The sequence below is a fragment of the Proteus penneri genome, from assembly GCF_022369495.1.
Classification (GTDB): domain Bacteria; phylum Pseudomonadota; class Gammaproteobacteria; order Enterobacterales; family Enterobacteriaceae; genus Proteus; species Proteus penneri.
In genome coordinates this window covers 57,672-519,044 of the sequence record NZ_CP059690.1, presented here as the reverse complement: position 1 = coordinate 519,044, position 461,373 = coordinate 57,672, and the positions used below count along the sequence as shown (strand labels likewise).

Genomic DNA, 461,373 nt, shown 5'->3' with positions numbered 1-461,373 from the left:
AATTAAACTCCCACAAACTACGACCAAAAAATCGGTAAGTTAAACATTGATGCTGAGCCAGTTCATCTGGCGTTTGAGGTATACCTTTTTTTGCTAAGTAATCTTTATGAGCACACACCACCGAAAGACATGTCGCTAGTGAGCGTGCGATTAAATTAGGTTCAAGATGATTGGTAATACGTAAGGCAATATCAATACGCTCTTCCACCAAATTCACGGTTTGATTAGTAATTTGTAAATCAACCGCAATTAAAGGATAACGTTGCATAAACTCACATATCGCCACTGACAAAATACTATTTGCTAACGATTGTGAACTGGTAATACGAACAAGCCCACTGATTTGATGACGTTCTTTCGGAATATTGGCAGGAATACGTTCAGCCATTTCTAATAGCTGTAAACTCTGCTCATAAACCATTTCACCAACTGATGTTAAGCTTTGTTTACGTGTCGTTCTATGCAATAAGCGCACGCCAGCCCACTCTTCCATTTCATTTAAATAACGCGTCACCATGGCTCTAGACATACCTAGATAATCAGCCGCTTTTATCATGCTTCCTTGTTTCACAATGGTTACAAACACTTCTGATGCTTTTATTTTATCCATTCTATTTACTCGATTTACGCAACAATTAATTGCCTAAAATAGGGTTTTTCTCTTGTTTTATGCAACATATTATAGTCAGCAACAACATTATGGAGAAAACAAAAGATGAAAAAATTACTGCCTTTAACACTTGCAACTACTGCGTTCTTCGCAACATCAACACTAGCAACTGATTTAACATTAGATATTTATAACCCAGGAGAAGCGAGTGTTTTTCCTGTTTCATCTGAAATAATTTATGGTGATAAAGATGCTGTTTTAATTGATGCACAGTTTCAAAAAAATGATGCACAAGCGTTAGTTGATAAGATAAAAGCCTCTGGAAAAAACCTGACTTATATCTATATCAGCCATTCTGATCCCGATTTTTATTTTGGGTTAGATGTCATTACTGATGCATTTCCAAATGCCAAAGTGATTGCTACAGAACCCACAATTAAAGCCATTAATGAAACTCAAGCAGGAAAACTTGCCTACTGGGGGCCTGTACTTAAAGAAAATGCTCCTCAGAAAATCATCCTTCCCGAAGTACTAAAAGGTGATAGTTTTCCGCTAGAAGGTGAAACCATTTCAGTCAAAGGGTTAGACGGACAATATCCAGATAGAACATACCTTTATGTTCCAAAACTTAATGCAGTAATGGGCGGTGTTTTAGTTTCTGAAAATATTCATGTTTGGCTGGCAGACACTCAAACTGTGGAAGAACGCCAACATTGGATTAGTGCGTTACAACAAATAAAATCACTATCCCCAAAAACGGTTATTCCTGGTCACTATTTACCAAAAGCAACGTACAATCTACAAGCTGTTGACTTTACAATGAATTACCTAATTGAAGCTGAGAAAAATCTTGAAAAGACGAAAAATTCAGATGAATTTATTGCAGCTATGGAAAAAAATCATCAGAATTTAGCTGATAAATCAAGCCTAGAACTTAGTGCAAAAGTACTAAAAGGAGAGATGCAGTGGCCTCAGTAGCAAGCAATACAGGTAATACCCAAGGTACTAAAATATTGCACTATGTTTATGATCCTCTGTGTGGTTGGTGCTACGGCATTGCGCCTCTGATTGAAGTCGTAAGCAATGCATTTCCTAATTCCATTAAGTTACATGGTGGTGGATTATTTACATCTGCAAGAGCCGTAACGGGTGGTCAATCGTGGAAAGAGCACGTCACACCTATTGATGAACGTATTAGCCAGTTATCAGGTCAAGTTTTTAGTCACGCATACCGAGACACTCTTGGCAACACTGAAATGGTATTAAACTCACTGCTACCTATTTCAGCCATTCTTATTGCTGAAAGAATGGGAAAGCGAGATGTTTATTTATTAAAAGCACTACAAGAAGCCTATTACCTTGATGGCTTAAATATCAGTGATAAAGACACACTGTTATTTATTGTGAAAAAACTTGGCTTTGATGTTGAACAATTTGCATCCTTACTATCTGAAATTAGTGAAACACAAATTCAACAACATTTAAGCCAGACACAGCAATTAATGGCTCAAGTTAATGGTCGCGGTTTTCCTACGTTATTTATTGAAGATGCTCAAGGTTATCACCTAATACCAGTTGAAAAATATTTAGGCGATACAAAACGTTGGCAACAATTTATAACAGAAAATCTATGATCTCCTTTTCAGTGTGCTGATTAATTTCCGCACACTGCCTTCTTTATTTCTATTCTTACTCTTTGGTGGCCTTGTTATAATTTTCTAACCAAGAAGATTGAAACCAATTAATTAAAGGAGTGATAAGACGAAAAGTAGAAACTTAATACCATTAATGTTGAAAATGAAAGGCAAGAACCAAATGCCACTTTTTTTATACGATCTTTTGTTGTGATAAATACCGCACAATAAATACTTAATCCTAAAAAAGAACCTAATAAAAGAATATAGGGCAACTTTTCTAATCCACACCATGCACCAATAGCCCCAAATAATTTCACATCACCAAAACCTAAAACACATTTTTGGCAGATAAAATATCCCCACAGATAGATGCCATAAAAAAGCCCTACACCACCTAAAAAACCATAAAAAGCATGATCGAAAGGCACTAATCCATATGCAGTATAATTACACAACAACCCTAAAAATATTAACCAATAAGTCAATGTATTAGGCAGAAGAAAATAGTCCGCATCAAAGAAAGAGAGTATTAACAAATAAAAGCTTAATATAGAAAATAATATCAATAATGAAAGCGAATTAATTGAAACAAACCAATATAAACAAACAATAATATAGCTTATAGCAAGTTGTTTACGGCGGGTTTTAGGTAACAGAAATAATAGTGAAAAAGGCAGACAAAACTTAATAAAAACAAAAAAATCATGCAAAAAAGAAAGTAAAGGTATTTTTATAAAACAACAACGGCTTAATGGCATAAATATCTACTCCTTAGATACCTCGTTATCCTTGTTAAATGACTGTATAAGAGGATTTATTTGATACCGAGAATTTTCTTTATAATAACGATGAAAACATGAAATTTTGCGACAAAACACGCAATAAGATCCACGCTATAATAACAACAAAAGCAAAGTGATAACTTGCATGCCATAATGTCATGCGTATGATGCATATCACATATTTTATTTATCACGGTTAACCATCTTTTACGTAAGGGTTTCACGTTATGCGTATTCCTCGCATTTATCATCCAGAACCACTCACAGCAGGTACTCAAACAGTATTAGGTGAAGAAGCATCTAATCATGTTGGGCGTGTATTAAGAATGTCTACTGGGCAAAAACTGGCTCTATTCGATGGTTCAAATCAGGTATTTGATGCTGAAATCATAGAAAGCACAAAAAAGTCAGTCACTGTGCAAGTTAATGCAGGCATTGTTGATGATAAAGAATCCCCTCTCGACCTCCATTTAGGGCAAGTGCTTTCACGAGGCGAGAAAATGGAGTTTACTATTCAAAAATCAGTTGAGTTAGGGGTTAATACGATCACACCACTGATCTCAGAACGCTGTGGTGTTAAACTTGACCCTAGCCGTTTAGAGAAAAAACATCAGCAATGGCAAAAAATTATTATCTCGGCATGCGAGCAATGTGGTAGAAATAGCATCCCACAATTAATGCCAGTGATGTCATTAGAAGAATGGTGTGCTCAAGATGATGGTAGTTTAAAACTCAATTTACATCCTCGGGCTAACCAAAGTATTAATACCTTACCCTTACCTGTTAAAAAAGTGCGCTTGTTGATTGGCCCTGAGGGGGGACTTTCCCCTGAAGAAATCGCTATGACAGCAGAGCACAATTTTACTGATATTTTATTAGGTCCTCGTGTATTAAGAACTGAAACAACAGCACTCACCGTAATCACCGCTTTACAGGTTCGGTTCGGCGATCTGGGATAAAGGAGAAGTAATGATTAAATTAGGTATTGTGATGGACCCAATTTCATCCATCAAAATCAAAAAAGACACCAGCTTTGCCATGCTGTTAGAAGCACAACGTCGTGGCTGGGAAATTCATTATATGGAGATGAACGATCTTTACCTACACCAAGGTGAAGCACGCGCTCACACTCGTTTACTCAGCGTAGAAGAAAACCCAGAAAAATGGTTTGAGTTTGGTCAAGAGCAAGATATTGCTTTGGGTGAACTAGATACCATTTTAATGCGTAAAGATCCGCCTTTTGATACCGAATTTATCTACGCAACCTATATTTTAGAACGCGCTGAAGATATGGGAACACTGATAGTTAATAAGCCTCAAAGTTTACGTGACTGTAATGAAAAACTCTTTACTGCATGGTTCCCAACATTAACACCCGACACATTAGTCACTCGTGAAGCTAAACATTTACGTGCTTTCCATGAAAAACACGGTGATGTTATTTTCAAACCACTAGATGGTATGGGTGGAGCATCAATCTTCCGCTTGAAAAAAGATGATCCAAATGTAGGTGTTATTATTGAAACATTGACCGAACATGGTCATCGTTTTTGTATGGCACAAAATTTCCTACCTGAAATTGTTAACGGCGACAAACGTATTCTTGTTGTTGATGGCGAACCTGTGCCTTATTGCTTAGCTCGAATTCCTGCAAAAGGTGAAACACGAGGCAACTTAGCGGCTGGTGGCCGAGGTGAAGCACGTCCATTAACAGAAAGTGATTGGGCAATAGCCCGTCAAGTTGCACCTATTCTTAAGCAAAAGGGCCTTATTTTTGTTGGCTTAGATGTTATTGGCGATCGCTTGACTGAAATTAACGTCACAAGCCCAACTTGTGCGCGTGAAATTGAAGCGGCTTATCCTGATGTATCTATAACAGGCATGCTAATGGATGCGATTGAAGTACGCTTAAACAAAAAAAACTAACTTTTAGACACTCTCATTAAAGGGTTTAAAAGTCTGAACCTAGCCCCTACATATAAATAAGTGGTGTACATTAAGAAATACAATGTATAAAAGGGCTAGGTTTTTTACTAAAAATAATCAGGGAACAGTATTACTATTATGAATTTACTTAACCATTTTCTTATTGCTATGCCTTCATTGAGCGATCCGTTATTTGAGCGTTCGGTCGTCTATGTTTGCGAACATAATGAAAACGGTGCGATGGGCTTAATTATTAATAAACCTATCGAAGATATCTCAGTGGAAGGCGTATTAGATCAACTGGAAATTTTTTCAACGGACAGAGACGAAGCGATTAGCTTACAAAAACCTGTGATGTCAGGAGGCCCAGTTGCAGAAGAGCATGGTTTTATCTTACATACTCCAGTGTCCGGTTTTAGCTCTAGCATAAAAATCAGTGATAGCACCATGATCACAACATCCAAAGATGTATTAGAAACCTTGGGCACAGCAAGACAACCAGAAAAAACATTGGTCTCTCTAGGTTATTCTAGTTGGGAACAAGGCCAATTAGAGAAAGAAATTTTAGAAAATAGCTGGCTAACCGTTGAAGCCTCACCTCAAATTATTTTTGATACTCCTATTGCTGAACGTTGGCATAAAGCCGCTGAATTAATTGGAATTAATATCCACACCATTTCCCCGATAGCGGGTCACGCATAATGTCAAACAAAACGGTAATGGGATTCGATTTCGGTACTAAAAGTATTGGCGTCGCTATCGGTCAAGAAATTACAGGAACAGCAAGACCTTTAGCTTCATTTAAAGCAAAAGATGGTATTCCTGATTGGGCTCAAATTGAAAAAATCATAAAAGAGTGGCAACCTGACTTAGTGGTTGTCGGCTTACCTCTTAATATGGATGGCACCGAACAGTTAGTCACAGCTCAAGCCAAAAAGTTTGCTAATCGCCTTCATGGTCGATTTGGTGTACAAATTGCATTGCATGATGAACGCCTTAGCACCGTAGAAGCTCGCGCTCATCTTTTTGAACGAGGTGGATACCGTTCCTTAGATAAAGGCAGTGTAGATGCAGCGTCTGCCGTTATTATTCTTGAAAGCTGGTTTGAACAGCAATGCTAACAAGTGCCAGTCATGTAAAACGACTGTTCTTATTAATCTCGCTCTTAATCAATTAATCTCGTTGAATTAATCCTTCATGTTGACGTTGTTGGCGACTTAACATGAAGGTTTGCATGCCATATTCACTACCCGTTTGCATTAATGTTGTTACCTGGTGATATTTCCCTTCTCTAATAAGATGTGAAATGCCTTGCGTAACCTGCATTATTTCAAATAATGCCACTCGCCCACCATCAGTTGAAGGCACCAACTCTTGTGAAATTATCGCCCTCAAACTGCACGCTAATTGTGATGAAATCCATTGTCGCTCATTACCTGTAAATACATTAGTCACGCGCTCAAGCGTTTGTACCGCCCCTTGGGTATGCAATGTTGCTAACACCAAATGTCCTGTTTCTGCTGCCGTTAATGCCAACTTAATGCTTTGTACATCTCTTAACTCACCTAGCATAATAACGTCTGGATCTTGACGTAAAGCACTCTTTATTGCACTTGCGCTATTTTGCACATCACGTCCAATCTCTCGTTGCTGAACAACACTTTGTTTATTGCTATGTATAAATTCGATTGGATCTTCTAATGTCAAAATATGCTGACGTTGATATTGATTTAAATGATTGATCATCGCGGCTAATGTTGATGACTTGCCACTGCCTGTAGCCCCAGTAACTAAAATAAGCCCATGAGAATAATTATCTAATAATGTTGAAACCGACTTAGGTACTCGAAGTTTATCTAAAGAAGGAATTTGTGTTTCAATTATTCTTAATACTGCAGAAACACCTTTTTGTTGACGAAATAAATTAACACGCAGTCGTTGTCCACAAGACAGTGTAAGCGCGGTATCAACCTGCCCTTCATTTTCAAAAGTTTGCTTTTGAACATCACTTAAAAAAGGCCTGAACCACGTTAGTAAACTATCTGAAGTGATAGGTTTACATTGATTTTGTTGATAAAGTATTCCATTGATCCGTAATCGTGGTACATCGCCACAACAAAGATGCAGATCAGACGCGTTATGCTTTACACTATACGCAATTAAATTTTCCATTTTCATCTTATTATCTCCTGAGTTGCCATGAATACTATTAAACAGAATCTCGTCAATGTCAGGTCTCACATTGACACAGCAGCGCAAAAATGCGGCCGTTCTTCAGAAGAAATAACACTACTTGCAGTGAGCAAAACAAAACCTGCGAGCGACATCGAAAAAGCAATCGCGTGTGGGCAAACTGAATTTGGTGAAAACTACGTCCAAGAAGGCGTTGATAAAATCCATTATTTTGCTGATAACCACACCTTAGTTTGGCACTTTATCGGCCCTTTACAGTCAAATAAAACACGCCTTGTTGCTGAGAATTTTGATTGGTGCCATACCATTGATAGATTAAAAATCGCGCAAAGATTAAGTGATCAACGTCCGGCTTCATTGCCACCATTAAATGTACTTATTCAAATCAATATCAGTGATGAAAACAGCAAATCAGGGATTACTCTCACTGAACTTGATGGGCTAGCGGCACAAATTTCTATTCTTTCAGGCATTAAATTACGCGGATTAATGGCTATCCCAGCACCTGAAAGCAAGTATGACAAACAAGTTGAAGTGTTAGAAAAAATGCATCTTGCATTTAAGCAATTACAATCTCAATATCCCGATATCGATACGTTATCTATGGGAATGACGAGTGATATGGAAGCAGCTATTGCTTGTGGTTCAACACTCGTTCGTATTGGTACAGCAATTTTTGGCGCAAGGAATTACGCGACTAAGTAAAAATAGAGGTTTATATGGAACATCGTAACATCGCTTTTATTGGCGCTGGAAATATGGCTCAGGCCATTATTGCAGGGTTGGTTCAAGGTGGATATCCTGCACATAAGATAACCGTCAGTTCACCTTCTTCCGTTCGCCGTGAACCTTTAGAAAAAGAGTTCGGCATTCATAGTACTAATGACAATATTGATGCTGTTCAAAAAGCAGATGTTATTGTACTGGCAGTAAAACCACAAATGATGGAAGAAGTTTGTAAGCCCTTACAAAATATCGCAATGAGTAAAAAGTTAGTCCTCACTATCGCGGCTGGTATTCCTGCTACACGATATAACGACTATTTTGCAACTCAATTACAACTCGTTCGTATTATGCCAAATACTCCAGCACTGGTAGGTAAAGGCTTAAGTGGTATGTTCGCGCACAATTCACTTTCATCTCAAGATAAACAGTTTGCCGACGAATTAATGAAAAGTGTCGGAACAACTGTTTGGGTAGAGCAAGAATCTGCCATCAATGATATTATCGCCGTTGCTGGTAGTGCACCTGCTTATTTCTTCTTGTTTATGGAATCAATGCAACAAGAAGCTGAACGTTTAGGTTTTTCACCTGATGTAGCAAGAGCCATCGTGCAACAAGCAGCAAGTGGTTCTACTGCCTTAGCTGAAAAACAACATATGTTACCTTTCTCAACTTTACGCGAACAGGTAACATCAAAAGGTGGAACGACAGCGGCTGCACTTATGCAGTTTTATGAAGGTAAATTACCTGAAAACGTCGCTTCTGCCATGCAAGCTGCGATTAAACGTGCGCAAGAAATGGAAAAACAATTTTAATTTCATCAGGGCCAACTAATGAATTTTTTAAATTTCGTCATTCTGACTCTTCTTCAACTCTACACATCCGTCCTTCTATTACGTGTTTGGATGCAATGTGTCAGAGCTGATTTTTATAATCCTTTTTCACAATTTATCGTCAAGATCACACAACCAATTGTTCGCCCATTAAGAAGCGTTATTCCTTCTATTGGCCCTATTGATACCGCTTCAGTCTTATTAGCCTATATACTCATTCTGCTTGGTATTATTATTCCATCTTACTTATCAGGAACATCAATTCCTTTCTCTTTAATGTTCCCATTTGCCTTTATTGAACTGCTCACAGCAGCAGGTAAGATGATTTTTTGGTTGATCATTATCCGCGCAATTCTTAGCTGGGTAAGCCAAGGACGTAACCCAATTGATCATCTTTTATTTCAATTAACAGAACCTTTAATGGCACCCATTCGTCGTATCATTCCGGCAATGGGCGGTTTAGATTTCTCTGCAATGATTGTTATTCTTGTGCTTTACGCTCTAAATTATCTGCGCGTAGACGTTTTACAATGGTTACTTAGCGTAACGCTTTACTGAGGATGACACTCATGCAAAAAGTTGTTCTCGCAACAGGAAATCCGGGAAAGGTCAAAGAGCTAGCCTCTTTGCTTTCTGATTTTGGTTTAGATATTGTTGCTCAAACAGAACTTGGTGTTGATTCAGTTGAAGAAACTGGCTTAACCTTTGTTGAAAATGCACTGATTAAAGCACGTCATGCGGCAAAAGTGACAGGTCTTCCAGCAATTGCTGATGACTCAGGTATTTCGGTAGATGCGTTAGGCGGTGCTCCGGGTATTTACTCAGCACGCTATGCAGGTATTGATGCAAGCGATCAGCAAAATCTGGATAAATTGCTTAATGCAATGAAAGATATTCCTGCTGAAAAACGCCAAGCACAATTTAACTGTGTATTGGTTTATATGCGCCATGAGAACGACCCCACTCCGCTGATTTTCCACGGTATTTGGCACGGCGTATTAAGCACTGAAATGCACGGTGAAGGAGGATTTGGCTACGATCCTATTTTCTTTGTTCCTGAATTAAATTGCACTGCTGCGCAATTAACTAAAGAGCAAAAAAATCAGCATTCGCATCGTGGTAAAGCACTTAAATTAATGTTGGATGCCCTTAAGAATGCTTAAGTTGCCCCCATTAAGTTTATATATTCATATTCCTTGGTGCGTACAAAAATGCCCTTATTGTGATTTCAACTCACACACCTTAAAGGGTGAAGTACCGCATCAGGAATATGTGCAACATTTACTCAATGATTTAGATGCTGATCTTATTCATGTTGGTTCTCGTGAAGTTCAAACAATATTTATTGGTGGTGGAACACCAAGTTTATTAAGTGCTGAATCAATGGCTGATTTGCTTTATGGCGTTAAAGAACGCCTAGCTGTTAGCCCGAATGCAGAAATTACCATGGAAGCGAATCCAGGAACCGTAGAAGCTGAGCGCTTTGCTGGATTCCAACGTGCTGGCGTAAATCGTATTTCTATTGGTGTGCAAAGTTTCGGTAATGATAAACTTATTCGCTTAGGGCGCATTCATGATGCAGATGAAGCTAAAAATGCGGCTCGTTTAGCCAAAAAATTAGGCTTACGGAGCTTTAATTTAGATTTAATGCATGGTTTACCAGACCAATCATTATCTCAAGCGCTTTCGGATTTACAGCAAGCAATAGAATTATCGCCACCCCATTTGTCTTGGTATCAATTAACCATTGAACCCAACACACAATTTGGTTCCCGTCCGCCTAAATTACCTGATGACGATATGCTGTGGGATATTTTTTCAGAAGGTGATAAATTATTGACAACCGCAGGATATCAACAATATGAAACATCGGCATATTGCAAACCGGGCTTTCAGTGTGAACACAATTTAAACTATTGGCGTTTTGGGGATTATTTAGGTATCGGTTGTGGTGCTCATGGAAAAATAAGCTTTGAAGATGGTCGCATCATGCGAACAGTAAAAACCAAGCACCCTAAAGGTTTTATGGAAGGCCGTTATCTTGACCAGCAACATTTTGTTGATAATGATGACCGTCCATTTGAATTTTTTATGAACCGTTTTCGTCTATTAGAAGCATTTCCAAGACAGGATTTCAGCGATTATACTGGGCTTTCTGAAGAGATTATTCGCCATCAGATAGATGAAGCTTTGGCTTTAGGTTATATCAGTGAAACAGACACACACTGGCAAATTACACCTCATGGCAAGCTATTCCTCAACTCATTGCTAGAACTATTTCTTTAATATTACTGATTTCAAATAGTTCGCTTAAAAAAATGCCCATACTGTTATTCTCAGTTGGGCATTTTTCTTTAATAACAAACCTTAAAGATTAATCAATTAAAGCGCACTCTCTACTGCTTCAATCTGTTTAGCTAAGCTATCTAAACCACCACCAGAGAGATACCAAAGATCAGCTTGCAGATAAACGATACCACCATTTTTATAGGCTGAAGTTGTTTTTATAGCATCATCTTCAAATGCGTTTTTTTCTAATTTATCCGCGCCAATCGCTTCGCTACGATCCACAATAAAAATAACATCTGGATTAGCTTTTGCGATCATTTCTGATGTAACTACACGACGTTTACCTTTATCTTCCTCGGCAACAGGTGGTAATTCTGCTCTTTTTGCTTTAACAACATCATAAACAACACTTTGATTATTAGGTATTAAATTGCCAGTATTGTGTAATAGCACCAATACTTTTTTATCAGATCCAGTGGCTTTTTTCTGAGCTTGCTCAATAACGGCATTTAATTTAGCAATTTGTTCTTGAGTCGCTTGCTGTTTATCAAATAACTCACCTAATAATTTGATATTCGACTCAACTGAATTGAGATAATTAGCGCTATTAGTACCTAAATTAACAGTAGGTGCAATTTTCGCTAAAGCCTCATAAGAGGCACCTTGTCGACCAGTAATAATGATTAAATCAGGTTTAATTTCAGCTAGTTTTTCTAAGTCAGGTGCTTTCATGCCACCGACATTAGCAACATTACTTGCAATACTTCCTTTAATATAAGCAGGCGCATTACCTAACGGTAACCCGACCACTTTATCGGCTAAACCTAACTGAACTAAAGAATCATAGAGACCAAAATCAAATAGAACCACTTTTGATGGGTTCTTAGCGACCGTTGTTTCACCCAACTGATGTTTAATCACCATCTTGTCACTCTGCTGACTAATAACTTGGTTAGGTTGATATTCAATTGGCGTTTTGCTTAACACAGAGAAGCTCGTTACAGAAAGGATAGATGCGATAACTAAAGGAAGGATCTTCTTCATTAATTTTTGCCCTGTTTAAGTGGAATACTCAAACAGGGCATTCTAAACAGCTCCCTTCACAAGTCAATTGAATAAGAATGATTTTCATTGTTATTTTCAATTATTGTGAATTCGTCATTTATAAAGCTTATTAACTATCTGGTTAATAACTCAATCATTAGAGAAATGGAGCAGCTACTTCTTTAATGCATTAATTAATTCAACTCGCTGATTTTCCATTTGAGTTATCTTACTACAAGCTTGCTGACCAAATTGAGTAAACGCTGCTTCTTGTTGCTTCCACTCCTGATCTATAATCTTTTGGAAACCATCTAAGCTTCCTAATAACCCACCTAATGCTTTTTTACTGTCACCACCAGCAGCTGCTAATAACTGTTTTTTCCCCAATTCATTAATGCTGTCTTGCAACATACCACCAAGGCTACTCTCTACGATTTCACGGCCTTTAGCTTCAACTTCTTTAATCGCTTGAGCATGAAAGGTGATGTTATTTGGTTCTATGCTAACCACTTTATCCATTTGTTGATTAAGATCTTTTTCTAACCTACTTAATCTATTGAGGATATTGCTTTCTTTACCAAAAGCTTCAATTACTACTTTATCAAGTACTTTTCGAGAATCTTGCAGTTTTACCCCTGTTTCAGTTCTTAACCAAGGTACGTCTCGTCTTACTGTAGCTTGATATTTTTTGGCTAATTCTTGTTGCTGAGGTGTCAATGTGGCGCTTTTTTCATTTTGAAATAATGACCCGTCAGGATAAATTACCATTAAACCATTTGAACCAGCGACTTCAACAAATTCAGAGGTTATGCGTAAATCATCTTTTGGCATTACAGCACAATCAAAACTGGGAGATGCATTGGCAGAGCCTGCAACAAAAAACAGTGCAACAGCAACATTTCTTAAATTCATAACAACTCTCCTGAAAACATGGCTAAAAAATCGAACGCCCAACTTTGTTTGCTAATAATTCAAGTGCTGCACAACCTGCTAATGAGTTACCTGATTTATCCAGCTCTGGTGACCAAACTGCAACGGTAAAAGCATCAGGAACGACAGCAATAATGCCACCTCCAACACCTGATTTTCCTGGGATCCCAATACGAAATGCAAATTCACCGGCACCATCGTACATACCACAAGTTAACATTAACGCATTTATTTGGCGGGTTTGTCTTGGCGTAATAATCTGATTTTTATTCCCAACACTTGCCCCCTGATTAGCTAAATAACTAAAACATCGCACTAATTCAGTACAACTCATTTCTATTGAACAATAGTGAAAATAAGTCTCCAGCACCGTAATAACATCATTCTCAAAATTACCAAAAGATTTCATCAGATAAGCAATTGATGCATTTCGATTAAGATGTTCCATCTCTGATTTTGCAACCACTGAGTTATAACAAATATCAGGAGCATCCGTTAAAAAGCGAATAACTTCTAACATTCTTTGCTTTGGTGCACTTAATCGAGACTGCAACATATCAGTGATAACAATAGCACCTGCATTAATAAAAGGATTCCGAGGTATCCCTTTTTCCATCTCTAATTGTATTAAGGAATTAAAAGGCAGACCTGAAGGCTCTTTTCCTACTCGTTGCCAAATTTCATTTTCTTCATAACGAGTTAAGGCGAGTGTCAAACTAAGTACTTTAGAAATAGATTGAATAGAAAAACGTTTGTCTGCCATACCCGATTGATAGAGTTCACCATCCACCGTATAAACAGCCATAGCAAGCTGTTCTGGCAATACTTGGGCTAACGCGGGGATATAATCCGCGACTTTTCCTTGCCCGATTAATGGGCGAATTTGTTGCAAAATATCTGACAGTAATGCGTTAGATAACGTTGTAGTCACAGTCCCTTCCCCAGACAGACAAGGGCATCCTTTTGGATGCCCTTGTAATTATTTGCTAAATGTATAACTTTCTATCAGTCCCACCAAACATCAAATAGTTCAGAGGTCTGTACATCTTGCATTTTATTCTCTTTTAGGAAGTTTTCGACTAATTGGCGATGCTCTTCTGTACATTTACCAATTTGTTGTAAGCAGATTAGGCCTTCCCAGCTCAGGTAACCACTTGCATCAAATGCCAGCCCGTTTGGCTCAATGACTTTGAGGATCAGTTCATCAACAAAGCGATCCACTTCCTCAATAGGGGTATTTTCTGGGAAAGTCCATTTAACTGAAAAACCTAATTCCTGAAATTCATCGATACGCATTTTTTTGCGTAAACGGCGACTACGTTGTTTAGCCATTATTTTACCCTCTTAAACATAAGATCCCATACACCATGCCCCAAACGATGACCACGCTTCTCAAACTTAGTCACTGGGCGTGTTGCTGGTCGTGGTACATAATCCTGAGTTTCTGACAAATTCTGATAACCTTCAACACTTGTCATCACTTCAAGCATATGTTCTGCATATGGTTCCCAATCTGTCGCCATATGAAAAACACCGTCTAACGTTAATTTTTTTAAAATTAATTCTGCAAAAGGCACTTGAACAATACGGCGTTTATTATGACGCGCTTTGTGCCACGGATCAGGAAAGAATAACTGAACCATTTTTAAGCTATTATCTGGGATCATGTGATTGAGTACTTCAATCGCATCATGACACATGACTCGCAAATTAGTTACTTGTTCTTCTTCAGCACTTGCCAGACAAGCACCCACACCCGGTGCGTGTACTTCAATACCGAAATAATCATTTTCTGGTGTATTTTTTGCCATAGTCACGAGCGATGCGCCCATGCCGAAGCCAATTTCTAAAATTACAGGCGCTTCGCGTCCAAAAACCTGACTGAAGTCGATGGGTTCCGGTTGATATTCAATACCAAAGACAGGCCACTGTGTTTCTAATGCTTGCTCTTGACGAGGCGTTAAACGGCCTTGTCTACGAACAAAACTACGAACGCGTCGTAAGGCACGCCCTTCTTCATTGAATTCCGGAGAAATTACATTTTTGATCATGTCTAATACTGTCAGTCGTTAGGCCAATTATTTACTTAAAACCGTGATAATGTCGCTATAGTGCAACTTAACCGACATTATCCAAAGATCACTAAGTTTAGCAAGAGTCGTTTATAGAAGCATCACTCTATAAGATAAATATTAAGAGTGTTTACAGTTTATTCTCTCTGTGGTGCAATCTTATCTTAATCAGAACATGAGTTAATAAAATAAAACATGATGGAAGCACTGCAATTTTCGCAAGTCGTACTTAATTGGTATCACAAATATGGGCGTAAAACGCTCCCTTGGCAGCAAGAAAAAACGCCTTATCACGTTTGGTTATCTGAGGTAATGTTACAACAAACCCAAGTTGCAACGGTTATTCCTTATTTTGAGCGTTTTATTTCACGCTTTCCTGATGTCGCTACGTTAGCTAAAGCACCATTAGATGAAGTGCTTCATTTATGGACGGGCCTTGGTTATTACGCAAGAGCCAGAAACTTACATAAAGCAGCACAACACATTGTAGATAAACATCAAGGACAGTTTCCTGATACCTTTGAGGACGTTTGTGCTTTACCGGGTGTTGGGCGTTCAACTGCTGGTGCTATTTTATCGTTATCACTGAAAAAACCTTACCCAATCCTTGATGGTAATGTGAAACGTGTTTTAGCTCGTTGTTATGCCGTTGAAGGCTGGCCGGGTAAAAAAGAAGTTGAAAAAAAATTGTGGGAGATCAGCGAAAACGTTACCCCAACTGTAGGTGTCGAGTATTTTAATCAGGCAATGATGGATTTAGGTGCAATGGTTTGTACTAGAAGCAAACCTAAATGTGAACTATGTCCACTAAATACAGGTTGTATCGCTTATGCTCAAAACAATTGGGCGGATTATCCTGGGAAAAAACCTAAAAAAGTTATCCCAGAGAAAATAACTTATTTTCTTATTTTACAATATGATAATCTGGTTTGGTTAGATAAAAGACCGCCAGCAGGAATATGGGGGGGATTATTTGCCTTTCCTCAATTTGAAACAAAAGCGCTTTTAGAACAGTGGTTAACTGAGCATGGGCTCGATAATAATGAATCAGAACAACTAATTTCATTTAGGCATACTTTTAGCCACTTTCATTTAGATATTGTGCCAATTTGCGTAAAACTCTCAGCGTTTACCTCTATGATGGAGGAGCAAAAAGGACTTTGGTATAACTTACAGGCTCCTGCAAACATAGGGTTAGCAGCACCTGTAGAGAATTTACTTAGACAATTAGCCTAAGCTAATCCCTGCGATATTGAGGATTTATTATGAGCAGAACTATTTTTTGTACTTTCCTAAACAAAGAAGCTGATGGACTTGATTTTCAGTTGTACCCAGGAGAAATTGGAAAGCGCATTTTCAATGAGATATCAAAAGAAGCATGGGCCCAATGGATGGCAAAACAGACCATGCTTATCAATGAGAAAAAACTTAACACCATGAACCCTGATGATCGCAAACTATTAGAACAAGAAATGGTACGATTTTTATTTGAAGGCCATGATGTTCATATTGACGGCTACACTCCGCCTGAAAAATAATATTCACTTTTCCAGAGTCTTTAAGGCTCTGGTATTTTATTCACCATAGCGATTCAATTGACCATGAAAAAAATCCTTCTCTTGCTAATTATCGCCCCACTACTCATTTCATGTAGTAGCCAACCCTCTAAGACATTTGAACCTGATTATGCAAAGGACACCAATGCGTTCGATATTCTTATGGGACAATTTGCCAATAATATCGAAATGATTTGGGGTATGAAGGAAGTTTTAATAGCCGGTCCTAAAGACTACGTAAAATATACTGACGCTTATAAAACCCGTAGTCATATTAACTTTGAAGCGGGTACCATCACGATAGAAACATTAGGTGGTGATGCTCCTCAATTTCAATTACATAAGGCGATTGTCACAACGTTATTGATGGGCGAAGATCCAGGCTCTATCGATCTCTATTCTGATGTCAATAACATCCCTCACAGTACAGAACCTTTTTTATCTGGGCAGGTTCTTGATAATACAGGGCAACCTATACGCTGGGAATGGAGAGCCAATAAGTTTGCTGATTACCTGATTGCTAATAAATTACAAAAACGCCAATCTGGTATAAATACAATTTGGTATGTCACCATTAATCTTGTTCCTAACCACCTTGATAAACGTGCTCATAAATATTTACCGTTAGTTCAACAAGCGGCAGCTAAATATGGTGTTGAGCCTTCGCTTATCCTAGCTATTATGCAAATTGAATCAAGTTTTAACCCATATGCCGTGAGTAGTTCTGATGCTCTAGGTTTAATGCAGATCATGCCTGCAACGGCTGGTCGAGATGTATTCCGCATGCAAGGTAAATCAGGACAACCAAGCCGCAGTTACTTGTTTGATCCTGCTAATAATATCGATGCGGGTGCTGCTTATATTTCAATACTACAAAATAGCTATCTTGGTGATATCAAAGATCCTATTTCCCGCCGCTATGCCGTTATACAGGCTTATAACGGTGGTGCAGGTAGTGTGTTACGGATCTTCCATAACGATAAGAAACAAGCAGCTGCCATGATTAACAACTTAGAACCAACGCAAGTGTATACCACATTACGTAATAAGCACCCTGCCGACCAATCTCGTCGCTATCTTGAGAAGGTCAGTACAGCTCAACGTAACTATCGTTAGTTAATAATTAGTCTAAAAAATAAAGCTTCCTCAATAAGTTTGGGGAAGCTTTTCTATAATTACGATTCGATAGCTCGTCTTATCACATTTCTATCATCATTTGTTATGTATACCACTAAACCTTTTTAACTTCACTTTTGCTCTTTTTTTATGAAAAATAGCGTTTTATTAATCAATAAGTTTAAAAAAACAGCAATCAAACGGTTTTGTGATAAATAACGTTGACGAGCAAAGCGATATCGGGTTTAATACGCCCCGTTGCCCGAATAGCTCAGTCGGTAGAGCAGGGGATTGAAAATCCCCGTGTCCTTGGTTCGATTCCGAGTTCGGGCACCATCTTTCTTTTGTTCGTCAGTGACTTAAATCACTGAGAGGGCAAACAAGAGTGGAAAAATATAATTTGGCACTGTCACTTTATGTTGAAACTCTTAAACTAAACAGTCTTGCTCAAATCAAGGCTGTTTTTTTATTTGTACCTTTTACTTTCTTTCCTAATCACTGTCAAATCTTGATACTCCTCCTGTTATTTTCATCACATCAAACCACCCAACATTGAACACTTGATCTGTCGGTTCTACTCCTACCTTTTGTGCTTCTTTCGCTAATAGCTACTTTCGTGCCATCACGGCTCGCATTTGATAAACCAAGCGCATGATTACTTAGCTTTTCATGTTGAGGTGAGGCAGGCTTTGTTCTGCCAGCAACTGCTAAAATACTCCGAATGCCTGCCATTTCGTTTTGAAGTGTTCTTTTTGAAATACCTTCTTCCTGACGACTTTTGATATGAAGCTCGATATGGATTACGAATACAAGTATGGAAAATTAATCGTTCTGGATGATTAAGATCCACTGTTTGCATCAATAAGTAGTGTTTTAACCCTGCATCAGCACATATTCCTGCGAGATTTGCAGAATAAGTGGATTTACCTTCCCCACCTTTTGTAGAAATAACTGAAATTACCTGCATATAAGCCACCTGAATTAGTTCAGATAACCTACGTTTATTTATGCTTTAAGCTTGAAAATCGCCGTGTCCTTGGTTCGATTCCGAGTTCGAACACCTCTATTTAGAAAAACCAGCCTTAGAGCTAGTTTTTTGCTTTCTGAGGTTTATGTAAAATGAAAACGCCCGACACATATAAGACACTATAATAATAGTGGAAAAAAATAAGAAAAAATCAAAAAATATCGAAACATTCTATTATTTTATCAATTTATTAAATTTTAAATATATAAATATCTCTCTCATAACCGATAGCTTTGATAATATACTCTTTAATAACACCACCCTCTAGGAGGGTGGTAAACAATCAAAAAACAACTATATAAATTCAAAACAAATAAATATATTTCTTATTTTATTAATGAAAATAAATCATTAAGCGATTCACTCATACTAGGATGGGTAAATATTTGATCTCGTAACACAGTAAATGGTAATTTTGCATCCATTACTATTTTTATAATATTAATTATTTCATGAGACTCAATACATAGTAATGAAGCACCAAGAATATACCGTGTTTTGCGATCAACTATTACTTTCAATATACCGCGAGTATCATTCATAACTCTAGCTCTTGGGATCGCAGCAACAGGCAAAGTAGCAATCTCAATTTCAGCGCCACTTGCCACAGCTTGTTCTTCTGTCATTCCTATACGTGATAATGGTGGTGTCATAAAAACAGAATAAGGGATATTTTGCCGTAGATCTGTACTACGTTTGCCATCGCCTAATAATTCATCTTTCACTATACGAAAATCATCCAAGGATATATAAGTAAATTGAGGTCCACCAGTAACATCCCCCATTGCCCAGATATTATCTACTGTAGTATGCAAATGTTTATCAACAATTATAGCGCCATTCTCATTTACAGCTACACCCGCATTTTGTAACTGTAATTGTTCAATTGCAGGTTTACGACCAGAAGCAACCAACAATATATCAACATCCTGTGAACCATGAGTCATGTGAACCTGAATTTTATCATCCTTTCGATTTATGCTATTCACATTAGCATTGAGAATAATATCGACCCCTTGTTCACTCAAAATATTGGCAATAGCATCCGCAATGTCTCGATCTTCTCTAGGTAAAAATAATGGGGCTGCTTCAAATATTGTCACCTTGCTACCAAAGTTAGCAAACATAGATGCAAATTCTACTCCAATATACCCACCACCAAGGATACCTAAGTGTGTTGGTAAAAAGTCCAAATCAAGTATTCCCGTACTATCATATACACCAGGAGTTGTGGTTAATCCAGAAATAGGCGGTAGCACTGTTTGTGCTCCTGTATTAATGAATATCTTCTCACCCACTATTTTCAACTCACCATTAGACTGATGTATAAGTATCGTATTGCTATCAACAAACTCAGCACGACCGTCAATAACATCAATGTTATCCATATCAGCAAGATTGTGAAAATTTTTATTACGTAAAAACTTAACAACATCAGCTTTACGTTGCATTGCGGAAGAAAAATCTTTATGTAATTGCGCTTCATGTACTAATGTTTTAGTTGGAATACAGCCGATATTAATACAAGTACCTCCATACATACTCTTTGACTGTTCAATAATAGCAACGCGCCATCCAGCTTTAGCCAATGTGGTAGCCAGCGTTTTACCCGCTTTTCCAAAACCAATAATTACTGCCTGATATTTATTCATATTAATTCCACCTATCAGTAAATATTTATTTAATTTACTCTATGATAGTTGAACAAGAAGAAATACGAATTTTCCATAAAATGACTATTTTTGTCTTAGAGTCTAAAATATTGAAGTCAACATAAAAAGTACTGAAAAAATAGTAATTTCAATATTATGATAATGAAAAATCAAAATACAATGAAGAAGATATAACATCATATCCTATATGATATTCGGGAGCTTTATATGGATACGCTTAGCCGTTTGCTAATTCTGAATATACTAGAAGGAGCAATCGATAAAAATTGCCTTTTAGGTGATAGCTGGAAAATTCATCATACAACAGGGGAATTTTCAGTGGTTCGCTGGCATACTGTCACTCAAGGTGCCGCAAAAATAGAAACACCGACAGGCCAAACATTTACCTTAAGACCGGGAAGGATTGTATTATTACCTCATAATTCCGCTCATTGCTTAAATCAATTAGAAGATGAGCCAACACACATTATTTGTGGCAGTCTACGATTACAATATTCAGCACGTCATTTTTTAACCACATTGCCTGAAGTGCTATATCTAGCTCCATCAAATAATAGCTTAGAGTTCTATTGGCTTAAGGAAGTTATCTGTTTTTTACAACAAGAATCTGATACGGGTATGTTAGGGTCCGATGCATTGTGTAGCCAGCAATGTTCTACATTATTCACACTTGCAATTCGTAATTGGCTAACTCAAGTTACTACTGAGAAGAATCTACTCAATTTGCTATTACATCCTCGACTGGGTCTAGTTATTTCACAAATGATAGAAAATCCATCACACCCATGGACAATTAAAGAGCTAGCTCAACAGAGCTATATGTCACGAGCTAGTTTTGCACAACTCTTTCGTAAAATATCTAACACTACACCGATGTCTGTATTAACAATGTTACGACTACAAATAGCTGCACAAACTTTATCTCGTGAAACATTACCAATAGTGGTGATAGCTGAATCAGTAGGTTATGCCAATGAATCATCATTTCATAAGGCTTTTGTACGTGAATTTAACTGTACTCCTGGCGAATATCGTAAAAAAATAAAATTACTTGGGACTGAATAAACACAATAAAATATAAAAATACTTTATGTGCTTTGCCTTATAAAATGTTGAATAAAAAATAATGCTTCACTATTATTTATAGAACTCTATTTCACTCTATATAAATAGCAATCCCAATTAATTAACGATTAATTGGGATTATTATTTAAATAAAAAATCGATATATTTATTGCATATACTCTATATTAATTTTTTTGATAATTAATAAACCTTTTTTCCTCCAACCCAAATATCCGTAATGTTAATTCGCTGAGTATTATAAATAAGCTTTTGTAAAATATCATGGCTAGAGTCTTCTTCACGAATAAGAATATCAGAACTCGTTACATTGGTATCAATAACCATTGCATCAAATAAATATCCTTCTCTCAATTGGCCAATAGGCAAATCAAGCACTTCACCACCACCACCTGTTGCTAACCAAAAAGCTTCTTTAAATGTAATTTCAGAACCAGAACATCCTCGTTGTTCTGCTGATAATTGTGAATTAACACCATCATTAAGCGCCTTACTTGCTGTAATTGAATGACGACAAGCATCAAAAATTGAAGGGCTATGTCCCGCAGCTATATCACTTCCTAATCCAACATGAACATGTCGATTAAGTGCCTTACGCAAAGGAAAAACACAATTCGCAAAATAGAAATTAGATAAAGGACAATGTGCGATCCCTGCTGATTTAGATTTAATGATATTGATATCATCATCAGAAATTAAATTACTATGTGCTAAAATAGTTTTACGAGTCATTAAGCCAAAATTATTTAAAGCTTGAGCATCTGTTACACCATACCGCTCTAATACATAATTATGTTCCCAATCACTTTCCGAACAATGTGTCTGAACATGACAATGTGTTTCTTGTGCAAGTTCTCCTAATCCTTTGAGTAACTCTGTTGTACAACTAGGTATAAAACGAGGAGTAATAACAGGTAATATTTGATTATTCTCATTACCCGATAATTTTTTTATATCCTCAATAAATAGATGTGTTTCTTCAATTGCACTTTTAGCTGATTTATCACGATAATAATCTGGGCAAGAATTAGGATCATCCATAGCCACTTTACCAATTAAAGCTCGTTGCCCAAGAGAAAGGCAGATCCGCCCTAATTCTACACTCGACTCTCTGTGAATAGTCGCAAAATAAACAGCTGTTGTTGTTCCATTTTCTAATAATGTTTGCACTAGATGCTGATAAGTTTTACGGGTAAATTCTAAATCTGAATAACGAGCTTCAAGTGGAAAAGTATATTCTTGTAACCATTGATCCAGAGGAAGATCTAATGCTTTACCAAGGTTAGGCCATTGTGGTGCATGCACATGTAAATCAATAAAACCAGGTAATAGATATTGATCAGATTTAAGTTCGTGAAGAATATTATTATTTTTAGCCCAAGATAGAAGAGGCAAATAATCTTCTTCATTAGAATGATAAATTTTTGCAATAAAACCTAATTTATCAATACAAATAAGAGAATGTTCAATAAAATGCAACTCGTCTGCAGAAGATGAAGTAAAAGCTTTTGCTTTAATTACTTTCTCATAGTCTCTAAATATAATATTTTGAACCATTACGTTCTCCTCAAAATATATAATACCATCCTTACTTTCTCTTTTTTAAACTAGAGAAAAACCTAATACCCATCATCGCTATTAATTATAAATATAAAAAAACAAAAGTTGGATCGAAACCCAACTTTTGGGAAAAAAATAGAGATAATAATAGAGATAATAATAGAGATAATAATAATAAAAATAGTCACCTGCCATAACAGCAGTGTACAAAAAACAATTAAATCTCTTACAATTAAGATGAAATTTAGAATTATTATTCTAAATAGAAATCATTTTATCGCAGTATATTACCAACCAATGGCAATGCCACCACCAAATACTGCACTATCTGAGCTATTCCATGATGTAGATGCTCTCACATGTGTATTTTCATTTAATTTATACTGCATGCCTACAGCAATAGCATTCCCATTTCTATAATTACCAAGCCCAGCACCAACACTAAATTTTTGATAATTTACATAAGGAATATTAGTCATTGCGGCAACAGATGCAATTCCCGCATTAGCTTTCTTTGCATTCTCGTCGATTTTGTCATTCAACTGTTGAAATGATGAATTTATTCTATTATCAATTTGGTTAAATTTTGCATCTGTATATGCAATTGATTCTTTTTTTACATTATTAATAGATTTCTCACCTAGTTGAATAATTTCTTTTTTTGTATTATCAATATTTTGATTAATCACCATATTGTTTTTATTGATTTTGCTATCCGTATAATTATTTGCATTTTTTTCTGCATTATTGGCGGCTTTCTGTCCAACTTGTATCGCTTCATTTTTTGAAGTTTCAATATTCTGATTAATCACCATATTATTTTTAGTGATTTTACTATCCGTATAATTGTTTGCATTTTTTTCTGCATTATTAGCGGCTTTTTGTCCAGCTTGCATCGCTTCATTTTTTGAAGTTTCAATATTTTGATTAATCTCCATATTATTTTTATTTATCTGACTATCTGTATAGTCATTTGCATTTCTTTCAGCGTTGTTAGCCGCCTTTTGCCCTAATTGCACAACTTCCTTCATGCGTTGGTTAATAACTTTATTATTATTTGTGATTTCTAGTGCTGTATGATCTTTCAGTTGTTTTACATTTACAGCATCAGTATCCATTGTACCTGCTTTAACTTTCGTTAATTGTCTTGTTGTGTTTTCATTTCCGAAAGAAACAGAATCTTCTCTATCAGTAGTACTTGCATGGCCAATAGAAACACTTCCCATATGCATAGCCTGACTATCAGATCCAATAGAGATAGCACCTTCCATATCAGAATGAGCACCTGCACCAATAGCAATAGAATCTTGGCCTTTTGATGATGTAGAAGTCCCTAAAGCGACACTGTTTTCTCCTGTCGCCTTTGCAACGGCACCAACAGCCGTAGAATTTTCTGCCGACTCGCTCGCTGCCCCATTAGCTAAACTTGAATGACCTGAAGCTTTACTAAATGAACCAATGGCAACAGAATTATGGCCATTAACTGATGAATTAGCACCTATTGCAGACGATGAATTTCCTGTTGCACTCGCCGATACACCAATAGCAGTAGCATAATCACTGTCTGCTTTACTATGATCACCTGCATTATATGTTGCATCTGCGGCATAGCTATTTGCTACGCAAGAAGTAAAAATTAAAGAAGCGATTAATGTTTTCTTCATGATCACAAACCCATAATATATAAATGTAAATGAAAATAAAAAATGACTAGAACAATAAGGTGGCAGATTTTATTTTTTCAATAAAATCCTGTCAATAATTTAACTTAAAAATATATTAAATGTTTTTAATTTATATTTAACTATTTGTTTTTATTAAATCGTATATTGTCTATTTAATTTCCCTAACAAAAATACCAACACAAATAATCACGCGATAAACTAACATCATAATTATTAAGTTTGAGTGTATAAAATATAATTATTCATTTAATTAGAATAATTTTATATTTAATACATTTATTAACAAATAGTTAAGTGACGTTTTAAATCATATTTAAGTAAAACGATACCAGCACCAATGAGAAGAATATCTTTTATAATAAAACTATCAACTTTTCCTAACTGGGGTAATAAACTGAGAGTAATAACGCCAATACCAATAACGATGATATCTCCCATCATACCAATCACAGGTTTATAAAAGCCTGCAATTAAAGCGAGAAAAGTGAGGGTTTCTACTATACCAAGGAAATAGCTTCCTCCATACACACCAAATAAAGTATATAAAATATTCAACCAAGATTTAGATATAAGAGGTTCTAATGCCATTACCTCAAAATCAAACCATTTATAAGTACCAAATAACATGAGTATGCCAATGACGGATAATCGAAGAAAAACGATATCGTAATCTGAATTAATAAAACGTTTAATAAAATTTTTCATTAGAACCTCTAAAAATGATAATAATGATGTGAGATAACGATAAATCTATTGCTTTGAATCAAGCATCGTAAGTAATATTTTTACTGTTTCAAAATAAGCATTATGCGGAGGTATTCGATTAAGCATTAATGCTCCTTTCAATGAAGAACAAACAATTACAGCTAGCTCATTAGCCGCAGAAAAAAGCCGAATATCACCATTCTCTTGACCAAAAATTAAAATATTCTTCAATATATTTAATTCAAAATCAGCCAATAAATTAACGGCTTCTTGCAACTCTAACGGGAATTGATGGCTATCAGATAACATCGCATAGACACCACACATTTCTCCTTTCTTTGCACAATCAGAGAAAGCATTTAAATACGTTTTTAATCGTTGTAATCCAGAGGGTATATTATATAAAGATCCTTCAAGTCGGATAAATCCCTCTTTTTTATATTGACAATATGCTAATCCTAAATCTATTTTGCTCGGAAAATAATGATGTATGCTTGCTTTCCTAATACCTATTCTCTTCTCTAGATCAGCATAACTAAACCCTAAAAAACCGCGTTGTTGAATAAGTATATTCGCCTGATGCAATATCTTATCATATGTTGTCATTAATAATCCTTGTTTTATAGGTATAATGCGATTACATAAGAATATTATTCTTCTATCATTATAGAAATAAAGCCATATCATCAAATCAATTCTATTTTAGAGAGATTTCAAAAAGTTAATTACTCCAAATTCTTTCTATAAAAAATAATATAACCTAAGTTTAAAGAAAAAATTTACCTACCAGAAGGTAGGCTGTCAATAAAAAATAAATCACATTCATTAAAAAAACAAAATCAGTTTAAAAAAATGAAGACAAAAAGTAAAAAAACAAAAAAATAAAAAAACAAATCAAATAAAAACAATAAAATAAAAAAAATCCTAAGAAAACAAAAAAGTTAAACAGATACACAGAAGTAACAAATATCTAACAAATAGCGATGTGAATTTTTTTATTTCATAGAAAAATTAAATTTATATTAAAGAAATATTAAATCGTAAATTTTTCCATTTTTTCATTTTTATTTTTTTTATAGAATCGCGTAAAAGTTATTATCAAAATCTATCAATCAAACATATTTCATGGAAAAAAAATGAATAGAAATAATTCATTAGATATTCTTGGTCATATTGTATGGTTATGGGCAAGCTCCCCTTTACATAGAAATTGGCCTGTATCTTTATTCGCAATAAATGTATTACCCGCAATACAAGCTAACCAATATGCTTTATTAACTCGAGATGGTTTCCCTGTCGCATATTGTAGCTGGGCTAATTTAAATTTAGAAAATGAAGTTAAATATCTAAATGATGTGACTTCTTTAATTGCAGAGGACTGGACTTCTGGTGATCGTAAATGGTTCATTGATTGGATAGCCCCTTTTGGGGATAACGGAGCACTATATAAATATATGCGAAAAAACTTTCCTAATGAATTATTTAGGGCAATCAGAGTAGATCCTGAAACTCAGATTGGTAAAGTGTCAGAATTTCACGGAGGTAAAATAGATAAACAATTGGCAAATAAAATATTTAAACAATATCACCATGAATTAATAACTGAAGTTAAAAACTATCCCGACTTTAAATTTTCATTGATAAGTTAAAGGTAAATTATAATGCCAACAATAACAACCACTCAAATTAAAACATCGCTTCAATCAGCTAAACAATCAGCGACGAAAAAATTACAGTCCGCAGGACAATCAACAAAAAACGCGTTAAAAAAAGCAGCAGGTCAAGCACGCAAAGCTGGTGATAAGCTTATTTTATTGATACCTAAAGATTATCAAGGACAAGGTTCAAGTCTGAATGATCTAGTTAAAGCCGCTGATGAACTTGGTATTGAAGTTCAGTATGAAGAAAAAGACAGTACAGAGATAGCCAAACAATTTTTTGGAACAGGCGAAAAATTACTTGGATTAACAGAACGAGGAGTCGCTATATTTGCACCACAATTAGATAAATTGTTGCAGAAATATCCAAACGTAGGTAATAAACTTGGTGGAAGCGCAGAAAATCTAGGAAGTCACTTAGGTAAAGTTGGCGGGATTTTTTCAACCCTTCAAAACTTTTTAGGGACTGCACTTTCGTCAATGCAAATAAATGAGTTAATAAAAAAACAAAGAAATGGTGAAGATGTCAGCTCAACAGAACTAGCAAAAGCAAGTATCGATCTCATTAATCAACTCATAGATACAGCCTCAAGTATCAATAATAATATTGATGCTTTTTCACAACAATTGAATAAGTTAGGTAGCATATTATCTAATACAAAACATTTAAATGGTATTGGTAATAAATTACAAAACTTACCTGATTTAGGAAAAATAGGCACAGGGTTAGATACTATTTCTGGTATTTTATCTGCTGTTTCAGCAGGTTTCATTTTAGGTAATGCTAATGCCGATACGAGTACAAAAGTTGCTGCAGGCTTTGAATTGACAGCAAAAACATTAGGTAATTTAGGTAAAGCTTTTTCTCAATATATTATCGCACAACGCGCAGCTCAAGGGTTATCAACCTCGACCGCAAGTTTTGGTTTAATTGCCTCCGCGGTTTCATTAGCAATTAGCCCATTATCATTCTTAGCTATTTCAGATCAATTTAAGCGAGCCCAAAAAATCGAAGAATATTCTGAACGCTTTAAAAAATTTGGTTATGAAGGTGATAGCTTACTTGCTGCTTTCCGTAAAGAAACTGGTGCTATTGATGCAGCATTAACAACTATTAGCACAGTATTAAATTCTGTGTCTGCGGGTGTCAGTGCAGCGGCAACAGCTAGTCTTGTTGGTGCACCAATCAGTGCATTAGTCGGTGCAGTATCAGGTATTATTACTGGTATTTTAGAAGCGTCAAAACAGTCTATGTTTGAACATGTTGCAAACAAAATGGCTAATACCATTGCAGAATGGGAGAAAAAACATGGTAAAAACTATTTTGAAAATGGATATGATGCCCGCCACTCTGCATTCTTAGAAGATAACGTCAAATTATTATCTAAATACAGTAAAGAACATTCTACTGAATTATCTGTTCTTATCACACAACAACATTGGGATGACCTCATTGGTGAATTAGCGAGTGTCACTAAAAATGGAGCAAGAGTATTTAGTGGTAAAGCTTATGTTGATTATTATAAGGAAGGCAAACTTTTAGAAAAAAAATCTGATGAATTTGAGAAAAAAAGATTTGATCCATTAAAAGGAAATGTAGATATCTCTGATATTGACAAATCAGCATTACTTAAATTTATCAACCCAATATTAACACCCGGTGAAGAAATTCGTCACAGAAAACAATCGGGGAAATATCAGTATATGACTGAATTATTAGTCAACGGTGTTGATCGATGGATTGTAAAAGGAACTAAAGATAAAGGTTCTGTATATGATTACTCTAATTTAATCCAGCATGCAGATATTGCGAATAACCAATATCGCGAAATTCGTATTGAATCAAGATTAGGTAATGGGGATGACAAAGTTTTCTTAGCTGCTGGTTCTGCCGATGTTTTTGCAGGTAAAGGTCACGATATTGTTTATTATGATAAAACAGACACAGGCTATTTAACTATTGATGGCACAAAAGCAACTGAAGCTGGTCAGTATACCGTTACGAGACTGCTAGGTGGTGACGTTAAAATCTTGCAAGAAACAGTGAAAGAACGCCAAGATTCAGTTGGGAAAAGAACTGAAAAAATACAATATCGTCATTATGAATTTAAACATACTTATGCTCAAAATTTAAAAGCTATAGATAATTTGTATTCAGTTGAAGAAATTATTGGTAGTGACCGTAACGATACTTTCCTCGGTAGTAAATTCAATGATATTTTCCATGGCGCCAAAGGTAATGACATAATTGAAGGCAATGATGGTCACGATCGTTTATATGGTGATGATGGCGATGATACTTTAAGAGGTGGGCACGGTAATGACCGATTATATGGCGGTAATGGCAATGACAAATTAATAGGAGGCACCGGTAATAATTACCTAAGTGGCGGAGATGGTGACGATGAGTTACAAGTACAAGGTAATAAGACAAGTTACAATATACTACTAGGGGGTAAAGGTAACGATAAATTATACGGTAGTGAAGGCGTTGATCTACTTGATGGCGGAGAAGGTGATGACATTCTAAAAGGTGGCGATGGCGATGATATCTACCGCTACTTTGCTGAATATGGCCATCATATCATCGAAGATGAAGGTGGAAATAACGATAAACTTGGCTTACTAAACATTGACTTCAAGAATGTTGTATTTAAACAAGAAGGCGATGATCTAGTGATGTATAAAGCAGAAAATAATATCATTTCAACTAATAATAAAAATGGTATTACATTTAAAAATTGGTTCAAAAAAGACCAAAAAGGTGCTTATAACTATAAAATAGAGCAACTCTTTGATAAAGATGGTCGGGTCATTACAGCGGAATCTCTTGAAAATGCGTTAAAAGACCAAAGCAAGAATCGCCTTAATTATGTGTATGGGCATAATGCATTAAGCCGTTATGCAGATAAAAATAACCTAAATCCATTAAATAATGAGATTAACAAAATTATTTTATCTGCTGGTAATTTTGATACCAATAAAGAAAAACCTGCAGCTGCTTCGTTACTAATGTCTTCTAATAATGGAATAAATATTGCTAGTAACGCAATAAATTTAGCTCTTTCTGTAGCATAATATTTTAATTTTTAATAGCAATCTTATAAGACTATGTCAAATATGATTGCTATTTTTTTGGAGTCACTATGGATTTTAATAATCAAAATGATTATGGGTTATATGCATTAGAAATATTAGCCCAATACCATAACATTGCTATTAATCCTGAAGAAATTAGACATAAATTTGATATTAGTGGAAAAGGATTAGATTTAACTTCATGGCTACTTGCAGCAAAATCACTGGAATTAAAAGCAAAGCCAGTAAAAAAAACAATAGACAGATTAGAATTTATTTATCTTCCAGCATTAATTTGGCGTGAAGATGGAAAGCATTTTATTTTAACTAAAGTAAGTAAAGACTCAAATCGTTATTTAATTTATGATTTAGAACAGAGAAACCCAAGAGTTCTTACTCAGGATGAGTTTTGCGAATTATATCAAGATAAAGTTATTTTAATTACCTCAAGAGCCTCTGTCATAGGTAAATTAGCAAAGTTTGATTTTACTTGGTTTATTCCTGCTGTTATTAAATACAGAAAAATATTTATTGAAACATTAATCGTTTCTGTATTTTTACAATTATTTGCTTTAATTACCCCACTTTTTTTTCAAGTGGTTATGGATAAAGTTTTAGTACACAGAGGCTTCTCAACACTCAATATTATTACTATTGCATTAGCTGTCGTAGTCATATTTGAAATTACATTAAGTGGCTTACGTACTTATATTTTTGCGCATAGTACAAGTCGTATAGATGTTGAACTTGGTGCAAAACTTTTTCGACATTTATTAGCACTACCTATTTCTTATTTTGAAAGTCGTCGTGTAGGTGATACTGTTGCTCGAGTAAGAGAATTAGATCAAATTCGTAATTTTCTAACTGGCCAGGCATTAACCTCCATTTTAGATTTATTATTTTCATTTATATTCTTTGCTGTAATGTGGTATTACAGTCCCAAATTAACATTAGTGATTTTATTTTCACTACCTTGTTATGCTGCCTGGTCTATTTTTATTAGTCCAATTTTACGCCGTCGTTTAGATGATAAATTTGCTCGTAATGCAGATAATCAATCTTTTCTAGTTGAGTCTGTAACAGCAATTAACACAATAAAAGCCATGGCTGTTTCACCTCAAATGACAAATATATGGGATAAACAATTAGCGGGTTATGTTGCAGCTGGATTTAAAGTAACGGTATTAGCAACTATAGGCCAACAAGGGATCCAATTAATACAAAAAGCCGTTATGATTATTAATCTTTGGCTAGGTGCACATTTGGTTATTTCTGGTGATTTAAGTATTGGTCAATTAATTGCTTTTAATATGCTAGCAGGGCAAATTGTTGCACCAGTGATCCGTCTCGCTCAACTTTGGCAAGACTTTCAGCAAGTCGGTATTTCTGTAACTCGCTTAGGTGATGTACTTAATTATCCTACTGAAAGTTATCAAGGAAAATTAGCATTACCAGAAATTAATGGCGATATCTCGTTTCGTAATATTCGATTTCGTTATAAACCTGACGCACCAATTATTTTAAATAATATTAACTTAGATATTAAACAAGGCGAAGTCATCGGTATTGTGGGACGTTCAGGTTCAGGGAAAAGTACATTAACTAAACTAATTCAACGTTTTTATATTCCTGAAAATGGCCAAGTACTTATTGATGGACATGATCTTGCACTAGCCGATCCCAACTGGTTACGTCGTCAAGTTGGTGTTGTATTACAAGATAATGTACTACTTAACCGTAGTATTATTGATAATATTGCGTTGGCAGATCCAGGTATGCCAGTAGAAAAAGTTATTTATGCTGCAAAATTAGCCGGTGCTCATGATTTCATTTCAGAATTACGTGAAGGTTATAACACAATTGTTGGTGAACAAGGTGCGGGATTATCTGGTGGGCAACGCCAGCGAATCGCTATTGCGAGAGCGTTAGTCAACAATCCCAAGATTTTAATTTTTGATGAAGCAACCAGTGCTTTAGATTATGAATCTGAGCATGTCATTATGCGTAATATGCACAAAATTTGCCAAGGTAGAACTGTCATTATTATTGCTCATCGTTTATCTACAGTAAAAAATGCGGATCGTATTATAGTCATGGAAAAAGGACAAATTATCGAACAAGGCAAACACAAGGAACTTCTCTCTGATCCTGAAAGCCTATATCACTATTTACATCAATTACAATCAGATTAATAAAAAGAGAAGAATAATATGAAAACATGGTTAATGGGTGTTTATGAGTTTTTTTTACGCTATAAAGTAGTTTGGAGTGAAACTTGGAAGATCCGCCAACAATTAGATGCGCCTATACGTGAAAAAGATGAACATGAATTTTTACCTGCACATTTGGAATTAATTGAAACTCCCGTATCTAAGCGCCCACGTTTAATCGCTTATTTTATTATGGCTTTTTTAGTGATTGCTATTATTTTATCAATTTTAGGTAAAGTTGAAATTGTTGCCACTGCAAATGGAAAATTAGCATTAAGCGGGCGAAGTAAGGAAATAAAACCTATTGAAAACTCAATAGTTCAAGAAATTATGGTAAAAGAAGGAGAGTTAGTTAAAAAAGGTCATGTATTATTAAAACTTACAGCATTAGGCGCCGAAGCTGATACATTAAAATCGCAATCGTCATTACTACAAGCGAAGTTGGAACAGTTTCGTTATCAAATGCTGGCTAAATCAATTGAATCAAATAAATTACCAGAGATAAAATTACCTAATGATCCCGATCTTCAAAATATTTCTGAAGATGAAATGTTACGTTTAACATCTTTAATTGAAGAACAATTTCAGAATTAAAATCAGCAGAAAGGTTAACAATACTTGCACGCATAAATCGCTATGAAAAATTATCACAAATTGAAAAGAGTCGTTTAGATGATTTTAAGAATTTATTGCAAAAGCAAGCTATTTCAAAACATGCTGTACTTGAGCAGGAAAATAAATACCTTGAGGCAGCAAATGAACTACGTATTTATAAAACTCAATTAGAGCAGATTGAAAGTGAAATTTTATTAGCAAAAGAAGAATATCAACTAGTCACTCAGTTATTTAAAAATGAAATCTTAGATAAAATAAGACAAACAACAGATAGTGTTAAGTTATTAGCACTAGAATTAGAGAAAAATGAACAACGTCAACAAGCTTCAGTAATAACAGCACCAGTTTCTGGGAAAGTTCAACAATTGAAAGTACATACAGAAGGTGGTGTTGTAACAACCGCTGAGACACTAATGATAATAGTGCCAGAAAATGATACATTAGAAGTCACAGCATTAATACAAAATAAAGATATTGGTTTTATTGATGTTGGGCAAGACGTTATTATTAAAGTAGAAGCTTTTCCTTATACTCGATATGGTTATTTAGTTGGTAAAGTAAAAAATATCAATTTAGATGCTATAGAAAACCAACAATTAGGACTTGTTTTTAATGTTATTATTTCTATTGAAGAAAATAATTTATCAATTGGAAATAAAAATATTCCATTAAGTTCAGGTATGGCTGTTAATGCTGAAATTAAAACAGGTATGCGGAGCGTAATAAGTTATCTTCTCAGTCCTCTAGAAGAATCCGTAAAAGAGAGTTTACGTGAACGATAATTTATATTTACCATTATTTTCGATATAAAAATATAATAAATTGACGCCTTCTAAACTATAGAGGCGTCATTTATCTATCTTCTTTCTTAAATGCATTATCTACTTCCCCTCTTCACTTTTAATAAGTGAAATAAAAAATAAAGCCTAATGCATTATAAATAAAAGCGATCTGTTTTATAACATTTATCATACAATTTAAATTCATTTAAGAAATACTCCAGATATATATCTCCTTTTAATTAATACCTACCTCACAGAATATGAAATTCACCCTAATTATCATTGACGAAATATAACTTCAGCAGTAAATATAATAAGCAATGATCATAAAAACAGTGACCATCTTTGAAGATGGCTTTTTTAATCCTCAAATTGTCTCATTTTTTAGACAAAGTGATATTACAGAAACCACGGGAGAATTACCTTATGACTAAACAAGATACAGCAACTCATTATTCGATTGATGATATGAAAGCATTAATCGAGACAATGCAAATTTATAAAAAAGATAACAGTGGCAAGGGGATCACTCGCATTGCCTATAGCGAAGAAGATGAAGCCGCACATCTGTATCTTGCTAGTTTAATGAAAGAAGCGGGTCTTGAAGTTTATCGTGATGGTATTGGTACACTTTACGCACGATTACCAGGTCAAGATCGCTCATTACCGGCAGTAGGTACAGGATCTCATCTTGATACCGTTCCTCAAGGTGGCGCTTATGATGGAGCTTTAGGTGTTATCGCAGGATTTTATGCCTTAATGCAATACAAACCACAACAACTTAAACGTGACCTTGAACTAGTTGTTTTCCGCGCAGAAGAATCTAGTCGTTTTGGCTTTTCGTGTATTGGCAGTAAAGTATTAACAGGAAAAATAGATAAAGCTCGTTGGGAACAAAATAGAGATGATGACGGTAATAACTTCTTTGAAGTGCTAAAATCTTTAGGTTATCAGCATGATAATTTTGATAATTGCTTAATCACAAAAGATCGTTTTAGTGCCTTTGTTGAGCTTCATATTGAACAAGGTAAACGCCTTAAAAATGACAAAAAAACTATTGGTATTGTCAACGGTATTGCAGCACCAACACGTTTTTCAGTTACTGTTAATGGTCATGCGGATCACTCTGGTGCAACGCCAATGTATCAACGTCAAGATGCTCTAGTAGCAAGCGCTGGGATTATTACCGATATTAACCGTGCAGCATGTACTGAATCCGTTTATGGCACAGTAGGTACAGTGGGTAAACTCAATGTTATCCCGAACTCCATGAACGTCATTCCTGGACAAGTAAAATTTTCGGTTGATATTCGAGGTATTGATATAGAAAGTATTCAACGTGTTGTACAGCGCCTAAATAATAGTGTTGAAAAAGCAGAAAAAGATTTTGGTGTCGCTATTGACGTTCAACCGATTTCTGCTGAATCGCCAGTAAAATTAGATGATTCAATTTGCCAAGTTATTGAAAGTTTGTGCCAAAAACACGATATCAGCTATATGACAATGCTAAGTGGCGCAGGTCATGACTCAATGAATATAGCGCCACTTTATCCAACAGCAATGATCTTTACACCTTCAGTTGCTGGTATTAGTCATCACCCAGATGAATTTACCGAATTTAGTGATATTGCTGTCGCTGCAGATTTATTAGCAGAAACATTAGGTACATTAGCAAATCAATAATGACTGACTATTTGTTTTAAAAGGTTAATTGCATCACTCCCTTTGGTCGCTTTTAACCATAATTTATCAAAAAGAGATTGATATTGAAATATCGCCTCAGTTGAAGAGGTTACAGTGGCAATGCCCGTACTGACATTAGGGAATTCACCTAAGCGGAACGGGCTAACAGCTAAAGAAAGCGGTACTTTATCTTGATAGAATAATTGGAAAGTTAAAGACGGCATAGTATCTGAAATGATTGCAATATTAAGATAACTATTTTTTTGTTCTAACTTTTCAATTAAATGAAGAATTTCATTTTTTGCTCGTTCTTTTCTTTCTTGTTGAAGTGTTTTAGTTAAATTAACCGAACCTAACATGCCAACATAAAGAAATTTCTCAATTTGTTGTTGACTAATAAGGTTATAAATATGAGGTGAATGTAAGGACTGATGTTTCTTACGCTCTTTTAAAATAGACAAAACTTCTTGTTGTTTCTCAGACAAAAGGTTTAAAGGTGATGCCTCAGTTAGCATTTCAACCAATGTTTTGTCATAACAATCTGAAGTTAATAAGTAAGAGAAAGGTTCGAAGTGAGTGTAAATATGTGAAGATTGAGTTTCAAGTTGGCGCATTCGTTCAAAAAAGCCATTTGCACTTGAATAATATTCAGTATTAATACCCAACAAACTGGTTAACGAGGTATTTAATAATTTAGCAAGATTATCAAGTGTTTCAATTTTAACAATTTCGCCTTTTTCTAACCGATATACAGCAGCACGAGAAATACCCAAGCTTTCAGCCACATCTTCAGCTTTTAATGAAGAGGCTATACGGTAAGCACGCAAGCGATATCCAATGGATTGGTAATCTATTTTTTCTCTAGGTATGTAAGGCATATTTATAATTGGCTCCCAAATGCACAAAGTACCAGGGTAAAGTAACGGCACAATAATAAGGCGTCAGTTCAGATAGTTTAAATTAAACCAAAAATAAAAAGAATCACCTTCCTCACAATGAAGTAAATAAAAGTAGTTTGCAGTAAAAAGTTAGTCTATATCAATAAACCTGCTTTTAGCAGGTAACCTCACCAGGGTTAAAGCAGTAAAAATTAACAATAAAAAAACAAAAAGTGCTGTTAATGGATATAACAGCACTTTTTTATTATTCACTATTATCCATTGACTAACATTTATTAATCCATAAAATCAATGAAACCATATAAATTACTCATTAAATAAGCCTGTGATGTAAATACATAAATAGAGAATTACATAATGATAAATTTTATCACCTTTCATTGAAACACCAATTCACAAGATTAATTAGCTTCAAAATAATTTTAAATATTTCTTTTTTTGAAAGGTATTTAGCAGGTTATTGATAAACTACCCGCCGTTCAAATAATAAAGGAGTATTAATTATGAATAAGTATTTAAAATATACATCACCTCAATTTAATTATATTTACAATATAATGAAAACCAATAAATATACTGGTAAATGGGAAAATTATAATATTGAAAAGGGTTATACTGAAATAACCTATAGCTTTCCTAACTGGTCTGCATTAAGAGGTAACAAATATACAACAATTACAACATTTACAGAAAAAGGAAAAGATTTAGTTAGAGAAAAACTCCAGCAATGGGAAGAAGTTGCGAATATTAAATTTATTGAAGTAAGTAGAGAACAAGATACAGATATTAAATTTGGTCTGTATAATAATATTAATGAGCTCGCAAATTATAAAAGCTATTCAACGAACGGATTTGCCTATTCTCCATACAATATGTACTATAAGTATAAAAAAAAGAATAAAATAGAGAAAGCTGAAGATTATAGTAGTAATGGGCAAATTTGGATAAACATGTCTAAAATGGATGATATTGAATATATTCGTAAATCAGAAATAACTCCAGAGCAACAAATAAGAGTAAATCAATTTAAATCTACAGCAAATATTATTTATCATGTGGTTGAAGAAATTGATGACTATTATTTAATCATGAAAAACAGTAATGCTTGGTCTCATATTAATAATACAAAAAATATATTTGAAGATAAACTCGATTTTCAGCGAACAATTAATCATGAAATAGGCCATGCTCTTGGTCTACATCATACATTCAAGCGTAAAGAATCAATTAATTGTGAAGAAAACAGCCACAAATATTCAGTAATGGCATATAGCGTACCTAAATATGAACATGCCGATTTTAAAGGTATGGATCCTTTAACACCACAGTTAATGGATATTTTCGCTATTCAAGAAACATATGGACAGAATAAAGCTACACGCATTGGTAATACCATTTATGGTTTTAATTCTAATACAAAAAAAGACTATTATTCATTAAAAACATCTGAAGATAAAATTGTTGCATGTATTTGGGATACTGGTGGAATAGATACATTAGATTTTTCAAAATATACCGTTGACCAAAAAATAGATCTGAATGAAGGGAGCTTTTCTGATGTAGGAGGACTACGTGCAAATATTTCTATTGCCTATGATGCTGTTATTGAAAACGCAATAGGCGGTAGTCAAACAGATATTATATCTGGAAATGATGCTAATAACCGCCTCTTTGGTAAACTCGGTGAGGACACTTTATATGGTAAAGGAGGCAATGATATTTTATATGGTGGACAAGGAAATGATCATCTTTATGGAGAAAAAGGTAATGATTACTTATATGGAGAGCAAGATAATGATGTTCTAGTGGATTCTGATGGCAACGATCACCTATATGGTGGACAAGGAGATGATTATCTTTGGGATTCTGAGGGAGATAATATTCTTGATGGCGGGTTGGGTGATGACGTTTTATTTGGTGGTGACGGTGATGACGAACTTAATGGCGGTGAAGGCAATGATCATTTAGATCCTGGAATGGGTAATAACACATTAAAAGGTGGTACAGGTTATGATACTTTTAGTTTTAATACTCAAGATAATGATTCCTCAAATATAATTACTGATTTTGAATCAGGTATTGATAAATTATTTTTTTATAAAAAAACAGATGATCGTAGTTTTATAGAAAAAATTAATATTGTTAACTCTAATCATCTAAATAACAATGAAGGTAAACTTTATTATGACAATAATAATAACATTACAAATTTAAAAATAAATACAACAGAAACATTAACACCTAAATATTTAAATATTTACCTCATAGGAAAATACGAATATGAAGATTTATTCTGTTAATTAACCATTTCTATTATTTACTATATTACTTGATGAGTAATTATCAATTAATATAGTAAATTACTTCAGTTATAAACAAATACTTTATAAAATATAGGATATTCTATAAAGGTATAAAATTTTCTTATCCAAAATAATAATAACAATAAAAAAAATCGCTGTAGAAAATATAACTTTGGATTTATTTACATCATTAAATTATTCTGACTTAAAACACACCTCACTTCACAATTATTTAAAAACATATTTTCCCCCTCTAGATTAATATCAATAAGTGGCTATCTTTATTATCGCTGGCATTCACCAGATAATAAAACTATTTTCAATATGAAAATAAACTTAACCTAAACTTGATATCCGGAGGATATTATGGGTTCTTCTTTATTAAAAAAAGCAGTAGGATTATCTAATGTTTCCGATTTATTAGATAAAAGTGGAATTTTTTATAATTTCTCAGCTAAGACTCTTCCTTCTTTTGATTATGATACCGCAGGAAAACATATTGCACGCGAAAATTCCACATGGAATGGGAAATATATTATTGGGCAAGCAGCAGAAGTGACATATTCATTTCCAACTTGGGCTGGTAAAAAATTTAATGATTTTGGTGATAAAAATCCCTATGGGTTTAATTCAACACAAAAAGATCATGCAAGACAATCTTTAGATGCATGGTCTGATATTGCAAATATCAAATTTACAGAAGTAGCACCAGGCACAAAATCAGATATTACTTTTGGAAATATTACTGATCCTTATGGTCAATTCCAAGCTTATGCAACTTTGCCAAATACCTATAGTTATGGCCGTGATCTTTCAGGCCAAGCTTGGTTTAGTGACTATTATTATGCAGGTAACACAACACCTGAATTAGGTAATTATGGTCGTTTAACTATTATCCATGAAATTGGTCATACACTTGGTTTAATGCATCCTGGTGATTATAACGCAGGCCAAAATGTACCTGGTTATTTAAAATCTGATTACGCTGAAGATAGTCGCCAATATACAGTGATGAGCTATTGGGATGAATATGAAACGGGCGCACATTTCCAAGGTGCTTATGCGGGTGCTCCTCTACTTCATGATATTTCAGCAATGCAATACCTTTATGGCGCAAATACAACGACCAGAACAGGTGATGATGTTTACGGTTTCAACTCAAATACAGGTATTGATTATTACACTGCAACAAGCAGTAATGATAAATTAATATTCTCAGTTTGGGATAGCAGTGGTAACGATACTTTCGACTTCTCAGGATTTTATCAAGATCAAATTATTGATTTACGTGAGGGTCATTTCTCTGATGTTGGCGGCCTACAGAAAAACGTTTCGATTGCACAAGGTGTTACAATAGAAAATGCAATCGGTGGCTCTGGTAATGATATTATCTATGGAAATGATGCTGATAATATTCTCATCGGTGGCGGTGGTAACGACATACTGTATGGTGGCGGTGGTCAAGATACATTATGGGGCGATACAGGTAGCAATACCTTTGTTTATAAAGAGATCTCCGACTCTCTTGCCTCTGCTGCTGACAAGATAATGGACTTCAAATCGGGTATTGATAAGATTGATTTATCAGAATTAATCGAAAATACCTTTAGCCATAAATTCCTTAATTTTGTTGACAATTTTACAGGTCGCTCGGGTGAAGCAACCGTTAAATATGATCAATCAACAAACTCAAGCGAACTCGCTATTAACGCTTATGGTTATGGATATAGCCCTGATTTCAAAATTGACATTGTAGGATTTGTTAATTACGAAACTGACTTTATTGTTTAATTTATCATCGAGTAGGAGAAAGACATTTCTCCTACCATTCTTTTAACTATAAGGAGTTATTTTTATATTATCTTATTAAAAAAAAGATAGAGTTATCACTCCGTGTTGATAGAAGAAATGCAGTAAATAACAATAAAACAGATAGGAATAAAATCAGGAATAACATTATGTCAGTAAGCGAAAACTATAATGAAATAACCAATATTATAAAAGAGAGAAAGAAAGTATTTTTTTCCATTGGAATATTTACAGCCTTAATAAATATTTTAATGTTAGTTCCTTCCATTTATATGTTACAAGTTTACGATCGAGTATTACCTTCAGGTAATGAAATGACTTTATTAATGCTGACACTTATTATGTTAGCATTATTTATTTTTATGGGAGGATTAGAATACTTAAGAAGTATTATTGTCATTAGAATGAGTAATAAACTTGATTTATCCTTAAGCTCAAGAATTTATACTGCTGCATATCAAGCAAAATTAAACAAAACCCCCGGAATTAATTCTTCTTTAGCATTTAATGACTTAGTGACTATTAGGCAATTTATTACAAGTCACGCCATTTTTACTTTTTTTGATTTACCATGGTTCCCTATTTATCTTCTTGTTATTGCATTATTTAATCCATGGTTAGGATTATTTGCATTATGTGGTGCAGTCATTTTATTTTCTTTGGCAATTCTAAATGAATATTTATCTCGATCATCATTAAAAAAAGCCAATGAGTTTGCTAATCAAGCACAAGTAATACAAGGTCATCATTTTGAACATCCACAGCCTATTGAAGCAATGGGAATGTTGGGTTATTTACGTAATCAATGGCAAATTACTCACTTTAAATATCTACAGGCACAAACTCATGCAAGTGATAGTGCAGCTGGTGTTAATGCAATAACAAAAGTGACTCGAATGGCACTGCAATCTTTAATGCTAGGATTTGGTGGATGGCTAGCAATAGATAATACAATTAGCCCAGGAATGATGATCGCTGGATCAATACTACTAGGTCGTGCTTTAGCGCCAATCGAACAAGTTATTGGTGTATGGAAAAACTGGGATAGTAGTAAAGAAGCATACAAAAGGCTAACCACACTATTAAAAACGTATCCGGAAGAAAATAAAAAAATGGCGCTACCTGCTCCTAAAGGCGAATTAACAGTAAATATTAAACAAGCTCAATACCCTCAAACAGAACGCACGCTATTAAATAATATTCATTTTTCACTAAGTCCCAGTGATGTACTTGGCATTATTGGCCCTAGTGCTTCAGGAAAATCCTCTTTAGCTAAATTTATTGTTGGAATATGGGAAGTTAAAACTGGAGACATACGTCTTGATAATGCAGATATATATCAATGGAATAAAAGTGAAGTTGGACAATATATTGGATACCTTCCTCAAGAAATCGCCCTTTTTCCCGGTACAATTGCCGAAAATATTGCCCGATTTTCTGAAATAGATCCTCAGAAAGTCACTCAAGCTGCAATGATGGCAAATGTTCATGAAATGATTTTACGTTTTCCTGATGGCTATGAAACCGTTATTGGCGCTCATGGCGAAGGATTGTCAGGAGGACAACAACAACGTATTGCATTAGCTCGAGCATTGTATGGTGATCCTGCTCTAGTCGTTTTAGATGAACCCAATTCTAATTTAGATGATTTAGGCATTAAAGCTTTAATACAAGCAATTCAAATACTTAAAAAAAATAAAAAAACCGTTATATTAATTACTCATCAAAAACAATTGCTCTCAGTAACCAATAAACTCTTAGTTCTGTTCGATGGTCACACCAAATTATTTGGCTCTACAACAGCAGTTATTGCAGAGTTAAATAAATCATCAGTAATCAAAAGTACGCCGACAACCACACCTATTACACAAAGCAATATTTAATATTGAGAAGATTATTATGATCACAAAAAAAAATGAAATCGATATTGTTCATGGTATTTCAGATGATCCTAGAAAATTCTTAATAATAGGATGGTCAGTTATTCTTTTAGGTCTTGCTATTTTTATTTTTTGGGCTGCCTTTGCACCTTTAGATAAAGGCGTATCTACGAAAGGTAATGTTTCAATTTCAGGTAATAAAAAGAGTGTTCAAGCTTCAGTAGAAGGTATTATTACTGACATTTTAGTGAAGAATGGCGATAGCGTAATTGAAGGGCAAACTCTTATTCAATTAAGCCCTATTCAATCAAAAGCCTTAGTAAAATCCTTATCAGAACAATATGATAATTTACTGGTTACTCAACAACGCTTATATGCTCAATTAAATGAAAAAACAGAATTTATCTTAGATCCTAATGAAAAATATTATTCTCATTCAGAGAATTTAAATAAATTATCCCAGCTACAAAATAAATTACTTAATGAAAAGTATATTGAATTGCATAGTGAAATAAATGGCTATAATGCAATTATTGATGGTATTTCTAATCGTTTAATTCATTTAAAAAAATCTACGATAAATAAACAGCATCAAATCAATAGTTTAAAAACTCAAATCAAAGATTTATACATACTTGCTAATGAAGGCTATATTCCTCGTCATCGTTATCAAGAAATTGAGCGAGAACTCGCTGAAAATAATAACCATCTTAATGATACATATGGGCAAATAAGTACATTAGAAAAACAAAAATTGGAATATCAGCAAAAAATATCGCAGCGTAATGCTAATTTTTACCAATCAGCTCGTACTGAACTTAACCAAGTTCAGTTACAAATAAGTGAAACAGAAAAACAACTTATCATTGAAATAGATAAACTAAAAAAGATGCAAATTACTGCGCCTATTTCGGGAATAGTAATGGATTTATCTGTTTTTACTCAAGGTGGTGTTGTAAGAACAGGTCAAACATTAATGGATATCGTTCCTCAAGATCATCAATTAATTATTGAGGCACGCTTAGCCCCTCACCTTATTGATAAAGTTACTCTTGGTCTTCCTGTTGATTTAATGTTTAGTGCATTCAATCAAAATACAACACCTAAAATTCCTGGAGAGGTAACATTAATTTCAGCAGATAGACTGATTGATGAAAGAACAACAGAACCTTATTACCAAGTATTTATTAATGTTAAAGATAATGACCTCCTTACAGACGATAAAAATAAATTAAAGGCAGGAATGCCAGTTGATGTATTCATTAACACAGGCGATCGCTCATTACTAAATTATCTCTTCAAGCCTGTTTTAGATAGGATCCACACTTCATTGACGGAAGAATAATAATGCGAATAAAAAAACTCTCTGCCATTTTATTTATATGGATGCTAAGTTTTCACGCTTTTGCGATCACTCTGTCTGATCTTTATTTCTTAGCAATAAAAAATGATCCTACATTTAATGCTGCGATTAAAGAGCAGATTGCAGGTAAAGAGTATGAAAATATTGGATTATCTCAATTACTCCCAAGCGTACATGTCAATTATCAAAATAACCCACGAAATTGGCAACGAAAAGTTTATCCTATTAATACAAGTAAAGGAGAAATGGAAAGAATAGAATATCAAAATTACCAAAGCCATTCTGTCAGTGCCATTATTAGCCAACCACTCTTTGATTACACGGCATTTAGTGATTACAAATCATCAATAATCAAAACATTATTATCAGACAGTCGTTATCAAGTTAAATTTTCCGAACTAGTGATCAGATTAGTGGATAATTATATAGAATTGGCTTATGCGCAGGATAAATTATTATTAAATCTATCACAGCAAGAAATTTATAAACAACAGCTAATATCAAGCCAGCGTTTATTCGAATTAGGAGAAGGAACAAAAACAGATATTTCAGAGATCCAAACACGATTATATTTAACTCAATCGCAATATACAGATATCCAGCTTGAATTAGATAACGCTAAAAATAAACTAAGTTCAATGATTGGTACACCACTACCTGATGCTGAACATATAGCAAAATTAAATAATAATAGTTTTATATTACAACCAATCACACCCAATAATTATGAATCATGGGAAAATGAGGCTATGCAAAACAACCTCAATATTCAAACCGCTCGTTATGAAATGGCAATAGCAAAACAAGAAATAGAAAAAAATAGAGGTGAATTTTTCCCAACAGTGCAACTCTATGCTTCTTATTCTAATAGTGATTCTGATAGCAATAATACCGTAAATCAAAAATATCAATCAGCAAACGTTGGATTTTATGTCAGCTTGCCTTTACTTAATGGCGGAAAAACAACAGCCTCAATGCGCCAATCTACTGCCTTGTATCAGATGAGTGCTTTTGAAAGAGATGCAATCATCCAGAAAATCACGCAAGAATTACGTCATCAATACCAAATATGTACAACCAGTAATATTAAATTGAATGCCTATGAGCAATCCGTTTCCTCTGCTAAATTGCAATTAGATGCAACTCAAAAAAGTTATATTGGCGGACAAAGAACAATGGTTGATGTTCTTAATGCTGAAGAATTATTATATCGTTCTCAACAAGATTTAATTAAAGCTAAATATGATTACATTCAGGCTTGGGCATTATTGCATCAATATACTAATACATTAGATATTGAAAAAATAAAATTAATTGAAGACTATTTTCAATAGAATTGTTAATTATCTTTGATAACAGATATGAGTATAATTATAAAAGTCCTAGATCGTGGATAGATATAGGACTTTTAGTTATAAGTAATCGTTAATTACTTATTTTAGCTAGCGGGTATCATCACTTCTTTTTATTACCGTACAACGTTAGTACACGGTGAGTAAGAGCAATTGATGCCAGACCGATAAAACACTCAGCTAGGAAAATCAGCATAAATTACCCCCATTCATAAGTACATTCTGTTTGGGCGGGGGCTCTGATAAAGTAAAGTGACTTGTCATATAATGCTTAGCTAACTCCGATTTAATGGACACATTTTAAACCTATCATTAAAACCCCAAAGAGCAAAATATATTTTTCAACAAAATCCATTTTTGGACTTTGATCACATAAAAACAACACAAAAAATCAAATCAATGTCATTTTTAAAGTTAAATTTATTTACTCTTTTATAACCGCATTTAAAGAAAGAAATAATTTTAAAATCAGTTAATTAAAGAAAACAAATGTTAAATCACCCTGCTTTTCTACGATAGGTTTTACCTTTAACTGGCTTATAATAGATAATATATCTTTCCGCTCTGGACGAACCAAAACAATTGCAATCCCTTGGTAGTTATTCGCTTCAATTAAGTTAACTAGCTGCTTAATATCATAATATTTATTTTGCACATCAGGATATGCTAGACCATAAGCTAACTCTCCTTTCGTCTCTGTTAAACGAATATCAGTGCGTTTTAACCCCCATGCTAAAGACGTTCCAATCCCAACTTCATCAGTTAAAATATAAGGCTTATTTGCTAACTCATTATAATAATGATTAATTTCCTTTTCAGGGGTGCTTTTGCTTTCTATTTTATGAGGAATAACATATCCAATTACTAGACTTAATCCTATTGAGCAAAATAAAGTCAGTAACCGAGTAGGTTTAAAGAATGAAGCAATTCCCATCACACTCCAACATAAAAAACCAACAATACCCAGCAATGCTTTATATTGCTCATTTGTTTCATATAACGTAAATCGTGTAGAGAAAAGTGAATAAATAATAATAGAAATGCCGACAAGCCCAAAAACAGTATTTATAATTGCATTAATATTATGAATTTTTTCATTTTGTTCATTTCTTAGCTCTTCTATGTAATGTGCAATCAAGATAGAAAGTGGCACAAAACAAGGTAACATATAGGTTAATAACTTACCGCTAGAGGCAGAAAAAAAAGAAAAAAATAGAAAGAACCAAAATGAAAAATAAAGCGTCCCTTTTTTCAATAAAATAGCTGATTTAATAGCCCCAAATAAGAATCCTAACCAAGGCAAAATACCTAAAATAATAATAGGTAAATAAAACCACATAGGTTGTGATCTTGCAGACCCCTTTTCAACAAAGCGTTGAACATGCTCAATCCAAAAGAAATAGTGCCAATAATCAGAAGCTTGAAGTGCAACCGAAATAACCCATGGACCAGCAATAATAAGCATAGAAATAAGCGCGATTAGTGCATAACAAAGGACTTCTTTAAAACGAGATAAGCTAATTGCAGTTACAACAAAAACTAATGCAGGTAATACAACAGCAATAAAACCTTTAGTTAAAAAACCTAATCCACAGAAGACACCAACTAAAATATAAGCACTGATTTTTGGTTTTCTATTCTGTGCAGATAATCCTCTTAAAAAATAATACATCGCAATAGTGACAAACATTGTCACTATAGGATCAAGAATATTGTAGGTACCAATAGCTAATACCAGAAACGAGGATAAAAAGACCACTAGTGCATTAAACGCCAAATTACGATTATGCCAAACTAGCATAGCGGCACGATAAACAAATAAGCCAGTTAATAAAGTTGAAGTGACAACGACAATACGAACAGAAAAATTCCCCTCACCAAATAACCATTGTGCAATACTGTTAAGCCAATACCCCAACACTGGCTTTTCAAAATAGCGAATATCCAGCATATAAGGTACAGACCAATTACCTGATACAAGCATTTCTCGACTAATTTCAGCATAGCGGATCTCATCTGGTTGCCAGAGCAGTCGAGTTTCGAGAGGAATGAAATAAGTTAAAAATATAAAAATAAAAAGTAGAAACCATTTATATCTTTCTACAAAATCAACACGCATATATTCCTCGTTAAAATAAAACAATATCACTTTATACAAACTATTCACTTAGAATAGCTATCCTATAAAAGATTCAATTATTATTTATTAAATTATAATTAATTATTATATTGCTTTATTTTTAACCAAAAAAAGAGTATCAAAAACCAAGATCTTCAATATTAATCAATATGATAAACTGTAATTCAGTTGGAAAGTTAAATATTGCGTTATTAATCTTTTATTAGTAGCAGCGAGTTTTGATCAAAAGATTAATCTAATTAGTATTGAAATAAAGATAGAAGGTAAAAAATTAAACATAAACAGCAGATAAACAAAAAACCAGAAGGAACTTATTCTGGTTTTTGATTATTTTATTAAATTATATGATATATAAGGATCTTATTTACTAAACTCTTTAAAAGCGCCCATGGTGTTGGATGCATACATAACTGAAGGCCCTCCGCCCATATAAATAGCAACACCTAATGCTTCTGCAAGTTCTTGTTCTGTTGTACCGAGTTCGACTAAAGTTTTAGTATGAAATCCAATGCAACCATCACAACGATTGGCAACAGCAATGGCGATAGCGATCAATTCTTTTGTTTTTGCATCTAAAGCGCCTTCTTTACCACCCGCTTTTGTCGTGCTCATAAAAGCTTTCATTACTTCTGGAATATTTTGAGACAATGCCCCCATATTACTAGCAATGTCTGTTACTATTTCTTTGTACTTACTCATTAGATATCCCTTTATTAATATATATTTTTATATAATATAAAAATATAATATCAAATTATATAATTTGATCAAGATAAATTAATCATAGTGATCTTTTCTGCTTAAAATAAGCTCAAAATAACGAGGTTTACAATGTCAATTATTGATGAATGGGCTGAACGCCATATTGAACAAGCACTACAAAAAGGTGAGCTATCATCACTTAAAGGTGAAGGTAAACCGCTGATCATTGATGATAATAGTCATGTACCTGAGTCACTTAGAGCTAGCTATCATTTGTTAAAAAATGCAGGTTTCTTACCTCCTGAAATGCAAGATAGAAAAGAAGCATTATCTCTAGCCGAAATCCTAAGTACGCTGAATGAAGCAGGAGAAGAGCATGAATCACTACAAAAGCGTTTAGTATTGCTTGAATTAAAATTACAACAAGCAGGTTTAGATACTCAGTTTTTACATGCAGACTATGCTACACAACTAACAGAAAAATTGGCAAATCATAAAAAAGAAGTAGATCAAAAATAATGAAATATCAGAATAGAAAAAGCCTATACATCCTTGTATAAGCTTTTTTCATCGCAGAAAATTAACCTGCTGTTGGAGAATAGTACGTTGGTGAGCCAGGCCCTACAGGTAAGTTAAATACAAATACCCATAAGTAGAATAATAATGACCAACCAATTAAGAAAATAATAGAATATGGCAACATCATAGAGATCATAGTACCAATCCCCGTGTCTTTCTTATATTTTGTTGCAACGGCTAATATCAAACCAAAATAACTCATCATTGGTGTAATGATATTAGTAACAGAATCTCCTATTCGATAGGCTGCTTGAATTGTCTCTGGCGCATAGCCTGCAAGCATTAACATTGGTACAAAGATAGGTGCTGTAACCGCCCATTGTGCTGATGCTGAACCAATCATTAAGTTAATAAATGCACAGATTAAAATAAAGCCTAAAAATAGTAATCCACTCGGCATATCAATACTATTAAGTAGTGCTGCACCCTTAACAGCAATAACCTGACCGATGTTTGTCCAACCAAAGAATGCAACAAACTGAGCCGCAAAGAAAATAATGACTAAATAGAGCCCAAGCGTACTCATCGAATTAGCCATAGCATCAACGATATCTTTATCTGTACGCATTGTTTTAGCAATCCATCCATAAACAATACCCGGAATTGCAAAGAATAAGAAAATAAAGACAACAATAGATTTTAAGAAAGGAGAATTGCCAATTAACCCTGTCTCTTGGTTTCTCAATATACCATTTTCAGGAACAACCGTTAGCGCTAAAATCACCCCCATAACAATAAAGGTTCCTGTTGCAGCCCATAATGCTTTCTTTTCTAGGGGCGTGACTTCAGCAGCATTCCTTAAATCATTTTCTTCATCATCAAGTTCGTTACCGTTATAAGGCCCTAGCTGAGGCTCAACGATTTTTTCTGTAATGAAGTAACCTAAGAAAGTAATAAGGAATGTACTGACAAACATAAAGTACCAGTTTGCTTCAGCACCAACGATATAAGCTGGATCTATAATGCGCGCTGCTTGTTGCGTAATACCTGATAATAACGGATCTATCGTTCCTAAGAGTAAGTTAGCAGAATAACCACCTGAAACCCCTGCAAATGCAGCCGCTAGACCAGCAAGAGGATGCCGTCCTAACGAATGGAAGATAATTGCTGATAACGGTATCAGTACGACATAACCTAATTCAGCCGCAGTATTAGACATAATACCTGCAAAAACAATTGCCATAGTGGTCATTTTACGAGGTGCTTTCATTACCACTAAACGCATAACCGCAGATAATAAACCTGCACGTTCAGCAATACCGACACCTAATAACGCCACCAGCACCGTACCTAATGGTGCAAACCCTGTAAAGTTTGTGACAACATTTGCCAATATACGACGAATACCATCTGCATCTAACAAACTAATAATGTGGATATAGCCATCTTCTGCGCGTCCTTTGGCACCTTCCGGCCGAGGATCTTGTACCGTAACACCGAAGTATTCGCCAACGGCAGAAGAGACAAGTAAAATAGCAATTAAAATAATAAATAAAATGACGGGATGGGGTAGCGCATTTCCTAGCCATTCCACTGTGCGTAGAAAGCGACTGCCTCCCTGTTTTTTTGTTTGCATCATTTATCCTTTTTATAAAAAAACAGAAAATGCACAGTACACAACCCTTTTTGTTATGACTATCTGTTAATCCTATTTATAAGCATCTTATTTAGGATAAATATCAGTATAAAATTATCAGGTTAAATATTTTTTACCTTAATAAACAACAAAATAAAAGAAAATTACACAATTACAAATCACTTATATTAAAATTAATTTATAATATCTAAAATTAAAAAATGTGCATAAGGTAACATTTTTTAACATAATTATGATTATTTATTAACCTAAAGCAGATAAAAACACCTTGAATTAATAATCAGAAACGATTAAACACTCAGGCAAACCTGATAGTAACGGTCGTAATTACTATAAAAGAAAAAATAATGACGAATAAACAGTCAGATTAGGTTAAAACTTTAGATTATTTGTAACATTATGAAGTGATTTTGCAGTAGATATTAAACGTATTAATATACATAAAATGAAGAATTGCTGATCTAAAAAAGAGAATTAGAAACCGTAAAATAAATATTTAAAAGAATGTCACAGATATTTGAAAGATAAAATGTGATATTTACAATTCCATCATGCCTGTACACGCTGAGCTCTTTTCGTCCCCCATGGAACCCCTTTCTGATTTTTTGTTTGACTCTTGCAGTTGCCAGACCGCAAGATGTTTTAACAAATTAAAAAGGAGTTAATAGCTTATTCAAAGCTGAAAGCTTTACGGGATCCCCCAGCCTTGCAGGGGTTTTCTATGAACAAAAAAAGGGCAGGGATGTCCCTGCCTTACCAATTTGGTAATCAATCAAAGAATAAAAATACGCATTAAAACACCAAGTTTGAGTATCCTCTAGCGATATGCACTAGTATGAAAAAACATCAGGTGTTGCTTCAGCGATGATATTGCTACATTTATCAATGCGCGAATTTTCTGATGAGGATTTTGGTATAAAACAATCTTCAAAAAACCAATAAATAGGTGTATTAAGATAATTGGCTAATAAAACAAGATAACTTAAATCAATTTTATTCATGCCTCGCTCATATCGAGAGAATTGCTGTTGGCTTACACCAATTTTTTTAGCAATTTGCATACCGGTGTAACCTAATTCTTTACGCTTTTTCTGAATTCGTTTTCCAACTAACGCATTAACATTAATATCTGTAAAATCGTAATTCATCATATATTCACCTATTATCATGATTAAGGCATCGTTAAAATAATTGAGCCCGAACCAGAGAAATAGCCCGGTGCAACGCGACCATTCGTGTGTAAAATTGATTTAACCTCTACAGGTATGGTTCCATTTGCAGGAACATTAATTACTGTACCTTTTTCACCAGGATAATTATCAAGAAACAAATCGGCATAAAGGCTATTATCAGGTCGCAATGGTACTCGGCCACTGTCTGAGCCTGATGCAATAACCAGAACTTTCATAGCTAAATTACAAGTCACATTAATATTTTTAGCTCGTGTTGCATTTTCTAAACTCGCTTCGTCAATATCACCATAATTAAGGTTTACAGCTCCTTCTGTTATTTTGCATGCACCAACAGGTGGTGGCGCAATCCCACATAGTGATCCCGGTAATAAACGTCCATTTGGTGACCAGCCTCCTTCCTTAGATTCATAAAATAGCCCGACACATTCTTGATTTGAGGTAAGCGGATCACCAACATGCCGTGCCGTGCCTTGTATTGGAAAGCTTTCCATTCGCATTACCGCATCACGAACGCCAGCTAAATAAGGCTCTTTTTCAACACGGACAATGCTTCTTACCGCCGATCCTGGAGAACCATTAGCATCATGCTTATGGTTAATTGTTATCCAGCATTGACTCCAACCATAACAAGGATTTGGAGTGTAAGGATCTTCAGGATCCCAGCGTTGAATAACATAGGTATAGGTTGCATTTGCTGGTGTTCCTGTTGATTTGGTTATATAAGAAAAGATGGATGCCATCACAGGCGCTGAAAACAGCAAACCTATTGCAATACATAAAGCTGGAAGTCGCTTTAATATGGACATATAAAACCTCAACCCTAATAATTAGTCATAATTCAAATGGAATGTGGCAATCGCACTAAATGGGCCGCGTTTAATGGATTGGTTAGCAATCGCATCTGGCTCCCCTTGAATAAAGGCATAAAAATTTAAAATCGTGTCATCCGCATTTAATGACATTTTGTCTGTTTCTTTATTAACAGGTAGCGCATTTCCATTTTCAGATTCCAAACCAACAGCAATACCCGACGCTTGACTACTTGGGCTAATTGCTAAAAAACCTTGCCCTGCCATGGCTTGATTTTCATCACCTTTGAAGGTGATCTTGACACTTTTACCAATCGTTAAATCACATTCAGACAAGCGTATTTGAAACAACTTGCTTGGTGTTCTTTGATACGCATAAAGGTTTTTGTCCGGAATATTGCCAAAATCTAACTCAACAGTTTCGTCACCGGGTTTTATGGTGCAAGGCTCGTCAACTAATATGCCGTGAAAACGCATATTGTCCGGCGCTGAAAAAGCAGTTGATGTTAATCCCGTAAATGTAACTAGACCCAATATGAACGGGATCGATAATCTTTTAATATTCATCAATACGCTCCTATTGGTATTCAGCAAGTAGTGTTGCCGAAACTTCAAATGCACCTTCAGGCAAAGTGCTACCGGGTCTTTTAACGGGCACCGCTTGGATCACAGGTGGATTATCCGGTGATATCGCAATACGCTCGTTTAATTTAAAAGGCTTACCATCTTGCGTTAGATGAATACCTAGATCTGGAATATTGGTTTGTAGCGCAGCTTCATCAAACTGTGTTTTAGGGCCAATAATAGAAAGCCCTAAATCCCAACCTTTTAAATTTGGATCACAGACCAATCGATAATTCACTGATTCGGTATAGTTAATGCCATCTACTTTATGAATACCTACATTGTGCCCAAAATAGACATCAATCAGTTCGTTGTTACTAATGACACAAGGAGGCGGTACTAATAAAGTGCCATATAATTTCATATTAGGTGCGTCTGCACTCATGACAGAATAAGAATTCAGTAATGCAATCAGACATATGTACTTTAATTTATTCATCTTCTGACCTCTTACTGATAATCCACATGCAGTGTGCCACTTGCGACAAAATCACCACCCACTAAGACTTCATTCTGATCACGAACTGGAATTGCTTCTAATTCAGGTAAGTTGGGATAGGTAAAATTCACCGCCTTACCTAAATCTAATAAGTTTCCCTGATACAGAATGCGCACCCCCAACCCCGTAATATTTGTTTGTAGCGCATTTGAATCGAATCCAGTTGCGCCACCCGTAATATAAACTTTCATGGCATTGGTTGGCATTTTTTGGCAAGTTGCTGTGTAGTGGATAGGCTCTTTATAACGAACACCATCAATACGTGTACTCATCACCTCACCAAAATTAACTTCGATCATTTTGCCGTCATTAATTAAGCAAGGCGGTGGCGCAATGACATTCCCTGAAATATTGATATAAACGATTCCAGGAATAACATCTTTCACCGCTCTAGCGGGTAAATTCGCAACAGCAGTAAAACTTAGGCCTCCAGTAAACGTTGCCAAAATAAGAATCAACACTGCTTTGCTTAGGCTAAACCGCTGTTCCATTTTCATAAAATAGACCTATTAGTTTCCTGCTGATGTTTCTGTAACTTTGCATTCATTGCCATTACAAGTGAATTTCATCTGTGGACGTCCACCATAATCATTGATGTAACTGAGTACAGGTGATGCCCCAAACGCAGAAGCATGCAGATTTATCGTTCCTGTACTTTTAGGGGCAATCATGATCGGTTCAAAACCATCGAGGCTTTTTCCTTGTAACCCTGTTAACCCATCCACTAATGTCACGTAATAAGGTGTTGGGTTATTCACTTCATAGCGATCACCTTTCTTTATTAAGGTAATTTTTTCCTGCCAAGGATGGGTGAGATCCGTTTGTGTGGCATAAATCGATGCTGGGCGATAAAACAACTTAATTCGTGTTTGTAATGCAATTTGCAACACGTTGGGTTTATCACTACGAGGTGGAATTTCACGCAAGTTAAAATAGAAAACGCTTTCTCTATCTTGTGGTAATTTGGCAATATCGGGTAAGGACTGCACTTTTACTTGGCTTTTATCACCCGGCTCAATACGCTGAATAGGCGGTAAAACTAATAATGGACTGTCAATACGTTCTCCATTTTCATTTTCCATCCAGCCTTGAGCCAAATAAGGTAGCTCTTTATTTTGATTACTGACATTTAAGCTAATAGATTTATCAGCACCATTAAAAATGACACGCGTTCTATCTAAAGCAATCGCAGCAAGGGCTTGACTAGTAAAGACCATTCCAGTCAATAAAGTGGTTGTTACAATGAATAAGCGCTTTGATAACATCATCTTAAATTACTCTTTTTGTCTGAAATTATTTTTATCTTTCCCTTCTTTCCTAACCTTATTTCGTAATCAGTTGAGGTTTAGGTAAGGGCTCTGTTCTTTGATTAATTGTCGAAGGTGTTGATTCACCATCACTACAAGTCAGTAATAATGAAGACATAAATACCCCTTCAACTAATGTTGGTATACGGACTTTGCACTGATCTTGCCCATTCCAACGTACACTCAATACATCATCACTGTTAATCCCAGTCAGATAGACATTCCCTCCATCATTGACAATACCAAGCTCACGCCCTTTCTCGGTTGTGACACTGGCACCAAATGGCGGATAAGTTCCATCTTGTAAGCGAATGACAGCCATGGCTTTTTGTCCCGATATCACATCAAAGTGACGGTAGCCTATTGCGCCTTCTGTTAGGGTAAGTTGCTGAATTGAGCGTAATGCTTCAGCGTTATCAGGCATCTGATCAAGGTCGATGCTGGCACTACTACGGTAATAATCATTGATATCAGGCAGTACCGCTTTACCAAAGGCATTAGTACGAGTAATCGCGCCGATACTTTTCACTGGTACATCTGAAATACCATCGGTATCAACCAGTAAACGAGTACTACCAGTACGACTTGTACGGTGTAATGCACCACCTTTTGGTGTTAAGGTTGCCCCACCTTGTAGTGATAATGTGGCTGATGTGTATTCACCATTAATATGGCTCGCACTAGCAGTGACCAATGCAGCATCAGCGTAATGCATGATATAGGCATCTGCAGATGGTTTACCGTTACTGCTTAAACCAGCACCAACACGATAGCTACTATTGTCATCAATACGATCGTAATAACTGACATTATGTGAATTACCGTGTTTATTAATCACCGTGTTGTAGCTAATGGTTGCACGATCGCTCCAAGGCATGCTGACATTCATATAAACACCATTATCATTGGTGCCATTGAATTTATTGCGAAACGCCGACAGACTAAGATTGATATTTTTAAAGTTACCAATATCCATCGTTTTAGCTAATGACAAGTTATAGTTATCGTTATTAGGCTTATTCCAATAAGTCTGATGACTATAGTTTAAGTAAGCACTCAAACCCCATTCAGGGAACTGCTTACTAAACATAATGGTATAAAGCTCTTTATTGTTATCTTCTTCACCGTCACGATAACGGCGATCTAAATATTGATTCATACTCATAAAGTCACGTTCAGAGAATCGATAGCCTGCGAATGTCACTTGGCTATTTATTTGTTCAAAACGTTTTGAGTAACTTAAGCGATAAGAACCACCGTGATAACGCTTGTTATCATTTGGTATTTTGGCCCAAGAATGTGTCGCATCAAAAGAGATAGCCCCCAGCACCATTAGGTCACGACCAATACCTGCAGAAACCGAGTTATAATCGCCCGAGACTAATGAACCACCATAAAGTGACCAACCGTTACTGATCCCCCATGAGAATTCACCCATACCAAAAATAGGACCTTCCATATTACGGTCCATATCCGACGGTTTACCCGCAGATAATTTATATTGCACTCGGCCAGGACGTGTTAAATAAGGAATACTTGCTGTATCCATTTGGAATTCTTGAACAGATCCATCTTGCTCTTCAATACGTACATCTAATTTGCCACTCACTGCATCATTGATGTCTTGAATGCGAAACGGTCCTGGAGCAACCTGAGTTTCATAGATCACACGGCCTTGCTGACTAATCGTCACTTTCGCATTCGTTTTTGCCACACCCGTTACTTCAGGGGCATATCCTCTTAAGTTAGGTGGCAGCATATTGTCATCCGTAGACAAGTTAACCCCAGTAAAACGGAAGTTATCGAAAATATCAGAACGTGAGTAAGTCTCCCCCATCACTAGGCGAGCCCCTAATTGCGTGATTGCTCTATAAAGATAAAGCTGGTTCCATTTCCAACTATTTTCAGTGCTATCAGGAAGCCCCGTTGTATGCTGATAACTTGCTTGCCAATCGGCACGGAAACGCCAAACACCAAGGTTTGCTCCCACGGTTCCTAAGCCTGTAACTTGTTGGCGCTGTTTTCCATTAGCGGGATCGGTCACATTAGCATTAACGTTATAGTCAAACAGTACTCCTGAGATACCATGATCCCACCGAGAAGGTGGATCCCAGTTTGGTGCCGAATATTCAAGATACGCTTGAGGGATCGTAAGAATAAGATTGCCATTTCCCAGACTTGCATTTACCGTCATTCCGGGAATAGAAGAGATATCAAGACAACTTCCATTATCTTGATATTTAACTTTTTCAGCCCATTCAGGTTTGAGCCCTATTTGATGAATCAATTCTGGCGGTAAGCAAGCCTCACTGCCTTTGGGATCATTGGCTGGTACAACATAGTTAATGTTGTAAAGTTCAGGAAGTTCATTATTATTTACGCGAACAACAAATTCATATCGGCCGGGCATAATATAGCCAGCACGAGAGAAATCTGATAAGTCGATATTTTGCTTATCTTTTAGATCCAAAATATCGGCATTAAATTCAATATCACTATTTGCTAAAGCTGAACTTGAAATACCGGAAATGCCAGTAATAATTAAATAGATCAGTACAGCAACAGGCCGAATAGTATGTTGTTTTTTCTTTTTTTCCGTCCCTAAACCAACGGTTTTGAATGTTCTAACCATAAGTTATCCAACCCGATCCATTTAATAATATTCCAGCTTAAATCGCAGCGTTGTTCTGTAATTTCCAGCTTTTGGTATTTCGTTATTTTTGACTATTCGCGCTTGGTAAAGTAACGCCATTGATTTGGAATCAATACCAACAGGAGGTAATGGCTTACCTGGAATTGCTCTCCTACCATAACGATCAGCTATCGCTAATGACGCACCTTTTGCTTCACCAAAAAGTGCAAAATTACCATTCTCGCTAGAGGGACCTTCAAACGTTGCAATAAAACGAGGGTTGTCCGCTTCCTGACCTTTTTGTTCAATTAGCGTACATTCCGTTAATCTGATAGAAAAATACTCAATAGGTCCTTGCCCTTCAGTTACTAGCATTGGAATAGAAACGATTGTCAGTGGAATAACTTGTTCACCACTTCCTGCTGCAATCGTGCAAGATGGTTCTAAGATCGAGCCTGAAAGATTAAGTACCCCAAATCGCTGATGCATGTTTTTATCTTGTTTTACATCACTCGCTACTGCTGTTGTCATCAGTAAGCTGGCAATAAGGCTTAGCCATAGTGGTGTCATCTTGCGATTCATATTTTTCTCCGTAAGAAAAAAATCGTTAAAAATAGACACAGGAAATAAAGCTCTGTACATCCTTGTACAGAACTTATTTTTTCTTACTGATAAGTCAGTGCGAAAGTTGCGATTGCAGTGAAGTCACCAGGAACAGCGGCTGCAGCAGAAGAACCTTGTAAGTAAGCAGCAAAGTTCAGATCGTTATTACCGTCACGTAAGTTTTGAGCAGCAGTTGCTTCACCTAATTTGATTTGTTTACCACCTGCATCGGTGATAACAACAGCAGCATTTTTAGCGATACCTTCAATACCTAAAGAACCCGCTAAGATGCTTGCATCTTCTGAACCCGTGAAGGTGGTTTTAACTGTTTTATAAGTTTCAGTTGTGCAATTCTCTAAAGTAATTTTAAAATCACGAGAATTACTACGGCCACCATCTTTTAATGCAGCTGTAGAAACTTGACCTAATGGAACAGTTTGATTTTCTGAATCAGGATGAATAGAACAAGGAGCATCAATAATTGAACCAACAAATTTAACTGTACCATGACCTTGATCTTTTACTGGATCAGCAGCAAATGCAGAACCTGCAGCAACAGATAAACCTAAGCCAAGAACTAACGCTAATTTATTTAATTTCATCTTTTTGTTTCCTAAAATATAAAGGATGAAGACATTAAAAATAATAAATTCATTAGGATTGAATTATTCCTAATTGAATGACTCATTTATTGAGTTTTTGAATTTTGGTATATTGGTGCCTGTCCTAAACGCAATTAAATATCGTTAGAAACAAAACAAAATACACCAAATTGTTTACTATTATTCTCTGGCTTCGCACTTAAGTCAAATTTAATATTAACTATATATCTTACTTTAATTAACATATTGATATTTATCATTATTTTAAAAAACAAACATGATTGGTTACTTTGTTTTAAATCCTGAAATAAATTTTTTTACTTTTTTCACAAATTATAGTATTTGCACTTAGAATTATAAACTCTTTTTTTTATGTTTAAAGAGAAATCATCTAAATAAGTTTGGTTTCGAGATGAAAATTTTTAACAAAACAATTTGGTGTATTCTGTTTATTTCTCTAAAGATGTCTGAATTCCTCTCTTTATTTATTTTTCACTTTTTCAATCAATAGCTTTTATTTTTCAAAAATTAATAATCTTTCGATAAACTTGTTTAAAATGAACAAGTAAAAGTGAAAGCATAAAAAAAATATAATCCTTTATTGATGCATATTACTTGTTATAGTTATGCAACAATTGACTTTTGTTCCTTGTTATCTCATTGAAAAGGTTATGAAAAATGAAGCAACGCAAGTTTCTTACACGTTTTGAGATCAATTCTATTTTGAAACAAGCAAAGGAAGGACGGTATCCAGAAAGAGATTACTGCATGTTTTTAATGTGTTTTTTACATGGATTTCGCGTTAGTGAGTTATGTAAGTTAACCCTCAGCGATATTGATTTGGAAAGTAGGATACTCTATGTCAGACGTTTGAAAGGAGGGCTATCTACAACACAACCAATTATAGAAGATGAGTATGAAGCGTTAGTTAACTGGTTGAAAAAACGGGAAACATGGAGAGAAGCTGATTCTGAATGGGTGTTTTTATCTCAAAAAACAGGCCCAATTTCGCGTCAACAAGTTTATGGATTACTTCGCCGTTTAGGTAAAAAAGCTAATGTATCTATTATTCCTCACCCTCATATGCTACGCCATGCGTGTGGCTATGCCTTAGCTGATTTGGGGCGAGATACACGTCTAATTCAAGATTATTTAGGACATCGTAATATTTCACATACTGTTATCTATACTGCAAGTAATTCAAAACGTTTTTTCACATTTGGGATGCAATAAATTAACAATTACTTTTTTATTAATATATACAATGAGGATTAATACTCTAAATAGAATAAGCTATATTTTTTCAATAAGAATAAAGTTAATTTTTATATAATTAATAAAATTAGGAATTGTTTTATACTAAAATAAATAACTGCGATTGTAGATATTAATAGGTTATTAATAATTACTTTTCAATTATGAAATGACTTAATATAGGTATTCTTTTTTTGATTATCTTTATTGGTTAGTAATAAGTTTGATATTAGTAATTATTTATTAATAATACTAAACATTTATCGTTCAAATTTTGAGCGAGAAATAATGACTTAATTTAAAGGTAACTTTAATTCTTTAACTTATATTCATTTGCATACCATACACACGCTTTCATATCTCACTATCCCCAGCGTTATCGTTAGGGGATAGTTATGAATTACCTTAAAAACACCATTATCCTTTTACACAAACAACCTGTCGTAGTGTATGAACTATCTCAACAAGTGATAACTGCGCCTTCATAACCGCATCAATATCCTTATAAGCCATGGGAATTTCATCAATCACATCTTTATCTTTTCGACATTCCACATGTGCAGTTGCTCTAATTTGGTCTTCAACACTAAAGGTTTTTTTCGCTGCTGTTCGACTCATTACGCGTCCTGCACCATGACTACATGAACAGAAACTTTCAGCATTTCCTTTTCCTCTCACAATAAAACTTTTAGCGCCCATTGAGCCAGGGATTATTCCCATTTCACCTTTTTGAGCCGAAACAGCGCCTTTTCGAGTCACCAGCACTTCTTCACCAAAGTGCATTTCCTTTTGCACATAATTATGGTGGCAATTTACCGCCTGTTGTTGTGTTGTAAAAGGCTTAGCTATTTGTGTTGATAATGCCGCCAACACGTGTTCCATCATAATTTCACGGTTATGTCGGGCAAAATCCTGTGCCCATTCTACGGCTTCTATATAGTCATCATAGAAAAGTGTCCCTTCTCTTAAATATGCTAAGTTTCTATCTGGCAAGTTAGCGATATGTTCCCTCATATCTTCTTGTGCCATTTGTATAAATAGCGTACCGATAGCATTACCGACGCCACGAGAGCCACTATGTAACATGACCCAAACATTATCTGATTCATCAAGGCACAACTCGATAAAGTGATTCCCTGTTCCTAATGTTCCAAGATGACGATAGTTATTTGTATTTCGCAAGCGTGGGTACTTATCAGTTAACACCTTAAAACGCCCTTCAAGTTGTTGCCAATGCTGATCAACAAGTTTAGGCGGGTTCTTCCATGAACCACGATCGTTCCCTGATTGATAACTTGTTCTTCCATGAGGTACTGCTCTTTCTATTGCCGTTCTTATGGCAAATAAATTATCAGGCAGATCATTTGCGTGTAATGATGTTTTCACCGCTATCATTCCACAACCGATATCCACACCAACAGCTGCCGGAATAATCGCACCTTTGGTTGGGATAACACTGCCTATTGTTGAACCTTTGCCTAAGTGAACATCAGGCATGACCGCCATATGTTTAAAAATAAAAGGCATCTTAGCGGTATTGATAAGCTGCTTTAGAGCATCAGCCTCAACAGGCACACCATTTGTCCACATTTTAATTTCAGCAGTCCCTGCTTCTTTTACTATTTGGTGATCCAATATCATGCTTATGCTCCTTTAATTTGTACTAACCCGTTTAATACTTGGTCTAAACCGCCATAAACGGAAATCTTATCAATACGTTCTGCAATACGTTCTACGGTTTCTAGCTCTTTTAACCGTAAGGCTACAGGATTGTTTTCCATCACTTTTGCCGTATTTAATAGAGAACGCGTTGCGGATGTTTCTTCTCTTCGACGAATAACATTAGCCTGAGCTGATTTTTCTGCCTCAACCACTTGCGCTAAAATCGTTTTCATTTCACCCGGTAAAACAATATCTTTTATCCCTAATGAAGCCACTTCAATACCATATCCTTGAGTAACTTCACTGATTTTTTCACTGACTAAACTATCTATCAGGCTTTTATTTTCTAATAATTCATCCAGCGTTCTTGTTCCTACTGCTTCGCGTAAAGCAAATTGCAACTCTTTATATAAAAACTCCAATGGTGAAGCCAATTGTTGATATGCTAAAAGTACGTCGCTATAACGCCAGTTAGCCGATAAATTAATACGCAGTGTCACTTTGTCTTTTGTTAGGATCTCCTGTCCACTCACATCCAGTGTTTGTAAACGCATATCGACTACTTCAACATCCACTTTATGCTGATAACGCCAATAGCCTTTTAATCCCGGTGGCAATAACGCTTGTGTTTCCCCATTGATCCGAATAACACCATTATGCCAAGCAGGAATATCCACATTGAGGATCCCTTCACTTCCTTTTATGACTTGATTTCGTAATTTAGGATGCTGGAGTTTTTTCATCAACATTGAAGATACTTCAAGTTCATCGATAGATACTATTTCTAGAGAACGGTCGGCATAACGCCAATATAAACGTCGTGTTCCTGGTGCTAAGATCTCTTTTAAAGAGCCGTTTTCATATAAAAGGCCAATCTCTTCATCCGATAACACAATATCAAAACCATACTCAGCTACCCATTTAGGATAGTATTGACGTAAAAATTCGGCTTTCTCGCTTTCTAATGCCCCCCCATTTAAAGGGAAGAGATCTACACTGAGCTGACGCCAAAAATCAAAAAACTTATGTTCACCTGCTGTTAGCACATCAATGTACTCATCTTTTTTCTTTAAAAGTGCTAACTGCCCCTGTTTTACCACTATTGTTGTTTTTATCATTTTTCGTTCCTTCTTCTTTTATTCTTCTTTATATAGTGCAATTTATCGTGACTTACTTTTCCACGGGCAAGCTTTGCGAAACTGAAAGGAAAACAAGAGAGGAACGATACTTTGTTTGTCTCTTCTTCTGCTATCAATCCAGCTCAGTTGCTGGTGGATAAGTAAGGTGACGGTGCAGCTGTCACAACGATTTTTTTATTTAATTTTACATTTGGATTTGTAATGGTTTTGGTGTCAGGAATCGAACCTGAAAATAACCCTCTTCACCTACAGAGTCTCGATGTGGAGGAACACATTTAGATAACACGACAGAGTGTTCTTTATGTGCCTACCAGATTTAAAATCTGCTCAAGACAGTAATAACATTGCCAATATCGTGCCAAGTTTTAAAAAAACACCAAAAATATTTTTAATTCATTGTTTTTATTAATTAAATTATTTTTAGTGTTATTTTTAAATATTTACCCATTAAATTAAAAACAACAGAACCCTATCTTTTTATCTATATATTTATAAAAATAGATAAAAAATAAGTAGGGATAACTTAATGAAACGCAAAGTAGTGATTGGTGTTTTAGGCACAACATTAGATAAAAGAGGTAAAAGCCATAAAAGGTGGAATTCATGGCGCCCAACTATTTCCATTTGTCATCAAAAGGATTTTCCTGTTAGCCGATTAGTGATGATCCACCAGCCTAATGATTCAATGTTAGCGTCAAAAATCACTGAAGATATTCATACCATTTCACCTGATACTGAGGTGTGGCCTTATGAAATTGATATTTGTGATCCGTGGGATCTTGAAGAGGTTTACAGCCATTTCCTTGATTTTGCCGTGAATTATCCATTTGATACTGAAAATGAAGAATATTATGTGCATATCACAACGGGAACACATATTGCTCAAATTTGTTGGTTTCTACTGACAGAAGCACACTACTTGCCAGCAAAACTATTACAAACCTCACCCACATCTAAAATAGAAAATAAAGACGGTGTGAAAACCATACAGTCAGCTACGGGCAGTTATGCCATTATTGACCTTGATTTAAGTCGTTATACAAAATTAACGAGCCGGTTTGAGCACTACCATAATGAGTCACTCTCTTTTTTAAAATCGGGGATTGCCACACGTAATGAACGCTTCAATACTTTAATTGCTCAGATTGAACGAGTCGCATTGCGCTCTTTTGCTCCTATTCTATTAACTGGTCCCACTGGTGCTGGAAAATCATTTCTTGCTCAACGTATTTATGAATTACGACAATCACGCCATTTTGTAAAAGGGCGTTTTATCGCTGTTAACTGCGCCACTTTGCGAGGAGACAATGCGATGTCCACTTTATTTGGACATGTAAAAGGTGCATTTACAGGGGCATTACAAGCCAGACATGGCTTATTAAGAGAAGCAGATAAAGGGATTTTATTTCTTGATGAAATTGCAGAATTAGGACTTGATGAGCAAGCGATGCTACTTAAAGCAATAGAAGAAAAATCTTTTTATCCTTATGGTTCAGATACTGAGGTACAAAGTGATTTTCAGCTAATCGCAGGAACACATCGTGATATGGACAAGCAAATTGCAAAAGGACTTTTTCGTGAAGATCTCTATGCAAGGATCAACTTATGGTCTTTTTCACTACCTGGTCTAGCCGATCGTAAAGAGGATATTGAGCCTAATATCGATTATGAATTGCATCACTTTACAAAACGCCATCAAAAGGTAATCCGTTTTAACTCTGATGCGAAATCTCACTATATTCGGTTTGCCACATCTGAACAGGCATTATGGCGTGGTAATTTTCGTGAACTTAGTGCTAGTATAACGCGAATGGCAACACTTGCCGAAAATGGTCGTATTACTCTAGCACTTGTTGAGGAAGAAATTAGCCGTTTAAGACAAAATTGGGGAATAACTTCTTCTTTATTAAAAGATCAGGATATCGATCTTTTCGATCTCAGCCAACTGAATACGGTTATCAAAACTTGCCAGCAATCATCAACTCTCTCAGAAGCCGGTAGAAAACTTTTCGCAGTATCAAGACAAAATAAAAAACAGCCCAACGATGCCGATCGCCTACGCAAATACCTTGCGAAATTTGATTTAAGCTGGGAACAAATTCAACATGGAGAATAATATTTCATTATGGAGCTCATTTTTTTAGGCACTAATGCTGGTGTTCCGTCTAAGGATCGGAATGTCACAAGCATGGTGCTTGATTTACAAAATAAACAAAAAAGTATGTGGATGTTCGATTGTGGTGAAGCGACACAACATCAGATACTGCATACCCGCGTGAAACTACCGCGTTTAAATAAAATTTTTATTACCCATTTGCATGGCGATCATATTTTTGGTTTACCAGGATTACTTTGTAGTCGCTCAATGGGGGGAACAGAAACACTTTTAACAGTGTATGGCCCTACGGGTATAAAAGCTTTTATAGAAACAGCGCTGACATTAAGTCAATCCTATTTAACTTACCCTATTAATATTATTGAGATTGACGAAGCTGGTTTTCTGTTTGAAGAAGAAGGAATGAAAGTCAGTTGTGAAGCGCTTTCTCATCCAGTACCTTGTTTTGGCTATCGCTTAGAAGAAGAAAATAGCCCCGGTAAACTCGATGCTCAGAAGCTAAAAGCTGAAAATATTCCGACCGGCCCTTGGTTACAAGAGTTAAAACAAGGCAAAACTATTACGTTGCCCGATGGCAGAGTCATTGATGGCCAAGAGTATATCGGCCCTGAAATAAAAGGACGCTGTATTGCTATTTTTGGTGATACACAACCCACTCCGGATGCATTAAAACTAGCAAATAATGCAGATGTTATTGTGCATGAAGCAACGTTTAAGCATGAAATGGCAGAACAAGCCAATAGCCGCGGGCATTCAACTACAGTACAAGCTGCAACATTAGCAAAAGACGCTAATGTCAAAAAGTTGATTATTACCCATCTTAGTAGCCGCTATTTACCCGAAGAGTGCGTTGAGTTACTCAATGAATGCCAACACGTTTTTAGCCATACTGAAATTGCGTCTGATTTTGCCGTGTTTAAGTTATAGTTCTACGACTAGAAAGTAACAATAGCGACATTATGTCGCCATTGTTACTCTACAGCATTCACCTAATCATCGATTTGTATTTTAATTAATTATTCTTCAGTGGTGCGGTACGTTTTATCTTGCCATCTTGCAAAATAAAATTCACTTTCCCATCCCAAAATTCAGCTAAAAAAACATCTTCAGGCTTATCAATATGCTGGTTTTTCATTTCTTCTTGTAACCATGCTTCATCTTTTTCTATTTGTACTAATTCTGAAGTACGGATAACGCCATCTTTCATCACAATCAAGGATGGCATTTTAGCACCGTCACACACTACCGTAATTTGTCCATCAGGTTCAATTTGCGCATAATTGACCTCTTGAAACGAATGAATACCTTGAGCATGAAGACGAGACGTTATGTTTAAAATATCTATTTTATTCTTTTTCTCCATGATGTTTTCCATTATAAACTCGCCGTTCTTTATAATAGGAATAGGATTGCCAATCGTCACCGCACGGAAAAAGTTGAATCGCTTACTAATATAATTAAGCAAAGAGATAAAACAGACACCAATTAAAAAGACGATAATATATTGATAAAGAGGGATTGCATCAGTATAAATTACCCCTCCCATAATGCCACCAAGGACAAAATTGCCAATAAAATCAATAGGTGTTAATTGAGAGAGTTGTGTTTTACCCGATAAATTCATATGGGCTAATATGATAGTAAAACCAATAATAAATTTGATAATAACCAGAAAGTAATATTCCATTTTTGTCTCACATTTCCAATAACTTCTTCACTTATTATAAAGCAGAAAATCTCACCTAGATAAAAATCTAAATTATTTTTGATGATATTTGACTAAGAAAAAACACTTAATATACTTAGGTTTGTTGATTTTAAGACTCATACTATACTTATTAGGATAGCTTATCCGTAATATCTTATTCGGATTCAGAACTCAATAGCTTCTCGCCTTTTCTAGTTCTTACGCGGGATTTCACTGAATTGTTTTTAAACTCACATTTTGGAGAAAAAAATGAATAAAAAACTACTTACTTCATTGGTTCTAGCGGGTCTTGTCACTATTACAGCAGGTTGTGATGATTCATCTAAGAAAGTCGATGATAGCATTGATAAAGCAAAAGAAACCGCTACTCAAGTCACTGAAACAGCGCAAGATAAAGCCAATGAATTGACTGAACAAGCCAAAGATAAAGCTGCCGACTTGAAAGAAAATGCATCAGCAAAATCAGATGAATTGACACAACAAGCTCAAGAGCTAAAAGATAAAGCTGAACAAAAAGCCGCTGAGTTAAAAGATGCGAGTGCTAACAAAGCTGAAGAAATAAAGCAAAGCCTAGAAGCTGAAAGTAATAAATTATCTGAAAAAGCCGCAGAGCTAAAACAAGATGCAAGCAAAGCAGCAGATAACCTGATGCAAGAAACAGATAAAAAGATTGATCAACTGAAAGGTGACGCGTCAAAAACCAGCGATGATGTAAAACAACAAGCTCAAGAGACTGAAAATAAAGCAATTGATAAAGCGGATCAATTAACTGATCAAGCCAAACAAAAAATTGATGATTTAAAAACTGAAAACAAATAATCCGATTTCAGTTTTTTTGATGAATTGAGAGCCAGTGAACTTTCACTGGCTTTTTTTGTATAAAAAAAAGCCAAGGGTTGATCGTTTAAGCAAAAAATGTAACCATGTTCTCCTTTTTTCAACAGGAGAAACCTATTAAAGAGCGAAAGCATCTAGAATATAAAGTTATTAATAAATTGATTTAATTGTACTTTTCTTCATCTTGCGGAAAAAATAATTTACTTCCGTTCTTTTATAAAACATTTATCCAATTTTGTGTTTTATTCAAATTTTCTTATGAACTTTTCTTTTCTGGTAATACAAGCAATCAGATAATGGGTAGCGAAAAGTCTCTTTCTAAGAAAATAACTATAAATAGGTTAACTATGAGTCAACAAAACGATATAACCCCTCAAAAAAAAGTTAGGATGAAAATTAATCCTCCCGTTTTTTATACATCAGCGTTGTTAATTTTACTGGTCGTTGGTTTCTCTGCGTTATTTCCTGAGTTAGCTAATGATAAATTAGGTCATCTTCAGGAAAATCTCTTCAGAAACGCGAGCTGGTTCTACATTCTAGCCGTTGCATTGGTTTTGCTGAGTGTGACTTATTTAGGGCTTTCCCGCTTTGGTGAAATCAAGTTAGGGCCTGATCATGCTCGCCCTCACTTTAGTTACTTTGCTTGGTTTGCCATGCTCTTTTCAGCAGGTATGGGGATCGGCTTAATGTTCTTTGGTGTTGCCGAACCTGTTATGCATTACCTAATGCCTCCGACTGGCGAAGCTCAAACCGTAGAAGCCGCGAAAGAAGCGATGCGATTAACCTTTTTCCACTGGGGATTACATGCATGGGCAATTTACGCCATTGTCGCATTGATCTTAGCTTTCTTCTCTTATCGCCATGGTTTACCGTTAACACTACGCTCTGCACTTTATCCAATTATTGGTGATCGCATATATGGCCCAATTGGTCATGCTGTTGATATTTTCGCTGTGATGGGAACCGTATTTGGTGTCGCAACCTCCCTTGGCTTTGGTGTTCTGCAAGTTAATGCGGGTTTAAATCACCTCTTTAATGTACCAATTAATCCAACCATTCAAGTAATATTGATTGTAGTGATAACAGGGCTTGCAACCATTTCTGTTGTATCTGGGTTAGAGAAAGGGATCCGCTTTTTATCTGAACTTAACTTAGGATTGGCGGTTATTCTTCTTTTATTAGTCATTACTCTCGGCCCAACCGTATTGATATTAAAATCATTTGTTGAAAATACGGGGGGATATCTATCCGAAATTGTCAGTAAAACCTTTAATCTTTACGCATATGAACCCAAATCGAGTGATTGGTTAGGGGGATGGACACTGCTTTATTGGGGTTGGTGGTTATCATGGTCTCCATTTGTAGGGATGTTTATTGCCCGCATTTCTCGAGGCCGTACTATTCGTGAGTTTGTTGTCGGTGTCCTGTTTGTTCCTGCTGGCTTCACTTTACTTTGGATGACCGTTTTTGGTAACACTGCGATCCATTTAATCAAAGATAAAGGTGCAGAAGTCCTCGCCAATATCGTACAACAAGATGTGTCATTGGCTTTATTTGAGTTCTTAAATTATTTCCCATTCTCGTCTGTTTTATCCTTCGTTGCGATGTTGATGGTAATCGTCTTCTTTGTGACTTCAGCAGACTCAGGCGCTATGGTTGTTGATACTTTAGCTTCTGGCGGTGATAGCGAAACGCCAGTATGGCAACGTATTTTCTGGGCTGCCTTAATGGGTATCTCTGCAATTACTTTATTATTAGCGGGTGGTTTGACTGCACTACAAACAGTAACTATTGCAAGTGCACTCCCCTTCTCAATAGTATTGCTTGCTTCTATTTATGGACTGATAAAAGCATTGCGAGTGGATGTATATAAACGTGATAGTCAACAGTTAACTACGATTGCACCACCAGCCAGTCGTAATCCAATCCCTTGGCAACGTCGTTTAAGAAATATTGCCTATTTTCCTAAACGCTCTCATGTAAAACGTTTTATGGATGAAGTCATTCAACCCTCAATGGAAATGGTCTCTGCTGAGTTAAGTAAACAAGCAACACAATGCTATATCCATAACGAAGAAGATGATCGCATTGGCTTCGAAGTCGATTTAGGCGATGACATGAATTTCTTCTATGAAGTTCGCCTGCGTTTTTATACTCAACCGGCCTTTGCTTTAGCAGGATTAAGTGATGAAGAAAGAGACGAAGAGCATAAATATTATCGTGCTGAAATTCATTTAAAAGAAGGTGGGCAAGATTATGATGTAATGGGTTGGACGAAAGAACAAATCATTCACGATATTCTTGATCAGTATGAAAAACACATTCACTTCTTGCATGTATTAGGTAAGCAATAATTTTATCTGCATGACAGCAACAAAAAGGAGATGCTATGACATCTCCTTTTTTCTTATCAAATAATTTATTTCTCTGATTGTTCAATATCATCTAAGTTAAGTGCAATCAGCTCTTTTAATAATCCGGATAACCGTTGTAGTTTTTCAGTCGAAAACTTTTGCTCAAGTAATTGATAACCTTCTTCAATTTTAGGCTGAATTTTATCGTATAAACTTTGCCCATTAGCAGAAAGTGAAACAAAAAGTTTACGTTGGTCACTTATCGGTTTTAAACGACAAATTAGCTCGTCTCTTTCCATTCTAATAAGAATACCCGTTAGACTTGGTCGAAGAATACACGATTTTTGCGCTAATTCGTGGAAATCAATAGAACGTTTATCCGCAAGTACACGAATGATACGCCACTGCTGTTCTGTCAGATTATGCTCTTTGAGAACAGGTCGAAAAAAACCCATCGCAGATTCCCGTGCTTGTAATAGCGCGATAGTTAATGATTCATGCATAATCAAGAAGCTCTTTATATGGTGTTATAGGTGAAATGACAAAATATCACTCAATATAGACAGTGAAAAATACCGCTGTTTATAGTTTATAAATGGCTATATTCTAAGAATAGACTAATTGTTACAATTATTCATATTAACAAATAAATAAAGTTGACTCAATTTTTGCAATTTTCTTCCCTTTCTGCAATTTATCACCCATGCCCCTTTTCAGAGCTAAATTCATCTTCCACAACATCTTGAGCTATTCACAATTTTTATAAATTGGCAATTTGTGTTATCTCTTTATCAACCCAAAAAAGTAGCTTGATTTGCCTATTATCCTACTTCTAAATTAGGAATAATGTCGCTTAGCGATAAGGTTGTCTCACAGTTTTTGAGATAAAGTTAATGGGTTGTAACAAAGAAAGATTGCTATCTTTGTTCATGCGCGGTAGCGTTACAGCTTTTAAACAACGCAACAAAGAGACCGGCAATAGCATTACAACTTTGTTAGCGGAGTAGTCAGATGATTTTTATAGTTATCTAACTAATAAATTATTTTAAGTGAAGACGCCCACAGACGAGAAGTCTGGCAGTAGGAGTAAATAATGTCTGAGGAAAAACAGGCTAACCCACTTTTTCGGGATGCAATGGCAAGCTTAGGTGCTGCAGTCAATATCGTGGCAACAAATGGCGATGCGGGTTGTTGTGGCTTAACAGCAACTGCGGTATGTTCTGTTACTGATAACCCACCTACCGTAATGGTTTGCATCAACAGTAAAAGTCAGATGAACTCTATTTTTCAAGAAAATGGAAAATTAAGCATCAATATATTAAATCATGAGCAAGAAGAAATGGCATGTCATTTCGCCGGAATGACAGGGCTCGCGATGGCAGATCGCTTTACCCAACCAGGATGGCAAAACGGACAATTACAACAACCTGTATTAACAAATGCACTTGCCTGCCTAGAAGGTGATATTCATGATGTACGCCAAGTCGGTACTCATTTTGTTTATATGACCGAAATTAAGACTATTTCAGTACGTGAAGATGGTGATGGACTTATTTATTTCAAACGTCGTTTCCATTCTGTTAAAAATAAACAAGTCCCCATCACTGCTTAAATTTCACTTATTTTACCTCAAGATAAAAACGCACTTTTAATAAGGGCGTTTTTATTGACAATAATCACACCATAAAATTAAATATTTATTTATATTAAATGAATATTTATTTAATAGAGTGGCATTAGCTAACTTTTAGATATTTATTAAACATTTATTAACATCTGTTTGTTATAAAAGAATAATTTTTAATTATAATAAAAAATTTCTTTCTAGAATCAATCAGTCACATAATCAAAAATATTTTCTCTCTACCTTTCCCCTTTATCTTTATTTAATTTACTAAGATTAAAATATAAACAAATAATAATTCCATTGATTGTATTTTATACAAAAAATCAATTAAATGACTTTATTTGAAAATAAACTAATGAATATTTTTTTCAATCTGGTATTAATCTTACCCACAGTGTGATCAACCTTTGAGAAGTCATTTCATCAATATATTAGTCTACTCGACTTGCTGATTACCTTCTTAAATTTGCAAACATCACTCTAAATACGACAGATAATGTTACCGTCGTGTAACATTCCTCGTGAATGTGAGTAAATAACATCGTTGTTGAAAATAAATAATAATTAGGGGCATTACAGATATGGATAAACCCGCTCAAGTCGGTTTATTACAACAGCCTAAACCATTCTTTATGATTTTCTTTGTAGAATTATGGGAACGTTTTGGTTACTACGGCGTACAAGGTATTCTTGCCGTTTATTTTGTTAGTAAACTCGGTTTCTCTCAAGAACAGGCTTTCATTACTTTTGGTGCATTCTCTGCGCTGGTTTATGGGCTTATTTCTATTGGTGGTTATGTTGGTGACCACTTATTAGGAACAAAACGAACAATTGTTTTAGGTGCTATTGTCTTGGCTATCGGTTATTTTATGACTGGTATGTCAATTATGTATCCTAATTTAATTTTCTACGCATTAGGCACTATCGCGGTAGGTAATGGTTTATTTAAAGCTAACCCAGCCAGCCTATTAGCAAAATGTTATCCACCTAAAGATCCACGTCTTGATGGTGCATTTACACTATTTTATATGTCGATTAATATCGGCTCATTAATTTCTTTATCTATCGCCCCTGTACTTGCAGAACGTTACGGATATGCACTGACTTATAATATCTGTGGTATTGGCTTGATCATGGCGTTATTAGTTTATTTCTTCTGTCGTAAAATGGTTGCCAATATTGGTTCTGAACCAGACCATTTACCAATGAGCTTTAACAAACTGTTATTAGTTATTGTTGGTTCAATTGCGATGGTATTTGTTTGTGCATGGTTACTGCACAACGTGATGATTGCAAATATCGTTTTAGTCAGCCTGTCCATTATTGTTGTTTTCATTTATTTCCGTGAAGCTTTTAAACAAAAAGACAGAGTTGCTCGTAATAAAATGTATGTTGCATTTGTTCTGATGTTAGAAGCAGTTGTTTTCTACATTCTGTATGCTCAGATGCCAACTTCACTGAACTTTTTTGCTATTCATAACGTTCATCACACACTTTTAGGCTTTGATATTAATCCTGTAAGCTTCCAAGCACTAAACCCATTCTGGATCATTGTTGCTAGCCCAATCCTTGCTATCGCTTACAGTCATTTTGGCGCAAAAGGTAAAGACCTTTCAATGCCAGCGAAGTTTACCGCAGGTATGCTTCTATGCTCATTAGGTTTTCTTACAGCGGCAGCATCAGGTATGTGGTTTGCCGATGCTCAAGGCTTAACATCTCCTTGGTTTATCGTTCTGGTTTACTTATTCCAGAGTTTAGGTGAACTGATGATCAGTGCGTTAGGTTTAGCAATGGTTGCTGCATTCGTACCACAATACATGATGGGCTTTATTTTAGGTATGTGGTTCTTAACACAAGCCACAGCCTATCTGTTAGGGGGTTATGTAGCGACGTTCACAGCCGCACCAGAAGGTATTACAGATCCACTACAAACCTTACCTATTTATACCGATGTATTTGGTAAAATTGGCATAGTAACCTTAATTGTGGGCTTGGTTATGTGGGCAACAGTCCCCCTACTAAACCGAATGATGAAAGAAGAAAGCAAAAACGTTAAAGTTGCTTAATCTTTCAATCTAAATTAAATATTAATAAAAGCGCTTTTAATAGGCGCTTTTATTTTGCAATAAAAAACATTCTTTCGTTTAAGCGTTACCATGATTTTCCACTTTTCTTGATATATAAAAAAACCCGCCAAATAAGCGGGTTTAATTTAATCATTAAGAGTGATCAATTACAGAACATCAACTGAATTCAGTTCTTTAAATGCTTGCTCCAAACGAACAACCATAGATGATTGTGCGTGACGCAACCAGTTACGTGGGTCGTAGTATTTCTTGTTAGGTTTATCAGCACCTTCTGGGTTACCTAACTGGCCTTGCAGATAGGCTTCATTCTTTTTGTAGAACTGTAAGATACCATCCCAAGTTGCCCACTGAGTATCTGTATCGATATTCATTTTGATAACACCATAATCAACAGCTTCTTTGATTTCTTCAGCCGAGGAACCTGAACCGCCGTGGAAAACGAAATCTAAGCTATTGTGTGGTAGATTGAATTTCTGTGATACGTAGTCTTGTGAGTTACGCAGAATTTTTGGCGTTAATTGAACGTTACCTGGTTTATAAACACCGTGAACGTTACCGAAAGAGGCTGCAATAGTGAAACGAGGACTTACCGCGCTCAGTTTTTCATATGCATAAGCAACATCTTCTGGTTGTGTATACAGAGCAGAGCTGTCCATACCTGTATTATCAACACCGTCTTCTTCACCACCAGTACAGCCTAATTCGATTTCTAAAGTCATATCGATTTTAGCCATACGCGCTAAATATTTAGCACAGATTTCGATGTTTTCTTCTAATGATTCTTCAGATAAGTCAATCATATGAGAAGAGAACAGTGGTTTGCCTGTTTTAGCATAGTGTTTTTCACCTGCATCTAACAGACCATCAATCCATGGTAATAATTTTTTCGCACAGTGGTCAGTATGCAGAATAACAGGAACACCATAATATTCAGCCATTTGATGCACATGATGAGCACCAGAAATTGCACCTAAAATAGCAGCTTGCTGTGGTACATCAGATTTAAGACCTTTACCTGCGATAAATGCAGCACCACCGTTAGAGAACTGTACAATAACAGGAGAACGAACTTTCGCAGCAGCTTCTAACACAGCATTGATTGAGTCAGTACCTACACAGTTAACCGCAGGCAGAGCAAATTTATTTTCTTTTGCTACTGCAAATACTTTTTGTACATCATCACCAGTGATGACACCCGGTTTCACGAAATCAAAAACTTTAGACATGTAATAAGATCCTATATTTGGAACAGGTAGAAAATAATTTTCTACCTGTATGAGCTGACTTAATTACTGTTTAGCGCGTTCTTCTAACATTGCAACAGCAGGAAGTTTTTTGCCTTCAACGAATTCTAGGAAAGCACCACCACCGGTTGAAATGTAAGAGATTTTGTCTGCGATATCAAATAAATCAATAGCAGCTAGCGTATCACCACCGCCAGCGATAGAGAATGCTTCACTATCTGCGATTGCTTTAGCAACGATTTCTGTACCTTTACGGAAGTTAGGGAATTCAAACACACCTACCGGACCGTTCCACAGAATAGTTTTTGCATTTTTCAGAATTTCAGCTAAACGTTCAGCAGTCACATCACCGATATCCAATACTTGTTCATCATCTTTAATGTCATTTGCTGATTTCAATACAGCTTCTGCTGTTTCAGAAAATTCAGTTGCAACACGAACATCGCTTGGTACTGGAATATCACATTTTTCCATTAATTTCTTAGCATCATCGACAAGATCAGCTTCATATAAAGAACGGCCTACTGGGTGACCTTCTGCTGCGATAAAGGTATTTGCGATACCACCACCAACGATTAATTGGTCAGCGATTTTTGATAAAGAATCTAATACAGTCAGTTTAGTTGAAACTTTAGAACCACCAACAATTGCAACCATTGGGCGTGCTGGTTTATCTAATGCTTTACCTAATGCTTCAAGTTCTGCTGATAACAGTGGGCCAGCACAAGCAACTTGTGCAAATTTAGCAACACCATGAGTTGATGCTTGAGCACGGTGAGCTGTACCGAATGCATCCATTACAAATACATCACATAATGCAGCGTATTGTTTAGACAGTGTTTCGTCGTCTTTCTTTTCGCCTTTGTTAAAACGAACGTTTTCAAGAACAACTAATTCACCGGCATTAACTTCAACACCGTTTAAATAGTCTTTAGCAAGACTGACAGGTGCAGTTAATTTGTCTTTCAGATAGTCAACAACTGGTTTTAAAGAGAACTCTTCGTTGTACTCACCTTCGGTAGGACGGCCTAAGTGAGAAGTTACCATCACTTTAGCGCCTTGTTTTAACGCGGCTTCAATTGTTGGTAAAGAAGCACGGATACGCGCATCTGAAGTCACTTTACCATCTTTTACTGGAACGTTCAGGTCAGCACGGATAAGAACTCGTTTACCCGCTAGGTCTAAATCGGTCATCTTAATTACAGACATGATGAATCCTCTCATTGATTCTCTAAAATTTAGTAATCTTCTGTTCAGTGTGTTGTATTTTACGCGACACCGTCATTAAAACATGATTATTTAAAACCAGTTGCAGCCATTGCTAACGTTGTATCAAGCATCCGATTAGCAAAGCCCCATTCATTATCACACCAGACTAACGTCTTGATCAGGTGTTGCCCACTGACTCTTGTTTGAGTGCCGTCAACGATAGCACTATGAGGGTCGTGGTTAAAATCAGTTGAGACTAATGGCAATTCTGTGTAATCCACTATACCACGAAATGCGCCAGTTGCTGATTTTTGAATTAACCGATTGACATCTAACACATTTACAGCAGTTTTTACAGTGATACTTAAATCAATTGCCGTCACATTAATTGTAGGAACTCGTACAGAAATTGCCTCAAAATGATCCTTAAATTTTGGGAAAATCCGAGTAATTCCTGCGGCTAATTTCGTATCAACAGGAATGATAGATTGTCCTGCGGCACGAGTACGGCGTAAATCCTTATGATATGCATCAATCACGGGTTGATCGTTCATGGCTGCATGGATTGTTGTTACTGTTCCTGACTCTATATTAAACGCATCATCCATCATTTTAATGATGGGAATAATACAGTTTGTTGTACAAGATGCATTTGAAACAATGCGGTGTTCTTTTTTAAGTTCATGTTGATTAACACCAAAAACCACTGTTGCATCTAAATCTGTTGTCCCCGGATGAGAAAAGAGCACTTTTTTTGCACCTTGTGCAATATGAGCTTCACCATCAGCACGAGAGCCATAAGCACCACTACAATCAAGCACAACATCAATACCAAGCTCACCCCAAGGTAAATCAGCAATATCAGCATGATGAAAAAGACGAATGCTATCATCACCTACTTGCAATAAATCGTTATTAATTCGTACATCCCAAGCAAAACGTCCGTGACTGGAGTCATACTTGAGAAGATGCCCAATGCCTTGTGCATCAGCCAATTCATTTATTGCAACAACCGTTATTTCAGCCCGTTTACCTGATTCATAAAGCGCTCTTAACACATTACGCCCTATACGACCAAAACCGTTAATAGCGACTCTGATTGTCATGTGACTTCCTTGATAACTTGTGATTTGCAACCGCTTAGAATAATAGAGCAAGATACTAATCAACAACGATAAATCAAGTAAATCTAGAAATTGTGCAGTCACCGACATTTTAGCATTAACTGAAACGGTTCAGCTTATTGATAATCAGATTACGAGAAATGAGAGAAGATCGCAATAGTAAACAAAGATGGAAGGATAAAAAAAGAGCACATCTGAGAAATTCTTCCCAAAAATGTGCTCTTGTTAACACTTATTGATTATTTAAGTAAAGATTTTGCCTGTGTGACCACATTTTCAACAGTAAAACCAAACTCTTCAAATAATTCGTTTGCAGGTGCAGATTCGCCGAAGCTATGCATACCAACAATCGCGCCTTCTAAACCAACATATTTGAACCAATAGTCAGCAATACCAGCTTCGATAGCAACACGTGCTTTCACTGATGTTGGTAATACTGCTTCACGGTAATCTGCATCTTGCTTATCAAATGCATCTGTTGCTGGCATAGAAACAACACGTACTTTACGGCCTTCAGCAGTCAGTTGATCATAAGCGCTAACCGCTAATTCAACTTCAGAACCTGTGGCAATAAAGATTAATTCAGGCGTACCAGCACAATCTTTCAGGATGTAACCACCCTTCTCGATATTTGCCAGTTGCTCTGGAGTACGTGGTTGTTGTGCAAGATTTTGACGAGAGAAGATCAGCGCTGTAGGGCCATCTTTACGATCAATAGCATATTTCCATGCAACAGCTGATTCAACTTGGTCACATGGACGCCATGTGCTCACGTTTGGAGTGACACGCAGGCTTGCCATTTGCTCAACAGGTTGGTGAGTTGGGCCATCTTCACCCAGACCGATAGAGTCATGAGTATAAACAAAGATACTGCGGATCTTCATCAGTGCAGCCATACGCACTGCATTACGCGCATATTCCATAAACATCAGGAAGGTTGCGCCGTAAGGAACAAAACCGCCATGTAATGCAATACCGTTCATGATTGCAGACATACCAAATTCACGCACACCGTAATGGATGTAGTTACCGGCCTTGTCTTCGTTCAGTGCTTTAGAACCAGACCACATGGTCAGGTTACTTGGTGCTAAGTCCGCAGAACCGCCCATGAATTCTGGTAATACTTTACCGAATGCTTCTAATGCATTTTGAGACGCTTTGCGACTTGCGATGCTTGAAGGATTTTGTTGCAGATTTTCAATAAATGCTTTGGCATCTTTTTCCCAGTTTGCGGGTAATTCACCAGAAACACGACGTTTGAATTCAGCCGCTAATTCAGGGAACTGTGCTGCGTATGCAGCAAATTTAGCATCCCATGCAGCTTCTTTTGCTTTACCCGCTTCTTTCGCATCCCACTCTTTATAGATTTCTTGTGGAATTTCGAATGCGCCATATTCCCAACCTAACGCTTTACGTGTTTCAGCAATTTCTGCATCACCTAATGGGGAACCGTGAGAATCAGCAGTACCTGCTTTATGAGGGGAACCAAAACCGATAGTGGTTTTACAAATCAACAGTGAAGGCTTGTCAGTAATTTGTTTTGCTTCTTCAACCGCGGCTTTGATGCTTGCTGCATCGTGTCCATCAATGCCACTGATGACATGCCAGCCATAAGCGTCAAAACGTTCTGCTGTGTTATCAGTAAACCAACCGTGCACTTGACCATCAATAGAGATGCCATTGTCATCATAGAATGCAATCAGTTTACCTAACTGTAATGTTCCAGCTAAAGAACACGCTTCATGAGAGATACCTTCCATCATACAACCATCACCCATAAAGGCGTAGGTGTAGTGGTCAACAATGTCATGACCAGGACGGTTAAATTGAGCCGCTAATGTACGTTCTGCAATAGCAAAGCCCACTGCGTTTGCAATACCTTGACCTAAAGGACCCGTTGTTGTTTCAACACCAGGGGTATAACCATATTCTGGGTGACCCGGCGTTTTAGAATGCAATTGACGGAAGTTTTTTAGATCATCTAAAGAAACTTGATAACCAGACAGGTGCAGTAAGCTATAAATCAGCATTGAAGCGTGGCCGTTAGATAATACGAAACGGTCACGATCAGCCCAGTTAGGGTTAGTCGGGTTATGATTTAAAAAATCACGCCATAATACTTCTGCAATATCAGCCATACCCATAGGGGCGCCAGGGTGTCCTGATTTCGCTTTTTGCACAGCATCCATACTTAAAAAACGGATCGCATTAGCAAGGGTTTTACGAGTGGTCATTTTCTACTCCAAGTCGGATAAAAAGCATCTAGATAGCTGATTCTCTCAATGCAGGCAAAAAACCGCAATATAAAAAATCCACCAAGGTGGCTATCGTAATTAGCTTAAAGCAATAATTCTTTGATTTGCACGGCATTTTTTACGATCAAAGCGGAAAATAACATTACACCACCGCATTGTTGCGCAACGAAAAGCAAAAAAGACAATGATTTGCGCAATTGAGAAGCGTGCTATTAAACCTTAGCTTGATATGACTAATCAAGATAAAATTTCATTGCTGAATTATCCATCAAATCAAATAAATACTGTATTGTTTTAATTATAACCTAATAACTGACTAAACTTGTTACAAGGACGTAGAATTATAAGAGATTAAAAAAGATAAAAAGCAGATAACCCACTGATTCAGTAATAAAAATCTTATTTACATCATATATAACTAAAAGGGAAAGTCAGCGTAACGTAAATGTTACTTATCACCTTAGCAAAATGAGTGAGAAAATAAGTAATTAGGTTATTCCAAGAATGGTTTTTATAAATTTTATTACAATAAAGAATATATTTTTCGTATTTTGACTTTCAATAAGCCTAAAGTTTCTTTTTTCTGTGTTAATTGAATATTTTTTTCCATTATTATTTTTGCAGAAAATAGTTTCAGAAAACAGCTTATTTAATAATACTCGAAAGTTTACAAAGCAAAAAACCCAGCATAAATGCTGGGGTTTAGTAATGAAAGGCATCCCTCCGAATTGGATTATCATTTCATGTGGTTATAACTAACCTTGTTCAGATATTTTTAAAGATAGGTATTTTTCTCACTTCTTTAAGGTAGGCAGTACCTTCAGTATTGCCAGTACCTGGCGAGGCGCCCAGCATTTTTACAGCAATACCGTAATGCGACTGCCTCCATATTTTCATGCCTAATCCAAACGACTCCATCGCTTGATGAAAATCATCTTTATACAAATTATCCTGAGGAATAAGATTAAAAACATCATCAATCGTCTCAGGGTTGCATAAAATCTCCTCGCTTACCTCCGGTACCGCTCGATAGGCTATTGAATTGAATCTTTCAGCATCAGGTCTACTACACAATGATTCAACTTTTTTATAACTGCGTGACTGGATTGCACTAGAACCTTCGGTATAGTCTCTGAACCTATGAAAGCCATCAACCCGCAACGTCGATAGCAATGGAAAAAGTGCTGCCATTTCATTCAATCGATTAGCACTGAGAAACAAGAGTTCAGTTGCTTGTTTCAGATCCGATTTAGCAAAGGCAATAACTTCCGTTAAACAAGAGGCCAGCCAATCAAACAATGTTTCAAAAGCCTGTAATATACGTAAAAAAATGTACTCATCATGATTAATATAAACGGGTATCATTGAGTATTCTAAGCGTAATTTTTCATTATCAGATAAGCGTAAAAACACAGCGGAACAAATTGTGTCGCAGATCGCTATCATATCCCGCTCATTATTTTCCCACTGTATATTCATTCGTTGATATACTTTTCCCATACACTTTATCAGTCGTCGGCAACGCATATTAACAAGTCGCTGATCTGGTGCCATTTCATAGAGCCAACTGCCATTATTACGCAATGCCTCTAGCTCAAAACGGATTAAATCCATAGTAATAATAGTCAGTTGCCAATCAATATAATCAGCACTATTTTCTGTGTAATTCTGCCAATGTAATAAATCCAGTGCTAGATAAGATCGGTAACTATAAGTGTCATCAAATTTATCCAAGACGACGTTGAGAAAACTTAACATCCAATCACCAGCGGAATTGCGGGCTAATTCATCTCGATATACTGCCAGTTGTTGTAATTTTTGGTGGGTAACAAAATGTTTTCCAACTTTATGAAATTCAGAAAGAATTTCTCTGGCATCACATCGATGACTATTATTCAATAGACTGTCTTCGGTGGTCACTCTATAACTCTTTTCACGTTTTGAATCAGCCCCATCAAGATGCTCTTGCTCTGATATTCTATCAACCATAGTTAGCTCCCGGCTCTTTGTTTCGATAAATCAGTAACTGTCCACAAAAAAATCTACGTCGGCTTGCTGTATAAAATAATGGATGGCGATCCTTAACACCTTATTACGCAAATTCCTCTTTGTTGCATAAATGTCAGGATTTCAAGTTGCTGGGCGAGTAGTTTTATATATTCCATCCCGCGCTTCACTAATACTGTTGCCTTCGCTACATGCTCAGCACTCAATTCACTTGCTGCTTCAGCTAACTCTTCATTTTGTTGAAGATTCAACCATCGCTATGTGGATTGATGTATAACCTGAAAGAAAAATTCATTAGCAATATGAATGTATTTATACAATATAACAGTCATTAAAACCAACAATAATTTAACGTTGAACCAACAACCCTAACTGTAAAAAGACATATTTACTGGAATTACATAAACAAAATCAATCAAGTTAAAGGAAAAATAATTTTATTATATAGGTTGAAAATCCTTTAAATTAATCCGCAAAAGAGTAATTAAAGCTAATTAAAAGTGATAATTTGCATTATTATAGTATTTTAGTTCACCTTGTTATTATGATTTATTTTATTATTCTAATTGCTTTAATTATTTTAACGGTAATTTTTCGAAGGGTAACAATTAAAGATACCCCGTCATTAATCACAAGTCCGAGAAGCACATACATAAAATATATTTATATTTTTAATTGAGGCAATGTTAAAATCTGTTTTATTGGTTTCCAGTAATTATTTATATATTCAATTAAACGGCTATTCGGGTCTAATAAACAGGGTGTTACTGGCTAGCTGGGGCTAGTTTGGATATCAACGGGGATCAGTACTGGAGTTGCCCGCTTAATGGTAGGAGAAAGCCTTGTGTTCTTATGTTTAGCCCAAAGAGTTCAATGTATATGAACACACATTACAGCGTGATTTACGTGAACATTTGGCTTATTTACGGGTAGAAGGTCGGAAAAGTGGCATACTGCAGGTATGGCATAATGATAAAACCTCAATAGCAAAAACGCCATGCTAATAAATAGCATGGCGTCATAATTTGGCGGAACGGACGGGACTCGAACCCGCGACCCCCTGCGTGACAGGCAGGTATTCTAACCAACTGAACTACCGCTCCGCGTATCCTTTTGGACGAGGTGAATATTACGAATCTCTTGCCTTGTCGTCAACTGTTTTTCTAACAAAAAGATGCATTTGGATAGTTTTTAATCTCAGTTAACCATTTCTGCATTTTTTATCTTCAAACAGCCTCATCATTTGATGCTGGACGCCACAAACAATGCCCGCCTTTTTTCTCAACTAAATCTAATCGAGACTCATGCTCAGCAAGTTCTTCTGCGGTTGCTCTTATTACTCTTAATCCTGAAACAGGGCGCTCGATACGCTGGATATCATTTTGCTCTTGCTCGTTATTTGATTCACCTTCCATTGAAAATGCTAATGCTGTTTGTCCACCGGTCATTGCCAAATAGACATCAGAAAGTATTTCAGCATCCAATAACGCGCCGTGAAGAGTACGTTTAGAGTTATCTATTAAGTATCTATCACATAAGGCATCAAGGTTATTTCGCTTACCGGGAAATAATGCTCTTGCCATTGCAAGGCTATCGGTAATTTGGCAGAACGTTTCAGTAGGCGGAATATCACGGTTAAGTTTTCTAAACTCATAATCCATAAAGCCAATATCGAACGATGCGTTATGAATGATCAGCTCTGCGCCACGAATATACTCTAAAAACTCGTCAGCGATATCAGCAAAAGAAGGACAATCTTCTAAAAACTCATCACTAATACCATGAACTTCAAACGCTTCAGGATCAACTAATCTTTCGGGCTTAATATAAACATGGAAATTTCGCCCTGTTAATCGACGATTGATAACCTCTACAGCACCAATTTCAATGATATTATGACCTTCATAATGAACGCCCAGCTTATTCATACCAGTAGTTTCGGTATCAAGTACAATTTGTCGTGTGATTGGAGTGCTCATAATCCGTTTTTATGTCAGACTTAGGGTTAGTTTTTCGTATTAATCAAAAAGGATAAGTCGCCTTTATGCACAAGCAGGTAGAAATATTCACCGATGGTTCATGCTTAGGCAACCCTGGCCCTGGTGGTTATGGCGCTATTTTACGCTATCAACAACATGAAAAAACCCTAAGTGAAGGTTTTTTTATGACCACCAATAACCGAATGGAACTTCTTGCCGCTATCGTAGCATTAGAAACATTAAAATTCCCTTGTAAAATCACACTGACAACAGATAGCCAATATGTCAGACAGGGTATTACACAATGGATCCATAGCTGGAAAAAGCGCCAGTGGCGTAAAGCAGACAAAAGCCCCGTGCTTAATGTCGATTTATGGAAACGCTTAGATAGTGCTATTACTCGTCATGAAATTGAATGGCATTGGGTAAAAGGCCATGCAGGTCATGATGAAAATGAACGTTGTGATGAATTAGCAAGAACGGCGGCTCAATCACCTACACAAGAAGACACAGGTTATATCGAAAGCCAAAAAGATAAAACCACAGATTAGTAAGCATTATGGCTCTGGATGATTACGTGTAGCGCCTAAAACTCGACCTTTTACACTCATGCGTGGCAATACAAACTTCAAGGCTGTGGGTGTTAAAGGAAGCGTTCTTTTACGTGCAATGATTAGATTTAAACAGCCACCGATGTGATAGCGGCTGCCATCACGTTTTATTGGTCTTGAAAATGGCATAATCTGGAAATTCTGTTGTGTCATCACTTCGTAATTTAGCACACTTAGCCAATCAATTTGGCGTCGAAGTGAAAACATACGACTTGAATAAGGCTGCCTTTGTCGTAAAAAAGGCGTGCATTTACCCAATCCTAATAAACTCATAGGGTTAAAGCTCGTTAATACTATCCAGCCATCATCAATTAAAACGCGATCTGCTTCTCGTAATAGCCAATGGGGATCTGCACTATAATCAAGCACATGCGCCATAAGACAAACATCAATCGATTTATTTTCAAAGGGTAAATAATCTAAAGAGGCAATAACATCTGCATTTATTTTATTAGATGTCACATTGACTTGATGTGAAACGATACTTAATTTGGTATCCAGTTCGGCACTGAGTTGACCGAGTTTTAATAAATGAAAGCCATACATTTTTGGCCACCAATTTTGTAAACGCAGTTCGATAGCCATGCGATAATATTCCCCCCATGGAATATCACGCCAAGAATCTGGCATCATAATTGGTTTTGCTGAACGCGCTGCTTTCATCGTTTAACCCTTTATATTTTATAAGTAAGGTAACTTATATGGAGCTTATCAGAATTCCTGCTTTATCCGATAACTACATTTGGCTATTAAGTAATGAAAATAGTGAATGTGTGATTGTGGATCCGTCACAAGCCAAGCCTGTTATTGAAATGCTTTCACAACGCTCGCTAACACCTATCGCGATTTTATTAACCCACCATCATGATGATCATGTTGGTGGCGTTACTGAACTTGTAAAAAAATATCCTAACATTGACGTTTTTGGCCCACAAGAAACACAAAGTAAAGGGGCTGAAAATATTATTCATAATCAAGAGCGCATCATTGTTGGCACTTTCACTTTTAATGTGATTGGCACACCAGGCCATACATTAGGTCATGTTGCGTATTATTGTGAACCCTATTTATTTTGTGGCGATACACTTTTTTCTGGTGGTTGTGGTCGTTTATTCGAAGGTACCGCACAACAAATGTTTAGTTCATTACAAAGATTGAGCGCTTTACCTGATGACACATTAATTTGTTGTGCTCATGAATACACCCTATCAAATATGACCTTTGCACATCATATCATGCCAGAAAATGCACTTATTACCGATTATTTAGCCCAAGTTAGTGAAATGCGTAAAAATTTGCAACCTACTGTGCCAATAACACTGAAAAACGAAAAGAATATTAATCTTTTTTTGAAATCTGACGATATTGATTTGCAAAGGATTTTAGGTATAACCACTAATACATATGCTCCAATTAAGACATTTACAAAATTAAGAGAATTAAAAGACAACTTTTGATTTCTATTGATTGTTTTATTTTGGCACACTAAGTATCATTTGGTTCAAAAAACACACAGGATGAATTTTTATATTATGAAGACAAAAGCGATTTTGTTCTCCATATTGCTATTGGCGGGCTGCCAGCAATCTGAGAATATTAAACCTAATTTGTCTGCGATCACACCAACATCAACGAAAGGGACTTCAACTTCTCAACAACCTCAATATGATGTCAAAACCAATTTATGGGGTTATGTGATAAGTGAATTAAAAATGGATCTCCCTGAAAATGAAAGGATCTCGCAGCAAGAATTATATTTTTTAAATAATCCCAAACATATACAAAGCGTTGCTTCTCGTGCTGAACCTTATATGTATTCGATTATTGATGAAATTGAAAAACGTGAATTACCGATGGAACTAGCTTTAGTTCCTGTGGTTGAAAGTGCGTTTAATCCCCATGTTACCTCTTCTGCAAATGCTGCTGGTTTATGGCAATTTGTTCCAATAACTGGTAATTACTATGGTTTAGCACAAAACCAATGGTATGACGGTCGTCGTGATGTCATGGCATCAACCAAAGCCGCACTTGATTTACTTGAACGCTTGTATGTAATGTTTGATAGTGATTGGGCACTTGCCCTTGCTGCTTATAACGCTGGTGAAGGCCGTGTTATGCAAGCAATAAAGGCAAATGAAAGTAAAAACCTACCCACAGACTATTGGTCACTCTCTTTACCTAAAGAAACAATGAATTATGTACCTAAAATTCTCGCTTTAAGTAAAGTTATCCGTGAAAACGAAGAAAACATTACTTTTCCTAAAAGTAACTATCGTGATAAAGCATTAGCTTCCATTGATGTCGGTGAACAAATCACATTAAATAAAGTTGCTGAATTAAGTCAGCTACCTATTAATACTGTGAAAGATTATAACCCAGGCTATAAACGTGGCATAACCGCACCTAATGGCCCTCATGTGATTATGTTGCCTCGCAATAAGCTTGATCAATTCCGTAACGCTTTTGAAGATGAAGCGGTATTAGAGACTATTCGTTTAGCTGTCGCCAAAACAAATCAGTCTATTAAGCAAGAAGGTGTTTATAAAGTTCGCTCTGGGGATTCATTTTACGCTATTGCTCGTCGCTACAATATGAGCATAAAAGACTTACAACGTATTAATGGATTAAATGCAAAAAGCACCCTATTAGTAGGACAAACATTAAAAATTCATAATGCGGGCAGTGCCAGTAATACTACGGTAACAAAACCGACAAAACCGTCTCCGAGTTATTACAAAGTTCGACAGGGAGATTCTTATTACAGCATCGCTCGTCGTCACGGTATTAACCTTAAATTATTAATGAGTTGGAACTCAGACATTAAAATGTTAAAACCGGGTACACAACTTACACTTTACACAAAATAATTAAGTTATTTTCTATTTTAAATAGCCATCAATGTTATGACATTTTTAGTCTTAATATTGATGGTTTTTTATAGCCCATAAAAGTCATCTCACCTCTCCTTTTTCTAGAGCAATCCCTATAATAACTAGGATGCCAATCCAAATAACAGATAAGAACAAGGCAATAAAAAAGCGCCCGATATCACTATCAAGCGCTCTATTTTTATCTCATCAAGATTAATTTAACGTATTCACTTATAACCAGAAGAACCAAGCAAACAGAGAGATAACTAAGATACACACTAAGTTCAGCACACCACCGACACGTACCATCTCAGTTTGTTTAATATAACCAGAACCAAAGACAATCGCATTTGGTGGGGTTGCAACAGGTAACATAAACGCACAAGATGCACCAATACCAATAATCATTGTCAACGCCATTACTGGCATACCTAACGCTTGTGCAACGGTTGCAAAGATAGGTACTAATAACGCAGCACTTGCTGTATTGCTGGTGAACTCTGTTAATACGATGATAAAGGTCGTTACTGCAAGGATGATCACAAACCAATGGCTATTACCAAAGGTATCTTTCATAAAGTCAGCCATAACCAAGCTTGCACCAGATGATTGTAAAATTGCGCTCAGTGTTAAACCACCACCAAACAGCATTAATACACCCCACTCAGTGTTCTCTTGAATTTGGCTCCAACTTGCTACACCTGTTACACCGATTACAATTGCTGCACTAACCGCAATAACTGTATCTAAATCTTTTACACCACCAAAAGCACTGCTGATGAAAGAGCTAAAGATCCAGCAAAATACGGTAACTAAGAAGATAATCATGGTGATAACACGTTTGTTATTCCACTCTAACACTTCTAATTTCAGATCAAACTTATGTTTCAAGTTAGGACGCAGCATTAGGTACATTACAATAAACATGATAGGCAATAATACCAACATGATTGGAACACCATACTTCATCCACGTAATGAAATCTAAGTTCAGTTGAGCCGCAGCAATCGCATTCGGAGGGCTACCAACTAACGTACCTAAACCACCAATACTGGCACTATAAGCAACACCTAGTAATACGAAGACGAAAGTATTACGTTCTGAACGAATATCTAAGTTAGATAAAATACCTAATACTAAAGGCAGCATCATCGCAGCTGTTGCTGTGTTACTGATCCACATTGAAAGTAATGCAGTAACACCAAATAACAGCAATACAGCGATTGACAGTTTACCTTTTGCAATCATCAGCAAGCGGTTAGCAATTAAGCGATCAAGCCCTTGAATATGAAGTGCTGTCGCTAATGCAAAGCCACCGAAGAATAAGAAAATGATAGGATTTGCAAATGATTTTAATGACTCATTGGTATTCATTAGCCCAAGCACAACGGCTAAAATAGGTATAAATAATGCTGTTATCGTCACGTGAATAGCTTCTGTCAGCCATAACACACCCACAAACACCATTAATGCTAAACCTGCATTGGCCTTCGGATCATAAGGTAAAAATTCTAGCAAAAGTAGTAATAACACCACATCAATAGCCAGAATAATTAACCCTCGTTTGTTTATCGGACTAGACTTCGCCGATGGGGCTAAATTGGATGCGTCCATGATAATACTCCACATTAGCTGATATGAACATTGGATTCACTAAGCTTAAATTGTTAACGAAATAGGTTATATGTGAAATATAAAAACATTTCTCGTCCTTGAAAATGCGCAAAACTAATAATTGGGATCTCATCCACGAGAATTAACCAATTTATTAATAAAAGAGTAATAATTGAACACTATTTCCTCTTACACATCACACTTTTTTCAAAACGGTTAAAAATAAATATGCTATTTTTTCGGTAAAAAAATAAAAAAAAGAGGAGAACTCAATGTTCTCCCCTTTCAGATTAATAAATTTTTTTAATCAAAGGTGCCAGATTATGCTTGGCCTTTAACTTCTTTAAGACCGTTGAAAGGTGCTTTGTTACCTAATGCTTCTTCGATACGGATCAGTTGGTTATATTTAGCAACACGGTCAGAACGGCTCATAGAACCTGTTTTGATTTGACCTGCTGCTGTACCAACTGCTAAGTCAGCGATAGTTGCATCTTCAGTTTCACCAGAACGGTGAGAGATAACAGCAGTGTAGCCTGCATCTTTCGCCATTTTGATTGCAGCTAAAGTTTCTGTCAGTGAACCGATTTGGTTGAATTTGATCAGAATTGAGTTAGCAATACCTTTGTCGATACCTTCTTTCAGGATCTTAGTGTTAGTTACAAATAGGTCGTCACCAACCAATTGGATTTTGTCACCAAGAACTTTAGTTTGGTATGCAAAACCATCCCAATCAGATTCGTTTAAACCATCTTCGATAGAAACGATTGGGTATTGTTTAGTCAGTTCTTCTAAGTAATGAGTAAACTCTTGTGAAGTGAAGGTTTTGCCTTCGCCTTTCAGTTCGTAGTTACCTGTTTCATTGTTGTAGAACTCAGAAGCTGCACAGTCCATAGCCAGAGTAACGTCTTTACCTAAAACGTAACCTGCTTTTTCAACTGCTTCTTTGATAGCAGCCAATGCAGCAGCATTAGATTCTAAATTTGGTGCATAGCCACCTTCGTCACCTACTGCAGTGTTCATGCCTTTTGCTTTTAACACTTTTGCTAAGTGATGGAAGATTTCTGAACCCATACGCACTGCTTCTTTCAGAGTTGGTGCGCCAACTGGTTGGATCATGAATTCTTGGATATCAACGTTGTTATCTGCGTGCTCACCACCGTTGATGATGTTCATCATTGGCAGAGGCATAGAATATTGACCGTGAGTACCGTTCAGATCAGAAATGTGCTCATACAAAGGCATACCTTTTGCAGCTGCAGCCGCTTTTGCGTTTGCTAAAGAAACCGCTAGGATTGCGTTTGCACCAAAGTTTGATTTGTTTTCAGTACCATCTAAATCGATCATGATTTTATCGATGTTAGCTTGGTCTTTTGCATCTTGGCCAAGGATCGCTTTAGCGATTGGACCATTAACAGCAGCAACCGCTTTCAGAACACCTTTACCTAAGAAACGTGATTTATCGCCATCACGTAATTCTAAAGCTTCGCGAGAACCTGTTGATGCGCCTGATGGAGCCGCAGCCATACCAACAAAACCACCTTCTAAGTGAACTTCTGCTTCAACTGTTGGGTTGCCACGAGAATCAATAATTTCACGACCAAGTACTTTAACGATTTTGGACATTCGGTTTTCCTCTGTACAAGTTAAATTTCCGAGAAGAGATATTCTATCTCTTCTCATATATCCTATTTCAGCAGGCCTTTTTGGTTATCAAAGGCTGCTTTCACAAAGCCTGCAAATAACGGATGGCCGTCACGCGGCGTTGAGGTAAACTCTGGGTGGAACTGACAAGCAACAAACCAAGGATGGTTTGGATTTTCAATGATTTCCACCAGTTTGTTATCTACTGAACGACCTGCAATACGTAAACCCGCATCTTCGATACGTTTTAATAGTAGATTATTTACTTCATAACGGTGACGATGGCGTTCTGTAATGGTGTTTTTGCCATACAGTGTACGAACTAAGCTATCTCCACTTAAATGGCAAGGCTGAGCACCAAGTCGCATCGTACCACCTAAATCACTCTCTTCTGAACGCACTTCGACATTACCGTCTTCATCGCGCCATTCAGTAATTAACGCAATAACTGGATATTTGCAATCTGGTGCAAATTCAGTGGAGTTTGCGCCTTCCATTCCAGCAACATTACGTGCAAACTCAATCATAGCAACCTGCATACCTAAGCAAATGCCTAAGTAAGGGATTTTATTTTCACGTGCATATTGAGCAGCCATAATTTTGCCCTCGACACCACGTTCACCAAAACCACCTGGTACTAAGATTGCGTCTAACCCTTTAAGCATTTCTACGCCACGAGTTTCAACGTCTTGTGAATCAATTAGTTTGATATTTACAGCTACACGGCTTTTGAAACCACCATGTTTTAATGCTTCAATCACTGATTTATAGGCATCTGGTAATTCAACATATTTACCAACCATACCAATGGTCACTTCGCCTTCAGGATTAGCTTCTTCGTAAATAACTTGTTCCCACTCTGCAAGGTTTGCGACTGGGCAATCTAAGCTGAATCGTTTACAGATATAATCATCTAATCCCTGAGATTTCAATAGTGCAGGGATTTTATAAATGGAATCGACGTCTTTTAATGAAATAACCGCTTTCTCTGGTACATTACAGAACAGCGCAATCTTCGCACGTTCATTAGCAGGGATAACGCGGTCTGAACGGCAAATCAACGCATCAGGCTGGATACCGATCGACAGTAATTCTTTTACAGAATGCTGAGTTGGTTTAGTTTTCACTTCACCAGAAGCGGCTAAATAAGGCACCAATGTTAAATGTAGATAGAATGTGTGCTCGCGGCCCACTTCTGCTGCCATTTGGCGAATCGCTTCTAAGAATGGTAAGGATTCGATATCACCAACTGTCCCGCCAACTTCAACTAAAACGACATCATGACCTTCACCGCCACGGATGATGCGTTCTTTGATTTCATTAGTGATATGAGGAATAACTTGAATTGTAGCCCCAAGATAGTCACCACGACGCTCTTTGCGTAGTACTTCCGAGTATACACGACCTGTCGTGAAGTTATTACGACGAGTCATTTTCGTGCGAATAAAGCGCTCATAGTGTCCTAAGTCGAGATCAGTTTCAGCACCATCGTCAGTAACGAAGACTTCCCCGTGCTGAATTGGGCTCATAGTACCTGGATCGACGTTGATATACGGATCCAACTTCATCATGGTGACATTGAGTCCACGGGCTTCGAGTATAGCCGCCAGAGAGGCTGCGGCAATGCCTTTACCCAGAGAGGATACGACCCCGCCGGTCACAAAAATATAATTCGTTTTCATGCTGAACCTGAAAGTTTAGGTGTATTAGGATGATGGATATAACTGGACGGGAACACAGTATACCCGAACCTTATTTTCGCTACAAACATTCTTAGTAGTATAAAGTTCTTTTTCATCACGCCACTTATCCGTTTAAACACGAAAAAACAGTAAAAATTCAATTAACTAAACCCGTGAAAATATTTCACAAGCATTTTAGCTTAATCCTTTCAGCTAAGCTATCACTTTTAGAGAAGAGATGCTTTATTTTTTCACAATATTAAGTGTAGCAGGTTTATAGCGAGATCTTTTGCTTATGATCATACGTTTAATTTTTTTGAGATTAATCACACTTCTAATGTAATAGAATGCAAATGCAAAATTTTAAATCACCCAAAAACAAAAAAACGAAATTACATTTTATAATTTTGATTTTTAAATATTTTTATAAAAATAGCTGAAAAAACGAGATGTTACAGACTATTTTTATCGCACTTTATGTCACGTTGGTGTTAATTTGCGTGTCACAATTCACTCAACCGGTTGTCCTTTTGCTTTCTGCCAACAGATCTCCATCTCTTCCAATGAGGCATTTTCTATGCCAGTGCCTTTTTCTGAGAGCATTTTTTCAACAAAACGAAAGCGCTGTTCAAATTTTCGGCATGCTCGATTTAATGCTTGCTCGGGTTTTTGTTTTAAATGACGTGATAAATTCACCACAGAAAACAATAAATCACCTAACTCATCTTCAATTCGAGAGGCATCTTGAGGCTCTTTTTTCACCTCAGCTATCACTTCATCAATTTCTTCATAAACTTTACCCAAGACAGGCTCTAGTTCATTCCAATCGAACCCCACTGAAGCACAACGCTTTTGAATTTTTTCTGCTTTCATTAAGGCTGGTAAAGTAGCGGGAATATCATCTAATAATGAAAATTGTGCTTTTGCCTCACGCTCTTGAGCTTTAAGTTTTTCCCAACGATGTTTTTCTGTTGATAAATTGTTTTCGCTTTCAGAAGCAAAAATATGAGGGTGACGGCGTTCTAGCTTATTACTAATAGCTTCACAAACATCATTAAAATCAAATAACTTTTTCTCTTGCGCCATGCGTGAATAAAACACAACTTGATAAAGCAAATCGCCCAGCTCTTCTTTTAAATCAGCAAAATCTTTGCGTGTAATGGCATCTAATACTTCATAGGTTTCTTCTAATGTATAAGGTGCGATAGTGTCAAAAGTCTGCACTTTATCCCATTCGCACCCTATTTCAGGATCACGTAGCTGTACCATAATTTCTAATAAACGAAAGATTTCACGATTTTCTGACATCATATTGCCTTTTAAATAAGAGTGAGTTTATCCTGTTTAATACATTTTTAGATAAAAAAATGCCGAGAACAGTTTTCTCGGCATCTTATCATTTCAAGCTCAAGATCTTAAAAATAACTTTTTTGAAAGAATAATGACATTTTAAATTGAACTATAAATTTGTTATTTACAAATATACTCCTCGCTATAAATCCACTTTTCAACATCATATAAATACGTCATTTTTATCAAAGGATTAATAAAATGGGTGAAAATATAATTCAATTTAGTTCATTAACTGTAACGCCACATAGTGCTTATATTCCTGAGTATGCTTTTAATAATGGTTTTTCTTTTAATCAAGCTACAAATATTATTTGTAATAATTTTATGCAGGATAAAAACCAAGAATGCCCTGTTTGCGGAAAGAAAAATTGTCCAGCGTTTAAAAATGAATGTAAATCTTACTTAAAACAGAAAACCGAGTTAGCATTAAAAAAAGCATTAATAATGCGACCTTATGGCCGTGCTTTAATGCATAGATCAAACGAGTTTAATAAAAGCTCTCCATTACTATTATTAAATATGGAAGAAAATAACATTCCATTAAATAATGAAAATATAGGTCGTATATTTGAAGCAGATCTGAATCTAAGTAGAATGTTTTACCAAAAAATGAACTATATAAATGGTTTTCTCTTTGATATTCATTTTAGTCCTCATCCAGACCCTATGTTACAAAATATAGGTGAAAAATTTGGGGAATATTCCCGCTGGTTACCCTCAGTTCGATTAGCCTTACATGCCTTATATGCGGATAAAGGTGCAGACAATATAAATAATTTCCCTGAGATGCAAAAATATATCAGAGAACAAGATTTTAAATCCGCATGCCAAGATTTCCATAATAATATGACGTTTACATATCGCAATTTCCAAATTGCTGATATTTTAGCTCAACAAGCCAATAAAAAAGAAAAAATAGATAATGATTTTAATCAGTTACATGATTCAATAAAGTTTACGGCTGATTTTTATAAGGAAGTGTTTAATGCTTATGGTGATAAAGCAAGGAAATTAGCAGAGTCTTTAGCACAACAAGCCAGAGGAAAAGCCATCCGTAACGTTGATGATGCGCTAAAAGCTTACGAAAAATACAAAGCAGATATCAATAGAAGAATTAATGCCAAAGATCGTAAAGCTATTGCAACTGCATTGGAATCGATCAAACTCGATGATATAGCTCAAAAATTAAAAAAATTTAGTAAAGGTATGACCTATACTGGTTACGCTATTAACTTTTCAGATTGGGCTACCGAATTACATAAAGCAATACAAACCGATGACTGGCGTCCTTTTTTTGTCAAAACAGAAACGCTTATAGTAGGAATGGCAGCTACATCTGTAGCTGGATTTACATTTAGTGTGCTTCTAGGTGGTCCTATAGGTATATTAGGCTATGGATTAATCATGGCTGGTGTTGGTGCATTAATAAATGATGATTTAGTTGAAAAAGCCAACCAGTTCTTGGGAATTTAACTTTATATAATGAAAGGTTACTTATTTAATAAGCAACCTTTCATTAACAAAACCATAACGTAAATAATTGTAATTGGAATAGTCAATAAAAAAACGACTCCATGATATACCGCTACCCCTCCCATTTTTCCTGGTGTATCCATAAATAACCCCTTATTCCAAAACTCTCTTGTAGTAAACTTAAGAAAGAAACTCTCAACTGCCCATTTAGATACGGAAAAGAATATAGTTCCATAAATATTAATAATTAAATAAATAGTCTTATACCTAAATTCATCATTCCAAAATAGATATAAAAAACATAAACCAATAAACCATCCCCAACACATATTATTAATATAATATTGTTTAGTTATCTTCATATTTATCTGCTAGATCCCTTTTATTTAAAACCATATTTACTTTAAATAAACCATAGCAATTTAATCACTAACTAAATATACAGTTTTTCTGATTTTTAGATAAAAAAATGCCGAGAACAATTGTCTCGGCATCTTATCATTTTAATGTTTTAGTGAGAAAAGCGTTTCGCCTCTATCACATCAGGCAGTTGATTAAGTTTTGCCAAAATACGACTTAATACTTGGAGATTATAAATCTCAATATTCATATCGATTGTCGCAATTTGTTGCTTCACATCACTGCGGCTACTCACACCAAGTACATTCACTTTCTCATTGGCTAGAATAGTGGTGATATCGCGTAATAACCCACTACGATCATTCGCGACAACACGTACTACCAATGAATAACCGCTGGAATAATTCTCTCCCCATACTGCATCAACAATACGCTCTGGCGCATGAGAAAGTAATTCAGCAAGTTGTTCACAATCTGCTCGGTGAATCGAAATACCTCGACCTTTAGTAATAAAACCAACAATATTATCACCCGGAATAGGCTGGCAACAGCGCGCAATATGATGCATTAAATTACCAACACCCTCAACGACAATACTACTCCCTGAGCCAGTGGTTCTTGGTGCTGGCGTTTTGCTTTCGAGTGTCCGCAGTGCCTCTTTATCTTCATCTTCTGCAGTGGCTTTATTTAATTTACTTTGAATAAAGTTCACTAATTGATTAATTCGGATATCACCGACACCAATCCCAGCTAATACTTCATCAACACTATGCACGTTATAACGTGCAATCAGCAGTTTTTCTGCTTCTTTCATGTTGATATCCATATGCGCCAATTCGTTATCTAAAATCTGACGCCCTGCAAGAATATTTTTATCGCGATCTTGCTTACGGAACCAATTGTGAATTTTCGCACGTCCACGACTTGTCGTGACATAACCTAAATTAGGATTTAACCAATCACGACTCGGATTAGGATGTTTTTGCGTGATGATTTCAATTTGATCGCCCATCTGTAGCTGATAGCTAAAGGGCACAATGCGCCCGCCAATTTTCGCTCCAATGCAGCGGTGCCCCACATCACTATGAATATGATACGCAAAATCAAGCGGTGTTGAGCCAGCAGGTAAATCAACCACATCACCTTTTGGTGTAAAGACATACACTCGATCATCAAAAACCTGACTACGGACTTCATCCAACATTTCGCCAGAATCCGCCATCTCTTCTTGCCACGCAATCAGTTTACGTAGCCATGCAATACGGTTTTCATAACTTCCTGTACCGCCTTTCGTCGCAGCACCTGTAGCACCTTCTTTATATTTCCAGTGCGCAGCCACACCCAACTCTGCATCTTCATGCATTTGGCGAGTACGAATTTGGATTTCAACTGTTTTACCTTCAGGCCCTAATACAACAGTATGAATAGATTGATAACCATTAGGCTTTGGATTTGCCACATAATCATCAAATTCATCAGGTAAATGGCGGAAATGCGTATGCACAATTCCCAATGCGGCATAACAGTCTTGAAGACGTTCAACGACTATACGAACAGCCCTCACATCGAATAATTCATCAAATGCGAGGTTCTTTTTCTTCATTTTACGCCAAATACTGTAGATATGTTTGGGACGCCCATAGATATCTACATCAACATTCTCTTCTTTCATATAACCACGTACTGTACTGACAAAATTATCAATATACTGTTCGCGATCGATACGGCGCTCATGAAGCAAGCTTGCTATTTTTTTGTATTCATCAGGATGAAGATAGCGGAAACAAAAATCTTCTAATTCCCATTTTAATTGACCAATACCCAATCGGTTGGCTAACGGCGCATAAATATTAAAACACTCTTTAGCGGCCAGTACGCGCTCATCTTCTGTGGCATCTTTTACTTCGCGTAAATGGGCTATACGCTCTGATAGTTTAATGACTACACAACGGAAATCTTCTACCATAGATAACAACATACGACGTACGTTATCTACCTGAATGGAGCTTGTTTCATTGGTATGTGTCGCTTTTAATTGGCGTATGGCGTCCATCTCCATAACACCACGCACTAAACTCCAAATAGCATCACCAAAGTGTTCAGTGACAATTTCCTGACCAATAAGATTTTCTTCAGCAAGAGGGAAAAGAAGCGCTGCCCTCATGCTGTCTTTATCCATGCTGAGTGTCGAAAGAAGCTCAACCATTTCAACACCACGCCACAATAGCCGTTCAGCATCTTCACGCCCTTGAACAGTACGATGGCAGTATTCCCAGGTTTGCATGATTTCACTACCCGCATTGGTATGAGTTAAGTTCAAGCTGTTAACCCATTTATCAACAGCAAACTCTCCCGCAGGTGTTAAGTGAGCACTTCTTACTGCAACCATATTCTCTCCCTACACGGTATAAATCTTATTTGCGACTTATTTACTGGCTAACTGTTTATTATCGACTCAAATTATTTTCGACTAAACTGTGCCATTGATTCCAAATGACCCGTTTGTGGAAACATATCCAACATTTTTAAACCGGTTAGCTGATATCCAGAATCTAATAATATCTTACTATCTCTGGCTAACGTGGTCGGATTACAGGAGACATACACGATTTTTTCTGCAGATAACTTCACTATGTGTGACATTACCTCCAACGCCCCTGCTCTTGCCGGATCTAACAACACTTTGTTAAACCCTTCTTTCGACCATGACATCGCAGAAAAATCAGCCGATAAATCTGCATGCCAAAAATGCGCATTACCTAGTTGGTTTAGTTTTGCATTCTTTTTCGCCATTTCAACCAGTGCAGGTACACCTTCTATACCCACTACTTCACTGACGCGTTTTGCAATAGGTAAAGTAAAGTTACCCATACCACAAAACAGATCTAATACGCGATCTTCTGGCGATAAATCAAGCCATTCAATAGCTTGAGCGACCATCTGAGAATTTATTTCATCATTTACTTGAATAAAATCAGTGGGTGCAAAACGTAAATTTAGACCTTCTATTTGATAGAAGGGTTCCTGCTCAATTGAAGTTAATCGTGCTATCTCGCTATTACCACCTGCAAGATACATCGTAACTTGATAAGTTTGAGAGAAATCACGCAAACTCTGTTTATCATGCTCAGACAATGGCGATAAATGACGTAAAATAACTAATGGCCCATTATCAGCAAGCACCATTTCAACATGCCCTAAATCACGTGCTGATGTTAATTTGTTAAGGCATGTCCAAAGAGGAGACAATAAATCATTTAATTGAGGTTTTAACACTGGACATTTTTTTATCATCACCAAATCGTTAGAACGCTCTTGGCGAAAGCCCATCACCAACCCTTTTTCAGATTGATAGCGCAATCCTAATCTTGCTCTACGGCGGTAACCATATTCGGCACCTGCAATAACAGGCTCAGCTGAAATAATCACACCGGTTTCACGTTTAATAAGGTGCGATAACACACTGGCTTTTGTTGTACGTTGCAGCGCAATAGGGACATGTTGCTGCTGACAACCACCACAACGCTCATAATATTCACAATGCGGTTTTATGCGCTGTTCACTGGTCGTTAAACGCTTAATAACTTCGCCTTTAGCAAACTGGCGCTTTTCTTCTGTTAAACGAATACGAGCAGTTTCTTGTGGGAGTAGTCCTTTTACAAAAATTGTTTTGCCCTCAGCATGAGCAATACCTTGACCATTTGCATCCAATGCACTGGCGGTCACTTCCAGAATCATCGCCTGTTTTTTCGCAGGACGTTTTTTAGGGGAATAAAACTGCACCATAGTATTAAATTAAGTATCAATGATGGATTAACAGTGAAATGACATCGTTTTAGAATACGCTGTATGCTTTTCAGCGTGACATGAATGACTATGCATTTCAGAAGAAAACATAAAGAGAGTATAACATCGAACAAGTTATTTACTTAACTGATATAAGCAATATTTTTGTTAATTTGATAAATATTTTAATGATAACAACCTAAGGCCCTCGATTTATGAATTTTATATTGTTCTATAACTAACAAATATTATATATAACTCTTATATTGAATATACTTACAATTAATAACATCTATTTTCTGTTATTTTAATAAATTTTTATTATCACTAAGAAAAGTCTAAAATTTATAATCAATCAATTAGATAGCGTTTTTCTTAATGATTACAAATCAATCACAAACCATTAATTTTCTATATTCTTCATAAGCATAATGATCCGTCATTCCACTGATATAATCTTGAATTAATCTTGTGCGATAATAAAACTCTAAAACTTTTCCTTTTTCAGTATTTATATCATTTAGCTTTTCTAACATTTCGTTATAAGCCAGTTTATGTTTCACAGAAAGCTTATGATATAAACGCGTCTCAATAACATATTGAGGATGTTCGTTATATTTATGCAATCTTAAAAAATCTTCTGTTGATAATAAAAGCAAAGGTTTATAGATATCAAGTAATCCACTAATCACGCGATATCCTTTCATTTCAAGTTGTTCAACTTCAGGGTGGCTAAACACCCATTTTTTAGCCACACTTTTTAATGTTGTTAATAAACGGTGTTCAGCACTTTCCCCTTCCAATAAAGCGTGGTTAAAACTCCCTTCATAAACTTGAGGAAGATTTTTTATAAAACGGTACGCAGTATAAGGGACTAATTTTCCTGTAATATAAACCCGTAAATACATAAAAAACTGATCTTGCATACTGCGTTTGGCTTCGTTTTGATCAACTTTTTTATAAGCCCGATTAACTGTAATATCGAATAAATCGCCTTCAGTTACATCACCACTTTCACGCCAAGCATCTCGTAAAAGCTGAACAAGACGGTTGATATCAAAAATCCCCTTTTCTACTGCATCATCTAAATCCGCAATACAATAAGAGATGTCGTCAGCAGCTTCCATAATATATGTGAGAGGAAAGCGACAAAATTCACCCATATCTAATTTTTGTTGTACTTCTTTTACGAAAGCTAATTCAGACCAGTAATACCCTGGTTTTTTCATTAAATAGCTATATTCTTTGGGGATCTCTCCTTGCCAATAAGCAGGACGAGTATATTTTAATACACATCCAATTTGCGCATAGGTTAAATTCAATTTAAGCAGATGATGCGCCATTCGAATAGCTTGAGCATTGCCTTCAAATTGGCATAAATCTTGGCGTAAAGTTTGTCGCAATTCATTTAATTGCACTTTAGCTGAATACTGCATAGGGATAAATGGGCAACTGTCGAATTCAGCCGTCGCCTCTGGTGATAATACTTTGTGAAACCAATGCTTAATCGCTGCTTCACCAAAATGACCAAAAGGTGGATTACCAATATCATGCATTAAACACGCCATCTCAATTAAACTTTCAAGGCTATCAATACGCTCATTTAAGCCATACGCTTCAAGCTTATTTTGTTTTTTTAACTCACCAATAATTTGCTTAGCGATATAACGCCCTATTTGTTGAACTTCTAGAGAATGAGTAAGGCGACTGCGTACTGCGGAATTTGTCTCTAAAGGAAAGACTTGTGTTTTTTGTTGTAAACGACGAATAGCAGCTGAGTTAATAATACGTCCTCGATCACTTTCAAATTGTCGAGAAACCTGTGTTTCATCATTAATATCGATGTCACTGCTGTTATATTTGCGTTGATAATTTAACTTCAGCTTAAAATCGATCATTCCTATCCTCTTTCTGGCTTAAATAAAACGAATTCTCTATCCTTTGTGTTATATCGTGTTTTTCCGATAGATGTTAAACTCTATTTAAATTTTATTTATTCTTAACCTACAAGTGAGTATGACACAATGAGAGTTGGCGTAATAGGTGCAATGGAGCAAGAGGTCACACTTCTGCGTGATAAAATTGAAGATTGCCAAATCTTATCCCGTGGCGGTTGTGAAATCTATACAGGCAAAATTAATGGTGTTGATGTTGCATTACTAAAATCAGGTATTGGTAAAGTTGCCGCTGCGATCGGTACAACATTATTACTTGAGCATTTTCGTCCTGATGTCGTTATCAATACTGGCTCTGCGGGTGGCTTAGACTCAAGATTAAATGTTGGTGATATCGTTGTTTCAACGGAAGTCCGCTATCACGATGCAGATGTAACTGCGTTTGGTTATGAACCAGGTCAAATGGCACAATGCCCCCCCGCTTTTATTGCAGATCCTAAACTTATTAGCGTCGCAGAAGCGTGTATTGAATCACTAAAATTAAATGCTGTTCGTGGTTTAATTTGTAGTGGTGATGCTTTTATTAATGGTGCAGAACCTTTAGCTCGTATCCGTCGCACATTCCCAGATGTTGTTGCCGTAGAAATGGAATCAACCGCAATTGGTCATGTTTGCCATCAGTTCGGTACACCATTTGTTGTAGTTCGAGCTATTTCTGATGTGGCTGATAAAGAGTCACACTTAAGTTTTGATGAATTTTTATCTGTCGCCGCAGAACAATCAAGCTTAATGGTGACAGCGATATTGGATAAATTAAAAGACTAATTAAGTCGAGATAATCTTAAAACTACTTTATCAATACCTCACCTTTATTTTTTACTTATTCTAAGATAAAAAATAGGTGGGTATTTTTTTATTATTGGAAAAGTAATGCGTTTATTTATCAATCTTGGATTATTACTCTACCCATTATTTTGGCTTAATGTTGCTATTGCTATCACGCCTGCTGATCGTGTTATTACGCTATCGCCATCAGCCACTGAAATGGCTTATGCCGCGGGCATGGGAGATAATATTGTCGGAGTTAGTGCTTACTCTGATTATCCGGAGGAGGCTAAAAATATTGAACAAGTGGCTAATTGGCAGGGGATTAATATTGAACGCATTCTATTATTAAAACCCGATTTAGTGATTGCATGGCAAGGCGGTAATCCACAACGTCCATTAGATCAGTTAAAAGCTTTGGGTATTCCTATTATTTATTCTGATCCACAAAGTATTGAAGAAATCGCAGACGATCTCGTTACTCTTTCCAATTATAGCCATCATCCTGATATTGCTTTAAACAATGCCCAACAATTACGCCAGCAATATCAGATATTACAGCAACAATACGCATCAAATACATCGGATCACGCCAAGAAAAAAGTATTCATTCAATTTGGAATGCAACCATTATTTACTACATCAAATAGCACATTACAGAGCCATATTACGGAACTTTGCGGTGGAGAGAATATCTTTGCTAACAGCCCTGTGGCATGGCCTCAAGTAAGCCGTGAGCAAGTACTTACAAAACACCCTGATTTGATTATATTCAGTGGTAAGGCAGATCAAATACCTACAATAAAAGCATTTTGGCAACCTCAACTCCCTGTACCTGTTATTGCTATTGATGAAGACAGTTTTAGTCGACCAGCTCCACGTGTTATTAATGCAGCAAAACAAATTTGTGAGGCTATTGCGAACCATTGATTAGAAGCATAGACGGGATTTTAGATTTTGAATTTTGAATTTTGAATTTTGAATTTTGAATTTTGAATTTTGAATTTTGAATTTTGAATTTTGAATTTTGAATTTTGAATTTTGAATTTTGACAGATTTTGTCTTTAACTTTCACAAACAAAAGTCGTGAGCGAGCAAGCAGTGCAACAAGGCAGACAGCGCACAGTAAGCGGAGCATACATTAGTATGTGAGCATTTAACGTCGTGGCACTACTGCACAGCCACGACGCTAAATAAGGATCAGATACTAAAAGAAGAGCCGCAACCACACGTACTCTTAGCATTAGGATTCGTCACAATAAAACGCGACCCCTCCAATCCTTCGGTATAATCCACACAACCGCCTACTAAATACTGCAAGCTCATTGGATCAACCACTAAAGCAACGCCTTGTTTTTCTATGGTCATATCACCTTCATTCATTGCATCATCAAAGGTAAAACCATACTGGAATCCGCTACAACCGCCACCCGTGATATAAACACGTAAACGCAGATTTGGATTTTCTTCATCTGCAATCAGATCTTTTACTTTATTTGCAGCCGCGTCAGTAAATTGTAACGGCAGAGCCATATCATCACTCATTGTTCACTCCAGACTGGGTATTCCAGCAAAAAAACAGCCAGCAAAAATTTATCTTTCTTGCTGATATAATGTGATGATTATCTAATACCTGCTCATAACCTTCAAGTTTGTTGTGGACAAAATACACTTTTTGCTACCTATTACTTTTTACGATAAACCACGTACCCACAATAATAGTGAGAAATCAAAATCTTGTTGCCGTAATTTGGCTTCATCAGCGTGGTGATTTAGAATACGCCTTAATCTTACGCTCACCCATCATTAGGAGTCTGACATGAGCAAGTCTGAAACGCTTTATAATCTCGCACAACAAGTGATCCCCGGCGGTGTCAACTCACCTGTTAGAGCATTTAACGGTGTAGGTGGAACCCCTCTTTTTATTGAACGTGCTAATGGTGCGTATATTTATGATGCCGATGGACGTGCTTACCTGGACTATGTTGGCTCATGGGGACCAATGGTTTTAGGTCATAATCACCCTGCTATTCGTGATGCTGTTACTGATGCGGTACAAAAAGGATTAAGTTTTGGCGCACCAACAGCGGCTGAAGTTGAAATGGCAAACCTAGTCACTGAACTGGTACCTTCAATGGATATGGTTCGCATGGTGAACTCAGGTACCGAAGCGACAATGAGCGCTATTCGCCTTGCTCGTGGTTACACTGGTCGTGACAAAATCATTAAATTCGAAGGTTGCTACCACGGTCATGCAGATTGCCTATTAGTAAAAGCGGGGTCTGGTGCATTAACCATGGGCCAACCTAATTCACCGGGCGTACCCGCTGATTTTGTCAAACACACCTTAACTTGCACTTATAACGATTTAAACTCTGTACGCCAAGCCTTTGAAAACTATCCAGAAGAAGTCGCTTGTATCATTGTTGAACCGGTTGCAGGCAATATGAACTGCGTACCACCAAAAGCAGACTTCTTACCGGGTTTACGTGCGTTATGTGATGAGTTTGGTGCATTACTGATTATTGATGAAGTAATGACAGGCTTTCGCGTGGCATTAGGTGGCGCACAAGCTTATTATGATGTTGATCCTGACTTAACATGCTTAGGTAAAATTATCGGTGGCGGTATGCCTGTAGGTGCATTTGGTGGACATATGGAAGTGATGTCTAAACTCGCGCCAATTGGCCCTGTTTATCAAGCGGGAACCTTATCAGGCAACCCAATTGCAATGGCAGCAGGTTTAGCCTGTTTACACGAAGTCTCACAACCGGGTGTTCATCAAACATTAGATGAACTCACAACAATGCTAGCGGATGGTTTACTTGAAAAAGCACAACAAGCGGGCATTCCAATGGTTATCAACCATGTTGGCGGGATGTTTGGTCTGTTCTTTACAGATGCAAAAGAAGTGACTTGCTATCAAGATGTGATGAACTGCGATGTTGAACGTTTTAAACAATTCTTCCATTTAATGTTAGAAAAGCGCATCTACCTTGCACCTTCAGCATTTGAAGCCGGCTTTATGTCTATTGCTCATACCAAAGAAGATATTCAACGCACTATTGATGCAGCGGAATATGCATTTGGAAAAATGAAAGGCTAGTTAGCGCTGTTCAGAGATCAATAAAAACGGCACTCACGTGCCGTTTTTATTTTAGCTAATCTACGTGATCACTTACTCAGAAAACAGATCTTGTAACCACTTTGGTGCGCCACTTTCATCAGTATCTTGCTGAACAGGTGTGCACAATCCATCTGGATTTGCTGTCCATACAGGTAAGGTACGAACACCACCGCCATAACAAGCAAAGTTACCTTGAGCATCAACAGACATCTCTGCAATATCTTCTGGTGCTGGTGGGTTTAATTTCAGCGGTGCCTGATTCTGTAGATAATTACGATAAAGCAACAATGCCCCTGTTGAACCCGTTAAGTTCGTTGGGCCATTATTATCGCGCCCCATCCATGAAATCGTCACTTCTTTGCCATCAATCCCCGCAAACCAACTATCACGAAGATCGTTTGTCGTACCCGTTTTACCCGCAAGATTGTAATTACCAAATTTTGGTTTTAATACACGCCATGCTGTACCCGAATTCACCACTTGTTGCATACCAAATAGCGTCATATAAGCCGCTTGTGGCGAAACCGTCGTTTCTGCTTGAGGATAACTTTGGTAAAGCACAGTACCATCTTGGGCAATAACAGAACGCAATGATGATAATTTTGCACGATTACCTAAACTACCAATTGTTTGGAAAGTTTGAGCGACTTCCATTGGTGTTAAGTTTAATGCACCTAATAGCATCGCAGGCACTTTTTCCAGATTTTCTGCGGGAGCACCTAAGTTAATCCAAGTTTGGATCACTCGATCTAACCCGACTTCTAAACCCAGATTGACGGTAGGAACATTACGTGAGGTTGCTAATGCATCCACCAACATTAATTTACCTTTATAACCGCGATCGTAGTTACGAGGTTGCCAAGGTTTGCCCCCTGGAATAGGCACAGAAATAGGTTCATCTGCAAGCCAGGTATTTAAACGAAAACGCTCAGGTTCACTTAATGCCGTTAAGTAGGTAGCCGGTTTTGCTAAAGAACCGATTGAGCGACGAGCTGATAATGCACGATTAAAGCCTGCATATTGTGGTTGAGAGCCTCCCACTAATGCTCTCACCTCTCCACTTAAGCGATCCACAACAACCATCGCCCCTTCAAGATCGTCAATTTTACGCACTTTACGTATATCGGCAACGCCCACTTCAACTGCTTTTTCAGCTGCATCTTGCGAAACAGGATCTAATGTAGTGAAAATTTTTGTACCTGATAAATCTTTTACTTTATCGCCTAGGGTTGTTTGTAACTCTTGGCGAACCAATTGCATAAATGCAGGTTGAGGCGTTAACGCTTCACTACGTGGTTTCACACCTAAAGGGCGCGCACTCAGTACATTGTAAAGCTCTTGATCGATTATCTCTTGGGTTTGCAGTAGTTTTAATACCACATTACGACGCTCTAACGCAGATTTGGGGTTACGCCATGGGTTATAAGCAGACGCGCCTTTAACCATCCCCACTAAAAGGGCTTGCTGATCAAGGCTTAATTCATCAACGGGACGACCAAAATAGTAAAGGCTCGCTAAAGGGAAGCCTCGAATTTGTTCATCACCACTTTGCCCTAAAAAAACCTCATTAAGATACAGCTCTAAAATACGATCTTTGCTATAACTCGCATCCATAATGATCGCCATATAGGCTTCATTAAGCTTTCTTTTTAACGTTCTTTCGTTAGTCAAAAATAGGTTTTTCACTAACTGTTGCGTTAAGGTACTCCCACCTTGAACCGCTTTACCGGCAGTAAAGTTTGCTAATACTGCGCGCCCAATCGAATAAAGGCTAATTCCATCATGTTCATAGAAACGGCGATCTTCTGTTGCAATTAATGTATCCACTAATAATTGTGGAAATTTATCTCTTGCTAAGAATAAGCGTTGTTCACCATTTGCAGATTGCATCATGGTAATTAACTTAGGATCAAGACGGAAAAAGCCAAATTGACGCTGATTATCCATGTTAGTAATACTAACCAATGAATTCTGCTCAAAGGTTAATTTAGCTAAAATTTGCTCTTCACGACCATCAGGAAAATCGAAAGGTCGGCGCAACATTTCAATCGTGTTGCCTCTTACCACAAATTCGCCAGGACGAGTGATTTTGTTAACATTGCGGTATTGCATACCTTCGAGTAAGCTCACCATCTCTTTTTGGCTATAATTCATGCCCGGCTCTAAGTTGACGGTACGTCCGTAAACCGCAGCGGGTAATTCCCAAACATTACCATCAAGGCGCTCTTTGATTTGAGAATGTAAATAAACCCCATAAATCCCCATTAAAACCGCAACCACAATGGCGATTTTGACAAATAACCAAAACCAAGAACGCCCTCTTTTGGTTTGTTTCACTGGTCTTTTCTTTCTACTCATGAACGCTATCTCTCATAAAAACCCCTTTATCACGGGATAAAGAAGCCTAACATTGTCGCTATTTTTCCGTGTGATCCCACAAGAAAGCTCTCAAATAGGGATAATCTACGATAAAAACTTAAATTAACTTATTGGCTATATTTTTTTACTCGTCGAGTCGGTGCCGTATTCGCCGGATCATCAGGCCATAAATGCTTGGGGTAACGTCCTTTCATCTCTTTTTGCACCTCTTTATAACTTCCAGCCCAAAATGTCGCCAGATCTTGTGTTTTTTGGATGGGACGATGGGCTGGTGATAATAATTCCATGACTACAGGCAATTGACCATTCGCAATAATAGGGCTTTGTTGTTCGCCATAAACTTCTTGAATGCGGATCGCAATGACTGGCGGTAACTCTAAATCATATTGGATCGCCACTTTTGTCCCTGTTGGTGCTAAATAATGCGTTGGAAATAAACTTTGTAGTAACTGATTTTCATGCCACGTTAATTGATTTTTAATAATTGTATTAATATCAATTTGTTGTAATGCTTTTAATGTCTGAACTTCCCCCAATTCAGGCAAAAGCCATGTTTCTAAAGTTTCAAGTAACACCGTTTCTGCTAAATCAGGTAATAAGGCTTCTGGACACCATTTTTTCGCTAAAGAAAGGCGAATAAAAAGCTGTTGAGTCTCTTCATTCAGCGCTAAAGCCTTTAAACCGTTATCTCTCAACCAATTCAATAATGCTTGTTGCATTTGTTGCTTATTGGGTTTGTCTAATTGTCGCTGGCTTAAAGTTAATCGCCCTAATTGACGCTGTTGCCATGCAACTAATGTACCTCGTTTTTCATCCCATTCAACCGTGGTATTATTTTCAATAAGATCAGGAAAGATAGCTGATATTTCATCGATATCAATGGGTAGCGCTAATAAAATGCGCACATCGGCATAATGTACATTTTGTAGTAATAACGGCGCTAAGATCCACTGTGCATTACTCATAGAATGCGCATCATCCATCATGGCACCTTGCCCATTGGCTAAACGAAAACGACCTTGATTATCACGATTTTTAGCAATTCTATCAGGAAACCCGACTGCTAATAATGAACCTAATAATTCAGGACAAAAAATCCCTTTCCGATGTTGAGAAAGCTGTTTTTCACGTCGTGTCCAGAACATGTTTTTCTGTTGAGAAACCCATTCTAGATTAATTTCCTGCCCTCGTGGAGGCTCTTCTAAGATTGCACATAAGCGTGCTGCCGTCGCAAGATGATTGTCACTTTGCTCACTCGCATAATCTAAAATCGCGGCTAATCGAGGTTCTATTCCCCATTGCGCCATACGCAAACCACGCGGTGTTAATCCATCTTGCTTATCAATAGCGCCTAAACGATACAATAAATCTTTAGCTGCATTCAATGCTTGTGGGGTTGGTGTATCCAACCAACTCAATTGATTAATGTCACGACATCCCCACTGCAAGATGGAAAGCCATAACGACGATAAATCACTAGTTAAAATTTCAGGTATTTGGTGAGAAGCAACACGCTCTGCCTGCTCTTGGCTGATTAAATGCCAGCAAATACCTGCTTCAAGACGCCCAGCTCGCCCAGCTCGTTGTGTTTGTGACGATTGGCTAATCCTTTGACGCACTAAGCTAGTGACACCGCTTCTTAAATCAAACTGAGCGCGTTTCTCAATAGCACTATCAAGGACTAAGCGAATACCTTCAATAGTCAGACTGGTTTCTGCAATATTGGTAGCAAGTACGATTTTTCGATAACCTTTTTCAGTCGGTTCAATCGCTTTTTGTTGTTCTGCTAATGAAAGGGCGCCATAAAGTGGAAATAGTAAAATATTGTCATCCACTTTATCTTTTAGAATATCTGCAACGCGTACTATTTCTGCACTTCCCGGCAAGAATATCAGCATAGAGCCGGTTTCTTGCGCCAATAATCGCAACGCCATTGTGGCAATTTCTTGTTCAAAGGGTTGATGCGTATTGATAGGAAAATACACTCTTTCGACGGGATAACTGCGCCCTTGCGCACTGATCATAGGGGCATCAGGTAGTAGTGAGGTAATTTTTTGATTATCTAAGGTCGCGGACATAATCAAAACACGCAAATCATCGCGTAATCCCATCTGTACATCAAGCAATAGCGCTAGAGCTAAATCCGCTTGTAAGCTGCGTTCATGAAATTCATCTAACATTACAAGGCTTACGCCAGTCAACTCTGGATCTTGCTGTAACATGCGGTTTAATACACCTTCTGTTACCACTTCAAGTCGAGTTTTTGAGCTGACTTTGCTTTCCGCTTTCATACGATAACCTACCGTATTTCCAACTTCCTCATTGAGTTGATTTGCTAAACGATAAGCAATACTTTTAGCCGCTATTCTTCTTGGCTCTAATAAAATTATTTTGCCATCAAAGTAATTTTGCTCCAGTAAATAGAGAGGAAGCGCCGTGGATTTACCGGCACCTGTAGGTGCATGAAGCAAAACTTGTGGGGATTGTTTTAACGCAGTAACGATTTTTTCTGTTACATCAAAGATTGGCAATAAATGCACACAGGCTCCATGACTCATTAACTTTCTCGGCTTGGCATTGTAGCATTAGCGCTTTATTAAAGGTCATATTTTCATCGGAGTGATCATGAAATTTGAGCAACCGCTACAATCTGCCACTTTACTAAAACGATATAAGCGTTTTTTAGCAGACGTTGTTACCCCTAATGGGGAAGAATTCACGCTCCATTGTGCCAACACAGGTGCAATGACGGGATGTGCGACACCGGGTGATACTGTTTGGTACTCCACCTCTTTGAATGCAAAAAGAAAATATCCGCACAGCTGGGAACTGACTCAAACTCAAACCGATGATTGGATTTGTGTAAATACCTTAAGAGCGAATGGGATTATTGCTGATGCGATTGAGGCGGGTGACATTCCAGAATTATCTGAGTATGACGAGATAAAACGAGAAGTGAAATACGGTAGTGAGAATAGCCGTATTGATATTTTACTTAAATCAAATCATAAAGTTGACTGTTATATTGAAGTGAAGTCAGTCACTTTGCTCGACAACGGTATGGGTTATTTCCCTGATGCAAAAACAGAACGTGGTCAGAAACATCTTCGAGAGTTGACCGCTATCGCAAAATTGGGTTTAAGGGCTGTCTTATTCTACGCAGTTCCCCATACTGGCATTACGGAAGTGACTGTTGCTAAAGAGATTGATCCTAACTATGCTTCACTACTAAAAGAAGCATGTGATGCAGGGGTTGAAATCTTGTGTTATCGCATCAATATTAGTGAATACAATTTAACAATTGGACAGCAATTACCTTTTATTTCAAATGGTTAATTGAAATCCATGGTGTTAGTTAATCATTTTTTAACTAAAAAGGGATATTTACTTGCGTACCTTCACACCATGAGAAAACTTATTAAAGGAATAATTGCTATCCTCGCGGGCATCTGCTATTTATAGCGCCCTATTTTTTCCCCTTCCTGTTTTTAAGGTGGGGATTATTCAGAAATGCGTATGTAGGAGAAGCATTATGCAAGAAGGGCAAAAGCGTAAAACATCGTCCATGAGCATTCTCGCTATTGCTGGCGTTGAGCCATATCAGGAAAAAGCGGGCGAAGAGTACATGAACGAAGCCCAATTAGCGCATTTTAAGCTAATACTTGAATCTTGGCGCAATCAGCTCAGGGATGAAGTCAACCGCACCGTTACTCATATGCAAGATGAGGCGGCAAACTTCCCTGATCCCGTTGACCGAGCTGCACAAGAAGAAGAATTCAGTCTTGAGCTGCGTAACCGTGATCGTGAACGTAAACTCATTAAGAAAATCGAGAAAACACTGAAAAAAGTCGAAGATGATGACTTTGGTTTCTGTGAATCTTGTGGAGTAGAAATCGGCATTCGCCGTTTAGAAGCTCGCCCTACAGCCGATTTATGTATCGACTGTAAAACCTTAGCTGAAATCCGTGAAAAGCAGATGGCTGGCTAATAATGAGCAAACGCCTCAACCTAATACGTTGAGGCGTTAATCTGAATCTTTCGATGCACGAGATTACAGACTATATTGGGCGCTTTGCGCCATCGCCAACGGGTCGACTTCATTTTGGCTCATTGGTTACTGCACTTGGCAGTTATCTTCAAGCTCGTGCACACCACGGGCGTTGGCTTCTACGCATTGATGATATCGACCCTCTTAGAGAACCTCCTGGTACTGCACTCCAAATTATTCGCACATTAGAACATTATGGTTTGTTCTGGGATGAAGAGATCCTCTATCAATCGCAACGCCATGATGCTTACCGTGAAATTTTACACACCCTTTGGAAAGAAGGTGTTTGCTACCACTGTCATTGTAGCCGTCATCGTTTACATGACTTAGGGGGCGTGTATGATAACCACTGCCGTCATCGCGAACCGCTAACGAATAATGTTACACCTTTCGATAAAGAGAGTGCATGGAGATTAATCCAACAGCATCCCGTTTATCATTTTGAAGATAGCATTCAAGGTACATATTATTCAAAGAGTACGTCTATCGTATTAGAAGATATGATTATTCACAGAAAAGGTAACTTATTTGCGTATAATCTAGTAACAGTGATTGATGATAGTTATCAGGGTGTAACAGAAGTTGTTAGAGGTGCCGATCTACTTGATCCCACATTGCGACAAATCAGTTTACATAAACAACTGAATTTACCTATTCCGCGTTATGCTCATTTACCTTTAGTAATAAATCATGACGGTAATAAATTATCAAAACAAAATCACGCGAATGCGTTACCAGATACTGATCCAAGACCGGTCATTATCGATGCTTTACGGTTTCTTAATCAGCCCATTATTGCAGGTTGGCAAGATTATTCGTTAACATCATTGCTAGAGATTGCGATAGCACAGTGGTCACCTTCTGAGATTTTAAAACAAAATCATCAGCAACAAAGGTATGAATAAACCACACAAAGCATTCTCAAAAAATGTTCAGTAGGCTATGATTAGCCGCTTAATTTTTTTAATTATTAGAATTTATTATTCGAGGTGTCATATTTTTAATCGAGTAGCACATTTCTGCCGTAATCTGCTAGGGCGACAAACACCGTCATCAGACACACAACCGGTAGCAAGTGAAAGGCCAGTCACTGCATCTGACCGACCAAAACAAGAAACACAGAAACCTGTGCGTCGGCGTCCTGCTATATCCGCAGACCGTCCCCGTAAGAAAAAGAGTAACAAAGAAAAGGCGAACGGGAGTGATTTGCCAATGACTGTGATCCCAAGAGATCAACACCCAATTTCACGTAAAGACATCAGTGATAATGCCTTAAAAGTACTTTATCGACTAAATAACTCTGGCTTTCAGGCTTATTTAGTGGGAGGTGGTGTCCGTGACTTATTACTGGGAAAAAAACCAAAAGATTTTGATATTGCCACAAATGCAACGCCTGAAGATGTACGTCGATTATTCCGCAACAGTCGTTTAGTCGGTCGTCGTTTCCGTCTTGCTCATATTATGTTTGGCCCCGAAGTGATTGAAGTTGCGACTTTCCGTGGTTCTCATGAAGATCATGAAGTTTCAGACAACAACCAATCCCAGCAAGCACAAAGTGGCATGTTACTGCGCGACAATATTTTTGGTTCAATTGAAGAAGATGCCATTCGTCGTGACTTTACATTAAACAGTCTCTATTACGGCGTTGATGATTTTGCTGTACGTGATTACGTTGGCGGTTTAGCGGATCTGAAAGCTGGTATTATTCGTTTAATAGGCGATCCTGAAACGCGCTATCGCGAAGATCCTGTCAGAATGCTTAGAGCAATTCGCTTTGCCAGCAAATTGGATATGCAAATTGCACCAGAAACGGCAGAGCCTATTAGCAGATTAGCCCCTTTATTACGTAATATTCCATCGGCTCGTCTTTTTGAAGAGTCGCTAAAATTATTACAAACAGGGCAAGGCTACAAAACTTACAAGTTAATGTGCCGTCATCAATTACTTGAACCACTGTTTCCGCTAATTGCTTCTAAAATGACAGAGCAACATGATACGCCGATGGAGAGAATGATAGATCAAATTCTCAAAAATACGGACTACCGCATCAATAAAGAGATGCGAGTCAATCCGGCGTTCTTATTTGCGGCGATGTTGTGGTATCCATTAATTGAACATGCCGAAAAATTAGTCCAAGAAAGTGGTCTTTCTTACTATGACTCTTTCTCTATGGCGATGAACGATATTTTAGATGAGCAATGTCGTACTATTGCGATACCCAAACGCATTACCACAACCATGCGTGATATCTGGCTATTGCAACAACGTTTACCGAAACGCCAAGGTCGTCGAGCGAATAAATTACTTGAGCACCCTAAATTCCGTGCCGCATTCGATTTACTGGAATTACGTGCCAATGTACAACGCAATCCAGATCTTGAAGCGTTAGCAAGTTGGTGGGCTGATTTCCAAGCATCTAACAATACACAACAACGCTCAATGGTCTCTGAATTAGGTCAAGCGCCGGTTCGTAGACGTCCACGTCCACGTAAACGCCCTCGCCATCCAAGTGCAAAACCTGCATCCAGACAAGAGAACACCCATGAATAAGCAGAAAAAACGTGTTTATATCATCTTGGGAAGTAATTTGGATTCACCTGAAAATCAGGTGAATTCAGCGATTAAGGCAATTAGTGAGATCCCACAAACAACATTAATTGCACAATCATCTTGGTATCGTACTCGCCCTATGGGACCACAAGATCAACCTGATTACCTTAATGTCGCTGTTGTGGTTGATACAACATTAGCCCCCGAAGAGTTGCTTAATAACACTCAAGCAATTGAATTAGCACAAGGTCGCGTCAGAAAAGAAGGCAATCGTTGGGGGCCGAGAACGCTTGATATTGATATTATGTTATTTGGTGATGATGTGATCCAAACCGAGCGATTAACGGTACCTCATTACGGACTTAAAGTCCGCGAATTTATGCTTTATCCATTAGCGGAATTAGCCCCCGAACTTCGTTTTCCTGATGGTGAGTTATTAGCAGATAGATTGGCGTTAGTGCCTGAAAATGGCATGGAAAAGTGGTAATTTCACGCTAATACGTCCTTAATGCTAAAGGTTGATACCGTAAAAATAGACACTGTATCAGCCTATCTCTTCTCTTTTGCTTTCCCTCAATTTTTCAAATTCAGCTCTTCTTCTCTATTTTTGAATTCTTTTATATTTATTTTTACATATAACAAACTGATAAATATAAATAAAAATCATCATTTATTATTTTTCATTACTCATTTAATTACTTTTTCTTCGTTTTTAGTCCTTAAATGCTACAATCGAAAGCGGCTTTATTTTGATAATCTAATATTTTCTTTAATAAACAAATGATTATGTGAAGTAATTAATTTTATCTACACACCAAAAACGACACTGATGGAGTTTTTTACAATGAAACCCACTACGCTTTCAACGCTAAACCGCTATAAGCAAGAAAAGAAAAAATTCGCCACACTCACTGCTTATGATGCAAGTTTTGCTCACCTTTTTGCACAAGAAGGTATTCAAGCCATGTTGATTGGTGATTCCTTAGGAATGACACTACAAGGTCATAACAGCACCTTACCCGTTACTGTTGAGCAAATTGCCTATCACACTCGTTGCGTAAGAGCTGGTGCGCCTAATGCCTTTTTAATTGCAGATATGCCCTTTATGTCTTATTCAACACCTGAGCAAGCTTGCCTTAATGCCGGCATTTTGATGCAAGCAGGGGCGAATATGGTAAAGATTGAAGGAGGTAGCTGGTTAATACCGACAGTAAAAATGCTGACCGAACGTGCTGTTCCAGTCTGTATTCATTTAGGATTAACACCACAATCCGTTAATGTTTTTGGTGGCTATAAAGTTCAAGGCAGAGAACTAGCAGCCGCAGAACAATTAAAACAAGATGCCATATCACTTGAAAAGGCAGGTGCGCAACTGGCTGTTTTAGAATGTGTTCCCGTGGCTCTTGCAAAAGCGATTACAGACGCGCTAACGATGCCTGTTATTGGTATTGGTGCGGGAAATGTTACTGATGGCCAAATTCTCGTTATGCATGATTTATTAGGATTAACGCCACAGCCTCCAAAATTCTCTAAAAACTTCTTGCAAGAAGCAGGCTCTTTGCAAGGCGCCGTTAGCCTGTATGTTCAGCAAGTAGAGCAAGGCCTATTTCCACAAGAACAACATACATTTAACTGATTTATTATCTTAATTTATAAACATCGTTTAAAGGAGTCACGCCATGCTAATTATTGAAACCACGCTTATCTTACGCAGAGAAATCAAGCGATTAAAGCAAGAAGGTAAACGCATTGCATTGGTTCCAACTATGGGTAACCTTCATGAAGGCCACCTAAAATTAATTGAAGAAGCCCGTCTTCATGCAGATGTGGTTATCACATCTATTTTTGTTAATCCACTTCAGTTTGATAGAGAGGCCGATTTAGCAAACTACCCTCGTACTTTACAAGAAGATTGCGAGTTACTGCGTGATAAACATGTCGATATCATTTTCGCGCCTTCTGCGAAAGAGATGTATCCACATGGCATGGAAAACCAAACAACGGTTGATGTACCTGTACTTTCTACTGTATTGGAGGGTGCAAGCCGTCCTGGTCATTTCCGTGGTGTTACAACAGTCGTCAGTAAACTATTTAATCTTGTACAACCTGATGTCGCGATGTTTGGTGAAAAAGACTTCCAGCAACTGCAAATTATCCAAAAAATGATAAACGATTTATGTATGGATATCAGCATCGTTCCTGTTGCTATCGTACGTGACAAAAATGGTTTAGCACTCAGTTCGCGCAATCGTCTATTATCTGATAATGAAAAACAGCAAGCCCCTGCACTTTACCAAGCAATGCAAGAAATCGCAGAACAATTAAAGTTGGGGGATCATGATGTTAATCACCTACTGCAAAATGCAAAAAACACTTTAGAACAAAAAGGTTTTCGTGCAGATGAATGCTTTATTTGTGATGCAGATACACTCACACCATTAAATGAAGAGAGTCGTCGAGCAGTGATTTTAATGGCAGCATGGCTAGGTAATACTCGTCTTATTGATAACCAACAAGTTAACCTTGTTTAATATTCATTATTCGAAAAATAGGAAACACAACAATGCTACGCACTATGTTACAAGGCAAACTTCATCGCGTAAAAGTCACACAAGCCGATCTTCATTATGAAGGCTCTTGCGCGATTGATCAGGATTTTATGGATGCCGCTGGTATTCTTGAAAATGAAGCGATTGATATTTATAACGTAGATAATGGTGAACGCTTTTCAACTTACGCCATTTGTGCGGAAAGAGGCTCACGAATTATTTCAGTCAATGGCGCAGCTGCGCGTAAAGCCGCCGTTGGCGATCGCTTAATTATTTGCTCTTATGTGCAAATTCCTGATAGTGATGCGCGTAGCCATAAACCCAACATCGCCTATTTTGAAGACAACAATGAAATGAAGCGCATAGCCAAAGCCGTGCCAGTTCAAGTTGCTTAATTAATAAAATATTACCTACTTCCCATAGGCAGAGGTTCCCTGCTTATGGGAAATAAGAACAATAAATAACCTATTGGTATTATTGGCTTGTCACGATCCACCTTGATAAAACGAGATATAAGATTCAAAACCGAGTTTCTTCTCCATTTTTCCTCGCTTATCTTCCTGTAGCTTGTTATAAATCAGATAAGTATTATCTGACTACTCTCTGACTAATAAAAAATTATGATAAAAGTTGCTTTAGTAGATGATCACATTGTTGTGCGTTCTGGTTTTGCACAACTGTTAATGCTAGAACCCGATATTCACATTGTGGGTGAGTATTCTAATGGGCAAGAAGCATGGCCTTATTTAGTACATGATGATATTGATGTTGCCGTTATGGATCTCTCTATGCCCGGCGAAAGCGGTCTACAACTCCAAAACCGCTTAAAACAAAAGCGCCCTGATTTTCGAACTATTATTTTAAGTATCTATGACACCCCTGCTTTTGTTCAAAGTGCACTAGACTCTGGTGCTCGAGGTTATTTAACCAAACGTTGTGGCCCTGAAGAGTTAGTACAAGCCGTGCGCGCTGTACATCAAGGTGGCTGTTATCTTTGTTCTGATGCGATGAAAGCATTGCGACATACCCCTGAAAAAGAAGATGCATTACATTCTTTAACTCCTCGTGAAAGAGAAATTTTTAATCTTTTAATTCAAGGTGTTAATGTCAAAACAATTGCAGTACAACTTAATCTTAGCCATAAAACCGTACACGTTCATCGAGCCAATGTACTCGGTAAATTAGGCTGTGAAACAACCATCGATTTAGTTCATTTCGCCTTAAAAAATCAGTTGATCACAGGATCGTTGTAACATGAAAAGGGGACTGCGTTTTCTTCTTCAATCCCTCTTTTTATTACTCACCTATTCTTTACTTTGGCTATCACTTTGGGTGATTGGTTTCTATTTAAGTAAAAATGGGCAACAAGCCGCCCTTTTCTTACCTCAAGGTCTGCGATTAGCCCTAATCATTTTACTTTGGCGTCGCTTTTGGCTACCGATGTTATTTGCAGAATGGGGGCTTTATTACTGGCTAACGCAAGAGCAGTTAATTACCCATGCTATTATTTATCTTTCTCCATTATTAAGCCTAATTATCGCCTTAGAAGTGCAACGTATTTGGTGGCGGTATCCTCTCTACTGGCAACGCTTAACCCTATTAATTGGCGCTGTTGGCTTTAATAGCCTGCTACAAGCCTTTATTCTTGGCTTTTTTATTAATACCACCAGCGGAATTTTTCTGACCTCAGTCACTGGTGGCATATTACTCGCGCCTTTTGTTTTTTTACTTTATGAATATCTTCGTGAATTACAAAGTCGAGCGTTAATCTCTGTTGGAACACCAGATCCGCCATTAAGAACTTCCTTGCTAATGTGGGGATTTCTATTTTGTCTTATCGGATTAAGCGCTCAGGTTTTCTTAACCCCCGAAATAGAGCGCTTATTAGTTATTCTCGTTTTTATTCCTAACGTCTTTATGGCTTATCGTTATGGCTGGCAAGGTGGCGTATTATCGGCATTACTCGGAAGCTTAATGATTACCTTTGCCCGCCAAGTAAACGGCGCATTTAATGACTTGCGTGAATTAGAAATGTTCTTAACCACACAAGCTATTATTGGTATTGGTTTAGGGATAGCGATAAGTCGTCAACAGCAATTAGCCCATAATTTACGTCATTATCGATTACGCCTAGAGCAAGAACTTCAAGCCAGACGTGAATTAATGGAGCAATTGGTTCATACCGAAGAAGATGTGAAAAAAGCCATTGCTCGCGAATTACATGATGAAATTGGACAAAATATTACCGCAATCCAAATTCAATCGATGCTAATTAAAAGAACCGCAGATAACGACAAAACACGCCAAACCGGAGAGCAAATTGAACGGCTCGCGCTACAAATTCATCAATCCACACGTCAACTGCTACGACAATTGCGCCCACCTGTTTTAGAAGAAATGTCGCTTGAAAAAGCCCTTCATCATTTAATCAATGAATTTGCCTTCAATGACAATGGCATCACCTGTAATTTTAATTATTCATTAGATAAAGAGCCTGAAAACGAAACCATAATTTTTACCCTCTATCGTTTAGTACAAGAGTTATTAAATAATATTAGTAAACATGCCAACGCAACCTATATTGAAGTTTCGTTAACCCAAAACAAAAACCGTCTACGGCTGATCATTAGCGATAATGGTATTGGTATGCTCCCCACATCATTATCAACACAACAAAGTGGCGGTTTTGGATTACGTGGCATTGAAGAACGCATTCGTGCTTTAGGCGGAGAATGGGAAGTGATAAATCATCACGGCACGAAAATAATTGTTAACTTACCCACAAATTCAAAAGAAAACAGTGAAAACTAAGAATAAGTCTTAGTCATCTACAACCTTATCTCATTCTTTTTCTCGACATTTTTTTTACATTTGCAACATCAAAGAGGATGTTATGTCAGGTAAAAATTCGGCATCAATAAATAAGACCTATAACTTTTGGCGCAAAAACTTAATGCTGTCGATGATTATCGGTTATGCCACTTTCTATCTCACACGTAAAAGCGTCAACTTTGTGATGCCCGTTATGCAAGTTGAATTGAATTTAGATAAAGGAGATATCGGTTGGATAGCCAGCCTTTTTTATCTCACTTACGGTTTATCTAAATTTATTTCCGGTATTTTCCATGATAGATGGGGATATCGCTGGTTTATGGGTGTGGGATTAGTGATGACTGGCGTTATGAATATTATTTTTGCCTATTGTCTCTCTTTTCCAGCACTGCTTTTGGTCTGGGCACTAAATGGTTTCTTTCAAGGTTTTGGCTGGCCCCCTTGTGCAAGGTTGTTAACACACTGGTATTCACGCAATGAACGCGGTTTCTGGTGGGGATTATGGAATATCTCAATTAACCTTGGCGGGATGAGTCTTCCCATTTTAACTGCGTGGCTAGCGACGCATTATAGTTGGCAAGTCGCACTGCTTATTCCCGGTATTATCGGCATCATCATCGGGCTGTGGTTGTGTGTACGATTAAAAGGAACTCCCGCAGAAGAAGGGCTTCCTACTGTGGGTGTGTGGCGGCGAGATGTTTTTGAATTACGTCAAGAGCAAGCCTCTCCCCCTAAACCTATGCTAACTATTTTGAAAGATAGCATTTTATTTAACCGAATGATTTGGTTACTAGGTTTTTCCTATATTTTGGTTTATCTCATACGTATGGCAATTAACGATTGGGGAAATATCTGGTTATCAGAAACACATGGCGCCAACTTATTGAGTGCTAACGCCATTCTCTCTTTATTTGAAGTGGGTGGCTTACTCGGGGCGTTATGTTCAGGCTGGGGCTCGGATTTATTATTCCGTGGCCAACGAGCACCAATGATATTGCTGTTTTCACTCGGGCTTTTTACCGCAGTAGCAGCGCTTTGGTTAATTCCAATTCATCATTATGCGTTACTCGCAGCCTGTTTTTTTAGTATCGGCTTTTTCGTGTTCGGACCACAGATGTTAATCGGGCTTGCTGCAACAGAATATTGTCATAAAAACGCAGCAGGCACGGTAACTGGCTACTTGGGATTGTATGCCTACTTAGGGGCAGCAATGGCAGGTTGGCCATTAAGTCAGGTCATGGCGCATTATGGTTGGACTGGGATGTTTGCATTATTAACCAGTGCTGCGGCCTTAATGGGACTCTTACTAATGCCATTGTTGATTGCTGATGTTAGCAAACAAGAGCATTTAGTTGGCCCACTTTCATTTTCCGATGACGACACATTTAAAAGGTTCTGAACATGAAATTGAAAACCCTCTCTACACTTGTTGCTGCTGGTCTGGCTCTGTCTGCTGTTAGCTTATCAACAAATGCGGCTGGTCGCTTAGTGGTTTACTGTAGTGCGACAAATGCAATGTGTGAAGCTGAAACAAAAGCCTTTGCCGAAAAGTATGATGTTAAAACCACCTTCGTTCGTAATGGTTCAGGAAGTACTTTAGCCAAAATCGAAGCTGAAAAACGCAATCCACAAGCTGATGTTTGGTATGGTGGTACAATGGATCCCCACTCACAAGCAGGTGAAATGGATCTACTAGAACCTTATGTTTCTCCTAATCTCGATCAAATCATGCCACAATTCCGTGATCCCGCTAAACGTAAAGGTAACTACTCTTCTGCGGTCTATGTCGGTATCTTAGGCTTCGGCGTCAATAAAGATCGCTTAAAAGAAAAAGGGATTGCTATTCCAACTTGTTGGAAAGATTTAATCAAACCTGAATATAAAGGTGAAATTCAAATCGCCGATCCACAAAGTTCAGGAACTGCTTATACCGCACTGGCAACCTTTGACCAGTTATGGGGTACTGAACAAGCCTTTGATTATCTGAAGAAAATCAATACTAATATCTCTCAATACACCAAATCAGGTATTGCCCCAGCGCGAAACGCCGCTCGTGGTGAAGCAGCCATTGGTATTGGTTTCTTACATGATTACTCATTAGAAGTTGAAAATGGTGCACCGCTTGAATTGATTTCACCTTGTGAAGGTACAGGCTATGAAATCGGTGGTGTCAGTATCATTAAAAATGCCCGTAATATGGATAACGCAAAATTATTCGTAGATTGGACACTCTCAAAAGAAGCGCAAGAAATTAGCTGGAAAGAAGGTAAATCTTACCAAATCCTAACAAATACCTCAGCAGAGTCTTCACCAATGGCACTGAAATTATCTGACTTAAAACTCATTAACTACGACATGGATAAATATGGCGATAGTGATGTGCGTAAAGAGTTGATTAATAAGTGGGTAACCGAAGTAAAAATGGGTAAATAGATCATCAACAGAGCGAGATAATCTCTCGCTCTCTTTTTCACATAATAATAAATACATTTACTTTCGGGGGATTTATGTCTCACACACTCGCTTTACCTGAAAAAAAGAGGCGGGATCCCATATTTTTATGGATCCTAATTGCATGGATGGCATTTGCTTTATTGCCATCATGGAGCCTTGATTACGGTCTTTTAGATTCAACAGCAGATGAATTACTCACCTCTTACGGTTGGAGTAGCGTCAATATCAGTTGGCTCTGGTTTTTATTACCAAGTTTACTGCTCTTTCGTTCATTTAACGAACCTAAGCGTGAAAATCGTTCTCGCCACTATTTTGATGCAAGTTTTGCCTTACTTTGTGCGGTTATTACGATAGTTAGTGCAACGCTTGAAGGACGAGGTTTAGGTTACTCTGCGATCATCCTCTTTATTGCTCTGGGAATGATCATGAAAACCGCCTTAACACGCTTGGAATGGCTTGGTGGTGATAGCTTTGTTATTGGCTCTTTAATAGCCGTTGTTGCACTGATTGGTGCATTTATTATCTTTCCTAGTATCGCTATTTTTATTCCGATGTTTAAAGATAGCGCAGGCAATTTTGCACCTTTTGAGTTTATCGCTATTTTAAGCCAAGCTCATATTGTGCAAGTGATGCTCAACTCTATTGCGCTTTCTATTGCTGTGGGAATAGGTTGTACTTTCTTTGGTTTAATTCTAGCAATTTATACCTCTCGTATTGCGGTGCGCTCAGCCATTATTGGTCGCGTATTTTCTATCTTACCCATTGTAACACCTCCTTTTGTTGTTGGTTTAGGCGTCACACTTATGATGGGGCGCTCTGGTTATGTGACAGAGTTTCTTGCCACTTATGCAGGGCTTGAAAATACCAACTGGTTATATGGCTTTACTGGAATTTGGTTAGCGCAAGTGCTCGCCTTTACGCCTATGTCATTTATGATTTTAGACGGTGCCATTAAAACCATTCACCCTTCATTAGAAGAAGCGTCTTACACCTTAAGAGCTAACCGTTATCAAACCTTCTTTAACGTCTTTATGCCGTTACTTAAGCCCGCATTAGCCAATGCATTTTTAATTGTGATTGTGCAATCTCTTGCTGACTTTAGTAACCCATTGGTTTTAGGGGGCAACTTTGACGTTATCGCCACACAAATTTACTTCTATATCACTGGCTCTCAATTGGATTATCAATCAGCCAGTACATTAGGTGCATCACTGTTAGTTTTCTCACTATTAGTGTTCTGTGTGCAGTATATGTGGATTGGTAAACGCTCTTACGTCACCGTATCAGGGAAATCCTATCGTGGTGATGTTCAACCTTTGCCATCGTCGCTAATTGCATTTGTGACAACAGTTTTAGCTATTTGGGTTGTCTTTAATATCTTGTTATATGGCAGTATTTTCTATGGTAGCTTCACCGTTAACTGGGGAGTTGATTACACCTTAACGCTGGATAACTTTATCAAGTTATTTGGTCAAGGAATGAGTGATGGTGCATGGCCGTCGTTATTAGATACCTTGTTATATGCAGGTATTGCAGCACCGATTACCGCTATTCTCGGACTATTAATCGCCTATATCGTCGTGCGCCAAGACTTTAAAGGTAAGAAAAGTATTGAGTTCACAACAATGCTCTGTTTTGCTGTCCCGGGAACTGTTGCCGGTGTCTCTTATATTCTTGCGTTTAACGACTCACCGTTCTATTTAACGGGAACGGCGGCAATTGTCATTATCTCAATGACTATGCGTAACGTGCCTGTGGGAATACGTGCGGGTATTGCGGGATTAGGACAAATTGATAAATCGCTTGATGAAGCTTCTCTAAGCTTAAGAGCAAATTCAATGAGAACGATTTTCTATGTGCTATTGCCGTTATTACGCCCTGCTATTTTATCTGCGCTGATTTATAGCTTTGTGCGTGCGATTACCACAGTCAGCGCCATCGTCTTCCTTGTTACACCTGATACACGTGTTGCAACTGCTTATATTTTAAACCGTGTTGAAGATGGTGAATACGGTGTCGCAATTGCCTATGGCTCGATTTTAATCGTCGTCATGTTGGCAATTATTTTCTTATTTGACTATTTGATTGGCGAAGCCCGTGTTTCACGCTCTAAAGCCAAAAATGCACAGTAATACGGAGTATAAATCATGACACAACAACATTTCGTTGAACTGAAAAATGTCATTAAGCGTTTTGGCACTAACACGGTTATTGAAGATCTCAGTTTGTCTATTCCACAAGGCAAAATGGTTTCATTATTAGGCCCTTCAGGTTGCGGTAAAACAACCGTTTTACGTTTAGTTGCTGGGTTAGAAAAACCAACAGAAGGTAAGATCTTTATTGATGGTGAAGATGTCACTGAACGCTCAATTCAACAACGTGATATCTGTATGGTATTTCAGTCTTATGCCCTTTTCCCTCATATGTCATTAGGGGAAAACATTGGCTATGGCTTAAAAATGCTTGGGCGTCCTAAAGCAGAAATCAAACAACGGGTTTCTGAAGCTTTAGAGCTGGTGGACTTAGCGGGCTTTGAAGATCGTTTTGTTGACCAAATATCAGGGGGACAACAGCAACGGGTTGCCTTAGCTCGCGCCTTAATTTTAAAACCTAAAGTACTGCTTTTTGATGAGCCACTCAGTAACCTTGATGCTAATTTACGTCGTAGCATGAGAGAAAAAATTCGTGAATTACAACAACAGTTTAATATCACTTCTCTTTACGTAACCCATGACCAAAGTGAAGCATTTGCGGTTTCTGATATGGTATTGGTGATGAATAAAGGCAAGATAATGCAATTAGGTTCACCGCAAACTCTTTATCGCCAACCAGCTTCTGAATTTATGGCCAGCTTTATGGGAGATGCAAACTTATTCCCAGCCACATTAGGCCCTGATTATGTTGATATTTTCCAATATCGTCTACCAAAGCCAGATACATTTAACACCACTAAAACAGACGTTAGAGTTGGCGTTAGACCAGAAGCTATCACCTTATCTCAACAAGGCGATGCCTGTCAGCAATGCAAAATCATCCATGTCGCTTATATGGGTCCTCAGTATGAGGTAACCGTAGAATGGCAAAATCAGACTTTGCTATTACAAGTCAATGCCACACAGCTTCAACCAAATGTCGGTGATAGCTATTATCTGCAAATTCATCCTTATGGCATGTTTATTTTAGAATAAATAGTTTTACCCTATTTTCTCATTTATCTTCAAGGCGTCGTTATGACGCCTTTTTCACACCCTCATTTTTCATCTTCTCAATTTATTTTTTATTAAATTACATACAGTTATAGGTTTTTTATTATTTTTAAAAAATCATTACTTGCTAATGATAATTATACTTACTTACAATACTTTTTAAAATGTTACATTATAACATTACTTAAAAGGAGGGTGAACGGTATGAAGAAATCCATTTTTAGTTATACAACGCTTTTTATTTCAATAAGTTACTCTTTGTTTGCAAATGCAAGCTCTGCAATAAAATCAAAAGAAAATCAGACTAATGAGGTATTAAAAGTCTATTCAACACCTTTACATACGCCACAAGAAAAAATGGCAATACCTGTTGCAGTTTTGACACAAGAAGAGCTACGCGCTAATCGTAGTGCCTCAATTGCTGAAACATTGACATCTCTACCCGGTTTTCATGCCAGTTTTTTTGGTGGCGGTTCGGTACATCCGGTTATTCGGGGAATGTCTGGAAATCGAGTCAAGGTATTACACAGTGGTAGTGATCTTATGGATGTCTCGTCGATTGGTGCAGATCATGCAATCACCAGTGAACCCTTTTTAAGCCAGCGTATTGAAGTATTAAAAGGCCCTGCAACATTACTTTATGGAGGGGGGACAATAGGTGGTGCAATTAACGTTATTGATAGCAAGATTCCTATGTCAGTGCCTAAAAAAGGCTACGAGGGCGAATTACAGTATCAATACGATTCCGTTTCTAAGGGAAATACAGGATCAATCGGATTAACATTAGGAGAAGATAATTTAGCTCTGCACCTTGAAGGGACTAAACGTTATCAAAGCGATTACAAACAGCCAGCACCTTTGCATCAAGGAGAACCTAGCCGTTTAGCCGGATCTTATCAAGATAACCAATCGGCAAATATCGGTGCATCTTGGATCTTAGATGATGGCTATATTGGAATTGGCTATGGTGAACAACATCGCCGATATGGATTACCCGGGCATACGCATTTTCATGATCATGAAGAGGAATACCATCATCATACCTCAATTCGCCCTCCGTTAATCGGCCATCATCATCATAATCACAATCATGAATACCCTGATGAACAACATCAACATGGTATTCCTTATATTGTTATGGATAGCAAACGATGGGATCTTCGTGGTGAAAAAAACAATCCATTTACTGGTATTGAATCAATACGTTTCAGTGCGGCCAGAACCGATTATCATCATGATGAAAAAGAAGGAAATGAAGTCAGTACCTCATTTAAAAACAAAGGCGATGAATTAAGACTGACATTTACACATCAACCTATTTGGGGTTGGCATGGTGTTATTGGCGGGCAATTTAATCAGCGTGATTTTAGTGCTCAAGGAGAAGAAGCTTATGTACCGTCAACAAAAACAAAAAATCACTCACTCTTTTTATTAGAAGAATACCAATTAGGTGATTTTCGCTATGAATTAGGATTTCGCCAAGAGTGGCAATCACTGTTAAATAGAGAAACTCAAAAAAATAATAAGCAGAGTGCATCTTCTATTTCTGCTGGATTAGCATGGAATTTTACACAAGACTATTTTTTAAATTTATCACTCTCACACACGAAAAGATTACCTGTTGCAGAAGAGCTTTACGCGAATGGTGTTCATGCTGCAAGTCGAACTATTGAAAAAGGCGATCCTAATTTAACCGCAGAGGCTGCAAATAATATTGATATTGGAATAACTAAAGTAACAGGTGATATTCAATTCAATATAAGTGCCTATTATAACCGTATTAATAATTATATTTACGGTCAGTTTACGGGGACTGAATTAAATAATGGCTATCGTTCATTACAATATGTTCAAAATGATGCACAGTTTAAAGGTATAGAAGGAAATATTGATTATTACTATAACCAAGATAGCTTAATTGGTATTTCTGGTGATTATGTTAGAGCAAATTTACTACACAATAAGGGAAATATACCAAGAATACCGGCTTATCGTTTAAGTACTTATATTAAACATAGTTTTACAGAAAACGTAATTGGACAAATCCGCATTGATCATTTTGGAAAACAGAATAAAACAGCAGACTATGAAACATCCACAGAGGCTTATAACACAGTTAGTTTAGGTAGTGAATATATTGGTTATTTAGATAACACAGATTATACCTTATACGCCAAGATTAATAATATCTTTGATGCAAAAGGGAAAGACAGCACCTCTTATATTAAAGATGAAATGTATTTACCTGGTCGTAATATTATCTTAGGCGCTACTCTTACATTCTAATATGAATATCATGAAAAAAAGTAAACTCTCTATTATTTTACTTATACTTTTGTCGTCTCCTTTATATGGAAAAGAGAATAATCAAGATAAAAGCCAAGAAAAAGAAACATCAAACGATGTTATTACTGTTAAAGCAACATCAATAAAAAACAAAGAGACATTCTCCTCTTTATTACTCAATAATCGAGAAGAGATAAAAGGAAAACAACTTGAACAAATAAAAACAAATACGATTGGTAATACCGTTGCAAAAGTTGCTGGTGTACAAGCCGAAGGCTTTGGCCCTAATGCTGCAAGACCTGTTATTCGAAGTTTATCAGGAAATCGTGTAGGCATTTTAGTCAATAATCTACCAATTAATGATGTTTCATTTATTAGTGGAAATATGCCAATCCCCATTGATATGAATAGAATTAATGAAATATCGATTAGCAAAAACTCTGAAGCACTCTTTTATGGTGGTAGTACAAGCGGTGGCGCTATTCATTTGTGGGATGACCGAATAATGACACAGCTACCTGAAAAAGCGATTTCAGGTGCCGTGACTTTTAATGGAAGTACCAATAACGGTAATGGAGGTTCTGCAAATATTAAGTTCAGCGATGAAGAAAACTGGATTTTTAATATTTCAGGTGCCACTAAACGCGTCTCTCGATATAAAATTCCAACACGCTCTAAAGTGGGAGCTTGTTATAGCTATCAACAACTAAAAGACCATTTTGCATTACGTGATCAATGCCAAGTGGATATGAAAGTATTTACTAGCCGTAATCCTGAAGCTTATCCTTACATTAGTGAGTTTTGGAAAAAATATCAGGTTGAATATGAGCTAAGTGAAGATGAAAAATATACCTTTAAAGATAAAGACTATTTTTCAGGTGTTGGCTATGTTGATAACGAACCCAATTCACAATATAAACCGGGTAGTCCCACATCGATTGAACATGTGACTCCACCTAAACATTATGTTGAAAATAATAATAAAGAGATCCCAAATAGCTTTTTAAAAAGCCAAAGTGGCAATGCATCTCTTTCTTATATTAGAGATGAAGGCTATATAGGTTTATCTGTTACTGATTTTCAGACTTCTTACGGTGTACCGGGTTATGCTTATCTCACCACAAAAACAAGTCGAGAAATGTATAAGCCTGTTTCGGTTTCAAATCATAATCGGCGAATAGATATACAAGGAAAACATTATCACTTAACACCTTTTTTAAGAGACAGCGCTTTTTATTACTCTTATTCTGAATCGAAAGATGAAGAATTAGTGGGACAAATTGCATCATCCGTATTTGAGACCAAAAATCACCAATTAGCATTAGAAACGGCACATGCTCCACTCTTTAATCGGTTAAACGGTGCTATTGGCGTTAACGGTAATTATCGTGATCTGAAAACGTCTGGTTATGATGCTTATTTACCCAGTGTATTAACCAAAGAGTACGGAATATATTGGGTTGAATCGCTAAATTTATCTCCTTTTGAGCTCACGGCTGGATATCGTAAAGGTTACACTCAACATAATCTCAATATTCCAGCGAATTATAATCGTGGTAGAGGGCAAGGTTCTAATTTACAAAACCGTCATTTTGATACAAGTGCAAATACACTCGCCCTATCTTTTACACCAATTGATGAATGGACATTAAAACTACAACAAAATATTTCTTATCGAGCACCAGAAATTAATGAACTTTATACACATGGCCCTCATTATGCTTATTTAATTGAAGAACAAGGAAACAGTAAATTTAATACCGAAAAAAGCAAAAGTATTGAATTATCATCTGTTATTGAGATTGGCAATTTCTCTAATAAGATTAATTTGTATAAAACAGACTACAGTGATTTTAAATTTAGGCGATTAACGGGGATCAGTCGTGGTGGTGTTACCGTTATGGAGTGGGATGAAACTGATCTCGAAACAAAAGGATTAGAATACGAATTTAAGTATTTATATGAAATGCCTCACGATCATAATCTTACATTTACACTATTCGGGGATTTTGTCGAAAATAAAAGTAAAAGAAAGTTATTTATTGCAGGTAATTATTTACCAAACTTACCTAATGAAAAACATGGTATTGGCATTAATTATCAGCATGGCGAATTAACAGCATTTAGTCGCGCAACTTACTATAAAAAACAGAAAGAGAGTGGTGGATTAATGTATGGTGGAGATATTACCTTTCCTTCCTATACTTTAGTCGATGCCGGTATTGGTAAAAAATATCATCTTGATAAGTTAGATGTTTCCGTTGATTTTATGATTAATAATCTCACTAATACTGAAGCAAGGCCTGCATCTTCTCAATTAAAATATTTAGCTCCATTACCGGGTCGAAACTATGGGGTAAATGTTAAAATTGATTTTTAATATATTCTGATTTAGCAAGATATAAAGTAACGAGGCACCCAATGGGTGCCTCTTTTTTATAATAATACTACGACATTTTCCCCTGGTGTGACATCCTGGTGTGAATGTTTGATGTAACACTTGGTGTAACACATTGCTACGCTATTATTGTTTTAGATAACAATTCAAAATACTGGCACGACTCCCTTTATTTTTTAATTTAATAAGCGTTCAAAAAAACTCCCCCCGCTCTACACTCTATTTTCCTTGAGCGAGATATTTTTGCATTTCATCCTCAGGAACCATACCCCCACCCGTCGCCCATACTAAATGCGTGGCATTTTGCATTTTTTGGCTATCTAGTGATAAACCTTGCAGATAATCTTTAGCTTGAGTGACATGTACAGCTCCCACCATTCCTGCTAAAGCCGAAGGTTCTAACTTAATTCCTTCTTCTTTATTTAATAAACTAAGTAAGTCATAAAGCTCTTGATCATCAATAGTGTAATAACCATCAATTAAGCGCTCCATTGCTCGACCAACAAAGCCTGATGCGCGGCCAACAGCCAGACCATCAGCGGCAGTGACGTTATCGATACCAATCTCTTGTACAGAGATACCTTCATGTAATTGGGTATAAACGCCCAATAACATACAAGGTGAATGTGTTGGCTCAGCAAATAAACAGTGCACTGCATCACCAAATGCCAGTTTTAACCCAAAAGCAACACCACCAGGACCACCACCAACACCACAAGGTAAATAAACAAACAGAGGATGTTCACTATCAACACGAACACCTTGTTCTTCAAATTGGCGTTTTAAACGTAATCCCGCTACCGCATAACCCAAAAACAATGTTTTTGAGTTTTCATCATCAATAAAGAAACAGTTAGGATCTTTCTCAGCTTCTTTACGACCTTCTTCTACCGCAATGCTGTAATCTTGTTTATATTCAACAACATTAACGCCATGAGAACGTAATTTATCTTTCTTCCACTGACGTGCATCGGCAGACATATGCACACTTACACTAAAGCCTAATTTCGCACTCATGATCCCAATAGACATACCTAAGTTGCCTGTTGAGCCTACCGCGATACTGTATTGGCTAAAGAATTTACGGAATTCATCAGAGAATAATTTTTCATAATTATCATCTGTACTCAGTAATCCCGCGTTGATTGCCAATTTCTCAGCGTGCGTTAATACTTCATAAATCCCACCACGCGCTTTAATTGAACCTGAAATAGGTAGATGGCTATCCTTTTTCAAACGCAATTGACCGCTAATGGATGTGTTATAGCGCTTTTCAAGAGCAACTTTCATCTTAGGAATATCAATCACTTCAGATTCGATAATCCCTTGAGTCACCGCCGTTTCTGGAAATGCTTTAGCTAAATAAGGTGCAAAACGTTGTAACCGTGCTTGTGCGTCAATTACATCATCTTGCGTTAAACCAACATATGGAAGTCCCTGGTCAGTGGTGGTCACGTTTGGGTTAAACCAAACCACTTCTTTTAAGTCCACTAAGTCACGCACTAGTGGAAAATGACTGATTAATTTATTTATATCTATATGGTTCATAGTCGTTCTCTTTTATATGACAAAAGAAAGCATAAATGTACCGCCTAATGCGACAAAGGAGGCAATAAAGGTCGCGACACTGTAAAAACGAAAAGTTTCACTTAAAGTTGCATTACAATACTGTTTCACTAACCAAAACAGTGAGTCTGTGACGATGGTACAACCAATAGCACCTGAACCAATTGCTAATGTAATAATTTCAGGGCTAATGTCTGGGTATAAAGGCATTAATGGCGCAACAATTGCAGTAGCCCCCATCATTGCAACCGTTGCAGAACCTACTGCAGCATGAAGGATAATGGCAACTAACCAAGCCAATAAAATAGGATGCATATCTAAATTAGAAAGAATTAACGCTAAAGATTCACTTAAACCACTGCCTTTTAAAATGCCATTAAAAGCACCACCCGCACCAATAATTAATAAAATGTTGGCAATAGAGCTAAAGCTATCTTCTGTTTTCTTCAATAAAGTATTCATGCCCATATTACGGCGAATACCTAATACATAATAAGCAACAAAGGCAGCAATAAACATCGCAGTAATTGGATTACCAATAAACTGTAATGCGGTATAAACCGATGTGCCTTTAGTCATATTTAATTCTGCAGCTGTTTTTATCAGCATCAGAAAAATTGGCAATAATACTGTAAAGAGAGTGGCACCGAGCGAAGGCAAATCTTTTTCTTCACGAATTTCCATGTCAGAAAATTCTTCAGGTACAGTTTTAAATGGTAAGCGCTCGCCTAACATTTTTAAGAATAAAGGCCCTCCCACTAAAGATGCGACTAAACCAACAGCAAGACCCGCAACAATAACGGTTCCCATATCTGCCCCTAATTCATTAGTCACGAATAGTGCAGCAGGGTGAGGAGGAACAATACAGTGAACAGCCATTAATGCTGTACATAATGGAATAGCTAATTTTAATAATGAAGTATTTGTTTTTTTCGCAATTGAGAAAGCAAGAGGAATAAGTAATACCACACCCACTTCAACAAAGAGTGTAATACCACAAATAAGACCAACTAATACCATAATAACGTCTGGAGATAGCCAACGACATTTTTGTAATGTAATACCGATGCGTTCTGCGGCACCTGATATTTCCATCATCTTACCAAGAATGGTTCCTAAACCGATAATTGCTGCTAAAAATCCTAACGTACCGCCAATGCCGTTTTCAATCGCATTTACCATTTCTAAAGGATTCATCTTCATTGCTGTACCCACGAAGAAGCTTGCCAATAGTAAGGCTAAAAACGGATGAAACTTAAATTTTATTATAGTAAAAACAATGAGCAAAATACTAATTATAAGGGTACCCAGCACCCATAACGTTGAGTCCATACATCCATCCCAAATATTTTATTTATTGTTATTCATATTGAATATTAATCATTAAGCACTTACAAATGATGAAAAATCACACTAAGATGAACTCAATTAATTCAAATAAGTGATATAAAGCACAAATAATTACATTTTGATAAGTAGTAGCATGATATTTCATCTTAACATTAGCTTGATTATTAACTTGCGTTACTATCAATAACAAAACGAGAATAAAAGAATGTTTGAATCTTCTAGCGTGATTTTAAGAAATAAACGATTATCCAGTTATCAATTAGCAAGACTTCACACTTTTGAAGCAACAGGTCGCCACCTTTCATTCGCTTTAGCGGCAGAAGAACTGTCATTAACCCCCAGCGCCATTAGCCACCGTATTAATACATTAGAAGAAGAGCTGGGCATTAAGCTGTTTAACCGCTTTCATCGCCGAATAGAGTTAACAGAAGAAGGTGAACGAATTTATTGGGCACTTAAAAAAACGCTAGAAGATATTAACCAAGAAATTTTAGATATTCATAACCAAGAAGTTTCAGGCGTTCTCACTGTTTATTCTCGACCTTCTATTGCCCAATGTTGGTTAGTTCCTCGTATTTCAGATTTTACTGAGCGTTATCCATCTATTGAATTAAATCTGTTTACAGGAAATGATGATATTAACTTTCGAGGTTATGGTATTGATCTCGCAATCTATTTTGATGATAAGCAACTGCAAAACCTTTATTGTGAAGATTTAATCTCAGAATCTATTATTCCTGTATGTAGCCCTAAATATGCGAAAAAACATGAGCTTATTGGCAATATTCATCATCTTTCTAATTGTACTTTGCTACATGATAGGCAAGCTTGGAGCAATAACTCTGATTTCGATGAATGGCGAGCTTGGGGTGAATATATGGGGATTTCACTTTTTCCTAATCGTAGCAATATCTGTTTTGACCGCTCTGATCTTGCTGTTATTGCTGCGGTTAACCACTCAGGAGTGGCAATGGGAAGAAAGCGTTTAGTGCAAAAACAACTGGCTAATAAAGAATTAATTATCCCTTTTGATAATAGTGAGCTTTTTTGTGCTCAGCGTTATTACCTTGTCACTCGAAATGAAAAGAATAATGCTAAAGTACAGCTTTTCATTCAGTGGCTAAAAAAACAAATCAAGGAAAATATGTAATTTTTTAAGGAAAATCCGATGAAAGAAATGATATTCACAACACAACAACTTATTGCAATTTCCGTATAAATCCACTCATCAAATTCAAACGTTGAAAGCGATGCTAATAACTCACTAACTGTTTGAATTTTTGTGTCATTTTATTTCCCACCAAGAGTACTAGTTATTCTTAAAATAAACCCGCCAATTAGGCGGGCTTATTATTTCTTAATTTTAAACGTCTATGATCTTATTTAGCTAAAAAGTGTTTATCTTCAATCACAATTAAAGGTTCAATATCACTCTCTTTTTTAATCACTAGCGTTGGATCTGAACGTAAACAACAACCGCCATAATGCCCACCCACTGTGAAAGTACAAACTTGGATATAACGATTTGCTACTTTTGGTAAACACCATAATTCTTGGTAAATATTTTCTTGGTGATCAAATTGACCATAAGTTTCATCTAACACATTCTCTTTATGATCGACTAAACCAATGTTACTACCACAACGCCCCGCTATCGGTTTAATAGCATAACCACTTTGTTCAAGACGAGGGGTTACAGTGAAATCAGTGTCTAACAAATAAGGGTTATCAGGGAACAATTGCCATAAGATAGGTAAAATTGCTTTATTACTTGGAATAAGTGTCCAAAGAGGTTCAAAAACGGTAATTTCAGGACGTAAAAGTACATCAACCAAGCGAACTTCACCTTCAGGATGTCCTGTACGAATAGGGATCAGCGCTTGTTGCTCACTCTCTTCTCTTAGTTGCTCTAACGCAGTTTCCCAAGCCCATGTTTTCCATACACATTCAACAATGCGCTTATCTGCATCAATCAATTGACCACGGCTATTCCAATGAAGCTCATCCAATCCACGTAGAATTTTACTGTGATAACCTGCTTGGGTCAGTGATTGTTGCATAAAGAGAGCGTGATAATCTTCTTCACTATCATCATCTTGAAGAATATGCACAAAAGGTTTTGCATCACAGTGTTTCCAAGCATCCGCTAATGCATCAAGTAAGCGTTCTCCAGGGTTAAAGCCCTCTTTAATTCCACCTTTCTGCGCCCATTTCTCAATGATTAAGCCCGCTTCGGTATGACAAGAGGCTGAGTCGGCATTATATTCATAAACTTTGACTCCTCGCTCATCCATACAAAAATCTAATCGTCCCGTGATCATTTGATGGCGCCTGTTTTGCCATGACAAACGAATACGAGGCCACAGCACTTCAGGGATATCGAATAAACGCAGCAACTTATCGTCTTTCAACACTTTTTCAGTTGCATGCAAATACATCAAATGCATTTCATTACTTGCGCGAATAAGCTCCTGTTCTGCACTTTCTGAAATGGTGAAATATTCATAGCTATTTTGATTGATAATATGACCGTGCTGAGCTAGAACATAGGCTTTTTCCAGAGGTGAGCTTTCATCTAGCCACTTCCCATCGAATTGGCCTTTATTATCAAGCTTTGCAGCATGAATATTTAACAGCTCAGGCATGATTTTAGGTTGAGGAAGGCTATAAACATTAGGCTCTGTTTGGATCATCCAACCTAAAAGAGTTGTATTATCAAAGGTATCTTGAATAAAGTAGCCATTATCCGTCACTTTAAGAGGTAATTCCCTAGTCCACTGTTGCCCCATAGGTAATTTAGTGTGGATAACATTTTGTTCCGCAATACGAACTTTATCTTCAAGCACTTCAGTAATAACAGCAACATGCCCTGTTACTTTAAACTCACCACCTTCGTGCCAAATTAGCAAAGCGCCCACAGCTGGAGGTTGTTTGCTACCATTTTCAAAGGCTTGTAATGGTAATATATCATCGTCTATGGTTTTACGTAAAAAACGCAATGAGAAGATCTCATAAGCCATTCCCACATCAGTAAATACAGCACCGTAATGCAGATAAAGAAAACGACGAGCAAACTCAACACACTGCCACTTGTGCCCCATATATTCATTACCAATATAACTACGGAATGAATCATTAGCAGCATAGTCTTCTTTATCAATACTGCTGTAATCTGAAGAGTAAATCGCGACACCACCGGGCGCATAACCTAGTAATGTTCCAAATGGTTCATGACGAATGACATCTTTTACATTCATAATCTCGACCTTGACGATAAATAAATAATTACCCTGCAACACTTATAATCTTGCCTAAGTATTATAGTTAACAATCTTAACGCCGTAGCCTATTAGATGTGAATGTAATTTTATAAAAGTCAATAAAGTGAAGAGAGTCGTTTAAATTTAACACGAGTTTAAGAAAAGAAATCTTACTGATATAAAAAAAAACTCAAAAATAACCCATTATAAAAATACATAAAAGGTATTTTCGAGTATAAACACAGTCAAAGAGGGTTTTGTCTTTTTTGTTATAGCCTCATTATTTACTCTTTATTAATCATAAATGCGAGCACAAATAATAAATAAAATGGTGTTTAGGCAATATATAGCACTGTTTATCAAAATTTTCTCGATTATCCTGCTAGAAAAAGGAAGGATATCAAAATAGTTTAATAAAAATTAATATCATCTTATAGCCTGACGGGTATAAATAATTCATCCCATTAACCGATAACACTATAGAATGGATTTTACTCATTCAAGCCGGAGTGCTTGTTTACTTTGAAGATCCATCCCAGAAACTTGATATTCGAATTATTGAATATTATTGGTGGTTGATAGGAAGAATGAGGTCACTAATGTCAAAGATTTATCCCATTTCTCAAATTATTGGGCATAAAATTCGTAAGCAACGCCAGCAACTTCGCTTATCAGCAAAGGTTGTCGCTGAACGAGTTGGTATTAGCCAACAACAATTTTCACGTTATGAGAATGGGCTATGTAAAATTGATGTTGATATGCTCTTTCATATTGCACAAGAGCTAAAAGTCACGCCTGCATTTTTCCTACCGCCAAATGAAGAGCAAGTTTCTGCTGTGGCACTGACACAGTCCAAACAGTTTTGGAGTGCTCAAAGTCAAATTTAATATTCTTAGTATGGAAATCTTCTGTCTTATCATTTCATTAAGGTAAATAGGATTTCCATATATCATTCTTAATTGAATGATTTTATGGGATATTATCATCTGAAGCGATTAATTCCATTTATATATTTCCTTCAAAACAACAAATTTTTTTCTTTTATAAAAGAAAATGTTATCACTATTTTTACTCACTTTCCGACCAACTTAAGCGATATTTTTCGTATAAATTATCTCCTATTTCTAATACAAATCATGCTAATCTTAACAAGAATAATAACAATTATCATTCAATAATAGAGGTTAAACATGAAATATCGCTATGCACTCTCTCTCACTGCTTTCTCATTTCTTTCTGCGTCCGCTTTAGCTGTTGAATATCCAGTTGGTCATCCTATTATTAAAAATGGTATGGAAATTCAAGGAGTTTATCTCCAACCTATCACCATGGATGTTGAAGAAGGCCATCATGCGATGAATCACTTGGCTGCTGATAAGGCAGATATCCATTTAGAAGCCGATATTCATGCCACAGAAGATAATCCGAATGGATTTGCTGAAGGCGATTGGATCCCGTACCTCACCATTGAATACACCGTAACAAAATCCGATGCACCTGCGAAAAAACAGCAAGGTACATTTATGGCGATGGTTGCCAACGATGGTCCTCACTATGGTGAAAACCTGAAGCTGGATGGAAATGGTCAATATAATGTGACCTATAAGATTTACCCACCTTCATACAACAAAGATATCGTTTTTGGTCGCCATATCGATAAAGAAACGGGTGTTGCACCTTGGTTTGAACCCTTTGAAGTGTCATGGGATTTCACCTATAGCGGTACTGGCCGTAAAGGTAGTTACTAATTAGCTTGATAACGGATAAATCCAACCATTTGGATTTATCCTTTTTCTCTTTTTTAAGTGAAACGCTGATGATCAAAATTCTCTCTAGATACACATTATTGCTACTGTTAATGGTGACATCCTCTGTTTTGGCAGCAGAGAAATACACCGTTGAATTAGAAATGAAAGATGGTGAACTTATTCCTCAAGTGCTCGAAGTACCCGCTAAAACCCCCATTAGAATAAAAATTCGTAATACAGGCACCAGCCCTGTTGAATTTGAAAGTACACAGTTGCGTAAAGAAAAAGTATTAGCACCGGGCGCAAATTCTGTCGTTGTCATCGCACCGCTAAAACCGGGTCGTTACACCTTCTTTGATGATTTTCACCTTTCTCATCCTCAAGGTGAAATTGTTGCAACTGAAAAGGCAGAGTAAATATGGGACAAGTTCTGTTTGTTGTTTGGCGAGAAAGTTTTGAGGCGCTATTAGTAGTAGGCATTATTTATGCGTGGATAAAACGTTCACCTGCACCACAACAAGGTATGAAATATTTATGGGGTGGCGTGGTATTTGGGTTATTTCTTGCCATTATTCTAGCGCTAAGTATATATGGCGTATTTAGCTCACTTGAAGATATATGGCAATCTCTATTTATGATCGCAATGGAGATCATCGCTTGTGTACTTATTGTACAGATGGTTTATTGGATGAATGGGCAAGGAAAATCATTAAAAGCAAATATAGAAAATGAACTCACCCAAAAAACACAGCAACAAAGTGCATGGGGTATTTTACTGATTATTGCTATTGCAATTGCCAGAGAAGGCAGTGAAGTTGTTGTCTTCCTCTCTAGCCATATTATGGCTCTCAATGCACAAACAGCACTGCCTTTCTTTATCGAAGTCTTTATTGGTTTACTTGTCGCAGCATTCACTCTATGGCTATTTTTACTGACATCAAAAGTTATTTCATGGCGCTATTTCTTTACCGTAACAGGATTTTTACTGCTATTCCTTGCCGTTTCTTTGCTATTAAAAGCCGTAGAAGAAATTGTAAATTTACTCATTGAAATAGATTTCGAATTACCTGATTTCTTTATTTACCCACTTTGGGATATTAGCCATATTCTGGATGATCCCAGTGTCTTTGGTAATTTTTTGGTCTCGTTTTTTGCTTATCGCTCTCAACCCATTGGTTTAAGCGTGGTGACATTTATTGTGTTTTGGGTGGTTGTTGCACTGTTATTTAAGCGAGGTGCTCGCCATGCTAAATAATGCAAAATCGAAAAGTAAAAATATCATAGCTTCTCTATTTATCTTGTTATTTTCTTTTCCCGTTTATGCCGAGAAAATTATTCAAGGTATTATTCAAGATAGCGAGACTATCGTTATTGCCAAAGGGGATATTCCTACCCCTGAAAAATTTAAAACTGATATTTTAAAGTACCGAGAAAAGGCCGTTGAGCAATTAACGCTAGTTGAAAAATCACTCGATAAATTAATCGAATATAGTGAAAAAAATCAGCTTATGAATGCTCAAAATGCTTATCAACAAGCACATTATCACTATGAAGTTATTCGCCCAATTATTGCGCTTTTTGGATCAAGCGAACGTTTATTAAATAACCGAGCTGATTTCTTTCTTGAAAGAGAAAACTCACCTCGTTTTTCAGGGTTTCATTTAGTTGAATATCAACTCTTTAAATTAAAAGATACGCAAAAAGCGACAGAGTCCGCAAAAGTACTATTAAGCGGTATTAGTGATCTAAAAAAACGTTTAGCTATTGAAGATATCCCCATTCCCAAATTAGTCCAATCGGCGGGTGATTGCTTAGAATTGATTTTAATTGACAAACTTGCGGGTATTGAAAATCAATATTCAAACAGCGATCTGGGTGATGCTTATGCCAATTTATCTGGATCACGCTTAATCGTAACGATCTTATCTAATCATATCCCCCCTACTGAATATCAACGGCTTATCAAACAATATGACGATATTGGCGCTCTGCTTTTAAAATATCAGCGTGATGAAGGTTTATTCCAACCTTTAAGTGCCGTTCCTGAAACAGAAAAAAACTGGCTTTTCTCTCAAGTGACACAATTAGCAGAGCAAGTGGCAAACTTACGTGCCACCCTCGATATTGATGTTTACTATCACTATAAAGAAGCAAGTGATGAAAAATAAAACTCTCTTTAAACCATTATTAAAAAGTCCTGTGAACCTCGATAAACGTACAACGTTAAAGTGGTTAGGTGGGAGCTTATTACTCGCCAGTATAGGGGTTAATGCACAACAAAAACAATGTGCTTCATCGGTGCCCCGTTATCAACGTGCGATTGCTTATTTAGGTAAACACCAAGCAGGAGTTATTACTCCAGAACAAAAACACGCCTCATTTATTGCTCTTAATCTAACAGTCACTACTGTTGATGAAGTGAAAAATATATTCGCAACTCTGACACAACGAATTGCGTTTTTAACACAATCTCGTGAACTAGAGCAGAGAGCAAACCCACATCTTCCTCCTGCTGAATCAGGTATTTTAGGAACACAATTATACCCCGATGAATTAACCGTCACTGTCGCGTTAGGTGATAGTTTTTTTGATAATCGTTTTGGTTTCCAGCCTAAAAAACCCAAACGCTTAGAGCCTATGAAACCCTTTCCTAATGACCGATTAGATCCAAAATGGTGTGGTGGCGATGTTCTACTCCAGTTTTGTGCTAATAGCCAAGAAAGCGTCATTTATGCGTTAAGAGATATTTTAAAATATCTTTCTGGTCAAGTTTATGCGATATGGAAAATTGATGGTTTTCTTCCTGCTCGCGATATTGATAATCACCAAACACCGATTAACCTTTTTGGTTTTAAAGATGGTTCAGGCAACGCGCCTTCATCTGATAATAGCCTGATGAACGCGCTAGTCTGGATCACGGAAGAACAAAAAGAGCCACAATGGTGTTTAGGCGGAAGCTATCAAGCAGTGCGTCTTATTCGGTTTGCATTGGAATTTTGGGATAGAACACCGCTTGAAGATCAAGAGAATAACTTTGGTCGTCATCGATCAACGGGTGCCCCAATAGGTATGAAGCAAGAGATGGACGATCCACAGTTTGAAAAAGATCCCCATGGCGACCGAGTGCTGTTTGATTCTCATATGCGAAGAGCCGAACCAAGAAATCCAGAGCGTTACAGTGCAAAACTACGCCGACGCAGTTACAGCTATTCATTAGGTTTAACACCTTCAGGCCAACTAGATATGGGACTTATTTTTATCTCATTTCAAAATAACCTTAAAAAAGGCTTTATTGATACCCAAAAACGCTTAGACGGTGAACCATTAGAGCGCTATATCAAACCTTTCGGTGGTGGTTATTACTTCGTGTTACCCGGTATATCTCAAGAAGGTGACATTCTAGCAAAAGGACTATTCGATTAATCAACACTCGATTTTAGGCACTTGGCATTGAATGCCAAAGTGCCTAAATAAGTTTTTTAGCAAATTAACGGCAGAAATGCGCCATTTTTGCTTTTAATGCATCACCTAACTCCATTTGCCTTTCAGGTTCAATAAATCCCATCGTCAATGCAGCCGCCACCATTTCCCCTTTTTTATTCAGTACAGGACATGAAATAGATTGTGCGCCAGGAATGCCTTCTGCTGGCTCATGACGAATAGCAAAACCTTGTTGGCGAATAGCATTTCGCTGCTTTTGTGATAACTCTGCTTCAATCAGTAAATCACTAAAGGTGGCAAAAACAGCCCCTGCGGCACTGACTTTATGAGGAACCGGCGTATCTGGTAAAAAATCGATATCCACATGTTTAAAACTGCGATTATATCGTGTTAAAAAAAGCTGGTTACCTTGTGCAATCACCAATCCTGTGGACATATTATGTTCATCTCTAAACTCACATAATAATTGATTAATTTCATCTATAATGGATTGCGGTTTTGGTGTCGCCTGAGCTAATAAAAGAATTTTACTCCCCAAGCAATACTGACTTCCGCCACTCTCTTGATACAACATTTCTGAGCGACAAAGTGAGACTAAATACTTATGTAAGCGACTTTTTGAAAGCGAACAGGCTTTTGCAATATCTGACGATCGGGCAATACCTCCATTCGAAGCAATAAATTCAAGAATGGTAATAGCGATATCAACCGAGTTAACTCCTTGAGAATTCTGCATTTATTTTTCCCACACCTATCCGTTATTTACTTTGTTTTATGACGATATCCCATTATTCTTTTTTTGTCATTTTTACTAGTTTATTTCACTAAAACCTCATTTTTAATATGACTTTTTAGCCATTTTCTGTCGATTATTTTCTTTGTCTATTTTTAGATGATCTACCTCAATGTTAACTATATATGAATTGAGTTTATATATAGTTAACTTTTCTTGTGCGTGAGAATGTCTATGTCTAAAAATCAAAAGTGGGAATTAAATAGAAGAACGTTGTTAAAAGGAATGGGTGCCATTGGCGTAGCAGCCTTTTCTCCTAACGCGTTCAGTCTAGTTAATGAAAATAAACCCATATTTAACCAAAAACCACGGATAAAATTATCCGAATATAAAACCTTTCGTTCAACCTGTGCGATGGAATGTTTGCACTGTAACCTAACAGCTTTTACACATAAGGGGCAACTTATCAAAGTTGAAGCCACTGAAGGCTTTAATGTGAAATGCTGTTTACGAGGTATGAGTCGAACTAAGTGGGTATACCATAAAGATCGTTTAACCACACCTTTATTGCGTGTGGGTGAAAAAGGAAAAGCGGAGTTCAAACCTATTAGTTGGGATGAAGCGTTAGATCTCATTGAAAAGAATATTAGAGAAACCATTGATAAGTTTGGTAATGAGGGATTATTTATTTCCACTCATGCGGGCAATATGGACTCAATTAAAAATGATATGGGTAAAGCCTTTTTCGATTACTTAGGCGGTTCAACAAAACAAGCTGGCTCTCTTTGTTGCTCTGCGGTAACCGCGGCAATGATCCCAATGGTGGGTCTACGTTATGCAGATACTCGCGATACAGTAAAGGACAGTCGCTATATTCTTTGCTGGGGAAATAACCCCGCAGTTACTATGCAAGCGTATTTTAAAAACTACAACCAAGCTCGCAGAAATGGCGCCAGAATGGTGGTTATTGATCCTCGCTTTAATGAAACTGCAGCTAAAGCCGATGAGTGGATCCCTATCGTTCCCGGAACTGATACGGCACTTGCGTTAGGTATGATCAAAATTATCATTGAAGAAAATCTCACTGATAAGCCTTTTTTGCGTGCGCATACTGGTGCCGTTTACCTTGTTAACCCACAACAAAAACTATTACGTCAATCTGATGATGATAAAGATAGTTATCTCGTTTTTGATACGTTAAGCCAGCAGCTTGTTCACCATGAGACACCCAACATTGTTCCTGCGTTAACTCATGATGAACTACCTGCTAATGCTGATTATGTGACTGTCTTTGAGCAAATTTACCAACAAGCACAACCTTGGACTGTCGAAAAAACCAGCCAAGAAACGGATATCCCAAAAGAAACTATTATCCGTTTAGCGCGTGATTATGCCACCACCAAACCGGCGATGATTGTACAAAATATGTCAGGCGCTCAACGCACTGAATTTGGTGCTTATGTTGCTGCTAGCCAATTTTATCTTGCATTATTAACTGGCAATATCGGTAAAAAAGGCGCTGGAATTTGTGATGCGGGTGGCGCTCGTCAAATGGCAAAATTTAGCCCGATTATTCCACCAGCACCTAATGCAAAACCCATCAAACCTATCCCCGTTGCAAAAGTGGGTGATTGGATTGTCAATGAAAGACCACACCCAATTAACTTTTGGTGGATCATGACAATGGGCGTGATGACACAACTTCCTAATACGAATATGGTGCGTAATGCACTGAAAAAAGTGCCTTTCGTCGTTGTCGCTGATAACTTGATGTCATCCACGGCACTTTATGCCGATCTTGTACTCCCTGTTACCACTATTTTTGAAGATACCAGTTTAATGGCAGGGGTTCGTAGTCAATATGTACAATTAATGGAAAAAGCGGTTGAACCGCCAGGAGAAGCAAAACCTGATTATTGGATCTTTGCTCGTCTTGCTGAACGTTTTGGTTTTGGTGACGTGTTTAACCAACCAATTGAACACTATATTGATGCTTGTCTTAAAGGCTCCGGCATTACGCGTGACATGTTAGAAAAGGGCCCAGTACGTCCAGTTGAAGGCGACTGGATCCCCTTTAAAGATGGCATTTTCCGTACTTCAACAAAAAAAGCACACTTCTTTATTGAAGAGTGGCAGGATAAAAACTTCTCTCCTGTTGTCACCTATTATCCCGTAAAAGAATCGACAAAAGGCTCACCTGAACTTGCTAAAAAATACCCATTAATGGCAGTGCAACGCAAACTCGCTCGTAGTGTTCACTCTAGCCATGGTATGAATGAGTGGATCTTAGAAGTACAGCGTAATCAACCTAATATCCTTATCCATCCTAATGATGCCTTAGCCAGAGGAATTAAAGACGGTGAATGGGCTATTGCATTTAATGATCGAGGAGAGCACCGTGCGATTGCCGTTGTGACCACACATATTAAGCAAGGAGTCGTTTCATTAGATAATGGATGGTGGGAACAACAAGGCGGAAGCAGTAGTCATGTTACCAATGATCACGTTGAACCTTTAGGTAACGGTCATTGCTGTAATAGCACCTTAGTTAACGTAAGACGGGAGGCATGATCATGGCGAAGAAACAGTATGGTTTTCTAATAAATACCAAAGATTGCTATGGTTGCCGCACCTGCTCGATGGCCTGTAAATCCGAAAACGCCACGCCTCCAGGTGTATTGTGGCGCCGAGTTCGTGAATTCAACGAAGACCAACCTAATGCACAAGCTTTTATTACCATGTCTTGTAACCATTGTGACGATCCACAGTGTCTAAAAGTTTGCCCTGCTGACACTTATACTAAGCGTGAAGACGGCATTGTTGTGCAAGATCATGACAAATGTATCGGTTGTCAAATGTGCATCATGGCATGCCCTTATAACGCTCCGGTTTACGATCCAGTAGAAGGAAAAACCAGTAAATGCAATATGTGTGCGGATAGACTTGATGAAGGCCTAAAACCCCGTTGTGTTGAATCTTGCCCTACTGGCGCTATTGAGTTTGGTGAAATTGAAGATCTCCGTAAAAAACACACGACAAATTGGGCTTTATTAGAAAAACGCTATGGGGTTCCTGATCACACCATCAGTCATCCTAATATTGTCATTATTGGTATGGAGGATTAATCATGCATGATTATCAACTGCCGTTAGTCCTGTTTACAGTGATGAGTCAATGGGGCATTGGTGCGGTATTAGCACTTTCACTGTATCAATGGCAAAACCAAACTCAAAACGCTGCAATGTTAAGTACCAAAGCATTACGAACAACCATTGCACTCATTTGGCTTATCGAAGTTGTGGGTTCATCAATGTCGATGGGACACTTAGGTGATCCGCTCGGTGCTTATCGTTCTGTATTAGGTATTGCGCATTCTTGGTTAAGTCGCGAAGCGATTGCCTTTGTAATGCTAAATGGTTTAATTTCATTATGGGCGCTAGCCAGTTGGGTACAACCTCACGCTATTCGCCGTAATAGTCTGTTTGGATTGTTTTGTGGCGTTATTGGTTTACCTGTTATTTTAATTACAGCACAAATCTATTACCAAATGCAGGCTCATCCTCTTTGGCATACACCAGCAACACAAATTAGCTTTATTGGCACAGCGTTATTGCTTGGTTTTGGCTCGATGATCCCTTGGTTACGTTTACAAGGTAAAATCATTAGTAATTCATTAAAAGTAGGAACTTTAGTTGGTGCATTCTTAGTTCTCGTTGGTTTGGTTATGAGAACACAAGTGCCCGGAGCAGATGTTGCAAGCCTATTATTATGGTGGCAAGTGATTGCGAGTCTGATTATTGGTATCTGCATTGTTACATTGTCTCACAACACGTCATTTACCAGAACTTCGCTCTCTATCATCTCTATTTTGATCCTCTTTAGTGGCGAGATCACAGGAAGAATGTTGTTCTATGGCAATGTAATGGCGCAAGCACCTTGGTTCTAAATATTTTACCTCTGAGTTAAATAGTCTCGTTAACACAATTATTTAACTCAGATTCATCCCTTATGTTTCACTTGGTATTTTTTATTTACCCTAGCATTACCTTTAATTTTGCCCCGAATTTATTCGGGGTATTTTTTATCTCACCCAATATTATTGATTTTACTTTATCAGCACTCTTTTTATTTTTGATGAAATAATCATCTAGCTATCTTTATCAATAATAGGCAAAATTAACATTAATGATTGAGCACAATTCCCTGTTTACGACTAGATAAGAGAGCGCTTCGCATGACTGGATTAATTATTACCATCGCGTTATTGGGTCTTATTTTTTATTATTACAACCGTATTATCTCTATGCGAGAAGCGGTTATCTCAAGCGAAACCGAAATTTCAGTGCAATTAGATCGTCGAGGCAAAGTATTTGATAGTTTATTAGCCACCGTTAAAAAATACCTTAGCCATGAGTCTGAAGTATTTACTAAAATCACTGAATTAAGAACACAAGCTCAAAGCGCAAATACTAAAGAAGCCAAAGCGGCGGAAGATGAATTATCAAAAATTGTCTCAAGTGGCGCCATTAATGTTGCAGTTGAAAATTACCCTGAATTAAAATCCGACACTATTATGGCAAATTTACAAGAAGAGATTGTTTCAACAGAGAATAAACTCTCTTTTGCAAAACGCGGTTATAACCGTACTTTAGAACAATATCGCGCTTTTATTGCTTCTATTCCTGCGGTGTTTATTGTCAAGATTTTCCCAAGCTTAGTTATTGATAAAGAGTACTGGCGCCTTGATGAAGGAACCATTAAAACGGAAGAAGCGCGCCGCATTAATTTTGATTAATTTTATAGTAATAAAAGATATTTATTACTTCTAGTTTGATAAGAACAGCACTTAACCGTGCTGTTTGGAGTCACCAATGGATTTCAGAAATGTTCTACGAAAAAACGCTATTCGAACTCGTTTTGTTATAGCAACATATTTACTCTTAATGCTGATGATTGGTTTGCTGGTGGATACAGCTATTGGCGCCAATCCTTATTTAGATATTACTGATAATATGTTGGCATTTCTGACGTTTCAATCTCTTCCCATTGCGACATTAATTATTCTCGCTATCTCGGTTTTATTGCTTATCTTTATTCATTTTAAGGGGCATAAAATTATGCTAACAGGAATGAATGCAAGATTAATTAGCCCAGATGAAACATTAAATGCACAAGAACACCAACTCCTTAATATTGTTGAAGAGCTTAGCTTAAGTGCAACTCTTGGCTACATTCCTAAACTCTATCTTCTTGATACACCAGAAGCGAATGCCTTTGCCGCCGGTTGGTCTGAGAAAAATGCCTTTATTGGTGTAACAACAGGCTTATTAAATCGTCTTAATCGCCAAGAAGTACAAGCTGTATTAGCCCATGAAACAGGGCATATTATTCATGGTGATTCACGACTGACGTTATATGTTGGCATATTAGCTAACGTTATTTTGACGGTAACAAATATCTTTGGTAGTCGCTTATATATTGCCTCTGGTAACCGTGGTGGTAAAAGTAATGATGCTGCAAGCAAAGCGCGATTAATTTTAATTGTATTAAACTTGGTTTTGCCAATCATTACACAGGTGCTCTATTTCTATTTATCCCGTACCCGCGAATATATGGCAGATGCTGCCGCGGTTGATTTAACCCAAGATAACCAAGCGATGATCAACGCATTAAAAAAAATTTCAGCACAGCATGATGCTGAAAATTTTGAAGATGGTTCAACGGGACGTGCTTATCGTAAAGCGGCCTTTATTTTTAATAAAGGAGACTCATTTTTCTCAACACATCCGTCCATTGAAAATAGAATTGCGGTACTTGAAGGTAAAAAGACTTTTTGATCCGCATGATACAATGCAGTAAAAAGAAAAAAGCGTTTACACCGTTTTAATAAACCGGTAAAAACGCTTTTTTAATTCTTATTTCTTAACAATAATCCGATTAATGATGTTTTTCACCGTGATGGAAAATAGCTGTGCGTAAACGCTCTTGTTGCTCATAACGTAGTGGAAATTCAATCGTTTTATCTTTACCTAATTCCACTAAAAGTTCATTCATGGTTTCAATACTGGTTGTCGCAATAGCATCATCCACCTGTTTAATCACTTCATCATAATGAGACATCTTTTATCCCCTTTCTTCATAAAATTCTTAATCGCTATCATATTACAAGTAAGGGGATTTCTGTATTTTTAGTCACATAAAGTGTGATTAAATTGAATTAAGCGGCTTATTCTTTGTCTCTTTACCCAATAACATCACCGCTAATATTCCAATAACAATTGAAAAACTGAAAATAAGGAATATAGAGCTTATTTCAAATTGATATTGGACTAAGTATCCGACCATTAAAGGCCCTAATATTCCACCAATACGTCCTACCGCTGTTGCTGTTCCGGCACCAGTTGTTCGAATTCCATCGGGGTATTGTTCTGGCGTATAAGCATATAAAGCCCCCCAAGCCCCCAAATTAAAGAATGACAGCAACATGCCAAAAATAAGTAGCGTTGTTGTGGTATCCGCTATACTAAAATAATATGCGCTAATGGCAGTTCCCGCTAAATAAGTAACTAACACAAATTTTCGCCCATAACGCTCAATTAACCAAGCTGCCGTAAAATAACCAGGCAACTGCGCTAATGTCATAATAAGCACATATTGAAAGCTCTTAATTAAACTAAAGCCTTTTAACATGGCAACACTTGGTAACCACAAGAAAATACCGTAATAAGAGAAAACCACACAGAACCATAAGATCCACAACATTAACGTTGAGCGACGATATTGCGGCGACCAAATTAATGCCATTGATTGACGAATCGATAAACGTGTTTTTCTCTGTAAGATATGCGATGAGGTAGGTTCAGGTAATTTTGAACGTAAATAGAGAGCATATACCGCAGGTAAGGCGCTTAATAGCATAGCCATACGCCAACCATAATCGGGAATAATAAAATAAGCAATCAAAGCCGCGATTAGCCAACCGACAGCCCAAAAACTCTCTAATAAAACGACAATGCGCCCTCGTTCATGGGTTTCTACACTTTCACTAACAAGTGTGGAAGCAACAGGTAATTCCCCACCTAATCCCATGCCAATAAAAAAACGTAAAACAAGCACTACCATCAAAGAGCTGGCTAATGCTGTTAATCCACATCCCAAGCTAAACAGCAACAAAGTAAAGATAAAGACAGGTTTTCGCCCTTTTCTATCCGCCATAATGCCAAATACAAACGCACCAACAGCCATTCCAATTGAATTTATACTACCAATCCAACCCAATTGTGATGCCGTTAATCCCCAATCTTCTTTTAATGCCGTGAGTAAGAATGCGAGTAATCCCACATCCATTGCATCAAAAGTCCATCCCATGCCTGCAATACATAAAAGCTTATTACGAGAGATTGCCTCAGGTTTTTTACCTATTTGGCTTGCCGTTGTCATTACATATCCTTTTTATCCCCTATCAAAGTGTTTAGTATACTAAACAAGAAAAATCATTTTGTTAATACCTCGGCGAAAATTTAAAGAAAAATTAACATTTATGCTGAAAAAACAGTTAAAAAAAACCGGTATCTCTAATTAAGATACCGATTTAAACTTTTATCACTTTCTCTTTAGTTTTTTGATTAGCTTCTTAAACCGCGACCTTTTTCAATTAAATACCATGCAATAACGTAAAACACAGCAATGAAAAGGCATAGAACACTAATAGTTACCGTTAAAGAGACATCCGTGATACCCAGAAAACCGTAACGGAAGCCGCTGATCATGTACACAATAGGGTTTAATTTAGACACACCTTGCCAAAATTCAGGTAAGAGTGACAGTGAATAAAACACGCCACCTAAATAGGTTAATGGCGTTAAAACAAAGGTTGGGATAATACTGATATCATCAAAGGTTTTCGCAAAAATCGCATTTAATAATCCGGCGAGAGAAAACACAATTGAGGTCATCAGTAATGTCACCACGACCATTGTCCAAGAATGTATTTCCAGAGGCACAAAAAATAGTGAAACTAAAGTCACTAAAATACCAACGCAAATACCACGAGCGATACCACCGCCAACAAACCCGGCAATAACAACATGTGTTGGAACAGGTGAGACTAATAATTCTTCTATACTACGTTGAAATTTAGCACCAAAAAAAGAAGAGGAAACATTAGCATATGAGTTTGTTATTACTGCCATCATAATCAGGCCAGGAACAATAAACTGCATATAATCGACACCGCCCATATCGCCAATTCGTTTACCAATCAGGTTACCGAAAATAACGAAATAGAGAGACATAGTTATCACTGGTGGAATTAATGTTTGTACCCAAATACGACCAAATCGGGTAACTTCTTTAATCCAAATTGTTTTGAGGGCTACCCAATACAGCTGAATCATTCCCCCTCTCCTTCTACTGTATGTTCTTCATTAACTAAGTGAACAAATAATTCTTCAAGTCGGTTGGCTTTATTTCTCATACTTAACACCTGAATACCTTGTGCATTAAGTTGAGCAAACACACCATTTAGTCCTTGCTCTCTTTTAACATCAACTTCTAATGTTGATGTATCAACCAAGCGATATTGATAATTTTGTAATTCAGGTAGTGGGCTTTTGGGTGCTAAATCTAAAATAAAGGTTTCAGACTCCAATTTACTTAATAGCCCTTTCATACTGGTATTTTCAACCAGTTCACCACGTTGAATAATACCAATATTCCGACACAGCATTTCGGCTTCTTCCAAATAGTGTGTGGTTAGAATAATGGTAGTACCTTCAGCATTTAATTGTTTTAAAAACGTCCACATTGAGCGACGTAATTCAATATCAACACCTGCTGTTGGTTCATCAAGAATAAGTAATTTCGGTTGATGCATTAATGCACGAGCAATCATTAAACGGCGTTTCATTCCCCCAGATAAAAAACGCGCTCTATCGTCACGTTTTTCCCATAAATCTAATTGGGTTAAATAAATTTCGGCACGTTCTAATGCTAACTTACGAGGAACTCCATAATAACCAGCTTGATTGAGTACAATTTGCAATACGGTTTCAAAAGGGTTGAAATTGAATTCTTGTGGCACTAATCCTAATTGACGTTTTGCATTAACCATATCGGTATCGGTGTCATAACCAAATACTTTGACTTTACCGCTACTCTTATTAACTAAAGAGCTGATAATACCAATCGTGGTCGATTTGCCAGCGCCATTAGGGCCTAATAAAGCATAAAAATCGCCAGCCTCAACGGTGAGATTAATTCCTTTTAGCGCTTTTACGCCATTGTGATAAGTTTTCGTTAACTCCGTTAACTCCAATGCATACGTCATAAGTGGGAATTACCTTTTATCAACTGCATTATTCAGCATTGACTGAGCTGAAATCAGAAAATAAGCTTAGTTCAAAGAACAGAATGGAATAAGGTATTCTAGAGAATATTCCGTGGCAAATAAACCGTTTTAGGACTTATGACACAAACGAATAAATAAATATTTTTTAACTATTACAGGAATAAAAAATAAAAGATAAAGAGAAAGTAAATTAGCCATCAAGCTGTAAGATCCTTTTATTTCTTACCAATATTCTGATGCTTTAATCATTTTATCCCTTAGTGCAATCATTTAGCCTAATTGATACCAATAAAATTATTGCCTTAGTTTCTCAAGTTTACTGATGAATATCATCTAACCATTTATCACCTCCAATCAATAATGTCTTTTATTTTTTATCATTCTCGCTTTCAGTGTAAAAATAAAACCAACAATCATAATCATTACTTTTATTTATATAATATTTATAATCGTCCATTTTTGAATAATACAACATTAGATTTAACAAATAGTTATCTTTTTACATATTTGATTTACATCAAAGAATGTATTGATAAATTCATTAAACAAATGCTATAAAAAGTTCTATCTTATTTGAAAGCGAAAAATTACAAGCAATTATCTGTCACTTGGCTTTAAAAAGCCTTCTGATAAATTCAAAAGTAATGGTATAAAAATACCCTTTCTTAATGGATCTCTCGCATCCAACATTAACACAAGAGCTATTTCGTGTTGGCGTACTGTCAGCGCAAATGGTGGGAAACCGAATTTACAGGCAGTCACATCATGATGAGAAAGATTGAAGAGCTGTTAGCCAATAACAAGCAATGGTCAGAATCTGTTACTGAAGAAAATCCTCAGTTTTTTAAAGATCTCTGCAAAGGCCAAAAACCTCACTTTTTATGGATTGGTTGCTCCGACAGCCGCGTTCCAGCAGAAAAATTAATCAACGCGGCACCGGGGGACTTATTTGTTCACCGTAATGTGGCGAACTTAGTTATCCACACTGACTTAAATTGTCTTTCTGTGATCCAGTATGCTGTTGATGTATTACAAGTTGAACACATTATTGTCTGTGGTCACTATGGTTGTGGTGGTATTGAAGCAGCTATTGAAGGCACCGAATTAGGACTTATCAATAACTGGTTACTGCATATCCGCGATATCTGGTACAAACACAGTTCAATGTTAGGTGAACTTGCACCACAAGATAGATTAAACCGACTTTGTGAACTAAACGTTATCGAGCAAGTGTACAATCTCGGTCACTCAACGATTATGCAAGCAGCGTGGAAACGTGGACAAAAAGTGATGATCCACGGTTGGGTTTACGGTTTAAATAATGGTGAGTTACACGTTCTTGATGTTACTTCAGATAGTCGTGAAAAACTTGAACTTTCTTATCGTCAAGCGATGGCTAAATTGAGTCATCCACGTTAATAACGCACCTGCTGTTAAAGAACAAAAACCCGCTTAAATAGCGGGTTTTTGGCTTCTATTATAACTAGATATATTACTCATCTAATAACGTTACATGCCCAATATAAGGCAGGTGACGATAACGCTGTGCGTAATCGATGCCGTAACCAATAACAAATTTATCTTCGATGGAATAACCAATCCACTCAACAGGAACATCAACTTCACGGCGAGAGGGTTTATCCAATAAAGTACAGATAGAAATAGAAGCTGGCTCACGTAAGCTTAAAATCTCTTTAACACGATTTAAGGTATTACCTGAGTCAATGATATCTTCAACAATCAGAACATCTTTACCACGGATATCTTCATCGAGATCTTTAATGATTTTAACGTCACGTGTTGACGTCATACCATTACCGTAACTTGATACAGTCATAAAATCGACTTCATGGTTCACGTCAATTTCACGACATAAATCTGCCATAAAAATAAAAGAACCTTTTAACAAGCCGATTAAGACAAGATCATGTTGACCTTGGCGTGGGCGGTAATGTTCTGTGATTTCACGACCTAGCTCAGCAATACGCTGTTTGATCTCTTCTTCAGAGATCATGACATCAACAATATGTTTCATGATTAATTTCGATTGGGTTAACGGGGAAAGCAAACGATTGTACCAGAACTTCCCTCATCATGCGATGATCTGATTTAATGAAAATAAAGGCACAAAATATTAATCCCGTGCCCTTTATCAATTTATCTTACTGATATTGATGGTTTTTATAGTGATTGATTATTTACTAACGGTAAAACCCGCCATCATTCCAGTATCTTCATGTTCTAATAAATGACAGTGTGCCATAAATGGGTGCGCTTTTGTCGCTAAATGGTCAAATTTCACAAGAATTTCGCTAAATTGTCCTTCAACTTTCACGATATCCTTCCAACCTTGGCGATGTTTCTCTGGTGTTCGACCGTTTTCAGATAGAATACGGAACTGTGTACCATGTACATGGAATGGATGCAACATCATATCGCCACGACCGGATACAACCCATTTTTCATAAACACCTTGCTTCACATCAAATGCAGGTTCTGTCATTGAGAATGGAATACCATTGATACTATTAGCATTATAGATATCTAAATCACCATTTCCATGACCGCAATTCATCCCACCGCCCATCATGCCATTACCGTTACCTTGGCGCATATGACTCATCCCATGATGAATACCCGCTAATGCTTTATCACCATAACGTTCTGTTAATAGCATCATACCTTGCATATCTAAACGCATATCCATACGTAAATGTAATGTCCGCGTTGAAATATTACTGAGTGTTGGTAATGCCGGAATTAATGCTAATTGATCAGGTAAAGTACCTTGTGCTTTTTCTGCTGACGGTAATAAACGCAACACAGGGAGTACATTATCAAATGGTGCTAACACCATACCCATTTGACGTACAGGTAAAGTGACAATATCAAAATCACGCCCATCAGACGTATCGACTAAAACTTCAAAGCGCTCCCCCATTAAAATAGGGAGTTCTGTTACTTTTACGGGTTCTGTTAATAATCCACCATCACTGGCAATCACATACATGGGTCTGCCATCACTTGTGGCAAGGTTTAAACTCCGCGCATTACAACCATTTAAGAAGCGTAATCTGATCCAGCCTTTTGGCACAATATGTTGTGGTTGAATAGCACCGTTGGTTAACATCATGTCACCAAACCAACCAATTGCGGCACTCATTACATCAAGTTGATAATCAATTTGTCCTTCACTGTCTAAACGTTTATCTTGCAAAATAACGGGTAAGTCATCAACGCCCCAGCGATTAGGCAATTTACGGTTTGCTGTTTCATCATCTTCAATAATCACTAGTCCGCCTAATCCCATTGCGACTTGTTGACCAGTAACACCATGGGTGTGAGGATGGAACCAGCACGTTGATTCAGCTTGATTTGGTGTAAAAGTAACAGTACGCGATTTTCCTGGTTCAATCATGGCTTGTGGACCGCCGTCTTCTTCACCACTAATTTCAAGTCCATGCCAGTGAACAGTTGTTGTTTCTGGTAATTGGTTATTGATATTAATGGTGACAGGTTGGCCCCGTTTCAGCTTTAGTGCAGGACCTAATAAACTGCCGTTATAACCCCATGTGGTTGTGCTTGCCGTAGGAATAAATTGAGAAACACCTTGTTGAATATTAAGAACAATCTTTTGTTGAGCGTCTGGGATAATTTGAGGTGGAATCGCCAATGAAGGCGTGTTACTTTGGGCGAACGCAAAACGACTCCAGCTCGGTAATAATGTGGCAGCACTTAATGTGGCGCCTAATTTTAAAAAATCTCGACGTTGCATAATGTATTCCTTTGAATAAAAATGAGTTATTTTTTTATCTATTGAAATAAAATGTATTAAGAATATTTGTAAACTATTACCAATGCTAAAGTTTCCCCTTACTGGAAGGTCAATTTAAAACCCAACAAAACATCAGGTCTTTGCAAAACTTTTAACTTTATTAAATCAAATAACAAAACTTGCGAAATCATCACACTGAGGAACGCACACCTAATGAAAAAAATGTTCGCCTTGTTCTGCACACTAGCGCTTTCTTTTACTATGCTCTTTTCTTCGAGTGCAAAAGCGTTAACCTACACGCAAGCAGAAGACTTGGCAGATTTAACCGCCATCTACTTTTTCCTAAATAAAGATTGTGGTTATGAGCAGATATCAAAACCAAAAATTGAAAGAGCGTTAATGGTCTTTTCTCGCTCACAACAATGGGATGTCAGTAATTACTCGACGTTGCCAATGAGTCAATTGAATGAAGATAGTTACAATGATTTAAAAGGCATTAAAGTGACACACAGTAAAAAATGCCAGCTATTAGCCAATAAATCGCTAAGTTTATTAAATTATTAATACTTGTGTTAACTCACAATTGGATAAATAAAGCGGGATAACCTCTTTAAATACCGTCGAGATATAAAATGACTGATAGAGAGGTTATCAAAAGATTTTTTTACCTTTCTTTATGCTAATTATTTTTCTTCTGTCTATATTCGTTCCAATACAAAGCAACTGATGGAATACTTTGAATAATCAGCATTCGAAAAATATGATTCGACATAACAAAAGCCGCATCCACATTCATGGTTATCGCCGCAAATGTCATCGCTTCCATACTTCCCGGCGCCCAAGCTAATACTAATGTAGCCCAAGGGACTCCTGTCAAATAAGCTGCTCCATACGCCACAATCACGGTTAAAATCACATTAATAATAACGACTTGCACAGAGGAAAAAGCATTTCTAATTAATGATGAAAGCGGGAAAACAACAAAGTGAGCACCAATATTCATACCAATTAACACCATGCTCAATTCATTAAGTAACATGGGAAAAGCAATAGATTCGCTAACAAATGATTGAACCAATATTGCACTACCTAATGAAGTCAACATAAAGGGTGCCGGAAATCGGATTTTCTGCAATAAAAGCCCTGAACCTAACCCTAAAATAACAATCAATAATAACCACAACAATGAAATAACGGTCATTTCAGGTATAGAAAATTCTGGCATATTAGCTTTATCAGCCCCCACAATAAAACCCGCCAGAATAATCAATACCATTAAACGAATGGTATGAGAAATAACAATTTTTTGCGGTGGTGTTTTCGTATGATCAGTTAATGCTAAAATAGCAGCCATAGCTCCTGGCACAGCACCTAACATTGATTCTTCTTTTGTCCAGCCAATATGGCGATGGAACCAAAAATAGCTCACAAAAAATTGAATGGCTAAGCAAACAACAAGAGTGAGTAATAGAATAATTAAATTATCAGCACTACCTAAATGAACTTGGTTAAACATTAAACCAACCGAAGTGCCTAAAGTGAGTTGAATAAACGTTAATGTATGTTTAGGAACCGCAAGCTCCCATTTAAAGCGATAAGCAATAATAACAACAAGGATCGGTCCAAACATCAGAGCCATAGGTAAACCAGAAAGGGTTAGTACACCACCAATTAATGCACAAAATAAAATACCTGGTAAAGTTTTTAAAAACGACATGTTGTGATATCCAGCTTTTTTAATTATTGTTTCCATCCTAGCACTTGTATAAATATTTAATAACCAAATAGTGATAATGTAATTATTATTTTTCTTAATATTAAGAGCCAAATATGTCGTTAAAGATCACCACAAACCCAACATCGAATGAGAACAATGAGATTTATGAAGGATTGCTAACCCACAATCTTCACTATATTCAGATAGAACAATACACACCACTTGCCGTTTTTAAGGAAGAGAGCGGTAAAAAAATAGGTGGGATCACAGGAGATATTTTAGGAAATTGGCTACGCATTCGTTATTTTTATGGGTAGATAAAGCCTATCGTGGAAAAGATATAGGAACAGAATTACTGCAAGCAATGGAACTTGCCGCAAAAGAGAAAGGCGCCAAATATGCAGAAGTGGATACCTTTAGCTTTCAAGCCCTGCCTTTTTATCAAAAGCAGGGGTTTGAAATATTTGGCATGCTAGAAAACTACCCAATTAGTGATAAAAAATATCACTTAAGGAAAGATTTATAATTATTTTTTATTTTTTCTTACTATTACTTTTTTTCTTACTCTTATTTTTTTCATTACTCTTATTTTTTTCATTACTCTTATTTTTTAGATCTCTATTAATCTCAATTACTATGCTATTTATTGCCATCTTAAAATTATCGGATGTTTTTTTATCTACTAGTTTTTCACTTTTCGTTATTTTAGCATTAATAAACTCATTTATATTTTTTCCAACTTCACTATTTATATAGTCTTTAATTAAAAAATTATTACATTTTATTTCTTTACTTTTTAAATTTAACCCAGAATAGAAAACCTTACTATTAGAATAGTTAAATTTAATTTTTGCATTATTATTTTCACTTTTATTAAACTCAAAAATTATAAAGGGACTTTCTATTTTAAAATATTTCATATTTTTATAATCATCAAAGTAGATGTCATCCAGATTACTTTCAAAAATAATATTAGATTGAAAATCCCCTCCATTATCGATATTAACTTCATTTGAGTTTTCACCTATATTTAAATTTATTGAGGATTCACCAATTGAAGCTATTTTATCTTTTGATTTGTTTTCATTGAATTTTAAATCCTTAGCGTTCTCTATTTTACTTTCTATTATCGATATTTTTCTTTCATTGTCTAATGACTCTTTACTCTCTTTATTTCTTTTTTCAACCCTTTCAATTTCACTTTTCAAAAAGTCAAAATCATACTTTTTGCCAATATTATTTCCCATAAAATCATTTATAATTTTATCTAATACTTTATTTTTTATAAGATTATTTCTCGTACTTCTTGATTTTCTATTTTCCTCCATTTTCTCTCTTACTTTATTTACAAATTCAAAGCCTGAACTAATACTATAACTATAGGTGTCTTTTTTATCTAACACTTCTCTATTAATTTCTTTATTTATTTTTTCCATCAATGATGAAACTGAATTATCTATTTTAGAATAACTTTCGTCAAAAATTATTGACATTGGTTCTTCTGGAACAGATTCATTAATCTTTTCTTTCATCGGTTCTAATTGATTTAACTCAGAGATATTATTTTTTAAAACATTCTCACTTTTCGATGTGTTATCTAATTTAATTAGATCATCATCTAAAAGCAATTCCTCCATCTTTGAAATGGAAATTTCAAATTCATTCATTAGCTCTTTTATATTATTTTTTATTGGCAATTCATAGCTTTCATCAATTTCATTTTTTTTATTTATATTTTCTTTTAATTTAGTTAAAAGATCTTTTATTTCATTATAAGAATCACTTTCATCAGCTTCTGCATTACCTCTCTCTTTTAACTGGTTTATAGAAGCTAAAATATTATGCATAGAGGTCATTATTTCTTGTGCTTCATTTGCATGAATATCAAAATCCGTGTTTACTTTCTTATCATCACCAGATAAAATCTCCTTAATTTCCTCCTCTATCAAATTAATTTCATTGTGTTTTTTCACTATTTCATCCATAGATGAAATAATATTTGAAATTTTATTTTCCGAATCATTGGAATATTCAATTAATATATTAATAATATCTTCTTCATTATGTTTACTTTCTAACTTATCAATTATTAACTTTAATTCCTTTTCTACATTTACTTTTATTTCGCTAATTAGTTTATCTGCTTCTTCCTCTGCCTTTTTTTTGATTCTATTTTCCTCTTCTACTTCTTTGTCTATTTTTTTTTCTACTCCCTTGTCTATTTCTTTTTCTACTCCCTCGTCTATTTCTACTTCCTCGTCTATTTTTACTTCCTCGTCTATTTTTACTCCCTCGTCTATTTCCTTTTCTAATTCTTCGTCCATTTTAAAAAAAAAATCATAATTCAATAATGTATTCAAATCTTCATTTTCACTTTCCCCAGCTACATCATTAATTATATATGTATCTATTTGCTTACCTGTATCTACTATCGTATTTGTTTTTATCGTATTATGGTTATCACTAATATATTTCCCTATCCATTCTTGCATTAAGTCATTAAAGTAATATTCACTACCCATATTTTTATTAAGTGCTATCATCATAATAGCTGATAATTTATTTTCCACTTCATTTTTTATATTATTATCAAACTTATCAAACAATTGAACTTCTTCAATACTTATAAGTAAAAAATTCATTGATTTTATAAAATTATCTCTTTCTTTTTCCGTTGAAAAGTTACTCATAAAGTCATACTTTTTATTTAAATGAATATTTTCAAATTTAAATTTTAAAAATATTAATTTAAAAATATTTTTTATACTTTCATCATCTATTGAGCTTATTCTAAGCTTCATAATTTCATTTAAACACTCTACAATTAATTTATTGTTAGAGTCTTCATTCTTTATATCATCTAGTCCTGAGAAAAAATCTTTAGCTCTTTTTACTTCAGTTAAATAATCACAGAAACTGTAAAAATCAAACTTATCATTTGCATGAGAAATTATTTTATTTATAGCATTTAAATTTTTATATTTTATTCCTTCCTTATCTTTTATTAAACTATATATTTCAGTGTTTTTTTTATCTATTTCATTAAAAATATTACTATATTGATTTATATCAACGACACCAGACAGTTTATTATTTTTTATATCCTTTATAAGAAAGAAAATCTCTAATTTATGGAATAGAGAAATTACCCCATGAATAAATCTCTTAGCAAAAGAAGGTGCAACAGGGGTATTCTTTATCTTGCTTATATTTTTTGTAAAAATATAACATTCTTTTTTGGGAAAAGAATGTTGTTTATTTAAAAATAAAATATTTTGTTCAAATATATTTTGTTTAATAATCATAGATTATTCGCCTATATAAGTTATATACAAATTAATTATTAACCATGAAAATAAAAAATGATTTAATAAAAAAATCATATATGTTCAAAATAATTTGAAAAGTATTTTCTAAGTACTTCATCTTTCGATTTATCTAAATCATCAATACTTAACCCTAGTCGACTAAAAACTCCTTTTAGTTTGTTTTCTACTACTGTGTTTTGTGTATTAATAGTACCATTACCCCCTTCTTTCACTACACCTTGATTATAGTAATCAGTTGTTACATTTTTTTTATTTTCAAAAGTTTCATAGCTAATTAATAAAACAATAGCATCTTGCGCCCATTTATAATTAATGTTATTACTTGAATTTTTAAATAATCGATAAAAAAGATTATTTCCATTATCATTTTTCTTTATGTTTTCATAAAAACTATTATTGAGAGAATTTATTATTTTCTCCGTTGGCTCCCACATGTTTTTATAAATATCTTTACTTACCATTCTTATTAAGTTGTCTACCTTAGAAAGAGACTCTTCTTCACCAATAAACTTTTCATTTTTTGATAAGTAGTTAAATAACGCTTTTGTTATATTTAAAGACAATTCTTTTTTAGCATCGTTTAAATTACCATCGAAATTTTGATTCATTGCTAATTTATTTTTTTCATTAAAAATAGAATCGAAAATATTATCAACCCCCTCCCCAAGTTTTACATCCTTATCATGAAACTTAACTTTTTCTTTTATTAAATTTTTCAAATCATCAATTGTATTAGAAGAAAACAATTCATCTATATTTGAAATAACAATAAAATTTAATTTACTCACTATATTATCAGGCAAATCATAATAGTTTTCTTGGAATTTATTCTTAGCTAAATCAGCTTTTAATTCATTTTTTATCAATTTAATATCATTAATAAGCTTACATTCCAAAGCCTTTTCTAAAGTTTGATATTTAATCATAACATCTATTTTCTTATGGTTATTTATTTTTTTAGTTATGATCTGATTAACATTATCAGTAAATGTTTTATTTAGATTATTTAATTTATTAGAAAAATCACTAAAAACATCTTTACCATTTAATGCATTATCAAATTTAAATTCACTTAATGCTTTATTTACATCTTTATTTTTAAAATTTATTTTTACAGGTAATAATGATCTATTTATAAATTTAAATGGGGAAATAAAGGAGATTAATAAGTTTTTAAAACTTCTTGTCTTCTCTGTTTTAAAATAAATTTTTTGATTTGTATTTAGCGCTTCTTTTCCTGAGTTAGTAATCCAATTAGGGAGTTTATTTTCTTCTTCAATGGGTTGATCTTCTTTATTATCATTAGCTAATTCTTGCAATTCTTTAGCTAAATCATCAAATTTACTCAAGTTACTCTCTTTAGATACTAATTGGCTCTCCCGAGTCTTATTTAATAAATTGGTACATGCATCTATATATTCAAAAATAGGCAATAAAGGTATATGTTGACCTTTATTATTATAACTATAATTAATTGTTAAATTTGTATTTTTAATAGATTTTAAACTTTTTAAATTAATCCATTTCTTATTGAGTTTAGTCTTTACATTACTGATATTAGCATTAAACTCACTTGTTATTTTAGAAATGTCCATTTTTTAATGCCTCATTTAAGAATAATTATAGATAGTCTATTCCGCTTATTTTTTTAAGTTTATAAAAAATCGCACAATAATAATAAACCAATCACATTCAATAAAAAAAGTATATATAATTTATAATTAAGCATAGAAGTAAAAAAAAGATATCAATAAGTGATATCTTTTTTTAGTTTACTAATTTATATTCCGCTGGAATTTAAAAATAATTTATTTCTTAATCATTCTTTTAAATCGTTATACACCGTAGCTCTTGAAACACCGAGGTATTGTGCGGTAATTTCCATTGCTTTACGCAGTGAAAGATAACCTTCATCCTGTAAACAGAGTAACAACTCGCGCCTTTGATGCGGTTTTAGCGCTCTTGGTGTGACTGAATAAGTCGCAGAAAACTCATCAATACGTTTTTTCAGCGAATCTTCCGTCACTGAACTAAAGGTTTCAATAATGTCATTACCTTCTTCAAGGGTTGCAAATTGGTTAAGCACCATTTGTAATCCTTTGATCATTGAAATATCAATATTCAAGCATAACGCTGCAACATAATTGCCTTGTTTGTCTTTAATACCAATAGAGGTACTTTTTGCGGTTCTACCGTCAGGAAATTGATTCGGGTAATTTGCCACAATCTGAGGAAAGTCCGACGATTCAATACGCGCCATTCCCAATTCTGTTGCTCTATCCCCTACTTTTCGACCTGATAGATTATTTTCAATGACCATAATGGTATTTTCACTATCAGTTAGATCATGAAGTACAACTTCACAAAAAGGCGATAATGTTTTACCAATGCCTTGTGCAATAAATTGTAGTTGTTCTACCAGCCACTCTTGGTCTTCTGTTTTGTGTGACATAACGATCCCTGCAATAGCTAAAACGTAAATGATTTATACAATTTTAACTGATTTATTCAAATAATTAATCGTTATCTGCAGGATAATCAGATTTTGCCTGATTTAGAATAGCTTTTGCCATCCATTGAGTCATATCAATGACCTGTTGATCATCCATTTTCCAGATATCTTTCATTACCAAAAAGACTTCAGACCCGTAAATTAAAGAGAACGATTTAATCACCTTATCCCACATTTCTTGAGGATAGTGTGATTTTAATGGTTCAATAACTTTGAGTAAAATCTCTTTACGATGACCGCGAATAAATCGTTTTTCTGCATATTCACTTGATTGTCTCTCTTTTGCCCATTGTTGTAATGAGACTTGCAATGCACCACGCAATGCACCTTCATGTTTAAACATTTGTGGATAGGCAAGATTGAGCAACTCAGTAATGCGTTGTTGCGTATTATCTTCAGGAGTGGGTGTCCATGCAATGATCGGCGCTAAACTTGCATCAACAGTGGCACTAATTAAATCACTTTGTGTGGGAAAATAACGATATGCAGTTGCCCTCGAAACACCTGCATGTGCGGCTAATTCTGACACTGTCGGTAGCATTCCTTGCTCAAAAAGTCCCAACGCCGTTGTCACCAATAATTGATGGGTTCTTTTTCGTGTACCGGACATTGCATCCGTTTCATCACTGTAACTCATAGAAGATCCTTCGTTATTTCTACACTTTTATGTGCCAAGCTTATCTTAAGCTAAATATTCACAATATTTGACGTTTACTTTAGGTGATTAATCACATCTTATCGACCTCTAATGTACAAAAAACAAAAATAATGAGACAAGAGTCTCAAAACGGTGCTATGATAAATGAAACTCGAGTCTCATTATGATTATAATCTATTCGTCGATAATCATAAAAGGTATGGGAAGGCTTATGAAACAGTATGCTGGTTCTATTTATATTGCCACAACGCTTGATACTAAAAGTGCTGAGATTTTTTATGTCAGTGATTTAATTAAAAAAGCAGGCCTTCCTGTTAAAACCGTTGACTTGACAACCAAACCCACGGCATTAGCAAGAGAAGCTGATGTCACCGCCCTAGAAGTTGCACGCTTTCACCCAAATGGCCCAGAAGCGGTATTTTGTGGCGATAGAGGGAAAGCAATAGAAGCGATGTCAATCGCATTTGAACACTATTTAACCCACTGTGATGATGTCTTAGCCATTCTTGGACTAGGCGGCTCAGGGGGAACGGCACTGATTACACCAGCAATGCAATCTCTGCCAATTGGCGTACCTAAATTGATGGTATCAACGATGGCGTCTGGCGATATTTCAGGCTATATCGGTGCAAGTGATATCTCAATGATGTACTCCGTCACAGATGTATCCGGCTTAAATCGCATTTCTCGTAAAGTTTTAAGAAATGCAGCGAACCAAATCGCCGGCGCTGTTTATTTTTACCAAGAAGAACAAGTTGTTGATAAACCGGCTGTTGCATTAACAATGTTTGGTGTAACGACGCCTTGTGTACAACAGCTTACACAAAAACTCGAAAATAATTATGACTGCCTTGTTTTTCACGCAACAGGAAGTGGCGGCAAAGCCATGGAAAAACTGGCAGATGGTCACTTACTTCATAGCGTGCTCGATCTGACAACAACCGAAGTCTGTGATTACTTGTTTGACGGTGTGCTTGCTTGTGATGAAGACCGTTTTGGTGCAATCGCCCGTACCAAAACCCCTTATATAGGTTCTTGCGGTGCATTAGATATGGTGAATTTTGGTCGCCCGTCTAGTGTTCCTGAGAAATATAGAGGGCGTCAATTTTATCACCACAATGCGCAAGTCACCTTAATGCGTACAACACCAGAGGAAAACCGTCAATTAGGTATTTGGATCGCTGAAAAAATGAATCAGTGTGAAGGACCTTTGCGGTTTGTATTACCACAGGGCGGTTTTTCAGCTCTGGATATTAAAGGGGGTCCTTTTTGGGATCCAAAAGCAAACCAAGCGTTTTTTGATGCATTTATAACAACATTTAAAGAGACAGAGACTCGTCAATTAGTCATCAGTTCTTATCACATAAACTCTGCTGAATTTACTCAGCAAATTTATGATTTACACCAGGAACTTATTTGTTAACCACGGAGAAAGAAGAATGACTCATTCACGTGAAACATTACTAAAAAAATTCAATGAAATGATTGCACGCCACGAACCAATTATTGGCGGTGGTGCAGGTACAGGGCTCTCAGCTAAGTGTGAAGAAGCCGGTGGTATTGACCTTATCGTTATTTATAACTCTGGTCGTTATCGTATGGCTGGCCGTGGTTCTTTAGCGGGTTTATTAGCTTATGGTAACGCTAATGAGATCGTTATGGATATGGCAAAAGAAGTATTACCTGTTGTTAAACATACACCTGTACTTGCTGGCGTTAATGGTACAGATCCTTTCTGTAACTTTGATAAATTCTTAGATGAAGTTAAAGCAACAGGCTTTGCTGGCGTACAGAATTTCCCAACTGTTGGCTTAATTGATGGCAATTTCCGCGCAAATCTAGAAGAAACAGGTATGGGTTATGGGCTTGAAGTAGATATGATCCGCCAAGCTCACGAAAAAGATCTACTAACCACACCTTATGTGTTTAGTCGTGAAGATGCCATTGCAATGACTGAGGCGGGTGCTGATATTATTGTGCCACATATGGGATTAACTACGGGTGGTAATATTGGTGCTGAAACAGCATTAACATTAGCGGACTGTGTTCCTTTAATTAATGACTGGGCCAAAGCGGCAAAAGCTGTACGTTCTGATGTCATTGTGCTTTGTCATGGTGGCCCAATTGCAACGCCAGAAGATGCACAATATATCTTAGATAATTGCCCTGATTGTCACGGCTTCTATGGTGCAAGTTCAATGGAACGTTTACCAACAGAAGTGGCATTAACCGCAACGACCAAAGAATTTAAAAATATTAAACGCTAATTCAAAATCATCAAGTTTGCCTAAGCGTTAACCTATATTGCCCACATTATGTGGGCAATATTTTATGCAGAAAGTACTAATGAAAATTAGACCAATTTTGCAATCAATGTATTTAAATCACCCGCTAAGAAATCAACAGGTGGGATCTCAATAACCGTATATGCACCCGCACGTTGCTTCATACTAGCTCTTGCTGCTGAGACCATAAATTGAGATGTCAATGCAGGATTGTTAATACGCATTGAATATTCAAATAATTGATTATGCGTTTTACCTGAAACACCTTTATGAGTCATATGAACACCATGTCCAACATCTTTTAAGCTATCAACACAATCGACTTGCTTCACATGGGTTTCATCAGAAGAGAAATAGCTATCAGCTTTAATGGCTTGCTCTACTTGATTAAAATTCGCTCCAGCTTCTAATTCCACGTAAACCATACGACGATGAACCCCCGTCCCTAATGGAATAGTCATTGAAAGCGCATCTTTTACGCCATCAATCGTTTTAGCTGCTACACTGTGCCCCATGCTCATACCAGGCCCAAAGTTAGTATAAGTGAGCCCTTTTGGTGCCATGGCTAACATTAACGTACGAATAATAGAATCTGAACCCGGATCCCAGCCGGCTGAAATAACCGCTACACGATCGTGTTTTTTTGCAACGTCATCTAGTTCTGTTTTTAATGACACAATTTCACTGTGAACATCAAAACTATCTACTGTATTAATGCCTAAACTTAGAATAGATTTAGCTAATTCTTTAATTGCACGAGTCGGTGAACATAAGAGAGCAACATCAACATTACCTAATGTTTTAATATCGTTAGTCACGGTAATATTTTGCAGTTCTTCTGGAATATTATTGATATCACGACAAACAACCCCCATTAATTCAAAATCTTGAGCAGCTTGAACTGCTTCTAATGCAAATCGACCAATATTGCCATAGCCAACAATAGCCACTTTTATTTTAGTATTCATTAATTCCCCTGACTTTAACGTTAATCATCACTTAATGATAATAGTGATTAGTTATCAATGAATAAACCATATATATATCTTTTTTGCCAGATAAACATTATTTGCACTATTACCTTATAAATAAACCTTGTAGAATCTCTTATCTTCCTACGCGTTTTATTAATAATATCGATTTCACTCTGTGTTTAAGAAGGTTTTCAATGCATCAGTCTGATGTAGCGGATCGCTCACTTTTTTCCCTTAGTTGGCCAATATTTATAGATATTTTTCTACATCTAGCCACACTATTAATTAATACTTACATGGTAAGCCACGTTTCCACCGCTTACTTAGCCGCCATGGGCGTTGGTAACCAAGTTTTTGATCTTTTTATCACCATTTTTAGCTTTATTAGTGTGGGATGTAGCGTCGTTATTGCCCAATACTTAGGCGCAGGTAAAAAAGAAAAAGCCAGCCAAGCAATTCATATTTCTATCGCTTTTAACGCGTTACTTGGCATTAGTAGTGCTTTAATCATTCTTTTCTTTGGCTACAATATTCTACATATTATGAATACGCCTGAGCATTTAGTGCAAGATGGCTACAACTACCTACATATTATTGGTATTTGCCTTATTCCTGAGGCTATTTCAATTATTCTTGCCGCTTGTCTGAGAGTTTATGGCAAGTCTAAAGCTGCCATGTATGTCACATTGATCGCCAATATTATTACTGTTATTGGTAATATGATTGTGCTTTATGGCTTTTTTGGCTTACCACAATACGGATTAGTCGGCGTTGCTTGGTCAACCGTTGTCGGCCGTATTATTGCTGTTATCTTACTGTGTGGATTACTATTCTACGGTTTGCGTATTAAATTCGAAGCCAAACAACTCGTCGTGTGGTCTAAAAATATGTTAGGGAAAATCCTACATATCGGTTTACCCGCAGCGGGAGAAAACTTGGTTTGGATTTTACATTATATGACTGCATCAGCCTTTATTGGATTAATGGGCGAAGTCCCTCTTGCAGCACAGACTCTCTATTTCCAACTGTCATTATTTTTAATGCTTTTTGGTATTGCGATTAGTATTGGTAATGAAATATTAGTGGGTCACTTAGTTGGTGCTAAACGCTTTGATGATGCTTTTACTAGAGGCTGGAAAAGCTTAAAAACGGGTGTGATATTTACCATCGGAGTCGTGATTGTTTATTGGTTTATGCGTGATCCTATTTTGTATTCCATTACAGAAGATCAACGCATTATTGACCAATTAATTCCTCTATTTATTTTGTCTGTCTTCTTAGAGCCAGGGCGTACTTTTAATATCGTTATGGTAAATGCCTTACGTGCTGCAGGCGATGCTAAATTCCCGCTGATGACAGCAATTTGCTTTATGTGGGGTATTGCGATCCCTGTCGGTTATTTCCTTGGTATTAAGATGGAAATGGGATTAATTGGTATCTGGATTGGTTTCCTTTGTGATGAATGGCTACGTGGATTAACTAACGCATGGCGTTGGCGCTCTCGTAAATGGCAAGCTAAACGTTTGGATATTTAATCTTAAAAAGCCTGATAAATCATTATCAGGCTTTAACAGGAGCTCTCTACTTAAACCTTCTCTATCATAGATTGTACTAAATCCTTTTCTCATTTATCTGCCATTTATTATGAACAACACTATACATTTAAAATATTATTTTTATTTAATTTATTATGCGCATCAAAAGCTTTTTTCGGCCTCTCTGCCTATTTTAACTTTTCAACTTCATTTAAAGTATTGTTAGCTGTGACAGTAATTTTGTCTACAACACCATTTTCATGAGTACTTTGTTCTTTTTTAAAATATTGCAAATAAATAATATTATTAATTCTTTTATTTAAATTAAAAAAATAACCTGAGGTTTCCATTTTTTTTAAATAATTCTCTTTATTAAAATAATCTATTTTTTTCTGTTCTTTATATTTATTGTAATCTTCTAAATAATTAGCAACTTTAGCAAGAAATACATACCCATAACTATTCTCCCCATCGGATAACCTATCTAACAATGAAATATTTTTTGTAATTTCAAGCAAGAAAGACTTAAAATCTTCTTTTTCAGAGAGAATTTCATTTTTAATGACATTAGGATTAAATTTATCGCCCATATTTTCACTGGTACTTTTTGGCTTAGTCATTATTAAATAACCGTCATTCATATTATTAGATTTCAAATTAGATGTATTTTCATCACCATCAAGTTCCACATTATTAGATTTATTTTTACTATCTAAATTAGATATATTTTCATCACCATCAAATTCTACATAATCAGATTCATTTTTATTATCTAAATGAGATATATTTTCATAACCATCAAATTCTACATAATCAGATTCATTTTTATTATCTAAATGAGATACATTTTCATAACCACCAAATTTTACATAAGCAGATTCATTTTTATTATCTAAATTAGATGAATTCAAATGACCATTGAATTCACTCGAAGACTTCATTCTATTATTTACTGATGATTTGAACTGTATATCTGTAATATAATCAATTAGTGATAATTTGCTTTTCAATATACTATCTTGTTTACTTAAATGAATATTATTAATAGCCTTGTCAATTGGAATTAAATCTCCATTTGGAAGTTCAATATTATTCAAAATTTCCCACTTTTCTTTTAAAAGATTTTCTTTATTATTTGTAATATTAGCATCTATTTCTTCATTAATTACATTAGTTTCTTCTTTATTTCGAATGATTAACTGTTTAGATTTTAAAAATGTAGTCTTTTTATCAAATCTAATTTTATTTTCATAACTATTCTGATAAATGAATTCATTTATTGAATTCTTTATTTTAATAGATAATTTAGAAATAGATAATTTTATTTTTTCATTTATAGAGTCTAATTTATTAGTAATAAAACGTGTTTTTTCTCTGACTTCATTGATAATATCCATCATTTTAAAATTTACGTTAAGTTATTTATAAATGATATTTTATCCTCGCTTTTTTTTCCATCTATCACTTTTATTTGATATTTTTTAATAAATGTCCTTAATTTTCAGAAAAGACTCTAATCATTTTAAATAAAATATATTAATTATGATAAAGATATAACTATAGATAAATTGATTTTTTATGATTATCTTTATTAAAAATAGAAACAACAAAGTAACAAAAATACCCCTCCCAATACAAAGCATGATTTTTTTTAATAAATAAAAAACCAAAAATTAAATAATCATCAACATTAAATTTTTATTGTAAAAATAATACTTTTTCTATAATTCCATATTGTTTTTTTTATGGTAAAAGTAGGTGTTGCCCTTTCCAATAAATGAGACAACTAAGCTTTAATAGAGAGAATACAAAAAATCAAACACAATGGAGTCTTGTTATGAATCTCGTTGAACGGTTTATTTCTTATACAAAAGTTAACACCACCACTAATAGGGAAAATGGCGCTGCTGGCATTATGCCTTCGTCAGAAGGTCAGCGAGTGCTTGCACTACAATTGGTTGAAGAGTTAAAAGCGTTAGGTGTCGAAGATATTAAAATTCGTGATACTGCCATTGTTACCGCGACACTTCCTTCAAACCTTGATTATGAAGTTCCAACCGTTGCCTTTTTTGGTCATCTAGACACTAGTGCTGAACAAACTAATGATACTAAAGCACAAATTCTACCTTATAAAGGTGGCGATCTTTGCTTAAATAAAGAACTTGAGATCTTTTTACGTCAGAGTGAATTCCCTGAATTAGAAAACTATATTGGTGACGATATTATCGTAACCGATGGTACTAGCTTATTAGGTGCTGACGATAAAGCCGCTATCGCTTCTATTATGGATATGTTGCAATACTTTAAACAGCACCCCGAAATTAAACACGGAACAGTTAAAATTGGTTTTGTTCCTGATGAAGAACAAGGTTTACGTGGTGCAAAAGTCTTTGATACTAAAGAATTTGGTGCTGATTTTGCCTATACCTTAGATTGCTGTGGTATTGGTGAATTAGTGTATGAAAACTGGAATGCAGGTGATGTTGAAATCACCTTTACTGGCGCATCTGCTCACCCAATGTCAGCAAAAGGTAAATTAAAAAATTCACTGTTAATGGCGCACAAGTTTGTTGCAATGTTACCGGGTGGTGAAGCGCCTGAATATACCGAAGGCCGTGAAGGTTATTATTGGGTTAAACAGTTAGCCGGTAATAGTGCGCGTACCGTATTAAAAATGGATGTACGTGATTTTACCGAAGCAGGTTATGCGCATCGCATGGCATTTTTAAAACAACTTTCAAATTATTGCGAAGGTTTATGGGGCGAAGGCTCCGTTACTTGTAAACTCGCTGACCGTTATGCCAACGTGTTTAATAGCCTACAAGGTGATAATCGCTACCCTATCGATATCGCTGTAGCGGCTTATGAAGCGAATGGTATTACTCCTCGCCCAATTCCAATGCGTGGTGGTTATGATGGCGCAGCCCTTTCTCAAAATGGCTTACCTTGCCCGAATATATTTACAGGTGCGCATAACTTCCACTCTATTTATGAATATCTGCCAGTTAAATCGCTTTATGCTGCCAGTGATGTCTTAAAATCTGTTGTGAAAATTACTGCTGAACGCTTTGCACCTGGAGTTAAAGCATGATCCAAATTCTTGCGGTCTTAATTGTCGTTGTTATTGTCGCTAGAATGATCTTGAAAGGATATAAAGCCGAGCCTGTTTTATTCGTTGCTGGTTTAGCCTTAATGGCACTAACCATGGTGTTTGGTTGGGGAGATATTCTTCCTAAAAATGTCAAAACAACGGGTATTGGCTGGCTAGATCCTTTTGAAGTCATGCGTGATCTCTTTAGTAGTCGTGCTGCTGATCTGGGTTTAATGATCATGGCATTAATGGGATTTGCGCATTATATGGATCATATTGGCGCCAATGAGGCCGTTGTACGTGTTGCAACTCGCCCATTGAAAAATATGCGTTCACCTTACGTGTTGCTATTCTTCTCTTTTTTACTCGCGAGTATTTTGCAACTTGCTATTCCTTCAGCAACAGGGTTGGCCGTTCTATTAATGGGTACGATGTTCCCAATTATGATAGGACTTGGTTTATCTCCCGCATCTGCTGCGGGTGTGATTGCAACTTCATTAGGCGTTGCTTACACCCCAACGGCAATTGATGCTATTCGTGGTGCAAAGGCAGTTGACTTAGGCGTTGTTGAATATGTGCTTTATTACCAAGGACCTGCGGCGATTGCTACCGTATTCGCGGTTGGTATTACACATATCTTCTGGCAGCGCCATTGTGACCGCAAAGCCGGATTTGTACCTCAATTAGGCAAACTGTCTGAAGAAGTAAAGAGTGATAAAAATGTACCCGGCTTTTATGCCTTACTGCCAATGTTACCTATCATTATGGCAGTAAGTTCATCGAGCCTATTTGTTGAAGGTATTCACCTTGATGTCGTCACAATTGTATTGATTTCAATGGCGATTTGTATGCTGATTGAAACATTACGTTTACGTGATTTTAAGTCAGTATGTGCGGGCTTCCAGCATTTCTTAAAAGGGATGGGTTCTGCATTTAGTAATGTTGTTGGATTATTAGTCGCAGCAGGTGTTTTTGCCCATGGTATTAAAGTCAGTGGTGCAATAGACAGCCTGATCGTTATGGCAGAATCTGTTGGCCTACCACCATTTGCAATGGCATTGGTCTTCGCTATCGTAACATTAGCTGCCGCGATTATTATGGGGTCAGGTAATGCTCCTTTCCTTGCATTCGTTGAACTGATCCCACAAATTGCCCATAGCATGGGTGTAAACCCCATTGCGATGATTTTACCAATGCAACAAGCGTCACATATGGGCCGAGGTATGTCTCCAGTGGCAGGTGTTATTATTGCTGTATCTAGTGGCGCAAAATTACAACCGTTTGATGTTGTAAAAAGGACGGCAATACCGCTTATGGTAGGTTTTGTATTCCACAGTGCTATTATTGCTATCTTCTATTATTGATAAATATACCTGAAGCAATATTGGTTGCTTCAGGTTATTTTCAAATAATAAACATATTAAAAATAGGAAGAGATATTTTATTGTTATTTTTATAAATAAAAAATTAGTTATATTTTATTAAAAATATATTTAATACTCACTTTTAAAATAGAAATAAAACAAATAAGTCAATGAAAATATTAACAAAATAATAAGGTATTATTCTTATACACCAGAAAATAAAACGCCTATTATTTATTTCGTTAAAATGATGACATGATATTAACCCCACTCACTCATTGCCATTTATTTTAACTATTTTGAGTTAGCCCACATTAAGTATGATAATTATACTAGCAATAGAATTGTGTATTCATTCTATTGCCTTTTTATTTTACTTCACCGTTAATGTCTTAAATTATCTTATTCACCTGCATTTTTCATCCCCTCTTATTTATATCTTTGGATACAAACCATCATCTCTTTTGCTGATAAATTACATTAATAAGTCAAAATGATTGCCTTCACTTTGTGTGGAAAAAAATACCAATATAAAAGCCTTAAAGGGTAATATTTTCTAAAATTTTTTATAGTGATAGTAAATTCAGAAAAAACTTTCTCCAATAAATTCAGTATGATGTTGATATTAAAAATAGAATATCTCTTTGAATTCTCACACTGTTTATTGGATGCATGCAATGAAAGAACAATTATCTGCTCGTTGGAAAATATTAATAGCGGCAGTTAAACAACAAGTAAAACCCGCTTTAGGTTGTACAGAACCTATTTCGCTTGCATTAGCAGCTGCAACAGCTGCAAGTTACTTACAACATGCTATTACCCGCATTAGTGCAGAAGTCTCTCCTAATTTAATGAAAAATGGTATGGGCGTAACCGTACCAGGCACGGGTATGGTGGGATTATCTATTGCCGCAAGCTTAGGTGCTGTAGGTGGTGATTGTGAAGCAGGTCTTGAAGTATTAAAGAATGCAACACCAGAACACATTGAGCAAAGTAAAGCACTATTAGCTGCTGGCATTGTAAATGTTTCGATTAAAAAAGCGTGCAAAGAAGTTCTATATAGCGAAGTGACTGTTGAAGATGGCGAAAACAGTGCAACAGTCATTATTGCGGGCAATCACACCAATATCGTTAAAATCATTCATAATGGTAAAGTTGTTCTTGATAACACTTGTGATGGTGCAGAACAATCAGCATCGCCTTGCGAAATAAAAGAAACGTTAACCCAAACCAATACTCAAGAAATTTACCAGTTTGTGACCCAAATACCTGTAGAAGAAATTTCTTTTATTCTTGAGTCAGCGCACTTAAATGATGCATTATCAAAAGAAGGTTTGAACAATACTTATGGTTTACATATTGGGCAAACTTTGCAACGCCAACAACAGCGTGGTTTATTAGCAAAAGATTTATTATCAGAAATCATGATCCGTACATCTGCTGCATCTGATGCACGTATGGGGGGGGCTGTTTTACCCGCAATGAGTAACTCTGGCTCTGGTAACCAAGGGATTGCCGCAACGATGCCGGTTGTCGTAGTTGCTGAATATTTACAAGTTGGCGAAGAAAAAATGGCAAGAGCATTAATGCTTTCTCATTTACTGGCTATCTATATTCACCATAAATTCCCTGCTCTATCTGCATTATGCGCGGCAACAACAGCATCAATGGGCGCGGCTGGGGCAATTGCATGGCTAATGGATGAACGCTATGAATCCATGGCTATGGCAATTAGTAGCATGATTGGTGATATCAGCGGTGTGATCTGTGATGGCGCTTCTAATAGCTGTGCGATGAAAGTCTCAACCGGAGCAAGCGCAGCTTATAAAGCTGTGTTAATGGCGCTAGACAACACCTATGTGACAGGTAATGATGGTATTGTCGCTCATGATGTTGATTCTACAATTGAAAATCTATGTGCACTAGCAAGCCGTGCAATGCAACATACTGATGTTCAAATTATTGAGATCATGGAATATAAAGCCGTTGCTAATGGCTAATTTGAGCATTTAAAAAAACACCCCATAATGTTGGTTATTATGGGGTGAAACATAAGATCCTAGGAACAGGATCCTCCTCAAGTCAGGAGCTTATCAATATTCGTTACTGCTATTTACGACTATACTACGGTTACTTCTACTACTTACTTCGTACTACTCTCTAACACTCACTACAGGGTATTGGGTTAATGTGCATTTTCTTGCGTACTTGGCATTAATGCATCAAAACTAGCTCTTATCTCATCTTCTGGTAATTGAATACCAATAAAGACCAATGTGCTTTGACGAGTTTCATCTTCATGCCACGGTCTATCCCAATCCGCACTATAAAGGCGTTGTACACCTTGGAATAACAAGCGATTAGGTTGATCTTTAATATTTAATATCCCTTTATAACGTAAAAGATTATCAGCAAAGCTTAATAATAATTTTTCCATTACGTCTGAAACTTCTTGTAACTCAACGGGATAGTCAAAAGTTAACACAATCGAATTGATATCATCTTGCTTTTCTGCCTGATAACGAAACAGGGGCTGTTTTACATCAAGATTATCGTTCAACATAAAACCCTTTACGTTAAACAGGAGTCCTAAATCAACTTGTCCATGAATAACGGTATGTACAGGTGCTCTGGCATTAATACGTCTTAATCGTGCCATTAATTCAGGAGAGGCTGGAGTGATATCTGTTTTTGTTAACAGAATCCGGTCAGCATAACCAATTTGTGATTGTGCAATCGTAAATTGATCCAGTTGTTGCTGAGCATGAACATTATCAACAAGTGTGATAATGCCATCTAATAAGTAGCGCTGGCAGATGATCTCATGAGAAAAGAAAGTTTGGCTAATAGGACCAGGATCAGCCATGCCAGTACATTCAATAACTAATCTATCAAACTCAATTTCACCGCGATCTAGACTGTCACATAAGTCTAATAGCGTGTTTTCTAATTCATTCGATTTACTACAACAAATACAACCATTGGTCAGTGTTTTAATTTGAGTGGCTCTATCACCAATGATTTCATCATCGATAGGTACTTCACCAAATTCATTTTCAATAACGGCAATTTTATATCCATGCTCTTCATTAAGCATATGGCGTAAAAGTGTTGTTTTACCTGAACCTAAAAAACCGGTCAGTATTGTCACTGCAATAGGTTCCATCATTTATCTCCTTTACGGATCATTAGCAACAGCGAAAACCGCCTTTACCATCACCACCGCCATAACGGGCTTCCTGACGTTCACGGAAAAACTCGTTATAGGTCATAACAGGCTTATCTGGATGGTTATCTTTCATATGCTGCACATAATTATCGTAATCAGGAATACCTATTAGCATACGTGCTGCTTGTCCTAGATATTTACCAGCTTGCCCTAAATTACCAAACATAAGTTTCTCCTAAGCCCCGCACTGGTAAGCCAGCGCGGGGGTTTAACCTATTTACCTAAATTAGTGACCTGAGGACACTTTTACATCTTTTGGCATAGGAACATACGGTGTTTCTTGTGCTGTTTCTTCTGGATTTTTACGCGCTTTCATTGCGGTACGGAAACCGTAGAAAATGATGCTGTAAACAACTAACAAGAATAGAATACTTAAACCAGCATTGGTGTAGTTATTAATTACAATATGATTCATATTGTTAATTTCAACCGCAGTTAAGTCCGCACCACCCGCTAAGATCTTAGCTTTGTATTCATTTGCTAAGTAGAAGAAACCTTCCATTTGTGGATCATCGCTGAAGAGTTTCAGACCTAATGCCCATGTTGTACAAATTAATAACCATACTGCCGGAACAACTGTCACCCAAATATATTTAGTACGTTTCATCTTAATTAAGATAACAGTACCTAATACCAGAGCAACCGCCGCTAACATTTGGTTTGAAATACCAAACAGTGGCCACAAGCTCTTAACGCCGCCTAATGGGTCAACAACACCTTGGTATAACAGATATCCCCATAAGCCGACACAACCCGCTGTACCAATCACACCCGGAATGAACGAGTTTGTTTTCTTCAAGTAAGGAATAAAGTTACCTAATAAGTCTTGAAGCATGAAGCGACCAGAACGTGTACCTGCGTCTAATGCGGTTAAAATAAAGAGCGCTTCAAACAAGATCCCAAAGTGATACCAGAAGCCCATATCCGCAGCAGGAATGATTTTATGGAACACCATCGCGATACCAACCGCTAAGGTAGGCGCACCACCAGCACGGTTTAATACGGAAGGTTCACCAATATCTTTCGCTGTTTGTAAGATTTCTTCTGGAGAGATAACAAAGCCCCATGAACTGACTGTTGCAGCTGCATGTACGGTAACTTCTTTTAACTGCCCCATGATAACAGCTGTATTTTCACCACCTAATTCATGTAGATTCGGCATTGTAATGCCTAAACCTGATGGTGGGGTATTCATAGCAAAATACAGGCCTGGTTCAATGATAGATGCAGCGACTAGCGCCATGATCGCAACGAATGATTCCATTAACATTGCACCATAACCAATAAAACGCGCATCCATTTCATTTGCGATAAGCTTAGGTGTTGTACCTGAAGCAATCAGGGCGTGGAAACCAGAAACGGCACCACAAGCGATAGTGATAAATAAGAATGGGAATAAAGCCCCTTTCCATAATGGTCCAGTACCATCGATGTATTGAGTAACTGCTGGCATTTTCAGTTCAGGGTTTAAAATCACAATACCTACAGCTAAACCAACGATAACACCAATTTTCAGGAAAGTTGCTAAATAGTCACGTGGTGCAAGAATTAACCATACTGGTAATAATGCAGACACGAAAGCATAACCAATAAGACCAAAAGTAATTGTTGTATCTTTAAAGGTTAACGCTGGGCCCCAGAATGGGTCGTGAGCAATAACACCACCAAACCAAATCGCTGCGATCAGTAAGACAATACCAATAACAGATACTTCACCGACACGACCTGGACGGATATAACGCATGTAGATACCCATAAACAGGGCAATAGGTACTGTTGAACAAACAGTAAATACACCCCATGGGCTTTCTGCTAATGCCTTAACAACGATAAGTGCAAGCACAGCAAGAATGATGATCATGATAAGGAAACAGCCGAATAAAGCGATAGTACCCGGAACTGGACCCATCTCTTTCTTTATCATCTCACCAAGTGAGTTACCATTACGGCGCGTTGAAATAAACAACACCATAAAGTCTTGTACTGCACCAGCAAGCACAACCCCAGCTAATAGCCAAAGTGTACCCGGTAAGTACCCCATTTGAGCAGCAAGAACGGGTCCAACTAAAGGACCCGCACCTGCGATAGCAGCAAAGTGGTGACCAAATAAAACATAACGGTTAGTTGGAACGTAGTTCAAACCGTCATTGTTAACAACAGAAGGTGTAGCTCGAGTTGGATCTAACTTCATCACTTTTTGAGCGATGTAAAGACTATAGTAACGATAAGCAACTAAGTAGACAGCAACAGAAGCAACAACTATCCATAGTGCACTGACGTGTTCACCACGGCGAAGTGCAACCACTGAAAGACAAAAAGCACCGATAATCCCGAGGATCACCCAAGGTACGTGCTTTAAAAATGCATTTTTGTTCATGAGACACCTTTTTTTCAGGCAAGACCGAACAGCCAAAGAGTAATGCGGGACAGCAGAAAATTATTTGAGCGAATCTAAAAGATAACTACCCGCAGCGACATAATAAGAATTCTTACATTGGAATGATGTGATTAAATCTCTTAGCGGTTGTATAAAGAATTAAGCGGTCTGTTTTCTGAGTTAAGTGGTTCTACTATTTTTAAATGGTGATTTTTTTGTGATCAAGATAACAAATTTATGACTTTCAATAAGTTAGAAAATCACTAAAAAGAAGAAAACCCCCTTTTCACCAACAAAAAAGGAGGTTTTTTATAACAATTATTTAATTAAATGGTAATTATTGGCTAAATTGAACTGATATCAAAAGCACACTACCTTTTCGAACTGGTGAACCATTAAAACGCCATTGATATGCAGCATCAATAACAGCATTATCTATGCTCATGTCACCACTGCCAGATTTCAATAAAACCACGGTAGGAACACCTTGAGGATCAACATCAAGTTGTAAGATCATATCCCCTGTTTTAGGTGCTGTGCTAGGTGCCTTCACTTTCGGTAATACCTGATCACCGCCATTGATATTGGCTGATGAGAAATCAATACTAAATGTTCGATTTGATTGCTCAATTTTATCGGTATTCAATGGTAAGCGAACAACTTTGCTATTCGGATCTGATGCGGGTATTGCACGTTGAGCTAATTGAATCTGAGTTAAATCAACACTGAGATAATCATCTTCAGGCTTAATTTCGATATCTTCAGGTAAATAACGCATATCCATTCTTGCGCGCAAGGTCTGATAACGCTCTAAACGCACGCCTTCAAGTGTATCCATCACCATACGCATTTCTAACAGTTGCATAAGAGAACCAATACTTTCTGTTGACTTCTGCTGTGAGGCTTTAGCAAATGCACCCGCTGCAATTTCAGGATCTTCATCGAGCCATGTTATTCCCCAACCTAACCAGACATCTTCACGATCAGGATCTAATGCAATAGCCTGTTCAAAATGTGTACGTGCATTAAGTAATAAGGTTTGCCAATATCTTTTTTCTTGAGGATAAATATTAGGCGATCTTGCTAAATTATTTGTTCCTATGTTGTAATATTGCAATTCAAAACGCGCCACTGTTCTCACAATATCGGCATTATCTTGATGAAGAGCGAGCTTTTCATTTAAAAAGCGAATACTGTTATCCCAATTTTCATGATTATTCTCGCTATTAGGCAATGCCTGCAACTCTTTTAAGATTGCTTGTAGCGCAGCTCGCTTTTCTTGCTGCTTTTGCGATAGTCTAGGGTAATAAGAAGCATAAGGATCATAGCTAGAGCGAGTTAGTTCTCTTTCATCGTCTAATTCTGGCGCTTGTTTTTTCAATTCTGAATAAATATTTTCGGTAAGTGTTATCCCTTTTGCTTCTTGTCTTGCGTAAGCTTTAACCAGTTTGATCAATGTTGATTGCAACTTAACAGCATACTCTTTCCAACCAAGGCGAGTGCTTTCAAAACGCACTGTTACACGTTGGCGATATCCGTCTTTATTTGGCATAAAACGCCAATGACGAGCTGCGCTCACGGCTTGATCATCAAAAGCATCAACACCACTACTGTTTTGCACCCAAAGCCCTGAAATACGCCCTTGAGGATCGACATCAATGGATAAAATAACCTCTGCACGAGGGATATATCTTCTAATTGTCGGATAACGGATCTCAGTTAAGTTTTTTACTTCATTAGGTGATTCAACTATCACTTCTCCGGGATACTGTTTTTCCATCATTGATTGCATTTCAAGATAAGTGGTTAAATCACTATTTATTGCGTTACTCACTGGTAATCGTTGATTTGCCAACGTTGTGACATCTTCAGGAGGAGAGCTATTTTGTCGATAATAACGATCTTCAATAACACGCGCTTGTAATATCTGATAAATCTGACGCTGATTTTCAGTAAGCTCTGAAATTGCTTTTTTCAATAATTGTTGTGCTGAAACATCATGACGAGCTTGTTTAGCCTGTGTCAGTGTATCCGCTACCATTAACGCTAACATCGCTTTTTCAACTTGAGCATCGGGAGAACGATGAGCAATATAAGTCAGTGCTAAAACTTGCCATGCTTCAGGTGATAAGGGTGCAACAGCAATAACATTAATACCTGATTGCGTTAATTGAGCATCATGACTACTTGAAAGGGAAGCTAACGCCTGAGCAACCATAATCTCAGGTTGATTTAATAGCCAGTCGCCATAAAAATTGAGTGTTTTTAAAGCGTCCGTACGTTCTGGTGTGCCTTTTGCATGAACTAAATAAGCGTCTTTCGCTTTTGTCGCAGCAACCACATCATCACTAAAATAATCTAATCCTGGTAAAGCTATTCGTGTTTTTTCAATCGCGCTAAGCGATGCCAATGCTTTAGCTTGATTAGACCGAATAACTTTACGAATATCATCTTCACTATTAACAACAAAATAATGATAATTTTGCCATTCTGACTGCTCAATATTTTGTAAAACAAAACGACGACGATCTTCTAATTCATTCTTTGGGATCACCGAAAATGACACACCCAGCGCCATTAAAAGCACGAGTCCCCCACCGAATAAATAGTAAATATTTTTAGCTCTCCACGATTGCAATAACATTACAATCGTCATAATAAGAGAACCTAGCCACAATCCCAGTAAGAAATTACGTTCATCAAAGCGAACCGATGAGGGGAGAATTTGACTATTAAAACCATCAATTAAGCTAAAAGTGGAAACCAAGAAGGCTGGCAACCAAAAAGGGAACAGTAATGTTATAACGCCAATAATAATCAGGATCAGCTTTATTCTTTTTTTCATGTTATTTTCCCTAAACTATGGCTTTCTTTTCAAAATATGCATTGAAGGGAAAACAAAAATAACTAACAAAATAATGGCTGAAACCATTAAAAACATCACACTCAACATCGTTATGAGTATTTGTTCAATATAATCCGCTTTGATTAAATCAGCGACCCAACTAGAGCCTAAACTACCGCTGGCTCCTTGTGGAATAAAGTTCATCAGTAATAAACCCAAAACTACTGGGACTGTCATAGCAATAGCGGTATGTAAAATAACCTTAGGTACTTTGCTTATAGCTTGTTTTATAGCAATAAAAATGGCAGGAGGTTGCATCGGTTTAGACGGAGCTGTACGTATTGTCGCTTGTCTAGCAATAGTATTTTGTACTCTTGTTTGGCGTACCTGTTCTTGTTGCGTTTGATTTTGTTTTTGAGTTGTTGCAACTTGCTGTAACTGAGCTTGCCTTGCACATGCTGCACAGGCTTTACCCGCAAAATGCTGGTGGTTTTTATCTTTCTGGCAAACCAACATTTGCTGTTTTTCAGGTTGTGCGTATTCATACAGTGCCGTAGCCCATGTTTTAGCACTGGGTCTTAATGAAGGGGCTCCTGAAAATGCTTTATCAAAGAGTGTTCTTAATGTATCAGGTAATTGTTTATGCCCACTCGCTACACTGGGTGAAATTAAATTATGTGCTTTTATGCCATAACCATAAAAGCGCCCAGCAATACGTCTTGGAATATCCGTAGGTACAGTGTCATTTTTAGGGCGACCACTAAAAGGGTGGATACCAAAATTAAGCAACTGAAAAATAATTACAGCTAAAGCAAATCGATCTTGCCACTCTTCTTCTGCTTCTGGAATAGTTTGCTTGGCTTGAAATTCTGGCGCTAAATATTCAACGGTAAATTGCCCTGCAGGATAACGTGTATTTTCTCCTTGTATACTAAATCCATCACAATCGAGAAGAGACATATACAAGCTTGATTTATAAAACCGCAAATTCAACGGTTTCATATCAATAATACGATGCCCTTGCTGATGTAAAGCGTCAATCAATGAGCAAAGGTTATATGCGAGACTGACTTTCGCACCCATCCCAGTAGGTAAACCATGAGCTTTGGCTTGGCGTTCTTGAAGAATGTATTCCAACTCAATCGTATTTTTGACATCAAGTTCCGGCATCACAAAGCCAACAAATTGCTTTTGGCTATTATATAAACGTGCTTGAGGCCATGCGAGTTGGATAATAGGCGTACCGTTAACAGAAACAGGCTTTAATGCAGGTTCTAACTTCTGCATTGCCGTGATCTTTTTCAGATAATAGGCTTTATCAATTTTGTCATGATAAACTTTTGAGACTTGAGAAGGGACATTATTAATGTGGCTAACGCTACCTGCACCACCGCTTTTTATCAAATCACCTATTTGATAAATCTTACCGTTTTCATCTTGTAATTGCCTAGCTACTGACTGAGCTATCCCTTTCTTTCTTGCTTTTACCACAACTCTTCATCCCTGATGCAAATAACTAAGGTTTTGTCATCGCCTGTGATTGAATGCGTTCGAGGATCAGCTAAAGTCCCTGCTAATGCCTCACTTCCGCTATCTTCTGAAACTGTTTTTAAATAACGGATCACAGGGGTGACAAACGGTTCATAAAGTGCATCACACGCTTTATTCATGGCAAAAGGCTGTACACCATCAGACATCAAAATAACTTGTTTTACTGGTTTATTTAGAGGAATTACGCGTAAATGCGCATCCCAATTTTCTGACGTCACAAACCAAGTTTGATTTGCATATTCCCCATTTTCAGGCTGTGATACATAACTTGTACCATCGCAGTATTCCACTACAGCAATGCCATCACCTAAATGGAATAAATAACCACCATCATCACCAACCCAACATGCAACCAGTGTTGATGCATATTCATTAAGCGCACACTGTTTTATTTCTGCATATTCAGCCAATTGCAGTCGAATATCTTCAATAAGCTGTTTAGCCCCTTGTGTTATCTGTTTTTCGGTTAACAAATCAATGTTTGGCCACTCTGTAATGCGTAGCGTAAATAACCGAGCGACAAGCTGAGCGCCTTGTTCACTATAACGAGAGGAGCCTGCACCATCACAAACAGCGGCGATAAGATATTCACCTTTACGGCGAATAAAATAAGCATCTTGACAGGGAATTTGACGTTCTTGATGGGCAATTCCTGTCACCGATGCCCCATATGCTAACCAATCGTTCATCAAACAGGTACACTCGCCCAAGAATCCGTAGAAGGTAATTGTGCCGTGCCGCCCGGTGTTGATTGAGACACCACTTGCATGCTGGCGCTTAGCCACAAGAACAACTCTTTAAATTGTAACCCTTTAAGCATTTTCACCCCATTAACACCATTACGGCTAAAACTGCCCATTACCTCTGCTGATGCACCATCAACCATGATAGGAAATACTGCTGTTTTTTGGCTTTCTTCTGCTTGACGACAAAGCTGTGCAGCCTGTTCCCATTGATCGGTTGGTACACCATCAGACATTAAGAATAGCCAAGGACGAGTATAAGCAACACCGGCTTGTTTAAAACGCTGTTTTTCCGCTTCTATTTCTTCAAGTGCCAGCGTGATAGCTTGCCCCATCGGCGTTGTGCCATTTGCCTCTAAAACAGGCGCCGTAAAATCCATAGCATCTTTCCAATCACCATGAATAGTGCATTGGTCATATCCGCCATACTCAATCACTAAAATACGCACACGCTTTGCAGCAATAACGTCATTTTTTAGTTCTTGTTCAAGTAACTTAAGACCTTCATTTAGTTGTTGGATAGGCTGCCCATACATACTACCAGAGCTATCTAGCACTAAGATAAGAGGGGTTCTTTGTTCACTATTATCAACCAAGGCTACGTCAGGGATCATAAGATGCTCCATCATTCAGTTATTATTTTTCATGATAATGGTTAATGTAACATAAAGACGCAAAATTCATCAGAAAGAAAAAAGCAATAAAGTGAAGATAAAAGATATTTCTTAAAAAAAACCGTCTTACAGCTTAATGGACTAATTTTTAGTTAAAACGGCACTTTTTTTCGAAGTTTAAGATAAAAAAAGCACCTCATACATTAAGTAAAGAGGTGCTTTTTTAATAAACTATTTATGATGTTAATAGTGGATTTTTTGGCGTCCAGCAATAGAGTGTGAAAGCGTTGTACCGTCGACCATTTCAAGCTCACCTCCCACAGGAACCCCATGGGCAATTCGGCTGGCAGCAATATCATACTGAGCACAAATTTCAGCAATGTAATTGGCTGTTGCTTCACCTTCAACAGTCGGATTTGTCGCCAAGATCACTTCTGAAATAGTTTCTTGGCTTAAGCGCTCTTCCAGTCTATCTAAACCAATATCCATAGGCCCAATACCATCTAAAGGAGATAAATGCCCCATTAAAACAAAGTATCGACCCGCAAACTGCCCTGTCTGCTCGATAGCATGAATATCCGCAGGACTTTCGACAACACAAATTTGCCCATTTTGCTGACGGCGAACATTGGCACAGATGGTACAACGCTCTTCTTCAGTAAAAGTTCGGCAATCACAGCAATGACCAATTTCAGACATTGCGCGTGTGAGAGCTTGTGCAAGTCGCATACCACCGCTTCTATCGCGTTGAAGTAGTTGGAAAGCCATTCGTTGCGCTGATTTAGGCCCGACACCGGGTAAACAACGCAACGCTTCCATTAATGATTCAAGAAGTGGGCTGGTTTGCATTAGAATGGCATCTTAAAGCCTGGTGGCAATTGCATACCGTTAGAAACAGAAGCCATTTTTTCTTTTTGTGTTTCATCAATACGACGTGCAGCATCATTAAAGGCAGCAGCAATCAAATCTTCTAGCATCTCTTTGTCATCTTCTAGCAGGCTAGGATCGATTTCAACACGACGGCAATTATGAGCACCATTGATAGTGATCTTAACTAAGCCAGCGCCAGATTCACCTGTCACTTCTAAGTTTGCGATCTCTTCTTGCATTTGTTGCATTTTTTCTTGCATTTGTTGGGCTTGCTTCATCAGATTACCCAAACCACCTTTTCCGAACATAATTGTCTCTCTTTGTAAAAGCCACACAGTATGAAGTCATACAACATGTTGCGATTAAACAGGTCGGATACTCTCTTCATCCAATTCAGCATCAAAATATTGCTGTAATGTTTGAATCGTTTTATCCGTAATAATCGATTGACGCGATAACGCCAATTTTTCATCATAAATGGCTTGTCGCCACTCCAACGGCGTTTTTACCGCTGGATTATCATCTTCTATAATTGTGAGTGAAATTGCTTTTCCATGCAATTCACTTAACGCATTAGTCAGCGTACGTAACGCATTTGCTGAATTTAAATGTTTCTGTTTAGTTCGTAAATGCAAAATAACGTTTTCTTCGCTTACTGTCTCTTTATATGCATTTAAGGCCAGTTGTTGCACTAATTTAGGTAGTGGCATTTTGTCAATTTCAGCCGCCCAAGCATCTCTTTCTTGCGACTCTTTAGCAATTTTCGCTGCTAATTCAGGTGTTTTTTCATATTCGAGAACCTCTTTGATCTCTTTGGGTGAAGAAACAACCTGTTCCGTTGACATGATTTCAGGGTTTTGCGGACGCCACTGATACTCTTCTTTTTTCTTTTTTTCAGGCGCATTAGTCTGACGCTTCACAACTTGCTGGCGTTTTTCACTCACGGCTGCTAGCCGCTCTAATGCACTAGCAGCCGGCTTAGCCCGATTAGGCGTCGCCGGTTCAGACTTTTTTGGCGGGGTTTGTTGTTCCGTCCCCTTGATTGCCTGCCTTGCTCTTAAAAGTTGCGCTGCTGGGCTGTTACCTAATGACGCACTCTTTTCTATAGGCGAAGAAGATTGGTGAGCCATTTGAGGCGAGTGAGTCTGTACAGTTTGCGGAGCATAATGTTCAGACATTCTATTCGTAGGTAATGATGCTGAAGGTAGAGTTTGTGCTAATGGCGCTGAAGGTATTTCATCAATCACTGTTTTAGGATGAAAAGCAAGCGCACGTAGCAGAGTCATTTCGACCCCCATGCGTCTATCTGGTGCATAAGCCAGTTCTTTTCGCCCGACTAATAAAGTTTGATAATAGAGTTGTAAATCTTGTGGAGAAACAGATTTAGCCAATAAACGTAGACGCTCTTGAGTAAATTGCTCCTGAGGATTTTCTTCACTAGGTAATAACTGCAACATGGCAATTTGATGTAATAATGAGAGGGTTTCCACTAGGAAATTTTCCCAGTCAGTCCCTCTTGAAGCGACTTCATTCACCAGCGACATGACCTGTTGACCATCCGCTTTTACCAACGCTTCAATCAATGCTAAAGGTTGAGCGTCATCAATAGTGCCAAGCATTTGGCTAACCACTTCCGTACTGACGACACCTTCGCCACTTGCAATAGCTTGGTCTGTTAAACTTAATGCATCTCGCATACTGCCATCAGCAGCACGTGCAATAAGTTGACGTGCTCTTACATCATTTTCAATATGTTCTGCTAAAAGCACTTTTTCGAGTTGTGTTGCTATTTGGTCAATATCTAATGCTCGCAGATGAAATTGCAAGCAACGCGATAAAATCGTGACAGGTAATTTTTGTGGATCTGTTGTTGCTAATAAGAATTTAACGTGCTCAGGCGGCTCTTCTAATGTTTTTAGTAACGCATTAAAGCTGTGACGAGAAAGCATGTGAACTTCGTCAATCAAGTAGACCTTAAAACGGCCACGAGCTGGCGCATATTGCACATTATCCAGCAGTTCACGGGTATCTTCTACCTTGGTTCGAGATGCAGCATCGATTTCAATTAAATCAACGAAACGCCCTTGTTCTATTTCAAGGCAATTTGCGCATTGACCACAAGGTTTACTCGTAATACCTGTTTCACAATTAAGCCCTTTGGCAAATAATCGGGCAATAGTGGTTTTTCCGACACCTCGAGTGCCAGAAAAAAGGTAGGCGTGATGAAGTCGCTGATGATCAAGACCATTAGCTAAAGCCGTCAACACATGACGTTGGCCGACAACATCGTTAAAAGTTTGTGGGCGCCACTTACGGGCAAGTACCTGATAGCTCATTGATTCCGCTAAATTTGAACAAGATTTATCTCTATGCTAACACAGGGGCGACCTATTGAGCGAGATCTGTAAGAAACAAATGAGATATTAATGAAAGAACCAGATGAAATAAAAGATAAAGTAAGAGGTAACAATTGTGCGGGCAATATACATTTATAAAAATAGAAAAACTTATAAACGATATATAAGCACCCGCACTCTTACTTGTGTTTACGATAAGAACTTCATTAGCCCTTTTCTAAACAGTGAAGAAATTAATGTCCTGGAAAATCAACCAGCGTAAAGCTGTGAATACCTTGTTTTTCTAAGCGTTGGATACCGCCTAAATCAGGTAAGCAGATAATGAATGCAGCTTCTGTCACAGTCCCGCCTAAACGGCGAATAAGACGAGCAGTTGCTTCAATGGTGCCACCGGTTGCCAGTAAATCATCAACCATTAATACTTTGTCTTGATCCGTAATGCTATCTTTGTGGATCTCTAAAGTATCTGTGCCATATTCCAAATCATAAGTTTCACTGAGCGTTTCGCGAGGCAATTTACCTTTTTTACGAACAGGAACAAAACCAACACCGAGGCGTAAAGCAACCGGAGCACCAAATAAGAAACCGCGAGCTTCGGTACCCACGACTTTAGTGATACCCTGACCTTGATAGTGTTCTACCAATAAATCAATGGTTGTCTGATATGCAGCAGGATTATCTAATAATGTAGTGATATCACGGAATAATATCCCTTCTTTTGGATAATCAGGAATGGTTTCAATACTGTCTTTAATAAATTGCAGTTGTTGCGCGTTAGCAGTCATAATCAGTGCCATAATAAAAAACGAAACGATAGAATCTATGCAATATGCCGTTAAAATGCAACAGAAAGCCAGTTAACAACTCTTTTTTGTTGCTTAAAGTCAATTCATGTTTTTATCAAAACAGGGACAAGAACCAGATGACTAAACCCGATCCTTTAAGCTTGTTTAAAAAACAGATAGACAATCTAGCCGAAACAATGGCGCCTATTGCAAACAAAAAAATTGCAGCACCTTGCTTCGACACAGCACTGTTCCACCGCCGAAGTGATTCTCTTGACGGTTATATGCAACAGATCCGCGATAATTTTACCCAGTTAATCGCTTGTGTTGAAGCACAACGAAGCCAGCAGGTTAAATTTCTGGCTACACAAATCCTACAACAAATAGAAGCATTAACTCGTGAATTATCGACACAAACACTAAGAAAGCAAGAGAACCAGCTTACTCAACGAAAAAAAAGTGTCGATTTATACCAAAAACTTGCCCAACATCAGGATTATGAACGTCGATTACAGGCCATGATCCAAGATAGAGAACTTTCATTAATGCAAGCACAGAGCTTTATGAAGCAACAAGAGTTACAAAAAGAGATTGCTGCTCTTGAAAATCGCCTTGCGCGCTGCAAAAACGCCTTGTTTTCTATCGAAAAAAACATTGAGAAACAAGAAGATAAATTTTAAAGGAAGTGATTATGAGTTTAAACGAAGCGCCAGAGTCTGTTCAATTGGCTGTCGATCTTATCTATTTACTTGAAAGCCACCATATTGATCCTAAAACAGCATTAGAAGCCCTCGAGATTGTGCGCCAAGATTATGAAAAAAAATTAGCGACACAATCTACTCATTCATCCCTTTAATTAAGCGAAAGGCGTATTAGCATCAGGTGTTGAGCCATCAAGAGGACGTTTTATCTCTTGTACTTCATCACCTTGTTTATTATGCAAATAGACATCAAGTTGGTTAAACGCAATATTGATATTATTTTCATTACATAGCTTATCAATAGCGCGGTTAACTTCATCTATTGCAATACTTCTATCACCTAATGTTCTGACATAAAAACGCAATTCATGATTCAGGGTACTTGCCCCAAATTCAGTAAATAGCACCACGGGTTCTGGTTCAGTCATCACTCTGATATTATCTTTAGCGGCCTTCATTAAGATCGCTTTGACCTTCTCGAGATCAGAGCCATATGCCACCCCCACCTGAATAATAATGCGTGTGACAGTATCAGATAATGTCCAGTTAATAAGCCGTTCGGTTACAAACGCTTTATTTGGAATAATCACTTCTTTGCGATCAAAGTCAGTCACTGTCGTTGCTCTAATTCGAATTCGGCTAACCGTACCAGAATAAGTACCAATAGTAACCGTATCACCAATTCTGACAGGTCTTTCGAACAAAATAATTAAGCCAGACACAAAGTTTGCAAAGATCTCTTGTAAACCAAACCCTAACCCTACCGTTAAAGCCGCCGCTAACCATTGTAATTTCTCCCATGCCACACCTAATATTCCCAGAGAGACAATGGTTCCAATAGCAATAATAACGTAGGTTAAAATAGTCGTAATAGCGTAAGAAGCGCCTTGTTGCAGTTTGATACGCGATAAAATTAATACCTCTAATAAACCCGGTAAATTTCGCGTCATAAACCAAGAGATTGCCATGATAGAAACAGACAATAAGAGATCGGCAACAGTCACGGCCTTAACCACATTACCGAGTTCTGTCGGTAATGTGTAATTCCAGAGCGTTATTCCATCTAAATAGGTAAAAACAGTAATAAAATCAGACCAAATTCCATAGAAACTAGAAGCAAAGATGATAAATAAGATCATCGTTGTCAGTCTTAATGATTGCTGATTGATTAGATCCATATCCATTGGCGGCTCTTGAATCGGTTCAAGGCTGTTATCTTCACCTTCTTTTTTCTCTTTTAACATAGCTTGTCTACGTTCAAGCGCTCGACGATATGCAAGCCTTCTCGCCGCAACAGTTAATCCGCGCAAACTGGCGTGATAAGCAATAAACCACAACATAAGCAGATATAAGCTATCAATCCAGCGATTGGCTAAACGCAACGCCGTATAGTAATAACCAAAAATGACTAATCCCATTAAAATTAAAGGCGAAAATGTTAATAGGGTGATCACAACCGTTCTAACAACATGATTCCCCTTTTCTTGCCACATTTCGCGGCAAAACGGCAATGCACATAAACTAATGCAAAACAGTGAAATAATCGCAACCAACTGCCCAATCACATCGCCCACCAGCAATAATGGATTATTAATGCCATAAGCGGAAAGTAAAATAATCGGCAACATAGGAAAAGAAAGCCGTAATAAACGTTTACGGTTTTGTTGGACTCGCTCTACAGGAATTTTAAAATGTTTTACTGCAACACCATTGTCAGACATTAAGCGATAAGACCATTCGAACATCAGCCAAAATACCGCAAATTGCCAAGCGAAGGACCAGATAAACTCTTGTTGTACATTAAAGCTATTTATTAGCCAATATCCTATCGCTAAAACAAAACAAGACAGAGGTAAAGTTTTAAGAAAAACAATTCCCAGAGCAAGCGGTGTATGTAACTGAGAATCTTTATTGAGTTTATTTATATCCCCGTTCAGTTTTTCAAACTGAATATCAAGTTTTTTACGTTGCCAAATCAGTATTGAACCGAACAAAATTAACCCAATAAGAACAGGAAGTGATTTCTTAGCCCCGATCAGCAGATTTTCATTTGACCAATTGAGTTTAACACCTTGAAACTCAGCAACAGCCTGCGAGGGGAATGCTGAAAACCAATTAAGATTAATAGGCTTATTGCTGCTTACCCAGAAAATTTGCTGAGCCAATGTGTTTTCGAGTGAACTGACCACACTACGCAATTGTTGTTGATCCATTTGTAGGTTAATCGAACCTGAAATTTGATTACCCAATTGGTTATTGAGCTTATCAAGTAATTCACGTCTAGCATCAACAAGTAATTCTAATGCACTACGTAACTCTTTTTGTGCATTAGGATCGGATGCTTCAGGATGAGCAACTTGATATTCATGCATCAACTGATCAATATAAACACTGGGCTGTATTATTTGATCGCGTTGTTTGTTTATTTCAAACTGCTCTAAGCGTAAGTCCGCAATTTTATCGGGCAGGTTATTAATAAAAATACCATCCGGTAAATCAACTTGCTCTTCAAATAAGATACGAGAAAGCAATAAGCTTCCTTTGAGAACATCAATTTGTTCTTTTAAATTTCGTTCAGATTGAATAGCTCTGTCTAAACGATTTTTGACCATTAAACTATGGCGATTTAACTCATTATTATTTTGCGTTGTAACAATCAACTTATCACTAAGATGTTTATTGATTTCTGTTTGTGCTAAATAAAAAGGATTGCTATTAATTTCTTGATTTTCAAGTCCTGTACTTTGCGCTTCTTTCGCCGTTTCTTCTGAACTATCTAAACGCTTATCACTAATCTCTTCTTGAATGAGTTGAGCATGTTCTTGGGAAAGGTCGATGTAAGCAGAACTATAATCACGTTGGAGTTGTAATAGGCTTTGTAGCTGCACATTAAATTGTAAGGTGCGTTTTTGATAATTATTCTGTTGTTGAAGATAATATTGTTCTAATTGCAATAATTGTACTGCTGAAGGTCGCATTTGTGCTTTATCTGCACTACTTTTATTCAATGATATTCTTATTTGTTGCAGTCTTTCTGAGTTGTTAAATAAAACGGATTGTGCTCTTTCTGGTTGTGTTTGTAACACAATAAGTTCATTGCTGTAATTGGCTAAATCGTCTTGCGCTTTTTGTAATGATTGTAAGACAGTCTCTAATTGTGATTCTAATGTTGCTAAAGGTAATGCTTCTAGTGACTTTTGATAGTCGCCTACTTCTTTATTAGCGACTTTCTGTTTTAACTGATTAAGTTGATATTGTGCATTACGCAGCTTTTCAGGTAATTGCTCTACGGTTTTATCATAGCTTGCTAATTTTTTTTCTAGCTGTTGAATATTATCAAGTAATAAAAGTGATTGTTCTAAGTCAGCAATCGTTAATTTATCTTCTGCACTTAACTCGCTACGTTTGTTTAATAAATTAAGCTGGTTTTGAATACTTTCTTGAGTGGGTAAATTACTGGGTACTGCAGCTAAAACTGAGTTAATGGAGAAACTCAAAAAAACAAACATAATAATCGTGGCGAAAATAGTCGTCATTATTCGATTATTGAACTGAGAAAAAAAAGTTTGAGTACGCATAGTTAAGCAACTTGTTCAATTAATATTGAAAAACTGTTTATTATTATAATCCAATTGCTTTAAATTGGCATTGTAAACAGCACAAGTTGCTTGGTCTGTTTCTCGCCCGAGAAAACGAAATGATGATCAGAAAGTCAGGATTTTATCAGCATCTAGTGTCCACTGAGCTAAATCCACTAACGTGCCTAATTCTGCACCATCAACAAGCGGTAGCTCACTGATACCACGAGTGTCTGTACAGGTTTTGCATAGTTTAACAGGCACATTTTGTGCTGTTAAAATTTCCAGCATTTGCTGTAAGTTATAACCTTCTTTAGGTTGTTGACGCGCTAAAGCCCCAGTCACTGCGTCTGACATTAAAAAAATATTTAATTCAGTTTCTGGATGCTGTTCTTTCAATGTTATTGATAAACGCAGTGCGTTAAATAATGATTCATTGCCATAAGCCGCACCATTAGCAATAACTAATATCTTACTCATAAACCTCTTCCTCAAGTCTAATAATAAATTAAGATGACGCTGATATTCTCATATTGGCGCTGTGCTTTATCATATCAATAAAGCTATCAACCAAATATTGACCTTCATCTTTGATAGAGAAACTTTCTGGTGAAAATAACCAATTTTCGGCAAGACCCGTCATCATGGCTCTTAACATAATGGCAGCTCTTCTTAAATTAAGATTGGCAGGAAGCTGTTTTTTCTCAACACAACGAAATAAAGATTGTTCTATTCTAGAATAATCTGCTGCACACAATTCTCTGCGAATTTCAACAATTGGCGTCATTTCACCGACAAATTCGCATTTATGGAAATATATTTCTAAAAGTGAATTATGTTTAGGATCTTCGACAATGGATGTCAATATGTAAATAAGCAATTCTCTTAATACAAATAGTGGATCATCTGGATATTTTGTTTGATACTCTAATTCTAAAGATTCTATTTTTAAGTCGGTGAGTTTGCACGCTTCAGTAAATAAATCCACTTTATTTTTAAAGTGCCAATATATTGCGCCTCGGGTAACACCTGCCGCGGATGCAATATCTGAAAGTGATGTGGCAGAAACGCCTTGCACAGTAAACAGCCTAATTGCAGCATCAATAATCTGCTGTTTTGTTTCTTGTGCCTGCCGTTTAGTTTTTCGTGCCATTAATCCTCGATTTTGACTGAAGTTAATTTACATACATTCATGTATGTTTGTACTATACATCGCAATCAATCATCAACTTAATTATTTTTATCCCGGGAAACAACGTTTGAATAGAGGTTTTCTTATGCGAAAAAACAGAGGGGTTTTGCCTCTGGCTCTGTTAGTGCTATCAGGCAGCTTGGTTCTTGCTGGATGTGACGACAAAGCTAAACAGTCTGCTGGAGGTCCACCTCCTGCACCGGCTGTCGGTGTTGTGACTTTAGGAGCAGAAGCTCTGACAATCACTACTGATTTACCAGGTCGTACATCAGCTTTCCGTATTGCTGAAGTTCGCCCTCAAGTTGGCGGCATTATTTTAAAGCGCAATTATACTGAAGGTAGCTATGTAGAAGCGGGTACATCTTTGTATCAAATCGATCCAGCTATTTTTGAAGCAACTTTAAATAGTGCGAAAGCTGAATTAGCGAAAGCGAAAGCAAATGCTGAAATAGCGCGTCTCACTGTGGAACGTTATAAGCCTCTGCTAGGTACAAACTACGTCAGTAAACAAGATTTTGATACTGCAACATCTCAATATGCACAAGCTGTAGCTGCTGTTAAAGCAGGCGAAGCTGCGGTAACAACTGCAAAGATTAATCTTGAATACACAAAAGTAACAGCACCTATTTCAGGTCGTTCAGGTAAATCTACTGTGACTGAAGGCGCACTTGTCGCTCCAGGTCAGCAAGTGGCACTGACAACTGTTCAGCAAATCGATCCGATTTACGTCAATGTGACGCAGTCGAGTGAAGATTACCTGAAACTTAAAAATGAAATTGAAAGTGGCGTTATTCGTCAAGAGCAAGGCAAACCTGTTGTTCATTTAACATTGACTAATGGGCAAGCTTACGCACAGAAAGGTCATTTAGAATTTTCTGATGTGACTGTTGATGAAACAACAGGCTCAATTACGATGCGTGCTATCGTACCTAACCCAAATGGGGAATTATTACCAGGTATGTTTGTTCGCACTAAATTAGAAAATGGTATTCGTCAAAATGCAATTTTGATCCCACAGCAAGCTGTGATCCGTACTGCTCGTGGTGAAGCGACAACAATGGTTGTTAATAAAGACAATGTTGTTGAAGTTCGTACCATCGATGTGTCACAAGCTGTTGGTAATAAATGGCTCGTTAATAGTGGTGTTCAGGCTGGTGAACGCGTTATCGTTTCTGGATTGCAAAAAGCAAAACCCAAAATGACAGTAACGCCTCAAGAAGAGAATTTAGATGCGAAGCCATCACCTGAACAAACTGAGCCAGCTAAGAATCCTCAATAAGGAGTCGGTGATCCATGCCTAAGTTTTTTATAGATAGACCGATATTTGCGTGGGTAATTGCGATAATTACCATGCTCGCAGGTCTTCTGGCACTCATCAAACTGCCTGTAGCCCAGTATCCAACGATTGCACCGCCAGCGATTTCTATCTCTGCGGTTTATCCTGGTGCTGACGCCACCACTGTGCAAAATACAGTTACCCAAGTTATCGAACAGAATATGAATGGTATCGATAACATGGTGTATATGTCTGCGACCAGTGACTCAGCGGGTATGATGAATATCACTCTGACCTTTGAAGCAGGTACTGATCCTGATATCGCGCAAGTACAGGTGCAAAATAAATTGCAACTTGCTATGCCGCTATTACCTCAGGAAGTGCAACAGCAAGGGATTAGTGTTGATAAATCATCAAGTTCATTCTTGATGGTTGCAGGTTTTATCTCTGCTGACGGTTCAATGTCACAAGATGATATCGCAGACTATGTGGGTGCAACGATTAAAGACCCATTAAGCCGTGTAACCGGTGTGGGTGAAACCCAGTTATTTGGTACTCAATACGCGATGCGTATTTGGTTAGATCCCGATAAACTGGTGAAATACAACATGACCACACTTGATGTTATCGGTGCGATTAGAGCACAGAATAACCAAGTGGCAGCAGGTCAATTAGGGGGCACACCTCCTGTTCCTGGTCAGCGTTTAAACGTATCTATTATTGCTCAAACTCGACTCAATACCGCAGAGCAATTTGGCGATATCCTGATGAAGGTTAATACCGACGGTTCTCAGGTTAAGCTAAAAGATCTCGGTATAGTTGAAATGGGAGCAGAAAACTACAGTACTATTGCTCGCTTTAATGGCTTACCTGCTTCTGGTATCGGTATTAAATTAGCAACAGGTGCTAACGCATTAGATACCGCAACCGCGGTACGTGCTGCATTAGCTGAAATGGAGCCATTCTTCCCTGCGGGATTAGAGGTCGTTTATCCTTATGATACAACGCCATTCGTTAAGATCTCTATTTTCGAAGTGGTAAAAACGCTTATTGAAGCAATCATGCTGGTATTCGTAGTGATGTATCTGTTCTTACAGAACTTCCGTGCTACGTTAATTCCAACAATTGCAGTACCAGTTGTATTATTAGGTACCTTTGCCGTACTCTCGGCATTCGGTTATTCGATAAATACCTTGACGATGTTTGCGATGGTGCTTGCCATCGGGCTTCTGGTGGATGACGCCATCGTTGTGGTAGAAAACGTCGAACGTGTTATGCAAGAAGAAGGTTTATCGCCTAAAGAAGCAACACGTAAATCTATGGGACAAATCCAAAGTGCGCTGGTCGGTATCGCCCTTGTGCTTTCTGCGGTATTTATTCCAATGGCATTCTTTGGTGGTTCAACAGGTGCGATTTATCGCCAGTTCTCTATCACCATCGTATCAGCAATGATCCTGTCTGTTTTCGTTGCATTGATTTTAACACCTGCACTTTGTGCAACAATGTTAAAACCAATACCAAAAGGCAGCCATGGTGTGCAAACGGGCTTCTTTGGTTGGTTTAACCGTACCTTTGAAAAAAGCAGCCATCACTATACTGATAGTGTATCCCGTACACTTCGTGGTACTGGTCGTTACTTATTAATTTACGTTTTATTAGTCGCAGGTATGGCGTTAATGTTTATTCGCTTACCCGCATCGTTCTTACCAGAAGAAGACCAAGGGGTATTACTGACAATGGTTCAGTTACCTGCGGGTTCAACACAAGAACAGACTCAGGACGTATTAGAAAGAGTAAACGACTACTTCAATACTGATGAAAAAGAGCTCGTTAAATCTGTCTTTACCGTAAGTGGCTTCGGCTTCGGTGGTCAAGGACAAAATATGGGTCTGGTCTTCGTTGTATTGAATGATTGGGATGAACGTAAAGCGGATGAAGACAAAGTTCCGGCGATTGTAGGACGTGCCAACATGGCACTATCCCAAATTAAGGAGGCCTTTGTTTATTCATTTAATATTCCAGCGATTGTTGAGTTAGGCTCTGCGGGTGGTTTCGAATTCGAGTTAATAGATAAAGCTAACCTTGGTCACGAAAAACTCATGGAAGCGAGAAATCAATTACTCGGAATGGCAGCGCAACAACCTCAAATGTTAATGGGCGTGCGTCCTAACGGTCAGGAAGATACTTCACAGTATCGCCTCTATATCGACCTAGAGAAAGCACAAGCTCAAGGTGTTGCAATTAGTGATATCTATTCAACATTAGGTACGATGTTTGGTGGTAGCTATGTAAACGACTTTATCGACCGTGGTCGTGTTAAGAAAGTTTACGTTCAAGCTGAATCACAATTCCGTATGTTGCCACAAGATATTGGTAATCTTTATGTTCGTAACAATGTCGGTCAGATGGTTCCATTCTCATCGTTCATTGATACAAGTAAAGATCCTTGGTTATACGGCTCTCCTCGTTTAGAGCGTTATAACGGTTTACCAGCAGTTCAAATTCAAGGTAGTGCAACACCAGGTCAAAGTAGTGGTGATGCAATGCTTATGATGGAAGATCTCGCAAGTAAACTACCAAGCGGTATCGGTTATGAGTGGACAGGAATGTCATATCAAGAACGTTTATCTGGTAACCAAGCGCCTGCGCTGTATACCATTTCCTTGATAGTTGTATTCCTTTGTCTTGCAGCTCTTTATGAAAGCTGGTCAGTACCATTCTCTGTCATGTTAGTCGTTCCACTAGGTGTTATTGGTGCTCTTGCATTAACATCACTAAGAGGCCTGGAAAACGACGTTTACTTTAAGGTTGGGCTCTTAACAACCATTGGGTTATCGGCGAAAAACGCAATCTTGATTGTTGAATTCGCCAAAGACTTGATGGAGAAAGAAGGTAAAGGACTCATAGAAGCAACGTTAGACTCTGTTAGAATGCGTCTACGTCCAATTCTAATGACTTCACTGGCCTTTATGTTAGGGGTTATTCCTCTGGTATTAAGTAACGGCGCAGGTTCTGGTGCTCAAAACTCAGTAGGTACAGGTGTATTCGGTGGTATGATTGCCGCGACTTCCCTTGCTATCTACTTCGTTCCTATCTTCTTCGTCGTGATCCGTAGACGGTTTGCGAAGAAAAATGAAGATTTAGAACATCCAAATCATTCACACTAATTTAAGTGATAATGCCAAAAAGGTCGCGAAAGCGGCCTTTTTATTTAGCTATTGATGTATTGTTTAAAATGAAAAATTGTTTCATTATATTATTTCTAGGTAATATCTCTTTAATCAATAAATTCATTTTATTTTTTTTCTTATATGTGACTTTTTGTCAAAATGAGGTAGTTCTGTTATTTATAAATAACAACGATATTTATACCTCATTTACACGCTTAAGCATTTGAAAATATAATAAAAACCAATATAATCATTATGTTAAGAGAATGTTCTTCAATTGGGATTTCTTAATTTTTACGAAAATAGACAAAATTATGTTGTTCAGATAGTGACTTATGTAATAATAGTGCTATATTAAGCAAAGAAATACTTATTGTATAAGTTTTAAACTCATTCGTGTATAATTCCGTATACAATTTAGTATTGTCTTTCGATATGCTATTACTTTGTTAGAAATAATAAATATAATTATTAAACCCTTTTAGCATACGAGTAAATATAAACACCTATTTTCAAGTTTATGTTTTTATTAATCCATTAATGAATTATGTGATGTATCTCATTAATAAGCTCAACTTTAAGTATTTATCTTTATTAATGAATATTTTCTATTAATTCAATTGCGATATGTTATGGACGAATATTCACCAGAAAAAGTAGATTTAGCCGAATTGTCGTTTTTGTGCGAAGAGTTATTACAGCAAGCTTTAGACTCATTAGATAAAGGCAGCACGGTTTGGCACAACGATCTGAGTAGCACAAAAAGCGTTGACCTTAATATCCTAATTGAACACATTATGGACTTTAGTTGGAAATTTAAGATTAAGTACCCAGATAAACATGTAATTAATACGCTTATAGAAGAGTATCTTGAAGAGACTTATCGTTTATTTGGTAATACATCAATTTCTTACTCAGATATCAATAATTGGAAAGAGTTAAACCAGTCACTTCTAACTCTTATTGCCAAAAACCCCAAAAATTATATTAAGTAATTTTAATTATCTTTAGTTTTATTTTAATTATAGAGAAAAGACAACATGACTAAGACAGACTATCTAATGCGTTTAAGAAAATGTACTTCAATCGAAACATTAGAACGTGTAATTGAAAAAAACAAATATGAACTCTCTGATGATGAACTGGAACTGTTTTATTCAGCAGCAGACCACCGTTTAGCAGAACTCACAATGAACAAGCTATATGATAAAATCCCAGCATCTGTTTGGAAATTTGTAAGATAATCTAGTTCTATTTAATTACCTTAGTTTTATTTTTGCTATTTTTATTTTTTATAGTAGTAGGGTTATTAGTTCTTAATTTAGATATCGTTTTATTCACGTTTTCTTATCAGTAGAATAATTACACACCATCATGCCGTTAACTTATTACGGCATGACTGCATTTCTTTACCCAAATATTCCTCTCATTTATAAACACTACCGTAAATTTTCTCATAATAAATTAATGCATTGAGCGTACTGTTTTCTATTCAATAATATTAACTCTCAAATTCAAAGAAAACAGAACTCAAAAAAACACATATAGAGAGTAAAATTATAAGGAAAAATAAATCTAAGAAGATAATAGTGATAAGAGATTCGAAATGATGAGAGATTAAAAATCATGAAGGGCTAAAAATTGGGTGGGGCCTTGCCAGCGACATCCCGGCACACGCGACACCTGCCATGGCTGCTTCCTTCCGGACCTGACCGAGTTAACAAGTTAGCGTTGCGGGAGAACCAACAAGACCCCATAGATTGTCTTATTGCTAAGACGTCACGCATTATGTTTTAAACTGATCCAAATAGCAAGGAAAGCGAGACTAAGTGATTACTAATTACCCAAATCCGTGCTCACTAATTATTCAATTGACTCTAAGGCTCTTTTACCTGCCATAAATTTATCAAAGCGCACTCAAACAATAATCTCATCAACTCTGTTCATTTATCATTAGATTGCTACAAGATAAAAAGGGAGATTATTTTTTTATATTCCTAGGATTGTATATAATCAACTTTATAAAAAATCACCAGATCTAATGATACAGGTACACTATGAGTCAAGCATTGAAAGATCTCATCAATTTGATGGCACTTGAAAAAATAGAAGAAGGCCTATTTAGAGGCCAAAGCGAGGATTTGGGATTACCGCAAGTTTTCGGTGGGCAAGTTGTAGGACAAGCACTATATGCTGCAAAACAGACAATAGCTGATAACCGCTATATCAACTCATTTCATAGCTACTTTTTACGTCCTGGTGATAGCCATAAGCCTATTGTTTATGATGTGGAATTTATTCGTGATGGTGGATCATTTAGTACTCGTAGGGTCAGTGCTATTCAGCACGGTAAACCTATTTTTTATATGACCGTTTCTTTTCAAGAATTTGAAGAAGGCTTTGAACATCAAGATACAATGCCTGATGTTCCTTTTCCAAATGAGCTTATCTCACAAGATGAGATTTTAAAGAACTTAGCACCCAAATTACCCGAGCCGATTAAATCTTTAGCACTTCGAGAAACACCGTTTGAAGCGCGCCCTGTGCAATACTTTAGCCCGTTTGGCTACGCTAAAGCGCCTGCTGAACGTTATGTTTGGTATCGTAGTCGAGGTGAAATACCAACCGATCCTTTCTTGCATCAATATTTACTTGGTTATGTTTCTGATTTTGACTTTTTACCAACTGCTCTCCAACCTTATGGATTAGGTTTTATGGATACAAGTCTGCAGGTCGCTACGATTGACCATTCTATGTGGTTTCATCGCCCATTCCGTGTGGATGATTGGTTACTTTATGTGATTGAAAGTCCTTCCGCATCAGGGGGCAGAGGATTTGTTAGAGGTAAATTCTTTAATACAAAAGGTCAACTCGTTGCATCTTCTGTTCAAGAAGGGGTTATTCGTCAAAAACGAGCTAAACATTCAAAATAATACCTTGGCATATTCCCCCCTCAATTGAGGGGGAATAGACAATTATTGTTGATAAGCTCTTTCACCATGAGTCGTTAAATCTAACCCATCATGCTCTTCCTCTTCTGAAACTCGCAAGCCCACCAGCTTATCTGCGATTTTAAAACCTATATAAGCGACAACACCAGACCAAATCACTGTGATCACAACGCTCATTAATTGAATTAAAACTTGTTTACTGAGTGTCATACCATCGCTATATCCCACTCCCCCTAAAAATGAAGCCGTAAATACCCCTGTTAATAAACAACCAGCAATACCACAAGTACCATGAATACCAAAAACATCACAAACATCATCTGCCTTTAACCAGCGTTTTAAAACAACGACGCCCCAAAGCCCAATGATCCCACCCATTACACCGATAAATAAAGCACCCATCACTCCGACCGTGCCAGCTGCAGGTGTAATCGCAACTAATCCTGCAATACAACCAGAACAACTACCTAACATAGAAGGTTTGCCTCTGGTGAGCCATTCTGATGCAGTCCAAGAAAGCACGGCTCCTGCCGTTGCAATTACTGTATTTAGAAATGCTAAAGCTGCGATTGCATTTGCACTGCCAGCAGAGCCTGCATTAAAACCAAACCAACCGATATAGAGCACCGCTGTACCAGTAAAGACCATTGGTAAATTATGAGGTTTAAGCGCTGTATGCTGACTATCACGCCGTTTGCCAAGTAAGTAAGCACCAACAAGTGCCGCAATCGCTGCATTAATATGGACAACGGTTCCCCCAGCAAAATCTAATGCCCCATCATCGATTAACCAACCACCTTCTCCCCATACCATATGTGCAATAGGAATATAAGAAAGTGTGAACCAAATAATCGTAAAAATGAGCAGTGCAGAAAAGCGAACGCGCTCTCCTAGTGCCCCAACAATTAATGCAACAGTGATAACAGCAAAAGATCCTTGAAAAGCAATATGTACATACTGATTAATTGAGCCAGAGAGTGAATCTAGTGATACGTTATTCAAAAAAGTAAGTGACCACCCACCCCAAATTTTATTACCGGCGGTAAATGCCAAACTATAGCCAAATGTAACCCAAAGAATAACAACGATACTGAAGATCATCATCACTTGAGTGATCAAAGAAAGTACATTTTTTCCTCTCAATAACCCGCCATAAAACAGAGCAATACCGGGCATCGTCATAAAAAAGACTAAAGCGGTACATATCAACATAAAACTATTATCAGCTTTATCAACCCCCCCTGTTTCAGTTGCAAATGCAGATGAAGAAAAGTATGTAAGCACTAACATTAATAGTAAAGAAAGTAAGCGTCTCATCGAATATCTCCTTTAAAGTGCTTCATCACCAGACTCACCAGTACGAATACGGACTGCCTGCAATAATTCAAAAACAAAAATTTTTCCATCTCCTACCTTTCCTGTATCAGTCGCTTGCATAATCACTTGCATAACTGACTCAAGTTGCTCATCACAAATAGCGAGTTCTATTTTTACTTTGGGGAGAAAATTAACTTCATACTCAGCCCCTCTATACAACTCCGCATGTCCTTTTTGTCGCCCATATCCCTTTACTTCACTGATTGTCATTCCCTTTATACCTAACTCAGAGAGCAACTCTCGCACTTCTTCTAATTTAAATGGTTTAATAATGGCAATGATATATTTCATATAAACCTCGTCGATATTTGAAAGAACAAACCCTAAATAGAAAAGCAAAAGACATGCCATTATTTAATTGATTGATATTTAAGAAAAAATAAACTTTTTGAATAATGAAAATGAAAAAGCTCACCGAATTGGTGCAAAAATACGATAGCTATTTTGATAAAAGCAAGATAAATGGGAAATCAAAAAGGGCACATACATTAAGATGATGTGCCCTCTAAAATTATATTTTTTTATTTATGGTTATTATTCTACTTTAAGAGGAGATTGTTCTTGTAAAGATTCTCTGACCTGCTGTAATTGATACATATTATAGTATCGGCCTTTTTGCGAGAGTAACTTAGCATGATCGCCCTGCTCGACAATTGCACCACGATGAAGTACTACAATTTCATTGGCTTCAATAATAGTGGAAAGTCGATGAGCAATAACAATCAATGTTGTTTTTTCCCTAACTACTTTTAACGCTTTCTGTATGGCTTGTTCTGTTCCTGAATCAATATTTGCTGTTGCCTCGTCCAGAATAAGAATACGAGGAGGTATTAATAATACACGCGCCAATGCAAGTAACTGTTTTTGACCAGCAGATAAGCGACTACCTTGTTCACCAAGTTTTGTTTGCAGCCCTTCTGGTAACGCTTTAACCCATTGATCGAGTTGAACTGTTTCTAATACCTGCCATAAATGTGACTCATCACAATCACGCCCTAACGTAATGTTGTCATGCAGTGAACCCGATAATAAAACGGGATCTTGCTGTACCATTGCAATACCACTACGCAATGCAGCGTGAGAATACGCTTCTAATGGTTGCTTATCTAAAGAAATACTCCCTTTTTGCCAAGGATAATTACCCATTAATAAACTGGCTAAAGTACTTTTACCACTTCCTGTGTGCCCAACGAATGCGACAAAATGACGAGCAGGAATAGTTAAATTGATATCTTTTAATACCCATTGCTCATTACGATACGCAAACCAAAGAGAGCTAATCTCGATATTACCTTGAGTAATAGAATGTGTTGATGAACCGTAATGCTGTAAAGGTGCATCCATCAGTTCAAAAACACGCTCACCAGAGACAACCGCCTGTTGTAGAATCGATTGCTGTGATGTCAATGTGATCAAGGGTTCATTTAATCGACCTAAATAACTAATGAATGCATAAATCACCCCAACTCCAATAACCGCACTACCTTGATAACCAAAGAGCATCAATAAGCCACACAGAACTAACGCAGAGAGCATGCTTAATAAAGGGCGTAATAACAGACCATCAAGTTTTAACGCTTTCATACGCGCTTGGTAATGCTGCCAGCTGTCATCTGACATTCTTTCACCAAATCGAGCTTGTTGCCTAAATTGTTGAATAACTGACATTCCATTGATAACTTCGTGGAAACCATCATTTATATTGGCAAGAAAATGACGTACATTGCGTACAATCGGCGTGCTCAGTCGCTGATAAAGCATCATCACACCAATAACTGCAGGGAAGATAGTCATCGCTACCAATGCCATTTGCCACTCTAATAAGAACATGGCAATTAACATAACAACCACTAACGCAATCGCTCGAAATAATGTCGGTAAGACATTAACAAACAAATCTTTAATTGTTTCGGTATCATTCGTTACACGAGAGATTAACTGCCCCACGGGCTGATTATCAAAAGCACTTAATGGCTGTTTTAGTGCCGCACTCATTACATCAGTACGTAATTGTTGTACCACCCCAACAGCAGCATGATTAAACACAATGGCTTGATAATAGTGAAGTGTGGCAGCAATTACTTGCAAAAGAATAAAAGCCAATGCTAGGCCTAATGATGACATTAATTCCACATTATTCGTGGCAACTTTTGCATCAATAAAATAACCTACAATTAATGGGCCACCCACTTCTGCAATAGCGGCTACCCACAACATAATGACACCCCATGTCATGGATTTACGATAAGCTTTACCATAAGTCAAAAGACGCTTTAATGCAGGCAATAGCGCTTTAACGGATTTATTTTTATTCATCGTCATCCAGCGCGGCCTCTAATTGCTGATAATGGTACATATCTTGATACCAACCTGGTATTGAAATTAACTGCTGATGTGTACCCTGCTCTATAATCTCACCTTGTTTTAAAACTAAAATATTCGTAGCACCAACCAATGCAGATAAACGATGAGCACTGATAATCAACGTTCTATCTTTTCGCCATTGCGACAAATTTTGTAAAATTTGATATTCAGTTTGTCCATCAACGGCAGATAATGCGTCATCTAATAACAAAATTTCCGCATCTAAGAGTAGCGCTCGCGCAATAGAAATACGCTGTTTTTGTCCACCGGATAACATCACACCTTTTTCGCCTACCTGTGTTTGATACCCTTCAGGTAAACGCAGAATATCGTCATGAATATTGGCCAGTTTAGCGACTGCTTCAATTTCGTCTTTAGTTGCATTAGGGCGCCCTAATGCAATATTTCCTGCGATAGTATCTGAAAATAGGAAGGGGGTTTGATTAACAACAGCCAGTCGTGCTCGCCATTCATCAAGCTTCAATTGATAAATGGGTATAGATTGAAAACAAATTTCACCTTCAGTTACATCGTAAAGTCGTTGAATAACGGTGAGTAGTGTACTTTTTCCACTTCCAGTCATTCCGCAAATTCCCAACATATCACCGGGAGATAAGGTGAAATGAATATTCTTAAGCACATCCGTTGTTTGTTCAGGATACTGAAAGCGGTCGATATCAACAGACAATATCCCTCGACCTTGTTTTGGTGATAAATCACCATCAATCATATCGAGTTTTTCATTCAATAAGCTATTGATTCGGCTATAGGCTGCACTGCCACGCTCAACAATATTGAACATCCATGCTAAAGCCAGCATTGGCCAAATCATTTGACCTAAATACATAACAAAACTGGTTAATTCACCTAATGTCATTTTGTCATTGAGTACCAAATAACTCCCACCAGCAACCGCGAGTAAATTAGCAAACCCAATAGCCATAAAAATAGTAGGATCAAAGAGCGCATCAATTCTTGCAACACGCATATTTTGGCGCCCAGTTTCTTTTGCCACATCATCAAAACGGGATGCATGCTGTTGCTCTAGTCCGAATGATTTGATCATACGAATACTACTCAAACTTTCCTGTGCTTGATTATTAAGTGAAGAGAAAAGTGCTTGTGCGGTTTTAAAGCGACTATGTAGCTTATCACCATAACGTTTAATCAAAATCGCCATGAGTGGCATCGGTAATAATGAAATCAGTGTCAGTTCCCAACTTAACTGAATACTCATCATGACGAGTACCGCAAGCCCCATAACCATAGAATCCACTAAGGTTAGTACACCTTCACCAGCTGCGAAAACCACTTTATCAACATCATTAGTGGTCCGTGCAATTAAATCGCCTGTACGATAGCGATGATAAAATGAGGAAGATTGTTGATTAAGTTGTTGATAAATTTGCATCCGCAGTTTTATTGCTAATTGATAAGATGCACCAAATAACCAAAGACGCCAAAAATAACGTAAAAGATAAACTGCGAGGGCAATTAATACCATCACACCAATCCAATTCATCACTTGGCTAAACGTCAGACTATGGTTATCAACACCATCTACAATGATCCCAACAATCTTTGGCGGGATCACCTGTAATACTGCGATAACCATCAATAAGAAAATAGCACCGACATAACGACGCCATTCACTGAGAAAATACCAACTGAGCTGTGAAAATAGAGCCACGCCTTAAATCCTAAGGTTATACAAAAAAATAAAAGTGCCAGTTGGTAAAGATGAACCTTATTCAGGTATCGGCATTGCCGTTGTGTATTTAATTTTTTCCATTGCGAAGTTAGAAGTCACATCAATAAGACCCGGTACGCCATTTACCATACGCTTATAAAATAGGTCGTAACTTTTCATGTCGACTACTTCAACATGCATTAGATAATCACACTCACCCGCCATTCGATAGAATGTCAGTACTTCTGGCATTTGCTTAACAAATGAAACAAACTGTTCGTACCATTCGCTATTATGCTGCTGTGTTCTAATCATAACAATAACTGTTAGACCTAGCCCGATTTTTTCACTATCAAGCAGAGCAACGCGCTTACGAATATACCCTTCATCCTCTAGTCTTTTCAATCGTTTCCAGCAAGGCGTTGAAGTTAGGTTAACAGCCTCAGACAAAGTATTCAGTGAGAGGCTTGAATCTTCCTGTAACAGCGCTAATAGTTTACGGTCAATCTTATCTAACATAGATACTCCTTCAAAATATGCCCCTACAAAAAATAATGATAATCTGCCCCTTACTATAAGAGTAATCATCTAATGATAAATCGGTAATAAATTGCCATAATATCTGTACTTTTATGCGTACTAATCCTTATAAAATTTCAATATTCAGGAGTATTCTGATGAAAAAAACGGTCGTTGTCTTTAGTGGTGGGCAAGATTCGACAACCTGCCTTATTCAAGCATTGGAAAAGTACGATGAAGTACATTGCATTACGTTTAATTATGGGCAACGCCATAAAGAAGAAATTGAGGTAGCACAAAAAGTAAGTCAATTACTGGGGGCAACTGCGCATAAAGTTTTAGATGTAAGTTTACTCAATGAACTCGCTATTAGTAGCTTAACTCGCGACAATATTCCTGTTCCTGATTTCAAAGAAAGTGAAGAAAGTGATATTCCTAGTACCTTTGTACCGGGTAGAAATATTCTATTCCTTACTTTAGCAGCAATTTATGCTTATCAAATTGGCGCTGAGAGTGTCATCACTGGCGTTTGTGAGACAGATTTCTCGGGTTACCCTGATTGTCGCGATGAATTTGTAAAAGCACTGAATCATGCTGTCAACTTAGGTATTGCACGTGATATTAAATTTATCACACCATTAATGTGGCTAGATAAAGCCGAAACGTGGGCGCTTGCTGATTACTATAAAAAGTTAGATTTCGTTCGTCATAAAACGTTAACTTGTTATAACGGTATTCAAGGTGATGGCTGTGGTGAATGTGCGGCTTGTCATTTAAGGCAACGCGGATTAAACACTTACTTAGCTGATAAAACACTCATTATGCAAACAATGAAACAGAAAGTAGGTCTTAAATAATTATCATAATTACCTTACTTATTATCACTGCTATCTGCCATTCTATTCACTTATGCAGTGATAATTCATCAAACATTATCACTGCATTAAATCATCTTAGATTAGCCTAGGCATATTTAGTGATAAATTTTTAATACTCTCTATGTATTAGGATGATTGACGTACATATTCAAGCTTCTCTCTTAACTGTTCTGTTAATGTCAGTGCTTTTTTTGTATTGATATCAACAAGAACAAAAGTAATTAATGCATCAGAAATAAGTGCACCATCTTTTTTTCTGACAATCTTTTGAGAAAGCACACCACTTTTAACCCCCACTTCAGCAATATCACAATCAATGAGTAACTCATCACCTAAACTTGCAGGTAAGCGGTAATTAATATTGATATTAGCAACCACTAATGCCAAGCCATTGCGCTTAAACCAATCAAAATCTAAATGTTGCTCAATCCAATCCCATCGAGCTTGCTCTAAAAATTCAAGGTAACGTGCATTATTCACATGTTCAAAAACATCTAAATGAAAACCATAAACTTTAATTAATGTACTCATATCAATTTATTACCTCTTGATTATTCTAATAAAGTTCTTATAGATTTTTTTGCAATACCATAAATATAGCCAAAAAAATAAATTTAGTAATTTCTGATATAGGTTTATTTCATTTTCTTTTAACAAAGAAAACACTAAGAAAACGTGTTTCTCTTATCAAAAAAATCAAAGAGAAACACGGAGTTTTTAATCAATATTCACGTTTCTGCTATCACTTATACTCAATATCGTATAAGAATGAATACGTTAATTAATAACAATAAAATCACGATTTTGATCAACTAACTTCATACCAATTCCAAAGACTTTTTCAAGTTCATCAATAGTGGTAAAGCGCCCTAGCTGTTCGCGATAATCAATAATGGCTTGCGCTTTTGCTTTTCCGATCCCTTTTAATCCCATTAATTCATCTACTGTTGCCGTATTTAAATTAACTTTACCTACTGTACTGGCTTTATTTTCCTTAGCATCACGCTCAACAGATGAGTGAGTTTCAATAGAAACCATTGGGGTTGAGGCGGGTGTTTCTTCTGCATAAGAGAGAGGAGAAAGCCCTAATCCTAAAGCTAGGCAGATAGAAGCCATAAAACCTGACAATACTTTTTTATCCATCTTCATAATCATAATTTCCTTTTATTCAATAATTTTAAATTTAATCGCAAACAAAGAGTTCTGAATGCAGGAAAATAATGACAACATATTGATAAACAAGCAATTATATAAAAATAAAACTACGAGAGAGTAGGAAAAATAAAAATGTAAAAAAGAAGCATTACAAAAAGTTGTCTAGCTTGCTCTCAAATATGATTTTTTTGAGAGACGGAGTTATTGGTTTAAGTTACCAAAGTGAATCGGCATAAAAAAACCCAGCTTTAAGCTGGGTTTTCAATGTAATAACTCAAATTCAATTATTGATAATCTTTATCAAAAATTTCAATTTTAGCGTTATCTTTTAAGTCACGTAACATGAGTTGTAACGCTTCTTCGCCCATCTGAGCACGATAGAGATTAGTCATAAACTCAAGTTGTTCAGATGTTGGTTTACCATCTGTTACGCTATCTAATTGAATAAGGACAACTTTAGTACCAGGTACATTAGTCATACCATACTCTTTTTTACCTTCAGCAGGTTTTGGCATAGAGAAAATAGCAGTTTGTACGACATCTGTTGCAGATGAGTGAACGATGCTTTCTTCACTACCAAACGAAACATTAGCAGCTTTCAGTGCTTCTTCGCCTTTACCTTCTTTCAATGCAGCTAAAAGTTTTTGGGCTTCCGCATTCATGGCTTGTGATGCTTTTTGCTGTTTAACCAGCATAACAACCTGATCACGCACTTTGTCTAATGGTTGGCTTGCTGAAGGCTTATAACCTTCTACACGCACGATAAATGCACTGTCATTACCTAACGTCACCATGTCTGAATTCATGCCAGTTGGGCCATTTTCATCCACCAATGAACCCCCAAAAATTAACTGGGTGAGTTTTTCATTATTTAATGGTGCAGGAACGTTATTTTCATCAAACCAATCAGTATTAACCACCGTCACGTTGCCCGCTTTAGCGGCGGGAGCTAATGTGTCGTTGTCATTAGATGCAGCTTGGCTCACCTTTTGTTGTAATGCGAAGAAATCATCAATCGCTTTGTTTTCACGCATTTTTGCCAATAAATCTGTTTTCACGTCATCAAATGGTTTTACAACAGAGGGTTTGACATCATCAAGACGGAAAATTGCGTAGCCATTACTGATTTTAACAGGTTCAGAGATTTGGCCTTTTTCTGTCAAACTTGCATTAGCCAGCTCGGGTAACTCTTGCCCGATAGTTATCCAACCTAAAGAACCATTTTGTTTTTTAGAGAAACTATCAATAGATTTTTCTTTCACTAACGAAACAAAATCAGCGCCTTTTTTCAGCTCGTCTTCTGCTTCTTTAGCCGAAGCTTCATCAGCTAATACTAAGATGCTGTACTGTTTCTGCCCTGCCGTAGTGAACTCATCAATATTACTATCGTAATAAGCTTTCGCTTCTTCATCAGTAATGTTGATATTATTAAAATCTTTTTGAGCATTTAATTGGATATAGCTAATTTTAAATTGCTCTGGCGCGATGAACATTTGGTTATTTTGCTCATAGAACGCTTTCACTTCTTCATCAGATGCCGTTTCTTTTTCGAGGAATGGCTGAATGTCTAATGATGCTAAGCGTACATTACGGCTTTGTAGCATTAATCCAGCAAATTCTTTAACTTCGCTATCTAAGGCAAAATCAGTGCCTTGGATAGAAAATTTTAATTGCTGGTTAATTAGGTTTTGACGAATGCCTTCTGCGAAGGCATCCGCATCAATATTATTGCCTTTCAATAAATCGACATATTTTTTATTGTCAAATTTGCCGTTAGTTTGAAAGTAAGGAAGTGCAAAAATAGCATCTCTAATTTGCTGATCACCGGCTGAGATACCCAGCTTTTGTGCAAATTGATCAAGTAATGCTTGGTTGATCAATAAATCAAGCGCTTGTTGGCGAATGAGTTTCTGGCCTTCTTCTGAGGAAGCAAGAGCAGCAAAATTTTCACCCATATCTTGTTGTAATTGAGCTCGACGTTGTTGATAAGCTTGCTCTAATTGAGAACGGCTAATTTTATACCCGTTAACTTCAGCTGCATCATTGACGCCTGAACTAAAGAGATATCCGCCCACACCAGTTAGGACGAAGGAGAGGATGATCACAGCTAATAATATTTTTATAAATGGATTATTAGCAGTGGAACGAATGTTGTCCATCATAACGAGACGAGGCTCCGTTTGGTGAAATAAAAATTATTTTTATGGGTGTTACACGACTATTTTGAGCACAGCAAAAAGATAATATGCTCATGCTGGCTAAATATCAAAATGTCGCGACACACGACAATCATTAAAAACAGCCAGTCCCATATTAATGCACAGTCTTAACACGCACTTTCTATAACTAAGAAAAAACTAAACAGCATTATTTGATTCATTGATTACGATAGCAGTTAACTCATCACTAAATCATTCATTGTTGTCTATTTTAGTTATAGAACAACGGAGCATTCTATCAAATGACCACTTCAGTTTCACGTTTTATCGCCAGAGAATACAAGGTTTAATCGTGATTTATAATCAAAAAAGAAAAGCGCATCTCAAAAAGATGCGCTTCATTTTTTAATTGAGTTGTTTTCTGTTTACCCATAACGTTAAGTTAATAACTCTTTGGCAGAAAGTTCATTCAACTATTATTGATTAACTGCGTCTTTTAAGCCTTTACCCGCACGGAATGCAGGAACTTTTGCAGCTTCAATTTGAATTTCTTTACCAGTTTGTGGGTTACGGCCCGTACGAGCTGCACGATCACGTACAGTAAAAGTACCGAAACCTACTAATGCTACATCATCACCTTTTTGTAAAGATTCAGTGATAGAAGCAACCAGAGCATCTACAACACGACCTGCTGCCGCTTTTGAGATATCTGCATTTGCAGCAATTTTGTCGATCAGTTGAGTTTTATTCACGCTTTCATCCCCATAATTTTATGCGTTATTTTTCACCATTAATGGCAAATTTTGCAAACGTCGTTATATCAAGCCTTTTTAGATATAGCAAGACCGATAAAACAGCATTTTTAATTAAAATCGCCATTAAATTAGCGACACAAAAAAAGGCTGGCAAGCTTTTATTACTTATCCAGCCTTTTTTTTAGCTATAATTTATGACTAATATCACTCTTTAGTGTGATTTATCAGTAACAACTTCCATGCCAAACGGTGAGTTTTGCAGGGCTAGCGTTAAAACTTCCTCTATTGTTTTCACCGGGTGAATATCCAGATCAGCAACAATATTTTCAGGAATTTCTTCTAAATCACGTTTATTTTCATCAGGGATAAGAACTGTCTTAATTCCACCGCGATGTGCAGCAAGTAACTTTTCTTTTAGTCCGCCAATTGGCAATACTTGTCCGCGTAACGTAATTTCGCCCGTCATTGCAACATCAGAACGTACAGGGTTACCTGTTAGGCTTGATACCAACGCAGTACACATTGCGATACCGGCACTTGGACCATCTTTTGGTGTTGCCCCTTCAGGAACGTGTACGTGCATATCACGTTTTTCATAGAAATCGCTATTAATACCCAGTTTATCAGCACGAGCACGAACGACAGTCATTGCCGCTTGAATAGACTCTTGCATCACTTCACCTAAAGAGCCAGTGAATGTTAGCTTGCCTTTACCCGGTACACTTGCAGTTTCAATAGTCAGTAGATCACCACCCACTTCTGTCCATGCAAGTCCTGTTACCATACCTACTCGATTTTCTGTATCAGCACGACCGTAGTCAACTTTACGAACACCTAAGTAGTCTTTGAGATTATCTTCGTTAATCTCAATATGTTTGATTGTGCTATCCATTAGCAGCTGTTTTACTGCTTTACGGCATAATTTAGAAATTTCACGCTCTAAACTACGTACACCCGCTTCACGCGTGTAATAACGAATAATGCCCATAATCGCGCTGTCATGAATTGTCAGCTCGCTTGGTTTTAACGCATTACGCTCAATCTGTTTTGGTAACAAATGTTGCTTAGCAATATTCAGTTTTTCGTCTTCGGTATAACCTGATAAACGAATAACTTCCATACGATCCAACAACGGTGCGGGTATATTCATGGAGTTAGAGGTTGCCACGAACATAACATCAGACAGATCGTAATCAACTTCCAGGTAATGGTCATTAAATGCGATGTTCTGTTCTGGATCTAACACTTCTAACAGAGCAGAAGCTGGATCACCTCGCATGTCGGATGACATTTTATCAATTTCATCTAATAGGAAAAGTGGGTTTTTGACGCCAACTTTCGCCATTTTCTGAATTAATTTACCTGGCATAGAACCGATGTAAGTACGACGGTGACCACGGATTTCAGCTTCATCACGTACACCACCTAACGCCATACGAACATATTTACGGCCTGTTGCTTTAGCAATAGATTGACCCAGTGAAGTTTTACCTACTCCCGGAGGCCCTACCAAGCACAAGATTGGCCCTTTAATTTTGCTAACTCGAGACTGAACTGCGAGGTATTCAAGGATACGCTCTTTAACACGTTCTAAACCGTAATGGTCAGTATCAAGAACTTCTTGCGCTTTCACTAAGTCTTTTTTAACTTTGCTACGACTATTCCAAGGAACTTGAACCATCCAATCAATATAGCTACGTACAACTGTGGCTTCTGCTGACATTGGCGACATCATTTTTAATTTCTGAAGTTCCGCTTCTGTCTTCTCTTTTGCCTCTTTTGGCATTTTAGCCGCATCGATTTTACGCTTCAGCGATTCCATTTCATCAGGTGCATCATCCATCTCACCTAATTCTTTTTGAATCGCTTTCATTTGTTCATTGAGATAATACTCACGCTGACTCTTTTCCATCTGCTTTTTAACGCGGTTACGAATGCGTTTTTCAACTTGTAGCAGATCGATTTCTGATTCCATCATCGCCATTAAATATTCAAGGCGTTCTGTCACATCAGACATTTCAAGTACAGCTTGCTTATCTTTTAATTTCAGCGGCATATGTGAAGCAATGGTGTCTGCTAATTTCGCTGATTCTTCGATAGCATGTAATGAGGTTAATACCTCTGGCGGAATTTTTTTATTCAGCTTGATATAACCTTCAAACTGATTAATCGTTGTACGATTTAAGACTTCTTGTTCGCGCTCATCAACGGCTGGCGTTTCAAGGTATTCTGCTTTCGCCTGAAAGTATTCACCATTGTCAGATAGCGTCGTAATTTTGGCACGACGAATACCTTCAACAAGTACTTTTACTGTTCCATCAGGTAGTTTTAGCATCTGTAAAACAGACGCAACTGTACCAACAGAAAAAAGATCATTCACACCTGGTTCGTCAGTAGATGCATCTTTCTGCGCAACCAGCATAATTTGTTTGTTGTCGTTCATCGCGGCTTCTAAGCAATGAATAGATTTTTCACGACCAACGAACAACGGGATCACCATATGCGGATATACAACGACATCACGTAATGGCAATACAGGTATTTCAATACGTTCTGGACGCTCAGGATTCATAGAGCTCTCTCTTCGTTTTTAGCTTAACGCTTTTACAGGTAATTTTATTCGCATGTCACCAAATAAAATTAATTCCACGGATTGTCAAAATATATAAGGGCACTTTTCTGACATTCAATAGCATTACGCATTAAAAAAACAAAATGAGGGAAAATTCCCTCATTTTTATTGCGTTGGCACGCTTTATCTTGAATTTCTCTCTTACTTTTGAGAGAAAACGAGATAATGTCAGACAAAGGACACTGCCAAATTACGATGCATTATTCACCTGAAGCCTGATTTTCTGGCTGACTATAAATAACCAGCGGCTCAGATTTTCCATTAATAACGCCTTCATCAATGACCACTTTTTCTGCATTTTCAAATGAAGGAAGGTCATACATCGTATCAAGTAATGCAGCTTCAACAATCGAACGTAAACCACGAGCACCCGTTTTACGTACCATGGCTTTTTTCGCTATTGCAGTCAGCGCTTCCTTACGGAATTCTAAATCTACACCTTCTAATTTAAATAATGCCTGATATTGCTTAGTCAATGCATTCTTAGGTTCTTGTAAGATCTGGATTAACGCTTCTTCGTTTAATTCGCCTAGCGTTGCAACAACAGGTAAACGACCAATAAATTCAGGGATAAGACCAAATTTAATCAGATCTTCTGGCTCAACTTGGGCTAATAATTCACCTTCGCTAGCTTTCTCTTTTTGGCTTTTAACTTCTGCGCCAAAACCAATACCTGAGTGTGTATTTAAACGCTGTGCAACAACTTTATCGAGTCCTGCAAATGCACCACCACAAATAAAGAGGATTTTAGAAGTATCAACTTGTAAAAATTCTTGTTGTGGGTGCTTACGTCCGCCTTGAGGAGGAACAGAAGCGACAGTGCCTTCAACTAATTTTAATAATGCTTGCTGTACACCTTCACCAGACACATCACGGGTGATTGATGGGTTTTCAGATTTACGGGTGATCTTGTCAATTTCATCAATATACACAATACCACGTTGTGCTTTTTGCACATCGTAATCGCATTTTTGTAGCAGTTTTTGAATGATGTTTTCAACATCTTCACCCACATAGCCCGCTTCTGTCAGCGTTGTGGCATCTGCCATAGTAAAAGGAACATCAAGGTAGCGTGCTAATGTTTCTGCTAGTAACGTTTTACCGCTACCAGTAGGACCAATCAGCAAAATATTACTTTTTCCTAGCTCAACACCATTGGCTTTATCGCCATTACGCAGACGTTTATAGTGATTATAAACGGCAACAGCCAAAACTTTTTTAGCCAATTCCTGACCGATAACATAGTCATCAAGGTGCTTACGGATTTCATGCGGCGTTGGCAATTCACTGCGTTCATGATGAGGTGCCAGTTCTTTTATTTCTTCACGAATGATATCAACACATAGATCGACACATTCATCACAGATATAAACCGACGGACCAGCGATCAATTTTTTTACTTCATGCTGGCTTTTACCGCAGAAAGAGCAATACAGAAGCTTCCCAGAGCTATCTTTGCGCTTATCTGTCATCAGTCAACCTCACTTAGTTATTCCTCTTATTATTTATAAGAAGAAAGTCTTTTTTACATAAATATTGATAGCCGTTTTCTTTGCATTATTGACTAACAAAGAAAACGTATTAATTCAGTTGCTATTACAACGTGTAATAATTAGCTACGTTGAGTATAGACTTTATCCACTAATCCATATTCTAACGCTTCGTTAGCAGATAAGAAACGATCACGCTCAGTGTCTCTTTCTATTTCTTCAATAGATTTACCTGTATGTTGAGCCATTAGCTCATTCATACGGGATTTTACTTTCAAAATTTCTTGAGCATGAATTTGAATATCTGTTGCTTGCCCCTGGTAACCACCTAATGGTTGGTGGATCATCACACGGGAGTTAGGTAAGCAAATACGTTTACCTTTCGCACCAGCAGATAATAAGAAAGCGCCCATTGAACACGCTTGCCCCATACAAATGGTACTAACATCTGCTTTGATATACTGCATGGTGTCATAAATAGACATACCCGCAGTAATTACACCACCTGGTGAGTTGATATACAGGTTGATGTCTTTCTCTGGATTTTCTGCTTCTAAAAATAGCATTTGAGCAACGATAAGATTAGCCATGTGATCTTCAACTTGGCCAGTCAGGAAAATAATACGTTCTTTCAATAAACGTGAGTAAATGTCGTAAGAACGCTCTCCTCGCGAAGTTTGCTCTATAACCATCGGCACCAGAGCCATATTAGGTGCGAATTGTTCCTGTGTGTCGTTAAATGACATGTCTGTCTCCTATTGCATTCTTATTGGTGCCAATGACAACAATTTTACTTGAGATAATTGATCATGACCATTTCTAATGATCTAATCTCTCACAAGACATTCAAGGCGCCTCGCGAGGAGTAATAAAGAGAATATAGAATTATCTGGAGATAATCGCTCAGATTTCAAGGCTAATTTTGATAAATATATACAAACTGAAAAAAACCCGTGGTAAAAACCACGGGTTTTTGCTTAAAACCGATATCGCGGTTAAGAATTAACCCATTTGAACTTCGTTCATTAGTTCAGTGAAGTTAGTTTCTTTTTCAGTTACTTTAGCATTTGCTAAGATTTTTTCTACCGCTTGCTCTTCTAACGCAAGATTACGAATGTTGTTCATCAATTGTTCGTTCTTATTGTAGAACTCAACAACTTCTGATGGATCTTCGTAAGCTGAAGCCATTTCATCGATCAGTGCATTCACACGATCGTCTTCTGCTTTCAGTTCATTACTATTGATCACTTCACCTAACAGTAATCCAACGATTACACGACGTTTAGCTTGTTCTTCGAACAGTTCACGTGGTAATTGCAGAGCTTGTTTCTCATCGCCACCAAAACGTTGAGCAGCTTGACGTTGCAGAACTTCAATTTCGCTGTTTACAGCAGCTGCAGGTACGTCAACTTCGTTTGCTTTAACTAAGCCATCAATAACTTGTGTTTTAACACGAGTACGGATTGCATTTTTCAGTTCACGTTCCATATTTTTACGTACTTCAGCACGTAAACCATCAACAGAACCATCTGCAATACCAAAACGCTTGATGAACTCTTCAGTTAATTCTGGCAGTTCACGCTCTTCAACTTTTTTCAGGTTGATAGCGAATTGTGCTTTTTTACCTTTCAGGTTTTCAGCGTGGTAATCTTCTGGGAAAGTCACATCAATTGTGAATTCTTCTCCAGCTTTATGACCGATAACGCCTTCTTCGAAACCTGGGATCATACGACCTTGACCCATTGCCAGTACGAAATCTTCAGCTTTTCCGCCTTCAAATTCTTCACCGTCAATAGAACCGTTGAAATCAACAGTTACGCGATCTTCTGCTGCGACTGCGCCGTCTTTGTCTTTCCACTCTGCTTGTTGCTTACGCAGTGTTTCTAACATGTTATCAACGTCTTCGTCTTTAACAGTAACAACGGGTTTTACAACTTCAATGCTTTCCAGATCTTTCAGTTCGATTTCTGGGAAAACTTCGAATTCTACAGAGTAAACAAAGTCTTCACCTTCTTTGTATTGCTCTGGTTTGTATTCAGGTGCGCCAACTGGGTTTACTTTGTTTTCGATGATAGCGTTAATGAAATTACGCGACATTAAATCACCAAGAACATCATTCAGTACAGACATACCATAACGCTGTTTAACCATAGACATTGGAACGTGACCTTTACGGAAACCATCAATGCGAACAGTTTTAGCAGCTTTTTTCAGTTCACTGTCTACAGCAGTTTGGATATCAGCGGCTGGTACGGTGATTGTGACACGACGCCCTAGGCCTTGAGTCGTTTCAACAGAAACTTGCATCTTGTTACCTCAAAATAAGTTTTAGTGCTCGGTCTACTTTAAAGGAAACTAACATGATATTGACATGTTTAGGTTTATTTTCCTTTCAGAACCGGGGCCGCCACATTTAAAAAAACGAGGATCCCTGATATCAGAAGCATCCCGAAACCTTACTGAAAATTAGACGCGACATTATAACGATCTAGAGGGGTTGAGTCGAGAAAGAGCCGTTTTATTCCTCAATTTTTTCATAAAATCGAGCAACTCCACCCTTTTTTCCTCTATAAAGAACAAAAAATACGCATCTTAGGATCTATTTACTCACGATTAACGATAAGGTTGTTAATCTTCTTGGCTTCCGCCACGACACCCAGGAGAGCGTAATGCTTTATCCTGCTGTTCATTCCATTCACTCAAAGTAAAAGTGTGTAATGCTAATGCATGAACACCATTTTCCATTTCATGAGCTAATGTTTGGTACACATCACGATGGCGTGTAACACTACGTTTCTCATTAAAATCATCACTAACGATAATGACTTTAAAGTGACTTTCAGAGCCTTCGGGCACATTATGGCGATGGCTTTCGTTTATTACTTGTAAAAAATGCGGTGAAAAGCGCGAAATCAGCTTATTCTCAATATCATCACGGATCATCTCTGCCCCTAATACTCTAGCCTTTATACCATGGTGAACAAAAAATAAGTCAACCAGCCTATATTGATTTAGTCTTTATCAATACAAAATGATGAGCTTATTCTTTTTAATTTTGCTGATGATAATCGCTTATTTTTCATCTTGAGTAAAACCATTGACCAAATATTGGCAAATACATGAGTAAAAATGAGAGTAATTTGAAATAAAATCAATTGATAAAATCAGATAATTTCGTTCTTTAAGGGGATATTAGCAACCTATTAGCAGTGGTATGATAGGCTAAAGTTTGAAGCCTATTCTACTTATTAACACAACAGACTTATTTAACCGAGATTACCTCATGATTAAAAATTTACTCTGTGCTGTTTTTGCATTAACACTACTTTCAGGTTGTGCAACTCCAAGTAACAAATTATCCATTGAGCCAGTGATGTCAGTTCCTGCGGCCGACCCTACAATGCGCCCTATTTCACTGAATATTTCAAGCCAAGACAAACGCGCATCAAAAAACCTAGCGGAAATCAACCGTAACGGTAAATTAGAAGCCCTTGTTCCAACTCGTGACATTGCATTTTTAATGCAAGAAGTTCTGCAAAAGCAAATGACAGCTCGTGGTTTTATGATAGGTTCTCCTGCTTCTGCTGATGTAATTATTGTTATCAATAAACTCAATGCAGATGTTGGCGAAGGTAGTATTCGTCATAATATCAGTGCAAAAGCGGATATTTCAGTTATCGTTACCCTACCAAATGGCAGCTCTAATACCAAAACATTCCGTACTAGCTACAATGTCCAAGGCCCATTTGGCGCAACTAATGAGAAAATTGCCGCCGCGATTAATAATGTCTTAAGTGAGCTCGTTAGCGATATGGCAAAAGACGCTTCAGTCAGTCAATTTATCAAATCTAACGCCCGTTAATTTATTAGAATAAACGACCTGTTATCTTAAACAGGTCGTCGAAAGGAATTCTTGCATGGTTCAGCCTGCCTTCAAACAAACCACTTGGTACAAATCATTTATTTTACTGTTACTTGGCTTTACTTCTGGATTACCACTTGCATTAACCGCGGGTACATTACAAGCATGGATGACAGTAGAAAACATTGATTTAAAAACCATTGGTTTCTTCTCATTGGTGGGACAAGCCTATGTTTTTAAATTCCTCTGGTCACCCTTTATGGATCGCTATACCCCCTCTTTTCTTGGTCGACGCCGAGGATGGATGTTACTCACTCAAATAGGGTTAGTACTTGGTATTGCAGGAATGGGATTTTTAAATCCTAATGATCATTTATGGTGGCTAGCCTCTCTAGCTGTCATTGTTGCTTTTTGTTCTGCTTCACAAGATATTGTTTTTGACGCCTATAAAACAGATATATTAAAAGCAGATGAGCGTGGTACAGGTGCTGCAGTTTCTGTCCTAGGTTATCGCATAGCCATGCTTGTTTCTGGAGGAATGGCACTTTGGTTAGCTGATAAGTATATTGGTTGGCAAAATATGTACTGGTTAATGGCTGCCTTAATGGGAATTGGTATTATTGCCACACTACTTGCCCAAGAGCCAGAAACCACCGTAAAACCACCGCGTACACTCTATGAAGCCGTTATTGAACCTTTATATGAATTCTTTTCTCGTAATAATGCTTGGCTAATTTTACTGCTTATTGTGCTGTATAAAATGGGAGATGCTTTTGCCTTAAGTTTAAGTACCACTTTTCTTATTCGCGGTGCGGGGTTCGATGCAGGTGAAGTAGGATTAGTGAATAAAACACTTGGGCTTGCAGCCACTATTATTGGGGCATTGCTAGGTGGTTTATTAATGCGCCGTTGGAGTTTATTTAAAGCACTGATGATTTTTGGTATTTTGCAAGGTGGCTCAAATATCGGGTATTGGTATTTAGCTATTTCTGAACAAAGTATTTATAGCATGGGTGCGGTAGTTGCATTTGAAAATATCTGTGGAGGAATGGGAACAGCCGCATTCGTCGCCCTTTTAATGACACTTTGTCATCTCTCCTTTTCAGCAACACAATTTGCGTTGCTCTCGGCTCTCTCTGCAATTGGTCGTGTTTATGTTGGCCCGGTTGCAGGCTGGTATGTTGAAAGTCATGGTTGGGAAGCATTTTATCTTTTTTCTATCGTTGCTTCTGTACCTGGCCTTATTTTGCTGTTGGTTTCGAAAAACACACTTATTTATACGCAAAAAACGGGGGAATTCCTTAGAAGAACCTTGTTTATTAAACAGTACCGTTTTGCTATTTATGGCTTGATGCTAACGACTCTTTTCTTTATTTGTAGTTTAATTCTTGTTGTTACAAATTCACTACCAACATTAGAAATATTCCAATCTGTCGATTTTATTCAAAAAATAGATACTGATAGATTAAGTTCTTGGGCTTCAACACTCTTTTTATATGGTGTTATTATTGGTGCGATAAGCCTTATCTTTGGCACAATCCTAGATTATTTAGCCCTTAAGAAAACAACACATTAGTTTTATTACTTTCTCAAGATATGAACCATAAAAAAGGACAGGTTAAACTGTCCTTTTTGTATTCTTATGTTCTGAGTAAAAAATTTATCTAAATAATCTTACTTTTACTGATTTACCTTTGATTTTACCTTGTTGCAGCTGTTTCCAGACTTGTTTTGCAATAGATTGTTTTACAGCAACATAAGCATGTGTTGGGTTAATCATAATTTTACCAATATCGGCACCATTGAACCCCATATCACCCGTTAATGCCCCTAAAATATCACCAGGGCGCATTTTGGCCTTTTTACCACCATCAATACATAATGTTGCCATCGTTGCTTCAAGTGGCGTAATTTGTAGGCCTGTAGGAATAGGCAACCAATTTATCTTCATATGAAGCATTTCTTCTAAAGCATTGGCACGTTGAATTTCTTCTGGTGCGCAAAAACTGATTGCTAATCCACTCTCACCCGCTCTGGCTGTACGCCCAATACGGTGAACGTGTACTTCAGGATCCCATGATAATTCGTAATTGATCACCATTTCTAACGCTTTAATGTCAAGCCCGCGAGCTGCAACATCTGTTGCGACTAATACACGACAACTCCCATTAGCAAAGCGAATAAGCGTTTGATCACGCTCTCTTTGTTCCATATCGCCATGTAAAGCAAGCACACTTTGATTGCTTTCTGTCAGTGTTTCATACACATCTTGGCAATCTCGCTTTGTGTTACAAAACACGACGCAAGAAGCTGGTTGCTCACGACTTAACAGTTTTTGCAGCAATCCTATTTTTCCATGACGAGATATTTCATAAAACTGCTGTTCAACAGCCGGAAGTTCATCAACAGAATTGATTTCAATAGTGATTGGGTTTTGCTGGATCTTACGACTAATTGTTGCGATCTCATTTGGCCAAGTTGCAGAAAAAAGCAATGTTTGGCGTGCCGTTGGCATACGAGAAATAATATCGTTGATATCATCAAAAAATCCCATATCCAACATTCTGTCTGCTTCATCCAACACCAATGTTTTCACATCATCTAAAGTGACAGTCTCTTTCTTTAGGTGATCAAGCAATCTGCCCGGTGTTGCAACAATAATATGTGCAGCATGTATTAATGAATCACGCTGGATACTAAATGGAACTCCGCCACACAGCGTTAATACTTTGATATTTGGAAGATAACGAGCAAGACGACGTAATTCATTTGCAACTTGATCAGCAAGTTCTCGCGTTGGACATAAAATAAGTGATTGAGTATTAAACTGTTTTGCATCAATGTGTTGCAAAAGCCCCAAACCAAAAGCAGCCGTTTTACCGCTACCTGTTTTTGCCTGAGCGCGAACGTCCTTTCCTTCAAGAATAGCGGGCAAAGCAGCTTCTTGAACCGGAGTCATAGTGAGATAACCCAATTCATTAAGGTTAGCGAGTTGTTCAGCAGGAAGTGCGTTAAGTTCAGCAAATGAGGTCACAATGAAAATTCCAAGTAAGATAAAAACGAATATTGGCTAATGATACTATCCCTTGATTCCTGTGTCGTGAGGTATTTTTACGCGATTGTTACCACATATTTTTCTTTCTTCTTCCGCTTTCTTTTTTTGCCCAAAAACAGTGATTAAGCGCTTAATCCATTCAAAGCATCTCAAATAATAAAAATAAACTAAACAATACTAAAATTCTCATTTTTAATTATCAATTTAATATTCTAGAAATAGATCTTATTTTCAACATCATAATCTGCAAATTACAATTTTATAGGTTATAGTTTCAAAAAATATAAAAATATAAATTCACCGCAAAATTATTTCATTAAAATAAATTGAGATTATTCATGATAAAAAAAACATTTTTATTAACCATCGCAAGTACACTTTCTTTATCTGCTCAAGCTAGCTATTTAGGTGGCTTCGCTAATACCAGCATCAATTATCTTGATTGGACTACTCATACAACACACAAAACAGGGCAATCTTCTCATAAAGATGATTTTGCCTATCTAGAACTTGAAGGTGGTGCCAACTTTTCATGGGGTGAATTTTACGGTTTTTTTGATCTAGAAAATCCCTTTAATCCTCGAAAAACAGAACCAGGTGATAATCAACGTTATACTGTTAAAGCAACAAGTCGCATTTACTTAGGTGAAAGTGATGTTAATTTATACGGACATATTTACGGTACATGGTCACTTCCCGGTAAAGAAAACAACGGCAACTTCCATGAAGTTAATACACTTTACGGCTTAGGCTATAACACACAAATAGATAATTTATGGTTTAAACCATTTATTGCGCTTCATTATGTCGATCAAACTTACTATTCAGGAAATAATGGCTACGTTGTTGGCTGGGTTGCTGGATATGATTTTTCGATTAGCGCTCAAAAATTTAGCATTAGCAATTGGCATGAAATGGAATTTAACCGTCATGAGCGTTATGGCAATGGGGGAAAAGATGGATTTAATGGCGCTTTAGCTTTTTGGTGGCATCCAACGACCTCTATTACTACGGGTATTCAATATCGTTATGCTTATAAAAAGTTAGGCGAAGATTTTTTGCAAGACGGCATTGTATATAGCCTGAAATATAATTTTTGATCGCTAATTGTTAATTTTTATTACAGCGAAAGCATTTTTATTCGCTGTAACCTCTTTTTACCACTTAATGGAAAGTTTTCTTATTGGATATAAATATTCATCAAATTACTAATTAGCCATATTAAAAATTACACAAACATCAAATATGGATATTAAACATTAATATAAAAAGGATTTCACCTATCAACTCTCCTCCGACCTCTAATCTGTTACTTTTTTAATCACAATACGTTTTCTTACACTTTTTATTGCATTTTTATTTGTAAAAATATGTATTTATTTTAAAAACATGGTACTTTATGAAATTATAGTTAATACGCAATAATTAAATTAACATTTATTTAATATTTTGATTACTTGTGATCACATTAACACAAAAGACCAACCAACCACTTACTTACCATTACAATTGTTTACACTGTCGCAACCTTACCGTAAAATGTCCTTACTGATACTGATGAAACAACAATAGAACCTTTGTCATTTGGGTCGTTGGATGAGACTTATGAAATACATAAAAAGTATTGGGACACTCTCGCTATTAGCAGCAGCTCTTCTCTTAAGTGGCTGTGATATGGCGTTAATGAATCCCAAAGGCGCTATCGGCGCTGAGCAAAAAACATTAATCCTCATTGCGCTTGGTTTAATGTTAATTGTTGTGATACCGGTAATACTGATGGTGATTGTTTTCGCTTTTCGCTACCGTGAATCCAATACTAAAGCCACCTATCGCCCAAACTGGGCTCACTCAAATAAAATTGAACTCGTCGTTTGGACTGTGCCAATTATCATCATTGTGATTTTGGCGAGCATTACATGGAAAACAACCCATGAGCTTGATCCTTACAAACCTTTAGAGTCCACAGAAAAACCTGTCACCATTGAAGTTGTTTCAATGGATTGGAAATGGTTATTTATCTATCCAGAACAAGGTATTGCAACAGTTAATGAACTGGCTTTCCCTACTAATGTTCCTGTTAATTTCAAAATCACTTCTGACTCTGTCATGAACTCATTCTTCATCCCTCGCTTAGGTGGACAAATCTATGCGATGGCAGGAATGCAAACTAAGTTGCACTTAATTGCGAATGAACCTGGTGAATATCAAGGTATGTCTGCAAGTTATAGTGGACACGGTTTCTCTGATATGAAATTTACAGCGATTGCGACACCTGATCGTGCCGGTTTCGATGCGTGGGTTGAAAAAGTCAAACAATCGCCAGATACGTTAAATACGACCGCTGCATTTAATGAACTTGCTAAACCAAGCCAGAAAAATCCAGTGACCTACTATTCAAGCGTGAAGCCAATGTTATTCCAAGAAACTATTTCTAAATTTGGTCATACAGGTCATGGCGCTCACACAGGTGGCAATCAGACAGCACATGCTGATGCAACAATGAATATGAACATGAGCCATGCGGCGCATGCAGGAGCAGAGGAATAAAGGCATGTTCGGAAAATTAACTCTTGATGCAATCCCTCTACATGAACCAATTATCGTAGTTACTTTACTCGGTATTGTTCTTGGTGGACTTGCTATTGTTGGCGCACTAACTTATTTTCGTAAATGGAAATGGTTGTGGACCGAATGGTTAACCAGCGTTGACCATAAAAAAATTGGTATTATGTATATCCTCGTTGCAATGGTCATGATGTTCCGTGGCTTTGCCGATGCAATTATGATGAGAAGCCAACAAGCTCTCGCCTCTGCCGGCGAAGCTGGTTTCTTACCACCTCATCACTATGATCAGATTTTTACCGCACACGGCGTTATCATGATTTTCTTCATGGCGACCCCTTTCGTTGTAGGTCTGATGAATCTTGTTGTACCTTTACAAATTGGTGCCCGTGATGTGGCCTTCCCTTTCCTTAACTCACTGAGCTTCTGGTTCTTTGTCGTTGGTGTAGTACTCATCAACATTTCTTTAGGTATTGGTGAATTCGCACAAACAGGTTGGTTAGCTTATCCACCACTTTCTGGTTTGGAGTATAACCCAGGAGTCGGGGTAGATTATTGGATATGGAGCTTACAGATATCCGGTATTGGTACGCTTCTAACTGGGGTTAACTTCTTCGCGACTATTCTGCGTATGCGTGCGCCGGGTATGAGCATGATGAAAATGCCAGTATTCTCTTGGGCTGCTTTATGTACTAACGTCCTGATTATTGCTGCATTCCCAATTTTAACAGTTACTATTACGCTATTAACTTTAGACCGCTATCTTGGAACGCACTTCTTTACCAATGATATGGGCGGTAACATGATGATGTACATCAACCTTGTATGGGCTTGGGGTCATCCAGAAGTTTATATCCTTGTTCTGCCTGTATTTGGTGTGTTCTCTGAAGTTACAGCAACATTCTCTAAGAAACGGTTATTCGGTTATACCTCTTTAGTTGGTGCAACTGTCGTTATTACCGTATTGTCATTTATCGTTTGGTTACACCACTTCTTTACTATGGGTTCGGGGGCTAACGTAAACGCCTTCTTCGGTATCGCCACGATGATCATCGCTATACCAACAGGAGTTAAAATCTTTAACTGGTTGTTTACGATGTATCAAGGTCGTATCGAATATAAAAGCCCAATGTTGTGGACTATCGGTTTCCTTATCACCTTCTCTGTTGGGGGGATGACTGGGGTTCTGTTAGCCGTTCCGGGTGCAAACTTTGTTTTACATAACAGCCTATTCTTAATTGCCCACTTCCATAACGTTATTATCGGTGGTGTGGTATTTGGCTGTTTCGCAGGGATGACTTACTGGTTCCCTAAAGCATTCGGTTTCACACTGAATGAGAAATGGGGTATCCGTGCATTCTGGTTCTGGTTTATCGGCTTCTTTATGGCCTTTATGCCACTGTACATTCTTGGCTTTATGGGTATGACTCGTCGTATCAGCCAAAATATCAACCCTGAATTCCATCCAATGTTAATGGTTGCTGCGGGTGGCGCTGCATTGATTGCTATCGGTATCGCTTGTCAAGTTATCCAGATCTACGTAAGTATCCGTGACCGTGATCAAAACCGTGACTTAACGGGCGATCCATGGGGCGGACGTACGCTGGAATGGTCAATTTCCTCACCGGCTCCTTTCTATAACTTTGCCGTTGAACCTAATGTTCAAACTCGTGATGAGTGGTGGGATCAGAAAGAAAAAGGCACAGCCTATCAGCGTCCAACCAAATACGAACCGATCCATATGCCTAAAAATACTGGCGCAGGTGTGATTATTTCAGCATTCAGCTTAGTCCTTGGTTTTGCCATGATCTGGCATATCTGGTGGTTAGCTATTGTTGGTTTCGCTGGCATGATTGTCACTTGGATCGTGAAAAGCTTTGATACAGATGTGGATTACTATGTCCAAGTACCTGAAATTGAAGCTATCGAGAATAAGCATTATGAAGAACTGAAAAAAGCAGGTGTGAAATAATGTCTACTCAAACTGTAAATAACACAAACGCCCATGAACATCATGGGCACCACGATGCAGGAGCGACGAAAGTTTTCGGCTTCTGGATCTATCTAATGAGCGACCTTATCCTGTTTGCCAGCTTATTCGCCACTTATGCGGTGCTTGTTAACGGGATTGCAGATGGTCCTTCAGGTAAAGAGATTTTTAGCTTACCGTTTGTTTTAGTTGAAACCTTCTTACTGCTATTTAGTAGTATCACTTTTGGTTTCGCTATGCTGAGCATGAATAAAGGTAGCGTTAGCCAAGTTAATCTGTGGTTATTTGTTACTTTCTTATTCGGCTTAGGTTTCGTCATCATGGAAGTTTACGAATTCCATGAGCTAATCGCAGAAGGTTATGGCCCAGATCGCAGTGCATTCTTATCTGCATTCTTCGCATTAGTTTCAACGCACGGTCTTCACGTCACTGCGGGTTTAATTTGGATTGTAATTATGATGATCCAAGTATCACGCCGTGGTTTAACTGAAGTTAACCGTACTCGTTTAAGCTGTTTAAGTCTGTTCTGGCACTTCCTTGACGTTGTCTGGATCTGTGTGTTCACCGTAGTTTATCTGATGGGAGCGATGTAATGAGTCATCCAAATACTTCTCCTTCAGGCGCAAGCCACGGCAGTATGAAGTCTTACCTAATCGGCTTTATTCTGTCTGTTATCCTCACCGTTATTCCATTTTGGATGGTGATGGAAGGAACAGCGACACCAGCAACAATTCTCTGGACTGTTGTCGGTATGGCAGTTGTGCAGATTGTGGTTCACTTAGTCTGCTTCTTGCATATGAATACGTCATCAGAAGAGCGCTGGAACGTCGTCGCATTCCTGTTCACACTGCTTATTATCGGCATTGTTGTCGTAGGCTCGTTGTGGATTATGTACAACCTGAACATCAATATGATGATGGATTAAGAGTTGTCGCTATGATTAAGCAATACCTACAAGTCACCAAACCAGGAATTATTTTCGGAAACTTAATTTCTGTAATAGGTGGTTTCCTTCTCGCCTCTAAAGGTGAGATTGACTACCCCCTATTTGTCGCGACTCTACTTGGGGTGTCTCTGGTCGTTGCTTCTGGTTGTGTTTTTAACAACTATATTGACCGTGATATTGACCGTATCATGGAAAGAACGAAGAACCGCCCATTAGTTAAAGGATTAATTGACCCTCGAATTAGCCTGATTTATGCCTCAGTATTAGGTATTGCAGGTGTTGTGCTGCTCTATGTAGCAGCCAACCCGCTTGCAATGTTTATCGCTGTATTTGGTTTTATTATTTATGTTGGGGTTTATAGCCTCTATATGAAGCGTAAATCTGTTTATGGCACACTGATTGGAAGTTTATCTGGCTCTGCTCCCCCTGTTATCGGTTATTGTGCCGTTAGCGGTGAGTTTGATGCAGGCGCGGCAATCCTATTACTTATCTTTAGTTTATGGCAGATGCCTCACTCTTATGCCATTGCTATTTTCCGTTTTAAAGACTACCAAGCAGCTAATATTCCGGTATTACCCGTTATTAAAGGGATCTCAGTCGCTAAACGCCATATCATTCTTTATATTCTGGCATTTATGATTGCAACCTTAATGCTGACATTAGTTGGATATGCGGGCTATAAATATCTAATAGTTGCTTCTGCCGTCAGTATTTGGTGGTTGGGCATGGCTTTATCCGGTTATAAAGCAACCAATGATAAAGTGTGGGCACGAAAATTATTTATTTTCTCTATTGTGGCAATCACTTCATTAAGTGTAATGATGTCGGTTGATCCAACAAGCTCAACAGAAACTGTTTTTGCTTATTTAAGATAATGTATTTACTAAAGTAACCGAAAGACCAGTCAGCCTTCTGACTGGTCTTTTTTTATACTGTTTCGCGACTAAAGAAGATATCAGTACAGTTTTGACTTTTTTACATCCCATTTATTGATTAACCTCGTTATAAAATGTCATTACAATGGGGTATCAGTAATACGAGGTAATCCATGAATGATAATAAAATGACCCCATTAGAGCGCAAAGCTACATGGGGACTAGGCACTGTCTTTTCTCTTCGCATGCTTGGCATGTTTATGGTACTCCCAGTTTTAACCACCTATGGGCTTCAGCTACAACACGCAACAGAATCTCTCATTGGATTAGCCATCGGTATTTATGGATTAACACAGGCTATATTCCAAATTCCTTTTGGTATTTTCTCTGATAAATTTGGTCGAAAACCTATGATTGTTTTTGGCTTAATTATTTTTATTGTCGGGAGCCTTATTGCAGCTCTTAGCGACAATATTTACGGCATTATTATTGGTCGGGCACTACAAGGTGCTGGCGCTATATCAGCCGCAGTTATGGCTTTACTCTCCGATCTAACTCGAGAACAAAATAGAACAAAAGCAATGGCCTTTATTGGTATTAGCTTTGGGATAACCTTTGCTTTAGCCTTAGTTTTAGGCCCTATTTTAACGCATATTTTTGGCTTACATGGCCTGTTTTGGGGAATTGCTCTACTCGCCTTGGGTGGCATTGTTATTACGCTTTTTACTGTGCCGAATAGCGAACACCCTATTCTTAATCGAGAATCTGGTTTTGTCCGTGGCAGTGTAAAAAAAGTCTTATTTGATGCACAGCTTCTTAAGTTGAATACGGGTATTTTTTCACTACATACTTTATTAATGGCTGCATTTGTTGCCCTTCCTCTAGTTATGAGTAGCGCTGGTTTAGCAAAAGAGAAGCATTGGATTGTTTATCTAGTCACCATGCTAATTGCCTTTATTACTGTACTCCCTTTTATTATCTATGCAGAAAAAAAACGTAAAATGAAACAGGTTTTCTTATTCTGTATCTTTTTACTAATTATCGCTCAAGTTATTTTAATAAGCTCTGGCTCTAGTTTATGGCTAATTATTGCTGGCATTCAGGTCTTTTTTATTGGCTTTAATATTATGGAAGCACTACTACCTTCATTAATCAGTAAAGAAGCACCTGCTGGCTATAAAGGTACAGCAATGGGAATTTATTCCACCAGCCAATTTTTAGGTGTGGCATTAGGCGGTATTTTAGGGGGATGGCTTTATCAGCATTATGATGCACAAATCGTATTTCTGGGCTGTTTAGTGATCGGCATTATTTGGTTTTTGATTAGCTTAACATTACGCCAACCCGCTTATGTCAGTAGCTTACGCGTTGAATTACCTAAAAACCTATCTTCAAGCCAACAACAGAGACTACAACAATTATTTAATCAACAACCGGGGGTTAATGAAGTTGTGATTATGGCTGATGAACAAAGTGCTTATATCAAGGTTGATACTAAACAGACACCGAGAGCAACATTAGAGTCGCTAATCTCTTTGGTTTAAAGGTCGATAAATTGACGGGATAAAATAAAAATGCGCTGGTTTAACAGCGCATTTTTATATGACTCAATAGATAAACAATTAGTCACGGAAATTATTAAATTGGAATGGCTGCCCTAACTCACCTTCTCTGACTAATTTCATTACGGCTTGTAAATCATCACGTGATTTACCTGTAACACGGACTTGCTCACCTTGAATTTGAGCCTGAACTTTTAATTTACTGTCTTTGATCAACTTAACAATTTTTTTTGCTAAGGCTGTATCAATACCTTGTTTCAGCGTGGCTTCTACGCTGTACATTTTTCCACTGTGAGTCATCTCTTCAGGGATATTTAATACCGCACCATCAATCCCTCTTTTTGCCATTTTCTCACGCAGAATATCTAATAATTGTTGAACCTGAAATTCAGATACACTGGTCGTTTTCACTGACTCTGCTTTTTCGTTTAATTCAAAGCTTGCTTCAACGTTACGAAAATCCCAGCGAGTAGTCAGTTCACGTTGCGCGTTTTCTACTGCATTACGCACTTCATGTAAGTCAACTTCAGATACGATATCAAAAGATGGCATTCTTTCTTCCTCAATAAATAAATACAACCCGAATAATAGCTTCTTTTAGAGTTGCAAAAAAGCATTGCACATTCAATAACAAATTTATCCCTTTCATTTCCTCTTATAGTAAAGCGCAAACATACATTAAACAGGAAAGTGTAATCAATGTTATAATTTTAACTTAATAGTCTAATAAGCGTCAGTAGCCATCTTGCGCTATTACGATTTGCAAAAAGAGGCACAATGAAAATTACCGTTTTAGGATGTGGTTCGATTGGTAAACTTTGGGTTGCCGCTTTAACACTTCAGTCTCATGAAGTACAAGGTTGGCTAAGAGTGCCACAGCCTTTTTTAGACGTAAGTGTTGATAACATTAATGGTGAGCCTTTTTATCAGCGTATTACTGCAAATCAACTTGAATGGTTAAAGCAGAGCGAATTATTAATTGTTTGCTTAAAATCTTGGCAAGTATCAGATGCTGTTAATGCACTATTACCTTATCTTTCTGCACAATGTCCGATTTTACTCATTCATAATGGTATGGGTACTGCCGATGAATTAACAGCAACACAACACCCCATTATCAGACCTATATTACAAGGCATTATTACTCATGGTGCTTATCAACAAGGGCAAGATGTTATTCATACAGCAACAGGAATAACACATATAGGTCCATTAAATCATGCGGCTCAACAATATAGCTATTTAGCAGAAACCTTGCATCATGCATTGCCTGATGTCGCTTGGCATAATGATATCCATACCATTAGTTGGCTAAAACTTGCAGTTAATTGTGTTATCAATCCTCTTACCGTTTATTATCAATGCCGTAATGGTGATTTATTGCGTTATCCTGAGCATATTCAAAAAGTATGCGACGAAGTTTATCAAGTGATGGAACGTGAGGGAGTCGTACCAACGTCTCAAGCTCACCTTCATGGCTATATTATTGATACCATAGAACAAACTGCAAATAATTATTCTTCTATGTATCAAGATGTGAAATATCAACGCCATACAGAGATTGACTATATTACGGGTTATTTATTACGTCGAGCTTCAGAACAAGGGCTTGTATTGCCAGAAAATAACCGCCTTTTTCAATTTATTAAACAACAGGAAGGCAATTATGACCATATCAGCGCTCATCTGCCTAGCTAATGGAAGCGAAGAGACCGAAGTCGTCACTACCGTAGATTTACTGGTAAGGGCTGGGATTAATGTCGTACTTGCAAGTGCAGAAAATGATGTTGATGATCTTATTATCACTTGTTCTCGTGGTATTAAACTTGTCGCCGATGCGCCTCTAGTTCGTGTTGTTGATCATCACTATGACGTTATTATTCTCCCCGGTGGATTACAAGGTACTGAAACATTGAGAGATAGCCCTTTAGTGGTCGAAAAAGTACGTCGCATGCACAGTGAAAATAAACTTGTCGCAGCCATCTGTGCAGCACCGGCAATGATCCTTGAGTCTCATAATATTTTTCCCATCGGCAACATGACAGGTTTTCCTGCATTAAAAGATAAAATATCACCGAAAAAATGGGTTGATTATCGAGTCTATTTTGATGAAAGAGTCAATTTAATTACTAGCCAAGCACCCGCAACATCTATCGATTTTGCACTAAAAATTATCGAACGCTTAAAAGGTAAAGAAGCTGCTGCTGATGTCGCCAAACAACTCGTATTACCACCCGGTATTTATAATTACCAAGATGAATTTACTGGGTTCGGGGATAGATAGATAATAAAAGCCACTATATTGAACTGTTCTAACATATTAGACTGCTCAATATAGTGGCTTTTTTTATTCCTGATAACTAAAGATTATCGCACTACTTTTTACGATACACTTTTACGTTTTCAAAACCTTGCTCACGTAAATAAAGCGCTTGTAAACGGCTCATCATGCCGCGATCACAATACAGTAAATAGGTTTTAGTTTTATCTAAATCACCAAACTGAGTGCTTAATTTATAGAAAGGTAATTCTTTAACATCAATGCCATCCATTTTTAATGGTGATGTTTCTTGTTCTTCAGGGGAGCGAATATCAAGAATAACGTCATTTGCACCGAATTCAGAGACCATTTCAACTTCTGTGACTTGTTGTACAGTTTCTTCGGCTATACGGCGAATATCCATATTCTTGGCATTTTCAACAACGTTATCAAGAATAGAAAAATCAAATTTCTCTTCTTCCGCTTCGATCTTCGCTTTGACGGCTTTCACTGTTGGGCTTTTTGAAATTACCCCACAAAATTCTGGCATTGTGCGAGCAAAATCTTCTGTGCCAATTTGGCGAGCAATATTGATAATGCTCTCTTTATCATGCGTGATAAGAGGACGTAAAATTAACGTATCTGTCGCATTATCAATTAAACGCAAATTAGTTAAGGTCTGACTAGAAACTTGGCCTAATGCTTCGCCAGTCACAATTGCTTGAACACCATAACGCTCTGCCACTCTTGATGCTGCACGTACCATCATACGTTTTAATACAACACCCATTTGACCATCATCGACTTTTTCTAAGATTTCTGCGACAACAGGTTCAAAATCAACAGCAACGAAATGCACTTTATGTGAACGACCAAAACGGTTCCATAAATAATGCGCAACTTGTTTAACGCCAATTTCGTGTGCAGAACCGCCTAAGTTAAAGAAACAATAGTGAACTCGGCTACCACGACGCATTAACATATAGCTTGATACACCGGAGTCATAGCCACCAGAGATCAGTGATAAGACATCTTCTTGCGTACCAATTGGAAAACCACCAATACCTTCATAGCGCGCATTGACTAAAATAAGTTTATCATCTTCAATTTCTAAATTAATGGTGACATCTGGACGCGTTAATTTCACTTTTGCACTTTCAACATGTTGGTTAAAACCACCACCAACATAACGCTCAACTTCATTTGAAGTAAAACTGTGCTTACCACGACGTTTGGCACGAACACAAAATGTTTTGTTTTCAACTAAATGCTTAAATGCCGCAAAAGTTTGCTCAAAAATATTATGTAAGTCGGTATAAGGATGTTCTTCGACTTGTAAAATGTGATGAATACCAGGAATGCGTGTTAATGCATCACATACTGCTTCACTTTTACTTTCGTCTTTACTCACAACCACAATGTTATCCCAATTACGGACAACTGTGATTTCATCGCCGATTGAATTTAATACATTACGGATATTGCTAGTGAGAATTTTGATAAAACGTATACGAACTGATTGGCTTTTGATCGTAATTTCGGGGAATAATTTAATAATAAACTTCATAGTCAATGGTCATAGGTTATTAAGTAGAAACATAAACTACAGTGATGTAAATTGACTGGAGTTTATAAAAGTCACAAAGTATATCACCAATATTTAGGGCTCACCCGCAAAAATCATCGACTGAATAAGAAATTTTCATCTTACTTGTAGTAAGATGATGACTATTATTCAGCGCTAACATGCTTTATTATCAAAAATATTATGGCTAAGAAAACGACTCCAATTAACGAAGACATCTCACAAGCACCAAGTTTCGAAGCATCCATGCAAGAACTTGAGCAAATCGTAAACCGTTTAGAATCCGGTGAACTCCCTTTAGAAGAAGCGCTTAATGAGTTTGAACATGGCGTTCGTCTAGCCCGTGTTGGACAAAAAACATTACAAGACGCTGAACAGCGTGTTCGTATTCTTCTAAAAGAAGACGATAATGCAACTCCTGATGATTTTATCCAAGAGGCAGAATAATTGAGTAACGCAACTTCAAGTACGGATGCGTTCCGTCATAAATTAGATTCCGCCCACCAGCGTGTTGATGATGCATTAAACCAAGCGCTATCAGCTTTACCATTCACTGACATGCCTCTAGGTAAAGCCATGCATTATGGCGCTCTTTTAGGTGGCAAGCGCTTACGCCCTTTTCTTGTTTATGCTGTTGGCGAAATGTTTAAAGTCCCTGCACTAAACCTTGATGCACCCGCTGCCGCAATAGAATGTATTCACGCATATTCCCTTATTCATGACGATTTACCTGCGATGGATGATGATGATTTGCGCCGCGGTAAACCAACATGTCATATTGAATTCGGTGAAGCCAACGCTATTTTAGCAGGTGATGCACTACAAGCTCTGGCTTTTGAGATCTTAGCAAAAAATCCAATGCCTGATGTTGCAATAACTGATCGCGTTGCAATGATTGCTGAATTAGCAACAGCTAGCGGGCTTGCAGGTATGTGTGGTGGTCAAGCTCTTGATCTTGAAGCAGAAGATAAATCGATTGATCTCGCATCTCTTGAAAAAATCCATTTACACAAAACAGGTGCGTTAATTCGTGCGGCTGTTCGTTTAGGCGCCTTTAGTGCAGGCTCTAAAGGCCATGATGTATTACCTGCATTAGATAAATATGCTCATTCCATTGGCCTTGCCTTTCAAGTGCAAGATGACATTTTAGATGTCATTGGCAGTACTGAAGAAACAGGAAAACGTCAAGGTAGCGACCAAGAATCAGGAAAAAGCACCTATCCTGCACTCCTTGGGTTAGAGCAAGCTCAAAAGAAAGCACAGGAATTGTATAACGAAGCACTGGATGCCTTAGCGTTTCTTGAGCAATACGAGTACGATACAACCACGCTTAAACAATTAGCGAGTTTTATCGTCGAACGGAAAAACTAATAACAAATAAAGAGAGCAGCTTACCTGTTCTTTCCCTATTACAAGTGATTAATTAATAGGCATCACATGAGCATTGATATCGAAAAATATCCCACATTGGCGTTGGTTGAAACACCAGAAGATTTGCGCCTATTACCAAAAGAGAGTTTACCTAAACTCTGTGATGAGCTAAGGCTATTTCTTCTTAACAGTGTCAGCCGCTCAAGTGGTCACTTCGCCTCAGGTTTAGGTGCTATTGAGTTAACAGTTGCTCTTCATTACGTCTATAAAACCCCTTTTGATAACCTTATATGGGATGTGGGTCATCAGGCATATCCTCATAAAATCTTAACAGGTCGCCGTGACCGCATTGATACAATTCGCCAAAAAAATGGATTACATCCTTTCCCTTGGCGTGAAGAGAGCGAATACGACAAACTTTGTGTCGGTCACTCTTCAACCTCTATCAGTGCAGGTTTAGGTATGGCTGTTGCCGCTGAACAAGAAAAACTGAATAGAAAAACAGTTTGTGTCATTGGTGATGGTGCAATTACTGCGGGTATGGCTTTTGAAGCAATGAACCACGCAGGTGATATTGAACCAGATATGCTCGTTGTTCTTAATGATAACGAGATGTCGATTTCAGAAAACGTTGGTGCGTTGAATAATCACCTTGCACAATTGTTGTCTGGCAAACTGTATACTACCTTGCGTGAAGGCGGAAAAAAGGTTTTCTCTGGCCTTCCACCAATTAAAGAATTACTGAAAAAGACAGAAGAACATATCAAAGGCATGGTCGTTCCTGGCACCATGTTTGAAGAATTAGGATTTAACTATATCGGCCCAGTTGATGGTCATGATGTTATTGCGCTAGTACAAACACTCGCAAATATGCGTGATCTAAAAGGCCCTCAGCTTCTGCATATTATGACTAAAAAAGGTCGAGGATATGCACCTGCTGAACGTGATCCTATTAGCTGGCACGCTGTACCTAAATTTGATCCACAAGCAGGTACATTACCTAAAAGCCCTAATGCACGACCTACATTTTCCAAAATTTTTGGTGACTGGTTATGTGAAGAAGCCTTAACCGATCCAAAACTGATGGCAATTACCCCAGCTATGCGTGAAGGCTCTGGTATGGTGCGCTTCTCAAAAGAATACCCATCACAATATTTTGATGTTGCGATCGCAGAACAACATGCCGTTACCTTTGCGGCAGGTTTAGCTATTGGTGGTTATAAGCCGATTGTCGCTATCTACTCAACATTCTTACAACGCGCTTACGACCAAGTTATCCATGATATTGCCATTCAAAAGCTGCCTGTTTTATTTGCTATTGATCGTGGCGGTATTGTGGGAGCAGATGGCCAAACTCACCAAGGTGCTTTTGATCTCTCATTCTTACGCTGTATTCCTAATATGGTCATTATGGCGCCAAGTGATGAAAATGAGTGTCGCCAAATGCTTCATACTGGTTATCACTATCAGGATGGCCCTGTTGCTGTACGCTATCCAAGAGGCTCTGGTGTTGGTGCGCAATTGCAACCACTTAGTCCACTACCTATGGGTAAAGGTATTATTCGTCGCCAAGGCAAAGGTATTGCGATCCTAAACTTTGGTACATTACTACCAGAAGCATTAGAAGTCGCTGAAAAACTTGATGCAACTGTGGCGGATATGCGTTTTATCAAGCCTCTTGATAAATCACTTATCCTTTCTCTGGCAGAACAGCATGACATGTTGGTAACACTAGAAGAGAATGCCATTATGGGTGGGGCTGGCAGTGGTGTTAATGAGTTACTCATGCAAGAGCGTTGCTTAGTACCTGTCTTAAACTTAGGTATACCTGATCTGTTTGTGCCACAAGGTGGACAAGAAGAGATCAGAGCTGACTTAGGATTAGATGCAGAAGGTATTGAGAAATCAATTAACGCTTATCAAGCTAAATAATTCTATTATCATTTAAATCGCTCCGACTTTCCTGAGTTGGAGCGATTATTAAAAAGACTCGCCACTTCTTATCTTACTTTATTTAAAAAATTATCCTTGCTTGCATTCTATATTTCATTCTTTTCAAGCTTTGTTGAATGTCACATTTTTATGAAATTCACTGAAAACAACCACTTCATCTCTTGAATCAATTCAGCGTTAATTTATTCAATCAGTTAGATTTTTCTTTCTTTTTGTTTACCAACGAAACGTTTCGATCATGCTCACAATATGAATAAATCAAACTTGTTTTCCCACTTTTCTTTTCTACTATATAGACAGCGAAACGTTTCGCTGAGGAGAAAACATGAAAAAAGGTATATTACTTAATAGTCCCATTTCGAGTGTCATTTCACGTTTAGGACACACTGACAAAATCACTATTGCAGATGCCGGATTACCTATTCCCTCCTCTGTTGAACGTATTGATCTTGCTCTCACTCAAGGGATCCCTGACTTTATGTCCGTGTTGCAAACAATCACTCATGAGATGCAAGTTGAAGCCATCATGCTGGCGGAAGAAATTAAAACCATCAATCCCTCTCTTTTTAATGAAATCATCTCTTAATTTGAACTTAAAGATATTGATAAGTCATTTCCCGGTGTAAAAGCACTATCTGGCGCGACGTTACGAATTTATCCTGGTCGAGTGATGGCTTTAGTCGGTGAAAATGGTGCTGGCAAATCAACACTGATGAAAGTGCTTACTGGCATTTATAAAAAAGATGCTGGTGAAATCATTTATCAAGGTGAAAGTTGTACTTTCAATGGTCCTAAATCTTCTCAAGAAGCAGGGATCGGCATTATTCACCAAGAGCTTAACCTTATACCTGAATTAACTATCGCAGAAAATATTTTCTTAGGTCGTGAGTTTACTCGTGCTTTTGGTGCTATCGATTGGAAGAAAATGTATGCAGAGGCTGATAAGTTATTAGCTCGATTAAACCTAGCTTACAGTAGCCACCGTTTAGTGTCTGAATTATCGATTGGTGATCAGCAAATGGTGGAAATCGCCAAGGTACTTAGTTTTGGTTCCAAAGTGATTATTATGGATGAACCAACAGATGCATTAACTGACACAGAAACTGAATCTCTGTTTAGTGTTATTCGTGAACTAAGAGATCAAGGTTGTGGCATTGTTTATATCTCACATCGCTTAAAAGAGATCTTTGAGATCTGCGATGATGTGACAGTCCTGCGAGATGGTCAGTTTATTGGTGAAAAACCTGTTGCCTCATTAAAAGAAGATACTCTGATTGAAATGATGGTTGGTCGTAAGTTAGAAGACCAATACCCTCGAATTAATATCCCTCAAGGAAAAACTAAACTTAACGTCATTAACCTCAGTGGCGAAGATGTTCACGATGTCAGTTTCTCATTACATGAAAGCGAAATTCTTGGCATTTCAGGTTTAATGGGAGCGGGTCGTACTGAATTAATGAAAATTATCTACGGTGCATTACCTAAAACTAATGGCACCGTTGAGTTAGATGGTAAACCCTGCCAAATAAAAAAACCAGTTGAAGGATTGGAACAAGGCATTGTTTACATCTCTGAAGATAGAAAGCGTGATGGTTTAGTACTTGGCATGTCAGTAAAAGAAAATATGTCTCTGACGGCACTTCGCTATTTTAGCCGTGGCATGGGTGTGCTTAATCATAAAGAAGAGCAACTCACCGTCGGTGATTTTATTAAATTATTCAATATAAAAACCCCTTCAATGGATCAAACCATAGGTTTTTTATCAGGGGGAAATCAACAGAAAGTGGCTATCGCAAGAGGCCTGATGACTCGCCCTAAAGTACTTATTCTTGATGAGCCCACTCGTGGCGTTGATGTGGGCGCTAAAAAAGAAATTTATCAGCTAATTAATAAATTTAAACAAGAAGGATTAAGCATCATCTTAATTTCTTCTGAAATGCCAGAGGTAATGGGAATGAGTGACCGTATTTTGGTTATGCATGAAGGTCGTATTAGCGGTGAGTTTTCCGCTCACAATGTCACACAAGAAATGCTAATGGCAGCGGCTGTTGGTAAACAATATGACGCTAAAGTAGGAGTTTGATATGAGCACGAATTCAATTCCAGCGTCAAAACGTTGGTTCTCAAAAGCTTGGCTATTAGAGCAAAAATCGCTGATTGCATTGCTACTTCTGATTGTTGTGGTTTCCACACTCAGTCCTAACTTCTTTACCTTAAACAATATTTTCAACATCCTCCAACAAACATCAGTTAATGCCATTATGGCGGTTGGCATGACGCTGGTTATTTTAACCTCTGGTATCGACTTATCTGTTGGTTCATTGCTTGCATTAACAGGTGCCGTTGCTGCTTCGATGGTTGGTGCAGATGTTAATGCGCTTGTTGCTGTTGTTGGAGCATTGGCATTAGGTGCAGCTATTGGTGGTGTCACCGGGATTATCGTTGCTAAAGGTAAAGTTCAAGCCTTTATTGCTACGTTAGTCATGATGTTATTACTACGCGGTGTTACTCGTGTCTATACAGACGGCAGCCCAATTAATACCGGATTTAGCGATAATGCTGATCTGTTTAGTTGGTTTGGTATTGGTCGCCCATTTGGTATTCCAACGCCAATTTGGCTCATGATGATTGTCTTTTTGAGTGCATGGTATTTATTACATCACACACGTTTAGGTCGCTATATCTACGCACTAGGGGGTAATGAATCTGCCACTCGCTTATCCGGTATTAGTGTCGATAAAATTAAAATCATCGTTTATTCATTATGTGGTTTATTAGCCGCCCTTGCGAGTGTCATTGAAGTTGCTCGACTTTCATCAGCACAGCCAATGGCCGGTAATGGTTATGAGCTAGATGCGATTGCCGCCGTTGTTCTGGGAGGCACCAGTCTTGCGGGTGGTAAAGGTCGTATTATCGGTACATTAATTGGTGCACTTATTCTAGGATTCTTAAATAATGCACTGAATTTATTAGGAATATCATCAAATTATCAAATGATAGTAAAAGCAGTGGTCATCTTACTTGCTGTTTTAGTAGATAACAAAAAATAACGCTCTATTCTCTTAATCCGAACCCCGACAGGAACTTATATTATGAAACTGAAAAAAATGGCGACACTTCTTTCTGTTGTTGCATTAAGCGCCACAATCAGCGCCAACGCATTTGCCAAAGAATCGATCGCGCTTGTTATCTCAACACTTAACAACCCTTTCTTTGTCACCATGAAAGACAGTGCGCAGAAAGAGGCAAATAGATTAGGCTACGACCTTGTTGTTCTAGATTCTATGGACAACCCAGCTAAAGAGCTTGCTAACGTGCAAGATCTGACAGTGAAAGGGACTCGTTTAATGCTTATTAACCCAACAGATTCAGATGCTGTGGGTAATGCAGTTATTTTAGCTAATAAAGCCAAAATCCCAGTGATCACCTTAGACCGTGTTGCCAACAAAGGTGAGGTCGTCAGCCACGTCGCTTCAGATAACCGCCTTGGTGGTAAAATGGCAGGTGATTATATTGCTGAGAAAGTTGCTAATGATGCCAAAGTTATTCAACTCGAAGGGATCACAGGAACATCTGCATCTCGTGAACGTGGTGAAGGCTTTAAACAAGCCGTTGATGCCCATAAACTGAATGTACTTGCAAGCCAACCTGCTGATTTTGACCGTACAAAAGGTCTTAACGTGATGCAAAATCTGTTAACTGCGTATCCTGCGGTTCAAGCTGTGTTTGCACAAAATGATGAAATGGCATTAGGTGCATTACGTGCGTTACAAACCGCTGGTCGTACCGATGTGTTAGTGGTTGGTTTCGATGGCACAGATGATGGGATCAAAGCAGTAAACCGTGGCATGTTAGGTGCAACCATTGCTCAACGTCCAGATCAAATTGGTATTATCGGCATTCAGACTGCAGATAAAATTCTCAAAGGTGAGAAAGTGGATGCAACAATCCCTGTCGAACTTGAGTTGGTTATTAAACAATAACAACAATAAATGCCACGGAGTGATATTGCTCCGTGGTAGCTTTAATCATTAAAACACGTTTTTACAAGGATAAAGGCTATGACAACACCTCGCCTTGCTGTTCTAGGTAGTATTAATGTTGACCACATTATGAATATTTCACAATTTCCAAAACCAGGTGAAACCATTATTGGTCATCAATACAAAATAGCCTTTGGTGGTAAAGGTGCAAACCAAGCTGTTGCTTGTGGTCGCAGTGGCGCCGATATTACCTTTATTGCTTGTGTCGGTGATGATGCGATTGGCAGTGAGATAATCTCACAACTTAACACAGATAATATTCATATCGATGCAATTAGTATTATTCCGCAAACACCTACAGGTGTTGCGATGATCCTTGTTAATGAGCAAGGTGAAAATGTAATTAGCATTATTGCAGGTGCTAACGGTGCACTAACACCTATACATCTTGAGCAATATCATCATGTTATTGAACACGCTGATGCCTTACTGATGCAATTAGAATCACCGTTAGAGACTGTTTTTGAAGCCGCAAAACTGGCAAAATCACATCAAACTAAAGTCATTTTAAATCCCGCACCAGCACAAACTTTATCTGATGAATTTCTGAGTTTTATTGATGTTATCACTCCAAATGAGACAGAAGCCGAAATATTAACAGGCGTTTCTGTGCATGATGAAGCAGGTGCGGCAAAAGCTGCCGATATTTTACATCGTAAAGGCATCAAGCAAGTGCTTATCACTTTGGGTAGCCGCGGTGTATGGTTTAGTGAACAAGGAAAAGGCATGATAATTCCTGGATTTCGTGTCGATGCTGTTGATACCATTGCTGCAGGTGATACATTTAACGGTGCATTTGTCACTGCAATATTAGAAGGGAAACCTTCCGTTGAGGCTATCCGTTTTGCTCACGCAGCAGCTGCCATTGCAGTTACACGTCATGGTGCGCAATCTTCTGTTCCTTGGCGTCATGAAATCGAATTATTTTTAGCAGAGCGAGCATAGTACTTTGGCAACAATGAAAGATGTCGCCCGTTTGGCGGGCGTTTCGACATCAACTGTTTCTCACGTAATCAATAACAATCGTTATGTTAGTGAAGGTATTCGTAAAAAGGTTAACGACGCTATCGAAACCTTAAATTACGCGCCTTCTGCTTTAGCACGCAGTTTAAAAATGAACTGTACTCATACTATTGGCATGTTAGTGACAGCCAGTAGTAACCCGTTCTATGCAGAAGTTGTGCGTGGCGTTGAACGCAGTTGTTACGAAAAAGGTTATAGCCTTATTTTGTGTAACACTGAAGGAGATTACGAACGCATGGATAGTAGCCTTGAAACATTGCTACAAAAACGTGTTGATGGCTTATTATTGATGTCAACAGAAGCCAGAGCGCCCTCTCATGAAGTGCTAAATCGTTATCCTCGTTTACCTATGGTTATGATGGATTGGTCCCCCTTTGAATACGGGGGCGATATTATTCAAGATAACTCTCTGCTTGGGGGAGAAATTGCAACCAATTATCTAATTGAAAAAGGCTTTACTGAGATTGCGTGTATTGCAGGCCCTCAAGATAAACTTCCTGCCAAACATCGTTTACAAGGTTATTACAATGCAATGCAAAAAGCAGGATTAGCTATCCGAGAAGAGTTTGTGTTAACAAGCGATTTTGAATTTGCGGGTGGATTTAGCGCAATGCAAAAATTACTCTCACTTTCTGTCTTACCACAAGCTGTTTTTACCTGTAATGACGCGATGGCTGTTGGTGCTTATCAAGCTATTTATCAAAAAGGTTTGCGTGTACCTGATGATATTTCAGTGATGGGTTATGATGATATCGACCTAGCCTCTTATATGATCCCTCCTCTTTCTACGATCCACCAACCCAAAGATGAATTAGGTAAACTCGCTGTCAGCCAATTATTACATCGCATGGAAAATATCGATGCAAAAGACAATGTTCTGGTACTTACACCCAAACTTATAGAACGTGGTTCGGTGAGTAACTTTGTAAAATCACAATAAGAAAAGTAACACTATTATTGATAATGCTCTCTTTTAAGGTGGGGGCATTTATTTTTAGTTGTATTTATAAAATTATTATTTTTATATCAAATAGTTAAGTGAAATTTAAAATCAATTTTATTTGTCTTTATTTTCTATTTAACGCGCTATATCTAATCTACTTTTCCTCTCTCGTTATGTCATAATCGGTGAAGGATGCAAATTTCCATCAAATCCATTATACTATCGCCCTTTCACATTATCAGAAGCAGTACCACTTCGGAGACTGCTTAGAACTTTTCACTCTTAAACGATAATGTGTCCTTTAATTTATGGGGCAAGTGTTATCCTCATTGTGACGATTAATCACTCCCCATTTTGATAAAATTTGAGAGTATTATTATGTCATTACCTTCTTGTCCTAAGTGCAGTTCAGAATACACCTATGAAGATGGTGCAATGTATGTTTGCCCTGAATGCGCACACGAGTGGAACGATGAAGAACCCGTTATTGATAACGATGAGTTAGTGGTTAAAGATGCTAACGGCAATCTATTAGCTGATGGTGATTCAGTAACTGTGATTAAAGATCTCAAAGTCAAAGGTAGCTCAACCATGCTTAAAATTGGTACTAAAGTAAAAGGTATCCGTTTAGTGGAAGGCGACCATAATATTGATTGTAAAATTGATGGCTTTGGACCAATGAAGTTGAAATCTGAATTTGTTAAGAAAAACTAAGAATAACAGATTATTGATACTATCTTTGTTGATATATCTAGATGTTATCGCATTCTGAAAGGCGCTTATAGAGCGCCTTTTAAATTGAGATAGGCTTACTGATCAGACTCACTGAAATGATCAAACCCTTTAAGATTAGGGTAAACATCTTTACCATCTCGTAAATAACGAATACCTTCAGCGATCGGCATAATTTGCCCTATACAATGAAAATCTGCGCCTGTATGTGCTAATGCAATCTCTAACGCGCCACGGTTGATTTCTGGCACCGTAAAACATAATTCATAATCTTCACCACCACTTAATGCCCAAATCTCCGCTTGTTCTTCACTCACTTGCGCTTTCATCGCTGGCGAATAAGGTAATGCATCTAAATTTAAGTGAGCCCCACAACCACTTGCGGTGAGAATATGACCTAAGTCTGAAATTAACCCATCAGAAATATCAATCGCAGATGTCGCTAAATGGCGCAATGCTTGACCTTGTAATAAACGAGGCTGAGGACGCAAATGCCTTGCAACAAAATAATCACTATGCTCTTTTTCTGTTGGTTGTAATCTATTTTGTAATACAGCAAGTCCCGCAGCACTATCGCCTAAAAACCCAGTGACATAGATCCAGTCACCAATTTTAGCGCCGGAACGAAGTAATGCCGTTCCTTGTGGTACAAGTCCTTGTATGGTAATCGTTAAACTTAAAGGACCACGAGTGGTATCACCACCAATTAGCTGGATCGCGTAGTAATCAGCCAAAGCAAAGAAAGAACGACTAAATGCCTCAAGCCATTCACTGTTTGTATCAGGAAGTGTTAACGCTAATGAAGCCCAAGAAGGATCTGCACCAACGGCAGCTAAATCACTAATATTTACAGCAAGTGCTTTATAGGCTAAATCTTCAGGTGAGATAGAAGGAAGGAAGTGAATACCACTCACTAAAGTATCAGTGCTAATAGCGACTTGTTGCTTTTCCGGTACCGTCAATATTGCGCAATCATCCCCAATTCCTGTACTTACATCTTTTCGTTTTACAGGCTGTGAAGTGAAATATTGCTTAATAAGGGAGAATTCACCACAAGGCATTATCTATTTCCTATTGAGCTATGCATACTAGACTAGCTTTATTAAACAAAAGGCCGGAAATACCGGCCTTGAATTATTTACCATAAAGGAAACGTGAAAAACATTATTTTTTACGTACAGTTGGTGCAGCTTTATCAAGCACGCCATTAACAAATTTATGGCTATCGTCAGCACCAAATACCTTAGCCAGTTCAATCGCTTCGTTAATCGCAACTTTGTAAGGAACATCTTCACGGAAGCTTAGTTCAAACATTGCTAAACGTAAAATTGCTTTTTCAACTTGACCTAATTCTTCGAGTTGGCGGGATAAATAAGGTTCCATCGCCTTATCTAAACGTGTTGCATTAATGGCAACACCCACTAAAAGCTCACGAAAATAAGCAATATCTACACCTTGGGTATCCTGCTCGGATAAAAACTCCAATTCCACATCCGCGATGTCATTTCCGGATAATTGCCATGAGTAGATAGCTTGCACAGCACACTCACGAGCACGACGACGAGCAGCAGGTTTCACAAAATTCCCCTTAAGTTAAAACAGATGATTAGCCTTTTATGGCTTTAAGTACATTGATCATTTCAAGTGCTGTCATTGCCGCTTCAGCACCTTTGTTACCCGCTTTAGTTCCAGCGCGTTCGATAGCCTGTTCAATACTTTCCGTTGTTAATACACCAAAAGTCACAGGGATCTCACTTTGCATTGCAACTTGAGATAAACCAGAACTACATTCGCCAGCAACGTATTCAAAATGTGCGGTTCCACCACGGATAACAGTACCTAGTGCGATAACTGCATCGTATTTGTCGCTTTCTGCTAATGCTTTAACAGTTAATGGCAACTCATAAGCGCCTGGAACCCAAACGACGGTAATATTTTCAGAGGAAACTTGTCCAATACGTTCTAATGCATCAACAGCACCTTCTAATAGGCTGTCATTGATAAAGTTATTAAAACGGGCAATTGCAATTGCTACGCGTGCGTTTGGCGCCGCGACAACACCTTTGATTACGTTCATAGGTTACCTTTTTCTCCTATCCGCGGGGCGCGGATTTTATCATATTCTTTCCTTTTCTGCGCTCTGTTTTATTATTACACAGTAAAGGAGCCAAAAACCCTTGATAAATCAAGGCATTTAGTTGGCTGATAACGATGTCGTAACGACAGGAAATAACACACACGGCGCCATTTTACTACAAATAGCGCCGTAGACACACTTATTTGCGTCTATTAATAACGAGGTTTTAAACAAACTCTAATATCAGAGCCAATCTGTTGAAGAGAATCTACTGTAAATTCAGGTGCTTCGGATAATGATGAAAGGGGAGAAAGTGCAAATAAACCTCGTGCATCATCCCCTAAAATTTTAGGTGCGATATAGATAATAAGTTCATCAACAAGTCCGGCTTCTAATAATGCGCCAGCAAAATGCGCCCCACTTTCAACCCATACGGTATTGATATTGCGTTTACCCAATTGCATCATTAATAAAACTAAATCCACACCACTATTTTTGCCATTCGTTGGTAATAAGATCTCTGATACATTGCCTTGCCAGTCACTTGGCTGTAATTTTGTGCGCGCCAGCCAGCATTCGCCTTCAATTTGAGTGATTTTATGATTTTCAGTCACTCTATTTTGGCTATCAGCAACAATGCGAATAGGTTGGCGTAGCGTTTCTTCAGGATAAAGCGCTTTAATTTCATCTGAAAGCTCATCCCAACGTACATTCATAGAAGGGTTGTCAGCAAGCACTGTTGCACTTGTTGTTAAAATAGCACTAGCTTGAGCTCGGAAATTTTGTACATCTCGACGAGATGCTTTAGAGGTTATCCATTGACTTTCACCTGATGCTAACGCCGTTTTACCATCTAAAGATGCACCTAATTTTAACTGAATGTAGGGAAAGCCTGTTCTCATTCGTTTAAAAAAACCAACATTCAGTTTTTCAGCTTCTTGCATTAATATGCCATGTGAGACATCAATGCCCGCTGATAGTAATTTATGCAATCCACGACCTGCAACTTGAGGATTAGGATCTTGCATCGCAGCAACAACGCGTTTTACCCCTGCATTAATCAAAGCATCAGCGCAAGGTGGTGTTTTACCGAAATGGCTACAAGGCTCAAGCGTAACATAAGCTGTTGCCCCTTTTGCTTTATCTCCTGCCATTTTTAACGCGTTGACTTCAGCATGAGGACCACCAGCATGATGATGATAACCTTCACCAACAATCTCCCCTTCTTTTACAATCACACACCCCACATTAGGATTAGGCGATGTTGTAAAACGACCTAATGCTGCGAGCTCAATGGCTCGACGCATATAGTGTTCATCATGCAGGCTTTCATTTTCACTTGAATTGTTGCTGTTGTTATTTATCATAATAATTACATGTAATTTTATTATTTATCGTTATTTTTCAAATCATTAAATAAAGCGCTGAATTAATGTATTAATCCTGTAATTTTGCAATTTCTTCACCAAAATCACGGATATCTTCAAAACTACGATAAACAGAAGCAAAGCGAATATAAGCTACTTTATCGAGTTTCTTTAGCTGTTCCATAACAAAATTGCCAATTTCTTTTGAGGGGATCTCTCTTTCGCCCGTCGCTCTTAGTTGTGATTTGATATGGCTTATCGCAGCTTCAACATCATCTGAACTCACTGGACGCTTTTCTAATGCTTTAAGCATACCTCGACGAAGTTTCTCTTCATCAAAAGGTTCACGTATTTCATCACTTTTCACAACACGAGGCATCACTAACTCTGCTACTTCAAAGGTAGTAAAACGTTCATGACAGACAAGACATTGGCGACGACGGCGCACTTGTGAACCATCACCAACCAGTCTGGAATCAATTACCTTGGTATCTACGGCTCCACAAAATGGGCAATGCATAGTTATTCCTACTTTTGACAATACTCATAAACAGTGTACCTGTTCAGTGAACAAAAAACACCCTGTCAGTATACACTGGCAGGGTGTTTGCGATGTTTTATCAGAAAACGCTCTATTATGGTAAGAGTGTTGTCTGATCGGCACCCTCTTTTTCCACTTTTTGTACAATCAAGTGTTCACGTTTCATTCCCATTTTAAGTGCTAATGCAGAAGCCACATAAATAGAAGAAATAGTACCGATTGAAACACCAATTAACATAACTAAAGAGAAGCCCTGAAGCATTGAACCACCAAAGATATACAGCATTAATACAACCAATAATGTTGTTGCTGATGTCATGATGGTACGGCTTAATGTCTGTGTAAGAGAAACGTTCATAATTTCATATGGTGTTCCTCGACGAATCTTACGGAAATTCTCACGAATACGGTCTGATACAACAATACTATCGTTCAGTGAGTAACCAATAACAGACATCAATGATGCGACAATGGTTAAGTCAACTTCTATGTGGAACAGTGAAAGCACACCAAGTGTGATCACCACGTCATGCGCAAGTGCAATAACCGCACCCAATGCTAAACGCCACTCAAAACGGAATCCAACATAGATAAGAATACAGATAAGTGCGGATAACAACGCCATTGCACCTGTTTGAGCCAATTCACTCCCCACACTTGGCCCAACAAACTCAATACGTTTTACCACCGCATCGTTATCAACTTCAGCATTGATAACATCGATAACTTTCTTACCTAATTCTTGACCAGCCTGTCCTTCAACAGGAGGCATACGCACCATAATATCGCGACTGCTACCAAAGTTTTGTAACAGAGGATCTTTGAAGCCAGCTGTATCTAGGCTATCACGCATTTTATCAAGGTCGGCAGGTTGACTGAGATTGATCTCAATTACTGTGCCACCTGTAAAATCCAGTCCCCAGTTAAATCCTTTCATAGAAATGATAGCGATTGAAGCTATCAAAAGCAGAATCGAAATACTAAAGGCAACGTTGTCCCAACGCATAAAGTCAATGACTTTACGACCATGGTTTAATTGTTCAACAGTATAATCCTGTGCCACAACGTGCTCCTTAAATAGACAGTTTCTTAATGCGTTTACCACCATACAGCAGGTTTACAATCGCACGAGTACCGACGATAGCGGTAAACATGGATGTTGCAACCCCGATTGCAGTTGTGATAGCAAAGCCTTTAATTGAGCCGGTACCGACTGCATAAAGGATCACCGCTGTAATCAATGTGGTTAAGTTCGCATCAATAATACTGGAGAAGGCGCCTTTATAACCTTCATGGATTGCTTGCTGTACTGATCGACCATTACGTAGCTCTTCTTTGATACGTTCGTTTATCAGTACGTTGGCATCGACAGCGACGGCAAGTGTTAAGACGATACCCGCGATACCCGGCATGGTCAGTGTTGCGCCTGGTAATAGTGACATTACCCCAACGATTAACACTAAGTTTGCCATTAATGCAGTACTCGCAATCACACCAAATTTACGATAATAAATTATCATAAAGGCAACAGACGCAATCAGTCCCCATAAACACGCTTCTAAACCTTGGGTAATATTTTGCAGACCCAAAGTTGGACCAATCGTTCTTTCTTCAACGATTTGAATAGGTGCAATCAACGCACCAGCACGTAATAACAGAGACAATTGACGTGCTTCATTCGCATTTGAAATACCCGTAATACGGAAACTATTTCCTAAACGACTCTGAATATTCGCAACGTTGATAACTTCTTCGCTTTTAACCAATACAGCACGGTCATTCTCATCACGTTTACCGCTGTCTTTATACTCTACGAACAGTGTTGCCATCGGTTTACCGACGTTGTCCTTCGTAAAGTTAGACATGATAGAACCCCCCGCGCTATCAAGTGAAATATTCACTTGAGGTTGACCATATTCATCAGCCTGAGAAGTTGAGTCGGTAATGTGGTCACCCGTTAAAATAACGCGTTTATAAAGAATAGTTGGTCTACCTTCACGGGTATATTTCACTTCTGAGTCGCCCGGAATACGGCCTGTTTCTAAAGCAGAAGGATCAACGCTGGTATTGACTAAACGGAATTCTAATGTTGCTGTCGCACCTAAAATTTCTTTAGCGCGTGCGGTATCTTGGATACCCGGTAATTCAACAACAATTCGGTCAGCACCTTGGCGTTGAACTAATGGCTCAGCAACCCCTAACTGGTTAACACGATTACGTAAGATAGTAATATTTTGCTGTACTGCATAAGTACGCGCATCACGTAAACGTTCATCAGTAAAAATAGCTCTTAATGAGTTATTAGCACCATCTCTGAAAATGAGATCTTGGTTACGACGAGCCAGGTAATCTGAAGCTTTAGAGCGATCATCCGAGTTACGGAAACGAATTTCAACGCCATAGTTATCCGTTTTACGGATAGAAGAATACGGAATGCCTTCATCGCGTAATAATGTACGCAAACTTTCAACATTTTGTTCTTGAAGTTTACCTAACGCAGTTTCCATATCGACTTCCATCAGGAAGTGAACACCACCACGTAAGTCTAGCCCCAGTTTCATCGGCTCACCGCCAATGGCTTCTAACCATTTTGGCGTTGCCGGTGCAAGGTTAAGTGCAACAATGAACTGGTCGCCTAATGCAGGCAACAACACTTCACGAGCACGTAACTGAATATCAGGGTTACCGAAACGAGCTAAAATTGCACCGTTTTCAAGTGCAATAGATTTCGCTTCAATGTTTTCTTTATCTAATAAAGATCGAACTTGATCCAGTGTTTGCTCATTGGCGGCGGTTCCCCGCGCGCCAGTGATTTGAACAGCCGGATCCTCACCATATAGGTTAGGAAGTGCGTAAAGCAGACCGATGAGGATAGCGGCTATCAACATCAGGTACTTCCACAAAGGATAACGGTTTAGCACGGCAGTTCCCTTTTCCCTTTGGGGAAATGTTATTAAATAGCTTTCATTGTGCCTTTAGGTAATACAGCGGCAACAAAGTCACGTTTGATAGTTACTTCAGTTGTTTCATTCAGAGCAACAACGATATAGCCGTTATCTGAAACCTTAACAACACGACCAATTAAACCACCCGTCGTTAAAACTTCATCACCTTTACCAATAGAATCCATCAGTTTACGATGTTCTTTAGTACGTTTTTGCTGTGGACGTAGGATCATAAAATAGAAAATCAGAATAAAGATCACTAACATCGGTAAAATAGACATAAAGCTAGCTTCAGGTGCTGCTTGTCCAGCAGAAGCAACAGCATCAGAAATGAAAAAACTCATTCACTTTTCCTCATTGTTGTCGATATCGACGATATCCAAGTTATAAGCCCAATATCATACACAGAATTGGGCTTTCTCGTATACATTATTCACACTTAGTCGCACTGCCATTTAGCGGTGGGACAGGTTTTCCAATACGTTCGTAGAATTCGTGTACAAACTCTTCAAAACGCGAATCTTCAATAGACTGACGAATTTCAGCCATCAAGCGTTGATAATAACGCAAGTTGTGGATAGTGTTCAGCCTTGCACCTAAAATTTCGTTACAACGATCAAGGTGATGTAAATAAGCACGGCTATAATTTTTACAGGTATAGCAGTCACAATGTTCATCAAGCGTTGATGTATCAGAGCGATGTTTTGCATTACGAATTTTAATGACACCATCGGTTACAAACAGATGACCATTTCGTGCATTTCGTGTTGGCATAACACAGTCAAACATATCAATACCACGACGAACGCCTTCAACTAAATCTTCTGGTTTACCCACACCCATTAAATAACGCGGTTTATTCGCAGGAATTTGAGGGCAGACATGCTCTAAAATACGGTGCATATCTTCTTTAGGCTCACCGACTGCAAGGCCGCCGACAGCGTAACCGTCAAAACCAATTTCGACTAGCCCTTTTACTGAGATATCACGTAAATCTTCGTAAACGCCACCTTGAATAATACCGAATAATGAATTTTTGTTATTGAGTTCATCAAAGCGCGCACGACTACGTTTAGCCCAACGTAATGACATCTCCATTGAGTTTTTTGCGTAATCCCAATCTGAAGGATATGGCGTACACTCATCAAAAATCATCACAATGTCAGAACCCAAATCGTATTGGATCTCCATTGATTTTTCTGGGCTTAAGAAAATCTTTTCGCCATTAATTGGGTTACGGAAATGAACACCCTCTTCTTTAATTTTACGCATCGCACCTAAACTAAAGACTTGGAAACCGCCTGAGTCTGTTAAAATAGGGCCTTGCCATTGCATAAAATCATGTAAATCACCATGTAACTTCATGATTTCTTGACCAGGGCGTAACCATAAGTGGAAAGTGTTACCTAAAAGAATTTGCGCACCTGTTGCTTTCACTTCTTCAGGTGTCATTCCTTTTACTGTGCCGTAAGTACCCACAGGCATAAATGCAGGTGTTTCAACAACACCACGTTCAAAAATAAGGCGACCGCGGCGAGCATTACCGTCGGTTTTGTCTAATTCGTATTTCACTCATCCTCCAAGCATCAGAAAAACAGTCCAATGCGCAATAAAAAACAGCATATTCTAATCATTTGTTAGACAGCTGTATATGTTACTTCAACAAAAAACCGTGCTTAGTCAAAGGGATTAATCCATAAAATTGAAATAACACTTCATAAAATGAAGAAAATCGTTAAAAAGAATAATAAATCTTTATTCTTGTCCGACTTTTTCATTGATAGCTAAAGGATTACGCGTAATAAACATCGCATCACCATAGCTGAAAAAACGATACTCTTGTTCAACAGCTTCTTTATATGCATTCATGGTATTTCTATACCCAGCAAAAGCAGAAACCAGCATGATTAATGTTGATTCTGGTAAATGGAAATTAGTAATCAACGCATCAATAACTTGGTATTGGTAGCCAGGATAAATAAAGATTTGAGTATCATCAAAGAAAGGAGCAATTAACGCATCGTTTGTTGCTTTCGCTGCACTTTCTAATGAGCGAACAGAGGTTGTTCCCACCGCAATCACTCTATTGCCGCGTGCTTTACACGCTAATACCGCATCAACCACGTCTTGTGGTACTTCTGCGTATTCAGAATGCATTGTGTGTTCTTCGATATTATCAACACGTACAGGTTGGAAAGTTCCTGCACCAACATGCAGTGTGACAAAAGCCATCTCAACGCCTTTTTCTTTTAAGGCTTGAAGTAATGGTTCATCAAAGTGCAACCCTGCAGTAGGTGCAGCAACGGCACCTGGGCGCTCGTTATAAACCGTTTGATAAAGCTCTTTATCCGATTCTTCATCAGGACGATCAATATAAGGAGGTAACGGCATATGCCCAATGCTATTCAAGATGGTAAGAACATCTCTTTCATCATCAAAGCGAATTTCAAAAAGTGTATCATGACGTGCAACCATAGTTGCTTGTACACTTTCATCTTCACCTAGTACAAGCGCAGCACCTTCTTTCGGTGATTTAGAAGCTCTAACATGAGCAAGAACACGATGTTCATCAAGCATACGCTCAACCAACACTTCAATTTTGCCCCCTGACGCTTTACGGCCATAAATACGCGCAGGGATCACCCGAGTATTATTAAAAACCAGCAGATCACCAGCATTTATTTTATCTAACACATCGGTAAAAATACCGTGTGATAAAGCACCAGTCTCGCCTTCTAACGAGAGCAAACGACAACCACTGCGTTGAGGTTGTGGATAGTGAGCAATCAAGGCCTCTGGCAATTCAAATGTAAAGTCTGATACACGCATAATTAAACGACTACTTTCATAAAAAACAGGCGGACTAGTCTAGTGCTGCCAGCTTATCAGTGCAACAAAGAAGCCCTTTTTTATTCAAAAAGCGCTATGATGATGTGATGAATTATCTTGCTCACTTACATCTCGCCTTTAGGGCAAAAAGCTCTCTATTAGGTAATATGATGGCAGATTACGTCAAAGGCACACCTAGCTCTGATTACAGCCAAGCTGTTATTGAGGGCATTCGTATGCATAGACGTATTGATGTACTCACCGATACTCACCCGTTAGTTAAACAAGCACGTCTGTTGTTCCCTGCTGAATATCGTCGAGTCGCCCCTATAACATTAGATGTTTTTTGGGATCATTTTCTTTCTTTAAATTGGTCAACATTCGAACCAGATATCCCCTTAACTAAATTTGTCACCCAAACCCGAAATATTATTGAGCCTGATTTATGGCAAACACCTGAAAAATTCCAAGAGCTCAACGAATATTTGTGGTCACAATCTTGGTTAATTCGTTACGCAGACAAAGCCTATATTGCTCAAACATTGAAAGGAATGGCGAGAAGAAGACCACGATTAAGTGCACTTGAAGGCTCTTATATTGTACTTGAAACACATTACAATGAATTAAGTGAGATTTTTTGGCAGTTTTATCCACAATTGCTAGAAAGAGCACAACATCACCAACTTGATGACTGATACATTTGACTACCACTTTGAGTTTCATCTTTTTGTCATATTGTAGGATTACATTTGATATATCAAAGGGATAGTAAGTCAATTTATCATATTATTCGTAACGATTTGTTAACAAGCATAGTATTCATTTCCAAAGTTGATTAGAATGAATCGTTATACAAGGAGTCATAAATAATCCTACTTTATTGTATTAAGTTGATAACTATAATCTATCAAATAGATTGTTCTGATTAACTTTATCAATAGCGATTGATTATTTATGCTGTATGCATCATTTAAAAACAGGGTACACACTCTAAATAATTCGAAGTATAGCTAGGCGACAAGTGAATGAACGAAGTCAACAACGCTACAACTTGAAGTATGACGAGTATAAATACCCTTAACTCTTTCAATCTACAGGAGTACATTATGGTTCTGGTTACTCGCAAAGCCCCTGATTTCACAGCTGCTGCCGTTTTAGGTAATGGCGAAATTGTTAATGATTTCAACCTGCATTCATTTATCAAAGGCAAACCTGCCGTTATTTTCTTCTGGCCAATGGATTTCACTTTCGTTTGCCCTTCAGAACTGATTGCATTCGATCACCGTTTTGAAGAGTTCCAAAAACGTGGTGTTGAAATCATCGGCGTTTCTATGGACTCAGAATTTGTTCATAACGCATGGCGTAAAACCCCAATTGATGATGGTGGTATTGGTGAAGTTAGATACCCAATGGTTGCTGATATCAAACATGACATCATCAAAGCTTACGGCATCGAACACCCAGAAGCGGGCGTTGCACTACGTGGTTCATTCTTAATTGACAAAGAAGGCGTTGTTCGTCACCAAGTGGTTAACGATCTGCCATTAGGTCGTAATATTGATGAAATGATCCGTATGGTTGACGCACTGCAATTCCACGAAGAACACGGCGATGTTTGCCCAGCACAGTGGGAAAAAGGTCAAGAAGGTATGGGCGCATCTCCAGATGGCGTAGCTAAATACCTGAAAGCAAACTCTGGCAAACTGTAATATTTCAGTAAGCTACTATATTTCTAAAAGCCTGTGAAAACAGGCTTTTTTGTTTATTCAGCACTTATCTACTCTCTACTCATTTCTTATCAACTTTATTTATTACTGCAACTAGTAATACATAAGCTTATTGTTTACCTGCTTAAAGATAGTTTTGTGATCATCACATCAAAAAAAATTCTCCTCATCAATAACCTCTTTCTATACTTATTGTTACGCAATTGTTAACTCGTGTTAATAACAGCGTGTATACACTTATTTTTATTTGTCTTTACGCAAGATAACTCCCTGTTATTAACGGAGATAATGATGATCACTATAAAAAAAACTCACCTGCTGTTACTTACCACACTTTTTTCACCTGCACTCTATGCCGCCTATGAACCCGCGGTTGAAGCACAACAAGGTATGGTTGTCTCTTCTCAACATTTAGCCTCTCAAGTCGGAAATGATATTTTACAAAAAGGAGGGAATGCCATTGATGCTGCCGTTGCTGTGGGTTATGCACAAGCGGTGGTAAATGCTTGTTGTGGCAATATTGGTGGCGGTGGTTTTATGACAATACACCTTGCTGATGGCACAAATACCTTTATCAATTTTAGGGAAACCGCCCCCGCCTCTGCTTCTAAAAATATGTATTTAGATAAAGACGGAAATTTAGTTAAAGATGCCAGTCTATACGGTTATCTTGCGTCAGGGGTACCTGGTACAGTAAAAGGATTGAATTCAGCATTAGAAAAATACGGTACGCTCTCTCGCCAAGATGTTATGGCACCAGCCATTAAACTGGCAAGAGAAGGTTATATTTTAACGCGAGCTGATACTGATGTATTAGAAACGACAACAGAACGATTCAAACAAGATCCAGAATCTGCAAAAATTTTCTTAAAACCAGATGGAACGCCATGGCAGCCGGGTGATCGTCTAATTCAAACTGACTTAGCCAATACGCTTGAACTAATTGCAAACCAAGGTGATGATGCATTTTACCAAGGGGAAATCCCTAAAAAAGTTGAAGAAGCGTCAAAACAACATAATGGTCTGTTAACTCAAGAAGATTTTGCTAATTTTACTATCACCGAAACCCAACCTATCACCTGTACTTACCGAGGCTATGAGTTTATTTCTGCGCCACCGCCAAGTTCAGGTGGCGTCACTATCTGCCAAACACTGAATATTTTGGAAGGTTATGATCTTAAATCAATGGGCTTTAATTCAGCTGAATATGTTCATACTCTAACGGAAGCAATGCGTCATGCTTATATGGACAGAAATACGTTTCTTGGTGATCCTCAATTTATTAAAAATCCAACAGAAAAGTTATTAAGTAAAGCCTACGCCACAGAAATACGCCAACAAATTAAACCCAATAAAGCCACGCCATCAGAAAAGGTACAACCCGGTATTGCTCCTCATGAAAGTCCTGAAACAACACACTATTCTGTTATAGATAAAGAGGGTAATGCCGTTTCAACCACTTATACGATTAATGGTCGTTTTGGTGCTGTTGTCATCGCACCAGGAACCGGATTTTTCCTTAACAATGAAATGGATGATTTCACCACTAAAGTGGGTGAAAAAAATCTCTATGGTTTAGTACAAGGTGAACGCAATAGTATCGCACCATTAAAACGTCCACTCTCCTCAATGAGCCCAACGATTGTAACTAAAGAAGGTAAGCCTTTCCTTATTTTAGGATCTCCAGGAGGTTCTCGTATTATTTCAATAACCTTACAAACTGCGCTAAATATTATTGAGTTTGGTATGCCCCCACAAGAAGCGGTTAATAGCCCTCGCATCCACCATCAATGGCTACCAGATGAGGTTTATTATGAGCAACGAGGATTATCAAAAGACACGTTAGAAAAACTTTCTGCCATGGGATATAAAATGGTAGAACAAACCCCATGGGGAGCAGCTGAATTGATTATGGTCGGACTCCCTGGGGAAGAAGGTGTTCTCTCCGCTTCATCAGGTAACGATTCAGCTGTTTCTGGTGCAGTGCGTGAAGGTTATCTCTATGGTTCAAATGATGTTCGCCGCCCTGCTGGTAAAGCCGTGGGTTACTAACCATAAAATCACATGATACAAATGATAAAAGAAACCTTATCTTGATTAGATAAGGTTTCTTTTTTTATAAAAATGATCTAGTCATGGTTTTACAATTTATTCATATATTTTTCTATTAATAATAATCAACACCAGATTTTGATTAAATAAATAATTAACATTTAATATCAATTTATTATTTAAATAATAATATTAGATAAGATATAAGAACAAACCACCTTTAATTTAATTTCAATAATAGAATATATATAAATGGTAGTTATTCTCTTTCGTAATTACAGATAAAAACAATAATCATTTAATTAAATTAAATTTAATAACACTCGCTATTTTTATTTCTATGATAGCTATCACAGTATTAATTTTCTAATAACCACACTATCAAAGAGGATAATGAAAAATACGTAAAAAATGGAGATAACACATTGTAAATACAAATATTTAACATTTCATCACAATGTATTTTTATCATAAAAATAGTTGAAATAAATAATATATCCCTTAACTACATCGTTATTATCTTTTTTATATAACGATAAAGCAAGCGGATAAATAAATAATTTATCATCACAACTTATTTCTTATTAAATTAGTTAAGCGGAGATAAATATTAATGTCTGATACACATCATCGTCCAATCTTAGATATTGGGCTATCAAGACTAGAGTTTCTGCGAATATCCGGTAAAGGGCTGGCAGGGATCACAATCGCACCCGCATTGCTTTCTCTTTTAGGTTGTAAGCAAGAAGAAATAGACAGCGGCATTATTCAGCTAACCACTACACCTAAAGGTGTTTTAGTGACTAATAGAGCACGTTGTACGGGTTGTCACCGTTGTGAAACCGCATGTACAACATGGAATGATGGCAGTGTAGGCTCATTTTTCTCTCGTACAAAAATCCATCGTCATTTTTATTTTGGTGATAAAGGTATTGGCTCCGGTGGTGGGCTTTATGGCGATTTAAACTTTACAACAGACACTTGCCGCCAATGTAAAGATCCCGAATGTATGAAGGTCTGCCCAGTAAAAGCTATCCGTTATCAAGAAGAGTTCGGCTGTATTGTCGTTGATACACGTCGTTGTATTGGTTGTGCCGCCTGTACAACAGCTTGTCCGTGGATGATGGCAACCGTCAACCCACAAACTAAAAAATCCGGCAAATGTAATTTATGTGGTGAGTGTGCATCAGCGTGCCCAACAGGTGCGTTGCAAATCATTGAATGGAAAGAAATTACTGTTTAATAAATCCAGGCAATCACATCACTGAACCACATTTAGATTAGGAAGCAATATTATGATTAACGGCTGGACTGGAAATATTCTAAGAATCAATTTAACTACCGGTGCCATCACTCGTGAAAGCTCAAGTAAATTTAAATCCTTAATTGGTGGTATGGGCTTTGGCTACAAAATTATGTACGACGAAGTGGGCCCTGGGGTTAAACCTTTTGATGAAGAAAACAAAATTGTCTTCGCAGTAGGCCCTCTAACAGGATCAGGGGCACCTTGTAGCTCACGCGTCAATATCACCTCTCTTTCCACCTTTACTCGTGGCAATCTTGTCGTTGATGCCCATATGGGAGGCTTTTTTGCCGCATGGATGAAATTTGCTGGCTATGACGCTCTGATTATTGAAGGTAAATCAGATAAGCCTGCTTGGATCCATATTGACGATGACCAAGTCTCTATTCAAGACGCCTCTTTCTTATGGGGTAAAGGCGTTCGCCAAACGACAGAAGAATTATGTGCTCAAACAAGTCCTGAGGCTTGTGTCGCAGCCATAGGTCCGGCGGGTGAAAATCTCGTACCTTTATCTGGCATCATTAATAGCCGTAACCACAGTGGTGGTGCGGGGATTGGGGCTGTATTAGGCGCTAAAAAATTAAAAGCCATTGTTGTTGAAGGTAGTCGAGGCGTGAATGTTGCAGACCGTAAAGCGTTAAAAGAACTTAACGACTATATGATGACGCAACTCATTGGCTCTAATAACAACCACGTTGTACCAAGTACCCCACAATCATGGGCTGAATATTCACATCCTGGCTCTCGCTGGAATGCACGTAAAGGACTGTATTGGGGCGCTGCTGAAGGTGGCCCAATTGAAACGGGTGAAATCCCTCCTGGTGACATCAATACTGTTGGTTTCAGAACCATGAAATCGACTTTTGACTTAGGACCAGAAGCAGAAGAATACACCGTAAAAATGGGAGGATGCCACTCTTGCCCTATTCGCTGTATGGCGCAACTTAACGTGCCACAAGCGAAAAAATTTGGTGTGCCGCAAACAGGCGGAAACACTTGTGTTGCTAACTTCGTTCATACAACTATCTTCCCTAATGGCCCTAAAGATGTAGAGAAAAAAGGAGATGGTAACGTCGTTGGTAACCTTGTTGGCCTGAATATTTTTGATGATATGGGTTTATGGTGTAACTACGGCCAACTTCATCGTGACTTCACTTATTGTTATACCCATGGTGTCTTTAAACGCGTTCTTTCTGAAGAGGAATATAATGATATTCCTTGGGATAAGCTTGAAGAAGGTGATCCTGAATTTATCAAAGATTTCTATTATCGCTTAGCGCACCGTAAAGGTGAATTTAGTCACCTCGCTGATGGCTCTTACCTCATTGCGCAACGCTGGAACTTAGGTGAAGAGTATTGGGCGAACAAGAAAAATAAACTTTGGTCACCAATGGGTTTCCCTATTCACCACGCCAATGAAGCCTCTGCTCAAGTTGGTTCTATCGTTAACTGTATGTTTAATCGTGATGCGATGACACATACCCATATCAACTATATCGGTAGCGGTTTGCCTCTGAAACTACAAAAAGAGATTGCAGGTGAGCTATTTGGTTCTGGTGATGCTTTTGATGAAACCAAAAACTATACACCAATCAATAAAGCCAAAATTGCTTACACCAAATGGACAATTTTGCGTAGCTGCTTACACGATGCAGTCACCTTATGTAACTGGGTTTGGCCAATGACGGTTTCACCTCATAAGAGCCGTAATTATCGTGGCGACTTAGAAATGGAGGCTAAATTCTTTACCGCTATCACGGGTGAACCAACAACCTCTAAAGATCTGGATTTAGCCTCAGAGCGTATCTTTACGCTACACCGCGCTTATACCGTTAAATTAATGAATACCATGGATATGCGTAATGAGCACGACCAGATCTGTTCATGGGTATTCGATAAAGATCCCGATATTCCTGTCTTTACCGAAGGTACAGACAAAATGGACAGAGAAGACATGCAGCTTTCTCTCACCATGTTCTATGAAGAAATGGGCTGGGATCCGCAGTTAGGTTGCCCAACAAAAGAAACGTTAGTTCGCCTTGGATTACAAGATATTGCAGACGATTTAGCGTCTCGTGGTTTATTACCAAGTTAATCGGTAAAAGAAGGAGATCATGATGATAGAACAAAATGTATCGGCTTCTATACCACAAGATATCGCTGATGATGCAGATATTGCTTCTGAACAACCTGATATCTCACGTCGACGTTGGTTACTGCCATTATCAGAAACAGGTGTTGGACGTAGTGCTAACACCTCAACAGATGTCGTAGAAGAACCTGTTGCAGAGGTAGCAGAATTATCTGCCGAACAACATCTAGCGAATGCAATACGTCAATGTTCAAAAGAGGGTGAACTATTAGCAATTTCAACGCTGTATGATGCGCCCTATTCTCTGACTGAAGAGGATATTGCGCAATTAGAAACCGCGTTAAAGAGTGACGAGTTTATTGATATCGCCCATTTAAGTCTCAATGGCGAGGATTATTTCTACTCTGATGAATTTATGTCAGATAACTTCGCACAACTGCAATTATTAAACCGCCATGCGGATATTTGTACAGCAATTGCAGGTGTGGTTCGTTTTGAATGCGAAACCTATCCTCGACCATTGAAACAAAGCATGTTGATGTCTGAACCCTTTCAGTACACGGCTTCAGAGATCGAAGATGCACTGACACTGATGAAAACTCACCCTGATTTTCAGGATATTCAGCAAGTTTTAGCATCCAACGATGCCCCTTATCTCTTTAGCAATACGTTAATGAGTTACGGCAAAGCACGAGGCTTAACTGAATGGATTGAGGTAGAACAACATGAAAATCCTTAATGTTCTACTTTATCAACGAAATTCGATGTGGGTATTACAACATCATCAGACTGAGGAGCAAAAATAATGCGTGTTTCTCGCCGTAAATTTGTAGCAGGTATGGGATCGGTCATTTTTTTCAGTGCGCCACTAGGAAGTGCGCTTGCAGCAACGACAGAAAAAAAACCAATCCGCTATGCCATGATCCACGATGAGACGCTCTGTAATGGCTGTAATATCTGTGCCACTGCATGTCGTCGATTAAATAAAGTACCCAATGGTATGGCACGAATGGATATTGCTCATATTCCATTAAGCCTCAAAGAAGATAATGATAAATACCATTTCTTTAGACACTCTTGCCAACAATGTGAAGACGCTCCTTGTATTCCTGTATGCCCTACAGGTGCATCTTGGCGTGATGAAACCAATGGCATTGTGCGTGTAGATAAAGAGAAATGTATTGGTTGTAGCTATTGTATATCGGCATGCCCATACCAAGTCCGTTATCTTAACCCTGTGACACACGTTGCTGATAAATGTGATTTTTGTCTTGAGTCTCGATTACAAAAAGGGTTTCCACCTATTTGTGTGAGTGCTTGTCCACAAAATGCCTTGTTATTTGGCAGAGAAGACAGTCCTCAAATTCAAGAATGGCTTAAAACACACGATTACTATATTTATCAACTTGATGGTGTGGGGAAACCGCATCTCTATCGCCGTGTAGGGCCTCATATTCAAGAGGAGGGTAAAGTATGAGTGCTGTTAATATCATGCCAAATGCTGAGCAATTCCAAGCCTCACTAAAAGAATATGTCTTAATTTACACACCTGACTATTCACCACTTTGGTTAATCGTTGCAGGCGTGCTTTTAGTTGGGATGTTGCTTGTTCTTGCACTGCATGGCTTCTTACGTTATCGCTTTGCCACACCACATGGTGGATCGCATAAAGAAGAGAAGCTCTATCTTTACTCTAAAGCGGTTCGTTTGTGGCACTGGAGTAATGCTTCTTTATTTATTCTATTGCTTCTAAGTGGTGGGATTAACCATTTTGCCTTACTTTCAGCCCACGATACGGCGTTATTAGTCAGTGTGCATGAAATTTGTGGTTATCTGCTCTTAGTATGCTGGTTATCTTTTGTATTGATCAATCTTGTTGGTGGTAATGGTAAATTTTACCGTATTGATGGTAAAAATTGGTTACAACGCGCTTTAATGCAAATTCGTTTTTATCTCTACGGCATTATCAAAGGCGAAGATCACCCCTTCCCAGCGACACCCAATGTTAAATTTAACCCACTGCAACAAATGGCTTATTTAGGTGTGATGTATGCATTAGTTCCACTACTTTTAATAACCGGTGTTTTACTGCAAAACCCAGCGTTTATTCCTGCTGATGCCGTAACATTTAAAGCTTGGTTATTAATTACACACCAAATATTAGCGGTATGTAGTGTCTTTTTTATCATTGGTCACCTTTATCTGTGTACAACAGGAAAAACGCCATTCCAAACATTTCGCAGTATGGTTGATGGTTACCATAGACACTAATGAATACATGGATTAAGGAGCTTATATGTCAGTCCCTTCAAAGGAAAATATTAGATTAACAAAAAAAGACTTACGACAACTGCATGTTTCAACTTCGCTTTATCGTTGGTTTTTGCGTTATTTTCCTGATGGAGGCACTTACAGTGCTATCCATAGTGAGTTAATAAAACAGCGCCGTACACAGTGGATAGAAAGCCTTATTCAATATATTTATTTACGTCATTTTAGTGAAACATCCTTTGCCAAACAGGAACAAGAAGTGATGGAAAACATCTTGTTCCTGCTCGGTGATGAACAACAGCAAGGCGTGACATTACAACGCTTGCCATATCACAATACTTTACCAACATCTGAAAATATTCAATTTTCTACCGAATGGCATCAATTGATCTTAAAAAGTCAGCAATTAAGTACTGATCTTGCTTTGTGTGGGAATAATAATATTGTGGCTTTTTCTGGTGATGAAAATAGCATTGCCAACACAGGTTATAGCAACCAATTAATGATGACTGGTTTTGCAGGAAAAATAGCTAATTCAGGAAATCAGTGTCGTATTGGGAGTTTAGGCGGACGCTCCCGCATTTCCAATAGTGGCAATGATGTCAAAATTTATGCCTCAGGTAATGGTGTTCATATTGCAAACAGTGGCATACGCAATTTTATTACTGCCTCTCAAGATAGAGCAAAAATCACTAATACAGGTGATTTAGCACAAATCAATGTGACTGGAAAAAATGCTGTGGCAATTAGTACTGGCGATAACTGTAAAATCACAGTATCTGGCGACGACAGTATTTGCATATCAACAGGTAATCTCCATCAGTTCTGCTTAGGAAAAGGCGGTAGTGCCGTAATTGCATATCACGACGGCAATCGTACTCGCTTTAAAATCTTCTATGAAGGTGAAGATGGTATTGAAGCCGATGTTCGCTATACGTTAGATGAAAACCAACAACCTATGGCAGAAAAACAGTATTCTACAAATAAAAATTAATGAGCAACCTAAGCTAAACTGCTTGCTCTACTCTTAAATCAAATAGATACTATAATGTCCAAAATAGCTATTTTTTGCTATAATTAGACATTATAGTATCTATTTGAGGCTAACAAATGAAACTCTCATTACTTACTGATCTCGATGTTAGTCGAGCCTTTGCCTCTCATTTACGAAAGTTGCGTGAAAAGGAAAAATGGTCACGTGAACAACTTGCCGAGCGTAGTACAGTTCCTGCTTCAACTATCAAAAAGTTTGAGTTACAAGGTAAAATTTCACTACGCCAGTTACTGTTACTTTGGCAATGCCTTGATGATTTAAATAATCTTTATGCGGTTGTTGATCCTAAGAAAGTGAATAAACCACGTATGCCAAGGACGATTGAAGAGGTATTACAAGATGAGTTTTAAGCCAATTCAAAAGCTAAATGTGACACGGACGTTATCTACAGGTGACTCGGTTTTAATGGGAACATTGGTACAAAACCATAGTGGTGTATTTTTTCAATATGATGCGCATTACTTAACACAATTTGGTAATAGTTCACCTTTTAATCTACAGAATAATACTGATTTACAAATAGCACCTAAAAAACCTCATGGCAATTTGCAAGGGCTTTTCTCGGATAGTTTACCTGATGGATGGGGGCGATTATTGCAAGATAGAATATTCCGCCAACATGGTATACAACCGCATGAAATTACAACGATGGATAGGTTAGCCTTTGTTGGTAATAAAGGTATGGGAGGATTATCTTATTTACCTGTCTCTGACTATCAAATAGATGAACAGTTTGAAGTTGATTTGATTAATTTAGGTTTAGAAGCACAAGCTGTATTTGATGGTCAAACGGAAATTGTTTTATCTAAACTTGCTATTGTTGGTAGCTCTGGTGGCGCTAGACCTAAAGCGTTGCTTTATTTTAAGCAAGGGGATTTTAATAAGTGTAAAACGTATGAAGAAGAAGGTGATGAATCATGGTTGATCAAATTTACGTCTAAGAACTTACCTCTTGGCCACGATGAAGGACTATGTGAAGCAATTTATCTCATCCTAGCAAAAGAGCTAGAGCTCAATCCCCCACAATGGCAACTTATTGATGTTCCTAAAAACAGTGATGGTAAATCTTGGTTAGCGCTAAAACGTTTTGATCATGTCACAAATAGTTCAGGTAAATCAGGACGTTTAATCATGCACAGTGCATGTGGATTATTAGATGCTGATTTTAGGTTACCTTCTTTGGATTACGAAGATTTAATCAAAGTAAACCGCGTACTATGCAAATCAGTTTCAGCCGGACAACTCCAGTTTAGACGAGCTATTTTTAATCTATTCGCTTCTAATCAAGATGATCACAGTAAAAACTGGTCATTTCTACAATATGATGATGGGCACTGGGAGCCAGCACCTTTTTATGATGTGACCTATAATCCCAATCCAAGAAATGAGCATATCACTTCATTTGGCGGGTATGGTAAAAAGCCACCATTAAATACAATAAAGCAACTTGCTGAAATAGCAGGTTTTGAAAGTTGGCAACAAGCACAAGCATATATTCATCATACCGTTGATGTTATTGCTCGATTCTCATCACTTGCCAAAAAATATGATGTATCAAAATTAGTACAAACAGATATAGAAAAAACACTGGCTGACCGTTTAAAAGAGAACCAGCACTTACTTTAATTTCAACAAAAAGGGAAACTTTCGTTTCCCTTTTTACTGTTCAAATCAACGTACTTTATTGCTTTTTGATGGCTTCAATATGGATCACTTTTTTACTCTGTGAGCCTGCCACTTTATCGTAAATACCACAGACAACAATTGTCACCAATACAGGGATAAGCCACGCTAACCCCTGCTCACTTAATGGCAATTTAGCTGCCCATTCTGGTAATAGATGTTTCAGATAATCAGACGCTTTTATTGCATCAAAAATACCGAAAAATAAGCTAACTGCCATTGCTGGTGCGATAATACGACTTGAATTATTCCACAGACGTAATGTGAAACTCATTAAAATAATCACAATACAAGGTGGATAAATCATAATCAGCACAGGGATAGAAAACGCGATCAGTTTGCTCAATCCTAAATTTGAAACAACAGCTGAGAATATTGCTAAAATCAACACCAATGTACGATAAGAGATAGGCAAATAGCGACTAAAGAACTCTGCGCATGCGCACGTTAAACCAACCGCTGTCACCATACAGGCTAAGAAGATCAAGACAGCTAAGAAGAAGCTACCAAAGTTACCGAAAGTGTACTGAACATAGGCATGTAAAATATCAGCGCCATCTTGGGCACCCGGAATAATGCTGCCACTGCTAGAGCCTAATTTAAATAGACTCAAATAGATCGCAGTTAACAATACACCCGCAATAATTCCCGCCCACATAGTGTAACGCGTCAACAGTGATGAATTATCAATACCTCGAGAGCGAGCCGCATTAACAATCACGATACCAAAAACCATAGCCCCCAATGTATCCATGGTGAGGTAACCGTTAATAAAGCCTTGAGTTAATGCCATATCTCGATAAGCTTCAGTAGCAGGAATAGCACCACCCGCAGGCCAAAATATCGCTGCAACACCTAATACCGCCAATGCCAAAATTTTAATCGGTGCCAAAATATGACCGACGCTATCTAGTAATTTCCCCGGATAAAGCGAAATACCGATAACAATTAAAAAATAGACAATACTATAAATCAGCAATGACATTTCAGTATCACCCACTAAAGGAGCAATACCCACTTTAAAAGAGACAGTCGCAGTACGTGGTGTTGCGAAAAGAGGTCCAACAGCAAGATAAGCAACAATTGCTAATAATAGCCCCATTGATTTACCAATAGGTGTACTTAATGCTTCAATGCCGCCACCAACTTTAGCTAATGCAACGATGGTTAATACAGGTAAACCAACACCAGTAATAAGAAAGCCGATTGCAGCTGTCCAAACAAACTCACCGGATTGTAACCCCACCATAGGAGGAAAAATAATGTTACCAGCACCGACAAAAAGGGCAAAGGTCATAAACCCTAATGCCAGAATATCTCTGGAAGTTAATCTATGTGCCATAAGTTTTGTTAATATGTAGTTACAATGATTGTTAAATAGCGCCAAGATGGCGCAACATAAAATCAACAATATCTATTTAGGCTCATACCATCATTATTCAGGATAATATCCATGTATAATCATTTCATGTAGAGCAATTAAGTACTAAATAGAAAAAATTGCCGATAACTGGTCACAAGTAAAACTTTTATAATGAAAAAAGGCAATAGCCAATCCAAAAACCAGAATAATCATCTAAACTATTTTTCAGCGCTAGTTATAACTGTCATATATTATCGAATATGCATGATATGATTTGTGCATTTTATCACCAATAATATTAAGTACTGACATCATTTAAAGTTAATATTAATTAATAATATTAAAATTTAACGCTACGATATTAGTTTTTATTGATATTAAAAAAGGAACAAAAAACCTTTATCACTGATTGAATACAAATGATAAAGGTTTTAAAAAAGACGTACTGCTAGTGTGTTTCTTTTGCGCTAAGCAATGTTTGAGGAAGGATAAAAGAGAATGTACTCCCAACACCCACTTTACTTTCAATATTCAATTGAGAGTGATGATGGAGCAACGATTTTTTCACAATGGCCAAACCTAACCCAGTACCACCAGAATGACGAGAGCGAGCTTTATCAACGCGATAAAAACGTTCTGTCAAACGCGTTAAGTGCTCAGCACTGATCCCCGCCCCATTATCTGAAACGCTAAATAACATACCTTGGGGGATTTTCTTCCAATTAACTTTGATTGTTGTTCCTTCTTCAGTGTGATTAATGGCGTTATACACTAAGTTAGAAACCGCACTACGCAGTTGCTCTTCATTACCACGAACAGCCCACTGATCATCAACATCAAAAACAATCTGATGCTGACCTTGGCTTAATGAGTTCGCTTCTTGTTGTAATAACGCCAAAATGGCAGGAATATCAACAATCTTGTTTAAATCAATATGCGGAGCAGATTCGATACGAGAAAGCTGTAAAAGTTGCTGAACAAGCGTATCCATACGTTTAGCTTGCTCTTGCATTGTGACTATCGCCTTATGCTCTGCGGGTTTTGCTACACTATTTTCTTCCATCATTTCAAGATAGCCTTGAATAACGGTTAGTGGTGTTCTTAACTCATGACTGACATTCGCAAAAAAATCACGTCGTGAGTTTTCTAGTTTATTTTTTTCTGTCACATCACGAGCCACCATCAAACGTTGATCTTCGCTATATGGCATCACACGGAACTCAACAATAGAACCACTATTTAATGAAATGGTTAAGGGACGACTAAAATCACCAGCAGTAAAGTAGTGCAAAAAATCAGGATAACGTAATAAGTTAAAAATATTTTGCCCATTATCTTCAGGCCAGCGAAAACCTAATAAATGTTGAGCAAGACTATTACACCAAAAAATATTCCCTTCATTTGTCATCATCACAACAGCATCAGGTAAGCTTTCAGCCCCACTTCTAAAACGTTTAATTAAGTCGCCTAATTCTCTGCGTCGTTTACGATTACGTTGTTGGGTCTGTCGAATACCATAAAAAATAGGCTCCCACCCGCCTCTGCCTTCTGGGGGTAAGACTGAGCGATCGAGCCATAACCATTTAGATAATTTCATCAAATTATAAGCATGCCAAACCAAAGCGCTAAGAAGTGATGCCACCAGCAACCAAGAAAGATGCCCGATAAAAAGCGATAATATAAAGGCAGGCAAACAAAATAGACATAGCCCCCAAACGAGGGCTTTCCATGATAGTCGTTCTAACACCAGACGATTACTCCCATATTGACTTAGAAACGGGCTGAAAAACGATATCCCGTTCCACGTACTGTCTGTATCATTCTGTCATGACCATCTTCTTCAATGGCCTTACGTAAACGACGAATATGCACATCAACAGTACGGTCTTCGACATAAACATTCGTTCCCCAAACGTAGTTTAGCAGTTGTTCTCTACTGTATACACGTTCGGGATGTGTCATAAAAAAGTGCAGGAGTTTAAATTCGGTGGGCCCCATATCAATCGGTTTGTCTTGACTCGTTACTCGATGAGAAACTGGATCAAGTGATAATCCATTGAATTCTATGACATCTTCCGCAGACATCGGGGATAAACGCCGTAAAATTGCCTTCACACGGGCGACAAGCTCTTTAGGTGAAAAGGGTTTGATAACATAATCATCAGCGCCCGTTTCTAAGCCTTGGACTTTATCTTCTTCTTCCCCTTTTGCCGTTAGCATAATAATTGGAATATCGCGGGTGTTACTTTCCCGTTTCATCTGTTTTATTATCTGCAAACCAGATCCTCCGGGGATCATCCAATCTAATAAAACCAGATCAGGGTAAGGATCAATAAGAAAGCTCAATGCAGAATCATAGTCTTCTGCTTCAATCGGTTGAAAACCATTTTGTTCCAAAACAAAACAGATCATCTCTCGAATTGCGGTTTCATCTTCAACAACAAGAATACGCCTTGCCATACTCTATCCTGTGTAATGTATATATATACTCTAAATCATTCGAGTTGCAGGTAGGTGGCAAGCAAAGATATCCCGATGAGCATACTCATGTATATGATTCGGGTAGCTGAGCGTAGCCAACACCCCTGCAACTTGAAGGATGACGAGTATAGAGGGTCAAAATGATTATGATGCACTTTTATGACAGATTTATGACTAACCTTAACATTACTGAAATAGATCCCCGTTGTTAAGGTAAATAAACCATTTTTTGGTGAAATATCACTCGAAAAGAAGGCTTATTGTTGAGTTTTCACTAAAAAAGCAAGGTGCGCTATACTCTTCATCAAATAAAAAAGAGGGATAGCAATGCGGATTATTCACACATCAGACTGGCATTTAGGACAATATTTTTTTACTAAAACCCGCGCACAAGAACATCAACAATTTCTCGATTGGTTATTAGTACAAATCAAAGTTCATCAAGTTGATGCTCTAATTGTTGCTGGTGACATATTTGATACAGGCTCCCCACCAAGTTATGCCAGAGAGCTGTATAATCGTTTTGTTGTTGCTATTCGAGATACACAATGTCAGCTTGTTATTCTAGGGGGTAATCACGACTCTGTCGCGACACTCAATGAATCAAAATCACTATTGGCATGTTTAAATACGACAGTTATTGCCAATGTTCATGCTGAAACACCACAAGCCCCGATCATTCTTCGTCAAAAAGATAACATGCCAGGCGCATTACTTTGTGCGATCCCTTATCTACGCCCTAGAGATATGATAACGAGCCGAAGTGGGCAATCCGGTGCTGAAAAACAAAACGCGCTAAAAGAAGCGATTGCTGATTATTATCAAGTTCAATATCAAGCAGCTCTCGATTTACGTGAACAATTGAACGCCAAAATCCCTATTATTGCGACAGGTCACCTGACAACCATTGGTGCAAGCGTGAGCGATTCCGTACGAGAAATTTATATTGGTACTTTAGAAGCTTTTTCTGCAACCCTATTCCCTGAATTTGACTATATCGCTCTTGGCCATATTCATCGCCCTCAAGTGGTGAATAAATCAGGGCATATTCGTTACAGTGGCTCTCCAATTCCTTTAAGTTTTGATGAAAGTGGGCAACAAAAAAGTGTCTGTCTTATCGATTTTGAACAAGATAAATTAACTAACCTCACACTATTACCTATTCCTGAGTTTCAATTACTACGCACTATAAGTGGTTCATTAAAAGAGATAGCGATACAACTTGAGGATCTAAAAAAACAATACGATGAATTAGACACCACTATTTGGTTGGATATCGAAGTCTCAACTCAAGATTATCTCAGTGATATACAAGCTCGAATTCAAGAGCTCACTAACGACCCACTTTTTGATGTGGTTTTATTAAGAAGATCGAGAAAACAACGCCAAGTGCTCACTCAAAATGAAAAAGAAACACTGACAGAATTAACCGTTTATGATGTTTTTGAAAGACGTTTAGAACAACATGAGTTTGATTCAGAAGAAACTAAAACGCGATTAACCACATTGTTTAAACAAGCAGTTGAAATGGCAGAACGAGAGGATAACGAAGCAAAATGAAAATCTTAAGTCTGCGCTTTAAAAATATTAATTCCTTAAAAGGTGAATGGAAAATTAACTTTAACCAAGAGCCTTTTGTTAGCAACGGATTATTTGCGATTACAGGCCCTACTGGTGCGGGAAAAACTACCCTGTTAGATGCCATTAGTTTAGCGCTTTATCATAGAACCCCACGATTAGATAAAGTGACACAATCACAAAATGAGTTAATGACACGCCATACTGCAGAATGTTTGGCAGAAGTTGAATTTGAAGTCAAAGGTGTGGCTTATCGTGCATTTTGGGAACAACGCCGTGCTAATTATAAAGAAGATGGCAATCTTCAAGCACCACAAGCCGAACTTGTTAAAATAAATATAGCAGGAGATGAAGACAAAATATTGGCAAGCAAAATAAGCCAAGTAAAAGAGATGATCATCAGTATTACGGGGCTTGATTTTGATCGTTTCACTAAATCAATGTTGCTTTCTCAAGGGCAATTTGCGGCTTTTTTAAATGCAGATGATAAATCTCGCGCAGAGTTACTCGAAGAACTCACTGGTACAGATATTTATCGCCATATATCCCAATCTATATTTAAACATTGGCGTGAAGAAGAACAAGCATTAAAAACACTAAAACAGAAAGCTGAAATGATGGCGTTATTAGATGAAAATGCTCGCCAAGCTTTATTAACTGAACAGACTAATCTTTTTGCCAAAGAGAGCCTCTTACAAAAAGAACAGCAGGAATATCAAGTAGCAAAACAGTGGCAAGAAAAAGAAATTGAACTCAATAAAAATAAAGCGCTAGCGCAAACCGAGGTTAACTTAGCACAAGAAGCATTAGTTGCTGCCAAACCCGATATTCAACGTCTTGAAAATAGCGAACCTGCAGAAAAAATTCGTCCAATTTATGATGAAAAAAATCGCCTATTAAAAGAACAAGCCTATATTGCGTCACAACTCTCAGCACTAAAAGCAGAAAAACAGCTTATTGAACAACAAAGCCAACCAATTAATCAGCATTTAATCGAAGCACGTAACACATTTAAACAACACGATGAGAAGAAACAGCAAATATTACAACTTATTCGTGAAAAAGTGGCACCATTAGATAATCAATTAGCCTTGCTAGAACAAGATATTTCAGCAAAAACACAACAAAAAAGTGCACTCGAAAAAACACAATCAGAATATCTGGAAAAAATTCAATCAACAGCACACCAATTAACAACATCACAAAAACAAGCCAGTGAATTAAATAATTATTTAAGCCAACATACGGCTTATGCTCAACTTGCTGAAAATCTACCTTTATGGCAACGCTATTTTGAGCAATATGATGAAGTCACAGAAAAATATCTTATTAGCAAAAAGAGTGAAAAAACAGAGCAAGAAAAAGAACACACTCTCAAACTCGCCTTAGAAAAAGCAACTAAAGCACTAGAGCAACAACAGCACAGCCTTAATTTACAGCAACAGCAATTAAAGGCGTTGCAAACACAACTTGAGCAACAAAATAAGGCTGATGCAATTACAGATATCCCTCCTCGTTTACAGCAAATATCACAACAAAGAAATGCCCTTGCTAAACTGATGGGATTACAAGCTCAATTAGAGCGTGCTATAAAAGCTGAACATCAGCAGCAAAAAAGTTATTCAGAAAACCTGCAAAAAATAGCTATGCTCACTGAAAATATCAGTAAAAATAGCATCGTTTTAAAAGAAAAACAGCAACATCATAAAGATTTAAATGATAATTATCTTTTAATACGAAAATTAGCGGAATATGAAGAAGAGAGACAACGCTTAGTTAAAGACACCCCATGTCCTGTTTGTGGTTCAACTGAACATCCTTATGTTGAAAAATATAAAGAAATTAAACCAGATGAAACAAAAACACGGTTAGATATTTTAACGCAACAAGTTCATGCATTAACAATAGAGTTAGTAGAACAAAAAACACAGTGTGCTAACTATCAAGCTCAAAACGAAAAGTTATGTCACGAACTTAAGCAACTCACACAAGATATTACGTCATTAACACAACAATGGCGTGATGTAGCGCAAACTTATGCATTACCGGATGTCGGCTGCGAAGAAACCGTTCTAACTCAATTAGATTCAGAACTTAAGCAAGAGGATAATTTACTGACGCAAAAACGAGTAAATTACCAAGCATTAGAAACCAAAATTCAGCAAGAATACAAACTATTATCTGATAACAAAGAGCAATTTAATCAACAACAGCAAACTGTTCTTCATCAACAAAATGAATTTGCTCAGCAACAGAAAGAAGTTTCCAATAAACAACAACAAACAGCGCAATATCTTCAGCAACAAACTCAGTTAGCGCAGGATCTTCAATCCCTTGTTAAACAGCAAGGTTATGAATTAAAGGAATTTGAAGATAAAATTCAATGGCTTACTTCACGTAAAGAAGAGAGCCAACAATATCAATCAATCTTAAAAACACATCACGAATTACAACAAACCATCCGCGAATTGCTATCAACGCAGGAAGAGAGAAAACGCTATTTATCTGAAATTCAAAAAGAACTTGATGCTGTTTTAGTCCATTTACAACAATTACACCAGCAACAAGCGCAGCTAAAAGCACAGCGCCAAGCTTTATTCGGGACACAAACCACCGAAGATGCACGTAATGAGTTGGATAAACGGAGTCTATCGTTACAAAAACAAATTGAGCAATATAGTGAAGAAAAAAACCGACTCGAAATCCGTTTAAATCAGCTTATTGGTCAATATCAGGAAAATGAAAAATCGTTACAACGGTTACAAACGTGTTCACAAGACATTATTGAACAATATCAATATGCGTTAAAAAATAGCCCGTTTGCTGACGAAAATGCATTTCTAACCTCTCTGTTATCCGCCGAGGAAAGACACCGTTTACAAGAGCAACAAAAACAACGCCTTGATAAACTGTTGCAAGAAAAAACGCGTTTAGATGCACAAGAAAATGCCTATCAACAACACTTATCACAACAACCAATCTTGATAACACAACAAAATTTTGAACAAATTACCGCTCAGTTATTACTGTTAGAAACACAACTTATTCAATTACAAGAAACGAAGTTTCGTATTCAAGAGCAACTACGAGCTGACGAGGAAAAACGTAAAGAGCAACAAAGCCTACTGACTCATATTGCTAAACAGCAAGCTCAATTTGATGACTGGAGTTATTTAAACGAATTAGTGGGATCTGCATCAGGAGATAAATTTAGCCGTTTTGCCCAAGGCTTAACGCTTGATCATCTCATTTATTTGGCTAACCGTCGTTTAGAAAAGCTTCATGGGCGTTACTTCTTGCAACGCAAAACACCTGCAAGCCTTGAACTACAAATTGCAGACACATGGCAAGCAGATGCTCTACGAGATACACGTACTCTCTCTGGTGGCGAAAGTTTCTTAGTCAGTTTATCACTCGCCTTAGCACTTTCGGATTTGGTCAGTAACAAAACTCAAATCGAATCACTCTTTTTAGATGAAGGCTTTGGCACATTAGATCCTGATACCTTAGATATTGCATTAGATGCGCTTGATAGCCTTAATGCATCCGGCAAAATTATTGGCGTAATTAGTCATGTAGAAGCCATGAAAGAACGTATTCCGGTACAAATTAAAGTGAAGAAAGCCGGAGGGTTAGGTATTAGCCAACTTGATCCTGAGTTTAGATATGCAGATAAATAGAATATAAATCAATTAGTTAAAAACTAGGTCGAATATTTTGACGTAACTGATTAAATTTTTTATCTATCAATAAGTCACTACTAAGCCCTATAGTGTGTCCATAGATTAGCTCAAGCTAAAACACGCTTTAAGCGCTCAAATTTATCAAGGAGACAACCATGTCTAACGCATTTACTGATTTAATGAAAAAACGTAGAACAATTTATCATTTAGGTAATCAACTTCCAATTAGCGAAGACAGAGTCACTGCGATTATCAAAGAAGCGGTTAAAGAGAGCCCAACAGCATTTAACTCACAAACATCTCGTGTTGTTGTTCTGTTTGGTGAACAACATCAAAAACTGTGGGATATCGTTAAAAATACCCTGAAAAAATTAGTACCCGCAGAAGCATTTAGTGCAACTGAAGCAAAAATTAATAGCTTCGCCGCAGGTGCGGGTTCAATTTTGTATTTTGAAGATACTGATATCGTAAAAGGTCTGCAAGAGCAATTCCCACTGTATGCTGAAAACTTCCCTGTATGGTCAGAGCAAGCAAGTGGTATGGCACAACTTTCTGTTTGGACTGCATTAGCAGCAGAGAACGTAGGTGCTTCATTACAACACTACAATCCAATTATTGATGATGAAGTCCATGCAACTTGGGATCTGCCAAAAACATGGAAATTGAGAGCGCAAATGGTCTTTGGTTCAATTGAACAAGAGGCTGCTGAGAAGAATTATATGGAAGATGATGCACGCTTTAAAATCTTCAAATAAGTGTTAGAACAGACATCTGACAAAAGACCCTAAATAATACCCTCTTTTTACTTTCATTCCTTGCCCACAGCCACTGTGGGCTTTTTTTTACATACCTACAAAACACATGCCCACAAAACAAGAGTGGTGGCCTTATGCCACCACTCTTTTATGCTTTAATTAGTTTCAGATCGGTCTTTCGTTGTTTTTTCTGAACATCATAGAAATTTTCATGGGAACCGATATGCAAGAGATACAGTTCAACTTTGTTGGTGACCCATGAATAACCGAGTAAAACAGTCAACTCATTAAGCCTAAATTTGTGTACTCTGAGATAAGCAAGATCGCCTTTTTTCTGTTCTCCAATCAATGGATTATCAATTATTTGATCAATTTCATCTTCAATAATTTTCACATCTGATTCAGGCAACTTTTTCATTGTCTTTTCAAATCGAGCTGACTGATAAACATCAATCTCTTTTTGTGGTTCGGACATATCGAGAAACCTTTTTGTTTTCGACTTCCGCCTGTGCCAGTAACAATTCTTCGATAAAGCTATATGGCAGATCAGGGTTATCTTCAGCTATACGCCCTATTTTAGCCCAGTGTTCAATTTGTTTAGGAACACTTCTGCTTTTCGCTTCCGCATGAATTTTAGCATCAGACACAAAGTCTTCATCTAATCTTACGGAAATAGCCATTACTTACACTCCAAGCCTCACGGCAGTTATAACTTTAGAACTTGATAACATTAAAACGTTATAAGTTTAGATCTTTATAATGACGACAAAATGCAATCTTTTGTCGCTAAATAACACAATACACCACAAATTATTCCTTGTAAAGGCGTTGACTCTTATGTTTACTCCCCTACATTTGCAAATAAAAAACATAAAAAAAGAGCAAAGTGCGCAATGAATACAAAGGTAGGGATGGACCCTTTGTGTTCAACACTTTGCTCTCTTTATTTATTTACGCACTCCTTACCGAAGTAAAGAGTGCGATTTTCACAAGGCGTATGAAAATACGTTATTTACGTGTGATGTTATTCGCTTTTGGTTGAGCAATTGGAGACTGCTCAGCAAAGTATTTCACGACTGCATCAACATCTGGCACGCTGTAAACTGGATCTTTACCTTCTTTCAGTACAGAGAAGTTACTACCACCTGTTGCTAAGTATTCGTTAGCGACAACACGGTAAGATGCTTTCATATCCACTGGTTTACCGTCAATTTTCATTGATTCAACAATAACACGGTTACCATTAGAGGCTTTGCTATCCCATGTGTACTGGAAGTTACCAGATACGGCTAACACTTGTGGACGTGAACGATCCCACTGTTGTTCTAACAGGCGCTTGATTTGCTCACCGGTTAATGTTTGCGTTAACAGTACGTTAGAGAATGGTTGTACAGTGTAGATTGCGTTATAAGAAACGTCACCACCTGTCATATCAGCACGAATACCACCGCTGTTCATAAACGCGATTTGTGCGCCACCCATATCTTTTGGTTTAGCCGTATATAAATGTGCATCAGCAATAACTTGACCCAGTGCAGATTCACCCGCATCGTTAGTTTGCTTAGTTAAATTACCTTCTAACTTACCGATAATACGGTTAGCTAATGGAGTAGCGATTTTTTCGTAAGCTTCTAACAGTTTAGTCACTGCTGGATCTTTTTCATATTTGCGGTTATCAACCCAAATATTACGAGCTTCTACATCAACAACATCTTTTGTTGTTTTATCTAATTTCAGGTCAATACGCGTTAACATTGCACCATTAGATTGTGCAGATGTCACTGATTTACCGTTGATAGTACAGTTGTAAGCTTGGTGAGTGTGACCCGTCACAACGAAGTCAATCGCGGGATCTAATTGATCAACAACACCCAGTACTTTACCCGTAATACCATTACATGCGTTGATATTTACTGGGCCACCATCACGACGCTGTGCTGCACCTTCGTGGATCAACACACCAATCGCTTGAACACCCTGTGCTTTTAACTGAGGTACTAATGCGTTGATGGTTTTTGCTTCGTTATGGAAACTTAAACCTTCAGTACCTTTAGGCGTTACGATTGCTGCAGTACCTTCTAGAGTGACACCAATAAAGGCTACAGGGATCCCGTTGAATTCTTTGATAACATATTCAGGAAATAACGTTTTACCTGTTTCATTAACCGTTACGTTTGCTGATAAGTATTGGAAATCAGCGCCTTTAAACTCAGTTGGACCTTGGCAACCCGTTACTGGGTGGCAACCACCGTTTTGTTTACGCAGTAACTCGCCCATGCCTTTATCAAATTCGTGGTTACCCACAGAAGTTGCTTCTAAGCCGGCTAATGATAATGCTTCGATTGAAGGCTCATCATGGAACATTGAAGATAACAGTGGGCTTGCTCCAACCATATCACCCGCCGCAACCACGATGTTGTTCGGGTTATCTTTCTTCATTTCTTTGATTAACGTAGCCATGTGCTCGATGCCACCAGGTTTGTTTGGACCTGGCGCTTTTAGTGCACCGTGGAAGTCGTTCATTGCGATAACACGCACATCAACAACATTAGCTTCGTCGTAGTTCTTTGCACAACCCGCTAATAAGACTGAGCTTACAGCAAGTGCAACGAGTTTATATTTATGATTCATTTAAAATTTATCCCTAAGATCAAAATTCACGTTTCGGACAATCAATTACTTCGAAATCTTTGCTATAACAGATATAGAATTCATCTCGATTAATTTGAATTTCTTTATCCTTCAGTGATGGATTGTGTTCTTTTAAGAACTTAATCAATGCACTGTTTGAAGGACGGCCTTCTGGTAATACTAACGCTTCATACAACTCTTTTTGTTTACCAAAAAATGCATCTGGTGTATCAAATGCACACACACCATGTTTTTCCCATTCGCCTTGTAACAGATCGATACCCGGAGAATCACACAGATAAGGTTTGATAGCAGAGTATTCTAAAGGAGGTAAATCGCCTTTACATAAACGAGGATGCTTGCGTATGTCTTTCCAATCACGGCAGTCTTCCCATGATTTACCATCACAGGTTTCAGCCCACAGCCCATGAACAATCCAACCAAATTTATTATCTGAGAAGCATTGGATTTCAAATTTATCGTACTCACGTTTTGCCCGATCTTTTTCATTATCGTTATTTAAACGTTTAATGTTATTACTTTTATAATCACAAAAAGCGGGTGAGTAGTTAATCGCTAACTTAAAGTAATCTGTCGATGCTGTGCTGTTTTGACCATAGCGATCATTAGCAGCAATGTAGTCGTAAGGTGCTGTTGGTGCATCAGGTACAATACAAGATACGCCTTCAACTAATTTAGCTTGAGGTTTTAATGGTTCTGTAATTTCAGGTGCTTGCGTTGCACATCCTGCTAGCACTAAAGCAAAAGCCGCAGGTAATAGCTTTATAAAGCGCATAAAATCCCCTTAAAGTGTCATAAATGCCACTCTTTTGGTTCAAAAAGGTAAGAAAAACCTGCCCTGAACGGACAGGTTTGATAGCTTATTTCTTCTCAGTTAGATCAATTTTGTAAATTGCAAAACCGATTTCATCATTTTCCACAAAAGTCATTGGGTATTGAGCGAAATCTTTAATAAATGCAGCGGCTTTTTCACTTGGAGAAGTTTCAAAACGTACATCTAATACTTTATCAGTCTTAATAGGTAAGAATGACCAGTTGTTCGCGGCTTTAGTTACCACTTCACCGTTTTCTTTCGTTTGTTTTGCAATATAAGACGCTAAAATTGCACGGTTTTCATCTGGAGAAGCAAACGCAATATTCGCTTCACCTGTACCAGCAAACTTACCGCCGTATCCACGGTAGTTATTTGTTGCGATCAGGAATGTTGCTTTAGGATCGATTGGTTTGCCTTCGTAAGTGACTTCTTTGATACGATTCGCATCTTTATTAACCACTTGGCAATCAACGTCATATTTAGCTGGTTGAGTTAAGTCAACTTTATAGTTCACACCACTAATGGTGTCGAAGTTATAAGTACGGAAACCATCCCAGTTGATCAGTTCTTGTGGTTTAGTTGAGTTAGGATCAACTTGGTTCCACATACCCGCTGAACATTCTAACCACTCAACAACATCCGCACCGGTCGCTTTAACAACCACTAATGTGTTTGGATACAGATATAAGTCTGCAGCGTTACGGAATGTTAAGTCACCTTTTTCAACTTCTACGAAGTCTGCTGGTGCATTTTTACGACCACCCGCTTTAAATGGCGCAGCTGCACCTAATACTGGTAAACCGTCTAAGTTCGGATCACCTTGAATAAAGTGTTTGGTGTAATCAACTTGTGCATCATTAACGATTTGTACAGTTGGATCGCTTTGTACTAATGCTAAGAAGCTGTACATGTTGGCAGATGCTTTACCAATGTGTTTACCTACGAAATCACGGGTACCTTGGTGTGCTTTTTCAATGATTTGAGCTAATTCAGCATCACGTTCAACTAATGCTTTTTTGTTTGCTTTATCAAAGATAGGACGTGCTTCACCTGTTGCTTCCGTCATCACCCATTTACCGCTGTCGTTATTGATAACCATATCAACGACACCTAAGTGATCACCCCATTGGCCAGGCATAACAGCAGGAACACCGTTTACCGTCCCTTTAGCAACATCAACACCTTTAATGCCTTCAAATTCTTTGCTTGGGAATACGCCATGAGCGTGACCAAACATGATTGCATTGATGCCTTCAACTTCACTTAAATAATAAACAGAGTTTTCAGCCATTGCTTTGTACGGCTCTGACGCAAAACCAGAGTGAGGAATAGCCACAATCAGGTCAGCACCCTCTTTTTTCATTTGAGGGACGAATTTTTTCGCTGTTTCTGTAATATCATTTACAACGACCTTACCATCCAGATTGGCTTTATCCCAGATTAAGATCTGTGGTGGTACGAAGCCGATATAACCAATCTTGATAGTGTGTTCTTTACCATCACGATCTTTTACTGGTGTATCAACAATGATATAAGGTGTGAAATAGTTTTTGCCTGTTTTCGCATCCATCACGTTGGCGTTGATGTAAGGGAATTTAGCACCAGCAATGGCTTTTTTCAGGTAATCTAAACCATAGTTAAATTCATGGTTACCAAAGTTACCGACTGTGTAGCCCATGGTGTTCATCAGCTGGTGAGCTGGATGAGATTCGCCTTTTTCTAAGCCTTTAGCTGCTTGATAGTCAGCCAGTGGGCTACCTTGGATCAAGTCGCCGTTATCAACTAGAATCGCATTGGTTGCTTCAGCTTTTGCTGCTTTAATTAAATTAGCAGTACGAACATAACCAAACTGTTCTGTTGGTTTGTCTTTGAAGTAGTCAAAGTCGATTAAGTTACTGTGAACATCAGACGTCTCCATAATACGAAGATCGACTGTCGCAGCATTCACGTTGAATGCGACAAACATTGCTAATGTTGAAATTTTCAACACATTCTTAACCATTACACACCCCTTATATATTGGTTAACAGGAGAGCGAAATCGCTCTCCTTTGGTTACTTCTGTCAAACGGTAATGCTTTTGTCAGGACTAGAAGTACAGACGCATACCCGTTTCGAAGATATATTGTTTTTTATCTTCATAAGCTGGGTTTTCGCTACGTGCATCATCATATGCCATTTCAGCGAATAAACGTAAATTGTTGTATTTAGATACTGCAAAACGTTTATCTACACCCACAGTATAGGTTTCTTTTTTGTAGTTGAACGTGTTTGCATCACCATCACGCAGGTAGTAACCGGCATACATACCGCTTTCGATACGATCCCAATGCCATTTTACGCCAATACCGTATAGATCTGCTTTCCAATCGCCTTTGACTGAATTCCATTTGTAATCTTTTTCAGGTGTCCCTTCTTTTAAAGTTAAACCTGAGTTTTTACCACGAGACTGACCGTAGTCTAAACCAATAGAGAACTCACGACCTGGGAAGAAATATTCTGCACCAAATGCTAAGATGCTATTTTCTGGTTTTTTATTACCAACAACGCTATCTGGGTATAAGTTTGGTTCACCAATTGCGGCAGAATAACCTGCATCAAACTCTAAACCGAAGGTTGATTTATAGAAACCAACGACTGAGTATGCATGACGAATATCCCCAACCTTACGATCACCACCTTTGCCATCGCCATCATTATCTTTACCATCTTTACCTGTTAAGGTGGCCGCTAATTTAAAGCCTTCATAACGGTTAGTTTCAACAAAAATAGTTTGTGGTAAACGGGTCATAAAGTTGTTTTTACCAACACCTTTACTTGAATAACCTACAGCACGACCTAATACATCGCTAAAGTAGAATACCCCTGTATTACCATAGCCATAGCTTGATTTTTTCACCCAATCGATTGGAATATAAGTACGACCAAACTGAATTTGACCATAATCACGATGAGAGAAACCAACGTAGCCAACACGGTTATAGAGATCAAAGTTGGTATAAGAGTTTTCACTGTTTGTTTTTTGAGTGTCTGAGCCCCACTCTAATTTACCAAAAACTTTGATATCGTTAGTCAGTTCGTGTGAACCAAAGAAACCGATACGGCTACCGTCATCACGCATACGCATTTCGTGATCTTTGCTAGTCACTTGTGTTTTTAAACGGAACTGACCGTTTACATCAAAACGTGTACCTTTATCGTTATACACGTTTACTGCGTTTGCCGATCCAGAAAGAACCAACAACCCAACCAGTGCTGCTAGAGGCTTCAAGCTTTTCATGATTAAAATACCCATCTATTTTCTATAGTTTTATGATTTCCTTTTTAAGGTTAAAAATAATACCGCCGTCTATCATTAACCCTAAATTCAGTTCAAAGAGCCGCCGCCACGGATCTCAAACAAGAAAATCGCTTTTACAACTGATCATTTTTATAACAACTATTATTACTCTACTTATTTTCTTATAGGCTTTCATTTCCTTGACACAGAGATATTCACCAATAAGACACAAAAATAATATCCTCATTATATTTAAATAAGGGCATTGCTTTTATTTCTGTTAGGAAAAGAAATAGGTTGTTGAGTTTTCGTTGGCATGTTACTCAAAAAAAAGCCCTTCTTTCGTGATGCAGCCCACAATTACACCAATGTGCATTTTCATGATTACATACCCAAGTGACAGGTATCACAATTAAAGGTAAAGATACGTGTTTTTTGAACTTAATCAACTTTTTAAAAATAGTACTTTTGAATTTTTCTTTTATATTTCATTTCTTTATAAGACTCTTTTTTTTGCTAATAAAAAATTTATCTCCTTATTTAATATATTTAAAAGGAAGTATTAATTTTAACCACTAAATAAATAACACTAAAGATTTAAATATTGTTCTTTCTAATTAATAATTTTTTATCTTTATATTTATTTCTTATTTAAATAAAAGCAAAATCACATTTAAATACAATTTAACTAGTGGTAACGCGTAACACTCACTCAAAAAAAGAATAATTAGCTACAAATATTAAAAAGAGAAGCACAAGAACACCATTCAATCACAATATCTAATCAATGCATAAAGGTGACAAAGAAACACTGAAAAACATTACAAATGTTAAACTATAACCCAAGTTAATATAAAAAGACCAATCGTGCTATTTTGACGATATTTAAAAAATAAATGTTCAATTTTGTGATCTAAGTCACCACGTTATTTGTGAAAAATCACTCTTTATATTTTCTTTATTTTGTGACAATTATCACAATAGAACGTCAAGAAGATTTTTGTTTTGTAAATTAATGCAGAGATAAATCTGAAAGTGATTTCATATTGTAAACAAAAAATAGTGTAAAGATAAAATTACGTGATTAATATCACATAAAAAATTATGCTAAAAATTACGTTATTCCATTATTAATACTCTTAGTTAATTTAACTTAAATAAGAATAAAAATCATTATCATTTAGTAATTTTACTGATTATTCGTTTCAGCTTTTCTCTTTTTTATTAAATAACATTATGGATATTTTCTTTTAAGGGATATTACCTTTTAGATACCCTCAACATTCAGTATCATAATGCGGTAAATAATGATTAAGGGGAATGTCAAATGCTGTGGTTTAAAAATATTTTGGTCTATCGCTTAAATAAAGAGATAGCACTGTCAATGGATGAGTTAGAACAACAGCTTGCTTCATTGGCATTCACACCTTGCAGTAGCCAAGATATGACCAGAACAGGTTGGGTTTCACCGATGGGCGATCGTGGTGAAGCGCTTATCCATGTTGCAGGCAAACAAGTCATGATGTGTGCACGGAAAGAAGACAAAATCTTACCTGCGACAGTCATTAAACAAGCACTGCAAGACAAAGTTGAAAAACTTGAAGGTGAACAAGGTCGTAAACTGAAAAAAACAGAGAAAGCCACCTTAAAAGATGAAGTGATACATACCCTACTTCCTCGTGCATTTAGTAAATTCTCACAAACATTTATTTGGCTAGATTTAGAAAAACAACTCGTTATTGTTGATTCAGGCAGTGCAAAACGTGCTGAAGATAACTTAGCCTTGCTACGTAAAACATTAGGTTCATTACCCGTAGTACCACTGAATTTTAATGAATCTGTTGAATTAAAAATGACAGAGTGGGTACGCTCTGGAGAACTTCCAGCCGGTTTTACCTTGATGGATGAAGCGGAGCTAAAAGCAGTGCTAGAAGAAGGCGGTGTTATTCGTTGTAAAAAACAAGAACTAGTTTCTGACGAAATTGCGACACATATTGAAGCAGGAAAATTTGTCACCAAACTTTCTGTCGATTGGGAAGATCGCCTTCAATTTATGCTATGTGATGATGGCTCTATCAAACGTATTAAATTCAGTGAGACTTTACGTGAGCAAAATGATGATATTGATAAAGCCGATTTCGCCCAACGTTTTGATGCTGATTTTGTTTTAATGACGGGTGAATTAAGTGCACTGATTGAACGAGTCATTGAAGTGCTAGGTGGCGAAGCCGAATAATAACCTTTTCTCAAGAAAACAGCCTATCATTCACGATGTATAGGCTGTTTTTTTATCTAATAAAAATATAATTTATTTTTGAATTAAATAACGAATAGTTGGACCATCTTGTTGAATATCTAACACGGTATAACCATAGTTTTTCGCATCAAGTGGAATATTATTGATTGATTGAGGGCAATCACTCACCACTTCTAATATTTCGCCTTTTTTCAGTGATGGCATGGCTTCGAGTGTTGCCACCGCAGGATAAGGACAAGGTTCACCGACCATATCTAGACGATAATCAGGAATAATAGTGTCTTTCTGGCTCATGCAATTTCCTTATTAATCTGCGTTGAAATAGATTGTGCTTGTTGGGCTTTTTTACGGAAAAAGTGTTTTTCCCACCAAAGTAATAATGCAAATGACACACCAAGCATCAGATACGTCACACCTAATCCCCCCACAGGGCCAAAGGTATCAAGTAAATTAATTTTGTCATAATCCGTTGCGATCACTGAGGCAAAATCATCCCAATAATAAGCCAGTAATGTTGAACCGATTACGTTACCTAATCCAACCCACCAAAAGTGAATTTGACCTTCAACGGCACGATACATCCATCCTGTTTCACACCCACCAGCAAGTACAATACCGAAACCAAAGAGTAAGCCACCAATGACAGCATTCGGCCCTGCCCACATAATTTTCGGTGATGCACCTAATTGCACATAACTGAAGATCCCAATGGCACTGACTGCCATACCGATGATAATCGCTTTTGCCATATGGGTTCTGCCTGTTATCCATAAGTCACGGAAAGCAGAAGTAAAACAGATTTGCGCACGTTCAATTAAAATACCAAAACCAATACCGCCTAGCATCGCAAAACCTAGTTTTGGTGAATCAAAGAGAATAATTAAAGACCACGCAATCATGGCAAAAAAGATAACCATTCCCAATCTAAAACGACGTTTCGCACGTTGTTTATCTTGAGTAATTGGTGAAGCTTGGCTGACTTTTTGCAATTTTACTGGAATACGGAACAGAGGCATCAATGATAACTTGGCGCCAAAGTAAGAACCAACTGCCGTTGCAACCGCAAAAAACCAAGCATGTAAAGAGAACTGAGGAATACCCGTAAAGAAGGCGGCAAGGTTACAGCCCATTGCTAGACGAGCACCAAAACCAGCGATGATCCCACCTAGAACTGCTTGAAGAATACGAATTTTATGTTGAGGATGGCGAAGTTTGACATTGTTGGCCCAAAGAGCTGCCATAATACAACCGCCAAACATCCCGATAATCATCACACCATCAATACGCGTTAATGGTGTACCTTCAAGACCAATGATTTTAAAATAACCCCATTCTTCAGGATGAGCACCAAACCATTGCATTACGTGACCGCCCCAACGAGTAAATTCACCCGTGACAGCCCAAAAAGTGCCGGTTAAACCAAAATAGTAAGTTGATAAGATACCTGCCGCGATCACTGCTGGAAGGGGCTTCCAAAAACGGATCAGGTACTGGGATTTAAATTCTGACCAAGACATGTTTTTTCCTAGAACTTACCTCTACGAGAGACCCTCTCCACGCAGTAGGATTGGCTGCACATGTTACTCCGATAATTTTTTTATCAAAGAGTCAATATTCAGATAAATGAGAGAAATTTGCGTTATAACAAATTTTTTGTAACAGATAGGGGACTTATCCCACTTATAAATCGTCTGATCATTCAATCTATAAGCGGGAAAGAAGTGATTAGCAAATACGAGGTAATGGTTCGTTATAAGGTAAGTCAAGGATCCGACTAGTCCCGAAAATTCCTGTTAATCGAATATAATTATCCTCGGTAACTTCACCGATAGTACAAGCGTCTTTACCTAAAGTATGTTGATGTAATGCTTCAAGTACTTGGGCTTCAGCTTCTGGGGATACCACTAAAACAATTTTTCCTTCGTTAGCAAAATTCAGTGCTTCAAGCCCTAATAATTCACAAACGCCACGAACAGATTGTTTCATTGGTAATTTATTTTCATGCACATTCATGCCACAACCACTGGCTTGAGCAAACTCATGTAAAATTGCAGTCACTCCGCCTCGTGTTGCATCACGTAATGCACGAATACCTTTAATTTGACGTAGCGGCGCAATCATTGGCTCAAGAACAGCACAATCACTTTGTAGGTCCGCTTCTAATCCTAAGTTTTCACGAAGATTCAGAATTGTTGCCCCGTGATCACCAATCGTACCGCTCACTAAGATCTTATCACCAGCTTTGATATTACTTGCAGCCCAATTAATTGTGGTTGGAATAACCCCAATACCCGCAGTATTAATAAAGATCTTATCTGCAGCACCACGAGGAACCACTTTTGTATCTCCGGTAACAATTTGTATTCCTGCTTGCGTTGCTGCTTTCGCCATCGCCATAACAAGGGTTTCGAGGGTTTCAAATGGAAGCCCTTCTTCAAGAATAAAACCACATGAAAGGTAACGAGGAACCGCACCACCAACAGAAAGATCGTTAGCCGTACCACAAACAGATAATTTACCAATATTTCCACCAGGGAAAATAATGGGATCAATGACATAGCTGTCTGTACTAAATGCAAGACGATCGCCAAGCGTAGTTAACTCATTTAACGCGATCCGTGCTTGATCTTCTTTTTCATTTAATAATGGATTATCGAACGCTTTTAAAAACAGGCCTTCGATCAGTTGTTGCATACCTTGCCCACCATTTCCTTGGGCTAAAGTGATTTCATCGGGTTGTTTCATATATTACCTTCACGGCGATACTGATAATAAGCCGCACATGCACCTTCTGATGATACCATCAAGGCACCCAACGCCGTTTCTGGTGTACAACTTTTACCAAAGAGTGGGCAATCGGAAGGTTTGCATCGTCCTGTTAACACATCGCCACAGCGAGATTGTGGATTATCTGCCACTTTTTGTGGTGCGGGTGTAAAACGTAATTCAGCATCAAACTCAGAATAAGCTGGTGTTAATTGAATACCTGACATTGGGATTTCACCCAATCCACGCCATTCACTGGTTTCTTTTAACATAAACACTTCACTAAGTGCTTTTTGAGCCAACTTATTACCTTCGTTTGGTACAATGCGACTATATTGGTTTTCAATACTTAAAACATAATCTGCATTTTCTGCTTTTGCTTTAAGCTGTTTAATAACCATCAGTATAGCTTGCAATAAGTCTAACGGTTCAAATCCTGTCACCACAAAAGGCTTTTCAAATTCATCACATAGCGGTTGATATGGTGTACAACCAATTACCATACTCACATGTCCCGGTGCAATAAAGCCATCAATGCGAACATCATCTTGCTCAAGTAGACAACGTAAAGTAGGTACGATAGTAATGTGCTGACAAAATAGAGAAAAGTTTTTGAGTCCGCGCAATTTCGCTTGTTGTAGCGTCATGGCAGTACTTGGCATTGTCGTTTCAAAACCTAAACCGAAGAAAACAACTTGTTTATCTGGGTTATCTTGTGCAATTTTGAGTGAATCGAGTGGCGAATAAACAATACGAATATCACAACCACGACGACGCGCATCAAGCATTGAGCCATTACGTCCTGGTACTCGCATTGCATCACCAAAAGTACAAAAAATCACGTCAGGACGGGCTGCGATTTCTAAACATGCATCAATTCGCCCCATCGGTAATACACAGACAGGACAACCCGGTCCATGAACAAATTCAATTTCTTCTGGTAATAAGCGGTCTAGACCAAATTTAAAAATGGCATGAGTATGCCCACCACACACTTCCATAATTTGTAATGGACGTGTAATTGGCTGAGGCCATTGTGAAATAGTTTCACGAATTTGGGTCAGTAAAGCTTTCGCAAGTTCAGGATCACGAAATTCATCAACATACTGCATCATCAGCCTCTTCGAGGGTCACACCATAAACATGCTGTAATGCATCAAGGGTATCTTGTGCTTCTTGTTCATCAAGAATACTCATGGCAAATCCCACATGAATAAGTACCCATTTGCCTAATAATTCACTAGGTTCGCCTTCACATACCATCGAAATATTAACAGCACGTTTGACGCCACTGACTTCAGCATAAGCGAGTTGGTGGACGTCTTCGCCCACCTCAACTATTTTAGCTGGAACACCTAGGCACATAAACGACTCTCCAACCAAGTTAACCACTCTTCCATGCCTTCACCTGTTGTTGCTGATAACGCAATGATTTCGATATTTGGGTTAACACGGCGAGCTGATTCAATACAGGCTTGAACATCAATATTCAAATGGGGTACTAAATCAATTTTGTTGATAATCATTAAATCAGACGCAGCAAACATATGCGGATATTTCAGTGGCTTATCTTCACCTTCAGTGACAGAAAGAATAGCCACTTTATGCTTTTCACCCAGATCAAAACTGGCTGGGCACACTAAGTTACCCACGTTTTCAATAAAGAGAACGCTATTGTCTTGTAAGCCTAATTGGTGTGTCGCATCATGCACCATTTGAGCATCAAGGTGACAACCTTTACCTGTATTCACTTGGATCGCAGGTACACCGGTTTCACGGATACGATCCGCATCATTGGTGGTCTGCTGATCGCCTTCGATCACGGCGCAAGGAACACGTTGCGCTAACTGTTTTAACGTTTGTGTTAACAGTGTGGTTTTGCCAGAACCGGGGCTTGAAACGAGGTTTAATGCCAACACATTTTGTTGTTCAAAATGTTCGCGGTTATGAACAGCAATTCGGTTATTTTTATCTAACACATCCATTTCAATTTTTAGCATACGCTTTTGGCTAATACCGGGAGCATGTGTCCCTGCTTCACCTTGGCCATAATGCATATTCTGATTTTCAATCACTGGGCTAAATTGCTCTTCATGCTCATGATCGTGCTGATGTTCGTGAGAGTGACTATGTGAATGGTCGTGGCTGTGTGAATGGTCGTGATCATGATGATGATCGTCATGTCCATGATGATGTTCATGGAAAACAGGTGTTTCGTTTAGCTGTGCATCGTTATGAAAATGGAGGTGAACATCACCACTGTTATGATAATAGTGATGATGAACAATGATAGGCTGACCATTGGTCTCGTAGTTATGCTTATGCTTTTGTTCAGACTTATCAATATATTTATGAACAGTATTCGCTGGAGTAGCATTGTGTTCATGATGGTGATCATGCCCATGATGGCCGTGATCATGATGATGACCGTGGTCGTGATGATCATGGTCATGAGAGTGATGATGGTGGTGCTCATGTGAATGAGGTTCTACACCTTCAATTCTGACATTGCCTTCACCACAACCGCAAGTGCTACACATATTCTGACTCCTGTACTATTCAATAAGAAGAATGTGACTCTGTGTCGCGTAAAATTTCTACTCTATGATCTTAACTGACCACGGAAGAGAGAACGACGACTTAAATCAACTTCTGCTACGGATTGTGTCTGAACAGGAAGAGAAAGAGCCATTTTTACACTATTTTCAACCAACTCAACAGCATGTTCCGCTGCTAAATGTCTATCAAGTGGCGACATTAATGAACAAGCAAGGTACTGCATTCCCTCGGCAAGCTCACCCACAACGAATTTTATCTGACCACATGGTAATTCTAACCCAATGCGATCACCTACTTTTCGGTGTGGCCATTCTTGTGAAGGCCCCGGGAAAACGACAAGCTCTAACATCCAAGGAGTAAGAACAGCACCAATCCACTGATTTTCAAATAAAGTAAAGCCTCCCGCTTTTACAGGAATGCCTTCACGATAAAAAGGAAGCCCTTTCATCTCTTTGTCAGCGATTTCACTAAAACGCGCTTCAAGTTGCTCAACAGGCGGTTCATCATATCCTATGATATCCCAGCTTAATTCATTCATGCTGTTACCTCTTTAGGTGTGACAGAAATGCCATATTCACGCAAAATATTCACGACATGTTCTAGTGCTATTTCCATTGATTTCTCACCAATGTCAGACAGCGACATGCTTGGCTCTAATGATGCAGGTTCAATTCCCACTAAAATCAGTTTACGTGGAAATTCATCTGTCATACGCAGTGCCATTAATACATCAGATAAACCTAGCTGATGAGGCGAGATCTTCTGTGTAAAAAGTGCTGGAACATCATCATCATGTAACACAAAAATACTGCCTGGTTCATGATTACTTCTCACCGCATCAGCAACAATCAGGAGATCTCTTGCAGCGATATCTTGCAAGATTTCCATACCTGATGTGCCACCATCAATAACATCGACGTTCTCTGGTAAAGAGAAGCGCTCTTCGAGCGCTTCTACTATACGAACACCAATGCCTTCATCGCTTAGTAATAAATTACCAATGCCTAAGACGAGAGTTCGCATTATAATACCTTCACCTTACTAAGTTCTTTACCTGTTAAATCAACCATATGCACAGCACACGCCATACATGGGTCAAAGGAGTGGATCGTTCTTACCACTTCCAATGGTTTTTTCGGATCAGCAACAGGTGTACCAACAAGAGATAACTCATAAGGACCCGGTTCATCATTAAAGTTACGAGGACCCGCATTCCATGTTGATGGAACAACTGCCTGATAGTTAGTGATTTTACCGTCTTTAAACACGATCCAGTGAGATAACATACCGCGAGAAGCTTCTTCAAAACCAACACCACGATACTCTTTGCCTGGTTCAAACTCTGGTTTAATAAAGGCAGCAGTATCACCACGACCAATATTATCAACCAATGATTGCCATAAGAAGTTTAGAGAATCTTGTAATACGCAAGCATGAACAGTACGTCCAATAATACGACCCCAAGTTGACTCTAACTGCTCATTAACCAGTGTTTCACCAGTTAATTTAGTATAGATTTCATTAACTTCGTTATAGTGTTTAACAGTCCCTTCATGCTTACCTGCTAAACCACATACTAACCATGCTAATGTTCCCACTTCGACAGGTTTACCATAGAATGTTGGTGATTTAACCCATGAGTATTTATTGTTTTCATCCCAACCAGTATATTTAGGACGAGTTAAACCTTCCCATGGTTTTAATGGTTCATCATCTTCATACCATGCGTGTTTACCACTTTCTTCAATACCCTCTTTCAAGTTTTCATCTTTCCAGTTTTTAATTGGACGATACGTTGAAAAATCAACGCCTTCCATATAACCACCAGATAATAAAAACTCGGTATTATTACCGTTGATTGGTAACTCAGGTACAGATAAATAGTAGTTCGCACCTTTACCAATTTTTAGCCACTCTGGGTAATAAGCAGCAAAAATTGCAGTATCGACTTTATAAACTTGTTCAATAAAATCGCCAAGATTATCGATAAAGTGCTTCACATACATTAAACGTTCTAAGTTAAGAACACTTGGTGCATCAAGGTTAATTGGGTTAGCAACACCACCCACAGCCAAGTTTTGAATATGAGGTGTTTTACCACCAAGAACCGCTACAATACGGTTTGCATCACGCTGACATTCAAGTGCTTGCAGATAGTGAGCAACAGCAATCAGGTTAACTTCTGGTGGTAATTTCATGGCTGAGTGACCCCAATAGCCATTGGCGAAAATACCTAACTGACCGCTGTCAACCAGATCTTGAATTTTCTTCTGAACTTTTCTGAATTCTTCAGCAGAGTTCAATTGCCACTTAGAAACACCTTTCAGCATTGCTGACGCTTTTTCAGGATCTGCTTGTAATGCCGAAGTAATATCAACCCAGTCCATCGCAGAAAGCTGATAGAAGTGAACGATATGGTCATGAAGAATATGAGAAGCCAAAATAATATTACGGATATACTGCGCATTGACAGGAATATCCATACCTAAGGCATCTTCAACAGCACGTACTGAGGCAATTGCGTGAACTGTCGTACAAACACCACAAATACGTTGCACGATTATCCATGCATCACGAGGATCGCTTCCTTTTAGGATCTCCTCCATTCCGCGCCACATGGTACCGGAAGACCAAGCCTTAACAACTTTTCCGTTATCAATTTCACAATCGACGCGTAAATGCCCTTCAATACGGGTAATAGGATCAATAGTAATGCGTTGGCTCATGATTTAACCTCAGCCTTTTTTAATTGTATATTTGAATCTGTTTGTGCAGGTAAAACCGGCAATAAACGGATAATAAGAATGTAAGCTGTTACTTCAAATGCAACGAAACCAATAGAAATCAGCAATTCGCTTGCTGTTGGGAAATAGTGGTAACCATTGCCTGGATTGTAAGCAACTAAAGAGTAGTTCATACGCCACATTGCTGCGCCAATTAAGATAAATAAAGCACAAACAAACAGCATTCTTGGACTACGGCGGTTATTATTTAAATGCATCAAAATGAGAGGAATTAATAACAATACACTTTCAGCAATGAATAACCACGAGAACATATCTCCATTTCCGATATAACTCAGTTTGCCGTTCCAAATAATTTCACCCCAGCGACATACCAAGAATGCGATCAGTAACACTTCGATCACTTTTGTTAACTTGGTAAATAGCGGTGTTTCATCATCATTCATGGTACGGCTTGCTTTTAATAAAGAGCCTTCAAAAATAACGATAGTGAAACCAAGGAGGAAAGCCGTTAACAGAGAAAACAACGGTAACATCTCATAAGATTGCCACAATGGATGTACTTTCCAACCCGCTGAAATCATTAATGATCCCATTGAAGATTGGTGCATGGTTGGCAGTAAAGCACCAAGACCAATAATAAAGAACATCGCTTTGTTAAGACGTTTCAACGACACTTTCCAGCCTAAACGTTCTAATAACGCAGGTAAGAATTCTAATGCCATCACCATAATGTAGATGGTCATACAGGTCGCTGTTTCAAACAACACGGAGTTAACGTTAAAGTATTGCGGCATAAAGAAGTGAGGCATGTTCCAATAACGACCGATATCAATAGCAATGGATAAACCACCTAATGAATAGCCGAACAAGCTCGCTAACAATGCAGGGCGCACTAATGGGTGAAATTCCCCTTTATTAAAGACATAAACAGCCCATGCAAGTGCCCAACCACCACATGCAAAGCCTGTTCCTATCAATAAGTCAAAGGCAATCCAGATACCCCAAGGATATCCCCCATTCAGATCAGAGACGTCGCCCAGACCTAATACCAAACGCTTACCAATAAGAATAAAACCGAGCACAGCAAGCGGTAAAAATACTCTTACTGCGAGAGTAAATAACTTACCGCCAAGTGGACGAGGATCATGACTCGACATCGTTATCCTCCTTGTGGTGTTCCTGCTCTTGTTTTTTACTATTACGGTTAACCAGATAGGTGATCCCTGCAAGGGCTGCTATTGGTAATACCATGCCTTTATAAAGCGTATGTTGAATATGCTCAGAACGTGCACCCGTTGATAATGGTGCGACTTCTGGCATTCCTAAATTGTCGAAAGGAACAGCAGAAAGTACCATAACTTGCGTACCACCACCTTCAAACTCACCATAGATATGATCTTGATATTCAGGAATTTTATGCAGATAAGTATCGCCACCACTAATGGTTTGACGTGGGTAATGATATTCTTCACCCGCTTTTTTCGCTAAACGACGTTTTGCTTCTTCAAGCAATTCTTCTCGTGTACCGAAAATAACCGCACCAGTTGGACACACTTCAACACAACCTGGTAATAAGCCTTTATCTAAACGCTCAACACCTTTTTGGTTACAAAGCTCACATTTATAGAGCTTACCAAATGGATCGTCATAGTCGTATTTTGGAATGTTATAAGGGCATCCCACCATACAGTAACGACAACCTGTACAGATATCCGCGTGATAATGGACAATACCGGTTTTTGGATCTTTGGTTAACGCAGAAACAGGACAAACAGAAACACAGTTTGCATCAACACAATGCATACATTGTTTCTTAATAAAGGCATAACCGTTTTCCAGTTGGTCTTTATTTTCACCAGTACCATCACGCCAAATTTGAATAATGTTATTTGTGTAAGGACTTAATTTGTCATTGTTTGACCAAATCGGATCACCATTAGCGTAAGTATCACCACGCTCCATTGGCTCCGGGTGATTAATTTCCTGACATTTTGTGACACATGCTTGACAGCCTACACACAGTGTAGAGTCATAGAGCATACCGAGAGACCCAGGAATTGGGGGACGGTTCTGCGCCGCAGCATGACTCACAGTGGGTGCCATTCCCGCAAGAAGAACCCCACCTGATGCCAGCTTAAAGAAATGACGCCTATTCACCGTTTATCCTCCTGTGAGGCTCCTGTGGCATTCTTGTCACGGCCTAATTGACGCACAGCCATCACACTGACACCCGCAACTGCACCCACGACAGCACCCAGTAAACCAGCTGCACCATAAGAGACACCGCCACCTTCTTTTGCATTAACATCAGGCACTTGTGCTTTTGGTGTTGGCTGATAAACGTTCGCTAATTGGAAAATACCTTTAGTAAAGCCAATCCCTTCTTCGTTACATCCGTAACAAGGGTGACCGATACCCACAGGCCAAATTCCACCACCGACATCACAGAATTCCAATGTTGGGCAGTTACCATAGGTTTCAGGGCCTTTACAGCCTAAATGGTATAAACACCAACCTTGACGATGACCTTCATCACCAAATTCTTTAGCAAAACGACCCGCATCAAAATGAGGGCGACGTTCACAGTTTTCGTGAATTAAACGCTCATAAGCAAAAAGCGGTCTGTTTTTGCTATCTAACTTAGGCAATTTGTTGAAAGTAATAATATGTGCAACAGTTGCTAAGAAGTTATGTGGATTTGGTGGACATCCTGGAATATTAATCACGGTTTTACCCGGTAAAATTGCTTCCAATGATTTAGCCCCTGTTGGGTTACCCCCAGTTGCTGGCACACCACCCCATGCAGAACATGAACCAATTGCAATAATCGCAGCAGCCCCTTCAGCGGCTTCTTTGATATGCTCAAGAATAGGTTTTCCTGCAACCATACAGTAAACACCGCCATCTTTGTCTGGGATTGAACCATCGACAACGAGAACGTACTTACCTTTATATTTCTCCATCGCATTGTGTTTATTTTCTTCAGCTTGATCACCAAAAGCTGAAGAAAGCACTTCATGATATTCAAGTGCGATAACATCAAGTACTAGGTTTTCCAGAGTCGGGTGAGTTGCACGTAATAAAGACTCCGTACACCCTGTACACTCCTGAGCACCAATCCAGATAACGGGTGGGCGTTCAGGTGACACCATTGCTTCTGACATTTCTGCGGCTGCTTTGCCGCTTAATCCCATGGTAGCTGACAACGCAGCACACAATTTCATAAAATCGCGTCGGTTAATACCATGATGGGAAAAAACATTATTCCCCAAGGCCATATATCTCTCCTGATATGATGATTTTTAATTGGAATAATTTTAAAACACCGCCTTTTTAACACTCCGACACAATAATGACTTGATCATTATCAAGCGATAATTCATTAAAAAATAAATTATTCCTTTATGTGAGTAAAAACGTTTCAGCAATATAAAGTTTAATGCCTATTTTTTATATATTTCGTCATTTTAAATTTATTAAAATACTATTTAATAATGATAAGGAGAATAGAAATAATTATCATTATCTAAAAAATAAGAGAAAGAATAAAACTTAAACTCTTATTAATTAACAACTTACAAACAAGACAAAAAACAAACAATTTATAAGACAATATATTTAAAATAATACAAAATTAATAATTAATATTTTCCATTTTCTAAAATCCTTTATTAAAAACAAGTTTTAATATATTTTTTAATTATAATGACGACTCTTTTTTTCATATTATCAACCTTTATATTACATTATAAATAATGTTAAAAATTGCATTTCATAAACAAGAAATCATTACATTAATATATTTAATTTCAGCCTATGTTAATTACTAATTTATCCAATCTTCATTTGTTATTATTTTTCAATCATTATTACTCTGTTTACTTTTTAGTCAAAAATTGACCTATTTTTCTTATCATTTTTCATATAGTTATATATATATTCGTTTTTGGAATAAGCCAATACCCTAGCGCAAAATCGCTATAAAATTAAATACATATTGATGTACGCCAACATTCAAAGATAAGATCATTAATAATTACTAATTAGTACATAATAGTAATCATTTCTTTAAGTTATTTTATAACATATCTAATTTATAACGAAATTAATGCAAATAAAATTTAATGTTAAATCCCTGTTGTTTTTATGGATAAAAAATACAATTTCTCGATAAATAATCCCTTAATGGGGCCTATTTCTTTTTTTTGTGAGAATAGATAAAAGAAGTGGTCATAAATCTAAAAGATTGAGAAATATTTTGTTAACTGTTTGTGTTTTTAATCAAGCAAGATCTCGTGGCTAATAAGCGGTAAATTGAGAATAGGCATCAAAATGCAAAATGATGCATAACCAACACACACTCAGCAGTCCTCGTCTTAGAAGACTCAGTAACAGCAGATATAACAAGCAAAATAAAAAAGCCATAACACCGAAATGTTATGGCTTCTAAATTTATTAAAATAATAAAATGCTATGTGTAGTTCTCTGCCTTTCATGTTTTATTTTACTCACTGCTTATCAAAGATAAGTAGCGGTTTGAATAAGTAAATAAAATCTACTTACCAGAAATTAGAATGACTGAAAACAACGGTCTACCTGGTGCAATAAAAAAATAAGTATCCAAATGAGGATAACTTAGATAATAAATAAATTAGGCGTTATAACACGTTACAGAATATTTCAATTTGTAACGTGGGTGCATTATATCCAATAAGATTTTTTGCGCAAGTTTTTTTACACTTAAATCAAATTAAAATAAAGACATTATAAATCACAAGGTTATAGATAAATTTAACTTTAAAAAGTCGATATCAACAAATCTAAAAATGAAAAAAAATGAAGAGTTAATGAATATTAATGTTAGAGGAGTTCAAATAATGATATCTACTTAGCATTAATTGATTCAGCCAGCTATCTCACAATAAACTTAATTAACTATTTATTCTGTAACTTAATCTATCCATTATTAATATTATTTAATACTAAAGTTAAATTTTATTCTAACTCAATTTTATTAATAACATCGATAATCATTAAAAATGGTAAAAATATAAATGCTATATCGCCTATACAATAAAAAAGCACTTTATTCATCATTTCACAACGACAAATAAAGTGCTTTTAAAATAGCGTAATAATACTTAGATAAATAACTTATTTGCTAGATGTTAACCACCTGTAGAGACGGTTTCCATTCCCACTAGCCCAACTTTGAGATAACCCGCTTTTCTTAGCGAATCCATTGCAGCCATTAACGTTTCATAATCAACCGTTTTATCCGCTTGGAAAAAGATTGTTGTCTCTTTGTTTGCTTGTGTCATCGTATCTAACACATTAGCCATCGTTTCATGTGTGACCATCTCTTCACCAATGAAAATTTGTTTATCCGACTTAATCGTTAAATAAACAGGCTTTTCAGGGCGCGGTTGGGGTTTAGCACTTGAAGCGGGTAAATTTACTTTTATATCAACAGTAGCTAAAGGTGCCGCCACCATAAAGATAATGAGTAGAACCAACATGACATCAATAAAAGGCGTCACATTGATATCATGTAATTCATTATCATCACCTGAATCATCACCAAGACGCATTGCCATAATTCATTACCTTGCTTTGCTGTTTTCGATATCTAAATCACGGCTGACTAATGTCACCACACCCGTTGCGATATCACCGATTTCACCACGATAACCCGCGATCATACGAGCAAAAATGTTATAAATAATAACCGCAGGAATAGCGGCAATCAGACCAATCGCGGTTGCTAATAACGCTTCTGCAATTCCCGGCGCAACAACAGCAAGATTTGTCGTTTGAGAATGTGCAATACCGATAAAGCTATTCATGATCCCCCAAACCGTACCAAAAAGGCCGATAAAAGGAGAAATTGCACCGATTGTGGCTAAGTAACCATTACCGCGACCTAATTCACGGATAATTGCTGCAACGCGACGTTCCATACGCATTTCAACACGTTCTTTAATGCCTGATGCCACTTTACTTTCTTGAGAGTAAGTACGCTCTAATTCTGCATCATTAAAGAAATCAGCAGTTGCACTCTTATTACCAAATTTTTTGCTAATTGCTAACGCATCGTTGAGTGATTTAGCTTCAACTAACTGAGCCGTCTCATTTCTTAAGCGGCGACACAGCGAGAGCAGGTAGCTGCCTTTCGCGAAAAATAGTGCCCAAGTAACAATAGAGGCTAACAGTAAGCCAATCATGACACTTTTAACGACTAAATCGGCATTACGATACATGCCCATAACGGACAAATCTTCTGCAAATCCGCCACCTGCAACCATTTCAGGTTGTACTTCTGATGGTGTATTTTCTGTCGCTGAAGGTACATTCTCTGAGTTCTCAGCCGTTATTACAGATGTATTTTCACCTTCAGGCTTAGCGGTTTCAGTACTTTCTGCCTTCGCTTCATTACCCGTTGTAGAGGCCGTAGCGGAAGTAGCTGTTGTCTGTGTAGTCGTTATCGGTGTAGAAGCTGTTGAAGAAACGGCAGCAGTAGTTGGCTGTTCAGTTGGTGTGGCAGGAGTCGTATCCGCAAAAGCAGAGCCTGTCAGACCGATTGCCAATAGAATAGAAGCTGTCAAATTACGCATCAGTTGGCCTTTTACTCTCTTTTTTATCTAATTATTTATTCAGCAATGACATTTTTACGTCATTACTTACCCAAAATCGTTTACTTACAATCATCCTGTTTGCCATCAGGAAAGAGAAAACGCTCAAATGATATCAAACATGAAGCATTTTGATAGTAATTATCATTACTATTTGGCGATTTTTTTCCATCTGTCCATTTTTAAGACAAATTATCGTTCTTTCACGTAACGTGAAATTTTATCAACTACCCAGCAACTCTTTTGTACTTATCCAAAAAATGAATTAACTTGAGGTAACACACCATCACTTAAAAGAAGGTATTAAGGATGACGCTAAAACAACAAGAAACCTCACTCCTCCTTTCTGGTCGAGCTAAAAAATATTCTCAAGGCGCAGTAAATCCAATTATACAACGAACATCATCCGTTATTTTTGATTCCGTTGCGCAAAAACGAGATGCAACAAAAAAACGTGCTGAAGGCGCACTTTTTTATGGTCGTAGAGGCACAACCACACACTTTGCTTTACAAGAAGCACTCACGGAATTAGAACAAGGTGCAGGATGCGCATTATTTCCTTCTGGTGCTGCAGCAATCACACAATCTATACTCGCGTTTATTGAACAAGGTGATCATATTCTTGTCACGGGTTCGGCTTACGATCCCACACAAAACTTTTGTGATCAGATCTTACGTAAATTCTCAGTCACAACGACTTATTTTGATCCTTTAGTCGGCAATGCGATCAGCCAATTACTACGCCCTGAAACAAAAATCGTTTTTCTTGAATCGCCAGGATCAATCACGATGGAAATTCAAGACCTACAAGGAATAGTCAATTCAGTTCGCCAATATAACCCTGAAATCATTATTATGATTGATAACACTTGGGCGTCGGGAATATTACTTAAACCATTAATGCTTGGTGTTGATATTTCTATTCAATCAGCAACAAAATACATTATTGGTCACTCTGATGGCATGTTAGGTTTTGCTGTTGCCAATGAACGTTGCTGGGCACAATTACGCGAAAATGCCTATTTATTAGGACAATGTGTCGATCCTGATACTGCGTATATGACAGCAAGAGGCCTCAGAACATTACCCGTGAGAATGAAACAGCATGAACAAAGTGCATTGGAAGTCGCTCGTTGGCTAAAACAACATCCTTTAGTCGATAGTGTTTATCACCCTGCCTTATCTTCTTGCCTAGGTCATGAATATTTTCAACGTGATTTTTCAGGCAGTAACGGGTTATTTTCTTTTAGTTTAAAGAAAATCCTAACTGCTGAAGAATTTGCTCTTTTCTTAGATAATTTCTCATTATTTAAAATGGCATTTTCATGGGGTGGGTTCGAATCTTTAATTTTGGGTTATCAACCTAATGATATTAAAGCTATGCGCCAGTACGAAACACAACCCGAATTTACAGGCACATTATTCCGTGTTCATATTGGATTAGAAAATGTAGACGATCTGATTGCAGATCTCGAATCCGCATTTTTACGTATTTCTTAATAAAGAATGAATTTTTTATTAAAAAAAATCTATCCCTGTGGCTCCACAGGGATTAAATCAAACTGTTGTCTTTATTTTGCGTTAGAATAGCGAACATAAAGTCTTTTTTAATGCGAGTTCGCTAATGGAAACATTAAAAGAGATAATTCACGCATTAATGCAACATGATTATATGGTGCTGGCTAATCCTAATGTGTTGTGGGTTATCTATATTGTTCTTTTTGTTATTATTATGCTGGAAAATGGGGTATTACCCGCAGCATTTTTACCCGGAGATACACTGCTTATTCTATGTGGTGCACTTATTGCGAAAGATGTTTTACATTTCTTTCCAACCATCATCGTATTAGGTACAGCTGCCAGTTTTGGGAGTTGGTTAGGCTTTTTACAAGGCCGATGGCTCAGTGACACAAAAGTAGTTAAACGCTGGATGGCACAACTACCTGAGCAATATCACCATAAAGCGAATGATCTTTTCCATCGTCAAGGCTTATATGCTTTATTGATTGGCCGTTTTATTGGTTTTGTTCGAACATTATTACCCACGTTAGCGGGATTATCCGAATTACAACAACGTCGCTTTCAAATATTTAACTGGTTAAGTGGCTTTCTATGGGTAGGTATTATTGTGTCACTAGGTTATGTGTTGAATTTAATTCCCTTTATTCAAAAGCATGAAACATTAGTGATGAATATTTTGATGACATTGCCTGTATTGCTCTTAAGCGCAGGTTTAATTGGCTCTATCGTAATGTATATTCGCCATCGTAAAAATAGCACCAGTAATAAGTAATTCAAAAAAACGCCATTATTTTAAACATCATAATGGCGTTTTTTAATCATCTAGCACTTGCAAAGTTCAGTTGTTCATTATCTTATCTCCTACTTATTAATATATTAGTAAAAATCCGTTTATATTTATCACCATCATTTTTTATCGTAATCTGTTTATCGTTAAAGCTTTATCGCTTTTGATGCGAGAAAAGTAGGAATATAATTATCAACCAAAAAACGTGCATAAGGCGCGAAGCCTTCAACAAAATCTTGCAATAAAAGCAACGGGATTCGGCGTTAAATGGGCTTTCCAGTGACCTTTTTTAGCCGCAATAATATCGTCATCACTAACAGGTTTAGACCACTGATTTTCCATTGCGGCTTGTTTATCCCAGTGTTCTTGGTTTAATGTTAAATAATGACTTTCCATATTACTCCTTATAAATTAACAACAATATGAACCGTTATGGTCATAAGAAAAGCCATTCCATTCTCATTTCCATAACCTTATAGTTATATTGGTGTCATGTTATTTTATCTAGATACAGTAAAACACTTTTTCCTGATGATTTGTCATAACTGTATATTCAGAACAATAAATTAAGGTGGATACAAAATGCAAAACTTTACTTATTACTCACCGACTCGCCTCCATTTTGGTCAAGGCCAAATAGAAAAATTACGTTCTGAAATAGACAAAAATGAGCGTATCTTATTAACTTATGGTGGTGGTAGTATTAAACGCAATGGCGTATTAGACCAAATTTATACTGCACTTCCTGGCCATCAAATTCATGAATTTGGTGGTATTGAGCCGAATCCTTCCTATGAAACACTAATGAAAGCCGTTTCTTACGCCAGATACCACGGGATCACGCATTTATTAGCCGTCGGTGGTGGTTCCGTTATTGATGGTACAAAATTTATTGCAGCCGCTATCCCTTATAAAGGCGAGCCATGGGAAATTGTAACAAGTCGCGGTAAAGTCATTGAGAAAGCGATACCTTTAAGTTGTGTATTAACACTTCCTGCAACAGGTACTGAAACCAACAGTTTCTCTGTTATCAGCAGAAAACAGACAATGGATAAACAAAGCTTTGCCAGTCCTCATATTTACCCTCATTGTGCTATTTTAGATCCAACAACTACTTATTCTTTACCACCAAGACAAACAGCCAACGGTGTTGTTGATGCTTTTATTCATATCTTAGAGCAATATCTCACTTATCCAGTGAATGCTCGTGTACAAGATGAGTATGCCGAAGGCCTTTTACGTATTTTGATTGATCAAGGACCAAAAGCACTGACATCACCTACAGACTATGATATTCGTGCTAATATAATGTGGACGGCATCACAAGCGCTAAATGGTATTCTTGGTGTGGGTGTTCCTCAAGATTGGGCAACTCATGCATTAGGTCACGAACTCACGGCTTTACACGGACTCGATCATGCGCAAACCCTCGCTATTGTTTTACCTGCATTATTAAATGAAAAACGCCAAGCTAAATACGGCAAATTAATTCAATATGCACAAAAAGTTTGGGGCATAAACCAAGGTTCTGACGCTTTTAAAATTGAAACTGCGATTAATGAAACTCGAAAATTCTTTGAATTAATGGGACTTAGAACTCGACTGGCTGATTTCAAAATCGGTGAAGAAGATATTCCCGCATTAGTGCGAAAATTGGAAGAGCATGGACAAGTTGCACTCGGTGAGCATCAAGATATCACATTAGAAGTCAGTCAACGTATTTATACAGCGGCACTCTAAGTACTTTATGCGACTCTGGAGGTAAAAATGGATAAACCTAAACTGATCAAATTATCTGATGGAAATACCATCCCACAACTTGGTCTTGGTGTGTGGAAAGCAGATAATCATCAAGTTGTTAAAGCTATTCATCACGCACTTGATACAGGCTATCGTCTTTTTGATACAGCAGCGATTTATCACAATGAGGAAGGTGTAGGTAAAGCGTTAAAACAGATCACCGTTCCTCGTGATGAACTTTTTATCACAACAAAATTATGGAATAACGATCAGTCTCATGCCCGTGGTGCTTTATTAGAAAGTCTCCAGCGTTTGCAACTTGATTATATTGATCTCTATTTAATGCATTGGCCGGCTCCTTCACGAGAACTTTATGTCGAAGCTTGGAAACAAATGATTGTTCTGCAAAAAGAAGGATTAGTAAAAAGCATTGGTGTCTGTAATTTTAAAGAAGAACATCTGGAACGCATCATTACAGAAACCGGTGTCACTCCTGTTATTAATCAGATTGAAATTCATCCATTAATGCAGCAAGCACCATTAAGAGCTTGGAATACTACTCATAATATTGTGACTGAATCTTGGAGCCCATTAGCACAAGGTGGTGAAGGTGTCTTTGATCAGCCCATTATTCAAAAACTGGCTAAAAAATACCATAAAACCCCAGCGCAAATTGTTTTACGCTGGCATTTAGACAGTGGACTTGTGGTTATTCCAAAATCAGTTACGCCTTCTCGTATTGAAGAAAACTTCCATATTTTTGATTTTAAATTAGAAAAAGAAGAAGTAGCTGAAATTACCGTTCTTGAACAGAAAAAACGTTTAGGTCCTGATCCTGATCTCTTTGTCGATATCTAATTTTTGTTCCTTAATTAAAAAGCCAATAGAATAGATTTTCTATTGGCTTTTCTATAAAAAAATATTCAGCCTTCTTTTTACTTCCATTTTATTTTTTGACCTCAATTTTTTACATATACCTAAATTAATTAATTCACGTTCACTTTCTGATATCTAAAACATCTATAAATAAGAGAATCTCATCATTATTTATTTTGGTGAGTTTAAAATGACAAAATTTAAAAGTGGACTAACCCCTCAGCTTTCTTCTATCACAAAGAAAGTTGCTTGGTTTAATATCTTTATTCAACTGGCTTTTCCTATCTCTGCAACGCTGCCAGCAAATGTGTTTGCTAATGGAAATAACCAAGAAAAACAAGCTATTAATTTATTAAAAAAACAGGAAACCTATCAAGTTAAAGCAGGTGATACACCAGAATCTATCGCCAAGCAATTTAATATAAAACTATTTAAACTTATTGAGGCTAATCCTGATTATGTCTCTTTAGTCGGCAAATTAAAAATAAAGGCAGGTATAACACTTAATATACCCAACGAATCTTTATTGACAAAAAAATGGTTAAATAATAACAATCAAGATATTCCTATCCCTTCGACTAACGAGCAAGAACTAGCTCAAATTATTGTCGATAATTCATCTTTATTAAATAAAGATACCGATGCGACGCAATATGCAATAAGCCGAATTTCAAGTAAAGCCAATCAACAAATAGAACAATGGTTAAATCAATTTGGTCATGCTCAAGTCTCACTTTCAACAGATAAAAAATTCACCTTGGAAGGAAGCTCTGCTGATCTTCTTATTCCACTCTATGATAGCGAGAAGAACTTAGTTTTCTCTCAAACCAGTTATCATCGTAAAGATTCTCGTAGCCAATTAAACCAAGGCATTGGTTATCGACATTTTACTGATAAATTTATGGTTGGTCTTAATGCTTTTTATGACTACGATTTAAGTCGATATCACAGCCGTTTCGGTGTGGGTGCTGAAGTATGGCGAGACTATTTTAAATTAAGTGTAAATCATTACCACCGTCTATCTAACTGGCGTACTTCTGACGATGTTATGGATTATAACGAGCGTCCAGCTAATGGTTGGGATATTCGTACAGAAGGCTACCTGCCTGCTTATCCACAACTAGGTGCAAAACTTATTTTTGAACAATATTACGGTAAAGAAGTCGGGTTATTTGGCAAAGATAATCGCCAAGAAAACCCCCACGCTTATACAGCTGGACTTACTTATACACCAGTGCCTTTAATTACCTTCGGTGCTGAACGTCGTTTTGGTTTAAACGATAATAGTGATAATAAATTTGATATAAATATCCAATATCGACTTGGGGAATCACTCTCTTCACAACTTAATCCAGATAATGTTAGAGCAACACGTTTAATGTCTGGGAATCGCTATGATTTTGTAAATAGAAACAACGACATTGTTCTTGAATATAAAAAGAAAACCTTAGTATTCCTCTCTATTGCACCGACAATTAATGGTTACGCAAAAGAAGAAAAAGATTTAGGTGTGCAAGTGCACTCTAAATATCCCGTTAAACAAATTGAATGGTCTGCGAGCCGCTTAATTGCCAATGGAGGTAAGATTAATCATAATAACAATCTTAGTTACTCAATCATTCTTCCTCGTCATATCGCTGGTTCAGCAGAAACAAATAGCTACACAATAAGCGCTGTTGCTATTGATGAACAAGGTAATCGTTCTGATCCAGTACAGAGTCAAGTCACGGTTGATCAATCTGCGATTAATACACAAAATAGCCAATTTACACCAAAAACAACGCAACTACCTGCCGACAATCATTCTGCACAAAATCTGATCTTATCAATCCTCGATAACGATAAACTTCCCATTGATATCAATCTAAAAGAACTTTCATTAAATATTCAGTCTGATAATCCAGCTGGCAATAGCCAAGTTTCACATTTCAGTAGAATTGATGCAGGGAAATATCAAGTTACAATCACCGCAGGAAGTACGCCTGAAACAGTGACATTAACGCCCAAATTTAGAGATAACACCTTTAATCAGGCACAAGTGACTTTTATTGCTGATCCACATTCTGCCATTATTGCTAAAGGTGGATTAACCGTGATTAAAAACCACGCACCTGCTGATGGTAAAAGCCAAAATAAAATTCAAGCTATTGTAACTGATATTAATGCCAATAGAATTCCTAACTATCCAGTCTCTTTTACTGCGGATAATGGCGCAACAATTATTGGGCAAGCAAATACTGATGCTGAAGGTAAAATCATTGTTCCAATCACCAATACACATATTGGTAAAAGCATAATTAATGCGAGTGTTAAAAACATTACCTATTCAACTAATGTTGATTTCATTGCCGATATTAATTCAGCAAAAATAAACACTTTCACTATTAACCCAAATAGTTCATTTGCCAATGGAACCGATGAAAAGTTAATTGCTTTCAATATCATAGATAAAAATAACAACCCTGTTCCCAATGCCAAAATTCAATTATCTGCTGATAATCAAGCTCAGCTTAAAAAAACTGAGTTACTGACGGACAGTCAAGGTAATGCATCAACAACTATGACCAGTCAAATAGCAGGCACAGTCACTGTAATAGCACGGGTTAATAAAATAGACACGAAAAAGACAACGCAATTTATTGCCGATCAATCCAACGGTAGAATTATTTCAGTGACACCATCGGCAGCCCCCTATATTGCAGATGGCAAAACAGCAGTAACATTTACCGCCGTTGTTGAAGATAAAAATCACAACATCTTACCGAATGCGAAAATAATTTGGTCTACTAATCGGGACCAACAGATTGTTCCTATTAATGAAGTTTCAACAACAGATAACCAAGGTGTTGCTCAAACGACAGTAACCAGTACTCAAGCCTTTGATGTTATTGTCACAGCCCGTATTGGTAATGAATCACTTGATGCATTACCGATTACTTTTATTGCGAATAACAAACAAGGTTTAATCACTTTAACCACGAATAAAACTGAATTAATTGCAGACAATAAAGAACAAGCAATACTCACCGCCGTGGTGAAAGATAAATTTGGTAATACATTACCAAACGTCACTGTTGAATGGCAATCTAGTGCCTCTACCACACTCGATAAACAAAAGAGTGTGACCGATAATCAAGGCCAAACAACCAATAAAATTCAAACCAAAAAAGCAGGTGCAACAGAGATTATTGCCACGCTTTCAAATAAAGAAAAAGCACAATTGACACTCACCGCTATTGCCGACCCGAATAGTGCCAATATTGTCTTAACAGCTGTAAATAACAAAACAGAAGCGATCGCAGATAATCACGATACAATTACCTTAATGGCACATGTTACGGATGCTGAAAATAATCCATTAATAAAACAATCCGTATTCTGGTCTTCAACCCATAATGTGTTGAGTAAGAATATGGTCAAAACAGATGACAATGGGAATGTACAAATTGTAATAAAAGGAACTGAAGCACAACCGACAACTGTTACAGCAACTCTGGAAAATAGCCAAAGCGCTACAACAAATCTTCGTTTTATTGCCGGTCAAGTTAATACATCACAAAGTACATTTTTGATTGAACCTCAATCTATTATTGCCAATGGCCAATCACTTGCTACCGGCACAATAAACTTAAAAGATAAATTTGGTAATCCAGTTCCGAAACAAAATAAATTTATTACTCTCTCTGGTGACAACAACACCATAAAATTTAGTGCACTCAAAGAAATCAATACTGGCATTTATCAGACAACCATCAGCGGTAAACAAGAAGGTATTAGTCTTATTCGTGCCCAATATACGAATGCAAGTAATACCTTTAATTTAACTCAACCTCTTGGTTTTATCGCTGATAAGCAAAATGCCATAATTAATGAGGTTAATGTTATCGCGCCTTTTGATGTCACCGCAAATGGGAAAGATAAAGTTGTTATCCGTGCAAAAATTGTTGATAAACAAGGTAATTCAAATATGGAAGGCGTTGCTGTGGGTTGGTTAACTTCTCTAGGCAAACTTTCATTACCTATCAGTAAAACCGATAAAAATGGGATTGCAGAAATTACCTTAAGTAGTACGCAAGCAGGTATTGCGCAAGTTACAGCGATGCTTGATAGCCAACAATCTCTCGATGCAGACCATCTGATTAACTTTAATACTGATGTGATTTCTGCTGATAAATCTCAATTATCGCTTATCCCTAACACGATTATTTCTGAAACGGGGCATTCTCAAATCACGTTAACGTTAAAAGATAAATACGATAATTTATTAACAGGGCTAGAGAACAACATCAGCGTTAACTACAGTACTGATTTAACCGCAACCACAACAGCATTTAATGAAATCTCAACTGGGGTTTATCAAGCTCAAGTTAGTGCATTAAAAGCAGGTCAAACAACGATCAGTGCTAAAGTTAATTCGGTCACACTCACACAAACAGCGCAATTAACTGTTATGCCTAACAACCAGACAGCCAAAGTTGACAAATTTGTGATAAGTAATACACAACCTAATGCAGGCGATACTATCATTTACCACGCTTATATCAGTGATAAAAATAATAATCCTGTTAACAGTGGCGTTAGTGTGACATGGACAACGGATAAAGATAGTTTACTTGCTAAACCACTGACATTTACAGACAGCAAAGGTATTGCTGACGTTAAATTAACACGTAATCCTGCGGGTATTGCTAAAGTTAACGCCGTATTAATTTCAGGTAGTTATTCTGCCCCTGATGTCAATTTTGTGGCAGATGATGTTGATGAAAACAGTTCAGAAATCAACTTAATACCGGCAACAATCATCGCCAATGGCACAGATAAAGCATTACTCACTTTAACAATTAAAGATAAAGGCGGTAATATTCTGCCAGATCAGCAAGTTGAAGGGATCGCTAATAACCCAACGATTCAGTTTAGCCCAGCCAAACAAGTCTCTCCGGGTCATTATGAAATTGAAGCAACGGGGACTAAATCAGGTACGGCACAATTAAGTGTTAAAGTTAACGGTGTTGATTTCAAAAAACAAAAAACTTTACAGCTTCATGCCGATGCAACAACCTGGCAAATCAAATCTGTCAATGTCGATAGAACAAGTATGATTGCTGGAGATAAAGGGGTTAATTATCAAGCAACTATAGTGGATGCTAATGACAATATATTGCCTAACGTTATTGTGTCATGGAAGTTACAAGGTTTAGCTGATGACTATGACTTTAGTACCTATACAGATACAAATGGTATCGCAAGAACAAAAGTCACCAGCACGGTTGCGGGTATATTGAAAATGAGTGCTTATCTTGATTTAAATAATCATAAGCAAATTCAGGATGTAACCGTAAATCCAACTAATATCGATGTCAATAAATCAACCTTTACGAGTAGCCGTCAATCAATAGGAGGAGATGATAAAGATAGCGCCCTACTCGCTGTAAATTTAATAGATAAATACGATAATACGATTGATGGTAAAACAGTTTCGATAAAAACAGTCAGTGGTAAGCCTAATTTTAGTGATAACCCACTAAATTCATTAGGAAATGGTAAATATCAAACCAATCTTACTTCAAATGTTAAAACAGATATTATCTTAACTGCTGAAGCGGAAGGATTAACCATTGCAAAACCATTAACCATAAAAGTCACTATCCCAAAACCTAATATTATTTTTGACAAACAAATCCAGCAAGAAACCTACGCTTCTGCACCAATCAGCGCACTAGGTTATACAGGATTGCCTAATAATATTGACGTGATGTGGTCTAGCTCCGATCCGGCTATTGCCTCTATTAATACGGCTACCGGTAGCATTTCAATGAAAAAAGCAGGTACTGCTATTATCACACTACAAACATCAGGTAATAATCAATATCAACCTGCTCAAAGTAGTTATCCTTTGGTGATTGAGAAAGCGGATGTCGGACTAGTCGCCAAAGAATCTCAATTAAACTCAATTTGGAATGATAATATTCCGCAACAAGTGGTGCTTTTATATACCAATAAAGATGCCACAAATAACCCACCACCTAAACAATTTGTCAATTACAAACAAGCTATAATAGCAGTCGATGAACAAGGAAAAATTACACCAATAAAACCAGGCGATACAAGCATTACCGTATTATCTCAAGCAACAGAACAATTTAAGTCATCAAGTACAATCATTAATTACACGCAAGATAAAGGCACAATAAATTATCATTTTAAAAATTCAGATGAAACATTAATTGTTGATGCGTTGTCAAGTGGCGTATTGACAGCTCAGGCACCGACTCCTCCACTGCCTACTAATATTAATGCCATTTGGAGTAGTAGTAATCCAAGTGTTGTAGAAGTCACTCCGGAAGGTGCGATCACCCACTTAAGTGTAGGAAGAGCCACACTCACATTATCAATTAAAGATGATGCTTATTATCATGATAACCATAATAGTTATAATATTATGGTAAAACCTGCACCTTATATTACGATTGATTCAGTAAAATTTCAGTCTGCCGGTAGAGAGACGATTGCCTCAAATGCTAACAATTTATCTTGGCAACCTATTTACATCTCAGATAATAGCTTTACTGTTAATTGGAGCTCAATAGAAACACCTCATGCTATTAACTTTGAACTGTATGATGATAAGAATAATTTGCTCCAACGAGAGGAAAGACAAAATTATAGCCCTAAAAACAATATAACTGATCCTGTTATTATCTCTCCAACTGAACCTTACATAAATAAGCCACAAAATTTGAAATTAAAAGTGATCACGTTTGATTTAAATGATAAACCTTATCCTAAAGAATATAACATTGCCGTTAAATCAATTTCCGCACAAACGGCTGAAAATTTAATTTCAATTAGTCTTAATTCTCAATTTTTATATACAGATAGTGGTAGTTCAGCATCATCTTGCCAAGACCAGTGGGGAACAAGCACCACACACTTTACGGTAATACCTAGAATAGAATTTAAGGGTGATACTAAAAATTTACTTTATCCAATCAAGTTAACTGCGAAAATAGATAATATAACGTTAAATCCATCGAACCTATCACAAGGAGTAATTAATCAAAATGTAGTTTATCCAGATTCTTTTGCCTTGGATAAAAACTCGGGGAGTATTTATGAATTTAAGACAACATCATCACAATATGCTATTGATAAAGAATGTAGGTTTAAAGACTCAGGTCATGGTGTATTTAAACTAACCATAGATGTATATGGAAATAAACAAGAAGTAACAAAGAACTTCAACTGGAATGGCTTTAATGGCGCCTATTGATAAACAAATAAATTAAATTTAAAACCACATTATTTAAAAATAATGTGGTTTTTTTCCATGTAATTTTCTTTATTTTGAATAGTAATAGAAAAAATCCCGAATACGAGTTTCCTTATATTCGGGATTATTATGACAACAATAAATAAACTTAAGCTTTATTTATATTTTTATGCATCTCTTGGACTGATATCACATCCGCTGTAGGATCTGCCGTTAATGACAGTGTTGTCGCAAATCCACCATTTAATGTCGTGTCATAATGGACTTTATATCTTAATGCACTACGACGAATAATCTTTGAATCTTCAATGGCTTGACGACCAGAAGTGGTATTCACAATATAGTCATATTCACCATTTTTAATTCTATCTTCAATATGCGGTCGCCCTTCATGCACTTTATTGACTAAACGTGGATTTATTCCTGCTTCACCTAATACAATAGCTGTACCATGTGTAGCATCTAATTCAAATCCACTTTTTAGTAATTTCGTCGCCAAATCAACAACACGCTTTTTATCACCCTCTCGCACAGAAAGAAGTGCTCTACCTTTTTTCTTCATGGTAGAGTTGCTACCCAACATCGCTTTAGCAAAAGCTTGTGCAAAGGTTGTTCCAACGCCCATCACTTCACCTGTTGAACGCATTTCTGGCCCTAAAATCGGATCAACGCCTGCAAACTTATTGAAAGGTAAAACGACTTCTTTTACTGAGTAATAAGGGGGAATAACTTCTTTTGTTACACCCTGCTCTTCAAGGCTTTGGCCAATCATGACACGCGCAGCAACTTTAGCTAATGGCACACCCGTAGCTTTTGACACAAAAGGCACAGTTCGAGCAGCTCGAGGATTGACTTCGATGAGATAAACATCATCACCTTTCACCGCAAATTGTGCATTCATTAACCCTTTTACACCTAACTCAAAAGCAAGTTCACGAACCTGTTTACGCATCACATCTTGAATTTCTTTACTTAGGGTATAAGCAGGCAATGAGCAAGCTGAGTCACCGGAGTGAACACCTGCTTGTTCGATATGCTCCATAATACCGCCAATCACGACTTGTTTGCCGTCACAAATCGCATCAATATCGACTTCAATCGCATCATCAAGAAAACGGTCTAATAAGACAGGGGCATCGTTTGACACACTGACAGCGGTTTGGAAATAGCGACGTAAATCAACTTCGTCATAAACAATTTCCATTGCGCGCCCACCAAGGACATAAGAAGGGCGAACTACCAGTGGATAACCAATCAAGTGTGCTTTTTCTACCGCCTCTTCTAACGCTGTTACAGTAGCATTTTCAGGCTGTTTTAAGCCTAATTTATCAACGGCTTTTTGGAAGCGTTCACGATCTTCGGCTTTATCAATAGCATCTGGTGTTGTACCAATGACTGGCACACCTTCAGCTTCTAGCGCTCTTGCTAATTTCAGTGGGGTTTGCCCACCATATTGCACGATGACCCCTTTCGGCTTTTCGATACGTACAATTTCAAGCACATCTTCTAATGTGACAGGTTCAAAATAGAGTCTGTCAGAAGTGTCATAATCTGTTGAAACCGTTTCAGGGTTACAGTTCACCATGATGGTTTCGTAACCGTCCTCACGTAACGCAAGCGCCGCATGTACACAGCAATAATCAAATTCAATTCCTTGGCCTATACGATTTGGTCCCCCACCTAAGATCATGACTTTAGGTTTGTTTTGATGGGGATTTGCCTCACACTCTTCTTCATAAGTCGAGTACATATAAGCTGTATCAGTCGCAAATTCAGCCGCACACGTATCAACACGTTTATAGACTGGATGTAGCTGATATTGTTCTCGTAATTGGCGAATAACGTGCTCTTTTACGTTAAGTATTTTTGCTAAACGCGCATCAGCGAAGCCTTTACGTTTTAGCTGACGTAAGAAATCAGCACTCAACCCGTTGATGCCTATTTCACCGACTTTTTCTTCAAGACGAACAATTTCTTCAATTTGAACTAAGAACCAACGATCAATATTAGTAAGGTTAAACACACCATCAACAGACAGCCCTGCTCGGAAAGCATCTGCGATATACCAAATTCGGTCAGAACCTGCATCTTTTAGCTCTCGACGAATTTTGGTTAATGCTTCAGGGTCGTCTAAATCAACTTTAGGATCAAAACCCGTTGCCCCAACTTCAAGGCCTCGTAACGCTTTTTGCATAGATTCTTGTAGCGTTCTACCGATTGCCATCACTTCACCAACAGATTTCATTTGCGTAGTTAATCTGTCATTGGTTCCTGCAAATTTTTCAAAATTAAAGCGAGGGATTTTTGTCACAACATAATCAATAGAAGGCTCGAAAGAAGCAGGAGTTCTTCCTCCTGTGATGTCATTCATCAGCTCATCGAGGGTATAACCTACTGCTAATTTTGCGGCAACTTTAGCAATTGGAAAACCTGTTGCTTTGGATGCCAAGGCAGAAGAGCGTGACACTCGAGGATTCATTTCAATAACAATCAAACGCCCTGTTTTAGGATCAACAGCAAACTGAACATTAGAGCCACCCGTTTCAACACCTATCTCACGTAATACTGCCATCGAGGCGTTACGCATAATTTGATATTCTTTGTCGGTAAGTGTTTGTGCTGGCGCGACAGTAATGGAATCCCCCGTATGAATTCCCATTGCATCGAAGTTTTCGATAGAGCAGACGATAATGCAGTTGTCGTTTTTATCACGCACGACTTCCATTTCGTACTCTTTCCAACCAATCAGTGATTCATCAATTAATAGTTCATTGGTTGGTGATAAATCTAAACCACGAATACAGATTTCTTCAAATTCTTCACGATTATAGGCAATACCGCCACCCGTTCCGCCCATCGTGAATGAAGGGCGAATAATACAAGGAAAACCAACTTGTTCAGCGACAGCAAAAGCTTCATCAAGATTATGTGCAATACCTGAACGAGCAGTATCTAAGCCGATTTTTTTCATCGCTTTATCAAAGCGTTGCCTATCTTCTGCTTTATCAATCGCATCAGCTGTTGCCCCAATCATGGTGACACCAAACTCAGCTAAAACACCTTGGCGCTCCAATTCTAAAGCGCAGTTCAGTGCTGTCTGCCCACCCATTGTCGGTAATACCGCATCAGGGCGCTCTTTTTCAATAATTTTTCTCACAACTTGCCAGTGAATAGGCTCAATGTACGTTGCATCGGCCATTTCAGGATCGGTCATAATGGTTGCAGGATTTGAATTTACCAAAACAACTCGATATCCCTCTTCACGTAGAGCTTTACATGCTTGAGCGCCTGAATAATCAAATTCACACGCTTGTCCGATTACAATCGGCCCTGCACCTAAAATCAGGATTGTTTTGATATCTGTTCTTTTAGCCATTTTCTTTCGCTCCTGATTTATTTTGTTGTTACTGATTGCAGGTTTTGACGATATTGCGCGATTAGCTCGATAAAGTGATCAAAAAGAGGTGCGGCATCATGTGGCCCAGAGCTGGCTTCTGGATGGCCTTGGAAACTAAATGCTGGTTTATCTGTACGATGAATGCCTTGTAAAGAACCATCAAACAGAGATTTATGTGTCACTCGTAAATTGGCGGGAAGAGATGTTTCATCAACAGCAAACCCATGATTTTGCGCTGTGATCATCACCGTATTTTTATCTAAATCTTTAACCGGATGGTTACCACCATGATGACCAAATTTCATTTTGATGGTTTTTGCACCGCTCGCTAATGCTAATAGCTGATGCCCTAAACAAATACCAAATACCGGAATATCAGTAGTTAAAAAGGTTTGAATGGCGTTAATGGCATACTCACAGGGCTCTGGATCCCCGGGGCCATTTGAAAGAAAAATACCATCAGGTGAAAGCGCTAAAACATCTTGCGCTGGCGTTTGTGCAGGCACAACAGTCACTCGACATCCACGATCAACTAACATGCGTAAAATATTACGTTTCACACCGAAATCATATGCCACAATATGCAATGGCAATTCAGCCGCCAATTTAGCCTCTGGTAATCCATTTTCTAACGTCCAACTGCCTTGAGTCCACTGATAAGGTTGTTTAACGGTTACTGTTTTGGCTAAATCCATGCCTTTTAAACCCGGAAATGATTTAGCCTTTTCGAGCGCAACATGGCTATCAAGGCGATCCCCGGCGATAATACAGCCATTTTGTGCGCCTTTTTCTCTCAATAAGCGCGTTAACTTACGTGTATCAATATCTGCAATTGCAACAATATTATGGCGTTTAAGATAATCAGATAATGTTTCTTGAGCACGATAATTGCTCATCACTAATGGCAAATCACGAATAATTAAGCCTTGAGCATGAATAGTTTCTGATTCTTCGTCTGAATGATTAACGCCGGTGTTGCCAATGTGGGGATAGGTGAGAGTAACAATTTGTTGGGAGTAAGACGGGTCGGTTAGTATCTCTTGATAACCAGTCATTGAAGTGTTAAAAACGACTTCACCGATGGCGGCGCCTTCTGCGCCAATCGACTTGCCGTGGAATTCGGTCCCATCTTCTAGAACCAGTATAGCTGATTTAATCAAAACGCCCTCCAGAGAATAATAAATCACATTTCATGCATATTAATTCAGATTTAAGACTCTAAATCAATGCCAAAAACATAAAATTGGGCAAATTTTTGGCAAATTGGGCGCATTCTAAAGATCGAATGGGCAGATGTCTAGAAAAAACACCTTTTTAATTAAAAAAATATCAATCATTAGCAATTTAATTAACCAAGTGACAATTAACACAACAAATCTTACAGATTTAACCGTTTGCTTACCAAGATAATTTAAAAATGAAATTTTAAAAGAAAATACGGCGTGATATGTTCTATTTTTAGAAAAAAAACAGAAAAAATAAGAGATAAATAACACAAATAAGAACAAACAGAATAAAAACAAAAAATCAAATAAAAAAACCCACAATTAAACAAATAATTATGAGTTTTCATATAGTTAAAAATAATAAAAAATCACAATTCTTCTAAAGAAATCACATCTTTCATATTATATAGACCTGATTTTTTACAACTTAACCAAATAGCTGCCCTTACCGCACCATTTGCAAATGTCATTCGGCTAGAAGCCTTATGGCTTATCTCGACTCTTTCACCAATATCGGCAAAAATCGCAGTATGTTCACCCACAATATCCCCCGCACGAATAGTAGCAAAACCAATACTTTGAGGGTCACGCTCTCCCGTATGCCCTACTCGCTCATAAACGGCACACTCTTTAAGATCACGACCCAGTGCCTCTGCAATAGATCCCCCCATTGCTAATGCAGTACCTGATGGGGCATCAACCTTATGGCGATGGTGCGCTTCTACAATTTCAATATCACTATAAGAACCCATCACTTTAGCGGCTTTTTCAAGTAATTTAAGCACCAGATTGACACCAACACTAAAGTTAGCAGCAAATACAATTGGGATAATTTTAGCTGCATTTTCAATCGCTTTTTTGCCTTCATCATCAAAGCCAGTCGTACCGATAATCATGCCTTTTTGTTGTTCTACACAAAATTCAATATGAGAAAGCGTTCCTTCGGGGCGTGTAAAATCAATTAATACATCAAATGCATTAGCTTGTGCTAATAAGTTATCAGTTACCGTGACACCGATATGACCAATGCCAGCCAATTCACCCGCATCTGAGCCAATTAATGAAGAATTTGTACGTTCAAAAGCAGCACCTAGCACAGTTCCTTCTTGTTGAGAAATTGCCTGAATTAATTGGCGCCCCATACGACCACCCGCACCAACAACAGCAAGACGAAGTTCTTTCGCAGACATAACTAAATTTCTCCTAAACAATACTTATGATCTCTATTTATTGTTTACAGATTAGCGAGGTCATCCACTTGATGCCAGCATTTAACGTTCAAGATAAGAAAAACACACAAAACCCTAGTGATTATCAGTAAAAGAGATGAATAGCATGATTATTCATTTAACTTAACTTTTAGCATAAAAAAAGCAGAGTTATTCACTCTGCTTTTTAAATTCACCATTACACTTAAGTGATATTATTCAATAACTTTATAATCGAGACGAAGCTCTTTAGGGACTTCAAAAACAATATTTTCTTCACGCCCTGATAATTCGACCACATCATCAGCACCAAAGGTTTTTAAACGTTCTAATACTTGTTGAACTAAAATATCAGGCGCTGAAGCGCCTGCTGTAACACCAACAATATTTGCATTAGCGACCCATGATTCATCAATATCTTCAAAGCTATCGATAAGATAAGAAGGCTTACCCGCTCGCTGTGCAAGCTCCGCTAAGCGATTTGAGTTTGATGAGTTTTTAGAGCCAACAACAAAAACAACATCCGCTTTTTCAGCAAGTTCTCTTGCCGCTTCTTGACGATTGGTTGTTGCGTAACAGATATCATCCTTACGAGGCCCAATAATTTTAGGGAAGCGTGCATTTAAAGCATCGATCACTTCAGATGTATCATCTACAGAAAGTGTTGTTTGAGTCATAAAGCAAAGATTATCTTCATCTTTTACTTCTAATTTCCAAACATCAGCAGGCGACTCAACCAAATACATTCCCCCTTCAGGGTTATTGTATTGCCCCATGGTGCCTTCAACTTCAGGGTGTCCTGCATGACCTATTAAAATTGCTTCTTTACCTTTACGGCTAGCTCTAGCCACTTCCATATGAACTTTAGTCACCAATGGGCAAGTTGCATCATAAAGCATTGTTAAATTACGTGAGCGAGCTTCTTGCCGAATAGCTTGAGAAACACCATGAGCCGAAAAAATTAAAATCGCGTTATCGGGTACTTCTGAAATTTCTTCAATAAAGATAGCACCACGTTCACGTAAGTCGTTAACGACATAGCGGTTATGAACAACCTCGTGGCGAACATAAATAGGCGCGCCATAGATTTCCAGAGCGCGATCAACAATGCTGATAGCTCGGTCAACACCAGCACAAAAGCCTCGTGGGTTAGCCAGCAGTATTTGCATGTGTTGTTTCCTCCTCCGGATTGATACAGACAACTTCAATATCAAATGTCACTTCTTCTGACGCTAACGGATGATTAAAGTCAACTGTTACAGAATCTTCAGTGACATCTCTTACAATGCCTGGCATTTCACTGCCATTCATTGCTGTAAATAGCATAATAGTGCCAGCCTCAGGCACACCAGACTCTGCAAAGTCAGAAGGCATAAAGTATTGGATCAAGTCAGGATTGTATTTACCAAAAAGATGCTCACCCGCAAGCGTAAAGGTTTTTTTATCTCCCGTAGATAATCCCAATAATTCAGCTTCTAAGGCTGGTGATAAACTTTCATCACCTAAACGAAAAAGAGCGGGTTTACCATGCGCTTGTGTAGATTCAGCAACAGAGCCATCTGCTAACTTTAAAGTGAAATTCAGCAACACTGCGCTGTCGTTGAGTACCTGCATAACCATACTAATACCTTCTTATTAAGCGTAACCCCCGCCATAAGGCAGGGGTTATTTTAGTTAACTTCTTATCTGATTACTTTTGCTTTTTTGTATCCTGTGGACTGACATTTTTATCAGGGAAAAAACTCTCAATAATAATAAGTCCAGCACCAATACAAATCCCCATATCAGCAATATTAAAGGTAGGCCAGTGCCAATCTCCGACATAAACATCAAGAAAGTCGATGACAAACCCATGGATCAGACGATCAGAAAGATTACCCAATGCTCCGCCAATAATGAGCGCATAAGCAACGTTACTTAGTTTGGCACTCGCTTTATTTTTATACATCATTACTAATAAAGTAATGCAGATTGCCAATGCAATCAGTGCAAAAAACCAACGTTGCCATCCCCCTTTATCTGCTAAAAAGCTAAAGGCTGCACCATAGTTATGGGCGTAAGTGAAGTTGAAAAAAGGCATCACAGCAACAGATTCATACAGACGAAATGTCTGCATGAAATACTGTTTCGTTCCTAAATCCAACACCACTACAGCGACGGCTAGCCATAGCCAGCGTAAACCTGTAGAGCAAAGTGTTTTCTTCATTAATTAAGCAAACTTACGTTCTTCACCGTTACCGGCTACGTTAGTAACACAGCGTCCGCATAATTCAGCGTGTTCCGCTACTTGACCGATATCTGTCGCATAATGCCAGCAACGAGGACATTTTTCGCCATCTGCTTTGTTAAAGGCGATTTTTAAACCCGCCATATCAGAAGCTAATGCCGTTTCTGGTGCTTCATTAATATCTACCACTTTCGCTTGAGATGTTAATAAAACAAAACGCAGTTCGTTACCTAACGCATTTAACTTATCGGCTAAAGCTTTATCTGCATACAGTGTTACTGATGCTTCTAAAGAGCCACGCAGTTGTTTATCTGTGCGAGCTTGCTCTAATACTTTGTTGACTTCACCACGAACAGCAAGTAATTCAGCCCAGTAGTCATCATTTAAGGTTTCTGACGCATCTAAGCCAAATAAATCGGTATACCATTCTTCCGTTAAGACATATTTTGCACGTTCACCTGGTAACTCATTCCAGATCTCATCTGCGGTAAACGACATAACGGGCGCCATCCAACGAACTAATGCTTCACAGATATGGAATAACGCAGTTTGGCAACTACGACGAGCAACACTATCGCTTTTCGCAGTGTACTGTCTGTCTTTGATGATATCTAAGTAGAAAGACCCCATTTCCACTGAACAGAACTGCATTAAGCGCTGAATAACATTATGGAAATCGTAATTTTCATAGTGTTTTAGAATATCAGCTTGTGCTGCTTTCGCACGGCCTACAGCCCAACGGTCAAGTGTTACCATCTCTTCTGGTTTAACTTGGTGTTTTGCAGGATCAAATCCATTCAAGTTAGCTAAGAAGAAACGCGCGGTATTACGAATACGACGATAAGTATCCGCAGAACGTTTTAAGATCTCATCAGATACGGCGATTTCACCTGTGTAATCTGTTGATGCAACCCATAAACGTAGGATATCAGCACCCAGTTTATCCATCACATCTTGTGGACTTACTGTGTTACCGATAGATTTAGACATTTTACGACCTTGTCCATCTACGGTAAAACCGTGTGTTAACACTTCACGATAAGGCGCTTTACCTTTGATTGCCGTCGAGATCATCAGTGAGGACATAAACCAACCACGGTGTTGGTCAGAGCCTTCTAAATACATATCAGCTGAATTGCCATGGTATTCTGGACGAGCATCAACAACTGTTGAGTGTGTTGATCCTGAATCAAACCATACGTCCAGTGTATCTGGCGTTTTCATGTAATCGTCAGCGTCATCACCCAACACTTCACGGATATCTAAATCCCACCACGCTTGAATGCCGCTCACTTCAACACGTTTTGCCACTTCTTCCATCAACTCTAAAGTACGTGGATGTGGCTCTTGTGTCTCTTTATGAACAAACAGAGACATTGGCGTACCCCAAGTACGTTGACGAGAAATACACCAGTCAGGGCGGTTTTCAACCATTGATTCAATACGTGCTTGACCCCAATCAGGGATCCATTTAACACCTTTGATCTCTTTTAATGATTGTTGACGTAAACCGTTTTTATCCATACCAATAAACCATTGTGGTGTAGCACGGAAAATAACCGGCGTTTTATGTCTCCAACAACAAGGATAACTGTGCTGCAATGCTTCGTGATGTAACAGAGCACCTTTTTCTTTTAGCAATTCAACGATGACATCATTCGCTTTAAAAACAAAAACACCATCTAATGTTGGATAAGTACCTGTTAAGTAACAACCATTTGGGCCAACTGGATTTGCGACTTCTAAACCGTATTTTTGACCAATAACGAAATCATCAGGGCCGTGGCCTGGTGCAGTATGAACAGCACCTGTACCCGCCTCTAAAGTAACGTGATCACCTAAAATTGCAGGTACATCAAAGCCCATAAATGGATGATTAAATCGCAATAGCTCTAAATCAGCACCTTTACATTCGCCTAAAACAGTCCAGCTTGTTACGCCAATACGCTTCATTACACCTTCAACAAGGTCAGAGGCTAAAATCACACACTCGTCGTCAAAAGAGACTAAGGCATAATTAAATTCTGCATTTAAAGCGATAGCGCGGTTAGCGGGTAACGTCCAAGGTGTTGTTGTCCAGATAACCAAAGAAATTGGTTTATCTGTTGTTGTATGGAATTTTGCAGCAACTGCATTTGGATCAACGGCGGTAAAACGCACATCAATTGAAGGGGACGTTTTATCGTAATATTCAACTTCAGCTTCTGCCAGCGATGAACCGCACGCTGTACACCAGTGAACAGGTTTAGCCCCTTTTAACAGGTGACCATTTGCGATAATGCGCGCTAATGCACGGATAGTATTCGCTTCCGTTTTATAGTCCATTGTAAGATAAGGTTTTTCCCAATCTCCTAGAACACCTAAACGAATAAAATCTTTTTTCTGTGCTTCAATTTGCTCGTAAGCATATTTACGGCATTCCTCGCGGAATTGCGCTGCAGATATTTTCTCTCCTGGTTTACCTACGATTTGTTCAACTTTTAGTTCGATAGGTAATCCGTGACAATCCCATCCTGGAATGTACGGAGAATCAAAGCCTGACAGCCCTTTGGACTTAATAATAATATCTTTGAGAATTTTGTTTACTGAGTGACCAATATGAATATTGCCGTTGGCGTATGGAGGGCCATCGTGCAAAATAAATGTTTTCTTACCACTTTTAGCCTGACGAATTGCTTGATACAAACCTTCTTTGTACCAACGGGATAACATCTCTGGCTCGCGCTTTGCTAAATCCCCGCGCATAGGGAACCCTGTTTCTGGTAAGTTCAGGGTATTTTTATAGTCACTCATTCGATTCTCAGTTCCAATTTTCCGCTAGTTTATGACTCCGACCGCTGCGATAAAAAATCCCTAGCAGTAGCCACATCATCTGCGATTTGCTGCTTTAATGCATCCAGTGATGCAAATCGCTGTTCATTACGTAATTTCTTTCGTAACACAACATCAATACGACGTCCATATAAATCCATATTAACGTCGATTAAATGAACTTCTAATTGTACGCCCTTCCCTTTTACAGTAGGACGACTTCCGATATTTGCCACACCGGGTAAAGGTGATTGATTATCTGATAAATAGACATCAACGGCATAAACGCCTTTAACGGGTGCAACTAAGCGTTTCATAGGAATATTGGCTGTCGGAAAACCAATGGTTCTACCCAATTCATTACCATGAACAACACGCCCACAGACACTGTAAGGATGGCCTAGTAGTGATTCAGCAAGAACTAAATCATCATTGAGTAACGCTTCTCTTACCGCAGTGCTACTGATACGTAATCCTTTATCGCAATAACTTTCTGTACTTGCGACTTCAAATCCATACCTTTCACCAGCTTGTTGTAAGAAGTGAAAATCACCTTCACGGTTTTTGCCAAAGCGAAAGTCATCGCCAATAGCAAGAAATTTCACCCCTAACTTATTCACCAATAGTGATGAAACGAATTCCTCTGGGGTTTGTGCCGCAAATTGTTTATCAAATTTGACACACAAAAGGTAGTCAATACCGCATTCAGCCAAATACTTTATCTTATCTCGTAAACGAGTCAGACGTGCTGGTGCTTTTTCTGGTAAAAAAAACTCAAGCGGTTGAGGCTCAAATGTCATCACAACCGTGGGTAACCCTCGTTGTGAAGCTTCTTGCTTCAAGTGTTTCAATAATGCCTGATGGCCTCGATGGACACCATCAAAATTCCCAATTGTCAGAACGCAACCATGATGTAGCGCTCTAATATTCTGTATACCGCGAATTAGCTCCATAACTGGCTCAATACCGTGGAAATTATTGGATTATACCTTGTCAAAGGCTTGAGAGTAACCCAATATATCAATGTTTATTGATGAGTAATATCTCGACAAGTCGATTCACTATTATTCTTAAATGTGACTACTCACATTAAACAAAAATGGACTATCACTCACTTCTTGGTTATAAAATCGCATAAAATCAACCGTAGATCCTATTAGAATCTATTATTTATTACTCATATACACGATTTTGATGATTTTTTCACTCAAAAGACTGTATTCTACCCGTCTTAACTGATAAAATCTTGCGCCATCACAACGAAACAAGTGTCGCGTACAACGACGCTAATTTTGTATAAATCCATTGACAAACTTAGGTTGAAAAGGCATATTCCTTCACCTTTGTATTTGTCCTCGCTAGAATATATTTGGGAGTTGGAACTTGGCTAATATCAAATCAGCTAAGAAACGTGCGGTTCAGTCTGAAAAGCGTCGTCAGCACAACGCAAGCCGTCGTTCTATGATGCGTACTTACATTAAAAAAGTATACGCAGCAGTTGCTTCAGGTGATAAAGAAGCAGCACAAAAAGCATTTAATGACATGCAACCAATTGTTGACCGTCAGGCAACTAAAGGCTTAATTCACAAGAATAAAGCTGCACGTCATAAAGCTAATCTGCAAGCACAAATCAAAGCAATGTAATATTGCTTTCTTGTGTTATAAAAAAACCGGCTCATGCCGGTTTTTTTGTTTTCTACTTTTTAACCGCAACCCATTTATGGATTTGTAACGCGCTTTTTATCTCCATTAAAAAGTTCTGAGAAATCAGTATTACAAACACGTTGAACCGCGGGATGTTGGATCATTCGCTCTGCAAAAATTGCGTAGTACTCTTCTTTTACCGTATCAAGCATCCCAATTTCTTCAATATTACTATGAGCAAAAGTTTCATCGGTATACAGCGAAGGCGCTACAAAGATAGCATTATAATTTAAGCCGAATGCTTTCATTAATGCCGCATCATCAAACTCACCCAATATTTCCACTTGAAGGTTTTTATTACGTATCCATGTTAATAAATGACGACCTAACATATATCGACGTCCCGGAATGAGGAGCTTTCGCTCTTCTAAGCATTCAGGAAACGGTTTTTCGGGAAGAGGGTGGCTACAAAAAAAGCTCATATTACATTCGCCAAGTTTTACAGAGAACAGACCTTCTTGTTGCGACGAATCCACAGGACAATCGGATAAGATCATATCCAGTTTATGCTGACTTAATTGCTCTAATAACAGTTCATGAGTAGATTCAAAACAACGCAGATGGATTTGCTCATTATCAATTACTGCCGTTTCTAATACGCGACTGACTAATTGTTTTGATAATGCATCCGCAACACCGACATCAAACAGTAAATTCGATTCACGACTGTAGTTGACGATATCCAGCATTTCTTGGCTGAGCATAAACATTTTATCGGCATAACGAAAAATGAGCTGACCCAATTCTGAAGGAACAACCCCCCTTCCTTGGCGTTTAAATAACTTGCCACCCAATCTTTCTTCTAATGCTTTAATTTGCCCTGTAATTGTCTGAGGTGTCAGATACAACGCTTGCGCCGCACCGACAACAGAGCCTTCTTTACACACATGCCAAAAATAATAAAGATGATTAAAATTGAGATGTGACACCCGCATAGTTATCTTCCTTTCAACTTCTGTGTTTCAAACACAGACTATGTAATAACGCATTAGTTTGCGATTGGCTTTCCTTGCATCCAATCCTCATAAAAACACCTACGGCACAATACACTGTATTGCACCGTAGGTTTAAATATTATAGCTCGGTATTTATTGTGTTGAGAAACTCAAATCCGTGATAAGTTTCCTTATATTGATTTCGTTTTTAACTTCGGTAAAACAGAACGAAGTAACAAATACCCCACAACAGCGGCTACTGTTGAACCCACTAAAATACCAAGCTTAGAGTAGGTATTATAAGCTTCATCCGCGCCATCAAATGCTAATCCAGCAATAAAGATAGACATAGTAAAACCGATACCACATAGCACAGATACTGCAAATATTTGTTTAAGGTTAATCGCATCTGGTAATTTTGCAATGCCTAGTTTTACCGAAACCCAACTAAAGAGGAAAATTCCAATCGGCTTACCTAAAAATAGACCTAACGCAATACCCAACGGTAAAGCAGATAATATGCCATCAAAGGTTACGCCATTTAAAGAAACCCCTGCGTTACTAAATGCAAATAGCGGTAAAATAAAATAGGCAACCCAAGGGTGTAACACATGTTCTAATTCTTCAGAAGGAGAATCACCTTCTTTATTTCTTAACGGGATGAGAAATCCAACAATCACACCAGCAATCGTTGCATGAATACCTGATTTTAAAATACACACCCACAAGATGAACCCAAGAATTAAATAAGCAGCCGTATTACCCACTTTACGCCAATTCATTATGCCCAGAGTAATCACTATCAAACCAGCCAGAGCGAGAGGAATTAGTGCAATACTCTTTGAATAAAAGAGCGCAATAATCACAATAACGCCTAAGTCATCAATGATAGCTAATGCTAATAAGAATACTTTTAACTCAACAGGGACACGCTTGCCAAGTAACGCCATAACACCTAAAGCAAAAGCAATATCTGTTGCTGCTGGAATTGCCCATCCTTGCTGTCCAATGGCATCAGTATGATTAAACATCAAATAAACCAATGCCGGTGCTAACATCCCTCCCATTGCAGCTATTGCTGGGAAAATGGCTCTATCACGCTGAGCCAAAGAACCTTCTTTTAATTCGCGTTTAACTTCCAGTCCTACCACTAAGAAAAAGATCGCCATTAATGCATCATTTACCCAAAGCAATAATGGCTTATCAAGTTCGAACGCGCCGAATTTGATCATAATAGGAATAGATAAAAACTCATTATACAAAGCACTTAGAGGTGTATTCGCCATAATCAATGCGATAATAGCAGCAATAATCAGAAGAATACCGCCTGATGCCTCTAATCTCAAAAATTGTCTAATAATTGCCGTCATAATATTAACCTCGAAATCACTAATCTTGTTAATAATATGCTAATTATGAATTCGTAAAAAACAGATTATTTATGGATAATAACTCGAATTACTCGAATTGAAAAAGAAATAATAAGAAAAATAAGATGAATAGTATCAATTCATCAACATAATTTTTCAATAAAACAAAAACAACAAGAATTAAGAACACCAAAAATAAGACATTGAATATAAATAATATTTTTTATAATTAAGTAAAAACAAGTATCTTTTTTGATAAATCATACCAATTGATAAAATAGATCAAACATATCAATTTTTATTACTGAATAAAGAGAACTGCTATTCTTCACCTTTTGAACCAGCTCAGAAGATAAAAAGAAGTAGTCGCATATTTACTGTTTGACTATTGTGCTATTGTTTTATTAAAAATTACCCTTTTTTCATTAAGGTTTCTATCAATATGTCGATTACTGTTTTTATTGCCGTTTTATTTGCTGCTATCTTTCATGCATGTTGGAATGCATTAGTTAAAGTAGGCAATGATCGATTTCTAGGGATCTCGCTACTGACTTTTTTTTCTGGTGTTGTAACATTACCCGCCCTATTTTGGATCGGACTCCCTGATGTTGGCGCATGGAAATGGCTTGCCCTTTCTGTTTTATTTCATGTGGGTTACACACTCTCTTTAAGCCGTTGTTATACCTTGGCTGATTTTAATCAGGTCTATCCTATCTCTCGTGGTAGTGCGCCATTAATGACTGCTTTTCTTGGCTTTTTTCTCTTTCATGAAACACTACCAATCACTGGCTTACTAGGCATTTTACTTATCATTTTGGGTATTATCCTTATCTCACGCAGTAGGAAAATAGCGGCGTTTAACTTACGTAAAGATGCACTCTTTTTTGCTCTGCTGACCGCATTATTTACCGCAAGTTATACTTTATCTGATGGGAATGGCTCTCGTGTAGGTGAAACACCATTTGCTTATATTTTATGGCTCTTCTTTTTAAATGGCATCGCAATGTATTTACTTGCTTGGCTCCGTTATCGCCAGCATTTAAAAACCAAAATAAAGGATTATTGGAAACCCGCATTTTTAGGTGGGCTTATGCAATTGGTAAGCTATGGAATTGTGATATGGGCAATGAGTCATGCTTCTATCGTACTTGTGGCTGCTTTAAGAGAAACCAGTGTATTATTTGCCATGATCTTATCTGTCTATCTGTTAAAAGAGCAATTTAACCGTAAACAACTATTGGCGTGTTTAGTGATTTTAGCGGGTATTGTTGCTATCAAAATGGGATAATATTAAACATCATTAAATAAAAAGGCCTGATGATATAGGATTTATCATCAGGCCTTTTTGAAGGTGATAGGAAAAATTATTTGGTTAAATCATCAAAGAATTTTTTCACACCATCTAAGAAAGTTTTAGAACGAGGGGTATTTTTTTCACCACTCTTTCCGCCGAATGATTCACCCAATTGTTGTATTAACTCTTTTTGTTTCTCATTGAGTTTAACAGGTGTTTCAACCACAACACGGCACATCAAGTCACCAATACTACTACTACGTACTGATTTAACACCTTTACCTTTCATGCGGAACATTTTGCCAGTTTGTGTTTCTGCTGGAATTTTAAGTTTCACACGGCCATCAAGTGTTGGGACTTCAATCTCGCCACCTAAAGCAGCAATGGCGAAGTTAATAGGGACTTCACAGTAAAGATTATTGCCATCACGTTCAAAAATATGATGTTGACGAACATGAACCTGTACGTATAAATCACCTGCAGGTGCACCGTTTTCACCAGCTTCACCTTCACCACTTAAGCGAATACGGTCGCCAGTATCAACACCGGCCGGAATTTTGACAGACAGTGTTTTAGAACGTTCAACACGACCATCACCATGACATTTAGAGCAAGGCTCTTTAATCACTTTACCGCGACCATGACAAGTTGGGCATGTTTGCTGTACAGTGAAGAAACCTTGACGTAAATGAACCTGACCAGCGCCATGACAAGTAGAACAGGTTTCTGCTGATGTACCTTCTTTAGCACCGCTACCATGACATTTGTCACATGTTTCTAGTGTTGGTATACGAATTTCTTTAGTAACACCACGAACCGCTTCTTCAAGGGTTAGATCCATGTTGTATTGTAAGTCAGAACCACGCGCTGCGCGTTGTTGACGGCGACCACCACCAAAAATATCGCCAAATACATCGCCAAAGATGTCACCGAAGTCAGCTCCGCCACCGAAGCCACCGCCGCCTTGACCACCAAATCCACCTTGTTCAAATGCAGCATGACCATATTGATCATAAGCAGCGCGCTTTTGAGCATCACTTAAGATCTCATAGGCTTCTTTGATTTCTTTAAATTTTATTTCTGACTCTTTATCACCTTGATTTCGGTCTGGGTGATATTTCATTGCTAAACGCTTATATGCACGTTTAATTTCTTTTTCATCGGCGTTTTTGCTTAAACCGAGAACTTCGTAAAAATCTCTTTTTGCCATTCTAGATTACCCTTGACATAAGCACACGGGCGTTGAGTTTCCTCGACGCCCGTGTTCGGTATCAGTAACTATTCACAGTGAGTTACCGTGGCCCGTTAAGGGCATTATTTCTTGTCTTTGCCGTCAACTTCTTCAAATTCTGCATCGACAACATCATCATCTTTCTTCGCACTTGCATCCGCATCTGCGGCATTACCTGCTGCTCCTGCTTGAGCTTGTTGTTGTGCGATTTCTAGCAGTTTTTCAGAAGCTTCAACTAATGCTTTAATTTTTGCTTCAATAGCGTCTTTATCTTCGCCTTTAGAAGCAATTTCTAACTCGCTTACCGCTTTTTCGATAGCTTCTTTATCATTCGTTGGTAATTTATCACCCGCTTCTTCAATTTGTTTACGTGTACCGTGAACTAATTGGTCTGCTTGGTTACGAGTTTGTACTAATTCTTCAAACTTACGGTCAGCTTCTGCGTTTGCTTCTGCATCACGAACCATTTTTTGGATTTCATCTTCATTTAAACCAGAAGATGCTTTGATTGTGATGTTTTGCTCACGACCACTGTTTTTATCTTTCGCTGATACATGCAAGATACCATCAGCATCGATATCAAAAGTCACTTCGATTTGTGGCATACCGCGTGGCGCAGCCTGAATACCATCTAAGTTAAATTGACCCAGTGATTTGTTATCACTAGCACGTTTACGTTCACCTTGTAATACGTGAATAGTTACAGCAGATTGGTTATCTTCTGCGGTAGAGAACACTTGGCTATGTTTAGTTGGGATTGTGGTATTTTTCGCAATCAGGGAAGTCATTACACCACCCATTGTTTCGATACCTAAAGACAGTGGAGTTACGTCAAGTAACAGAACGTCTTTAACATCACCCGCTAATACACCGCCTTGAACAGCAGCACCCATTGCAACCGCTTCATCAGGGTTAACGTCTTTACGTGGCTCTTTACCAAAGAAATCAGCAACAGTTTTCTGAACCATTGGCATACGAGTTTGACCACCAACCAGAATAACGTCGTTAACTTCACTTACTTTCAGGCCAGCATCTTCTAATGCAACACGTACTGGTTCCATTGAACGCTTAACTAAATCTTCAACTAAAGATTCTAATTTTGCACGAGTTACTTTGATATTTAAGTGTTTAGGGCCTGTTGCATCCGCTGTGACATATGGCAAGTTAACATCTGTTTGTTGTGCAGAAGATAATTCGATTTTCGCTTTTTCTGCTGCTTCTTTCAGACGTTGCATTGCTAATGGATCATTGCGCAGATCAATGCCTTGTTCTTTCTTAAATTCATCAACTAAGTAGTTAATTAAACGGCTATCGAAGTCTTCACCACCTAAGTGAGTATCACCATTGGTTGACAGAACTTCATAGGTTTTTTCGCCATCAACTTCATCGATTTCGATGATAGAGATATCGAATGTACCACCACCTAAGTCATAAACTGCGATAGTACGGTTACCCACTTCACGATCTAAGCCATAAGCCAGAGCAGCCGCTGTTGGTTCGTTAATAATACGTTTAACTTCAAGACCTGCGATACGGCCCGCATCTTTAGTTGCTTGACGTTGAGCATCGTTAAAGTAAGCAGGAACGGTAATTACTGCCTCAGTAACTGCTTCACCTAAATAGTCTTCTGCTGTTTTCTTCATTTTTTTCAGGACTTCAGCAGAAACTTGTGGTGGAGCCATTTTTTCGTTACGCGCTTCAATCCAAGCATCACCGTTATCAGCTTTTACGATTTTGTAAGGCATGATAGCAACGTCACGCTGAACTTCAGCATCTTCAAAACGACGACCAATTAAACGCTTGATGGCAAATAAAGTATTTTGTGGATTAGTGACAGCCTGACGTTTTGCAGGTTGACCAACTAAGATTTCACCATCTTGTGCATAAGCAACGATTGAAGGCGTTGTGCGATCACCTTCAGCGTTTTCAATAACCCGGGCATTTTTGCCGTCCATTACAGCAACACAAGAGTTAGTTGTACCCAGGTCAATACCAATAATTTTACCCATTTAAACGCCTCCAAAGAGAATTCTTTATCAATTTGACTACCAATCTATATGCGGATGAATATTCATTTTTCAAGTCACAAATTAATAGACTTAACAACATCATCTCGAAGCGGATATAAAATCAACGCAACTCAATAGTGGTAATTGCAGTTGAAAAGAAGATGGGGTCATAAATACATTCATCAAGGGGAATAATGAAAAAAAATGCAAAAAATGCGAAAAATTTGTGTTTGATAATAAGAAGGGAATTAAAAATTATTATTTTTCAATATGTTATATTAAATACAAATAATATTATGACTTATCTGAAATTATTTTTAAGATCAGTCTTTAAAAAAGGCTTGTAATTATTTGAAAAACAAGGTTTTTTAACTTCAACAATAAAAATATCAAATAAATATAAGGTTACTTTTGTGTTATCCCAACTTAGCTAGCACGTTTCCTAGTCAGAAGTTGACGACAAAAATAACCTCTTAAATTATTTACGCTGAAGTAGAACGGCGGGCTGATTTAGGCCTAAACGCAGCAACTATAGCTTCATTAGTTTCGACATAAGGGCCATCAAGCAATTGAATACAGTACGGTACACTGGCAAAAATACCGCTAACAATCACATTACCCTCGTTATCTTTTAATCCTTCTAACGTTTCTGCAATGGCTTTAGGTTGGCCTGGTAGATTTAGAATTAACGCTTGGTTACGGATAACACCAACTTGGCGAGATAAAATAGCGGTAGGTACAAACTTCAAACTAATTTGACGCATCTGCTCACCAAAACCTGGCATTTCTCTATCGGCAATTGCTAATGTGGCATCAGGCGTAACATCACGGCGAGCAGGCCCCGTTCCCCCTGTAGTTAACACTAAATGACAACCAGCTTCATCAACTAGTTCACACAATGTTTGCTCAATCATAAGTTGTTCATCAGGAATTAAGCGGGATTCGATATGAAAAGGCGTTATTAATGCGGCTTTTAGCCAAGCTTCTAAAGCGGGTAAGCCTTTATCTTCATAAATCCCACTGGATGCGCGATCAGAAACAGAAACTAACCCTATGCGTAATTCGTTCATATCAAACCTCAATTAATCAATCACCGTCTAACTTGCGCGCAGATATTACCATGAGAACACAAGAGAATTAAAAAGAATCTCAATATATTACTGATATTTAATATTTGATTATTGAGAATAAATAATAAAGAAATGATAACAATCTATTTTTATTCGGCTTTAACTAAAATAAAAAAGGGAGCATAAGCTCCCTCTCTTTCATCTTGAATAATATTAATTAATATTACTCATCAATATATTTAGCAATATAAGAAGCTGCTAATTTTTTCGCTTCAGCTAATTGTGCTGCATTTAATGCACGAGCAGTACGTTTTAGCATAGCTTCATCACCATCACCATTTTCAACAGCAACAGCGAACCATGCGTAAGCTTCTTTCAAATCACGTTTAACGCCTTTACCGTAGTAATAGTTTAAAGCCAGATTGTTTTGTGCCAAACCATTACCTTGAATAGCTGATTTTCTATACCATTCAACCGCTTTACGTGCATCTTTAGCAACACCGTCGCCTTCATCGTACATTACGCCTAAGTTATTTTGCGCATCACGATTACCTTGATTTGCTGCTTTGGTATACCAGAAAACAGCTTTAGTGCCGTTACGCTCTACACCTTCACCGTCATCATAAGAGACAGCAAGATTATATTGCGCATCAGAGTGGCCTTGCTCTGCTGCTTTTGTATACCAGACAACCGCTTTTTCATGATCTTGCGCCACACCGATACCTTCATCATAAGAGATACCGAGATTGTATTGTGCATCACTATCACCTTGCTCACCGGCTTTAGTATACCAATACACGGCTTTCTCGTGGTCTTGTTCTACACCATCACCATCATCGTAAGAAACAGCAAGATTATATTGGGCTAAAGAGACACCTTGAACAGCCGCTTTGTTATACCAATAGACTGCTTTTTCTGCATCACGATCAATATAATCACTCATGTCATACATAAGTGCTAAATTTAACTGTGCTTCAGCGTGACCTTGCTCAGCAGCTTTGATATACCATTCCAGCGCTTTTTGTGCATCTTGTTCAACACCTTCCCCGTTCTCATATTTTACGCCCAATTGATACTGGGATGCAGCGTTTCCACCTTCAGCACTTTTTTCAATTGCAGGTAAAGAGAAAGCGGTTTTGCTCTCTGCCATTGCAGCGCTACCGAAAAATAACGATGCAAGTACCGTTGCCAAGACAATCTTTTTCATAATTCACCAATAATAAATAGAGTATTTTAATAATTTATTTTTATAATTATTACTGGATAAATAATATATTCCAATCAATTTAATCTTAAAATTTACTTAAATGTTATTTTGAGAAGAAAAAAATAAAAATACCCATCTATATAAGATGGGTATTTAAGATTTTTATAAGAATTTAACGACGAATTATAATAAATCCGCAATCATTTTCTCTAATTTTTCCTGATCGACAGCAAATTTACGAATACCGTCAGATAATTTATCTACTGCCATTGGATCAGCGTTGTGTTCCCAATAAAATTGAGCTTCAGTGATAGCTTCTGGACGCGCTTTCACTTCACCTTTATAGGATAATTTATGTTCAACTTCACCTTCAGCTTCTGATAATTCTTTTAACAGTGCTGGAGCAATAGTTAAACGGTCACAACCGGCTAATTCTAAAATTTCACCTATATTACGGAAACTTGCGCCCATAACTACAGTGTTATAACCGTGTTGTTTGTAATAGTTATAGATTTCAGTAACAGAAATTACACCTGGATCTTCAGCTGGAGCAAATTCTTTTTTATCAGTATTGGCTTTATACCAATCCATGATACGACCAACAAATGGAGAAATCAGGTAAACACCGGCTTCAGCACATGCACGCGCTTGAGCAAAAGAGAACAGTAAAGTCAGGTTACAGTTGATACCTTCTTTTTCTAATTGCTCTGCGGCACGGATACCCTGCCAAGTAGATGCTAATTTGATAAGAATACGGTCGTTACTGATACCCGCATCATTGTAAAGTTTCATTAAATGGCGTGCTTTTTCAATACACGCTTGAGTATCGTAAGAAAGACGTGCATCAACTTCTGTTGAAATACGACCAGGGATCAGTTTTAAAATTTCTAAACCGATATTTACTGCCAGTTTGTCGCAAGCATCAACGATTTGTTGTTCACGAGAATCGCTTTGTGAACGCGCCCATTCAATCGCTTCATCAATTAATTTACGATATTCAGGAATTTGAGCTGCATTTAAAATTAAAGATGGGTTGGTAGTTGCGTCTTGTGGCTGATACAGTTTCATTGCTGCAATGTCACCAGTGTCAGCAACAACAGTTGTCAGCTTACGCAAAGAAGTCAATTTGTTGGTCATTTTGTTTATCTCATCTACTAGGTAAATCTGTTTGCAGTCACCTGCGGATATCTATTGATAATAACATGGACTGCTCACACTACAAGACGCTTAGATTCATACAAAGCAATTATTTGAATGCCAAACGTTTTCGCAAAATAAAAGCGGAAAAAAACAGAAGAAAACCACAGACTGAATCGTTTAAATTATCGAATTTCATGACAAATAAGAGAAACCATTGTTTTTTCCTATTACTATAATTTAATCTTTAATCAAAAGAATTTGCTATATTTGGTCAATATTAAAATAACGTATCGAGGGAATTATGCTAATCACTATTTCACCAGCAAAAACACTGGATTTCGAATCGCCTTTAGCTACAACGCACTTCACACAACCTGAATTGCTAAAATATTCCCAACAACTTATCGAAGAATGTCGAAAATTATCATCAAGCGATATCGCGAGCTTAATGAAAATAAGTGATAAACTCGCAGGGTTAAATGCCGCTCGTTTTGGTGAATGGCAACCTAATTTCACACCAGAAAATGCACGCCAAGCTATTTTGGCATTTAAAGGTGATGTTTATACTGGAATGCAAGCTGAACTTTTTTCTGAAGATGATTTTCAATTTGCACAACAACATTTACGCATGCTTTCTGGCTTATATGGCGTACTGCGTCCTCTTGATTTAATGCAACCTTATCGCCTTGAAATGGGAATAAAGCTAAAAAATAAAAAAGGTAGTGATTTATACCAATTTTGGGGAAACACTATTACAGAAACGTTAAACAAAGCGCTTGAAGAACAAGGTGATAATGTTTTAATCAATTTAGCGTCTGATGAATATTTTAAATCAGTTAATCCCAAAAAACTTAATGCTGAAATTATTAAACCTGTTTTCCTTGACGAAAAAAATGGCAAATATAAAGTTATCAGCTTCTACGCTAAAAAAGCCCGTGGATTAATGAGCCGCTTTATTATTCAAGAAAAACTGACTAATAAAGCACAACTGAAAGAGTTTGACCTTGAAGGTTATCAGTTTAATTCTACAGAATCAGAAGGTAATACCTTAGTCTTTAAACGTGCAGAATCACTGACAAAATAAAAATATTAACTATTAGCAATCAATAAAAACAGCACTAAAATCAGTGCTGTTTTTATATATTGAAACTCACAAATGTTTTTGCACTAATGATAGAGGAGACCATGTAGGTGATGGAATAAATTCACTACCTTGCATTATAGCCAATTGTTGCTGATTAAATTGTGCCATTTCTTGAATAATCGAAGCAAGAGATTGTGCAGAAAGTACACTCTGTTTCTCAATAATAGAAATCGTTTTATCTGCTTCATCGTGTTGCGTTTTTACAGTTAAAACAAACTGATTATCCTGCGTTTTATACTGCATATCATCACCGACTTGAGAAACAATAAGTTTGTCGTGTTTTGATAACCCTGAAATAAAAAGGTGGCTACTGTTCCCCTCATCATAAATAGTCACTTCACCATGACGCTTTTTCACAATATAAACATTGTTACCTGCACCACCATTTAAATAGTCATCACCCAATTCAGATATTAATAAATCATTTCCACTTCCAGCATTGAGATTATCATTTCCCTCTCCTGCAATTAAAATATGATGTCCATGATTAACAACAATATGATCATCTCCTTTTCCGCCATCAATAACCGAACTACATTTATTATGATTGACGACGATATCATCACCTTCTATTAATTCAAGAATAGGTAAGTGCTCAATTGATTGGGTACTTGATTTCTGTTGAGTCATTAAAATAGGTCTTAATACAGAGTAAAGTGAATTAAACGAATATGCTGACAAGGTTTCTTTATTCAAAATAAGCGATTCAGGGATCATAAATACATCATTCTCTTTACTTATCACCAGATTTAAATCTGTAATAGGCATAAGTAGATGTTGTGAATTTTCATCTGTAGGGAGAGTAAAAACGATATTGTCTTTATCGACAAAGCGAATTTTCATACCTGAATCCAAGATAGATTTTAAATGTGATTTTTCAATAATAAGCTTTAAATGTGCATCAGGATTATAACGATGTGATAGTACTCCTTGATTAAATATTAAATCAAAACCACTAATATCAGACAAAAAGAAATCACTCACACTATTTGGTAACATTCCATCAACATTATTAGAAAGTGAAAGATTAATGTGATCATTCTTATCTTTTGCTAAATAAGTTTTAATTTGATAACTATCTTGACCAGAGCTTAATTTAATAGATGAATTAGGCGTAATATTCAAATAATGATTATTCTTTTCATTACCATGAATATCAAATCGTAATTGTTCACCAAAAGAAAAACCACTGTATTGTAACTGAGGTAATAACGTTATTATCTTATTGTAATCAGAATATGAAATAGACAAAGAGTGGTTATTATCATCGATATAAAGATTATGAATAATTTCTTTATTCTGATTGTATTTATCTAAATAACTAAATGTATATAGCACATTATCTTCACTAGTTTTATTTTCATTTGCAGTTAATAAAAAACCATCTAGTGTGGTTAAAGTATATCTATGTGCTAATGTAGTATTTTCACTATAAACATTTTTTAATGTTATAGAGTGATAAATTAATTCATTATTTTCATTTCCATCATTTACTTTTATATCAAAAATAATATCTTTTCCTCGACGGAAAATAGCAGCAATTTCATCAAAACGATAGTTTAATCGCACAATGCTAGCCTCGATATGGCTCACTTCATTAATGATCGTTTCAAAATGAACACTATAATTTTTTTCTAAAGAAGATCTTAAAATAACATAACTATCATTTCCTTCACCACCTTCAGCATATCCCTCTTGTAAAACTAAGGTATCATTTCCCCCTAATCCATATAATAAATCAGCACCCCCCACGCCATCTAAGTAATTAGCCTCTTGATTACCATAAATAATATCATCACCAATCTCACTACCAATAACATTCTCAATACTATCTAGATAGGCTATTACTTTTTGATCTTGTAAGACAATATTTGGCATAGAATCAACTAATTGCTTTGAATACAAACGCTCATTATCTTGATAAAGAAACAACTTTGAATGAAAATTTTTACTGTTAGTCTGTTCCTCTGATTGCCTAAATTTAACGTAGTTATGAGATAAATTAATCTCATGTCCTGTATATTTATTTGTTGTTTTTACGATACGAAGTGTATCACTTCCTCCTCTACCATAAAAACGACTAGCATAAAGTGGAGACTTTGAGGTAAATAAATTAAATATATCTTCTTTATTTCCTCCACTTAATCTCTTCGTTCCATTATAGATATCAAAGATATTTTTAGTATTTGAAGGGGAGGAAATAATATCATTACCATTATGTGTATTGAAATGAAACACTTCATTTTCATTCCAACCTGATGAATAGTATTTTTTATACTGATTTGATTTTATTAAATCACCTGTTAATTTATTTTCACCAAATAATAATATACTGTCTTCCCTCGTTGTTTTCATTTTTCTAATAAAATCACTATCAATAACATCATCAAAAATAGGTGAATTATCATCAGAAATAATATCTAAAGTATAACGCTTTAATTCTTTGACATAAAAATCAATATCAAAAATAAGTATTTCATTCGTAATAATGGCTTCTTTAGGTAGATAGTATTTATATTCTGTTTTTTCTGCACGTAAATGAAAAGAGAGTGCGGCAATTTTCTCTGCTTCTTCTTGAGTTATATTTTGAGATATCCGTTCAGCAACGTATTCGCCCAAGGGATTTAAAATTGAATCTAATGTTTTCCCCATTAAATTTGGCATGACTTTATAATAATAATATTCTTGATAAATCTGTTTTTCATTTGTATAAAAATAACGACTCTGTTGATTTTGTTTTTTTACCTCATTAAGATAATTAACTGCATTTTTATCAATCATCTCTTCTAATTGTGATTCTGTTTCTAAATAAACAATTTCATTTTTTTTATCTGGTAGTAGATCCCCCATTAAAAAAGCATAAAAACCATTATTTAGCTCTTCTAATGGTGTAAAATGTATTTTTATTTTTGCTTCTTCAATGAGTCTTGCCGCATTATAAATCGAAGTTGCGAGCGCAATAACGGCACCTGCCACGATACCAATAGGGCCAGCAATCGTTGAACCTGCAAGCATCGCAATAGATACACCTAATGTAACCAGGCCTGAAACCACAGCAAAAGAGCCATTAACGATATAATCAATTCGCCTTTTTTCATTATTCTCATCAGAAATACGACTAAAATTATCGTAGGCGTTATAAATATCAAATCCGATAGAAAGCACATTAAGTCCAATCCCAACTCTTGTACTTATTTTACTTACATATTCCAACGGATTATGACGATATTTTAATAATCCTTTTGCTAATGTAATTTCAATCAATTCGGAAAGACCATTGTAAGCCATTTCAGACCACATTATCGCAAGATTATTAATAACCTCTTTTCGTTCTTTCGTCGTTAATAGCGGATTATTAAGTTGTTCCGCAAGCATAAATGTAGAATTAATTGACTGCCACATACCAAATGTAATATTTGCATAACCAATCTTGCTAATTATTCGCATGTGGCGCGGAATGTTTAATGATGCTTTTCTTAAAACATCCCAATCTTGTTCTTGATACTCTTTATGACCTAATTCATTAAGTTTAGTTAACCTTTCTGAAGCAGACAAATAATCAATTCTATTCGTATCACCAGAGAGTAAATATTTAATTTTATCTTTTTTATTATTTATTAAGTAACGAAATAAAGAAATGAGGGATTTATCTTTTTCATCTCCAGAAAAAGAGAAAAAATAATCATTAAGAAGATAAGGATCAAAGGTAAGTTTTGACTCCCATTTATTTACTGTATTAAGATCAATAGAATCGATACTTCTTCCATTAATTTTCGCACCCACATTAATCAATAGTTGTTTATCAATAGAAAGATTATTTATTGTTATCGTTTCTTTATTAAGTAATTGTTGATTTTTTACGTTTAGAAATTCTAACGGATTTAAATCATTTGCTTTCGCTAAGGCCTTAGCAGGAGATAAAGAATCAGGTATCATCTTATTATGAACCATCGTAATAATATTTTTAAATGAATTTATTATTTTTTTATAATTTTTAAAAATAGAAATATTATCTAATAATGCTCGAGATAGAATACCTTTTTTATTCTCATCAAAGAATGAAGCTAGCAAATTTTCTGAAAAAAAACTTAGATTTTTTATCAATGCAGGATTGTCATAAATTGAATGAATAATCTTAATAGCTTGACTTGCCTTTTCAATTAAGGTGTTATGCCCTTTTGTTACTAAATCTAATGAATGCCATTGTTTAAATGATATTTCACCCAGTAAATATTGATTAAATTTATTGCTCATCAATGGATCATATATTACTTGTGTTAGTTTATTTTCTAATTTATTTTTATTTGTAGTATTAAAAGTAACAGATAATTCATCTGCATATTGATGAACTACTCTTTTTATTGAAACATTCCCTTTGATAATTTCATTACTAATACGCTTTAGTTCTTTTCTATGATATTCTACATTAATAGCATCTACTTTATTGATAATAGAACCAAGTTGATAGAGATTAAGATCATAGCGATTTAATTTAATATAATCTAAAATATCATATAATGTTATTTGTTCTGAGAAATCAGAAATAACTGTTTTAATATTTTGATTATAACCTAATTTAAACTCTTTATTATCTCGATAATCCGGATATAAGTAAGAAACTATTTGATATATTTCTTTTCTAACATTATTATTTTCAGTGCTTATTTTTTCTTTATTTGAAATAAATAAAAAATCATCATCATCTGCTTCAGCAATAATCACATCAGATACAATCGAACTCTCAAGTAATGGTTTATCAATATACTGTCTCTCAATAATGGGTTTAATAATGATATGATTGCTTAAAAGAAAAACCTTATTATCAATGATCTGATATATTGGCATATTTAATCGCTGAGCAATACCTTCAACAAAAAAATCACCAGATTGATAACTTAATAATTTTTCTTTTTTTGCAAAAATAATAGTTTTTTCATTAAAGAATTTATTCTCATTAATAATACTTTGTAATGTATCGACATCATTTTTTTGTTTAATAAAATTATGATGGAAAAATGTATTATCTTCACTTCCTGTCGCAATTACTCTTATTTTATTTTTTAAACAATAATCAAGAAAAGTACTTATCTCTGGATTATCATTTAAATAAACAGTTAAATCTTCACTTTTTACACCATTATAAAAATAAATAATAATATCATCTTGATATAAGGAGTTGATACTATCAATAATAACATTATCAATATTTTCATTACTAAAGAATGTATTATCAGAAAATAAGAATTTAAAATTATTTATATTATCATCAAAGAGCAAATAGCTACAATCTATCTCATCTTTATTTTTAGAAAGTGAATATTCAAATATATCAATAGGATTATCTTTATCAATATAGAAATTACTAGGATGATAACTATAATTATGTTCTCTATAGCCATTATTGAAATAATTTTCTAACTGACTAATTTCATGCATTATCATTCTATTAATAAATTGATTATTTCTAAAGAGCTCAAAATAGAGTTCACTATAATACCCAATTTTATCACCTTTATTTATGTCTATTTCTGTTTCAATTAAATTCAGTAACTTATTAACATATTTATCACTTCTATACTCTGATAGTTTCTTATAATTTTCTTTTAAATGTAATTTATTTTTACCCTCTATTAAAATTGTATTCTTTAGCTCAGGTATATTAATACCCTCCACTATTTCATTAACATATTGAGAACTATTATGGAACTCTATAGTATAATCATAACCCTCAACGCCAACACTTCTCTTTTTATCTAGTGGTAAATAGGGACTATCAATAATTTGATTATAAATAAAATTACTTATACCATGAGTACCATCACTAATTTCGTTTACCATTAACTGATAAAATTTTGCAGCTACTAAGCTATTTTTTTCAGCTAATTGTATGAGTTTTTCTTTCCCATAATTTAATCTGTCGTAAAATAGTTTACTTTCTAGCTTATTTTTTACTTTATTTAAAATTTCAATAAGTGATATACTTTTATTATTACTGTTAAACAAATTAATTTTATTAATTAGAGAGAAACTGGCTATTAACTTATCAAAATAAATATTTCCTTCTATTAAGATATCTATTAAAGAAACAATTTCTTTCAATTCTTTAGCATTTTTTCCTTTAACAATATGACTGTTTATTTCTATTAAATCACGATAGTAAATATCATTAAATTCAACATACCCATTTTGTTTCTGGATTATTTTAAAATTGTTTAATTCAGCCACGACAATATCAACACTATTATTATCATTCTTATTTAAAATAATCTTATTCGCCTGACTATTTTCAAGAATATCATCAATATAACTCTTAACTAAATAAACGCCTTCATCAACATATGTGTCTTTTATAATAACATCAATTAAAATATTCTCTTTTTTAAGTTCTAGAATAAGATCTCCCTGTTCACTATAATGAACAACTCGTCCTGTAATATTATCTTTAAATGGTAATGCAAAACCTATTTTTTTTATATTTTCAGCAATTCCTTTATTAATTTCTATATTATTGTAATCCCAAACACTTCGGTAATTTGAAATCTCACTTTTTGTATATTCATCAAAAATAATATATCTTTTATTATCAACATCATGTGAACCATAAAAATCCATTTTCTTCTCTAATGTTTCGTTTATAGATCTAACATCAGAGTATTCTAACAACTCACTATTAGAATCAAATAAAGAAAATTTATAATTATTCTCAGAATATCTTTTATAGGAAATCGCAATAGCATGATCTTTGAAGGCAATAATAGCATAATAATCATTGTTGCTATTCATAACACCCTCTATATGTTTATGAATATTATCTTTATCAAACACTATTTTTTTAACATGTGATTTTTTTAATCCTCGATTTTCTAATATCTGACTATATTCAAGTGGCTTAAATGTATCAAAAACAAAATATTGTGATTTTTCACCTAATCTCTCCATTTGAAAGTGTTGAGAAAATATAATACTTTTAATTTCTTTAATTAGATTTAATATTTCATATTCTTTTATACTATTAAATAAAATAAAATCCAGTTTATCGTCTATAAATTCTTTTTCACTCTGATAAGAAGATATATTTTCTTTTAACCAGAATAAATACTTATTTCCTCCTTCTAAACCGCTGTTTCTAACTTCAACTAAATAATTTAAACTTAATCCATAACATAATCCTGCTAAACTATGAATATGACTAAAATCATAATTAGTTTCCGTTGAAGCAATAAGATTAACTCGACTCATCACTCTTTCTAAAGGCTTTAATAGATCGGTATATTGTGAAAATTTTTTCACAATATTATTTTTTATTTCAGTAATAAACCAACCAGTACCGACTTTATAGAGCAAATGTTCTCCACTATCCGTTACCTGATCGTATTTAGATTTTGCAACTGTAAATGCTTCTTCTATATCATCGACATAAATATGTAGTACCTTTTCTGTATTTTCTATTTTATCTCTGATAATAAAAATATTTTTATATGAATAACTTTCACTTAATTCAATAGAAGTGTATTCATTAACATTTATTTGTTTTCTTTTCTTAATATCATTAATTATTTCCCTAATAATATCTTTATTATTTACCTTCCAATTTTCAATATTATTAAAGTAGCTAACATACTCTTTTCTATTATAAAAACGATAGTATAAAAAATTATTATTATTTTTATCAATTATAATATCATGAACCTTATTTATTAGTTCACTCTTGTTATAAAAAAAAGTAGCATATCCATCAAAGTTAATTATTTTAAATTTATTGTTCTCATTATCTATTTGTATAAACATCTTATTATCTTTAAAATCCAGATAATAATCACCAGATAAATTATTCTGAATTAATAATCTAAATCGTTCTTTGTGTATTTTATTAGGTTCTTTGCTTGTTATTCTAGCACTATTTGAAAACAAATTTTCTATACTTAAATTAATTTCTTCTTTAATAAAATCAATACCTTTTGTAAAATAATTTTTATGATAGAGTGAAAAATTATTATCTATTTTTTCTAAAAATTCATTCGCAGCATATTCATTTTTAGAAATAAAAATAGAAATATAATTCTCAATTAATACTCTTTTTACAGATTGTACATTAAAAAAAAGTTCTGAATTATTTTCTTTTATATGACTTTCAATTTTTGATACGATTTTATTTATATTATCTTTGAAGATTATTTCTTTGAATCCATTCATATTTAATTTCCTAAGCTCTAATTAATTTACTTTCTAAAAATAAAATATATAAATATTTTTTATGCTATTTAAATACTAATTTTCCTATTTTAAAATAAAAAAAAAGCCCAACATTTTGTTGAGCCATTTAATTAAATGTGTATTTAATTATTTAAATTAATTGTTATTTAGGTGCTCTTTCAAGTAAGAATGCGCGTAATTGAGCAAAATCGGCGGGTAAGAAATGTGATAACAACTCTTTATCAGCCCGTTCTTCAAGCTCTTTAGGAAGCGGTAATTCACAGCCTAAAATACGCTCTACACTTTCTTTAAACTTCGCAGGGTGTGCAGTCCCTAAAAATAAACCATATTCACCCTCTTGAAGCTCATCACGTAATAAACGATAAGCAACAGCTGCATGTGGCTCTGAAATATAACCTTTTTTTGCAAGCTCACGCACAGTTTCTTCTGTTATTTCATCACTCACTGAACCATGAGCAAGATCGGAAAGATCCCAATCTTTACGACGATACAATTCTTCAATACGTGGCCAGTTATTGGGTTGGCTAACATCCATTGCATTCGAAAGTGTTGCTACAGTACGGTGAGGTTCCCATTTACCGTTATCTAAATAACGAGGAACCGTGTCATTCACGTTAGTTGCAGCAATAAAGCGCTTAATAGGTAATCCCATCGATTTGGCCAATAAGCCAGCGGTTAGATCACCAAAGTTACCACTTGGTACTGAAATCACTAGCTGATCATGCTTTTCAGCAGGGATTTGTGCAACCGCCTCAAAGTAATAACAAATTTGAGCAAGCAATCGGCTGATATTAATGGAGTTTGCTGAGTTCAAATACATTGTTTTCTTTAAGAACTCATCATCAAAAGCTTGTTTCACTAATGATTGGCAAGCATCAAAATCATCTTTAATTGCGACAGTGTGAATATTTTCACCTAATGTACAGAATAGCTTTTCCTGTAACGGGCTAATTTTGCCTTCAGGATAAAGAATAACAACTTGTACATTTTCTAATTTATAGAAAGCATGAGCTACAGCTGCACCTGTATCACCTGATGTTGCCGTTAAAATAGTAACAGGTTGATTGCCAGCAACTTCTGACAACATTTGCGCCATAAAGCGACCACCAAAGTCTTTAAATGCGAGTGTTGGGCCATGGAAAAGCTCTAAACAACTGACATCTTCTTCAACTTGAGTTACTGGTGCAGGAAAGGTAAATGCAGTGCTAATACGTTTTGCTAATACATCAGCTGGAATTTCATCACCAATAAAAGCCGTTAAAATACGGCTACTACGTGTTGCAAAATCAAGTGCTAATAATTCATCAATTTCAGCTTTAGAAAACGAAGGTAAGTCTTGTGGAAAAAAGAGCCCTTGTTGTTTACCCAAACCTTGTTTTACTGCTTGAGCAAAACTGACTTGCTCTTGATTATCTTTCAAATTATATAATTTCATGACTTACCCTACCTGTCTTGCGCCACGCGTATCTATACGGCAGATATGTACAAAGCCTTCACTGTTTTGTACGTAGTTTTGTTTCAGCCATTCGGCCATATCTTGTGCGATTTCTAATGAATCACTAATCGTAAAAATAGTAGGCCCTGAACCTGAAATGCCACAAGCCAATGCACCTTTCTTCTGTGAAGCCTCTCTCGCTTTTTCAAATCCTGGAAGGAGTCGGGTGCGATAAGGCTCAGCAATCACATCTTGCATCAAACTAGCGGCTAGCCCTGATTGCTGAGTATGGCAAGCATGAATAAAACCAGATAAATAACGACCGTGGTTAATGATGTCTGCTTTAGAGTATTGTTTTGGTAAAATTGCTCTAGCTTCTGCCGTAGAAACTTTAATCCCTGGATATGCCATAACCCAATACCAATCATCAAAAGTTGGTACTGGCTGACAAATAGTGCCATTTTGTTCCAAAATCAGTTGTAACCCACCTAAATAACAAGGTGCAACATTATCATAGTGCACACTGCCTGAAATACGTCCTTCAAGCTCTCCCATCATCAGCAGCAATTGTCTTTCATCAAAAGGCTTTTGGGCAAATTCATTAAGTGCAACCAATGCCGCAACAACAGAACAAGCACTTGATCCTAGACCAGAGCCAATCGGCATATTTTTTTCAAGCGTCATTGCGACTGGAAGTTCTTTTCCTAGTTTTTCACAAAATAGCTGCCAACATTGATACACGATATTTTGTTTAGGATCTGAAGGTAATTTGCTAACAAAGTGCCCTTTACTTTCAAGTGTAAATGCCGAAGCCGTTTCAACAGTGACACAATCGCCCAGTAATTGCCCATCAATAGGTGAAACGGCCGCGCCAAGAACATCAAATCCGACACTCACATTACCTATTGATGCCGGTGCATAAACTTTAACCACGCTTAAACTCCCAATTTCCATGATAAGGTACGTAATACATCTGCAAACACTCCAGCAGCAGTAACATCATTACCCGCACCATATCCACGTAACACTAATGGAATTGGCTGATAGTAGCGAGTGTAAAAGGCTAAAGCATTTTCACCATTTTTCACTTTAAACAGAGGATCATTTGCATCAACTGCCATTATCTTAACTTGGCATTGACCTTCATTGATGATGCCAACATAACGTAATACCTTACCTGCTTTTTGTGCTTCTTCGACCTTAGCATCAAATTCAACATCAACTTGAGGTAAGCGGTCTAAGAAACTTGCGACATCACCTGAGCTATCAAATGAAACAGGCAGTACAGGCTCTACATCGATATCACTTAGTTCTAATTTATACCCCGCTTCACGCGCTAAAATAAGTAGTTTACGCGCAACATCCATACCGGAAAGATCATCACGAGGATCAGGCTCTGTAAAACCTTTCTCTTTTGCTGAAAAAGTCGCTTCAGATAAGCTTTTACCTTCATCTAATTGACCAAAAATGTAAGATAATGACCCTGAAAGAATACCATTAAATTGAACTAACTCGTCGCCTGCGTTTAGTAAGTTTTGCAAGTTTTCAATAACCGGTAAACCTGCGCCTACGTTAGTGTCATACAAGAACTTACGGCGTGAAGCTTCCGCAGCTTGTCGAATTTGATGGTAATAATCCATCGACAAAGTATTCGCTTTTTTGTTTGGTGTAACCACGTTAAAGCCATTTTGTAAGAAATTTGCGTATTGTTGCGCAATTTCTTCGTTTGATGTGCAATCAACGATCACTGGATTTAAGAAGTGGTACTCTTTTTCTAAACGAATAAGCTGGCTAAAGCTAAAAGGCTCTTTGGCTTCTTTTAAGGCATGTTGCCAATTATCTAAATCGATACCTTGCATATCTGTCAGCATGGCTCTTGAATTAGCAATACCACAGACACGAAGATCGATATGCTTATTTTTCAACCATGCTTGTTGGCGATGGATTTGTTCGATTAATGCACTACCAACACCACCAACACCAACAATAAAGACCTCAACAATTTGATTGGTGTTGAAAAGCATTTGATGACATAAACGCACAGCATTAGTTGCTGAATCATTAGCAATAACAGCTGAAATTGAGCGTTCTGAAGAACCTTGAGCAATAGCAACGATATTAATATTGCCACGAGTTAATGCAGAGAAAAATCGCGCTGAGATCCCTTTTAAAGTACGCATACCATCACCTACAACGGAGATAATAGCGACGTTTTCCATGATGTCTAACGGATCAAGTACACCATCTTTTAATTCTAAATAGAATTCATCTGATAATGCTTTTTGCGCTCTAATCAGTTCTTTTTGTGGTACACAAAAGCTAATGCTGTATTCAGAAGAAGATTGCGTAATCAGAACAACAGAAATGCCTGCTCTCGACATTACAGAGAACACACGAGCCGCCATCCCCACCATACCTTTCATACCAGGACCTGACACATTGATCATCGCCATATTATTAAGGTTGGTGATCCCTTTAACAGGTGTACTCTCATCTTTTTGACCATCACCAATTAATGTACCAGGAGCATCTGGGTTGCCTGTATTTTTGATTAAACAAGGAATTTGGAATTGAGCGATTGGAGCAATAGTGCGAGGATGAAGTACTTTAGCACCGAAGTAAGAGAGTTCCATTGCCTCTTGATATGACATGCCCTTTAATAAACGAGCATCAGGTACTAAACGTGGATCACAAGTATAAACACCGTCAACATCTGTCCAAATTTCACAACACTCCGCACGTAAGCAAGCCGCTAACACAGCAGCAGAGTAGTCTGAACCATTACGGCCTAATACCACGAGTTCATTTTTTTCATTACCTGCTGTAAAACCTGCCATTAAAATTATATCGTCTTTTGCGATATTGAGTTCTAAGATGCGGCGAGTAGACTCAGGAATATCAACTGTCGATTCTAAATAATGACCTTGTGCGAGTAAATTTTTGACAGGATCGATCACGGAGACATTATAACCACGAGCCTGTAAAACGGCGCCCATAATGGCGATAGAAAGCTTTTCACCGCGACAAATCATCGCTGCATTGATGCTATCAGGACATTGACCTAATAAAGATATCCCATGAAGAATATGTTTGATCTCTGCAAATTCACGCTCAACTTTATCTTTTAAGCGCTCATAATCAAAACCAGGTTGTTTCTCTCTTAAACCTTGTAATAAGTTGGCAAAAATTTGCTCGGCTTCTCGTACTTGAGTGAGAGGATCTTCACCTTCTGCCGTTTTTTCAATCATTGCAACCAAGTAGTTAGTTATCTTGGCCGGTGCTGATAGTACAAGAGCGACTTGTCCCTGCTCTCTTTTTTTCTCAGCGATATCAGCAACATTCAGCACACGCTCTGCGTTGGCAACTGAAGTTCCTCCAAATTTTAACACTCGCATACAGCTCTCCTGATTTTTCACCCCAAAAAAAAACCCGCATTTCTCAATGCGGGCTTTTTCGATTTTCGTTTTTTATATGCGCCAGCCCGCCCCGCGATATAAGATCTCGGTGGTGGTGGTAATAATTGTCATGTTAGCTTGGCTGTAAATGCGCATAACTGTCCTGTCTGTCTCAAAATTAGTTTGACTATATACTGGTTAAAGCAAAGCGAGAGAGATGTCAAACTTTTTCTCTTTTTTTACTAAAAAACAAATTAGACTTAAATGAAATTTATTCGAATTTTACCCCTATTGTAGTATATAAATTACTATCACAAAGGGATAAGTAAAGAAAATAAGGCTACTATCTTAGAGTTATTTGGGCATTTGTACTTTTATAAGGAATAAGGTATTTTATGCTACTTTAATTTGTGTAACAAAACTGGCAAAAAAAATAAACCTCACTATATTTAACATATATTTTTCTTTTACATTACATAAATCAAATTATATAGTTAACTATTGAAATCAAGGTTAAGCTGTTATCTTGATTTTGATATGTGTCAACAAAAGTTAGCTTTTTAGATGGTATTTAATACAACTGGTGTTATATTGCTGTTAATAGACTATGGGCGTTTTGCATTCTGATTTTAACGTCCATTATCGATTAATTTTGCAAGTTTTGTAATAACGTGATGGTTATTTATCGAATTTCAATCTGGGTCTAGTTTTTACGTGCTAATAACAAAAATGAATAACCACACAAGCGCACACAGAAGTTAAACACAGATTTCCTTTTTCTATTTTTGGTAATTTTAGGTAGCAAATATGCAAACCCCGCACATTCTGATTGTTGAAGACGAAGTTGTTACTCGTAATACCCTGAAAAGCATATTCGAAGCTGAAGGGTATATCGTACACGAAGCCACTGATGGCAATGAAATGCACAATGTTCTATCTGATCATGATATTAATCTGGTCATTATGGATATTAACCTTCCTGGTAAAAATGGGCTGTTACTTGCTCGTGAATTACGTGAACAGGCAAGTGTTGCATTAATGTTCCTAACGGGTCGTGATAATGAAGTTGATAAAATCTTAGGCCTAGAAATTGGTGCCGATGATTACATTACTAAACCATTTAACCCTCGTGAATTAACGATTCGTGCACGTAACTTACTGTCACGTACCATGAATTTAGTTAATGGAACAGAAGAACGCCGTTTAGTCGAGAGCTATAAATTCAATGGTTGGGAGCTTGATATTAACAGTCGCTCACTAATCAGCCCTGCTGGTGAACAATATAAATTACCACGCAGTGAATTTCGTGCGATGCTACATTTCTGCGAGAACCCAGGAAAAATCCAAACTCGCGCAGAATTACTGAAGAAAATGACAGGTCGTGAACTCAAACCTCATGATCGTACTGTTGACGTAACTATCCGTCGTATTCGTAAGCATTTTGAGTCAACACCTGATACACCAGAAATCATTGCAACAATTCATGGTGAAGGCTATCGCTTTTGTGGTGATTTAGACGAGTGATTTGATACAATATCAATCAATTAACTAACAAAAAACCCCTGAATAATATTCAGGGGTTTTCTTTTATCTAAAAATGGATTAATAAAATAACAAAAGGTGAAAATTGATCTTCGCAACTATTTTGAAAAAAATATAACTTGTTTTTAAAAAAAATTTTAAACCTTATTCGTATTAATTTTATTAATCATTAATTCCTCTAGCAAATAAGAATCACTCTTTCCATGGCATAATAGGTACTGCACTAATCGCATTTTTTGGTGAGCCATCAATCACCTTATCGGAATAAGTTAAGTAAATCAGTGCATGACGCTCTTTATCATAAAAACGCACAACTTGAAGCTTTTTAAATACTAGCGATGTTCTTTTCTGGAAAACAACATCACCTCGGTTTTTTCCTTTAATAACCTTTTCGCTTAGTTCAATAGGCCCGACTTGCTGACAAGATATCGCCGCATCAGCTGTATCTTCAGCAAGGCCTAGACTTCCTGAGATCCCACCTGTTTTTGCACGACTTAAATAACAAGTCACATTTTTAACTTCAGGATCATCAAATGCTTCAATCACAATTTTATGGTTAGCACCAAAAAACTTGAATACCGTATCGACGTAACCAATTTCTTCCGCTTTTGCCATCAAAGAAAAAGGGAGTAAGATAGACACTGCTAGCATCTTTTTGAAATTTAACATATTTACCTTGTTCCATTGAAAAGATGAGAGAATAGTTTCATCTAGAATAAAACAATCTATTACTAACTGATAGAAGAATTTGTGTACATTAGTCAATGAAAAAGACTATATTTTACGATTGTCTAACAATATAACTTGTTATAGATGTTCAGGCTCTTTACCATCTACAGCAATAAACAAACGAATATGACTAAGGGAGATGTATGGATCAAACCAACATCATACGTGATTTGCTCGCTTGGCTTGATAGTAACCTCGATAAACCATTATCCCTCGATAATGTCGCAACCAAAGCGGGTTACTCCAAGTGGCATCTACAACGCATGTTTAAAGAAGTTACAGGACAAGCGATTGGTTCTTATATTCGTTCAAGGCGTCTATCTCGTGCGGCTGTTGCATTACGTTTAACGAGTCGCCCCATTTTAGACATTGCTTTGCAATATCGTTTTGATTCCCAACAGACGTTTACCCGTGCTTTTAAAAAGCAATTTAATAGAACTCCAGCACTTTATCGTCGTACTGATGAATGGTGCGCAGTGGGAATTTGTCCACCTATTACTTTAGATCCTCAAAAATTACCAAAATGGGAATTTGTACAATTACCTGAGAAAAAACTTATTGGTATTGAGCAAACATGTAGCCATACACTTGAACAATGGGCTGAAGCTTGTTCCGATATGCGCCAAACATTCTGGCATTACTATATGAGCAAAATAAATGCGGTTCCTCATCAAGTTTATGGTCTTCATCATGCACAACATAGTGATGAACATGAAGATGAGCAACGTGTGCTTTATACCACTGCAGTTGAGCCTGACTATGCAACATTTATTGAGGATGATGCAGCCCATGAAGTCTCATTAGCAGGAGGTGATTACATTCGCTTTGATTTCGAAGGTGAGGCAAAACGAGGGGCAATGCAGGAGTTTTTATTCCTGATTTATGGTGTTTGTTTACCGAAAATGGGATTAACTCGCCGTAAAGGTTATGACGTCGAAAAATACTATCTTAAAAATGTGCGTTACAGCAATGAGATGGTGACTGAACCACAAGATCATATTGAACGATTTGAATATTACATCCCCATTAAACGTGAAGATGTAATGGCATAAGAAAAAGCTCTCTTGATAGTTGCGTCAAAGAGAGCTTTTACTTTTTAGCGTTGAACTTCATCTAATGCTGTAGATGTAAGATGACTCACATCACCCGCCGTTTCAATCACCCAGCCATTAGCAAGCCAAGGGCTATTTTGATAATCAATACGTGAAATTGAGCAATTACGCAGTCTTAAACGGCGTTCTGCATATGCAGGTAATCCCAATACTGTGCTCAATAAGCACCCTAAAGCAATACCATGACTCACTAAGAGTGGACGGCTATTTTCGGGTAAATCAAGACATTGATTTAGTGCAGCCTGCATACGACTTGCTAATTCTGTCATTGATTCTCCTTGGGGAATTCGTCCATCAGGTGTACCATCAATCAAACTCTTGCGCCAAACTTCTTCTTGTGTCTTTAATGTTGCGATCTCTCGTTGTTCAAGAACGCCCATATTGAGTTCACGTAAACGTGGGTCAGTTATCACTTCACAGCCACAAGCTTGTGCAATGATTTCTGCCGTTTGACGAGTACGACCAAGATCGCTTGAGATAATGTGGGTAATGCCTGCTGATTTTACTTTTTCAGCAACTTGCTGTGCTTGACGCACACCATTCGCTGTTAGCGGGCTATCAGATTGCCCTTGAATACGTCTCGCCACGTTCCATTCAGTTTCACCGTGGCGAACAAGATAGACCTGTAACATACATTTTTTCCGTTATACTGCTCTAATTTTTCAAAGGATGATTAATTCATTATGTATCATGTCATTGCAGCCACTACGAATCCAGCAAAAATCAACGCGATAAAACTCGCTTTTGAGCAAGTGTTCGGTAAAGATACCTTTGATATTGAAGATATTAATGTCGATAGTCGTGTTCCACAGCAACCTATCGGAAATACAGAAACGAGAACTGGCGCACGCCAACGTGTGATGGCTGCTCGTCAAGTTCGCCCTGAAGCTGATTTTTGGGTTGGCGTCGAAGCCGGTATTGAAGATGATATGACCTTTGCTTGGATTGTTGTCGAACATGGACAAATTCGTGGGGAATCACGCTCAGCAAGTCTTATGTTACCCGAACAGATCTTAAAGGGGATCCGTGAAGGTCGTGAGCTTGGCGATGAAATGGCTTTCTTAACAAAAATTGACAATATTAAACAGCGTGGCGGTGCGATTGGTTATTTTACCGATGGCTTACTCAGTCGCACCTCTGTGTATCAACAAGCATTAGTTCTGGCATTAGTACCTGTCACTCACGATATTTATAAAGAACTCAATCAAAAAGAAGATTAATTATTAATCTGATGTGTTTTTTTTAGGTAGAAAAGAAAGCAAAAAGCCATTTAATTATTTGATTAAATGGCTTTTTATCTTTCTAGCTCACATTATTATAATGCAACTATTTTTTCGTCATTAGCTCTTTTTCAAGCCATAACTTCACTTCATGTGGTGCTGTTTTTAAGCTATTAGAGCCTCTAGTGATGGTGGCAATACCAACGCCTAACTCTTCTTTTAACTCACGCTGACTTAAATCCCCTCGCATTAACTCTTGCACAATGCGAACTCGTGTTGCCAAAGCACTACGTTCATCAGGTGTCATTAAAAGTTGTAAAATAGGAAAGTGCACATCTTGCTCAAATGCATGTTGTAATAACTCAACAAATCTTAGCCAGTGCTCATTCTCTTCAGGTGATAATGCAGGATCTTGCATCGTGAAAACCTCTTTTGCCACACTCATTAACTAGTACAAACTATATCATACTTTGCTAATGTACCAAGAGGCTCCCACGACAAATCGCCTTTTTATCCCTTAATAACGACTATTCCACTCATTTTCAGTCAAAACCGGCTGCTGTTCACCGGCAAAATAGCTATAGAAAACAGCAAAAGAGAGCACATTTTTGACATAGCCTCGTGTTTCAGCAAAAGGAATACTTTCAACAAACGCAATCGCATCTAGTTGGCCATTTGCATCAGATAACCAACGATCAACACGTGCAGGTCCTGCATTATACGCAGCACTTGCTAAAATACGATTTTGGTTAAAACGTTGATAAACAGAATCAAGGTAAGCCGTACCAATCTCAATATTTTTCACAGGATTGGTTAACTGTGCGCTACTTACATACCCCGTAATACCGGCTTGTTTTACCGTAAATTCTGCTGTTTTTGGCATTACCTGCATTAAACCTGTTGCACCCGCTGAAGAGCGTGCTTGTGGGTTCCACGCACTTTCTTGACGGGCTATCGCCATCGCATAATTACGGTCTATCGATTTATCTTTCGTGTATTGCTCAAACTCATTTTTCCAGGCAAGAGGAAAACGTTCTTCTAAGTGATCCCACATTTTTCCTGTAATGGTGGCTTGCACGGCTAAATCAGCCCATTTTTGTTCAAATGCATAACGTGCTAATTCAGACTGTATTTGTGCGGGTTGCGAAGCAACATAGTTTGCCCATTCTGAGCGCGCTAAGTTGTCCATTTGCCAATACATTAATTCACGAACACGTTGTACTTCTGGCTGATTAGAGATACTTGATGAAACACTTGGTGCCTTATCTATCACCATCACATAAGGCTTACCTAATTTGGTCGCGGCAACCATTGGGTAAAAACCACGATTTTGCGTCAGCGCTTCTAAAATAGCTTGAGCTTCGCTATTTTTACCTTGAGATTGCAATACCATTGCACGCCAATAACGCCACTCTTCCTTATTTTTACTTTCAGGAGAAAGTCTTTCTAACCACAATGCCAATTCAGCTGGTTGGTTTTGGCTTAATGCTAGGCGTACACGACGTTCACGCAGTGTATCTGATGCAGTATCTTGAATAACGCTATCACGCCATTTCACCTGCTCAGGTGTGGCATAAGGCATATATTGCCATGCCACAGTATCACGCATTAACTGGCGTTCACTCGCCGTCATTTTTTGGGCATGTGCAATATTATCCAGTTGCGCTCTAGCCGCATCTGCATCTTTTCTTGCCCAACGTGAAAATGCCGATTGTATGATAGAACGAGTGAAATCGGTTGGTGAAAGCGCGGTTGCATAGCGCCCAACTAAGTTTGGATAGTCTTGTAATTCAACCAAGGCATCGTTAATGGTTTGATAATTTTCTGGAAGGCGTCTTGCTAAATAAGCCGCCAGCCCTGTATTACCATTTTTAATCGCTAAATGAATTCTTTCTAATACTAATTCTGGTGTTAATTGATTCGCTTTTTGCCATTCATCAAAAAGAGGATCGCAACTTGATGGCATTGAAGTACCATTTAGCCATGCTTCTTTAGCCCCAATCCATGCTGTTTGAATATCACCTGTTGCCCATTTTGCATAATAGTAATTACATCTTGCTGCTTTAGGATTAGGTGGATTTGGACTAAAAGTCAGTAAATTTTGCCATTCTTGGCGCTTCGCTAATTCATTCACAAACAGCGATGGAAGCGCTCTTGCAGGAGGGAGTGTCGGGTATTTTTCAGCAAATTCAGAAACAACCGCCGGTGCCACAATATCAAGATTATCTGTGATTTGACGATATTCTAAATAGGGGTAAAGTGGGTAATCTTGCAATGTAGGCAGTAGTTTTTCGACTTCATCTGTTTTTTTTAGATCCCACGCTGCTTTAATTTCTTGATAACGAGCACGTTGTTCACTTAATGAGTCAGCATGTGCCCATGCAGAAAAGCACAATGCCCCTATTGCGAATGTTAACGACCACTTTTGCTTCACCACGTTATTTCTCCCACCTCAAATAAAACCACCAAAGAGTGAATACATTAGCTAATATGATAATCATTAACAATGTAAGTTCCCTTCTTTAACAGAAATTTTCTTCACTTTCAGAAGAAGCACGAAAGGTTGAGAAAAACCTCTCTTTTGACTAAGGTTTTCTTTTATAAATCGGGTATACTGGCGACTTTCATCATTTTCGGGTCTTTGGCAAATTACTGACATTGACTTTGCTATTGTTCATTTAGGTGCTCTAAAAACGCAGCTTAATTACAAAAAATTTGTTTTTATCGCGAAAAATGGCACCTCAGAGAAAATCTCTTTTATAATCAAAGGGTAATTATAGTGGCTCAATACGTTTATAGTATGTTGCGTGTCGGGAAAATTGTCCCACCAAAGCGACATATCCTTAAAAACATTTCACTCAGCTTCTTCCCGGGCGCGAAAATTGGTGTGCTTGGTCTAAATGGTGCCGGTAAATCAACATTACTACGCATCATGGCAGGTATTGATACTGATATCGAAGGTGAAGCACGTCCACAACCAGGCATTAAAATTGGTTACTTACCACAAGAACCAAAATTAAACCCTGAACATACCGTACGTGAAGCCGTTGAAGAAGCCGTTAGCGAACTGAAAAACGCATTAAACCGCCTTGATGAAGTTTATGCGGCTTATGCCGATCCTGATGCTGATTTCGATAAATTAGCAAAAGAACAAGGTCAGTTAGAAGCGATTATTCAATCTCATGATGGTCATAACCTTGAAAACCAATTAGAGCGTGCTGCAGAAGCGCTGCGTTTACCTGAGTGGGACGCTAAAATTGAGAAACTTTCAGGGGGTGAACGCCGCCGTGTCGCTATCTGTCGTCTTCTGTTAGAAAAACCAGATATGCTGTTATTAGATGAACCTACTAACCACTTAGACGCAGAATCTGTAGCGTGGTTAGAACGCTTCTTACACGATTATGAAGGTACTGTTGTGGCAATCACGCACGACCGTTACTTCCTAGATAACGTAGCGGGTTGGATCTTAGAACTTGACCGTGGTGAAGGTATTCCATGGGAAGGTAACTACTCTTCATGGTTAGAGCAAAAAGACGCACGTCTGGAACAAGAAGCCGCAACTGAAGCAGCTCGCCATAAATCAATCCAAAAAGAACTTGAGTGGATCCGCCAAAATCCTAAAGGCCGCCAAGCAAAAGGTAAGGCTCGTCTGGCTCGCTTTGAAGAACTTAATAGCGTTGATTATCAAAAACGTAATGAGACCAGTGAACTCTTTATTCCACCTGGACCGCGTTTAGGGGATAAAGTGTTAGAAATTAATAATCTAACAAAATCTTATGGTGATCGCGTTCTGATTGATGATTTAAGCTTCTCTATTCCTAAAGGGGCTATTGTTGGTATTATCGGCCCTAACGGTGCAGGTAAATCAACACTATTTCGGATGATCTCCGGCCAAGAACAACCCGATTCAGGTACTTTAGTGCTAGGTGATACTGTTAAGTTAGCCTCTGTTGATCAGTTCCGCGACAGCATGGATGACAGTAAAACCGTTTGGGAAGAAGTTTCCGGTGGCCAAGATATTATGCGTATTGGTAACTTTGAAATTCCAAGCCGTGCCTATGTGGGTCGCTTTAACTTTAAAGGCGTTGACCAAGGTAAACGTGTTGGCGAACTTTCTGGTGGTGAGCGTGGTCGTTTACACCTAGCTAAACTGCTACAAGTTGGCGGTAACATGTTACTGCTCGATGAACCAACCAACGACCTCGATGTTGAAACTTTACGTGCATTAGAAAATGCCCTGTTAGAGTTCCCAGGTTGTGCCATGGTTATTTCCCATGACCGTTGGTTCCTTGACCGTATTGCCACACATATCATCGATTACCAAGATGAAGGTAAAGTGGAATTCTTCGAAGGTAACTTTACCGAATATGAAGAATATAAAAAGCGTACATTAGGTAACGATGCTATTCAGCCTCGTCGCATGAAGTACAAACGTATGAGCAAATAATCGCATTTATTTACTCCATTCGATAAAAAAAAAGCAGAGATTATTCTCTGCTTTTTTCTATTTTATTAGTTTAAAATTTAATAACTAATTGTAAAACAGTAATAATTAACTCTCTTGCCTATAATCAAAACCTAAAGGTACGGTAAACGAAATATTTCCATTGACCAAACGATAGCTTTCAGGTGCTGGAAATGGCGAAGCGCGTTTAATTGTATTTAAAGCCTCTTTATCAAGAATACGATTACCTGAGGATGTTTCCACTTTTGCATCCAATAACTCACCTTTTGCATTTAACATAATAGAAACTTGTGTCACGCCTGTTGCTTTAAAACGCAATGCTGTTCGTGGATAGCGTTTATAGGTATTAATATGGCTATGAACCAAACTTTCCCACCCTATTTGTCCACTCACAGAAGAGGAAGATAAACTATTAAATTGAGCACTACTGCTTGTATTAGAGCCAGAAGCTGGTGCACTCGTTATATCTGATGGAGCTTCTGAGACAGGAAGATCATCAGGTACTTTTACCGCAACAGGTTTTGGTTTAACCACTGGCTTTACTTTTGGCTTTTCAGGAAGGCGTTCATAAGTACCTTGTTCAACCACAGGCATTTTTGGCAGATCCAATACTTCTTTAATTGGCTCTGGTTCGGTTTCTGCTGGCTCAGGAACAGACATCACTTTTTCAGGCCCAACCGGAACGTCTTTTGTTTCTGTCTGAGCCAATTGATAGATACCAAGATCCATTGTCATTGCGGGTGGTAAAACACCATAACGTTCCTCTTTAGAAGTTATCCAGCCAATAGCAACAACAACTAGCGTTACATGAAATAAAATACTGGCAGTTAATCCACCAATAGAAAACGACCAACGGCGTGGGAAAGTCGCCGACATACTACTCATAATTCTTGCCTCTGATTTTCTTTCTGATGAATTATAGGCATAATACAAACACAAATGATATTGCTTATTATTAATAATACAATAAAAAATTAGCTTGATAATTATCATAACTTGTTCGCTTGAGAAGCAGTAAGAGCTTATTATTTCACTCTTTTTTAAACACCAGAGATTATGGCTAGCAATAAATCATTGGCACAAAAAATTAGTTGTGCCTATCAATCAACCTATGGACAACTTGTGCGTTTTTTCCACAAACGTACGGGTAATTACCATGATGCAGATGATTTGTCTCAAGATGTGTTTACACTATGGCTAAACAGAAAAGAACAAACACCTGTACAAGAACAGCGTGCTTTTCTGTTTAAAATAGCGAACCACGTTTTGATTGACCATTGGAGAAAAAATCAAAAGCAGAAAGATATCTACCAGGATGATTATGAATTAGATGATGCCGCTCAGAATTATACTACTGAGCTTGATCCGGGATACGTCCTTGAGCATCAACAACGTTTAGATCTACTTAGTGAAGCAATTGCCACGTTGCCCCCACGCCGCCGAGAAGCGTTTGTTCTTTATCGTTTTGATGGTTTATCACAAAGCGAAATTGCAGAGCAGATGGATATTTCAATCAGTATGGTGGAAAAACATATTGCAGCAGCCCTATTATATTGCAAAAGATATGTCGATGCAGGACAGGAGAAATGCACGAATGATGAGTAAGCCGGAAAAAAATATACCGGAAACTAAACCTCACACAGATGAGGGAGCAGATCTTCTTTTTTTAGAAACGGATGATGAATTACTCAGTGGATCACCTGATGAGCAAGCAGCTCTTTGGTTTACCCGACAACACAGTCAAAGGATAACCCCAAAACAACGCCAAGCGTTTAAAGTGTGGATAGAAAATGATGTAAACCGGCAAGCATATCAGGACATTGCAGGTATCTGGCGTCAATGCGATACATTACCACGACCAACAATAACCACGGTTGAAAAGAAAAAACACTCTCCTTGGCGCCCGATGATCCACACCACGGCTGCGCTTTGTTTACTCACCGTTTTATATCTCCCTTATAGTCATTTACCCGCATTACTGATGGATAATATGACGCTTGCAACCAGCAATTCACCAAAAGAAATGACCTTAGCTGATGGCTCTAAAGTCTATTTAGATAAAAATACACAGGTCAGAGTGGCTTACGTACAAAAAGAAAGACGATTATGGCTAGATAAAGGACAAGCCTATTTCAAAGTCAAATCAAATCCGTATCGTCCTTTTTATGTTCATGCTGATAGCCAATTAATTAAAGTTGTTGGCACTGAATTTGAAGTGAGTCACTATGATAACAATCAAGTTAACGTTGCTGTCCATGAAGGGATTGTCGAAGTAAAAGCCACACCCAAATCTTCTCCAGCCTATTTGTATGCAGGCTCTCAAGCCACCAGCACATTAGCCAGTGACAGTTTGGTTATCTCTTCGGTCAATATTGATTCCGTGGGAAGTTGGCGTTTTGGTCAACTGCATTTCTTTGAACGCCCATTGAATGAAGTAATAACCAAACTCAAACCTTATCTTGATATCAATGTTCACATTTCCTCCCCCGAAATTGCCAAAATGAAAATCTCAGGGATCGCTAACATTAATGATGCCGAAGAGTTTATTACCGCAATTCCACTTATATTGCCGGTTAATGTTGTTTTTACCGATAAAAATAATGCGTTAATTATCAATAAGTAAAAAGAAATATGAAAAATATTCTTTTTTACAGGTGAGGATAATTCTCATTTCACCCTCTTCCTTAGTAACAACAATTATTAAGTTAGTGAATGGGATTGGTGAAATGAAAATGAATAACAAAAAAGGGGCCCTTAAGAGGTCTCTGCTAGCATTGCTAATAAGTACCACTATTGCTGCACCTTGTGCTTATGCATCTACCATTTCTGTGGCTTTACCAGAACAGTCTTTGGCTGATTCATTGAGCGCTATTGCAAAACAGGGACAAGTCCAAATTTTATTTGATGCAAGTTCGGTCAAAAACCTACGTGCTCCAGCACTTTCGGGTCAATTTGAAACCCACACTGCATTACAAAAAGTCTTAATTGGGAGTGGGTTAGAAATTATTCCGCAAGGCAGTGGATTTGTTATTCGTCCTCTCGCCACGACTAACGCGATTGTTATTCCTGAAGTTAAAGTCACGGGTGTTGGTAGCAGTTATCACCCAGCTACTGATGTGGTTTCAGCCCCACAATACATTACTTCAGAAGAGATAAAACAGCGTAATACGGGTGATGGTAACATCACTGATTTACTCAAAAGTAACCCTGCTGTTCAATTTTCCAATAATGACAGCACATCAATGAATCAGGGTGAAATTAAACCTTCACGAATTTCTATTCACGGCTCTAGTAGTTATCAAAACTCTTACAAACTTGATGGTGTCAGTTTTAACAATGACTTTGACCCAGCCAACTCAGGTAATGGTGAAACCAACACGCGTGTTAGTAGTGATGAACAAGGGATGTACCTTGATAGTCGCTTAATTGATAGTGTTACTGTTTACGATAACAATATTCCGGTGGAATTTGGTGGATTTACAGGCGGTACCGTTGATGTACAGAGTCGTCGTTGGTCTGGCGAAACCCATGCTAATGCCTATTACCGTACAACACGTTCAAGCTGGAACAATATTTTCACCGATCCAAAACTAAATTTTGATACCGCCAATAATGATGTCAGTAATCCAGCCCGATTCCAGAAAAAATACGATAAACAAAACTTTGGTGGTTGGTTTGAAACAGGATTAACTGAGCATACCGGTTTAATATTCTCTGCATCTCGCCGTGAATCAACCATTCCTATGATGATCAGTAGTGCTGGTGGCTTTATCCATACACCTGACTATCAATTAGAACAAGTTGAACAAACCGCAGGTTATCGCGACCAAACTCGTACCTCAGATAACTATTTTATTAAATACTCTTGGGATATTTCAGATACTCAATCTCTTGATTTATCAAGTAATATTGCGCGTTATAAAAGCTATCTATTCTCAGGTTCAGTCTATAACTCAGGCTATGATAATGAGCATAATGGTTTAAGTTTTACTGCACTTTATAAACATAAATTAGATCTTGGTACTTTAGAATTAACAACGGGTTATCAAAAATTAGAAGATAAACGAACGAATGATCAAAATTACTTTATTCGTTTAGATGATGCAATTACTGGTTGGTCAACACCAACAAGTTATAACAGTGGTGGTCAGGGTGATCTAAAGAGTAATCAAGAAACTGTAAGTACTAAAGCGATAATGCGTTTTAACTCTTATGACTTAGGTTCAACCATACACCAACCTACAACCGGTTTTGAAGTTGCAAGAACCAAAGGCTCTTATATCAGAGATAAAGATTTTTATAGTTACTTCTATACGGGAATGACTGATCCTGATACAAACGAGTGGAGTGGCGGACGTTCAAATACAACACGCTTCCAATCAGGGAGCCATAGTGCAACCTATACAAATTATGCAATCTATCTTGATGACAATATTCAATATAAACGCTTAACCCTGCGTCCTGGTATTCGTTTAGATAGAGATGATTTTGTTCAAAGAAACAATATTTCACCTCGTTTAAGTGGTACCTATGATATTTGGGGCACAGGCAATACCCTCTTGATTGGTGGTGTAAACCGTTACTACGGTCGCTCCATGTTAACGTATGCATTGTATGGGGCACAAAATGCAGGTTTGCAACACTGTTACTTTGATTGTGAATCCTCTGATGCCAGCTGGTATAACCGTACTGATTTTGACGGCCTAGATTCGTTAAAAACACCGTACAACGATGAATTTACTTTAGGTTTACAACAAGAAATCGCCTCAACCACTTGGCGTTTACAATACGTTCATCGTAACGGTCGTGATGAAGTGCGTAGTGATACAAAATATCCTGATAGCACCGATTACGAAAAAATGAATATTCGTGCATTTAATAACAATGGTCGTAGTTCACACGATTCCGTGACTTTATCGGTGAAAAATAGCCAGCCGTGGGAATTGGCGCAAGCAGATCATGTTTTCAATGCTTCAATCAGTTGGCAACAAAGCAAAACGAATACCCCTAAAGATTCAGGTTATGCCGATTTTAGTCCAAACACTCAAAACGTTAACCGAAACAAAGTGTTCTATGATGGAAAAATCATTGATGCCAAAGATCTACCCTCTGGTAATTTCAACTCGCCATTAAAAATCACAGCCGATCTCACTAGCGTTTGGGATGAATGGAATGTGACGTGGTTTAACCAATTGCAATGGAATAGCTGGCGCTCTCAAGCAGAAAAAACCAATAACGGTAACCCGATCAAAACAGATGATGCTGGTTATATTTATGCCTATAAAAAACAAAATTACAGCAGCCGCTTTACATGGAATACCAAACTAAGCTGGCAACCTGAGTTTGCTTATGGTGTGGGTATCTCTGTTGAAGTGAATAACGTTCTTAATACTCGAAACGTTGCTGATCACTTCACTTACAAAGACAAAGAATACAAATCGTATGAACCAGGTCGTCAGTTCTGGTTACAAGTCAGCTACGACTATTAATAAATTGACGAAGTTAATGTGAGCAACCAAGTCGATACACAATAAAAATATGACCAATAAGCAATGAAAACAATAAAACAATTTTTCTATTTAGTTTCACCTTTTTGGGGGCGGCGTGCCGCCCTTTACTGCTGGTTTCTATTGATTGTCTCTTTGACCTTAACCCTGTCATCCGTCTGGTTTAACGTCAAAATGAATGAATGGAATGGTAGTTTCTATAACGCATTACAACAACTTGATGGACAAGCACTCTACAAGCTTCTTCAACAATTTGTCATTATTATTGCAGGATTAATTACTGTCGTAGTCATGGGCGATTTCTTACGCCAAAAAATGGTTATTCGCTGGCGCGAAGGCATGACTGAACAAGTGCTCGATCGCTGGTTATCAAAAAACAGTAAACACTATATGTTAAGACTGACTTCTCAAGAGCCTGATAACCCGGATCAGCGTATTGCAGAAGATATTCGTTTACTGATCGAATCAACAATGCGTTTAACTGTCACATTCTTGCACTCGTTACTCACACTTATCTCTTTTGCCACCATTCTTTGGTCACTGTCTGGCGCTATCTCTTTCACATTAGGTGGTAGTGAGTGGACAATTCCCGGCTATATGTTCTGGGCTTGTATTATCTATACCATTATCGGGATAACCATTACGCAGTTTATTGGCTCACCATTGCGTAAAATTAATATGGATAAGCAACGCAAAGAAGCTGATTACCGTACAGCACTCATCACCCGTAAACAACATGGTGATGCGATTGCCGGTCAGCGTGGTGAAATAAGTGATCGTAATGAATTAATGGGGCGTTTTTTAGGTGTCATTCGTAACTGGAACAACCTTATTCGCTACGAAAGAAACCTGGCCTTCTTCACTGTCGGCTATCAACAAACCACTGCGATGGCACCGATTATTTTTGCCTTACCTAAATTCCTTGCTGGCGAGTTAATGCTAGGGGGATTAATGCAATTAAGACAAGCCTTCTCTAGTGTTGCAGGTGCATTAAGTTGGTTTATCTTCTCATATAAAGAGATTGCTGCATGGCAAGCAACGGTGACCCGTCTTTATAACTTCGTGATACTTCTAGAGCACGATCATGAGCCAGAAGTCGCAGATTTAAATGATAAACAGATTAAATTGAAGGCTAATCTTTCTCTGTTTATGCAAGATGACAGCCTGTTAATCCAAGATATTAATTTCTCGGTAAAAGCAGGTGAGTTAACCGTTATTGAAGGTTGCTCTGGTTTAGGTAAATCAACACTGCTTAGAGCATTAAGTGGGCATTGGCCTTATTTCAAAGGGGAAATTCAACGCTCGCCAAATGTGTGTTGGATCCCACAACGTATGTACCTGCCTTTTGCACGTTTAGACAGCTTGCTCGCTTATCCTTGTCAGCCTAATCAATTCTCCGCTAAAGAGTATGAAGAAGCCCTTCATTTGGTGGGCTTAGACAAAATAAAAAATCAACTTTCACTGGAAACAGATTGGACAACACGTCTATCAGGCGGTGAGCAACAACGTCTTATTTTTGCCCGTTTATTACTCAATAAACCAGCACTTATTTTATTAGATGAAACCACCTCTGCACTTGATGAACAAAATGCATTGAACATGTTGCAGTTGCTAAAACAACATCTGCCAACCGCAGGTATTGCTTTAGTGAGCCACCAGCGTTTTACACATCTAATTGCAGATAATGTGATTTCACTCAAATCCCCTACCGTGTCCTCCTCTCAACCTGTTGGAGTTACCGAATATGTATCGTAAATTACTGATTGTTTCAGTCAGCCTTTCACTTTTAGGGTGTGCGGCAAGCACTCCTAATCAAAATGACAAAAGTACGTTATTACTGCGTCCTGATGTTCGCCATTTTACCCTAGATAATGGTTTAGACGTCTACTTACTGCAACGCCCACAACCCGGTGTTGAAATGCGTCTTTTGGTAAAAAGTGGCTCTGTTCAAGAAGATGAAAAACAGCTTGGTTTTTCACACTTTACTGAACATATGGCATTTAAAGGTACAACACATTTTCCAGGAACAACGGGCTTTAAACAACTTGAAAGCCTAGGCATGAAATTAGGTAGTCATGTCAATGCCGTAACAAGTTTAAATGCAACGACTTATAAACTGTCATTACCGAATGCAAACCCGATCCAAATTAAGACGGGGTTAAAAATCTTATCAGATTGGGCATTTGAAATGACATTTGACCCTATTGAGTTTGATAAAGAGCGCCCTGTTATTGTTGAAGAGTGGCGTTTACGCCAAGGTATTGGTTTTCGTATTAACCGCCAGTTAGAAGAATTGCGTTACTACGGTAGCCGTTATCTAGATCGTGATCCTATTGGCGATTTAGAAATTGTTAAACATGGCGATGTGAAAGATGCAAAACGCTATTACGATACTTGGTATCAACCAGAAAGAATGGCGTTAGTACTGGTCGGTAACTTCAATCAGGGCGATGCCATTGCCGATATTAAGCAACTGTTTAATGCGAAAAATAGCGAAAACAAAGGAATTGATGATCCTGCTTGGCACAATTTTATCGACCATAAAGATCTACTGGTTAAAACAATTTTCGACAAAGAACAAGGTTCACGTATTTTACAGTTCACCTTGCAACGGACTTTGCCAGCACCTTTAAATAGCCGCCAAGGTCAATATGAAGATTTAATGGATTCATTATGGCTATCAATTTTAAATCAACGTTTCTCCACTATCGTTGATAATGGATTAATTGCGTCTATTAGCGCCAATACTCAAGGTGCAATGTTAGATGCTCGTCGTTCACAACAATTGATGATTGCACATCCTAAAGGTAATGATTACCAAGGCGCATTAGATATCTTATTTACAGAAGTTCAACGCCTCGCCTCTGTACCCGTTACTCAAGAAGAATTAGATAATGCTCGCAACGCAATGCTAAAACGCCTAAGCCAACAAGCTGCGGGGGAAGAGCGTTATGAGCACGATTATTTAGCCAACCAAATCACCACAGCCATTGAATTGGAAATGCCAATTCAAACTAAAAAACAGGCACTCAATTTAAGCTATCAATTAATCAATAAAGTGACCCCTGAAACATTGTCAGCTTATTTTTCTCAATATCTAAAACAATCTTCGCCACGCGTTGCTGTGATTGGTCCGGATAATGATGCTAGTTTGTTTAATGCAACTAAAGCAGCACAACGTTGGCAAGAAATTAGACAGTCAAATCCAGGCGCATTTACCCTAAAAACGCAAGCTGTTGTATTAGATATTAAACCTAAACTCACAGGTTCAATTGTTTCCACGCAATCACTCCCTATTGAAAAAACACAACAGTGGACACTGAGCAATAACGTAAAAGTGATTGTGAAGAATGACAGTTATCTCAAAGATAATATTCAAGTTTCACTGCGTATTCCGGGCGGTTCTTCACTTGAAACCAATCAAAGCTTAGGGATGGTGCAATGGGCGTTAAAACTACCTGAAGTCAGTGGATATGGAAATTATAATGCGCGTGAATTAGCATTATTTACCAAGCAACACCAAATTAGCTTGCGCCCTTATAGCGAACTGTTATTCCATGGTTTTCGTGGCGAAGCGCCAATTGATGAACTTGAAACCTTACTCACATTAATGCATCTAAAAGTGACTTCTCCACAGTTTAATGGCGAGAAGTTAGAGCAACAAAAGCAAGCAATGGCATTAGGTCTTTCAAAAACCCCCGTTGAACGCACATTCTTAGATAATATCAATAAAGAAAGTTATCAAAATGGTGAACGCCTTGTCGTTTCACCTCAAGGTACTTGGAAACAATTTACAGCCCAACAATTACAACAAACAAACCAAATGATCTTAGGACAACCTGCTGATATGACTTTAGTTATCAGTGGCCCTGTCAATCTAAATCAAGTTAAACCGCTTGTTGAACGTTGGATTGCGAGTTTGCCAATACGTTCAGAGCAACGCTTATTTTGGGCAGATCCTGCGATTAACCCTAAACTTACCTCGTTTAGCAAAACATATCCTATTGCAAGTAGTGATAAGAGCATGATTAGCATTCAATATGCAGCACCTGCTCAATGGTCACAACAACGCGTATTAGCGCTAAATTTACTCGATACCGTGATCAGTCAACGTTTAAGACTCAACCTACGTGAAAAAGCTGGTGGTATTTATTCACTTGGGTTCTCTGAAATGTTAACGAAAGTGCCGACAAGCTACTATACTGGTCGTTTAAACTTTACGGCATCACCTGAGCGCGCTGATGAATTAATTACTCTTGCTCGTAAAGTCGTGAATGAAGTAAAACAGTCAGGCATTACAGATAAAGAGTTACAAGAGGCTAAAAATATCTGGCTAACTGAAAATTCACAGGTAAATGACAGTGCAAGTTATTGGACAGAAGCTCTTGCACAAGTTGCAACTGATGACCAACAGTATCAGCGTTTACTCACTGATCCTGCCATGATAAAAACATTAACTGTTAACGATATAAATCAAGTGGCTCGTCAATGGTTAGGTGAGAATGAAAAGGTATTTAAATTAACCCCTGCTAACAAAAAATAAGTCTTATCTCGTTAAAAAGAGAACGCCCAGTTTAAATAACCAACTGGGCGTTTATTCATCAATTTTAATCAAATTACAGTAATTAAATTCAAATTTATTGACTATTAGATTTATTAATCTTTTTTAACTGCAAACCGACCACTACCTAAAAACATCACCGCAATCGCGGCAAATAAATAAAAGCCTGCACTTTCAGGAGCCCATCCCCCTGTTTTAGGGTTTAATGCAAATAGATCACCAGAATGAACCATCAAAATAGCAACAAACATCGTACCGGCTAAAACAAATGCTGAAACACGAGTAAATAAGCCAATGATCAGTAAGATAGGTGCAACGACTTCCCCAATCACCGTACCGTAGGCAATAAAGGCGGGTAGATTAAAATTAGCTAACATCCCCTGAATACCTGCTAACCCACCCGGTTCCATTTTATGAAGCCCATGTAATAACATTAAAACTCCAAGAGAAACACGTAATACCAATTTACCTAAGTCAGAACAGTCAACAAGTTGATTAAATTTATTAATCATAACGTCTCCAAATTCAAAATAGTGATGTGTGTTTTTAATACGTATTTGTAGGTACACTATATTATATGATGAAATATTATGAATGAGTGTGATTTTTATTATCACTATTTGTTCTCATTAAGTAATCACTTAGATTATTATTGCTTTATCGCCCTCTACTCACCTTTTCCATGATTAAGATCACAACTTGTTAACATAATAAACTCTTAATCACTCACTTCTCGTTATGCTAATAGATATCTCATCTGACCAGTCTGAAAAGGGTATCTGATGGCACATTATTCTCATCTATTTTCGCCTCTTGATTTAGGGTTTACTGTACTTAAAAACCGCATTCTTATGGGCTCTATGCATACTGGACTTGAAGAAAATCCGAATGATGCCCCAAAACTTGCACAGTTTTATGCCCAACGCGCAGCTGCTGGTGTTGCATTAATAGTGACTGGGGGGATCTCTCCTAATAAACAAGGCGTGTTATTACCACACGCTGCAACATTAATGTCTGAAAACCAACTAGCGACTCATCAGCTTGTTACTGATGCCGTTCATCAGCAAGGAGGCAAAATTGCTTTACAGATCTTGCATACAGGTCGTTATAGTTACCAACCTAACTTAGTTGCCCCTTCGGCTATTCAATCGCCAATAACCCCTTTTATGCCAACAGAAATGAGTCATGAACAAATTGAACAAACTATTAATGACTACATTCGCTGTGCTCAATTAGCCCAAAAGGCGGGCTATGATGGTGTTGAAATAATGGGCTCTGAAGGCTATTTGATTAATCAGTTTTTAGTCAGCCACACCAATCAGCGAGACGATCAATGGGGTGGTAATATTGAAAATCGTTGTCGCTTCGCTTTACGCATTCTTGAAGGCATAAAAAAAGCTGTTGGTGATCACTTTATTATTATTTATCGTCTTTCTATGTTGGATTTAATTAAAAATGGTTCAGATGCATCAGAGGTACTTTATCTTGCCAAAGCCGTTGAAAAAGCCGGCGCCACAATGATCAATACAGGGATCGGTTGGCATGAGGCACGAATTCCAACAATAGCGACCATGGTACCGAGAGGCCAATTTGCGAATGTAACGCGTGAATTAATGGGTAAAGTGAATATTCCACTGATTACATCCAACCGAATTAACACACCACAAACCGCAGAAGCTATTTTGGCAGAAGGTTGTGCCGATATGGTTTCAATGGCTCGCCCTTTTCTTGCTGATCCTGAGTTTGTACTTAAAGCACAACAGGGGCGCGAAGATGAAATCAATACTTGCATTGCTTGCAATCAAGCGTGCCTTGATGAAATATTTTCAGGGCAAACAGCATCTTGTCTTGTTAATCCTTTCGCGTGTCGAGAAACCGAACTTCTGGTTACTCCAACTCAACAACCCAAAAAGTTAGCTGTTGTTGGCGCAGGACCTGCGGGATTATCTTTTGCTATAACAGCGGCTAAACGTGGTCACCATGTAACACTGTTTGAAAAAGAAGATGTTATTGGTGGGCAGTTGAATATTGCTAGCCAAATTCCCGGAAAAGAAGAATTTAAGGAAACCTTACGCTACTTTAAACGACAGCTACAACTCACTGGTGTGATTGTTAAAAATAATACCGAAGCGACTCCTCATCATCTTGAGCACTTTGACGAAGTTATTTTAGCCAGTGGTGTTACGCCCCATAGCCCTGACATTGAAGGACAAGATAATGAGATAGTTAAAACTTACCTTGATGTTTTAAAACACCATCAACCAGTGGGTAAAAATGTAGTGATCATTGGTAGCGGAGGTATTGGCTTTGATACGGGTCTTTATCTTACTCAAAAAGGGCAATGCAGTAGCCTAAGTCCTTGTGCTTTTAACAAAGAATGGGGCATTGATCCAACGCTTTCATATCGTGGTGGTATAAAACCAGAAAATCACTTAAAAGATGATAATAAACAGATTGTTATGACTCAACGTAAAGCCGGAAAGATAGGGTTGAATTTAGGTAAAACAACGGGTTGGATACATCGGCTAACATTAGAGAAAAAAGGCGTTAAATTCTTAACAGATTGTCATTATCAAAAAATCACACCAGAAGGTCTTGTGATTGAACAAGATGGAAAACAACAGCTTCTTATGGCTGATAATATTATATTGTGTACGGGGCAACGCGCTTATCACCCTCTATTCGCACCTCTAGAAAAAGAAAACAAAATTGTTCATCTTATTGGCGGAGCAAAAGATGCACGCGCATTAGATGCAAAACGCGCTATTAGGCAAGGAACCGAATTAGCTCTCAATATTTAATCCTTTCCAGTGCTTGAGCAAAAAGAAACCCCACATAAATGTGGGGTTCTATTTTTTATTATTGATTATTATTTTTACAGCTCTTCCTGTCTTACTACTTACCCTTTTTACCCATTATTTTTTTCAGTTAATGGATTATCTGAAATACGATTATCTTCAGCAATACAGACTGTTGCAGTAAAGAGAACATCCGTAGCTGAATTCAATGCTGTTTCTGCTGAATCTTGTAACACACCAATCATTACCCCCACTGCAACCACTTGCATAGCGATATCATTGCTAATACCAAACATGCCGCAAGCCAGTGGAATTAACAGTAAAGAGCCGCCCGCAACACCCGATGCACCACAAGCACAAATCGCAGCAACAAGACTTAATAACAATGCGGTTGGCACATCAACAGGCATACCCAATGTATTTACTGCGGCTAATGTCAAAATAGTGATAGTAATTGCCGCGCCACCCATATTGATGGTCGCACCTAATGGAATTGAAACAGAATAAGTATCTTCGTTTAAATTCATACGGCGACACATTGCCATATTCACAGGAATATTTGCCGCAGAGCTGCGTGTAAAGAAAGCCGTTACACCGCTTTCACGCAGACATGCCCATACTAATGGATATGGGTTACTACGAATTTTCCAAAATACAATTATTGGATTCACAACTAAAGCGACAAACAGCATACAACCAATCAGAACAGCAAGGACATGCAAGTAACCTGCTAAAGCTTCAAAGCCTGTCGTTGCGATAGTTGATGACACTAAACCAAAAATACCAATAGGTGCTAAACGAATAACAACACGGACTAAGTTTGTCACTGCATCCGCTAAATCTTGCGTTAAGGCTTTAGTGGTATCACTTGCGTGGCGTAATGCCAGACCTAAACCGATAGACCACGCTAAAATGCCCATATAGTTACCATTGATAAGCGCATCAACAGGGTTTGCGACCACATTAATTAATACGCCTTTAAGCACTTCAGCAATATTCTCAGGTGGTGACAATTGTGATTCACTAACAACTAACGTTAAAACTGATGGGAACACAAAACTAGCAACAACTGCGGTTAATGCAGCAAAGAATGTTGCTAACAGATATAAAACTAATACGGGGCGAATATTCGATTTTTGCCCTTGACGATGATTAGCTATCGAAGCCATAACGAGTACCCATACTAAGATAGGCGCTACAGCTTTCAGTGCGCTAATAAACAGAGTACCTAATAGACTCATCATCTTGGCAACTTCTGGTGCTAACCAAGCCAGTAAGATCCCTGCAACTAAACCAACGAGTATTTGTTTAACGAGACTTCCCTTAAAGAACAGGCTGAAGACTCTGGATTGTTGTTTATCCATAGCTATTCCATTACTTAAAATAATATTTAAAAAAGGCATTTTTGAGTGTTTGCAATGCCAGTATAAGGAATTGAATCGCGCTGAAAAGCTGATTATGCAAAATATACAGCATTAACCGTTATTGTTAACAAATAAATAACATATCTGTGATCATAATAGGATTTTGTTCTTTTTAGTATACCGATCGGAAATGAAAGAAATTATTATTATCAGTAGGTTATACCTAATCATCTTACTTGTTTTTTATTTTATTTCTCTGTTTTTTGATTTTCTTAATCAACCATCCCTCTTTTTTATTAACATTATCACTAACAATTATCTACCGTGCTCATCTTTGAATTGAATAAATAATAAACAAGAAAGTCAAACAAGATAACGTTTTATTTCTCTCAATTAATATTAAAAATTTATCTTTTATGATCGCTATAAAATAGAAAACACCCCATTGTATTATCCATCCTCTTGAGTTTTTCTCTTTAAAAACGCCCTATTCTGAACTCAAAAAGAGATTTAATGTCTATTTTTCGAGATCCAATATCCATGTGTAAGTAATATCGTTATTGAGTTAAAAAATTTTCTGTCTAGTTTTTCCTGATTTTGTTAGAGTGTTGCTGTTTTAAACAATGAAAAATAGACCCTATGAAGTAGAAAATGGGTAAGTAGATTACAACACCTATTGATTTTATATTTACCCCCAAATGACTCAGTTTTAGGAAGCCTTTTATATGGAAATCGTAAGAGAGCTATTCTTGGCGCTATGGCACCAAGATTACGAAACCTTAGCTAATCCTTCATTAATATGGATTATCTACATTTTATTATTCACCATACTATTCCTAGAAAACGGAGTATTGCCTGCAGCTTTCTTGCCTGGAGATAGCTTGCTAATTTTAGTGGGCGTGTTAATTGCTAAAGGTACAATGGATTTTCCATTGACCTTACTCATTTTGACGGCAGGAGCGAGCCTAGGGTGTTGGTTGGGCTACCTTCAAGGTCGATGGCTTGGAAATACTAAATTAGTACGCAGTTGGCTATCACATCTACCAGAACATTACCACCAGCGTGCACATGGACTTTTTCATCGTCATGGCTTAGCCGCATTACTTATTGGTCGCTTTTTAGCGTTCGTTAGGACATTGTTGCCAACAATTGCAGGCCTTGCTGGATTGAACAATACTCGCTTTCAAATTTTCAACTGGTTAAGTGGGCTTTTATGGGTCGGCATACTGACCACATTGGGTTATATGTTAGGTAATAGCCCACTATTTCGTCAGTATGAACATCATTTAATGAATATCCTTATGCTATTACCTGTTTGCCTATTAGTAATAGGATTAATTGGTAGCATCTGGGTTGTCATCAAAAAGAAAAAAGTGAAAGCATAAGATCTATCAAATAATATAAAGATTTTCCTACTGACATAAAAAACAGTAAGAAAAATGACAAAGGCCTACTTCATTTATTGGAACAGGCCTTTATTTCATTTTGCTATATACTCGCCTTAACATCGCCTCATCCCTTTAACTGTGGATATCCATTAAGATTTATCTCTTTTTTTTACCAATAAGTCGTTATTTAATTTCATTAAGTGGTAAAATTGGTCTATTGTTATAAGTATCACATCGATATCTATTAAAGGAGTTACTTATGTCTCATCAACATTCGAATGAAGATCTGCGCAGTGAATTGAAATCTCTTGCTGATACTCTAGAAGAAGTACTGAACTCCTCTGCAGATAAATCCAAAGAAGAGCTCCAAAGTCTACGAGCCAAAGCAGAATCGGCAATAAAAGGTTCTCGTGCAAAACTCAGTGATGCAGGTAGAGAGATTGTCGATAACACCAAAGAAATCGCCGGAAAAGCAGATAACTATGTTCGTGAAAATCCATGGACAGGTATCGGTATTGGTGCGGCTGTTGGTGTTGTTCTTGGTGTTTTACTAGCAAAACGCTAATTTATAATGAGTGATACTCAAAGACCACAGGGCCCCGCATCCGGGGTTCTGAATTCTCTCAGTAAGATTGGCGCTATCATGATAGGCATGGTTGAAACTCGCCTACGATTAATCGCCATAGAACTGGAAGAAGAAAAAACCACTCTGATCCAGCTTATTTTAATGGCTGGTGTTACTTTGTTGCTCACCGCCTTTGGCTTAATGAGCCTACTTATTCTGATTTTTTGGATTATTCCACCTGAATATCGAGTCTATGCTTTAGCCATCACAACGGCGACTTTACTTCTCTGTGCGCTCATTGGCGGCATCATGACATTAAGAAAAGCGCGAAATTCTACCTTGTTAGGCGATACTCGCCAGCAATTAGAATTAGATAAACGCCTTTTGGAGCAATATCATGATGAACAGACAAAATAAACAGGCGATCCTCGCAAGACGTAAAAAGCTGTTGTTGAATAAAATTCAGCAACAGCGCTCTGACTTAGGACAAAGCACACAAACTTGGCTTGATGTAACAGAGCCTTATGATAAAGCATGGCGAATTTTAGTTTCCTTAAAACCGGCGCTTTTAGTGGGAGCTAGTTTTATTTCTCTTTACAGCATTAAGCATCCTAAAAAAATCATACGATTAGGGCAACGCGCGATCGGTGCAATTGGCTTAATTCGTACGATCCAAAAGTCCTTCAAAAAAACCTCTGATTAATCTTCAATTTTTTTGTCCAAGAATGTTAATTCTTCTTAATATCCTCTCCGCTCAATTCACATTATTGTATATCTCACACCGTAGCCGTGGTTATTAATTCTAAAAATAGAAAATTAACCAACGAAAATACAAATATAAACAGATATACATTGCAGATAATAGAATTTGATTAGGAATAAACATCATGAAAAAATTTGAAGACATTGCGTTATTAATTGCCCGTATTTTAATGCCGATTTTATTTATCAGCGCAGGCTACGGAAAAATTGGTGGTTACGAAGGTACACAACAATATATGCAAGCAATGGGCGTTCCCGGTTTCTTATTACCACTGACTATTCTATTAGAGTTAGGTGGTGGATTAGCCATCTTATTTGGTTTCTTAACTCGCACCACAGCAATTTTTACCGCGGTCTTTACTCTCTTAACCGCATTATTGTTCCACAGTAATTTTGCTGAAGGCATGAACCAATTAATGTTTATGAAAAATATGACCATTGCCGGCGGATATTTATTACTCGTTATCACAGGCCCAGGTAAATGGAGCTTAGATCGTATTCTCAATAAAAACTGGTAATAATAAGTTTAGAAATAAAAAAGATCCCTTAGGGGATCTTAAACTCAATAAGGAACCCTATGTTTTAGGCATAGGGTTCTTTTTTAACGATATTAGTATAATTTTTCATTAACTTCTTTTCTGTTATCCCCACAATTACTCTGTGAGCGATTATCTCTAAACATAAAAATTATCTAATAACAAAACTATTTTTTATCATTCGCAAAGAGTTTAGGTATTTCACGTAGACACCACGATTTAGCTTCGCCCATGCTGTCTCTGCGCCATGCCATAATAATATTATTTTCATGATGATATTCAGGGCCAACAACACGTAAGCGCCCTTCTTTGATGTCATCTTCAATTAAATCAATCGGCATTGTCGCGACACCTAAACCTGCAATTAATGCTCGGCGTTTATCTTCAATCGAACTGACCGTTAAACGGCGCTGTTTATCTAACAACAATACTGTCAATACAGGGCGTTCTCTTGCTGTATCTGCAATCGCAATGCCTCGATATTTCAAGCGAGTTTCTTCGGCTAATGGCTCAGGTTCGTTATGGATGGGATGATCTGGGCTGGCAACGTAAACGCTAGTGGTATTGTATAAAGGGCGGAAATTAATTTCTGATGAAGTACGAAAATGCATATCGGGCGAAATCACAATATCACATTTACCACTTTCTAAACTTTCCCATGCCCCCGCTAATACTTCAGTAACTAAGGAAAGTTGCGTATTTGATTTTTCAGCCAGTTTATCAACCAAAGGAAAGAGTCTAGATGCTGGAGTAAGCGCTTCACAAACAATAGTGATATGAGGCTCCCAACCCCTTGCTAAGGCTTCAGCGTCTGAGGTTAATTTGTCAGCAGCCTCAAGTAATATACGCCCTCTATCAAGTAGCATTCTACCGACATTAGTAAATTTTGTTCTATGGCCAGAACGGTCGAAAAGAACAACATCTAAATCTTCTTCTAATTTTTGCATGGTATAACTGAGCGCCGATGGAACTCGATTTAGTTCATCAGCAGCCGCTGCAAAACTCCCTCTACGATCAATGGCATCCATCACTCGTAAAGATTCCAACGTAATGGCTTTGTCTTTACTCATTATACTTATCTCTATCAAATAATTTGATTATAGGCACCAGATTAACTTGCTAACAATAGACAGTCCATACCTCTATGATAAATATATTGATAACCTACTCGAAAAATACCGCTATGATAAAATACAGAACAGCACAACAGTGTGGTAAAGCGGATTATGGTTGGCTACAAGCTCGCTACACATTTTCCTTTGGCCACTACTTTGACCCTCATTTTTTAGACTATGGCACGCTAAGAGTTCTCAACCAAGAGATGCTTGCACCAAATTCTGAGTTTAAAGCAAAGACTTACCCTCATGTTGATGTGGTTAATCTTATTCTTCAAGGGGAAGCAACATACCTTGATAATATGGGACGTACTGTGACGGCAAAAGAAAATGAGTGCTTACTTATTTCACCGCATAATACTGATACATATATAGAGAAAAACAGTAGTCCTGATACGCCATTAACCCGTATTCAGTTGTGGTTAAATGCTTGTCCACAACAAGAAAGTTTAGCCTCACAAAAATTGGTATTAGATGAAAAATTAAAATATCAATTATTAGCTTCACCAACCGGTGATGATGGCTCGTTAATGTTAAGGCAAACCATTTGGCTTTATCATATTCATTTGCAAACAGGCGATGAAATCACACTGCCAATAAAAGGACAGAAAGGCTTTTTACAATCCATAAAAGGTGGTACCTATTTGCAAACGTCAACACAAGAAAATGGGCAAATCCAGTGTGGCGATGGCGCTTTTATTCAAGATAGCCACAGCATCACGTTAAAAAGCTCGGCTGAATTTCGTGGCTTGTTTATTGATATTATTTCGTGATAGTTGATTTAGATTGGCTTAAAAACAGAAAACCCTCGAAACACAATGTGAATCGAGGGTTTTTTATGAGGTGAGTTGACCGTTAAGCCGGGTTCTGTCGTGGACAACCATTCATCTAGGCCAGAACTTGCGCGCTGGCTCAAGCAACCTACCCGGGTTCAATGCGGGCCGCACCATAAGAACCCCTATTTGGTCTTGCTCCGGGTGGAGTTTACCATGCCACAAACTGTTACCAGTTGCGCGGTGCGCTCTTACCGCACCCTTTCACCCTTACCTGATCCTGTAAACAGGCCATCGGCGGTTTACTCTCTGCTGCACTTGTCGTAGGCTCGCGCCTCCCAGACGTTATCTGGCACCCTGCCCTGTGGAGCCCGGACTTTCCTCCCCTCTATCCGTCTCCCCCGAAGGGACAACGATAAAGCAGCGGTTGTCTAGTCAACTCAGGGTGCGGATTATAGGGATTTTGGGAGAAAATGTATAGCGAAAGAAGCTAAAAAATCACTTTACTCGTCTTGAGCTTCACCATTTTGCTCAATGACATGTTTATAGAGTGCATTTTTCTTCACACCATAAATCTCAGCAGTGACTGCCGCCGCTTTTTTCAGTGGTAGCTCTTTTTGTAAAATCGCGAGTGTTCGTAACACTTCTGGTGAAAAATTATCATCAACCGGTTTTTCATACCCTTCAACAATTAATACCATTTCACCTTTACGGCGGTTTTCATCTTCAAGCACCCATTTCAGTAATTCCCCTACAGGCATACCTTGAATAGTTTCCCACGTTTTTGTGAGTTCTCTCGCTAATACTACATAGCGATCTTCACCCCAAACTGTCACCATATCAGCTAAACTATCTAGCAATCGATGTGTTGATTCATAAAAAATCAATGTGCGAGGTTCTTCTAACAATTCACGTAGGCAATCTTGGCGGCTTTTTGTTTTGGCTGGTAAAAAACCTTCATAACAAAAACGATCAGAAGGAAGCCCTGCGGCAGAAAGTGCCGTAATAGCAGCACAAGCGCCAGGCAGTGGCACTACATCTATGCCATTTTTACGGCATTGATTGACTAAATGATAGCCAGGATCGTTAATTAATGGTGTACCTGCATCAGAGACTAATGCGATACTTAGCCCCTGTTGTAATTTGCTAATTAATTGATCTGCTTTTTGCTGTTCATTATGATCATGTAACGCATACAAACGTGCGTTAATGGCAAAGTGCTGTAATAGAAGCCCTGTATGACGGGTATCTTCTGCAGCAATTAAATCGACATGAGACAGCACATCAAGTGCCCGCTGGGTGATATCGCCCAGATTACCAATAGGTGTGGGTACTATGTACAGTGTGGATGTCGTTACCGCTGCTCGATTAGGTTGATTCATTGTTTATTCCGAATGACCGATTTAAAATTGAGCATAATTATAAAACATCACTGGGTACAGTATGCTTTCCTCAATTTTTGTGCGTTTTAAAACAGGTTTATCCTATACTGCGATACTCTCTGCGCTGATTATGTCAGGTTGTACCCTGACGGGGCAACAAGAACAACCTCTCACTCCAGCTGCAAAAGCAGAAATGGAGATGAAACAATATCAAAAAGTAATTGATGATGCTCAAGGGCTAGCATCTTTAGATGTTATTAGAGCCTATATTGGGTTAGAAACATTAATTACTGATCCTCAACTGCGTCAAAAAAATATTGATGATACATGGCTCACACTAACCAAACTCACACCAGAGCAACGCCGTAGTGTGGTTATCAAAGCAGATGAAAATACGCTGCAAGGTTGGTTAGATTTACTCAATACCTATGAATACAACAAAGATGATGCTGATAAATTATCAACAGCAGTCAGAGAATGGCAGACTCGCTATCCTCGTAATCCAGCTGCATTAACACTTCCAGCTTCATTATTACGTCTTTCACAACCTTCTGTAAGTACGAATAGCCAAATCGCATTATTATTACCTTTAACAGGGCAAGCGAAAGTCTTTGGTGAAGCCATTCGTCAAGGCTTCCTTGATGCGCAAAGTGGCTTACCACAACCACAAGCGATGCCTGAATCTCAAACACCTAAAAACGATGATAGCCTAGCTTCAATTTTAGAAGAATTAGGCATTAGCCATACTGAAACTTCTGCAACAAATTCAGATACAACGAAAGAATCCACTGACAATAGTGAAACCAATCAAGTAAAAGAAGAAAAAGGAACGGATACTTTTTCAAGTAATATGAGCGTTCAGCTTGACCCTATTGCTCAAAACTCTCGCCAAGTGATTGTTTATGATACCAATAGTCAGCCTATTGATGTGTTACTGAAAAAAGCACAACAAGATGGTGCCAACTTAATTGTCGGTCCACTACTAAAACCTGAAGTCATGAAAACCATTGAGCTTCAAAGTGGCTTACCCGTATTAGCATTAAATGAGTTAGATACGATCCCTTCTGCAACTACTGTCTGTTTCTTCTCTCTTTCGCCAGAAGATGAAACCCGTAATGCGGCACAGCATTTGCGTCAGCAACAAAAAGCAAATCCATTAATTATTGTTCCAGATAATAAATTTGGTCAAAGAATGGCACAAACTTTTGCTGATGAATGGCAACGTACAGGTGGCGGTACTGTTTTACAACAAACCTTTAGTTCTGTTGAAAGCTTAAAAGCATCGATTAATCGCGGTGTCGGTATTCGCATGACAGGCACACCGGTTTTACCAACTGCTAATGCACCTTTACCATTAGAGACTCAATCTATTCCATCTGCGGGTGGTGCGATTGATTCGGTTTACATCATTGCGACTAGCGATGAATTAACCTTAATTAAGCCAATGATTGATATGGCGATCAGTACCCAAAAGCGTCCACCCATTTATGTTAGCTCACGCAGTAACCAAGGTGGAACTGGTCCTGATTTCCGTATGGAGATGGATGGCATTCAATTTAGTGATATTCCATTGATGACTGGCGCTAATTTGCCGTTAATGCAAAAAGCATCCAGTAAATTTGCGAACGATTACTCATTAATGCGTCTTTACGCGATGGGAATTGATGCATGGTCATTAGCAAACAATTACAATGATCTAACAAAAGGCACATTACATTTTAATGGTATTTCAGGTTCATTACATGTTGAAAACAACTGTACTGTTTATAGACAACTTCCTTGGATGCAATTTAAACAAGGTAAGATTGAACCGGTTACACAGTAATAAAAGTATTTAATTATCATTAAAATAAACCGCCATAAAGGCGGTTTATTTTATGAGTAAGAGAAAGAAGGAAATCATGGATGATTTTTTCTAAAAGTCCTTATTTTTTAGGACTATACTATGAGCAAAAAGCGCTAAAATATTTACGCCAACAAGGATTAATATTAATTGCGCGTAATGTCCGATATCCCTGTGGCGAAATTGATCTTATTATGCAAGAAAACAAGACATGGGTATTTGTTGAGGTTCGCTTTAGATATAACACCTCATTTGGTGATGCAATAAGCTCTATTACTACCTCAAAACGGCGTCGTTTATGGCGGACAGCAACGTGTTGGTTAGCACAACGCCAAGAAAGTATCGAGACTTCAGACTGTCGATTTGATGTTTGTGCATTTAATCAACGCCAGTTAATATGGTTAAAAAACATTCTCGATTATACGGAATTTATTCGTTAAATTAGATTATATAGGTCTTAACGTGCTTGATAGAATCAAAGTCTGCTTTACAGAGAGTATCCAAACTCAAATTGCAGCAGCAGAAGCATTACCAGATGCCATTTCCAGAGCCGCCATGATGATGGTTCAATCGTTATTAAACGGCCATAAAATATTAAGCTGTGGAAACGGTAGCTCAGCAGCAACAGCACAGCGATTTGCCGCAAGCATGATCCATCGTTTTGAAACAGAGCGCCCTAGCTTGCCCGCATTATCGTTAAACACAGATAGCGTTGTGATGACTGCAATTATGGGGAATCAGCAACACGATGAAATCTATGCAAAACAAGTGCGCGCATTAGGACAAGCTGGAGATGTACTGCTTGCTATTTCGACACACGGTAACAGTCGAAGCATTATTAAAGCCGTTGAAGCCGCTGTTACACGAGATATGACCATTGTTGCATTAACAGGTTATGATGGCGGAGAGCTTGCCGGATTATTAGGCCCTCAAGACGTTGAAATTCGTATTCCATCTCAACGTACCGTCAGAATACAGGAAGTTCAGATGCTAACAGTCAATTGTCTCTGCGATTTAATTGATAATACATTATTCCCACATCAGGATGACTAAGGAGTTACTATGAAATTGCTTCCTATCACCGCAGTGCTGTGTTCTGCACTTTTACTGCAAGGTTGTATCGGCGCAGCTGTTGTCGGCACTGCCGCAGTTGCGGGTAAAACTGCAACCGATCCTCGCTCATTAGGGCAACAAGTTGACGATGGTACCTTGGAAGCACGTGTTTCTGGTGCTCTAAACAAAAACGAACAGATCAAGAAAAGCAATTCACGTATTGTGGCTACCGCTTATCAAGGCAATATTCTGTTAACAGGTCAAAGCCCTGATATGTCTGTTGCCAATACGGCTAAACAAGTCGCAAGTAAGGTTGAAGGGGTGAATAACGTCTATAACGAAGTTCGCCAAGGCGAGCCTGTGACATTAGGCACTGCGTCTTCAGACACATGGTTAACAACCAAAGTTCGCTCTCAAATTTTAGGCAGTGATTCAGTCAAATCATCGTCAGTAAAAGTGATCACTGAAAATGGTGAAGTGTTCTTATTTGGTATTTTAACTCGCCAAGAAGGAGCGGCTGTTGCGAAAATAGCCAGTGAAACCAAAGGGGTTGTTAAAGTTACCACCGCATTTACTTACCTTAACTGATCACATTACTAATCTCGTTTTTGTATTATTCTGACAGTATCGGTCTTTGTGAATAATGACCGACACTGTCAGTTTCTTTCTCGACTAAAACTCGCCTTTACTCAACAAGCTGTTAGCGTCTTAACATCCCTTTATCGATGATAAAATCGATAATAGTTTCCAAGCCTACTTTTTCTTTTAAGTTGGTGAAAACATAAGGTTTCACAGGACGCATTCTAGCAGTATCAGCTTCCATCACTTCTAATGAGGCGCCAACATAAGGTGCTAAATCGATCTTGTTGATCACCAGCAGATCAGAATGAGTAATACCAGGGCCTCCTTTACGTGGAATTTTTTCCCCTTCGGCCACATCAATCACGTAAATGGTTAAATCAGCAAGCTCTGGACTAAATGTCGCACTTAAGTTATCACCGCCACTTTCCACAAAAACGATATCAAGATTTTTGTGGCGCATTGCTAACTCTTCAACCGCAGCAAGGTTCATTGAGGCATCTTCACGGATAGCAGTATGAGGACAACCTCCTGTTTCGACACCAATAATACGGTCGGCATCTAATGCTTCAGCACGCGTTAAGATCTTGGCATCTTCTTGGGTATAAATATCGTTAGTTACAACCGCGATTTCATAAGTGTCGCGCATTGCTTTACAAAGAACTTCTAACAGTGCTGTTTTTCCTGATCCAACAGGGCCTCCAACACCAATACGTAGTGGTTGATTATATTCTTGCATATAGATTTCTCATGAACGAAAAAGTCGAGTGTATTGTGTTTCATGACGACTACTGGCAATGATTTGCGCGGGTGTAAAGCTCCCAATATCTTCAGTGGGCCAATATGCAGACTGCTCAACAATCTCAGGGATCTGCTCTGTTAATGTAAACAGTATTTTCTGCCCCGCACTTTGCCCTAATGGGATCAATTTCACGCCTGACATCACCGTGTTTTCAAGCCACCCCCAAGCGTATGCACAACATAACTTTTCAACGGAAATATTCCATTTCACAGCCGCTAACGCAAATGCCATCAGTTGTGTCTGTTTTACACAGGCTTGTAAGGTTTCATCTAACTCAATATCTAATTGAGGAAGTAAACGAGCGAAAGCAATACCGCGTTGGCGCTCTTCTTGCCGTAATTCTTTAGTTTCACGACTTGCGATAATAAAATCACACCAATACTTCACTTCACTCATTTTGGCTTGTGCTAAATTTTCTTGTAATCGCCGTAAGATAGGGAGCTCTAACGTCGCTAAATTACCCGTCATTTGAGTACTTAACCAAGCCGTTAACGTTTGAGGACAACAAACCCAACCTTTTTCAATTGCCCATTCTAACCCTTGAGAATAAGTAAACGATCCCACCGGTAAAGAAGGACTGACTAATTGATATAAGCGTAGATCTGCAAGCATCAATAGGCTCCCTTATTCAAATAATTAGTGATGATGATGGTGATCGTCATGAGCGTGATGATGATGTCCACCAGACGATCCACCATAAGCACCCGGCTCAGGTTGATATTTTTCCAACCCCACAACCACATTGGCGCCCAAGCCTCTCGCCATATCATCTAAAACATGATCGTGAAAATAACGACACCAACCCGCTTCAATTTGTAATGGAACATGACGATTGCCTAAGTGGTAACAAACTCGAGCCAATAGCAGCGGATCGTCACTATACACGGTTGAAACTTGCTCTTTTGCGGCTTCAATTGTGACTAGCGTATTATCTTCTGACAGTAAAATATCGCCCTCTTTTAGCACCGTACCACGGGGTAAAAATAACCCTGCTTCTTGCCCATCACTTAATGTCACTTTTAAACGACTTTTGGTTCTTTCATCCATCGTTAAGCACAGAATAAGAGGCGGTTGTTCAGGTGTTGCTATTTCAACTGCTTTTTGTTGATCAATAAGTTGAGTAAATCTTTTCATTCTCTATATTCTCAATAAATCTGCATCAAAAGAGGAAATAGCGTTGTGCCATCGGTAATTGTGTTGCGGGTTCACACACTAATGGCACACCATCTGCTTTCACAATATAGGTTTGTGGATCTAGCTCAATATGTGGCACATAGCTATTGTGGATCATCGATGCTTTTGTCACGCTACGACAACCTTGGACACGGCCAATCAAGCTCTTCAAGCCCAGCTTTTCTGGCACACCGGCTTCAATGCCCGCTTTTGACATAAAGATCATTGACGTTTGGTATTTCGCTTTACCTAAACACGCATACATTGGGCGATAATGCACAGGCTGAGGCGTTGGAATAGCCGCATTAATATCCCCCATTGGGGCATAAGCCACCATGCCACCTTTCATGATCAATGCGGGTTTCACACCAAAGAAAGCAGGATCCCATAAAACCAGATCAGCCAACTTCCCTTTTTCAATAGACCCCACTTCATGTGCAATACCATGCGCTAAAGCAGGATTGATAGTGTATTTCGCCACATAGCGTTTAATGCGACAGTTATCACTTTCAGCAGTGTCACCTTCTAATATGCCGCGTTGTAATTTCATTTTGTGCGCACATTGCCAAGTACGAAGAATAACTTCACCTACGCGCCCCATTGCCTGTGAGTCTGACGACATAACAGAAATAGCACCCATATCATGTAAGATATCTTCCGCAGCAATAGTTTCGCGACGAATACGAGATTCAGCAAAGGCCACATCTTCAGGAATAGAAGGATCAAGGTGATGGCAAACCATTAACATGTCGAGATGTTCATCTACCGTGTTAATGGTATAAGGCATTGTTGGATTTGTTGAAGCAGGTAAAATATTCGGCTCACCGACTGATTTAATTACATCGGGTGCGTGCCCACCACCCGCCCCTTCTGTGTGGAAAACGTGGATCACACGGCCCGCTATCGCTTTTACAGTTTCTTCATAAAAACCACCTTCATTTAAGGTGTCAGAATGAATAGCAACTTGCACATCCATTTCATCGGCAACATTAAGGCAGTTATGAATTGCCATCGGCGTTGCACCCCAATCTTCATGAATTTTTAGACCAATAGCACCCGCCTCAATTTGCTCGCGAACCGCTTCTGGTTGACTGACACAACCTTTGCCGAATAACCCCACATTAATAGGCAATTCATCAACGGCTTCTAACATGCGGTGCATGTTCCAAATACCTGGCGTTACTGTCGTTGCATTCGTTCCAGCCACAGGCCCTGTACCACCACCAATAAATGTGGTGACACCAGAGACTAAACCTTCTTGTGCTTGTTGAGGGCAGATAAAGTGAATATGTGTATCAACGCCACCAGCGGTAACTATTTTACCTTCGCCCGCAACCACTTCTGTGGCCGGCCCTACAACAATATCCACATTAGGTTGTACATCCGGATTACCCGCTTTACCAATCCCCACAATACGACCATCTTTAATACCGATATCGGCTTTTACGATCCCCCAATGGTCTAAAATAATGGCGTTAGTGATAAGTACATCGACACATTCAGCATTAACGACTTGGCTCTGCCCCATACCATCGCGAATAACTTTACCACCACCAAACTTGACCTCTTCGCCATAAGTGGTGAAGTCTTTTTCAATTTCAAGAAAGAGCTCAGTATCAGCTAATCGCAGACGATCACCTGTTGTTGGCCCGAACATATCTGCATAAGCTTGACGTGAGATAGTTTTCATTTTTTCTCACTCTCCAATTTACCCATCACTTTGCCGTGAAAACCATAAATTTCACGTTTTCCTGCAAAAGCCACTAATTCAACGGTACGGCTTTGACCGGGTTCAAAACGAACCGCCATACCTGCTGGAATATTTAAACGAAAACCCAATGTACCTTCTCGCTCAAATCTCAGCGCATCATTTACTTCATAGAAATGATAATGAGAACCCACCTGCACGGGTCTATCACCGTGATTAGCAACTTGTATTGTTTTTGTCTCTCGGCCAGCATTAAGCTCAATATCGCCTAACGTTTGGTTAACTCTAATTTCACCGGGTATCATGTTGTTACCTACACAATAGGATCATGGATAGAAACAAGTTTTGTACCATCAGGGAATGTACATTCCACTTGAATGTCTTTTATCATTTCTGGTACACCTTCCATGACTTGTTCTGCTGCCAAAACTGAGCGTCCTTCACTCATTAATTGGGCAACCGTTTTACCTTCTCTCGCCCCTTCCATAATGGCGCAACTGATAAGTGCAACCGCTTCAGGATAATTAAGCTTGAGCCCTTTCGCTAAACGTCTTTCAGCAACAAGGCCCGCTGTAAAAAGCAGTAATTTATCTTTTTCTCTTGGTGTTAATTCCATTTCTGCTCCTAAAATTAACGATTATGTCGCCCATATACGAGGCGGCTCAGGGCAATACCCTAACCAGTGTTGTCTGACGGTTTGCCAAACTTGAACAAAACACGCCATCATCGGCTCTGTTTGAGAGCCTAATAACCGTAAAACTAAAATACCGTCTATATCTGTTAAGCCATATTCAATGGCATGATCGTAAGAAGCTGAGAAAGCCTCGATACTTTGTTGAATACTGTTTTTTAATTCGTCCGTTGCGGGATAAATATAAAGCGACCCCAACATGGGAAATTCACGCATTGCGGCCGATCTTTTTTGTAAACCATCAACAAAAAGCGATTCTGTTAATGTCAGCTTTTCATCAATATAGAAATTAAAACGTCCTTTAACACTGCCATTTTCGAACCATTCATTTAAAACAGGGCGGCCAAAGCATTGGATTTCCCAGCCAATAAATCTCGACGTAGTTGCAATATGAATATGCGTTTCTAGGCGAACTTGGGCTTCAGGAAAAAAGATATTCTCCTGAGGAAGCCACTCTAAAAAACCATTCGGTGCGACCTTTAATGTTTGAATCTGATGAGCCACCCCACCAGCACTACGGTAAAACTTAGTCGCCCCAGGTGTTGTGAGCAATGCGTGCGCTTGGGATTGCACATCAATATTAATCAATAGGTTATCGCCACCAACCACACCGCCTGGGGGATGAAGTAAATAAGTGTGTGCAATACCTTGCTCAGGATAAAAAGGACGCTGAACCATTAATGGGCCGATATGACGCTTTTCTGTAAGACGCGTGACTCCGCGTTTCACTTCATAGCGTAAAGCGATTTCAGCAAGCCAACCCTTCCCTGAAAAGTCAGACATACTCACTCCTGCCAACTCGGCAAAATTATCAATAAATCAGGAAAATGTGTGAATAATACAGCGCTATCCATAAGATTGAGTCATTCAAAAACAAATAGAAAATAAGCTAATGAATGTTGGATAGGGTGTGGATAAAAGACAAACAGTGATATCCTAAGAACAGAATAATCGCCTTTGTCTGTGACGCGCGATTCTACACCTTATTAAGAAAAATGCGTTTTGAATAAATAACAATTTATTTAGAAAAAATAACACTGTTTAAAATAAATGTAAAAAATGAACAAATATCTATATTGTCTTGTTTTATCAACAAGATTATATTCTGTTTCACTCTTATTCTGCTTTGCATGACAACACTAATTTAAACTAGAATAATCTTTCTATTTATTATTCTAGACGTGGCTTATCAGTTTATACAACTAATGAGCTAATTTTGAGTATTGTTCATTTAAGCAAGATGAATGCTTAACTTGCCTACGGTATATCGAAGATCATGGAATACAAACACATCCTGTCCTCTAACCAAATGTCTTTAAAAACGTTTTACATCGAAAACCCGATGATAGCGATGGTTAGTGGCGCAAAAGGTACGATTTGCATCAATGGGCAATCTATTGATGTATCTAGTCATTTAACGCTTATTATTCCGAAATACAGTCAAGTGTCTTGCGATATAGTGAATCAATTTACGCATAAATCGATTGAACTACACACTCTTGTATTATGTGAAACAGAACTTCAATCTGTTTTCTCTTTACTAAAACCTTTAATAAAATCTAGCTCACCACTGACAAGCCATCTTCCTGCTTACCATTTATCGACGCCTGAAGTGATAAAAAGTAATTTTGGAATTTTAAAACAATGCTTACCACTACCACATGGCTCTCCATCTCAAGAAACCATGTTTATGCAGCAATGTTTATTTTTTATTTTGATGGCGGTATATCAAGAAGGCATCGATATTTTAAATATCTTCCGATTTAACTATGATGAGCCTAAAAATCAGGCAATTACGCATTTAATTACGCAAGATCCGCAAAAAAAATGGCATTTAGAAGATGTCGCTAAAACGCTTTTCACAACGCCATCAACATTACGCCGACATTTAAGCAAAGAAGGCGTTTCATTCTGCCAGTTATTGCTTGATGTCAGAATGGGGATTGCATTAAATTATCTCACGTTTTCTAATTACACTGTTTTTCAAATAAGTCATCGCTGTGGTTTTGGCAGTAATGCCTATTTTTGCGATGCTTTTAAGCGCAAATACGGCATGACACCTTCACAATTTCGCGTGCAGTCTCGCCAATCTAACGATCCTTCTGCAATAACGAAACTATCAGAAAAGATTGCTGAACCTAATAGAAAAATATTTCAAACCTTATAGAGTTATGACAAATTATTTTTCTTTAAAAAGCTAATTCCACCCATTAGTCGCATCTGATTTAAGATCCACTGTTGTCGTTTTAGGGTGTAAGCAGAAGGTTTATTTACATGATAAATATGCGGATTAGGTAATACTGCGGCTAATAATGCAGCTTCATAACTTGTAAGTTGTTTTGCGGGCTTTCTAAAATAGTGTTGAGAAGCCTGCTCTACGCCAAAGATCCCATCACCAAACTCAACAATATTTAGATATACCGTTAAAATACGTTTTTTTGACCAAATAAGCTCGACAACTGGCGTCATTCCGGTCTCGAGACCTTTTCTAATCCAACTACGACCATCCCATAAAAAAAGATTTTTGACCGTTTGCTGAGAAATAGTCGATGCTCCACGTAATGTTTTACCATTGTTATAATTTTTTTTGAAAACTTTCTCAATAGCATCAAAATCAAATCCCCAATGTTTGGGGAAATTTTGATCTTCAGATGCAATAACGGCTAAATACATCACAGGAGCTATCTCTTTCTCACTGACCCAAGTGGAATGTGATACATAAGAAAAATCAAACTCACTCCAAGCAGAAATTTGTCTTTGAGCCATAACAGCAGAAAAAGGCACAGGTAAAAAAGAAAACAGCACAACTGTTAACAACCATAAAGCAATTAAAATAATTAATAGTTTCTTTAACTTTCTCACCAGTACCATCTGCTGTTTTTACCTACTCTTTATGCCATCTCAAGGACTTTCTTAACCAGTTTCTCAATCCCCACCTGTGCTTGTGCTATAGATTGTGCAAGCATATACGCAGGCGTAGTGACAACACGATATTTTTCATCGACAACGATATCATCAACAGGACAATCTATATGGACACCCCCCATCTTTTCAATTGTACGAGCGGTCTCCACGTCATTTCCAATTGTTAATTTTACTGGAGAATTTAACATTTTTGGTAACATTACAGGCGCAATACACATTAGCCCCAATGGTTTATTTTGCTGATGTATCGCTTGTACAAATCTTAAGAGATCTTTGTTAATTTCACAGTCACTTCCTTTTGTTGCGAAATTACACAAATTCTTAGCAGCACCAAAACCACCAGGAATAATAACAGCATCAAAGTTTTCAGCCTTTGCCTCTGATAAAGGGGATATTTTACCACGAGAAATACGAGAAGATTCTTCCATCATATTCCTTTTTTCTGATTTTTCTTCACCTGTAATATGATTAATTACAGTTGGTTGTAATTCATTAGGTGAAAAATAATGAACTTCAGCATTATTTTGGCTCAAAGCAAGCATTGTGAGCACTGATTCATGGATTTCACTCCCATCGAATACACCACAACCACTTAAAATTACCGCAATTGATTTCATATCTTTCTCCGTTTGTAGTAGATTACTAGTTACCCATTTATAGGTGTAAACACCAATCGGCATCACATATTTAAATGTTTCTTGTAACAAAAAAACTTATCTTTGCTATTTTGTTGCATGTATGATGTATGGAATAGTTTCATCCTATTCGCCTATGTAATGAGAATCAAAAAAAGCGGATAGAAAAGTTTCCCTGGTGTTGGCGCAGTATTCGCGCACCCCAACCTTCGGTTGGGGTTATTTTTTTCTAGCCCCTGCTAACCAGTTTCTTAAACTTTCCACATCCTTTCTCCAATCCTTTCCTAGCTCATCTACCCACTCTTGCACATTGTCCCACCAAGCAGGTAATTCCGGTGATTGGATCTGTTTAGCGAGTTGCTGTAAATGTTTTAAACCAATAGAACCTGCTGCACCTTTGATTTTATGTCCTTCCTCAGTGATGCCTTTCTGATCGCGCGCGGTCAGATTAGATTCAAGAACTGACATATAACTTGGCATCATCTTTTCAAAAACATCTAGACCATCAGTGATTAATTGAGGTCCTACGAGTTCGATGTACTGATTCAGCATGTCTATATCTAATAATTCTTCATTTTTATTCAACAATTCCGATGACTCATTACATGGCATAGAAACCGCACCATCTCCCCAGAATTTATTGATAATCGCGGTAAGTGCGTCCACAGAAAGTGGTTTGCTTAGCACATCATTCATTCCCGCATCCAAATACTCTTTTTTGTCTTTCAAAACATTTGCTGTTAAAGCGATAAGAGGAGGAAGTTCATTGCTGTCGAATTCTTGACGTAATTTTCTTGAAATATCGAACCCTGTCATATCGGGTAATTGAATGTCTAATAGCACTAAGTCATATTCATCAGGCTTAAACATCGATAACGCTTCTTGCCCTGTCATTGCTACATCAACGGTATTACCCAGTTTTTCTAAAACAGAACAGGCCACGATCACGTTAAGTTCAATATCTTCTACAAGCAGAATATTTAAAGCAGGTAATAAGAGCTCATCATCACTATCGATATTGTGATGTTCTTCAATAGCAGGAGCGACGATAGAGAGGGTAAAGGTAGACCCCTCACCTAACTCACTCTCAACACGAATATCACCGCCCATATGCTGTGCTAGGCGTTTTGAGACAGCAAGTCCGATACCCGTTCCCGTTGCAGAACGACCACCTTGACTATCATTGACTTGATAGTACATGGCAAAGATCTTCTCAAGCTCACTTTTAGGAATACCAATCCCGCTATCTTTCACTTCAAAGAACAACTTATCTGGCGCTTCTTGCCAAATACGCACTTTGATTTCACCTTCTTGAGTAAACTTCACCGCGTTACCAATGAGATTCCATAAAATCTGACGTAATCGAGTCCCATCAGAAGTTATCTTATGCGGTAGCGTTTCTTCTGCTTCAAGCGTAAATTTCAATCCTTTTGGCTGTACTAACAGTCCAGACAGATTTTCTAAATCAGAAATAAATTCAGTGAAGTCAATTGGCTGGTTATCTAACTGAATTTTTCTACGCTCAATTTTATCCATCTCAATCACGTCATTAAAAATATTACCCAACGTAATCGCACTCACATGGATAGTTTTTAAGTAATTGAGTTGTTCTGGTGAAAGTTCGGTATCCAATAAGATACGGCTTAATCCAACAATACCATTTAGCGGTGTACGCAATTCATGGCTGATGGTTGAGATAAAGGTGGTTTTATCACGACTCGCATTCTCTAACGCGTCTTGATAGCGCTTACGCTCTGTAATGTCACGTCCAAAACCCATTAAGCCATGACGCTTACCAATACGGTCATAAAACGGCACTTTACGTAATTCAAAACAGGCTTTTCGCCCATCAGGGTAAACCAGCCACTGCTCATAGGTAAGTGAGACATTGTGACGAAAAACTTTCTCATCGGTTTCCATCACTTTTATCGCAATATCTTCGTCATACACATCAAGCGGTGTTAAACCAATAAGCTGCTTCTCACTTTTACCTGTCAGTAATTCTGTTGCGCGGTTACATCCTGAAAATTCATTATCTTCATTACGGTAATAAACTAAATCAGGAGAAGCATCTAGAAATGAGCGTAAAAGTGAGGATTGTTGTTCAAGCTCGATTTGCGTCAATTCACGACGCTTCATTTCACTTTTTAGTTTTTCTAGTAGTTCAAGGTGCGCTTTTTCAACTTTTTCACGCTCTTGAATTTCCAAGTTTAATTGCTCAATATTCTCTTTTAATTGAGAGTTAAGCTCTAAGTCTCGCTGGCGCATTACGCCTAGTTTATCCACCATACGAGATAAACGACGTCGTGATTCTTCCAGTTGTTCAACGACAACTGAAAGAAAATAGACAGCCCAAGGCGTAATAATCAGTCCAAAGAAAATAGAGCGAACAAGGTCAATACTGGTAACATCACCTGCAAGCAAGAATGTCACCGCCATTTGAACAACCATCGCTAAAACAACTAATGCAGAAGCTAACAACAATGAGAAGCGAATTAGCCCCAGCCTCATCATTAAGTCAACGTAGTATTGGGCAAGCCCTTTGAGCAATTTCATTGAAAACTCCAATATATTGAATCTATGGAATGATAACCCAAAAATGAATTGGCGCAGTGGCGAACATTCAGAAATCTTGCTACGAACCGTTATTTCTCATTACTTTGTTTGATTTAATCCTCTATTTTCTCTCAACAAGCCTATCTAGGACATGTACATTCATAAGGATAATACAAAACCAAGTAACATAATCGATAGCTATACCCTCGATAAGTAGACCTTATTATAAAAAATGCAATTTGTCTTTTTTTATACAAAATGTATAAAAACAATAAAATTCCAAATTTAATACATTCGTCAGAATAACTCACTACTCGTTTTTATCATTAAAGGATGAGATAAAGCTAAATAGCTCAAATAAAGTGATATAGCTCACATTAAAAAATCGTTCCCACACCATTTTAAAATAGAATAATTTACCTATTAATCAATATGTTAGAATAAAACACTCCTTACCTATTTTATCTCAGTCAAATCTTTCTACACATTGACCTGATTTTTATTTATCGATAAGTTTAAAAGGCATAGCAGAGCAATATAAAAAACACACCAAGCTAGGCAAACACAATATCACCCAACTGAACACCCATAAATTTACCTACATACTTTGAGCCAAAACGTTCCTTTTGCGCTCTTTTTTTGAGGTGCCCAGTAAACCAAGTAGGAAGCAAAAATGCTCTATCAAAAGACACAGGAAAAAGACAATTGTGGATTTGGGTTGATCGCGCATATTGAAGGACAAGCCAGCCATAAGATTGTCAGAAATGCCATACATGGTCTCGCCAGAATGCAACATCGTGGCGCTATTCTTTCTGATGGCAAAACCGGTGATGGTTGCGGATTACTCTTACAAAAACCAGAGCGTTTTTTCCAATTAGTTGCACAAGAAAAAGGCTGGCGTTTAGCAAAAAATTACGCCGTAGGCATGCTATTTTTAAGCCAAGATCCTAATATTGCCAAACAGTGCCGTCTCATCGTCGAAGAAGAGCTACAACGTGAAACGCTTTCCATTGTTGGCTGGCGCAAAGTTCCTATTAACACTGAGATTTTAGGCAGTATTGCTCTTTCTTCTCTTCCTTTAATCGAACAAGTTTTTATTAACGCACCTGCAGGCTGGCGGATAAGTGATATTGAGAGACGACTGTTTGTTGCTCGTAGACGCATTGAAAAACGCATTACTGACAGTGATTTTTATATTTGCAGTCTTTCTAATTTGGTGACGGTTTATAAAGGCCTCTGTATGGCCATCGATCTACCTCGTTTTTTTACCGATCTTGCTGATCTACGCATGGAATCTTCAATTTGTTTATTCCACCAGCGTTTCTCAACGAATACCACTCCCAAATGGCCACTTGCTCAACCTTTTCGTTATTTAGCGCATAACGGTGAAATTAATACCATCACAGGCAATCGCCAATGGGCGAGAGCGCGTGCCTATAAATTCCATACGCCACTTATTCCTGATCTACAAAGTGCATCCCCTTTTGTGAATGAGAGTGGCTCAGATTCAAGTTCACTCGACAATATGCTAGAGCTTTTTCTCAATGGTGGTATGGATATTGTTCGTGCTATGCGTTTACTCGTTCCTCCTGCATGGCAAAATAATCCACAAATGGATGATGATTTACGGGCATTTTTTGATTTTAACTCAATGCATATGGAGCCTTGGGATGGCCCTGCGGGCATTGTATTATCAGATGGTCGTTATGCTGCATGTACGCTAGATAGAAACGGTTTACGTCCTGCTCGTTACGTTATTACCACAGATAACATCATCACTTGTGCTTCTGAAATTGGTATTTGGGATTATCAGCCTGATGAAGTGCGAGAAAAAGGACGAGTCGGTCCCGGTGAACTGATGGTCATTGATACTCATCAAGGACGCATTTTGCACTCAGCCGAAACTGATGAGGATTTAAAAAGACGCCATCCTTATAAATTGTGGCTAGAACGCAATGTCAAACGCTTAACGCCATTTGAAGAGTTACCAGAACAACAAGCCACAGGGCAACGCGCCTTTGATGACACTTTATTAGCCACTTATCAAAAACAATTTGCCTATAGCCAAGAAGAGCTTGAAAGCATTTTGCATGTGCTTGCAGAGAACGGGCAAGAAGCCACAGGTTCAATGGGCGATGACACCCCATTTGCTGTACTTTCTCAACGCCCTCGCCTGATTTATGACTATTTCAGACAGAAATTTGCGCAAGTCACAAATCCTCCGATAGATTCATTAAGAGAAGCCCATGTCATGTCTTTAGCGACCTGCATTGGACGCGAGATGAATGTGTTTTGCGAAGCGGAAGGTCAAGCACATCGGCTGAGTTTTAAATCACCTATTTTGCTTTATAGCGATTTCCAACAGCTTATTAATCAAGAAAATCCTTATTACCAATCCGTTCATCTTGATATCACGTATCAACCCACAGAAGACAACCTAGAAACAGCATTACGCCAATTATGCGTAACAGCACAACAGGAAGTTCATCGTGGTGCAGTATTACTCGTTTTATCAGATAGAAATATTACTAAAGAGCGACTACCTATTCCTGCGCCTATGGCCGTGGGCGCTGTACAAAAAGCGTTGGTCGATAATAACTTACGCTGTGATGCTAATATTATTGTTGAAACGGCCAGCGCTCGTGATCCCCACCATTTCGCCGTATTGCTCGGATTTGGTGCTACGGCTATTTATCCTTATCTTGCCTATGAATCTTTAGCGCAACGTGTTGATAAAAAAATCCTGCAAGCAAGCTATGCTCAAGTGATGCTGAATTACCGCAACGGCATAAATAAAGGATTGTATAAGATCATGTCCAAAATGGGCATTTCAACCGTTGCCTCTTACCGTTGCTCTCAGCTTTTTGAGGCGGTCGGATTAAACGATAACGTTGTTAACCTCTGTTTTGCTGGTGTTGATAATCGGATTAATGGCGCTGACTTTAGTGATTTTGAACAGGATTTATTTAATCTATCAAAACGAGCCTGGTTAACTCGTTATCCTTTAGAAGCAGGTGGATTATTAAAATATGCACATAAAGGTGAATACCATGCCTACAATCCTGATGTCGTTCAAGCATTACAGAAAGCTGTAAATAGTGGGGAATATACCGACTATCAGCACTATGCAAACCTTGTGCAACAACGCCCAATTACAACATTGCGCGATATGTTAGTGCTTAATAACAAGACAACAGCCATCTCAATTGAAGAAGTCGAACCTGAAACCGAATTATTTAAACGCTTTGATACTGCGGCGATGTCAATCGGCGCATTAAGCCGAGAAGCTCATGAAGCGCTGGCGCAAGCAATGAATACTTTAGGAGGATTTTCAAATTCAGGTGAAGGAGGCGAAGATCCAGCTCGTTACAGTACTAATAAAGTTTCACGTATTAAACAGATCGCCTCTGGTCGATTTGGCGTGACCCCCTCTTATTTAATGAGTGCTGATGTTTTACAAATCAAAGTCGCACAAGGCGCAAAACCCGGTGAAGGCGGACAACTTCCCGGAGATAAAGTGACACCTTATATTGCACAACTACGTTATGCCGTACCCGGTGTGACCTTAATATCGCCGCCACCTCATCACGACATCTACTCCATTGAAGATTTAGCACAACTTATTTTCGACTTAAAACAGATCAATCCAACTGCTCTGATTTCTGTGAAATTGGTTTCAGAGCCCGGTGTAGGCACCATTGCGACTGGTGTTGCCAAAGCTTATGCAGATTTGATCACCATCGCAGGTTATGACGGAGGTACAGGTGCAAGCCCTTTAACTTCCGTAAAATATGCAGGTAGCCCGTGGGAACTTGGCTTAGTTGAAACTCAACAAGCGTTAGTGGCAAACGACCTACGCCATAAAATTCGTTTACAAGTCGATGGTGGATTAAAAACAGGTCTAGATATTATTAAAGCGGCTATTTTAGGTGCAGAGAGTTTTGGATTTGGTACTGGGCCAATGGTGGCACTAGGCTGTAAATATTTGCGTATTTGTCATTTAAATAATTGTGCAATGGGTGTAGCAACCCAAGATGAAACGCTCCGCCGTAACCATTATCACGGATTACCAGAACGCGTTATTAACTACTTCCGTTTTATTGCGCAAGAAACTCGTGAGTTAATGGCATTACTTGGCGTGAGAAAAATTACCGATTTAATCGGTCGAACCGACCTGCTTTCATGCCTAGAAGGCGTTAGCAGTAAACAACAAAAACTCTCTTTAGGTGGATTGTTAGAAACCGCAACGTCACCATCAGGTTATGCACTTTATTGTCAGGAAAACAATAATACTTATGATAAGGGCGAATTAAACCAACGCATTGTTACTCAAACCCTTCAAGCCGTTGAGCAGCAAAAAAGCCAAACCTATTATTTTGATATTCGTAATACTGACCGTTCTGTTGGCGCAACGTTATCTGGCATTATTGCTAAAAAATATGGCGAAAGTGGTTTATCTGCCACCCCGATTAAACTTCATTTTACAGGAACAGCCGGCCAAAGTTTTGGTGTCTGGAATGCTCAAGGCGTTGAATTAACCTTAGTGGGTGATGCTAATGATTATGTTGGTAAAGGCATGGCAGGAGGTCGTATTGTTATTTCCCCGCCTATTGGCTCCGCCTTTAAAAATCACCACGCCACGATTATGGGTAATACCTGCCTTTATGGTGCCACAGGTGGAAAACTTTATGCGTCAGGTTTAGCTGGCGAGCGTTTTGCTGTGAGAAACTCCGGCGCGATAGCTGTAGTTGAAGGTGTTGGCGATAACGGCTGTGAATATATGACTGGCGGTATTGTCTGCGTTCTGGGTAAAACAGGTATTAACTTTGGTGCGGGAATGACGGGTGGATTTGCCTATCTGTTAGATGAAGATTCAACATTATCACAACGGATCAATGCCTCATCTATTGAGTTGCTTCCTGTTGCATCCTTTGCCATTCTCGCTGAACATCTACGTGGCATGATTGCAGAGCATGTAAGATTAACAAGCTCACAGCAAGGTGAAATGTTACTTTCACAGTGGGAATATTGGTCACAACACTTTAAATTAGTTAAGCCCAAATCCAGTGATGTCAATGCGTTACTCGGTCACCCTCGTCGTTCATCCGCTGAATTACGCGTTCAGGCACAATAGGAGAATATTATGAGTCAGAATGTGTATCAGTTTATCGACTTAAATCGTATTGAGCCGACCAAAAAACCATTAGCAATTCGTAAGATTGAGTTTGTTGAAATCTATGAGGCTTTTTCACCACAGCAAGCCTCTGCGCAAGCTGATCGCTGTTTAGGCTGTGGTAATCCATATTGTGAATGGAAATGCCCTGTTCATAATTACATCCCTAACTGGCTAAAGCTTGCAAATGAAGGGCGCATTATTGAAGCTGCTGAGCTTTCTCATCAAACCAACAGTTTGCCTGAAATTTGTGGTCGTGTTTGCCCTCAAGATAGACTTTGTGAAGGAGCCTGTACACTTAATGATGATTTTGGTGCCGTCACAATTGGCAATCTTGAACGTTACATCAATGACACCGCTTTAGCACAAGGATGGCGCCCTGATCTTTCTCACGTCACAATGACCGATAAAAAGGTCGCGATTATCGGCGCAGGCCCTGCGGGCCTTGCCTGTGCAGATGTTCTTATTCGACAAGGTGTAAAACCCGTTGTTTATGATAAGCATCCAGAAATTGGAGGATTACTTACGTTTGGGATCCCCTCTTTTAAACTCGAAAAATCACTGATGATCCGACGTCGCGAATTATTCAGTGAAATGGGTATGGAGTTCTGCCTTAATACGGAAATAGGCAAAGATATCGCCCTTAATACCCTAATCGCACAATATGACGCTGTATTTCTAGGATTGGGCACTTATCACAGTTTGAGCGGGCATTTTCCTAATGAAAATGCTCATGGTGTTTATAGCGCACTACCTTATTTAATTGGTAATACTCGTTATTTAATGGGATATAACGAAGATCCTCAAACACCTTATATTGACCTTAAAGATAAAAATGTTGTGATATTAGGAGGTGGTGATACGGCAATGGACTGTGTGCGTACAGCAATTCGGCAAGGTGCAAATAAAGTGACTTGTGTTTATCGTCGTGATGAAAGCAATATGCCGGGTTCAAAACGCGAAGTAAAAAATGCTAAAGAAGAAGGTGGAGAATTTTTATTTAATCTTCAACCTATAGATATTGAAGTCGATAATCAAAATAAAGTGGTCGGTATTCGTGTTATTAAAACTCAAAGCGATAAAACATTAACACCGATTGAAGGAAGTGAGCACCTGTTATCTGCCGATGCGGTTATTCTGGCATTTGGCTTTAAACCTGCACATTATCCATGGTTAGATGAAAATAATATTGAATATGCATCTTCAGGCAGAATTATTATTTTAGATAATAAAGAAATACCAAATCAAACAACAAACCCTAAAGTGTTTGCTGGAGGTGATATTGTACGAGGCTCTGATCTTGTGGTAACCGCAATAGCAGAAGGAAGAGAGGCTGCCGAAGGCATATTGCGATATTTATCATGTTAAACATTTTTTGTTTTCGCTATTTAAAATAACAATCTCTCCTGTTTATTATCCCATTTAATTTAAGTGGGATAATTTTTCAATACTATCGGTAAAATTAATAAATAGTATTTAAGGATAATACAAATATCAGACAAAAATCATTCTCATTAGCATTTAATATAATGTATAGAATAATATTTTGATAAAAATCGATATTCTTTTTTGTATCAAAATAACACTCCGGATCTATATTAAATATAATTTATTTTCGTATTTTTTACTTTATCTCTTTTTGCTTAACCTTTCCGTCATCTTTTAATAGTCATTGCTTTACAGCATTTGTTAATAACATCACAGTCTAAAAAAATAGATTTTATTTCAGCTATTAAATTTGATAACAATCAAATATTGTCAACCAACCAACTTCATAATGGAGTCACCTAATAACTTTACAGAAAAATATAATTTATTGATGTTAGGTTCGTTTTCATAAAATTGTCATAATTAACTAGGGGATCACTATGGTGATGCAACTTATCGCAGTAGCCGTTATTATCGTAACTGTCTATTTGCTAATAAAAAAATATGAAACCCGAATGGTGCTAATTGGTGCCGGCTTATTACTCTGTATTTTAAGTCTGAGCCCATTAGATGCGTTTACCGCATTTAGCGAGCGCATGGTTTCTTCATCATTAATTCAAGCAATCTGTTCGAGTATGGGTTTTGCTTATGTTATGAAATACACCAAATGTGATATGCATCTGGTGCACGTATTATCAAAAGTAATGACTCGTCTTGGCTTCTTCCTTATTCCAGCTACCGTTGTCGTAACGTATTTTATTAATATCGCGATCCCATCAGCAGCAGGTTGCGCAGCAGCGGTTGGTGCGACACTCATTCCATTATTAATCGCAGCTCGCATTCACCCAGCTATCGCTGGTGGTGCAGTATTATGTGGTACTATCGGCTCAATGCTAAGCCCAGGTATGTCACATAACGCCTTCGTTGCAAACATGGCAAATATGGAAGTGGTTGATTTAATCGCTCGCCATAGCCCATACAGCTTAATGGCGGGTGGTATTGCTGCCGTTTCGCTCGCTGTTGTTGCTCTAGTGAAAAAAGAGTTCAAAATGGCTTCTGTTGCTGGTGATGCATCATCTTCATCGGCACAAGCAACACCAGAAGCTGTTCGCCCTAACTACTTATATGCAACAGCACCTTTTGTCCCATTAATCCTGTTAATTCTGCCATTCTTCGAGTCTTTCAGTACATTTAAACTGTCTGTACCCGCGGCAATGTTAATCGGTTCTATCTATGCGCTGTTCATCACGTTAACTAACCCAGCTCAAATTACGAAAGAGTTCTTTAAAGGTATGGGTAATGCTTATGGTGATGTATTGGGTATCATCATTGCAGCTGCCGTATTCGCAGCAGGTCTGAAAGCATCTGGTTTAATCGACGCGTTCATCAACTTCTTAACGCATTCTCCTGAATTTGCTCGCTGGGGTGGTACTTTAGGGCCATTCTTAATGGGTATTATTACTGGTTCTGGTGATGCGGCAGCATTCGCATTCAACGAAACAGTCACACCACATGCTGCACAATTTGGTTATGAAATTCCTGATATGGGTATGGCTGCTGCATTATCTGGCGCATTAGGTCGTACTATGTCACCACTAGCCGGCGCCGCGATTGTTTGTGCTGGCCTTGCAAATATTAACCCTATGGAAATCGCAAAACGTACTGCACCAGGTATGATTATTGGCGTCATCGCTGTTGCGTTATTCATGTTATAAGTGGAGAAATGAATATGTCAGCTCTTAATCTCGAAAAATTAATTAAATGGCGTCGCGAATTTCACCAATATCCAGAAATTGGTTGGTCTGAATTTCTTACAACAGCAAAGATCGTTAAAGAATTACGTAGCTTAGGTTTAGAAGTTAAAGTTGGCCCTGAAGTTATCAACCAAGAGTTCGCTTTTGGTCGTCGTCGCCAAGTCGTTGAGAAAGGGCTGGCTATTGCAAGAAAACACAATGTTGATGAAGCACTGCTTGATGAGATGAAAGAACTCACAGGCTGTGTGGCTATCTTTGACAGTGGTAAAGCAGGTCCAACAGTAGCACTGCGTTTTGATATCGACTGTGTGGGTGTTAACGAAGCAACTGAAACTGAACACCGTCCTCATGCCGAAAACTTTGCTTCTTGTCACGCGGGTGAGATGCACGCTTGTGGTCACGATGGACATATCTCTATCGGTTTAGGTGTTGCTCACTGGTTAGTTGAGAATAAAGATAAAGTGGTTGGTAAAGTTAAAATTTTATTCCAACCAGCAGAAGAAGGTGTTCGTGGCGCGCGAGCGATGGCTGAAAGTGGTATCGCAGATGATGCAGATTACTTCTTAGGTGCACACTTAGGCTTTATCGCAAACAGTGGTGAAATTGTTATTAACCCAACACATTTCTTATGTACCACTAAATATGACTTCCGTTTTAAAGGTGCGCCATCTCACGCAGGTGCAGAACCAGAATTAGGCCGTAATGCATTAGCAGGCGCTTGCCATGCAGCAACACAAATGCTGGGTATTTCTCGCCACGGTAAAGGAATGTCACGTATCAACATCGGTGTATTAAAAGCCGGTGAAGGTCGTAACGTCACCCCAGCTAATGCTGAAATGCAAATCGAAGTTCGTGGTGAAAACGAAGAGATCAACAGCTTTATGGCAGCAAATGCTGTACGTATGGCTGAAGGTGCAGCACATAGCTTCCAGTTAGAAATGGAAAGTGAAATTATGGGTGAAGCCGTTGACTTAACGAATGACCAAGAATTGATTGATGTAATGACCAAAGTTGTGGGTAAACACTCAGAACTAACAGCCGTTGCAACGCGCCCATTTGGTGGCAGTGAAGATGCAACAGTATTAGCAAAACGTGTACAACGTTGTGGTGGTAAATCACTGTACTTCGTTGTTGGTGCCGATAGAACCGCAGGTCACCATCAAGCAGGCTTTGATTTCGATGAAAAACAATTGATGACAGCTGTTAACCTTTATACTGGCTGTTTAGAAGAACTGCTGAAATAGTTTTTCAGTAATACAATCCAATAAAGCGCTCAATAGCAATATAGGGCGCTTTTTTTGTGCACAAAAAACCCAGCTCACTTGAACTGGGTTTTTCATTAATGCAAATAAGTTAATTTCTTATTTCACAACACGCAATGATGGTCGACCCGTTGGGCGAGGTGGCTCAGGATCATCATCAGGTGACGTGGCATCATCAGAAACAGATTTCTCAGTCACCAATGATAAAACTTCACCAACAGGTGCTTCTGAAGACTCTTGATGTTCCTCTTCAGCAAACTCTAATGATGCACCAGATTCATAAGCAGGCTCTGGCTCAAACATCATTCCCGCACCGTTTTCTCTCGCATAAATAGCCATAACAGCAGCTATAGGCACTCGTACTTTACGAGGTATGCCACCAAAGCTTGCACTAAATAAAACCTGATACGGCGTTAACTCTAAGTCATCTACTGCACGAGATGAAATATTTAGTACAATTTGACCATCGTGCGCATATTCCATCGGAACTTGAACACCAACAACATTCACATCAACAACAAGATGAGGTGTTAAATCGTTTTCAATGATCCAATCATAATGCGCACGTAATAAATGCGGACGACGCGGAGACATATCCATAATCTCCATATTCTATTACCCTCTTGAAGGTAAGCGCATCTCACGCTCTGCTTCAGTTAATGAGGCAAGGAATGAATCGCGCTCAAAAACACGTTGCATATAAATTTGTACATCTTTAGCACCAGCACCGCTTAAATCCACACCGAGCACTGGTAAACGCCATAACAGAGGAGAAAGATAGCAATCTACTAAGCTGAACTCTTCACTCATAAAGTAAGGATATTCTTTAAACACAGGAGATACAGCCAATAGCTCTTCAGCTAACTGTTTACGAGCAGCATTTGCTTGCTGTTCAGTTCCTTTTTCAATGGTATTCATTAAAGAATACCAATCATGCTCAATACGATGCATCATTAAACGGCTGCTACCACGAGCAACAGGATAGACGGGCATTAAAGGAGGATGAGGGAAGCGCTCATCAAGATATTCCATGATGATACGTGAATCATACAGAGTCAGCTCACGATCCACCAAAGTCGGTACACTTTGGTAAGGGTTTAGATCGATAAGATCCTGTGGAAGATTACCAGCTTCAACCTGTTCAATTTCAACACTGACACCTTTCTCCGCTAGGACAATTCTGACCTGATGGCTGAAAATATCAGTCGGACCGGAAAACAAAGTCATTACCGAACGTTTGTTGGCAGCGACAGCCATGAAAACCTCCAAGTTAATCAATTAAAGAAATGAATTAGCACGATGCCTTTTCCATTTCCCCATTCCTAAAAGACAAGCACACAAACGCAGTAGACCTAAATAAACATTTAAGTGATTAACTGCATTGGGTAACTACCTGTAACAGTGTTATCGTGGGATAATCATATTTTACAGGGTTAAAAACTTACCTGTCTTTGCGGCACATATCATTATCAAGTAATACCAAAATAATCATTCAACAATCATTATTGTCATAATAATTTTGGTATGACTTTCAAACTCATCACAGATATTACAATCAACATGCCCATTAGCAACATGATGAAGTTATGGAAAGAAAGACACCAAAGCCCACTATTCTACCAGAATTCATGTTACTTAGGGGGACTAATACAAATAATTCAATACAATATGCTATACTACCCTAAAAGTAAGATTATAATATCAAAAAATAAAATTATTTAGAGGCAAAATCTAAAAAATGGGTTTTTTGATACCATTGTTATCTTACATAAAGCTTGTTTTATGAAAAACAGTACCATGTATTAGCAACATGATGTTTTTATTATTAATAAGTACAAATAAGTCAAAAATAAAAAACCCGCCTGTGAAGACGGGTTTTCAACATCAAATTGATATCTAAAGATAACAAATTAACGTTTAGAGAACTGTGGACGACGACGTGCTTTACGCAGACCCACTTTCTTACGTTCAACAGAACGCGCATCACGGGTTACGAAACCAGCTTTACGCAGATCAGAACGTAGAGTCTCATCATACTCCATCAGTGCACGAGTGATACCGTGACGGATCGCGCCAGCTTGACCAGAAATACCACCACCTTTAACAGTGATGTATAAATCTAATTTACCCAGCATATCAACTAATTCCAGCGGTTGACGAACAACCATACGTGCTGTTTCGCGGCCGAAGTAAACTTCTAGGCTACGTTTGTTGATTACGATATTACCGCTACCTGGCTTAATGAAGACACGTGCGGAAGAACTTTTGCGGCGACCTGTGCCGTAGTATTGATTATCAGCCATTGCCTATTATCCCGATTAAATGTCCAGAACTTGCGGTTGTTGTGCCGCGTGGTTGTGCTCAGATCCTGCGTAAACTTTCAGTTTACGGTACATCGCACGACCCAGAGGCCCTTTTGGCAGCATGCCTTTTACCGCGATTTCGATTACACGCTCAGGACTACGGGCGATCATCTCTTCGAAAGTCGCTTGTTTGATACCACCTACGTGACCAGTATGACGGTAGTAAACTTTGTCAGTACGTTTATGACCAGTTACCGCCACTTTCTCAGCGTTTAAAACGATGATGTAATCACCAGTATCAACGTGCGGAGTGTATTCCGCTTTGTGCTTACCGCGTAAACGGCTAGCAATTTCAGTTGCTAAACGGCCTAAAGTTTTGCCGTCTGCATCAACAACGTACCAGTCGCGTTTTACGGTTTCTGGTTTAGCTGTAAAAGTTTTCATTATTGAAAATTACCCAATGTTTAGTTACACGTTGGTGAACGCTCGGTTCAAATACTATTGAGGTTCACACGACTCTTGTGTCCAGCAAACCTACCCCTTCGAGTAGCACTGCTGACTCTAAAATGCGAGTTTTTTGGGAAATAAAAAACTTGCTGCAACGTGGGGTCGCAAGATTATAGAGAAGTCAGAAAAAAAAATCGAGTCATAATTGAAAAACAATTGAATTCTTTTTCAATATTTCAGCGAAAAAAACGAATTTAGCACTTTTTTCTGATTTGACTGATAAATTCTTGCTACCTGAAGAGAAGAATTGTTCCTTTCCAGAGCGCTTGTAAGTTACCTAATGCTTTCTATTTTCATAGAAAAAAACATCAAGCAACTTAACCTGCGTCATCCTACCATAACGAAAGATGACTTTCTTCAAGAATTAAAAATTAAGCGAGATGAGGTTGTACTAAATATTCTTCACTTTGCATCTCTTGTAAACGTGATAAGCAACGTTGATATTCAAACTGTAAAAAATCACCTTGGTAAATCACATTCATTTCAACATCGGCATTAATAATCAGTTTCACTCTACGTTCATAAAATTCATCAACTAATGCTAAAAATCGGCGCGCAACATCTTCATTTAACGCGTTCATTTGTGTCATTTCATGTAATAAAACTGTATGATAATGCTTAGAAAGTTCGATGTAATCGAGCTGGCTACGCGCTTCCACACATAAGGTTGCAAAATTAACTGCCAGCACACCATTAGCGACTTTTCTGACTTTCATCGGCCGATGATTAATGGTTAAAGTCACATCGGTTTGTGGTTCACTGGTGACGAGGTGAGAAAAAACCCTCTCCATTTCCTGACGATTTTTATCGTTAAGTGGAGATAAAAAAAGATGCGCTTGTGTTAACGTTCTTAAACGATAATCAATACCTGCATCAACATTTAAAATGTCACAATGGTGTTTGATCTGTTCTATTGCAGGTAAAAAACGAGAACGTTGCAATCCATTACGATAAAGCTCGTCAGGTGGAATATTTGATGTTGCTACTAACGTGATACCTCTGGCAAATAACGCTTCAAGCAAAGTACCTAAAATCATTGCATCAGTAATATCAGAAACGAAAAACTCATCAAAACAGAGCACATCGGTTTGCGCTTTAAATCCATCGGCAATAATTTCTAGCGGATTTTCATGACCTTGTAAGTTTTTCAGCTCTTCTTGAACACGTAACATAAAGCGATGGAAGTGTAAGCGAAGCTTTCGTTCTGTCGGCAGACTTTGATAAAACATATCCATCAACCATGTTTTACCTCGACCTACACCGCCCCACATATATAACCCACGTTCTGGTGCAACAATCTGTTTTTTTTTGCGAATTCGCCCGAATAATCGTTGTGTTAGCGAATTTTTTTCTGGTGGAGTCTCTTTTAATAATGCATGGTATATCTGTTGAAGATGGAGAACAGTTTTTCGCTGAACATCATCAGGTTGATAATCACCTTGCTTCAATGCGGCTTCATAAAGTGATAACGGCGTACTAACAGTCATGAATGCCCTCTTATCCTTAATTTTCTGACATACTGATTTGTGTCTGTCGAATGGCTCTATTATAAGCATTAAGAATTGTTTTAACATCAACGTAACACAGGAATTTCATATTAAGCTTAAGGATATTATTCCACCCATGCCTTTTAGCGGTTATGATGTTATAAAAATCCATCGTCCTCACTATTAGATGAAAAGGAGTTGCCATGGTTTGGGTTTATGCACTGATTGGATTAGTTGTAGGTCTTATTATCGGCGCACTCGCAATGCGTTACGGTAACAGCACCCTTCGCCAACAAGATGCTATAAAAGCAGAGTTAGATACAAAAAAAGAAGAACTTGATACTTATCGCAATGAGCTTGTCAGCCACTTTGCTAGAAGCGCTGAACTATTAGATAACATGGCGAAAGATTACCGTCAGCTTTATCAACATATGGCAAAAAGCTCTAATGAGCTCATGCCTGATATGCCTGAGCAAGAAAATCCATTTAACTACCGATTAAGTGAATCTGAAGCTGCAAATGATCAATCCCCAATAAAAATGCCACCTCGTGATTACTCCGAAGGGGCATCTGGATTGTTCAGACCTACAGAGAAAAAAGACAGTTAATCTTAAAACGCCACATTTTGTGGCGTTTTTTCTTTCTAATAAACATCACAAAATGACAATTATTTGCTATGGTTTTAAAGATAGCTTTTGTCTTGTAAATCCGTGTAAAAGGAAGAAAAGCACATCATGTCTTAATGAACTTTCCTCTGTCAGTACAGGTCTTAGTGACATCGTGCTCATTTTGAGCAACAACTTTTATTTTGATAACTGTATCAAGAGACTCTAATTCATGTTGACTAAAAAAAGAAAATTATTACTTAGTGCATTAGCAATGAGTATCGGACTTTCACTCTCTACTATTCCAGCAACCAGTATGGCCGCGTTGCCTGCGGTTATGCCATCAGGTGAACAGCTACCAAGCCTTGCACCAATGTTAGAAAAAGTGTTACCTGCTGTTGTCAGTGTGCACGTTTCAGGAACACGAGTGCAAAGCCAGCAAGTCCCTGAAGAGTTCAAATTCTTCTTTGGTCCAAATTTTCCATCACAACAACAAAGTATTCGCCCTTTTGAAGGCTTAGGTTCTGGTGTCATTATTGATGCACAAAAAGGCTACGTATTAACAAACAACCACGTTGTTGATGGTGCAGATAAAATCCAACTACAAATTAATGATGGGCGTGAATTTAATGCAAAATTAATTGGTAGCGATCCACAAACAGATATCGCATTACTGCAAATTGAAAAACCAACTAATTTAACTGCAATTAAAATGGCAGACTCGGACCAGCTACGTGTTGGTGACTTTGCAGTTGCAGTGGGTAACCCATTTGGTTTAGGCCAAACAGCAACGTCTGGCATTATCTCCGCATTAGGCCGTAGCGGTTTAAATCTGGAAGGTTTAGAGAACTTTATCCAAACCGATGCATCTATTAACCGTGGTAACTCTGGTGGTGCGCTCGTGAACTTAAATGGTGAGTTAATCGGAATTAACACCGCTATTTTAGCTCCGGGTGGTGGCAACATCGGTATCGGCTTCGCCATCCCAAGTAATATGGCGCGTGATCTTAGCCAACAACTGATTTCTCATGGTGAAGTTAAACGTGGCATCTTAGGTATTCGTGGTACAGAAATGAATTCTGATCTGGCGAAATCCTTTAATATTGATGCACAACGCGGTGCTTTTGTCAGCGAAGTTTTACCTGATTCATCCGCCTCAAAAGCAGGCATTAAACCGGGTGACGTTTTAATTTCAGTTGATGGTAAACGAATCAATAGCTTTGCTGAGTTAAGAGCTAAAGTGGGTACAACACCTCCGGGTAAAGAAATTCTGATTGGCTTAATCCGTCAAGGTAAACCAATGGATGTTAAAGTGACATTAGAGAAACAATCCGCTGATGCAACACGAGCAGATAACTTCTCTCCTGCACTACAAGGTGCCACATTAAGTAACTATGTGAATAAACAAGTGAAAGCTGTTGCTGTCGATTCGGTAGAAAAAGATTCTGCAGCAGCCGCATTTGGTTTACAGAAAGGCGATCTTATTATTGGCATCAATAATACACCAATTACATCACTAGGCGACTTACGCAAAGCCATTGATGCTAAACCGCCTGTTCTTGCACTGAATATTCAACGTGGTAATGAAGAAATTTATCTGCTATTACGTAATGCACCGCGCTAAGAAGTAAGCTTTAAAACTATCTAATTTATTGATTTCCTTAGCCCTATAATTTCCATTATAGGGCTTTTTTTATAGCTATTTTTGATAAGAGTCATTGGCTTAAAAGGGGATTTTATGCGCTGAGCGATGCTTTCATAAGTGAAACTATGTTATTCTCACTGCTCCTACGCGAATAATTTCACAGTCAGACATAAATATAGGATTTTTATGTTAACTAAGTTACTGCGATCAACTCTAATTGGTCTTCTCACAGCAGCAATTCTTTTGATTGCAGTTCCTTCAATTCGCCCTATTTTTATTGAACGCCTACTTAATGGCGATTTTCTCAATGCGCCTTTTAGCTATAATACTGCGGTGCGACGAGCAGCCCCTGCTGTTGTTAATGTTTATAGCAGTACCATGGGGAGCTTTTCTCAAGAAGGGCGTGAGCTAACATCTTTAGGTGCTGGCGTCATTATGGATGGTCGTGGTTATATTCTGACGAATCAGCATGTTATTAATAATGCTGATCAGATCCTTATCGCCCTCCAAAATGGTGATCTTTATGAAGGTTTACTTGTTGGATCGGATCCTTTAACCGATCTTGCGGTATTAAAAATTGATGCCGATAAACTCCCTACAATCCCGATTAATACTAAACGAATTTCTCATGTTGGTGATGTCGTACTCGCTATCGGTAATCCATTTAATATTGGGCAAACTATTACACAAGGGATCATCAGTGCTACAGGACGTGTTGGATTAAGTCCAACCCGTTACCAAAATTTCCTGCAAACGGATGCCTCAATCAATGAAGGTAACTCTGGCGGCGCACTAATTAATACCGAAGGTGAACTAGTCGGTATTAATACTATGACATTTGATTCAGGGACCTATAACGGATACCGCCCTACAGCAGAAGGATTAGGCTTCGCTATCCCGACAGAACTTGCAGTTAAAATTATGAATAAACTAATTCGTGATGGTCGTGTTATCCGTGGTTTTATTGGTATCACAGCAAAAGAATTACCAAGAATTCGCTCATCAAATACAGATATTAAGCAAATTCAAGGATTGCGAATTTTTAGGATCACACCAAATGGTCCAGCGGATAAAGCAGGAATAAAAACTGGTGATATCATCCTTAGCATTAATCATGCACCAGCAACTTCCGCAATGGAAATGATGGATTACATTGCAGAGACTCGCCCCGGCACTGTATTACCCGTTACGTTATTACGTGAGGGTAATGAACTCAATGTTGATGTGACTATTTCTGAATACCAGCCAGAATAATAACTAACAAAAAATCTTCTTAATTATTGGTTAATAAGGAGATTTCATATAAAACGTCGCACTTTGTAAGCAACTTTCTTTAAAGGTTTCGGTATTGCGATAGTCCTCTAATGTACTGTGATTACAACCACTATATTGTCCTTCTTTAGTACCATCATTTTGCCAGCCACAAACCGGACAGATCTCAAAAAATGCCTCATCTTTGTCTTTAAAGACAAAATAATGACAAGCGACACAACTCACTTCGAGTGGAAGGTGACAACTGCGTTTCTCTATCAAAGTAATCTCCTACAACAATAACGAATAAAGCGAGATTTTATTCATTTTTATTCGGTTTACTCGCGAGTGCATTATGTTCAACAGCATGCCAAATTTTTTCGGCTTTCCGTCCAATTAAAATCAGTGAAATAGCCAAAATAAAGAAGAAAATCGCACTATGTAAACTATCCCAGAAATATTCAAAGAATCGGGTATAAAGGTTAATACCAAGGAATGTTAGACCGAATCCTCTTAACATACCGTCATCTGTTTTCAGGCTAATATAAATACAGATAACTGAAACAACAGCAAATAACAGTGCCCAAGGTAACAATTTTATACTTGATGTGTAATACCATGTATCAGGATCGTAATTGCCGAAAATAGACATTATCCATAACGCAATAAACAGATAAGTGAGCCCCATTATTTTTGTCATGGTAAATAAACGGCGCTGTACCAATACATTTTGTAGAAAATAACAGCCTGCTAATAATACCGTGCCAAAGAAAACAAAGCGGATAGGATAGTTCATTCCTAACCAATAAGCGCCCCAACCAGAGACATATCCTGTTTCAGCACCAAACCAATTTCCTAACATCAATAAGAAGAATAACCACACCAACGAAGAACGACTGATAAATCCAATTGCACCATAAATGACACAACCAATTAGAAAGAGAGGAGCAATATGACCACTACCGGTATCCAGTAACTCTCCTAGTTGCCAAAGAAAAATAGCGGTAAACATCACACCTAAAAAGAGAATAAACTCAGTACTGTAATGCCACTGTGTTTCTCTTCGCTGACGTTTAAATCCCCAAAAATAGAGTGCTGAAGCAATAAGTGCAGGAGATACCACACGCATAATTTCAGAAACACTAAAAATTTCAATGAGATAATAAATTAATGCACTATCACTAAAAATGCTACCAGCTGCAATAATCAAACACACCATCGCTATCCAGAATGCATAACGACTCAGCCGTTTCCAATCAAAAGGAATTCGGTGCAATGTACTTCCTAACTGCCGATGTTGTTGTTCTGAAATCTCACCAGATTGTTGCCATTCATCCAGTGCTTGACGAACTAGGCGCTCTTGTTTCCTTGTTACCTGCATATTCATTTCTTCCTTTTAGCTCATAGAAATTTTTCTAAAACAGGTCTATTTTTCTTACTGTATCTTGCCACGAAAGAAATGCCTTATGAATTATCCTATTCTATTGAAATAATGCGCAAAAAAAACCACAGCACAACAATGCGCTATGGTTTTAAATCGCTAAAAAGGGTAACTAAAATAGATTAGTCATTAGCGCGTAAACGTTCTATTTTCGCCCCTAATCCTTGTAATTTAGCTTCAATATTTTCATACCCACGATCGATATGATAGATACGATCAACAATGGTTGTGCCTTCAGCAATACACCCCGCAAGGACTAAACTTGCAGAAGCACGTAAATCCGTTGCCATCACTTGTGCACCTGAAAGTTTTTCAACACCATGGCATAACACAGTATTACTTTCGATTTCAGCGTGAGCGCCCATGCGAATTAACTCAGGAATGTGCATAAAACGATTTTCAAAAATGGTTTCAGTGATCATCCCAGCACCTTCAGCTACTAAGTTTAAAAGGCTAAATTGTGCTTGCATATCGGTTGGAAAACCCGGATGTGGCGCAGTACGCAAGGTTACCGCTTTAGGGCGTTTACCATGCATATCAAGGCTTATCCAATCTTCACCTACTTCAATATCCGCGCCTGCTTCACGTAATTTTGCCAATACAGCATCTAATGTGTCTGGTTTCGCATTACGACAAACAACATGACCACGAGAAATCGCAGCAGCAACTAAGAAAGTCCCTGTTTCAATACGATCCGGTAGGATTTGATAAGTGCCACCACCAAGGCGTTCTACGCCTTCAATCGTAATGCTATCAGTACCTGCACCGCTGATTTTAGCACCTAATGTATTAAGGAAGTTGGCGGTATCTTCAATTTCAGGCTCTCTTGCCGCATTCTCGATGATAGTTTTGCCTTCCGCTAATACTGCCGCAGTCATAATAGTGATAGTGGCGCCCACACTCACTTTATCCATGACAATATGCGCGCCTTTTAAACGCCCATCAACACGTGCTTTCACATAACCTTCATCCAGAGTGATCTCAGCACCTAATTGCTCTAAACCTGTAATATGAAGATCAACAGGACGAGCGCCAATGGCACAACCACCGGGTAAAGAAACCTGACCTTGACCAAAGCGTGCGACTAACGGCCCTAACGCCCAAATAGAAGCACGCATGGTTTTAACCAGCTCGTAAGGTGCACAAAATTCATTGATATTACGAGCATCAACGAAAACAGAGCCATTACGTTCAACATTAGTTCCTAAGCGATTAAGCAACTTAATCGTTGTATCGATATCTTTTAATTTAGGAACATTCGTTAATTCTACTGGCTCTTCGGCAAGGATCGCAGCGAACAGGATTGGCAGTGCAGCATTTTTTGCGCCTGAAATATTGACCTCACCTGATAAACAGGTTGGTCCTTGTACTCTAAATTTATCCATCTGTAGAACTCTCTTTTTTATTTTGCTGTACGCTGTATACCTACTGAATCAAAGCCCGTTAAGTTTACGATCCCTCTTCCACTCTTCAGGTGTGTAGGCTTTAATAGACAAAGCGTGAATACGGTTATCTGCAATATATTCCATCAAAGGGGCATAAATGGTTTGTTGTTGTTTGACTCTGCTCATTCCCTCAAACATTGCGCCGACAACGACAACTTGAAAATGACTACCATCACCATTGACGATGACTTCATCTAAAGACAGGCTGTCCATTAATACTTGTTTGATTTCATTTGTATCCATAATTGCTTAATCTCAACGTTAAAATAATAATCAGTCGTCTATCCTAATGGAATCCGCCCTACTCTTAAACCATCAAAAACCCCCTTAATGATAAAAGTATCACGAAGGGGGCTTTTTAATACCTTTACTCAAAATCTGTATTAGGCAATATTCATAATTTCATCAAGATCATAGAGTGTAATTAAGGTTTGAAAACGCTCACTTACACCTTGAATAATAAATTGACGATTTCGCTCTTCCATTTCTGCTTTTAAATGAACAAAAAGTGCCAATCCTGTTGAATCAATATGCCCTAAAGCAGAAATATCAATGATATTAATATCAGCTAATAATGCTTTACGTTGTTGCCAAACAGACAATAACGTTTCACGATCTAGCGTTCCTTGGAAATAGAGGACATCCTCTTTTTTTTCCCAATTTAACGAAGCTGACATGTTATTTTTTCTCATCCAGAGTGATTGGTGTTTTAGCACTGATTTCTAACTGTTTTGTTAAACCATCAACACCTTTAGAATTTAAAATATCTGACCACTCATTCTGTTTTGTTGTGATCATGCTGACACCTTCAGCAATCATATCATAAGCTTGCCATTCACCTGTCTTACTGTTTTTACGCCATTGGAAATCGAGGCGAACAGGTGGGCGACCATTTGTATCGATAATAGTAACGCGAATAGTGAGATTTGTTTTATCTGCGAACGGTTTTGCAGGCTCAATACGGTACTCTTGACCTTCATACATCGCTAATGCTTGGCCATAAACTTGAGCAAGATATGCTTCAAATGCAGTGAAATAAGCATCACGTTGCGCTGGTGTTGCATTACGATAATGTGGCCCTAGCACTAATGCCCCTGCATATTTAATATGTACATAAGGCAGTAATTCTTGCTGAACAATTTGGCGTAAAACTTCAGGATTTTTACGAATTTCAGGCTGTTCATTTTTTAATTTACTAAAGGTCTTTTGCGCTGCATCTTCCATTAATGCGTAAGGATTGGTTTTGTCTACTGCCATTGCAAAAGGCGTTATCACTAATAGTGCGACCATCAATAAGCGTTTAAACATACGTTCGCGTCTCCTCAAATAGGGTTTCAATAATACGATGCATTTATTACGCTAAATCTAGCTAAATGTATAAGTGCATCGTATAGAAATTAATGATTAAGGTAATGCTGGATGTTCTTCAGTCGGTTCAGATTCAGATTTTGCTGAATTATCACCATCACCCGTTTTATAAAGGAATTGACCAATAAGATCTTCCAACACCATTGCTGAATTGGTATTTGTGATCCGTCCCCCATCTTTTAACAAAGTAGAATCTAATGCTTCATCATAAAAGCCTAAATTCAATGCAAGGAACTGCTCACCTAATAAACCAGATGTACGAATAGACAATGAGCTACTTTCTGGAATATGGTCATAAATGCTCAGAATATCGAGAGCAACTTCTGGGCGATAGTTCCCTTCATCTTCTTCTTTTAAGGTGATAGAAGAAACGCGACCAATCACCACACCACCAATCTTAACTGGGGAACGTTCTTTTAACCCACCAATATTACCAAAGCTGGCATAAACGCGATAAGTGGGTTGATTACCCATTTCTTTAATATCAGCCACTTTTAGGCATAAGAAAATCACAGCGGCTAACGCAATCAGAACAAATAGACCAACCCAAACTTCAATTTTTTTACTTTGCATGACTTAGTTCCCAAACATCAGTGCGGTTAGCACAAAATCTAAACCCAATACGGCTAACGAAGAATGAACAACAGTACGTGTTGTTGCTCTGCTAATCCCTTCTGATGTTGGGATTGCGTCATACCCGTTAAAAAGCGCTATCCAAGTGACGGTGATGGCAAAAACGACACTTTTAATAAAGCAATTCACTAGATCAAGTCGCCATTCAACGGCACCTTGCATCGATGCCCAGAAAAAGCCTTCATCGATCCCTTTCCAATCCACACCAACAATGGCACCACCCCAAATACCGATGGCAACAAAAATAAGTGAAAGCAATGGCATACTAATAAGACCAGCCCAAAAACGGGGGGCAACAACACGTCTTAAAGGATCGACAGCCATCATTTCTAAACTAGAAATTTGCTCTGTGGCTTTCATTAAACCGATTTCAGCGGTTAAGGCTGAACCCGCACGACCCGCAAATAATAGTGCCGTGACAACTGGGCCTAATTCTCTTAACAATGAAAGTGCGACCATCATACCTAGACTAGCTTCAGCACTAAAGGTTGTTAAAACAAGATAGCCTTGTAATCCCAACACCATGCCAATAAATAGGCCAGACACCATGATAATTAATAAGGATTGAACACCAACGTTATACAATTGCTTCAGTAAAAGAGGCCACTGTTTACGAAATTCAGGCTTACCAACTAATGCTCTAAAGAGCATAATGCCGGCTCTACCGAAGGTTGCAAAAATCGCCAACGCTCTAGTGCCAATGCGAGATAATAAATTTATCACGTACTAATTTCCTCGTCCTAATAGGTCGTCCTGATAATCTCCCGCAGGAAAACGGAAAGGTACAGGGCCATCAGCGATCCCATCTAAAAACTGTCTTACTTGCCTATTTGGATTATCCTGTAATTCTTGTGCACTACCTTGAGCAATAACTTTCTGTTCCGCAACAATATAGGCGTAATCTGCGATACTTAACACTTCGGGTACATCATGGGAAACCACAACACAAGTCACACCCAGCGCATGGTTTAACTCATCAATTAACTTAACAAGCACCCCCATTGTGATAGGATCTTGCCCAACAAAAGGTTCATCAAACATAATCAGTTCAGGATCAAGCGCAATAGCCCTTGCTAATGCGGCTCTTCTCGCCATACCGCCTGATAATTCAGAAGGCATTAAGTTTGCCGCCCCACGTAACCCCACGGCTTCAAGTTTCATCATCACCGTTGTACGGATCAATGCTTCAGGTAAATTTGTATGCTCTCTTAGCGGAAAAGCTACATTTTCAAACACATTCATGTCGGTAAAAAGGGCACCGGACTGAAAAAGCATACTCATTTTCTTTCTTGCTTGATACAACGCAGAACGTGATAGCGCAGGAATATTGTCGCCATCAAACCAAATTTCACCACTATCTGGAAGGATTTGTCCTCCCATTAGGCGTAACAAGGTTGTTTTACCAATCCCTGAAGGGCCCATAATTGCAGTCACTTTTCCCCTCGGTACCACAAGATTGATCTCAGAGAAGATCTTTCTGCTACCGCGAGTGAAGTTCATATTGCGCACTTCAATTAAATTGTCAGATTGTGCGTTCATGAATAAAACATCCTCAAGCCTGTCTGCATAAACGAATTTTTACACTATTTTGGCAGGTCATTCACTATGTTACAAAGAAATCACCACTATTTAGCAATTTATTGCACGGTTAATTTTACTTTTCGTGCTTGGCTAGTCAAAATATGGTTAATTAGCAAAACCTTTTGACAATATGTTTTTTTATCAGCCCTGTCTTATTGGTTTTTTCTTTATTCGCTCATTGTTGGAAAACTGATGGCATGTTGATTACTTTGTCTCTTTTAATTCTTGGGTTGATGTTACTCGTTTATGCATCAGACCGATTAGTTTATGGTGCGAGTGTTTTTGCGCAATCGTTAAAAATCCCCCCCGCTGTTATCGGTATCTTAATTGTTGGTACAGGGACTTCACTACCTGAGCTTTTTATTTCAACGGATGCCGCAGTTCATAATTTACCTGATATCGCTATCGGGACAGCTATTGGCTCTACACTCACCAATCTTCTCCTTATCGCGGGTATTGGCGCGATGATTTACCCCATGAGCATTCAGTCCGCAGTGCTAAAAAAAGAGCTTCCATTGATGATTATCGTCATCATGCTCGTTGGCATTATTGTTTCTAGCGGAGAGCTAGGGCTTAGAGAAGGCACTCTGCTCTTTTTTATTGGTTTTGCATCCATTTTTCTCATGATAAAAACAATGCATAAAACACTAACACAAGAGCGCCACGTGTTACCTTTAGAAACCTTAACGCGTTTTGAATTACAGACAAATCCCCGTAATTCTGTTGCCCTTTTTTGGGTTGTTATTGCGTTACTGATTATTCCAGTTGCAACTCAAATGATATTAGACAATGTCTTTATTCTAATGCAACAGTATCATTTTAGTGGCTTTTTTGTTGGTTTAACCTTGCTATCCATTGGTACAAGTTTACCTGAATTAGCAACGACTATCGTGGCCGCACTCAGACGTGAAAATGAATTAGCCTTAGGGAATATTATAGGTGCTAATATTTTCAACCTGACATTTGTTTTAGGAATGCCAGCATTACTTTCACCAAGCACATTTAATATCAACACTTTTTATTTTAGTTTTGCTGTACTTGGTGTGGCCAGTTTACTGTTTTCTCTCTTTTCATTAGGGCGAAAACAACGCCTCAACCGCGGAAAAGGGATATTCTTATTAGTTTGCTTTATTATTTATATTACGGTGTTGTGCGTCGCACATTCTCTCTTAACCTAAAATAAATGGTACAAAAAAATGACCGAGTTTGATTTTCAGCAAGCAGGAAAAAAGGTTCTTCATATTGAACGTGATGGATTAGCTGAACTAGAACAATACATCAATGATGATTTCACTCTTGCCTGTGAAAAAATTTTTCACTGCCAAGGTCGAGTTATTGTCATGGGAATGGGTAAATCTGGTCATATTGGACATAAGATTGCCGCAACATTCGCTAGCACAGGAACACCTTCTTTTTTTGTTCACCCTGGTGAAGCAAGCCATGGCGACTTAGGTATGGTAACAGAAAAAGATATCGTTCTAGCGATTTCAAACTCAGGTGAAGCCAGTGAAATCCTCGCACTTATTCCGGTACTGAAACGTAAACAGATAACACTGATTTGTATGACACGCACGCCTCAAAGTACAATGGGGAAAGCGTCTGATATTCATCTTTGTATCAAAGTCCCTAAAGAAGCTTGTCCTTTAGGTCTTGCACCAACAACCAGTACAACAGCAACCTTGGTAATGGGGGATGCGCTAGCGATCGCTCTTTTACGTGCTCGTGGTTTTACCGCTGAAGATTTTGCCCTTTCTCATCCTGGTGGTGCATTAGGCCGTAAATTACTCCTTCATGTCAGTGATTTAATGAATAAAGAGGAAGATATTCCACGTGTCACTAAAGATGCCACTTTACGTGAAGCACTTGTCGAAATAACCCGTAAAAAATTAGGTATGACCGTTATTTGCGATGATAGCATGCAGATCAACGGTATCTTTACTGACGGTGATTTACGGAGAATATTTGACTTAGGGATAGATCTGAACAATGCCAAAATCTCAGATGTGATGACAAAAGGCGGTATTCGTATTCGCCCTGATTGTTTAGCCGTTGAAGCACTAAATTTAATGCAAGCAAAACATATCACCTCGCTATTAGTCACAGAACAAGATAGTGATATCCTGTTAGGTGTTTTACATATGCATGATTTATTACAAGCGGGTGTTGTATAAGATATTCATAACGTTCGAAGGATAAAAATGAATACAATGATAGAAACTTGTTATGGTGCGGTAAGTCAGCAAATCATCAAAAAAGCAGAAAAAATCCAATTGCTGATTTGTGATGTTGATGGTGTGATGTCTGACGGACTTATTTACATGGGTAATAATGGCGAAGAATTAAAAGCCTTTAATGTCCGTGATGGATATGGCATCCGTTGTTTGCTTACATCAGGCATTGAGGTTGCTATCATTACAGGTCGTCAATCTAAACTGTTAGAAGATCGTGCTAAAACCCTTGGCATTACATATCTTTACCAAGGTCAGCATAATAAGCTTTTGGCGTATCAACAACTGTTAGATACACTAAACCTTAAACCTGAACAAACAGCCTATATTGGTGACGACCTGATTGATTTACCTGTAATGGAAAAAGTGGGACTTTCTGTCGCCGTAGCTGATGCTCATCCATTACTTACACCTCGTGCTAATTATGTAACCCGCATTGCGGGTGGTCGTGGTGCAGTACGAGAATTGTGTGATTTAATCCTTTTAGCGCAAGGTCGGCTTGAAGACGCTAAAGGTCTTTCGATTTAACGTATAACGACACAGAATGAATAAATTAAAATCCTGGTTTACCTTAATTCTTGCCATTATCGCCCTTGGGCTGATTGGCTGGAACTACACTAATAACACTGAACTCGGTGATGGTGCGATTGTTGAAGATGGTCAGCCAACCTATCAATCCAAATCATCGATATCTTTTGTTTACGAGCCAACGGGTATACTCGGATATAAACTTGTTGCTGATGATGTCAAAAATTATGCTCAGCAAAAGTTTACGTGGTTTACTAACCCTGTCTTAACCACCTATTCACCGACAGGGGATGCAACATGGACGGTACGCGCCAATAAAGCCAAGCTAACAAACAGTAAAATGCTCTATCTTTATGGCGATGTTCAAATTGATAGCTTAACGGATGACTCTCAACTACAGAGAATAAGCACAGACAACGCTATCGCAAATTTGGACACACAGGATGTTTCCTCTGATGATGAAGTGACTATTATCGGCGTCGGACTGAAATCAGTCGGCTTAAAAATGCGAGGCAATCTGCGCGAGAAACGTGCAGAGCTGATTGAAAAGGTAAACACCTATTATGAGATCCCTAATGAATCAAAAAATCCGTAATACATTGATTATCGGCACACTTTTAGCGATAAGTGTACCTGCGATGGCGCTTAAAGATGACACACAACAACCTATTGTTGTGAACTCAGAGAAACAATCGCTTGATCTAGAAAAGAACGTCACAACCTTTACACAAAATGTTGTGATCAAACAAGGATCTATCGACATTCGTGCTGATAAAGTTGTTGTCACACGCCCAGGTGGTGACTCCAAAAAAATCGTTATAGAAGCATTTGGTAATCCCGTAACTTTTTATCAGTTACAAGATGATGGCAAACCAATCAAAGGTCGTGGCGACAAGATGACCTATGAAATGGATAAAGAGTTAATGACCTTAACGGGTAAAGCCTATCTTGAACAATTAGACAGTAATATCACCGGTGATAAGATCACTTATCTCGTCCCAACTCAGCAAATGGAAGCTTTTAGCGGTAAAGGTAAACAAGTGACTACTGTTTTACTGCCTTCCCAGTTGCAAGAGAAAGGCCCTGGTGTTAACAACAAAGGTAAGTAACACTTTATGGCGCTGTTAAAAGCTGAAAATTTAGCAAAAGCATACAAAGGGCGCACCGTTGTCGGTGATGTAAGCCTGAACGTTAATTCAGGTGAAATTGTCGGCTTACTTGGACCAAATGGTGCAGGTAAAACAACCACATTCTATATGGTTGTTGGCATTGTCGCTCGTGATGCTGGTAGTATTACAATTGATGATGAAGACATTACGCTGTTACCGTTACATGAACGAGCACGTAAAGGCATTGGCTATCTTCCTCAAGAGGCGTCTATTTTTAGACGCTTAAGCGTTTATGACAACATTATGGGGATCTTAGAAATCCGCCATGATTTAACGCCTGAAGAACGAAAAGATCGCGCAGAAGAACTGCTAGAAGAGTTTAATGTCAGCCATTTACGTAACAGCTTAGGACAATCATTATCGGGGGGTGAACGTCGCCGCGTTGAAATCGCACGAGCATTGGCCGCAAACCCTAAATTCATTTTATTAGATGAACCTTTTGCGGGTGTTGACCCTATTTCGGTATTAGATATTAAAAAAATTATCCAGCATCTACGTGATTATGGATTAGGTGTACTGATTACTGACCATAATGTTCGTGAAACATTAGATGTGTGTGAACGTGCTTACATCGTCAGCCAAGGTCACCTTATCGCTCATGGTTCACCCGAAGAAATTCTTGAAAATGAGCAAGTTAAACGTGTTTACTTAGGTGAAGGCTTCCGCCTGTAATCTTTGATTCACTTTTACTCTGTCATGGATGACAACAGCAAAGGACTCATCGCATTATTATGAAACAAAGTTTGCAACTTCGTCTTAGTCAGCAACTGGCAATGACGCCACAGCTACAACAGGCTATTCGTTTGTTGCAACTTTCGACGCTTGAATTACAACAAGAAATTCAGCAAGCGCTTGAATCTAACCCTCTTCTCGAACAAGACGACGATCAACAAGATCCCGTTTCAGATGATACCTCTCATACAGAAAATCAATCTGACTCTACAACAGAAACAACAACTGAAAACGACGTTGAAGAGTTTGACACGCTGGACGCTTTAGAACAAAAAGAGATGCCTGACGATCTCCCATTAGACACTCAATGGGAAGAAATCTACACTGCGGGCACGCCTTCTGGTACCAGTAATGACTATATGGATGATGAGCTGCCACTGTATCAAGGTGAAACAACAGCCTCATTACAAGATTATCTAACATGGCAGGCGGATCTCACTCCGTTTACAGAAACAGACAGAGCAATTGCCATAAGTATTATCGATGCAGTTGATGAAACAGGATATTTAACTGTTACAACAGATGACATCCTGCTTGGAATGGGCGATGATGAGATAGAGCTTGATGAAGTTGAAGCCGTATTAAAACGTATTCAACGCTTTGATCCTATTGGTGTTGCTGCACGCGATTTAAAAGAGTGTCTTTTGATTCAGCTATCCGCTTTTTCAACAGAAACACCCTATCTTAAAGAAACGCAGTTAGTCATTAGCCAATATTTAGAATTGCTAGGCAACCGTGATTTTCGTCAATTGATGCGTCAAACGAAGTTACGCGAAGAGACACTTAAATCTGTTATTGAGATCATTCAATCACTTGATCCTAAACCTGGATTAAGTATTGATACAGGCGAGTCAGAGTATGTTATCCCAGATATACTGGTAAAAAAATCAGGTGAACGCTGGCAAGTTGAGTTAAATACAGATAGCATTCCTCGCCTACGAATAAATGAGACTTATGCAGCATTGGGTCAATCGACTCAAAATGAAAGCGATGGAAAATTTATTCGTGACAATTTACAAGAAGCCAAATGGCTGATAAAAAGTTTAGAAAGCCGTAATGAGACATTATTAAAAGTCGCTCATTGCATTGTTGACACACAGCAGGCATTTTTCGAATTGGGTGAAGAGCATATGAAGCCTCTTGTGTTAGCAGATATTGCTGAACAGGTTGAAATGCACGAATCCACCATTTCTCGAGTGACAACGCAAAAATTTTTGCATTGCCCGAGAGGAATTTTCGAATTGAAGTATTTTTTCTCTAGCCATGTGAATACTGATAGCGGAGGCGAAGCCTCTTCAACAGCAATCAGGGCTTTAGTGAAGAAACTCATCGCAGCAGAAAATCCAGCGAAACCACTTAGTGATAGTAAACTGGCTAATATGCTCGCAGAACTTGGTATACAAGTTGCTCGACGCACTGTTGCGAAGTATAGAGAGTCATTATCCATCCCGCCTTCAAATCAACGTAAAGAGTTGGTTTGAGCATAATTGAGAAGGAAGACACTATGGAACTTCAAATCACTGGTCATAATATTGAATTAACTGATGCTCTGCGTGATACCGTCAAAGCAAAAAGCGCGAAATTACCTCAGTTCTTTGACAAAATTAATAACGTTCAGGTTATCCTGAAAGTCGAGAAAGTGAATAAAATCGCGGAAGCGACCATTCAAGTTAATGGCGGTGAATTACATGCCTCTGCAGAAGCAGAAGATATGTACGCAGCAATTGATGGATTAATGGATAAGCTGGCTCGTCAATTAACCAAACACAAAGATAAACTGAGACAACATTAATTCATTTCCCATTGTAAAATGGGGATACAATCGGCGAAGTTACTGCGTTGTTTATGACTCGGTTTAAACCAACGCCTAATCAATATCAGTAACGAAAAACCAGATGTCACTTTGTGGCATCTGGTTTGCTGGTCTAAGTGAATAAGACAATGAACAACGATACAAAGATGAATATTAGCGACGTACTTTCTCTGTCATGTACACATAATGATGTACATTGCACGAGTAAAAAGCGCGCGTTAGAAATTATCAGTGAAAATGCGGCAAAAGCACTTAATTTACCCGAAACGCTGATATTTGAAGCCTTACTGACGCGTGAAAAAGTCGGTACAACAGGGATTGGGGGTGGTTTAGCAATCCCTCATGGACGTATTGAAAGTGATGAAACAGAAAAAGTAGTTGGTGTGTTTCTTCACCTAAGCGAACCTATTGCCTTCGACGCTATTGATAATCAACCTGTCGACTTGTTGTTCGCATTACTCGTTCCTGCGACACAATGTAAGGAACATTTACACACACTGTCTTTAATTGCAAAACAGTTGGCGGACAAAAATTTATGTCGCCGACTACGCTCCGCACAAAGTGATGAAGAGCTTTATCAGATTATCACAGAATAACCCCTATGGGTTTAATGGGACGCGAATAGCATACAGTGGAATGATATTCATCACTGGGAAATTATAGGGGAGCTACCTCATGGTGCTGATGATAGTCAGCGGACGCTCTGGTTCAGGTAAGTCAGTCGCTTTGCGTGCGCTTGAAGACATGGGATTTTATTGTGTTGATAACTTACCTGTTGATCTTTTACCGGAGCTCGCAAAAACACTGGCTGAACGTGATGCTTCTGCTGCCGCAGTCAGTATTGATGTCCGAAATATGCCTGAGTCGCCGGAGATCTTCGAAAAAGCGCTAGAAAGTTTACCCGCTGAATATTCTCCACAACTCTTATTTTTAGACGCAGATAGAAATACTTTAATTCGTCGTTATAGTGATACACGACGCTTGCACCCACTTTCGACCAAAAACCTTTCATTAGAAATGGCAATTGATACCGAAAGTGATCTGCTTGAGCCATTGCGATCACGTGCTGATCTCATCATTGACACCTCTGAGATGTCAGTTCATGAGCTTGCAGAAATGCTGCGGACTCGTTTATTAGGTAAACGTGAACGTGAGCTGACAATGGTCTTTGAATCCTTTGGTTTTAAACATGGTATTCCTATTGATGCGGATTATGTTTTTGATGTGCGATTCTTACCCAATCCACATTGGGATCCTAAACTGCGCCCAATGACAGGTCTTGATCGCCCTGTTGCGGCATTTTTAGATAGACACACTGAAGTTCATAACTTTATTTATCAAACTAGAAGCTATCTTGAACTTTGGTTGCCGATGTTAGAAACCAATAATCGTAGTTATTTGACAGTTGCAATTGGTTGTACGGGGGGTAAACACCGTTCAGTTTATGTTGCTGAGCAACTCGCCGATTATTTCCGCTCTAGAGGGAAAAACGTACAATCACGTCACAGAACGCTAGAAAAACGCAAATGACCCAATATCGACAAGTTGCGATTAAAAATCGGCTCGGTATGCATGCAAGACCTGCAATGAAATTATTTGATTTAGTCAAAACATTTCAATCAACCGTCATTTTACGTAACAACGAAGGGGTTGAAGCTCAAGCGGATAGTGTGATTGCTATGCTAATGTTAGATTCAGAGCAAGGCAGTCAAATTGATATAGAAGTGACTGGTAGTGATGAAAATGAAGCTATTGATGCTATTATCGCATTATTTGAATCAGGGTTTGATGAAGAATAATCATAATAGAAAACAATAGATTAGCATTTCTTAACTAAATAACCAGAAAGAGACTGTGATCACTGTCTCTTTCTTTTTTATACAGAACCGCCTATTATCTCTTATATGAGTTTAACAACACCCCCACCTCACCCGTGGGGGTGTTGTTTTGCATTGGAATAAATTGGAGTATGGTATGACAAAGCCAACAATTATCATCAACGAACTTGATGCTGAACGTTTAGATTCATTGCTAGAGCAACCGGCATTTGCAGATAGCCCGATTGCTGAAGCATTGAATGAAGAATTAGATCGTGCTGACATTGTTACACCAGCTGATATCCCTGCTAATATTGTCACAATGAACAGCAAAGTCCGCTTTATGGACTTAAAAAACAATGAAGAGCGTACTCGTACTTTAGTGTATCCCGCTTCATTAAAAGACAGCGCCACTGAACTTTCAGTCATGGCCCCTATGGGTGCTGCACTACTGGGTTTAGCAATTGATGACGAGATCAGTTGGAAGCTGCCTAATGGCCTTGAAACTAAGGTTAAAGTATTAGAAATTCTATACCAACCTGAAGCTGCGGGTGAATTACACCGTTAAGCAGAGCTGAAGGTTCGCGTCTTATTTTTATCTTCTCAAATTGAAAAGCACACTGATAAACGCGATATCTCAGCCCATTGCGGGCTGAGATTAAAGGTTGCGATAAGTATCTAAAATTTACTCACCGGCAATACTCATTTCTGGTAATAACAACGATCCACACTGAACATTACTGCGCATCTCAATATCATCACCCATAGTAGCAATGTTTGCCCACATCTCTTTTAAATTACCAGCAATAGTCACTTCACTAACAGGATACTGAATTTCACCATTCTCAACCCAAAAACCGCTTGCTCCACGAGAATAATCACCCGTCACGGTACTGACGCCTTGCCCCATCAATTCTGTAACAACTAGCCCGGTTCCCATCTCTTTTAGCAGTGCATCAAATGATAGGCCTTGTCCTGGGATATACCAGTTATGAATACCACCAGCATGGCCATTGCTTTTTAAACCTAACTTTCTTGCTGAATAGGTAGTTAATAACCACTCTTGTAATACGCCATCTTTAATAATGTCAGCATCAGTTGTACGCACACCTTCGCTATCAAATGGTGTTGATGCCAAACCTCTCATTAAGTGAGGACGCTCTTGAATATTGAGCCATTGAGGAAAAATTTGTTTGCCCAAACTATCGAGTAGGCAAGAAGATTCACGGTAAATCATGCTACCGCTAATTGCTGCAACTAAATGACCAAAAATACCTGTCGCAACATCAGCAGCAAAAATAACAGGGGCTTTCATGGTTGGGAGTTTACGAGGTGCAAGGCGTGATAAAGTACGACGGGCGCACTCTTGACCTACCCACTCAGGTGATTCAAGATCATCAAAACGACGACTAATGGTGTAAGCATAGTCGCGCTCCATATCTTCACCATCACGGGCAATAACACAACTCGACATAGAATAGCGTGAAGATGAATAGCTTTTTAATAAACCCAGGCTATTACCAAATACACGGGTCCCACTGTGGCTATTAAAGCTGCCTCCTTCAGTATTAATAATACGACTATCACTGTCTAACGCGGCTTTTTCTGCTCTTGATGCTAATTCAATCGCTTTATCTGCCGTAATTTCGGCAGGATGGTAAAGATCAAGGAAAGGCGCATCAAACGCTAATAAATCTTGATCCGCAGGCCCTGCATATGGATCAGCTGAAGTGTATCGTGCAATATCCACAGCGGCTTGTACAGCGCGTTTAATCGCATCAGGACTTAAATCGGTAGAAGAAGCACTGCCTTTACGTTGTTGTTGATAAACCGTAATGCCTAACGCGCCATCACTGTTAAATTCCACATTTTCAACTTCACCGTAACGTGTACTGACACTAATCCCCGTTGATTTATTAATAGCGACTTCAGCACCATCACACTGTTTTGATGCCAGCTCTAATGCGAGAGAGACGGCGTCTTCAAGCTGTTTTACCTGATCTGAATTATTCATTGAAAACCATTTTTCCTAAGGAGAACATCACTTTTTACTTATTTTTAGCAAAGTAAATCAATTGACAGGTGGTCAACAAGCGATTTTCCCAGTTACAATAGAAGATATATGAATGTTATCACCCGTCGGGCTTTTGGTCATTCACCAAATCACACTCCCGGCTTACTCTGCAACAGGAATTTTATTATGGCAAAGCAGCCTGAAGAGTGGCATTACCTCAATCCTGAATTCGACGATACATCGTCAGAAGAGGAAGAAGAGGACGAAATCATCTGGGTTAGCAAAAGCGAAATTAAACGTGACGCTGAAGCACTCAAAAAACTGGGTACTGAATTAGTTGAATTAAGTGCTCAAGAACTAGAACGTGTGCCATTAGATGAAAAATTATTATCTTCTATTCAACTAGCACAAAAAGTACAACGTGAAGCACGCCGTCGCCAAATTCAATATATTGGAAAGCTACTGCGCAATGTGGATGAAGAACCAATCCGCCAAGCGCTCGATAAACTAAAAAACCGCCACAATCAACAGATCTTAGTGTTACATAAACTTGAAGATCTGCGAATTCGCCTTATCGAAGGTGGCAATGAAGTGATTGAAGAAGTTGTTGCGCTTTATCCAATGGCTGATCGCCAACAATTACGCACACTGATCCGTAATGCAAAAAAAGAAAAAGAAGCCAATAAGCCACCGAAATCATTCCGCTTATTGTTTCAATATCTAAAAGATTTATCGGAATCAGCATAAAACCTGAGTATCCTGAAAACGCAGTGTAAACTCAGCCTCACTGCGATTTTCAGGGCTTAATTCTACTCTGAATTACTTTTGTATTTTATGCTCACAATGAAAGCTCAATACGTCTTTACCAAGCTCATTTTGTGCTTCTTGCATCAATTCCACCAAAGGTTGAAAATCACGAGAATAATGAGGAAAATGCTTAAAAACAATACTGACTGGCAATTCAATTTCTCCCATTAACACATCCCATAATGCATCTAAGTTATTACCAAAATGCTCATCTAGCTGAAATTGCAATGCAAAATCCCGATAAAAGGCGTCTCTATCTGCCAGCATCTTAAAATCAAAAACAACTTGTTTCATTAAGGGGCAACCTTTGTCATTGTACGATAATGATCGGTAGTGAGATAAATCAGCCCATCATTTGAATAGAGCAATCTATCACTACCACGATGACCACAATGATAATTCACGTCAGCTTCATACCACTGGCGTCCCGCTTCTTCTGGTAGCTGTTTTTCACGATTCATAAAACGATCGCCCCCAATTGCTCTTCCTGGCAAAACCTCACATAAATTGCCTTCTTTCGCATTCCAGCCTTGTTCTCTTGCCTGTCTTTTAGTGAGATAAAAACTCGGTAACTGTTGATGACGTTGTAAATAATTAGCCACAGCATTAGCTTGTGTTTTTTCATCAATAGAGAGTGGGATTTGCGCTGATTTATTGCTGTTATTGCTCGATGATGTTGGAACAGAAACGGACGTTGAAGAGGACGATACTGTCGTTTCTGGAAGTAAACCTTTATAAAGAACACCAAATAAAACAGCAATAACAATAATAACTGGTAATAAACGTTTACCCATAAATTAGCACCTTTACTGTTGCTGAGATAAAAAACTCCATCAAAAGATGGAGTTTAATGAATACATATAAATCACTATAAAAAAATTAAGCTGTACCACCTACGGTGATCTTATCAAGCTTCAAGGTAGGTTGCCCTACACCAACAGGAAGGCTTTGCCCTTCTTTACCACAAACACCAACCCCTTTATCTAACGCAAGATCATTACCTACCATAGAAACCTGTTGCATGGCTTCAATACCTGAACCAATCAGTGTTGCCCCTTTAATTGGTTTCGTTATTTTTCCATTCTCGATTAAATAAGCTTCTGAAGTTGAGAAAACAAATTTACCTGATGTGATATCAACCTGACCGCCACCAAAGTTTGGTGCGTAAATACCACGATCAACGCTCGCAATAATCTCTTCTGGTGACGATTTACCCGCTAACATGTAAGTATTGGTCATACGAGGCATAGGAAGATGCGCATAAGACTCACGACGACCATTTCCTGTCGGCGCAACCCCCATTAAACGAGCATTCATCTTATCTTGCATATAACCTTTTAAGATGCCGTTTTCGATTAACACATTGTATTGACCCGGAACACCTTCATCATCAATAGCAACAGAGCCTCGACGACCTTCAATTGAGCCATCATCAACTATGGTACAAAGCTCAGAAGTCACTTTTTCACCAAGGCGCCCCGAAAAAACAGAGGTTTCACGACGATTAAAATCACCTTCTAAACCATGACCCACCGCTTCATGTAATAACACACCTGGCCATCCTGCGCCTAGTACCACAGGCATTGTTCCAGCCGGTGCAGCAATTGCTGATAAATTGACTAATGCCATCCGTACCGCTTCACGCGCATAAGTCACAGCGTGGCTTTCACCATCAGCTTTCATCAAGAAGTAGTCATAACCAAAACGACCACCACCGCCACTTGCACCACGTTCACGTTTGCCATCTTCTTCCACCAGCACACTAACTGAAAGACGAACTAAAGGACGCACATCGGCTGCTAAAGTACCATCAGTTGCAGCCACCAGCACATGTTCATAAACACCCGTTAATGACGCATTCACTTGTTTAACGCGTTTATCTTCAGCGCGAGCGACTTTATCTACCTCATGCAGTAACGCAATTTTCTCTTCACGAGAGAGGTTTTGCAGAGGATCGTTTAAGCTGTACAGCGGAGAATGTTGAATAGCACCTAAAGTATGGATACGACCATTACCCTTAGCCTGAACAATGCTTCGCGCAGCATGCGCACTTTGATTCAGTGCATTGAGCGTGAGTTGATCGGCATAAGCAAAACCGGTTTTTTCACCGTAAATTGCTCTAACGCCAACACCTTGATCAATATTGTAAGAGCCATCTTTAATAATCTGATCATCAAGTACCCAAGCCTCGTGATAACTTGACTGAAAATAAAGATCACCATAATCAATTTGACGCTGTGCAAGCTGCTCTAGTGTTGATGCTAAATCATCTAAACTAAGTTTGTTTGCTTCCAACAGACTTTCGCTGACAACAGCTAAACTCATAATTCTTCTTTATCCTTAACTTTTTTGATTAAGTGGGTCAGTTTCGGGCGAAAACGGTTATGTTTCACGACCCGGATCTGTTCACGCATACCGTATAAACTATCAACACCAACATTGAGCGTTAACGCACTGACCGCATCAGGGTTCTTCTTCAACACTTTACCCCAACCATCAATCGCCATGGTATGGCCCCAAGTCCGGCGCGTATCATGTGTACCCACTTGTGCAGGCGCTAAGATAATACACTGATTCTCAATCGCGCGAGCGCGTAATAAAGGCTCCCAGTGCGCTTTCCCTGTTAAACGGGTAAATGCTGCTGGTACAGAGATTATCTCTGCTCCTTTTTCTCTTAATGCTTGGAAAATACCAGGAAAGCGTAAGTCATAACAGATTGTTAAACCTAATTTCCCAACGGGAGTATCAACGACTGTTAGGCGCTCACCACGTTGATAAATAGAAGATTCGTTATATTCGCCTTGCTCGTCATCAATACTGACATCAAACATATGAATTTTGTCATAACGAGCACGAATAACCCCCTCATCATCAAACACCAAACTACTGCTGGTAATTTGATCTGGAGAGTCTCGACTAATCAAAGGCATAGAACCGACTAAGATCCACACTTTGTAACGCTGAGCCATTTTTGCAATCGCATTTTGTAACGGCCCATCACCCTGAATTTCAGCGTGTTTATGGTAATCTTTAGAGTTTGAAAAAAGTAACGCATTTTCAGGTGTTAATACCAGCTTCACTGAATCGGGTAATTGCTTAATCTGTTGCTCGATTTGCGCCAGATTATTTTTTGTGTTTTTTCCGCTACAAAGTTGCAAAAGTGCGACATTAACTTTTTTCATAACGCCTGATTCTCCTTAAGCTGACGCAGTACTTCGTCAATTTTGGGTTGTTCCATAGTTCCGGTCACATGATAACGGATAACTGAAATCTTACTCCAAAGTGGCCCCAGAACCTTTGATGCCGCAAACACTGCGGCGCCTGCAATTGGGTTTATTGCAAAAGCCGTGGCAACACCGACTGTAGCTGAAATCTCAGGGGTGACAACAACTTGTAGATCCATGCTTCGTTCAAGTAAATCCACTTTCCCACTTATCGCTATATCAGCAATAACACCATCAACACGTACACTCTCTGCATTCATAATACCTTGATTAATCGTAATTTCACTTTTAATCGAATCATATTCAAAATGCTCACTGAAAGTATCTCTAAAATCAAACTGTAATTTGCGTAAAAGTGCATCAAAACTCACCAATCGTAGTAATTTACCCGCTTGTCCTACATTGACTTTTTCTATACGTCCTTTACCCAACGTTGATTTAATATCACCTTGCAAAGTAGCCAATTCAAAGTTCCACGGTGTATTACGCCATTGTAATGAGAACTCAGCGGCAAGTGGGGACTGAATAATCGGGATAATGTAACCAAAATAGGCCGCCATTTCGTCAATTTCTCCGGCTTTTAATTTTCCTATTAATTTTGTTGTATTATTGCCCTTCTTATCTTCAGACCACACTCCATTAACCGACAATTCGCCGCTGCTATTTTCTAATTTACCGTCAGTTAAAAATAAAGCTCCCTGATTTTGTTTTAACGAACCTTCAATTTTTCCTAAAAGCAGACCATTAACCCAACATTCCTGACATTCAAAATCAATAGAAGGAATATCTTTCACTGAAAACTTCGAGATATTGGGATCAGAAACATTAGCCATTTTTAATGGCTTCTCTTCTTGAACTATAGAAGTACCATTAAAATAAAGATAATTAATATTTATTTTCCAAGGTGTTGATACTTCAGGAATAAATACATCACCTCGTAGTTCACTTCCTGAAAATGCAAATTTTACACCTTCTTTAACGCGCATAATTTCAGTTTGAGGATTATTCCATTTTTGCCCTGCAAAATTTAAATCAGGCAAACTGATATGCACATTATCAGGGAAACTTATTGCATTGTCAGAAGGGGTTAATGATGAAAATGCGGTTAATGTTGGCAACCATTTATCACCCTCTAATCCTTTAAGCGCTATGGTTAAGCGTTGTTGTGAACTTAACTCTGGTAATTTAAGGCTAGAAGAAACGAGGTTACCCTGCAATAAACGAAGCTGTTTACCTAATCCCCATTGGCTATTAAGTTTCCACTGTTTTTCAGCATTTGCATTCACAGTTAACATTTCACTATTACCGCTTGCAGAAATAACAATAGGCGGTGAATTTTTTAAATCTTGTGTTTCAGGTGCTGTTAACTTGCTACTTAATGCATTGATATTTCCGGTTAAATCAACTTGATAATCAACATCACCTTTTTCGGGGATCTTAACATTAACGTTGCCATTCCATGGAAATACACCACTAAATTTCTGTTGAATATCGCTAGGTAACCCTTGGATTTTTTGAATATCCCACTGGCCTTTTAAGTCAACATCAACCTGATAATTATCTATATCATTGTGACTGGTAAATGAGATAGCGAGAGGCTGCCCAAACCAATTAGCCGTTAATATATCACTCTCAAGTTTGTCATTATGGTAACGAAACTGTCCACTCACACCTTTTAACGTAGTATCCATAAAATTCAAAGTGACATCATTATCTTTTAAATTAATATCACCTGAAGCCACAACCTCACCGCCATCAAATGGGATATCAAGTTTCAATGTACCATTAATTTTTCCTGCCACATTCAGTTCTTCAAGCGTATGACCAATACTCGCCATTTGAGAATCTAAAAAATACTCTTTCAGCTCATCGCCTGTGGCTTGAATATCCGCATTAATTAAGATCTTTTCTTGTCGATAACTTTCAATGACTGCACTTAAATTTGTCGCTGTTGCTTTACCCACTTTCGCTTGAGCAGAAGACATCCATAACCCATCATTTTTAAAATCTAGATTAATATCGAGATCAAATAATGCGGGCCATTCACTATCAAATTTAAACGTAGCCTGTTTAACAGGGGCATAAACTTGGAACCACCCTTTGTGGTTATCAAAAGGAAAATCGGCAGGATCACCATGGAAAATAAAGGTTCCATTGTCGATATTACCCGCAATAATTGCATCCGAGAGATATTGTGTTAACGCTTTACCAACATACTCTTCTGGCAGATAACGCCATGTATCTCCCGCATTGGTCACTCTTACACCTGAGAGTATAGAAAGCCGCTGATCCTCACCTTGTTTCTCATAACGAAAATCACCCGCTACCCACGCTGATGTGGCTTGGATATCTAATCCTTCACTCCAAAGAGATAAGTCATCTCCAGAATGAGTCCAATAAATCGTACCTTTCCCTTTTTCAATATTCAGGGGGGCTTTAAACAATTTACCGGTGTCTATTTCACTATCCGCTAGGGCAAAGTTAAGTTCACCACTTTGCATGCTCCCTTTTAATTGTCCGCTGAAATGTTGCACTGATGGGATCTCTTGCCAACGTTTCCAACTCACATTTTTCCAAGAAAGATTAATTGCACTTTGCTCAAAGTTTTCCGGTGTGAGATCTAAGGCAAAATCATTAACCACACCAGAAAATTGGCGATACTGCCATTGACGAACAAAATCAGGTGTTAAAAAAGAGAACAGTGGCAATACAGCATATAACCTATCTAACTCAATATTTTTGGCACGAATACGCCATGCTTCACCATGCTGTTTTTCTTTTGGTTGATAAAGAACCGCTAAATAACCATCAGGCCACTCTTCACCATCCATGGTAATTTTTCGAGTATAAGGAACATCCGCAAGCCAACCATTTTCTTGCCTTCTCATACGTAATATTAAGTCTTCAACATTTAATACATGTGAAGTGCCTTCACTACGCCAGTCCATTTCACCTTGATGAATTTGCAACTGACTGCCAGTAATACGCCCTTGAGTAATTTCAATCCAATTAGACAAACTGGCTTTGGCTTCACCTAATCCACTATTATTTTTTACCCATTGGCTAAGCCAAGGTGAAATATCAATATTATCAGCGGTAAGAAACACCTTACCATTATCAATTAAGCCTTCATTCGTGGTATAGAGGTCGAGGCGAACTTTTAAACCACCATAGTGATTAATCGGTGTATCAAGGGTAACTTCACCTTGAGCACGGTGGCGTTTTTTTTGATTCAGCCACATCAACTCAGGAATATGTAATGTACTGGTATCACCTGAAGGCGTTAGAAAAATAAAACGGCTTTTGACTAGCTTAAAGTGATCGAATTGTTCAAGAAAAAGCGAAGAAATATCATCAGGTGCAGTTAGTGTAATATCGCCACTTTGCCCAGTAAAAATAGGACGTTGGTAATTGACATCTAATTGATCAAAGGTCAGCTCACGAAAATGGGGACGGAGGGTCAATAATGAACGCCACACATCAAAAGAAAAAGTCACTTTTTCTGCGCTAACGTTGACATCTTTATTCTTAATATTAAGCCCTTTTACTTGAATATCAGGGCCAAAATTCTGCCATTCCCCATTAATTTTCGTTATTGAAACAGGGCTATTAAGTTGTTTTGTTAAATACGTTTCTATTTCAGGGCGATAATTATCTAAACGAGGCAGAAAATAGCGAAACCCGCTTAACACCAAGGCAAAAACGATGAGGCAAAAAACTGTTATCACTAACAGGTATTTAGGCAGCCGCTTCATTTTTGTCTCCTTTCTGCCATCATATTCATTAGGAAGGCGAATCCATTACATCATCACCACATCAAATTGCTCCTGACTATAAAGTAGCTCAGTTTGCACTTTCACTTGTTTACCAACAAAAATTTCAACCTCAGCTAATGCATGCGACTCATCGCCTTTTAAGGCTTCTGCAACTGCTGAGGAGGCATAAACTAAGAAGCGATCTGCATCAATCGTTTTATGTACACGTACTATTTCACGCAAGATTTCATAACAAACCGTTTCAACTGATTTTACCGTACCTCGCCCTTGGCAAGTTGGGCAATCATCACAAAGAACATGTTCGAGGCTTTCCCGCGTTCTTTTACGCGTCATTTCCACTAAGCCAAGTTGAGAAAAACCATTAATCGTTGTTTTCACTCTATCTTTACTTAGCGCTTGTTCAAGTGACGCCAATACTCTGCGTTTATGTTCATCATTATTCATATCAATAAAGTCAATAATAATGATACCGCCTAAATTACGTAACCGTAATTGACGAGCAATGGCTTGGCTTGCTTCAATATTAGTATTAAAAATGGTTTCTTCTAAATTTCGATGACCAACAAAAGCTCCCGTATTAATATCAATCGTCGTCATTGCTTCTGTTTGATCGATAATGAGGTAACCGCCTGACTTTAATTCAACTTTACGCTCTAAAGCCCGTTGAATTTCATTTTCAACGCCATAGAGATCGAAAATAGGCTGATTCCCTTGGTGCAATTCAAGTTTAGCGGTTAATTCAGGAATGTATTCACCAATAAATTCCTGTAGTTGATTATAAGTTAATTTAGAATCAACACGTATGCTATCTAATTCAGAGCCAGCAAAATCTCGTAAAATACGCTGCGCTAAAGCTAATTCACCATAAATTTGAATGCGGGTTTTATTTCTTTTCTTACGCTCAATAATTTTATTCCACAAGCGTTTAAGAAAAGCGGCATCTTGCTTAATTTCATGCTCGCCAACACCTTCGGCGGCTGTACGAATAATAAACCCCCCATTTTCATCGCAATACTCTTCAACGAGTTGCTTTAAACGCTCGCGCTCTTCTTCGCTATCAATTCGTTGAGAAACACCGACATGAGATGCACCAGGCATAAAGACTAAATAGCGAGAAGGTAATGTAATATCCGTGGTCAGGCGAGCGCCTTTTGTTCCTAAAGGATCTTTAACCACTTGTACAATTAAGTCTTGTCCTTGATGCACCAGTTGCGCAATATCACGAACATTAAACTTTTTCTGCTCTTCACCTGCGATACATTCCGTGTGAGGCATAATATCAGAAGCATGTAGAAAAGCGGCTTTATCTAGCCCGATGTCAATAAATGCAGCTTGCATCCCGGGTAATACGCGACTTACCCGACCTTTGTAGATGTTTCCGACGATACCTCGTTTCGCTTCTCTTTCGACATGAATTTCTTGAAGTATGCCTCCACGAATATAAGCAACTCGAGTTTCAGATGGCGTCACATTCACTAATAACTCTGCTGTCATGAAATATCCTTCTCATTAGCTAGAGACGAAAATTGAGTTATCAAGGCTTCGGTTTCAACAAGAGGTAATCCGACAACAGCATGATAACTTCCCTCAATCCGTTGAACAAAACGGCCTCCTTTTCCTTGAATACCGTAAGCGCCAGCTTTATCCATTGGCTCCCCTGACTCAATATACGCGCTAATTTCACTCTCTGTCATCTCTCTAAAAGTGACATGTGTGACGACTAATTGACTCAAGGTGTGTGTTCTATTAGAGATAGCAATTGCTGTCATCACTTGATGTGTTGCGCCTGATAATGAACGTAGGATTTGCGCAGCATGGGATTTATCCCGAGGTTTCTCAAGAATATGACCATCATGAACCACAATAGTATCAGAGCCCAAAACGGGATAATCATAAGGTGCTTGTCTTACACCTTCTTGTGATTTTTCTTTTGCCAAACGAAGAACATACTCTTCTGGTTTTTCACCTTGTTGCCAAATTTCATCAATTGCTGGCGTGATAATACTAAATTCAACATCTAATAACGCGAGAAGTTCACGTCTTCTTGGTGAGCTGGAAGCAAGGTAAAGCGTGGTCACAAATAATGTCCTCATGACGGTAACGCAAAAGAGACCGCCATGATCCAATAAATTAGTGAACTAAAAACTGGTGACGGATTTTGCGAAGCAAAAAATAAAGCCATGGCCAAAGAATACCACTGACTGGACTATTCCAGAATACTTGAGGGTGAAAAGTCACTGGTGAAAGTAAAAACTCCGCCCAAAATACAGCAAGATCGACAACGACAATACTTAACATCACCACTAAGGCTTGTTGCCATAACGCTAGATTACAAAAAAGCTGATATTTAAAGGCGATGACATAACTCACTAAAGTATAGGCCAATGCATTGACTCCCAAGGTAGTTCCTTGGACTAAATCTATAATCATCCCCAAAACAAATGCGGTTCCGACACTGACACGGTGAGGAATAGCTGTTACCCAATAAATAAGAAATAACATGGGCCAAATAGGTCGATAGACTTCCAACTGTTCTGGCCACGGCATAATTTGTAAAACTAATGCGACAAGAAAAGAGAGCCAAACAACCCAACGCCCACGACTTTGATATGGATTCATCGTGTCTACCTACTTCTTGTATTATTGGTATTGGCTGGCGTATTTGTCGCTGGCGTCACAGTTCCGTTAGTTTCTTCAGCTGTATTACTTAACGGCTCTTGAGACATAGAACGAGGAAGCGGAGGCCCTGCTTGTTCATAATTAGGTAAAACTTGAGGCATCAGTTGCATTAAACGCTCATTCGCCGCGTGATAAACCTCTGAAGGCAGAGGAGGCTCTCCCGTTTTATCTGATGTATTCCATAACAAAAGCAAATAGCGTAAACGTTGTAGCTCTGCTGAAGGTCGAACATTGATCACGGAATAAGCTCGCTGATTATCTACTTTAACTGAAGATACCACACCAACAGGATATCCTTCAGGGAAACGCCCCCCCAATCCTGATGTCACTAAAACATCGCCTACACGGATATCAATATTGGCAGGTAATGCTTCTAACAATAAATCATCGGCACAGCCCGCACCAGAAGCTATAACACGAATATCGTTACGCAAAACTTGTACAGGTAATGCATGAGAAGTGTCACATATTAATAGCACACGACTCGTAAGCTCACTTACGGCAATGACTTGTCCTACAACACCTTTATCACTAATAACAGGTTGCCCTTCATAGACGCCATTGTTGGTTCCTTTATCAATAACCACTTGGTCTCGATACGGCGTACTATTACCAGACAGTACTTGTGTTACTGTCATTTGTTCATTTTGGCGCAGTGGTGAACCAAGTAATTCTCGTAAACGGGCGTTCTCTTGCTTAAATTGCTCTAGTAATTGGCTTTCTCCGCTACGAACTAATAGCTCTTTTCTTAACGCTTGATTCTCAAATTGTAAACGCTCACGTGTGGCAAATGTTTCTGAAATTTGATCAAGGAAACGACGTGGGCCATTTGCAAGAAAATAGAAGGGACTAACAGCAGTATCAAGATACTGGCGGACTTTAGAAAATGCACCAATACGGTTATCAGCAATCAATAAAGAAATAGCGACAACCACGGCGATTATTAATCTTAGTTGCAGGGAAGGGCCCCGACTAAAAATTGGCTTCATAAACTCTAAGATCACTCACACGGAGAAGTAAAAGAACAGGCGTTAATATTCTCACCAAGGGGGAATCCATTCTCCCTTGTTAGAATTAGTCTCAATCTTCGCTAAACAGATCGCCACCGTGCATATCGATCATTTCTAATGCTTTACCACCACCACGAGCAACACAAGTCAGTGGATCTTCAGCAACAATCACAGGAATACCTGTTTCTTCCATTAATAAACGGTCTAAGTTACGTAATAATGCACCACCGCCTGTTAACACCATGCCGCGCTCTGAAATATCAGAGGCTAATTCTGGCGGACATTGCTCTAATGCAACCATGACCGCACTTACGATACCTGTTAATGGCTCCTGTAATGCTTCAAGGATTTCATTGGAGTTTAATGTAAAGCTACGAGGTACACCTTCTGCAAGGTTACGGCCACGAACTTCAATCTCATTGACTTCGTCAGAAGGATAAGCTGAACCGATATCGTGTTTAATACGTTCTGCGGTTGCTTCACCAATCAGTGAACCGTAGTTACGACGCACATAGTTAATGATCGCTTCATCAAAACGGTCACCACCAATACGAACAGAAGAAGAGTAAACAACACCGTTTAATGAAATTACGGCAACTTCTGTTGTACCACCACCGATATCCACAACCATTGAACCTGTTGCTTCAGAAACAGGTAAACCGGCACCGATTGCCGCAGACATAGGTTCTTCAATTAAGAACACTTCACGCGCCCCCGCACTTAATGCTGATTCACGAATAGCTCTGCGCTCTACTTGAGTGGCTCCTACTGGTACACAGACTAATACGCGAGGACTTGGACGCATAAAGCTATTGTTATGAACCTGTTTTATGAAGTGCTGAAGCATTTTTTCGGTTACATAAAAATCAGCAATCACACCGTCTTTCATTGGACGGATAGCAGCGATATTCCCGGGTGTACGCCCTAACATCTGTTTCGCTTCATGCCCTACAGCTGCAACACTTTTTGATGTGCCAGCGCGATCTTGACGAATAGCGACAACGGAGGGTTCATCGAGAACAATACCCTGCCCTTTGACATAAATAAGGGTATTGGCGGTACCCAAGTCAATAGACAAATCGTTGGAAAACATGCCACGAAATTTTTTAAACATACGAAAGGATAATCCTGCAAGCCGGGACGGAAAAATCCGTCTACTCTATCAACCACAATAAGCAGCGACAAGGCGCGATTCACTACTTAAATTAAAGTGGACACGTAAATAATCATAAAGGCACAATATTCTACGTTACTTTTCCCAATTGGAGCAGAAAAAAACTGCATAAAAAGGGGCTAATTAGAACGATTAACGCATAATTTCGATCCTACGCCGTTCATATTTAACTTATGTAACAATACAAACAACGTTCATATCAATAAAGAAAAATCTCACTTCGTTGCCAAACTGTGACTCAAAAGTCTCGTTGCAAGTTCAAATAAAATTTATTCATTTATATAAGCTCAATCACTCTATTGATATTAAATGGTGTTTCATTGGCAAAGTTGACTGAGATAACAACCAAAGTACCCACCTCAAATACTTTTAAGGCAACACATTATCTTTGTTTCGAGCAATAAAGAGAAATGCTAATTTTTATCCAATCGTAACCCATTAACGATGTTATCTAATTACCAAGATATAAAACTCAGAATAATCTCTGCTTCAACAAACGTAGAACTCCCCGTTTATACACTAAAAAAGGATTATTTGTCTCATTATTACAATAGATATTGTCCACAATCACGACGAAATCTAAAAAATCACCTATCATGACACAAATAGAAATCGGTGAGGGGTCAAAATGAAAGCATTATTAGTAGAACAAAATGACAAAAAACTCAGTACCAGCATACAAAGCATTGATGAAAAAACGCTGCCTATTCATGAAGTTATTGTCGATATTCATTACTCAACGCTTAACTATAAAGATGGGCTTGCTATCACCGGAAAAGGAAAAATTCTGCGTCAATTCCCAATGATACCAGGTATCGATTTTTCAGGTATTGTTCATCACACCGAAGATCCTCGTTTCCACATTGGTCAACATGTCTTATTAACTGGCTGGGGAGTAGGTGAAAATCACTGGGGAGGTCTTGCACAAAAGGCTGGTGTAAAAGGTGATTGGTTAACCGCCGTACCAGAAGGACTCTCTTTAAAAAATGCCATGATCATTGGAACTGCGGGTTTTACTGCCATGCTTTGTGTGATGGCCTTAGAACAAGGCGGTATCACACCTGAAAGTGGTGATATTTTAGTCACTGGAGCCAGTGGTGGTGTAGGAAGTACTGCCATTAGTTTGCTAACAGCATTAGGCTATCAAGTTACTGCATTAAGTGGCAGAGCCAGCAACCATGACTATTTACGCAAACTTGGTGCCAAAAATATTATCACTCGCGAAGAGTTTGAATCCGCGGGCAAAGCTTTAGATAAACAACGCTGGGCGGGTGCAATTGATACCGTAGGTGGGCAAATTCTTGCCAATATTTTGTCACAGACAAACTATAACGGCACAGTGGCAGCTTGTGGATTAGCGAGTGGTTTTTCTTTGCCAACAACCGTCATGCCTTTTATTTTACGTAATGTTCGTTTACAAGGTGTTGATTCTGTTTATTTCCCAGCAGAAAAACGCGCTCAAGTTTGGCAACGTTTATTAAAATTACTACCAGAAACGTTCTATCAACAAGCAATGACAGAGATTACACTTGATGAAGTTCCACGTTATGCTCAGATGATTATGGATAATCAAGTGACAGGCCGCACCTTAGTAAAACTCTAATTCTCCCGTTTTTGTCTGCTTATTTTTGGCATTAATTCGCATTAATTAGTGCCAGAATAAGCGCTTTTGTGTGTCGAACTGATGTTAAATTGTGATCTGAATCACATTTATGACATATATTGATGACTAGCATCAAAGAAGCTCAGATTTCCAGTGACATCAATAAATAACGTGATGTTATGATTATTTTTTAGTCACCTATTTATTTTGCTTTCTCACGTTTACAATATTGTAAAAACTTTTAACTTTTCATCAAAATAAACCCTTCATTCCCTGATTAGACCAGTATTTTGCTGTTATCTTCTGTGAAATGTCTATAATGTCGGACTTTGTGATATGTATCGTAGCATTGGATACAATAAAAGATGACAAAACGAAAAGCACAGGTTATTTTGTCATTTCGTTGACGAATTGACGGAGATAGAAGCATAATGTCGGAAAATTTTCATATTTTGCTCCTGAATGGTCCGAATCTAAACCTGCTTGGAACAAGAGAGCCGGAAACCTACGGACACTTAACTCTGGATGATATCGTTCAAAGTTTGTCAGCAGATGCTCAGGCATTAAATGTGAAACTCAGTCATTTTCAGTCTAACGCTGAATTTGAGCTGATAAATAAAATTCATGCAGCTCGGGGTAATGTCGATTATATATTAATCAACCCTGCAGCTTTCACGCATACCAGTGTTGCACTGCGTGATGCATTATTAGGGGTGAATATTCCATTTATTGAAATTCACCTGTCCAATGTCTACAGTCGGGAACCTTTCCGCCACCATTCATATCTCTCTGATATCGCAACAGGCGTAATCTGTGGATTAGGTGCAGAAGGTTATCGGTTTGCTTTACAGGCAGCGGTCAGCCGTTTGTCTTAATAAAAAACATCAAAAAGAGTACGGAATCAACTCATGGATATTCGTAAAATTAAAAAACTGATCGAGCTAGTCGAAGAGTCTGGCATTTCTGAACTGGAAATCTCTGAAGGTGAAGAGTCAGTACGTATTAGTCGTAACTCTGGTATTCAGGGTCAAATGGCTCCTCAGCAATATTTTGCGGCACCAGCGGCTCCTCAACCTGCATTAGCAAATGCAGTTGCGCCCGTAGCGCCAGAAACACCAGCGGCTACACCAACGCAAGAAATCAGCGGTCATGTTGTTCGTTCACCAATGGTCGGAACGTTCTATCGCTCACCAAGCCCTGAAGCTAAGAAATTTGTTGAAGTCGGTCAGCAAGTCAATGTAGGCGATACTCTGTGCATCGTTGAAGCAATGAAAATGATGAACCAGATTGAATCTGACAAAGCGGGTGTTGTTAAATCTATCCTTTGCCAAGATGGCGACAACGTTGAGTTTGACGCTCCACTCTTTGTTATCGAATAACGAGGCAGGTCCATGCTAGAAAAAATCCTCATTGCCAACCGTGGTGAGATAGCACTGCGTATCCTAAGAGCATGTAAAGAGCTTGGGATCAAAGCAGTTGCCGTTCACTCCACAGCAGACCGTGATTTAAAACACGTTCTGCTGGCAGACGAGACTATCTGTATTGGTCCCGCTGCTTCAGCAAAAAGTTACCTAAATATCCCTGCAATTATTGCAGCGGCTGAGATCAGTGGCGCACAAGCCATTCATCCAGGATACGGTTTCCTGTCTGAAAATGCTGATTTCGCAGAGCAAGTTGAACGCTCAGGCTTTATTTTTGTCGGCCCCAAAGCTGAAACCATCCGCCTAATGGGTGATAAAGTTTCTGCTATTGAAGCGATGAAAAAAGCAGGTGTTCCTTGTGTACCAGGATCAGACGGTCCTTTAGGTAACGACACTGCAAAAAATATTGAAATTGCTAAACGTATTGGCTACCCAGTTATCATCAAAGCTTCTGGTGGCGGTGGTGGACGCGGTATGCGTGTTGTTCGTTCTGAAAAAGAGCTGGAACAATCCATCACAATGACGCGAGCGGAAGCAAAAGCGGCATTTAGCAACGACATGGTATACATGGAAAAATACCTTGAAAATCCACGCCATGTTGAAATTCAAGTTATGGCTGATGGTCAAGGTAATGCAATCTATTTGGCTGAACGTGATTGCTCCATGCAGCGTCGTCACCAAAAAGTGGTTGAAGAGGCACCAGCACCGGGTATTACCCCAGAAATCCGTAAAAATATCGGCGAACGCTGTGCGAACGCATGTATTGAAATCGGCTATCGTGGTGCAGGTACATTCGAATTTCTGTATGAAAATGGTGAATTCTACTTTATTGAGATGAACACCCGTATTCAGGTTGAACATCCAGTAACAGAGATGATCACAGGCATCGACTTAATCAAAGAACAGTTACGCATTGCATCTGGCTTACCTTTATCAGTAACGCAAGATCAAATTAACGTTCATGGTCATGCCATTGAATGTCGTATCAACGCAGAAGATCCAAAAACCTTCATGCCAAGCCCAGGTACGATTACCCGCTTCCACTCACCAGGTGGATTTGGCGTACGTTGGGAATCGCATATTTACGCAGGTTATACTGTTCCACCTCATTATGATTCAATGATTGGTAAATTGATCACGTATGGTGAAACACGTGAAATCGCGATCTCTCGTATGAAAAATGCGTTGGCGGAACTTATCATTGATGGTATTAAAACCAATATTGAACTGCACCAGTTCATTATGAATGATGAGAATTTCCAAAAAGGTGGTACAAATATTCACTACCTTGAAAAACGTTTAGGTTTAGCTGAGAAGTAATTTTCTTCACTTAACCAGAAAAGGCATAGTTTAATCACTATGCCTTTTTTATTGCCTATGATCCGTCTTTTGATTAAAAACCCGCACCTCGTTTATTCCTATTTACGTTTAAAAACAATAAGATAAACACATCTCAAATCTAGCCTATAACTTTGTGATTAATTTTCACTGAATCAATACTCACTTTCCCGTACAATCCTCCCATTCATTTTTAACCCTATTAAGATTGGGAGAACAGATGGACAAACGTTTTGTTCAGGCCCACAAAGAAGCCCTTTGGGCCCTGATTTTAACTTTTATATATTTGTTGGGTTGGTTAATTACCGCCTATTTACCAGATAACACACAAGGCATTACTGGTTTACCGCTTTGGTTTGAGCTTTCATGCTTATTCCTACCTGTTTTGTTTTTTCTGCTGTGCTATCTGATGGTACGCTATTTTTTCAAAGATATGCCGTTAGGAGATGAGCATGACGATGCAAACTGAGGTCATAGTGCCACTGATTGGCTACCTTCTGCTGGTCTTTCTGCTGTCGGCTTATGCTTATCGCAAACGCGAGAAAGGCGAGTTTCTTAACGAGTATTTTTTGGGTAACCGTTCAATGGGTGGCTTCGTGCTAGCCATGACTATCACTGCAACTTATGTTAGTGCAAGCTCCTTTATAGGTGGGCCGGGTGCTGCCTATAAATATGGTATTGGTTGGGTATTGCTTTCGATGATCCAACTACCTGCAATTTGGCTTTCTCTGGGGGTCTTAGGGAAAAAATTTGCTATTTTAGCGCGTCGTTATAATGCCGTTACCTTAAACGACATGCTCTATGCGCGTTATAAAAGCCGTTTTCTCGTCTGGTTTGCCAGTTTAAGCCTGTTAGTCGCTTTTATCGGTGCCATGACAGTGCAATTTATCGGCGGTGCACGTTTATTAGAAACCGCAGCTGGTATCCCTTATGAGTTTGGCTTACTTATTTTTGGAGTCTCGATTGCGCTGTACACCGCAATTGGTGGATTTAGGGCTAGCGTATTAAACGATGCCTTACAAGGCCTTGTCATGCTGCTTGGTACATTTATTCTCCTGTTTGCCATTATCTATAAAGCAGGTGGATTAGATATTGCGATACAAAAACTCAATACCATCGATCCTGCATTAACCTCCCCTCAAGGGGCTGATGGGATTTTAAGTGGCCCGTTTATGGCATCATTCTGGGTACTAGTCTGTTTTGGTGTTATTGGCTTACCACATACTGCGGTACGTTGCATCTCTTACAAAGACAGTAAAGCCATGCATAAAGGGATCATTATTGGCACAATCGTGATGTCATTATTAATGTTTGGTATGCACTTTGCTGGTGCATTAGGTCGAGCGATCATTCCTGATCTGACTGTTCCTGATCAAGTTATTCCAACATTGATGGTTGAAGTATTACCGCCAATTGCAGCTGGTATTTTCCTTGCGGCACCTATGGCTGCCATTATGTCGACGATAAATGCGCAACTGTTACAATCGTCAGCAACGTTGGTCAAAGATCTCTATCTCAATATCGCTCCGCATGCGATCACTAATGAAAAACGAATCTCTCGTTTATCGAGCCTTTCAACCTTGATTTTAGGTGTACTACTGCTGTTTGCCGCATGGAACCCACCATCAATGATTATTTGGCTTAACTTACTCGCTTTTGGTGGCCTACAAGCCGTTTTCTTATGGCCTCTAGTTCTTGGGCTTTATTGGGAGAAAGCTAACCGTTATGGTGCTATTGCTGGCATGATCACAGGTGCCACGCTCTATGCCACCTTAGCGACATTTAATATCCAAATAGCCGGATTCCATCCTATTATTCCATCACTGTTATTAAGCTTAGCCGCGTTTCTTGTGGCTAATCGATTTGGAGAGCATACTCTGCCTCAATCAGCATCATTACAGTGAATTCGTTTTTAAAGAGACAAATTATGCCTTGGATACAATTAAGACTTAATGCAACCGCCGCTAATGCAGAAGCTATTGGTGATGAATTAGTTGAAAGCGGTGCCGTTTCAGTGACTTTCCAAGATAGTCACGATACGCCTATTTTTGAACCTTTACCGGGTGAAACTCGTCTTTGGGGTGATACTGACGTTATCGGTTTATATGATGCAGAAACTGACATGAAAATCGTTGTGGCAATGTTAGAAAACACGCCATTACTCGGTCAGGGCTTCCTACACAAAATTGAACAACTCGAAGATAAAGATTGGGAACGTGAATGGATGGATAACTTCCATCCAATGCGTTTTGGCGAACGTTTATGGATTTGCCCAAGCTGGCGTGAAGTACCCGATCCTAACGCTGTAAACGTCATGCTAGACCCTGGTCTGGCATTTGGTACAGGTACCCACCCTACTACCTCATTGTGCCTTCAGTGGCTTGATGGTTTAGATTTAGCGGGTAAAACGGTTATTGACTTCGGTTGTGGTTCTGGGATTTTAGCCATTGCAGCCTTAAAATTAGGTGCAGCTAAAGCAATTGGTATTGATATCGATCCTCAAGCTATCCAAGCAAGTCGTGATAACGCGCAACGTAATGGCGTTTCTGACGCCCTCACATTATATCTTGCAAAAGACCAGCCTGATAACCTCACTGCAGATGTTGTGGTCGCGAATATTTTAGCTGGCCCATTGCGTGAACTTGCACCTGTTATCAGTACATTGCCTCGTCAAGGTGGACATCTAGGGCTTTCTGGTGTGTTAGCGACACAAGCAGAAGGTGTAGCTGCTGCCTATGAAGGGCTATTTAACTTAGATCCTGTTGCCGAAAAAGAAGAGTGGTGCCGTATTACCGGTGTGAAAAAATAATACCGAACAAATATTAACCAAAATGAGATAATCTCATTACGTTAAAATTTTACTTAATTATTGTTTATCAGGCATTAATCACACTTTTGCCTGATAAACTCCACTTAGTTCCACTTGTTTATCAATTCTACATCATCAAATTTTAATTTTTTAAAAACATATAACACTATGTTTTTATTAATTAAATAATCAATTTATAAAAAATCAAGTATAAATGAGTAACTTTTTTTCGCAATTTGGTTAAACTTTGTCCTTTCATATCTGGCAAAAAATGCGTAATATACGCGCCCTTGCAGTCACAGTTTGGCCCTCTTTTCATCTATGCGAATCGGACAGTATCAGTTAAAAAATTGCCTTATCGCGGCTCCCATGGCTGGCGTTACAGACCGACCTTTTCGGTCGCTTTGCTATGATATGGGTGCGGGTATGACAGTTTCTGAAATGCTTTCTTCCAATCCTCAGGTTTGGCAGACTGACAAGTCTCGGTTACGAATGGTACATAGTGATGAATTGGGGATCCGCTCCGTACAAATTGCAGGAAGTGATCCCGTTGATATGGCGGCCGCTGCGAAAATAAACGCAGATAGTGGCGCTCAAATTATCGACATTAATATGGGTTGCCCTGCAAAAAAGGTGAATAAAAAGCTAGCGGGTTCAGCACTACTTCGTCATCCCGACCTTGTCGCAGAGATCCTCTCTGCTGTGGTTAACGCGGTAGATGTACCTGTTACTCTCAAGATCCGTACTGGCTGGTCACCTGATGAACGTAACTGTGTAGAGATTGCCAAATTGGCTGAACGTTGTGGTATTCAGGCTCTTACTATTCATGGACGTACACGCGAGTGTTTGTTCAAAGGGGAAGCCGAATACGACAGCATTCGGACAGTTAAGCAGAATGTTTCTATTCCCATTATTGCGAATGGAGACATAACAGACCCGCTAAAAGCCAGAGCAGTATTAGACTACACTGGAGCCGATGCTTTAATGATCGGTCGCGCTGCTCAGGGAAGACCCTGGATCTTTCGGGAAATCCAGCACTATCTGGACACAGGTGAACTGTTGCCCCCTCTGCCGATTGCAGAGGTACAACAAATAATGCAAAAGCATGTGCGTGAGTTGCACGACTTTTACGGTCAAGGCAAAGGAACTCGCATTGCACGCAAGCATGTCTCTTGGTATCTCAAGGAACATGCCCCTGATGACCAGTTTCGGCGCTCCTTCAACGCCATAGAGGATGCCAGCGAACAGCTGGAGGCGTTGGAAGCATATTTCGAAAATTTTTTGCGTAAATAAATAAAAGAGCTGACAGAACTATGTTCGAACAACGCGTAAATTCAGACGTACTAACAGTTGCCACCGTAAATTCACAAGATCAGGTGACCCAAAAACCTTTACGTGACTCAGTTAAACAAGCACTGAAGAACTATTTTGCTCAATTAAACGGTCAAGATGTTAATGACTTATATGAGCTAGTATTGGCTGAAGTTGAACAGCCATTGTTGGACATGGTAATGCAGTACACCCGTGGCAACCAAACGCGTGCAGCGCAAATGATGGGCATTAACCGCGGCACACTGCGTAAGAAACTGAAAAAATACGGCATGAACTGATCCTAGTCAGTTAGGTCTATTTTTATAAAAAGCCTTTTCTGGTTTCCAGAAAAGGCTTTTTTGTTGCCTATTTTTCACGCTTGCTCTATAACATAAATTATTAAGTTACCAAATATGGTAACATTTGATCATGTTACCAAATATAGTAACATTCTCTTTGGTATTTCAATTAAATAACTGAATAAAAGATCACTATACTCATTCTATTTCTCTCACAAAATGATAAGAGCAAGCTAATGAATAAAGACATCGTAAGTGTGATTACAGGTGATATCATAAACTCTAGAAACATCACACCTGAAAACTATGATGTTATGCTCTATACCTTGGAGCAGACGGTTCAATTACTCTCAGAACAACTACCACTTAAATATGACAGATATCGCGGTGACTCCTTCCAACTTGTTTGCTTACACGCTTGTGATGCCATTAAAGTTGCTATTGTCATTCAATTAGCATTGAAAACGTCCGAACTAGACATCTGTGCTCGTCAAAGTATTGGTATCGGTCAAATTAATTCATTACGTAATGATATTAGAACATCAACGGGTGAGGCCTTTATCTTATCGGGTGAAGGATTAGATAAGATGAAAAGTGAAATATTAACAATATCCGCATCAGATAAAGAATTTCAAAAAAACATTACTTTAGTGACTAAATACTTAGATATACAACTTAAAGAAATAACTCGAGCACAAGCGCAAGTTTTACTTAAATATATGGTTAATGAAGATAAATCTCACTATGCTATTGCTGATGAATTAAAAAAATCGAGAAGTAATATTACTAGATTATTAAACGCTAGCCACTATCAGTTAATAGATGAATATATTCAATACTTTAATTATTTAATTAACAAGGCTTATTGATATGTACAATTTCACGCTTCTTATTTCTCTTTACATTGCTCATATTATTTTTGATTTTTATTTGCAACCTAAAAGCTGGATAGAAGCGCGGAATTCACTTCACTACAAATCTAAAGAACTTTACTTTCATTCATTACTACAAGGTGGGATCACATTTATCGTTCTGATCTTAATGGTAAAAGTCAATTTCAATGCTATTTTGGTTTACAGTCTTATTATATCTATCACTCATTATTTATTCGATCTCGCAAAATCTTATACTGATAATTCTCTAAAATGGTTTATTACCGATCAAGTATTTCATGTTAGGTACACTGATTAGCTTTAGCATATCTATCTTTATAGGACTTGCTACTTCCTATTTTGTGACTCAACTCCCCATAGGAAAATAACTCATCAAACTTCTGGGCTAAATATCATTTTTCTAATGGGAATCCCTCAGGGAACGACTGGCAACGTATTCGTTTTGATAATACTCCCTCTAAAAATCCAGTCAGATTTTCTGCAATAAATTCTATCTCTGATCCTCTAGATGGAATAATAGCCATTGTCCAAAGCTCACTATTTTCTGATAAAACAACCCAAAAAAGCGTATCACCATTATCAGTAACACCAATGGGTAAAAGCCCATTACATTTTGGATATAGAACAAAAGAATAGTAATCAGGATCTTCATTGATTAATGAATCGAAATCTTCAAGTATCCACTCTTTTTGCTGAAAAAAATTAATGTACTCATTTTTGCTAAAGGGATTAAATAACGTTATAAAATCAGCTATCTGACCTGATCCATATTGGGTGATAAACGCAATATAATCGTTGGGAAAGGCATATTTGTTATCAATTAATGGCCATTTCTCTTCTTTTCCATTTTCATGTATTGCAGAAGGAATAGGTAGTTGCTGATTTAATGCCGTTAACATCACTATCTCACTTATTTGAGTTCTATTACACTGTGTAATGTATGGTATTTTAGAGTGAGTATCACTTTTATCATAATCATGCTGATAGTTATCACTCTATTACCCTAGTAAACAAACCTATATTAAAAAGAAAACAAACCATGACCACACCAGTACGTACCATTACATTTATTGATAGTGCTTATCCTAAACCGCATGCAATCAAAGAGTTTGTCTGGTCTGGTCGATTAGATAAACACGGTCAACTTTGGTTTGATCTGCACCTTAGAAGTAACAGTTACTATTTAAGTGAAGGTGAGGATTATCTTGATGATATAGATGAAGATGAATTAAATGATGAGGAAGAATATACCAGCCTTGCACACTGGCAAGCTCAAATCGTTTGGGATAATTATCACTGCTGTACACTCTCCTCAACTTATTGGTCTGACGACCAAGGTATTTTGCTCAGCACAGGAAATACACCGTTTGATTTTGATAACTTTATTAATCATCAATTTAATGTTGATATTGCCCCTCAAATCGATAGTGATACCGATGAGGATGAAGAAAGAGCAGAGGTCCCCGCTTTCAGTATTTACTTATTAGGTCATGATGCATGTAAAAATCATCAAATCACTTTCCAACGCCAATCCAATAATACTTTTAATATTGATTGGACAGGTAAAATTGCACTGACTTATGCGGGATTTGATGAATTTACTCATCAATTTATTGCAAGATTAGAAAATATTTCTTTTGATGGCTTTTATTTCCCTAAATCGTGGGATTTAGATAAAGCAACTCTGGAATTTAAAAAGGTACTTTCTCATTTTGAACATTATGAGTTTGTGTTAATTAATCCCAAAAGTCAGATTAAACAGTGGAAATTAAAATACATCTCTTAAATAGTGTGATGATTAATTAAAATACCTAATGATATTTATGTTGATATAAAATCCCTCATCTGTTTATATCAACATTGTCCATAAAGTAGGTAATATTTATTTTTATCAGGGAATGACAATGACTGCCTTACCACGAAAAAAAACATGGCAGATTGTCCTCACTATTATTCTAGTGGGGATAAACTTACGCCCCTTCTTAACTGGCCCTGGCCCTGTTATTGACAATATTATTGCCTCAACAGGAATGAGTTATAGCCAAGTCTCATTACTCACACTATTACCTATGCTTTTAATGGGAGTAGGGGCATTAGTCGTTCCTTTCTTACAGTCTTACATTCAAGTACGTAAAGGACTGTTAGTCGCAATGTTGATGCTTCTTATTGGCTCATTTTCTCGAGCTTATGTTTCTGATGGCAATCAGCTATTATTGACCGCCCTCTTCTGCGGTTTAAGTGTCGCTTATATTCAAGCGGTATTTCCTGGCATTATTAAAGGATGGTTTGGAAATCGAACGCCTATCATGATGGGACTATATTCTGCCATGTTAATGGGAGGAGGCGCACTAGGTGCTCAACTTTCCCCTATTCTTACCGCCCCTGATGGTCATTGGCAAAATGCTTTAGCATGGTTTGCACTTCCTGCTGGTTTTGCATTTGTTGCTATTCTTTTTTCTATTAAAAATAGCGCCACCTCTGCCAATAAAATATCACTCAATACCTTAATCTGGCGTCCTAGAACAGGGTTACTTATCTTAGGGTTTGGTTGTGTTAATGCAGGATATGCTTCAGTGGTAACATGGCTAGCACCTTTCTATCAATCGTTAGGAATGCCAAGCGCCCAAAGTGGCTCTCTAGTCGCTATCCTTTCCCTTTTTCAAGCTTCTGCCGCGTTGATTATTCCTTTCTTAGCGGCTAAAAATCACGACAGGCGTTTTTGGCTTACAATAACATTAATAAGCCAATTTATCGGTTTTGCCGCAATCATGACGATCCCCATGAGTTCGCCTTATCTTTGGAGTATTTTCTTAGGCTGTGGCTTAGGAGGATGTTTTTCCATGATGATGATTGTCGCGCTTGATCATATTCCAGATCCAGCGCAAGCGGGTGCTCTGTCAGCCTTAATGCAAGGTGGTGGCTTTATTATTGCCGCTTTTGGCCCATTAGTTGCTGTGCTATTACGCCAACCTGATGGAAGCTTTACTTATGCATGGGCATTTCATGCCATTTTAGTGATTATTACGATAGGATTATTTGCACGATTAAACCCTCGCCATTACGCAAAAGCCTATCCCGCCAATCATTCTATTTAATCATCATAAAAATATACACATAAAATAAGCGCCTTACTTTTTACAAATAAGGCGCTGAACAATGATAATAATCGAACACTACTTATGAAGATGATTAAGCAACGATATGTGTTCCTGTTTCACCTTTTAAGGCTGAAGCCAGTTTTTCTGGCGTTGTGATAATCACTCTTTTTCCACCCGCAGCTAAAAATGACAAACTCGCTTCGATTTTAGGAAGCATACTGCCTGGAGGAAAATGTCCCTCATGCATATATTGTGTCATTTCTGTCACAGAGGTTTCACCTAACGCTTTTTGTTCTGGCTTGCCGAAATGAATACAGACTTTTTCAACCCCTGTTGTAATAATCAGAATATCTGCATGTAATTCTTTTGCCAGTAACGTTGATGACAGATCTTTATCAATAACGGCATCAACACTTTGGTAATTACCTTGCTCATTTTTAATGACCGGAATGCCACCGCCTCCGACAGCAATAACAACATAGCCACATTCTGACAATGATTTAATTGCATTAGATTCAATTACATGCTGTGGAACAGGAGAGGCAACAACTCGACGATAACCACGACCAGCGTCTTCAACAAAATGCCATTGAGGGTTTTCTTGCTTTAATTGTGCCATCTCTTGTTCAGAGAAAAATGCACCAATAGGTTTTGTTGGGGAAACAAAGTTGGGATCGTTTTTATCTACTTCAACTTGTGTAATAAGGGTAATTGCTTGTTTATTGTGTTGAACACGAAGCTTATTGGTTAACGCTTGTTGTATTAAATAACCAATACCTCCTTGTGTATCTGCGACACAGTTGGCTAATGGTGTTAATGGTAAACCTTCTTGTACATGTGCAACTTCCGCACGGCGTAAATCAAGCCCTACTTGTGGCCCATTACCATGAGTTAAAACAATATTATACCCTTCAGCCACCATGTCACTAATATGGGCTGCAACCTCTTGTACTGCTTGTTCTTGATGAGCGATAGACTGGCTTGCATTGTCTTTAATAATACTGTTGCCTCCAATGGCAACAACAACGAGTTCTTTCATGTTTCACTCTCAATGATATTATTGGCAATTAAAGTAGAAATAACTCACCTCTACTCTTAGAGGTTGGGTTAATAAGGTCGCCATATCGCTAACCATTTTCCCCATTTTTATTTTTAATGAGATAAACATTATCGTGTTGAACAATATCTATTCATTAATTGCGCAGGATGATAGCAGAGAATGTAAATAAAACATCTATTACTCAACGTTTCTCTTAAAATACGAAAGGAAAAGGAGGAAAGGCGCCATCAAACATATCGATAACACCTTATTCAATACAGTAAGCGGGATGGTTAGTTCTTTTTCATTTTGCTACATCATAAATATCCGGTTGATAAACATCCGGCATATCGGTAATTAGCATATCAACACCCCATTGCTCAAAATCTTTCACTTCTTCAGGATTATTCGGGGTATAACAATAAATTTCATAGCCTGCCTGTTTTAACAATTGTGCTTGTTCTTGTGTAAGATACTTGTAATTACAATGCACACTAAAACCATCAATCGCTTTTAGTGTTTCTAACGCATTATCAGGGATCTCATCCCATAATTGGCCTCTGCGAATAGAAGGCAGGAATCGTTTCATAACAGTAAGTGCATGCGTATCAAAAGAAGAAAATAAAATTTGCTCATTCGGAATATCTGCACTTTTTATCATATCAGAAACCGCTAAACATAAACGCTCAACATCATCATCAGGCCATGTCTTCAACTCAATATTAAGCTTTGTTCCTGAACGCTTAATTAATTGCAATCCTTGTCTTAAAGAAGGAATTTTCTCACCTTGATAGAGTGAGCTAAACCAACTTCCTGCATCAAGACGATGCAAATCATCTAAGGTATGAAAACGCACAGCACCTTGCCCATTTGTGCAACGATTAACTGTTTTATCATGAATAAGCACAGGAACATGATCCGCGGTTAATTGCACATCCGTTTCAATCCATTCACACCCGAAATCAATTGCCATTTTAAACGCAGCCAATGTATTTTCAGGGGCTTTTCCAGAAAAACCTCGGTGAGCAGCTATCTTCATTTCTCTCTCCTTTTCATTTGTGCCGACATCATGACAACCATTTATGACAGCAATTTGACAGTCATACCATCAATATATCTTCATTTAATTGTCACCCCTTTGTCATAAACAACATTTAGGGTAATTCGCAGATTAGATTGCACCTTTAACTTTCGATTAAAAAGGAAATTCTGCATGTCGATAAAATCAATAACAGGTCTTGCTGTTGCAATGGCGTTATTTACTTCTCCTACACACGCAAAAACACAAATTGAATGGTGGCATGCAATGGGAGGTGCGCTCGGTCAAAAAGTTAATCAAATCGCCTCTGATTTTAATGCAAGCCAATCTGAATATGAGATAAAGCCTGTTTATAAAGGCACTTATGCTGAAACGATGACCAGTGCAGTAGCCTCGTTTCGTGCTAAAAACCAACCTGCTATTGTGCAAGTCTTTGAAGTCGGTACAGCCAGCATGATGGGCGCTAAAAAAGCCGTTTTCCCGGTTTATCAATTAATGGAAAAAACTAACGAGCCTTTTGATCCTAATAGTTATCTCTCTACTGTGACGGGCTATTACACCACCAGCGATGGCAAAATGATGTCACTGCCCTTTAATAGCTCAACCCCCGTGCTTTATTACAACAAGGTTCTATTTAAAAAAGCAGGTATAGAGCAACCGCCTAAAACATGGAAAGAGATGGAAGCTGTATCTCAGAAACTGCTCGATTCTGGAGTGAAATGTGGATTTACCACCACATGGCAATCATGGACTCAAATAGAAAACTTTGGGGCACGTAATAATTTACCTATTGCGACAAAAAATAATGGTTTTGATGGCTTAGATACGACGTTTCTATTTAATAAAGCCCCTTTCGTGGCTCATATTCAACAAATGGCAGATTGGTCTAAATCAGGTATTTTCAAATATGGTGGGCGCCAATCCGATTCAATGCCTCTATTTTATACTCAAGAGTGCGCCATGGTGATGGAATCATCCGCTGGTTTTGCTGGTATTAAAGAGAATATGAAAGGCATTGATATTGGTGTTAGCCAATTACCTTATGACGATACGCTGGTACAAAAACCCGCTAACACCATTATTGGAGGTGCGTCTTTATGGGTTATGTCAGGGCGTCCAGATGCGGAATATAACGGTGTGGCGAAATTCTTCACTTATCTTTCAAGCCCTGAAGTACAAGCTGATTGGCACCAAGCTACCGGTTATCTTCCTGTTACTAAAGCCGCTTACGCATTGACGCAACAACAAGGCTTTTATCAGCAAAATCCAGGGGCTGACACCGCAATATTACAAATGACAACCTCAGAACCGACTGCAAACTCTAAAGGATTACGCTTTGGTAATTTCTTACAAACACGCGAAATTGTTGATGAAGAGTTAGAAAAAGTATGGTCAGGAAAACAGAGTGCTCAAGCTGCATTGGATAATGCTGTCACACGTGGAAATGAGCAATTACGCCGCTTTGAACGTACTCAACAATAATCATTTATATTAGGCGAGCCAAGTGCTCGCCTTCTGTTTTTATCGATTTACTGGATACTGTATGGCTTCTCAATCCATTTATTTTAAACAAAAATGGTTACCTCTAGCGCTGATTTTTCCTCAACTAGCTATCACACTTATCTTTTTTATTTGGCCTGCTGGGCAAGCTTTCTTTCAGTCATTTCAATTAGAAGATGCGTTTGGCCTGAGTAGCGAGTTTGTTGGTCTCGAAAACTTTCAGCGTTTATTTAGCAATAGTTACTATTTTGACAGTTTAATCACCACATTGATTTTTAGCACCAGTGTTGTCTTTCTCTCTATGTTATCTGCACTTGTTTTGGCCGGCATTGCCGAGCAAATTTTACGAGGCAAACTGTTTTATCGCACAATTTTAATTTCACCCTATGCCATTGCGCCAGTTATCGCGGGTTTTCTTTGGTTATTTATGCTTGATCCTACGATTGGTGTATTAAGCCAATTATTAAAACAGATAGGCATTAATTGGGATCCCGTACTGAATACCCATCATGCTATGTGGATGGTGATTCTAACGGCGACATGGAAACAAGTGAGTTATAACTTTCTGTTTTTCCTCGCAGCCTTGCAATCTGTACCTAAATCACTATTAGAAGCAGCCGCTATTGATGGCAGTGGACCTATTAAACGCTTTATAACAATAAGCTTTCCGCTTATTTCACCGACCACTTTTTTCTTACTGGTCGTGAATTTTGCTTATGCCTTTTTTGATACATTCGCGATTATCCATGCCATGACACAAGGTGGCCCTGGCAGTAGTACATCAACACTGGTTTATAAGGTCTATAACGATGGTTTTGTGGGATTAGATTTAGGCTCCTCTGCTGCACAATCCGTTATTTTAATGTTTATCGTCGCGATATTAACCATTATTCAATTTCGTTATGTTGAGAAAAAGGTGGCTTACTGATGGTTGAACGCAGACCTTTATTTCACGCTTTTTGCCACTTGATCCTCATTGTTGGCATTCTTTCTGTCGCATTTCCTGTATGGATAGCGCTTGTCGCTACAACACATCAAAATACCGAATTTGCCACAGGATCGCCGCTTTGGTTCGGCACTGAAGGTTTCAGTATTTTTAAAACCCTATTGTCACAAGTGGGTACAACACAAAATAGTGCGATCTCAATTAACAGTATGTTGTTGAATTCATTAATCATGGCGTTAGTGATCACTATCGGAAAATTAATCATTTCAATTTTATCAGCCTATGCGGTTGTATTCTTTCGCTTTCCAGGCCGTATGCTTGCCTTTTGGACCATCTTTTTTACATTAATGCTGCCCGTTGAAGTTCGTATTATGCCGACATTTGAGGTTGTTACTAACCTTAATATGCTGAACTCTTATGCAGGATTAACCATTCCATTAATTGCCAGCGCTACCGCTACTTTTTTATTTCGACAATTCTTTCTTACTATTACCCCGGAGCTTATTGAAGCAGCCAAAATTGATGGCGCAGGCCCGATAAGATTCTTTTTCACCATCTTACTTCCTCTTTCACGTACCAATATAGCCGCCTTGTTTGTTATCACATTTATTTATGGCTGGAACCAATATCTTTGGCCAATGCTTATCACGACAGATACCCACTATTACACTATTGTGATGGGGATTAAACAGATGGTTGCGGTTTCCGATGGTGTTATTGAATGGAATAAAATTATGGCAACCACATTAATTGCGATGTTGCCTCCTGTCTTTATCGTCATTCTGATGCAAAGAGCCTTTGTAAAAGGCTTTATTGATACGGAGAAATAACATGACAACCGTCACTCTCACTGATTTAGAAAAGCGTTACCCAAATGGTCATCAAGCCATTTCAAAATTAAACCTTTCTATTGAGCAAGGCGAAATGGTGGTATTAGTCGGCCCTAGCGGTTGTGGTAAATCGACATTACTGCGAATGATTGCGGGATTAGAAACCATTACACAAGGTGATTTACTTATTGATAATTTGCGTGTTAATGAACACGAACCCAGTGAGCGTGATATCGCCATGGTTTTTCAAAACTACGCTCTTTATCCCCATATGTCGGTTTATAACAACATGGCATATGGCTTGCGTAATCGAAAAACACCAAAAGCAAAGATTGAAGAACTTGTCACAAATGCAGCTCAAATGCTGGAAATCAGCCATTTACTTGATAGAAAACCTAAAGAGCTATCAGGTGGGCAACGACAACGTGTGGCAATGGGCAGAGCCATTGTCCGTAAACCTAAAGTCTTTTTATTTGATGAGCCACTCTCTAATCTTGATGCAAAATTACGTGTACAAATGCGCCTTGAGATAAAAAAGCTACAACGAAAACTCTCCACAACGTCGATCTACGTTACACACGATCAAGTTGAAGCTATGACATTAGCCGATAAGTTGGTGGTGCTAAATCAAGGAAATATAGAACAAGTAGGCACACCGTTAGATATTTATGAAAGCCCAGCTTCGGTGTTTGTGGCTACCTTTATGGGTTCTCCTGCAATGAATATTTTAGAAACTTCCATTAATCATGGTGTAATTGAAGTCGCTGATGGGCACATTGCTGTTTCATCTCAGCACCTTCCTTATCAAGCGATTAAATTAGGTTTACGCCCTGAGCATTTACTCATTAGCCACCAGCATCCTATGTTCCATGTTGATGTTGAATTTATTGAAGCATTAGGTGCTGATGTTTTAATTTATGCCACAACCTGTGATAAACAAAAACAACCTGTTGTTATTCGCGCGCCGAACGATCATGGTGTGAATATTGGTCACAAAATAGGTCTTACTATTCATCCGGAAAACCTACATTTCTTTGATGAGCAAACAGGAAAACGTATTAATCGCCCTTTTATGATCATCAGTGAATTAATGGTTTCATAAGATATTGATATCGTTTTTTTCATTTTCAGTTTAATCTGAATAGCGATGTGTTGAGCATCGCTATTTATTTAAAACAAAGCAATAAATATCAAAAATATAAACTTTGTCAGAATTAAACAAATAAAAACCCGTACTAAATACCGTGTTCTTTTGATATTATTCCAAATAAATAAAAAATAACATCACTTACACTTAAAATAAGTATAATTAAATGTTTTATATAATATTTAACCAACAAAGCTTATCTTTTTAAACTTAGCCTACCAATTAATTATCTTAATTTTAAACAAGTTAAATTTATTAATCCATTTTTTACTCATGTTAAGGAAAGAAATAATAATACATTTTTGCTAAGGAAAGAAAAAAACATATATGGAGATATATTTTTTCATAAAATACCTATATTGCGCCAATAGATAAGCACTGTTATTCTTCTGCTCGAATTTGATCTGCACTTATATAAACTGCCAAGCAGAAAAGGACTTAATTAAAAAATGAAAATTAAATTACTTGCTACAGTGATGGTATCAGCAGCACTACTCTCAGGTTGTCAAAACCTCAATACCGATATGCTGACTAAATCAGGAACCCAACTTTTCCAAGCTGCAACATTAAGCGACGATGATATCAAAGCGCTAACAAATGATGCATGTAAAGAGATGGATGCGCAAAATAAAGTCGCACCCGCCAATAGCACTTACACCAAACGTTTAAATAATATCGCTAAAGCGTTAGGTAATGAAGTTAATGGCACTCCGGTAAATTACAAAGTTTACATGACTAAAGATGTGAACGCATGGGCTATGGCTAACGGTTGTGTTCGTGTTTATAGTGGTTTAATGGACATGATGACAGATAACGAAGTTGAGGGCGTTTTAGGTCATGAAATGGGTCATGTTGCTTTAGGCCATACCCGTAAAGCAATTCAAGTTGCTCACGCAACAGTTGCTGCACGTACGGCAGCAGCATCAGCGGGTGGCGTTGCAGCACAATTAAGTAGCTCACAATTAGCTGAAATGGGTCAGAAATTAATTAATGCTCAATTCTCACAACATCAAGAAACTGAAGCAGATAATTTCTCTTATGATCTGCTAACAAAACGTGGCGTTAATACAGCAGGGTTGGTTACAGGCTTTGAGAAGCTCGCTAAATTAGGTGGTGGTGATTCAAGTATGTTTGATTCTCACCCACCATCAAAAGAGCGTGCTGATAATATCCGTAATCGCATCGCTGCAGATAAAAAATAATGACCTCGCCCCTATATCTCATGATATGGGGGTTTTCTTTTCAGGCTTATCGGTTATGAATGACGAAAACGATCCACAACATCGGCAAAAAAACGTTTAATTGCTTGCCTTTCCTGCTGATCATATTGTTCAAACAATGCAGACCATTTTGCTTGAGATTGTTGATGTAGTACCCCATGTGCATGAAAAAGCAGCTCTCCTTGATCGGTTAAAATAAAAAAGATCTCTTTTTGATTGTCTGCCAATTTTATTTTTTCAATCGCACCTTTTTTTTGTAATCGACTACAAATTTTTGAGACCGCTCCTCGAGTCATTGCCATATATTCACTGATAGTCGTTAGATTTCTCATGCTCTCCTCACCAATACAATGAATAACATGCAATTCTGTGAGTGAATAATTCTCTAACCCCTTCTCTTCTAATACTTTTTTATGCTCCTCATTGACATGTTCATCTTTAAGATGCAAGAAATCACTTAACCCTTTTAACAAGTCTTGTGTTGTTACATTCTCTTTTGTCATTTTGTTTCCTTGGAAAAAATATTTTAAAAAATAGTACCAAAAGTATTTACAACAATCAAAATGTCGCTATTATCTATTTTGTTTCCATGGAAACAAAATAGATAAAGAGAGACTATATAATGAAATTATCAATCCGCAGTTTGTTTTATCTCATTTGCTTTAGCGCACTATTAGGCTCTTTAGCACAAAATATTTATACCCCTGTACTTCCCTTGATACAGCAGCAATTTAATACCACGTTATCACTGGTTAATCTGACGGTATCTGCATTTACTTTTGCTATGGCTGTTATGCAACTATTTTATGGTTCATTGATTGATAAATGGGGAAGAAAGCCAATTTTACTCAGTGGATTAGCCATTTCTATTGTGGGTGCATTGGGTTGTGTTTGGTCTGACTCTATTGGCTTATTGATTTTTTGGCGTGTGATCCAAGCTATCGGTATTGCAGCCATTCCCGTAGTTGCAACAACTATTCTTGGCGATCTTTACCAAGGAAACGATCGCGCAAAAGCAATGGGATCGTACCAAATGCTATTAGCACTAGCACCAGCTTGTGGCCCTTTGTTAGGTGGATATTTAGCGCAACATTATCAATATCAAGGTATTTTTATTTTTTTGGCTGTTATCGGTATCCTATTACTGATCACACATCTCTTTTATTTACCTGAAACACGTCCGGAGCAAAAGGAAACCTTTAAAAGCTTATCAGCGATGCAACAAGTGCTTATAGCGCCTGAGGGTAAATCTGTATTTGTCATGAGTTTTATGGTGTTTTATAACTATTTTTGTCTACTGGTTTTCTTACCCTTAATTGCCTTTCATCTCTATCAACTTAACAGCACTGAAATAGGTGGATTATATATGCCTATGTCGATAGCACTTGTCTTAGGTAGCTATCTTTACCGTAGAATTTGTCATCTATTTAGTGCTGAATATGGTGTGATTATTACCTCTTGTATCAACCTGACTATGTTGACGTTATTTGCACTCTTTTGGCAAATCTCATTACCTGTCATGCTTGGCTTAACTGTGTTATACGGGCTTTCTTTAGGCTTAACCATGCCAACGCACACTACATTATTAGCAAGTCAGTTTGGCTCAATGAGGGCAACTGCAATGGGGATCTATAACTTTATTCGTTATTGTGGAATGGCGGCTGGCCCTATAATTTCGGTCTATTTTGTGACTGACAATAACTATGAGCATGTCTTTTATTCTTGTGTGATCTTAACGAGTTTGGCATTGTGTTTCACCATTAAGACCTTAATGTCTTCATTAAAAGAAAAAAAACAAACTGCAAACTAACAGGATATCTAATGAAATTAACCATTGAAAAGCTGGCGCAGCTCTCTGAACAAGACCGTATTGATTTAGGCAAAATTTGGCAAGATGCACGTTATCAATCAGC

385 protein-coding genes, 2 tRNA genes, 2 other RNA genes and 5 pseudogenes (2 of these 394 running past the window's edge) are annotated in these 461,373 nt (G+C 37.9%); 192 read left to right on the top strand and 202 right to left on the bottom strand.

Annotation, left to right across the window (positions count from 1 at the left end; genetic code table 11):
- A protein-coding gene (locus tag H1225_RS02220) for a LysR family transcriptional regulator (RefSeq protein WP_161727700.1) crosses the window boundary here: on the bottom strand, window positions 1–610 show its 5' portion. Its footprint begins 311 nt before the window's first position; 610 of the gene's 921 nt are visible here — the first part of the coding sequence; its start codon is at window positions 608–610; its stop codon lies beyond the left edge, outside the window.
- Window positions 611–715: 105 nt separating this feature from the next.
- On the opposite strand from H1225_RS02220, the gene H1225_RS02215 reads away from it, so the two are divergent.
- Window positions 716–1,588: an MBL fold metallo-hydrolase gene (locus H1225_RS02215; RefSeq protein WP_161748321.1), complete on the top strand. Its 873-nt coding sequence runs from the start codon at window positions 716–718 to the stop codon at window positions 1,586–1,588.
- Complete coding sequence (locus H1225_RS02210) at window positions 1,576–2,244, top strand: DsbA family protein (protein ID WP_109848513.1); 669 nt, start codon at window positions 1,576–1,578, stop codon at window positions 2,242–2,244. Before H1225_RS02215 ends, H1225_RS02210 begins: the two co-directional genes overlap by 13 nt.
- Window positions 2,245–2,351: 107 nt before the next feature.
- On the opposite strand, the gene H1225_RS02205 is transcribed toward H1225_RS02210, so the two are convergent.
- Complete coding sequence (locus H1225_RS02205; RefSeq protein WP_161729913.1) at window positions 2,352–3,005, bottom strand: prepilin peptidase; 654 nt, start codon at window positions 3,003–3,005, stop codon at window positions 2,352–2,354.
- A 251-nt stretch (window positions 3,006–3,256) separates the two neighbouring features.
- Here H1225_RS02205 and rsmE point away from each other — a divergent pair, with 251 nt between their 5' ends.
- The 4 genes from rsmE (at window position 3,257) to ruvX (ending at window position 6,076) form a co-directional block, all read left to right on the top strand.
- Complete coding sequence (gene rsmE, locus H1225_RS02200) at window positions 3,257–3,988, top strand: 16S rRNA (uracil(1498)-N(3))-methyltransferase (protein WP_161727702.1); 732 nt, start codon at window positions 3,257–3,259, stop codon at window positions 3,986–3,988.
- Window positions 3,989–3,998: 10 nt separating this feature from the next.
- Window positions 3,999–4,955 (top strand): glutathione synthase, encoded by a 957-nt coding sequence (gene gshB, locus H1225_RS02195; RefSeq protein ID WP_023581014.1) that lies wholly within the window; start codon window positions 3,999–4,001, stop codon window positions 4,953–4,955.
- A gap of 138 nt (window positions 4,956–5,093) precedes the next feature.
- Window positions 5,094–5,657: a YqgE/AlgH family protein gene (locus H1225_RS02190; protein ID WP_023581015.1), complete on the top strand. Its 564-nt coding sequence runs from the start codon at window positions 5,094–5,096 to the stop codon at window positions 5,655–5,657.
- Window positions 5,657–6,076, top strand: coding sequence for a Holliday junction resolvase RuvX (ruvX, locus tag H1225_RS02185; protein WP_006534822.1), 420 nt, complete (start codon window positions 5,657–5,659; stop codon window positions 6,074–6,076). Before H1225_RS02190 ends, ruvX begins: the two co-directional genes overlap by 1 nt.
- A 52-nt stretch (window positions 6,077–6,128) precedes the next feature.
- Here the strand turns inward: ruvX and H1225_RS02180 are convergent, their stop codons facing one another.
- Window positions 6,129–7,133, bottom strand: coding sequence for a type IV pilus twitching motility protein PilT (locus tag H1225_RS02180; protein ID WP_072063542.1), 1,005 nt, complete (start codon window positions 7,131–7,133; stop codon window positions 6,129–6,131).
- Window positions 7,134–7,154: 21 nt separating this feature from the next.
- On the opposite strand from H1225_RS02180, the gene H1225_RS02175 reads away from it, so the two are divergent.
- Genes H1225_RS02175 through hemW form a run of 5 tightly spaced genes read left to right on the top strand, consistent with a single transcriptional unit; the run spans window position 7,155 to window position 10,990 of the window.
- Window positions 7,155–7,853, top strand: a complete 699-nt coding sequence (locus tag H1225_RS02175; RefSeq protein ID WP_115065141.1) for a YggS family pyridoxal phosphate-dependent enzyme — start codon at window positions 7,155–7,157, stop codon at window positions 7,851–7,853.
- A 14-nt stretch (window positions 7,854–7,867) separates the two neighbouring features.
- Window positions 7,868–8,686 (top strand): pyrroline-5-carboxylate reductase, encoded by an 819-nt coding sequence (proC, locus tag H1225_RS02170; protein ID WP_072063544.1) that lies wholly within the window; start codon window positions 7,868–7,870, stop codon window positions 8,684–8,686.
- 18 nt (window positions 8,687–8,704) lie between these two features.
- A complete protein-coding gene (locus H1225_RS02165) occupies window positions 8,705–9,262 on the top strand; it encodes a YggT family protein (RefSeq protein ID WP_006534828.1) in 558 nt (185 codons plus the stop codon).
- Window positions 9,263–9,273: 11 nt separating this feature from the next.
- Window positions 9,274–9,867 (top strand): XTP/dITP diphosphatase, encoded by a 594-nt coding sequence (locus tag H1225_RS02160; RefSeq protein WP_072063545.1) that lies wholly within the window; start codon window positions 9,274–9,276, stop codon window positions 9,865–9,867.
- Window positions 9,860–10,990 (top strand): radical SAM family heme chaperone HemW, encoded by a 1,131-nt coding sequence (gene hemW / locus H1225_RS02155; RefSeq protein ID WP_115065140.1) that lies wholly within the window; start codon window positions 9,860–9,862, stop codon window positions 10,988–10,990. Before H1225_RS02160 ends, hemW begins: the two co-directional genes overlap by 8 nt.
- Before the next feature lie 96 nt (window positions 10,991–11,086).
- Here hemW and H1225_RS02150 read toward each other — a convergent pair whose 3' ends face one another.
- The 5 genes from H1225_RS02150 to trmB all read right to left on the bottom strand — a co-directional run bounded on the left by H1225_RS02150 (window position 11,087) and on the right by trmB (window position 15,018).
- Entirely contained in the window at window positions 11,087–12,037 is a 951-nt protein-coding gene (locus H1225_RS02150) for a siderophore ABC transporter substrate-binding protein (protein WP_115065139.1), read from the bottom strand.
- Between the two features lie 174 nt (window positions 12,038–12,211).
- Window positions 12,212–12,949 (bottom strand): DUF2884 family protein, encoded by a 738-nt coding sequence (locus H1225_RS02145; RefSeq protein ID WP_239739417.1) that lies wholly within the window; start codon window positions 12,947–12,949, stop codon window positions 12,212–12,214.
- Between the two features lie 22 nt (window positions 12,950–12,971).
- The gene (gene glsB, locus H1225_RS02140; RefSeq protein ID WP_072063548.1) at window positions 12,972–13,898 is read right to left on the bottom strand and encodes a glutaminase B; all 927 of its coding nucleotides are present in this window, start codon (window positions 13,896–13,898) and stop codon (window positions 12,972–12,974) included.
- 74 nt (window positions 13,899–13,972) lie between these two features.
- Entirely contained in the window at window positions 13,973–14,299 is a 327-nt protein-coding gene (locus H1225_RS02135) for a YggL family protein (RefSeq protein WP_006534836.1), read from the bottom strand.
- A complete protein-coding gene (gene trmB, locus H1225_RS02130) occupies window positions 14,299–15,018 on the bottom strand; it encodes a tRNA (guanosine(46)-N7)-methyltransferase TrmB (protein ID WP_006534837.1) in 720 nt (239 codons plus the stop codon). Before trmB ends, H1225_RS02135 begins: the two co-directional genes overlap by 1 nt.
- A 216-nt stretch (window positions 15,019–15,234) precedes the next feature.
- Between trmB and mutY the strand changes: the two genes are divergently transcribed.
- From mutY to H1225_RS02110, 4 genes are all read left to right on the top strand, one after another.
- Window positions 15,235–16,275, top strand: a complete 1,041-nt coding sequence (gene mutY, locus H1225_RS02125; protein WP_115065137.1) for an A/G-specific adenine glycosylase — start codon at window positions 15,235–15,237, stop codon at window positions 16,273–16,275.
- Window positions 16,276–16,304: 29 nt separating this feature from the next.
- Window positions 16,305–16,577, top strand: coding sequence for an oxidative damage protection protein (locus tag H1225_RS02120; RefSeq protein ID WP_006534840.1), 273 nt, complete (start codon window positions 16,305–16,307; stop codon window positions 16,575–16,577).
- A gap of 63 nt (window positions 16,578–16,640) precedes the next feature.
- Complete coding sequence (gene mltC / locus H1225_RS02115; protein ID WP_006534841.1) at window positions 16,641–17,711, top strand: membrane-bound lytic murein transglycosylase MltC; 1,071 nt, start codon at window positions 16,641–16,643, stop codon at window positions 17,709–17,711.
- Between the two features lie 260 nt (window positions 17,712–17,971).
- Window positions 17,972–18,047: transfer RNA gene (locus tag H1225_RS02110), tRNA-Phe, on the top strand.
- A 261-nt stretch (window positions 18,048–18,308) separates the two neighbouring features.
- Here H1225_RS02110 and H1225_RS02105 read toward each other — a convergent pair.
- The 3 genes and pseudogenes from H1225_RS02105 to rclA all read right to left on the bottom strand — a co-directional run.
- Window positions 18,309–18,509: pseudogene (locus tag H1225_RS02105) on the bottom strand (phage integrase N-terminal domain-containing protein); the annotation flags it as partial.
- A gap of 73 nt (window positions 18,510–18,582) precedes the next feature.
- Window positions 18,583–18,678 (bottom strand): annotated as a pseudogene (locus H1225_RS18370) (ParA family protein); the annotation flags it as partial.
- Window positions 18,679–19,064: 386 nt separating this feature from the next.
- Window positions 19,065–20,390, bottom strand: coding sequence for a reactive chlorine resistance oxidoreductase RclA (rclA, locus tag H1225_RS02095; RefSeq protein ID WP_161671440.1), 1,326 nt, complete (start codon window positions 20,388–20,390; stop codon window positions 19,065–19,067).
- A 228-nt stretch (window positions 20,391–20,618) separates the two neighbouring features.
- Between rclA and rclR the strand changes: the two genes are divergently transcribed.
- On the top strand, window positions 20,619–21,476 hold the full coding sequence (gene rclR / locus H1225_RS02090) for a reactive chlorine-specific transcriptional regulator RclR (RefSeq protein WP_115065135.1): 858 nt from the start codon (window positions 20,619–20,621) through the stop codon (window positions 21,474–21,476).
- 201 nt (window positions 21,477–21,677) lie between these two features.
- On the opposite strand, the gene guaD is transcribed toward rclR, so the two are convergent.
- From guaD to H1225_RS02070, 4 genes are all read right to left on the bottom strand, one after another.
- Window positions 21,678–23,051: a guanine deaminase gene (guaD, locus tag H1225_RS02085; RefSeq protein ID WP_109848521.1), complete on the bottom strand. Its 1,374-nt coding sequence runs from the start codon at window positions 23,049–23,051 to the stop codon at window positions 21,678–21,680.
- Between the two features lie 290 nt (window positions 23,052–23,341).
- A complete protein-coding gene (locus tag H1225_RS02080; RefSeq protein ID WP_239739416.1) occupies window positions 23,342–24,718 on the bottom strand; it encodes a YadA-like family protein in 1,377 nt (458 codons plus the stop codon).
- Window positions 24,719–25,018: 300 nt separating this feature from the next.
- A complete protein-coding gene (locus H1225_RS02075) occupies window positions 25,019–25,444 on the bottom strand; it encodes a DUF417 family protein (RefSeq protein ID WP_161727705.1) in 426 nt (141 codons plus the stop codon).
- Between the two features lie 45 nt (window positions 25,445–25,489).
- Window positions 25,490–26,050: a TetR/AcrR family transcriptional regulator gene (locus H1225_RS02070; protein WP_202608859.1), complete on the bottom strand. Its 561-nt coding sequence runs from the start codon at window positions 26,048–26,050 to the stop codon at window positions 25,490–25,492.
- A 530-nt stretch (window positions 26,051–26,580) separates the two neighbouring features.
- On the opposite strand from H1225_RS02070, the gene H1225_RS02065 reads away from it, so the two are divergent.
- From H1225_RS02065 to H1225_RS02045, 5 genes and pseudogenes are all read left to right on the top strand, one after another.
- Window positions 26,581–27,093 (top strand): toxin-activating lysine-acyltransferase, encoded by a 513-nt coding sequence (locus H1225_RS02065; protein WP_006534857.1) that lies wholly within the window; start codon window positions 26,581–26,583, stop codon window positions 27,091–27,093.
- A gap of 12 nt (window positions 27,094–27,105) precedes the next feature.
- Window positions 27,106–30,180 (top strand): RTX family hemolysin, encoded by a 3,075-nt coding sequence (locus H1225_RS02060; RefSeq protein WP_161671444.1) that lies wholly within the window; start codon window positions 27,106–27,108, stop codon window positions 30,178–30,180.
- Window positions 30,181–30,248: 68 nt separating this feature from the next.
- A complete protein-coding gene (locus tag H1225_RS02055) occupies window positions 30,249–32,372 on the top strand; it encodes a type I secretion system permease/ATPase (RefSeq protein ID WP_161671445.1) in 2,124 nt (707 codons plus the stop codon).
- Between the two features lie 18 nt (window positions 32,373–32,390).
- Window positions 32,391–33,787 (top strand): annotated as a pseudogene (locus tag H1225_RS18320) (HlyD family type I secretion periplasmic adaptor subunit).
- 426 nt (window positions 33,788–34,213) lie between these two features.
- The gene (locus H1225_RS02045) at window positions 34,214–35,470 is read left to right on the top strand and encodes a Zn-dependent hydrolase (protein ID WP_239739415.1); all 1,257 of its coding nucleotides are present in this window, start codon (window positions 34,214–34,216) and stop codon (window positions 35,468–35,470) included.
- Here H1225_RS02045 and H1225_RS02040 read toward each other — a convergent pair.
- Complete coding sequence (locus tag H1225_RS02040) at window positions 35,464–36,348, bottom strand: helix-turn-helix domain-containing protein (RefSeq protein WP_109399214.1); 885 nt, start codon at window positions 36,346–36,348, stop codon at window positions 35,464–35,466. The two genes, H1225_RS02045 and H1225_RS02040, sit on opposite strands and share 7 nt — an antisense overlap.
- A gap of 524 nt (window positions 36,349–36,872) precedes the next feature.
- On the opposite strand from H1225_RS02040, the gene H1225_RS02035 reads away from it, so the two are divergent.
- From H1225_RS02035 to H1225_RS02015, 5 genes are all read left to right on the top strand, one after another.
- The gene (locus tag H1225_RS02035; RefSeq protein WP_239739414.1) at window positions 36,873–38,669 is read left to right on the top strand and encodes a M10 family metallopeptidase C-terminal domain-containing protein; all 1,797 of its coding nucleotides are present in this window, start codon (window positions 36,873–36,875) and stop codon (window positions 38,667–38,669) included.
- Between the two features lie 369 nt (window positions 38,670–39,038).
- Entirely contained in the window at window positions 39,039–40,463 is a 1,425-nt protein-coding gene (locus H1225_RS02030; RefSeq protein WP_239739412.1) for a ZapA family metalloprotease, read from the top strand.
- A 167-nt stretch (window positions 40,464–40,630) separates the two neighbouring features.
- Entirely contained in the window at window positions 40,631–42,364 is a 1,734-nt protein-coding gene (locus tag H1225_RS02025) for a type I secretion system permease/ATPase (RefSeq protein ID WP_161725140.1), read from the top strand.
- A 16-nt stretch (window positions 42,365–42,380) separates the two neighbouring features.
- Entirely contained in the window at window positions 42,381–43,706 is a 1,326-nt protein-coding gene (locus H1225_RS02020; protein ID WP_161725137.1) for an HlyD family type I secretion periplasmic adaptor subunit, read from the top strand.
- A 2-nt stretch (window positions 43,707–43,708) separates the two neighbouring features.
- Entirely contained in the window at window positions 43,709–45,058 is a 1,350-nt protein-coding gene (locus H1225_RS02015; RefSeq protein ID WP_239452127.1) for a TolC family outer membrane protein, read from the top strand.
- 490 nt (window positions 45,059–45,548) lie between these two features.
- Here H1225_RS02015 and arnT read toward each other — a convergent pair whose 3' ends face one another.
- On the bottom strand, window positions 45,549–47,195 hold the full coding sequence (arnT, locus tag H1225_RS02010) for a lipid IV(A) 4-amino-4-deoxy-L-arabinosyltransferase (RefSeq protein WP_115065130.1): 1,647 nt from the start codon (window positions 47,193–47,195) through the stop codon (window positions 45,549–45,551).
- A gap of 381 nt (window positions 47,196–47,576) precedes the next feature.
- A complete protein-coding gene (locus H1225_RS02005; RefSeq protein WP_006534886.1) occupies window positions 47,577–47,915 on the bottom strand; it encodes a carboxymuconolactone decarboxylase family protein in 339 nt (112 codons plus the stop codon).
- Window positions 47,916–48,047: 132 nt separating this feature from the next.
- Here H1225_RS02005 and H1225_RS02000 point away from each other — a divergent pair, with 132 nt between their 5' ends.
- Entirely contained in the window at window positions 48,048–48,437 is a 390-nt protein-coding gene (locus H1225_RS02000) for a DnaJ family domain-containing protein (RefSeq protein ID WP_072063561.1), read from the top strand.
- Window positions 48,438–48,498: 61 nt separating this feature from the next.
- Here the strand turns inward: H1225_RS02000 and H1225_RS01995 are convergent, their stop codons facing one another.
- The 10 genes from H1225_RS01995 to H1225_RS01950 all read right to left on the bottom strand — a co-directional run bounded on the left by H1225_RS01995 (window position 48,499) and on the right by H1225_RS01950 (window position 58,363).
- Window positions 48,499–50,073: an AbgT family transporter gene (locus H1225_RS01995; protein WP_072063562.1), complete on the bottom strand. Its 1,575-nt coding sequence runs from the start codon at window positions 50,071–50,073 to the stop codon at window positions 48,499–48,501.
- A gap of 851 nt (window positions 50,074–50,924) precedes the next feature.
- Window positions 50,925–51,245: a helix-turn-helix domain-containing protein gene (locus H1225_RS01990; protein WP_109399221.1), complete on the bottom strand. Its 321-nt coding sequence runs from the start codon at window positions 51,243–51,245 to the stop codon at window positions 50,925–50,927.
- 20 nt (window positions 51,246–51,265) lie between these two features.
- On the bottom strand, window positions 51,266–52,093 hold the full coding sequence (locus tag H1225_RS01985) for an MrpH family fimbial adhesin (protein ID WP_161669320.1): 828 nt from the start codon (window positions 52,091–52,093) through the stop codon (window positions 51,266–51,268).
- A 21-nt stretch (window positions 52,094–52,114) separates the two neighbouring features.
- Window positions 52,115–52,663, bottom strand: coding sequence for a fimbrial protein (locus H1225_RS01980; protein WP_006534892.1), 549 nt, complete (start codon window positions 52,661–52,663; stop codon window positions 52,115–52,117).
- A 10-nt stretch (window positions 52,664–52,673) separates the two neighbouring features.
- Window positions 52,674–53,159, bottom strand: a complete 486-nt coding sequence (locus tag H1225_RS01975; protein ID WP_072063565.1) for a fimbrial protein — start codon at window positions 53,157–53,159, stop codon at window positions 52,674–52,676.
- Between the two features lie 11 nt (window positions 53,160–53,170).
- Complete coding sequence (locus tag H1225_RS01970) at window positions 53,171–53,716, bottom strand: fimbrial protein (RefSeq protein ID WP_006534894.1); 546 nt, start codon at window positions 53,714–53,716, stop codon at window positions 53,171–53,173.
- Between the two features lie 12 nt (window positions 53,717–53,728).
- Window positions 53,729–54,487 (bottom strand): fimbria/pilus periplasmic chaperone, encoded by a 759-nt coding sequence (locus H1225_RS01965; RefSeq protein ID WP_036911923.1) that lies wholly within the window; start codon window positions 54,485–54,487, stop codon window positions 53,729–53,731.
- 55 nt (window positions 54,488–54,542) lie between these two features.
- Window positions 54,543–57,158 (bottom strand): outer membrane usher protein, encoded by a 2,616-nt coding sequence (locus H1225_RS01960; protein WP_109848532.1) that lies wholly within the window; start codon window positions 57,156–57,158, stop codon window positions 54,543–54,545.
- A gap of 21 nt (window positions 57,159–57,179) precedes the next feature.
- Window positions 57,180–57,740 carry a fimbrial protein gene (locus H1225_RS01955; RefSeq protein WP_109399223.1) on the bottom strand — a complete coding sequence of 187 codons (561 nt, stop codon included), beginning with the start codon at window positions 57,738–57,740 and terminating at the stop codon, window positions 57,180–57,182.
- An 83-nt stretch (window positions 57,741–57,823) separates the two neighbouring features.
- On the bottom strand, window positions 57,824–58,363 hold the full coding sequence (locus H1225_RS01950) for a fimbrial protein (protein WP_100158737.1): 540 nt from the start codon (window positions 58,361–58,363) through the stop codon (window positions 57,824–57,826).
- Window positions 58,364–59,041: 678 nt separating this feature from the next.
- Here H1225_RS01950 and mrpI point away from each other — a divergent pair.
- A complete protein-coding gene (gene mrpI, locus H1225_RS01945) occupies window positions 59,042–59,596 on the top strand; it encodes a phase variation DNA invertase MrpI (RefSeq protein ID WP_239739408.1) in 555 nt (184 codons plus the stop codon).
- A 438-nt stretch (window positions 59,597–60,034) separates the two neighbouring features.
- On the opposite strand, the gene H1225_RS01940 is transcribed toward mrpI, so the two are convergent.
- Together H1225_RS01940 and H1225_RS01935 are read right to left on the bottom strand one after the other, a co-directional pair.
- Window positions 60,035–61,258 (bottom strand): RtcB family protein, encoded by a 1,224-nt coding sequence (locus H1225_RS01940; protein ID WP_239739406.1) that lies wholly within the window; start codon window positions 61,256–61,258, stop codon window positions 60,035–60,037.
- Window positions 61,259–61,260: 2 nt separating this feature from the next.
- Window positions 61,261–62,394 (bottom strand): slipin family protein, encoded by a 1,134-nt coding sequence (locus tag H1225_RS01935; protein WP_239739679.1) that lies wholly within the window; start codon window positions 62,392–62,394, stop codon window positions 61,261–61,263.
- A 550-nt stretch (window positions 62,395–62,944) separates the two neighbouring features.
- On the opposite strand from H1225_RS01935, the gene rtcR reads away from it, so the two are divergent.
- Both rtcR and rnz read left to right on the top strand, forming a co-directional pair.
- Window positions 62,945–64,534 carry an RNA repair transcriptional activator RtcR gene (rtcR, locus tag H1225_RS01930; RefSeq protein ID WP_109847833.1) on the top strand — a complete coding sequence of 530 codons (1,590 nt, stop codon included), beginning with the start codon at window positions 62,945–62,947 and terminating at the stop codon, window positions 64,532–64,534.
- A gap of 9 nt (window positions 64,535–64,543) precedes the next feature.
- Window positions 64,544–65,461 (top strand): ribonuclease Z, encoded by a 918-nt coding sequence (rnz, locus tag H1225_RS01925; RefSeq protein WP_109847834.1) that lies wholly within the window; start codon window positions 64,544–64,546, stop codon window positions 65,459–65,461.
- Between the two features lie 85 nt (window positions 65,462–65,546).
- On the opposite strand, the gene H1225_RS01920 is transcribed toward rnz, so the two are convergent.
- Window positions 65,547–66,221 (bottom strand): DUF421 domain-containing protein, encoded by a 675-nt coding sequence (locus tag H1225_RS01920; protein WP_239739404.1) that lies wholly within the window; start codon window positions 66,219–66,221, stop codon window positions 65,547–65,549.
- A 270-nt stretch (window positions 66,222–66,491) separates the two neighbouring features.
- Between H1225_RS01920 and H1225_RS01915 the strand changes: the two genes are divergently transcribed.
- Together H1225_RS01915 and betT are read left to right on the top strand one after the other, a co-directional pair.
- A complete protein-coding gene (locus H1225_RS01915; protein ID WP_006534909.1) occupies window positions 66,492–67,061 on the top strand; it encodes a hypothetical protein in 570 nt (189 codons plus the stop codon).
- A 365-nt stretch (window positions 67,062–67,426) separates the two neighbouring features.
- Window positions 67,427–69,433 (top strand): choline BCCT transporter BetT, encoded by a 2,007-nt coding sequence (betT, locus tag H1225_RS01910; protein ID WP_072063574.1) that lies wholly within the window; start codon window positions 67,427–67,429, stop codon window positions 69,431–69,433.
- A gap of 65 nt (window positions 69,434–69,498) precedes the next feature.
- On the opposite strand, the gene hpaR is transcribed toward betT, so the two are convergent.
- On the bottom strand, window positions 69,499–69,936 hold the full coding sequence (gene hpaR, locus H1225_RS01905; protein WP_006534911.1) for a homoprotocatechuate degradation operon regulator HpaR: 438 nt from the start codon (window positions 69,934–69,936) through the stop codon (window positions 69,499–69,501).
- A gap of 590 nt (window positions 69,937–70,526) precedes the next feature.
- Here hpaR and hpaC point away from each other — a divergent pair.
- Together hpaC and dtpB are read left to right on the top strand one after the other, a co-directional pair.
- Window positions 70,527–71,045, top strand: coding sequence for a 4-hydroxyphenylacetate 3-monooxygenase, reductase component (hpaC, locus tag H1225_RS01900; protein ID WP_006534912.1), 519 nt, complete (start codon window positions 70,527–70,529; stop codon window positions 71,043–71,045).
- Between the two features lie 596 nt (window positions 71,046–71,641).
- Window positions 71,642–73,126: a dipeptide/tripeptide permease DtpB gene (gene dtpB / locus H1225_RS01895; RefSeq protein WP_006534913.1), complete on the top strand. Its 1,485-nt coding sequence runs from the start codon at window positions 71,642–71,644 to the stop codon at window positions 73,124–73,126.
- Between the two features lie 167 nt (window positions 73,127–73,293).
- Here dtpB and fbaA read toward each other — a convergent pair whose 3' ends face one another.
- The 7 genes from fbaA to dnaQ all read right to left on the bottom strand — a co-directional run bounded on the left by fbaA (window position 73,294) and on the right by dnaQ (window position 82,965).
- The gene (gene fbaA, locus H1225_RS01890) at window positions 73,294–74,373 is read right to left on the bottom strand and encodes a class II fructose-bisphosphate aldolase (protein WP_006534914.1); all 1,080 of its coding nucleotides are present in this window, start codon (window positions 74,371–74,373) and stop codon (window positions 73,294–73,296) included.
- A 63-nt stretch (window positions 74,374–74,436) separates the two neighbouring features.
- Entirely contained in the window at window positions 74,437–75,600 is a 1,164-nt protein-coding gene (gene pgk, locus H1225_RS01885) for a phosphoglycerate kinase (RefSeq protein WP_072063577.1), read from the bottom strand.
- Window positions 75,601–75,686: 86 nt separating this feature from the next.
- On the bottom strand, window positions 75,687–76,706 hold the full coding sequence (epd, locus tag H1225_RS01880; RefSeq protein ID WP_161706577.1) for an erythrose-4-phosphate dehydrogenase: 1,020 nt from the start codon (window positions 76,704–76,706) through the stop codon (window positions 75,687–75,689).
- A 257-nt stretch (window positions 76,707–76,963) separates the two neighbouring features.
- The gene (gene tkt / locus H1225_RS01875) at window positions 76,964–78,958 is read right to left on the bottom strand and encodes a transketolase (RefSeq protein WP_072063579.1); all 1,995 of its coding nucleotides are present in this window, start codon (window positions 78,956–78,958) and stop codon (window positions 76,964–76,966) included.
- Between the two features lie 786 nt (window positions 78,959–79,744).
- Window positions 79,745–80,968, bottom strand: coding sequence for a hypothetical protein (locus H1225_RS01870; RefSeq protein ID WP_109847836.1), 1,224 nt, complete (start codon window positions 80,966–80,968; stop codon window positions 79,745–79,747).
- 1,044 nt (window positions 80,969–82,012) lie between these two features.
- Window positions 82,013–82,089: transfer RNA gene (locus tag H1225_RS01865), tRNA-Asp, on the bottom strand.
- 123 nt (window positions 82,090–82,212) lie between these two features.
- Window positions 82,213–82,965, bottom strand: a complete 753-nt coding sequence (gene dnaQ, locus H1225_RS01860) for a DNA polymerase III subunit epsilon (protein ID WP_006534924.1) — start codon at window positions 82,963–82,965, stop codon at window positions 82,213–82,215.
- A gap of 65 nt (window positions 82,966–83,030) precedes the next feature.
- Between dnaQ and rnhA the strand changes: the two genes are divergently transcribed.
- Window positions 83,031–83,516, top strand: coding sequence for a ribonuclease HI (gene rnhA / locus H1225_RS01855; protein WP_072063582.1), 486 nt, complete (start codon window positions 83,031–83,033; stop codon window positions 83,514–83,516).
- Between the two features lie 6 nt (window positions 83,517–83,522).
- On the opposite strand, the gene H1225_RS01850 is transcribed toward rnhA, so the two are convergent.
- Complete coding sequence (locus H1225_RS01850) at window positions 83,523–84,239, bottom strand: methyltransferase domain-containing protein (protein ID WP_161706576.1); 717 nt, start codon at window positions 84,237–84,239, stop codon at window positions 83,523–83,525.
- 38 nt (window positions 84,240–84,277) lie between these two features.
- On the opposite strand from H1225_RS01850, the gene gloB reads away from it, so the two are divergent.
- Both gloB and mltD read left to right on the top strand, forming a co-directional pair.
- Entirely contained in the window at window positions 84,278–85,033 is a 756-nt protein-coding gene (gene gloB / locus H1225_RS01845) for a hydroxyacylglutathione hydrolase (protein ID WP_109399233.1), read from the top strand.
- 75 nt (window positions 85,034–85,108) lie between these two features.
- A complete protein-coding gene (gene mltD / locus H1225_RS01840; protein WP_109399234.1) occupies window positions 85,109–86,443 on the top strand; it encodes a murein transglycosylase D in 1,335 nt (444 codons plus the stop codon).
- A 234-nt stretch (window positions 86,444–86,677) separates the two neighbouring features.
- Here the strand turns inward: mltD and H1225_RS01835 are convergent, their stop codons facing one another.
- From H1225_RS01835 to mazG, 4 genes are all read right to left on the bottom strand, one after another.
- A complete protein-coding gene (locus tag H1225_RS01835; protein ID WP_004247295.1) occupies window positions 86,678–88,060 on the bottom strand; it encodes an SLC13 family permease in 1,383 nt (460 codons plus the stop codon).
- Between the two features lie 321 nt (window positions 88,061–88,381).
- Window positions 88,382–89,683, bottom strand: coding sequence for a phosphopyruvate hydratase (gene eno / locus H1225_RS01830; RefSeq protein ID WP_036911952.1), 1,302 nt, complete (start codon window positions 89,681–89,683; stop codon window positions 88,382–88,384).
- Window positions 89,684–89,745: 62 nt separating this feature from the next.
- On the bottom strand, window positions 89,746–91,383 hold the full coding sequence (gene pyrG, locus H1225_RS01825; RefSeq protein WP_072063587.1) for a glutamine hydrolyzing CTP synthase: 1,638 nt from the start codon (window positions 91,381–91,383) through the stop codon (window positions 89,746–89,748).
- A gap of 510 nt (window positions 91,384–91,893) precedes the next feature.
- A complete protein-coding gene (gene mazG, locus H1225_RS01820) occupies window positions 91,894–92,691 on the bottom strand; it encodes a nucleoside triphosphate pyrophosphohydrolase (RefSeq protein WP_239739402.1) in 798 nt (265 codons plus the stop codon).
- Between the two features lie 243 nt (window positions 92,692–92,934).
- Between mazG and H1225_RS01815 the strand changes: the two genes are divergently transcribed.
- On the top strand, window positions 92,935–94,209 hold the full coding sequence (locus H1225_RS01815) for a colicin-like pore-forming protein (protein ID WP_237584691.1): 1,275 nt from the start codon (window positions 92,935–92,937) through the stop codon (window positions 94,207–94,209).
- A 17-nt stretch (window positions 94,210–94,226) separates the two neighbouring features.
- On the opposite strand, the gene H1225_RS01810 is transcribed toward H1225_RS01815, so the two are convergent.
- From H1225_RS01810 to dgt, 4 genes are all read right to left on the bottom strand, one after another.
- On the bottom strand, window positions 94,227–94,571 hold the full coding sequence (locus tag H1225_RS01810) for a colicin E1 family microcin immunity protein (protein ID WP_115065125.1): 345 nt from the start codon (window positions 94,569–94,571) through the stop codon (window positions 94,227–94,229).
- 149 nt (window positions 94,572–94,720) lie between these two features.
- Window positions 94,721–96,958 carry a GTP diphosphokinase gene (relA, locus tag H1225_RS01805; protein WP_006534939.1) on the bottom strand — a complete coding sequence of 746 codons (2,238 nt, stop codon included), beginning with the start codon at window positions 96,956–96,958 and terminating at the stop codon, window positions 94,721–94,723.
- A gap of 71 nt (window positions 96,959–97,029) precedes the next feature.
- Complete coding sequence (gene rlmD, locus H1225_RS01800; RefSeq protein ID WP_161669632.1) at window positions 97,030–98,355, bottom strand: 23S rRNA (uracil(1939)-C(5))-methyltransferase RlmD; 1,326 nt, start codon at window positions 98,353–98,355, stop codon at window positions 97,030–97,032.
- 389 nt (window positions 98,356–98,744) lie between these two features.
- Window positions 98,745–100,253 carry a dGTPase gene (gene dgt, locus H1225_RS01795; RefSeq protein WP_109847842.1) on the bottom strand — a complete coding sequence of 503 codons (1,509 nt, stop codon included), beginning with the start codon at window positions 100,251–100,253 and terminating at the stop codon, window positions 98,745–98,747.
- Between the two features lie 126 nt (window positions 100,254–100,379).
- Here dgt and mtnN point away from each other — a divergent pair, with 126 nt between their 5' ends.
- Entirely contained in the window at window positions 100,380–101,075 is a 696-nt protein-coding gene (gene mtnN / locus H1225_RS01790; protein ID WP_072063593.1) for a 5'-methylthioadenosine/S-adenosylhomocysteine nucleosidase, read from the top strand.
- 105 nt (window positions 101,076–101,180) lie between these two features.
- Complete coding sequence (gene btuF / locus H1225_RS01785; RefSeq protein ID WP_006534943.1) at window positions 101,181–102,005, top strand: vitamin B12 ABC transporter substrate-binding protein BtuF; 825 nt, start codon at window positions 101,181–101,183, stop codon at window positions 102,003–102,005.
- A 270-nt stretch (window positions 102,006–102,275) separates the two neighbouring features.
- Here btuF and erpA read toward each other — a convergent pair whose 3' ends face one another.
- Window positions 102,276–102,620: an iron-sulfur cluster insertion protein ErpA gene (gene erpA, locus H1225_RS01780; RefSeq protein WP_006534944.1), complete on the bottom strand. Its 345-nt coding sequence runs from the start codon at window positions 102,618–102,620 to the stop codon at window positions 102,276–102,278.
- A gap of 274 nt (window positions 102,621–102,894) precedes the next feature.
- Here erpA and hemL point away from each other — a divergent pair, with 274 nt between their 5' ends.
- A complete protein-coding gene (gene hemL / locus H1225_RS01775) occupies window positions 102,895–104,181 on the top strand; it encodes a glutamate-1-semialdehyde 2,1-aminomutase (protein ID WP_109847843.1) in 1,287 nt (428 codons plus the stop codon).
- A 72-nt stretch (window positions 104,182–104,253) separates the two neighbouring features.
- Here the strand turns inward: hemL and mrcB are convergent.
- Together mrcB and hrpB are read right to left on the bottom strand one after the other, a co-directional pair.
- A pseudogene (gene mrcB / locus H1225_RS01770) lies at window positions 104,254–106,560 on the bottom strand (bifunctional glycosyl transferase/transpeptidase); the annotation flags it as partial.
- 128 nt (window positions 106,561–106,688) lie between these two features.
- Window positions 106,689–109,121, bottom strand: coding sequence for an ATP-dependent helicase HrpB (gene hrpB / locus H1225_RS01765; RefSeq protein WP_239739400.1), 2,433 nt, complete (start codon window positions 109,119–109,121; stop codon window positions 106,689–106,691).
- Window positions 109,122–109,206: 85 nt separating this feature from the next.
- On the opposite strand from hrpB, the gene sfsA reads away from it, so the two are divergent.
- The 16 genes from sfsA to H1225_RS01685 all read left to right on the top strand — a co-directional run bounded on the left by sfsA (window position 109,207) and on the right by H1225_RS01685 (window position 128,886).
- Window positions 109,207–109,917, top strand: a complete 711-nt coding sequence (gene sfsA, locus H1225_RS01760; RefSeq protein ID WP_006534951.1) for a DNA/RNA nuclease SfsA — start codon at window positions 109,207–109,209, stop codon at window positions 109,915–109,917.
- A gap of 196 nt (window positions 109,918–110,113) precedes the next feature.
- Complete coding sequence (dksA, locus tag H1225_RS01755) at window positions 110,114–110,569, top strand: RNA polymerase-binding protein DksA (RefSeq protein ID WP_023580786.1); 456 nt, start codon at window positions 110,114–110,116, stop codon at window positions 110,567–110,569.
- A 53-nt stretch (window positions 110,570–110,622) separates the two neighbouring features.
- Window positions 110,623–111,534, top strand: coding sequence for a tRNA glutamyl-Q(34) synthetase GluQRS (gluQRS, locus tag H1225_RS01750; RefSeq protein ID WP_115065122.1), 912 nt, complete (start codon window positions 110,623–110,625; stop codon window positions 111,532–111,534).
- 37 nt (window positions 111,535–111,571) lie between these two features.
- On the top strand, window positions 111,572–113,179 hold the full coding sequence (gene pcnB / locus H1225_RS01745; protein ID WP_109399245.1) for a polynucleotide adenylyltransferase PcnB: 1,608 nt from the start codon (window positions 111,572–111,574) through the stop codon (window positions 113,177–113,179).
- A complete protein-coding gene (folK, locus tag H1225_RS01740) occupies window positions 113,172–113,666 on the top strand; it encodes a 2-amino-4-hydroxy-6-hydroxymethyldihydropteridine diphosphokinase (protein ID WP_006534956.1) in 495 nt (164 codons plus the stop codon). Before pcnB ends, folK begins: the two co-directional genes overlap by 8 nt.
- Window positions 113,667–114,023: 357 nt before the next feature.
- Window positions 114,024–114,815, top strand: a complete 792-nt coding sequence (gene panB, locus H1225_RS01735; RefSeq protein ID WP_161727574.1) for a 3-methyl-2-oxobutanoate hydroxymethyltransferase — start codon at window positions 114,024–114,026, stop codon at window positions 114,813–114,815.
- A 43-nt stretch (window positions 114,816–114,858) separates the two neighbouring features.
- Complete coding sequence (gene panC, locus H1225_RS01730) at window positions 114,859–115,710, top strand: pantoate--beta-alanine ligase (RefSeq protein ID WP_006534958.1); 852 nt, start codon at window positions 114,859–114,861, stop codon at window positions 115,708–115,710.
- Between the two features lie 32 nt (window positions 115,711–115,742).
- Window positions 115,743–116,123 carry an aspartate 1-decarboxylase gene (panD, locus tag H1225_RS01725; RefSeq protein ID WP_036932765.1) on the top strand — a complete coding sequence of 127 codons (381 nt, stop codon included), beginning with the start codon at window positions 115,743–115,745 and terminating at the stop codon, window positions 116,121–116,123.
- A 225-nt stretch (window positions 116,124–116,348) separates the two neighbouring features.
- A complete protein-coding gene (locus tag H1225_RS01720; protein WP_161669626.1) occupies window positions 116,349–116,981 on the top strand; it encodes a response regulator transcription factor in 633 nt (210 codons plus the stop codon).
- 1 nt (window position 116,982) lies between these two features.
- Window positions 116,983–118,539, top strand: a complete 1,557-nt coding sequence (locus H1225_RS01715; RefSeq protein WP_115065121.1) for an MASE1 domain-containing sensor histidine kinase — start codon at window positions 116,983–116,985, stop codon at window positions 118,537–118,539.
- A gap of 82 nt (window positions 118,540–118,621) precedes the next feature.
- A complete protein-coding gene (uhpC, locus tag H1225_RS01710; RefSeq protein ID WP_161725122.1) occupies window positions 118,622–119,959 on the top strand; it encodes an MFS transporter family glucose-6-phosphate receptor UhpC in 1,338 nt (445 codons plus the stop codon).
- A gap of 2 nt (window positions 119,960–119,961) precedes the next feature.
- On the top strand, window positions 119,962–120,993 hold the full coding sequence (locus H1225_RS01705; RefSeq protein WP_006534965.1) for an ABC transporter substrate-binding protein: 1,032 nt from the start codon (window positions 119,962–119,964) through the stop codon (window positions 120,991–120,993).
- A gap of 74 nt (window positions 120,994–121,067) precedes the next feature.
- Window positions 121,068–123,146 carry an ABC transporter permease gene (locus H1225_RS01700; RefSeq protein ID WP_072063605.1) on the top strand — a complete coding sequence of 693 codons (2,079 nt, stop codon included), beginning with the start codon at window positions 121,068–121,070 and terminating at the stop codon, window positions 123,144–123,146.
- Between the two features lie 15 nt (window positions 123,147–123,161).
- On the top strand, window positions 123,162–124,202 hold the full coding sequence (gene fbpC, locus H1225_RS01695; protein ID WP_161727577.1) for a ferric ABC transporter ATP-binding protein: 1,041 nt from the start codon (window positions 123,162–123,164) through the stop codon (window positions 124,200–124,202).
- Window positions 124,203–124,424: 222 nt separating this feature from the next.
- The gene (locus tag H1225_RS01690) at window positions 124,425–126,506 is read left to right on the top strand and encodes a TonB-dependent receptor domain-containing protein (protein WP_115065119.1); all 2,082 of its coding nucleotides are present in this window, start codon (window positions 124,425–124,427) and stop codon (window positions 126,504–126,506) included.
- 10 nt (window positions 126,507–126,516) lie between these two features.
- Complete coding sequence (locus H1225_RS01685) at window positions 126,517–128,886, top strand: TonB-dependent receptor domain-containing protein (RefSeq protein WP_161725116.1); 2,370 nt, start codon at window positions 126,517–126,519, stop codon at window positions 128,884–128,886.
- Window positions 128,887–129,123: 237 nt separating this feature from the next.
- Here the strand turns inward: H1225_RS01685 and H1225_RS01680 are convergent, their stop codons facing one another.
- Both H1225_RS01680 and dsdX read right to left on the bottom strand, forming a co-directional pair.
- On the bottom strand, window positions 129,124–130,452 hold the full coding sequence (locus H1225_RS01680) for a D-serine ammonia-lyase (protein WP_161707147.1): 1,329 nt from the start codon (window positions 130,450–130,452) through the stop codon (window positions 129,124–129,126).
- 12 nt (window positions 130,453–130,464) lie between these two features.
- Entirely contained in the window at window positions 130,465–131,802 is a 1,338-nt protein-coding gene (gene dsdX / locus H1225_RS01675) for a D-serine transporter DsdX (protein ID WP_072063609.1), read from the bottom strand.
- Window positions 131,803–132,025: 223 nt separating this feature from the next.
- Between dsdX and dsdC the strand changes: the two genes are divergently transcribed.
- Entirely contained in the window at window positions 132,026–132,970 is a 945-nt protein-coding gene (gene dsdC, locus H1225_RS01670; RefSeq protein WP_006534973.1) for a DNA-binding transcriptional regulator DsdC, read from the top strand.
- A gap of 229 nt (window positions 132,971–133,199) precedes the next feature.
- On the opposite strand, the gene gss is transcribed toward dsdC, so the two are convergent.
- On the bottom strand, window positions 133,200–135,077 hold the full coding sequence (gene gss / locus H1225_RS01665) for a bifunctional glutathionylspermidine amidase/synthase (protein ID WP_109847851.1): 1,878 nt from the start codon (window positions 135,075–135,077) through the stop codon (window positions 133,200–133,202).
- A 602-nt stretch (window positions 135,078–135,679) separates the two neighbouring features.
- Here gss and H1225_RS01660 point away from each other — a divergent pair.
- From H1225_RS01660 to efeB, 6 genes are all read left to right on the top strand, one after another.
- Entirely contained in the window at window positions 135,680–135,967 is a 288-nt protein-coding gene (locus tag H1225_RS01660; protein WP_072063612.1) for a helix-turn-helix domain-containing protein, read from the top strand.
- Between the two features lie 303 nt (window positions 135,968–136,270).
- Window positions 136,271–136,828 carry an iron transporter gene (locus tag H1225_RS01655; RefSeq protein WP_006534977.1) on the top strand — a complete coding sequence of 186 codons (558 nt, stop codon included), beginning with the start codon at window positions 136,271–136,273 and terminating at the stop codon, window positions 136,826–136,828.
- 68 nt (window positions 136,829–136,896) lie between these two features.
- Window positions 136,897–137,244: a cupredoxin domain-containing protein gene (locus tag H1225_RS01650; RefSeq protein WP_072063614.1), complete on the top strand. Its 348-nt coding sequence runs from the start codon at window positions 136,897–136,899 to the stop codon at window positions 137,242–137,244.
- A 2-nt stretch (window positions 137,245–137,246) separates the two neighbouring features.
- Window positions 137,247–138,083: an FTR1 family iron permease gene (locus tag H1225_RS01645; RefSeq protein ID WP_239739398.1), complete on the top strand. Its 837-nt coding sequence runs from the start codon at window positions 137,247–137,249 to the stop codon at window positions 138,081–138,083.
- A complete protein-coding gene (locus H1225_RS01640; protein WP_161737974.1) occupies window positions 138,073–138,996 on the top strand; it encodes an EfeM/EfeO family lipoprotein in 924 nt (307 codons plus the stop codon). The genes H1225_RS01645 and H1225_RS01640 overlap by 11 nt, the downstream gene beginning before the upstream one ends.
- Window positions 138,986–140,251 carry an iron uptake transporter deferrochelatase/peroxidase subunit gene (gene efeB, locus H1225_RS01635; RefSeq protein ID WP_167426066.1) on the top strand — a complete coding sequence of 422 codons (1,266 nt, stop codon included), beginning with the start codon at window positions 138,986–138,988 and terminating at the stop codon, window positions 140,249–140,251. The genes H1225_RS01640 and efeB overlap by 11 nt, the downstream gene beginning before the upstream one ends.
- 64 nt (window positions 140,252–140,315) lie before the next feature.
- On the opposite strand, the gene H1225_RS01630 is transcribed toward efeB, so the two are convergent.
- Window positions 140,316–141,005 (bottom strand): IclR family transcriptional regulator, encoded by a 690-nt coding sequence (locus H1225_RS01630; RefSeq protein ID WP_109399257.1) that lies wholly within the window; start codon window positions 141,003–141,005, stop codon window positions 140,316–140,318.
- A gap of 231 nt (window positions 141,006–141,236) precedes the next feature.
- Between H1225_RS01630 and H1225_RS01625 the strand changes: the two genes are divergently transcribed.
- The 5 genes from H1225_RS01625 to htpX all read left to right on the top strand — a co-directional run bounded on the left by H1225_RS01625 (window position 141,237) and on the right by htpX (window position 146,839).
- Entirely contained in the window at window positions 141,237–143,573 is a 2,337-nt protein-coding gene (locus H1225_RS01625; protein WP_115065116.1) for a molybdopterin-containing oxidoreductase family protein, read from the top strand.
- Between the two features lie 2 nt (window positions 143,574–143,575).
- Window positions 143,576–144,127, top strand: a complete 552-nt coding sequence (locus H1225_RS01620; protein WP_109847855.1) for a 4Fe-4S dicluster domain-containing protein — start codon at window positions 143,576–143,578, stop codon at window positions 144,125–144,127.
- Between the two features lie 2 nt (window positions 144,128–144,129).
- Entirely contained in the window at window positions 144,130–144,948 is an 819-nt protein-coding gene (locus tag H1225_RS01615; protein ID WP_109847856.1) for a dimethyl sulfoxide reductase anchor subunit family protein, read from the top strand.
- Window positions 144,949–145,236: 288 nt separating this feature from the next.
- The gene (locus H1225_RS01610; protein ID WP_072063622.1) at window positions 145,237–145,797 is read left to right on the top strand and encodes a LemA family protein; all 561 of its coding nucleotides are present in this window, start codon (window positions 145,237–145,239) and stop codon (window positions 145,795–145,797) included.
- Window positions 145,798–145,873: 76 nt separating this feature from the next.
- Window positions 145,874–146,839, top strand: a complete 966-nt coding sequence (gene htpX / locus H1225_RS01605; RefSeq protein ID WP_161671062.1) for a zinc metalloprotease HtpX — start codon at window positions 145,874–145,876, stop codon at window positions 146,837–146,839.
- A gap of 100 nt (window positions 146,840–146,939) precedes the next feature.
- On the opposite strand, the gene H1225_RS01600 is transcribed toward htpX, so the two are convergent.
- The 4 genes from H1225_RS01600 to H1225_RS01585 all read right to left on the bottom strand — a co-directional run bounded on the left by H1225_RS01600 (window position 146,940) and on the right by H1225_RS01585 (window position 150,330).
- Window positions 146,940–147,122, bottom strand: coding sequence for a DUF2526 family protein (locus H1225_RS01600; protein ID WP_072063624.1), 183 nt, complete (start codon window positions 147,120–147,122; stop codon window positions 146,940–146,942).
- 87 nt (window positions 147,123–147,209) lie between these two features.
- A complete protein-coding gene (locus tag H1225_RS01595; protein WP_109847857.1) occupies window positions 147,210–148,442 on the bottom strand; it encodes an MFS transporter in 1,233 nt (410 codons plus the stop codon).
- Between the two features lie 185 nt (window positions 148,443–148,627).
- Complete coding sequence (locus tag H1225_RS01590) at window positions 148,628–149,398, bottom strand: ABC transporter permease (protein WP_006534994.1); 771 nt, start codon at window positions 149,396–149,398, stop codon at window positions 148,628–148,630.
- Window positions 149,395–150,330, bottom strand: a complete 936-nt coding sequence (locus H1225_RS01585; protein ID WP_072063626.1) for an ABC transporter ATP-binding protein — start codon at window positions 150,328–150,330, stop codon at window positions 149,395–149,397. Before H1225_RS01585 ends, H1225_RS01590 begins: the two co-directional genes overlap by 4 nt.
- A gap of 786 nt (window positions 150,331–151,116) precedes the next feature.
- On the opposite strand from H1225_RS01585, the gene can reads away from it, so the two are divergent.
- Window positions 151,117–151,770: a carbonate dehydratase gene (can, locus tag H1225_RS01580; RefSeq protein ID WP_006534997.1), complete on the top strand. Its 654-nt coding sequence runs from the start codon at window positions 151,117–151,119 to the stop codon at window positions 151,768–151,770.
- A 73-nt stretch (window positions 151,771–151,843) separates the two neighbouring features.
- On the opposite strand, the gene hpt is transcribed toward can, so the two are convergent.
- Together hpt and cueO are read right to left on the bottom strand one after the other, a co-directional pair.
- On the bottom strand, window positions 151,844–152,386 hold the full coding sequence (hpt, locus tag H1225_RS01575) for a hypoxanthine phosphoribosyltransferase (protein ID WP_036932823.1): 543 nt from the start codon (window positions 152,384–152,386) through the stop codon (window positions 151,844–151,846).
- Window positions 152,387–152,545: 159 nt separating this feature from the next.
- Window positions 152,546–154,126, bottom strand: a complete 1,581-nt coding sequence (gene cueO / locus H1225_RS01570) for a multicopper oxidase CueO (protein WP_109847858.1) — start codon at window positions 154,124–154,126, stop codon at window positions 152,546–152,548.
- Window positions 154,127–154,339: 213 nt separating this feature from the next.
- Here cueO and H1225_RS01565 point away from each other — a divergent pair, with 213 nt between their 5' ends.
- Window positions 154,340–154,690 (top strand): YacC family pilotin-like protein, encoded by a 351-nt coding sequence (locus tag H1225_RS01565; protein WP_072063629.1) that lies wholly within the window; start codon window positions 154,340–154,342, stop codon window positions 154,688–154,690.
- A 115-nt stretch (window positions 154,691–154,805) separates the two neighbouring features.
- Here H1225_RS01565 and H1225_RS01560 read toward each other — a convergent pair whose 3' ends face one another.
- A complete protein-coding gene (locus H1225_RS01560) occupies window positions 154,806–155,843 on the bottom strand; it encodes an AbrB family transcriptional regulator (RefSeq protein ID WP_072063856.1) in 1,038 nt (345 codons plus the stop codon).
- A 113-nt stretch (window positions 155,844–155,956) separates the two neighbouring features.
- Here H1225_RS01560 and H1225_RS01555 point away from each other — a divergent pair, with 113 nt between their 5' ends.
- Window positions 155,957–156,160, top strand: a complete 204-nt coding sequence (locus tag H1225_RS01555) for a hypothetical protein (protein WP_237584373.1) — start codon at window positions 155,957–155,959, stop codon at window positions 156,158–156,160.
- Window positions 156,130–156,369, top strand: coding sequence for a GNAT family N-acetyltransferase (locus tag H1225_RS01550; protein WP_237584374.1), 240 nt, complete (start codon window positions 156,130–156,132; stop codon window positions 156,367–156,369). Before H1225_RS01555 ends, H1225_RS01550 begins: the two co-directional genes overlap by 31 nt.
- 7 nt (window positions 156,370–156,376) lie before the next feature.
- On the opposite strand, the gene H1225_RS01545 is transcribed toward H1225_RS01550, so the two are convergent.
- From H1225_RS01545 to H1225_RS01530, 4 genes are all read right to left on the bottom strand, one after another.
- Window positions 156,377–159,148, bottom strand: a complete 2,772-nt coding sequence (locus tag H1225_RS01545) for a hypothetical protein (RefSeq protein ID WP_239739396.1) — start codon at window positions 159,146–159,148, stop codon at window positions 156,377–156,379.
- Between the two features lie 74 nt (window positions 159,149–159,222).
- Window positions 159,223–160,767 (bottom strand): hypothetical protein, encoded by a 1,545-nt coding sequence (locus H1225_RS01540; RefSeq protein WP_161671066.1) that lies wholly within the window; start codon window positions 160,765–160,767, stop codon window positions 159,223–159,225.
- 224 nt (window positions 160,768–160,991) lie between these two features.
- On the bottom strand, window positions 160,992–161,624 hold the full coding sequence (locus H1225_RS01535) for a helix-turn-helix transcriptional regulator (RefSeq protein WP_006535016.1): 633 nt from the start codon (window positions 161,622–161,624) through the stop codon (window positions 160,992–160,994).
- Window positions 161,625–161,688: 64 nt separating this feature from the next.
- Complete coding sequence (locus tag H1225_RS01530; RefSeq protein WP_072063633.1) at window positions 161,689–162,321, bottom strand: TetR/AcrR family transcriptional regulator; 633 nt, start codon at window positions 162,319–162,321, stop codon at window positions 161,689–161,691.
- Window positions 162,322–162,553: 232 nt separating this feature from the next.
- Here H1225_RS01530 and H1225_RS01525 point away from each other — a divergent pair, with 232 nt between their 5' ends.
- Window positions 162,554–163,765, top strand: coding sequence for a Tm-1-like ATP-binding domain-containing protein (locus H1225_RS01525; protein ID WP_239739395.1), 1,212 nt, complete (start codon window positions 162,554–162,556; stop codon window positions 163,763–163,765).
- A 16-nt stretch (window positions 163,766–163,781) separates the two neighbouring features.
- Window positions 163,782–164,609: a phosphoenolpyruvate hydrolase family protein gene (locus tag H1225_RS01520; RefSeq protein ID WP_072063635.1), complete on the top strand. Its 828-nt coding sequence runs from the start codon at window positions 163,782–163,784 to the stop codon at window positions 164,607–164,609.
- Window positions 164,610–164,695: 86 nt separating this feature from the next.
- Here the strand turns inward: H1225_RS01520 and H1225_RS01515 are convergent, their stop codons facing one another.
- Entirely contained in the window at window positions 164,696–165,595 is a 900-nt protein-coding gene (locus tag H1225_RS01515; RefSeq protein ID WP_239739393.1) for a diaminopimelate dehydrogenase, read from the bottom strand.
- Window positions 165,596–165,795: 200 nt separating this feature from the next.
- On the opposite strand from H1225_RS01515, the gene H1225_RS01510 reads away from it, so the two are divergent.
- Window positions 165,796–167,136 carry an MATE family efflux transporter gene (locus H1225_RS01510; protein WP_109399270.1) on the top strand — a complete coding sequence of 447 codons (1,341 nt, stop codon included), beginning with the start codon at window positions 165,796–165,798 and terminating at the stop codon, window positions 167,134–167,136.
- 188 nt (window positions 167,137–167,324) lie between these two features.
- On the opposite strand, the gene H1225_RS01505 is transcribed toward H1225_RS01510, so the two are convergent.
- Window positions 167,325–168,536, bottom strand: coding sequence for a hypothetical protein (locus H1225_RS01505; RefSeq protein WP_219515487.1), 1,212 nt, complete (start codon window positions 168,534–168,536; stop codon window positions 167,325–167,327).
- Window positions 168,537–168,973: 437 nt separating this feature from the next.
- Here H1225_RS01505 and pepT point away from each other — a divergent pair, with 437 nt between their 5' ends.
- The 3 genes from pepT (at window position 168,974) to H1225_RS01490 (ending at window position 173,591) form a co-directional block, all read left to right on the top strand.
- Entirely contained in the window at window positions 168,974–170,227 is a 1,254-nt protein-coding gene (gene pepT / locus H1225_RS01500; RefSeq protein ID WP_109847866.1) for a peptidase T, read from the top strand.
- On the top strand, window positions 170,224–171,591 hold the full coding sequence (dcuC, locus tag H1225_RS01495; protein WP_072063640.1) for a C4-dicarboxylate transporter DcuC: 1,368 nt from the start codon (window positions 170,224–170,226) through the stop codon (window positions 171,589–171,591). The genes pepT and dcuC (H1225_RS01495) overlap by 4 nt, the downstream gene beginning before the upstream one ends.
- Before the next feature lie 677 nt (window positions 171,592–172,268).
- Window positions 172,269–173,591: an L-cysteine desulfidase family protein gene (locus H1225_RS01490; protein WP_161671069.1), complete on the top strand. Its 1,323-nt coding sequence runs from the start codon at window positions 172,269–172,271 to the stop codon at window positions 173,589–173,591.
- A gap of 185 nt (window positions 173,592–173,776) precedes the next feature.
- Here H1225_RS01490 and yjiA read toward each other — a convergent pair whose 3' ends face one another.
- The 11 genes from yjiA to apt form a co-directional block, all read right to left on the bottom strand.
- On the bottom strand, window positions 173,777–174,757 hold the full coding sequence (yjiA, locus tag H1225_RS01485) for a GTPase (protein WP_109399275.1): 981 nt from the start codon (window positions 174,755–174,757) through the stop codon (window positions 173,777–173,779).
- A 22-nt stretch (window positions 174,758–174,779) separates the two neighbouring features.
- Complete coding sequence (locus H1225_RS01480) at window positions 174,780–174,986, bottom strand: YbdD/YjiX family protein (protein ID WP_004245057.1); 207 nt, start codon at window positions 174,984–174,986, stop codon at window positions 174,780–174,782.
- Between the two features lie 60 nt (window positions 174,987–175,046).
- Entirely contained in the window at window positions 175,047–177,197 is a 2,151-nt protein-coding gene (locus H1225_RS01475) for a carbon starvation CstA family protein (protein WP_006535035.1), read from the bottom strand.
- A gap of 337 nt (window positions 177,198–177,534) precedes the next feature.
- Window positions 177,535–180,042 carry an energy transducer TonB family protein gene (locus H1225_RS01470; protein ID WP_161748093.1) on the bottom strand — a complete coding sequence of 836 codons (2,508 nt, stop codon included), beginning with the start codon at window positions 180,040–180,042 and terminating at the stop codon, window positions 177,535–177,537.
- A 15-nt stretch (window positions 180,043–180,057) separates the two neighbouring features.
- A complete protein-coding gene (locus tag H1225_RS01465; protein WP_161725102.1) occupies window positions 180,058–181,533 on the bottom strand; it encodes a DNA-binding protein in 1,476 nt (491 codons plus the stop codon).
- Window positions 181,527–182,282 (bottom strand): PP2C family serine/threonine-protein phosphatase, encoded by a 756-nt coding sequence (locus H1225_RS01460; RefSeq protein ID WP_161725100.1) that lies wholly within the window; start codon window positions 182,280–182,282, stop codon window positions 181,527–181,529. Before H1225_RS01460 ends, H1225_RS01465 begins: the two co-directional genes overlap by 7 nt.
- The gene (locus H1225_RS01455) at window positions 182,282–182,950 is read right to left on the bottom strand and encodes a vWA domain-containing protein (RefSeq protein ID WP_196543904.1); all 669 of its coding nucleotides are present in this window, start codon (window positions 182,948–182,950) and stop codon (window positions 182,282–182,284) included. The genes H1225_RS01460 and H1225_RS01455 overlap by 1 nt, the downstream gene beginning before the upstream one ends.
- Before the next feature lie 243 nt (window positions 182,951–183,193).
- The gene (gene recR / locus H1225_RS01450) at window positions 183,194–183,799 is read right to left on the bottom strand and encodes a recombination mediator RecR (RefSeq protein WP_069368552.1); all 606 of its coding nucleotides are present in this window, start codon (window positions 183,797–183,799) and stop codon (window positions 183,194–183,196) included.
- On the bottom strand, window positions 183,799–184,128 hold the full coding sequence (locus H1225_RS01445) for a YbaB/EbfC family nucleoid-associated protein (protein WP_072063646.1): 330 nt from the start codon (window positions 184,126–184,128) through the stop codon (window positions 183,799–183,801). The genes recR and H1225_RS01445 overlap by 1 nt, the downstream gene beginning before the upstream one ends.
- A 54-nt stretch (window positions 184,129–184,182) precedes the next feature.
- Complete coding sequence (gene dnaX, locus H1225_RS01440) at window positions 184,183–186,156, bottom strand: DNA polymerase III subunit gamma/tau (RefSeq protein WP_072063647.1); 1,974 nt, start codon at window positions 186,154–186,156, stop codon at window positions 184,183–184,185.
- Window positions 186,157–186,410: 254 nt separating this feature from the next.
- The gene (apt, locus tag H1225_RS01435; RefSeq protein ID WP_072063648.1) at window positions 186,411–186,962 is read right to left on the bottom strand and encodes an adenine phosphoribosyltransferase; all 552 of its coding nucleotides are present in this window, start codon (window positions 186,960–186,962) and stop codon (window positions 186,411–186,413) included.
- Between the two features lie 137 nt (window positions 186,963–187,099).
- Between apt and priC the strand changes: the two genes are divergently transcribed.
- Entirely contained in the window at window positions 187,100–187,642 is a 543-nt protein-coding gene (gene priC, locus H1225_RS01430; RefSeq protein ID WP_072063649.1) for a primosomal replication protein PriC, read from the top strand.
- Between the two features lie 11 nt (window positions 187,643–187,653).
- The gene (gene rsmS, locus H1225_RS01425; protein ID WP_072063650.1) at window positions 187,654–187,818 is read left to right on the top strand and encodes a pleiotropic regulatory protein RsmS; all 165 of its coding nucleotides are present in this window, start codon (window positions 187,654–187,656) and stop codon (window positions 187,816–187,818) included.
- Here rsmS and mscK read toward each other — a convergent pair whose 3' ends face one another.
- The 3 genes from mscK to acrR all read right to left on the bottom strand — a co-directional run bounded on the left by mscK (window position 187,819) and on the right by acrR (window position 192,394).
- A complete protein-coding gene (gene mscK / locus H1225_RS01420) occupies window positions 187,819–191,241 on the bottom strand; it encodes a mechanosensitive channel MscK (RefSeq protein ID WP_161671072.1) in 3,423 nt (1,140 codons plus the stop codon).
- Between the two features lie 126 nt (window positions 191,242–191,367).
- Window positions 191,368–191,721, bottom strand: coding sequence for a DsrE/DsrF/TusD sulfur relay family protein (locus H1225_RS01415; RefSeq protein WP_006535056.1), 354 nt, complete (start codon window positions 191,719–191,721; stop codon window positions 191,368–191,370).
- Window positions 191,722–191,749: 28 nt separating this feature from the next.
- Window positions 191,750–192,394 carry a multidrug efflux transporter transcriptional repressor AcrR gene (gene acrR / locus H1225_RS01410; protein ID WP_161671073.1) on the bottom strand — a complete coding sequence of 215 codons (645 nt, stop codon included), beginning with the start codon at window positions 192,392–192,394 and terminating at the stop codon, window positions 191,750–191,752.
- A gap of 124 nt (window positions 192,395–192,518) precedes the next feature.
- Here acrR and H1225_RS01405 point away from each other — a divergent pair, with 124 nt between their 5' ends.
- The 4 genes from H1225_RS01405 (at window position 192,519) to H1225_RS01390 (ending at window position 198,123) form a co-directional block, all read left to right on the top strand.
- Complete coding sequence (locus H1225_RS01405; RefSeq protein WP_072063654.1) at window positions 192,519–193,712, top strand: efflux RND transporter periplasmic adaptor subunit; 1,194 nt, start codon at window positions 192,519–192,521, stop codon at window positions 193,710–193,712.
- 14 nt (window positions 193,713–193,726) lie between these two features.
- Window positions 193,727–196,876 carry an efflux RND transporter permease subunit gene (locus tag H1225_RS01400; RefSeq protein ID WP_109847872.1) on the top strand — a complete coding sequence of 1,050 codons (3,150 nt, stop codon included), beginning with the start codon at window positions 193,727–193,729 and terminating at the stop codon, window positions 196,874–196,876.
- Between the two features lie 635 nt (window positions 196,877–197,511).
- Window positions 197,512–197,874 (top strand): Hha toxicity modulator TomB, encoded by a 363-nt coding sequence (gene tomB, locus H1225_RS01395; protein WP_072063656.1) that lies wholly within the window; start codon window positions 197,512–197,514, stop codon window positions 197,872–197,874.
- Between the two features lie 45 nt (window positions 197,875–197,919).
- Complete coding sequence (locus H1225_RS01390) at window positions 197,920–198,123, top strand: HHA domain-containing protein (protein WP_006535062.1); 204 nt, start codon at window positions 197,920–197,922, stop codon at window positions 198,121–198,123.
- Between the two features lie 407 nt (window positions 198,124–198,530).
- Here H1225_RS01390 and ffs read toward each other — a convergent pair.
- Window positions 198,531–198,627: signal recognition particle sRNA small type (gene ffs, locus H1225_RS01385), an RNA gene on the bottom strand.
- A gap of 309 nt (window positions 198,628–198,936) precedes the next feature.
- On the opposite strand from ffs, the gene tesB reads away from it, so the two are divergent.
- Window positions 198,937–199,812: an acyl-CoA thioesterase II gene (gene tesB, locus H1225_RS01380; protein WP_072063657.1), complete on the top strand. Its 876-nt coding sequence runs from the start codon at window positions 198,937–198,939 to the stop codon at window positions 199,810–199,812.
- A 42-nt stretch (window positions 199,813–199,854) separates the two neighbouring features.
- On the opposite strand, the gene amtB is transcribed toward tesB, so the two are convergent.
- The 5 genes from amtB to H1225_RS01355 form a co-directional block, all read right to left on the bottom strand.
- Window positions 199,855–201,147 (bottom strand): ammonium transporter AmtB, encoded by a 1,293-nt coding sequence (gene amtB / locus H1225_RS01375; RefSeq protein ID WP_161669327.1) that lies wholly within the window; start codon window positions 201,145–201,147, stop codon window positions 199,855–199,857.
- Window positions 201,148–201,159: 12 nt separating this feature from the next.
- Window positions 201,160–201,498, bottom strand: a complete 339-nt coding sequence (gene glnK / locus H1225_RS01370) for a P-II family nitrogen regulator (RefSeq protein ID WP_072063659.1) — start codon at window positions 201,496–201,498, stop codon at window positions 201,160–201,162.
- Between the two features lie 243 nt (window positions 201,499–201,741).
- A complete protein-coding gene (locus H1225_RS01365; RefSeq protein ID WP_161727587.1) occupies window positions 201,742–203,529 on the bottom strand; it encodes a SmdB family multidrug efflux ABC transporter permease/ATP-binding protein in 1,788 nt (595 codons plus the stop codon).
- Window positions 203,516–205,261, bottom strand: coding sequence for a SmdA family multidrug ABC transporter permease/ATP-binding protein (locus tag H1225_RS01360; RefSeq protein WP_109847875.1), 1,746 nt, complete (start codon window positions 205,259–205,261; stop codon window positions 203,516–203,518). Before H1225_RS01360 ends, H1225_RS01365 begins: the two co-directional genes overlap by 14 nt.
- A gap of 57 nt (window positions 205,262–205,318) precedes the next feature.
- Window positions 205,319–205,780 (bottom strand): Lrp/AsnC family transcriptional regulator, encoded by a 462-nt coding sequence (locus H1225_RS01355; protein WP_072063662.1) that lies wholly within the window; start codon window positions 205,778–205,780, stop codon window positions 205,319–205,321.
- A 158-nt stretch (window positions 205,781–205,938) separates the two neighbouring features.
- On the opposite strand from H1225_RS01355, the gene queC reads away from it, so the two are divergent.
- The gene (gene queC, locus H1225_RS01350) at window positions 205,939–206,637 is read left to right on the top strand and encodes a 7-cyano-7-deazaguanine synthase QueC (protein ID WP_072063663.1); all 699 of its coding nucleotides are present in this window, start codon (window positions 205,939–205,941) and stop codon (window positions 206,635–206,637) included.
- Between the two features lie 147 nt (window positions 206,638–206,784).
- Here the strand turns inward: queC and H1225_RS01345 are convergent, their stop codons facing one another.
- The 9 genes from H1225_RS01345 to bolA all read right to left on the bottom strand — a co-directional run bounded on the left by H1225_RS01345 (window position 206,785) and on the right by bolA (window position 217,792).
- Window positions 206,785–207,189 (bottom strand): acyl-CoA thioesterase, encoded by a 405-nt coding sequence (locus tag H1225_RS01345; RefSeq protein ID WP_072063664.1) that lies wholly within the window; start codon window positions 207,187–207,189, stop codon window positions 206,785–206,787.
- Between the two features lie 246 nt (window positions 207,190–207,435).
- Window positions 207,436–207,810 (bottom strand): ComEA family DNA-binding protein, encoded by a 375-nt coding sequence (locus H1225_RS01340; RefSeq protein ID WP_167426099.1) that lies wholly within the window; start codon window positions 207,808–207,810, stop codon window positions 207,436–207,438.
- Window positions 207,811–208,097: 287 nt separating this feature from the next.
- On the bottom strand, window positions 208,098–209,975 hold the full coding sequence (ppiD, locus tag H1225_RS01335; protein WP_072063665.1) for a peptidylprolyl isomerase: 1,878 nt from the start codon (window positions 209,973–209,975) through the stop codon (window positions 208,098–208,100).
- A 473-nt stretch (window positions 209,976–210,448) separates the two neighbouring features.
- The gene (gene hupB / locus H1225_RS01330) at window positions 210,449–210,724 is read right to left on the bottom strand and encodes a nucleoid-associated protein HU-beta (protein WP_036911695.1); all 276 of its coding nucleotides are present in this window, start codon (window positions 210,722–210,724) and stop codon (window positions 210,449–210,451) included.
- 214 nt (window positions 210,725–210,938) lie between these two features.
- On the bottom strand, window positions 210,939–213,299 hold the full coding sequence (gene lon / locus H1225_RS01325; RefSeq protein WP_072063666.1) for an endopeptidase La: 2,361 nt from the start codon (window positions 213,297–213,299) through the stop codon (window positions 210,939–210,941).
- Window positions 213,300–213,559: 260 nt separating this feature from the next.
- Window positions 213,560–214,831 carry an ATP-dependent protease ATP-binding subunit ClpX gene (gene clpX, locus H1225_RS01320; protein ID WP_006535087.1) on the bottom strand — a complete coding sequence of 424 codons (1,272 nt, stop codon included), beginning with the start codon at window positions 214,829–214,831 and terminating at the stop codon, window positions 213,560–213,562.
- A 140-nt stretch (window positions 214,832–214,971) separates the two neighbouring features.
- Complete coding sequence (clpP, locus tag H1225_RS01315; protein ID WP_004245088.1) at window positions 214,972–215,595, bottom strand: ATP-dependent Clp endopeptidase proteolytic subunit ClpP; 624 nt, start codon at window positions 215,593–215,595, stop codon at window positions 214,972–214,974.
- A 256-nt stretch (window positions 215,596–215,851) separates the two neighbouring features.
- A complete protein-coding gene (gene tig / locus H1225_RS01310) occupies window positions 215,852–217,156 on the bottom strand; it encodes a trigger factor (protein WP_115065102.1) in 1,305 nt (434 codons plus the stop codon).
- A gap of 321 nt (window positions 217,157–217,477) precedes the next feature.
- Window positions 217,478–217,792 carry a transcriptional regulator BolA gene (gene bolA / locus H1225_RS01305; protein WP_006535089.1) on the bottom strand — a complete coding sequence of 105 codons (315 nt, stop codon included), beginning with the start codon at window positions 217,790–217,792 and terminating at the stop codon, window positions 217,478–217,480.
- A 340-nt stretch (window positions 217,793–218,132) separates the two neighbouring features.
- On the opposite strand from bolA, the gene H1225_RS01300 reads away from it, so the two are divergent.
- Together H1225_RS01300 and ampG are read left to right on the top strand one after the other, a co-directional pair.
- Window positions 218,133–218,711: a YajG family lipoprotein gene (locus H1225_RS01300; protein ID WP_006535091.1), complete on the top strand. Its 579-nt coding sequence runs from the start codon at window positions 218,133–218,135 to the stop codon at window positions 218,709–218,711.
- Window positions 218,712–218,766: 55 nt separating this feature from the next.
- Window positions 218,767–220,287 (top strand): muropeptide MFS transporter AmpG, encoded by a 1,521-nt coding sequence (gene ampG / locus H1225_RS01295; protein ID WP_109847877.1) that lies wholly within the window; start codon window positions 218,767–218,769, stop codon window positions 220,285–220,287.
- Window positions 220,288–220,371: 84 nt separating this feature from the next.
- On the opposite strand, the gene dbpA is transcribed toward ampG, so the two are convergent.
- Entirely contained in the window at window positions 220,372–221,745 is a 1,374-nt protein-coding gene (dbpA, locus tag H1225_RS01290) for an ATP-dependent RNA helicase DbpA (protein WP_115065099.1), read from the bottom strand.
- 359 nt (window positions 221,746–222,104) lie between these two features.
- Here dbpA and H1225_RS01285 point away from each other — a divergent pair, with 359 nt between their 5' ends.
- The 7 genes from H1225_RS01285 (at window position 222,105) to H1225_RS01255 (ending at window position 229,683) form a co-directional block, all read left to right on the top strand.
- Window positions 222,105–222,866, top strand: a complete 762-nt coding sequence (locus tag H1225_RS01285; RefSeq protein ID WP_072063671.1) for a nucleoside-specific channel-forming Tsx family protein — start codon at window positions 222,105–222,107, stop codon at window positions 222,864–222,866.
- Window positions 222,867–223,362: 496 nt separating this feature from the next.
- A complete protein-coding gene (gene cyoA / locus H1225_RS01280) occupies window positions 223,363–224,313 on the top strand; it encodes a cytochrome o ubiquinol oxidase subunit II (protein WP_006535098.1) in 951 nt (316 codons plus the stop codon).
- 4 nt (window positions 224,314–224,317) lie between these two features.
- Window positions 224,318–226,300, top strand: coding sequence for a cytochrome o ubiquinol oxidase subunit I (cyoB, locus tag H1225_RS01275; RefSeq protein ID WP_072063672.1), 1,983 nt, complete (start codon window positions 224,318–224,320; stop codon window positions 226,298–226,300).
- On the top strand, window positions 226,300–226,911 hold the full coding sequence (locus tag H1225_RS01270) for a cytochrome o ubiquinol oxidase subunit III (RefSeq protein ID WP_036932890.1): 612 nt from the start codon (window positions 226,300–226,302) through the stop codon (window positions 226,909–226,911). The genes cyoB and H1225_RS01270 overlap by 1 nt, the downstream gene beginning before the upstream one ends.
- Window positions 226,911–227,243, top strand: a complete 333-nt coding sequence (locus H1225_RS01265) for a cytochrome o ubiquinol oxidase subunit IV (RefSeq protein ID WP_006535101.1) — start codon at window positions 226,911–226,913, stop codon at window positions 227,241–227,243. The genes H1225_RS01270 and H1225_RS01265 overlap by 1 nt, the downstream gene beginning before the upstream one ends.
- Before the next feature lie 11 nt (window positions 227,244–227,254).
- The gene (gene cyoE, locus H1225_RS01260) at window positions 227,255–228,139 is read left to right on the top strand and encodes a heme o synthase (protein ID WP_072069392.1); all 885 of its coding nucleotides are present in this window, start codon (window positions 227,255–227,257) and stop codon (window positions 228,137–228,139) included.
- Window positions 228,140–228,312: 173 nt separating this feature from the next.
- Complete coding sequence (locus H1225_RS01255) at window positions 228,313–229,683, top strand: MFS transporter (RefSeq protein WP_072063675.1); 1,371 nt, start codon at window positions 228,313–228,315, stop codon at window positions 229,681–229,683.
- Window positions 229,684–229,761: 78 nt separating this feature from the next.
- Here the strand turns inward: H1225_RS01255 and H1225_RS01250 are convergent, their stop codons facing one another.
- Entirely contained in the window at window positions 229,762–230,253 is a 492-nt protein-coding gene (locus tag H1225_RS01250) for a YajQ family cyclic di-GMP-binding protein (RefSeq protein WP_072063676.1), read from the bottom strand.
- 225 nt (window positions 230,254–230,478) lie between these two features.
- Between H1225_RS01250 and panE the strand changes: the two genes are divergently transcribed.
- The gene (gene panE, locus H1225_RS01245) at window positions 230,479–231,399 is read left to right on the top strand and encodes a 2-dehydropantoate 2-reductase (RefSeq protein WP_072063677.1); all 921 of its coding nucleotides are present in this window, start codon (window positions 230,479–230,481) and stop codon (window positions 231,397–231,399) included.
- Entirely contained in the window at window positions 231,368–231,985 is a 618-nt protein-coding gene (yajL, locus tag H1225_RS01240) for a protein deglycase YajL (RefSeq protein ID WP_006535107.1), read from the top strand. The genes panE and yajL overlap by 32 nt, the downstream gene beginning before the upstream one ends.
- A gap of 91 nt (window positions 231,986–232,076) precedes the next feature.
- Here yajL and thiI read toward each other — a convergent pair whose 3' ends face one another.
- Window positions 232,077–233,528 (bottom strand): tRNA uracil 4-sulfurtransferase ThiI, encoded by a 1,452-nt coding sequence (gene thiI, locus H1225_RS01235; RefSeq protein ID WP_109847880.1) that lies wholly within the window; start codon window positions 233,526–233,528, stop codon window positions 232,077–232,079.
- A gap of 201 nt (window positions 233,529–233,729) precedes the next feature.
- Here thiI and xseB point away from each other — a divergent pair, with 201 nt between their 5' ends.
- The 10 genes and pseudogenes from xseB (at window position 233,730) to H1225_RS01185 (ending at window position 243,593) form a co-directional block, all read left to right on the top strand.
- On the top strand, window positions 233,730–233,993 hold the full coding sequence (gene xseB, locus H1225_RS01230) for an exodeoxyribonuclease VII small subunit (protein WP_006535109.1): 264 nt from the start codon (window positions 233,730–233,732) through the stop codon (window positions 233,991–233,993).
- A complete protein-coding gene (gene ispA / locus H1225_RS01225; RefSeq protein ID WP_109847881.1) occupies window positions 233,994–234,917 on the top strand; it encodes a (2E,6E)-farnesyl diphosphate synthase in 924 nt (307 codons plus the stop codon).
- A gap of 66 nt (window positions 234,918–234,983) precedes the next feature.
- Window positions 234,984–236,849, top strand: coding sequence for a 1-deoxy-D-xylulose-5-phosphate synthase (gene dxs, locus H1225_RS01220; RefSeq protein WP_109399297.1), 1,866 nt, complete (start codon window positions 234,984–234,986; stop codon window positions 236,847–236,849).
- A 346-nt stretch (window positions 236,850–237,195) separates the two neighbouring features.
- Window positions 237,196–237,453 (top strand): annotated as a pseudogene (gene rbsD, locus H1225_RS01215) (D-ribose pyranase); the annotation flags it as partial.
- 18 nt (window positions 237,454–237,471) lie between these two features.
- On the top strand, window positions 237,472–238,953 hold the full coding sequence (gene rbsA, locus H1225_RS01210) for a ribose ABC transporter ATP-binding protein RbsA (RefSeq protein WP_239739677.1): 1,482 nt from the start codon (window positions 237,472–237,474) through the stop codon (window positions 238,951–238,953).
- Between the two features lies 1 nt (window position 238,954).
- Entirely contained in the window at window positions 238,955–239,920 is a 966-nt protein-coding gene (gene rbsC, locus H1225_RS01205; protein WP_069368591.1) for a ribose ABC transporter permease, read from the top strand.
- A gap of 42 nt (window positions 239,921–239,962) precedes the next feature.
- On the top strand, window positions 239,963–240,853 hold the full coding sequence (gene rbsB, locus H1225_RS01200) for a ribose ABC transporter substrate-binding protein RbsB (RefSeq protein ID WP_072063681.1): 891 nt from the start codon (window positions 239,963–239,965) through the stop codon (window positions 240,851–240,853).
- 78 nt (window positions 240,854–240,931) lie between these two features.
- Window positions 240,932–241,858 (top strand): ribokinase, encoded by a 927-nt coding sequence (gene rbsK, locus H1225_RS01195; RefSeq protein ID WP_161671081.1) that lies wholly within the window; start codon window positions 240,932–240,934, stop codon window positions 241,856–241,858.
- A gap of 4 nt (window positions 241,859–241,862) precedes the next feature.
- Window positions 241,863–242,876 (top strand): ribose operon transcriptional repressor RbsR, encoded by a 1,014-nt coding sequence (rbsR, locus tag H1225_RS01190; protein ID WP_174704102.1) that lies wholly within the window; start codon window positions 241,863–241,865, stop codon window positions 242,874–242,876.
- 381 nt (window positions 242,877–243,257) lie between these two features.
- Window positions 243,258–243,593: a zinc ribbon domain-containing protein YjdM gene (locus H1225_RS01185; protein WP_072063684.1), complete on the top strand. Its 336-nt coding sequence runs from the start codon at window positions 243,258–243,260 to the stop codon at window positions 243,591–243,593.
- Between the two features lie 95 nt (window positions 243,594–243,688).
- On the opposite strand, the gene thiL is transcribed toward H1225_RS01185, so the two are convergent.
- The 10 genes from thiL to queA form a co-directional block, all read right to left on the bottom strand.
- Window positions 243,689–244,672, bottom strand: a complete 984-nt coding sequence (thiL, locus tag H1225_RS01180) for a thiamine-phosphate kinase (RefSeq protein ID WP_006535123.1) — start codon at window positions 244,670–244,672, stop codon at window positions 243,689–243,691.
- Window positions 244,673–244,775: 103 nt separating this feature from the next.
- A complete protein-coding gene (gene nusB, locus H1225_RS01175) occupies window positions 244,776–245,189 on the bottom strand; it encodes a transcription antitermination factor NusB (protein WP_006535124.1) in 414 nt (137 codons plus the stop codon).
- 28 nt (window positions 245,190–245,217) lie between these two features.
- Entirely contained in the window at window positions 245,218–245,688 is a 471-nt protein-coding gene (gene ribH, locus H1225_RS01170; protein ID WP_023580887.1) for a 6,7-dimethyl-8-ribityllumazine synthase, read from the bottom strand.
- A 212-nt stretch (window positions 245,689–245,900) separates the two neighbouring features.
- Window positions 245,901–247,055, bottom strand: a complete 1,155-nt coding sequence (gene ribD, locus H1225_RS01165) for a bifunctional diaminohydroxyphosphoribosylaminopyrimidine deaminase/5-amino-6-(5-phosphoribosylamino)uracil reductase RibD (protein ID WP_006535127.1) — start codon at window positions 247,053–247,055, stop codon at window positions 245,901–245,903.
- Window positions 247,056–247,125: 70 nt separating this feature from the next.
- Entirely contained in the window at window positions 247,126–247,575 is a 450-nt protein-coding gene (gene nrdR, locus H1225_RS01160) for a transcriptional regulator NrdR (RefSeq protein ID WP_006535128.1), read from the bottom strand.
- A gap of 115 nt (window positions 247,576–247,690) precedes the next feature.
- Window positions 247,691–248,659, bottom strand: coding sequence for a protein translocase subunit SecF (secF, locus tag H1225_RS01155; protein WP_072063687.1), 969 nt, complete (start codon window positions 248,657–248,659; stop codon window positions 247,691–247,693).
- A gap of 10 nt (window positions 248,660–248,669) precedes the next feature.
- The gene (gene secD / locus H1225_RS01150) at window positions 248,670–250,517 is read right to left on the bottom strand and encodes a protein translocase subunit SecD (RefSeq protein WP_109399302.1); all 1,848 of its coding nucleotides are present in this window, start codon (window positions 250,515–250,517) and stop codon (window positions 248,670–248,672) included.
- Window positions 250,518–250,549: 32 nt separating this feature from the next.
- Window positions 250,550–250,885, bottom strand: coding sequence for a preprotein translocase subunit YajC (yajC, locus tag H1225_RS01145; protein ID WP_006535133.1), 336 nt, complete (start codon window positions 250,883–250,885; stop codon window positions 250,550–250,552).
- A gap of 85 nt (window positions 250,886–250,970) precedes the next feature.
- Window positions 250,971–252,113: a tRNA guanosine(34) transglycosylase Tgt gene (gene tgt, locus H1225_RS01140; RefSeq protein WP_036911729.1), complete on the bottom strand. Its 1,143-nt coding sequence runs from the start codon at window positions 252,111–252,113 to the stop codon at window positions 250,971–250,973.
- Window positions 252,114–252,296: 183 nt separating this feature from the next.
- On the bottom strand, window positions 252,297–253,370 hold the full coding sequence (gene queA / locus H1225_RS01135) for a tRNA preQ1(34) S-adenosylmethionine ribosyltransferase-isomerase QueA (RefSeq protein WP_115065096.1): 1,074 nt from the start codon (window positions 253,368–253,370) through the stop codon (window positions 252,297–252,299).
- Window positions 253,371–253,477: 107 nt separating this feature from the next.
- Between queA and H1225_RS01130 the strand changes: the two genes are divergently transcribed.
- From H1225_RS01130 to H1225_RS01080, 11 genes are all read left to right on the top strand, one after another.
- The gene (locus tag H1225_RS01130; RefSeq protein WP_109847911.1) at window positions 253,478–254,065 is read left to right on the top strand and encodes an acyl carrier protein phosphodiesterase; all 588 of its coding nucleotides are present in this window, start codon (window positions 253,478–253,480) and stop codon (window positions 254,063–254,065) included.
- Window positions 254,066–254,476: 411 nt separating this feature from the next.
- Window positions 254,477–255,079, top strand: a complete 603-nt coding sequence (locus tag H1225_RS01125) for a peroxiredoxin C (RefSeq protein ID WP_006535139.1) — start codon at window positions 254,477–254,479, stop codon at window positions 255,077–255,079.
- A gap of 309 nt (window positions 255,080–255,388) precedes the next feature.
- Entirely contained in the window at window positions 255,389–257,149 is a 1,761-nt protein-coding gene (gene ggt, locus H1225_RS01120; protein WP_109399304.1) for a gamma-glutamyltransferase, read from the top strand.
- A gap of 613 nt (window positions 257,150–257,762) precedes the next feature.
- Window positions 257,763–258,392 carry a ferredoxin-like protein gene (locus tag H1225_RS01115; RefSeq protein WP_006535141.1) on the top strand — a complete coding sequence of 210 codons (630 nt, stop codon included), beginning with the start codon at window positions 257,763–257,765 and terminating at the stop codon, window positions 258,390–258,392.
- Between the two features lie 52 nt (window positions 258,393–258,444).
- Window positions 258,445–260,547, top strand: coding sequence for an aldehyde ferredoxin oxidoreductase (locus tag H1225_RS01110; protein ID WP_006535142.1), 2,103 nt, complete (start codon window positions 258,445–258,447; stop codon window positions 260,545–260,547).
- Window positions 260,548–260,569: 22 nt separating this feature from the next.
- On the top strand, window positions 260,570–261,283 hold the full coding sequence (locus tag H1225_RS01105; RefSeq protein WP_229096500.1) for a YdhW family putative oxidoreductase system protein: 714 nt from the start codon (window positions 260,570–260,572) through the stop codon (window positions 261,281–261,283).
- A 66-nt stretch (window positions 261,284–261,349) separates the two neighbouring features.
- Entirely contained in the window at window positions 261,350–262,021 is a 672-nt protein-coding gene (locus H1225_RS01100) for a 4Fe-4S dicluster domain-containing protein (RefSeq protein WP_072063691.1), read from the top strand.
- Window positions 262,018–262,815, top strand: a complete 798-nt coding sequence (phsC, locus tag H1225_RS01095) for a thiosulfate reductase cytochrome B subunit (protein WP_161729827.1) — start codon at window positions 262,018–262,020, stop codon at window positions 262,813–262,815. The genes H1225_RS01100 and phsC overlap by 4 nt, the downstream gene beginning before the upstream one ends.
- A 25-nt stretch (window positions 262,816–262,840) precedes the next feature.
- The gene (ydhT, locus tag H1225_RS01090) at window positions 262,841–263,809 is read left to right on the top strand and encodes a protein YdhT (RefSeq protein ID WP_161725090.1); all 969 of its coding nucleotides are present in this window, start codon (window positions 262,841–262,843) and stop codon (window positions 263,807–263,809) included.
- 116 nt (window positions 263,810–263,925) lie between these two features.
- Window positions 263,926–264,219 (top strand): helix-turn-helix domain-containing protein, encoded by a 294-nt coding sequence (locus H1225_RS01085; RefSeq protein WP_006535148.1) that lies wholly within the window; start codon window positions 263,926–263,928, stop codon window positions 264,217–264,219.
- The gene (locus H1225_RS01080) at window positions 264,209–265,495 is read left to right on the top strand and encodes a type II toxin-antitoxin system HipA family toxin (RefSeq protein WP_109399309.1); all 1,287 of its coding nucleotides are present in this window, start codon (window positions 264,209–264,211) and stop codon (window positions 265,493–265,495) included. The genes H1225_RS01085 and H1225_RS01080 overlap by 11 nt, the downstream gene beginning before the upstream one ends.
- Before the next feature lie 55 nt (window positions 265,496–265,550).
- Here the strand turns inward: H1225_RS01080 and brnQ are convergent, their stop codons facing one another.
- The 3 genes from brnQ to phoB all read right to left on the bottom strand — a co-directional run bounded on the left by brnQ (window position 265,551) and on the right by phoB (window position 269,375).
- Window positions 265,551–266,894, bottom strand: coding sequence for a branched-chain amino acid transport system II carrier protein (gene brnQ / locus H1225_RS01075; RefSeq protein WP_072063698.1), 1,344 nt, complete (start codon window positions 266,892–266,894; stop codon window positions 265,551–265,553).
- Window positions 266,895–267,363: 469 nt separating this feature from the next.
- Window positions 267,364–268,662 carry a phosphate regulon sensor histidine kinase PhoR gene (phoR, locus tag H1225_RS01070; RefSeq protein ID WP_109847889.1) on the bottom strand — a complete coding sequence of 433 codons (1,299 nt, stop codon included), beginning with the start codon at window positions 268,660–268,662 and terminating at the stop codon, window positions 267,364–267,366.
- 23 nt (window positions 268,663–268,685) lie between these two features.
- Window positions 268,686–269,375: a phosphate regulon transcriptional regulator PhoB gene (phoB, locus tag H1225_RS01065; RefSeq protein ID WP_006535154.1), complete on the bottom strand. Its 690-nt coding sequence runs from the start codon at window positions 269,373–269,375 to the stop codon at window positions 268,686–268,688.
- 348 nt (window positions 269,376–269,723) lie between these two features.
- Here phoB and sbcD point away from each other — a divergent pair, with 348 nt between their 5' ends.
- From sbcD to H1225_RS01050, 3 genes are all read left to right on the top strand, one after another.
- Window positions 269,724–270,956, top strand: a complete 1,233-nt coding sequence (sbcD, locus tag H1225_RS01060) for an exonuclease subunit SbcD (protein ID WP_161671085.1) — start codon at window positions 269,724–269,726, stop codon at window positions 270,954–270,956.
- The gene (locus tag H1225_RS01055) at window positions 270,953–274,654 is read left to right on the top strand and encodes an AAA family ATPase (protein ID WP_161725088.1); all 3,702 of its coding nucleotides are present in this window, start codon (window positions 270,953–270,955) and stop codon (window positions 274,652–274,654) included. Before sbcD ends, H1225_RS01055 begins: the two co-directional genes overlap by 4 nt.
- 158 nt (window positions 274,655–274,812) lie before the next feature.
- A complete protein-coding gene (locus H1225_RS01050; RefSeq protein WP_006535161.1) occupies window positions 274,813–275,412 on the top strand; it encodes a nitroreductase family protein in 600 nt (199 codons plus the stop codon).
- A 148-nt stretch (window positions 275,413–275,560) separates the two neighbouring features.
- Here the strand turns inward: H1225_RS01050 and H1225_RS01045 are convergent, their stop codons facing one another.
- The 6 genes from H1225_RS01045 to H1225_RS01020 all read right to left on the bottom strand — a co-directional run bounded on the left by H1225_RS01045 (window position 275,561) and on the right by H1225_RS01020 (window position 282,157).
- Entirely contained in the window at window positions 275,561–275,887 is a 327-nt protein-coding gene (locus H1225_RS01045) for a type II toxin-antitoxin system RelE/ParE family toxin (protein WP_161725086.1), read from the bottom strand.
- Window positions 275,862–276,092, bottom strand: coding sequence for a ParD-like family protein (locus tag H1225_RS01040; protein ID WP_004245167.1), 231 nt, complete (start codon window positions 276,090–276,092; stop codon window positions 275,862–275,864). Before H1225_RS01040 ends, H1225_RS01045 begins: the two co-directional genes overlap by 26 nt.
- A 328-nt stretch (window positions 276,093–276,420) precedes the next feature.
- Window positions 276,421–278,043: a bifunctional metallophosphatase/5'-nucleotidase gene (locus tag H1225_RS01035; RefSeq protein ID WP_006535163.1), complete on the bottom strand. Its 1,623-nt coding sequence runs from the start codon at window positions 278,041–278,043 to the stop codon at window positions 276,421–276,423.
- A gap of 19 nt (window positions 278,044–278,062) precedes the next feature.
- A complete protein-coding gene (locus tag H1225_RS01030) occupies window positions 278,063–278,839 on the bottom strand; it encodes a ribonuclease T2 family protein (protein WP_072063704.1) in 777 nt (258 codons plus the stop codon).
- Between the two features lie 85 nt (window positions 278,840–278,924).
- The gene (locus H1225_RS01025) at window positions 278,925–280,880 is read right to left on the bottom strand and encodes a bifunctional 2',3'-cyclic-nucleotide 2'-phosphodiesterase/3'-nucleotidase (RefSeq protein ID WP_109399315.1); all 1,956 of its coding nucleotides are present in this window, start codon (window positions 280,878–280,880) and stop codon (window positions 278,925–278,927) included.
- Between the two features lie 86 nt (window positions 280,881–280,966).
- Entirely contained in the window at window positions 280,967–282,157 is a 1,191-nt protein-coding gene (locus tag H1225_RS01020; RefSeq protein WP_237584375.1) for a porin, read from the bottom strand.
- A gap of 1,327 nt (window positions 282,158–283,484) precedes the next feature.
- Here H1225_RS01020 and rdgC point away from each other — a divergent pair.
- Window positions 283,485–284,393, top strand: a complete 909-nt coding sequence (gene rdgC, locus H1225_RS01015; RefSeq protein ID WP_006535171.1) for a recombination-associated protein RdgC — start codon at window positions 283,485–283,487, stop codon at window positions 284,391–284,393.
- Between the two features lie 72 nt (window positions 284,394–284,465).
- On the opposite strand, the gene yedF is transcribed toward rdgC, so the two are convergent.
- From yedF to exbB, 14 genes are all read right to left on the bottom strand, one after another.
- A complete protein-coding gene (gene yedF / locus H1225_RS01010) occupies window positions 284,466–284,708 on the bottom strand; it encodes a sulfurtransferase-like selenium metabolism protein YedF (RefSeq protein ID WP_006535172.1) in 243 nt (80 codons plus the stop codon).
- On the bottom strand, window positions 284,705–285,931 hold the full coding sequence (gene yedE, locus H1225_RS01005) for a selenium metabolism membrane protein YedE/FdhT (RefSeq protein WP_115065093.1): 1,227 nt from the start codon (window positions 285,929–285,931) through the stop codon (window positions 284,705–284,707). The genes yedF and yedE overlap by 4 nt, the downstream gene beginning before the upstream one ends.
- A gap of 208 nt (window positions 285,932–286,139) precedes the next feature.
- Complete coding sequence (gene hypE / locus H1225_RS01000; RefSeq protein WP_006535176.1) at window positions 286,140–287,159, bottom strand: hydrogenase expression/formation protein HypE; 1,020 nt, start codon at window positions 287,157–287,159, stop codon at window positions 286,140–286,142.
- Entirely contained in the window at window positions 287,156–288,292 is a 1,137-nt protein-coding gene (hypD, locus tag H1225_RS00995; protein WP_072063709.1) for a hydrogenase formation protein HypD, read from the bottom strand. Before hypD ends, hypE begins: the two co-directional genes overlap by 4 nt.
- Window positions 288,279–288,545 (bottom strand): hydrogenase maturation factor HybG, encoded by a 267-nt coding sequence (gene hybG / locus H1225_RS00990; RefSeq protein WP_161725084.1) that lies wholly within the window; start codon window positions 288,543–288,545, stop codon window positions 288,279–288,281. The genes hypD and hybG overlap by 14 nt, the downstream gene beginning before the upstream one ends.
- Entirely contained in the window at window positions 288,536–289,720 is a 1,185-nt protein-coding gene (gene hypB / locus H1225_RS00985) for a hydrogenase nickel incorporation protein HypB (protein WP_161671089.1), read from the bottom strand. The genes hybG and hypB overlap by 10 nt, the downstream gene beginning before the upstream one ends.
- Before the next feature lie 62 nt (window positions 289,721–289,782).
- Window positions 289,783–290,277 carry a hydrogenase-2 assembly chaperone gene (hybE, locus tag H1225_RS00980; RefSeq protein ID WP_006535183.1) on the bottom strand — a complete coding sequence of 165 codons (495 nt, stop codon included), beginning with the start codon at window positions 290,275–290,277 and terminating at the stop codon, window positions 289,783–289,785.
- Window positions 290,274–290,762: a HyaD/HybD family hydrogenase maturation endopeptidase gene (locus H1225_RS00975; RefSeq protein WP_006535184.1), complete on the bottom strand. Its 489-nt coding sequence runs from the start codon at window positions 290,760–290,762 to the stop codon at window positions 290,274–290,276. Before H1225_RS00975 ends, hybE begins: the two co-directional genes overlap by 4 nt.
- Window positions 290,762–292,465, bottom strand: a complete 1,704-nt coding sequence (hybC, locus tag H1225_RS00970) for a hydrogenase 2 large subunit (RefSeq protein WP_006535185.1) — start codon at window positions 292,463–292,465, stop codon at window positions 290,762–290,764. The genes H1225_RS00975 and hybC overlap by 1 nt, the downstream gene beginning before the upstream one ends.
- Complete coding sequence (gene hybB / locus H1225_RS00965) at window positions 292,462–293,643, bottom strand: Ni/Fe-hydrogenase cytochrome b subunit (RefSeq protein ID WP_006535186.1); 1,182 nt, start codon at window positions 293,641–293,643, stop codon at window positions 292,462–292,464. Before hybB ends, hybC begins: the two co-directional genes overlap by 4 nt.
- Window positions 293,630–294,643 carry a hydrogenase 2 operon protein HybA gene (gene hybA / locus H1225_RS00960; RefSeq protein ID WP_006535187.1) on the bottom strand — a complete coding sequence of 338 codons (1,014 nt, stop codon included), beginning with the start codon at window positions 294,641–294,643 and terminating at the stop codon, window positions 293,630–293,632. Before hybA ends, hybB begins: the two co-directional genes overlap by 14 nt.
- Complete coding sequence (gene hybO / locus H1225_RS00955) at window positions 294,640–295,764, bottom strand: hydrogenase 2 small subunit (protein WP_072063712.1); 1,125 nt, start codon at window positions 295,762–295,764, stop codon at window positions 294,640–294,642. Before hybO ends, hybA begins: the two co-directional genes overlap by 4 nt.
- Window positions 295,765–297,654: 1,890 nt before the next feature.
- Window positions 297,655–298,083, bottom strand: a complete 429-nt coding sequence (gene exbD / locus H1225_RS00950) for a TonB system transport protein ExbD (RefSeq protein WP_006535192.1) — start codon at window positions 298,081–298,083, stop codon at window positions 297,655–297,657.
- A gap of 6 nt (window positions 298,084–298,089) precedes the next feature.
- A complete protein-coding gene (exbB, locus tag H1225_RS00945; RefSeq protein WP_239739391.1) occupies window positions 298,090–299,100 on the bottom strand; it encodes a tonB-system energizer ExbB in 1,011 nt (336 codons plus the stop codon).
- A gap of 327 nt (window positions 299,101–299,427) precedes the next feature.
- Between exbB and metC the strand changes: the two genes are divergently transcribed.
- Both metC and H1225_RS00935 read left to right on the top strand, forming a co-directional pair.
- Complete coding sequence (gene metC / locus H1225_RS00940) at window positions 299,428–300,618, top strand: cystathionine beta-lyase (protein ID WP_109847898.1); 1,191 nt, start codon at window positions 299,428–299,430, stop codon at window positions 300,616–300,618.
- A 124-nt stretch (window positions 300,619–300,742) separates the two neighbouring features.
- Entirely contained in the window at window positions 300,743–301,411 is a 669-nt protein-coding gene (locus tag H1225_RS00935) for a DedA family protein (RefSeq protein ID WP_006535197.1), read from the top strand.
- A gap of 240 nt (window positions 301,412–301,651) precedes the next feature.
- Here the strand turns inward: H1225_RS00935 and H1225_RS00930 are convergent, their stop codons facing one another.
- Window positions 301,652–301,822: a hypothetical protein gene (locus H1225_RS00930; RefSeq protein ID WP_006535198.1), complete on the bottom strand. Its 171-nt coding sequence runs from the start codon at window positions 301,820–301,822 to the stop codon at window positions 301,652–301,654.
- 186 nt (window positions 301,823–302,008) lie between these two features.
- Between H1225_RS00930 and H1225_RS00925 the strand changes: the two genes are divergently transcribed.
- The 3 genes from H1225_RS00925 (at window position 302,009) to H1225_RS00915 (ending at window position 311,312) form a co-directional block, all read left to right on the top strand.
- Entirely contained in the window at window positions 302,009–303,166 is a 1,158-nt protein-coding gene (locus H1225_RS00925; protein WP_109399321.1) for an iron-containing alcohol dehydrogenase, read from the top strand.
- Between the two features lie 27 nt (window positions 303,167–303,193).
- Window positions 303,194–304,024: a 2,5-didehydrogluconate reductase DkgA gene (dkgA, locus tag H1225_RS00920; protein WP_109399322.1), complete on the top strand. Its 831-nt coding sequence runs from the start codon at window positions 303,194–303,196 to the stop codon at window positions 304,022–304,024.
- Window positions 304,025–304,232: 208 nt separating this feature from the next.
- On the top strand, window positions 304,233–311,312 hold the full coding sequence (locus H1225_RS00915; RefSeq protein WP_161725079.1) for an Ig-like domain-containing protein: 7,080 nt from the start codon (window positions 304,233–304,235) through the stop codon (window positions 311,310–311,312).
- A gap of 148 nt (window positions 311,313–311,460) precedes the next feature.
- On the opposite strand, the gene carB is transcribed toward H1225_RS00915, so the two are convergent.
- The 8 genes from carB to ribF form a co-directional block, all read right to left on the bottom strand.
- Window positions 311,461–314,688: a carbamoyl-phosphate synthase large subunit gene (gene carB, locus H1225_RS00910; RefSeq protein ID WP_161671094.1), complete on the bottom strand. Its 3,228-nt coding sequence runs from the start codon at window positions 314,686–314,688 to the stop codon at window positions 311,461–311,463.
- A gap of 17 nt (window positions 314,689–314,705) precedes the next feature.
- Entirely contained in the window at window positions 314,706–315,869 is a 1,164-nt protein-coding gene (carA, locus tag H1225_RS00905) for a glutamine-hydrolyzing carbamoyl-phosphate synthase small subunit (protein WP_219515503.1), read from the bottom strand.
- Window positions 315,870–316,303: 434 nt separating this feature from the next.
- Complete coding sequence (gene dapB / locus H1225_RS00900; protein ID WP_239739389.1) at window positions 316,304–317,125, bottom strand: 4-hydroxy-tetrahydrodipicolinate reductase; 822 nt, start codon at window positions 317,123–317,125, stop codon at window positions 316,304–316,306.
- Window positions 317,126–317,358: 233 nt separating this feature from the next.
- Window positions 317,359–318,312: a 4-hydroxy-3-methylbut-2-enyl diphosphate reductase gene (gene ispH, locus H1225_RS00895; RefSeq protein WP_023580932.1), complete on the bottom strand. Its 954-nt coding sequence runs from the start codon at window positions 318,310–318,312 to the stop codon at window positions 317,359–317,361.
- Entirely contained in the window at window positions 318,293–318,763 is a 471-nt protein-coding gene (gene fkpB, locus H1225_RS00890; protein ID WP_006535221.1) for an FKBP-type peptidyl-prolyl cis-trans isomerase, read from the bottom strand. The genes ispH and fkpB overlap by 20 nt, the downstream gene beginning before the upstream one ends.
- Window positions 318,764–318,833: 70 nt before the next feature.
- Window positions 318,834–319,349 (bottom strand): signal peptidase II, encoded by a 516-nt coding sequence (gene lspA / locus H1225_RS00885; protein WP_072063721.1) that lies wholly within the window; start codon window positions 319,347–319,349, stop codon window positions 318,834–318,836.
- A gap of 3 nt (window positions 319,350–319,352) precedes the next feature.
- Window positions 319,353–322,163 (bottom strand): isoleucine--tRNA ligase, encoded by a 2,811-nt coding sequence (gene ileS, locus H1225_RS00880; protein WP_109848428.1) that lies wholly within the window; start codon window positions 322,161–322,163, stop codon window positions 319,353–319,355.
- 29 nt (window positions 322,164–322,192) lie between these two features.
- Window positions 322,193–323,134, bottom strand: coding sequence for a bifunctional riboflavin kinase/FAD synthetase (gene ribF, locus H1225_RS00875; protein WP_072063723.1), 942 nt, complete (start codon window positions 323,132–323,134; stop codon window positions 322,193–322,195).
- A gap of 430 nt (window positions 323,135–323,564) precedes the next feature.
- On the opposite strand from ribF, the gene rpsT reads away from it, so the two are divergent.
- Window positions 323,565–323,825 carry a 30S ribosomal protein S20 gene (gene rpsT / locus H1225_RS00870; protein ID WP_004248964.1) on the top strand — a complete coding sequence of 87 codons (261 nt, stop codon included), beginning with the start codon at window positions 323,565–323,567 and terminating at the stop codon, window positions 323,823–323,825.
- A gap of 74 nt (window positions 323,826–323,899) precedes the next feature.
- On the opposite strand, the gene nhaR is transcribed toward rpsT, so the two are convergent.
- Window positions 323,900–324,820, bottom strand: coding sequence for a transcriptional activator NhaR (gene nhaR / locus H1225_RS00865; RefSeq protein WP_109848427.1), 921 nt, complete (start codon window positions 324,818–324,820; stop codon window positions 323,900–323,902).
- 191 nt (window positions 324,821–325,011) lie between these two features.
- Entirely contained in the window at window positions 325,012–326,190 is a 1,179-nt protein-coding gene (gene nhaA, locus H1225_RS00860) for a Na+/H+ antiporter NhaA (RefSeq protein WP_006535229.1), read from the bottom strand.
- A 442-nt stretch (window positions 326,191–326,632) separates the two neighbouring features.
- Between nhaA and H1225_RS00855 the strand changes: the two genes are divergently transcribed.
- A complete protein-coding gene (locus H1225_RS00855) occupies window positions 326,633–327,478 on the top strand; it encodes a DMT family transporter (RefSeq protein ID WP_115065084.1) in 846 nt (281 codons plus the stop codon).
- Between the two features lie 76 nt (window positions 327,479–327,554).
- Here H1225_RS00855 and dnaJ read toward each other — a convergent pair whose 3' ends face one another.
- From dnaJ to tal, 5 genes are all read right to left on the bottom strand, one after another.
- On the bottom strand, window positions 327,555–328,694 hold the full coding sequence (dnaJ, locus tag H1225_RS00850) for a molecular chaperone DnaJ (protein WP_072063726.1): 1,140 nt from the start codon (window positions 328,692–328,694) through the stop codon (window positions 327,555–327,557).
- A 104-nt stretch (window positions 328,695–328,798) separates the two neighbouring features.
- On the bottom strand, window positions 328,799–330,724 hold the full coding sequence (gene dnaK, locus H1225_RS00845) for a molecular chaperone DnaK (protein ID WP_161727598.1): 1,926 nt from the start codon (window positions 330,722–330,724) through the stop codon (window positions 328,799–328,801).
- A 482-nt stretch (window positions 330,725–331,206) separates the two neighbouring features.
- Window positions 331,207–331,794 carry a molybdopterin adenylyltransferase gene (gene mog, locus H1225_RS00840; RefSeq protein WP_006535239.1) on the bottom strand — a complete coding sequence of 196 codons (588 nt, stop codon included), beginning with the start codon at window positions 331,792–331,794 and terminating at the stop codon, window positions 331,207–331,209.
- Between the two features lie 223 nt (window positions 331,795–332,017).
- Window positions 332,018–333,001: an SEL1-like repeat protein gene (locus H1225_RS00835; RefSeq protein ID WP_109848424.1), complete on the bottom strand. Its 984-nt coding sequence runs from the start codon at window positions 332,999–333,001 to the stop codon at window positions 332,018–332,020.
- A gap of 183 nt (window positions 333,002–333,184) precedes the next feature.
- Window positions 333,185–334,138, bottom strand: a complete 954-nt coding sequence (tal, locus tag H1225_RS00830; RefSeq protein ID WP_075674224.1) for a transaldolase — start codon at window positions 334,136–334,138, stop codon at window positions 333,185–333,187.
- A 304-nt stretch (window positions 334,139–334,442) separates the two neighbouring features.
- Between tal and yaaA the strand changes: the two genes are divergently transcribed.
- On the top strand, window positions 334,443–335,225 hold the full coding sequence (gene yaaA / locus H1225_RS00825) for a peroxide stress protein YaaA (RefSeq protein WP_161671095.1): 783 nt from the start codon (window positions 334,443–334,445) through the stop codon (window positions 335,223–335,225).
- A gap of 66 nt (window positions 335,226–335,291) precedes the next feature.
- Here yaaA and H1225_RS00820 read toward each other — a convergent pair whose 3' ends face one another.
- The 4 genes from H1225_RS00820 to thrA all read right to left on the bottom strand — a co-directional run bounded on the left by H1225_RS00820 (window position 335,292) and on the right by thrA (window position 348,329).
- The gene (locus H1225_RS00820; RefSeq protein WP_239739387.1) at window positions 335,292–343,478 is read right to left on the bottom strand and encodes an RTX toxin; all 8,187 of its coding nucleotides are present in this window, start codon (window positions 343,476–343,478) and stop codon (window positions 335,292–335,294) included.
- 163 nt (window positions 343,479–343,641) lie between these two features.
- Entirely contained in the window at window positions 343,642–344,934 is a 1,293-nt protein-coding gene (thrC, locus tag H1225_RS00815) for a threonine synthase (RefSeq protein WP_115065080.1), read from the bottom strand.
- A 3-nt stretch (window positions 344,935–344,937) separates the two neighbouring features.
- Entirely contained in the window at window positions 344,938–345,888 is a 951-nt protein-coding gene (gene thrB, locus H1225_RS00810; RefSeq protein WP_006535258.1) for a homoserine kinase, read from the bottom strand.
- Window positions 345,870–348,329: a bifunctional aspartate kinase/homoserine dehydrogenase I gene (gene thrA / locus H1225_RS00805; protein WP_109848420.1), complete on the bottom strand. Its 2,460-nt coding sequence runs from the start codon at window positions 348,327–348,329 to the stop codon at window positions 345,870–345,872. Before thrA ends, thrB begins: the two co-directional genes overlap by 19 nt.
- Before the next feature lie 807 nt (window positions 348,330–349,136).
- On the opposite strand from thrA, the gene arcA reads away from it, so the two are divergent.
- Window positions 349,137–349,853 carry a two-component system response regulator ArcA gene (gene arcA, locus H1225_RS00800; protein ID WP_006535263.1) on the top strand — a complete coding sequence of 239 codons (717 nt, stop codon included), beginning with the start codon at window positions 349,137–349,139 and terminating at the stop codon, window positions 349,851–349,853.
- 210 nt (window positions 349,854–350,063) lie between these two features.
- Here the strand turns inward: arcA and creA are convergent, their stop codons facing one another.
- Complete coding sequence (gene creA / locus H1225_RS00795; protein WP_174704115.1) at window positions 350,064–350,522, bottom strand: protein CreA; 459 nt, start codon at window positions 350,520–350,522, stop codon at window positions 350,064–350,066.
- Between the two features lie 221 nt (window positions 350,523–350,743).
- Here creA and robA point away from each other — a divergent pair, with 221 nt between their 5' ends.
- Window positions 350,744–351,652 carry an MDR efflux pump AcrAB transcriptional activator RobA gene (gene robA, locus H1225_RS00790; RefSeq protein ID WP_161669225.1) on the top strand — a complete coding sequence of 303 codons (909 nt, stop codon included), beginning with the start codon at window positions 350,744–350,746 and terminating at the stop codon, window positions 351,650–351,652.
- A gap of 44 nt (window positions 351,653–351,696) precedes the next feature.
- Here the strand turns inward: robA and gpmB are convergent, their stop codons facing one another.
- A complete protein-coding gene (gene gpmB / locus H1225_RS00785) occupies window positions 351,697–352,344 on the bottom strand; it encodes a 2,3-diphosphoglycerate-dependent phosphoglycerate mutase GpmB (RefSeq protein WP_239739385.1) in 648 nt (215 codons plus the stop codon).
- Between the two features lie 51 nt (window positions 352,345–352,395).
- Between gpmB and yjjX the strand changes: the two genes are divergently transcribed.
- Window positions 352,396–352,932 (top strand): inosine/xanthosine triphosphatase, encoded by a 537-nt coding sequence (gene yjjX, locus H1225_RS00780; RefSeq protein ID WP_023580954.1) that lies wholly within the window; start codon window positions 352,396–352,398, stop codon window positions 352,930–352,932.
- A 106-nt stretch (window positions 352,933–353,038) separates the two neighbouring features.
- Here the strand turns inward: yjjX and trpR are convergent, their stop codons facing one another.
- A complete protein-coding gene (trpR, locus tag H1225_RS00775) occupies window positions 353,039–353,377 on the bottom strand; it encodes a trp operon repressor (protein ID WP_229096474.1) in 339 nt (112 codons plus the stop codon).
- 72 nt (window positions 353,378–353,449) lie between these two features.
- A complete protein-coding gene (sltY, locus tag H1225_RS00770) occupies window positions 353,450–355,369 on the bottom strand; it encodes a murein transglycosylase (protein WP_006535269.1) in 1,920 nt (639 codons plus the stop codon).
- 342 nt (window positions 355,370–355,711) lie between these two features.
- Between sltY and ettA the strand changes: the two genes are divergently transcribed.
- Entirely contained in the window at window positions 355,712–357,379 is a 1,668-nt protein-coding gene (gene ettA, locus H1225_RS00765) for an energy-dependent translational throttle protein EttA (protein WP_036932999.1), read from the top strand.
- A 105-nt stretch (window positions 357,380–357,484) separates the two neighbouring features.
- Here the strand turns inward: ettA and H1225_RS00760 are convergent, their stop codons facing one another.
- Complete coding sequence (locus tag H1225_RS00760; protein ID WP_006535271.1) at window positions 357,485–358,282, bottom strand: energy transducer TonB; 798 nt, start codon at window positions 358,280–358,282, stop codon at window positions 357,485–357,487.
- Window positions 358,283–358,453: 171 nt separating this feature from the next.
- Between H1225_RS00760 and H1225_RS00755 the strand changes: the two genes are divergently transcribed.
- The 5 genes from H1225_RS00755 (at window position 358,454) to H1225_RS00735 (ending at window position 367,447) form a co-directional block, all read left to right on the top strand.
- Window positions 358,454–359,002, top strand: a complete 549-nt coding sequence (locus tag H1225_RS00755) for an RNA polymerase sigma factor (RefSeq protein WP_006535272.1) — start codon at window positions 358,454–358,456, stop codon at window positions 359,000–359,002.
- Window positions 358,992–360,020, top strand: coding sequence for a FecR family protein (locus tag H1225_RS00750; protein ID WP_239739382.1), 1,029 nt, complete (start codon window positions 358,992–358,994; stop codon window positions 360,018–360,020). Before H1225_RS00755 ends, H1225_RS00750 begins: the two co-directional genes overlap by 11 nt.
- A gap of 103 nt (window positions 360,021–360,123) precedes the next feature.
- Entirely contained in the window at window positions 360,124–362,886 is a 2,763-nt protein-coding gene (locus H1225_RS00745; RefSeq protein ID WP_161671100.1) for a TonB-dependent receptor, read from the top strand.
- A gap of 63 nt (window positions 362,887–362,949) precedes the next feature.
- Entirely contained in the window at window positions 362,950–364,659 is a 1,710-nt protein-coding gene (locus H1225_RS00740; protein WP_161727600.1) for an ABC transporter ATP-binding protein/permease, read from the top strand.
- The gene (locus tag H1225_RS00735; protein WP_161727601.1) at window positions 364,649–367,447 is read left to right on the top strand and encodes a M16 family metallopeptidase; all 2,799 of its coding nucleotides are present in this window, start codon (window positions 364,649–364,651) and stop codon (window positions 367,445–367,447) included. The genes H1225_RS00740 and H1225_RS00735 overlap by 11 nt, the downstream gene beginning before the upstream one ends.
- 113 nt (window positions 367,448–367,560) lie before the next feature.
- On the opposite strand, the gene H1225_RS00730 is transcribed toward H1225_RS00735, so the two are convergent.
- Window positions 367,561–367,977, bottom strand: a complete 417-nt coding sequence (locus tag H1225_RS00730) for a DoxX family protein (RefSeq protein WP_109399343.1) — start codon at window positions 367,975–367,977, stop codon at window positions 367,561–367,563.
- A 270-nt stretch (window positions 367,978–368,247) separates the two neighbouring features.
- On the opposite strand from H1225_RS00730, the gene H1225_RS00725 reads away from it, so the two are divergent.
- Complete coding sequence (locus H1225_RS00725; RefSeq protein ID WP_161671104.1) at window positions 368,248–370,266, top strand: NADPH-dependent 2,4-dienoyl-CoA reductase; 2,019 nt, start codon at window positions 368,248–368,250, stop codon at window positions 370,264–370,266.
- Between the two features lie 107 nt (window positions 370,267–370,373).
- Here H1225_RS00725 and sstT read toward each other — a convergent pair whose 3' ends face one another.
- Entirely contained in the window at window positions 370,374–371,627 is a 1,254-nt protein-coding gene (gene sstT, locus H1225_RS00720; protein WP_109399345.1) for a serine/threonine transporter SstT, read from the bottom strand.
- 725 nt (window positions 371,628–372,352) lie between these two features.
- Here sstT and H1225_RS00715 point away from each other — a divergent pair.
- The 5 genes from H1225_RS00715 to H1225_RS00695 all read left to right on the top strand — a co-directional run bounded on the left by H1225_RS00715 (window position 372,353) and on the right by H1225_RS00695 (window position 374,860).
- Window positions 372,353–373,012, top strand: coding sequence for a DedA family protein (locus H1225_RS00715; RefSeq protein WP_006535289.1), 660 nt, complete (start codon window positions 372,353–372,355; stop codon window positions 373,010–373,012).
- Window positions 373,013–373,274: 262 nt separating this feature from the next.
- A complete protein-coding gene (locus tag H1225_RS00710) occupies window positions 373,275–373,580 on the top strand; it encodes an ElaB/YgaM/YqjD family protein (protein WP_006535290.1) in 306 nt (101 codons plus the stop codon).
- A 6-nt stretch (window positions 373,581–373,586) separates the two neighbouring features.
- Entirely contained in the window at window positions 373,587–373,997 is a 411-nt protein-coding gene (locus tag H1225_RS00705; protein WP_006535291.1) for a phage holin family protein, read from the top strand.
- Window positions 373,978–374,283, top strand: a complete 306-nt coding sequence (locus H1225_RS00700) for a YqjK-like family protein (RefSeq protein WP_229096478.1) — start codon at window positions 373,978–373,980, stop codon at window positions 374,281–374,283. The genes H1225_RS00705 and H1225_RS00700 overlap by 20 nt, the downstream gene beginning before the upstream one ends.
- A 184-nt stretch (window positions 374,284–374,467) precedes the next feature.
- On the top strand, window positions 374,468–374,860 hold the full coding sequence (locus H1225_RS00695) for a DoxX family protein (protein ID WP_072063747.1): 393 nt from the start codon (window positions 374,468–374,470) through the stop codon (window positions 374,858–374,860).
- A 185-nt stretch (window positions 374,861–375,045) separates the two neighbouring features.
- Here H1225_RS00695 and H1225_RS00690 read toward each other — a convergent pair whose 3' ends face one another.
- Window positions 375,046–375,948 carry a LysR family transcriptional regulator gene (locus tag H1225_RS00690; protein ID WP_006535295.1) on the bottom strand — a complete coding sequence of 301 codons (903 nt, stop codon included), beginning with the start codon at window positions 375,946–375,948 and terminating at the stop codon, window positions 375,046–375,048.
- A gap of 113 nt (window positions 375,949–376,061) precedes the next feature.
- On the opposite strand from H1225_RS00690, the gene H1225_RS00685 reads away from it, so the two are divergent.
- Window positions 376,062–376,766, top strand: coding sequence for a pirin family protein (locus H1225_RS00685; RefSeq protein WP_109399347.1), 705 nt, complete (start codon window positions 376,062–376,064; stop codon window positions 376,764–376,766).
- Window positions 376,767–376,833: 67 nt separating this feature from the next.
- Here H1225_RS00685 and rnpB read toward each other — a convergent pair.
- Together rnpB and rsmI are read right to left on the bottom strand one after the other, a co-directional pair.
- An RNA gene (rnpB, locus tag H1225_RS00680) (RNase P RNA component class A) lies at window positions 376,834–377,209 on the bottom strand.
- 60 nt (window positions 377,210–377,269) lie between these two features.
- Window positions 377,270–378,148, bottom strand: a complete 879-nt coding sequence (gene rsmI / locus H1225_RS00675; RefSeq protein WP_006535297.1) for a 16S rRNA (cytidine(1402)-2'-O)-methyltransferase — start codon at window positions 378,146–378,148, stop codon at window positions 377,270–377,272.
- Window positions 378,149–378,209: 61 nt separating this feature from the next.
- Between rsmI and H1225_RS00670 the strand changes: the two genes are divergently transcribed.
- The 4 genes from H1225_RS00670 to dolP all read left to right on the top strand — a co-directional run bounded on the left by H1225_RS00670 (window position 378,210) and on the right by dolP (window position 381,632).
- Window positions 378,210–379,973: a penicillin-binding protein activator gene (locus tag H1225_RS00670; protein ID WP_161727605.1), complete on the top strand. Its 1,764-nt coding sequence runs from the start codon at window positions 378,210–378,212 to the stop codon at window positions 379,971–379,973.
- A gap of 80 nt (window positions 379,974–380,053) precedes the next feature.
- Window positions 380,054–380,431, top strand: coding sequence for a YraN family protein (locus H1225_RS00665; protein ID WP_109848412.1), 378 nt, complete (start codon window positions 380,054–380,056; stop codon window positions 380,429–380,431).
- A gap of 22 nt (window positions 380,432–380,453) precedes the next feature.
- A complete protein-coding gene (diaA, locus tag H1225_RS00660; RefSeq protein WP_004245257.1) occupies window positions 380,454–381,044 on the top strand; it encodes a DnaA initiator-associating protein DiaA in 591 nt (196 codons plus the stop codon).
- 9 nt (window positions 381,045–381,053) lie between these two features.
- Window positions 381,054–381,632, top strand: coding sequence for a division/outer membrane stress-associated lipid-binding lipoprotein (gene dolP / locus H1225_RS00655; RefSeq protein WP_036933029.1), 579 nt, complete (start codon window positions 381,054–381,056; stop codon window positions 381,630–381,632).
- Between the two features lie 112 nt (window positions 381,633–381,744).
- Here dolP and ureG read toward each other — a convergent pair whose 3' ends face one another.
- Genes ureG through H1225_RS00620 form a run of 7 tightly spaced genes read right to left on the bottom strand, consistent with a single transcriptional unit; the run spans window position 381,745 to window position 386,780 of the window.
- On the bottom strand, window positions 381,745–382,362 hold the full coding sequence (gene ureG, locus H1225_RS00650) for an urease accessory protein UreG (protein ID WP_006535303.1): 618 nt from the start codon (window positions 382,360–382,362) through the stop codon (window positions 381,745–381,747).
- A 9-nt stretch (window positions 382,363–382,371) separates the two neighbouring features.
- Window positions 382,372–383,037, bottom strand: a complete 666-nt coding sequence (locus tag H1225_RS00645) for an urease accessory protein UreF (protein ID WP_161669219.1) — start codon at window positions 383,035–383,037, stop codon at window positions 382,372–382,374.
- A 24-nt stretch (window positions 383,038–383,061) separates the two neighbouring features.
- Entirely contained in the window at window positions 383,062–383,559 is a 498-nt protein-coding gene (gene ureE / locus H1225_RS00640) for an urease accessory protein UreE (RefSeq protein ID WP_006535305.1), read from the bottom strand.
- Window positions 383,560–383,584: 25 nt separating this feature from the next.
- The gene (ureC, locus tag H1225_RS00635; protein WP_006535306.1) at window positions 383,585–385,288 is read right to left on the bottom strand and encodes an urease subunit alpha; all 1,704 of its coding nucleotides are present in this window, start codon (window positions 385,286–385,288) and stop codon (window positions 383,585–383,587) included.
- A complete protein-coding gene (locus H1225_RS00630; protein WP_006535307.1) occupies window positions 385,285–385,611 on the bottom strand; it encodes an urease subunit beta in 327 nt (108 codons plus the stop codon). Before H1225_RS00630 ends, ureC begins: the two co-directional genes overlap by 4 nt.
- Before the next feature lie 8 nt (window positions 385,612–385,619).
- Window positions 385,620–385,922 (bottom strand): urease subunit gamma, encoded by a 303-nt coding sequence (locus tag H1225_RS00625; protein WP_006535308.1) that lies wholly within the window; start codon window positions 385,920–385,922, stop codon window positions 385,620–385,622.
- A 21-nt stretch (window positions 385,923–385,943) separates the two neighbouring features.
- A complete protein-coding gene (locus H1225_RS00620; RefSeq protein WP_006535309.1) occupies window positions 385,944–386,780 on the bottom strand; it encodes an urease accessory protein UreD in 837 nt (278 codons plus the stop codon).
- A 493-nt stretch (window positions 386,781–387,273) separates the two neighbouring features.
- On the opposite strand from H1225_RS00620, the gene H1225_RS00615 reads away from it, so the two are divergent.
- Complete coding sequence (locus H1225_RS00615; RefSeq protein ID WP_072063753.1) at window positions 387,274–388,164, top strand: AraC family transcriptional regulator; 891 nt, start codon at window positions 387,274–387,276, stop codon at window positions 388,162–388,164.
- Between the two features lie 2 nt (window positions 388,165–388,166).
- On the opposite strand, the gene mtgA is transcribed toward H1225_RS00615, so the two are convergent.
- The 3 genes from mtgA to arcB form a co-directional block, all read right to left on the bottom strand.
- Complete coding sequence (mtgA, locus tag H1225_RS00610) at window positions 388,167–388,868, bottom strand: monofunctional biosynthetic peptidoglycan transglycosylase (protein ID WP_072063754.1); 702 nt, start codon at window positions 388,866–388,868, stop codon at window positions 388,167–388,169.
- Between the two features lie 20 nt (window positions 388,869–388,888).
- Complete coding sequence (gene elbB, locus H1225_RS00605) at window positions 388,889–389,539, bottom strand: isoprenoid biosynthesis glyoxalase ElbB (RefSeq protein ID WP_109399352.1); 651 nt, start codon at window positions 389,537–389,539, stop codon at window positions 388,889–388,891.
- 237 nt (window positions 389,540–389,776) lie between these two features.
- Window positions 389,777–392,113 carry an aerobic respiration two-component sensor histidine kinase ArcB gene (gene arcB, locus H1225_RS00600; RefSeq protein ID WP_072063756.1) on the bottom strand — a complete coding sequence of 779 codons (2,337 nt, stop codon included), beginning with the start codon at window positions 392,111–392,113 and terminating at the stop codon, window positions 389,777–389,779.
- A 673-nt stretch (window positions 392,114–392,786) separates the two neighbouring features.
- On the opposite strand from arcB, the gene gltB reads away from it, so the two are divergent.
- From gltB to H1225_RS00580, 4 genes are all read left to right on the top strand, one after another.
- Window positions 392,787–397,247, top strand: coding sequence for a glutamate synthase large subunit (gltB, locus tag H1225_RS00595; RefSeq protein WP_161727609.1), 4,461 nt, complete (start codon window positions 392,787–392,789; stop codon window positions 397,245–397,247).
- Window positions 397,248–397,256: 9 nt separating this feature from the next.
- Window positions 397,257–398,654: an FAD-dependent oxidoreductase gene (locus H1225_RS00590; RefSeq protein ID WP_115065069.1), complete on the top strand. Its 1,398-nt coding sequence runs from the start codon at window positions 397,257–397,259 to the stop codon at window positions 398,652–398,654.
- A gap of 500 nt (window positions 398,655–399,154) precedes the next feature.
- Window positions 399,155–400,429, top strand: a complete 1,275-nt coding sequence (gene dcuC, locus H1225_RS00585) for a C4-dicarboxylate transporter DcuC (RefSeq protein ID WP_006535321.1) — start codon at window positions 399,155–399,157, stop codon at window positions 400,427–400,429.
- A gap of 14 nt (window positions 400,430–400,443) precedes the next feature.
- Window positions 400,444–401,712, top strand: a complete 1,269-nt coding sequence (locus H1225_RS00580) for an amidohydrolase (RefSeq protein WP_072063760.1) — start codon at window positions 400,444–400,446, stop codon at window positions 401,710–401,712.
- A gap of 117 nt (window positions 401,713–401,829) precedes the next feature.
- Here the strand turns inward: H1225_RS00580 and sspB are convergent, their stop codons facing one another.
- The 5 genes from sspB to zapE form a co-directional block, all read right to left on the bottom strand.
- A complete protein-coding gene (sspB, locus tag H1225_RS00575) occupies window positions 401,830–402,339 on the bottom strand; it encodes a ClpXP protease specificity-enhancing factor (protein WP_006535323.1) in 510 nt (169 codons plus the stop codon).
- Between the two features lie 6 nt (window positions 402,340–402,345).
- Window positions 402,346–402,987 carry a stringent starvation protein SspA gene (gene sspA, locus H1225_RS00570; protein WP_072063762.1) on the bottom strand — a complete coding sequence of 214 codons (642 nt, stop codon included), beginning with the start codon at window positions 402,985–402,987 and terminating at the stop codon, window positions 402,346–402,348.
- Between the two features lie 653 nt (window positions 402,988–403,640).
- Window positions 403,641–404,033 (bottom strand): 30S ribosomal protein S9, encoded by a 393-nt coding sequence (gene rpsI, locus H1225_RS00565; RefSeq protein WP_004245284.1) that lies wholly within the window; start codon window positions 404,031–404,033, stop codon window positions 403,641–403,643.
- Between the two features lie 15 nt (window positions 404,034–404,048).
- Window positions 404,049–404,477 (bottom strand): 50S ribosomal protein L13, encoded by a 429-nt coding sequence (gene rplM, locus H1225_RS00560; protein ID WP_006535327.1) that lies wholly within the window; start codon window positions 404,475–404,477, stop codon window positions 404,049–404,051.
- A 434-nt stretch (window positions 404,478–404,911) separates the two neighbouring features.
- Window positions 404,912–406,027 (bottom strand): cell division protein ZapE, encoded by a 1,116-nt coding sequence (zapE, locus tag H1225_RS00555; protein ID WP_072063763.1) that lies wholly within the window; start codon window positions 406,025–406,027, stop codon window positions 404,912–404,914.
- Between the two features lie 203 nt (window positions 406,028–406,230).
- Between zapE and zapG the strand changes: the two genes are divergently transcribed.
- The 3 genes from zapG (at window position 406,231) to degS (ending at window position 409,531) form a co-directional block, all read left to right on the top strand.
- Entirely contained in the window at window positions 406,231–406,635 is a 405-nt protein-coding gene (gene zapG, locus H1225_RS00550; protein ID WP_072063764.1) for a Z-ring associated protein ZapG, read from the top strand.
- 229 nt (window positions 406,636–406,864) lie between these two features.
- Window positions 406,865–408,256 carry a serine endoprotease DegQ gene (degQ, locus tag H1225_RS00545; protein ID WP_109399356.1) on the top strand — a complete coding sequence of 464 codons (1,392 nt, stop codon included), beginning with the start codon at window positions 406,865–406,867 and terminating at the stop codon, window positions 408,254–408,256.
- Window positions 408,257–408,463: 207 nt separating this feature from the next.
- On the top strand, window positions 408,464–409,531 hold the full coding sequence (gene degS / locus H1225_RS00540; protein WP_109399357.1) for an outer membrane-stress sensor serine endopeptidase DegS: 1,068 nt from the start codon (window positions 408,464–408,466) through the stop codon (window positions 409,529–409,531).
- Between the two features lie 30 nt (window positions 409,532–409,561).
- Here degS and H1225_RS00535 read toward each other — a convergent pair whose 3' ends face one another.
- From H1225_RS00535 to mlaF, 9 genes are all read right to left on the bottom strand, one after another.
- Window positions 409,562–409,810: a CPCC family cysteine-rich protein gene (locus tag H1225_RS00535; protein WP_072063767.1), complete on the bottom strand. Its 249-nt coding sequence runs from the start codon at window positions 409,808–409,810 to the stop codon at window positions 409,562–409,564.
- 37 nt (window positions 409,811–409,847) lie between these two features.
- A complete protein-coding gene (locus H1225_RS00530) occupies window positions 409,848–410,909 on the bottom strand; it encodes a DUF2157 domain-containing protein (protein ID WP_161671108.1) in 1,062 nt (353 codons plus the stop codon).
- Window positions 410,910–411,091: 182 nt separating this feature from the next.
- Window positions 411,092–412,354, bottom strand: coding sequence for a UDP-N-acetylglucosamine 1-carboxyvinyltransferase (gene murA, locus H1225_RS00525; protein WP_072063769.1), 1,263 nt, complete (start codon window positions 412,352–412,354; stop codon window positions 411,092–411,094).
- 48 nt (window positions 412,355–412,402) lie between these two features.
- Window positions 412,403–412,657 (bottom strand): BolA family iron metabolism protein IbaG, encoded by a 255-nt coding sequence (gene ibaG, locus H1225_RS00520; RefSeq protein ID WP_006535338.1) that lies wholly within the window; start codon window positions 412,655–412,657, stop codon window positions 412,403–412,405.
- 140 nt (window positions 412,658–412,797) lie between these two features.
- The gene (gene mlaB / locus H1225_RS00515; RefSeq protein ID WP_072063770.1) at window positions 412,798–413,091 is read right to left on the bottom strand and encodes a lipid asymmetry maintenance protein MlaB; all 294 of its coding nucleotides are present in this window, start codon (window positions 413,089–413,091) and stop codon (window positions 412,798–412,800) included.
- A gap of 1 nt (window position 413,092) precedes the next feature.
- The gene (gene mlaC, locus H1225_RS00510; protein WP_072063771.1) at window positions 413,093–413,722 is read right to left on the bottom strand and encodes a phospholipid-binding protein MlaC; all 630 of its coding nucleotides are present in this window, start codon (window positions 413,720–413,722) and stop codon (window positions 413,093–413,095) included.
- A 96-nt stretch (window positions 413,723–413,818) separates the two neighbouring features.
- The gene (gene mlaD / locus H1225_RS00505; RefSeq protein ID WP_006535342.1) at window positions 413,819–414,355 is read right to left on the bottom strand and encodes an outer membrane lipid asymmetry maintenance protein MlaD; all 537 of its coding nucleotides are present in this window, start codon (window positions 414,353–414,355) and stop codon (window positions 413,819–413,821) included.
- Between the two features lie 3 nt (window positions 414,356–414,358).
- Entirely contained in the window at window positions 414,359–415,138 is a 780-nt protein-coding gene (mlaE, locus tag H1225_RS00500; protein WP_072063773.1) for a lipid asymmetry maintenance ABC transporter permease subunit MlaE, read from the bottom strand.
- 3 nt (window positions 415,139–415,141) lie between these two features.
- A complete protein-coding gene (mlaF, locus tag H1225_RS00495; protein ID WP_006535345.1) occupies window positions 415,142–415,954 on the bottom strand; it encodes a phospholipid ABC transporter ATP-binding protein MlaF in 813 nt (270 codons plus the stop codon).
- 239 nt (window positions 415,955–416,193) lie between these two features.
- On the opposite strand from mlaF, the gene H1225_RS00490 reads away from it, so the two are divergent.
- The 12 genes from H1225_RS00490 (at window position 416,194) to rnk (ending at window position 424,851) form a co-directional block, all read left to right on the top strand.
- Window positions 416,194–417,174 carry a calcium/sodium antiporter gene (locus tag H1225_RS00490; protein ID WP_072063862.1) on the top strand — a complete coding sequence of 327 codons (981 nt, stop codon included), beginning with the start codon at window positions 416,194–416,196 and terminating at the stop codon, window positions 417,172–417,174.
- Window positions 417,175–417,192: 18 nt separating this feature from the next.
- Window positions 417,193–418,167 (top strand): arabinose-5-phosphate isomerase KdsD, encoded by a 975-nt coding sequence (gene kdsD, locus H1225_RS00485; protein WP_072063775.1) that lies wholly within the window; start codon window positions 417,193–417,195, stop codon window positions 418,165–418,167.
- Between the two features lie 27 nt (window positions 418,168–418,194).
- Entirely contained in the window at window positions 418,195–418,752 is a 558-nt protein-coding gene (gene kdsC, locus H1225_RS00480) for a 3-deoxy-manno-octulosonate-8-phosphatase KdsC (protein WP_006535349.1), read from the top strand.
- A gap of 16 nt (window positions 418,753–418,768) precedes the next feature.
- Entirely contained in the window at window positions 418,769–419,347 is a 579-nt protein-coding gene (gene lptC, locus H1225_RS00475) for an LPS export ABC transporter periplasmic protein LptC (RefSeq protein WP_006535350.1), read from the top strand.
- Window positions 419,328–419,861, top strand: coding sequence for a lipopolysaccharide ABC transporter substrate-binding protein LptA (gene lptA, locus H1225_RS00470; protein WP_006535351.1), 534 nt, complete (start codon window positions 419,328–419,330; stop codon window positions 419,859–419,861). The genes lptC and lptA overlap by 20 nt, the downstream gene beginning before the upstream one ends.
- A 6-nt stretch (window positions 419,862–419,867) precedes the next feature.
- The gene (lptB, locus tag H1225_RS00465; protein WP_006535352.1) at window positions 419,868–420,593 is read left to right on the top strand and encodes an LPS export ABC transporter ATP-binding protein; all 726 of its coding nucleotides are present in this window, start codon (window positions 419,868–419,870) and stop codon (window positions 420,591–420,593) included.
- Between the two features lie 59 nt (window positions 420,594–420,652).
- On the top strand, window positions 420,653–422,134 hold the full coding sequence (gene rpoN, locus H1225_RS00460) for an RNA polymerase factor sigma-54 (protein ID WP_161725059.1): 1,482 nt from the start codon (window positions 420,653–420,655) through the stop codon (window positions 422,132–422,134).
- A gap of 23 nt (window positions 422,135–422,157) precedes the next feature.
- Window positions 422,158–422,445 carry a ribosome hibernation promoting factor gene (gene hpf / locus H1225_RS00455; protein ID WP_036913954.1) on the top strand — a complete coding sequence of 96 codons (288 nt, stop codon included), beginning with the start codon at window positions 422,158–422,160 and terminating at the stop codon, window positions 422,443–422,445.
- A 149-nt stretch (window positions 422,446–422,594) separates the two neighbouring features.
- Window positions 422,595–423,062: a PTS IIA-like nitrogen regulatory protein PtsN gene (gene ptsN, locus H1225_RS00450; protein ID WP_072063779.1), complete on the top strand. Its 468-nt coding sequence runs from the start codon at window positions 422,595–422,597 to the stop codon at window positions 423,060–423,062.
- A gap of 79 nt (window positions 423,063–423,141) precedes the next feature.
- The gene (gene rapZ, locus H1225_RS00445; RefSeq protein ID WP_023582880.1) at window positions 423,142–423,996 is read left to right on the top strand and encodes an RNase adapter RapZ; all 855 of its coding nucleotides are present in this window, start codon (window positions 423,142–423,144) and stop codon (window positions 423,994–423,996) included.
- The gene (gene npr, locus H1225_RS00440; RefSeq protein WP_006535359.1) at window positions 423,993–424,265 is read left to right on the top strand and encodes a PTS phosphocarrier protein NPr; all 273 of its coding nucleotides are present in this window, start codon (window positions 423,993–423,995) and stop codon (window positions 424,263–424,265) included. The genes rapZ and npr overlap by 4 nt, the downstream gene beginning before the upstream one ends.
- A gap of 175 nt (window positions 424,266–424,440) precedes the next feature.
- Window positions 424,441–424,851: a nucleoside diphosphate kinase regulator gene (gene rnk / locus H1225_RS00435; protein WP_006535360.1), complete on the top strand. Its 411-nt coding sequence runs from the start codon at window positions 424,441–424,443 to the stop codon at window positions 424,849–424,851.
- Window positions 424,852–424,968: 117 nt separating this feature from the next.
- On the opposite strand, the gene pmbA is transcribed toward rnk, so the two are convergent.
- On the bottom strand, window positions 424,969–426,297 hold the full coding sequence (gene pmbA, locus H1225_RS00430; protein WP_072063780.1) for a metalloprotease PmbA: 1,329 nt from the start codon (window positions 426,295–426,297) through the stop codon (window positions 424,969–424,971).
- Window positions 426,298–426,483: 186 nt separating this feature from the next.
- On the opposite strand from pmbA, the gene yjgA reads away from it, so the two are divergent.
- The gene (yjgA, locus tag H1225_RS00425; protein ID WP_072063781.1) at window positions 426,484–427,044 is read left to right on the top strand and encodes a ribosome biogenesis factor YjgA; all 561 of its coding nucleotides are present in this window, start codon (window positions 426,484–426,486) and stop codon (window positions 427,042–427,044) included.
- A 72-nt stretch (window positions 427,045–427,116) separates the two neighbouring features.
- Here the strand turns inward: yjgA and H1225_RS00420 are convergent, their stop codons facing one another.
- The 10 genes from H1225_RS00420 to mreB form a co-directional block, all read right to left on the bottom strand.
- Complete coding sequence (locus tag H1225_RS00420; RefSeq protein ID WP_072063782.1) at window positions 427,117–427,398, bottom strand: barstar family protein; 282 nt, start codon at window positions 427,396–427,398, stop codon at window positions 427,117–427,119.
- A complete protein-coding gene (locus H1225_RS00415) occupies window positions 427,398–427,898 on the bottom strand; it encodes a ribonuclease domain-containing protein (protein WP_006535365.1) in 501 nt (166 codons plus the stop codon). Before H1225_RS00415 ends, H1225_RS00420 begins: the two co-directional genes overlap by 1 nt.
- Window positions 427,899–427,983: 85 nt before the next feature.
- Window positions 427,984–429,429: a metalloprotease TldD gene (gene tldD / locus H1225_RS00410; RefSeq protein WP_239739380.1), complete on the bottom strand. Its 1,446-nt coding sequence runs from the start codon at window positions 429,427–429,429 to the stop codon at window positions 427,984–427,986.
- Window positions 429,426–430,286: a deaminated glutathione amidase gene (gene nit1 / locus H1225_RS00405; protein ID WP_239739378.1), complete on the bottom strand. Its 861-nt coding sequence runs from the start codon at window positions 430,284–430,286 to the stop codon at window positions 429,426–429,428. Before nit1 ends, tldD begins: the two co-directional genes overlap by 4 nt.
- The gene (gene yhdP, locus H1225_RS00400) at window positions 430,283–434,083 is read right to left on the bottom strand and encodes an AsmA2 domain-containing protein YhdP (RefSeq protein WP_239739377.1); all 3,801 of its coding nucleotides are present in this window, start codon (window positions 434,081–434,083) and stop codon (window positions 430,283–430,285) included. Before yhdP ends, nit1 begins: the two co-directional genes overlap by 4 nt.
- Before the next feature lie 45 nt (window positions 434,084–434,128).
- Window positions 434,129–435,598, bottom strand: a complete 1,470-nt coding sequence (gene rng, locus H1225_RS00395; protein WP_072063787.1) for a ribonuclease G — start codon at window positions 435,596–435,598, stop codon at window positions 434,129–434,131.
- Window positions 435,595–436,182 carry a Maf family protein gene (locus H1225_RS00390; RefSeq protein ID WP_072063788.1) on the bottom strand — a complete coding sequence of 196 codons (588 nt, stop codon included), beginning with the start codon at window positions 436,180–436,182 and terminating at the stop codon, window positions 435,595–435,597. The genes rng and H1225_RS00390 overlap by 4 nt, the downstream gene beginning before the upstream one ends.
- A 52-nt stretch (window positions 436,183–436,234) precedes the next feature.
- On the bottom strand, window positions 436,235–436,723 hold the full coding sequence (mreD, locus tag H1225_RS00385; protein ID WP_006535374.1) for a rod shape-determining protein MreD: 489 nt from the start codon (window positions 436,721–436,723) through the stop codon (window positions 436,235–436,237).
- Window positions 436,724–436,728: 5 nt separating this feature from the next.
- Window positions 436,729–437,772 carry a rod shape-determining protein MreC gene (mreC, locus tag H1225_RS00380; RefSeq protein WP_006535375.1) on the bottom strand — a complete coding sequence of 348 codons (1,044 nt, stop codon included), beginning with the start codon at window positions 437,770–437,772 and terminating at the stop codon, window positions 436,729–436,731.
- A gap of 91 nt (window positions 437,773–437,863) precedes the next feature.
- Window positions 437,864–438,907 (bottom strand): rod shape-determining protein MreB, encoded by a 1,044-nt coding sequence (gene mreB, locus H1225_RS00375; RefSeq protein WP_023582893.1) that lies wholly within the window; start codon window positions 438,905–438,907, stop codon window positions 437,864–437,866.
- Window positions 438,908–439,595: 688 nt separating this feature from the next.
- On the opposite strand from mreB, the gene acuI reads away from it, so the two are divergent.
- From acuI to H1225_RS18365, 11 genes are all read left to right on the top strand, one after another.
- Complete coding sequence (gene acuI, locus H1225_RS00370; protein WP_239739376.1) at window positions 439,596–440,570, top strand: acrylyl-CoA reductase (NADPH); 975 nt, start codon at window positions 439,596–439,598, stop codon at window positions 440,568–440,570.
- Between the two features lie 431 nt (window positions 440,571–441,001).
- A complete protein-coding gene (aroQ, locus tag H1225_RS00365; protein WP_006535378.1) occupies window positions 441,002–441,445 on the top strand; it encodes a type II 3-dehydroquinate dehydratase in 444 nt (147 codons plus the stop codon).
- A gap of 33 nt (window positions 441,446–441,478) precedes the next feature.
- On the top strand, window positions 441,479–441,949 hold the full coding sequence (gene accB, locus H1225_RS00360) for an acetyl-CoA carboxylase biotin carboxyl carrier protein (RefSeq protein ID WP_072063790.1): 471 nt from the start codon (window positions 441,479–441,481) through the stop codon (window positions 441,947–441,949).
- Window positions 441,950–441,961: 12 nt separating this feature from the next.
- A complete protein-coding gene (accC, locus tag H1225_RS00355; protein WP_006535380.1) occupies window positions 441,962–443,311 on the top strand; it encodes an acetyl-CoA carboxylase biotin carboxylase subunit in 1,350 nt (449 codons plus the stop codon).
- 238 nt (window positions 443,312–443,549) lie between these two features.
- A complete protein-coding gene (locus tag H1225_RS00350; protein ID WP_072063791.1) occupies window positions 443,550–443,798 on the top strand; it encodes a YhdT family protein in 249 nt (82 codons plus the stop codon).
- A complete protein-coding gene (gene panF / locus H1225_RS00345) occupies window positions 443,788–445,233 on the top strand; it encodes a sodium/pantothenate symporter (protein ID WP_072063863.1) in 1,446 nt (481 codons plus the stop codon). The genes H1225_RS00350 and panF overlap by 11 nt, the downstream gene beginning before the upstream one ends.
- A 23-nt stretch (window positions 445,234–445,256) precedes the next feature.
- Entirely contained in the window at window positions 445,257–446,138 is an 882-nt protein-coding gene (gene prmA / locus H1225_RS00340; RefSeq protein WP_006535384.1) for a 50S ribosomal protein L11 methyltransferase, read from the top strand.
- 321 nt (window positions 446,139–446,459) lie between these two features.
- The gene (gene dusB, locus H1225_RS00335; protein ID WP_072063792.1) at window positions 446,460–447,431 is read left to right on the top strand and encodes a tRNA dihydrouridine synthase DusB; all 972 of its coding nucleotides are present in this window, start codon (window positions 446,460–446,462) and stop codon (window positions 447,429–447,431) included.
- Between the two features lie 20 nt (window positions 447,432–447,451).
- Window positions 447,452–447,748 carry a DNA-binding transcriptional regulator Fis gene (fis, locus tag H1225_RS00330; RefSeq protein WP_004245342.1) on the top strand — a complete coding sequence of 99 codons (297 nt, stop codon included), beginning with the start codon at window positions 447,452–447,454 and terminating at the stop codon, window positions 447,746–447,748.
- Window positions 447,749–447,984: 236 nt separating this feature from the next.
- Window positions 447,985–448,617, top strand: a complete 633-nt coding sequence (locus H1225_RS00325; RefSeq protein WP_109399368.1) for a hypothetical protein — start codon at window positions 447,985–447,987, stop codon at window positions 448,615–448,617.
- Between the two features lies 1 nt (window position 448,618).
- Window positions 448,619–448,939, top strand: a complete 321-nt coding sequence (locus tag H1225_RS18365) for a DUF3307 domain-containing protein (RefSeq protein ID WP_219515608.1) — start codon at window positions 448,619–448,621, stop codon at window positions 448,937–448,939.
- A 94-nt stretch (window positions 448,940–449,033) separates the two neighbouring features.
- Here the strand turns inward: H1225_RS18365 and H1225_RS00320 are convergent, their stop codons facing one another.
- Window positions 449,034–449,540 carry an SMI1/KNR4 family protein gene (locus tag H1225_RS00320; RefSeq protein WP_239739375.1) on the bottom strand — a complete coding sequence of 169 codons (507 nt, stop codon included), beginning with the start codon at window positions 449,538–449,540 and terminating at the stop codon, window positions 449,034–449,036.
- A 140-nt stretch (window positions 449,541–449,680) separates the two neighbouring features.
- On the opposite strand from H1225_RS00320, the gene H1225_RS00315 reads away from it, so the two are divergent.
- Entirely contained in the window at window positions 449,681–450,427 is a 747-nt protein-coding gene (locus H1225_RS00315) for a hypothetical protein (RefSeq protein WP_109848403.1), read from the top strand.
- 118 nt (window positions 450,428–450,545) lie between these two features.
- A complete protein-coding gene (locus H1225_RS00310; RefSeq protein ID WP_109848402.1) occupies window positions 450,546–451,736 on the top strand; it encodes a cyanate transporter in 1,191 nt (396 codons plus the stop codon).
- A 94-nt stretch (window positions 451,737–451,830) separates the two neighbouring features.
- Here H1225_RS00310 and H1225_RS00305 read toward each other — a convergent pair whose 3' ends face one another.
- Both H1225_RS00305 and H1225_RS00300 read right to left on the bottom strand, forming a co-directional pair.
- Window positions 451,831–452,778 carry a carbamate kinase family protein gene (locus H1225_RS00305; RefSeq protein WP_109399372.1) on the bottom strand — a complete coding sequence of 316 codons (948 nt, stop codon included), beginning with the start codon at window positions 452,776–452,778 and terminating at the stop codon, window positions 451,831–451,833.
- Window positions 452,779–453,082: 304 nt separating this feature from the next.
- A complete protein-coding gene (locus H1225_RS00300; RefSeq protein ID WP_072063800.1) occupies window positions 453,083–453,817 on the bottom strand; it encodes a glycerophosphodiester phosphodiesterase family protein in 735 nt (244 codons plus the stop codon).
- Between the two features lie 174 nt (window positions 453,818–453,991).
- Here H1225_RS00300 and ugpB point away from each other — a divergent pair, with 174 nt between their 5' ends.
- The 5 genes from ugpB (at window position 453,992) to loiP (ending at window position 459,442) form a co-directional block, all read left to right on the top strand.
- Window positions 453,992–455,299: a sn-glycerol-3-phosphate ABC transporter substrate-binding protein UgpB gene (gene ugpB / locus H1225_RS00295; RefSeq protein ID WP_161669211.1), complete on the top strand. Its 1,308-nt coding sequence runs from the start codon at window positions 453,992–453,994 to the stop codon at window positions 455,297–455,299.
- Between the two features lie 61 nt (window positions 455,300–455,360).
- Window positions 455,361–456,245, top strand: coding sequence for a sn-glycerol-3-phosphate ABC transporter permease UgpA (ugpA, locus tag H1225_RS00290; RefSeq protein WP_006535398.1), 885 nt, complete (start codon window positions 455,361–455,363; stop codon window positions 456,243–456,245).
- Window positions 456,245–457,093: a sn-glycerol-3-phosphate ABC transporter permease UgpE gene (gene ugpE, locus H1225_RS00285; RefSeq protein ID WP_109848400.1), complete on the top strand. Its 849-nt coding sequence runs from the start codon at window positions 456,245–456,247 to the stop codon at window positions 457,091–457,093. The genes ugpA and ugpE overlap by 1 nt, the downstream gene beginning before the upstream one ends.
- 1 nt (window position 457,094) lies before the next feature.
- The gene (locus tag H1225_RS00280) at window positions 457,095–458,195 is read left to right on the top strand and encodes a sn-glycerol-3-phosphate import ATP-binding protein UgpC (protein ID WP_006535401.1); all 1,101 of its coding nucleotides are present in this window, start codon (window positions 457,095–457,097) and stop codon (window positions 458,193–458,195) included.
- A 494-nt stretch (window positions 458,196–458,689) separates the two neighbouring features.
- Window positions 458,690–459,442, top strand: a complete 753-nt coding sequence (gene loiP, locus H1225_RS00275) for a metalloprotease LoiP (RefSeq protein ID WP_006535402.1) — start codon at window positions 458,690–458,692, stop codon at window positions 459,440–459,442.
- 53 nt (window positions 459,443–459,495) lie between these two features.
- Here loiP and H1225_RS00270 read toward each other — a convergent pair whose 3' ends face one another.
- On the bottom strand, window positions 459,496–459,963 hold the full coding sequence (locus tag H1225_RS00270; RefSeq protein WP_109848399.1) for a MarR family winged helix-turn-helix transcriptional regulator: 468 nt from the start codon (window positions 459,961–459,963) through the stop codon (window positions 459,496–459,498).
- A gap of 119 nt (window positions 459,964–460,082) precedes the next feature.
- On the opposite strand from H1225_RS00270, the gene H1225_RS00265 reads away from it, so the two are divergent.
- Together H1225_RS00265 and panM are read left to right on the top strand one after the other, a co-directional pair.
- Window positions 460,083–461,270 carry an MFS transporter gene (locus tag H1225_RS00265; protein ID WP_115065064.1) on the top strand — a complete coding sequence of 396 codons (1,188 nt, stop codon included), beginning with the start codon at window positions 460,083–460,085 and terminating at the stop codon, window positions 461,268–461,270.
- An 11-nt stretch (window positions 461,271–461,281) separates the two neighbouring features.
- Window positions 461,282–461,373, top strand: partial view of an aspartate 1-decarboxylase autocleavage activator PanM gene (panM, locus tag H1225_RS00260; RefSeq protein WP_072063806.1) — the beginning only. It continues 316 nt past the right edge of the window; the window shows 92 of its 408 coding nt (coding positions 1–92); its start codon is at window positions 461,282–461,284; its stop codon lies off the right edge, out of view.

Bases quoted from the DNA above. Each gene is read 5' to 3' on its own strand.
- H1225_RS02215 (WP_161748321.1), top strand. From the start codon at position 716: ATGAAAAAATTACTGCCTTTAACACTTGCAACTACTGCGTTCTTCGCA.
- H1225_RS02205 (WP_161729913.1), bottom strand. From the start codon at position 3,005: ATGCCATTAAGCCGTTGTTGTTTTATAAAAATACCTTTACTTTCTTTT.
- rsmE (WP_161727702.1), top strand. From the start codon at position 3,257: ATGCGTATTCCTCGCATTTATCATCCAGAACCACTCACAGCAGGTACT.
- gshB (WP_023581014.1), top strand. From the start codon at position 3,999: ATGATTAAATTAGGTATTGTGATGGACCCAATTTCATCCATCAAAATC.
- H1225_RS02190 (WP_023581015.1), top strand. From the start codon at position 5,094: ATGAATTTACTTAACCATTTTCTTATTGCTATGCCTTCATTGAGCGAT.
- ruvX (WP_006534822.1), top strand. From the start codon at position 5,657: ATGTCAAACAAAACGGTAATGGGATTCGATTTCGGTACTAAAAGTATT.
- H1225_RS02180 (WP_072063542.1), bottom strand. From the start codon at position 7,133: ATGAAAATGGAAAATTTAATTGCGTATAGTGTAAAGCATAACGCGTCT.
- H1225_RS02175 (WP_115065141.1), top strand. From the start codon at position 7,155: ATGAATACTATTAAACAGAATCTCGTCAATGTCAGGTCTCACATTGAC.
- proC (WP_072063544.1), top strand. From the start codon at position 7,868: ATGGAACATCGTAACATCGCTTTTATTGGCGCTGGAAATATGGCTCAG.
- H1225_RS02165 (WP_006534828.1), top strand. From the start codon at position 8,705: ATGAATTTTTTAAATTTCGTCATTCTGACTCTTCTTCAACTCTACACA.
- H1225_RS02160 (WP_072063545.1), top strand. From the start codon at position 9,274: ATGCAAAAAGTTGTTCTCGCAACAGGAAATCCGGGAAAGGTCAAAGAG.
- hemW (WP_115065140.1), top strand. From the start codon at position 9,860: ATGCTTAAGTTGCCCCCATTAAGTTTATATATTCATATTCCTTGGTGC.
- H1225_RS02150 (WP_115065139.1), bottom strand. From the start codon at position 12,037: ATGAAGAAGATCCTTCCTTTAGTTATCGCATCTATCCTTTCTGTAACG.
- H1225_RS02145 (WP_239739417.1), bottom strand. From the start codon at position 12,949: ATGAATTTAAGAAATGTTGCTGTTGCACTGTTTTTTGTTGCAGGCTCT.
- H1225_RS02135 (WP_006534836.1), bottom strand. From the start codon at position 14,299: ATGGCTAAACAACGTAGTCGCCGTTTACGCAAAAAAATGCGTATCGAT.
- trmB (WP_006534837.1), bottom strand. From the start codon at position 15,018: ATGATCAAAAATGTAATTTCTCCGGAATTCAATGAAGAAGGGCGTGCC.
- mutY (WP_115065137.1), top strand. From the start codon at position 15,235: ATGATGGAAGCACTGCAATTTTCGCAAGTCGTACTTAATTGGTATCAC.
- H1225_RS02120 (WP_006534840.1), top strand. From the start codon at position 16,305: ATGAGCAGAACTATTTTTTGTACTTTCCTAAACAAAGAAGCTGATGGA.
- mltC (WP_006534841.1), top strand. From the start codon at position 16,641: ATGAAAAAAATCCTTCTCTTGCTAATTATCGCCCCACTACTCATTTCA.
- rclA (WP_161671440.1), bottom strand. From the start codon at position 20,390: ATGAATAAATATCAGGCAGTAATTATTGGTTTTGGAAAAGCGGGTAAA.
- rclR (WP_115065135.1), top strand. From the start codon at position 20,619: ATGGATACGCTTAGCCGTTTGCTAATTCTGAATATACTAGAAGGAGCA.
- guaD (WP_109848521.1), bottom strand. From the start codon at position 23,051: ATGGTTCAAAATATTATATTTAGAGACTATGAGAAAGTAATTAAAGCA.
- H1225_RS02080 (WP_239739416.1), bottom strand. From the start codon at position 24,718: ATGAAGAAAACATTAATCGCTTCTTTAATTTTTACTTCTTGCGTAGCA.
- H1225_RS02075 (WP_161727705.1), bottom strand. From the start codon at position 25,444: ATGAAAAATTTTATTAAACGTTTTATTAATTCAGATTACGATATCGTT.
- H1225_RS02070 (WP_202608859.1), bottom strand. From the start codon at position 26,050: ATGACAACATATGATAAGATATTGCATCAGGCGAATATACTTATTCAA.
- H1225_RS02065 (WP_006534857.1), top strand. From the start codon at position 26,581: ATGAATAGAAATAATTCATTAGATATTCTTGGTCATATTGTATGGTTA.
- H1225_RS02060 (WP_161671444.1), top strand. From the start codon at position 27,106: ATGCCAACAATAACAACCACTCAAATTAAAACATCGCTTCAATCAGCT.
- H1225_RS02055 (WP_161671445.1), top strand. From the start codon at position 30,249: ATGGATTTTAATAATCAAAATGATTATGGGTTATATGCATTAGAAATA.
- H1225_RS02045 (WP_239739415.1), top strand. From the start codon at position 34,214: ATGACTAAACAAGATACAGCAACTCATTATTCGATTGATGATATGAAA.
- H1225_RS02040 (WP_109399214.1), bottom strand. From the start codon at position 36,348: ATGCCTTACATACCTAGAGAAAAAATAGATTACCAATCCATTGGATAT.
- H1225_RS02035 (WP_239739414.1), top strand. From the start codon at position 36,873: ATGAATAAGTATTTAAAATATACATCACCTCAATTTAATTATATTTAC.
- H1225_RS02030 (WP_239739412.1), top strand. From the start codon at position 39,039: ATGGGTTCTTCTTTATTAAAAAAAGCAGTAGGATTATCTAATGTTTCC.
- H1225_RS02025 (WP_161725140.1), top strand. From the start codon at position 40,631: ATGTCAGTAAGCGAAAACTATAATGAAATAACCAATATTATAAAAGAG.
- H1225_RS02020 (WP_161725137.1), top strand. From the start codon at position 42,381: ATGATCACAAAAAAAAATGAAATCGATATTGTTCATGGTATTTCAGAT.
- H1225_RS02015 (WP_239452127.1), top strand. From the start codon at position 43,709: ATGCGAATAAAAAAACTCTCTGCCATTTTATTTATATGGATGCTAAGT.
- arnT (WP_115065130.1), bottom strand. From the start codon at position 47,195: ATGCGTGTTGATTTTGTAGAAAGATATAAATGGTTTCTACTTTTTATT.
- H1225_RS02005 (WP_006534886.1), bottom strand. From the start codon at position 47,915: ATGAGTAAGTACAAAGAAATAGTAACAGACATTGCTAGTAATATGGGG.
- H1225_RS02000 (WP_072063561.1), top strand. From the start codon at position 48,048: ATGTCAATTATTGATGAATGGGCTGAACGCCATATTGAACAAGCACTA.
- H1225_RS01995 (WP_072063562.1), bottom strand. From the start codon at position 50,073: ATGCAAACAAAAAAACAGGGAGGCAGTCGCTTTCTACGCACAGTGGAA.
- H1225_RS01990 (WP_109399221.1), bottom strand. From the start codon at position 51,245: ATGATGAATTACGATTTTACAGATATTAATGTTAATGCGTTAGTTGGA.
- H1225_RS01985 (WP_161669320.1), bottom strand. From the start codon at position 52,093: ATGTCCATATTAAAGCGACTTCCAGCTTTATGTATTGCAATAGGTTTG.
- H1225_RS01980 (WP_006534892.1), bottom strand. From the start codon at position 52,663: ATGAATATTAAAAGATTATCGATCCCGTTCATATTGGGTCTAGTTACA.
- H1225_RS01975 (WP_072063565.1), bottom strand. From the start codon at position 53,159: ATGAATAAATTAAAGTACATATGTCTGATTGCATTACTGAATTCTTAT.
- H1225_RS01970 (WP_006534894.1), bottom strand. From the start codon at position 53,716: ATGAAAATGGAACAGCGGTTTAGCCTAAGCAAAGCAGTGTTGATTCTT.
- H1225_RS01965 (WP_036911923.1), bottom strand. From the start codon at position 54,487: ATGATGTTATCAAAGCGCTTATTCATTGTAACAACCACTTTATTGACT.
- H1225_RS01960 (WP_109848532.1), bottom strand. From the start codon at position 57,158: ATGGTTAGAACATTCAAAACCGTTGGTTTAGGGACGGAAAAAAAGAAA.
- H1225_RS01955 (WP_109399223.1), bottom strand. From the start codon at position 57,740: ATGAATCGCAAGATGACACCACTATGGCTAAGCCTTATTGCCAGCTTA.
- H1225_RS01950 (WP_100158737.1), bottom strand. From the start codon at position 58,363: ATGAAATTAAATAAATTAGCGTTAGTTCTTGGCTTAGGTTTATCTGTT.
- mrpI (WP_239739408.1), top strand. From the start codon at position 59,042: ATGAAGCAACGCAAGTTTCTTACACGTTTTGAGATCAATTCTATTTTG.
- H1225_RS01940 (WP_239739406.1), bottom strand. From the start codon at position 61,258: ATGATATTGGATCACCAAATAGTAAAAGAAGCAGGGACTGCTGAAATT.
- rtcR (WP_109847833.1), top strand. From the start codon at position 62,945: ATGAAACGCAAAGTAGTGATTGGTGTTTTAGGCACAACATTAGATAAA.
- rnz (WP_109847834.1), top strand. From the start codon at position 64,544: ATGGAGCTCATTTTTTTAGGCACTAATGCTGGTGTTCCGTCTAAGGAT.
- H1225_RS01920 (WP_239739404.1), bottom strand. From the start codon at position 66,221: ATGGAATATTACTTTCTGGTTATTATCAAATTTATTATTGGTTTTACT.
- H1225_RS01915 (WP_006534909.1), top strand. From the start codon at position 66,492: ATGAATAAAAAACTACTTACTTCATTGGTTCTAGCGGGTCTTGTCACT.
- betT (WP_072063574.1), top strand. From the start codon at position 67,427: ATGAGTCAACAAAACGATATAACCCCTCAAAAAAAAGTTAGGATGAAA.
- hpaR (WP_006534911.1), bottom strand. From the start codon at position 69,936: ATGCATGAATCATTAACTATCGCGCTATTACAAGCACGGGAATCTGCG.
- hpaC (WP_006534912.1), top strand. From the start codon at position 70,527: ATGTCTGAGGAAAAACAGGCTAACCCACTTTTTCGGGATGCAATGGCA.
- dtpB (WP_006534913.1), top strand. From the start codon at position 71,642: ATGGATAAACCCGCTCAAGTCGGTTTATTACAACAGCCTAAACCATTC.
- fbaA (WP_006534914.1), bottom strand. From the start codon at position 74,373: ATGTCTAAAGTTTTTGATTTCGTGAAACCGGGTGTCATCACTGGTGAT.
- pgk (WP_072063577.1), bottom strand. From the start codon at position 75,600: ATGTCTGTAATTAAGATGACCGATTTAGACCTAGCGGGTAAACGAGTT.
- epd (WP_161706577.1), bottom strand. From the start codon at position 76,706: ATGACAATCAGAGTCGCTATTAACGGTTTTGGTCGTATAGGGCGTAAT.
- tkt (WP_072063579.1), bottom strand. From the start codon at position 78,958: ATGACCACTCGTAAAACCCTTGCTAATGCGATCCGTTTTTTAAGTATG.
- H1225_RS01870 (WP_109847836.1), bottom strand. From the start codon at position 80,968: ATGGTTGATAGAATATCAGAGCAAGAGCATCTTGATGGGGCTGATTCA.
- dnaQ (WP_006534924.1), bottom strand. From the start codon at position 82,965: ATGAGCACTCCAATCACACGACAAATTGTACTTGATACCGAAACTACT.
- rnhA (WP_072063582.1), top strand. From the start codon at position 83,031: ATGCACAAGCAGGTAGAAATATTCACCGATGGTTCATGCTTAGGCAAC.
- H1225_RS01850 (WP_161706576.1), bottom strand. From the start codon at position 84,239: ATGAAAGCAGCGCGTTCAGCAAAACCAATTATGATGCCAGATTCTTGG.
- gloB (WP_109399233.1), top strand. From the start codon at position 84,278: ATGGAGCTTATCAGAATTCCTGCTTTATCCGATAACTACATTTGGCTA.
- mltD (WP_109399234.1), top strand. From the start codon at position 85,109: ATGAAGACAAAAGCGATTTTGTTCTCCATATTGCTATTGGCGGGCTGC.
- H1225_RS01835 (WP_004247295.1), bottom strand. From the start codon at position 88,060: ATGGACGCATCCAATTTAGCCCCATCGGCGAAGTCTAGTCCGATAAAC.
- eno (WP_036911952.1), bottom strand. From the start codon at position 89,683: ATGTCCAAAATCGTTAAAGTACTTGGTCGTGAAATTATTGATTCTCGT.
- pyrG (WP_072063587.1), bottom strand. From the start codon at position 91,383: ATGAAAACGAATTATATTTTTGTGACCGGCGGGGTCGTATCCTCTCTG.
- mazG (WP_239739402.1), bottom strand. From the start codon at position 92,691: ATGTCAGAAAATCGTGAAATCTTTCGTTTATTAGAAATTATGGTACAG.
- H1225_RS01815 (WP_237584691.1), top strand. From the start codon at position 92,935: ATGGGTGAAAATATAATTCAATTTAGTTCATTAACTGTAACGCCACAT.
- H1225_RS01810 (WP_115065125.1), bottom strand. From the start codon at position 94,571: ATGAAGATAACTAAACAATATTATATTAATAATATGTGTTGGGGATGG.
- relA (WP_006534939.1), bottom strand. From the start codon at position 96,958: ATGGTTGCAGTAAGAAGTGCTCACTTAACACCTGCGGGAGAGTTTGCT.
- rlmD (WP_161669632.1), bottom strand. From the start codon at position 98,355: ATGGTGCAGTTTTATTCCCCTAAAAAACGTCCTGCGAAAAAACAGGCG.
- dgt (WP_109847842.1), bottom strand. From the start codon at position 100,253: ATGATCGATTTTAAGCTGAAGTTAAATTATCAACGCAAATATAACAGC.
- mtnN (WP_072063593.1), top strand. From the start codon at position 100,380: ATGAGAGTTGGCGTAATAGGTGCAATGGAGCAAGAGGTCACACTTCTG.
- btuF (WP_006534943.1), top strand. From the start codon at position 101,181: ATGCGTTTATTTATCAATCTTGGATTATTACTCTACCCATTATTTTGG.
- erpA (WP_006534944.1), bottom strand. From the start codon at position 102,620: ATGAGTGATGATATGGCTCTGCCGTTACAATTTACTGACGCGGCTGCA.
- hemL (WP_109847843.1), top strand. From the start codon at position 102,895: ATGAGCAAGTCTGAAACGCTTTATAATCTCGCACAACAAGTGATCCCC.
- sfsA (WP_006534951.1), top strand. From the start codon at position 109,207: ATGAAATTTGAGCAACCGCTACAATCTGCCACTTTACTAAAACGATAT.
- dksA (WP_023580786.1), top strand. From the start codon at position 110,114: ATGCAAGAAGGGCAAAAGCGTAAAACATCGTCCATGAGCATTCTCGCT.
- gluQRS (WP_115065122.1), top strand. From the start codon at position 110,623: ATGCACGAGATTACAGACTATATTGGGCGCTTTGCGCCATCGCCAACG.
- pcnB (WP_109399245.1), top strand. From the start codon at position 111,572: ATGATTAGCCGCTTAATTTTTTTAATTATTAGAATTTATTATTCGAGG.
- folK (WP_006534956.1), top strand. From the start codon at position 113,172: ATGAATAAGCAGAAAAAACGTGTTTATATCATCTTGGGAAGTAATTTG.
- panB (WP_161727574.1), top strand. From the start codon at position 114,024: ATGAAACCCACTACGCTTTCAACGCTAAACCGCTATAAGCAAGAAAAG.
- panC (WP_006534958.1), top strand. From the start codon at position 114,859: ATGCTAATTATTGAAACCACGCTTATCTTACGCAGAGAAATCAAGCGA.
- panD (WP_036932765.1), top strand. From the start codon at position 115,743: ATGCTACGCACTATGTTACAAGGCAAACTTCATCGCGTAAAAGTCACA.
- H1225_RS01720 (WP_161669626.1), top strand. From the start codon at position 116,349: ATGATAAAAGTTGCTTTAGTAGATGATCACATTGTTGTGCGTTCTGGT.
- H1225_RS01715 (WP_115065121.1), top strand. From the start codon at position 116,983: ATGAAAAGGGGACTGCGTTTTCTTCTTCAATCCCTCTTTTTATTACTC.
- uhpC (WP_161725122.1), top strand. From the start codon at position 118,622: ATGTCAGGTAAAAATTCGGCATCAATAAATAAGACCTATAACTTTTGG.
- H1225_RS01705 (WP_006534965.1), top strand. From the start codon at position 119,962: ATGAAATTGAAAACCCTCTCTACACTTGTTGCTGCTGGTCTGGCTCTG.
- H1225_RS01700 (WP_072063605.1), top strand. From the start codon at position 121,068: ATGTCTCACACACTCGCTTTACCTGAAAAAAAGAGGCGGGATCCCATA.
- fbpC (WP_161727577.1), top strand. From the start codon at position 123,162: ATGACACAACAACATTTCGTTGAACTGAAAAATGTCATTAAGCGTTTT.
- H1225_RS01690 (WP_115065119.1), top strand. From the start codon at position 124,425: ATGAAGAAATCCATTTTTAGTTATACAACGCTTTTTATTTCAATAAGT.
- H1225_RS01685 (WP_161725116.1), top strand. From the start codon at position 126,517: ATGAAAAAAAGTAAACTCTCTATTATTTTACTTATACTTTTGTCGTCT.
- H1225_RS01680 (WP_161707147.1), bottom strand. From the start codon at position 130,452: ATGAACCATATAGATATAAATAAATTAATCAGTCATTTTCCACTAGTG.
- dsdX (WP_072063609.1), bottom strand. From the start codon at position 131,802: ATGGACTCAACGTTATGGGTGCTGGGTACCCTTATAATTAGTATTTTG.
- dsdC (WP_006534973.1), top strand. From the start codon at position 132,026: ATGTTTGAATCTTCTAGCGTGATTTTAAGAAATAAACGATTATCCAGT.
- gss (WP_109847851.1), bottom strand. From the start codon at position 135,077: ATGAATGTAAAAGATGTCATTCGTCATGAACCATTTGGAACATTACTA.
- H1225_RS01660 (WP_072063612.1), top strand. From the start codon at position 135,680: ATGTCAAAGATTTATCCCATTTCTCAAATTATTGGGCATAAAATTCGT.
- H1225_RS01655 (WP_006534977.1), top strand. From the start codon at position 136,271: ATGAAATATCGCTATGCACTCTCTCTCACTGCTTTCTCATTTCTTTCT.
- H1225_RS01650 (WP_072063614.1), top strand. From the start codon at position 136,897: ATGATCAAAATTCTCTCTAGATACACATTATTGCTACTGTTAATGGTG.
- H1225_RS01645 (WP_239739398.1), top strand. From the start codon at position 137,247: ATGGGACAAGTTCTGTTTGTTGTTTGGCGAGAAAGTTTTGAGGCGCTA.
- H1225_RS01640 (WP_161737974.1), top strand. From the start codon at position 138,073: ATGCTAAATAATGCAAAATCGAAAAGTAAAAATATCATAGCTTCTCTA.
- efeB (WP_167426066.1), top strand. From the start codon at position 138,986: ATGAAAAATAAAACTCTCTTTAAACCATTATTAAAAAGTCCTGTGAAC.
- H1225_RS01630 (WP_109399257.1), bottom strand. From the start codon at position 141,005: ATGCAGAATTCTCAAGGAGTTAACTCGGTTGATATCGCTATTACCATT.
- H1225_RS01625 (WP_115065116.1), top strand. From the start codon at position 141,237: ATGTCTAAAAATCAAAAGTGGGAATTAAATAGAAGAACGTTGTTAAAA.
- H1225_RS01620 (WP_109847855.1), top strand. From the start codon at position 143,576: ATGGCGAAGAAACAGTATGGTTTTCTAATAAATACCAAAGATTGCTAT.
- H1225_RS01615 (WP_109847856.1), top strand. From the start codon at position 144,130: ATGCATGATTATCAACTGCCGTTAGTCCTGTTTACAGTGATGAGTCAA.
- H1225_RS01610 (WP_072063622.1), top strand. From the start codon at position 145,237: ATGACTGGATTAATTATTACCATCGCGTTATTGGGTCTTATTTTTTAT.
- htpX (WP_161671062.1), top strand. From the start codon at position 145,874: ATGGATTTCAGAAATGTTCTACGAAAAAACGCTATTCGAACTCGTTTT.
- H1225_RS01600 (WP_072063624.1), bottom strand. From the start codon at position 147,122: ATGTCTCATTATGATGAAGTGATTAAACAGGTGGATGATGCTATTGCG.
- H1225_RS01595 (WP_109847857.1), bottom strand. From the start codon at position 148,442: ATGACAACGGCAAGCCAAATAGGTAAAAAACCTGAGGCAATCTCTCGT.
- H1225_RS01590 (WP_006534994.1), bottom strand. From the start codon at position 149,398: ATGATTCAGCTGTATTGGGTAGCCCTCAAAACAATTTGGATTAAAGAA.
- H1225_RS01585 (WP_072063626.1), bottom strand. From the start codon at position 150,330: ATGACGTATGCATTGGAGTTAACGGAGTTAACGAAAACTTATCACAAT.
- can (WP_006534997.1), top strand. From the start codon at position 151,117: ATGATGAGAAAGATTGAAGAGCTGTTAGCCAATAACAAGCAATGGTCA.
- hpt (WP_036932823.1), bottom strand. From the start codon at position 152,386: ATGAAACATATTGTTGATGTCATGATCTCTGAAGAAGAGATCAAACAG.
- cueO (WP_109847858.1), bottom strand. From the start codon at position 154,126: ATGCAACGTCGAGATTTTTTAAAATTAGGCGCCACATTAAGTGCTGCC.
- H1225_RS01565 (WP_072063629.1), top strand. From the start codon at position 154,340: ATGAAAAAAATGTTCGCCTTGTTCTGCACACTAGCGCTTTCTTTTACT.
- H1225_RS01560 (WP_072063856.1), bottom strand. From the start codon at position 155,843: ATGTCGTTTTTAAAAACTTTACCAGGTATTTTATTTTGTGCATTAATT.
- H1225_RS01555 (WP_237584373.1), top strand. From the start codon at position 155,957: ATGTCGTTAAAGATCACCACAAACCCAACATCGAATGAGAACAATGAG.
- H1225_RS01545 (WP_239739396.1), bottom strand. From the start codon at position 159,148: ATGATTATTAAACAAAATATATTTGAACAAAATATTTTATTTTTAAAT.
- H1225_RS01540 (WP_161671066.1), bottom strand. From the start codon at position 160,767: ATGGACATTTCTAAAATAACAAGTGAGTTTAATGCTAATATCAGTAAT.
- H1225_RS01535 (WP_006535016.1), bottom strand. From the start codon at position 161,624: ATGTCACACAAAACAGAAGACCAAGAGTGGCTGGTAGAACAACTACAA.
- H1225_RS01530 (WP_072063633.1), bottom strand. From the start codon at position 162,321: ATGAGTTACAGTGATGAAACGGATGCAATGTCCGGTACACGAAAAAGA.
- H1225_RS01525 (WP_239739395.1), top strand. From the start codon at position 162,554: ATGAAACAGTATGCTGGTTCTATTTATATTGCCACAACGCTTGATACT.
- H1225_RS01520 (WP_072063635.1), top strand. From the start codon at position 163,782: ATGACTCATTCACGTGAAACATTACTAAAAAAATTCAATGAAATGATT.
- H1225_RS01515 (WP_239739393.1), bottom strand. From the start codon at position 165,595: ATGAATACTAAAATAAAAGTGGCTATTGTTGGCTATGGCAATATTGGT.
- H1225_RS01510 (WP_109399270.1), top strand. From the start codon at position 165,796: ATGCATCAGTCTGATGTAGCGGATCGCTCACTTTTTTCCCTTAGTTGG.
- H1225_RS01505 (WP_219515487.1), bottom strand. From the start codon at position 168,536: ATGATGGATATTATCAATGAAGTCAGAGAAAAAACACGTTTTATTACT.
- pepT (WP_109847866.1), top strand. From the start codon at position 168,974: ATGAATCTCGTTGAACGGTTTATTTCTTATACAAAAGTTAACACCACC.
- dcuC (WP_072063640.1), top strand. From the start codon at position 170,224: ATGATCCAAATTCTTGCGGTCTTAATTGTCGTTGTTATTGTCGCTAGA.
- H1225_RS01490 (WP_161671069.1), top strand. From the start codon at position 172,269: ATGAAAGAACAATTATCTGCTCGTTGGAAAATATTAATAGCGGCAGTT.
- yjiA (WP_109399275.1), bottom strand. From the start codon at position 174,757: ATGGAACCTATTGCAGTGACAATACTGACCGGTTTTTTAGGTTCAGGT.
- H1225_RS01480 (WP_004245057.1), bottom strand. From the start codon at position 174,986: ATGTTTGGTAATTTAGGGCAAGCTGGTAAATATCTAGGACAAGCAGCA.
- H1225_RS01475 (WP_006535035.1), bottom strand. From the start codon at position 177,197: ATGAACAAAAATGCATTTTTAAAGCACGTACCTTGGGTGATCCTCGGG.
- H1225_RS01470 (WP_161748093.1), bottom strand. From the start codon at position 180,042: ATGAAAAAAAGAATAAAGCTGATCCTGATTATTATTGGCGTTATAACA.
- H1225_RS01460 (WP_161725100.1), bottom strand. From the start codon at position 182,282: ATGAACGATTGGTTAGCATATGGGGCATCGGTGACAGGAATTGCCCAT.
- H1225_RS01455 (WP_196543904.1), bottom strand. From the start codon at position 182,950: ATGATCCCTGACGTAGCCTTGGTTGATAATAGTGAACAAAGAACCCCT.
- recR (WP_069368552.1), bottom strand. From the start codon at position 183,799: ATGCAAACCAGCCCACTTCTTGAATCATTAATGGAAGCGTTGCGTTGT.
- H1225_RS01445 (WP_072063646.1), bottom strand. From the start codon at position 184,128: ATGTTCGGAAAAGGTGGTTTGGGTAATCTGATGAAGCAAGCCCAACAA.
- dnaX (WP_072063647.1), bottom strand. From the start codon at position 186,156: ATGAGCTATCAGGTACTTGCCCGTAAGTGGCGCCCACAAACTTTTAAC.
- apt (WP_072063648.1), bottom strand. From the start codon at position 186,962: ATGACTGCTAACGCGCAACAACTGCAATTTATTAAAGACAGTATTGAA.
- priC (WP_072063649.1), top strand. From the start codon at position 187,100: ATGACTAAACCCGATCCTTTAAGCTTGTTTAAAAAACAGATAGACAAT.
- rsmS (WP_072063650.1), top strand. From the start codon at position 187,654: ATGAGTTTAAACGAAGCGCCAGAGTCTGTTCAATTGGCTGTCGATCTT.
- mscK (WP_161671072.1), bottom strand. From the start codon at position 191,241: ATGCGTACTCAAACTTTTTTTTCTCAGTTCAATAATCGAATAATGACG.
- H1225_RS01415 (WP_006535056.1), bottom strand. From the start codon at position 191,721: ATGAGTAAGATATTAGTTATTGCTAATGGTGCGGCTTATGGCAATGAA.
- acrR (WP_161671073.1), bottom strand. From the start codon at position 192,394: ATGGCACGAAAAACTAAACGGCAGGCACAAGAAACAAAACAGCAGATT.
- H1225_RS01405 (WP_072063654.1), top strand. From the start codon at position 192,519: ATGCGAAAAAACAGAGGGGTTTTGCCTCTGGCTCTGTTAGTGCTATCA.
- H1225_RS01400 (WP_109847872.1), top strand. From the start codon at position 193,727: ATGCCTAAGTTTTTTATAGATAGACCGATATTTGCGTGGGTAATTGCG.
- tomB (WP_072063656.1), top strand. From the start codon at position 197,512: ATGGACGAATATTCACCAGAAAAAGTAGATTTAGCCGAATTGTCGTTT.
- H1225_RS01390 (WP_006535062.1), top strand. From the start codon at position 197,920: ATGACTAAGACAGACTATCTAATGCGTTTAAGAAAATGTACTTCAATC.
- tesB (WP_072063657.1), top strand. From the start codon at position 198,937: ATGAGTCAAGCATTGAAAGATCTCATCAATTTGATGGCACTTGAAAAA.
- amtB (WP_161669327.1), bottom strand. From the start codon at position 201,147: ATGAGACGCTTACTTTCTTTACTATTAATGTTAGTGCTTACATACTTT.
- glnK (WP_072063659.1), bottom strand. From the start codon at position 201,498: ATGAAATATATCATTGCCATTATTAAACCATTTAAATTAGAAGAAGTG.
- H1225_RS01365 (WP_161727587.1), bottom strand. From the start codon at position 203,529: ATGACGATGAATAAAAATAAATCCGTTAAAGCGCTATTGCCTGCATTA.
- H1225_RS01355 (WP_072063662.1), bottom strand. From the start codon at position 205,780: ATGTTAGATAAGATTGACCGTAAACTATTAGCGCTGTTACAGGAAGAT.
- queC (WP_072063663.1), top strand. From the start codon at position 205,939: ATGAAAAAAACGGTCGTTGTCTTTAGTGGTGGGCAAGATTCGACAACC.
- H1225_RS01345 (WP_072063664.1), bottom strand. From the start codon at position 207,189: ATGAGTACATTAATTAAAGTTTATGGTTTTCATTTAGATGTTTTTGAA.
- ppiD (WP_072063665.1), bottom strand. From the start codon at position 209,975: ATGATGGACAACATTCGTTCCACTGCTAATAATCCATTTATAAAAATA.
- lon (WP_072063666.1), bottom strand. From the start codon at position 213,299: ATGAATCCTGAGCGTCCAGAACGTATTGAAATACCTGTATTGCCATTA.
- clpX (WP_006535087.1), bottom strand. From the start codon at position 214,831: ATGACAGATAAGCGCAAAGATAGCTCTGGGAAGCTTCTGTATTGCTCT.
- clpP (WP_004245088.1), bottom strand. From the start codon at position 215,595: ATGTCATTTAACGACACACAGGAACAATTCGCACCTAATATGGCTCTG.
- tig (WP_115065102.1), bottom strand. From the start codon at position 217,156: ATGCAAGTTTCTGTTGAAACGACTCAAGGCCTAGGGCGTCGTGTCACA.
- bolA (WP_006535089.1), bottom strand. From the start codon at position 217,792: ATGATCCGTGATGATATTGAGAATAAGCTGATTTCGCGCTTTTCACCG.
- H1225_RS01300 (WP_006535091.1), top strand. From the start codon at position 218,133: ATGATTAAAAATTTACTCTGTGCTGTTTTTGCATTAACACTACTTTCA.
- ampG (WP_109847877.1), top strand. From the start codon at position 218,767: ATGGTTCAGCCTGCCTTCAAACAAACCACTTGGTACAAATCATTTATT.
- H1225_RS01285 (WP_072063671.1), top strand. From the start codon at position 222,105: ATGATAAAAAAAACATTTTTATTAACCATCGCAAGTACACTTTCTTTA.
- cyoA (WP_006535098.1), top strand. From the start codon at position 223,363: ATGAGACTTATGAAATACATAAAAAGTATTGGGACACTCTCGCTATTA.
- cyoB (WP_072063672.1), top strand. From the start codon at position 224,318: ATGTTCGGAAAATTAACTCTTGATGCAATCCCTCTACATGAACCAATT.
- H1225_RS01270 (WP_036932890.1), top strand. From the start codon at position 226,300: ATGTCTACTCAAACTGTAAATAACACAAACGCCCATGAACATCATGGG.
- H1225_RS01265 (WP_006535101.1), top strand. From the start codon at position 226,911: ATGAGTCATCCAAATACTTCTCCTTCAGGCGCAAGCCACGGCAGTATG.
- cyoE (WP_072069392.1), top strand. From the start codon at position 227,255: ATGATTAAGCAATACCTACAAGTCACCAAACCAGGAATTATTTTCGGA.
- H1225_RS01255 (WP_072063675.1), top strand. From the start codon at position 228,313: ATGAATGATAATAAAATGACCCCATTAGAGCGCAAAGCTACATGGGGA.
- H1225_RS01250 (WP_072063676.1), bottom strand. From the start codon at position 230,253: ATGCCATCTTTTGATATCGTATCTGAAGTTGACTTACATGAAGTGCGT.
- panE (WP_072063677.1), top strand. From the start codon at position 230,479: ATGAAAATTACCGTTTTAGGATGTGGTTCGATTGGTAAACTTTGGGTT.
- yajL (WP_006535107.1), top strand. From the start codon at position 231,368: ATGACCATATCAGCGCTCATCTGCCTAGCTAATGGAAGCGAAGAGACC.
- thiI (WP_109847880.1), bottom strand. From the start codon at position 233,528: ATGAAGTTTATTATTAAATTATTCCCCGAAATTACGATCAAAAGCCAA.
- xseB (WP_006535109.1), top strand. From the start codon at position 233,730: ATGGCTAAGAAAACGACTCCAATTAACGAAGACATCTCACAAGCACCA.
- dxs (WP_109399297.1), top strand. From the start codon at position 234,984: ATGAGCATTGATATCGAAAAATATCCCACATTGGCGTTGGTTGAAACA.
- rbsC (WP_069368591.1), top strand. From the start codon at position 238,955: ATGAGCACGAATTCAATTCCAGCGTCAAAACGTTGGTTCTCAAAAGCT.
- rbsB (WP_072063681.1), top strand. From the start codon at position 239,963: ATGAAACTGAAAAAAATGGCGACACTTCTTTCTGTTGTTGCATTAAGC.
- rbsK (WP_161671081.1), top strand. From the start codon at position 240,932: ATGACAACACCTCGCCTTGCTGTTCTAGGTAGTATTAATGTTGACCAC.
- H1225_RS01185 (WP_072063684.1), top strand. From the start codon at position 243,258: ATGTCATTACCTTCTTGTCCTAAGTGCAGTTCAGAATACACCTATGAA.
- thiL (WP_006535123.1), bottom strand. From the start codon at position 244,672: ATGCCTTGTGGTGAATTCTCCCTTATTAAGCAATATTTCACTTCACAG.
- ribH (WP_023580887.1), bottom strand. From the start codon at position 245,688: ATGAACGTAATCAAAGGTGTTGTCGCGGCGCCAAACGCACGCGTAGCA.
- ribD (WP_006535127.1), bottom strand. From the start codon at position 247,055: ATGATAAATAACAACAGCAACAATTCAAGTGAAAATGAAAGCCTGCAT.
- nrdR (WP_006535128.1), bottom strand. From the start codon at position 247,575: ATGCATTGCCCATTTTGTGGAGCCGTAGATACCAAGGTAATTGATTCC.
- yajC (WP_006535133.1), bottom strand. From the start codon at position 250,885: ATGAGTTTTTTCATTTCTGATGCTGTTGCTTCTGCTGGACAAGCAGCA.
- queA (WP_115065096.1), bottom strand. From the start codon at position 253,370: ATGCGTGTATCAGACTTTACATTTGAATTGCCAGAGGCCTTGATTGCT.
- H1225_RS01130 (WP_109847911.1), top strand. From the start codon at position 253,478: ATGAATTATCTTGCTCACTTACATCTCGCCTTTAGGGCAAAAAGCTCT.
- H1225_RS01125 (WP_006535139.1), top strand. From the start codon at position 254,477: ATGGTTCTGGTTACTCGCAAAGCCCCTGATTTCACAGCTGCTGCCGTT.
- ggt (WP_109399304.1), top strand. From the start codon at position 255,389: ATGATCACTATAAAAAAAACTCACCTGCTGTTACTTACCACACTTTTT.
- H1225_RS01115 (WP_006535141.1), top strand. From the start codon at position 257,763: ATGTCTGATACACATCATCGTCCAATCTTAGATATTGGGCTATCAAGA.
- H1225_RS01110 (WP_006535142.1), top strand. From the start codon at position 258,445: ATGATTAACGGCTGGACTGGAAATATTCTAAGAATCAATTTAACTACC.
- H1225_RS01105 (WP_229096500.1), top strand. From the start codon at position 260,570: ATGATAGAACAAAATGTATCGGCTTCTATACCACAAGATATCGCTGAT.
- H1225_RS01100 (WP_072063691.1), top strand. From the start codon at position 261,350: ATGCGTGTTTCTCGCCGTAAATTTGTAGCAGGTATGGGATCGGTCATT.
- phsC (WP_161729827.1), top strand. From the start codon at position 262,018: ATGAGTGCTGTTAATATCATGCCAAATGCTGAGCAATTCCAAGCCTCA.
- ydhT (WP_161725090.1), top strand. From the start codon at position 262,841: ATGTCAGTCCCTTCAAAGGAAAATATTAGATTAACAAAAAAAGACTTA.
- H1225_RS01085 (WP_006535148.1), top strand. From the start codon at position 263,926: ATGAAACTCTCATTACTTACTGATCTCGATGTTAGTCGAGCCTTTGCC.
- H1225_RS01080 (WP_109399309.1), top strand. From the start codon at position 264,209: ATGAGTTTTAAGCCAATTCAAAAGCTAAATGTGACACGGACGTTATCT.
- brnQ (WP_072063698.1), bottom strand. From the start codon at position 266,894: ATGGCACATAGATTAACTTCCAGAGATATTCTGGCATTAGGGTTTATG.
- phoB (WP_006535154.1), bottom strand. From the start codon at position 269,375: ATGGCAAGGCGTATTCTTGTTGTTGAAGATGAAACCGCAATTCGAGAG.
- sbcD (WP_161671085.1), top strand. From the start codon at position 269,724: ATGCGGATTATTCACACATCAGACTGGCATTTAGGACAATATTTTTTT.
- H1225_RS01055 (WP_161725088.1), top strand. From the start codon at position 270,953: ATGAAAATCTTAAGTCTGCGCTTTAAAAATATTAATTCCTTAAAAGGT.
- H1225_RS01050 (WP_006535161.1), top strand. From the start codon at position 274,813: ATGTCTAACGCATTTACTGATTTAATGAAAAAACGTAGAACAATTTAT.
- H1225_RS01045 (WP_161725086.1), bottom strand. From the start codon at position 275,887: ATGTCCGAACCACAAAAAGAGATTGATGTTTATCAGTCAGCTCGATTT.
- H1225_RS01040 (WP_004245167.1), bottom strand. From the start codon at position 276,092: ATGGCTATTTCCGTAAGATTAGATGAAGACTTTGTGTCTGATGCTAAA.
- H1225_RS01035 (WP_006535163.1), bottom strand. From the start codon at position 278,043: ATGAATCATAAATATAAACTCGTTGCACTTGCTGTAAGCTCAGTCTTA.
- H1225_RS01030 (WP_072063704.1), bottom strand. From the start codon at position 278,839: ATGCGCTTTATAAAGCTATTACCTGCGGCTTTTGCTTTAGTGCTAGCA.
- H1225_RS01025 (WP_109399315.1), bottom strand. From the start codon at position 280,880: ATGGTTAAGAATGTGTTGAAAATTTCAACATTAGCAATGTTTGTCGCA.
- H1225_RS01020 (WP_237584375.1), bottom strand. From the start codon at position 282,157: ATGAAAAGCTTGAAGCCTCTAGCAGCACTGGTTGGGTTGTTGGTTCTT.
- rdgC (WP_006535171.1), top strand. From the start codon at position 283,485: ATGCTGTGGTTTAAAAATATTTTGGTCTATCGCTTAAATAAAGAGATA.
- yedF (WP_006535172.1), bottom strand. From the start codon at position 284,708: ATGAGCCAGAAAGACACTATTATTCCTGATTATCGTCTAGATATGGTC.
- yedE (WP_115065093.1), bottom strand. From the start codon at position 285,931: ATGTCTTGGTCAGAATTTAAATCCCAGTACCTGATCCGTTTTTGGAAG.
- hypE (WP_006535176.1), bottom strand. From the start codon at position 287,159: ATGAAACAACCCGATGAAATCACTTTAGCCCAAGGAAATGGTGGGCAA.
- hypD (WP_072063709.1), bottom strand. From the start codon at position 288,292: ATGCAGTATGTTGATGAATTTCGTGATCCTGAACTTGCGAAAGCTTTA.
- hybG (WP_161725084.1), bottom strand. From the start codon at position 288,545: ATGTGCCTAGGTGTTCCAGCTAAAATAGTTGAGGTGGGCGAAGACGTC.
- hypB (WP_161671089.1), bottom strand. From the start codon at position 289,720: ATGTGTAGCACTTGCGGTTGTGGTGAAGGCAATGTCAGAATTGAAGGT.
- hybE (WP_006535183.1), bottom strand. From the start codon at position 290,277: ATGAATGAATTAAGCTGGGATATCATAGGATATGATGAACCGCCTGTT.
- H1225_RS00975 (WP_006535184.1), bottom strand. From the start codon at position 290,762: ATGCGAACTCTCGTCTTAGGCATTGGTAATTTATTACTAAGCGATGAA.
- hybC (WP_006535185.1), bottom strand. From the start codon at position 292,465: ATGAGCCAACGCATTACTATTGATCCTATTACCCGTATTGAAGGGCAT.
- hybB (WP_006535186.1), bottom strand. From the start codon at position 293,643: ATGTCGAGTCATGATCCTCGTCCACTTGGCGGTAAGTTATTTACTCTC.
- hybO (WP_072063712.1), bottom strand. From the start codon at position 295,764: ATGGCCTTGGGGAATAATGTTTTTTCCCATCATGGTATTAACCGACGC.
- exbD (WP_006535192.1), bottom strand. From the start codon at position 298,083: ATGGCAATGCGTCTTGGTGATGATTCAGGTGATGATAATGAATTACAT.
- exbB (WP_239739391.1), bottom strand. From the start codon at position 299,100: ATGCGTAATTTGACAGCTTCTATTCTATTGGCAATCGGTCTGACAGGC.
- metC (WP_109847898.1), top strand. From the start codon at position 299,428: ATGACGCTAAAACAACAAGAAACCTCACTCCTCCTTTCTGGTCGAGCT.
- H1225_RS00935 (WP_006535197.1), top strand. From the start codon at position 300,743: ATGGAAACATTAAAAGAGATAATTCACGCATTAATGCAACATGATTAT.
- H1225_RS00930 (WP_006535198.1), bottom strand. From the start codon at position 301,822: ATGGAAAGTCATTATTTAACATTAAACCAAGAACACTGGGATAAACAA.
- H1225_RS00925 (WP_109399321.1), top strand. From the start codon at position 302,009: ATGCAAAACTTTACTTATTACTCACCGACTCGCCTCCATTTTGGTCAA.
- dkgA (WP_109399322.1), top strand. From the start codon at position 303,194: ATGGATAAACCTAAACTGATCAAATTATCTGATGGAAATACCATCCCA.
- H1225_RS00915 (WP_161725079.1), top strand. From the start codon at position 304,233: ATGACAAAATTTAAAAGTGGACTAACCCCTCAGCTTTCTTCTATCACA.
- carB (WP_161671094.1), bottom strand. From the start codon at position 314,688: ATGGCTAAAAGAACAGATATCAAAACAATCCTGATTTTAGGTGCAGGG.
- dapB (WP_239739389.1), bottom strand. From the start codon at position 317,125: ATGTCTGCGAAAGAACTTCGTCTTGCTGTTGTTGGTGCGGGTGGTCGT.
- ispH (WP_023580932.1), bottom strand. From the start codon at position 318,312: ATGCAAATACTGCTGGCTAACCCACGAGGCTTTTGTGCTGGTGTTGAC.
- fkpB (WP_006535221.1), bottom strand. From the start codon at position 318,763: ATGGTTATGCAGGTACTCAACGACAGCGCAGTGTTGCTGAATTTCACT.
- lspA (WP_072063721.1), bottom strand. From the start codon at position 319,349: ATGAAGAAAACACTTTGCTCTACAGGTTTACGCTGGCTATGGCTAGCC.
- ileS (WP_109848428.1), bottom strand. From the start codon at position 322,163: ATGAGTGACTATAAAAATACCCTGAACTTACCAGAAACAGGGTTCCCT.
- ribF (WP_072063723.1), bottom strand. From the start codon at position 323,134: ATGGAGCTAATTCGCGGTATACAGAATATTAGAGCGCTACATCATGGT.
- nhaR (WP_109848427.1), bottom strand. From the start codon at position 324,820: ATGCGGGTGTCACATCTCAATTTTAATCATCTTTATTATTTTTGGCAT.
- nhaA (WP_006535229.1), bottom strand. From the start codon at position 326,190: ATGACGGCAATTATTAGACAATTTTTGAGATTAGAGGCATCAGGCGGT.
- H1225_RS00855 (WP_115065084.1), top strand. From the start codon at position 326,633: ATGTCGATTACTGTTTTTATTGCCGTTTTATTTGCTGCTATCTTTCAT.
- dnaJ (WP_072063726.1), bottom strand. From the start codon at position 328,694: ATGGCAAAAAGAGATTTTTACGAAGTTCTCGGTTTAAGCAAAAACGCC.
- dnaK (WP_161727598.1), bottom strand. From the start codon at position 330,724: ATGGGTAAAATTATTGGTATTGACCTGGGTACAACTAACTCTTGTGTT.
- mog (WP_006535239.1), bottom strand. From the start codon at position 331,794: ATGAACGAATTACGCATAGGGTTAGTTTCTGTTTCTGATCGCGCATCC.
- H1225_RS00835 (WP_109848424.1), bottom strand. From the start codon at position 333,001: ATGAAAAAGATTGTCTTGGCAACGGTACTTGCATCGTTATTTTTCGGT.
- tal (WP_075674224.1), bottom strand. From the start codon at position 334,138: ATGACCAACAAATTGACTTCTTTGCGTAAGCTGACAACTGTTGTTGCT.
- yaaA (WP_161671095.1), top strand. From the start codon at position 334,443: ATGCTAATCACTATTTCACCAGCAAAAACACTGGATTTCGAATCGCCT.
- H1225_RS00820 (WP_239739387.1), bottom strand. From the start codon at position 343,478: ATGAATGGATTCAAAGAAATAATCTTCAAAGATAATATAAATAAAATC.
- thrC (WP_115065080.1), bottom strand. From the start codon at position 344,934: ATGAAATTATATAATTTGAAAGATAATCAAGAGCAAGTCAGTTTTGCT.
- thrB (WP_006535258.1), bottom strand. From the start codon at position 345,888: ATGGAAATTGGGAGTTTAAGCGTGGTTAAAGTTTATGCACCGGCATCA.
- thrA (WP_109848420.1), bottom strand. From the start codon at position 348,329: ATGCGAGTGTTAAAATTTGGAGGAACTTCAGTTGCCAACGCAGAGCGT.
- arcA (WP_006535263.1), top strand. From the start codon at position 349,137: ATGCAAACCCCGCACATTCTGATTGTTGAAGACGAAGTTGTTACTCGT.
- creA (WP_174704115.1), bottom strand. From the start codon at position 350,522: ATGCTAGCAGTGTCTATCTTACTCCCTTTTTCTTTGATGGCAAAAGCG.
- robA (WP_161669225.1), top strand. From the start codon at position 350,744: ATGGATCAAACCAACATCATACGTGATTTGCTCGCTTGGCTTGATAGT.
- gpmB (WP_239739385.1), bottom strand. From the start codon at position 352,344: ATGTTACAGGTCTATCTTGTTCGCCACGGTGAAACTGAATGGAACGTG.
- yjjX (WP_023580954.1), top strand. From the start codon at position 352,396: ATGTATCATGTCATTGCAGCCACTACGAATCCAGCAAAAATCAACGCG.
- trpR (WP_229096474.1), bottom strand. From the start codon at position 353,377: ATGAGTGTGGCAAAAGAGGTTTTCACGATGCAAGATCCTGCATTATCA.
- H1225_RS00760 (WP_006535271.1), bottom strand. From the start codon at position 358,282: ATGAGTAGTATGTCGGCGACTTTCCCACGCCGTTGGTCGTTTTCTATT.
- H1225_RS00755 (WP_006535272.1), top strand. From the start codon at position 358,454: ATGGCTAGCAATAAATCATTGGCACAAAAAATTAGTTGTGCCTATCAA.
- H1225_RS00750 (WP_239739382.1), top strand. From the start codon at position 358,992: ATGATGAGTAAGCCGGAAAAAAATATACCGGAAACTAAACCTCACACA.
- H1225_RS00745 (WP_161671100.1), top strand. From the start codon at position 360,124: ATGAAAATGAATAACAAAAAAGGGGCCCTTAAGAGGTCTCTGCTAGCA.
- H1225_RS00740 (WP_161727600.1), top strand. From the start codon at position 362,950: ATGAAAACAATAAAACAATTTTTCTATTTAGTTTCACCTTTTTGGGGG.
- H1225_RS00735 (WP_161727601.1), top strand. From the start codon at position 364,649: ATGTATCGTAAATTACTGATTGTTTCAGTCAGCCTTTCACTTTTAGGG.
- H1225_RS00730 (WP_109399343.1), bottom strand. From the start codon at position 367,977: ATGATTAATAAATTTAATCAACTTGTTGACTGTTCTGACTTAGGTAAA.
- H1225_RS00725 (WP_161671104.1), top strand. From the start codon at position 368,248: ATGGCACATTATTCTCATCTATTTTCGCCTCTTGATTTAGGGTTTACT.
- sstT (WP_109399345.1), bottom strand. From the start codon at position 371,627: ATGGATAAACAACAATCCAGAGTCTTCAGCCTGTTCTTTAAGGGAAGT.
- H1225_RS00715 (WP_006535289.1), top strand. From the start codon at position 372,353: ATGGAAATCGTAAGAGAGCTATTCTTGGCGCTATGGCACCAAGATTAC.
- H1225_RS00710 (WP_006535290.1), top strand. From the start codon at position 373,275: ATGTCTCATCAACATTCGAATGAAGATCTGCGCAGTGAATTGAAATCT.
- H1225_RS00705 (WP_006535291.1), top strand. From the start codon at position 373,587: ATGAGTGATACTCAAAGACCACAGGGCCCCGCATCCGGGGTTCTGAAT.
- H1225_RS00700 (WP_229096478.1), top strand. From the start codon at position 373,978: ATGATGAACAGACAAAATAAACAGGCGATCCTCGCAAGACGTAAAAAG.
- H1225_RS00695 (WP_072063747.1), top strand. From the start codon at position 374,468: ATGAAAAAATTTGAAGACATTGCGTTATTAATTGCCCGTATTTTAATG.
- H1225_RS00690 (WP_006535295.1), bottom strand. From the start codon at position 375,948: ATGAGTAAAGACAAAGCCATTACGTTGGAATCTTTACGAGTGATGGAT.
- H1225_RS00685 (WP_109399347.1), top strand. From the start codon at position 376,062: ATGATAAAATACAGAACAGCACAACAGTGTGGTAAAGCGGATTATGGT.
- rsmI (WP_006535297.1), bottom strand. From the start codon at position 378,148: ATGAATCAACCTAATCGAGCAGCGGTAACGACATCCACACTGTACATA.
- H1225_RS00670 (WP_161727605.1), top strand. From the start codon at position 378,210: ATGCTTTCCTCAATTTTTGTGCGTTTTAAAACAGGTTTATCCTATACT.
- H1225_RS00665 (WP_109848412.1), top strand. From the start codon at position 380,054: ATGATTTTTTCTAAAAGTCCTTATTTTTTAGGACTATACTATGAGCAA.
- dolP (WP_036933029.1), top strand. From the start codon at position 381,054: ATGAAATTGCTTCCTATCACCGCAGTGCTGTGTTCTGCACTTTTACTG.
- ureG (WP_006535303.1), bottom strand. From the start codon at position 382,362: ATGCAAGAATATAATCAACCACTACGTATTGGTGTTGGAGGCCCTGTT.
- H1225_RS00645 (WP_161669219.1), bottom strand. From the start codon at position 383,037: ATGCTTGCAGATCTACGCTTATATCAATTAGTCAGTCCTTCTTTACCG.
- ureE (WP_006535305.1), bottom strand. From the start codon at position 383,559: ATGAAAAGATTTACTCAACTTATTGATCAACAAAAAGCAGTTGAAATA.
- ureC (WP_006535306.1), bottom strand. From the start codon at position 385,288: ATGAAAACTATCTCACGTCAAGCTTATGCAGATATGTTCGGGCCAACA.
- H1225_RS00630 (WP_006535307.1), bottom strand. From the start codon at position 385,611: ATGATACCCGGTGAAATTAGAGTTAACCAAACGTTAGGCGATATTGAG.
- H1225_RS00625 (WP_006535308.1), bottom strand. From the start codon at position 385,922: ATGGAATTAACACCAAGAGAAAAAGATAAATTACTGCTTTTTACAGCG.
- H1225_RS00620 (WP_006535309.1), bottom strand. From the start codon at position 386,780: ATGTCTGACTTTTCAGGGAAGGGTTGGCTTGCTGAAATCGCTTTACGC.
- H1225_RS00615 (WP_072063753.1), top strand. From the start codon at position 387,274: ATGGAATACAAACACATCCTGTCCTCTAACCAAATGTCTTTAAAAACG.
- mtgA (WP_072063754.1), bottom strand. From the start codon at position 388,868: ATGGTACTGGTGAGAAAGTTAAAGAAACTATTAATTATTTTAATTGCT.
- elbB (WP_109399352.1), bottom strand. From the start codon at position 389,539: ATGAAATCAATTGCGGTAATTTTAAGTGGTTGTGGTGTATTCGATGGG.
- arcB (WP_072063756.1), bottom strand. From the start codon at position 392,113: ATGAAATTGCTCAAAGGGCTTGCCCAATACTACGTTGACTTAATGATG.
- gltB (WP_161727609.1), top strand. From the start codon at position 392,787: ATGCTCTATCAAAAGACACAGGAAAAAGACAATTGTGGATTTGGGTTG.
- H1225_RS00590 (WP_115065069.1), top strand. From the start codon at position 397,257: ATGAGTCAGAATGTGTATCAGTTTATCGACTTAAATCGTATTGAGCCG.
- dcuC (WP_006535321.1), top strand. From the start codon at position 399,155: ATGGTGATGCAACTTATCGCAGTAGCCGTTATTATCGTAACTGTCTAT.
- H1225_RS00580 (WP_072063760.1), top strand. From the start codon at position 400,444: ATGTCAGCTCTTAATCTCGAAAAATTAATTAAATGGCGTCGCGAATTT.
- sspB (WP_006535323.1), bottom strand. From the start codon at position 402,339: ATGGAGATTATGGATATGTCTCCGCGTCGTCCGCATTTATTACGTGCG.
- sspA (WP_072063762.1), bottom strand. From the start codon at position 402,987: ATGGCTGTCGCTGCCAACAAACGTTCGGTAATGACTTTGTTTTCCGGT.
- rpsI (WP_004245284.1), bottom strand. From the start codon at position 404,033: ATGGCTGATAATCAATACTACGGCACAGGTCGCCGCAAAAGTTCTTCC.
- rplM (WP_006535327.1), bottom strand. From the start codon at position 404,477: ATGAAAACTTTTACAGCTAAACCAGAAACCGTAAAACGCGACTGGTAC.
- zapE (WP_072063763.1), bottom strand. From the start codon at position 406,027: ATGACTGTTAGTACGCCGTTATCACTTTATGAAGCCGCATTGAAGCAA.
- zapG (WP_072063764.1), top strand. From the start codon at position 406,231: ATGGTTTGGGTTTATGCACTGATTGGATTAGTTGTAGGTCTTATTATC.
- degQ (WP_109399356.1), top strand. From the start codon at position 406,865: ATGTTGACTAAAAAAAGAAAATTATTACTTAGTGCATTAGCAATGAGT.
- degS (WP_109399357.1), top strand. From the start codon at position 408,464: ATGTTAACTAAGTTACTGCGATCAACTCTAATTGGTCTTCTCACAGCA.
- H1225_RS00530 (WP_161671108.1), bottom strand. From the start codon at position 410,909: ATGCAGGTAACAAGGAAACAAGAGCGCCTAGTTCGTCAAGCACTGGAT.
- murA (WP_072063769.1), bottom strand. From the start codon at position 412,354: ATGGATAAATTTAGAGTACAAGGACCAACCTGTTTATCAGGTGAGGTC.
- ibaG (WP_006535338.1), bottom strand. From the start codon at position 412,657: ATGGATACAAATGAAATCAAACAAGTATTAATGGACAGCCTGTCTTTA.
- mlaB (WP_072063770.1), bottom strand. From the start codon at position 413,091: ATGTCAGCTTCGTTAAATTGGGAAAAAAAAGAGGATGTCCTCTATTTC.
- mlaC (WP_072063771.1), bottom strand. From the start codon at position 413,722: ATGTTTAAACGCTTATTGATGGTCGCACTATTAGTGATAACGCCTTTT.
- mlaD (WP_006535342.1), bottom strand. From the start codon at position 414,355: ATGCAAAGTAAAAAAATTGAAGTTTGGGTTGGTCTATTTGTTCTGATT.
- mlaF (WP_006535345.1), bottom strand. From the start codon at position 415,954: ATGAACGCACAATCTGACAATTTAATTGAAGTGCGCAATATGAACTTC.
- H1225_RS00490 (WP_072063862.1), top strand. From the start codon at position 416,194: ATGTTGATTACTTTGTCTCTTTTAATTCTTGGGTTGATGTTACTCGTT.
- kdsD (WP_072063775.1), top strand. From the start codon at position 417,193: ATGACCGAGTTTGATTTTCAGCAAGCAGGAAAAAAGGTTCTTCATATT.
- kdsC (WP_006535349.1), top strand. From the start codon at position 418,195: ATGAATACAATGATAGAAACTTGTTATGGTGCGGTAAGTCAGCAAATC.
- lptC (WP_006535350.1), top strand. From the start codon at position 418,769: ATGAATAAATTAAAATCCTGGTTTACCTTAATTCTTGCCATTATCGCC.
- lptA (WP_006535351.1), top strand. From the start codon at position 419,328: ATGAATCAAAAAATCCGTAATACATTGATTATCGGCACACTTTTAGCG.
- lptB (WP_006535352.1), top strand. From the start codon at position 419,868: ATGGCGCTGTTAAAAGCTGAAAATTTAGCAAAAGCATACAAAGGGCGC.
- rpoN (WP_161725059.1), top strand. From the start codon at position 420,653: ATGAAACAAAGTTTGCAACTTCGTCTTAGTCAGCAACTGGCAATGACG.
- hpf (WP_036913954.1), top strand. From the start codon at position 422,158: ATGGAACTTCAAATCACTGGTCATAATATTGAATTAACTGATGCTCTG.
- ptsN (WP_072063779.1), top strand. From the start codon at position 422,595: ATGAACAACGATACAAAGATGAATATTAGCGACGTACTTTCTCTGTCA.
- rapZ (WP_023582880.1), top strand. From the start codon at position 423,142: ATGGTGCTGATGATAGTCAGCGGACGCTCTGGTTCAGGTAAGTCAGTC.
- npr (WP_006535359.1), top strand. From the start codon at position 423,993: ATGACCCAATATCGACAAGTTGCGATTAAAAATCGGCTCGGTATGCAT.
- rnk (WP_006535360.1), top strand. From the start codon at position 424,441: ATGACAAAGCCAACAATTATCATCAACGAACTTGATGCTGAACGTTTA.
- pmbA (WP_072063780.1), bottom strand. From the start codon at position 426,297: ATGAATAATTCAGATCAGGTAAAACAGCTTGAAGACGCCGTCTCTCTC.
- yjgA (WP_072063781.1), top strand. From the start codon at position 426,484: ATGGCAAAGCAGCCTGAAGAGTGGCATTACCTCAATCCTGAATTCGAC.
- H1225_RS00420 (WP_072063782.1), bottom strand. From the start codon at position 427,398: ATGAAACAAGTTGTTTTTGATTTTAAGATGCTGGCAGATAGAGACGCC.
- H1225_RS00415 (WP_006535365.1), bottom strand. From the start codon at position 427,898: ATGGGTAAACGTTTATTACCAGTTATTATTGTTATTGCTGTTTTATTT.
- tldD (WP_239739380.1), bottom strand. From the start codon at position 429,429: ATGAGTTTAGCTGTTGTCAGCGAAAGTCTGTTGGAAGCAAACAAACTT.
- nit1 (WP_239739378.1), bottom strand. From the start codon at position 430,286: ATGAAAAAAGTTAATGTCGCACTTTTGCAACTTTGTAGCGGAAAAAAC.
- yhdP (WP_239739377.1), bottom strand. From the start codon at position 434,083: ATGAAGCGGCTGCCTAAATACCTGTTAGTGATAACAGTTTTTTGCCTC.
- rng (WP_072063787.1), bottom strand. From the start codon at position 435,598: ATGACAGCAGAGTTATTAGTGAATGTGACGCCATCTGAAACTCGAGTT.
- mreD (WP_006535374.1), bottom strand. From the start codon at position 436,723: ATGAATCCATATCAAAGTCGTGGGCGTTGGGTTGTTTGGCTCTCTTTT.
- mreC (WP_006535375.1), bottom strand. From the start codon at position 437,772: ATGAAGCCAATTTTTAGTCGGGGCCCTTCCCTGCAACTAAGATTAATA.
- mreB (WP_023582893.1), bottom strand. From the start codon at position 438,907: ATGTTTAAAAAATTTCGTGGCATGTTTTCCAACGATTTGTCTATTGAC.
- acuI (WP_239739376.1), top strand. From the start codon at position 439,596: ATGAAAGCATTATTAGTAGAACAAAATGACAAAAAACTCAGTACCAGC.
- aroQ (WP_006535378.1), top strand. From the start codon at position 441,002: ATGTCGGAAAATTTTCATATTTTGCTCCTGAATGGTCCGAATCTAAAC.
- accB (WP_072063790.1), top strand. From the start codon at position 441,479: ATGGATATTCGTAAAATTAAAAAACTGATCGAGCTAGTCGAAGAGTCT.
- accC (WP_006535380.1), top strand. From the start codon at position 441,962: ATGCTAGAAAAAATCCTCATTGCCAACCGTGGTGAGATAGCACTGCGT.
- H1225_RS00350 (WP_072063791.1), top strand. From the start codon at position 443,550: ATGGACAAACGTTTTGTTCAGGCCCACAAAGAAGCCCTTTGGGCCCTG.
- panF (WP_072063863.1), top strand. From the start codon at position 443,788: ATGCAAACTGAGGTCATAGTGCCACTGATTGGCTACCTTCTGCTGGTC.
- prmA (WP_006535384.1), top strand. From the start codon at position 445,257: ATGCCTTGGATACAATTAAGACTTAATGCAACCGCCGCTAATGCAGAA.
- dusB (WP_072063792.1), top strand. From the start codon at position 446,460: ATGCGAATCGGACAGTATCAGTTAAAAAATTGCCTTATCGCGGCTCCC.
- fis (WP_004245342.1), top strand. From the start codon at position 447,452: ATGTTCGAACAACGCGTAAATTCAGACGTACTAACAGTTGCCACCGTA.
- H1225_RS00325 (WP_109399368.1), top strand. From the start codon at position 447,985: ATGAATAAAGACATCGTAAGTGTGATTACAGGTGATATCATAAACTCT.
- H1225_RS18365 (WP_219515608.1), top strand. From the start codon at position 448,619: ATGTACAATTTCACGCTTCTTATTTCTCTTTACATTGCTCATATTATT.
- H1225_RS00320 (WP_239739375.1), bottom strand. From the start codon at position 449,540: ATGTTAACGGCATTAAATCAGCAACTACCTATTCCTTCTGCAATACAT.
- H1225_RS00315 (WP_109848403.1), top strand. From the start codon at position 449,681: ATGACCACACCAGTACGTACCATTACATTTATTGATAGTGCTTATCCT.
- H1225_RS00310 (WP_109848402.1), top strand. From the start codon at position 450,546: ATGACTGCCTTACCACGAAAAAAAACATGGCAGATTGTCCTCACTATT.
- H1225_RS00305 (WP_109399372.1), bottom strand. From the start codon at position 452,778: ATGAAAGAACTCGTTGTTGTTGCCATTGGAGGCAACAGTATTATTAAA.
- H1225_RS00300 (WP_072063800.1), bottom strand. From the start codon at position 453,817: ATGAAGATAGCTGCTCACCGAGGTTTTTCTGGAAAAGCCCCTGAAAAT.
- ugpB (WP_161669211.1), top strand. From the start codon at position 453,992: ATGTCGATAAAATCAATAACAGGTCTTGCTGTTGCAATGGCGTTATTT.
- ugpA (WP_006535398.1), top strand. From the start codon at position 455,361: ATGGCTTCTCAATCCATTTATTTTAAACAAAAATGGTTACCTCTAGCG.
- ugpE (WP_109848400.1), top strand. From the start codon at position 456,245: ATGGTTGAACGCAGACCTTTATTTCACGCTTTTTGCCACTTGATCCTC.
- H1225_RS00280 (WP_006535401.1), top strand. From the start codon at position 457,095: ATGACAACCGTCACTCTCACTGATTTAGAAAAGCGTTACCCAAATGGT.
- loiP (WP_006535402.1), top strand. From the start codon at position 458,690: ATGAAAATTAAATTACTTGCTACAGTGATGGTATCAGCAGCACTACTC.
- H1225_RS00270 (WP_109848399.1), bottom strand. From the start codon at position 459,963: ATGACAAAAGAGAATGTAACAACACAAGACTTGTTAAAAGGGTTAAGT.
- H1225_RS00265 (WP_115065064.1), top strand. From the start codon at position 460,083: ATGAAATTATCAATCCGCAGTTTGTTTTATCTCATTTGCTTTAGCGCA.